The organism is Pseudomonas sp. B21-053 (assembly GCF_026016365.1).
GTDB classification, from domain to species: Bacteria; Pseudomonadota; Gammaproteobacteria; order Pseudomonadales; family Pseudomonadaceae; genus Aquipseudomonas; species Aquipseudomonas nunensis.
In genome coordinates this window covers 2,808,243-3,269,615 of record NZ_CP087205.1, presented here as the reverse complement: position 1 = coordinate 3,269,615, position 461,373 = coordinate 2,808,243, and the positions used below count along the sequence as shown (strand labels likewise).

The following is a 461,373-nucleotide window of genomic DNA, read 5'->3' as shown; positions in this document are numbered from 1 at the left end:
TGTCGGTGATGCTCGGCAACAGCGCCTTGATCCGGTCAACCACTTCGATGACGTTGGCGCCGGGCTGACGCTGGATGTTCAGCAAAACCGCCTGGTTTTCATTGGCCCATGCCGCCAGTCGCTCGTTTTCGGCACCGTCGACAATCTCGGCCACGTCCTTGAGCCGCAACGGCGCGCCGTTGGCGTAGGCAAGGATCAGGTTGGCGTAGTCCTTGGGCGAAGTCAGTTGATCGTTTGCATCCAGCATCGACACCCGGGTCGGGCCGTCGAAGTTGCCCTTGGGCTGGTTGACGTTGGACGCGCCGATCAAGGTGCGCACGTCCGACAGGTTCAAGCCATTCGCCGCCAGGGCCTCGGGGTTGACCTTGATGCGCACGGCCTGACGCTGGCCGCCGGCAATGCTGACCATGCCGACGCCGCTGATCTGGGCGATTTTCTGCGCCATGCGCGTATCGACCAAATCATTCAGTTTGGGCAGCAGCATGGTCTTGGAGGTGATGGCCAGGGTCAGCACCGGGGTGTCGGCCGGGTTGACCTTGTTGTACACCGGCGGTGCTGGCAGGTCCTTGGGCAGCAAATTGGTCGCGGCGTTGATTGCGGCTTGCACCTGCTGCTCGGCGACGTCCATGTTGATGTCGAGGCTGAACCGCAGGGTCAGCACCGAGGCGCCGCCGGAACTGGTGGACGCCATTTGCGTCAGGCCGGGCATTTGCCCGAACTGGCGCTCAAGCGGCGCGGTCACTGCACTGGTCATCACGTCCGGGCTGGCGCCGGGATACAGCGTCATGACGCGGATGGTCGGGTAATCGACCTGGGGCAATGCCGACACTGGCAGCAAGCGGTAGGCGATGATGCCGGCCAGGATAATGGCCAGCATGCTCAGGGTCGTGGCGACCGGGCGAAGGATGAACAGCCGCGAGATGTTCATGCGCCCTTCTTCACCTTGTCGTTGGCGGTCGCTTCAGTGGTTTTCGCCGCAGATTTGCCTTGCAGGTGTTCGGTCGGGGTGGTCGGCACATCCTGGCTGTCGTTGACCACTTCCACTTCGCTGCCTTCCTTCAGGCGGTCGGTGCCTTCCAGGACCACGCGATCACCGACGGCCAGGCCTTCGGTGATCACGGTGTTGTCGCCGTCACTGGCGCCGACTTTCAGTTGGCGAATCTTGACCTTGTTGTCCCCGTCCATGGCGTAGACGAAGGTGCCGTTGGTGCCGAACTGGATCGCCGCCGACGGTGCGAGCACCACACCTTTAAGGGTGTCGGCCAGCAGGTGCACGTTGACGAACTGATTCGGGAACAGGCTGAGGTCGCGGTTATCGTAGCGCGCCTTGAATTTCAGAGTGCCGGTGGTGACGTCGATCTGGTTGTCCAGGCTCTGCAACACGCCGCTGGCCTGCATTTTCATGTCGCCACGGTCCCAGGCTTCGACGGGCAGTTTGGCGCCGGTGTGATAGCGCGCCAGAACGGTGTCGAGGCTGTTTTCCGGCAGAGTGAAGACGACGCTGATCGGTTGGGTCTGGGTGATGATCGCCAGCGCGGTGGTGTCGTTGGCGGCGACGAGGTTGCCGACGTCGAGCTGGCGCAAACCGACGCGCCCGGTAATTGGCGCGCGGATCTTGGTGAATTCGAGATTGAGCTTGGCGTCATTGACCGCTGCCTGGTTGGTCTTGACCGTGCCCAAGTATTGGCCGACCAGCGCCTCGGCGGTATCGAGGGTCTGCTTGGCGATGCTGTCTTCTTTAAACAGGCCGCGATAACGCTCGACATCGACCTGGGCGTTTTTCAGCTGTGCCTGGTTTTGCAGCAAGGTACCTTCTGCCTGAAGCAAGGCGTTCTGGTAAGGACGCGGGTCGATCTCGGCCAACAGGTCGCCGGCCTTGACCATCTGCCCTTCCTCGAAGGCAATCTTCATCAACTCGCCCGCCACCCGACTGCGTACGTTGATGGTATTGAGCGCCGTGACCGTGCCCAGCGCCTTGTAATACAGCGGGAAGTCACCCTTGACCGCCGGAGCCACTCGCACCGGGATCGGCCCGGTCGCGCCGCCAAACCCAGGACGCATGCCCCCGGCCTTGCCCGTATGCCCGGCGACGGCTTTCGGCTTTTCGCCCGTTTTATGGTCAGTGCCAGCGGGCCAGAATTTCCAGCACACGGCAGCGACGACCAACAGGACAAGCAGGCCGAACAGCCAGCGACGGGGACTACGGGAGGAGGATTGCATTGAATGATCAACCATTGGGCGCGTGGGCTTCTTCTACGGGAGGCTGAACGATAAGCACTGGAGGACATTAAGCAAAGCGCCTTTACCGGCAATTTACCTTCGGCTTACGTAACAGGAGATTTATCTAAGACACTGAAGCACAAATGAAAACGGCCTAGCGAGTGCCAGGCCGTTAACAATTGTAAAAAGCGCTTACTTCAGAACAGCGAGTGCTGCTTCGTAGTTCGGCTCTTCTGCAATTTCTTTAACCAGTTCGCTGTGCAGCACGTTGTCGTTTTCATCCAGCACGACGACGGCACGGGCAGTCAGGCCTTTGAGCGGACCGTCAGCAATGGCCACGCCATAGTTTTCGATGAACTCGGCGCCACGCAGGGTCGACAGGTTCTGGACGTTTTCCAGGCCTTCGGCGCCGCAGAAGCGGGCTTGAGCGAACGGCAAGTCAGCGGAGATGCACAGCACGACAGTGTTGGCGACGTCATTGGCCTGGGCGTTGAACTTGCGAACCGAAGTCGCGCAGGTCGGGGTGTCGACGCTTGGGAAGATGTTCAGCACTTTGCGCTTGCCGGCGAAGCTCGCCAGGGTCACGTCCGACAGATTGCCGGCAACCAGGGAAAAGGCTGGCGCCTTGGAACCGGCTTGTGGCAGTTGGCCGTTGACTTGAACCGGGTTGCCTTTAAGAGTGACTTGAGCCATGAACGGAGTCCTTCTGATGGTGTTGTTGGAAATCTGAAGAGGCCGAAGTTAACCACGAAATGGCCCGACGACCTATGGCCAGATACAAATTGTGAAGTGTCGGCGCACAAATTGGATACAACTCGCACAAATGACACACAAAACCCTGTGGGAGCGAGCCTGCTCGCGAAGGCGAACTGTCAGCCACCATCACTGTTGAATGTAAAACCGCATTCGCGAGCAGGCTCGCTCCCACAGTGGACCGCGTGTACACCGTGCTATTTCAGCAAGCGCAACATATTGCGATGCCGCGCCTCGAAAATCCGCCGCATATAGGCATTGACCAGCAACCACTCCAGCGCCGCGCCGCCGATCGCCGCATACGTCACGCGATCGGTATATAGCGTACCGCCCTCTCCCGCCGCCACCCGGTGTTCATGACGAAAGGCAGCCATCGGCCCCTTGAGCATTTCGTCGATGAAATGCGTGTCGCTGACTTCACGAATCACCACCGTCCAGTTCGCCGGAATGACGTTGAACATCCAGTGCCGGAAACGGAACTGGCGACCGGCTTCGATACGCAGGTTATTGATGTCGATATCGCCCAGTGGCGTAACACGTTCGGGGAAGACCTTCGGGAAGTTGACGCCTTCCAGGCAGAAGTCCAGGACCTGCGCCGGTGTGCGGTCGGGGATCAGCGTTGTGAGTTCAAGAACGGGCATGAATGACGGCATTCCATTGGCCTGAGGCCGGCAGCCTACCACCCGATTCAACACCAACACATCCCCCGTAGGAGCTGCCGAAGGCTGCGATCTTTTGATCTTTTCGCAATCGCCCAGGATCACAGTCAAAAGATCGCAGCCTTCGGCAGCTCCTACAGGGGTAAGCCGGCGATCTTTTTTTGCTGCGTTGTCGATTCCGCGAACCACCATTCGACTAGGCAGTGAATCACTCACCTGCAGCGGAGATAAAACCATGCAATTCATGATCATTGTCAAAGCCAGCCCGGACTCAGAGGCCGGCGTAATGCCCACCGAAGAACTGCTGACCGCGATGGGCAACTACAACGAAGAACTGGCCAAGGCCGGCATCCTTCTTTCTTGCGACGGACTGCAACCGAGCAGCAAAGGCGCACGGGTGCGTTTCTCCGGCGAAAAACGCACGGTGATCGACGGGCCGTTTGCCGAGACCAAGGAGTTGATTGCCGGCTATTGGCTGTGGGAAGTGAAGTCGAAAGAAGAAGCCATCGAATGGGTCAAACGCTGCCCGAATCCGATGCCGGGGACGGAAGCCGAGATCGAGATTCGTCCGGTGTACGGGCCTGAAGATTTCGGTGCCGAGTTCACGCCTGAGTTGCGGGAGCAGGAAGAGCGGATACGCGCGCAGGCGAAGAAGCACTGAATGTTTTAGCAGGACTCCACAAGGGATCACCTTGTCAATTGTGCTAATCCCATGTGGGAGCGGGCTTGCTCGCGAAGGCGTCGTGTCAGTCAGCATCCCTGTCAACTGACACACCGCTTTCGCGAGCAAGCCCGCTCCCACAATGAATCTTCAGCGGACGCAATATTTGTGCCCTTCCCTCCCCGAAAAACCCGAATAAATGCTCACGCTCAGCCTCAAATCAGCGCCCCAACCACCTGATTCGCATTAACTTTTTAGTACACAGAAAAAACGCCGATTCGCGCACAAAACCAAAGAATTAATCCATTCGACTGGCTAACTCGTGGTTAGCTGCTAGCTTCAACTGACGTGTCCTACAGGCTTGATTAGGAAAGAGACTACGCAGTAAAGGCCAAGAATATGGCCAAGTTCGTCCACTGAGCCACCAAGGAACCGGGGAATCATGTCGAAAATTCAGGGAGCGCACGCCTGTTTGCTGGCGGCACTGTTGACGTCTGCGTTTTGTGCACACGCCGATAACGCCGAGGAAGCCAACAAAAGCAACAACCCGCTGAACCTGGCGCCGGGCGCCAATCTGCAGGACTACTACACCCCCAAGCTCTACGACACCAACGTCCACACCAATGACGCGTTGCTGCGTGGCACTTTGCCGGTGGCGCCCAACGACTTTATCGGCGTGCCGCAGTTACTCCGCGCGACGTTGCCGATCAGCACCCGCCCCGACCCGCACAACGGTTACAGCACCGGTATCGGTGACCTGAACCTGTTCGATATTTTCCTGCTCAAGACCGACGGCATTCAGCTCGGCATCGGCCCGCAGATCACCGCGCCTACTGCCGAGCAGGATGAGTTGGGTACCGGCAAGTGGCAGGCCGGCCTGGCCGCCATTGCCATCGATTCTTCGCCGCGTGGCCTGTTGGGCGCGCTGGTGCAATACCAGAGTTCGTTCGCCGGCGACCATGATCGCGCCCACGTCGAAACCGCGACGATGCAACCCTTCATCATTCATAACCTGGCCAAAGGCTGGTACCTGCGCTCGACCGGCACCTGGACCTTCGACCTGAAGAATGACACCCATTACATCCCCATCGGTTTCGGTGGCGGCAAGGTCTGGAAGTCCGGGACCAACGTTTTCAACGCCTTCGTTGAACCGCAGTGGACCGTGGAACGCAAAGGCGATGGCCTGCCGCAGTTCACGCTGTTCGCCGGGATCAACGTCACTTTCGGCAAATAGGGACACTCTTATGAACATTGCACTGCGTGCCGCCGGTTTCAGCATCATGGCGACATTCGTCAGTTGCGGCGTGGGCGCGCAAGCGCAAGCCCAGGACCTCGACACCCGAATTGGCAAAGTCGCCATGGAAGGTGAACTGCCGGCCCATGAGTCCATCCCCAAGCTGTACGCCGAACTGGATTTCCAGCAAGCAACCCAGAGTTATTTGTGGGCCTTGCCGCTGGTGTCTTACGCCCAGTGGCAGGAAGAATTTCGCGACAAGCTCGGCGCCCACAGCGGCGACTTGATGGTGCTCAACAGTTACGAAGACAAGCTCGGCGTGATCACCGCCAACGCCACCACACCGTACATCCTCGGCTTCGTCGACCTGAATGAAACCGGGCCGCTGGTCATCGAACTGCCACCCGGCCCGACTGCCGGCGGCATCGGTGATTTCTGGCAGCGGGCGATCATCGACATGGGCCAGACCGGCCCGGACAAAGGCAAGGGTGGCAAGTACCTGGTGCTGCCACCGGGTGCCGAACCACCGGCCGACGCTGGCAAGTATTACCTGGCCAAGTCGGAAACCATGAACGTGCTGGTGGGCTTTCGCGTCCTCGATCCAGACCCGGCCAAGGGCAAGGCGCTGGTCGAGCAATTCAAGATGTACCCCTACGCCAAGCGCGCCGAGCCGAGCAAAACCAGACTGCTATCCCCCGGCGGCAAAGCCTGGTCCGGCACCCAGCCGCGTGGCCTGGCGTACTGGGAGCGGCTGCACCAGATCATCCAGAAAGAACCGGTCAACGAACGCGACCGTTTCTACATGGCAATGCTCGCCAGCCTGGGCATCGAAAAGGACAGACCGTTCAACCCCAACGACAAGCAACGTGCGGCACTGGAACAAGGCGCTCAGGTCGGTGAGCTGATCGCCAAAGCGAACACCTTCGCCAAGCGCTTCCCGGATGCGCAGTATTGGAAAGACCGGCAGTGGGACACCGTGCTGAATATCGCCGAGCCGTCCCAGCGGGTCGCTTATTACGACCAGTTGTGGGAACGCAGCGCCTGGTTTTACGAGGCGGTGACCAACACCAAAGGCATGGTTTCGAAAACCCCGGGGCTGGGCCAGACCTACCTCGGCGCCTATACCGACGCCAAGGGCAACTGGCTCGACGGCGGCAAGAGCTATCGCCTGCACGTCGGCACCAACCCGCCGGCCAAGCAGTTCTGGTCGATGACTGTGTACGACATCGACAGCCGTTGCCTGATCGACAACCCGCAGCGCAAGGCCGATCTGTCGTCCCGCCAGGACCTGAAAAAGAACGCCGACGGCTCGGTGGACCTGTACTTCGGCCCGACGGCGCCCAAGGGGTTTGAGAACAACTGGGTGCAAACGGTGCCGGGCAAGCACTGGTTCAGTTACTTCCGTTTGTATGCGCCGACCGAGGCCTATTTCGACAAAAGCTGGAAGCTTGATGACATTGCGGTGGTGGAGTGACCACTGATGCGGGACATCACCCAAAAACCTGTGTGAGCGGGCTTGCTCGCGAAAGCGGTGGGTCAGTCAACACTGCCTTTGAATGTGCCGGCCTCTTCGCGAGCAAGCCCGCTCCCACAGGATTTGTGCAGCATTCAACACAAAGGACACCCTATGCGCATTAAGAAAGCCCCCCGCCTGATGCTCGCCAGCCTTTCGCTCCTGCTGAGTTGCAGCGCCTGGGCCGATTTCACCGCCACCCCGGAGGAAGCCCGGGGCATTGCCAAGGAAGCCTACCTCTACGGTTTCCCGGTGGTGGAGATGTACAAGACGCTCTACACCCAGGCCGTGGACAAGGCCGGTTCGAACTTCAAGGCGCCGTTCAACAAGATCGGCAACACCGCCAAGGTCTTCACCCCGGCGGACACCGCGTTTGTCACGCCGAATTCCGACACGCCCTACTCCTTCGTCTGGATGGACCTGCGCGCCGAACCGGTGGTGCTGACCCTGCCGCCGATTGCGGAAAACCGTTACTACTCGGTGCAGTTGATCGATCTCTACACGCAGAACTTCGCCTACCTGGGCACCCGCAGCACCGGCAACAAGGGCGGCACTTACATGATTGCCGGCCCGGACTGGCAGGGCCAACAGCCGGTGAATATCGACCGTCTGGTGCGCAGCGAAAGCAACATCGCCTACGCGTTGTACCGCACGCAGTTGTTCGACAATGCTGACCTGGCCAAGGTCAAGCTGATCCAGAACGCCTACAAGGTCCAGACCCTCAGCCAACACCTCAAGCAACCGGCGCCAGCCGCCGCGCCAAAGGTCGATTGGCCGAAGCCGACCGCCGACATGAGCGACACCCCGGACCTGTTCCGCTACCTGAATTTCATGCTCGGTTTCGCCCCGCCGCAGGACGTGGAAAAAGACCTGCTGGCGCGCTTCGCCAAGATCGGCATCGTCGGCGGCCAGCCGTTCAAGCTCACCACCCTTACCGCAGACCAACGCAAAGCGCTGGAGGACGGCATCGCGGACGCCAAAGCCGAATTCGCCCAGTTCAAGAAAGACAAGGTCGACACCCACCAGGTCACCAGCGGTGATTTCTTCGGCACCCGCGATCACCTGAAGGGTAACTACCTGTATCGCTACGCCGGCGCCAACATGGGGATCTTCGGCAACTCCGCCGAAGAGGCGAATTACATCGGCTACTTCGTCGACAACCAGGGCAAACCGGTCAACGGTGCGCGCCACAGCTACACCCTGCACTTCAACAAAGACGAACTGCCGCCGGCCGACGCCTTCTGGTCGCTGACCATGTACGACGGCAAGACCAAGTTGCTGGTGGCCAATCACATGAAACGCTACCTGATCAACTCGCGGATGTTGCCCAAGCTCAAGCGCGACGCCGACGGTGGCCTGACCCTCTACGTGCAGCATTCGGAGCCGGTGGGCGACAAGAAACACAACTGGCTGCCAGCGCCCCACGGGCCGTTTTATGCCGTGCTGCGGGTCTACCTGCCGAAGCCGGAAATGGTCAGCGGCCAGTGGCAGATCCCGTTGCTGACGCCGATTGGCCAGTAAGCCGTAACCCGTCATACAGAACTTTGCAGGAGCACACGCATGCGTTTGAACACATCAAGGATGACGGCACTGACGTTGGCCATGACCCCACTGCTGAGCCAGGCCGATAACGCCCGTGACTGGCAGAACCTGCCGACCGACCTGAACATGGTGTTCGGTTATTACAACCGCATCGACACCAACACGCCGATCGACACTGCACTGCCGATCGATGGCCTGTCCCTGAACGCTGACCTGTACATCGCCCGTTATGCCCGCTCGTTCGCGGTGGACGGGCGCAACAGCGCGATCCAGATCCTGCAACCCTACGCCGACATTTCCGCGTCGTTCGACAACGCGCAGTTTTTCGACGGCACCAAGCACAACGGCGGCATGGCCGACACCCAATTCGTGCTGGTGCACAACCTGTTCGGCGGCCCGGCGCTGACCAAGGAAGAGTTCGCCAACTGGACCCCGGAAACCTTCCTCACCGGCGCCATCTGGATCACCGCGCCCACCGGGGATTACGACAAGGATCGGATCATCAACATCGGCTCCAACCGCTGGGCGTTCAAACCGGAAATCGCCTTCGGCACGCCCATCGGCCCGACCTGGCTCGAGTTCAACACCTACGTGTCGATGTACGGTGACAACAACGACTATCACGGTGACGGCAAGCTCGAGCAAAAGCCGCTCTACGCCATCGAAACTCACTACAGCTACACCATCAACCGTGCATTGTGGGCGTCCCTGGATGCCACCTATAACCGTGGCGGCGAAACCAAAATCAATGGCGACTGGCAGGACAACAAACAGGAAAACGGCCTGTTCGGCGCCAGTGTCGGCTTCATGCTGTCGCCGCAGTTTGGCGGGCTGATCGCCTACTCGGACACGGTGTCGGAGCGTACCGGCTCGCCGGACGTGAACACTTGGACCTTGCGCCTGCAATACGCCTGGTAACGGAGGCTGATCGATGATCACGGCATGGATGCGCACAAATCTGACCCTCTGCGGGGCAATGCTCAGCGGCATGGCCTGTGCCGCCGGCAACTTGCCGGTCCTCGGCAGCACTCCCGCGCAATCGGTCGGCAAGGGCGATCCGGAAACCTGTCATCGATTGCAGCAAGATTTCGACATCGACCTGAAAAAAGTCGTGGCCGCCGGCTGCGATCCGTCCACCGAGCAAATCGCCAAGTTGATGGACAACCCGGTGGGCAACCTTGTGCTGCTGTTCAACCAATACGACTACACCGCGCTCAAGGGTCCGCACAGCAACGGCACGCGGATGCTCGGCAAATACAGCTTCATGCCGACCTTCCCGATTTCCATCGGCGAAGACTGGAACCTGATCAACCGTCTGCCCATCAGCTATGTCAGCGCCCCGGTCAACCACAAGGCCGGCAACCTGATCGGCATGGGCCCGAATGAGTTGCTGCATGATCGCGGCGACTTCACCTCCGTGGTGCAGGACCCGTTCGACCGCACCAGCGGTTTCGGCGACCTGGCGTATGTCGGGGTGTTCTCGCCCAAGGAGCCGATCCGCTTCGCCGGGGGCGGCAAAATGGTCTGGGGTTTCGGCCCGACCGCGATGTTCCCCACCGCCGAATACGACGTGCTCGGCACCGGCAAATACTCCCTAGGCCCGGCGTTCGTCGCTGCGTACCTGGGCGAAGACTGGACCCCTCGGCCTGTTCCCGCAGCACTGGTGGTCGGTGGCGGGCGACAGCAAGCGCAAGGACGTGAGCCTGACCAACATCCAGTATTTCATCCAGCGCACCATCCCCGGCCCGGAGCAATGGCGGGTCGGCATGACGCCGAACGTCACGGTCAACTGGAAGGCTGAGGGCGGCAACAAAGTCACCTTCCCTATCGGCATCGGCGCCGGGCGAATCTTCAACTTCGGCAAGTTGCCGGTGCGGATTTCCGGCGAGATTCAGTATTCGGCGATTCACCCGGAAGACCTGATCAGCAGCCGCTGGAATTTCCGTTTGTCCTTCATCCCGGTCATTCCGACCTTTATGTTTTGAGCCTGCATTTGAGAAAGGGAATGCCCATGACCGCACTCAACGATCTAAACGCCCTGCAAGCCAGCATTGCCGAATCCGTACTCGGCCAGGATCAAGTCATCCGGCAGATTCTGCTCGGTCTGTTGGCCAACGGCCATTTACTTCTGGAAAGCCTGCCCGGCCTGGCCAAGACCCGCACAGTCAAGGCTTTGGCCAAGCACCTGGACGCAAAGATGAGCCGCATCCAGTTCACCCCGGACTTGCTGCCGTCGGACATCACCGGCGCCGAGGTGTTGCATCAGGTCGAAGGCAAGAATGAAATCCGCTTCCAGCCCGGGCCGCTGTTCGGCAACCTGATCCTGGCCGATGAAATCAACCGCGCCCCGGCCAAGGTCCAGGCCGCGTTGCTCGAAGCCATGGAAGAACGGCAAATCACCGTGGCCGGCAACAGCCATGTGTTGCCAGAACTGTTCATCGTGGTCGCGACCCAAAACCCCATCGAGCAGGAAGGCACTTATCCGCTGCCGGAAGCGCAGATGGACCGCTTCCTGATGAAAGTGTTGCTGGATTACCCGAGCGCGGAAAACGAAAGCCAGGTGCTGCGTCTGTTGCGCGAGGAAGAGTTTGCCTTGGGTGCCAAAACCGCGCCGGTGCCGGGGTTTGCGCTGTCGCAGGAGGTGATCTTTGCTGCACGCCGTGAGGTCAGCGGCATTCATGTGTCCCCGGCCATCGACACGTACTTGGTCGACCTGATCAACGCCACGCGCCACCCGGCAGATTACGATGCCGACCTCGGCCGCTGGATTTCCATCGGCGCCAGCCCACGAGGCGGCATCGGCCTGGACCGTTGCGCCCGCGCCGATGCGTGGTTGCAGGGGCAGGATTTCGTCTCGCCGGACAACGTGCGCGCCGTAGTGCATCCGGTGCTGCGCCATCGCCTGCAATTGAGCTATGACGCGGTGGCTGACGGTGTGACAGCGGATCAAGTGCTCGACCGTTTGCTCGACAAAGTGGCGATTCCTGCATGAATGTCGACGGTCTGGTCTATGTCTCTCTCGCGCAATTGATGGCGCTGGAGTTCAAGGCCCGTGACCTGAGTTTCCTTGCGCGCCAGCCTCAGGGCAGCATCCTCGCCGGCAACCATGCCTCGCGGTTGCGTGGCCGTGGCCTGAATTTCGATGAGCTGCGCCGCTACCAGCCGGGGGACGACTTGCGCCATCTGGATTGGCGTGCGTCCCTGCGCACCGGCAAACCGGTGGTGCGCACCTTCACCGAAGAGCGTGATCGCCCGGCGTTGATTCTGGTGGACCAGCGCATGTCGATGTTCTTCGGCTCGCAGCGCAGCTTCAAATCCGCTATCGCCGCTGAGCTCGGCGCGTTGGCGGCGTGGATGGTGTTTAACGCCGGAGATCGGGTCGGTGGGCTGGTGTTCAACGACCAACGCATCGACAGCATCGCCCCGCTACGCAGCCGCAAACGGCTTGAAGCGCTGTGCAGCCGCATTGCCCAGCAGAATCAGGAACTCAACGCCGCTAACCCGGACGCCGAAGATGAAGACCAACTCGACAAGGTCTTGCAGCATTGCCTGGCGGTGGCCGGGCACGATCATTTGATCTGCATCGTCAGCGACTTTGCCGGGGCTGGCGAACGCACCTTGAAACTGATGCGGCAACTGGCCGCGCACAACGACGTGATCGCCATGCAGGTCTTCGACCCGTTGGCCTTGAACCTGCCGAAGAACGGGCGATTGCTGGTGACCCAGGGCCAGTTGCAAGTCGAACTGGCGGTGGAACAGCGCCGGGTGCATGAGCCATTGGTGGATTTCCTCAGTGGCCGGCTCAAGGATGTCGCCACGCTGCTGCGCCGCAGCCAAGTGCCGCTGATGATGTTCAGCACAGCCACCGAGGCGCATGAACAATTGTGGGTTGAACTGGGCAAGCTCAGCGGTGGCCGGCGATGAACCCGAATATCCCGAGCATCGAACAACTCAAGGAGTTGGGATTGCCCGCGCCGGTCAGCTATGCGCCACAGACCTGGGGTTGGTGGGTGTTGCTGGGGTTGTTGGTACTCGCGGTGCTGCTGGTGAGTGTGCGCAAGGTGTGGCAATGGCGGCGGGATCGGTATCGGCGGGAAGCGTTGGTGCGGTTGGCGGAGTTGCAGCGGCGCAGTGATGATTTGAGTGCGCTGCGCGAGCTCCCGGAATTGCTCAAGCGAGTGGCCATATCCATGCCCATTTCAGGTTGGAAACCCCATCCTGTGGGAGCGGGCTTGCTCGCGAAGGCGCCGGGTCAGTCGACATCAATGTTGAATGTAATGGCCCCTTCGCGAGCAAGCCCGCTCCCACAGGGGGTTGGTGCGCTGTCTGGTGGAGAGTGGCAAGCCTTTCTGGAGGCGCACAGCGCGAAGCCTTTACCCGCAGACTTCAGCCAACACCTCGCCCAACTGGCCTACGCCCCGGACGCCACCCTGCGCGCCCTGCCCGCCGAACACCGCCAGCAGCTGTTCGACACCTGCAAACTCTGGGTGGAGCATCATCATGTGGCAGCTTGATTACCCCTGGCTGTTAGTGCTGCTGCCGTTGCCGTGGTTCGGTTATCGCTACCTGCCTGCGTATCGCGAGGCTCGTAGCGCGGTGCGCGTGCCGTTTTTCAGTGCAATGAGCCGCGCGGTCGGCCAAGCCCCGAGTGCGCCGGGTAGCCGCAGTAACGTCTGGCAATTGCTGCTTAACCTGGTGGTCTGGACATTACTGCTAGTGGCAGCGGCGCGGCCGGTCTACGTGGAAAAACCCATCGAGCGCCAGCAACCGGTACGCGACCTGATGCTCGCCATCGACATTTCCCAATCCATGGAAACCGCCGATTTCACCGACGCCAACGGCCAGAAAATCAATCGCCTCGCTGCCGTTAAAGAAGTCGTCCACGGCTTTATCGACAAGCGCAAAGAGGATCGCCTGGGCCTGATCGTGTTCGGCAGCGGCGCCTACCCGCAAGCGCCGCTGACCCTCGATCACGCCAGCCTGTCGCTGCTGCTCGACGACACCGGCATCGGCATGGCCGGCCCCAACACCGCGATTGGCGATGCCATCGGCCTGAGCCTGAAACTGCTGGATCAGGCCCACGAACAAGAGAAAGTGCTGATCCTGCTCACCGACGGCAACGACACCAGCAGCGTCATCACCCCGGACCACGCAGCGACCATGGCGGCGGCCAAAGGCGTGGTGATTCACACCATCGGCATCGGCGACCCGACCGCTGAAGGCGAAGCCAAGGTCAACCTGCAAGGCTTGCAGCAAATCGCCGAGGCCACGGGCGGTAAATTCTTCCGTGCCGAAGATCGCACGGCGCTGGATCAGGTCTACAGCACCCTCGACAAACTCACCCCGCATCAGGTGAAAACCCTCAGCCATCAACCAAAACGGGATCTGTTCTGGTGGCCGTTGGGCGCCGCCATCGGCTTGCTTGCGCTCTATCACCTGGGCGCCCTGCTGCGTCCGCGCCTGTCGATTGCCCGCCAGCGGCAGGAGGCCTGAGATGGAGATCAATCTCAGCGACTTCCACTTCCTGCGCCCACTCTGGCTATTGCTGGTGCCGTTCGGTGCGTTGCTGCCGTTGCTGTGGCGCCGCAGTCATGACTTGCAACGCCGCATGCGCGGCAATATCGCCGAGCACTTGTTGCCGCACCTGTTGATCACGCCACAAGACCAACAGCGACTGCGTCCGGTGCATCTGGTCTGCGCGCTGTTGCTCCTCGGTGCACTTGCCGCTGCAGGGCCGACCTGGGAACAGGATCGCCCGGACTTCCTGGAAAACCGCGCACCGTTGATCATCGCCATCGACCTGTCGCCGTCGATGGACGCCAGCGACGTGCCACCGAGTCGCCTCGAAGCGGCCAAACACAAACTCCACGACCTGATCCAGCGCCGTGTAGGTGCGCGCACAGGTTTGATCGCGTATGCCGGCAGCGCGCATCTGGTGTTGCCGCCGACGGACGACCCTGCGTTGCTCGATACCTTTATCCAGGCCTTGAGTACTGACCTGATCGGCAAATCCGGAAAAGACGTCGGTGCGGTGATCGAGCAAGCCAAGCGTCTGCTTGTCGCCGAGAAAACTCCGGGCACGTTATTGCTGGTTACCGATGGCGCCGACACCACGCAGCTGAGCGGCCTCGACAAACAACTCGATAACAGCCAATTGCAAGTGCTGATCCTCGCCGTGGGCAGTGAAGACGGCGGGATCGTCCACGACGCCAACAGCCAGCCGCGCACCGACAGCAACGGTCGCCCGGTGCTCGGCAGTTTCGATCAGGCCGCGCTCAAGCAACTGGCTTCCGCGCTCGACGCACCGCTGGGCAGCCTGACCCTGAATAACGACGATCTGGACTGGGTTGAGTTGCACGCCCAGCAGCATTTCCAGAGTGCCAGCGATGAACAACGGGAACTGCACTGGAAAGACGCCGGTTACTGGCTGTGCTGGCCGTTGCTGCTGATCGCGTTCTTCAGCGTGCGCAAGGGCTGGAGCCTGAACTGGATGGCCGGTGTGCTGCTGGCGTTGGGCATTGGCCTGCAACCGAGCACAGCCGAAGCCAACGCCCTGACCGACGCGTTTTTCACCAGGGATCAGCAAGGTCGCTGGGCCTTCGAGCATGAGCATCTGCCCCAGGCTGCAGCGCTGTTTGTCGACCCGTACTGGAAAGGCATCGCCGCTTATCACGCGGCTGATTACGACCTGGCGCTGGCAAGTTTTGCGCGACTGGAAACGCCCGAGGCGTATTTCTACCTGGGCAATATTTACGTGAAGCGTTTCAAGTTCGATCAGGCGATTGCGGCGTATACCCAGGCGTTGAAACTGCAGCCGCAGTTCCCGGAAGCCGCGGCCAATCTGGCGTTGGCGATTGCCTTGCAGAAAGACACTGACAGCGCCGAGCAGAACGCACCAGAGACCAAGCCGGACGAGATCAAAATGGACAAGGCACCGGGCAAGGGCCAGAGCAAAGCGGTGCAGACCGAGCAGGCGGCGTCGGATGCGTTGTGGTTGCAAAACCTCAGTACGTCGCCGGCGAAGTTCTTGAAGCAGAAGTTTAGTTTGCAGGATCAGGTGGGGGGTAAGCCATGATCGACAGTCTGGTGGACCGCGTCGTGGCCTTCGCGAGCAAGCCCGCTCCCACAGGGGATTTGCAGTGCACACAGGTCCAGTGTGGGAGCGGGCTTGCTCGCGAAGAGGCCCGCCCAGTCACCAAAAAACTTTGCACCCTACTCCTCTGCCTGCTCAGCACCCAAACCCTGGCCGCCGAACTCCAGATCCAGTCCCGCCTGCAACCCACCGACTCAATCATGGTCGGCAGCCTGGTCGAACTGCAACTCGACGTGCTCACCGACACCTGGTTCACCGACGCCCCGACCCTGCCTGACCTCAAGCTCAACGGCGCACTGGTCATGCCGCCCAATGGCCACGCCCAGCACCTGAACCAGACCATCGACGGCAAATCCTTCAGCGGCATGCGCTACAGCTACCTGATCACGCCGAACCTGGCCCAGGGTTTCGACATCCCGGTGCTGACCGTACGTGCCACGCCCGCCCAGGCCAGCACCGAGCTCAGCGCCCAGAGTCAGCCACTGCACTTCAGCGCCGCGCAACCGCCAGGGTTCAGCGCCGGTGAAGCGGTGCTAGTGGCCAGCGGATTACGCTTCACGCAAAAAACCATCAACTCAGCGACACCGTTGAAGGTCGGCGACAGCCTCACGCGACAACTCACGCTGCAAGCCGACGGTGCGCTGGCGATGGCGCTACCGGTGCCAACATTGGCCGACGCCCCAGGTTTGAGCCGTTACCCGAAAGCCCCGCAGGTCAGCGCCATGGACGACGGTCGCGGCAACTTCAATGGCGGCCAGCGTATCGATACCGCCACTTACCGCATCGACACCGAAGGCAGCCACACCCTGCCCGCCATCGAGGTGAAATGGTGGGACAGCGGCAGCCAGCAAACCCGCACCGCCCAAGTGCCGGCCGTTACCTTTGAAGCGACGGCCAACAGCGCTTATCGACCAGTGTTTTCCATCAGCGAAGACCTGAAAAAGCTCGGCCAGCAAAGCCATGTGCATCTCTCCGGACATTGGCTGGGCTGGCTGGCAATCCTCGTGATTGTCGCCCTGCTCGGCTACTTCGCCCGTCCGCTCATCCATCGTGCAAGGCTCGGCTGGCAGACTCTACGCCAAGCCCGGCACACAGCGTGGCTGCAATCGGCGGACTGCGCCTGGCAACAGATTCCAGCGCAAATCGAAGGCCGACCGGCGCAACTGAGCGCCCTGTACTTGTGGGTCCGCCGCGGTGGCAAAGGCCTGAAACTGACCAACCTCGGACCACGCCTGCAAACCCTGCTGCGCGCCTGTTACGGCCGCACACCGACCGAAGATCAGGCGCTGCGCCAACTCCAGCAATCCTTGGCTACGCTGCATAGTCAGGCCGAGCATCACCGGCCCCCGGCGCCTCCCGCGTTACGGCCACTCAACCCCGTCCACGAGAAGGAGTTCCCATGACGAACCCGTTATCGATCCGCCACCGCTACGGGCTGACCCTGCTGCTGACCTTGGCCCTGCCATTGCTGGCCCAGGCCAACGAACCGCTGCCTTCGTGGAACGACGGCCCGGCGAAAAAAAGCATCATCGAATTCGTCCAGGCCGTTACCGACCAGACCAGCAAGGACTTCGTCAAACCCGCTGAACGCATCGCCGTGTTCGACAACGACGGCACCCTGTGGAGCGAGCAACCGGCGTATTTCGAGTTGCTGTTCGCCTTCGACGAGGTCAAGCGCACCGCGCCGCAGCACCCGGAATGGAAAACCACCCAGCCCTTTAAAGCGGTGCTGGAAAACGATCACCAGGCGTTGGCCGCCTCGGGCATGGAGGGCATCCTGAAAATCTTCGGCGCCACCCACACCGGCATGACCACCGAAGCCTTCGATGACTACGCCAAGACCTGGCTCAGTCAGGCCAAACATCCGAAGACCGGCAAGCCCTACACCGAGATGATCTTCCAGCCGATGCTGGAAATGCTCGACTACCTGCGCAGCCAGGATTTCAAAACCTACATCGTCTCCGGCGGCGACACCGCGTTCATGCGTGCGTTTGCCGAGAAGGTCTACGGCATCCCGCCGGAGCAAGTGATCGGCACCACGTTCGTCACCGCGTTCCAGTTCAAGGACGGCAAGGCGTCGATCGTGCGCACGCAGAAACTGGCGCACAACGACGACGGCCCGGGCAAACCGGAAAGCATCGATGCGGTGATCGGTCGGCGACCGATCCTGGCCTTCGGCAACTCTGACGGTGACCTGCAAATGCTCCAGTGGACCGCCGCCGGCAGCGGTAAACGTTTCATGGGCCTGGTGCACCACACCGACGCCAAACGCGAGTGGGCCTATGACCGCCAATCCTCGGTCGGCAAGCTGGACAAGGCGCTGGACGAAGCAAAATCCCGTGGCTGGACTATCGTGGACATGGCCGCCGAATGGCGCCGGGTCTACCCGTTCGAGTCCGCCACACCCGAGCAAGTGCAATAACAAAAGCGTTACGCAGGACCGCAAAAAACGTATGTCGCCTTGAGGCGACGCAAGTGAGCAAAAGGAGCAAGTCAGATGACTCGCATACGCAAGTGGCTACCGAAACTCGCCCTGGTGGCAGCCTCGGTCATGGCGATTTCGGCAACTGCCGGGGCCGCTGAAAAACCCAACATTCTCGTGATCTTCGGCGACGACATCGGCCAGACCAACATCAGCGCCTATTCCATGGGCGTGGTCGGGTACAAGACTCCAAACATCGACCGGATTGCCAAGGAAGGCATGATGTTCACCGACTACTACGCGGAGAACAGCTGCACCGCCGGACGGTCATCCTTCATCACCGGCCAGACGCCACTGCGTACCGGCCTGTCGAAAGTCGGCATTCCGGGTGCCCCGGTCGGCCTGCAAAAACGTGACATCACCATCGCCCAGGCGCTTAAAGGCCTTGGCTATTCCACCGGCCAGTTCGGCAAGAACCACTTGGGCGACCGGGATGAATACCTGCCGACCAATCACGGTTTCGACGAGTTCTTCGGCAACCTGTACCACCTCAACGCCGAAGAAGAACCCGAACGCCCGTACTGGCCCAAGGACGACCCTGAGTTCGTCAAGTCCAACACCCCGCGCGGCGTGATCCACAGCTTCGCCGATGGCAAGATCGAAGACACCGGTGCGCTGACCACCAAGCGCATGGAAACCATCGACGACGAAACCACTGCCGCCGCACAAGCGTTCATCGAGAAACAGGCCAAGGCGGACAAGCCGTTCTTTGTCTGGATGAACACCACGCGCATGCACGTGTTCACCCACGTACGCGATTCGATGAAGGGCCAGAGCGGCATGCCCGGCAACGAATACGCGGACGGCATGCTTGAGCATGACGGCGACGTCGGCAAACTGCTGAAAACCCTCGACGACCTGAAAATCGCCGACAACACCATCGTCGTCTACACCACCGACAACGGCCCGAATCAGTTCTCCTGGCCGGACGCGGCGACCACACCGTTCCGCAACGAGAAGAACTCCAACTGGGAAGGCGCTTATCGGGTGCCGGCGATTATTCGTTGGCCGGGCAAGGTCAAGGCCGGCGAAGTGTCCAACGAGATGTTCTCGGGCATGGACTGGTTCCCGACACTGCTTGCGGCGGCGGGTGATGCCCAGGTGAAAGACAAACTGCTCAAGGGCTGGGCGCCCACGGCTGGCGGTACCAACTTCAAAGTGCACCTGGACGGCTACAACCAACTGCCGTACCTGACCGGCCAACAGCCTAAGGGCGAGCGCAAGGAGTTCTACTACTTCAACGATGACGGTGTGCTGGTTTCCATGCGCTTCGACAACTGGAAAGTGGTGTTCTGTGAACAGCGCCAACCGGGCGGCTTCAGGGTCTGGAGCGAACCGTTCGTGTGCCTGCGGGTGCCGAAAATCCTCAACCTGCGGATGGATCCGTATGAACGGGCCGACGTGGTGTCCGATCAGTTCTACGACTGGAACACCAAAAACGTCTACCTGGCAGGCGTCGCGGTGACCAAGTCTGCGGAATTCCTGCAGACGTTCATCGAGTATCCACCAAGCCAGAAACCGGCGAGCTTCAGCATTGACCAGATCCGTGCTGCGGTAGATGCCAAAATCGCAGAAAAAATGAAAGCGGCACCGGCTGCACAGTAAGACGCTTGACCGCCGCCCGCCCTCATCGGCGGGCGGCCTTATTTTTTGAAATACAAACCCGCTCTGTGTAGGAGCTGCCGAAGGCTGCGATCTTTTGATCTCAGGCGCCGGCATGATCGCTGAAGATCAAAAGATCGCAGCCTTCGGCAGCTCCTACGCCGGTTTGTGTCGAATTTGAATTTTGTACAAGGCAACCCGCAATGTCCTCACGTGTCGCCAGCAAGTCGTCGGCCATACCCACCCCTCACGCCGCCTCCCCGGCGCTGTTGATCCCCGCCCTGCTGCTGTTCGTCTCCGGCGCTGCGGCGCTGGTGTATCAGGTGTTGTGGATCAAGCAACTGTCGCTGGTGGTGGGCGTCGAGGTGTATGCGATCACCACCGGAATCAGCGCATTTTTTGCCGGATTGGCACTCGGTGGTTTGCTGTTCGGGCGTTGGGCCGATCGTTTGCAGCAACCGGTTCTGCTGTATGCCGGGCTGGAAGTGTTGGTCGCCGTGATCGGCGTCGGCTCAACGTTCGCCATGAGCCTGGCCGCCAGTCCCTTTGCCTGGCTGGAACAGCATGTCGGCCTGTTGGCCTGGGTGTTGCCGTTTGCCCTGGTGGGAATTCCGGCGTTGCTGATGGGCGGTACGTTGCCGGTGTTGGTGCGTTCGCTGGCCGCTGACCCGCAGCAATTGGGCAAGGCCGGCGGTCAGCTGTATGCAGCCAACACGGCTGGCGCTATCGCCGGCACCTTGCTCGCCGCGTTTGTGCTGATCGCCACCCTTGGCGTGCGTGGCAGTGCGCTGGCCGCCGCAATGCTCAACCTGCTGGCCGCTGCCGGTGCGCTGTGGTTCCAACGCCAGCGTTCGACGCCGCCCGCCGCGCCAGTGAAACATCACGCGGACAAAGCCCCGGATCGCCTGGCGCTGTGGCTGTATTCCATCGCCGGCGGCGTGGCGTTGGGTTATGAAGTGGTCTGGTCGCAATCCATCGTGCAGTTCATGAGCACTCGCACCTATGCGTTTGCCGTGGTGTTGGCGACGTACCTCACCGGGCTGTTTTTGGGTAGCGCACTGTTGGCCCGTCGGGTCGAGCGCATTCGTGATCCGTGGGGCGTGTTTGGTTTGCTGATTGCTGGTGCGGGTTTGATCGCACTATTGGAAATCGCCCTGCTCGGACGCTGGCTGATCGTCGCGCAAAGTGTTGCCGAAGCCTGGGTGCTGTCATTGGGCGCCAGTGAACTGCTGGGCATGAGCACGCGGTTTGCGGTGGCTGCGCTGAGCATTGTGTTTGTGCCAACGTTGCTGCTGGGCGCGGCGTTTCCGCTGGCGCTGCGCTTGAGCGTGGGTCGCGAGCGGGTTGGCCAGGATGTCGGCGCGGTGGTGGCATTCAACACCCTCGGCGGGATTGTGGGGGTGATGCTTTGCGGTTTCTTGTTGATCCCGCTGCTGGGTCTGGTGCGCACTCTTGGGCTACTGGCGATCGTCGCCGCCGGGATTGGTTATTTCGCGGTGCGCAAAGGTCATCATGTGAAGAAAGGCCGGCGTCAGGCCGTGGTCGCGATTGGTCTGTTGTCCGTGGCGCTGGCGGTTTTCACCCCGGTCAACAAACTCGCGAGCCTGCTGCCGGGCGCGCGCAATGCGACCTTGGCTTTCTATGAAGAAGGACGCGGCGGCACCGTAGCGGTGGTCACTCAGGGCAAGGGCGCGAAGGCCTTTCAGCGCTTGTACATTCAAGGCGTCTCCAACACTGGCGACGCCATGCCGTCCCTGCGCTACATGCGCATTCAGGCGCTGCTGCCGCTGCTGATCCACAACGGTGAACCGCGCTCGGCGCTGGTGATCGGTTTCGGCACCGGCATCACTGCGGGCGCCCTGACCCGTTATCCGGGGCTGGAACAGCGGGTGGTCGCCGAGTTGCTGCCGTCGGTAGTCAAGGCTGCGCCGCTGTTCAAGGGCAACTTCAATGCCGCTGCCAATCCGGGCGTCGACGTGCGCCTGCGCGATGGCCGTCAGGAGCTGCTGCGCAACCCGCAGACCTACGACCTGATTACCCTCGAACCGCCACCGCCCTCTGCTGCCGGAGTGGTGAATCTGTATTCTCGGGACTTCTACCAATTGGCCGCCAGCCGCCTGGAGAAAAACGGACTGGTCGCCCAATGGTTGCCACTGCCGACCCAGAACATCGACGACTCGCGCTCGCTGGTGCGCAGCTTCCTCGACGTCTACCCCTACGCCACCCTGTGGACCAGCGAGTTCCACGAAATGCTGCTGGTGGGCTCCATGCAACCGATCGAACTGGATGCAGCGAAAATCACCCAGCGCTTCCAGCAGGACAGTGTTCGCAGCACCTTGCAGGACGTGGGCATTGGCTCGGCCGCTGCGTTGCTCGCGACGTGGGTAACCGACCGCGCGGGCCTTGAACGGTTTGCCGCTGACGCTGCACCGGTGACCGACGATCAACCGCGCATCGAGTACGCGCCGTGGGTGCGCGCCAAGGAAATCAGCCGCGTGTTGCCGGCACTGCTCGACCTGCACGTCGCGCCACCGTTGGTGAATGCCGATGCGGGGTTCAATGAGCGGATGAACACCCACCGCCAACGCCTGATGCAGTTTTATCGGGCGAGTTTGCATGCCTATGACGGCGACCGTGATGCCTGGGCCAGGGATATTGGCGAGGTGATGCGCGGGGATGGGGGGAATCCGTATTACCGGTGGTTTGTCGGGGAGTGATGCTTTGCCTGATAGACCGCTTTCGCGAGCAAGCCCGCTCCCACAGTGGATCTGTTTTGGTCACACATTTTGTGTACACCGGAGATCCCATGTGGGAGCGGGCTTGCTCGCGAAGCTCTTAGGCTTTTATTTAGACTTGAGTTTCAGATACGACTGATGCAAATCCGAAGCCCAACCATCGATCACGCTTTTAACGTCGTCGGCCTTCATCACCTGAGTGTCGTTCTCCAGCGGTTTGCCGGTGCCTTTTCGCACAACCTGGGCCACCACGCTGTTGTTGTCGCCATCGAGGAACACCGCTTCCGTGGCCAGGGTAGTTTCCTGATCACGAATCCCGCTGGCCGTGCTGACCGCCGCTGCCACTAACGCAATCGGGATCACTTCATAAGGCTTGAGGCCTTCGGTCTTGCTGCTGACCGCTGTAATCGCCGCACGCACCACGATCACGCCAGGCCCGGGACCGGCGGCCAATGGCAGGGATTTACCCAGTTCGCGCTTGAGCGCCTGGTCGTAGTAACCGGTGATGCCGTTAAGCGTGGCCTGGGGGATTTTCACCGTGGCTTGCGGCTTGGGATAGAGCTGGGTCGGCTCGATGTAGACGCTGGTGAATTTGTCGATTTTGAGTTTAGGGTCCATCCAGCGCATGACCTCGGCGCCCGACGGCGACTTGGCTTCCTTGAGCTGGCTGTAGTCCTTGAGAAACCCCGAATACTGGTCAGGTTCGACCACTTTACTGGAGCAGCCGACCACCCCGATCGAGGCGATGCACAGTGTGCTCATCATTAACGCAAGCTTCATTCTGTAACTCCTGTAAGAGGATCGATAACGCAACGGGACTAGGTAGTTATAGCCAAATATCAATTATCTGCCGCCAGCATCACGGAAGATTCATCTAAGGCTGTGGCTCAGCGCACAAAGCTCATTTGACAGACGCGTGCCATCCGGCAAAGCTGCACCGAGCTTCAAAAAGCGCGCCCTCAGCGGCCAACGCACTCGGACTATGGAAGTCGCAATGCCGAAGCATAAAAATAAAGCTGTAAACCCAAACCCTGATTCGCAACCGACCCTGATTAACCGCTACCTGTTTCCCGTCACCATCGGCGTTTTGCTGCTGGCCGTGGCGGCGATCGGCTGGTTTCTGTTCCATAGCAGCACACCGACTCCGCCCAAGCCTGTCGCGGTCAGCGCGCCGGTCGTGCAACCGATTAAACCGCTGGTGGCTGCGGCCCCGGCGACGATGGTCGATGAGCAGCAATGCCAGGGTTGCCACACCGAGCAGGTCAAGGACTGGCAAGGCTCCCATCACCAATTGGCGATGCAGCCGGCCACCGCCGAAACGATGCTGGGGGACTTTAACAACGTCACCTTCAAGGCCGAAAAAGAGACCACGGTGTTCTCGCGCAAGGGTGAGGATTTCTGGGTCAACACGCCGGGGATCGACGGCAAGAATGCCGATTTCAAAGTCGCCTACACCTTCGGCATCGCGCCGCTGCAGCAATACCTGATCGAGGTCGGCGAAGGTCGCTTGCAAGCCTTGGGCGTGGCGTGGGATACCGAGAAGCACCGCTGGTTTCATCTGTATCCGGGCCAGGGGGTGAACTTCAAGAACCCGCTGCACTGGAGCAAACCGAGCCAGAACGCCAACTTCATGTGCGTCGAGTGCCACATCACTGGTTACAAGCGCAATTTCGATGCGGCAAAAAACACTTTTGAAAGCCACTGGAACAGCCTCGGTGTCGGCTGTCAGGCCTGCCACGGTCCCGCGTCCAATCACCTGGAATGGGCGGCGAAAAAAACCGATCTGATCCACGCCGGTTTTGCCGTCGATCTCAAGGACAAGAACGCCACCGTCGAGCTGGAAACCTGTGCGCGCTGCCACTCGCGCCGCGCACCGTTGGGTGATAGCTACACCGTCGGCAAACGCTTGATGGATGACTACCTGCCGAGCACCCTCACCCGCGAACTGTATGCGCTGGACGGCAAGATCAAGGACGAAGTGTTCGAACACGGCTCCTTCGCCCAGAGCAAAATGTTCGACAAGGGCGTGCGTTGCAGCAACTGCCACAACCCGCACAGCACCGAGCTCAAGGCTCCGGGCAACGGCGTGTGCCTGCAATGCCACAACACCGCCGGCAAGACTGCGGTGGAAGGCGTCGATGGCAAAGGGCTGCAAGCGAAGAATTACGACTCCATCGAACACACCCGCCACACCATGGGTCAACCGGGTTCGCAGTGCGTGGATTGCCACATGCCGGGCAAGTTCTACATGGGCAACGACTTCCGCCATGACCACAGCTTCAGCATTCCCAACCCTGAGCGGGCGGCGAAACTCGGCACGCCGGACGCCTGTTTGACCTGTCATCAGGGCAAGGCCGGGGACAAGGTCACCGAGCAGTTCAAACTGTGGAACACAGCCAACGCATCGCCGGTTCAGGCGCCGCGCTACGACGAAAGCCTGTGGCTGATCCGCAATGGTCAACCGGGCGCCGCACAAGCCTTGTACGAGCAGTTACAACGCAGCAACCTGCCGGCGATCCAACGAGCGACCCTGCTGGCCGAGCTGCCGCTGTACCCGAGTGACCAGGCACTGAAACTCGCGACCAGCGACCTGAGCAACCCGGCGCCGCAAGTGCGTGAAAGCGCGGTACGGGCGATCAGTGCGTTCCTGCCGCCAGCCGAACGCGCGCCGCTGCTGACGCCATTGCTCGGTGATCCGGTGAAAGCGGTACGGATCGTCGCTGCCCGGGATCTGCTGAACGTTGCCCGCAACGGTTTGGGCAATGCCCAGGCCAATTGGAACGCGGCCATTGCCGAATACGAGGACGTGCAGAAAAGCCTGGCAGAACGCGCCGAAGCCAACCTCAATCTGGCGATGCTTTATCAGGCCAGTGGTCGCACGGAAGAAGTCGAACCGCTGCTTCGCGCCGCGCTCAAGCGTGATCCGGACTTCTACCCGGCGCTGGTGACGCTGGTGCAATGGCTGGAGGCCAGTGGCCGCGGTTCTGAAGCGCAAACGCTGCTGGAGCAGAGCGTCAAGGATCACCCGGACGCCGCCCTGCTGGTACACACCCAAGGCCTGTCGCTGATTCGTGCGGGGAAAACCGCGCAAGCCATGCCGTTGCTGCACAAAGCCGCCACGCTGGAACCCCAGAGTGCGCAGTACGGGTATGTGCTGGCGGTGGCGTTGCATGACAGTGGCAAGGTGGATGAGGCGTGCCTTGAGCTGGAACGGCTATTGAAAGTGCAGCCGGCGAATCGGAATGCGCGGTTGTCGTTGATCCAGTATTACCTGGAGAACGGCCAGGAGCCGAAGGCCCAGGTGTTGTTGCAGGGCTGGAAGAAAATGAACATGGGAGATCCGGCGTTGAAATAACCTGCCCCGTAGCAGCTGTCGAGCACCGCGAGGCAGCGTTCGGCGGCGAAGCCGTCGTGAAATCAGGCGGCGCGGTTTTTCAGGTAAACCGCGTGCACAGGTTTTGCGACGGCTTCGCCGCCGAACGCTGCCTCGCGCTGCTCGACAGCTGCTACGGGATTCACCAGGTCGACCCACTCCGCGCCGCCAATTCCCGCCGACTATGAGCCCGCATCGCCTTCACCAGCGACACCGTCCCCACCAGCAGAATCGCCGCGCCAAACAAGAAATCGATGTTGTACAACTGGAAGTCCTGCAACGGCCCCACCAGCAACACCCGCACCGCAGCAACCCCCACCAGCGTGGCCAGAAAGTCGATCCCCGGTTCATCGCGATAAAACACATGCATCAGCGGCAGGCAGATCACCAGCAACAACAGCAGCACAATCACCTTGAACGAGCCTTTGCGCTCGACGCTAAACGCGCATTCCGTGGTCGCGTAAGGCTTGTAATCCTCATCGCGCACCAGCGGACTTTTCTCGTTGATGTACTCCGCGCGGTTGTATTTCTGGATTGGCGTAAAGGTGTTCGACATTTCCATCACGGTGGTGATGTGGCGGAAACGCAGGTCGATGCGCTCGTTGCCCTTGAGGTAATACAGCACCGGCTTGTAGCCGTAGCGGTAAGTGTCGAAGGGAAAGTCGGTGGTGCGACCCTGTACGCTGATCGGTCGCGGCTCCAGTTCGGCGTAGGCGCTTTTGTTGTCGGCGGCGAGGTTGCGGCTCAGGGGTTTGATCCTGACCTGCTCAAGGAAGATCGGCGCGGCGCCGAACGACCATTGCAGCGGTTCCAGACGCAGGCGCAGTTCGTTGCGGCCCAGGTCATAGCGATTGAAGGTGCGTTCGGAAACGATCACCGAACCACCGAGCATGAACTCGCCGCGCAGGTTGTTGGTGACGCGCAGGGTCAGTTGATCCTTGCCCAGGGACAACGCATCGGCCGACGGCGGCGTGCCGCACCAGGCGGTGCTGTCATAGGCCCCACCCAGCTGCCCGCCGCGGTTTTCCTGGAACACGTAGATGTAGCCGCCCCACAGGGTCAGCATCAGCAGAAATGCCGTCAGCCCCAAAATCTTTTTACCAAAACTCACAACGCCAGACTCCCTTCTTGATTTCGTCCATGTAGCCAATGCAGCGGACTCTACCAAAATGCCAGTACTGGCCCAAGCAAAAACACTCCCTGACTACGCCCTGTAGCAGCTGAGGAGCAACGCGAGGCAGCTGCTACAGAAAGCTCAGCGGCGCCGGAATAATGGACGCGGCTCAATCACCGAACGCCCATACAACACGCTCATCCCCGCCAGCCCCTTGAGCGCATCTTCAGCCGACTTGTCCTCACGCACCGCAAAACTATCAAACCCGCATTGGCGCATATGACTCAACTGATCGCGCAACACATCTCCAATCGCCCGCAACTCACCACTCCAACCCAATCGAGTGCGCAGCAGATACGCCTGGCTGTAACCACGACCATCGCGAAAGCTCGGAAAATCCAGCGCAATCAACGGCAGCATGTTGAAACAGGATTTCAGGCTTTCAACCTCATCGTCCGGCCCGAGCCAGACAGCGTGTCGCGCCGGGTTATCCAGCCAGCGGGCCAGCGGCAGAATCAAGCGTCCCGCCGGCAATTCAGCGTCGATTTCCCGTACCAATGTCCACGGGTCATCCAGATCAATCCGCGCCACACCCTCCTCCAGCCGCAATAGGTTAATCATGCCGACACCTCCAGCACTTTCGGATAAACCCGTTCCTTAAACGGCTCCAGGCCAATGCGTTGCACCGTATCGACGAACAATTCCTCACTTTCGCGGTAACGCACGAAGGTGCTGATGATCCGCTCAATCACATCCGGCACTTCAGCGGCGCTGAAGGACGGGCCGATGACTTTGCCCAACGAACTTTGTTTACCCTGAGCGCCGCCGAGGGTGATCTGGTACCACTCGCTGCCATTTTTATCGACGCCGAGGATGCCGATATTGCCGATGTGGTGATGGCCGCAGGCGTTCATGCAGCCGGAGATGTTGAGGCTGATATCGCCCAGGTCGTGCAGGTAATCCAGGTCTTCGAATCGGCCTTGAATGGCTTGGGCGATAGGGATCGATTTGGCGTTGGCCAGCGCGCAAAAATCTCCGCCAGGGCAAGCGATGATGTCGGTCAGCAAGCCGATATTGGCGCAGCCCAGGCCTTGGTCGCAGGCCAGGCACCACAGCGTATACAGGTCAGCCTTGGTCACGTCCGGCAGCACGATGTTCTGTTCGTGGGCGATGCGGATCTCGCCGAAACCGAACTGCTCGGACCAGTCGGCCACCGCGTCCATCTGCTCGGCCGTGACGTCCCCCGGCGGAGCCGCGATCCCCGGTTTGGTCGACAGCACGACGCTGGCGTAACCCGGCACTTTGTGCGGCTGCACATTGCGCGCGACCCAGCGGGCGAATGCCGGGTTCTGCGCCAGGCGCGTGCCGAAATCCAGGTCGGTGCCCGCCAGCGTTTTATACATCGGCGGGACGAAGGCACTGGCCACGCGCTCATATTCGACGTCGGTCAACTGCGCCGGGCCGTCCTTGAGGTGTTGCCACTCCTCTTCCACTTCCTTGGCGAAGGCTTCGATGCCGAGGGCTTTGACCAGGATCTTGATCCGCGCCTTGTACTTGTTGTCCCGCCGGCCGTGGCGGTTGTAGACCCTCAGCACCGCTTCGACGTAGGACAACAAATGCTGCCACGGCAAGCCCTCGCGAATCTGCAAACCGAGGATCGGCGTACGCCCGAGGCCACCGCCGACGATCACTCGCAAGAGCATTTGCCCGTCGGCGCCGGGGTAAAGGTAGAGGCCGATGTCATGCATCATGATCGCCGCACGGTCCTGTTTCGCCGAGCAGATAGCGATCTTGAACTTGCGCGGCAGAAACAGGAATTCCGGGTTGATGGTCGACCATTGCCGGAGGATTTCCGCCAGCGGACGCGGGTCGATCAGTTCGTCCGCCGCGACCCCGGCGAAGGCTTCGGTGGTGATGTTGCGCACGCAGTTGCCGGAGGTCTGGATCGCGTGCATTTCCACCTGGGCCAGGCGTTCGAGGATGTCCGGCACCTGGGCCAGTTCGATCCAGTTGAACTGCATGTTCTGCCGGGTGGTGAAGTGACCGTAGCCACGGTCGTAATCCCGGGCGATGCTCGCGAGGGTGCGCATCTGCCCGGCGCTCAAGGTGCCATAGGGAATCGCCACCCGCAGCATGTAGGCGTGCTTTTGCATGTACAGGCCGTTTTGCAGGCGCAGCGGCAGGAACTCTTCTTCGCTCAATTCACCGGCCATGAAACGCTCGACCTGATCGCGAAACTGCGCGACCCGTTCGAACACCAGCGCCCGGTCATAGTCGTCGTACTGATACATCTCGCTACCTCATCAGGGTTGATCGGGCTCTGCACAACCCCTGTGGGAGCGAGCCTGCTCGCGAAGGCGGCGGCACATTCAACATTGATGCTGACTGACCTGGCGACTTCGCGAGCAGGCTCGCTCCCACAGGGGTTGGCGTGATCTTGGAGTTCTATGGCCCGTTTTTGATGAAGCGACTATGAACCTGCGGCGCAGCGCGTTACAGATCCACCTAAAAGCTAAAAAACCGTATCAGAGCGCGGCAGATGGCCGCAGGAATGCTCCATATCTGATCCGCATAAATCGAGTTTTCCTGAGTCTGTTTTGTTTCCTGCGAGGTTTCTACAGTGCATCCCATGCCAGACCGGGTGGCCTGGCAAGACTTTGCATGGATGAACTGACCATGAGCACAGCAACAATCGGACAGGCCTACAACTACAAGGTCGTCCGCCAATTCGTCGTGGCAACCATCGTCTGGGGCGTGGTGGGCATGGCCATGGGTGTGTGGATCGCCTCGCAACTGGTATGGCCCGAGATGAACCTTGACCTGCCGTGGACCACCTTCGGCCGCTTGCGCCCGCTGCACACCAGCCTCGTTATTTTCGGCTTCGCAGGCAGCGCGCAATTCGCCGCCAGTTACTACGCAGTACAGCGGACCTGCCAGGTGCGGTTGTACTCGGACACCCTCGCGGCGTTCACCTTCTGGGGCTGGCAATCAGTGATCGTGATCATGCTGGTCAGCCTGCCGCTGGGCTACACCACCACCAAGGAATACGCCGAGATCGAGTTCTCCGGCGCGGTGTGGATGACCGTGGTGTGGGTCGCCTACGCCATCGTGTTCTTCACCACCGTGGTGCAGCGCAAGACCAAGCACATCTACGTCGGCAACTGGTTTTTCGGCGCGTTCATCGTGGTGATTGCCATGCTGCACGTGGTCAATCACCTGTCGATTCCGGTGGACTGGTTCAAATCCTATCCGGTGTATTCCGGGGCCACCGACGCCATGGTCCAGTGGTGGTACGGGCACAACGCGGTGGGCTTTTTCCTGACCACCGGGTTCCTCGGGATGATGTATTACTTCGTGCCGAAACAGGTGGGTCGGCCGGTGTATTCCTACCGGTTGTCGATCGTGCATTTCTGGGCGCTGATCACCCTCTACATCTGGGCCGGTCCGCACCACTTGCACTACACGGCGCTGCCGGATTGGGCGCAATCCCTTGGCATGGCGATGTCGCTGATTTTGCTGGCGCCGAGCTGGGGCGGGATGATCAACGGGATGATGACGCTGTCCGGCGCCTGGCATAAGTTGCGCACCGACCCGATCCTGCGTTTCCTGGTGTTGTCGCTGGCGTTCTACGGCATGTCCACATTCGAGGGGCCGATGATGGCGATCAAGACTGTGAACGCCCTCTCCCACTACACCGACTGGACCATCGGCCACGTCCACGCCGGGGCCCTCGGCTGGGTGGCGATGATCACCTTCGGCGCGATCTACCACATGGTGCCGAAAGTCTTCGGCCGCGAGCAGATGTTCAGCACGCCGCTGATCAACCTGCACTTCTGGCTGGCGACGATTGGCACGGTGCTGTACATCGCGTCGATGTGGGTCAACGGCATCACCCAGGGCCTGATGTGGCGCGCGATCAACGACGACGGCACGCTGACCTACTCCTTCGTCGAGGCCTTGCAGGCCAGCCATCCGGGGTTCGTCGTGCGGTTTACCGGCGGCGTGTTCTTCCTCAGCGGCATGCTGCTGATGGCCTACAACACCTGGCGCACCGTGCGAGTGGCGGACGTGTCCATGGCCGAGCGCGAAGCGCAGATTGCGTGAGGTTTGAGATGATCGAGATGGCGTTGAATCTGTTGGGGGTCGTCGGGTTTTGGCTGGCAATCGAGTATTGCCTGAAACACCAGACACCCGAGAGCCTCGAGGACGCGAGCCTGATGCCATTCGCCGATGACCCGGAGGTGGCGCGACGGGTTGAGTTGGCGACGGGGAAAAAGGTGAAGGCGGTGGCGCCGGAAGAGGCTAAGCCGGGGTGGGGGAATTTGGAGGTTTGAATGCCCGGCTTGCGGGGAGGATCGATGTATTCGCCGACAAGGTGCAGAAAGACGCTCGTTCCTGAACAGTTGATTGGTCTAGACTCTGCCCGCTTAAGCCAGGGAAGTATCAAATAGAAGAACTCACCATGAAACGTGCTCTTTTCTCGATTATCGCGCTCTCGTTGCTGCTGAGCGGCTGTGAGCTAAGCACTCTGGCGAGTTGCTCCGGGCGTGCACCGCTGACGATTCAACCCGACAACCTCGTCAGTGCTACAACCGGCAAACCTTATCGCGTCAGTGTCGAGGTAGAAAGACCGAACATCGCCGTCGCCGGGTTCTATGTCGACCCGGCGCAGCCACTGCCTGAAGGATTGAAACTGGTTTATGAAGAGGGTCAGAACCATGCTGATATCGTCGGCACACCAACGAAACCCGGACGCTATGAAGTCTCGATCTACCTCAACACTTACGGCACCCAGTGCACCGGCCAAGCGGCGCAACGGACCTACACGCTAAACGTCGATAGTGATTAAGACCCCACAGCGTCAAGTACTCGATCAACCGCGCTCGCGGGGGATCAGGCTCTGCAACTGCTGCGCCAGGAAGTTCGCGTCGAAGCTAAAGGTGTCCGGGTCTTTCAGCCCGTTGGTCTTGCGCCATTGCCAGCTCGCAGACGGCGGCAGGCACACCAGGGAAATGCTGCCGTAACGCGCAGCGGTCAGGCCCATCACCGCCAGGGAAATCTGGCCACCGGCGCCCATCACGTCCGGCACGAACTCCACTGGTTTGCCGGCGATTACCACCGTCAGCTTTTCGGTCTTGAAGGTCGAGGTCTCGACCGGCACGCTTGGGCCGGATGCGACGTAGACTTCGCGGCTCACTTCCAGCAGGTTCGGCGTCTGGACCGGTTCCAGCCAGTGCTGGATCTGATCGAACAGCTCACCAATGCGCGTCGCCCACACGGCCGATTGCGATTCAAACAATTGCTTCTTGTGCGCTTCGCTTTCTGCGTAGTGACGAAGCATCTCGCCCAGTTGCTGTACGTTGTCCATTGCGGTGTTCCTTTGGTTGAAGCAGTGCTGCGGACTTTGAGCATGGCAGATGCCGGCGGCCGGCGTACGACTAAAAGCGTGAGCGGTACTGGCTGGGGGTCATGGCCAGGTGTTTGCGAAAGGCGCTGCCCATGTGCGACTGATGAGCGAACCCGGCGTCGAGGGCGATGCTGGCCAGGGGCAGATCGGTTTGCTCGATCATCCGGCGCGCAGCCTGGAGCCTGACTTCGATCAGGTAGGCGTGGGGTGTGAGGCCGATGGTGCGGGTGAAATCGCGCAGAAACCGCAGCTCGTTGTGTCCGTAAGTGACGGCCAACTGCTCCAGGCTCAGGGGTTGATGGAACTGCTCGGCGATTTGATCAAGGACTCGGGTGAAGGCTTTGGGTGTGGTTCGGGAATCGACTTGCACACTCGCCTGCCCCACCAACTGCAATGCCGCTTGTTCGAGCGCCAGACCGTCAGGTTGCGGGTTGAGCATCAAGCGGCGCAATGTCCGAGCCAGCCCCAGTGCCTGAACGTGCCCCGGTGACTGCACCCGATGGTTAACCGCAGGCAGATGCTGCCGGGCAAACGGTTCATCCAGCCGCAGCAACAGGTATTCACCGCCGCTGGCAGATTCGGAAAACACTTCCACGCCGACCGGGGTATGCGCCAGGACGCCGGGCAGCGTGTCGAAGTCCACCCGATGGTCGGAATCGATGGCGTGCACGCCTTGCTGGCGCTCCAGAGTCACGCCGAGCGTGTGCCACTGCGCCGGGTCCCGGGCGCTGTAAGCGGCGCGGGGCAGCAGGTGCAGGCCAATTTTGTTGCCCAGCAGGCTTTGGCTCAGCATGTGAAATTTCCTGATAGATCGAAGCGCGGATCCACGGGAGACTCTCTATCAAAGGGTTGCCAAAAAACAGGAGCACAGCATGCGCACCATCGGCCTTATCGGCGGCATGAGCTGGGAGTCCAGCGCCGAATACTATCGCCTCATCAACCAGCAGGTTCGGGACCGACTCGGTCCGCTGCGTTCGGCGCAATTGCTAATGTACAGCGTCGACTTCGGGCCTGTCGAACAGGCCCAGCACGCCGGGCGCTGGGACGATGCGGCGGCGATTCTGGTGGATGCCGCGCGCAGGCTGGAAGCTGGCGGCGCCGAGTGCGTGGTGCTGTGTACCAACACCATGCACAAGGTGGCCGGGCAGATTCAGGCGGCGATCGGCATTCCGTTCCTGCACATCGCTGATCCGACCGGTCAGGCGGCAGTCGATGCCGGCGCGCTGAAAGTCGGGTTGCTGGGCACCGCGTTCACCATGGAGCAGGACTTTCTCAAGGATCGCCTGATAGCCAAGGGACTGACAGTGCTGGTGCCGGACGTCGAGGAACGTCAGGTCGTGCATCGAATCATCTACGACGAACTGTGCGTCGGCGTGATCAGCGATGCGTCGCGCCAGGTTTATCAGCAAGTCATCGAATCGCTGACCCGACGTGGTGCCCAGGCGATCATCCTCGGCTGCACGGAAATCGGCCTGCTGATCAAACCGGAGCACAGCGCCCTGCCCCTGCTCGACACCACCGAACTGCACGCGCAGGCGGCGGTGGCGTTCGCATTAGGCGAGTGACTCAACCGGCCTTGGGCGTGGCACGCAGACGCGCCATGCTCAAGGCATCCACCAGCACGCCGTCGCGCACGGCGTAGTCGCGAAACAGGCCTTCGTCTTCGAAACCGAACTTGCGGTACAACCCGATGGCTGCGGCGTTGTCGGCATACACCGAGAGTTCGACCCGGCGCAGGTTCATCCAGTTGTCAGCGATGTCCAGCGCCGTGGCCAGCAATGTCGAACCGACACCCTTGCCCTGCCATTCCCCGGCGACGCCCATGCCAATGCTGCCGGCGTGGCTGCGGCGGATCCGCGAGAACTGTTCCAGCCCGATGCTGCCAATGACCGCCCCCTGATACAGCGCCACCAGTTGCACCACCCGCTCGTTGTCCGGCATCAGGCGTTTGCGCCAGACTTCGGTGGATTGAAAGGGCATTTGCAGGACCTGACGGGTAATCGCCGGGTCGTTGTAGAGCGCGGTGATGCCGTCGATGTGGGATTCGTTGAAGCGCTGGAGAGTGATGCCGGGGTCGATGGTCGGCATAGCGATTCTTCCTGGAGTGGCCGCTCACTCTAAACCGCGATCTACCTGCGTGGCGAGATCCAAAATGTGGGAGCGAGCTTGCTCGCGAATGCGGTGGGTAAAGCAATATCAATGTCGACTGGAAGACCGCTTTCGCGAGCAGGCTCGCTCCCACAGGAGATTTGGGTGGGTCGCAAATACTGCATCTTTTGGAGATCCAGTGTGGGAGCGGGCTTGCTCGCGAAGGCGGTGTGTCAGGCAATATAAATGTCGACTGGAACACCGCTTTCGCGAGCAAGTCGAATCGTCGCACCGCCGCTCCCACAGGGGATTTGGGTGGGTCGCAAATACTGCATCCTCCAGTGTGGGAGCGAGCCTGCTCGCGAATGCGGTGGGTCAAGCAATATCAATGTCGACTGGAAGACCGCTTTCGCGAGCAGGCTCGCTCCCACAGGGGATGTGCGTCAGCTTTCGAACCAGTCCTGCCGCTCATGGAAGGTGTGGCGGATCAGTTCGGCGAGTTCTTGCACCTCGGCTTGTCCTTGGGATTCGGCATTCACCGCCAGCCACGCCTGGCGCTGCATCGGTTCGCTGAACAACCCCGGCAACGCAATCAGCGCGCGGTCAAAACGGCTGATGTAACCGGGCAACAGGCCGATGCAGGCGCTGCACCGGATCATTTCCAGCATCAGTTCGTAGGACTGCAACTGCACGACCCCGGCCAGACGCTGTTCCACCAGACGATTCCAGGGCCCGAAGCTGTCGATTTGCCGGTCGTGCTGCCAGTGCACCAGCATGAAATCCGCGAGTTCATCGAGGCTTTCCGGGCGGGACGTGACCCGTGAATAGCGTTTGGCGATGTGCGGAAAGTAGTCCAATTGCGCGAGACGTTGTGGCTCATCGGTCGCGAACGTCGGCCCGGGCAACGGCGTGTCACCAGTGCCCAGCCACAGCACCACATCGGCACTGACGGCTTGCAAGGCGAGTTCACTGTCCAGCGAGATGATTTCCAGGCGCACGCTGGCATTGCGCCGCAGCAGCGCGATCAGGTCGCGGCCGAGGATGTCATGCAGGATCGACTCGGCCACCGCCAGCCGAACCAGCGGCTGCTCGACCAGCGGCAAGGTGCGTTCGTGGGCCAACGCGATCAGTTGTGCATGCAGTTGCAACCCTTCACGGCTGAGGCTCAGGTTGCTGCCCTGAAAGTTGAACAAGGTGCGCTGCAACTGCGCCTCCAGTTTCGCCAGTTGTTTACGCAGCAACGTCGTCCTGACGTTGAGGCTGCGCGCCGCTTGCATGAAACAGCCGCACCGGGCGCTGACCATGAAGTACTGCGCCACCTCGGCCTCGATCCCGGCTGCCAGCGCCAGCCAGGATTCGGATTTCGCCTCGGGGTAGCGGTAATCGCTCGTGTTCTGAGCTCCTGCGGGTTCTGCAAATGCCATTGATGACTCCCTGTCGTACTTGTTCGTCGAGCTTCCTTTTCTGATTGTTGCTGGAAGATGCTGCACTTGTGTGTCAGTAGCGTTTGAAGATCAAAAGATCGCAGCCTTCGGCAGCTCCTACAGGGGTTCCGTGCGCATCACGTGTGCGCACGGTCTATGTAGGAGCTGCCGAAGGCTGCGATCTTTTAACGATGTTCAGGAATAAACCGGCCACGTGTCGATAATCCTGCCGCCCCGCACCGCCAGCAAATCACCGAACTGCAACAACACCGATTCCGTCTGGGTCGGACGCAGGAACACTTGATCCTCCACCACCAACCCCACGGCGCTGGAGCCGTTGACCATTTCCTGATTGGAACTGCGCCCGTACACCCCGTTGCTCTGCAAACCCTGGGGCGATTCGAACTCGGCCATCCAGTTGCCCCCATAGATGAAAAACGTCTCGCGCTGATTGGCGTCCCACCACGAGAACAGCTTCGACTTGCCATCCAGCGCCGGAATATTCACCGCTCCAGTGCTTTTCAACACCGGCGTGGCGATGTACGCCGCCGGCACATGGTCCACCAGCGATGGCAAGTCGTAGTGCGTCGGCTTGAGCATCGCCGTGCCCACCGACACTTCGCTGCTCAGTTTTTCCTGCTCGTGCATGCGATAACTCGGGCTGCCAGCAGTGTTGAGCGTCAGCCCTTCGCGCCACAGGCCGGGATATTGCTGACGGGTGAAATCGACGCAGCGGTTGTAGATCACCATGACTTTGCCGAACAGTTCTTCGGGCGAACCCAGGATCCCCGGCACGCCCATGCCGACGAACGGGTCGTAGCCCATGAACCCGGCGAACTCGAGGTTTTGCGGATTGGCGCTGATCAGCGTCAGCATCTGCCCAAGAACGCCCACATCGCTGACGCCGCCACGGTGCAGGCCGACGTCCAGTTCGATGTTCACCCGAAGTCGCGTGCCCAAGCCTTGCGCGAGTGCCAGGTATTGCTGGAGCCGCTCGGGGGTGTCGAGCAACCACTGCAACTGCTTCGACGGGTCGAACGGCCCTTTGTGCATTTCATAAAACAACTGCGCCGAACGTACCGGCAGCGGTTTGCCCAACAGGATATCCGCGTCGGGAAACTGCACAGCGTCATGGTTGAGAAACGGCTGGTGAAACGACATCAGGCGCTTTGTGCCGGCGCGCTGGGCGATGTACGTCAGCAGCCCCGGCGCCGGCAGGGATTTCTCCACCAGGCGCAGGTGTTTGCCGGCACGTTGGACTGACTGCGTCACCACATCGATGTTGTGATCAAGGCGATCCAGATCAATCAACATCACCGGGCGCATCGGGCCGTGCTCCTTCAGTTCGAGGTTAAGCGCGCGGAAATAATCGCTGTAGGGACCGCCCCGATCCCCCGGTCGCAGCCATGCGCCAACCCCCACCAGCAAGGCACCAACACCCAAGGTCCCGAGCATGAAATTACGACGATTCACGGCCATCAGTTCACCCCCAGAATCGACGTCAGATGTGCGTTGAGAAACTTGCCGCTGGCGTCCAGCGCCTGGCGCACCTCAACAAATTCCCGCCAGCGCGGGTACAGCGGCTGCAGGTTTTTAGCATTCAAGGTATGCAACTTGCCCCAGTGCGGCCGCCCGTTGTATTTCCAGAAGATCGGCTCGATGGCGGCGAAGAAGTTGTGGTGGTCCATCTGGTAATGCTGGTGGACCGAGATCGAGCAACTGTCGCGGCCCTCGAACATGCTCAGGGGGATGTCGTCGGCCTTGACGTAGCGGTACTCGATGGGAAACCAGGTGCGCAGGTCCTTGTCCTGAATCAGCTTGAGGATCTCGCGCAGGCAGGCCGGGCCATGTTCCGCCGGCACCGAATACTCCATCTCGTTGAAGCGCACGGTGCGCACGTTGGCGTAAATGTCGAACGAGTCACCGACCCGGTCATCGAAACTGGCGAGGTGACGCAGGTTGTTGAGCAGCGTGCGGCGCAGGTCGGGGAAATCGCTGCCGTACTTGTCGATCTTCTCGATCAGGGTCACGAACTCGTTGCCGCCCTCTTCCTCCGGCGGAATCGGCGGCGTGGCCGGGTCAGTGGTTTCGTTGAGGGCGATCGACAGCGCGTAGTCGGAATGGGTCACCACGAGCATTTCCCAGTGCTGATTTTCTCGGGTGTTTTTGTCGAGGTCTTCCAGCAGCTCTTCGGTCTTGGCGATCCACTGGCGTTCTCGCAGGCAATAGGCCGGGCGGTTTTGCAGGCGGATTTTGGTCGCCACGCCCAAGGCGCCGAGGGACACCCGGGCGGCGTTGAAGACTTCGGGATGACGGTTGCTGTCACAGTCCAACACCTCACCGCTGGCGGTCACCAATTGCAAGCCGCAGACGTGGGCGGAATAGGATTGAAAGGTCTTGCCGGTGCCGTGAGTTGAGGTAGAGATCGCTCCAGCGAGGGTCTGATAGTCGATGTCGGCCATGTTTTGCAGGGCCTGGCCGATGTCTTTCAGCGGCGTGCCCATGCGTGACATCGGCGTGCCGGCGGCGAATTCGGCCTGCAAGGTGTTGGGGTCGTGGTCGAGCAATCCGGTGAAATAGCTCAGGGACAACAAAGTGCCGTCGGTGGGCACCAGCGCGCTGAAGGAATGCGCCGAGCCGACCGGTCTTATTTTACCGGGGGCCTGCCGGATGATTTGGGTGAGCTCATCAAGATTTTTCGGCGCCAACCGCGCCGCTGGCAGGCAACTCTGGCCACCCGACCAGTTGCGCCAGGGAATCAAGCGTGGCGCGCGCAGCAACTCGGCCAGCGCCGGGCTTGAGCCGAGGGCGGTGAAGGCGCCGATGACGCTCGCCCGTTGCAGTAACTGACGTCGAGTCAGGTCCATTGTCATGAAGTGCACCTGCCGTTCTTATTGTTGGATGGACTGACCGGACATAAACGAAATCAACGCGAGGAATTCTTCCTCCGAACACTGCATGCACAGGCCCATCGGCGGCATGCCGTTGTAGCCGTTGATCGCGTGATCGAGCAGCGTGTCGGCGCCCTGCTGCACACGCGGCTCCCAGGCATTTTTATCGCCGGTCAGTGGTGCGCCGGCGGCGGGGTTGGCGTGGCAGAGCTGGCAGCTGTTGGCGTAGACCTGGGCCAGTGCGGCGTCGCCGGGTGCTGAATTGGCCGCTTCGTTGCGGGTGGCCGTGGGTTTGGCTTCTTCGCCGCAGCCGCTGAGCAACGTGGCGACGATCAGAAACGCCGCGTACCTGTTTGTCGGCATAGCCATCCTCTCATTTGGTGCTCCGGCCAGCCGGGGGCACATTGTTATTGTGATCAAGGAGAGGCCACGTTAAGCCAGGCACGTCGCGGGGTTGAGGGCATTGCGGGACATAAAGGGGGGCTTCTGAGGCCACCGAAAAACCCTTGTGGGAACGAGCCTGCTCGCGAAGGCGGTGGGTCATTCAACGTTGATGCTGACTGGACCACCGCTTTCGCGAGCAAGCCCGCTCCCACAGGGATCCGGTGTCGATCCCATGCCTTGTCGTCTATCTTGAATAAGCGACGCTCACCTGAGATGGGTCATGACAAGCGAGGCCCAGGTCTGCTAAAACGATTCATCAACGCCTTACCGAATCCAGACGGGGTAGCGACATGACCACAGCACACATCCTTGGCAATCTGTTTCCCGACAGCAGCGACATCCCGGAAAAACACCGCCTCGACGGCCAGACCGAGCAGCGCGAATACCTGGTCGATGGTCAATTGCGCACCTGGGACGGCCCGCTCGCCCAGGTTCGCAGCCCGGTGTACCTGACCGGCGAGAATGGCGACGAACAAGTGATCCTCGGCAGCACGCCGCTGCTGGATGCCGAAACCGCGCTGACCGCCCTCGACGCCGCCGTGCGTGCCTACGACCGTGGCCAGGGCCTGTGGCCGACCATGCGCGTGGCCGAGCGCATTCAACACGTCGAAGCCTTCCTCGGACGCATGCGCCAGCAGCGTGAAGCCGTGGTGAAGCTGCTGATGTGGGAAATCGGCAAGAACCTCAAGGACTCGGAAAAAGAGTTCGACCGCACCTGCGATTACATCGTCGACACCATCAACGCCCTCAAGGAACTTGACCGCCGCTCCAGCCGTTTCGAGCTGGAACAGGACACCCTCGGCCAGATCCGCCGTGTACCACTGGGCGTGGCCTTGTGCATGGGGCCTTACAACTATCCGCTGAACGAAACCTTCACCACGCTGATTCCGGCGCTGATCATGGGCAACACCGTGGTGTTCAAACCGGCCAAGCTTGGCGTTTTGCTGATTCGGCCGCTGCTGGAAGCCTTCCGCGACAGCTTCCCGACCGGCGTGATCAACGTGATCTACGGCAGTGGCCGCGAAACCGTCAGCGCGCTGATGGCCAGCGGCAAGATCGATATCTTTGCGTTTATCGGCACCAACAAGGCTGCCAGCGACCTGAAGAAACTCCACCCAAAACCACACCGTTTGCGTGCCGCCCTGGGCCTGGACGCGAAGAACCCCGGCATCGTGCTGCCCGAGGTCGATCTGGATAACGCCGTCAGCGAAGCGCTGACCGGCTCGCTGTCGTTCAATGGCCAGCGCTGCACGGCGCTGAAAATCCTCTTCGTCCATGAAGACGTGGTCGAGTCGTTTATCGAGAAATTCAACGCCAAACTCGCCAGCCTCAAACCCGGCATGCCGTGGGACAGCGGCGTGGCCCTGACGCCGTTGCCGGAAGCGAGCAAAGTCGATTACCTGCATTCGCTGGTGGCCGACGCAGTGAGCAAAGGCGCGGCCGTGGTCAATCCCAATGGCGGCGAAGCGCGCGCATCGTTCTTCTACCCGGCAGTGTTGTACCCGGTGAACCCGCAGATGCGCGTCTATCAGGAAGAACAGTTCGGCCCCGTGGTGCCGATTGTGCCGTACCGACATCTGGACACGGTGATCGATTACGTCCTCGAATCGGACTTCGGCCAGCAACTGAGTATCTTCGGCACCAACCCGGTGGCGGTCGGCCGACTGGTCGACACCTTCGCCAATCAGGTCGGGCGCATCAACATCAACGCCCAGTGCCAGCGCGGCCCGGACACCTTCCCGTTCAACGGTCGCAAGAACTCCGCCGAAGGCACCTTGTCGGTACATGACGCATTGCGGGTTTTTTCGATCCGCACACTGGTGGCGACCAAGTTCCAGGACAGCAACAAGGCGCTGATCAGCGAGATCATTCGCGGGCGGGATTCGAGCTTCCTGACCACTGATTACATTTTCTGAGGAGAACCGACCTGAGAGCTTATCGCCTGCCACCGTTGATGCGCCGATTACTACGTCCGTTACTGGACCCGTATCGGCGTTATCGCAATGCCCGGGTGATCCACGCGGTGCGGGTGTCGCTGGGGCTGCTGGCGACGATCCTGCTGACCACCGGCATCCACCTGCCCCACGGCGAGTGGGCGTCGGTGACCATGCTGGTGGTGATTGGCGGTTTGCAGCACCACGGTAACATCGGCAAAAAAGCCGCCGAGCGAGCGATCGGCACCTTGATCGGTGCCGGGGTCGGCTTGCTGCTGGTGGCACAAGAGGCCTGGCTTGGTATGCCTTGGCTGACCTATTTTGCGATGTCGGTGGTGTGCGGGTTTTTCTCGTATCACGCCATCGGCAAGGGCGGCTACACGGCGCTGCTGTCGGCGATTACCGTGTTTATCGTCGCCGGGCATGGCGACAATCCAGTCACTGACGGCTTGTGGCGCGGCGTCGATATTCTGATCGGCATCGCCCTGGCCCTGGCGTTTTCCTTCGCACTGCCGCTGTACGCGGTGTTCTCCTGGCGCTACAACCTGGCCGATGCCTTGCGCGATTGCGCGACGATCTACGGACGCATCATCAATGGCCAGCCGGTCACCGATGACGAACACCTGAAACTCATGGGCCGTTTGAACGCGGTGATGGTGCAACTGCGCTCGCTGATGCCGTCGGTGTCCAAGGAAGTGCGGATTTCCATGACCGAACTGGATGCCATTCAACGCAACCTGCGCATGTGCATCAGCACCCTGGAAATTCTCGGCAATACGCGGCCGGATGCCAGTGATCCGGCTGCCATGGCTCATCTGCAAACGGCGTTGAAAGCCGAGCACCGGCAGATTCGCGTGCAGTTGATCGGCATGGCCCGCGCCTTGAAATCCGGCGCGTCCCAGCGGCTCAACCGGCCAGCGGAGTTGCCGGACGCCAGCCTCGACGCGCCGGTCTACAGTCCGCTGGACGGCTACCGCTTATTGACCCGGCAACTGGCCGCCAACATCGGCGACATGCGCCAGCGCCTGGCCAAGACCGCGCCGCGCTGGAACCTCTGAGGCTTACGGCGTGGCGACTCGGCGCAACTTCAAGCCCCAACCCTGTTGCATACCGGCGGCGGCCAGCAGGATCGCCGCCACGCCGAGCCATTGCAGCGGTTCCAGGCAATGGCCGAACGCGAACCAGTCAACGAAAATCGCCGCAATCGGGTAGATAAACGACAGCGCTCCGGTCAATGCCGTCGGCAGTTTCTGGATCGCGCCGTAAAGCAGCACGTACATCAAACCGGTGTGCACGATACCCAGCGTCACCAGACTCGCCCAGGCACTCGGCGCTTGGGGCAATGCCGAAAAGTGCGCAAAAGGCGCGAGCAACACTATGCCGGTGCAAACCTGGATCAACGCGATCAGATGCGGCGGTGTGCCGGTCAGGCGTTTGATGATCAACGCGGCAATCGCGTAGAGGAGCGCCGCACCCAGCGCCAGGCCGATCCCCATCAGGTAATCATTGCCACCGGCGCCCTGCTCGCCATGGGCACTGACAATCGCCAGCATCCCGAGGAACGAGACGCCCAGCCAGAACAGCTTCTGCAGGGTGATTTTCTCCCCGAGAAACAGCGCGGCCAGGCCGACCAGCATAAACGGTTGAACGTTATAGACCGCCGTGCCGATGGCAATCGACGCACGGGAGTAAGACGCGAACAGCAACACCCAGTTGCCGACAATCGCCGCGCCGCTGAGCACTGCCAGCAGGAACGTGGTGCGGGTCAGAATACCTGGGCGCAGGAAGCCGAATGCGGCGCAGATCAGCAACAAGGTGCCGGCGCCGAACACGCAGCGCCAGAACACCACGTCCAGCACCGGTTGCCCGGACACCAGCACGAACCAGCCGATGGTCCCGGAAATGAGCATGGCGGCGGTCATTTCGAATGAGCCGCGACGTAGTGTTTTTTCCATTTCAACCTCCTGTGTTTGAGGCCAAATTATGCCAATCGGCTGGGGGCCTTCTCCAGCGCAAAAATCAGGCTAAACTCGGTTTCTGCCTTTTTTATCGAGGCCATTTTGTTCAATCGCCCAATTGAGGTTTCGCCATGACCGACGACATCGATCAAGTCCTGATCAGCGCATTGATGGAAGACTCACGGCGCTCGCTCAAGGCTCTGGCGCAAATCAGCGGCTTGTCATCGCCCAGCGTTGCCGAGCGCCTGCGTCGTCTTGAGGAGCGCGGCGTGCTCAAGGGCTACACCGTCGAAATTGATCCAAAATGCTTCGGCTATCAACTGCAGGCCATCGTGCGCATTCGCCCGTTGCCGGGGCAATTGCAAGAAGTCGAACGACAGATCCAGGCAATCCCCGAGTTCACCGAGTGCGACAAGGTCACTGGCGATGACTGCTTTATTGCGCGCCTGCATGTGCGTTCGATGGAGCAGCTGGACACCCTGCTCGACCGCCTCAACACCCACGCCGAAACCAATACTGCGATCGTCAAAAAAACTCCGGTCAAGCGCCGATTACCGCCGATGGCGTGAGTGTTGTTTGATTCGAAATAGGATAGATTGGCTTTTTTCCGGCGAAGGATTGGCGGTATGAGAACTCTGGTAATGATGTTGGCAGCGTTGATGCTCGCAGGTTGCGGCACGGTGCAGACGGTAGTACGCAGCGACGAAGCGGCTGCGAAGAGCCTCAAGGAGCGGAACAGTTATTGCGGCGCTGTTCCGCGGATCTACAGCGGCGTGACCTATGACTTCTGCTACCTGAATGCGCCACTGGAAAGCGGCATCGATGCGCAACAACATACCGCCATTCCGATCGTTGTGTTGGTAGACGCGGTCGTTTCCGGCGTCGCCGACACCTTGCTGCTGCCCTACACCGTTTACCGGCAGCAAGCCGATGGCAGCATTATCGTTAACTAGTGAGCCTGAATCGCAGACAATAAAAAACCCGCCGAAGCGGGTTTTTTATTGCTCATGGCTAGCGATCAATCATCGCGGCTCATGATGCCGAAGATCTGCAACAAGCTGATGAACAGGTTGTAGATCGATACATACAGGCTGATGGTCGCCATGATGTAGTTACGCTCGCCGCCGTGAATGATGGCGCTGGTCTGGAACAGAATGCAGACCGAGGAGAACAGCACGAAACCTGCGCTGATCGCCAGTTGCAGACCGCTGATCTGGAAGAAGAAGCTCGCCAGCGTCGCGCCCAGCAACACGAAGAACCCGGCAGTGATGAAGCCACCCAGGAAGCTCATGTCCTTGCGGGTGATCAGCACATAGGCCGACAGACCACCGAACACCAGCGCAGTCATCGCGAAAGCGGAGCTGACCACTTCAGCGCCACCCTGCATGCCCAGGTAACGGTTGAGAATCGGGCCGAGCAAGAAACCCATGAAACCGGTCAGGGCAAAGGCAGATACCAGGCCCCACGCCGAGTCACGGAGTTTGTTGGTCAGGAAGAAAAGGCCATAAAAGCCGATCAGCACCACGAAAATGTTCGGGTAACCGACACGCATCTGCTGAGCAACGAACGCCATCACACCGCTGAATGCGAGCGTGAGGGCGAGCAAGCCGTACGTATTGCGCAGGACGCGGCTAACCTCTAGCTGCTCAGCCTGCACGCTGTTATTAACTGCGTAATCCTGTTCGCGCATGGCGACACTCCTATTGGTTTGAAACGTTCAGTCGCAAAGATCATAACAGACGCTCTGTAACAAGCCATGCAGAGAGTTTGACAGTGTGTTTCATTCAGGTATTATGGCGCCCGCAACGCAAACGGAGGTGTGGCCGAGTGGTTTAAGGCAACGGTCTTGAAAACCGTCGACTGTAACAGGTCCATGAGTTCGAATCCCATCGCCTCCGCCATCTTGAATACGTTAGAGCCCTGATTAGTCAGGGCTTTTTCGTTTCTGGGGTTTGGGAATTTGTGCTGATTTTGGAAGGCGTTACAAAACTATTTGGTAACCGTTACAAAACTTTCTGCTTTTGCCCCCTCTCCGGCGTCCTGCCGATCACTTCACTACCCCATATGTGTCACCACATTTCTGCTGCTACGATGGCCTCCTTTCACGGAGGACTCGCAATGCCCCATTCAGACCTACTCCCTCCCCTGCTCTACAAGATCAACGAGAACCAACTTGCCCTTGAGGCTGCCATTCTGGAGCTGACCAACTGGGTCGAAGCCCGCGGTTCAGCCGACGTCGCTGACAACGTCCGTAGCGCCCTGGACGCCATCGACAAGAACGAGGAGTTCATCAAGCTGACGCTGGCAGTGCTGATGACGCCGGACTGATCGCTCTAGGCCAGAATCGGCCCTTCATAACCGGTTAAATCCATTTTCCCTGCGCCTGAAATAGCGCTTACACTCAACCTACTAGCACCCGGCAATCCGCATTAGGAGCTCCAGTGTGAGCGTAGATTTGAAAGTCGGGCAGCCTGTGTTGGGGCGCGTAATCGTTGTTGAGGACGAACCGGTTATCCGGATGCTTCTGGAGGAGTTTCTAGCGGAGCTTGGATATGCCTCGGCTGGTTTCGACATCGCCATTCGAGCACTGAGCTATCTCGTACATATTGAAGGTGATTGCACTTTCATCATCGCGGATCACGGTTTGCCTGGAGGGATGCAAGGCGCCGAATTTATACGCATAGCGAACGAAAGGTGGCCCTCCATCCCTTCGATACTCGTCTCAGGTTACTCTGTGGAGGAGCAGTTGATCCCGCTATCAGCGACCTTTCTACAAAAGCCCTACACGCTAGCTGAATTGGAAAACGCTATCGCGACCGCAATCAGCTATCGGGCACCTCAGCCGTGATGGGGTAGCCGTTTATACTCGGCTCCTGCGGGCGCAACGACGTACTACTAATTGCGGCCGCTCTTAAAGCTGATCGAAGGCTCGTCGCCTTGGCCGCTACCTTATGACGACAACTATGAGTCGCCAGCAACCCTCCGCAATAAGCAGCAATCAGCCAAAAGTGGACGGTGAACACGGTGGTGGCAAATGGGTAGCTTCGTTAAAGAGTAACAGTCCTTGCTGTCAACCATGCTGCGTTTCTCCCTGAGCAATGTCGCATTTGCCGTGACCACTTTACGGAGCATAAGACATGTCAAACATCGTCGCATGGACCCTGTTCTCCTTGGGTGTCATCCATATTCCATTCGGTATCTTCAAGTTCAAAGCGGCATTCGCCGCCGCTGTAGATTCTGGCTTCGTTGACCAGTTCAGGGCACACGCAGATCGGCGTACAGCCCTCTGGTTTACCATGCTGGGGCCGCTATTTATGCTCGCAGGGCAGGCAGCGATCCACGCCGTAGCCGTGGGCGATCTCGCGCTACTTAAAATTATTGGCATCTATGTGCTTATGATCTCCATCATTTGCGTCATTGCTGTTCCAAAATCGGGGTTCTGGGCAACGCTGCTGGTTTCTCCGCTGATCATCGCGGCAGGGTATGGCTTTTACGCCTGACAAACGGTTCTTCTTTCACGACAGGCAACAATCGGCCAAAAGCGGACCCTCTGCCGTCCTGAAAAAATATCATGACTACAGCCCTTACCACCTAGAGCTTCGATTCCATATTGAGCGTCTTGGCCGAGAGCTTTTGATTTTAAGCAATGGCGATAACAAGCTGCTTCGGGTCGGGAGTAGTCTTTAAAGGATCAATACTTTCTTTTCGGACGCATAACCTGCCCTTTTGGAATTACTCATTAACCTTTCTCATATTGCAGCCGATGCCTCTACCTTAGGGCATAGGAGCAATACACATGAGAAACAACCAACCGGTTACGCAGCGCGAAGTTGCCCTTGGGCCTCAACAAAAACTCATCTCGACAACGGATGCGCGGGGCGTCATCACGTACTGCAATGACGCCTTCGTCGAGATCAGTGGCTTTAATAAGTCCGACCTGATCGGCGCGCCTCAAAATATCGTTCGTCACCCCGACGTGCCCTCTGCCGTCTTTGCCCACATGTGGGGTGCGCTCAAGCTTGGCAAGCCGTGGATGGGCATCGTAAAGAACCGCTCAAAAAACGGAGACCACTACTGGGTCAACGCCTACGTCACGCCTATTTTCGAGGGGCGTGAAGTTGTGGGCTACGAATCGGTCAGGGTCAAGCCGACGGCCGAACAGATTCGTCGCGCCGAAGCCCTTTACAAACGCATCAGCCTGGGCAAGTCGGCCGTCCCGGCCAGTGATCAATGGCAACCCGCCCTGCTCGCCTGGTTGCCGGTGGTGACCATGGGCCTGATAGGTACATTGGGCGGTGTATTCCTCGGCATGTCGGAGGCAATGGTCCTTGCGGTCGGGGTATCGGTGCCACTCGGGCTGTGGGTGTCGAGTCGGCAAAACCGCGGCGCGCTACATCTGCTGGACATGGCGGAAGCTTCAACCTGCGACGCATTGCTGGCTAAGATGTACAGCGACGAACGTGGCCCCCTGGCACGCCTTGAAACGGCTTTTATCAGCCAGGCCTCTCGACTCAAGACGTGCCTCACCAGGCTGCAAGATACGGCGGAGCAACTGACTGGCTTAGCCGGCCGATCCGACGGCCTCGCCGCCGAAAGCTCCCGCGGACTAGATCGCCAACGGGTCGAGACCGAGCAGGTGTCGGCAGCGGTCAATCAGATGGCCGCCACCACACAGGAAGTCGCCAGCCACGTCCAGCGCACCGCCGACGCTACTCAGGAAGCCAATGTGTTGACCGGGCGCGGACGCGACGTTGCCCGCGACACCCGCGATGCCATTCAGCGCCTCTCGGTGGTGGTCGGTGAAACCGGGCTGACCGTCGCGCAACTGGCCAAAGACAGCAATGAAATCGGCACAGTGGTCGACGTGATCAAAGGCATTGCCGATCAGACCAACCTACTGGCACTGAACGCCGCCATCGAAGCCGCACGCGCGGGAGACATGGGTCGGGGCTTTGCGGTGGTCGCGGATGAAGTGCGTCAGTTGGCGCAACGCACGACGGAGTCCACGACGCAAATCCATGGGCTTATTTCCAAGCTGCAGGTCTCGTCCAGCAATGCGGTGAAAACCATGGAAAGCGGTCATCGCCAGGCAGAAGAAGGCGTAGCGTGGGTGCTTGAGGCAGATAAAGCACTGGTCGGAATCAGTGAAGCGGTGGCGAACATAACGGACATGACGACGCAGATTGCCGCTGCGACCGAAGAGCAAACCGCAGTGGCCGAGGAAATCAGCCGCAATATCACGACCATTGCCAACCTGGCGGATCAGACATCTGAACAGGCCAGGCATTCGGCAGAGCTGAGCCAGGAACTGGCCAAGACCGCTAAAACTCAGTATTCATTGGTCGAGAGATTTAACCGATAGTCCATCAACTTTCTTAAAAGAATCCCGCGCCATGGGCTATAAATTCCAAGCGCTAATCACATTAGACTGAGCGGAAGAGAGGCGGAATTGCAGCCTTCGCATCACCGAAAACAGCCAAAAAACTTTTTGAATTGAAAGATTCAGGCTGAGTCCGCTTAGGTCAACAGTCGCTTGGACTGACTGGCAGTAATCGATCAGAAGCGGTCGGTGATCCAAATAAATAAATCTGTCCCCGTTTTCTTAACCGCATGAGATGAACGTTGCACCTTTGATTTAGAGATGTATCGAATCGGCGTTGGCAATAAATCAGGACACTTTTGAGAGGCAAGCCGTGCAGTCCGGTGTGACCACTTAAAGCCTCGTTGACGAGCAAGAATGGTGAGTGTGCAGCGATTTTCGCCCAAGGGGCGGCCATGCTGATGGTTCTCCGTTCGCACCCTGGCCGTGGGCTAGGAGGCTATTTAGGGCGCTCATGGAATGCAGCAAAAACATCCGCCATAAAATCCATGAAAACGATGGCTCGCTGGGGCAGCAGTCGATTCGCTAAGTATACGATTTGGATCGGGACGGGTGGCGCCACGTATTCGTTAAGCAGCAATTGAAGATTGCCACTTCTCAGCCCTTCCTCATAAAGCCATTGAGGTCCCTGCGCGATTCCCAATCCTGCATTGACGTACTCACGTATCGCCTCAGGCGAGTTGACACGCAGTCGTCCGGAGATCGGGACATCAGCATCCTTAAACCGCCAGTTAGTTCCAGTGGATAGGAGGGTATAAATGAGGCAGTCGTGTTCCTTCAGGTCATCAGGCGAAGAGGGAGAGCCACGTCTTTCTAGGTACGCACGGCTGGCAACACATACACGCTCGAACCACGCTAGTGGCCGGGCTCGCATTGCACTGTCCTCCAGATGCCCAATACGAATTGCGAGTTCTACCCCCTCGTCAATTAAATTGACGTAGCGATCATTGATTTGAAGATCTAGCGACAGTTCGGGATAGCGCTCTAGAAAGCTCGCGACATGCGGTACGATGAAGGTGTGAGCCAATGCGGTCGGGCAAGCGACGCGCAGTAACCCAGATGGCGCTACGTTCCCTCTCAGTGAGGACTCGGACTGTTCTACTGAGTCCAGAATACGCCGCGCATCTGCGTAGTACCGTTCACCCTCGGGCGTGAGCATCAGCTTTCGTGTGGATCGGTGAAGCAGCCTGGTTTGCAAATGGTCTTCAAGAGCAGCGACGTAACGACTGACGCTCGGTTGCCCTAGTCCTAGATCACGTCCCGCAGCAGAAAAACTACCCGTCTCGACAGCGCGTACAAAACAGCTCATCAGTAATAACCGGTCCATCATGCCCCTTTTCATGCAGATTTTGCATGAGATCTATCCTATTTGCCCATCTTATCAGCGCGCTGGCATGAATACATAGTTGCTCTCAGAAGGTCAGTCCTCCGGCTGGCCGCCCCAAGAGAGGAAATTTACATGTCCCGCTTACAAGGCAAGCGTACCCTCATCACTGGCGGTACAAGCGGCATCGGTCTGGAGACCGCCAAGCAATTTCTCGCCGAAGGCGCACGCGTGATTGTCACAGGTGTTAATCCTGAGTCCTTAGCAAATGCTCAAACTATTTTAGGTAGCGAAGTCTTGGTGCTGCGAGCCGACTCAGCTAGTGTCGCAGCCCAGAAGGAGCTGGCGCAGGCTGTTCAGTCTCATTACGGGCAGCTCGACGTTGCTTTCCTCAATGCTGGCGTATCCGTCTGGATGCCAATCGAAGACTGGAACGAGGAGATGTTTGATCGCTCCTTCGACATCAATGTCAAAGGCCCTTACTTCCTTCTGCAAGCACTGCTGCCGACCTTCTCTAATCCTGCATCGGTGGTTCTTAACACCTCGGTAAGTGCGCATCTGGGCGCCGCGCGTTCATCCATTTATGCCGCAACAAAGGCTGCCTTTCTGAACATGTCGAAAACGCTCTCTAGCGAGCTTCTACCGCGTGGTGTTCGAGTAAATGCGGTCAGCCCTGGTCCGATCGACACGCCGCTCTACGACAAGGCGGGTATACCCGATGCCTACCGCGAGCAGGTCAACAAAGATATTGCTGCGACTATCCCCTTTGGCCGTTTTGGCACGCCTGAAGAAGTAGCTAAGGCGGTGCTGTATCTCGCGTCGGACGAGTCCCGTTGGACAGTGGGAACGGAAATTATTGTTGATGGTGGTCGCTCGCTTTAACGAGATAGGCACGCCTTCGAGTCTGTACATCCCGCTTCCTACCCGGAAGCGGGAGTCGTCGAAATAACAGTGGGTATTCAAATGTCGCAATCACGGCTCACGCTTGTTAGCCACGGGCTTTGTCCGTTTGTTCAGCGAGTGGCAATTTTACTCCTCGAAAAAGAGGCTCCATTTCAACGGATAGATGTGGATTTGAAGGACAGGCCCAACTGGTTTCGGGTCATGTCGCCAACGGGCAAAGTCCCGCTTCTAATGGTGCAAAAAGGCGATGAGGAAGCGACCGTACTTTTCGAGAGCGTGGCTATCTGCGAATACATCGAACAGGTGTATCCGGAGCCCGCTTTGCATCCGAAAGATGCAATTTCCCGTGCTCAACACCGTGCTTGGATCGAATTCACCACTGGTATGCTTGCTGATGCATGGGGATATTTGAACGCAACGGATCAGCAGACAGCGCTTGGTAAGTCTTCAGCGCTGAGGGGAAAGCTGGAGAGACTTGGCGGTGAAAAGATGGAGGGGCCGTACTTCGCTGGCGAGACGTTCAGTATGGTGGATATTGCTGTAGCCCCAATTTTTCGCTACTTCGACATACTGGGATTCGAACCAAGTCATTCATTGTTTGATGGACTAGGTCGCATTGCCGAGTGGCGTCATGCACTGGCCAATCGCGCTAGCGTTCAGGCTGCTGTCGCCGAGGATTATGCAGACCGGTTACGCAAACATCTGCTGGAGGTGAAGGCCATTTTAGTCGGATGAGTCATAAATATCAGTCCAGCGTCTCGTATGGCGGGTCTTAGCCTGGTGCGACCGTGGAACTGGGTCTCCTTTGCGAATTTGCAGTAGGCCCGCTTCCCTATTCTTCAGGAAAGTGCCTATACAACGGATAGCGATACTAAGCTTTCGTTGACGCTCCATGTCCGCTTTTGGTCGTTTTCAGCCGGTCACCACAGGCAGAAAACGGCCAAAAGCTGACTATCGAATAATCATCGAAAATGACTCAAATAGATAACCGTACGGTAGACGCGTCTTGACGAATTCATTTTAGGGCGAGGGCGTGAGCAAGGTGCTCTTGTTGAGGGTTGCGGTGGGTGGTCCAGTCCATGCAGTTAAGCAGATGGATAACGCGAGTGAACCTGGCGACCGATGTTAGGTTGGCCGCCCTTTCCCCCTGAAGCGAGCGATTCACCTCAATCGAACCAATGCAGCCAGAAAATCTCTATCAAAAGACTTTCACCTAACAATCGTTAGATAGGTGTTGACGTGCGTCGAATCACCCGCTAATGTTTGCCTACCTAATGTTAGGTAGACAGCTCAACCACCAACCTGCGGGATCGACCATGACTACTAAACTTCAGCTTTTCACTTCGCCTTCGGCCTTTCCGAACCCACAGCGTCTGCGTCTGTTCATGCACGAAAAAGGCATCGCTGACCAATTTGCCGAGACCATCTATGACATGTCCCCTGTAGGAGAACAGCGTGGCTGGCGTCATTTGAATATGAACCCGTGGGGCGAAACTCCCACCCTTCAACTGGCTGACGGTAGCTACATTTCTGAAACGGCTGCCATCGTTCGTTATCTTGACCAAGAGTATCCGGGTCGCAAGATCATGGGAGAGACCGCACTGGAACAGGGTCTGGATAACATGTGGGATAACCGGGTGTGGGTGCACATCCTGTACCGCATCGTTACAGCGTTCCACGTGTTGCACACCGGACTCGGCTTCAAGCTAGAACTGACCAAGAATGAGGCTTGGGGCGAACACTGCCGTAAGGAAGCTTTGGCTCACGCTGCACTGGTCAATCGTCATCTGTCAGACGGCCGCGAATGGCTGCTCGGCGGAGATGCCCCGACCTTCTCGGACATTACCCTGGCAACCGCGATCGCCTTCTCGAAATTCCCGGTCAATGCCACTCCACTGGACGAGCGATTTGAGTTCCTAGATGCGTACTGGCAGCGCTGGACGAAACGTCCAAGCTTCCAGGCTGCCTACGCTGATAAAAACAGCGGCATTCCTGAGCTGGATTCGCCAGCCCAGTAACAGCTTTCCAATGGAAACTCCGGTACGCCGAGATTGCCACACCCCTGGCTTTCTCGGTGACCGTAGTGATGTCGCTATTGTCGGCTGGCGGTGCCGCTTGCTAAACCACGATGGAACGGCTTCTGCCTGAGCACCCAAGCGCATTGAACACCCTTCTCTCACTGACAATCTACCTGTCACACGGTAGGCCTTTGCTGTAAATTAGCTTCCCTATTTAAGAGATCGTCCCAAGACGAAAGGCACCAAGATGAGCGTCAACTCCAAGGAAGCCATCCTGTTGGCGGCCAAGAAAATTGCCCAATCGCAGGGCTACAATGGTTTGAATTTCCGCGACCTCGCGCAAGATGTTGGTATCAAAGCGGCGAGTATTTACTACCATTTTCCAAGCAAAGCCGATCTGGGTATTGCCGTTGCCAAGCGATATTGGGAGGACGGTGCGCTCGCACTCGAGATGATCGAGTCAGAAAGCCCATCTCCGATTGACGCTCTGCGTCGCTTTCCTGAAATCTTCCGAAGATCGCTTGAGGCCGACAATCGTCTCTGCCTGGGCAGTTTCATGGGCGCTGAAACCGATACTTTACCCATTGAAATGACTAAAGAAATTCAGACCTTTGCTGATGTCAACATTGCATGGCTAAGCAAGCTTCTATTGGCTGCAAAGGTGTGCGAATCGAGTGAGAGTGAATCCAGAGCACGTGCAATTTTCGCAGCTGTTGTCGGTGCCCAGCTCTTTGCTAGAAGTCGCTCGGATATCTCGCTTTTCGATGCCCTGGTCGATTCATACCGCGCGTCCGGGCCTCTGCCGGCGTAGCAACCGACAGCGACTCGGTTCAGTGAACAGGCGGCTTTGCCGCAGGCGCGTACAATGCGAAGCGGCGTAGCTGTTGCGAAATTGCATTTCACTTGACCGTGATTGCATCGGTACTGACCGCTCGATTGAACTGCACTTGACCAGGCGTTTGCATTCGATCTGACAAGCACGCTAGCAACCATGATCGGCTGAAGTTGGCCGATTGCTGTCTGTCGCCCAAGTATTTTTCGATCCACGGTGTATGTCATGACTAGCGCACGGATGCCGCCAGAGCTAATGCAGCTTGTCGTGAAATCAGTCGACACCGAACGGTGCTGCCTATGATTAATGAACAGAAACCCAAACCGCCTGTGACTTTGAGGACGTGAGTCATGATTTCCATCCTTGAACTTCGCCACATCATCGAATGTGGTTTTCTGCCTTTGTCTTGTATCTGCACCTCCAATCCGGATGGATCGCTCATGATAAAAGTGTTCGAGCCATCATCTGATCATGTCGAATTGTTGGTCACCGGAGTGAAAACCGAGAACTTGACGTCCAGCCGAGCTATTGCAGATTTGATCAGCGAACTGCACGGTGAAATGCGGGTTATGAAAACGAAGTATGCATCAGGAATGGGCGTGCAGGGATCGTGGCAATGACTGTCGAATTCACCGACGAATAGGTGTCCGTACCGACTGCATTTGGCAGCTGTTGCATAATCACAGGCTCACCTGATCGCGAAACTATCAGATTCGATACTTATCACCTGCTCTTGGAGAATTTCAATGAACCAGCGGGAGGTGTTTTTGGAAAAAGCATTGGAGGTTCATAGGGAGTTTGAGCTGGCTACGATAGCTATGCGCCAGATGATGCAAGAGAATAAAGCGTCTGGCCCTGAGTGGGAGGCAGCGGACGCTCGAAAGCGGGCTGCTCTCAAAGAGTGGTCGTCGTTAAGTCGCCATCTCCATGACATTTATCCAGCGGAGTGAGTCAGCACGGTCAGTGAAGGGCGGGGCTTGAGATGAATTCACCGGCGGTCTAGCAAATTGAATTACTTGGGCTGTGGCGACTCCACCGTCTGAGAGACAAGAGTTTCTCAATTGCGGTGAACTCCGCTTGAGGCAAATGCTATGACGTCGTTCGAAGAATTTAGAACCACATCACACGAGCTTCTTATAGAGCTGGATGCTGCGACCACAAAAATGATGATGCTTGTTTCTGCAAAAGAGGTGTCCGGTCCTTTCTGGGATGATGCTACACAGCGGCATCTCGAAGCCATGAACGCCTGGCATACCTTTCTCGATGTCTCTCCCGACGCTACCGCTTCCGCACTTGCTAACTAAATACTGCAATTGGATCAGCGAATGACTAGAGCGATCGCATGTCAGAGGCAGGCGTTGGATGAATAGGAGCCAGCGATTTGAGCCGCTGTAACAGTGCCTCTTCGAAAATGATGTTGAATCGTTCTGCGTCACCGGCTTTCAGACCACCAACGGCTTGCATTCCGCGAACGAACCCCTCGGCCAGAGCCCCAGCTTTCACTGCAGTGCTCATTGAGTCTGCACATCCGATCTGAGCTAGGAGTGTATCGGCCTCCTGCTTTGTTCGATCATTCAACTCCACTTTTCCCATTATCTTTACCACGACATCAAATACATTATCAGCAGTACGACAGCCACCCAGCCCAGTGTCAACAGAAAAGAAAGCCTTACAAATTGCTTGTTCATTGAGTCTTATCATTTTGGTGGATGCGGGTGATGTATGCCCTGCGGGTCACCGGCAAGAATATCATAATGCCACCAACTCACTTGTCCCGCTGAACTCGGCAGTTCACATATGCATCGGTTCCAGGCTTTGCGCCGTACGATTGGCAAACCGCATCATCTGTTGCCGTTTTTTCCGCCTCTGCAGCGGAAAGGTTTTTCAGGCTTTGTTGGCGAACTTCATAGCCCTTTGTTCCAGGTAGGCAGTCATCCCATGCAATGAGTCCGATCGCACAGTCGAGCGGATGATTTGCGCAACCTACCAGCACCAGCATGATCACCGCTAAAAGCAGTTTTTTCAAAGTGACGGCCCTCCCCGGCCAGACACGAGTTTGCCACTATCTAAGCGTGCAGCGTAAGCCTCTCGCATTAATGTGAAATCTCGCGCACGTAGCCCTGGCAGGCGATCAGCGCAATCAGTCCTCGGTCACCGGCGTCATCACGGTACATCCTTGAAGAAGACGTGACCGCCCAGCTTCAGCGTTTGCTTGGCCTTCCCCGCCCAGGCTGGAGCCGTCTTCATCGCGATCGCGAAGTAGTGAGTGGCGCCACCGGTGGGATCTGACACCTTTCCGTCAATCACCTGGTCAACAGCGATGCGGGCCTGGGCCAGCTCACGGAACGGGATCGCCTTCGCGCCAGACAGGTACGCGAAGTTCGGATCGTTCTTGTTCCAGCAGCTGAACTGGTACGGCGCTTGGCACACGCCGGCATAGCCCTCCCCCCACCACGATTTCAGCTTGCCGTCGTCCACCCGGTTGCGAATGGTCCAGGCTACGGCGATCTGGCCCGCCAGGCTCTCGCCGCGGGCCTCGCCCCACAATGTGCGCGCGAGGATGTCGCGGTCGTTCTCGGTAACAGTCATCACTTTTCTCCAGGCAAAAAAAATCCCGCTCGATGGCGGGTGCGGTGTGTTGCGGCGGCGCTACATCTGGTCAGCAGTACGAGCCTCGGGACTGGCCTTGATCACCGGCACAACCGGCTCCGTTGGCCATACCGGTGCGGCATACCAAGTCGGCTGGGCCGTGACCTTGCCCAGGGAAAATTTGTAGGTCTTCCAGGCTTTCAGGTTGACCAGCAGCGCGGCCTGTTCCGCCTCGTCCTCTTCAGTGGCCTCGCCGGCATCAATGCCGTAACCGAGCGTGTCGATCCGATCTTGAATGCGGGCGATCTGCGCCACGGCGGCGCTGTTACGCCCCGCCAGTTCAACTTTGGCCACAGACAGGGCCGCACTCGCTGCGGCTGCGTCCTTCATCGCCTTGGTGATCAGCTTGCTCCAGTCGATGTTCATTGAGTCACCTCCCCGGCGACGACTGGAACCGGTAGAGGCTGCGGCAACTGCACGACGCCATCCGGCACATTGAGCAGCGGAACAGGGAAAGCCTGCTCCGGACTGAAGTTCGCCGGCAACGGAAAACGCAAGGTCAGTTCCAGAGTGTCACCGGTTCGGGTCACGGCGTCAGCGAACCAGGTGGAGGTAATCGCCTCCAGCGGCAACGTGTCGCCGGCGCCCACATTGGTAAAGTCGAATGACTCGCCGTTCAGGATCAACGTCGCCCCCTGCTTAATGATGCTCAGCTCTTCGTCTGAGCGGATCGGTGAAAGTTTGATGATCATGAGGACTCCCATTAGTACCAGCGACCAAAGGCCATAAGGCGCGAGGCGCGGGCTGTGGTGTCATTGAAGAATGCGATACGCGACCAGCTCACGCCGGTAGGCGAAGGTGCGCTGTTCAACCCGATCACCCCCAGCGCCGAATTTTGGCTTCCGGTCACGACCGGCTCTGACCCAGCAACGAACGCTGCAGGAAATGTCCATGTCGCCGCGGCGCTTATCCATGAGTTGCCGTTAACCGTTCCCGCGCCAATCGCGCCGGTAGTGCATGAGCAAATTTGCGTGCCGTCACCAAAGCGCACCCAGTAACCATTGGTGTTTGAGCCGCTCTCCACGACATTACGCCCGGCTAGCTGGAGTCCCACCGGGACATTGAGCACGCCCGCATAGGAGTAGGTCATGAACGGGCCACCGGCGTTGTTGGCCTGGTTCACCGTGCGCCAACTGAACCCACCGGTGCCGCCACCCTGGTTGCAGGTGAACGACACCGCGCCCAACAGGTTGCTACCGTTGGTTTCGTTCCAGCCGACATAACCACCTTGGGATGCCGGCATCGCGCCGGCGACCACTTTCAGGGAGTTGAAGGATGGGGCAAATGCCCCACCGGCGACCGGCATCGCGCCGAGGCTGCTCAGCAACTCCGCCGAACTGCTCACCGCAACCCCGGTGCCGCCCTTAGCCACTGGCAAAATTTCGTAGTTGCCGGTGGTGCCGAGCGCCGCGAGCTTCGGGCCGTAGGTATTCACCAGGCCGCGCAACGCGTCGGCAGAATCCTTCACGTAACCCTGCATCGGCGCCAGCGCATAGCCCCCTGCCGCGTTGGTGGCCCCTTTGTAAGGCGGATCAATCGAAATCGCCGCGTCGCTCGCGATGTTGGTTACTTCGTACCAGCCACCGTCAGGCCCGCGAAATGCATCACCTACCCGGCCGTTGGACAGAAACGCGGTGCCGGTACCGATTACAGCATTCGAATTTTGAGTAACGTAGACCGTCCCGGATTTAGACCAAGGCATAGAGCCGTCCTTTTAACTTGAATAAGGATCCCGCGATGAGCGGATTGAATGACTTAAGAGATCAGTTGAAGGGGAATGGATAGTTATCGGACTTAATTACCAAGGCAACAGGGTAGCGGTCAGTGGGGATATTGGAGAAAGACACCGGGGATCCGTAACCTGATGTGTTAGGTCTAGTTGTAGTTGTTCCTCCCGTGGCCCCGAACATAAAAGTAATGCCGCCGTTATAACCATAGGCGCCCTCACTGCCGGAATAGACGGCGAATTGGGAAAAGCCGCCAGCAGCAGGATACAAATCATTTATTTGGCATGAGCGCGACCAGGGGAGATAAGCAGCATACTCGGCGGCTCCTATTGGGACATTGACATAAGAATCTGCCTGCGCCACGTAGACGATACCGCCTACGTTGCCATTAGCCTGTCGCTGGCGATTGGAGCCGCCGGCGTAACAGGTGTAATAGCGTCCAAAACCGTCCAAGGTTCCAACGCCCGGGGCTTGGACGGCCCCTACAACGTTAAGTGGAGGCTGCAAAGAGTTAAATGTAATTCGACCGGACGAGTCATATGTTTTTAAGAACGTAGTGCCTGACATGTTATCTGCCATCAAATCGAAGCAATAGAACTTTGTGCTCGGACTGGCGTTTGTGTAGTAAAAGGTCATGGTGTTCCCCGCCACCTGTGTACCAACAAGGCAGCCAGAGCCAGTTATAAAAGCAATTGGCGATATCGGATTGGCAACCGTAAACCCATGGATTTGGTCGGCAAAGTGCGGCGTAGCGATGGCGGTGGTTGCCGACCAGTTAACTCCGTAGTTAGGGTCCTCCCCTTGTCGAATGAATTCCTTGCGCGTCCACGAGTGGATGTAAGACATGTTCCCGCTCTTAACCAATCCATAGCAAATCAAATTGGTGTCAAAAAGAATCTGCCCGTTCTCTTTGAAAGCCTGAAGATTCGCCATTTAGTAATACCCGTAAAAAATTCGGCAGTTGGCCGAGAAATACCCCCACCCCAGCGTTGAGTAGGAGTACACCCACGACATCGATCCGCTCCCAAGCGTTACACCTGGCTTCTTGCCTTTCTCAAGCTGTAAATCCACAAGCGGAACAATGATGTAATACTGGGTCTTCCCCGCTGGAGGCGGCTGGATGGCAGTGGAGCCATTCGCACCGCCAGTATCGACGTAGCTCTGCATCTGGCTAATGTTCATGGTCATATCGACCAGCAGACGCCCGGAGGCGTCATAGGTAGTTAGTCCCGTCATACGCTAAGGTTGATTGCGAGGTTGCCGTTCGAGTGGTAAAGCTTCACTGAACTGTTGTTGATCGCTATTCGGGCCTGGCCCGCACCTTGCCCGTTCATTTCAAAACCTCCGTTCTTGAAGATGGCCCAGCCGGTCAGGCCGAACTGATAGTTCGTTGAGCAGATGTAATCGCCGATCTTGGCGTTGGTGATCGAGCCATCCTGAATAAATGCGTCCCGAATAAACGTCTGGCCACCAGTGATCCCAAAGAACGAGGTTGGGTTTTGGGTGTTGGTGTTCATCACCAAGAAAGTATCCGCCCGCACCACAAACTGCGAAGTGGTGCCGGCGGCGCCGCTTTCCAGGCCCAGGCCGAAGCCGGCCGCATACGGCTGGCCACCCGCGGTCAGTTCCATCCGTACCGACCAGATAGCCGCCAGTTTGCCGTTGGTGCTGGCCAGTGCGCTGGTTGTCTCCTGAACAGCCACGCTCGCCCCATCCGCTTTGGCTTGCGCCGTATCAACTCGCGTTGAGAGCGCACCAACCGCGTCAGACCTGGCAGTGACCTCCGACTGGATAGCCGCCTGATTACTTCCGACCGAAGCCTTCAGCGTCTCAACCTGCTGGGAGATCGCGAGCTGATTACTCGCCATCGTCGTCTCGACGATAGTGATCTTCGACTCGCTCGTTCCTACGCGAGAATCGAGGGAGGTAATGCGCTGCGTTTGCGCAAAGTCCTGCTCGGTTCGCACGCGAACCTCTTGCGCATAGCTCGCGGTGGCTTGCCAGCCATTCAACGCATCCAGCAAATCCCCGCTTCCATCATCACCGCGAGAAGAAGCCTGCAATGCCTGGAGCTGGCTGGCGGTGGATGTTGTCTTGCCGTCGACCGTTGAGATGTCGGCCGTGTTCTTGGTCACCTGTGCGGCGAGGCCGTTCGCCGTCTGCACTACCTGCCCGGTGTCGAGCCAGTAAGTGACATTCGGCGGAGCATTGCCAGCGCCGGCAGGGACAGCAATTTTGGCGGTGTAAAGGCGCTGACCCAGACGAACCGATTCGCCGATGGCGTAGGCCTTGGCCGGGTCGTACTCCAGCGCATCCACCAGGTCGCCGATCTCGTCTTTCAGCTCGCTGAGCCGTTCGTTGACCGAGCCAGGCCCGTCGCCGTCAATCAAATCGATCCGGCCCAACAAGTGCTGACCGAATTGGCTTTCTGTCAGTTGGCCGGTCAGCAAATCCAGCACCGGACCGGCCTCGGAGCTGGCCTGCCCCATCACACCGTTCACGACCGGGTAGAAAGGACCGATGTTGCCTGTACGGTCCACCAACCGTGCCCAGAAGAAGAACGTGGCGCCCGCCCGAAGGCTCTGCATCGCGTAATCGCTTTGCGGGTAGGCCAAGTCTGCCAGCTTGGTTGCGGTTCCCAAATTGTTGTTCGGGCCGTACCAGATCTCAGTGCGCTGGGTGTCCTCGGCGCCGGCCGGGAAACCCCACTTCAGCCCAATGCCAAACAGCAGCGACGTGGCCGTCAGGAACGATACTGACGGCGGCAAACCGGCCTTGCCTGTTAGATTGGTCAATATCGAACTACGCCAGATCGACGAAATGTCGAACGCGCTCACCGCGCGGGCGCGAGCCAGATAGGCCCCAGCATAAATCCCGACTACGTCGACGCCGGTCGATCCGGTGCGCGGCAGCTTGATCCAGTTGCCACTGTCTTTACGCCACTCCACGTCATAGCCGACAGCGCCATTTACGGCCGGCCAAGTTATGGTCATGGTGGCGACGGCGATGCCCTGGGACACAACTGAGCTCGATGTGACCGTGACGCTCGTCGGCGCTGGTACCACGGTGATTGGGATTACGCTGATCGGGCGCTCTTCAAGCCGGGCGCCGGTGTCGATGTTGGCGAACTTTCCTGGCTCATACTGGAGGGCGCTGATTTCATAGTCGCCTTCTGTAGTGCGCTTGGTGCTCAGCACCCGATAAAGCGGAATCGCCAAGTCATCGGCATCCAGTGCCCACTGCAATTGCGGAAGCGGAGCCTCGCTGTAACTGGTAGTCACGGTCACGGCGCGACCGTTTACACTCTGGACTGTCCGCCCCTCGGCACGCCCACCAGGTAGGTTGATCATCAGCCGATCACCGGCCTTGGTTTGGGTGTCGCGATCGAGCGTTACAACCCGGCCAGCAACCGCCGAGATACGCCCGCCCACCTCGCGCCCAGCCAACAGAGAATCCGCCACCGGAATGATATGGCCCGGCAGCGGGATCACCCCTTCCATGCCGGTCTTGAACGACACGGTCCGATCCTGGTTGTTGCTCAGGATCGCCCACTTACCGCGGCGCTGGGCCTCGGAAGCGCGGGTGCAGCCAATGGCACTCAATTCGGTCGGTTTGTCGCCAAAGCGGCGCTGCAAGGCAGGGTCAGCGAACGGAATGACGTCAGTGTCATAGTTGTTCGCAGGGTTGTCGTAACTGACCAGAGCCCGGGTGTAACGGGTCTTGGCCGAGGCACTGCCATACGAGAACTTGCCGTCGATCACGTTAGATCGTGTGAATACATAATCGAAGTCCTGGGCGCGCGGCATGTCCGCCTGCATGACCAACTGACCCTGAGCCCAATACGTCATGCCCCGGTAGATGCCGGCGATATCACGTAACAGCGACCAGGCGTCGGGCTTACCCTGGAGGTTCATGTCGCACAGAAAACGTGGCTCTGTTCCACCCACACCATTCGGCACCAACTGGTCGCAGTACTGCGCGATCCGGTACAGCTCCCACTTGTCGACCATGAACGACTTGATACGCTTGCCCAGGCCGAAGCGTTCTTCTGTGCATACGCCGAACGTGATCCAGGCCGGGTTGTTGGTCCAGGCCTGCTTCATGGTGCCGTCCCAGGTGCCGTTGTAGGTGCGCGCGACTGGGTCGTAGTTGCTCGGGACCTGCCACTTGCGGCCTTTGCACTTGACGGTCACGGCCGGGATGTTGCTGAACTGCTCGGCGTCGAACTCGATGTAGAGCAGCGCTGTGTTGGGGTAGCGCAGCTTTGCGTCGATCACCTCTGTATATCCGGCCACCAGCATTGTGTCGGCGATTTTGTTGGTGTTCTGGTTCGGGGTGATTCGGCGGATACGGATCTGCCAGCCCGTGGTGGCCACCGGCAAGTCAACACGTCGTGAGCGCTCGTAGCGGGTTGTGGTCTTCCCGTCCACGGCCTCAATCAAGACCTGCTGGTACGCACCGCCATCAGTGGCTACGTCGATTGCATACTCGATGCGGTAACCACCCACGTTGCCGCTGTCGTCCTGTTTCTGGAGCGCTGGCCAAGCAAGGCGAACGCGCACAGCCGAGAGCTGGATGTTGGTGATCGATCGAATCCACGGCGAATCGCTGCGCAACTCGATGTTCAGGGTGGTTTCGTTCTCGACCGACGGGATGCCCGAGATATAGGTTTGATCCACCGAGCCCGGGCGCCAATCCCATTTCACGTTTGGGAAGTTGTAGTTGCCGCTGGCATCTTTGATCGGCGTGTTGTCGAGGTAGATGTCGTAATCGGTTGGGGTGCCGTCGAACTCGCCCTCGCCCACGGCGATGAGCAGCTTTGCCAGGTTGGTCGAGCGCAGACTGTCGCTGGCTTCAACAGGCGACTTCGGGCTCGTGCTGCCGCCCTTCTCGCCGTAGATCTCGATGTTCTGTGCTGCGCCCATGCTTTCCTCCAGGCATAAAAAAACCACCTCATGGGCGGTCTGCTTGCTGTGTTCTGGCTACGTTTTGTCTTCTGCGTAGATCGATGCAGAGATGATGGCGCCGCCCCAACGGCGCTCGCCGATGCAAATCGGCACTGGGTTGCCACTCGCGGTTGTGTTTTTGGCGCTGCCAAAGGCGTAGGACGGCATGTTGTCAGGCGATGCGCTCTGTTTGAGCCCCGACGCTTGAGGACTGAGCATTTGGAGAACGCCTCCCGCGATCATCGCGATGCCCACCGGGGCCAAGGTGGGAATCCAGATACTGGCCACCAAAAGAACCACACCGATAATGGTTTGAAGAATCCCGGCTCGCTTACTGCCTTCTACAACTGGAACAATGCGGATGTGTTGCGTCCCAGACAGGTCGAATCCGTCAGGTCCAACATTCTTTCCGTTTCGGAAAATAGCGAACCTCATGCCGAGTCGATCAAGTCGCCGGATCTCATCCTCGAAACCGTCAATTGTGTGCCTCAGCGCCTTGAACACCTCCCATGATTTACCGGAATCCAGCAGGCGGCGATGAATTCGGCCAAACTTCTTTGCCAGCGAGCCAGACAGCTGGATAGTAGCCATGGGCTGATAATGAATTGCGGTCGCGGCCATATTTTCCTCGGGCATAAAAAAACCGCCCGAGGGCGGTCGTCAAAAAATTGGAATTAAAGACATCCTCTAACAGCAGACTCTATGCCGCTCCGACCCGGCATGCCCGACCACGCCATTCGCTGACGCAGAATCACCGAGCTGCCTTCAGGGGTTTTGTTCACATCAAGTAGCTCATCCGCCATATTGTTGCTCGCAACCCAAAGTCGATATCCCGTCTCAGTTTCTACCATGGACGAATCAGTCCTTGATGCCTGCCATTTGGGAAACACGCACAAGGCGTAGCGCTTTGGATCTTTGGTTGTTGTGGTCTTCACTGTCGGATCATTCGACTCAAGATCAGTAGGTGAAACACAGCCCGTCAGCAGCGCAACAGCCAACGCTCCTAAGAAAAGTTTCATGCAGGTCACTCCTGTGGAAAGCGCCACCATATCACCGGTTTGCGCCTGTACGAATTCCCAGTAACTCCCCGCCAAGGTTCAGGAGTAGCGTTTGGCCTTTATCAAAGCCAAGGAGCGGTCATGTCTATCAGAAGCCTTGCTAAAAATCTTCCGGCGGACCCGGACAACGTCGGCTCAGTCCTTGGCTGGGGCGTAGTCCAGAAATCGCCCTGGAGGTTCGTCGACATTTACGCATCCAGAGATGCAGCCGAAGCTGAATGTTCAGCCCGAGGACCGCGCTTTAGCGTCGAGTATGGATCTCACCGACTCGGAACGGACGACTTCATCGGTGGATCTACGCCTCCGATGACACAGGAAAATCCACCTCGGCAAACGTGAGACTGCCCGGACCTGATACGAGATCAGCCTTCAAGCCAGGCTTACCGTTATAGATCCGGGTATAACCTGGCCCGCCGGGCCCGACCTTGCCTGAGAGGGTCAACCGGTCAATCTCGACACCCGCTTCTAGAATCGCTACCTCGGCTTCGGCGCCGCAGATGTCGCCGTCGGTAGCGGTGAATAGGTTATGAATGGTCAACATGTAGTTCTGGTTGGATTGCATACCCTTATCCCGCGGCCCTGCCGCATCATGTGGTTGGTTGTGCGTCTTTATGCCTGAGGATAAGGCGTGTTCGGTCAAGCCATGGCCCACCGAAGACGATGATCTCGCTCGGGCGTCCGTACAGGTGGTGCAGCAGGAAAGGCCCAGGCCCGAAGCTGTTCGACTCCTCCCCGGTCAGCGTTGTATCCGTGCCGAGGTAAATACCAGCGTGATTCGGGTGAGCCGTTCGGCCGACCGTCATAACGATCATGTCGCCGCGCCGCGGCCGGTCCACCTTCACGAAACCGGCAGCCTCGTAGTTCGATTCGTAGAGGCTTTCGGCTTCTGCGTTTTCCCACCAGCCATCGGCGCGCTTGAAGGTTTCGAATTCCAGCCCCCACTCGCGCTGATACCAATCCGCGCAAACCTGCCAGCAATCCCAGGCACCATGTACGAATGGGCGCTTCAGCAAAGGAGTGTCGCCTGTCGGCATCACGGTTCGCAGATCGCCCTCTGGCCAGCTGAGAATGTGCCAAGGCATCGCGGTTGCTTCGCACATGGCGAGATCGCGAGGCGAAGGCCGGCTGGTGGCGTCAGGGTGCGAGTGAACAATGCCGATCACCTCACCGATGTCTTCACCGGCGGCATACCCTTCCGGATCAATTCGAAACTCTTCATTCGGCTCAGTCGAGATATTGCGGCACGGGTAATATTGCTGCTTTCGCCCGATGCGCAGCAGCAGACCGCAGCACTCTTTCGGGTATTCGGCGGCCGCGTGAGCCTGGATCGCGCTCAAAATATGTTTGCGCATGATCAGCTCCGGGCAATGAGGGAAACCGCTGGAAAGCCACCAAATGGCAGCGGATTGCCGACCCCGAAACGCGGATCACATCCTTTAGCCAGAGTCCCATCACATTCATCCAGCTCAGGGTTGTCGGTGGGCACGCCGTCTTTCGTAACGTAGCCACCGGTGTACCCGCAGTTTGGCCCGCGATATCCACCGGTGAGGCACCAGTGGCACAGCGTGGTCATCTGCCGGCCTATTGATTCGCCACCCACATCACCCGGGCTCGCGAGCTCCCAGCTGACGTTCTCCCCGTCTTCGTTGGTCTTCTGATCGACGTACCAGACTTCGATCGTCTCCTGAGTAGGATCAGCGCCCGGGTTGCCTGCCGGGAAGTTCTGAGCGTCCAGATAGCTGCCCAGCGTGTGTCGCATGGTCAACTTGAACTCCAGAAGATCGTCGAAGGCCAAACACAACGCAGTAATGCGTCCATTGACGTTGCCTACCGACAGCGAGGGGCGTACTGCTGTGCCGTCGCCGTTGGCCTCGATGCCATCGATCTGCATTGGCCAGGCACTGTACTCGTTACCCTGAAACCAGATCGACTTTGCGGGCAACTGGTCGGCGCTCGCTCCGGCGGAGATCAATTCCTCAGGCGTGTGCGGGATGGCATGTCCGTGAAAGCGCAGCACGTCGGCCCCGTAGTCCGAGCCGTCCAATTCGAAGAGCAGCACTTCGCTGCCAGGCTCAAGAACCTGGATGTCACTAATCAGCGGCATGGTCGCCCCTTATGGTTGGAAAGCCCGGTCGAAAGTGGCCGTAAGCTTGAAGACGGTGCCGCCCACAGGAGTGGGAACCGGTTTTTTGCAGGTGAAGAGGCCGAGCTCGCCAAGTGGGGTTGTCCAGAGAAACGCCTTGGCGCCGGCATGCCGGTCAAAAAACGCCATGATCTCCTGCACCTTGGTTTTTGGCCCGGTGTAGGAGATCGGATAGGAGTCAACTTTGTTGTTCGGCCCGTCGCCAGACTCTTGTTTGTAGCCATCGCCAAACTGGGATGTGCGCACCCGATAGGTGATATCGGGCGCGTCTCCGTTTTGTGTTGGCCAGGTGAAGCGCTCAATCGCCACGGCTATCTCCCATTGATTCGTTTCCAGATTTCGCCGCCTGGCTGAAGCTCTTTCGCGATCGCTCGATCAACTACTGCCTGGGCTACTTGCTGTACGCCTTTGCCTAAATCGGCCGAAGCCTGCTGGTTGGTGGTTGGAGAATCGGTACCACCGGTCTGCACGGACACCGCAACGGGAAAGTTGTATGTGTCCCCGCCATTGCCGCCACTATTCCTGATTGCCGAAACGCCTGGACCTGCACCGGAAGTCAGCGGAGTGACGCTGCCACCATTCGCACCGGTCATGAGGAAGGACTTGCCACCCTCGCTGTACAACTCAGGCCCTAACTCGTTGACCTCGTACAGGGAGTTTGGCGCGACCGGGCCGCCGGCAGCTCTGTAGCCAGAGAAGTCGACGTTGGTATATCCGGCCTGGGTTGAGCCCGCTGACGCTGGAGCGGACCCGCTACCAGTGAAGTAGCTGGTGGCGGCTCCTACCAGACTGCCCAGCAACGCCGAACTGGCCTGCCGAGTAGCTATACGCGCCATGTCAGCCAAGATCGACTTGGTGAAGTCCGCAAACGACAGCTTCCCGGTCATGGCGAAGTTGACGATCGCGTCCTCCATCGAGCTGAAGGCATTGGTGAACAGGCTTTTCGTCTGTCCAGCGACATCCCGTGCTGACTCCAAGTAGTTCTGCCACGCTGACGATGCACCGGCGCTCCAGCTGCCCTGGGCGTCGGTCATCTCGTCATAGTTGGATTGCACGGTGTCGTGCAGATCCTGCTGCGTGGTTTTCAACGCGGCCAGCTTCTTGGTGTACTCGTCGAGGCTCATGCCGCGCGAGCCGTCACCGTACTGGTTGGCTAGGTCGAGCTTCTGCGAGTTGATGCGGTCGTCGATGGCGTTCTGTTGATCGGTCAGGCCGCGCTGTCGATCTCCCTGGCCAAGTCCGGCCGCGGCTCGCTGTCCTTGCTGGCGTAGCGTGTCGACTTGCTGCTGCAACGCACTGGTGTAGGTCTGGACGGCGAGTTCCTGCTTCTTCAGCCGGCCCTGCTCGTTCTTCGCCAGCACATCCAGCTCGCTGTCCGCAGCTTTTTGCGCCTTGACCATGTCAGCACGCGCGTCGGCGATCTTCTGGTCGAGCTGAATACGCTGCTCGCCCGTCGTTGTCGCCTTGCCTTTGGCCGCCTCAAGAGCCGCGATCTCCGCCTCGTAAGCCGCAGTGACCTCGTCCCGCTCGTTGCCGATCAAGGCTTCACGCTTCAGGAGATATTCCTGCTGCGAGATCAGCCCGGCCTTCTGCGCGGCATCCAGTTGTTTCTGGGTGTTCGAGTAGTCGGCCTGGATTTCCTTAAGAGAGTTTTGAGCGGCGTTGAAGGCAGTGAGGTCGACGGCTCCAGCGGACGCTGCCTTCGGATCCTTGTTTTTGTCCTTGATGTTCTGGATGGCCTTAGCGACAGCATCAGGCTGTACCTCCGGAGCATTCGGGGTAGCCTCGCGCACACTGGCGACGTACTGCGTGTACTCCCTGATCAGCTTATTGCGCTTTTCCTCAGCGGTGAGGTTGGCATCGTTGATAGCCTTCAGCTTGATGCCGTCGTCAATCCCCTGCTTCTGGATGCGATCCTGGTCTTCCGCATTCTTCGTCCGCTGCTCGCCGGTAAATACCATGAGCTGCAGCTGATACAGTTCCTGCTTAGATGCAGAAAGTTTCTTGGCTGCATCAGTGTCATTCGGGTCCGCGTTAACGGCGCTTTGCGCGTAGGCAACCTTCTGGCTGAGTTCGGCTATACGCTTGGCTGGCCCTTCGTCTCGGCCAATGCTTTTTATCGCGTCGAGGGACTTCTTGGCCTCGTCAGTAATATTTTTCCAGGCTTTTTCGATGGTGCCCAGGTTCTGGGTGATTTCCCCTGCCCGGCCCTTTACGGTGTCGGCATAGGTGTCGGTCAGCAGCTTCGCGGCGCCGATGGTGTCGCCCTGTTCCTTGAGTGCAACGATCTGCGAGTAAACCGAGGCGGTCAGGAAGTGGTACTGGTCGTTCAGTTCCTTGGCAGCACCGACCGGGTCTTTCGCGATTTTGACGAATTCAGCTATTGTCGCGTCGACCGACTTACCGGTGGCGTCCTCCATGGCTGCCGCCGCGTCTGCAATCTCCTTGAAGCTGTCTCCAGCGACCACGCCACTTGACGCCAGCTTGGCCAGCGATGCCGCTGCTTCGCTAGTGGTGCCGTTGGTGGCGCTCACCTGCTGCGCAAGATCAGCCAATCGACCAGCTGACGTACCGGCGTAGTTGCCGGTCAGGATCAGCGCCTTGTTGAACTCATCAGTCTCTTTGCTGCCTTGGCTGTAGCCGTAGATCAAGGTGCCAATTGCGGCGGCTGCCACAACTACTGCGGCAGCCATGCCCATAAAACTCAGCGATGCGCCGGAAACGCTCGGATGGAGCGCGCCGTATGCCTTCTGCGCATTTTCCGCAGCTTCTGCCGCTGTGTTCGAACCTTCAGCTAAATCTGACAGGCTCTCGCCTGCCTTGCCAGCGTTCTCGGCCACGTCCTTGGAGTTGGCCGCGATGCCCGCCAGCGATTCACCGAGCACCGCCGCACCAGCGCCGCCGGTGAACAGCGAGCGGAACTTATCTTTCAGCGCATCGAAGGTATTCCCGACACCGCCGAACGAATCCTTGATTTGGCCGCCCTGCTGGATCAGGACCATCAGCGGGTTCTGGCCGCCGGCCAAACTGGTGAAGATGTCGGTGAACTGTGCAGGTAGTTGACGCAATGCCGCCTGGGTTTGCGCTGAAGAAACTCCGGTCTTCTTCAGGCCGTCATCGAAATCACCCAGCTTGCTCCGGGTTTTCTCTATATCAGCCGAGTACGCCTTGAACTGGTCTGAATCAATATTCCCGGCCTTCAGGTGCTGCTTGAGCAATTCCTGCTGCTGATCAAGTCTTTCATAGGCGGCAATCGTCGGATTGATCTTGGCCAGCAGAGCCTGAAGGCCCTCGGCTTGAACACCTGTCGCCGCCGCAGCTCTCTTCGTCGCCTCTGTTTGCTGATCGAGACTCGGGGTTAGCGTGTTCAGATTTCGCTGGATGGCAGCAAAATCAGTTGTTGAAGCGCGCGCGGCGTCCATCGCCGCGGAGTTGTTATTTACGCTGGTAGTCAGCCGCTGGTAATAGTCGCTTGAGTCGAGCGATGCCTTGGCCATGGCCGTCAGACGCTTCATCGCGTCGTCAGTGGATTCGGACAGCTTGCCCTCAGCCGCAGCCAGGCCAGCTGTTGCGGTGGCTGCCTTGTCGAATCCGGCAGACATGCTATCGGCGACTTTCTCTGCTTTCGTCCCTACCTGGACAAGCCGTTCCAGATCCGTGGCGGCCTGAACGGCATCGCTCGTATCTACCGCTACGCCCAACTGCGCGATTGTGCCCGACATGAGTGCTCCATTACTTCGATTCGCTCATGACGAGCAGGGCTTCGGCCTCCATCACCTGAAGGTCAGGAAAAATCTCGGCGATTTGTTTTTTCTTGATGCCGAGGTAACCGGCTACGTCGCGAATGGACGTGTAGTCGAGCCCGGTGGCGCCGCACGCCCCCGTACGCCACTGCGTGGCCAGGGCATTGAAGAGGCAGAAGGCCGGCCAGTTATCTGACCAGACTTCGCATTCATCACCGTAATCCTCAGCCGAGAAGCCAAAGGCGTCCTGCCCTTTTATGCTCGGCTGATAGAGGGAGCGCGCGACGCCGGTCAGTTTCCCAGGCGAGCCGGGGAAAATGCTTTTTGGTAGGCGTCGACCACGGCATCACCGGCACCGGCCGAAGTCTCGACCAGTGCGCGTATCGATTCAGGGCTCAACTTGTCGTCGAAGCCCCAGCCGGCGACCAACTGAGTGACCTGCTCCACCTGACGCTCGATGTGGGAGTCGGTAATTTCGATCAGGGTGAGTTCGTCACCTTTCGCCTTGAAGCGCTCCTGATCCTCCTTGGCGCTCTCCTGCCAGCCCGCGAACAACGCGGCGAGTTCCTTGCGATCCCGATACTTGAACTCGAACGGCACCTTGATCGTGGTACCGCCGACGCGCGGAATGTCCACGTCGGCTTTGAAGGTGGGGTTCTGGGCAATCTTGAACTTGGCCATGAGAACCCCTTAAGCGCCGTAACGGATGAATTTTGCGACCACCGCAAACACGGCGGTTACCGCCATGATGTTGTTCTTGGTCATCGTCGGCACGTTGTCGAACGACGCGTAAGCGTTGTAGGCGATTACGCCGCCAGAGGCGAGGTTCACGCGGACCGCGCGAGGTTTTTTGTCGTCGTCAGCTTCCAGCAGAACATCGTTGTGCGGTAGCGCCGGGTCATCAGCCATGGTCAGCGTGAACGACAGCGGAGACTTTGACGTTGGGATCTGGTGCTCATCGTCCTCCTCGAGGAACGAATAAGTGACGTTTTGCTGATCGCCACCGGATTTGCTCGACTCCGTCACTTGGCTGACGGGCACCCAAGTCAAAATCTTCCGTACAGAGCCACCGCCAGAGCCTGGAATAAAGCGCGCTGCATTGAGCGTATTGATCTTCTCCAGCACGAACGAGTCGGTGGTCACCGTCTTGACTCGCGCAATACGATTGTTCAGGCGTGCCCAGCCGGAAGTGACTTCAACGAAGTCGTCTACCTCAAGGTCGTGGCCCGCCGACGACACAACCGCTTCGGCTGCATTGGTGATCGCGGTAAAAATGATCGGCGTGTCATACGAGCCAGCGATAGCGGCAGTCGAGCCATTGGGTAGAAAAACGGCCATTGGTGTTTCCTCTTTTCAGAAATGACAAAACCCGCTCAATGGCGGGTTCTGGGTTTGCCCAATGGGCGGATTAGGTTGTGATGTCGGCCCGGTACTGAAACGACACAGGCACGGTGAACGTGGTGTCGTCAGGAATGCCGGGGCCAGGGTCGACCGGGGTCATGGTCACCACTGTCAGCGCGCCTTTGGTGCTCCGCTCGTACAGCGGGAACAAGGCGGCGATCTGATCAGCCAGCGCACCGGCCGCGCCACGATACTTACCAGATGGCGTGACGATGCTGACCTGAAACACGCCGGTGTACAGCTTGTGATCACCGCCGAGCGTGTTGCTCGCGGTATCGGCCGGCAGCGTGAAGGCTCGCAGGTAAGTGGCGCCATCGATGGGCGTGTATGCCTCGTTCTCGACGACGACCTTCAGCGGTACCGGCAAGGCTTTCGCCCAGGCGATCAGCTTGGCCTCGTAGATGGAAGCGATGATGTTGTGGCTCATACCTGGTTGTTCCTGATGGCCTCCTGCACGATCTGCTGGAAGCGAGCGACGGTGATGCGAACCATGCCGCCCGGCGCCTGGGTCGAATGCCCAAACTCCAACGGTATCGCGTAGCCAAGGCTGTTGGTGATGTAGCAGGTATCGCCCGCCTTGAATTCGATGGCACCGGCAACGATTCGCGCCGTCGATTTGGCTCCGCTCGGATCAACCTCTTCGGTCGTGGTGCTGTCCGGCGCGCCAATGCTGAACATCCAGTTGCCGCGGAATCGGCCGCCGACATAGCCACTCGGCGCAGAGATGTCCATGCCGTCGTTCAGCTTGCGCCCGGCCTTCAATCGCCCCGCCTTTGTCAGGTTGTCAGGATCACTACGCAAGCCGCTGTTGTGATCGTCCACGGCCTTGTTGTACTGACTCGCGACGGCGTTCTGCGCCCAGATTTCAGGGTTTCCCACCGGTGACATCCGGATAACGCTGTTGCCAACCTCGATGATGATCTCGCGCAGGCTCGCGTCGATGGCTTCCGTAGCCTGGGCTGCGAATTCGGCGAGGCTCAGGGCGAAGCTGCCGGACTGTCCCGCGCCGGCTCGGCTCATGACCTCACCTGCAATTCGTAGAGGATTGGAGTGCCGGCTGGGTTGGACTCTTTCAGCGGCGGAACGATTGACCAGATGCGACCCTGGACGATGACCTTATTCAAAAGGCCGGGAGCCCACTCAAGCCCCTTCGCGGCGAGCTTGAGCTTCTTGTCGCCCTGCTTGATGAGGCTGTTGTTCTGAAATTCTTGGCCGGTGAAGTCGAGCAAGATGCCCTGAGCGGTTTGCTCGGCGACTGTGCCAGGTCCGGCGGTGCCGGTAGCAGGGTCGTACTCGCCGGCGGTGGCCGCCCGGATGATCACGGGCTGTCCGAACTCTGTGATCATCTCCAGAGCCATCACGGCCGTTTCGTCGTAAAAGGCCATGGTGGCTCCAGATGTGAAAAGCCCAGCGCGATGGCTGGGCTTTTGCTTAGAAACTGAGCATTTTTTTAATAAAGGTCTTTAACGCTTCATCAGCGATCGTAACGGCTCGCTTTGCCGCTTCCGGATCATTCACGTTTCCCGCCATTCCTGAGATAGCGGCAAGATATGCCTGCGTCCAAAATTCACGTTTTTCATCAACACTAGGGACCATTCGTAACCCTCCTTCTGTCAAACAAGAACGCTACCATTACGCCCTTACCGCAAACAATCCCCTTCTTTGAAGGTAGTCAGCGAACTGTGTGGTGCTCGGTCGATCCGGTGCCGCTGGCAACAATCGGCCGCTGGTGTTGGAAATTGTGGCGTACTCGCGAGTTACCGCGCCTTCGACACGCTCCAGCGTCACGGCGCCTTTGCGCTTGTCGATCGGGTCGATATCGTCGGTGTGAATCTCAGCGGCCAAGGCCATCTGGCCGTACTGGATTCGCGCAGGCAGATAGTTGTCGGGCTTGATCTGGTAGTCCAGTTCAACGCCCCGGCGCGGCCAAGCCAAAGCCTGATCGCTGTCCGTCTTGCGCCCCTTCCAGGTCTTGCCATCCATCACCAAGGCGGCCCGGCGAAGCAGCGCTTCTTGCGCGGGCTCGTCCGCAGGGATGGTCACGCCGAACTTGCCGGCGTACATGACCAAGTCCGCGGCGCTCGCGTAGCTTTCGGCGTCTGGCTTGCCGGTGCCATCCTCGATGATGAGTGTCATGGATCAACTCGCTGGATTGAGCTTTGAATGATTGGCCACCGGATTACCGGTAGCCAGCAGTATCACGCCTTGGATAGATCAGCGACGAGCTTTTCCAAGGATTCTTTCGAGGCGTTGGCACGGTAGGCGACGCCAGCAGCATCGAGCCGATCCTTCAGCTCAGCAATGTCCTTTGCCTCTTTGGTTTCGTCCGTTTCCGGTCTTGCATGTGCAGCTTGAGCCAGGAGATCGTCCACCTGCTTTTGCAGGTTACTCGCGCGCTCAACTTCAGCATCACGCTGATCGACCAGGTCAGCCATCTGGAGACGGAGGCCGTCAAGCGTATGAAACAGGCGGATTGCGAGCTCACCGGCTTCGGGCTTCTCAATCTCACCTGCGTCCAAGCCGTCGATCACAGCGCGGACCGTATCGCTTTCGATCTGCAACTTGCCGATCAGCGCCTCCAGTTCAGCCTTGTTATCACCAGCACCTGCTACCAACACCTTGCGCGCAGCTACTTCTATCGACGTCACTTCAACGCCAACGCGTTCGTAGGCTTCAACCACCTTCGGCCAATCGCCAATAACTAGGGCGCTGGTCACACCTGCTTCCGGCTTATCAAAATGCTCAGGATTCCGATATCGCTTTTCCGGATCGAAGCCACCAAGCTGATTGCTGTAGGTCAATTCCATGATGCTCTCCATGGCAGCCATTGCTGGCCGCACAGTGATTTAGGGTTTAACCGCCAGTGACCGGAGGTGTTGCAGTCAGTTGAATCATTACGCCGGCAGTGACCTTGTTGCTACCGGCATGTTTGATCCAGTTTGCAGCGGAACCAACAGCGGCCAGTGTCGGGTTTGAACCGCCAGTAGCTGCCTTCCAGCTGTAACCCAGAACATCGATGTTCACGGTACCTTCAGCGCGGTAGCCAATGCCGAGGTTTTCTTCGTCGTTCACTTCATACGAACGGAAGCCTGGGGCTTGAGACTCGGTGATCGTCACGGCATTCGGCAGCAAACCGAAGATCACATCCGCTGGTGCGGTATCGGTCACCAGCACCGGCTTGCCCAGAGTGCCAGGCAGACCGCCATAGATCACGACGCCCGCTTCTTCGTAGATTTTGTTGGTGATCGCTTCGTCGACGATGTCGAAGTACGCACTGGAGTGCATGACCCAGAGCGCGATCCGACCGAACTTGTCGCCGAACTTGCGCATGCCGCGAGTCAACGTCTTCTTGCCGTCGGTTTCGATGTTGGCGGAAACCACCATGTCGGTGTTGGAGCCAATGGCAGCACGAAGGCCCGCGGTGGCGTACTGAATGAAGCCTTCCAAGGTTGCATCGGCAACGTCGGCACCAACGATTTGGGAGAACTCCTCGACCGGACGGCCACGGCGCTTGAACGCCTCCTCGGTCGTTTGGTACGGGCCGTACTTCCACGGAGCTTTGACGCCCACGGCTTCACCAGCGCTGATCTTCTTGGCGGAAACCTTGCCTTCAGAGTTGACGTCACGGTGCTCCAGCGAGCCGTTCAGCTTGTAAAGAGCGCGCTTACGGAAATCACCCTCGATCAGCTCGTTGTCGAGCACCATCGCGCCGTTGGAGGACGCATTGAACACATCGAGGTTATCCTGGACGCGCTCCAGGTATGCGGTTTGCGCCTCATCGTTGTAGATGATCAGGTCGTTGTTAACGGTTGTAGCCATGGGTCAATCCCCTTATTTAGGCAACTGCAGATATGCGGTTTGGCCGTGCTTGCGCTGAAAATCGCGCTTCTGCTCGGAAGTCATTTCGGAGCGCTTGAATGCAGCCTTGCCGCCACCCCCGCCCGGGGCAAATGTTCCCGAAGCCCTTGGCCACAGGTGAGGTGCGCTTTCGCGCAGAGATTCCGCCCATTCAAGCGGAGACAAAGGGGTCTTGCCGTCTTTACCGAGGATGGTCTGGCCGGACTCATCAACGGCGACTGCTTCGCCATCTTCGTTCAGAGTGAACACGCCTTTGGCGCGTAGGATGATGTCGTCGGTTGCTTCCGGCAGCGCGCCGGCCTTCAGTGCTGCGCTGCGCACCGAATCGCCCAGGACTTTGCCCTGGAACTTGGCAGCGAACGACTCGGCTTTCTCGGCGCGCTCGCTGACGGATTTGAGCTGCTTGTCGTAGTCACCACGCAAGCGCTCGGTTCGACGGTTGAAGACCTCGTCTACCTTGCCCTCTGTCAGCAGTTTGGTTTCTTCATCCTGGCCTGCCCGACTCAGCAACCCTTTGACGGCTTCGATGTCGATGCCTTCAAACTGGGTTTCGAACTGGGTCAGCTTGCCGGTGGTGTCTTTCAGCTTGCCCAGCAGTTCCGTGTTCTTGGTTTTCAAACCCGAAACGGATGCTTCAACGGCAGTCGCGATAGCGGCCTTGATTGCCGGGTTTTCCAGGTCGATTTCAGTTTCATCTGTCACTTGATAGACTCCTAGCGCCGCCTACACGGCCTAAATTAGTTTTTGTTGAAAACTCTCAAGCAAGGACCGCCTCATGAAAGATTTAGACCTTCGCACGCATAATCTTTTCTGTCGTTTCACCAAGGGTGGAGACTTAACTTCCGAAATAATAAAAGCTCACAAGCTTATTGAAAAAGCGGAGGACTCCGTTATTGAAACAACTAATGAAACAGTAAAAAGAAGTCTGCGAAAGCCGCCCAAGATGCAGGAACTTCTACCAAATATTGCAGCGTGGGTTTGGGAGGCATCACATGCTCTTACTGAGCTGAGAAACATCGCGGCACATGATCAGCAGGTGCTTGAGTCACCCCATCCCCTCGCATTGCCTAAGGCAGTAGAGAAATTCATTGACGTAGTTACAAGCAACACAACTGGAACCAACTTCGAACTTTCGAACAAGGTCAATTTATCCGCATTCGAAAGAGCATCTTTCACTCTTTTTACAGAACTCTTGGAACACGTTAAGACTTCACCGCTGCCACCGGGATCCATTCCACTAAACGGCCTTCACTACGGGGAACCTCCGCAAGACCCAACCGAAGCCCTATTTCAAAGCGTGACACAGTAGCGCGCTATTTCATCCCAGCCCTTTCGAATGCCAATGGCTCAAGCCCTTTCATTTCCGCCAGTGTCAGCGGCGCAAAGTTGCGATCAAGCTGCAGCTCTGCGAAGCGTTGGACACTCAGCCCGCCCTCACGGAACAGCTTTGCCCGTACCGGGCCTATGGCAACGTCCTGGAACGAAGCCGGCTGCTGCTCAAGCCAGTGGTAGTAGTCGAGGCCTGCGCTGACCTGGCCTGCTCCATCCGCCCCAACTGACGCCCGCGTAGCGCCCTTGGCGAACATCTCGCTGAGCTTGGTCAGCAAAATGAATGTGGTGCGGCAGTTCGGGTGAAACGGTGGCCGGGGGCCGGAGTCGACCGGGAAACGCCGCTTATCCATCGAGCGACATTGCTGGCTGGTCTTGCTGTCGAGCGTGGCGACCATTTCAACTTCGGAAACGATATCCGTGTTGGCCTTGGCCACCTCCATACGCGCCTGGGAGGCCACATGCTGAATAGCGGTGTGCACTACCGTGCTGGCGTTGCGATTGGTGGTGGCCAGGACTCCGTCTTTGTAACCGGCCGCCTTGGTGCCGCGAATGCTGCGGATGACCTGAAAGTTCGTCTGCCCTTCGAAGAAGCCCTGCCGAATGGTGCCAGTAACTCGTTCGCGCTCGGCGGTGGTCCAACCCTTGATGAACGACTTCAGCAGCTTGCCGCCGCCGGTGCCGCGCACGCTGAGTGGATTCGTCAGCACCGCTGCCCTGATCGCAGTTACCGTCGGCGCAGCCACATCAAACGACACGCCGACTGGCGCAGACCTGGCCAGGCTCGTCACCTCAAACTCGGCTTCGTAGTTGGCAATGTCGATCAGGTCGAGATTCAACTGGGCGCTGTAGCGGTCGAAGATGCCCAGCAGCAGGCTATCGACTTCCTTCAGCAACGCTTCAAGACGCTTGACGTTGTACTCGGTCAGGTCCGACTGGGTGAGCCTGTCACGAATCGAGCGGTCAATCTCCTTGAGGAACGGCGCGAACTTCCCGACCTCACCTGCCTTCAGCTTTTCGAGGAAGACCGCGTGCCGGATCGTGGCGTCAAGAACTGCTTGGTTTGCCGCCATTTGGTGTTACCTCATCGTCCAGGCCGAGGCCGTCGCCTTGCTCTTGAAGCTCACCATCGATCTGCAGGTCTGTGCGCTCCGGGGCAATCAAGCCCAGTTTGCGCAGATAGGACCGAAGGTCTGCCTTCGCGAATCCGCCGTTCTGCCACAAGCTAACCAAAGCCGCGATCATCTGCGGATCAGCCGTAAGCTCAACGAACTCCTGATTGACCTGGTACGCGACCTTGTCGGTGATGCCCATGTAAAGTCCACACCACATGATTGCCCGGGTGTAGGCCTCGCTGACGTTGGCCACGCAACCGGCCAGGACCGATGTCGACGCAGACTGATCGCCGCGGGACTCGGTAGCCGTTTTGGCTGCCAGTGATGCGACAACCATTCGCGCCCCCAGCTCGATCATCATCTGGTTCTTGTCGGCCATGGCCTCCTTCACCAGAGTGTTTGGCAGTGGCTGCGAGTAACCAAACTGGCCGCCAGCTGGAAGCAGCATCGGCGCCCGAGAGCCAACGTAAACGCCGTTTTTCTCCATGTGGTCGCGCCACTGTTCATCAAGTCCAGATATCCATGGCTGAGCCTGGCCACACCAGAAGACGCTGTCTTCGTAGTCAGCGCTGTTACGGTAATGCCCCAGGTTGATGATCGCGATGTCGTAGAGCGGCGACTCGTCGATAGTTGGATCGTTGTTCTGTGCACCGATGAAGGTAAACGGGATTTCCTTGAGGCGCCCGGTAATGCCTTCCGGCGTGAATGTCTCGGCGACCTCAAGCGGACCGCCACCTCTCGGGCCAGAACGGCGCCAGACTCGACAGATAAAGCCTTCATCCTCAAGCGCAAGCTCGCGGAACTGCTCGACAGCTTTGAACCCGAAGCCGTCCTCAATCTCCAGCATCTCCCGCAACACGACCAGGGTCAGTACGTTGTGCCCGTTCACCATGCCAGTGCGCCAATTGATGATGTCCTCGGCGCAGTACGAAAGGATCACCGAATGGCCACCGACGCCCTTGTCCTGGTGGTAATCGACGTACAGACCGTGACGGCCGGCCTCAAGCACCTTTTCCAGCGTGCCTTGCGAGTGCTGGTAGATGCTCACCCCGGATCCGTTGGCGTTGTCCTGCAAGTACTCCAGCTTCTTCGGCGCGGTCAGCGTCGGGTCTTTGTGGAAGGCCAGACCCAGCAAGCCATTGCGTGTGTGTCCGGTGGCGTTTTTGAACACCGCCCGCTCGCGGTAGGACTTGTTCCGGTCGATGTTTTCCGGCGACTTGTCATGTGCGTTGATGTACGGCAGTCGAGAAACAACCCGGTGCTGGCCGGCGCAGACATCGCGCACGGTTGCCCAGCGCTCCAGCGCTTCGATGTAGTCCGCCCGCTTGAAGGAGACGTCGTTGCTCATCGGGCGAATCCCATTTTGATTGCGGTGACCGGTTTGATAATCGGGTACTCGCGGTGAATGAAGTAACCGCCGCCGTCGTTAGCGTGGTCATTGCCCTGGCTCTTGTCCGGCTCGCCGTTGGGCGCCCAGATCTGCTGCTCAAGGCCATCGGCGTATGTAGGGCAAGTGAACGGGTTCACCAGGTAACGCCGCTCGCCCTGCGCGTTGCAGAACATGGCGTTCATGGCGTTGATCCGGTCCTTGACCGGAGGGTTAGCCGCCGGCGCGATGACCGTGAAGCCCGCCTGCTTGAGCATGGCGATATCGGTGACGCTGGCGTTGACCGACTTGCGCGAATCACCCGAGGCGTCCGGGTAGATCCGAATCTCGCAGGTCTTCTTGTAGTCGTTGCCGGTGTGCTCCCAGTAGCGCTCCTTGATGCGGCGAATCATGTCCGGCGTGTCGTAGCCATCCATCAGCTCATCCACCGCGCGGGGCAGCCCCTGGTCGCGCTTGACGTGAGTCACAGCCGCCATCTTGCCGACGTTGAAGTCCATGCCGATGAACAGCGGCTCACCCGGCTGCACAGTGTCGAAGCACTGGTTCAGCTTGCGGTCATACGTGTGGTAGATCGATCCAGACGTCAGGTTGACGAACTGGCCGTTCAGGTACGCGAGGATCAGCTGCGGCGGATACGACTCCATCAGCGATTCGATGTAGTCGCTTGGCAGGTTCAGCTCGTTGTCGAACGTGCTGGCCTGCACCAGACCATACATCTCATTCAGCTTCGGCTTGTCGCGGAGCTGCTTCACAAATTGCAGGAAGACGAACTTGAAACCTTCCGGCGTCGTGGTTACGTCCACCCCGTTCTTCAGCCCGGGCAGGTTGTAACGCATCCGAGCGATGATCTTGCGCCAAGCTTGCTGAGCTTTGATCGACGTCAGCACGTCCAGCTCATCCACTAGGGCGTGGCCAATCTTGAAACCGACGATCGTCTGCGGCTTCTCCATCGACCGACAAATCACAGTGCCGCGATACTGCCGGCCGCTGTAAATGTGAACCTCGTGGTTCGCCTGGTTGATCTTGGTCTTTAGCCCCCAGTCATAGGCCACCTCCTCCACTGTGGGATAGAAGATGTCGCGGATCTGCGGGTAGGTCGGTGCGAAGTAGCCACCGTTGACGCCGGGCCACTCCATGAAGTGCTTGCACAGCGCCGAACATCCAACCCAGGTCTTGCCTGAGCCGAACCCTGCAACGAATGCGCGGAATTTATGGGGCAACAGGAGGAACTTCGACTGCGGAACATTAAGGCTCGGCATTCGGCTTCCTCGCATCCACTACATCGACCTGGATGCGGGTCGGGATTGCTGGCTCATCGTCCGGTTCGTCCTTCCGGTGCCGGTTGATGTACATGTCGCCGCTCTCTTTCGCGGCCTGCTCCAGGATCTGCATGGCCAAGCCAATGTTCTTCATCGTCTCGGCACGCTCTACAAATCGATTCATTGCGCGGAGGCGGAAGGCTCGGTTCGCGATCGGAATCTCTGCCGTCTCTTCGCGAAAGCGCTTGCGGGTGTCGTGAAACAGCGTCACCCACTTCTTCGCCAGATCTCTTCCAGCGCGCTTGGTGGGGTCTTGGGCCTCACACTGCTGGCGGGTGACTTCAATGCCGAACTCTTCTCGGACAGCGGCTGCAACCTGCGAAGGAGTGTCAAAGCACGCCAAGGCCTGAACCATGAAGCCTTTCACCTCACTGTTCAGGGCTGCCATAGGATAATTTCCGTCTTAGGTCTGTCAGGGGTCAGGCCGATCTGAGCAGACAGGTTCCGCAGGCCCTCGATATGTTCAATTTCCCCACCTCAGCAGGACTGTTTGCAGCATCCACCAACGCTTGAACGTCAGGGCTCGCACCGTAGCGGCGGACCACACCGACGAACTCTTCGACGTCGTGTCCACGCATCTCGATCTTGGGTGCGCCTTCCTTGGTGAAGGCCGGCTGACCGTATTTGTCTTTGGCGTGCGCCAGGTGATACATCTCGTGTTCGATCAGGGCGCAGAAGTCGGCGTCTGAACACTGGGCGCAGTAATCGGCAGCCAAGGTGATGATGAAGGCCGGCACATCGCCGAACCAATCACGCATCTGTTGTTCCATCCGGGCTTTCTGCCACCCACCAGCGCGGAACGCTACCTGTTCGGCTTGGCCCAGGACTGTGCGGCCTTGCTTCTCGAAGCTCGACGACGCCCACATGATCCGGATGTCTGCATCCAGTAGATGGGCATGGTCTTCGTTGTGGATGCTGCCGGTGTCGGCAAGGATCTCGGCTTGGAGCCACTCCCATATTTCGGGTGCTGATGTCAGGCGGATACCGACGTCGGATAGATCAGACAGCTCAAGCAGTGACACTGGTGGCATAGGCCGTTTCATCGGTTCATCCCCCCAAGCAGAGCGTCTGGTCTATGGTTAACCAACTGGTCAACTAATAAAGGAACTTCGAATGATCGAGCGCATCACCGAGAGCTTGGTAGTACAGGCTGCCAGGGAATGGGCAGCGCGAAAGAATAAAAGCGATGCGGCTGCCGTAGCCAATGCTCAGGAAACGATGGTCGCTCTCAAGGTCAAACTGAGCGATGAGGAGTACGCACAAGCACTGGCAAAGCTTTATCGCGATTACGAAGAGTCGTAAAGCGTGTTCAGCTCACCATGATGTTGGTCTGCACCTGGGCGTGCCCGTGCAACAGGGATACAACCAGGCCTTGAGGAAGGCCGGCCGCCTTGGCAGCGTCTACCGCCTTGGCGATGGCGCTATCCAGATCGGCGATGGCCTTGTTGATGTCCGGGCTCATCGGCAGCACGTGGCGCAGACGGGTGACGTTGTTCATGCTCACTCCAATGTCGCGACACGATTTGATGATTCGCGAAACGTGTCGCGGGCTACTTGCTCTGACTGCGTTTGATCTGTGCGTCGACCTGGTCGGCGCACGTATCCAGCAGCTTGATAGCCTGTTCCTTCAACTCCCACACATCGCCATTGAGGCGAAGGTCAGACTCGTCAGGGTCTACCCGCTCACAGGGGATCAGCTCAGGGGCTTCCAGCCTTACTGTTTCTGTCTTTACCACCATTGGTGGTGGCTTTCCCGCGCAGGCCGTCAGGAAGAGGCTGAGCAGCCCAATCACGAACAGGTTTGCTTTTGAGCTTGAGATCTTCAAAGTCTTTCCTCGCCTTCTGGGCTTTCTTCTCGCTGACACTGATGCGCTTGGCCAGGTCCGCGGTGTAGGCGGCGTTGCGCTGGGCTTCGGCGCGAAGGGTGGTGATCGTCGCCTGGCTCTCGGTGTTGGCCGCGATGGCGTCTTGCTTGCCCTTGGCCTCGATCGTTACCTGACCTTCAAGCGCGATGACCTGGTAGTGCTGGATGCCCAGCAACAGGCAGGCAACGAGCGCGATGATTGCTGCAGCGGCGAAGGCCTTCATAGCGAATCCACCTTGCGGCCCAGGAAGCGGGTCACCATCTCGCGTATGGCCGTGACGCCGAGGAACCCAATGGTCCCGCCGGCGGCAACAGACAAACTCGATGGCCAAGCCATCCACTCAATGACGCTACTGGCTGACAAGCTCAACCCACCGCAAATAAGCGATTCGAAGCAGATCCGGCGCTTGCTGGTTTCTTTAGCGTCATACAGGACGCGCAGAAAGGAGATGAGGATCGCCATAATTGCGCCCTGCCAAAGTGGATTGCTCAAGGCCATCCAGATAGCGGCCCAGGCGTCCGGGTTCTTTTCGGGCATGAGCTTCATCCGATGTCCTCCCTTTCGGGGAGCGTGATAGGTCCGGCTCCAACAGCACTCCCAGCTCAGAGCGATGGGTGTGGTGGAGCCGAAAACGAAAAAGCCCGGCGCAGTGGCCGGGCTCAATAATTGGTAGAAATCGTTAAGGCGTGGGGTGTTCGGTCGATACCGAATTTACGGCATCCACGTCCACCATTTCCTCGTCGACAGGTGCTTCGTCGTCCGCAGGCAACGGCATTTCAGGCTCACTACGCTTTGGATCATGGCCTGTTTCATTGTCCGTATCGCTCGTTACGCCCTTCTGGGAAATGTTCCCTGGCGCGTTTTCGTCAATGTCCATGCTTAGTCTCCGTTCTGAGGCGCGGGATATCCGTGCATGAACTTGAGAGGCGGCGCGGATCGGCAAGTGCCGGGCGCTGGACGAACGGCAGATACAGTAAGCCCGGCACTTGGCCGGGCTTCAAACATTCCGCGGAGCAGTTACCACCTTTTCTCCCGAAGCATTAACCAGCCAATGAAAGCAGCGCCGGCCCCGACCAAAACCCCAAAAAAATCAGCTTTGAAAAGAGACGTCTCGGAAGGCTTGTCGCGACTTTCCATCAGGGATGTCCAATCTCTGATATCGGGAGGGAAAACTACGTTCCATCCGTGTGGAGCAAACATAAGTATGGCGAGCAGCAGCGCGAGCAGTCCATAGACCCAGTTTCTTTCCGAGTAGACATCGATCCTCACCACAAATATCGCTAACCCAGTCAGTAAAAAGGCTAGAAATCCCGTAGAAAAAAACTGAGAAACCAGTGATGAAGCCGTGTTCAGAAAATTCATAGATGCCCCCGAGAGTAATTCTTCTCGGAGACTACCAACTTGGATCCAATCTGTTCAAGCCCTTTAGCGAGCCCGCCACTAGGCACACTCCAAATTCCTGAACCAAAAAACCCGGCACGGTGGCCGGGTTTTGTTTGTTCGGTAGTCCAAGTTGCCAAAGGCAAAATACTAACTGTGGCGAAATGATGCCTTTAGCCGTGCGGGAAGTCAAGCAGCCTCTTTCATCTTGTAAATTACCCCGCCAATTGGGCTCAGAGCACGAGCGTCAATGTCATAGCAAGCGTCGAAGCAGAGCTGCACGAAAGGCTCCCAATCCCGCCCCCATGCTGCTGACGGAAGCTCTATGTCGTACTCCCCCTTCATCCAGGCGCGGAACAACTCGGGCTTGATCAACGGATCAGCGTTGGCAGACTGCCCGCCCTGGTGCATGTAGCGGTAACGGCGAAACACGCCCTTGGCGACATATTCGGCCCGCTCCCGCTTGCTGGCGGTCATGCGCTCTACTCGTGAGCAGGCCAAGTTGAAAACTGCTGCTTCCGCCTCCTCCCGATCATCATCGGTAGGCTCGGCCGCATACATGGCGTTGCCGAAGGCCCGAAGCTGAAAGTGAAGCCGCGCGATCGCTGACTGGATGTGACCGGCCAGCGCTCCATGCATGGCAGGGTTCGCCGTCGGGCCTCGCTCAGTGCTCTGCACCACAACGCCTAGCTCGGCGGCGTCAGAAGTTTGGCCGGGGGCAGGGTTGTAATTGCAGTCGTGCCAAGCCTGGCGTGCGGAATGGATTTTCATGCTGCTCTCCCCTTCAGCTCTCTTGTTTTTGCCCGGTAGTCGGCGGTCATCGCCTTCAGTTCTTCGACGGTGTACTTCTTCGGCTCATGCGGGCCTTCCAGCCAATCGACCTGCTCGGCGCCGATCCGCTTAACCAGCGCGATGCGGTAATTCACGATGTTCCCGGACAGCTGGGTGTTGCACGGCGAGCACTGGCGGTGGCAATTCAGAGGCTCGAAGCGAAGCGCGGGATTGCTGCCGACGGTGCGGTAATGCCCAGCGTCGTATTTGCCCTGGTGGTGCCGGCCGCAACTGATGCACGGCAGTTCGGCGTCGCGCTCACGCACCCAGGCGTTGAAGGCGTGTTGTGTATCCTTGAGGTGCTCAGCCCGGCTCTTCAGCTTCTCCTTGCGAACCTTGATCTCGCGACGCTCGACATCCGCCAAGGCTTTACGCGTAGTTGCCCGCCCCTTCTCTGACTTCCCGTGAGCAATGGCGCACTCGATCTCCCCGCAAACGGCTTGCGTGTCGCGTGCAGGGGCGAACATCACGCGGCAGGATGGGCAGCGCTTCCGGCGCGGGCCGCCGGACGTGAGCGGGGTCTTGCGTTGTAGTGGGGTGCGCTTCATGCGTAACTCCCCAGCTGATCAGCCGCAGAAAGCGCGTCAGCTTCGCTCTCAAAGTGCGCGGACAGCACCAACCGCCAACAGGCGTTGAAGACGTCGCGGTAAAGTGGTTCAAAAGCGGTGTCATCCATGTTTGCCCAGCTGATCGATTTGGCCTCTTTGCGGATTCCTTCGGGCGTGTGCACCAGGTGGAAGTGGCCGGCCTCGATCGTCACCCACTCCCGGAACGCCTCGCGGCTCTTGTCGACGGCCGGGAATCGTTCGGCGCGGGTCAGTTCAAGCCCGGTGACATAGGCGGCGACAGCGTCCGACAACTGCCCCGGCTTGCCGCTCTGCGCTTCGAAGAACTTGGCCAGCCCCTGAATGCCGCGCATTTCCTGGCGCGGAATCAGGCCGCCGACCGGCTCCCAGTACTCCCACGCCAGATCGAGCATCGAGAAAAACTTGCCGTGGAACTTGCCGTTACGCATGCGGGTGAACTTGCCGTGGATGATCTGGCCTGCCTTCCACTTTTGGACGGTTTCGCGGTCCGCTTCGGTGGCCGGTACTAGGCCTTGGGCGGTGCGGATAAGTGCGAGCTCAGCCATGGGATGCCTCCTTGTGTTGCGCGGCAGCGATGGCTGCGCGGAACTTACGCTTACGCAAATATGTGTCGACCCGATCAGCTTGGGCCTTCTTGAGTCGCTCGCGTTTTTGCCGGGCCTTCGCCGCATCGACGATCTGGCGCACTTCAGCGAGCTTCTCGCGTAGATGGGGTGACGGCTCCGCGTCGGAGCCTGTAATAAGTCCAGCGATGGCCTGGCCATCGGTGGTGACGGGCGCGATGCGCAAGTCAGCCAGGTACCGGGTACCCGCCTGCTGGGTGATCAGTTGCATACGGACCGCTGATTCAATCGCTGTAACCCGGCGCGCCGGATCGAGCCCCAACGAGACACTCCAAGTGGTTGGTTTGACTTCAGTCCGGGCGGCGGACACTAAGCGCTCGTAGGCGCTGTTGAACGCCATCCGGGCACCGACCACATCCCGGCGACTCAAGACTGGTTGTGCCGCGACCATCGCTTGGCGAATCTCGGCGGTCATCACGACTGTTTCGGATTCGTCGCCTGCGGTCAGTGCGATCGCCCAGGCTTCGTCTTTGCCCGGACGGCCATCGGAGGCTTGGACGCGTTGCAGGATGTCGGCCATGGACAGACGGCCTTTCACCTCAAGTCGGCAGGATTTCAGCGCCGCTTTGACAACAGGCACTGGGTAGGCGCACAGGTCTTCGGCCATCATCGCAGCAGTGCCTGGGTTCATTTCCTGACCCATGGCTTCGGCGGTTGCGCAGATGGCGGCTGCCAGTCCGGCAACCTGCTGATCGTTCATTTCAGAGGTATTCATTGCGCTCTCCCGCCTGGCGCCCAGCCAGAACCATTTGCGCGGCCTGCTCTGCGGCGGAGAGGTTCGCCTCAGTCCGTTCCATCTGGCGGGCTGTGGTCCCGTTGATACGCTGACCAGTGACCCACTGGGTGTGGTAGCTCTCGGCGTTGGCCAGCAACTCGTTGAGGCTGTGGCACTTACGCAGAACGGCGGCATCGCTGGTTTTCAGGAAGTGCGCGGCAACGTGGTGGGCGACGTCAGCACCAAGGCGGCTTACAAGCTGACCGAGCTGGCCGCCAACCTTGGCGTTCCATACCGGCCATGCACTGTAGCGCTTGCGGTAAGCCATGGCGTAGTTCGCCCAGGTTTTGAACGTCTTACAGGTTTGGTCTTTGGGACCGGGCATGTCGGCGGGGATCTCAACCCGTGGAGCCTCGGTGCGATCAACCACCAGCACCAAGGCGCGAGATTGAACCGGCACGACCTTGGCGGAAGCCTGGGGCGTATTTGGTTCAATGACCGGTTCCATGACTGGTTCAAGAGAGTGACTGGTTCTGGGTGCAACTGCTGCACTACCCCCTGGTGCAGGAGATTCACTAGGGGGTGAACCCACTGCACTACCCGGGTGAATCTTCTGCACTACCCCTGGTGCAGGAGGTGCACCACCATCGAGTGTCAGAAAGTAAACGTTCGAGGAGTTACCCTTCGGGCCGCCTTTACGGATCTCCTTGCGCAACAGTCCCGCATCACACAAAGCAGTGATGTGGTTCATGACGGAGCGTTTGCTGATCTCGCATTGGTCGGCAATGTGCTGATAGGACGGCCAGCACTCGCCAACGTCACTGGCGTTGTCAGCGAGCTTAATCAACACGAGCTTGCGCAGTGGATTGCCGACGCGAAGCTTCATAGCGGCGACCATAAGACCCATGCTCATGCTGCACCTCCGGCGAAGGCGCGGAAATCGATCGTCTGCACGCCTTTCCAGCTATTGCAGGACATGCAAAGGGTTTGAAGATTTGCCATAGACGCCTCGCCACCCTTGCTCTCAGGGATGACGTGATCTGCCCTGAGGCGCAATTGTTCCGAACAGCCACAGCGCAGGCAGGCGTGGCCATCGCGAGCAAACACCTTGGCGCGCAAACCTGAAGGGATAGGCGATTTTTTTGACCTACGGCGTGGAGCCTGTACGGCGGGCTGATGGGTGGTGAAGTGCCCCATCCGGTTTGGGTTCCATTCGCGCCCTTTATCCGTGAGCCGAACCCCCTCAGCGCGCACTTCAATCAAACCTGCCTCTTCTAGGGCCTTCAACATCCGGTAAGCGGTGTCCGGTTTGTCAGTGAGCAGCGGCAGCTCTTCGACGATCTTGCTCTTGCTCAGCGCGAAGTAGATCCCCGTGTCCGTCTTGATTGGATTGGCCCAGCTCGGGCTCTCATAGACGAAAGCAAACAGCAGGGCCTGCTGAGAATTCAGCCCCCACTCCAGCGCCTTCACCTGATTGATCGTGACGGTGTATTGCATGTCAGCCCTTCCCGACCAGTGCGGCCAGTTCAAGGAAGCGATCCACATACCAGTGAGGCTGCGTCTCGCGTGGGGATTGGGGATTGGTCAGGTTCTTGCCGTAGTTCATGCCCTTCTCAGTCACGGACCAGAAGTCGACCGTCTCCTGCTTGGAGTTCTTGCGCTGGAGCTGCTTCAAGAAGCCCTTCGCTGCCAAGGCGCGGTTGAACGCCACCAGCGCGTAACGGATGCCATTGTCTTTCAGCAAGGCCGTGGCCGACTTGGTGGGCATTGAGGAACCGCCGGCAGCATCTGGCGCAGCGTCGACGGCGTAGCCTGGGAGAAACTTCGGATCCAGGCCGTTGTTCTGGGCGATTTTCGTGAGCATGGCCATCTGGCAGGATGGAGCCGGCTTCAGCAGGCGCGTGAAGCACTCCATGATTGCGATTTCACCGACGACCTTGGTGCCATTGAGCATTACTTGCTCGCGGGCGCCCTGCTGCTGTTCAAGTTCCCGCCAGCGGCGAATCACCTTCATGCGCATCGGCGCGCTGTAGCCGGTGAGCAGGCAGTCAGTGTGCTCGCGGTCGAGCAGGTACTGCACCTGTTCACGGTTGCGGCCGTCCAGATAGATGTCCTCAAAACTGAGTACATCTACTTTCAGGTCTTTGAGCATTGCCACGATGTCGCGCTTCACGTTGTCGTGGCGCTTGCCGGTGACATTGGCGATCTCGCGGGAGGACATCGTGGTTCGCGACACGTTTTCGGAATTAACAAAACGTGTCGCGACATAGTTCGGGGTATTGCTTGAAACGGATTGGCTCTGCATAATCGGCCTCACAGTGTTATCGAATCAGCCGACCTCGTACGTCGGCTTTTTTGTGCCTGAAATTCAGGCGGCTTTCACCGACGCATCCATCACGTCCAGGCTCTGCCGGACATGGTTGATTTCTTGGCGGATCAGGGTTTTCTCGAAGGTGTTGACGCGGTCATCATCGAGCGCTTCGTGAACTGCGATGGTCAGGTCCGCCACTTCCTTGCCAACGTTGATCAGCGACTTGGTCAGCGCCTGAGGCTTGGGCGCGGTCTTGGCGACCAGGTCGAAACCAAACTCGTTGGCCAAGGCCAGCAGCGGGCGCATGTCGCCGGTGTGCAGCAAGATCCCGAACAAATGCTCCACGGTCAGGTGATGCGCATCGTTGTCGGGGTTTGCCCGCTGAAGAAGACCTACATGCGGAACGCCCATCTTTGCCGCCAGTGCTTTTGCCTCGTTGTCCAGAACAGCGCTCTGGCAGGCCCGCAGGAAATCTTCCATTCGTAAAACCTCGTTTCTGTTTCCGTGGTGGCGATACGCCAACAAGGCAATAATTCGTTCATCAACTGATCAGGGACGAATCCATGACCTTTTTTTCTGCCAGTCCCGAAACAGGGACCGGGACCAATCTTGAAACCCGCTACCGGCTCGCCCTGCGGTCCCTAATAAGGGCTGTGAATCACCGCTTTGGCGGGAAGGCAACCACGTTGCTATCGGGTGGTGCGCTGTCGCAGATCGCTTTCTTGAGTCCTGGCATGGCCAGTCGCAAAAGCTCGGAGGCCAAGGCATCCGGGGTAATTCCGATCTCCGACGCCCATCGCGCCAGTTCTTCTGTTGCGCCCTTCCTGAGTTCAACTACTGCACTGGGCATGAATCCCCCTCTATGGCCTTCTCAGGCGCGTCTTTTCTCCAGCTCAAACGGCAGCTCTCCGAGCGTTCGCCTGACCTCAAGCGCGGCCTCGATGATTTCTCGGCTAAGCACGCTGTGTTGCAGCTTCATGTCGCGGGCTACGTCCTTCAGTTCCTGAAAGACTTCGTCATCGAGGCGCACCTTCACCTGGTGTTCGTGCCGGTGCGCTTTATCGTCGTAGGCCATAGGTTCACTTCCGCTTTCGGTGTGACGGGCTGGATTAGGCGGCGGAAAGCTCGGGCCAAATTTGGCGCCAGTCTTCAGGCCGTAGCTCTTGGCGCGTAACCGACCCTCCGGTCGCGCTCTCTGTACGAGCAGCGATTTCGGCAGACGCAGTTTTGTGCCCGTAGGCGATCAATCTCAGGTATGCGCGAGTGGTCCCGGTGCGGGCGACATCGGTGTCAGTTGCCGCCTTGAGCCAGGTCAGCAGGCTTGGGTGTTTGGTCCGCATGTCGGGCCTCCTTATAGGTAATTTTATTATTACCCGCAGGTAATCACAAAGCAATACCTACAGGGAATTTACCTTTTGGTAACAGGAAGGGATGATTTGGCGATGGAAATTTCAGAAATTCGCCGCGAAAACTTGCGGTCACTCATGAAGCAACGCTTCGAGGGAAAGCAGGCCCGTCTGGCTGACGCCCTCGGCAAAAGCGCCAATTACATATCGCGATGCCTTTCAACATCGATGCCTGCATCGAGCAGGAAGAATATCGGCGAGGATTTTGCTCGGGAAATTGAACAGGCTCTGGGCCTGGACCGATATCGACTCGATAAAGCCGGAATGGCTGCTGACAGCAACGGTCCTGCGAAGGGGTCGACCGGTCACCTTTCAGATATCGAGACATGGGATGACGAAACCCCGCTCGATGACGACGAGGTTTATGTCCCTTTCCTTCAGGAAGTGGAGTTGGCAGCCGGCTCAGGCCGATTCGCGATCGCGGAAAGCGATAGCTCTCGCCTTCGTTTCTTCAAGAAAGACCTTCGCCAAAATAACGTGCAGTTCAGTAACGCGAAGTGTGTGGTTGTCAGCGGCAACAGCATGCTGCCGGTGCTGCGCGACGGCGCCACTGTAGGCGTGAACGTCGGCAAGAACTCGCTGGGCGATATCGTTGACGGCGACATGTACGCCATCAACCACAACGGCCAGCTCCGCGTGAAGCAGGTCTACCGCCTGCCTACCGGTATCCGTCTGCGCAGCTTCAACCGTGACGAGCACCCGGATGAGGACTACACCTTCGCCGAGATTCAGGAGCAGCAAATCGCGATCCTGGGTCACGTGTTCTGGTGGGCGATGTACTCCCGTTAACCAACGCTCAACATCGCACCACACACTAAAAGGAACGGACTCCATGAAAAAGCTGGTGATTGTTGGAATCGTCGCTTTAGTCGCGATTGTCATCTACACCCAGATAACTATTTTTGCCGTGCCGCCGATCGGCGCAGTGCCTGAGGGCCGGACGGTGATAATGCTGAGACTCAACAAGACGAACTTTATCGACAGCGCTGATGCCATGTGCGAGCGGCTGCAGGGCAGTGTCAGCCTGCTTTGCCGAGGGGTGACCATGGGTGCAGTTGTAAGCAAAACGAAAATTATCGCCCGCCTACCCTACTCAGAGTCTCTCTATCTGATCTCTACGGGCGGGAAGCGATACGACCGATAATACGGACGCCAGCAAGGAGGTGTCATGCCCATCTCCACCAAGAAGCAATCGGAAAGTAACGCTGCAGCGAATGCTGCCGACATTGAACGATCCATCCAGGCACTAAACAAAATGGCTGAACGCCTTTGGGGTGATGGTCGGGAATCTGAGGCGAAAGCCCTCCTCGATGCCCTGGACTCTCTAAATCGAGCGCTGGACCGGATCAGGATTGGCGAAAGCCGAAAGACTCTTCATTGAAGAGCGTATTGGATCTGGAATGAGGGTTAACGACATGGCGCACTCACTTCAATACCAGATAACCAAATCTGTACGCGTCGTTGAGATTGAGGTGGGGAAGCTGCTCGATATGGCTGCAATGCTGAAGGAAGCGGGAAATGTTGTCTTGGCGGCGGCGGTCTCGAACCAAGCGAATAAGCTGCTTGAGGCTGCAGTAGCGCTGAGAATCGCGATGGCAGGCTGAGTGCTCAGGCTGACGATGTGAAAACGGGAAGGTTCGTTCGGGCTATAAACGACTAGATTGCGACGCGGTTCCACGTGTTCTTGTGGGCTATATGTTCACGCTGATTGAGTTCTACAGAAGCAGTTAGTGTTCCGCGAGGAAAAAAAAGAATGTCAAGAGTCTATGGTAAAGCCGTTCAGGAAAGTGCTCGACCTTCCCTAGTGATAGGTGATTGGGTCACCGTAGGGTCACAACGGTGCCTCGTAGTCCAGGCGCGAGAATCAGGCGGCTATCAAGTTTTGATGAACCCCGTCGCCCCTGAAGCTCGAGGGATAGCCTGGCACGCCAGTGAATGGATTTTTATAGGGGACAGACGTCCCAACGCTTCAGCGGACCCAAGGATGGCACCCTTCGTCGAGTTACTGAGGAAGGGTTGAAGTTCTAATAGAGCGGAAGGAATACGCCATGCCCCTCACCAAGCCAAATCAAGACCTGAAGCGCGATCTCCAAGGTATTGCCTCCGACCTCAAATGGTCCGCCGTTGAGCTGATGCGAGTCGCCGAGCGGCTGAGTCTGGCCGGCAACGAAGCAGACGCCCAGGCGCTTCTGAAGATGTGCACCGTGTTCCACTCGGACGAGGATCGGCTGACCATTTACACCGATGAGATCAAAGCCGGTGCGATAACCAGGACAGTCAAATAGATGGCAGATCTAATACAAGGGCTCGACGGCCCCAGAACAGCCCAGCAGGAGCTGTTTTACGACCTTGAGGATGCGACTGCGGTGATCGGGTGGTCAGTGGACGAATTGAACAAGATGGCCGGCCGCGGCAAATCGCCCGATGAAGCCATTGCGCTTATGAAGATCTCCGCTCTACTGAAGGCTCAGCAAGAAAAGATTCGCCGCCATGCTGACGAGGTGAAGGCGGGAAGGATCGTGCGGGCGATAGCGTGATAGTTTCGATCGTGGGGCATTTGTTGTGACGGGCGATGTAATCACGATGATTCACTTGCTTCGATGCAAGGTGTGGCATCGACAATTCGTGGATTAAAATAGACTGATTGCATTCTCTGTTGGAATAATAAGACGGAAGATTACAAATAACGTAGCTAACCATAATAACCCGCACGGAAAGCAGATTTTGAGAAAGCAAAATCACCACATCATTTATTGGCTCGCCAAGCGCGCAAAAGACGAGCTGACAAAAATACGAAGACTCAAAAGAAAGTGCGCCGCCGCGGCCCCTTTACAAAGCTATAGTGTAATTAAAGCCCCCTTCGAAATAGACATCGGCAAAACCAAGGTAAGAAGAAGCACTCTGCAGTTTTTTTACAGGATTCGCACCCAAATTAACCAGGGCTGCCGTCGAGTCTGGATTGATTTCACCGAAACAAGAAAACTCGCGTCTGGGGGCACTTTACTGCTCTGCGCTGAACTGACGCGACTTATAGAAAATGTACAAGGCTTGAAGATAAGAAGCTCGCTTCCAAAAAGCAATAAAGCATCTCAAGTTATGCAGCAAGTGGGTCTATCCAGGCTACTCAACACGAAAAACAAAACCAAATGTCTTGATGGCGATGTCGTTAACTGGAGAAGTGCACGAGGCCAGGGCGCGCTCGGTGCTAAGTACGATGAGATCCTCGGATATTACGACGGACTGATTACAGATTCTTTGCAGTCAGAGCTTTACACGGGTATCACCGAAGCGATGACAAACGCACAGCAGCATGCATACATCGACCAAAGGGGTGATGGAATTGTCACGGATCCAGACTACCGTCCATGGTGGATGTTTTCTCAAGAAAAAGACGGGAAACTTTCGGTGGTCTTTTGCGATCTAGGAGTAGGTATACCAGCGTCTTTGCCAAGGACAAGGCCAAGATTGTGGCATTTTATGGACAGGCTAAATCTGACCGAGGGTCGGCAGATCGAGGGTGCCGTGAGAAATAGTCAAACACGTACAAGAAAGCAGCACAGAGGTAAAGGGTTGAGACAAATTATCGAGACCATTAGCTCCTGTGCCGGAGGAAAGGCCCTAATCTTCAGCAATAAAGGGTGGTACTCTATGGAATCAGGTAAGCAGCGCTCAGGCGATTTCGGAGATTCGATCATGGGCACTGTGATTTATTGGCAAATGCCTTTGCCGTCGAGGTCTGCATCATGAAAAGCATCAGTCTTGCAAGAGATTTTACAAAATTTCCAGCAGGTAGGTTCAAGGACGACGGCCCGTACAGCGGGGAGCTATTTCGTGAAAAATATCTAGAGCCTGCGCTAGCCTCAGACGAACCGGTTGTCGTGGAATTGGATGGCGCACGTGGGTATGGATCTTCCTTCCTTGAGGAAGCATTTGGTGGCTTGGTACGTCTTGGTTTTCCTGCTGAGAAGGTGCTTGCACGAATCAGTTTTGTCTCCAAAGACACTAGTCTGATTTCTGAAATCCAATCTTATATAAGGGAAAGTATTGGACCTTCTGAGCAAGTACACTAGCCTCCTAACACTTATTACGGTCATAACTGGCTGGATAATTGTAAACTGGCAAAATAACAAACGTGAAGAGCGTAAAGAACTACGCTCTTCTTTAAATGATATAATCGCCGGTATTGAGGCGCTCGAAGAAGATGCCATTAGATATCATACGTATCTTGAGCGAAACAACCCTTTAGAAAAATCCATTACTCTAAAAATCACCAGGCTCAGCTCTAAAATTAGATACTTACGATTTGAAAGCGAACCGCTAAAATCAAATTTCATTGAGTTAAAAAAATCCATAACCCTGGACAACTTTGAAACCAGTAGATTTGTCCAGCAGCCCCCCGAATCAGATTTGCTCGACTGTATAAGCTATTCGTCGGACCAACTTAAAGACTCTCTGGAAGATGAATTTAGTAAACTTTACCGCGGCCCGCTGAGATATAGACTTGCGACGAGCATTCGTAATTTTTTGACTTCTTGCAAGCCGCTTCGATAAAGCAATTGTAAGCCCAGTCCCTCGCTCGACTTTTTCGTTCTGCCGCTCGTCCGAAGCGCAGCACCTTCCCCTGCCCTGCTCTTCCAAAGCTTATGTCTCCTCGTTTGGAAGTCTCGGTCATGAACAGAAGAATCGCTGCTCTCACGCTCTCGGGCCTGCTTTCGTCTTGCCCGCTCTTCGCGCTTGCTGTCGAGAAGGCGACTGCGGAATCAGCCGTTCCCCCTACCGTTCTTCCCGGGGTCAACCAGTCTGGCAGCTCCAAGGCTGACGAGGATAAAGCGAGTAAAAAGGGCGAGGAAGCTTCTGGCTCAAATTCGGGCGCCGACTCGGAAACTCTGAAGAAAGACTCAGGCTCCTCGGGTGACTCAAAGAAAGAGAAAAAACCCAAGCAGTAGCGGCGCGGGGGCTTGCGACCCAGTCCGGGCTTTCCCGTTTTGGTGTTCACACTATTTTCACGTTCTTACGCGTAACGTCGATTTTGCTCCTTGCAAGACGTTGAGCCCGCTAATCCCCATCGCGGGCTTTTCTTTGCCTGCAATTCGAAGACATTTACGTTCCGCCATCCATTCCTTCTACCGCATGCGCATAGAAGGCACTGGCCTCCTCCACCATCTCCCGCCAATCACCACTGTCGATCGCGCCGGTGCGCTTCAGCTCGTCCGCCATCATAACCAGGGCTTCGAACTGCTCCTCGACGTCCATGCGAATCTCCGGCTCCTCCAGCAGCCTGCGCCAGACCGCTATCGCCTTCTCTTTCTGATCGTCGCTCATTGCAGCTCACCTGGTTGTTTGTGAACTGTAGAGCCGCGCCTTGCACAAGCGTTCTGCGCCGGCGACGTGCGGCTTTGGCGCGTGGTGGCCGAGCGCCACGAATGGTAAAATGCGGTTAATTCTGGAGGGAACCAAATGCGAGTATTTCCGATATACCTCACTGCTGGCCTGATGTCTTTTTCAGCAGCATGTACAGCCGGCGGTTTCGAGGACAAAACAGACCGATTCAATGGGGTAAGAGTGGTTGCATGGAACACCATCCCATCTGAAGTTGAAACTTTCGCGACCTCGACCATCGCTTTTTACCCAAAGGGTGAGGTTAAGCCCTACCAGTACAAAATTCAGCTCATCACTTATGCTGATGCCATGCAGTACGACGACTGCAATCATGTCGACTGGCTGGTTGATGGGTTACCAGCGCCATATCTGGAAGCTAGATACAAAGGGGATCGCTCCGCGTCAGCGGCTATCGAAACATTCGACGTAGAACTCGATCGCGCATCGTTACAGAAGCTCGCAGCAGCCAGGACCGTAGAATTCAAAGTTTGCAACACTGAAAGCTCAATCAGCGCGGTTGACATGGATGGCTTGCGCAAGGTCCTCAAACAAACCGAATGATATTCAAGTGATCCGAAAGCCCGCCAAGTGCGGGTTTTTTTTCGCCCATGCAAAAATAATTACCCACAGGTATTGCATATTATGTTACCCATAGGTAATGTTCGTTCCATCGAAGCCCAGTCCCCACATCGGGACCGGAAGTCGAGACAGCAAAGCAGCACGCACCACCCGCTCTTTAGCACTACCGCATCACCTTGCCGGATCACCACCGGCCCAGATTCAAAGGCAGCGATGAACCGGCCTCAACGGTTCAGAGGGTTGGCAACTGACCCGGGCGTGCAGCGTAAAACGCCAAGAACAGTTATCCAGCGGGAGAACAAGCCGAAAGGCCCGCGGCTGGAAGAACAATTTGGGATAGGCCAGTGACCGACGCCAGAAGCGGGTCACGGCGAACAGATTTCACTGGCTGGCCTTGGCGACAGGGCCAGACGGGAAATCAACCGATCAAGCACGGAGCATCAAATGAGCGAGCAAACCCTGCAAGCGCTGCTGGCTGAGCGAGTCACCGCCTTTGCTGCAGGTGATCAGCCGGCAGCAATCATCGACGAGCATGTGAAGATCATGTTCACCAAGGTGATCGACAACTGCTTTGGTCGTTACGGCGACATGGGCAAGCAGGTTGAGGAGGCAATCAAGGCAGCGTTGCCAGCCAACTTGGCCACAGTCTTCGAGCTGACCCGTTACAACGACATGATTGCCAAGGCCCTGAAAGAAAAGTGGGAAGCCAGCGGCGTAGAAGCCGACATGGTCCGTCGCGCGCAGGAGGCCATCGACGAAGTGCTCACTAAGGACCAGATGCCAGAGATAGTCAGCCTGCAAGACCTTCTTGAAGCCTTCATCGACGATCACAAGGAAAGCGCCGCAGAAGAGCGCTGGGAACAACCGGACATTCGTTTTCAAGAATCCGAATACGGCGGCCTGCATATCTACTTCGACAAGAAGCCAAAAGAAGAGTCGTCCTACAGCAGCCGCGAACGCAGCGAGTACAACCTGGACAACGCGATACACATCTCGTTCGATAAGCGCGGCAAAGACCGTGACGACCAAGGTCGGCAGGTTGGCACCGTCTACGCCGCTCGAATCGACAACGAGAAAATCGGCCAAACCCTGCGCTTCAGATCGAAGTTCGAGAAGTTGCTGGCTGCGCTCTACTTCGGCGCCTCCAAAATTCTGGTGGACTGCGAAGAAGACGATTTCAGCTACGGCCTGCACGACTGACCCACCAGCGCCACGTCAGCCTGACGAAAACTGGCCGAGCACCTGGTACTCCCCAGCACTAGGCCGCATCGGAGAGTGATCGAAGCGTGCCCAAGCGGGCTGCAGCGCTAGGATCGCAAAGCCCCGGGAATCTCCTGAGCCGGTATGAGCGAGACGGCCAACACTATAAACGCGGCGGGAAACAAGCAGGGGTTGCGCCCTGGTGTTTCGATCACTCTCCGATGCGGACGAAAATGCGGCCTATAACCGCCCACCTGCATCAAGTCCTGTAGAGCACCAGTAGCAGAAGGACTCAAAACCCTGGGCCACGGCCAGCAAAGGCTGGCGCTGGAGACGTAACCGGCAAGCAGATGAATGCGCAGTGCTGATGCGCGTGGGGCTCGGGCCTTGTTGGGATACCTCGCAGGTTTACAGGGGCGAGGATCGAAGCCGGTCATGCGGAACAGTGACATGACGAACTCAGTACTTCATGCCGGGATCAGCTCCGGCCATCTGCACTCTTCAATAGGTGGCCACTGCCTGCCCAGTGAGCGAGCGATAGGAGCTACCGCCATGAAGTAGATCAACGATTCACCCGCGTGGCACAGCAAGCCTGAAGGCTGCGCCCAACACTCATTCAGGCAGCGGACAGTAGGTCGTCGATGTCACCGCGCATCAGCCGGAACTCCGGTAGGCCACCCCAGCGCACGAAGACAACTTGATGCTGCAAACCCAGGCCGTCGCCAGTAGCGGGCCTGGGGATTTCACAGATTAACTTTTGTGGCAGGCCATAGTGAAACTCAGAAGGGAGATCAGAGCGGGCTAGTCGTCTCTATCGTCACGATCGCGGCCGTGATTACGATCATATCCCTGGTCATTGTCACGACGATCATATCTGCGGTCACGCCCGCGATCATCGTCATCGCTTCGGTCATACCCACGATCGTATCCACGACCATGATCGTAACCCCGATCTCGACCGTACCTGTCTCCGTCGTCCCAGTGAGGCCCGCAGCCTCCCAACAGAAGGGAGCCTGAGATGACCATGAACACTATTACTGCACGCTTCATTTGAACGCCCTAAATGGAAAGATCGGCGATATGACCGTGAGTCTGCTTAATGATTCATTGGCGAGATGCAGCGGATCAAAAAGCCAAATCCAACGCTAAGCCGTTTCCCGCCGACACCACCCGCATGCACTCCCCTCCGCGCCCAACGGCAACCAGCGGAACGGGTGAGTGCAGCCGAATGGTTTTGGACCATCACACGGAGATCGAACAATGGGTACGAGGCGATACGCCCAGCCAAAAGCCACAACCGTTTCAGTCGGCCTTCGAATGGAGCCGAGACTGAAGCACCTCGCTGACCTCATGAGCCGAGGTCAGAGGCGATCTTTAACTGCCATTTTCGAAGCTGCAGTTGAAGCTTTCGCAACGGATGACGAGCGCCGGATTGTGAGTGAAACATGGTCGACGGACAGAGATGAGCTACTACTGCGCCTTTACCAAAAAGCTCCGCATCTCTGCTCGTTCGACGAAGAAGTCGCCGCCAAAGCTCTCACCGCCTCCCGCATTGTTTAAACCAAATCCGCAACTCTGGAGATGACCATGCACCCAAGCATCCAGCTCGGCAACGAGGTGCGCGCAGCTTTGCGCATCCGCTCTCGCATCGCCACGGAAGACCTGTACGAACTGATCGGCTGGCCGCAGCCAGTTGCGCTGCCCCGCTTCACCGTCAAACCGGCGGGCGTGGCGTTCTTCCATGTAGTGGATCGCCGCACCGGCAAGGCCCGAGGCTTCCGCCGCAATCACAACGAGGCCTGCGCCCTGGCGCGCCGGCTGGAACAGCAGGAGTAAATCATGATCGACTTTCTCGACACTCCAGAGGGGCCGGACTGGCTCCACGATGCAATCAACTCACTGATATGCGGCGACAACGTCACGGCACCGCGAGCGCACGGCAAGTCAGTCGCCCTGGTCACTCCGCAGTCGTTGTGGGAGGCGCTGGCCGAACACCTGGGTGCCCAAGAACACATCGCCCCGCTGCTCACCGACAATCGTGAGTATCCAATTGAGCGCCTGCTGTGCGAGATCGTCGCCGACGGCCGCCGCGTTCACGGCACGGCCTATGACCTGGCCATTGAAGCGATGGGCCAGCCAAAAGGTAATCGCCCGACAGCGCTGCACGATGTCGCCGAAGAGCTGATCCGACCTCACGCAAACGAATATGGCCGGGCTCGCGCCGAAGAACTGGAAGCTGAGAGCGCCGCAGACCTGGTAGATCAGCGCAAGGCGGATGCTGCATGACACCTCAGCAACGCGCCAGACGCTTCGTATTCTGGCGCAGTTCCTTTTTCGCGCTCGCCGCCTGTACCACCCTCATGTTGTTCGGCGCCCTCTCAGCGCCAATCCCTCAATAGCACACACCTTTCAAGAGCTGCGCCAGTGCGCGGCAAGGAATTGTCATGTCCGCACAAAGCGTGGCGCCGGTGGCGCACGAACAAACGCTGCACATCCTCCCTCATGCCGCGACCAGTACCAGCGCCCTGGTGCTCGACGGCGACAGTCTGGACAAGATGATGCGCCTGGCCGACGTCATGGCCACCGGCCGCGCAACGGTGCCGAAGCATTTCAACGGCAACTCGGCCGACTGCCTCGCGGTGATCATGCAGTCCATGCAGTGGAAGATGAACCCGTTCGCGGTCGCGCAGAAAACGCACCTGGTGAATGGCGTGCTCGGCTACGAGGCCCAGCTGGTTAATGCGGTGATCACCACCTGCGCGCCGGTGCTGGATCGCCTGCATTACGAGTGGTACGGGGCGTGGGAAAAGGTGATCGGAAAATTCACCATCAAGTCTGGTGACAAAGGCGAATACCGGGTTCCCGGCTGGGTGCTGGCGGACGAGGAAGGTCTGGGTGTGAAGGTCTGGGCCACATTCCGTGCCGAAACCGAACCACGCGTTCTGGAGCTGCTTTTGGCCCAGGCCCGCACTCGCAACAGCACACTCTGGGCTGACGATCCTCGCCAACAATTGGCTTACCTCGCCACCAAACGCTGGTCCCGTCTCTATTGCCCCGACGTGATACTTGGCGTGTACAGCCCAGACGAGCTCGAGGAAACCGCTCCACCTGCCCGCGATGTTTCACCTCGCCGAGGTTCGGCGCCGGCGACGCTGCCCAACTACCCGGAAGAAAAGTTCGAAACGATGCTGCCTACCTGGCAAAGCGGCGTCGACCAGGGAAAGACAGACGCTGAAAGCCTGATCGCTTTTCTCGAATCCAAATACACGCTCAGCGCCGAGCAGACCGATCGTATCCACCGCATGGCGCCCATTACAGGAGAAACCGAATGAAGATTCATAACGTAGCTCAGGGCTCCGAAGCCTGGCATGCGCTCCGCGCCAACTACTTCACCGCCTCCGAGGCGCCGGCCATGATGGGCGCCTCGAAGCAGATGAAGCGCACCGAGCTACTCAGCGCCAAGAAGACCGGCCTCGACCGCGATGTGTCGTGGTGGGTGCAGAAATACCTGTTCGACAAAGGCCACGAAGCTGAAGCCCTGGCTCGGCCGATTCTGGAAACGCGGATCGGCGAAGACCTCTTTCCTGTCGTCGGTACCGACGGCGATCTACTCGCCTCACTCGACGGCTGCACCATGCTCGGAGAGACGTTGTTCGAACACAAAATGTGGAACGAGCAGCTCGCCGCCGATGTAATGGCCGGCAACCTGGACCCGCATTACTACTGGCAGCTCGAGCAGCAGCTGCTGGTGAGCGGCGCCGACAAAGTGATCTTCGTATGCTCCGACGGCACCGAAGACAACTTCGTGTCGATGGAATACACCCCGGTACCGGGCCGCGCTGCGACACTCGTTGCTGGGTGGAAACAGTTCCAAACTGACTTGCTCGACTACACCCCAATCGAGGTAGTGCCGGAAGCCGTCGGCAAGACGCCGGACAGCCTTCCAGCGCTGCGCATCGAAGTTACCGGCATGGTGACCGCCAGCAACCTTGAGCAGTTCAAGGCTCATTCCCTAGCGGTCTTTGCGTCGATCAACACCGAACTCGAAACCGATCAGCAATTCGCCGATGCCGAGAAGACCGTCAAGTGGTGCGGTGATGTTGAAGAACGCCTCGCCGCGGCCAAGCAACATGCACTGAGCCAAACTGAAAGCATCGACGCCCTCTTCCGTACCATCGACGAGATCAGCGCCGAAGCGCGCGCCAAGCGCCTGATGCTCGACAAACTGGTAAAGGCTCGCAAGGTCAGCATCCGCGAAGACATCGTCATGAGTGCCGCCAAAGCACTTCAAACGCACATCGACCAGATCAATACATCGCTGGGCGGAAAAGCGCGTATGCCGACGGTGCCCGCGGACTTTGCAGGCGCCATCAAAGGCAAAAAGTCGATCAGTAGTCTGCGCGACGCCGCCGATTCGGAGTTGGCCCGGGCGAAGATTGCTGCCAGCCAGGTCGGCGACAGCATTCGCGCCAACCTCGCCAGCTTGGTGGAACTCGCCGCCGATTACGTCTTCCTGTTCAGCGACGTTCAGCAGCTTGTGCTGAAGGCGAACGATGACCTGGTCGCGCTGATCAAGGTGCGGATTTCGGAACACAAAAAAGCCGAGGAAGAGAAAGCAGAAGCTACGCGGGTGCGGATTCGAAACGAAGAGCTGCAGCGGATCGAAGGCGAAGCGAAGGCGAAGGCTGTTTTCGAGCCAGTTGCTGAGCCTGCACCGATCACAGCTCATGCGCCGGTGAAAGTCGCGCCGGTCGCTCAGGCAGCGTCGAAGCCAGTTGCAGCGCAAACCAGTCAGCCGGTAGCGATGCAGGCTGATGTCTACGACCTCGAAGCGCTGATCAAGGCCGTGGCATACGGTCAGGCGCCGATATCGATGTTGACGGTCAACTGGGAAGCGCTCGACGCGCTTGTCGCTGACCAGGGCGACCGATTCAGCATGGCTGGAGTGAGGCTGGTGAAGGTGGCGGCGTGAATGCCTCCGAACTGCAGCAAGCCATCGCTCAGTTCGAATCTGCCGGCGGCCAGGTGCAAGTTTTGGCCGATGCAGTCAGGGCAAACACTGATCCTCTACTGTCGGTCGCGCCGCCGATTGACGCCGAACTGGTCGAGGCCATTCGCGGTTTCACTGGCGCCGGGGTCTGTGCCGCGGCGAAGGCCCTTGGCAAGTCGACCCGGACCATCAACTACATCGCCGGCCTGCACGGCATCAAGTTCGCCACCACCACCGACGCCACCCTTGAGGCTCGGCGAAAAGAGGAAGCGAAGTTGGTACCGCGCATCCGGCGGATGGCCAAGGCCGGTATGACCCAGGTAGCCATTGCTGACCAGCTCGGTGTCGGCCGCATTGTTCTGCGCCGCATCGCCCGTTTCTACGGCATCACCATCAACTCACGAGCATCCTGATATGGACCAAACAATTGAAGAAGCCGCAAAGCGGCAAAGTGGACTGGAGGCGGCGAAAGCTGCCTTCTTTGCATCTGGCGGTCAATCCCGGCTGATCCCGATCGGCATGGGCAAAGACAGCCCCGGCGCCGAGCATTTGCCGAAGCCGGCGTATGGCTACCGGACCACCGAAACGCCGAAGAAGAAGCGCGGCCGCTTCATCAGCGAAGAAGAACGACTCGCGCTGGCTGGCCAGCTCATGGAATGCAAAGCAAACGGCATGACGCGCTACTAGGCCGCCAAGCACCTGGGTATCAGCGAGACGCTCTGCCGATCGCTAATTTCCGACCACTCGCTCAACTTCCCGGCCTCGACCTGATGCGCAGGATGGTCCGAGTGCAGCAACGCAAACGACAAACCTGGCTGGCACTGCCGGCCAGTGGCAGAGAAGAGGTTGGCCATGGCCAAGACTGGACAAGAGCGATCGGCGAAGGCCGCCGAGAAGCGGATCGAGTACGACGAGAAGGAACTGCGGCACCGGGTCAGGCTCGGCACCCGGCAGAAGCTAGACGAGTTGATGGCCTGGAACGGCATCGAGGAAATGAGCGAGGCGGTGCAGAACCTGATTCTGAACGCTCATGCGCTCGGGCCGACATTGTCATTCCAAGCGATGGAAAGTCCGCGCCACAAAGTGCAGATAAGCGAAAACGTGGCGCGGATGTTTCGGAACGAGAGTTTGGCCGAGCTGAAGCGGGATCCAGGGGATGAGATTGTACGCCCACATATAAATAATTTACTCCCCCAAAGCCAATCTTGAATGACTCCCCACAGGACCTTTGGCTTCATTTATACGCTTTGCTAGATCCTGAATTTTCAACTTATTTTCGCTGTAAACTTCTTCTAGCAAAAGCTCTAGTATTTCGAAAGCGTCTAAAGCGTGTGTGTTCAGCAGGCCCGTGCCTGGGTGGCTACCGTGGTTACCAAGCCATCGGATAGCATCGAACAAAGCCTTAACACTCTCTCTTTCAGGAGGAAGCTGTTTAATTCGACTTACAAAACTGGCGTAGGCTTCTTTTTCATTCAAAGCGGGAATGCCTAGATCTGTCAGTATCGCTTCCGCAGCAGCGCGTATGCTATTACAGCAAGAATCAGGATGCGCAAAGTATAGTGAGCTTGCCGCTACTATTTGCTCCTTCACTAAATATGGAGTTTTATCCGGACATTTTATAAATATAATCGGAGGGTAGAAAAATTTCGGCAGGTAATAGCTTACATGCGTTGTATCCCATCCTCCGTGCGCATCCACATCGTGCTCCTCATCTACACCACCACTCCCAATAAAAAAAACGATTTCAGAACACACTAGGCATTTCAGCTTGCAACTGAACCGGAGAACTACAAAATCAACATCCCAATAATCCTCCCCCTGATCTTTTATAGACGCTTTAGTTTCCTCACTTATAAATTCACCTTCTAACTTTAATCGTCCCTCCGCACAATAGGGGCAGCAATAGCTAGGAATTCTTGTTTTGGTGAAACCGTGAAGTAAGCTTTTACGATCCATTAGCATTTACGTTGCTTCCCAAAATTTCAATCATCTAGTAACACGCACGAACAGCATACATAAAGCGATTATGCCACCACCGGTTACGGAGGGCGGCGCCCGACTGGATACCAAGAACTCGAAAAGGATGCGACTCACGATCAACTTAGGCTATGAATATCCCGTTAATTATGAAGTTTGCACTCCAATTGCTAGCAACCCAGAATCATAAAAAGAAACGATCAAACATCTTGCAAACAGAAATCACGTAACTCCTAGTATCTACAAGATACTTAACAATATCATAATACTGCCCTTCTAACTCCAGCTTAACCTTCCCAGAAATCTCAAAACCTCCGTTGATCTTAACTATAGGAAATAAGGTTTTCGCCTCAAGCAAAATGAAATCCCTAACAATAGGAGCACAGTTAAAACTAAAATTTGGCGGGCCATCATTGAAACAATCTTCTTCAGATTTATATTCGATACGACCATTAAATTTAATGTTTTCTTGTGAAAAAACCACTAAATTTGGCAAGCGATGCTTATCTGCGTTATTTAAATTTGACAGTACGATTAAAGCATCATTCACGGGCAACCCCTCCTCGCCTCCCTTCCTATTGAACGGTTGGATGTTTCGAATAACTTCAATGATTTCAGAATCAAAAAATTTTTCCAACTTATTCTTCGGCCACCTTACAATAAAATCTTTCTCTTCTAAAAAAATTGGAAACGCAATTTGATTGGGCGCTAACGGCGGGTCTGATTTGAGCCGTGCCAGAGCGTATGCTAAATTATCCAAAACACTGCGCAAATTATGCGCGCACTCACCGATTTGGACTGACAAGTCATCAAGCTCTAGCTTTTTAAAACCGTTGATTTTTAATGCAAACCCCAATCTATCTTGATTTATTTCCGTAGTAAAATCTACGTCAACATTTGAGCCAACTCGCTCAAACTCCTTGTTTATATTCTCAATTTGCCTAGCTGATCTATTAAGTTTAGCAACAATGGGTAGTAAGAATTCATTATTACATAGAGAATATATATCGACACTCATAACATCCTCTATCCCATCCATTCGCCTCGAATTAGGCTCACTACAAATACCTCACTTCAACGAATCACGCCAGACGGCGAGGCAGGCGCCTGCCTGGAGATAACCCATGCGAGCAGTCATCTATGCAGGCCTGCGCAATGGCGCCCGCGACCAACAGATCTTCGATGCCCTGACCTACAAGCATGTGATTGAAGTCGCCAAGGATTTTCAGTTGGCACCGAGCACCATCCGGGCGGCAGCAAAGCGCATTTCGAATGCCGTGGTATTCGAGCTAAGCCTGCTGGGGGGGGCAGCCCAATGCCTATTGGGAAAGTCGCCGCCGACTCATTCCGCAAAGCAGCGCTCGGCGCCTACCGCAACTACCACGGAACCTTCAGAAACCTTGAGCTGCCATGCTGGGTGATCACCGACGGACAGCAAAGTGTGGAGGTGATGGAGCTGCGCAAGATCGACATCGGTGAAATTTCTTTGTAGGCCGCCAGCACCTGCCTCCCGGCATCAATGCCTGGTAGCGATAGATATTGCCTCCGAGTGCATTGATTTAAATGCCTCTAAATCGCTCACCCACGGCCCTCGGTGTGCGATTACGCACACTCCGCCGGAGGCAGGCGAAAATACGATATTCCCCCATATTGGAACGCCGTCTTTGTCCCGACTTGAAATGCCCCACGCGAGGTCGTGGCCATTCATGTTGATTTGGTTACAAGCATTGAGTGAGCTCATATTTTTTTGTTTCCTTGATCTTAAAACGCAATTTTACCCTGTTTAAAAAAGCCTGCTTGACCCCACCCTTTCGACGAATCACGCCAGCCGGCGAGGATCCTTTATGTCCGCTCAACAGAAGAAACACCCCTTCGATTTCAAAACTCAATACGGACTCGGCTTCAGCACTCAGGACGATGAGATCGTTGTCGACTTCTTCTGTGGTGGCGGCGGTGCCGGTACCGGGCTGGAGATGGGCCTGGGCCGCGCGGTGAATGTCGCGAAGAACCACAGCCCTCAGGCAATCAGCATGCACACCGTTAATCACCCGGGCGCTGTTCACTACACCACCGACGTGTTCGACGGTGATCCGGATACCGAGTGTGGCGGCAAGGCCGTTGGCTGGCTCCACATGTCGCCGGACTGCACGCACCACAGCCAGGCCGCCGGCGGTCAGCCGCGCAAGCGTGAGATTCGCAACCTATCGTGGATCGGCCTGAAGTGGGCCGGCAAGAAGAAGCCTCGCGTCATCAGCCTGGAGAACGTGAAGCAGATCCTCCAGTGGGGGCCGCTGATCGCCAAACGCTGCAAGGCCACTGGACGAGTAATGAAGCTGGGCGGTGCTATTGCGGAGCCAGGTGAGGTCGTCCCGGTCCACCAGCAGTTCCTGGTGCCTGACCCGAAGCGGCGCGGCCAGACCTGGGCAACCTTTGTCGCCGAGTTGCAGCACCTTGGCTACGTCGTCGAATGGCGCGTCATCAAGGCCTGCGATTTCGGCGCACCGACCAGTCGGGAGCGCCTGTTCATGATTGCTCGCTGCGATGGCGAGCAGATTGTCTGGCCAACACCGACACACGCCAAGCATCCGGTGAAAGGCCAGCAGAAGTGGCGCACCGCCGCCGAGTGCATCGACTGGACCATCCCGAGCAAAAGCATCTTCGACCGGCCAAAGCCCCTGGCACCCGCCACCCTGCGGCGAATCGCAAAAGGCATGAAGAAGTTCGTCATCGATGCGGCTGACCCGTTCATTGTGCCAATAGCGAACTGGTCCGGCGAAAGTGTTCAGTCAGCGCACGACCCGCTGCGCACCGTGACCTCTTGGCCGCGCGGCGGCTCGTTCGCCATGGCCAGCCCGATCATCGCGCCGGCCACGCACCAAGGCAGCGACCGGATCAACGATCCGCACGCCCCGTTGCCAACGGTGACATGCGCCAACCGTGGCGAACTCACGCTGATCAGCCCGGTATTGGTCGGGGCCGGCGGGCCAGAGTACTCGGGCAAACCAACATCGATGGATCAACCGGCCGGAACACTGATGACCCAGAACCATCGCGCGATCGCCGCGGCGCATCTGGTGAAGTTCCGGTTTGCTGATGAAGGCAAGGCGCTCAACGAGCCGCTGCCGACCATCACCAGCGGCGGCAACTACCAACGCCCGGCCGGCGCCGCCCACGCGATGGGTATCTCGACCGTGTTCATGGCCCAGATGAACGGCGGATTCAACACCACCGACGCGAAGAGCGTCACAGACCCGATGACCACATTGACCAACACTGGCAGCCAGCAGCAACTGGTGACCGCCAACCTGGTACACCTGCGCGGCAACTGCGACGCGCGGGACACAGTCGATCCGTTGCACACAATCAGCGCCGGCGGCACCCACCACGGACTGGTAACCGCATTCATGGAGCGTCAGTTCGGTGCCAGCGTTGGCCAGGCAGTGGATGAGCCTGCACCGACCATCACGGCGGGCGGTGGTGGCAAGAGTTCGCTGGTTGAGCTCCAGCTTTCGCCAGAGGTCGAAGCCGGTGCATTGCGAGTTGCGGCCTTCTTGATCAGCTACTACGGCACCGAGAACGTGAGCAGCGCCGGCGAGCCAGCACCGACCATCACCACCAAGGACCGGCTGGGCTTGGTCACCGTGACGATCGGGGGAACGCCGTATGTGATCGTCGACATCTGCCTGCGGATGCTTCAGCCGGCCGAGCTGTACAAGGCTCAGGGTTTCCCCGCCGACTACATCATTAGCCACGGTGCCGACGGCAAGCCGTTCACCAAGACCCAGCAGGTTCACATGTGCGGGAATAGTGTCAGCCCTCCGCCGATGGCAGCGCTGGCCAGAGCAAACGATCCATGGAAAGCCGCCCAATTCAAAAAAATTGCGGCCTAAGCCATTTATTTTCTCCAACTGGCCAAATTTGGAGCACTGCCTACCCACTATTACCGGTAGAACGAGCAATTACGCTCGCTCATCTGGAAATAGGAAACCTTCATGGAAATCATCCAGTACATCTGCTTGTACGCAATGATCATCACCATCATGTTCCACGGCTAGCGTAAACCGGCGAGCCCCTAGCGGCTCGCCATCTCACCTGCCTTGATAACTCTCCGGCCGGGCATTACCCGGCATAGGACGTCCCAGCTATCAGCAAATGCTTGATTACTCAGACACACAATTCGATATGTTTGCCAATCGTGGCTAGGCAATCGCCTGCTTCCGCGGGATTGAACCTTAACGTCATCACTTTGCAAATATTAAAAAACCAACGGATATCAATCCAGGTACGAAAACTGCCAATACACTTATAAGCGCCACTTTCTTCATTGCCCGAAAAGTAGGCTCCCCACTTTTAACGCGAGCCCACTCTGACTTCAACACCATTGCAAAGTCATCGACAAGTTCACTGCATAGCGCATGAGACTTAGTGCTTCCCTTACCTATAGAACCCTCTAAAACCCTCATTTTCTTGATCAGCAACGAATGCTCAGATGGGTTCAACCTCAAAACAACCCTATTGCATAGGGCATCAATTTTTGCGTACTCGCTCCTGTTATCTGAGTGAAATTTATCGTACCTAATTTGACGTTCGTTATTCGTTTCAGAGCTACCGATATAAATAGCGAGCGATGTCTCGAGCATATTGAAATCGCCTAATAATTCTGCAACATCATTCCTCAACCCCTCAATCCATGCTTGTCTAAATTCTGAGGTTTTATTTTCCTTCGCCAATACCGATACAACAAATGCAATTGCAGCTGTTAAAGCGGCAGCGACAACGGGGCCAATTACGGGAATGAAACTTGTGAAGTTTTCCATGAACTTTACACTTCCTTTTGAAAAATAATGAGATCAGATCATATCACTTAGCCATCCACCATATTTTTTACTCGTAATACTCACCCTTGTCGCCGAACTTCTCCTGTCACCCCTTCACTGCCCGGGCATGACCCGGATAGGACGCCCCATGCCCACAGGAAACAAACTCACCCTAAAGCGCCAGCGCGTCGAACAGGTCAATCAGGTAATCCGGATCATCGCTGATCACGGCCGCCGGTTCTTCTACAGCCAGGCTGCGAATCGCTACGCCAGCATGGAAGTCGATCACCGCGGCAAGATCTGGTTCATCGACAACTACAGCGGCAAGCGAATCTTCACGCACGAAACGGTGTGGGGTGGGAAGTGGCGCGGGTTTACTCACGGCGGCACGCTGCGCGATCTGGTCAAAGAGCTTCGGGATTACATCCGTACAGGGGAGCCGCTGCACCCCGGCTATCTCGGCCCAGAGAGGTTCGATGACAGCAACATCTGGGGTTACGACGAGGCAGCCATGAAGGCTGTGCGCGAGCAGGCCGGAGCCCTTCCAGTCTTCCGCCAACCAGTTACGGAGGCAGCATGACCACTCAAAACGAAATCGCTGAGCCGCTGAAGGTTGAGCGCTCGACGGTGACAAAGTTGGTCATCATTGGCGCCCAGCGGCTCGACGCAATCACTGTGTTCCTCGAGGACTTCGGTCGGCGCGATTGCCCGACCGAATCCAACCCGAACTACCAGACCGCCCAGGGCAAGATCACCATCAACTGCTGGGACAACAGTTGGAACGCCTACTGGGCTGGGATGGGGCCACGCACCGTCGCGGAGTTCGTCGCCGACTGCGGCTGGGACTACGTCCTGAATTGCTTGGATCGCGGCATCAGCTCCACGGTCTTCAGCGGCGACGCGCTGCACGCACTGGCCAAGAAGTGCATCGTCCAGCGCCGGCGGCAACAGACCGGCCGACACGACTGGGAACTTGGCGAGCTGAGCAAAGATGAAGCCCGCGAGCTCTGGCAAGACATCGACGTGTTGCGCAGCATCGAGAGCTCGAGCGAATGCTGGCACCAAAGCGCGCTATTGACTGAATTGTTCGGCGAGGAATGGCATTACCCGCTCGACGGCAAGGCAGTGGAAGAGAACCATAAATTCACGTACCTGCGCCGAGTTGTCGAGGCTGTGCAGACAGCGCTGCGTCAAGAACAGCAGCAGGTGGACGGATAACGGTTGTTAAAGCTCATGGCCTGTGTCCAATGGGATTGGGATGTTTTTATATCCCAGCTAAATTAACTATCGCAAGGGTATTTTGGACTTAGCGACATCAACCTTTAACCCGGCCTCCTTAACAATTAAACTAACCAAATCGAGAAACCAACCGCTAGAAGCAGGGGAAACCATTACGCGCTTTATTAGTAAACCGGGATCGATCTCGATGCTTGTACCGTACCCCCCGCGCTCCCTCCTTGGATCCAAGTTTGAAGATTGGTGAATTACAAATCTAAGTTCCTTCTCAAATTCGTACCATCCGTTCTTGTGAAAGAACACACTCAGCGGATTATCAATCCCAACATAATCAGACTCGAAGTTCAAATAAGAAACCTTATCGACAATCAACTTAATATCTTGCGGGATACTCATCGCCCTAATGACGTCTCCGACAGAAGACACAACACAAACCGCAGCTGAGCCTGCGCCATATATTTTCCACATAGCCATACTTTCTGGCGCGCCGACATCCATGTGCCAGCAGCTAATGTCAACCCAATGCGAAACAGCTTCAAATATTGAGGAGTAGTGTGAGTAATCTTCGATTCGTTGCGGCCCAAATACCGTGTTGATAGTGCGATTCTTAAATCTTTCTTGAGCAGCATCATGTTCAACCTCCCTCCTCGCCCGCTCTTCAGGGCTGGTGTTTAGAGAAAGGCTTGGCAATACATTATTCACGACAATATCAAGCATTTCTGCAACACCACTTCCTAGCCAACCATCTAAGTCAGTAGGCATACCTTCGAGGCGATCCTCGAATGAACTGGCTTTGGCAAAGTAGAGGTATTTCTGATGAATCAATGAAAGAAATTTAGACAAGTCCATATATCGAAATATTTTCGTATTCATATCCACGGAGCTGTCAACGACATATGGCATATCCAACACCCTCTGTACTCAATATTGAGCAGTATAGCTCTCCTTTCTCCCTTCAAAGTCAGCCGGTATAGCGGCAAAGGAACAGTCATGCCTGAAGAAAACCAAGCTCAAGCATTCGAACTCGAAGGCAGTCAGCCAGCTCGCCCCGATCTGCGCTGCTACAGCGTCGGCGATCAAGACTGGGTTGCCGCTACAAGCAAAGACGAAGCGCGTCATGTCCTGGCTGCAATGAACGGCGACGATCCGGCCGAATATGCGGATTGGGATGTGGAGCTGGCCAGCGACAAGACGCTCGATATGCAGTGGACCGACGAAGAGCCGCCGCACGCCGAATGCGGGTGCCTTCGAGACTGGCTCGCAGAAGCAATTGAACCCACCTACCTGATGGGTACGGAGTGATCCCATGAGCAAAACAATCGTTTTGACCGGGAGAGCGGTCGTCAACTTTCGCAAGGTTATTGAGGACGCGTCAGATGACGACGTCGAGGAACTGCTGGCCAGTGATGATTTACGCGGGGCGCAGATCGATGACGACGACCTGCTGGATATTGAGTGGATTCATGACGAAGTCGACATCAAGGTGACGCCATGATCGCCCTCGCTTGGTTCGCCTACGTGTACTGCTACAAGAGTCCGAGTTTTTGATCTTCAAGAGTGTCCCGGAGTTCTGGAATATTGGCCATCCACCTGAGCGTCAAGTCGTACAGCACCTTCGAAAGAAGCTTGCTTTCCTCAATAACATCGTCACAAAGTTGACCAATTTGTAGACGTTGCTCATCAGTAGCTTGAATTCCTGGCCAGCCTGTTTCTTCAACTACTCGATGAACAACCCTGTGACGTTTTTCAATTAGGGTGCTTATTCGATCTACGAGCTCCTGCGAGGGAGCCGCTTCCGATATTTCTTTCAACAAAGCTTTTACCGGCTGCTTGAAAGCAGTATCCATCTTAAGCGGAACGATATCTTCTATTGTCCTGGCGTCTGGCTGCTTGAACGCAAACTTGGCGGCCAAGACAAAAATCTTCTCGAATAATTGCGAGCTTACTGTCGCCATTCCGATTGCTTTGTATAGAGCTGAGTTTTCTTCGCTTTCCATCTGCTATCCCATTGTTTGCCTAATTTACAAACCCTCAATCACCTTACTCCAACGAGCCTGCCGGTGTACGGCGGGCGAGGAATCCTCATGACCAAAGATCAGCTTCCGGCGCTGGCTGCGTCAGTCGCGCGCGCAATTGATGCCGGCAAGGCCGCCGCCGAGGCCGCACCAGATGATGGAGGGAGCGCTAACCTCGACCGCGTTTACATCCGCGTCGGCCTGCTCCGCGAAGGCACCCTGGATAAGGCCGGCATTACTGGTTGGATGTAGGCCGCCACCACCTATCACGCTCGAGCGTTTCACCTCAGCACCCCATTCGCTGGCCAGGGCAACCGGCGCTATGCCGGTGTGCAGGCCATGTACAAATCCCTGAAGGCCGAAGGCGTCGACTGTGGCGTCTGGTATCAGATGGATTAACCACCCAATAACCACCTTCTGCCGCCACGCGCGGCATGGAGCAATCTCTATGGAAACTGAAATTCTCTCGGACGAAGAGTTGGCGGATCTCACCGGTTACAAGGCCCGGGCCTACCAGCGGCGCTGGCTAACAGATCGCCATTGGGTGTTCGTCGAAAGCCGCGGCAAGCGGCCGCTGGTTGGGCGGATGTATGCCCGCATGAAGCTGGGCATGATCTCCCCGACCATTACTGACCCCAACCCACCGCCGGCGGCTCCGGCATGGACGCCTGACTTTTCGCGAGTGAACTGATATGCGACCCCGCAAGGCCGAAACACGTAATTTGCCGCCCCGGATGTATCAATGGACGCGGCCACGGAAAAGCGGAAAGGACTGGATCGCCTATTACTACCTGGACCTGACCGGGAAGGCGATTCCACTGGGTAAAGACCTGGACCTGGCCAGGATCAAATGGGCAGAACTCGAAGCCAAGGAAAAGCCGCTCGACCTGCGCACCATGAAGGGTATTTTCGATCGGTACATCCGCGATATCGTTTCGAAGAAAGCAGCGCGCACCCAGAAGGACAACCTGGCGGAGATCAAGCAACTGCGGCCGATGTTCGACAGCGCGCCCATTGACTCGATCACCCCGGCCACGATTGCCGGGTACCGGGACGCGCGGACAGCCAAGGTGCGGGCGAACCGCGAAATTGCCACCCTCTCCCACGTCTTCAACATCGCTCGAGAATGGGGGCTGACGACCAAAGAAAATCCCTGCCAAGGCGTGCGCAAAAATAAGGAAACACCGCGGGACTATTACGCGAATGATGTGGTTTGGGATGCGGTTTACAAGAAAGCAGCTCAAGAGCTGAAAGACGCGATGGACCTGGCGTATCTAACCGGGCAACGGCCGGCGGATGTCCTGGTCATGCGGAAGGACGATGTCGAAGGGAAGTATTTGGGCGTGCAGCAGAACAAGACACACAAGAAGCTGCGCATCCAGATGACCGACGGCGACGAGGCCAACAGCCTGGGCCTGCTGATCGCAAAAATGGCCGAGCGCAATGCGCAGCACGTTTGCAGCTATCTGATCGTGAGTGCGCGCGGTAAGCGCATGACCGCGAAGATGCTCCGCGACCGGTGGGACAAGGCTCGGGAAAAGGCCAAGAAAGAGGCGGATGAGAAAGGTGATGCCCTACTGGCCGAGAAGATCGGCAGCTTCCAGTTCCGCGATATTCGGCCAAAAGCTGCGTCAGAAATCATCGACGTCGCCGACGCAAGCCTGCTCCTGGGTCACACCAAAGGAGACATCACAGAGCGCGTTTATCGTCGCATCGGCGCCATCGCCAAGCCGTCGAAATAGCCCAAAAACCCGTTACAAAACTCAAACCACGCCCCTTGTAGAATGCGGTCTACAGAGGTGCGGAAAATCCAAAGTACTGTAACGGAAATCAGCTACAAGCCACGGTTTCAGCGGCTTTAAATAGCGGTCTTGAAAACCGTCGACTGTAACAGGTCCATGAGTTCGAATCCCATCGCCTCCGCCATCTTGAATACGTTAGAGCCCTGATTAGTCAGGGCTTTTTCGTTTCTGGGGTTTGGTGAAATCATCCACGGCCCGCATATGTTCCATAACTGTTCTGGAACCGTTCCCTGGCGAAGCTGATTTTGTCTTCCCTCCTGCATCCTGCCGACCACTTCACTTCCCCGTATGTGTCACCATATTTCCGCAATTACGCTGACCTCCAAAACCGAGGATCCGCGATGCCTCATTGGGCTTATGGCGGACTGGCAGATTACTACCATCGTCGGCGGCATCATGGCCTTGGCAGGCCTGCTGATAAATTCTTTTCTCAGGAAGCCAACTGCAGCTCCGGCGACAGTCGAAAGCAACTCACGCCTCTGCCCCATGTGCGCCGAACCACTCACAAACTGTTTTGCACAGATGGGATCAAAGCCCGCCAAGCGCGGGCTTTTTTATGCCTGCGAAAAAATGGAGTACCTCTATTTTTAACTAAGCACTGCGACTTGTTGCAACTCTGGATTTTGTTTACATCGCGGGCAACGGGTGAACTTGTGCTTGTATGGAACTGTGCTTTATTTAGTGATGTGCCAATGACCAATCCGATGCCCGCGCTGTCCGGATTCCTCACTGAGGTGTTTGATATGGCGTATGTAGGACTTCCTTTTACCCATGACTTGTTCGTCAGTTACAGCCACGGACGCGATGACGGCAAGGGCAAGGGCTTACTGCAACCTTGGTCCGCTGTTTTTGTCGAGGCACTAGAGCGCGAACTGCTATTGGAAAATCAGTTATGTGAAGATCTAAGAATATTCATCGACAAGGACGCTCGACCCGGCCATGGCGTCGACCCGATGTCCCCCTTGACTGATCAACTGCGCGAACACATCAACGGTTCGGCACTATTAGTCATCCTGATGTCCGATCCCTATCTGGCTTCCGCCTGGTGTACCGACGAGCGTAATTGGTGGTGCCAACATCAGGAAAAGATTGGCTTCGGTATAAATGAACGCATTGCCGTTGTTAAAATCTGGCCAACTACGGGAGTCTGGCCGCCCCCCCTCTCCGACTCACGGGGCGAACATTTGGTAGGGTTCGATTTCCATTCCCTGATCAGTGGCAAACACCGGCCCTTGGGCTGGGCGGACGAGCCTATCTCTTCCAATCCCGATTTTCGCAAGGCAACTATTGGCATAGTGGCGCAACTCCTCCCGAAACTTAATAAGCTGAAAGCTCGACTTGAAGAGCATGCTCGGGCTGAGGCAGAAATCAAACACTTGCATAAGCCTGGCGGCCAAACCATATATTTACACGGCCGCGCCGACCAGGCCCAGACCTGGGAAAAGGCAGGCCTGGCCTTGGCGGACAAGGGTTTTTTTGTGTTACCTGGCAGCCCGGATGCGGTCAATGATAATCCACAAAAAATCCAGGAAGCCCGTGAACAAAGGGTAGAAATACTAAGCGACTGCGACGCGCTTTTACTGGTGGGCACTGCCAATGAACGGGCTTTGGATGCCGATCTGGTGGTAATCGGCAAGCATGATCGACAATCCGCGCGTTCACGCTCCAACCGCTTGCTTCCGTGTGGTTTGCTCAACACCGTCGGCACCGCAATCGTCACCCCGATGCGCCAGGCGTCCGCCCGTCATGTGCAAGCCGACTGGATCGACGGGACCAAGGACGACTGGACATCGCAAATCCAGCAATGGCTGCAGGACAAGAGTTCTCTGTCAGGGGGCGGACTATGAGCACCGAGCAAGCCGATACTCTGGAGGAAGTCTTCACCGTCAAACTTCCACCTCGTCCCTACCCCGGCCTGCGCCCCTTCGAAAAACACGAATGGCCGATCTTCTTTGGTCGCGAACGGATGGCCGATGCGATCGTCAATGAACTGGTCTCCAAACAATTGCTTGTGGTTCACGGAGATTCTGGCTGCGGCAAAAGTTCGTTGATCAGAGCGGCAGTCTTACCCCGATTGGAACAGGAGAGCGCCCGAGCAGGATTGCGCTGGCGAACTTGCACTGCAATGCCAAGGGGGGCGCCTCTGCTGAACATCGCCGAGGCCCTGGCTAGTGTAGATGGACGTGCCGATGACGATGATCGAGTGATAGAACTTCGGCGCACGCTCAATTTCGGTGCGCAAGCGCCAAAAGAACTCGCGCGTTTGATGTGTAAGCACGCAGGTGATCACGTGTGCATCCTGATCGACCAATTTGAAGAGCTCTTCGAACACGCACGTAAAAACGGTCCAGAGGAAGCCCAATTACTCACCCAGTTCCTGATCGCACTGCAGCAGCACCCACCACCAGGGCTGTATGTAGTGTTGACGATGCGCTCCGAGTTTCTCGGTTCCTGCGCCCATTACAAAGGTTTTGCAGAAGCCGTGAATGTCACACAATATTTGCTGCCGCGTATGAACCACAGCGATTTGTTGAGGGCCATTTGCGAGCCCGCCAAGTTGTTTGATGGCGAAATCAGCCTCCCCCTTGCAGAACGTTTGATCGTTGATGCCGGAGGTGGGCAGGATCAATTACCACTGATCCAGCATGGGCTGATGCTGCTGTTCGAGCAGCATGTGGCTAACACCGAGCAACCAGGACAGATCGATACAACCTGGCGCCTGGGCTTGGAGCAGTATAAGCACACGAGCGGGCTGGCCGGTTTGTTGTCGGCCCATGCCGATGAAATTCTGGGACAAGCGCAAGCCTCACTGCCAGATGGCAGCCAACTGGTCGAAGCGATTTTTCGTGCGCTGACCGATATCAATGCCGACGGAAAAGCGATTCGGCGGCCGCTGACCGTTGATGAGTTGATAAAGGTAACCAGCGCTAATGAACAAAAAGTCTGGTTGGTGTTAGATCTTTTCCGCGTGGACGGTGTTTCATTTCTCAAGCCGCATGGGCATGTTCCACTGGAACGAGGAACGCTAATTGACATCAGTCATGAGGCGCTGATTCGCTGTTGGCAGAAAATCGACGACCCTCAACACGGCTGGCTGATCCGTGAGTTCAGAGCTGGACTTGTCTGGCGCGCATTGCTGGTTCAGGTCGATAGCTTCGAACAAGACGCCGACAATGTGTTGGGTGCAGCAGTGGCGACTGACCGGGAGCGATGGATTCTTCAATACAACGAAGAATGGGCGAAACGCTACGGTGGTGGCTGGGGTAGAGTTCAGGCATTGCTGAAGGCGAGCATCAAGGCACGTGATCACACGCGCAGAATGAAATTGATTTTCCGAATGGGCGTGATCGTGGTTACTCTTGCCGGTCTGAGCGCATGGGCAGTCTGGCTTTCTGTACAACGTACGAAGGTTGGCGAGGAAAGGGAGCTCGTATCCGTTTCGCAAAAGCAGGCCATTAGCGTGATACGTGAGGCTCAGAACACAATCGAATTAGTCTCGACTCAACAAACTCCCAGCGATGAGCTATCTGCAAAGTTGACCAAGTTTAATTCCGAGCTCAATCTCCAGGCCCGGCAATTGGAAACCATCAGCCTCGCGCCGCGCATATATTTGCATATTGCAGATGAGTCTCAGCGAAGCGGCGCTGAGCAGCTGGGGTTTTTACTCGAAGCGAACCATGTGTACGAGTTTGATTTAATCGTCCCCAGAATTACGCTTTCAGAAACGCCCCTCCGGCGCTCTGTACTGCGCTGTTTTAGAGTCAAAGAATGCGCCGTCAATGGAAGGACGTTGGTCAAGGTGATCAATGAAACGCTGAAGACACCTTCGGTGACGCTTGAAGATTTAAGCAACACGTATGAGAACTCTCCGGGCAACCGCCCCGAGCATTATGAACTGTGGTTCGCGCCAGGTTTGATAGAGCCGCGTCCGCAATAATATTCGAAAAAAACAGGGGCAACGCCAGTGAAACTTATACTCCCCAAGTGATTACCACCCGACACTAACAACCCGCGACAGCATGGTAAGTACCTAACTGAAGCGCCTTGATTTTCTCTTTTTGGGAGTAACTTCCTTCGGCAGAATAAGCCGGCGACTCTATTCCCCATACCGTCCCGGCTGATGCAAGTTGTTCCATCAAGTGGCAATCCAACGCCTCGCAATCTACCAGCTCACGTCGCTCCGCAAGCCGACGAGGAAGGCTCCATCGATCCCAGAAGACAACCTGCTGTTGAGCGAGAAGCGCTTTGGTCTTTACGAACGCTGCATGTGTCCCATCGCAAATCCGATAACTGATGAAGTGTACTGGTTGCAGACTCAGCTTCCCAAGATGCTCCTCCAGTGGTTCAGCCGATGCTAAAAGGCGCATGCTTTGCAAGCTGCGGCCGATGGGTGCGGTAGGATCCTTTAACAGTTCGTTCAGACGTCCTTGTCCCGCCAGTGATTTGAGAAAGGGAAGCGTGTGAGAAATATCGGATAACGGAAACCATTGCGATTGCTTCGAGGCAATAAATCTTAGAGCCCCATCCCGTCCCCGCTCCACCCGTTCAACCTCTATACGCGCATCAATACCCGGAGGAAGAACGCCCCACGGTGAAACGATCTGCCCAAGTATCCAAATGGTGTCACCCTCTCTCACCTGCTGTGTGGGCCCGGTTTTACGGCGACTGATATGAAACGTCGGACGGAAAAATCCGGCATCGAGGGCTTGGACATCAGCAAACCAGGGATGATTCGCATCGTCCGGGAACCGCGATACGATTCGCCGAGGCACATAGTGAATGAAGTGTTGGGACATGGGGCGTGACTCCGTTCCAGCCTCAGGCTAATTCCGAGCAGCTTTCAGAGCACGTCCCGGCAGCGAGACGCACAAAGACCTAAACAAAACCCTTCAAGTGCGAAAGCGAGACACTTCGCGCCGCATAAGCAGTGCCCACCCGCTGGATATCCGGAATGTTCGCCACTGAGTCCAGTTTCGAAATGCTTGCAGGCTCGACGTCTGTAAGACCTAGCCCATCCAACCCGGACCGGGTCAACTCAGGGTTGTAACGCACATAGCTGAACACATTCGGGCAGGTCGATTTAACGTTGTCTTTCACCATCATCATTTCGCCAAACTCCCGATCTATCGCCCCCCCGAAACGACACGCCCCCAGCGTCCGGCAAGCCATGTCCCACCCTGCACTGGCCGCATTCATAAGAGCCCCAGGAAGGTTTTTGGCGTAATGAACCAGGTTCATGTCACTCACCTTCAAATCCTGCCAGGTTTCAGCGGCACTGCCCGTGCCGACCGAAACGATCAACAATTTGTCGGCGCCCGTTTCCCAGTTAATCGCATAAGGCTCGGCAGTCACCATCTGGAACGCCAGGAAGGCCGGGTTGTTGTACGTCGTGATTCCACCATCAACGAAAACAAACTGGTACTCAGCGTCGGTATTCGGGGCAAAGGTTACAACTTCGGGCGGGAAATAAGTCGGAGCCGCGGTGCTGGCACGCAATAACTGCCATAACGGCAAACGCAGGTTGCAGTCTTTGCGCTGGAGCTGGTTGTATTTTCCGCGAGGATTGTTGGACACCGGCCAGGGTGAGTCGGTGGTGTGGTTGCGCAGCACCATCATCAACAACGTGCGTAGGCCATGACTACCGAGCGTGGCGTTGGGCTCTTGCGGTGTCGACGAATGTTTGAGTGCGCGGTCCAGTTCCGCACGCAGTTTTGCCGCCAGGGGGTCGGCCTTGTAGGTGTACTGCAAACGTTTAAAGACCGATGCGGGATCGAACATGTCCTTGCCGCTGCCCACGTAAAACGCACGTATATCGTCCATCGACATCCCTGCAGAAATACATGCAGCGATAATTGCACCGGTACTGGTGCCGCAAACAAAATCAAAGAAATCGGCAAGAACCAGCGTTGGTGCATTTTTTTGGATACGCAGATCGGCTTCGAGTTTGGCCAGGATCTCGACGCTCATAAGACCGCGAATACCACCGCCGTCACAGGCAAGGATTTTTTTCGGTTCAGTAGATTCGATGCGGCTGACGAGTTGTTGGCTCATGGTGAATGCTCAAATGTTTGGTTAGCGGCTTAGGGTGAATCAGTAGATTGCGGACATTGTCAGGTGTAGCTCATATATGACGATACGCAGTCGATTCAATCGTCCTCCTACCAAAGCTTGCGTGTATCCAGCCAGGCTACTCGCCCCGTCCGGCGCTTCACTTCCTTGTACATATGTTCGGTGCCACCTGGCCCGTCGCCACCGCTGCCATTCCACAAGCAGATAAACCGCACCTTGTTTACCCCCCATGCAAGCGCACTGTATTGCAACCACAGGTTACAGCGCTCAAAAGGGCTCATGGCTTCATCGGGGCTGGATTTGGGTGGCAAACCAAGTTCGGTCGGCATGATACGCGGCGCAAACTCTAGCTGACTCTTGAGATCGAAATAGCGCGTACGCCACTGCTCGCCACCCAAGGAAGGCAGTATGGAGCGCTCAATAAACTCGGGTTCGGGAAGTGGCAGCATCAGTTGCAGGCGCACGCCGAGCTTTTGACACGCTTCGAAAAACAACAGATCCCCACCGCATGCACCTTGTGCTAACGCGAGGTCACCGGGACCCGCACCGAAGCTCTTGAGCGCCGCGGCAATACGCGCAGCAGCAACACCTTCCTTGTCTGCCGGAAAGCGAGGAACCGCGCGATCAGGGGTGTCAATCATATGACCACTGAAGAGGAATACCTGGCGCGGTTCAAAGGGCGGGGAGCTTTGGGCTATTTCCTGATCGATAATATCGAGCGCGACGGCTGTTTCGGCGGGACGAAACTCGAGATCGCGCAACAGGCAAAGTGTCTGGCGGATGGAGTCCAGCGCGAACCAGTCACGATTGGCAGCGGCGGCCGTGGCTCGATACTCTTTCCTCACGTCCTCAAGCGTACTCACCAATAAACATAACTCGGCATAGCTCGCTTGAGCCCAGTAGTCCATGCGATTGCGCTCTCGCGCAGCGAAGCTCGACCAGCGCACGCCCCCGGTCAACAGATCTATCGCTGTGGCGCTGGTTTCCCCTCCGAGATGACGGCGCAGAAAGCTCAAGGTCAGTGCATTGATACCGGAATAGTAGTGATCCGGGGCGTTGCTGAACGCTTTGTAATACGGTTCGATGGCTTGAGTCAGGGCCGAGTCCTGCGACTGCGCGGCGTCTCTCCAGCTTTTCGGAGTAGAGCCTTGAGAACGCCAACGATTGATCCAGTTCTCCTTCTCCACACGCCCGGCAAGCGCCCGTACTTCCGGGTCGTTCGGATAGTCGTTGGTCAGATGGCGCATCGCCTCTCGCGCCTCAACCTTGCGATCAAGGCGACCATAGCAAATCGCTTTTTTCTCACGCGCAAACTTGTTCTTCGGATCGAGAGCCAATACGGCGTTAAATTGTTCCAACGCAAAATCGTAATGCCGAAGTTTGAGCAGTGCGTCCCCCGCCGCGCTTTTTGCCTCGATGCGCAACGCCACTGTCGGCGCTTCCTCGGCCAGCACGAGAATATCGCCCGCCAACCTTTTCTGCCGTGCTATTTCCAGCCGATTGGACCACTCCTCATAGGAAGCGCTGAACTCGTTGTGTTGTTCGAGCAGTAGCTTCTTCCAGTCAGGCTCGCGCAAGTGCGGAAGCAAGCTGTACACCGGACTCACCTTGCGCCCATGCCAAGCATCAAGCGTCGAACGCACCATGTCAGTGAGACATTTGCGATCGAGGGCCAGCATAGCTGGGTCAGGGGCGCCGTCCTTCAGGTTGTAACGCAATTTGCGGTCAGTGTAGATATCAAACGGCTGACTCTGTCTCGGTCCCTGGACAAGCACCACACCCCGCGCACGAAGCGCATGTCGCACGCCAAGTTCATACCAGACATTGGGGTTGTCCAGCGTCAAGTCGGCGATGACAACATCCGCCATCAACAACTCCTGGAACATGTCGGTGCGAATGTCCCCCGCTCGGAGCTCTTCGTCAGCGCGGAACACCTCCAGACCGGCATCACGCAACGCCGGTTCGATGTACTCCGCGTATACACGATTAAAGTCGATCATTTTCCCGTCATGTGCCGGTTTAGTACCAAAAGGCATGGCCACAAAGGCGTGGAGCTTCAAGCGCTTCTCCTTGAAATGGGAACTGCATGGAACGTTTGCCTTGGGTAATAAGCACCGTCCCATCAATATAGGGCAGAAATACAAATCAACAATTCCCTGACATCGACAAGTCCTCGCCACGCTGCCCACTAGACTCCTTGATCCCATTTCAGGTCCGGAAAGCTTAATGGGATAGCGGAGCAGGATTTTTTTGTGTCAGGCGCAATTCATCCACTCGCTCCAGCAGATGGTTACCGAAGGCAGGCAATCGATAGATGTTCCATTTTTCATCACCCTTACTGTTACTCACTGCCAGCAGTACCTGCTGACCAGCACCCAGGGCATGAAATTCCGTGTAACCGGGTATCAGCGCTACTTCAGCCAGGGTCACGGCATCGTGCAAGGCAACGCCTTCACTCGTTTGCACAAGGACGAGACCTTGGTCGCTGAGGTCGACAATCTGACTGGCACCCGGGCGCAATGGGGCTTGCTGCAAAAGCGTAGTGCCGTCGGTAGACATCCGCACCAAGCGATCATCGCGGGTTGTCATTAGCCAGCCTTGCGCCTGGAAAACCGCCGATTTTATTGCAAGGTCCCGAGTGGTCGGGCCAACAGCCGGTTGCAATTGATGAGCGTCAATAATCGCCCATCGGCCGACGGTGTTGAACACCAGCGTGTTGTGACCATCTTCCGAGAATACAAGGTCAGACTCGCCACGAAGCCTGTACCAAGGCGATTCGCCAGCGCCTGCGGCAAAGTAAGCTGAGCTGCCTTCGATCTCGATGGCACTTTGCGACTCTGGCGACATATAGGTCAGCGCGTGTCCGTCCATAGAACCACGAGTCCACACCTCGCCCGTTGTTTCATTGATTGAATGCTCGCCAATTGGCGCGGGCAGTACCTGAAATTGGCCGGACTTGATATTGATGCGAGTCAGCACACCGAATGTCTTGCCATAGATGTCGCCATTCCAGGGATTGTCGAGGATAGGCGTGTGCCAAAAACTGCCGTGTGTTCGTATATCTTGAGCCAGTAGGCGACCCATTCCATCATCCGCATCGAACGATACGCGCCTGAGAATAGTGCCAATCGTTGTGCCGTCTATCAGCGGATTGAGTTCATTCAAAACTTCTCCGCGCTGATTTGATAGCTGATAAGTCTTACCACCATACGAGCGAACCCAACGCTGATCGGGTGCGATGTCACTACCTAGCGCAATCGAGCGTATGCCATCAGTCGTAGCGAAGAGCATTGAAGTCTTCCCAGACGCCCGATATTTCCCTTTCACCGTTTCTCCAAAAAACTGACCTTGAGGCCAGACCTTCAGCAGCTTTTCGTTATGGACGGCATACCCCTCGCCCTTGGGCGTCACGGAAGCACGCGAATAAGGCAGCTGTGCAACCCTCTCGAAACCGTCATCGGTGACCCTGACCCATTCACTCCCATTCGACTGCGCGAGGACCAATTGCCGCCACTCAGGCACGTAGTCGAACCATGTTGCGGTACTGGGGTAGATGCCCACGACATGACAGTCTTGCTGGTCTCGGCGATATAACCACAACATGGCGGGCGACTCGGTTTGCACCAGCAACTGATCAGCGGCGATAGGGTCGGCCTGGAGGACTTTTCCTGACACGATATGACAGCGCCACAGGGGCTTGAGTTTTTCGGTCTCGAGTGTGATCACCGACGTGCCCGCTGTTGAAATGTCGATAACGCTCAACAAACCGTTTCGAGTTCCCAGGACAAAATCTCGATTCACATTGATGGGCAGACGCCCCTGCAGTTGAGCATCTCGATAGCGCTCAATGGCCCGCCCCTGATCATTCAGGTAAACGTCGCCGGTATGGTCGTCCCAATCAGAGACGCTACGATCGCTAATCACTTTCCAGCCGCCATCGGGAAGCCGAAAGGCAACGGACTTGGATTCTCGACCGAACTCGACAATCAACTGCCCACCGACCCAGTACAGCTCAAAGTCTGTTCGTTGACTGGATGGAAAACTCGAAAAGTCACCTTCCTGAGCGAGGTCCCGCGAGTCCTGGAGTTCCCCGCTGTCCATATTGAAGGTGAACAGCTGATTCTTGATCAGCAGGTACAACTTGCGACCCTGCGTGTCGGCTTCGACGCTTTGTCCCTGCAGTGCCATTTGCAGGTCCGTGGCGCTCATACCTTGCTGAAGGAAATGCTCGAGAACCGGTGCCATGTCGATGTAACTCAGTACACTCGGATCAGCATTATTGATCAGCGCGACACGTGCACCTTCTAACAGCACCAAAAACACGGAGCCTTGGGCCAGGCTCTGTAAATCGTACTTTGTCGTCACTTCGCTGAACGGCATGCTGACCCGCTTGTCCAGCAGCGTCCGGTAGATCAGTGCCAACTGTCCCAGGGACGGCGCCTGCCCCAGTCCCTGGCGTAAGTTGATCGACGATTGCAGAGAGTCACTTGCGTCGTCGTAGTCAAGACGGCGAAAGCGCGCATCCGCAATGGACAGCAGCTCAAGCGACTGACTTTCGATCCTGCTTCTCCTGGCTTGATCTTTCGAATAAAGACTCCAGGCAAGTAACATCAACGCAGCAAAGATTACTACCGAGCAGGCTATCCACCAGTTTCGCTTGCGGTTACGTTCGCGCCGTTTCAGTTGGTCGAAATCCACCCCCAAAATGCCGGCGATAACCTTGAGCAATACGTCCCGACGACTGATGCCGGAGCGTTCACGCATATCGATTGCAAGAGGCTCCTCACGCAGACTCACTTCAAGCTCGTCGTCTTCACCTAACGGATGACGCAACGCCGGACAAAAGTACTCGTCACTCGACAACGCATGATTCGTGCTCTTTGGGGCGCTCTCGACCATGACCGTGATGATCTTCTCGCCCCGTCGCGTGCGCTTGAAATGCAGAACCTCTTCATTCACCCATTTGGACGCAGCCGAAGTGGGTGAGCAAAGCACGATCAAGGCATCGGAATTGTCCAGTGCTTGCTTCAGCGCCTGCCGAAGACTGGGCGAACTTGACAACTCTCCGTGGTCGATAAAGACAGGAAAAAGACGAAGCAAATCCCCCTGTTGCTCCCGCACCAGCGCACGTATGTCTGAGGGCAGCTTCCATGTCTCAAGGGCGTTGTGTAACCATTTTGCAGCCTCGCCATCGTCGTGAGAGTAGCTGATGAATGCCCGATACTTTCGCGCATTAGTGCAGGTGCTTCGTACTTCGTCCATGGCTTACTCAGATAGATAAAACGTGCAGCTAGCACCGTACCGACGCTGTACTCTCAGCGGGTTGCCGCGAAAAAAAACTCTGATCAAGCACAGATGTTAACCAAGGGGACATGCAGTTGCCCATGACCCTGGATAAGTAGAACATGCGTTACTCGCCTTACATCAGCTTGCGAGCAAGACGAAATCCCTCGGACTGGTAACGCACGCCTCCACCATTTTTATACGACAAAGCCCTGATTGCTCAGGGCTTTGTCGTTTCCGGCTTCTAAAAATCCCCTTCAACACTCCGCCAGCAAAACTACAGCGCAGAAAACACCGGCTCCCCCAGATTCAACATCAATCGATTGGCCCAGGCGAAAATCGAGATCGCGTGGATCAAATCCAGCACCTGTGAGTCATCCAACCCCTGATCACGCAGCGCATGAATATGACTGGCATCCAACGACGCCGGCGCCAGTGTCAGGTCAATGGCGAATTGCACAATGGCTTTCTCGCGATCGGTCGTGCCGGCGGTGGCAGGGTCGGCAAACACCTCGGCGATCACATCGTTGCGCTTGGCCAGTTGTTCGAATCGTTGCGCATGCACCGAGGCGCAGTACACGCATTGATTGATTCGCGACACGACCGTACTCGCCAGTTCTCGCTCGGCGCGAGATAAGCCGCCCGGGGCATACATGATGGCGTTGAAAGCCTGGGAACGCTGGCGAAGGATGTCCGGGTGGTGGGCCAGTGTCAGGTAGTAGTCGGACGTCTTGGCCTGCGGATGGCTCTCTTGCAGTACGTCGATTTGTTCCTGTGTGGCACGGGTCAAGTCGACGGTGGGCAGCCAGGCTTTCCAGCCCAGCACTTCGTTGGTGAATCCGTTGCTGCGAATAAGCTCGCTCATCAGGCTGCTCCGGCGGACAGTAACGCGCCGAGCCCAGCGGCTAGACGCACTTGGTAGGACAGGAACGCAATCAGTTGCGCCAAGACGACGATTTCGGCGGTGCTCAAGCCTTGCTGTTGTAGCGCTTGCAACGCCGCCTGATCACCGTGGACCGGGGATTCGATCAAGGTGCGGGTGAAGCCCAAAATCCCCCGCAGGCGGGCGTCGTCCAGCGTTTCAATGGCAGCGGAATCGATGGCCGCCCGCACGGTTTTATCCGCGTCCAGCGCCTGCAACTGCTCGAGGTAGTGCGCAGCCAACGTCGCGTGCGGTGTCAGTCGCGCGGCGTAGTAAGCCACCCACAGGCGCTCACTCAATGACAGGTTGTTTTCCAGTGCCTGATCAAAAAACAGATCGTGGCTGCCCTGCGTCGCCGAGGCGACCTTGTCCCTGGCATCGCGCACGGCGTGCAGATGCGTTCCCGGCTGGATGCCCAGCAAGCTGTTAAGCAAGTCGGTATTGAGTTGAACGGTCGAGGTCATGACAAATCCTGTAAGGCGGTGGGCGAGCGTTGCGCGCAGAGCCCCTCGGGCCCTGGCGCGCGCCGATTCAAGGTTGTTCGGTGACCATGGTCGCGGCCGTGCGGTCGCTGACCAGCGGTTCGACTTTCAGGCCTTTGCGGGCGGCCCAAATGTTCTGGTAGTGGAACAGCGGAATGATGCCTACGTCGTCACTGACCACCTTGACCGAGTCCTGGAGGATCTTGCGGCGCTTGGCTTCATCAAACTCTGCGGTCGAATCCACCAGCGCCTTGTCCACCAGCGGGTTGCTGTAGTGCCCCCAATTCGAGGCGCCCTGCCCTTTGTTGCTGTCCACCGTGGTCAAAATGTTGGTCAGCGCATACGCTGCTTCGCCGGTGCCGTTGCCCCAGGCAATCACACTGATCGCCAGCTCATTTTTGTTGGCCTTGCCGGCATACACCGCCCACGGCAGCACTTCGAGCTGGACCTTGACGCCGATCCGCGACCAGAACTGCGCCACTGCTTGCAGCGCTTCCGGCGCCTGCGGATAGCGATCGCCCGGCACATGCACGGTCAATTGGAAGCCGTCCGGGAAACCGGCCTGCGCCAGCAGTTCCTTGGCCTGTTTCGGGTCGAAAGGAATGTTCTTCACGTCCGGGTTGTAGCCGAACGTGTTGGCCGGCATCCATTGATTGGCCTCGGTGACGGTGCCCTGCATGATCCGTTCATCAATGGCCTGGCGGTTGATCGCCAGCGACAGCGCCTTGCGCACGCGTACATCACGCAGCGGGTTCTCCGGAAGTGGCTTGCCAGCGTTGTCACGAATGAACTCGTTCGGGCCTTCGCGGAAACTCGGCTGGATAATCAGCGCCCGCAAGCCTTGATAGGCGAAGACATTGACGTTCGGGGTCTTGCGCAGACGCTCGACATCCGTGGGCGATACCTTGTCGATCACGTCCACATCACCGGCCAGCAAAGCCGCAGTGCGGTTGGCTGCGTTGGCGATAAAGCGGTAGTCGACTTTGTCCCAGGTCGGCTTGGCGCCCCAATAGATATCGTTTCGCTCGAAGATTGTCCGGTCACCCGGCACGTAAGACACGAAACGGTACGGCCCCACGCCCACCATGGCCTTGCCCGAGTTGTAGTCGGCGCTGCTGGCATTCGCGCCGGCATGACGGCTGACGATGTAGATCGAGTCCACGTCCGGCAGCAGGTTCGCGTTCGGCGTTCGGGTCTTGATGATCAGCGTGTGATCGTCCTTGGCCGTGACCGATTCCACCGTGCGTGTGGCTCCGGCATACGACGCAACGCTGCCCGGCACATTGCGGGCGCGCTCGAACGAGAACACGAAGTCATCGGCAGTCAGCGGCGTGCCGTCCTGCCATTTCACGTCGTCGCGCAGGGCAAATTCCCACGTCATGTCATCGATGACTTTCCAGCTCTTGGCCAGGCCCGGCAGGGTTTTGTCGTCGCGCCGATTGACCAGCGATTCGAAGGCATGCAGCGCCACCGAGCGGTCACCGGCGTAGTTGTTGAGTTGCGGATCGAGGGACGACACAGGGTCGGCGTAACCGATGCGCAGGGTCTGTGCGGCGGCACTGCCGGCCGCCAGGATAAGCGCCGAGGCTAACAGTGAACGAACAAGTGGCTTCATGGGTAATTCCTTGCACGCAATGGGCATGACGAGCGTCATAGCGCTCGTTCAAAAGTGGTCGTTGAGGTGACACGCACTCAGGTGGTTCGGCGAAACCTCCCTGAGTGCTGGAACTTCGCTGCGGCAGCGCGCGGTGGCGTGTGGGCAACGAGGATGGAAATGACACCCGGCGGGCGGGTTCAGCGGGCTGGGGATTTCCCCTTTGATCGCGTCATAACGGGTACTGCGGACATCGAAACGCGGGATCTGCGCCAACAGGGCCTGGGTGTAGGGATGGTTGGCGCGGGCAAACAGGTCATCGACCGACGCGCTCTCGACCACCCGTCCCAGGTACATCACCACGACGCGGTCGCACAGATGCTCGACGACGCCCAGGTCATGGCTGATGAACAGATAGGTCAGGCCCAGCTCATCGCGCAGGTCCATGAACAGATTGAGAATCTGCGCCTGGATCGACACGTCCAGCGCCGCCACTGACTCATCGCAGACCAACAATTGCGGCTGCACCGCCAGCGCCCGGGCAATGCCGATGCGTTGACGTTGACCGCCACTGAATTGATGCGGGTAACGCTGACGCAGCTGCGGACTGAGCCCGGCGCGTTGCAGCTGCGCACTGACGTAATCGTCAAAACCTTGCTTGTCGGTCAAGCCATGCAGCAACGCGCCCTCGCCGACGATACGGTCGACTCGCAGGCGCGGATTGAGGCTCGACGACGGGTCCTGGAAGATCATCTGCACCTTCAGACGGACAGCCTGACGCTCATCCGCCGTCAAGTTGTCGAGGGATTTGCCGTCCACCCACGCCGTACCCGATGACACCGGCAGCAGCCCCGCCACCATGCGCCCGAGGGTTGATTTGCCACAGCCGGATTCACCCACCAGCCCGACCACTTCGCCACGGGCGATGCGCAGGTCCACAGCATCGACGGCATGGGTCACGGGCTTGGGCTGCGTCAGGTGCAAGCGTTGCAACAGGTGCTGAATCGAATGCTCTTGCACCGGTTTGCCGAACGTCTTGCTGACCTGGCGCAGTTCAATCAGTGGGATTTGATCAGTACGCATCAGCGGCTCCCGGGTGAAAACAACGAACCGTCTGGCCGGGCAAGATCTCGCGAGGTTCAGGTTCCTGGGCACAGAGCGCCGACGCCCGGCTGCAGCGTTCGGCGAATGCACAGCCTGTCGGCATCGAGGACAGGTCCGGCGCCATCCCGGGAATCTGCCGCAGACGCTCACCGCGTTTGTTACGGCTCGGCAGGCTGTTGATCAGGCCTTGGGTGTAGGGGTGTTGCGGACGATCGAGCACATCGGCAACCGAGCCCTGTTCGACGATGCGTCCGGCGTACATCACTGCCACGTCGTCGGCCAACCCGGCCACCACCGACAGGTCATGGGTAATCCAGATCAGCGAGGTGCCCTGTTCGCGTACCAGTTTCTGCACTTCGCTGAGGATCTGCGCCTGGATCGTCACGTCCAGTGCCGTCGTCGGTTCATCCGCAATGATCAGGTCAGGCGAATGCAGCAGTGCAATCGCAATCGCCACCCGCTGACGCATGCCACCGGACAACTGATGAGGATAGGCGCGCAGGCGTTCTTCAGGGCTGGCGATGCCCATCAGCGCCAAGGTGCGACTGGCGTGTTCACGAGCGTCGTGTTTGCTCAGTGAACGATGGGCCCGCACCGCTTCGATCATTTGCGTGTCGACGCGCAGCACCGGATTGAGGGTCATCATCGGGTCCTGGAAAATCATCGCGATCCGATTGCCTTGTAATGCGCGCAGTTGGGAAGCCGAGAGTTTTGTGAGATCACGTCCCTTGAACAACACCTCGCCGCCACTGATACGGCCGGGTTCATCCACCAGCCCGAGTATGGAAAACCCGGTCACTGATTTACCCGAGCCCGACTCGCCCACCAGGCCGAGGATTCGACCTGGCTGAACGTGCAGCGACAGATCACGCACCGCCGGCAGCACGCCGGCCCGGGTGTAGAACGAGGTGCACAGGCCGCGCACTTCCAAGGTCGGCAGCAGCGGCGTTTCAGGCAGGCTCATCGTTGCAACCTCGGGTTCAAGACATCGCGCAATCGGTCGCCGACCAGATTGATCGCGACGATGGTGATCAACAGCGCCAGCCCCGGAAACAGACTGATCCAGTATTCGTTGCTGAGCATGTACTGGAAGCCGTTGGCGATCAGCAGGCCCAGGGACGGCTCCGTGACCGGCACACCGAGACCGAGAAACGACAAGGTCGCTTCCAGGGTGATCGCGCGGGCGATCTGCAAGGCGCCGATGACAATCAACGGTGGCAGGCAATTCGGCAGGATGTGTCCGATGACGATGCGCAACGGACCAATGCCCTGCCCCCGCGCGGCGTCGACGTATTCCCGACGGCTTTCGGTCAATGCCTGGCCGCGGGCGGTCCGGGCGTAGTAGGCCCATTCCAACAGGACTAACGTGAGCATCACGTTGCCGACACCCTTGCCCAGCCAGGCGAGGATCATCAGCGCCATGAGAATCACCGGGAACGACAGCAGCAGGTCTACCAGGCGCATCAACAACGCATCGACCCAGCCACCGACATACGCCGACACCAGGCCCAGCAAAGTGCCGATCAATGCGGCGATCAACGCCGAACCGATCCCGACCCACAAACTGATGCGCAAGCCATACAGGATCGCCGAGACCAGGTCGCGGCCCTGGCCATCGGTGCCGAGCCAATAGGTGTAGCCGCTGTCCATATTGACGCTGCCCGGTGCCAGGCGTGCATCCATTAGGTTGAGCTGCATCAGGTCATAGGGGTTCTGCACCACGATCCATGGCGCAAAAACCGCGACCAGCACGATGGCCAATAACAGCAGCAGAGCGATGACTGCCGTCGGCGAACTCATGAACTCGACGGACACCCGACGCCAGGGCGACTGGGCCTGCAAACCCACGCGGGCGGTTGAGGTTTTTTGAACGGCATTCATCGGGAGGCCTCGACGCGCACACGGGGGTCGAGCCAGTAATACAGGCAGTCGACAATCAAATTGAGCACCACGAAGATCACCACGACCACCATCAGATAAGCCACCACCACCGGCCGATCCAGCGTGTTGATGCTGTCCAGAATCAGCTTCCCGGCACCGGGCCATGAAAAGATGCTTTCGGTGACCACGGCGTAGGCGATGGTCGATCCCAACTCCATCGCCAGCACCGTGACCAGCGGGATCATGGTGTTGCGCATGACGTGCATGCACATCACCCGCATCGGAGAGAGGCCCTTGGCACGGGCAAATTTGACGAACTCTTGTGGCAGCACTTCCCGCACGCCTGCGCGGGTCAGGCGCAATACCAGCGAGATTTTGAACAGCGCCAGGTTCAGCGCGGGCAGCAACAGATGTTGCAGGCCATCAAGGGTCAGCCACGACCACTGCACCCCCAGCCACTCGCGGGTCTCGCCGCGCCCACTGGCGGGCAGCCAGCCCAATTTGATCGAGAACAACATGATCATCATCAACGCCACCCAGAACGCGGGCAGTGAAAAGCCCACGATGCTGCAGGCCATCATCAGGCGCGAGAACGGGTGATCGGGATAGGCGCCGGCAAACATGCCCAAGGGAACGCCAATCACCACGGCCAGGAACAGCGCGCTGAAGGCCAGTTCGAACGTGGCTGGCAGTCGTTGCAGGATCAGGCGCATGGCGTCTTCGTGATAAACAAAACTCTGCCCCAGGTTGCCGTGGACAGCGCCCTTGAGAAAAATCAGGTATTGCTCCCACAGCGGCTTATCCAGCCCCAGGTGTGCGATGGCCTGCAAGCGTTCGGCCTGATTGAGGTCTTCACCCACCAGAATGTCCATGGGATTGCCAATGGCGTTGAGGCCGACAAATACCACGAGGGTCATCAGCACAATCACCAGCAATGACTGAGTCAATCGTCGCAGCGCCCAGCCGATCATTGCCGCAGCTCTTCGGCAGTCGGCTGTGCAGGCACCCATTCATCACCCAGCAATTCGGGATCTGCATAGCTGCGCATGGCTTCGAAATGCAGCGCAATGTCGTCGTTGAACAACTGGCCGACCAACGCGTGCGCCAGGCGTTTTGAGCCTTCGCTGATGGCCGGGATGTCACCGGACACCGCGCCGTAGGTCAGTGCCGCGGGATAACTGAAGCAATGGATATGGTTCAACCCCGGGCAACTGCCGGGTGTCTTTTCCTTGAATTCGAAACAGTCGCCCAGGTCTGGTAGTTCGGACAATTCGGCATCGAGTTCCGTGGAAGGGGCTTCGAAGCGATCCCGCCAGATACGGATGTGCGAGGCGAATGGCGCGAATTCCGGGCGCTGCTGAAAGTCAGTGCGAAAACCGGTGGCGAACACCAGGAAATCCGCTTCGATACGCGCAGTGGGCGTGTACAGCCAGAGGCCGCCAGCCGGGTTTTGTTCCACCGAGATCACCGGACTGCTCAACAGGAACCGCGCCTTGCCCGAGTTGGACACCCTGAGCGTACTGCCGCGTGGCGGAGGCACTTGCTGGGTGTTGAGGTAGTTGCGAATCCGCCACTTCCAGGCGTCCGGCAGACGCCAATAGCCGTGGATCATCCCTGGATTGCCGGCGCCCTTGCCTTTGTTGATGCGCGGCAACTCTGCACGGCGGATCAGCAGGTCGACGCCCTTCGCGCCAGCCTCCAGCGCGGTGGCGGCACTGTCCATGGCGGATGCCCCGCCACCGATGACCGCGACGCGCTTGCCTTCAAACCATTCGTTCTGCAAACCGTCCGCCGAATGCGCCCACAGATGACCCGGAAGTTGCCGAGCGAAGTCAGGCACCCAAGGGCCGCCCAGACCGTCGCGCCCGGTGGCGAGTACGACATGACGCGCCAATAGATTTTGCGTGTGCGCGGGCGTCACGATCTCCAGTTCAACCAGGCCGTCGGCTCTTGGCGCAACCCGGCTGACGCGATGTTCATTGCGCACGTCCAGCGCCAAGACATTGCGATACCAACGCAGGTAATCAGCCCATTGCAGACGCGGGATTTTGTCCAGCGCGGCCCAGCCATCAGCGCCAAATTGCGCTTCGTACCAGGCGCGAAAAGTCAGCGCTGGCAATCCGAGTGCCGGCCCGGTCAGGTGTTTGGGTGAGCGCAAGGTTTCCATCCGGGCGGTGGTCGCCCAAGGCCCTTCGAAGCCTGTCGGCGACTGATCGAAAATCACCGCCGCGACACCGAGGTGGCGCAACTCGGCGGCCAGTGCCAACCCGGCCATGCCGCCGCCGATGATTGCCACATCGAGTACCGCTGCGCCTGCGCTGACGCGTGGCTTGACCCATGGATTGGCCGGAAGGTCGAGCCAGGCGAGGTCCTGGCGCAAGCGTGCTTCGAGGACCGCGAGGCCGGCAGGTGGGGTGGCATCGGACATTGATTGCTACTCGATGACGATCGAGAGCAATTCACTCGACCCTTTGTTGAAATCACTTCAAAAGCGTTCAAGGCTGACAAGAAATGAATTCTAAAGGCCATTGAATGCGCAAAGTGAATACTAAAAGGGGTTTTTTATTCTAACAACGCTCAAAAAAACATATTGATATTCATAAATGGAATTAACGAGCGACAAAACGTTAGACCAAGACCTGCGATGAATCCGCCTTACTCTGCGTAGATGCTCTGCAACAGCGCGTCATGGGCGCTGGCCTCATGCATGACCATCTCCGGCAGCAGCAATTTTGCCGAAGTGGCGATCTCGTCGATCAACGCCCGCGTCACGTCGGACAACGGGCTGGCGAACGCCGATATCAAACCGAAGAAAAACGGGATGTTGCAGGCAATCGGCCTGACCACCACGCCTTCCAACGGCACGCCCATCGCGGTAAAGGGATCGACCAACGCAACACCCAATCCGACCCTGGCCATCTGCATCGCGACCAACGAGGTGTTGGTATCAAGCATGCGCGCCGGTGGCCCGCCGGCATCGTGGAAGGCTTTGTCGACACGTCGACGAAACCGGTACGGATTGGCCATGGTGATCAAGGTCTGTTGCGCCAGCAGTTCCATGGACAGCACGTCGTGCGACGCCAGTTCGGAACTGGCCGACAACACCGCGACGCAGGGCGCCTCGCCGATCCAGTGAATCTCCAGCCCGCGATGTTCCAGCGGCAGGCTTACGGCGCCCAGGTCCATGGTTTTCGACAGCACTGCCTGCACCACATTTTCCGGCGACATGCTCTGCAACTGGATCTGCTGCGGACGCAGGCTATCCGGCAAACGTGCCAGCGCCGCAGGCAACAGCCCAAGCGCCAATGCCGAGATTGCGACCAATTTGATCTGATGATTTTCTTCCAGCGCGATGTGCTGCGCGCGTTGGCGAATGTTGCGAATGCCCAGCAGTGCGCTTTCGACTTCGGCGTACATCATGAACGCCTTGTGGGTAGGCGTGACCTTCGGCCCGCTGCGCTCGAACAAGGCAAAGCCGAGCTCTTGCTCCAGTTCCTGAATGACCCGGGTAACCGAAGGTTGGGAACGGCCGAGCATCTTTCCCGCTGCGGTGACACTGCCCGCCGACATCACAGCAGCGAAGGCTTCAAGCTGACGCAGATCCATAAGCACGCCTTGATCAATACAAAGACTGACAGGAGCACAGCACATAAGGCTCCCAAGTTCGAAGCGCGAAAGTCTACACACAGTTCACGCATATATCGCGTCAGCAGCCATTGCGCCCGGCCTCACGACGGCAACGCCCAGCCCTCTGCGCCATTTACCTCGATCTATACATATTCCCCAACGATATTTAAAAAATGATTTTTATATCTATAGAGTCGGCGAAAGTGCCATCTGCTGAATCGGTTAGCCCAGCCCCTTTACAACCACCCTGTCGAGTACATCAATGAAAGGCATCAAACTTCGTTCGTTGTCAGCCACCCTCGGTTCGGCCGCTTTGCTGAGCGCAGTGTTTGCCTCGTCTGCCATGGCCGGCCTGTTGGAAAAAGGTCGCAGCAGCGGGCTCACCGCGGGCATCGCCAACGAGCAGCCCTATGCGTATATCGGCACGGATGGAAACGTCACCGGTGCCAACGTTGAGGTGCTGCAGGCCATTTTGAAACCACTGGGCATCACCAAAATTGAGACGCCGATTACCGATTTCGGCTCGCTGGTTCCAGGCCTCGCCGCCGGGCGTTTCGATCTGATCGGCGCCGGCCTGTTCATCAACCCCGCTCGCTGCAAAGTCATTGGCTACTCCAACCCCGTCACGCATTCCGGCGGCGCGTTTATTGTCAAAGCGGGCAACCCGCTGAAGCTGCACAGCCTTAAGGATGTCGCCGCCAACGCGAAAGTACGCCTGGCCACGCAGACCGGCACCAATCAGGTTCAGGAGGCCAAGGACACTGGCATTGCCGCCAGCAACGTCATCCTGTTCGACAAAGACACCGAAGCACTGGCCGCGCTCCAGGCCGATCGCGTCGACGTGGTGTATTTCCCCGATGCCGAGATCAACAGCCTGGTGAAAAAAGCCAACAGCCCGGAGATCGAACGCGCCCTGCCCTTCAACCAGATTCCCGATGCCCAAGGCAAGCCGACCTGGAATTACCACGCCTATGGCCTGCCGAAAAACGATCCTGAGTTCACCCAGGCGTTCAACGACCAACTGGCGAAACTGCGTGCGTCCGGCGAACTGTTGAAGATTCTGCAGAAATACGGCTACACCGAAAATGAACTGCCGGAAGCCGATGTGACCGCTGCACAACGCTGCGCACTCTGACACTTACTGCACTGAGAGAACTTCGTTTTGCACAAGCACATCATCGGCGAAATCAGCACGTTGAGCTGGGGAACGCTGAGCTTTGATCCGCCCTTGCTGGCGGACCTGCAACTGCCGTATTTCGACATCCATGCGCCACTGCCCGGCCCGAAACTGGCGATCATCGCCGGTATAAGGCCATGTTGATCGAACCCGCGACGCTGGATACCGCCACGTTCATTGCCCGGCAGTTGGCCAAGGGAGCATTGACGACACTGGAAATCACCGTCCTTGCAGAGCTGGTGGTGTTGCTGATGTCCTTCGTCATCGCGCTGATGCGTCTTTCATCGTCGCGAGCCCTGCGCTGGATCGCCACGATCTATGTCGAAGTGCTGCGCGGTATCTCCGCACTGGTGCTGTTGTTCTACCTGTTTTTCATTTTGCCGTTGTTCGGCATCAGCCTGTCGCCGATGACCACGGGGGTGATCGGCCTGGGCCTGACATTCTCGGCCTATGGATCGGAAATCGTCCGCTCGGCGCTGATCAACGTCAGCCGTGGACAGCGCGATGCACTTCGGGCACTGGACTTTGGCCCTGTGACGGCATTTCGCCGCATCCTGTTGCCCCAGGCCCTGCCCTTCATGTTGCCGCCGTTGGGCAATCAGTTGGTGGAACTGATGAAAACCACCTCGCTGGTGTCATTGATTACCCTGAGCGACCTGACATTTTCCGGCGGGCAACTGGTGACCACCCTGGGCCAGCAAACGCTGATCTGGAGCATCGTGCTGGTGTGCTATTTCGTCATGGCCTGGCCAATGAGTTGGCTGGTTCGGCGTTATGAGCAACATGTCACCGCATGGCGACAGGACCGCACATCATGAATTTCGACTACGACTTTGCCTGGTCAATTCTGCCAGATCTGTTGCGAGGCCTGCTGGTCACCCTCCAAGTGGTGGTGCTCGGCTTTCTGCTCGCGGTGTTGTTGGGTCTGGTGTTGGCCATGGCCCAGCGATCGCAGGTCGCCATTGTCCATGCAGTGAGCAAGGGCTACCTGAGTTTTTTCCGCAACACGCCGTTGATGGTTCAGTTGTATGTGCTGTTCTTTGCCCTTCCGCTGGTGGGGATCACCCTGCCCGCGATCTCTACCGGGGTCATCGGACTGGGACTGTATTACGGCGCCTACATCGCCGAGGCCTATCGCGGAGCCATCGACGGGGTGCCGGCCGGACAATGGGAAGCCGCCAAGGCACTGGATTTCGATACCGCGACGACGTGGCAACGGATCGTCCTGCCCCAAGCGCTGAAACCGATGCTGCCGGTCCTCGGCAACTACCTGATCGGCATGTTCAAGGAAACCCCGCTGCTCGCCGTCATCACCATTCCGGAACTGTTTCAGGCGGCCAAGCAGATCGCTGGCATGACCTATCGCTACAACGAACCCTATACCGTCATGGCCCTGATGTTTCTCGCGATCAGCGTGCCGACTTCCCTATTTTTCAGATACCTCGAAAGGCGCAGCCATGACTGATCTCGCACACTCCCAAAGCCTCGCGCCGGCGCAGATTTCGCTCAAGCAGGTGGTAAAGAATTTTGGCAGCACACGGGTCATCGACCACCTCGACCTGAGCATCCCGCAAGGCCAGAAAGTCGCCTTGATCGGCCCCAGCGGCTCCGGGAAATCCACGGTTTTGCGTTTGATCAAAGGGCTCGAAACGTATCAGCATGGCAGCATTGAAGTCGCTGGCGCGGCGGTGCCCGTCAAACGCTCGGGCTGGCGCTGGCCAGGCGCCGCAAGAGCGCCCGTGGTGCATCGCGTGGGCATGGTTTTCCAGCAGTTCAACCTGTTCCCGCACCTGACGGTTCAGGAAAACATTACCGAGGCGCCCTTCCGGGTATTGAAACTCAGCCGCGAAGAAGCCAACGCCCGCGCAGAGCAATACTTGGGGCTGGTCGGTTTAAGCCACAAGGCCGACGCGTTCCCGAGCCAACTGTCAGGCGGCCAACAGCAACGCGTGGCGATCGCCCGAGCCTTGGCGATGCGCCCGCAAGTCATGCTGTTTGACGAAGTCACCTCTGCGCTGGACCCGGAACTGGTCGGCGAGGTGTTGGCGGTCATCCGCGCCATCGCCCATGAGCAGCAGATGACCATGTTGTTGGTGACCCATGAAATGAAGTTCGCCCAGGACATCGCTGATCGGGTGTTGTTTATGGAAGCCGGGAAAATTGTCGCCGATGGTTCGCCGAGGCAAATATTGGTCAATCCTGACAACGAGCGGACCCGACGTTTTCTGAACCTGGTCGAACAGCGTTAATGCTTGATCACGGCTGCTGAATCTCTTCTCTAACTCATGACAAGGACGAATGACATGTCGAGACTGAAAAACAAATACGCGTTGATCACGGGCGGCACCTCCGGCATCGGCCTGGAAACCGCTCGCCAGTTTTTGGCGCAAGGTGCAACGGTCGCGATCACCGGGCGCAGCGAAAGCGCACTGGCGGCGGCCCGGCAAGAACTGGGCGACGCCGTCCTGGCGATTCAAAGTGATGCCGGCGATACGGCCAGCCAACGGACGCTGGCACGCAAACTCGCCGGGCTGTGGCCTCGGCTGGATGTGCTGTTCGTCAACGCCGGTGACGTCACTCATCGGTCGATCGAGGACTGGGATGAGTCGGCATGGGATCAGCTCATGCAAACCAATCTCAAAGGACCGTTCTTCCTGATCCAGGCGCTGTTGCCTTTACTGGCAAACCCCTCGTCAGTGATTCTTTGCGGCTCTGTCAGCGCCAGGATCGGCCTTGCGCAGAGCAGTGCGTATGCCGCGAGCAAGGCCGGACTGCTTTCATTGGCGCGGACACTGTCGGGCGAGTTGATTGAGCGCGGCATCCGCGTCAACGGGCTAAGCCCGGGGCCGACTGAAACAGCGGCCCTGAGCAAACTGGGCCTGCCCGCCGCAGAGCAGGAAGCGTTGCGCGAGAGAATCCGTCAGCTGGTCCCCATCGGGCGCCTGGGAACCCCGTGGGAGTTGGCCAAGGCGGCGGTCTATCTGGCTTCAGACGAATCGACATTCGTCGTGGGGACCGAATTGCTGGTGGATGGCGGCGTCGGCAATTTGTGAAGATCAAACGCCTGCCCGCGCCGATGTTCTGATGTGGCTGAAAACAACCGCAACCGATCTGAGCGCGCGCTCAAGTTACCTTCCAGGGATTCTCCCGCCACTTGTTCCAAGGGCTGAAAAAGCTGAAGTTAAAGCACCATGTGCCTCCGGAATCCGGACTTGATTGTCACGGAGAAACAGCATCCTCCGATCCGCTTTTTGCACGATCTGCACAACATGGCAAAAATTCAAATTGCAATTTTGAGGTGTTTTATTACACCCTTGTCATGGGACAGAGGCATCTGGCCATTACACCAAGGGAGAGAACATGTCTGCAATCACGAAGAGCCAACTCGCCTATACCTACAGCTGGTCGGCAGATTCAGGGGATAATCCTCATTACATCGGCAAACCGGATCAAGATAAAGTGGATCGGAACGAAGGCTATGAGGTGCTGCGTTTTCTTAATAGCATCTGCTCGGAGAAGGCCCAGGCACTGAACGCTGAGCGTCTGATCAAGACCAAGCTGCCTGACACCGTTCATAAGCGTTCTGAAATATTGAAATGGCTTATTGATAACTGGCAAAAATAAGATCGTCTCGGGCTGCGGACCCAAGCCAGCAGGACGCAGCCCACAAAATCAAAACACATCCAGCCTTCTTCGGCGTCCTGCCGACCGTATACATCCCAAAGCCAAACAGCTCTTCGCCCCGCCCTCGCCGGCCCTCCTCGGCGCCTGCGCAATTGATATGTACCAAGCCCCCAGCTTCAACGCACGATATTGCGTGTGAACGTGGTACGAAGGCTGGATTGGCGAGCCACTCTACTGGCGATAACTGATCAACAACAAAGCGGCCGCCACCGAGTTCGGCGCTGGCGGGCGATAGCGAAAACACTGAAGTGTCGATAGTATTGCTTGCTGCAAAAGTGGTTAATCTTCCGCAAGCCAATGCCCTACCGCCCTGGCATAAGGGGCAACAGGTGCCGGGACAACGTTCACCACCTCTAACTCAATTCGCACTGCGGACCATCGGCGCGCCAGACGATACTGAAGGATTTCAAGATGAAGACAATCAGATGGATGGGTGATTCCACCACCATCGGCGCCACAAAACTCCCCGATGAGAGTTGGGTTGTCGCACCCGATAATACCGTCTACACGGCGACAAGACTGCTCAAGGCGAAGTTTGGCGAGTCGTCCGTTGTCAGCCACAACGACGGGACGAGTTCCAGCGGCATCGCCGACTGGTATAGCGGTTCTCCGGCAACTGCGACAAAACCGACAATGCCATCGATGGAGGCACGTTTTGCCACGCCGGAGTACCAGGCCATGGACATCGGTGTGCTGGAAATTGGAATTAACGACGCTACCAAGTCCACCAGTGCTGCAGACTTCGGCTGGTATCTACAGAAGATCAAAGAGACTTTCGAAGCACACGGAAAGGTATTGGTGGTATGCACGCCAAACCCAATCAATCATCCAAATCTGCAGCAGCTATCCAACATTCAAGTGGCTATCGAAAGCTTTGCGTCGTGGTTCAATGTCCCGTTAATCGACTACTACCGCGTGATTTACGACTATCAGCCGAACTGGCGCAATTTGATGGCGGATAATGGTCACCCGGGGAACATACTTTACAGCGTCAAGGGCTCGATAGCCGCCGGCGTCCTGGATGGGCTGATGAGCTGATAATTGACACGCCGACGTTCGTCGCCGGCCTGGCTCATCTACCCGAAACCATTGGCTCAGGCGACTTTCAGTATCTCTACACGCACCCGCCCATCAGCCATGTGATGAAGATAGTCGCGCCATTTTATGAAGGCTTGCTGCTGTCTGCTGGAGGCTTCCTGCCACCGGGTGCCGCCGATGAAATTGACCGGGATGGACATCATCAGGGCGGTCGCATCGTCAAGCTCATCAATGAGCTCGCGCCCATTGGGTACTTCGAGAATTAGTGATCGCATAGGAACCTGTTTTTTTGGGGCTACTACATCGACTTGCCAACTGCCTGATCGTGCGAGAGTTCCGATGAACGGCCTCATCTAATTCCCCTTTCTGCCGATGCGCGCGACAAACTTCGCGCGCAATCGATTCTGGATCGCGCGACCTGACTCAACTTTTCACTCCCTGCTGGCTTTGGGTATCGCTATACGGTTGCTGGTCTTGACCTCGCGCAACGCCAGGCTGGACTGGATCGAGGCAATGCCCACCTGACGCCGTAGTACCTGCTCGATAAAGTCACTGTAGCTATCAAGATCCTCTGCCAACACTTGCAGCACGTAATCGGCATCCCCGGTGATCTTGTGGCAGGACAACACTTCCGGCAGTTGCGCAATCACCGCCTCGAAGGCGTCCGGAGCGTGGTCGGCATGGGTGGAGAAACGGATATGCACGAACGCCAGGATATCGAGCCCCAGCATGCGTCGATCAAGGTTGGCCTGATAGCCCTTGATCACGCCCGCCTCCTCCATTCGCTTACGCCGCCGCCAGCACGGCGTCAGGCTTAATGACAGACGTTCACTGAGATCGGCGTTGGAGATACTCGCATCCTCTTGCAGCAGCGCGAGTATCGCCAGGTCGGTGTCGTCGAGACTGATGCGTTTGGATGTTTTTTTCTTCATTTCGCCATTCCTGAGTAAAACCTCCCGCAATATCCACCAAAGCCTGAATAAAAAGCAAAGAATTCGCCTCCGTACCAGAACAAAATATTTGCACTGGTTCACATCAACGGATGCGCACAATGTTTACAGTTTTCAGTGATTCCCACCGTTTGCACCACGGCACCGAATTAAAAGATGGCGTGCTCAAGCCATCTTTTGAACAGCCGAGTCGCGCCGATACCGTGCATCATCGGGTCAAGCAGGTAGGGCTTGGCCAGATCATCGAACCGCGAGCGTTTGACCGCTCCTGTTATGTCAACGCGCACAGCGAGCGCTACGTTGCCTTTCTGGAATCCGCCTGGTCTGAATGGTGCGCAACCGGGCGCACCCACGATGCCTTGCCGCTGGTATGGCCAGTGCGCGATCTGGCCAACGAGCAAGTGCCGACGTTCATCGACGGCAAGCTGGGTTTCTACGCCATGGACGCCGGCTCGCCGATTACCGCCACCACTTGGCAAGCGGTGAAAACCAGCGCCGATATCGCGCTGACCGGGCTGGCGCTGATCGATGAAGGTCACGACAGTGCCTTTGCCCTGTGCCGACCACCCGGCCATCACGCGGCACGCGAATACATGGGCGGTTATTGCTATCTCAACAACGCAGCGATTGCCGCACAGCAGGCCATTACCCAAGGCGCCGAACGTGTCGCCGTGCTGGACGTCGACTTTCATCATGGCAACGGCACCCAGAACATTTTCTACGGGCGCAGCGACGTCATGTTTGTCTCGCTGCACGGCGAACCCAGTGTCTCTTATCCGTACTACTCAGGCTTCAGCCATGAAGTCGGCGCCGGCCAAGGCGAAGGCTACAACCTCAACTATCCATTGCCGAAAAACACCACCTGGGAAAGCTACCGCAACGCCTTGCTCCACGCCTGCAAGAAACTCCAGCAATTTGCCCCTGAAGTGCTGGTTATCTCACTCGGCGTCGACACGTTCAAGGACGACCCCATCAGCCATTTCCTGCTGGAAAGCGAAGATTTCGTCGGCATCGGCGAGCTGATCGCGGGCGTTGGCTGCCCCACCCTGTTTGTGATGGAAGGCGGCTACATGGTCGATGAAATCGGCATCAATGCAGTCAACGTGCTGCATGGCTACGAGAGCAAACGCGCCTGAATCGCAGCGCTTCAACCACTGAATCGGAGAATAAAAACATGACTCTTTTCGTAGACGTCGATCATGTCGCACGCCTGTTCGCCAAGGTCGGAATCCGCCGCGCCATCCGCGAAATGGCGGCGTACATCGAAGCCGACTATTCGCGCTGGGCACAGTTTGATAAGTCGCCCCGCACCGCCAATCATTCGGCCGACGGTGTGATCGAGTTGATGCCGACCGACGATGGCCAGCAGTACTCGTTCAAATACGTGAATGGCCACCCGGACAACGGTCAAAGGAACTTGCTTACGGTCATGGCCTTCGGGGTTCTGGCCGACGTTCACAGTGGCTATCCGACCTTGCTCAGTGAACTGACGCTGACCACCGCCGTGCGCACTGCCGCGACCTCTGCCCTGGTTGCGAAGTCCCTGGCACGTCCCGATGCAAGCATCATGGCAATCATCGGCAACGGCGCGCAGAGCGAATTCCAGGCCCTCGCCTTCCATGAAATGCTGTCGATCAAGGAACTGCGCATTTTCGATATCGACCGCGAGGCGTCACTCAAGTTGAAGCACAACCTGAGCGCATTCCCGGACATCAAGGTGATTCTGGCCAGCTCGGTACAGGACGCGGTCAAGGGCGCGCACATCGTCACCACCGTCACCGCGGACAAAGCCTACGCGACGATTCTGACCCCCGAGATGATCGAGCCCGGCATGCACATCAACGCGGTCGGCGGTGACTGCCCGGGTAAAACCGAACTGCACGCCGACATTCTGCGCAGTGCCCGGGTGATCGTTGAGTTTGAAGCGCAGACCCGGATTGAAGGCGATATCCAGCAACTGGAGCCCGACTTCCCCGTCATAGAGTTTTTCCGAATTGTCCAGGGCGAAGTCCCGGGCCGCGAGAGCGATGCACAAGTCACCGTGTTCGATTCGGTGGGCTTTGCCCTGGAAGACTTTTCGTCCCTGCGCTACGTGCACGACCTGGCGCGGGAGCATGCCATCGGCGAGCGCATCCATCTGGTGCCGACGCCAGCCAACATAAAAAACCTCTATCAACTGCTGGACCCGCAGCCCGCAACCGCCGCTTCGCGCCTGCGCACAGTCAGCTGATAGCCATCGATGACGCCCCCTGAGCAAAGCGCCAGGGGGTCACCCTGCCACGCCAAACCACCACCGTGAGTAACCGTTGCACCCCTAACAAGAACGTCAGACACCCACTTTTCTGCCAAAACTCAAAAACATAAAATCAAGAGGTTTTGTAATGAAATCGACTCCAGCCGAACGGGTTGAACAGCCCGCGTTGCAGCGCACGCTCAGCAATCGACACATTCAATTAATGGCCATGGGAGGCGCCATCGGTACCGGCCTGTTCATGGGTTCCGGAAAGATCATTGCCCTCTCTGGCACCTCGATCATCCTGATTTATATGATCATCGGGTTGTTCGTCTACTTCGTCATGCGCGCCATGGGCGAACTGTTGCTCTCCAACCTGAACTTCAAAACCTTCGCCGATTTTGCCGGCGCCTACCTCGGCCCGCGAGCGGCGTTCTTCCTCGGCTGGTCGTATTGGCTGAGCTGGAGTGTCGCGGTGGTGGGCGATGCCGTCGTGGTCGGCGGATTCTTCCAGTACTGGTTCCCGGATGTGCCCGCGTGGATCCCGGCCATCGGGATGTTGATGACGCTGTTCGCTTTGAACGTGCTGACCGTCAGGCTCTTCGGTGAAGTGGAGTTCTGGTTTGCGATCATCAAAATCATTGCCGTCGTCACCCTGATCGGCGTCAGCATCGTGATGATTGCCAGCTCATTCGTGTCCCCCAGTGGCGTGACGGCATCGCTGAATCATCTGCTGGATAAACAGGCAGCCTTTCCCAACGGCCTGTTTGGTTTCTTTGCCGGGTTCCAGATGGCGATCTTCTCCTTTGCCGGCACCGAGCTGATCGGCACCGCAGCCGCCGAAACCCGCGCCCCCGAGAAGACCCTGCCCAAAGCCATCAACTCGATTCCGCTGAGAATCATCCTGTTCTATGTGCTGGCACTGACGTGCATTATTGCGGTGACCTCGTGGCAACAGGTGTCGCCGAACAAGAGCCCTTTCGTTGAACTGTTTCTGGTTGCAGGGTTTCCCGCCGCCGCCGGCATCGTCAATTTTGTGGTGCTGACGTCGGCTGCTTCATCGGCCAACAGCGGCGTGTTTTCTTCCAGCCGCATGTTGTTTGGCCTGGCCAGTCAAGACAACGCTCCCGGGATTTTCCGGCGCCTGTCGGGCAATAGCGTGCCGCTGCTGAGCCTGGCGTTTACCACGCTGTTGATGCTGATAGGTGTGCTGCTGTTGTTCATCGTGCCAGAGGTGATGACCGCGTTTACCATCGTCTCGACCGTGTCGGCAATCCTGGTGATTTTCACCTGGTCGACCATCCTCGCGTCGTACATTGCCTATCGCAAACGCCGGCCCGACCTGCATGCGCAATCCATCTACAAGATGCCTGGCGGCGTGCCGATGGCCTGGTTCTCGCTGGCGTTCCTGGGCTTTGTCCTGTGCCTTCTGGCACTCAGACCTGACACGCGCATTGCCTTGATGGTCATGCCGGGCTGGTTCATCTGGCTGGCCATTGCTTATCAGCTGACCCATTCCAGAAAGCTGAGATCCGCTGTGGTTTCGGCGAATCTTTAACCCGAAAAACAAAATCCCCATGTGTTTCCTTCGTTCTTACTGACGTCGCAGTTCTTCACTGCCCGTTCCTGTACGTCTGGAGTTTTCCCATGCCCTCGCCCAAATCCTTGCCCGCTGCGCTGCTGGGCCTGGCGCTTGTTTGTCCAGCCTTCGCCGAAGCCGAAGGCCTGGAGCTTGGACAGGTGCTGATTGGCGCGGAGGATTTGAGCGGTGAAGACGCGTCAGTGGAGAACGCCAAGGCGCGGCTTGCGGAGGTCCCCGGCGGCACTAACGTGGTTGACCTGCGCCGCCCGTTGCAGGGCCGCGTGGCCAGTAATCAGGATGTGCTGGCGTATCAGCCGGGGGTGTACGCCCAGTCGGCGGGGAATGAAGGGGTGAAGATTTCGGTTCGGGGTTCGGGCATCAACCGGGCACCGGGCGCGCATGCTTCGGGGTTGTACGCGATGCTCGACGGCTTGCCTTTGACCGGCCCCGGTGGCACGCCGTATGAATTGCTCGAACCGTTGTGGCTCGACCATGTGGAAGTGCTGCGCGGCGCCAACGGTTTCGACCGGGGCGCCCTGGCCTTGGGCGGGGCCATCGATTACGTCAGCCACACCGGCTACAACGCACCGAAGTTGCAGGTGCGTTACGCGATGGGCAGCCATGGTTATCAGCAGCGCCAGATCAGCTCCGGGCAGGTGCTGGGCAACTTCGACTACTACGTCGCCATGACCGATGCGCGCGCCGATGGCTATCAGGATCACACCGCCAGCGAGAGCCAGGGTGTGATCGCCAACTTCGGTTATCGCTTCAATCCGAACCTGGAAACGCGTTTCTACCTGCGCTATCGCCAGACCGACAACGACCTCGCCGGCCGCGTGACCAAGCACTCCATCGAGCATGATCCACGCGCAGCCAACCCCGCCTACGTGACGCGAGACGACAGCCGCAAGCAACCCGGCAGCACCTTTTTCGGCAACAAGACCACGTACTACATCGATGACGATTCGAGCATCCAGACCGGCCTGGTCTACCACGACTATCCGATGGATTTGCGCGAGGGACCGAACCGCTTGAAGGTCGCCTACTCGGACGTCAGCGGCACGTTCGACTACAAACGCCGCGACACGCTTTGGGGCCTGGAAAGCCGTAGCACTGTGGGTTTGCGCGTGACCAAGCATCTGCCGAATGACGGCGCCAGTGAACTAGTGCGCATCCCCACCGGCAACACTGCTGGCTACGCGCCGGGCACGCACATCCGCAACTTCACTTATCAAGGTTCGGACACCGTCCTGCATGTGGGCAATGACCTGGAAATCGCCGATGACCTGTGGCTGACCACCGGCCTCGCCGCGATTTACACCCGTCGCGAAAGCGCCGTGACCTACCCGCAAGACGGAGGCAAGACCAGCCAGAACGACTGGGACTACGCCCCGCGCCTCGGCCTGCGCTGCCAACTGACACCTGATCTGCAACTGTTCGGCAACCTCAGTCGCTCGGTCGAAGCACCGCATCCCTGGTCGTTGATCTACAGCTCCAACATTCGATTCCCGGCCGGCAGCGGTGCCGCCACCGGCGCCCAGCGCGATCCGATCAAGCTGCAAAACCAGACCGCTACCACTCTGGAACTCGGCGGTCGCGGCGACAGCACGATGGGGCAATGGAGCCTGGCCTGGTATTACGCCCAAGTGCACCACGAATTGCTCTCGGTATTACCGGACGCCAACGCCACCACGCCTTACGAACTCAACGCCAGCCCCACCGTGCACCAAGGCGTCGAAGCCAGCCTGCAGAGCAATCTATGGTCGCGGGACGACGGCGGCCACTTGAGCCTGCGCCAGAGCTATACCTTCAGCGACTTCCACTACCGCGACGACGACCGCTTCGGCGACAACCGCTTGCCGGGCCTGCCGATGCACTATTACCAGGGCGAGCTGCGCTACGACTGGCCCCAGGGGTTCTTCACTGCACTCAACACGCAGTGGGTGTCCAAGGTCGCAGTGGATTACGCCAACAGTTACTACGCCGATCCATACGCGACCTTCGGTGCAACCCTCGGCTACAACGCCCCCAAGGGCGACTGGCAGACCTGGCTGGACCTGCGCAACCTGACCAACAAGCACTACGCCGCCACCGTCACACCGGGCTACGACGACAAAGGTCTGGACGCCGCACGCTCGACGCCGGGCGAGGGTCTGGGCGTCTACGTCGGGATGTCGTGGAGTTTGCTCTGAGACCTTCGCGCGGGGCTATCACTTAATTCCCGCGACTTGGCCTGCCCCTCCCGAAAAGGAAGAGTCGGCTGTCGAGCCCGATACCGAGGATGAGCGCTGAGTTGCCGGAACGCCGATTCCCCTGTTAACTCTCCGGGTCGCAAGACCCGCCTGCTTTGAGATCGCCCATCTATTGCCGAGGTAACGGTGCCCCACTCTTCCGATCAACACGCTGACGAAAAAAGCCTGCCGCGATTATTGCTCGATCTGCTTTGGCAAATCGCCGTGCTGTTGATCCCGATTTTCCTCGTGACGGTCATACCGTTGCTGTGGGCGCTCGGTGTGGTGCTGGTTTGTGCGGCCTTGATGTGGCTGACCGCACGGCTTGGCTGGTTACGAACCGGTCGAGGGGTCGCAAGGTTAATGACCTCCGCCGCCATCGGACTGGGTTTTAATCTGGGCCGGGCGTTGCCGGCGTACTGGGACATTGCGGGGGCGGCGGTCGTAATGTTCTTCGGACTGGCGTGCGTCAGTCATCTGGAAAAACGCTTTGGCTTGGTCGAAAAGACGTCGGCCAAGCCGTCACCGCTGTCGGGAGGTCAGTCTTCCGGCGGCGCCAGTGCCTGGGGCGGGGACGAACCCCGACAAACTCCCGAGGGCGAACCCATCAGGGTGTTCAACTACAGTGAAATCGCCATGGGCGGACCGGTCCTGTGCGACTACCTGTTCCCCGATGGCGTGCTTCTCCAGGGCCTTGGATCGTCGGCGCGGTTCTCCAATGACGGACGTTATTTCGCTGCCCCCTTACCCTCGCGCCAGGCTTGGGGCTTGGTGATTCTGGATCGCCAGTTGCGTCAGCTCTATCTGTGTTCCTGCGATGAATTCTGGGAACTGGATGCCTTTAACAACGGCACGCTGAGTGGGCGTTACAGCCCGCTCCTGGACAATGGCGCACGGCAAATCAGCCTGGAGCAACTGCTGGCGACGGCTGAACGGATCGATCTGGTGCCCGTTGCTGACCTATGGCTCGAGCCGGGTGACTGGCTAACAAACCTCGCTCACGAAACGCTCCGACATACGTCTCCCGATGCTCAGCAACACCTGGATGCCCACCTGGCGCTGCCGGCGAGCTTGCGCGAATTGCCGCAGCCTTGCGACCCGTTGAGGTACCCGGAATACCGCGTGGACATCAACGGTGAGCCCACTTCGTTACTGATCAGGGCCGATACCGCAATCATCTGGAATCCCGATAGCCGCTCTTTCGGTTGCCGTGCGCGAATGGGTGAAGACCAAGCGCTCGACTATTGGCTCTGGCACGCGGACCGTGGCTGGCAAACCCTGCCGTGCCCATGGATAGCCGCTGACAGCGAACCCTCGATGGGATGGAGCGAATCCCTGGCGCTGGATGACCATTACCTACGGCTATCGTCCTACTTCGACTATCCCCAGCCTGATCACGGCCTCTACGGTTATGGCTTGCACAGCATCCACAGCGACTGCGACTCCCAGGTCGGTCATGCGCCGAACGGCCGGATACAGGTTGCGGAGCGGCTGCTGACTCAAGTGCAGTTGGCCGTGCCGCTGGCGGGTGATGGACAGCGCGGCGCGACGATGCTCGAGTCGGCACCCGTGACGGGCAAGACGCGGGCTCACTTTCGCTGGCAGCAAGACAACAGCCTGGGACTCGGGGGTTATACCTGCACGATTGGCGATTGGACGTTACCGGGCGTCTGGTTGCTCGATCATCGCGTTTCAGACACCGGACGCTACATCGCCCTGATCCCGTTCACTCTGCCGCCCGCTTCCGCTGGTTACGTAGTGGTAGCCGACGCTCAGGAACGACAATTGCTGAACAGTCCGCCTCTGCTGGCCGCACGCTTGCTGGACTTCCGTGGACCGCGATTGAGCCTGGCAGTGATTCGCGGTCGCCTGGATCAGGATCGGCCCAGCAGTCCGTTGCAGCGCTTCGATCAATCGCCCCCGAGGCGGACGATGCCGCTGAATTTTCTCAGTATCGACCGGACTCGCGACTTTACTACGAGCAGTGCGAGCTGGAAGTCAGCCAACAAGGCCTGAGCGCCCTCCCCGATTGGCGTCTGGTCAAGCAACCACAGTCTGCAATAGCCGACGGCAACTTTATCCAGCCAGCGCCTACGGGCAAAGATGCCGCGTGGCTGTTCGGTTGTGAAACGGAATATGCCGACAGTTGGCTGCGCGTGCAGAGCCCACGCTTGGGCGGACATTTGCTGACAGCGTCCGGTTGCGCCATCGGCAATCTCGCGCCCTCGATGATCTGGTCCGAGGATGCCCGTTATCTTGCGCTGACCCGACTGCATACCGACGTCGAAGATGACCACGAAGGTCGTTCGGCTTGGCAGATCCTGTTGCTGGATGTCCAGGAGCGAACCTTGAGGCAGTCACCGCAGCGACTGCGCAATCGACCTCAATTTGAGAGTTTTAATGCCGAGGTCTTGAAAGTGCGGGTGTTTCTGCGTGACTGGGAAGCCGAGGATGAAGCAGACCGGGGCTCAATGACCGTGCTGAAATTGAGCGACCTGTTGGCGCTTCCAGCCGAGGCACTGAGCCCGAGTGCGGGGCTCTGGCTGACGAAGGATCAACTGGGCAATACCGACGCGTGGCACGCCTTGGATACATCGCCTTTGAGCCATTGGCGCTAATCACGCCTGTGCATTCGCGGCGACAAAAAAAGGGGACAGATATTGATCTGTCCCCTTTTGTTTTACGAGCGCCCTACCGAACCTGTGACCGGTAGATTGCCCAGCAACTTGAGCCCGGTACTCTTCACAAACGTCTCGTAGTCCATCGGTCTCTCGATACGGGTTTCCGCGTTAGGCAACACGTAGGCCCAGGCACGCTGGGACGATGCGTCGTACACCAGTTTGAACAGCCGCGTCGGGACCCAGACCTTGTTATCGCCGATGGTGCTGTGGCCTGAGTCAAACAGCGGGCCGGTAAAGACATAGACATTGCCATTGGCGCGCTTGGCAAACTTGCGCACATCAGCTTCGACCTTGCTCCAGATCTTCCGGTTGTTGGTGGGGTCTTGCGGCACCATGTTCGACAGCGCAAAGGATTGGGCCATGGCATTGGCGCTGGGTGCATCGGCCGCCGGGGATTGATGACCACGATCCACGGCCGGATGCTGACTACGGTAATCGCTCAACTCTGCCCGCCCACTCTTGGGGATGCGCGGGTCCGGATAAAACTGATTGGTACGTTCCTCTCCTTTGGCATCCCGCAGTTGGGCGGCATTCAGACGTTCGACCACCACCAGCGGCGTCCTGCTGGTCTGCGAGTACAGCACAGCAAAGTTGTCGGAACACAGCGCCAAGGGTTTCATGGTGGCCGGCACAGTGGCGGTGTTGATCGGTTTGGCTGCCGGAAACAGATCGGCGCAACCGTCGAACGAGGGCTGTTTCTGTTTGCTTGAATAGAGGTCCAGTGCCGCGTTCTGGTTGATCGAGCCCGAGTGGGACGTTTGGGTCTGGTGCTGGGTGGCCGGCTTGAGGAGATCCAGCAGACTGCGGGCTTCTGCGCCAGTCGAGAGCAAAACAAGGGCCGACAGCCCAACTGCAATTTTGCGTAGGTGCATGCTTTAAATTCTTCGATTTGGATTGAGGAGTAAACGTGCGACGAGTCCCGATTTACGGAACCGGGCGGAGGTGATTGTGATTATCTTGCGGCGAGCATGCTTTCACTGTCCTTGATCAAAATACCGATGCGAAACCACGACCGCTGACGGTCGTGCGGGACGTATTGACCATAGGAAATCACCTTAGTGCCTGAGGGGCCGGGGCCTTTACGTTCAATGCCGCTGCTGAAAAACACGCAAAAAAAGCGCCACTCATTGAGTGGCGCTTTTTCTGTATTTGGAGCGGGAAACGAGACTCGAACTCGCGACCCCGACCTTGGCAAGGTCGTGCTCTACCAACTGAGCTATTCCCGCGTCTTGGTGTGGCGCATTCTATAGAATCCAGAAGCCCCGTCAACCCCTTGATTCAAAAAAGTTTTATTTCTTTTCTACATCGGTCTTCAGATGCGGCCAGGCAGCCCGCAGATACTGGACCATGGACCACAAAGTCAGGCCTGCCGACACCAGCAACAAGGCGTAACCCACCAACACCCAGAACGTGAAGTCCGACGGGTTGGCCAACAGGATCACCAGTGCGAGCATTTGCGCGGCGGTTTTCCATTTGCCCAGGTTCGACACAGCAACGTGAGCGCGGGCGCCGAGTTCGGCCATCCACTCTCGCAACGCCGAGACGACGATCTCGCGACCAATAATGACCGCAGCCGGCAGCGTGAGCCACAGGTTGCCGTGTTCTTGCACCAGCAACACCAGCGCAACGGCGACCATCAACTTGTCGGCCACCGGATCGAGGAAGGCCCCGAACGGAGTGCTTTGTTCCAGACGACGGGCCAGGTATCCATCGAGCCAGTCAGTGGCAGCGGCGAATGCGAAGACCGAACTGGAGGCCAGGTAGCTCCATTGGTAAGGCAGGTAGAACAGTAAAATAAAGATCGGGATGAGCAGGACGCGTAGAACGGTAATCAGATTAGGGATATTCATCGGCACAACTGGCTACGAGGTGAGTTGGCATTCTACTCGCTGTGCAGATTTGCATAAATCGACTCAGCGAGCTTTTTACTGATCCCGGGTGCTTTGGCGATCTCTTCGATGCTGGCACGAGACAGCTCCTGCAATCCACCAAAATGTTTCAACAAATCGCGCCGACGTGTCGGCCCTACCCCTGCGACGCCCTCAAGCGTGGACGTGCGGCGGGTTTTGCCGCGCCGTGCCCGGTGCCCGGTAATGGCGAAACGGTGAGCTTCGTCGCGAATCTGCTGGATCAAATGCAGCGCAGGGGAATCACCGCGCAACGTGAATTCGTGTGCAGCGTCATTCAGGTACAGGGTTTCAAAACCGGCCTTGCGCGTAGCGCCCTTGGCCACGCCCAACAAAATCAGGTCGGGCACCGCCAGTTCATTGAGCACGTCCCGGGCCATCGAAAGCTGCCCTTTACCGCCGTCCACCAGCAAAATATCCGGCAGCTTGCCCTCGCCGTCCTTCAACTTGCTGAAACGTCGGGTCAGCGCCTGGTGCATGGCCGCGTAATCGTCACCGGGCGTCACGCCCTCGATGTTGTAGCGACGGTAATCGGACTTGATCGGGCCTTCCGGACCAAACACCACGCAGGACGCCACGGTGGCTTCGCCGCTGGAATGACTGATGTCATAGCATTCCAGGCGCTGCGGCGGTTCATCCAGGTTCAGGACCTCGGCCAGTGCTTCGAAACGTGCCGCGACGTGCTGACGATTGGCCAGCCGCGCGCTTAATGCCTGCTCCGCATTGGTGACCGCCAACTGCTGCCAGCGTGCTCGCGTACCACGAACCCGATGGCTGATGGACAATTCGCGACCGCGGAGCTCGTCGATGGCGGTGATCAGCACCGGGAAATCGTCGTGAACCACGTTGACGATCAGCTCGCTCGGCAAGTCCCGTTCCGGACTGGTGATGTAGTACTGGCCCAAAAACGCTGCCATGACTTCGGAAACGTCTTCTTCAATCCCCACTTGCGGGAAGAAGTTCTTGCTGCCGAGCACCCGGCCGCCACGCACGCTGATCAGGTGGACACAGGCGCCGCCCGGATTGACGAACGCGGCGATCACATCGATGTCGCCCGTCCCGCCTTCCATGCTTTGCTGGTCCTGAACCCGACGCAACAATGAAATCTGGTCGCGCAATTCGGCTGCGCGCTCAAACTCGAGGTTGATCGCCGCCTCCTCCATTCCGGCGGACAGCTCGTCTGTCAGCGCATTGCTGCGCCCTTCAAGGAACATCACCGAATGCCGAACGTCCTCGGCATACACTTGCGGCTCTACCAGCCCGACGCACGGCGCCTTGCAGCGCTTGATCTGGTATTGCAGGCAGGGTCGCGTGCGATTCTTGTAATAGCTGTCTTCGCACTGACGAACAAAAAAGGTCTTTTGCAGCAGGCTCAGGCTCTCGCGGATGGCGCCTGCACTTGGATACGGCCCGAAATACTTGCCCTTGGCCTTCTTCGCGCCGCGATGGATGCTCAGGCGTGGAAACTGGCCATCCGAGAGGAAAACATAAGGATAGGATTTGTCGTCGCGCAGCAGAATGTTATAGGGCGGACGCCATTCCTTGATCAGCGTCTGCTCAAGCAACAAGGCTTCGGTTTCGTTGGCCGTGATCGTGGTTTCGACCTGGGCGATACGCCCCACCAATGCCGCAGTCTTGGGCGCAAGACCGGTTTTGCGGAAGTAACTTGCCAGGCGTTTCTTGAGATTCTTGGCCTTGCCGACGTAAAGCAGGCGCGCGTCGCTATCGAACATGCGATAGACGCCGGGGCGTCCGCTCACTGTCGACAGGAATGCACTCGGATCGAAGACTTCAGTCATTTTCAGAGATTGGCATCGACCATGCCGTGACGCACCGCCAACAGTGTCAGCTCGACATCGCTGCTGATCGAAAGCTTCTCGAAAATGCGGTAGCGGTAGGTATTCACGGTTTTCGGCGACAGGCAAAGTTTGTCGGAAATGATCTGGACCTTCTGGCAGCCGACAATCATCAAGGCGATCTGGATCTCGCGCTCCGACAATGCATCGAAAGGTGAATCATTGGTTGGCTGGAATGACTTGATCGCCAGTTGCTGGGCAATTTGCGGGCTGATATAGCGTTGCCCGGCAAACACCAGGCGAATGGCCTGGACCATTTCCGGCAAGCCTGCGCCCTTGGTCAGGTAACCCGCTGCCCCGGCCTGCAGCAGCCGTGTAGGAAACGGATCCTCCTCGCACACAGTGACCGCGACAACCTTGATGTCCGGATGACTGCGCAGCAATTTTCGCGTGGCCTCAAGACCGCCGATCCCGGGCATCTTGACGTCCATCAGAACCACATCGGGTTTCAACTCACGCGCCTTGAGCAGGGATTCCTCCCCTGACTCGGCCTGGCCGACTACTTGCAGGCCATCGATGTCAGCCAGCATTCGTGTAATGCCTGTACGAACGAGATCATGGTCATCGACTACTAGCACCCTAATCAAGCAGACACCTCGCGATATGGTCGTATTGGGTTGCCGACACCTTAGCAAAAAGCGACTGGCAGACCTAGCGGCAAGCGTCATATAAAAAGTTTCAATTCATCTTTCAAGGCTTGCTCCTTGCGTGTTTCAGCGATGAGGGGCATCCGTTTCACGCTGCATTCTCAGGAAACACTCGTCCTCGCCGACCACCTCCAGCCCCATGCGCCGATACAGCGCCTGCGCCGGATTATTTTTGAAGACGGTCAGGCGCAAGGTTGGTCGTCGTTCTGTCCGGGCCATGTCCAATACCTGATCGATCGCCCAGGAACCTGCGCCCTGCCCCTGAAATGCTTCGGTTACGTGCAGCTCGCGTATGTACAAGGCCCTGGCATCACGACTCAGGCTGCAATAACCCACCGGAACGTCGCCCTGCACAATCAACCAGTTTTCCCGCCCCGACCAAGCCACGTCAAAGGCTTCATCCAGCCATAACAGGTCGTACTGGATGTAATAACGCAGCATGTTTTGACAGGTCAGGCCCCGAGTAAAATCAAGATCCAGGGCTGTCGCCTGACGCAATTCGAAAACCATTCAACGCTCCGCAACGAAATTGGTTTTTAGCGAAGCGCCCAGTGTGTCATACCCCTTCAGGCACTCAAGCGATAGAAAACGCCGTCGCCGCCCGATAGTATTTTCTGATTGAATCTGCCTACGTCCCTCTAGTAAGCTCGGCGCATTCATCGGAGACAGACCATGTTCAACGCCCTCTCACAGCTTCGTACCGTCAGCGCCCTGCGCTCGATGGCGGCTGCCCGGGCGAATGACGTTTGTGCTCCGGTCAGCTTTTATTTTGGGTATTGGTTTAGCCACTGGCGCGCCTGATACCCACACGGCGCCCACTTTAAACGGGTCGCCACCAGAGAATTCTCAACCCCCGGTCGGCCTCCCGACCGGGGGTTTTGTTTTTTCAGCCCCAGAATTTTTAGCGACATACCAGACAACTTGAGGATCCAGAAAATGAACTACGCCACTTATTACCGTCACGACAGTTTTACCGCCTGGCGATTTACCAGCCTCCGCTCGGGACAGCCTGCCGCCTCCGATCGGTCACCCACAGGTGGCAAGCACACACACGCAGCCAATCCGGCCAATTGTCGAACACCCCAGTAGGGCCGAGCACGCGGGAGCGAACCCGCCGCCAGCCCAGGAAGAATGAATATGAACTCGTCCGTCTCTGCTTTGCCACTGTCCACCTTGAGCCCGGCCAATGAAGCGCTGACCCTGCGTCTGCCCAGCTCATTGCAACTCAAACAGCAATTGCCACTCAGCACCGCCCTGACTCAGCAGGTCGCCAGCCACCGCCAAGCGGTACGCGCCATCCTGAACGGTGAAGACTCCCGTTTGCTGGTCATCGTCGGCCCGTGCTCCATTCACGATCCCCAGTCAGCCCTCGAATACGCCGCTAACCTCGCGCGCCTGGCCGCTGAAGTCAGCGACGAAATGCTTCTGGTGATGCGTGCCTACGTCGAAAAGCCCCGCACCACCGTCGGCTGGAAAGGCCTGGCATATGATCCGCAACTCGACGGCAGCGATGACATGGCCAGTGGCCTGACCCTGTCTCGGGAACTGATGCGTGAAATGCTCCGCCTCGGTTTGCCGATTGCCACAGAACTGCTGCAACCGATGGCCGCCGGTTACTTCGATGACTTGCTCAGTTGGGTCGCCATCGGTGCACGCACCACCGAGTCGCAGATCCACCGGGAAATGGCCAGCGGCCTGAGCATGCCAGTGGGCTTCAAGAATGGCACCGATGGCGGCGTCACAGTTGCCAGCGATGCCATGCGCTCGGCAGCCCACCCGCACAGGCATTTCGGCGTCGATAGCCAGGGGCATCCTGCAATCATCCAGACGCCGGGCAATCCCGACACCCACCTGGTATTGCGTGGAGGCCATCGCGGGCCGAACTACGACCGCGATAGCGTTGCCCGTATCAACCACGATCTGGCCAAACTCAAGATCCCGGCCCGGATCATGGTCGATTGCAGTCACGCCAACAGCGGTAAAGACCCATTGCGTCAGCCAGCCGTGTTCAACGACGTGCTCGAACAACGCGTGCAAGGCGATCGCTCACTGATCGGCATGATGATCGAAAGTCACCTGTTCGAAGGCTGCCAACCGTTGAGTTCGTCCCTGCAATACGGTGTATCGATAACGGATGGCTGCCTCGGCTGGAGCGCGACCGAACAGTTGCTGCGCCAGGCAGCTGACCGGTTGCGCGCCCCACCGCTGGCATGACCAACGCCTCTTCCAGTCTTCAATCGAAGACTGGAGGGCCTCGACGCGACTTACCCCTGCACCTGAACCAGTGACACATCTGACACTTGGCTCGCATCGTCCAGTCGTTCAACCGAATAACTGACGCGAACCGTCGAGTCCTGGTGCTCTCTCCAGAATCGGTAAGGCACAATAAACACCAGTGGCTCACCCGCCATCTCCCGGCAAATGTCCCGCTCATCCCGGTGGCTGAAGTGGACACCGTCACACCTCAGATACACCAACTCGCCCGCCTCGGTTCGGGCATTGTCAATTACGACGGTCACCCCATCAATCGAGTCTTGCAGGTCCAGCCAGCCTTCCTCGGCCTCCAATATGATGGGGGCTGCCAACTGAGGTCGCTGCAGCGGCCCGATGGACAATCGCATCGGCTCCGAATAAAGCGGCGCCTGTCCATGCTGCTCGATGCAGTACGTGATCGTCACTGACGACCCGAGACCAGGGGCAATGAACTCTGGACTGACCCAAAACGAGAGCTCCTGCCCCACCGCAAAGGCTTCGATATTCAACCTGTCGTTGAAGCTCAATTGCGGCGTAACACTTTCCCAGACCAGTACCACGCGGTCGCCGGCGGCCATCCGGGCGTAAGGCCGAATCGTAATGCGCGCACCTTCAACCACCCGGTCCGGGTCGAGCGTGCCGCCCACGGCATCATTCACAACCAGCGGCAATAAACTGGCGCGGGCATCGCCAACATTCAACTGCAAATGCCGGGACTGCGCCGAGTCGGGTAAAGAACGGCTGGTCAGCGTGTAGTAGACCTCCAGTGAACCGCCATCCAGCACGCCGATGTGTGCCCCGGCGACGGGAAAGACAACCTCCTTGTCTACCTGCCCCTGACTGACGAACTGCGAAACTTCGTGCTGATAGACCTGCCCCTCGACATCGAGCCCCGACCAGTGCAACACCAGCCTGTCTCCGCTAGCCATGCCCGGATAAGGCAAGACCTTGACCACGGCTTTTCTACAAGCAGGATCGAGAACCGCGTTATCCGCCTGCATCAACTGCGGGGCCGGCAGTGACAGTTTTCCTGCATTCACTTCATAGGTACCCATTCATCTACTCCATTCCTTGGAAATATCTGCCGCCCCGCAGGTCGGCATCGAACGAAGCCTATTTAATCCCATTGCGCTGCTTGGCGATGTCAGGTGATCACTACAGGTGCCCCGGATAAATGCGGCTTGCAGAGTAGGCCATTGGCGAGAATCACTCTTGACGGCATAAAAAGATGTCGAAATGTTCCGAAGTAGGCTTCAGCCAGATCGGAATTTTCAGACGTTTTCTATTCCGTTTTCCTTCGATAACAGCGGCTTTTTCAGACATCCCCGACTGGCGTGAGTGTTTTAGAGTGGAGCCCGGCGCACATCCACGAACTTCTGCGAAAAGGCACGAACATGCAACGGAATGCAACAACTCAACACCCAATCCTGTTGGTACACGGACTCTTTGGCTTCGACCGTATCGGCAAATATGAACTGTTCCATGATGTCAAGCAGGCACTGAGAAGTCATGGGGCAAGAGTCTTCATACCTCACCTGTCAGCTACCCACAGCAATGAGGTGCGCGGTGATCAACTACTGACCCAGATCGAACGGGTACTGGAAGGCACCGGTGCGAGCCAGGTCAACCTGATCGGCCACAGCCAGGGCGCATTGGCCGCCCGCTACGCAGCCGCGGTCGCGCCACAATGGGTCGCATCGATTACCTCCGTCAGCGGCCCCAACCACGGCTCGGAACTGGCCGATTTCTTGCGTAAGGCCCTGACGCCGGGGCGTTTGCCGGAGCATGTGGCCACAAAGGTCGCGACGCTGTTTGCTGATTTCCTGTCGCTGCTGAGCGGTAATTTTCACTTGCCGCAAAACGCAATTGCCGCGCTCAACGCCCTGACCACCGAAGGCGTTGGGGCTTTCAACGATAAGTACCCGCAGGGCCTGCCAAAAACCTGGGGCGGCAAGGGTCGTGAGGTGGTCAATGGCGTACGCTATTACTCTTGGAGCGGGACGCTGCAAGGGACCATTCTTGACCAAGGGCTCGGGGCTCTCGACCCGACCCACGCCTTTTGCCGGGCCTTCTCCGAGTATTTCATCACCGAGGCCGGGCAAAACGACGGGTTGGTCGGTCGATACAGTTCCCACCTGGGCAAAGTGATCCGCTCCGACTATCCGATGGATCACATGGACAGCCTCAGCCAGACGACCGACCGCGGCAGCAAAGGGGTCAACCCGATCGATCTGTACGTCGAGCACGCCGAGCGTTTGAGAAACGCCGGCCTTTAAATCCTTCCTTTATACGGACCTGCCATTGCCCGCCCGGCTTCAGATGGAACTTTGAGAAGAAATAGGCCACTGAATCCGGTAGGCTCAGCACTTTACTGAACACTGAATGGAGAATTTTCCCATGGCTAAAGCCACTGCCCGTCACATCCTTGTTGCCAGCGAAGACAAGTGCAACGAACTGAAAGCCCAGATCGAAGGTGGCGCTGATTTCGCCGAAGTTGCCAAAGCCAACTCCACTTGCCCGTCCAGCCGTCAGGGCGGTGACCTGGGTTCGTTCGGTCCAGGCCAGATGGTCAAGGAATTCGACACCGTGGTCTTCAGCGCGCCAATCAACGTCGTGCAAGGCCCGGTGAAAACCCAGTTCGGTTATCACCTGCTGGAAGTGACCAGCCGCCAGGACTGATCCAGCGGTTGAGTTTTCAATACAACGGCCCGCCTTTTGGTGGGCCGTTGTGTATTTGGTTACGTGATTCGGCTGGCGAGTGACGCGCCGCTAGCGTACAAATTGCGCTTATCGATCACCCGGCTCTAAGGCTGACAATGCGACTGCTTTTCCCCACTTTGATATTCACTGCCGTGGCCCTGCTCTTGAGTGCCGCTGGTGTGAATGCTGCACCGCAACACGCGTTGACCGTGTACGGCGAACCGGCGAAGTATCCCGCCGGTTTCAGTCATTTCGCCTACACCAACCCGCAAGCCCCCAAGGGCGGTACGATGCGCCGCTCGGCCATCGAGATCGGTCATTTCGACCATATCCTGCCCTACATCGACAAGGGCATCGGTGTAAACCAGATTGATGGCCTGCTTTATTCGCCCCTGGCCCAGCGTTCGCAAGATGAGCCTTATACCGTGTACGGTCTGGTGGCAGAGAAGATGGAGCGGTCCGAGGACGGTTTGTCCCTGCGCTTCTATCTGAATCCCAAGGCCCGATTCGCCGATGGCACGCCGATCACCGCCGAAGACGTGCGCTACACCTACGACCTGCTGATGACTCAGGGCAGCCTGCGCTATCGCACTCAGTTCGCCGATGTCAAAGGCACTGAAATCGAGTCACCCCTGACCATCCGCTTCGACTTCAAGAGCAACGAAAACCGCACTTTGCCCCTGGATATCGCGACTCTGCCAGTCTTCCCCGAGCATTGGTGGAAGACCCGCGACTTCGCCAGCGGCGGCGGTTACGAAGCACCACTGGGAAGCGGCCCGTACCGCGTCGGCAAGGTCGATTCCGGGCGCAGCATCACCTTCGAGCGCAACGCCGACTGGTGGGGCAAGGACTTGCCGGTCAGCCGTGGCCTCTACAATTTCGATCATTTCAGCATCGAGTACTTCGGCGATACCGACGTCGCCCGCCAGGTATTGCGTGGCGGCGCCTACGACTACAACCGTGAGTTCTCCGCCACCGGTTATTCCATCGGTTACGAAGGCCCGGCCTTGAGCGACGGTCGCCTGCGCAAGGCGCATCTGGCAACCGACGCACCGCAAACAGCCCAGGGTTTCGTCTTCAACCTGCAAAACCCGATGTTCCAAGACCGTCGTGTGCGCCAGGCCCTGGCCATGCTCTGGGATTTCGAATGGAGCAACCGGCAGATGATGCGCGACCTGTACATCCGCCAGCAGAGCTTCTTTTCCAATACTGACCTCGCCGCTCGACAGCTCCCGGATGCCGCTGAACTGGCAATTCTCGAACCGCTGCGCGGGCAGATCCCAGACGAGGTCTTCACTCAGGTCTTCGAGGCACCGAAGACCGATGGCAGCGGCGTGATTCGCGACAAGCAGTTGCAAGCGCTGGACCTGCTGGAACAGGCCGGCTGGAAACCCGAAGGCGATCAACTGGTGAATGCCCAGGGCGAGCCGCTGAGCTTTACCTTTCTGACCAGCCAGAACGGCATCGACCGATTGCTGCTGCCCTATAAGCGCACGCTGAAACAGATCGGCATCGACCTCAATATCCGCCGCATCGATTCGTCCCAATACGTCAACCGCCTGATGTCCCGGGACTATGACATGGTCATCACCGGCTACCCCGTGACCACCTCCCCGGGCGGCGAACTGGTCAATTATTTCGGCTCGGCCTCGGCCAATGACCCCGGCGCCAACAATTACATGGCGTTGAAGAACCCGGCGGTCGATACGCTGATCAACGGCCTGATCCGCGCCAACACCCAGGCCGAAATGCTGCGCTATGCCCATGCCCTGGACCGCGTCCTGCAATGGAACTACTACTGGATTCCCAACTATTACCCGCCCGGCAGCTCAACCGTATGGTGGAACCGCTTCGGCATTCCCAATGTGCAAGCGAGCAATGACGAAGCCATCGAGAGTTGGTGGGAAGTGAGCTCCACGCCCCTGACCAACGAACAGATGACCGCCGAACTGATCAAGCGCGGCAAATCCGGAGGGCCGCATTGATGTGGGCATACATACTGCGGCGTTTGCTGCTGATCATTCCGACGCTGGTCATCATTCTTCTGGTCAACTTCGTGATCGTCCAGGCCGCGCCCGGCGGTCCGGTGGAACAGGCCATCGCGCACCTGCAAGGCATCGGCGGCGCGACGGTCGGCGGTGGCTCCAGCGAGACGATGCATGGCACTTCCAGGGCCAGTCGCGGCCTCGACCCACAACTGATCAAAGAAATCGAAAAACAATACGGCTTTGACAAACCGGCACCGGAACGCCTGTGGTTGATGCTTAAAAGCTACGCACGGCTGGATTTCGGCAAGAGTTTCTTCCGTGGCGCCACCGTCACCGACCTGATCTTGGAAAAAATGCCGGTGACCATTTCCCTCGGGCTGTGGGCGACGCTAATCACTTACCTGGTGTCGATCCCCTTGGGCATTCGCAAAGCGGTGCATCACGGCAGCCACTTCGACATCTGGAGCAGCACCGCGATCATCATCGGTTATGCCATGCCGGCGTTCCTGTTCGCGATGTTCTTGATCGTGGTGTTTGCCGGCGGCACGTCGCTGAACTGGTTCCCGGTACGCGGGCTGGTTTCGGATAACTTTGAATCGCTGTCGACCGTGGGCAAAATCGCCGATTACTTCTGGCACCTGGTGTTGCCGGTCACCGCGCTGGTAATCGGTGGGTTTGCCACCCTGACCATCCTGACCAAAAACTCCTTCCTTAACGAAATCACCCGCCAATACGTGGTCACGGCCCGTGCGAAAGGCTTGAGTGAGCGACGGGTTTTGTACGGCCATGTGTTTCGCAATGCGATGTTGCTGGTGGTGTCGGGGATTCCCCAGGCCTTCATCAGCGTGTTCTTCGCCGGCTCCCTGCTGATCGAGGTGATCTTCTCTCTCGACGGTCTGGGTCGCATGAGCTACGAAGCCGCCGTATCACGGGACTACCCAGTGGTGTTCGGTTCGCTGTTCATCTTCACCTTGTTCGGCCTTCTGATAAAACTGGTCGGCGACCTCTGCTACACCCTGGTCGACCCGCGTATCGACTTCGCTGCGAGGAACGCCTGATGTTCAAGCTTTCACCGCTGGGCCGGCGCCGTTTCGAACGTTTCAAGAAAAACCGTCGGGGCTGGTGGTCGCTGTGGCTGTTTATCGGGTTGTTCCTGCTGACCCTCGGTGGCGAACTGATCGCCAACGACAAACCGCTGATCGTCAGTTACGAAGGCTCGCTGTACTTCCCGGCGTTCAAGCGCCATACCGAACAGGAGTTTGGCGGGCAACTGCCGTTCCAGGCCGATTACCGCAGCGACTACGTACAGAAGCTGATCAAGAAGGACGGTGGCTGGCTACTGTTCCCACCGATTCCGTTCAGCGACGACACCCCCAACTACGACCTGAACAAACCGGCGCCGAGCCCACCGACGAAGGTCAACTGGCTGGGCACCGACGACCAGGCACGAGATGTGCTGGCCCGGGTAATTTTCGGTGCGCGGGTGTCTATTCTGTTTGCCTTGATGCTGACCTTGGTCAGTGCATTGATCGGTATTGCCGCCGGCGCACTGCAAGGCTATTACGGCGGCTGGGTCGATCTGCTGGGCCAGCGTTTGCTGGAAGTATGGTCGGGCCTGCCGGTGCTGTACCTGCTGATCATTCTGTCTGGGTTCGTCGAACCTAATTTCTGGTGGCTGCTGGGGATCATGGCGCTGTTTTCATGGCTGGCCCTGGTGGACGTGGTGCGCGCCGAATTCCTGCGCGGGCGCAACCTGGAATACGTCAAGGCTGCCCGCGCGCTGGGCCTGAGCGACCAAAAAGTGATCGTGCGGCACATCCTGCCGAATGCCATGAATGCGACCTTGAGCTATCTGCCATTTATCCTGACCGGGGCGATTTCCACCCTCACTGCGCTGGACTTCCTCGGCTTCGGCATGCCGGCCGGCAGTGCTTCCCTGGGCGAACTGATCGGCCAGGGCAAGCAGAACCTGCAGGCACCCTGGCTGGGCCTGACAGCGTTTTTCACCCTGGCGTTGATTCTTTCTTTGCTGGTATTTATCGGCGAGGCGTTGCGTGATGCCTTTGATCCAAGATCATGAAACGGACGGTAGACATGAGTGACAACCTGATCGAAATCCGTGACCTCAACGTAGCCTTCAGCGGCCAGACGGTGGTGCGCAACCTGTGCCTGGACATCCGCCCCGGCGAATGCCTGGCACTGGTGGGCGAGTCGGGCTCGGGCAAATCAGTGACGGCCCATTCGATCCTGCAATTGCTGCCTGAAGAAGGCACGGAAACCCGCGGCAGCATTCGTTATCGCGGCCAGGAATTGGTCGGTGCCGATGCCAAGGTACTGCGCCAGTTGCGCGGTAACCGGATCGCGATGATCTTCCAGGAACCGATGACCTCGCTGAATCCGCTGCACAGCATCGAAAAGCAGATCGGCGAAACCCTGCTGCTGCACAAGGGCCTGGCGGGCAAAGCGGCGCAAGCGCGGATTCTCGAACTGCTGGAACTGGTTGGCATCAAGAAACCCAAGGAACGGCTCAAGGCTTACCCCCATCAACTGTCCGGCGGCCAGCGGCAACGGGTGATGATCGCCATGGCCCTGGCCTGCGAGCCGGAGTTGCTGATTGCCGACGAACCGACCACCGCGCTGGATGTGACGGTGCAGCGCAAGATCCTGCTGCTGCTCAAGTCCCTGCAACAACGGCTTGGCATGTCGCTGCTGCTGATCAGCCATGACCTCAATCTTGTACGGAGCATTGCCCAGCGGGTGTGCGTGATGAAGGCTGGGGAAATCGTCGAGCAGGCCCCTTGCGAGACGCTGTTCACCGAGCCGAAGCATCCTTACAGCTGCGTGCTGCTGAACGCCGAACCGGAAGGTGAAGCCCTGCCCCGGGACGAACGCGAGAAGGTGCTGGAAGTCGACAACCTGCACGTCAAGTTTGCCCTTGGCGGCGGGTTGTTCCAGCGCAAGACCTGGTTGCATGCAGTGGATGGCATCAGCCTGCATGTCCAGCGCGGCAAAACCCTGGGCATCGTCGGCGAGTCCGGCTCAGGCAAGTCCACCTTGGGCCAGGCGATCCTTCGTTTGCTCGACTCCGAAGGCAGTATTCGCTTTCAGGGCGAGGCGCTGGATGGCCTGACGCAAAAACAGCTGCGACCGTGGCGCAAGAAGATGCAAGTGGTGTTTCAAGATCCTTTCGGCAGCTTGAGCCCACGCATGTCCGTGGCGCAGATCATCAGCGAAGGCCTTGAAGTGCATAGCCAACTGACCGCCGAGGAATGCAAGGCTGAAGTGATTCGGGCACTGGTTGAAGTCGGCCTCGACCCGCAAAGCCGCCATCGCTATCCGCATGAGTTTTCCGGTGGCCAACGCCAACGCATCGCTATCGCCCGGGCACTGGTGCTCAAGCCGGCGCTGATCCTGCTGGACGAACCGACCTCGGCCCTGGACCGCACCGTGCAAAAACAAGTGGTCGCCCTGCTCCGGGATCTCCAGGAAAAACACGGCCTGACCTACCTGTTTATCAGCCATGATCTGGCGGTGGTACGCGCCCTGGCGCATGACATGATTGTGATCAAGGACGGCAAAGTGGTGGAAAGCGGCGCCAGCCATGATGTGTTCGACTCGCCGCAGCATCCGTATACCAAGGAACTGTTGGCGGCGGCGCATCCGGGGTAGGCCTTGAAACCGAGGCGCATTCTTCGCGAGCAGGCTCGCTCCCACATTTGAAATGCATTCCAATGTGGGAGCGAGCCTGCTCGCGAAAGCGCCAGCACAGACAACACAACTTCCGGACCTGAAAACATGAACACCACCGAAAGCCTCAAGGACTACCAGCGCGTTCGTATGCTGGCGATCCGCTCGTTGTTCGAGATCATCGAGCAGTCGAGCGAAGGCACGGTGATTGTCGACCGCGACGCCAATATTGTCTGGATGAACGAACGCTACGCGCGGCGCTTCGGTCTGGAATCGGCCGAAGTCGCGATCGGCAAGGCCTGTGAGAGCGTTATCCCCGGCAGTCTGCTGCGCGAAGTGGTGCGCACCGGCCGGCCGATTTTGCTGGACATGCAGGACACGCCCAAGGAACCGCTGGTGGTGATGCGCCTGCCGATTCATGACGACGCTGGCGCGGTGATCGGCGCCATCGGTTTTGCCCTGTTCGACGAACTGCGCAGCCTGTCGCCGATGCTCAAACGCTACCTGAGCATGCAGGAAGAACTGGCCTCCACCCGCTCGCTGCTGCGCGCACGGCAAACCAAATACAACTTCGCCCACTTCATCGGTACCAGCGCCGCCAGCCTGGAAGTCAAACGCCGGGCCCGACGCAGTGCCAGCGCCGAATCGCCAGTGCTGTTGCTCGGTGAAACCGGCACCGGCAAGGAGTTGCTGGCCCAGGCCATCCACGGCGCTTCGCCACGCGCGCACAAGGCGTTTGTCAGCATCAACAGTGCGGCGATTCCCGAGTCATTGCTCGAAGCGGAGTTCTTCGGCACCGCCCCCGGCGCGTTTACCGGCGCGGACCGCAAGGGTCGGGTCGGCAAGTTGCAGATCGCCCAGGGCGGCACGCTGTTTCTCGATGAGATCGGCGACATGCCCTTGCCCCTGCAAAGCAAGCTGCTGCGGGTGTTGCAGGAAAAAGAGTTCGAGCCAGTGGGCTCCAATGAAGTGATCCAGAGCGACGTGCGGGTGATTGCCGCCACGTCCACGGACCTGGAAGCGGCGATCAAGCGTGGCGAATTTCGCGCGGACTTGTACTACCGCCTCAATGTCCTGCCGATCCAGGTTCCACCGCTGCGCGACCGGCTCGACGATATCCCCGCTCTCAGTGAAGCGATCCTTGAAGAACTGCGCAGTCAGCACGAATTGAACCCCGAAGCCCTGGACCTTTTGGGCCAACACGCCTGGCCGGGGAATATTCGCGAGTTGCGCAACGTGCTGGAGCGCGCGGCGTTACTCAGTGATGACTTGATGCTGAACGCGGCGGACATCCGCGCGGCGATTGGCACGCTCACCCCGGTGGCGCGGACGCCCAACCTCGCGATTGAATCCACCGCGTACGAGACATTCAGCGAGGCTCGGGAGCGGTTTGATCGGCAGTTGATTGAGTCGGCGCTCGCGCAATGCGGGGGCAAGGTGATTGAGGCGGCGGCGCGGTTGGGGCTTGGGCGGTCGACTTTGTATAAGAAGATGGTGGCGTTGGGGATTGCAGAGTCTCAATAAAGAGACATAGATCTCGATTGTAAGACATGGCCTCTTCGCGGGCAAGCCTCGCTCCTAAGGGTGATGCGTTTCCGGCGTGCAATATAAATCATGTAGGAGCGAGGCTCGCCCGCGAAGGCGTCCCCCACCCCACCACCAATCTCAAAACAGAGACAAAAACCCAAAAAACCACATCCTAAAAATACAATCTCCTTATATTTCAACAACTTAACAATCTGGCACGATTCCCGCTAAAGCCCTCTCCCACAAAAGATCCACCCTACAAAAATAACAATCCCAGGAGACACACCCATGAGTGTGATCATTGCCTTGGCAGCTCTCACGCTGCTGATGCTGGCTGCCTACCGTGGCTACAGCGTTATCCTCTTTGCCCCGATTGCCGCCCTCGGCGCCGTCCTGCTCACTGACCCTTCCGCCGTTGCCCCTGCTTTCACCGGGGTGTTCATGGAGAAAATGGTCGGCTTCATCAAACTGTATTTCCCGGTGTTCCTGCTCGGCGCGGTGTTCGGCAAGCTGATTGAGTTGTCGGGGTTCTCTCGCTCCATCGTCGCGGCGGCGATTCGCTTGCTCGGCACCCGCCAGGCGATGCTGGTGATCGTGTTGGTCTGCGCCCTGCTCACCTACGGCGGCGTGTCGCTGTTTGTGGTGGTGTTCGCGGTCTATCCGTTTGCCGCCGAGATGTTCCGCCAGAGCAACATCCCGAAACGCCTGATCCCGGCAACCATCGCCCTCGGCGCGTTTTCCTTCACCATGGACGCCCTGCCCGGCACCCCGCAGATCCAGAACATCATCCCCAGCACCTTCTTCAACACCACCGCTTGGGCGGCGCCGTGGCTGGGTTTGATCGGCTCGATCTTCGTGGTCTGCGCCGGCATGCTGTTCCTGCAGCGCCAACGCAACAAGGCCCAGCGTGCTGGTGAAGGCTACGGCACCGAGCTGCGCAACGAGCCAGAAACCGCTGCCGATATCAAACTGCCAAATCCCTGGATTGCACTGTCGCCACTGCTGGCGGTGGGCATCATGAACCTGCTGTTCACCCAGTGGATCCCGCAGTGGTACGGCAAGACTCACAGCCTCGCGCTGCCGGGCATGGCCACGCCCGTGACCACCGACATCGCCAAACTCACGGCGATCTGGGCGGTTCAAGCCGCGTTGCTGGTCGGGATCATCATGGTGTTGGTGTTCGGCTTCCAGGCGATTCGCGGCAAGTTGGCCGAAGGCAGTCGAAGCGCGGTCGGAGGTTCGTTGCTGGCGGCGATGAACACCGCGTCGGAATACGGTTTCGGTGCGGTGATCGCATCCTTGCCGGGCTTCCTGGTACTGGCCGACTGGCTGAAAAGCATTCCCAACCCGCTGGTCAACGAAGCGGTTACCGTGACCTTGCTGGCCGGCATCACCGGTTCGGCGTCCGGCGGCATGAGCATTGCACTGGCGGCCATGGCCAATGACTTCATCGCCGCGGCCCATGCAGCGAACATTCCGCTGGAAGTGCTGCACCGGGTGGCCGCGATGGCCAGCGGCGGCATGGACACCCTGCCGCACAACGGCGCGGTGATTACTTTGCTCGCGGTCACCGGCCTGACGCACCGTGAAGCCTACAAAGACATTTTCTGTATTACGCTGATCAAGACCCTGGCGGTTTTTGTGGTGATCGGTACTTTCTACGCCACTGGCATTGTGTGAGGTATTCATGACGACTCTTACAGGCAAGACCGCATTGGTCACCGGTTCCACCAGCGGCATCGGCCTGGGCATCGCCCTCAGCCTGGCCAAGGCCGGTGCCAACGTGGTGCTCAACGGTTTCGGCGATGCCTCCAAGGTGATTGCCGAAGTGCAACAGTTTGGCGGCAAGGTCGGGCATCACCCGGCCGACGTGAGCAACCCGGAACAGATCGCCGAGATGATTGCCTACGCCGAGCGTGAGTTCGGTGGCGTGGATATTCTGGTCAACAACGCCGGGATTCAGCATGTGGCGGCGGTGGAAGACTTTCCGCTGGAGCGCTGGGATTCGATCATCGCGATCAACCTGTCGTCGGTGTTTCACAGCACGCGCCTGTGCCTGCCGCGCATGCGCGCCAAGAACTGGGGGCGGATCATTAACATCGCTTCGGTTCACGGCCAGGTCGGTTCGGTGGGCAAGGCGGCTTACGTCGCCGCTAAGCATGGGGTGATCGGGTTGACCAAAGTGGTCGGCCTGGAAACCGCGACCACCCAAGTGACGTGCAATGCGATCTGCCCCGGCTGGGTATTGACGCCGCTGGTGCAGAAGCAGATCGACGATCGCGCGGCCACCGGGATCGACCCGCAGCAGGCGCAGCATGATTTGTTGGCGGAGAAACAACCTTCGCTGGAATTCGTGACCCCGCCGCAACTGGGTGAACTGGTGCTGTTCTTGTGCAGCGAGGCCGGCAGCCAAGTGCGCGGCGCGGCGTGGAATATTGATGGTGGGTGGTTGGCGCAGTAATCCGCCGACGAACCGCGTTATCGTTCTTCGCGGGCAAGCCTCGCTCCTATAGGTACAGCGCTGCTTTTGTAGGAGCGAGGCTTGCCCGCGAATGGGCCTGAAGACAGAACAAGAGGCAAGCCATGTCCGACATCCTCTGGCAACCCAGCGCCGAACGCATCGGCAAGACCCGTATGGAGGCGTTTCGGCGCTTCGTCAATCAACGTCATCACCTCAAGATCGACGACTACCCTGCCCTGCACCAATGGTCCATCGATCAGCGCGAAACGTTCTGGCAGGCAATCGTCGACTTCTTCGACATCCGCTTCCACGACCAGCCCGACGCGGTGCTGCGTGAAGGCCCGCAGATGCCCAGCGCCGAATGGTTCCCCGGCGCAACCCTGAACTTCGCCGAACACCTGCTACGGCGTCGCGACGATGCCGTGGCGGTGGTCGCCGTCGCTGAAAACGGTCAGCGCGAGCAATTGACCTGGGCCGAACTGGCCAGCCATGTCGCCGGTTTTCAGAACAGCCTGAAAGCCGCCGGCGTCGGCCTCGGCGACCGGGTCGCGGCGTGCATGCCCAACACCTGGCAAACCCTGGTGGCGATGCTGGCCACCACCAGCCTCGGGGCGATCTGGTCCTGTTCGTCGCCGGACTTCGGCACACAAGGGGTGATCGATCGTTTCGGTCAGATCGAGCCAAAGGTCCTGATCACCTGCGCCGGCTATCGCTATGCCGGCAAGGAGATCGACCAGACCGCCAAGGTCAACGAAATCCTCGAACGCCTACCGTCCTTGCAACAATTGATCATGGTGCCTTACGCCCGGCCCCACGCGCACATCCAGGACTTTCACACCCAGGCCAACGTGACGCTGTGGGATGACTTCTACGACATCGGCGGCGAGCCGGATTTCGTCCCTGTGCCGTTCGCCCATCCGCTGTACATCCTGTATTCCAGCGGCACCACTGGCGTGCCGAAATGCATCATCCACAGCACCGGCGGCGTGCTGCTGCAACACGCCAAGGAGCACGGCCTGCATTGCGATCTCGGCCCCGGCAGCCGTTTGTTTTACTACACCACCTGCGGTTGGATGATGTGGAATTGGCTGGTGTCGGCCCTGGCGGTCGGCAGCGCCGTGGTGTTGTACGACGGCTCGCCGTTTCATCCCGGCCCCGAGCGCTTGATCGACCTGATCGATGACGAACGCATCAACGTCTTCGGCACCAGCCCCAAGTTCCTTGCGACCCTGGAAAGCAACGGCCTGAAACCTCGTCAGAGCCACGACCTGAGCAGCCTGAAAACCCTGCTCTGCACCGGTTCGGCGCTGTCACCGCAGAGTTACGATTTCGTCTATCGCGACGTCAAACCGGACGTGTGCCTGGCCTCGATGTCCGGCGGCACCGACATCGTTTCGTGCTTCGTGGTCGGCAATCCGCTGCAACCGGTGCGCCGTGGGGAAATCCAGGGCAAAAGCCTGGCCATGGCGGTGGAGGTCTGGAACGACGCCGGGCAACCGGTGGTCGGCGAAAAAGGCGAACTGGTGTGCACCCGGCACTTTCCGGCGATGCCCATTGGTTTGTGGAATGACCCTACGGGCGAAAAACTCCGCGCTTCATATTTCAGCCAGTTCCCAGGCATCTGGGCCCAGGGCGACTACGCCGAGCAACTGCCCCACGGCGGGATGCTGATTCACGGCCGCTCCGACGCCGTACTCAACCCCGGCGGCGTGCGCATTGGCACGGCAGAGATTTATCGTCAGGTTGAGAAAGTGCCGCAGGTGCTGGACAGCGTAGCGATCGGTCAGCAATGGCAGGATGATGTGCGCGTGGTGCTGTTTGTGCGCCTGAAGGACGGCGTCACGCTTGATGAAGCATTGCAGCAGCAGATTCGCCAGGTCATTCGCGCCAACACGACACCGAGGCATGTGCCAGCAAAAATCCTCAGCGTGACGGACATTCCGCGCACCATCAGCGGCAAAGTGGTGGAGTTGGCTGTGAGAAATGTGGTGCACGGGCAGCCCGTGAAAAACACCGATGCACTGGCCAACCCCGAAGCACTGGAGCAGTTCCGCAACCGCCCAGAACTCAAAGACTGAAACACCACCCCCTGTAGGAGCTGCCGAAGGCTGCGATCTTTTGACTTTGATCCTAAAAAGCAAAATCAAAAGATCGCAGCCTTCGGCAGCTCCTACATTGGTATTTGTGTCAGTCCATCAGGCCCCATTCGCCGGAAGGTGGTTGGGGGCTTGGCGACGTATCGGCATGCAACTTCAACCGTAACCGCAGATTGTTCAACGAATCCGCATGCTTCAACGCCTCATCCTCACTGATCGCCCCCTCCACGACCAACGCGTACAACGCCCCGTCAAATGTCTGCATCCCCAATTCCACCGACTTCTCCATAATCCCTTTAAGCTCATCAAACTCATTGCGCCGGATCAAATCGGCAATGGTCGGCGTCCCCAGCATCACCTCCACCGCCGCCCGGCGCTGGCCGTCGCGGGTGCGCACCAGGCGCTGGGATACGAACGCCTTGAGGTTGTTGGCCAGGTCGTGCAGCAGTTGTTCGCGGCGCTCCTGGGGGAAGAAGTTGATGACGCGGTCCAGCGCCTGATTGGCGTTGTGCGCATGCAGGGTGGAGATCACCAAATGGCCGGTATCAGCAAAGGTCAGCGCGTGCTCCATGGTCTCGCGGTCGCGAATTTCGCCGATCAGCACCACATCCGGCGCCTGGCGCAGGGTGTTTTTCAACGCTGCATGAAAACTGCGGGTATCAACGCCGACCTCACGCTGGTTGATAATCGACTTTTTGTGCCGATGGATATACTCCACCGGGTCTTCGATGGTGATGATATGGCCACTGCTGTGGCGGTTGCGGTAATCGATCAGCGCCGCCAGGGACGTGGACTTGCCCGAGTCGGTGGCGCCGACAAACAGCATCAGGCCTTGCTTGAGCATCACGGTTTCGAGCAGCACCGGCGGCAGGTTGAGGTCTTCGAAGCGCGGGATGTCGAGCTTGATGTTACGCGCGACGATCGACACGTCATTGCGCTGTTTGAACAGGTTGATCCGAAAGCGTCCGACCCCGGCCAGGGAGATCGCCAAGTTCATTTCCAGTTCCCGATCGAACTCCAGACGCTGTTCGGCGTCCATGATGGACTCGGCGATGGCCGCGATTTCCCCCGGTTTGAACCGCTGTTCGGACAAGGGTTTGAGCACGCCATCGAACCGTGCACTGGGTGGCGCGCCGGTGGAGAGGTAAAGATCGGAGCCCTCTTGGCTGGCCAGTTGCCGCAACAATAAATCGATTTCCATGGCAAAAAGCACCCGCGAAGCATTCAATGAACGGATATGGCCCGATACCGTGACCCATCGGACCATCCAGCGTCTACTGCCTTGCAAGGATAGTAGACGTAGCCACACCGACTGACGTGCAGGACATCTTGATGAACGCATCACCGACCGGCAGCGATGCCCAGACCCTGATCGCCCGACTGGACTGGAGCCGCAGCCCTTTGGGCGCCGCCAGTACCTGGCCGCAGAGCCTGCGTACCGCGGTGGACATCGTGATTCATTCGCCGATGCCCATGCTCTTGCTGTGGGGCCCGCAGCTCACGCAGATCTACAACGACGGCTTCGCGCTGCTGGCCGGCAGCAAGCATCCTCACGCTTTCGGACAGCCAACACACCTGATCTGGCCCGAATTAAAAGACTTTACTGACCCAATCTACAGCGCCGTCCTACAAGGCCAGGTGCGGACCTACAGCGAACAGCGCTTTACCTTGCAGCGCGATGGGCAGGATTCCGACTTCTGGCTGGATTTGACCTACAGCCCGATCCGCGATGAACACGCTGAGGTGGCCGGGATCCTGGTCACCGCCATCGAAACCAACGAACGCCGACGGATCGCCCTCGAACTCGAACAGCGCTCCGCCGCCAGTCTCAAGGCCCAGCACGAAACCGAACAACGCCTGCAACTGGCGCTGGCCGCCACCGATGCGGTCGGCACCTGGGACTGGGACATTGGCGAGGACCGCTTCATCGCCGACGCCCACTTCGCGCAATTGCACGGCGTTGATCCAGCGATGGCCAGCCAGTTGCCGATCAGCGAATACCTGCACGGCGTGCACCCGGAAGACCGCGGCATGGTGGCGCGCAGCATCAAGCACTGCATCACCCACGGCACCGAGTACGCCGAGGAATACCGCCTGCTGCAGCCTGATGGCGAGTTGCGTTGGGTGTTTGCCCGGGGGCGTTGCTACAAAGACCACCACGGCCGGCCGACGCGTTTCCTCGGCGCCGCCCTGGACCTGACCGAGCGCAAACACACCGAACAGGCGCTGCGCCAAAGCCAGACCGAATTGCAGTTGATCATCAACGCGATGCCGATCCTGATCAGCTACGTTGACCGCGAAGAACGCTTTCGCCTGAACAACGCCGCGTACCTCGACTGGTACGGCCTGACGCCCCAGGAGTTGTTCGGCCGAACCATCCGTGAAGTGCTGGGCGAAGAAGCCTACGGCCTGCGCGCCGAGCACATCGCCGAGGCGCTGGCGGGCAAGCCTTGCTGTTTCAGCATCGATACCGCGCACCGTGACGGCAGCATCCGCAGTGCCTTGATGAATTACCTGCCGCGCCACGGTGCGGATGGCGCAGTCAACGGTTTCTACATCTTCGTGATCGACGAAACCGAGCGCAAACAGACCGAAGAAGCCCTGCGCAACCTCAATGAAACCCTCGAAGAGCGCGTGATCGCCCGCACTCAACAATTGGCCGAAGCCAATCAGCGCCTGCAAAACGAGATGTTCGAACGCGAGCGCGCTGAAGACGCACTACGGCATGCGCAAAAAATGGAAGCGGTCGGCCAGCTCACCGGCGGCATCGCCCATGACTTCAACAACATGCTCACCGGGATCATCGGCAGCCTCGACCTGATGCAGCGCTACATCGCCGACGGGCGCACCGCCGAAATCGGCCGGTTTACCGAAGCGGCGGTGTCCTCAGCCAACCGCGCCGCCGCCCTGACCCATCGCCTGCTCGCGTTCTCCCGGCGCCAGTCGCTGGACCGCAAGCCGCTGAACGCCAATGACCTGATTCATTCCCTGGAAGACCTGCTCAGCCGCACCAAAGGCGACCATATCGAACTCAAGCTGCAACTGGCGAACGAGGTGTGGCCGGTCAGCACCGACGTCAGCCAACTGGAAAACGCCTTGCTTAACCTGGTGATCAATGCCCGGGATGCGATGCCCGACGGCGGTCGGTTGCTGATTGAAACCGCCAACGTCTACCTCGACGGCAATGACCTCACGCCCCTGGAGTCGGTCAAGGCTGGGGACTATCTGATGATTGCCGTCAGTGACAACGGCACCGGCATGAGCGCTTCGGTGCTGGCCAAGGCATTCGATCCGTTTTTCACCACCAAACCCATCGGCCAGGGCACGGGCCTCGGGTTGTCGATGATATATGGCTTTGCCCAGCAGTCAGGCGGGCATGTCAGCCTCGATAGCGTCCCCGGCCAAGGCACTTGCGTGCGTCTGTACTTGCCTCGCCTGCACCTCGGCGCGCCGCAGGACACCTTGATGCCGGTTACCGGCGAAGCACCCTCGGCGATTGCCGGTGAAACCGTGGTGCTGGTGGAAGACGATCCGGCGGTGCGCATGCTGGTGCTCGATTTGCTCAATGAGTTGGGTTATCACGCCCATGAAGCCGAAGACGCGAGGGCTGCCCTGCCCTTGCTCGAATCCGACCTGCGCGTGGATTTGCTGGTGACCGATGTCGGGCTGCCGGGGATGAATGGCCGGCAACTGGCGGAAATCGCCCGCCAGCATCGCCCGGACCTCAAAGTGCTGTTCATGACCGGTTACGCCGAGAAAGCCGCCGAGCGCCAGGGCTTCCTGGAGGAAGGCATGGACATGGTGGCCAAGCCGTTTTCCATCGACCTGCTGGCCAACAAGATTCGCACGATGATCGGCCAACCGGAGTGAGTTAAGGCATAATCCCGCGCCCCGTCGCCAACACCGTTACAAGGTCTGCCTAATGAAAGCTCAAGCCCGCCATATTCTGGTGAAAACCTCGGAAGAAGCCGAGCAGCTCAAACAACGCATCGCCAAGGGCGAAGCCTTCGATGTGCTGGCCAAAAAGTACTCCACCTGCTCGTCCGGCAAACGCGGCGGCGATTTGGGTGAGGTGCGGCCGGGGCAGATGGTCGGGGTGATCGACGCGGTGATCTTCAAGAAACCGCTGCGAGTGGTGCATGGGCCGATCAAGAGCAAGTTCGGGTATCACCTGGTGCAGGTGTTTTATCGGGATTGAAGCCGTGATGACCAACCTGTAGGAGCTGCCGAAGGCTGCGATCTTTTGATCTTGTTTTTGATTTTAAAGATCAAGATCAAAAGATCGCAGCCTTCGGCAGCTCCTACAGGGGGATTGTTTTTCAGGTTCTGGGAATCAGTGCTCCAGGCACTTGAATCACTCGACTCGCCAACTGATGCCCCGCCTCTGCAGCCTCGACCGGGCTGCCACCCTTGAGCCGACTGGCCAGGTACGCCGCACTGAACGAATCCCCCGCCGCCGTGGTGTCCACCACGCGCTCGACCTTCTGCGCTGGCACTTCGAACGACTCGCCATCACAGCGAATCAAGCACGCCTCGGCGCCACGCTTGAGCACCACTTCCGGCGTGCCGATCTGCGCGTAGGCTTCAAACACCGCGTTCGCATCGGAGAAGTGAAACAGCGCCTGTTCGTCATCGACGGTCAGCAACGCCAGGTCCACGTACGGCAACACACCGCGATACGCCGCCCGAGCTTCTTCCAGCGAGGCCCACAAGCGCGGTCGGTAGTTGTTGTCGAACACGATTCGCGCATCCCGCTGCCGGGCTTCGATCAAGGTTTCCAGTAACTTTTCCCGACCTTGCTCGCCCAGTACCGCCAGGGTGATGCCGCTGAAATACAGCACATCGTAATCCGGCAATGCCGCCAGAATCGGTGTGGCCGCCGGGGTGGTGAAGCAGCTGCGCACCGCCGCTTCGTTACGCCAGTACAGAAAACGGCGCTCGCCGGCGGCGTCGGTCTGGATGCAGTACAAACCCGGCAAACGACCGGGCAAGCGCTGGACCATTTCCAGCCCAATATTCTCGGCCGCCCAGCTCTGGCACATGGCGTCGCTGAAGCTGTCATCGCCCAGGGCGGTGACGTAATCCACTGTGCCGCCCTCGCCCAGTTCCCGGGACAGGTAGACGGCGGCGTTCAAGGTGTCGCCACCGAAGCTTTGTTGCAGGCTGCCGTCGGGGCGCTGCTGCAACTCGATCATGCACTCGCCGATCAGCGCGATGCGCGGGGTGTTGGGGCCGAGGGTGTTGATGGTGTTCATGGGTGTGGGGTTCTCTGGTGTTTCTTTGTTGTCTGGTCTGGCCCTTTCGCGAGCAGGCTCGCTCCCACATTTTGGAATGTATTTCCCTGTGGGAGCGAGCCTGCTCGCGAAGGCCTCACCTCAGTTTCAGGGCTTAGAAACAGGTGTCCATGGTCTCAATCACCTGCAACTGCTCGTCCACCAGACACCCCGTGCGCCACTTGTCGAACGTCAGGCACGGGTGCGATGTGCCGAACGAAATGATGTCTCCAATCCGCAATTCAACCCCGGTTGCCACGGTCATGAACGCGTGCTGGTCCATCACCGCCGTCACTTTGCAGGCGCTGACATCATCGCCTACCGCCGGAATCACACCCGCCTTGTAACGCAACAACGGCACTGGCAAACCGGCGTCGTACGCCACGTCGCGCTTACCGAGGGCGATCACCGCAAAGCCCGGTTCCGGCAAGGACTGCACGTGCGCCCAGACTTCCAGCGCCGGGCGCAGGCCTTCGTGCAAATCGCTGCGACGGTCGAGCACGCAGCATTGCGCTTCTTTGTAGATCCCATGGTCGTGGGCCACGTAACTGCCGGGGCGCAACACGCTGAGGAAGCGGCCACTGGCGTTCTGGGCTTCGAAGGATTCGGCGATCAGGTCGTACCAGGCCGAGCCCGAAGCGGTGATGATCGGCTTGGGAATCGCGAACGCCCCGCTGTCCTGCAACTGCACCGCCAGACGCACCAACGAAGCGGCGAACTCACGGATGCCACTGACCGCGTGATCACCGTGAATCACGCCTTCGTACCCTTCGATACCGGTCAACGCCAGCGCCGGTTGCGCAGCGATGGCCTGGGCCAGCGCCACCACTTCGGCCTCGGTGCGGCAACCGCAGCGACCGCCGACCACACCGTACTCGATCATCACGTTCAAGCGCACGCCACGGGAAGCGAAGTACGCACCGAGGTCGGCGACGTTGTCCGGGTGATCGACCATGCAATGGAAGTCGAAGGTCGGGTCCGCCAGCAGATCAGCGATCAATGCCATGTTCGGTGTGCCGACCAGTTGGTTGGCCATCAACACGCGGCGCACGCCATGCGCATAGGCCGCGCGGGTCTGGGTGGCGCTGGCCAGTGTGATGCCCCAAGCGCCAGCGTCGAGTTGGCGGCGAAACAGCGCCGGGGTCATGCTGGTTTTGCCATGGGGCGCCAGTTCCGCGCCGCTGTTGCGTACGAACGCTTGCATCCAGCGGATGTTGTGTTCCAGCGCTTCACGGTGCAGCACCAGCGCCGGCAAGCTGACGTCGCGCACCAGATGAGCACCGGTGTGCGCGAAGCCTTTATCTACGGCGGCAGTCGTTTCGGCAGAAGACATGTTCGAACTCCTTACATTCGCGGCCGCAGGCAGCCGCTGTTATTCGTTGATCCGTCGGGCCAGGTTGTTGGCGCTGTCGATCAGTACCCGACGATAGTCGTTGTAATTGTTCTTGGCATCCGCCCGTGGGGCGACGATGCACAGGGTCGCAATGGCCACGCCGTTGGGGTCTTTGACCGGGGCGGCGAAGCAATGGGTGAAGGTGTCAGCGACGCTATCGAAGGAGAAAAACCCGTCGATCCCGGCCTGGCGAATCTCCTGGAGAAACGTTTCCAGCGGCAGGCGTTCGCCGTTGGGCAGGATGAAGTCGTCGTGGTCGATCAGGTCGACGATTTCGTCGTCGCTCAAGTGCGCCAGCAACAGGCGCCCGGACGCGGTCCAGGGAATCGGTGCGTTTTCGCCGATGTCCGAGGAAATGCGGAAATGCCGCTCGCCCTCTTTCATCAACGCCACGGTGTATTTGCGCCCGTTGAGTAGGCACATCTGCGCGGTCTCACGGGTCTGGCTGACGATTTCCTGCAAGGCGTGATCGGCCTCGCGGGTCAGGTCGAAATGGCGCAAGTGCGCCTGCCCGAGGAAGTACAGCTGACGGCCGAGGTAGACGTGACCGTCCTTGCCCACGGGTTCGAGGATGCGGCGTTCGAGCAGCGAGGCCACCAGCTCGTAGACCGTGGATTTCGGGCTGCCGATGCCACTGGCGATTTCGTTCGGGCGCAGGGGCTGGCCGATTTCCTTGAGGAAATCGAGGATATCGAACGCCCGGTCCAGACCACGTGCCCGGCGCTTGATGGTGTCTTCGGTCATGTCATCAGTTCCCATAAAAGTGCCGGGAGTTTAACCAGAGTACGGTGGTGACTGTTAGGGCGCCTTCGCGGGCAAGCCTCGCTCCTACATGAAACCGCATTCCCCTGTAGGAGCGAGGCTTGCCCGCGAAGCAGTCACCGCACATCTCAAGCCTTTTTCTTGTACGCGATGCAGTCAATCTCAACCTTGCAATCAACCATCATGTGCGCCTGCACGCAGGCCCGGGCCGGGGCGTGTTCGGGTTTGAAGTACTCGGAGAAGACCTTGTTGAAACTCGTGAAATCCCGCGGGTCCTCCAGCCACACGCCAGCACGCACCACGTCTTCCAGGCCATAGCCGGCCTCTTCGAGAACCGCGATCAGGTTCTTCATGGTCTGGTGGGTCTGTTCGACGATGCCGCCAGTGATGATCTCGCCGTCCAGCGCCGGCACCTGCCCGGACACGTGCAGCCAGCCATCGGCTTCAACGGCGCGGGCGAAAGGACGAGGCTGACCACCAGCGGCGGTGCTGCCGGTGCCGTAACGAGTAATGCTCATGAGTGTTTCTCCTGCTTGAAAATTCTTTTGAAAAAATCAGAAACGCGTGTTCTTGAGAAATTCCGCCAGTCGCGGCGATTTCGGGTGTTCGAACAATTCTTTCGGCGGCCCCTGCTCTTCGATCCGGCCCTGATTCATGAAGACGATCTTGTCCGAGACTTCGAAGGCAAAACGCATTTCGTGAGTCACCAGCAACATGGTCATGCCTTCATCGGCCAGGCCCTTGATCACGTTCAGCACTTCGCCGACCAGTTCCGGGTCGAGGGCCGAGGTGACTTCGTCGAACAGCATCAGGCTCGGGTTCATCGCAATCGCCCGGGCAATCGCCACGCGCTGTTGCTGACCGCCAGACAACTGGCCGGGATAATGATCGCGTCGTTCATACAGGCCGACCCGCTCCAGCCATTTTTCGGCCAGCGCCACGGCTTCATCCTTGTGCAGCTTCTTGACCTTGAGCAGACCGAGGGTGACGTTCTGCAACGCGGTCAGGTGCGGAAACAGGTTGAATTGCTGGAACGCCATGCCGGTCATCGCACGATGGCGGGCGATGACTTTTTCGGCGTGACGCACGCGTTTGCCGTTGACTTCGTCATAACCGATGGATTCGCCGTCGAGCAGGATCTGCCCGCCCTGGAATTCTTCGAGCATGTTTACGCAACGCAGCAGCGTGGTCTTGCCCGAACCGCTGGAGCCGATCAGCGTCACGACATTGCCGCGCTGCATGGTCAGGTCGACGCCCTTGAGCACTTCAAGCTTGCCGTATTGTTTATGCAGGCCGCGAATGTCCAGCAGGGCCTGGCCGTTTGGTGCAGTAGAAGTCTGAGTCATGGCAAAGCCACCCGCTTTTCAATGTGCCGGCCGAGTAATTCGATGGCGTAGTTGATGACGAAAAAGAGGAAACCGGCGAACAGATAAAACTCGAGGGTCATGAAAGTCCGGGCGATGATCTGTTGCGTGCTCAGCAGCAACTCGGCCACGCCGATCACCGACAACAGGGTCGAAGCCTTGACGATCTCGGTGGACGAGTTGACCCACGTCGGCAAGATCTGCCGCAGCGCCTGGGGCAACAGCACGTAACCCAGGGATTGATAAAATGTAAGGCCGATTGCCTTGCTCGCTTCCATCTGCCCGCGCGGCAACGCTTGCAACGCACCGCGCACGATCTCGGCGACGTGGGAACCGCAAAACAGCGTCAGACCCAGGGCACCAGCCTGAAACGCGCTGATCTGCCAGCCCAATGCCGGCGCCATATAGAAGCAGGCCAGCACCAGCACAAACACTGGCGTGCCGCGGATCAAGTCGACGTAAAAACGAAACGGGGCGCGCATCCAGACATTGCCGTAAGTCAGCACCAGACCGGCGACAATGCCGATCAGCGTACCGAGCAAAATCGCCAGCGCCGAACACTGCACGCTGGTCAGAAAGCCTTGCCACAAGACTTCCCGCGCCACCCATAACTCGTGCAACCAACTCGGGGATTCGTACATGGGAGGCTCCTATCGGCGGATCGCCAGACGCTGTTCGAGGTAACGCAGCATCATGGCAATGAGGTAACAGGCCGCAACATAGAGCGCCGTGGTCACCATCCAGGTTTCAATCACCCGATAGCTCTCGACATTGATCTTGCGCGCGTAATAGGTCAGCTCCGGCACCGCAATCGCGGCCGCCAGCGAGGTGTCCTTGAACAGCGAAATGAAGTTGTTCGACAACGCCGGCAGCACGTTGCGCAGCATCACCGGCACGGTGACGTAGGCCTTGACCTGCCACTCGCCGAGGCCAATCGCCAGCCCGGCTTCGCGCTGCCCTTTGGGAATGCTCAACAGCCCACCACGAAACACTTCGGTCAGGTACGCCCCGGCATACAGCGACAGGGTGATGATGAACGAAGGAATCTTGTCCAGACGAATGCCCAGGCTCGGCAAGGCGAAGTAGATCAACAGAATCAACACCAGAATCGGCGTGTTACGGATCACCGTCACGTACACCGACGCCAGCACCCGCAATGCGCGATGCTTCGACAACAAAGCAAACGCCATCATCAGGCCGATCACGCAACCGATGGCGATCGACACCAGCGCCAGCTCCAGGCCCAGACCGAGCCCCGCCAGCAAACTGGGGAAATCGCGCCACACGGCGGCAAAGTTCAACTGATAGTTCATGGTCAGCAGTACCTTGAATGGGGCGCTATCACAGCCGCCCCGCTCATTTTAAAAATGGAAACGTCGCGAGCGAAGGAAAGACAAGGCGAAAACAGGCGAGAAAGCGGAGTTGGCTTTAGCCAATGAGCATTTCGAGTCTGTTTTCAACGCAGTATTTCTGCGCGCAGTAGTTTTCATTTGAATTCGACGGGGAAACCGATGGCTGGGGTGGGCAGATCGACACCGAACCATTGTTTGAAGGATGCCGCGTATGCCGGGAACTCAACGCCGGTCATGGCCTCATGCAGCGCGGTGTTAACGAAGTTCAGCCAATCCTGATCACCACGTTTGACGGCGCAGGCGTAGGTTTGCGGGCTCCAGGCGTAAGTCGGGCTGCGATAGCGGCCAGGGTTTTGCACCATCAGGTATTTGACCGAGGACTGATCGGTGGCAGCGGCATCCGCACGGCCGGAGTTCACGGCCTGGTACATCAAGTCGACGCTGTCGTACTGATCGACCTTGGCTTTTGGCAGCGCCTGGTGCACCAGCTCTTCGGCGTACACGTTCTGCAACACGGCCACGGTCACGCTTTCGCCAGCGGCTTTCAGGTCTTCGATTTCCTTGTACTTGCTGTTGGCGGGTAACAGCAGGCCGACGCCTTCGCGATAGTACGGCAGGGTGAACGCCACTTGCTGCGCGCGGCTGGCGGTGACGGTGATGAACTGGCAACTGATATCGACCTTGTCCGTCAGCAGGTTCGGAATCCGCGCATCGGAGGACTGCACCACGTACTCGACCTTGCTCGGATCATTGAACAAGCCTTTGGCGATCATGTGCCCGATGTCGATATCAAAACCCTGCAACTTGCCGTCCGCTCCCTGGAAATGCCACGGCGCGTTGGTACTGCCGGTCCCCACGATCAATTTGCCACGGGCCAGCACGCTATCGAGCTTGCTGTCCGCCGCCTGGGCAACACCCATGGCAGCAGCCGAAGCCGCGAGGATAAAAACACACGCTTTGAACAAGGAAGGTCGGCGATGCATGGCAAGCACTCCAGAGTGTTGTGTATTCCGTTATACCGGATATAGGTGTGTAACAACGGAATAGACAGCAGAAAGTGTGCCATAGGATGTGAAGCCTATGTTGGGAAGATTGAAAAGTGTTTTGAATCAGAGGGATGCGTGATGGGTGGGGAAACGCGTTACCGAACGTACTGAATAAGGGAGCGCTACCGTTGGCTACAGAGGGCGGGTAGTTGCACCACATTCGAAGCAAGGCGATTCAAAATGTGGCACAGGACAATCCGCAAGGACGGGCCTGTGACACCTGTAATTTCTGACAGTAGACCCACCTTCCGCCCTCCTTTAACGTCAACGAGCCTTCGATGATCGTTGTAAAAAGGAGATTTCAATGAGCTCGACCACCACCCCCACGGCGTTGGCCCCGACCTACCGCAAAGCCTTGCAAACCTGGCGCCCGGTGATTCTGTACTTCGGTAATCAACACTGCCCCGCTTGTGAAGAGGCCGGGCCGGTTTTTCGTGAGATTGCCGAGACGTATCGGCATCGGGCGGACATTTATATGTTGAACACCACCGAGTCGCCCCGGCATCCGAATGTCACCGGGACGCCGACAGTGCTGTTTTACAAGGATGGGAAATTGCTGAAGAAGCTTAAGGGGATTGGGACTGCGCAAACGCTGGTGGCGGATTTCGTGACGCATATCGGCAAGGTGAAGCCACGTTATGCGCCTCGAAAACCGAGACATGATTTGGGCTGGTTGCGGCGGACGTTGCGGGGGCTGTGTACGGTGGCTCGGGCGCGTTAGGTGGGCAGGGTTTGAGTGATTGGTCGCCTGGTAGATCGCCTTCGCGAGCAAGCCCGCTCCCACATGGGATCGGTGGCGTACACAAATAATGTGCTCGCCGCGGATCCAGTGTGGGAGCGGGCTTGCTCGCGAAGAGGCCCTCAAACCCAAGGCAAAATTACCCGCTGATACGTACCAACAACACCCGCACCACCCGCCGCTCTTCAACCGCCATCACCGTCATGCTCCAGCCATCCCGTTCATGCCGGTCGCCGATCATCGGCAACCGATCCAACACACTCATCACCAACCCGGCCAAAGTCTGGTAATCGTCGGTAGGTTCAGCACCGAACCCCGTCAACTGCCGCACCCGCGCCAGGCTCAATGCGCCGCTGACCACGAACCCGCCCTGCTCTTCAACCACATCCGGGCCTTCGATCTCGCTGGCATCCGGCAGTTCGCCGGCAATCGACTCGAGAATGTCAGTCATGGTCAGCACGCCGACGAAGTCACCGAATTCATTGACCACGAAGGCGATGTGAGTCGAGGCTTGGCGCATTTGCTCCAGAGCATTGAGGATCGAGTAGCTGTCCAGCAAGTTGATCGTCTGGCGCGCCAGGTCTTCAAGTTCCGGGTTGTTGCCGGCCAGGTACTCTTTCAGCAGTTCCTTTTTATGCACGAAGCCCAAGGGTTCATCCACCAAGCCATCGCGAATCAGAGGCAAACGCGAGTAGGAAGAGTGCATCAGGCGTGTACGAATGGTCTCGGCATCGTCGGCCAGATCGATGTGATCGACGTCAGCCCGCACCGTCATCAGTGTACGAATCGGCCGCTCGGCCAGTTGCAGCACGCCACTGATCATCACCCGCTCACGGCGGTCAAACAGAGCTTCACTCGGCGCCTCGCCGTTATCCAACAGGTCGGCAATCTCTTCGCCGACCTCTTCCACCGCCAACCGGCGACCACCGAGCAAACGCATCACCGCATGCGCCGTGCGTTCGCGCATCGGCCGCAAGCCCTGCATGGAGCGCTTGCGCCGGGCACGGGCGATCTGGTTGAACACCTCGATCAGGATCGAGAAACCGATGGCCGCGTACAGGTAACCCTTGGGAATGTGGAACCCCAGGCCCTCGGCGGTCAGGGCGAAACCGATCATCATCAGGAAGCCCAGGCACAGCATGATCACGGTCGGGTGTTCGTTGACGAAGCGGGTCAACGGCTTGCTCGCGACGATCATCAGGCCGATGGAAATGATCACCGCGATCATCATCACTGCCAGCTCATCGACCATGCCCACGGCGGTAATCACCGCGTCCAGGGAAAACACTGCGTCGAGCACCACGATCTGCGCCACGATCGGCCAGAACATCGCATAAACAGCATTGCTCGCCCGTTGGCCGACATGCCCTTCAAGGCGTTCATGCAGTTCCATGGTGGCCTTGAACAAGAGGAACACACCGCCGAACAGCATGATCAAGTCACGCCCGGAGAAGCTTTTGTCGAATACCTCGAACAGCGGCTGTGTCAAGGTCACCAGCCAGGAAATACTCGCCAGCAAGCCAAGCCGCATCAGCAACGCCAGGGACAAACCGATGATCCGCGCACGGTCGCGCTGATGCGGCGGCAACTTGTCCGCCAGGATCGCGATAAACACCAGGTTGTCGATGCCCAGCACCAGCTCCAGCACGATCAACGTCAACAAGCCCAGCCAGGCGGTGGGGTCAGCTATCCATTCCATAAAAAAGTCTCGATCTGTTCAGCGAATTCAGAATGCCGGGCACGGCAAGGTGCGGCGCGAGTGCCGTGGGGTTGTAGATACAGAAATAGACAGAGGTCGGAAAACCGGGTGTTTGAGGTGCGTCAGAATTGCGCAGATGCGCGAGATGAAGGGCTGACTGGGAGGCTCCGAGAGGGTGTTCATGTAAGTCCTGAAAGGAAAAAGGACTTGGAGCGTACAGGCGAAAGAGATAATTCCTACAGAGGTAAATCATTACAAAATCTGTGTAACGTGATGTTCGAACCGTTGCTGAACACAGTTTTCGGAGATCGCGAGCCAGCGCGCGGCAGCAGGCAGCCCGTTAAAACGTGATGAGCCACCCACATCGTGCCAGACTCGTGCCGGTCACTTTCGCAATCAAATCTGGTCAAGCACCTTCCAGGTCTTGGGCCCCACGATACCGTCGGGAACCAGCCCATGGGTACGCTGTAATTCACGCAAGGCTGCTTCAGTCTGAGGTCCGAAATAACCATCAGCCGCTATCGCGCACTTGCTTTGAATCTGCCTGACAAGGTCGCCGATAGCGCCTCGTCGCAAAGTCGGTCGAGCCATTGCCAAACCATCTTGTGGAGCTGTTTCAACGGCGGGAATCAATGTCGGCATAGGCGTGACCCCGTTCATGATCGCGGAAACCGCGCTACGAAACGCCGCCATGTCCAGCGTCGGGTCCGACTTGCGGTGTGGGGCGTATTCTTTGTGTCCGGCGCAGAAGTCAGCACTGCGCCCGACCTGCTTCAAAATGGCCGCCACACCTCGCTGATAACTGTCGACCTGAACCGCAGGCCAGTTTGCATCGTCCGACAGACCGGTGTTTTCAGCTTCGATACCGATAAAGTTCGTATTGCCGGTGGTGATGCCTTTCCACTCGCCTTTTCCGGCGTGATTGCATCGCCCGGCCGCAATAACGTAGAACGTCCCGTCCCGACCCAACCCCAATTGCGAAAGAGGCCCGGGCAAGTCATTGCGACCGTTGATGAGCGTTGCCAACGTCGGCATGTTGCCGCGCCGGGCTCCCGCAGTGTGATGACAAATGACGCCATCAATGCCGCCCATCTCACCCCGTCCGCGATCACGCCAACCATCCACCAATGCCACTTTCAAGCCAGCGCTTTGCAGTACGTCCGGTAACCAGATCAATGAATAACTCATGATGCAACGCCTCCCATGGAAGGTGGAAGGTCCTCGTCGTGGGTGCTTGAAAGGCACTGGCCATCGCAACCGTCCAGTTCATCGTGACCATCGTCGTTAATCGCTGTGGTCGTGGCCGGCAAAACCGCCGGCGCCTCCACGATGCTCAAGCGCAGCGGCGCTGAAAGTCCTCCGCCGGGAGCCGGATTGAAGACCGTGAGCAGCAATTCGCCTTGTTTTGCCAGCTCATCAGCGAGAAGGCACACGGACAGTTGTGTCGCGTCGATATAGTCTGTCCGCCGATTGTTGCCGTTGACCTTTATCACCGAACCCTTGATGAAGCCCGTCCCTTTAAGGACGACAACGGTGTCGCCAGACTTCGATATCACCTGGGCAGGTGTGATCGAAGACAAGCCCGGAACCGGGCTCTCCAGATCATCCTTACGCTTGGCATCTCCACCGCCAACTGAAGTCTTGAACAACGTATCAAACACTTCACTGAGTTTGTCCGTCGCCTGTTTTGAGAACATTCCCGCCATACTGGCCAGTGCCGCCACACCGTAGAAATTTACATTGCCTGCATCACTGCTGGTCGTCAGCAGACCGGCTCTAAGCGTCATATAAAGAATGATCGCCAGCGCCATTCCGATAAAGGGCTTGAGTATGTACCACCACATCCAGTTGGACGTGAGCTTTTCGTTACCCACGAAGTCACCAAACGAGGTAGCCGTATGAACAAAACTGCCAAGGCCTCCCGCCGCCATGACCAACATGATTAATCGCGCTTCAACAGGCACTGAAAAACAGGTCTTGAACACAAAGCATATGTCTTGGGCGGCCGCATCGACGCCCGAGGTCGGGACATGCGCTGGCCATAACACCACCAGCATATACGAGAGCACCAGGGCAAACACGATCAACCCTAACCCCAGCGCCTTGACTTGCAACCCGGAGGGCCTTCTGGACTTGCGCGTTGCATCATCTACATTGGGTTGATCCGCCGCATTCAGAACATTGGTTTCATCATTTCCTCGAGCCATGAGAACTCCCGGCGATAATGCCAAGTAAGTTTTAGTCATCGACGCATACGAGAAAGCGAAAAGTTGGTTAAGGTCTCTTTACCCGTTACACAACCGGACCTACTTGTCCTTCGTTACACTTAACATAGCCCGTAATTAATTCCGCGCAAACTGCAACCCAACACTAAAAACAACTCAATATCCGATTACCCAAACTCAACTGTTTCAGCAATAAAACAAAGCAACTCACAAAACTTACAGCAGTGCTTAACGCGCAAAAAAAGTGTTAAGCAAGACATACAGTGTTGTAACAAAAACCGACACATCATAAAAAATTTGAGACAACTACTTCCCCGGCCATTTTTGTTTTACCCGTTCGATATACCTCTCCACGGCTCGCGATTTTTCAAACCGCCGATAAATCAGCGACAACCACGAACTCGCCGCACACGCCTCGATCTCCCGATACACCACCCCGGGCAACCCGACATGCCCGACCACCGACTCCGGCACCACCGCCACGCCCTGCCCCAGCGACACCAAGGCAATCAGCGCGACCAATCCGCCCGGCTGCGCCCCCAGTTTCGGCGCAAATCCGCCCTGGGCCGCGACCTGCAAAGTGCCGTTGATTTGCTCCGGCAGGACAAAGGTCTCGTTTTGCAAATGCGCCGGGCTGATCTGCGGCAAGCGGCACAGCCAGGATTCGCTCGACACGGCGAGCACAAAACCCTCCGCATCGAGCCGAATCGCCTCCAGCCCTTCGGGCAAGGTCATGGGTGAACGGACATAACCGATATCGAAACGTCCCTCGATCACCAGGCCCGGCAACGCCGCCATCGGACTTTCCCGCACATTCAGGCTGACGTCCGGGCACTCGCGGTTAAAGGCTTGCACCTGTTTTTGCAAAAGCCCCGAGTACACCGCCGAGGCCACGTAACCGAGTTCGATATGGCCGATATCGCCACGTCCGGCACGTTGCGCATTGCGCTGGGCGAATTCGAACTGGCGCACCGTGGCCTCGGCCTCGATCACCAACGCGGCGCCGGCTTCGGTCAGGCTGACTTCCCGTTGCTGGCGCAGGAACAATCGCGTGCCGAGTTCTGTTTCCATGTCTTGGATCTGCCGGCTCAAAGTCGGCGGCGCGATGCCCAGTTGTTCGGCGGCGCGGGTGAAATTGCGCTGCCGGGCAACAGCCAGAAAGTAGCGGAAATGGCGTATGTCCATCGCAGGATTAGCTCAAAGGTAATGAAGTCTCGACTGGCAGCTAACAAAGCCTGATCGTCACCGGGATAAGCTTTCGCTGCACCCACAGTAGAGAGCCGAAACCATGTCCGTCAAACACCTTACTCAAAAGGCAATCTCCTTATGAATCGGGTCAGCCCACGCCTGACACTGCTGACCGCCTCCGGGGTGTGTTCGCTGATTGTCCTCGACACCAATATCGTCGCCGTCACCCTGCCTACCATCGCCCGGGACCTGGGAGCCAATTTTGCCGACATCGAGTGGGTGGTCAGCGCCTACATGCTGGCGTTCGCCGCGTTGTTGCTGCCAGCGGGCAGCATTGCCGACCGCTTTGGCCGGCAGAAAACCCTGCTCTGGGGGCTGGGGATTTTCATCCTCGCCTCCCTCGGTTGCGGGGCGGCGCCCAATGCGCTGTTTCTCGACATTGCCCGGGCGATCAAGGGTGTTGGCGCCGCGCTGTTGTTGACGTCGGCGCTGGCCTCGATTGGCCATGCCTTTCACGACGAGGTGGAGCGAGCCAAAGCCTGGGCGTTCTGGGGCGCGTGCATGGGCGTGGCGATGACGGCCGCGCCGACGCTGGGCGGGCTGATCACCGAGTACATCGGCTGGCGCTGGATTTTCTACCTCAACTTGCCAGTCGGTTTGCTGCTGATGGCGATGGTCTGGCGCAACGTGCCGGAATCCCGAGACACTCAATCCGCCCGCCTCGACCCGTGGGGCAGCCTGGCCTTCAGTGCGAGTTTGTTGTGCCTGATCTGGGGCTTGATCGAAGCCAACCGTATCGGCTGGAGCAATCCCCTCACCTACGCCCGACTGATCGGCGGCGCTGTGCTGCTGGGGCTGTTCGTGGTGATCGAGCGGATGCAGCAGCGACCCATGGTTGACCTGCAATTGTTCAAGCATCCGCGCTTTATCGGTGCGCTGCTGGGGATGTTCGCCTATGCCGGTTGTGCCCAGGTGATGATGACGATGCTGCCGTTCTACCTGCAAAACGGCCTGGGGTTTTCGGCAATCGCCTCCGGGTTAGGAATGTTGCCGTTTGCCGTGACGATGCTGATCTGCCCACGCATCGGTGCTCGATTGGCGAGCCGCTTTGCCCCCGCGACCTTGATGGCGGCCGGGCTGACATTGGTCGGCAGCGGCAACCTGCTCAGCGCCTGGGCGGTCAACAGCGGCGGCTACTTGCCCTTCGCCCTGGCGATTGCCGTGACCGGTGCCGGCGCCGGACTGCTGAACGGCGACACACAGAAAAACATCATGGCCTGCGTGCCACGGGACCGCGCCGGCATGGCGTCGGGCATGAGCACCACGATGCGCTTCAGCGCGATCATGCTGGCCATCGGCGTGTATGGCGCGTTGCTGGCCAGTCATACTGAGTTGTTGCTGCGTAACAGCTTGTCGGGGCAATGGCTGGAGCAAACGCGCGGCATCGCCTCGCGGGTGGTGGCCGGGGATATGGCGGCGGCGCTGGGTTTGTTGCCGGACACCGCGCGCAGTGTGGTTGAACCGCTGGCGCGGCAGGCGTTTGTTGGCGGGTTCAGTTTGTTGCTGTTGGTTGCGGGGGGATTGGCGCTGCTGGGTGCGGTGGTGGTGGGTACGTTGATGCGTAATCCGATTCCAACGCCCTCGAAGCACTTGCCGGAAACGGCGCGGGTTTGACGGCATGATTCGATGTTGAATGGGAGGGCCTCTTCGCGAGCAAGCTTCGCTCCTACAGGGGATTTGTAGCGGGCACAGAATTTGTGTTCGACAGGTGATCCCCTGTGGGAGCGAGCCTGCTCGCGAAGAGGCCCTCCATGCAGCGATCAGCGCGGCTGTTTGAACGACGCCATTACCCGTTCGGCATTCGCATCGCAGCCCATGCCTTCGGGTTTCGCCTGGATATCATCGATCACCGCCAGCAGCTTTGCCTTGCTCTGCGCGAGGTGCTGCTGCATTTCTTCGATCTGCTCGACTTTACGCGTCAGGCCCGCCAGCAGCTCGTCGTGTTTGAACTCACCGGTCGCCGCGTCCGGCATCAACAGCTTCAACTCTTCGAGGCTGAAACCGGCCTGCTGCGCGCACTGGATCAGGTACAGCGTCTGCAACACTTGCTCGGGGTAATGTCGGTAACCGTTGGCCCGGCGTTCGACTTTCTGGATCAAGCCCTGAGCCTCGTAAAACCGAATGCGCGACGGATTGAACCCGCTTAACTCCGCCAATTCACCAATCTTCATCTGCGCCTCATTTGCCTGCTTGACATTAAAGTTAACTTTAAGCTTAGCCTCCACGCATTACTGATGAGGAGTCAAGCCATGTCGCCCTTCCAAGCCTTGAATTTGCCCAACGGCCAGACCATCGGCAATCGCATTGCCAAAGCCGCGATGGAAGAAAACCTCGCGGACCGGCAACAGGCGCCTTCCGATGCATTGCTGCGCTTGTATCAAGCCTGGGCCGAGGGCGAAGCCGGGTTGTTGCTGACCGGTAACGTGATGATCGACCGTCGTGCTATGACCGGCCCCGGCGGCGTGGTGCTGGAAGACGAGCAGCATCTGGAACGCTTCCGCCAGTGGGCGACGATTGGCCGGGCTGGTGGCGCGCAGTTCTGGGTGCAGCTCAACCATCCGGGGCGCCAGACCATGGCCAATCTTGGCCAGCAAGCCTGGGCACCTTCGGCGGTAGCGCTGGATCTGGGCGGGTTCTCGAAGATGTTCGCCGAGCCTAAACCGATGTCCGAGAGCGATATCCAGGAGGTGATCCAGCGTTTCGCCACCAGTGCGGCGCTGGCGGAAAAATCCGGCTTCACCGGGGTGCAGATTCACGCGGCCCACGGCTATTTGCTCAGCCAGTTTTTGTCACCGCTGACCAATCGCCGCACCGATCAATGGGGCGGTTCCCTGGAGAATCGTGCTCGCCTGCTCCTGAATGTGGTCAGCGCCGTGCGCAACGCGGTGTCGCCGCAGTTCTGTGTGTCGGTGAAGCTCAACTCTGCGGACTTCCAGCGCGGCGGCTTCGATGCCGACGATGCCCGGCAAGTGATCCAGTGGCTCAACGAACAGCGAATCGACTTGCTGGAATTATCCGGCGGCAGCTACGAAGCTCCTGCGATGCAAGGCGAAGCGCGTGATGGCCGGACCTTGGCGCGAGAAGCCTACTTTCTGGAAATGGCTGGCGAACTGGCCAGTGTGGCGCGCATGCCGGTGATGGTCACCGGCGGTATCCGCCGTCTGGCGATCGTCGAACAAGTCCTCGACAGCGGCATCGCCATGGCCGGGATCGGCACCGCGATGGCGGTTGAACCACAATTGGTCAAACACTGGCGTGAAGGCAAGAACAGCCACCCGCAACTGCCGCCGATCCACTGGAAGCGCAAACCCCTGGCCGCACTGGCGACCATGGCGGTGGTGAAATTCCAGTTGCATCGCCTGAGCCGTGGGCACCAGCCCCGCCCTCAAGTCTCAGCCCTGTGGGCGTTGATCCGCGACCAGATCTACATCGCCCGACGCACCCGCCAGTACAAACAGGCGATGGCCACCTGATGCGGGTAGCCGCCGCCATACCTGCGTTCGCTCGTAGCAGCTGTCGAGGCACGAGGCTGCGTTCGGCTGCGAAGCAGTCGCCAAACCTGAGCACGCGGTCTTCCTGACACACCGCATCGTCTGATTTCACGACTGCTGCGCAGCCGAACGCAGCCTCGTACCTCGACAGCTGCTACAACCCCGACGCAGGCTCGTGCGTTGACAGCTGCAACGAAGCGCGCGTTTGGCGAAGTAAGCGTAAATCGGCGTGAGTCATGGGTGCCGTTGAGTTGTCCTCTTTTAACCCCGAGGACAATTCATCGATTACTGGAGCACCTCATTCATGGCGAAAATCACCATTGCCCAGCAACTGGCAACCACCCTTGAACAGGCCGGCGTGAAACGCATCTGGGGCCTGACCGGCGATAGCCTGAACGGCCTGACCGAAGCCCTGCGCACCATGGACAGCATCGAGTGGATGCACGTGCGTCACGAAGAAGTCGCGGCGTTTGCCGCCGGGGCTGAAGCCGCGGTCACCGGGGAGCTGGCGGTGTGTGCCGGCAGTTGCGGGCCGGGCAACCTGCACTTGATCAACGGGCTGTTCGACTGCCACAAGAATCATGTGCCGGTGCTGGCCATCGCGGCGCAGATTCCTTCGTCGGAAGTCGGCCTCGACTACTTTCAGGAAACCCATCCGCAGGAACTGTTCAAGGAGTGCAGCCACTTTGTCGAACTGGTCAGCAACCCGGCGCAGATGCCGCAAGTACTGCACCGGGCGATGCGCAGCGCGATTCTCAATCGCGGCGTCGCGGTGGTGGTGATTCCCGGTGACGTGGCGTTGCAGGAAGTCGAAGACAACCTCAAGCCGTGGCCGGCTCTGTCGAAGCCGCGCACTCTGCCCGCCCCGCAGGATATGGATCGCCTGGTCGAACTGCTGAGCCAAAGCAAAGCCGTGACCCTGATGTGCGGCGCAGGGACAGCCGGCGCTCACGATCAAGTGGTGGCGCTGGCCGACGCCCTCGGCGCGCCGGTAGTGCATGCGTTGCGCGGCAAGGAACACGTGGAATGGGACAACCCGTTCGACGTCGGCATGACTGGGTTGATCGGCTTCAGCTCTGGCTATCACGCGATGCTCAACTGCGACACCCTGGTGATGCTCGGCACCGACTTCCCGTATCGGCAGTTCTACCCCACCGACGCGACCATTATTCAAATCGACCACAACCCCGAAGCGCTGGGCCGTCGTACCGCGCTGGACCTGGGCATCGCTGCCGACGTCGGCGAAACCCTCGCCGCGCTGCTGCCGCGCCTGCCCTATCGCGGTGACCGGAGCTTTCTCGAATCCTCGCTCAAGCATTACGAGAAAGCGCGCCAAGGCCTCGATGACCTGGCCCAGCCTTCCGCACCGGGCCGGCCGATTCACCCGCAATACCTCACGCGCCTACTCAGCGAGTTAGCGGATGAAGACGCGATCTTCACTGCCGACGTCGGCACGCCAACCGTATGGGCGGCGCGTTATCTGAAAATGAATGGCAAGCGGCGCCTGCTGGGTTCGTTCAACCACGGCTCGATGGCCAACGCCATGCCTCAGGCGATTGGCGCCCAGGCTGCGTTCCCGGATCGGCAGGTGATTTCGTTGTCCGGTGATGGTGGTTTCAGCATGTTGATGGGGGATTTCATCTCTCTGGCGCAGTTGAAGTTGCCGGTAAAAATCATCGTCTACGACAACGCGTCGTTGGGCTTTGTCGCGATGGAAATGAAGTCCAGCGGGTTGCTTGATACCGGCACCGACCTGCACAACCCGGACTTTGCGGCTATGGCGAATGCCATGGGTATTCTGGGGATTCGCGTTGAAGAGTCTGAAGCCCTGGAACCGGCGTTGCGCCGGGCGCTGGCGCATGACGGGCCGGTGTTGGTGGACGTGATCACCGCGACCCAGGAACTGGCGATGCCGCCGACCATCAAGCTGGAACAGGCCAAGGGGTTCAGCCTGTACATGCTCAAGGCTGTGATGAGCGGGCGTGGGGATGAAGTGATTGAATTGGCGCGGACTAACTGGTTTCGCTAACCAGTAAGGACTGAGGCGCCCCATTCGCGAGCAGGCTCGCTCCCACAGAATTTGCGCAAAACCTGTGGGAGCGGGCTTGCTCGCGAAGGCGTCGTGTCAGTCAGCATTTATGTCAACTGACCCACCGCTTTCGCGAGCAAGCCCGCTCCCACAGGGGGAATTCTATCGACCAGAGAATCGCAACCTGGACAACTCCCGCAGATCCCCCGCCACATAATAATCATGGGTCCAGCTGTCATCCGCCGCCAACGGCGAGACCTCTTTCAACGCCAGTTTTTTCGCAAAATACCGAAACCGGTAATGCTCATAAAACCGCAGCAACTCCAACCCATAGCGATCCGCCAAATCCGTATCGCCACGAATGATCAGGTAGTTCTCGTCATTGCCATTACTCGCCGCCGCACTCAGGTTGTGGCTGCCGCTGATAATGGTCGGTGTATCGGTGGTGAAGTCGGTGACGATGGCTTTGGTGTGCACCAGCAGATTGCCCTTCTGCCCTTTCATGTTTTCCTTGAGCCAGCCTTCCAGCCCGGTGTTGAGCAGCGCCGTGGCGGCGAATTCGGCGCTGCGGTCGGCGTGGAAACCGGTGATGCGGCTGACCGTATTTTGCAGGCCGTAGCGCAGGATGTCGTCGTGGGGCTGGCCGAGCAACGCGTTGAGGATGTCGTCGGGCAAGGCGAACGCGGTGACGAACAGGATGTCCTTTTTCGCGCCGTTGATGATCTCGACAAACTCTTGCAGGTCCCCGCGGCCGCTGCGCGGTGAAAATCCGGCGAACAGCGGTTGGGTCGGGTCCATCGGGTTGTTCTTGGTCAGCCAGGTGCGCGTCGCACCGACGTCCGCCGGGTTGGCCCACACCTCCTCGAAAGTCTGCAAGTAACTGGCGCCGACCCGCGCATCGTCCAGCACATGCACCACGTTGGCCTGGCGGTAGACACCGTTGGGCGTGAAGTTGGTGCTGCCGCAAAGCACCGCTTGCGGCCGATGCTCCCCGCCCTCCAGTTTGCTCAGGACGATGAATTTGTCGTGGAAGATGTTGTGGGTGACTCGTCCGCGCTTGTTCGCCGCCGGGATTTTTTCCAGGCTGGCCTCGTTCATCGTGGTGTCTTCATCGTTCGGTTGCGCGTGATACAGCACCCGCACCTTGACCCCACGGGCGAACGCGGCGTTCACCGCATCGACGATCGACTGCAATTGATACTCGTAGATCGCAATATCCAATGCCCATTGGTCGTCCACGGCACGCTGGATAAACCCCAGCAAGCGTCCGAGCAATCCGTTCTCGAGCCAATTCTGCGCCGCGATCGGCCAGGCTTCGATGGGCAGGTTGCGGTTGACGCTGATCTGCGCATCCAGCTCGGGAAACTTGCGCTGGAACGCCTGGCTCGCCGCCACCGCGCGGTTGAAGATCACGCTCTGGTTGTGCGGCAGGCCGTCGTCGGACGTGATGCTCAGTTCGAGGCATTCACCCAGCTGCGGCGCATCGGGTGTGCCGTAGGCCAGATGGACGCGGTAATGCATGGTCGTCCCCGGATTGACCGCGTAATCGGCCCAGCGAAATTTCTGCAGCGGCGCGATATCGCTTGGGGTGGCGTGGTATTGCGGGAATGTATGGACCTTGCCGGGGAAGCTCAGGCTGTTGAACAGGAACAGCCAGGGTTTGTTGCCTGACTGTTTCTCGATGGCAAACCCGAGCAAGCCTTTGCGGCGAGGTTCGGCCAAGTCCATGGCCAACAGCACGCCGTTGGTGCCGGCGTAGGCTTTGACGCGGAAATCGTCCTGAAGGTTAGCGGCTAGAACGCGCATGGTTCACTCCTGTGAAGATCAAAAGATCGCAGCCTTCGGCAGCTCCTACAGGTCAGGCGTACGCAACAATCAATGTAGGAGCTGCCGAAGGCTGCGATCTTTTCGGCCCGCTACACATCATCGATATGCCGGTACTCTGCCTGTAACTCGCTAGCCAACACCTTAGCCCGTCCCAGCCGAATCGGCCCGCGCTCGATATCAATCAGCAGCCCCGGACACGCCAGCACCGGCAACCCCGGCCATGCCTTCAAGCGCCCATCGGTCACCAGCAACAAACGCTGCTGTTCCGCCGGAAAGCGCTTCTGCCGAGCGGCCAGCCACTGCCCAGCTTCATTCAGCGCCGCGAGCATCGGCGTGCCGCCGCCAGCGCCCAAACCATCCAGCCAGGTGCGCAAACCGCTGGACGCCTTCAAACCTTGGACCTGCCACTTCGGCGCATTGCCGCTAGCGGTCAACAGTGCCAGCCGCGCACGTTGGCGGTAGGCGTCATCGAACAGTTGCGCCAATAAACCCTTGGCATCGCTCAATGCCTGATGGCGTCGGGTCGAGGCCGACGCATCGACGATCACCAGCCATAGTTCGTGGGCCGAACGGGTGCGCAGATGAAACAGCAAGTCTTCATGCTTACGCGGACGCCCGTTGAGCAAGGTGCCCGGCCAGTTGATCGAGCCTTGCGGGGCTGCGCGACGTTTACCTTGGCGGCCATTGTCCAGCCGTCCGGCGCGGGGTCTGGCATTCGCCCCCGCGTCAGATCGAGGGCGAATGCCTAGGGCTTTTTTGGCCAGCTCGGCACGTCACGTCGGGCGCCGACCGGCAGCGCCTGTGCGGGCATTTCACCCCACTGGCCCTGGCCTTCGCTTGGGTTGGAGTTATCGGCGGTCGGTGACTGTGGCGTTTGTTGCGGTGGCGCGTGAGGATGTTCGCGACGCCGATGGCGCAAGGCAAACTCGGCGACCGCATCGATATCTTCCTCGCTAATTGCGCTTGCCCCGCGCCAGGCCGCGTGGGCACGAGCGGCGCGCAGCCAGACCAGGTCGGCGCGCAGGCCATCCACACCGGCAGCAAAGCAGCGCTCGGTGATGTGTGCGAGTGCGGCGTCGTCCAGCGGAATGTTCGCCAAGGCATTGCGCGCCTGCTGGCAACGTTCGCGCAGTGCGTGTTGCTGACTTTCCCATTCGGCGCAGAAGCCTTGAGGATCACTGTCGAAATCCAGGCGCCGACGGATGATCTGACCACGCTCGGCGGGCGCAGTGTGGCCGCTGAGGGCAACGTTCAGGCCGAAGCGATCGAGCAGTTGCGGGCGCAGTTCGCCTTCTTCCGGGTTCATGGTGCCGATCAGCACGAACTTCGCCGAATGCCGATGGGAAATACCGTCGCGCTCGATCAGGTTGGTGCCGCTGGCGGCCACGTCAAGCAGCAGGTCGACGAGGTGATCGGGCAGCAAGTTGACTTCATCGACGTACAAAACACCGCCATCAGCCTTGGCCAGCACGCCCGGGGAGAACTGCGCGCGACCGTCACTCAGGGCGGCGTCGAGGTCGAGGGTGCCGACCAGACGTTCTTCGGTGGCGCCCAGGGGCAAGGTGACGAATTGGCCGCTGGCGAGCAGGTCCGCAAGGCCACGGGCCAGGGTGGATTTGGCCATGCCGCGCGGGCCTTCGATCAGCACGCCGCCGATTTTCGGGTCGATGGCGGTCAGGTACAGGGCTAGCTTCAAGTCATCGGCGCCGACCACGGCGGAGAGGGGGAAATGCGGGGTGTCGGTCATCGTTGATACTCGGTCATGGTCGGGGTAAATACATGTTCCCTTGTGGGAGCGAGCCTGCTAGCGAAAGCGGACTGTCAGTCAACGATGATGTTGATTGTGCTGCCCTCTTCGCGAGCAGGCTCGCTCCCACAGGGGTTCAGTGTGTTAGCTGTCTTCTTCTATATCCAGCAACAGGTTTTCCAACGCCTCGCGATACTCACCCGGCTCCTTCCACATCCCCCGCTGCTGCGCCTCAAGCATCCGCTCAGTCATATCACGCAAGGCATGAGGATTGTGCTCGCGGACAAACTCCCGAGTCGCCGGATCCAGCAAATACGCGTCCGCCAGCAACGCGTACTGGTGATCGTCGATCAACTGCGTGGTCGCATCAAACGCAAACAAATTATCAACCGTCGCCGCCAGTTCAAACGCACCTTTATAGCCGTGCCGTTTCACCCCGTCGATCCACTTCGGATTCGCCGCCCGGGAACGGATCACCCGGTTCAGCTCTTCCTTCAACGTGCGGATTTTCGGCAAGTCGGGCTGGCTATGGTCGCCGTGATAACTGGCCGCTGCTTCGCCGCTGAGGCTTTCCACCGCCGCGAGCATACCGCCCTGGAATTGGTAGTAATCGTTGGAATCGAGCAAGTCATGCTCGCGGTTGTCCTGGTTCTGCAGCACCGCTTGCACCTGGCTCAGGCGCTGGGCGAATTGTTCTTTCGCGGCCGTTCCTTCATCGGAACCGCCATAGGCGTAACCGCCCCAGTTCAGATACACCTCGGCCAGATCATCGCGGCTTTGCCACAGGCGACCGTCGATGGCGCCCTGCACACCCGCGCCATAGGCACCGGGCTTGGCCCCGAAAATCCGCCAACCGGCCTGACGTCGCGCCGATTCTTCATCCAGACCAGAGGCCAGCAAGACTTCACGCTCGGCGCGAACCTTGGCGGCCAGTGGATTGAGATCATCCGGTTCATCCAGTTCGGCGACCGCTTGTACCGCTGCGTCAAACAACCGAATCAGATTGGCAAACGCATCGCGGAAGAATCCGGAGACGCGCAAGGTCACGTCCACTCGCGGACGGTCGAGCAAACTGATCGGCAGGATTTCAAAATCATCAACGCGCTGACTGCCGGTGGCCCACACCGGGCGTACGCCCATCAATGCCATGGCCTGGGCGATGTCGTCGCCGCCGGTGCGCATGGTCGCTGTGCCCCATACGGACAGGCCGAGCTGGCGCAAGTGGTCGCCATGGTCCTGCAAGTGCCGCTCAAGAATCAGGTTGGCCGACTGGAAACCGATGCGCCATGCGGTGGTTGTCGGCAGGTTGCGCACGTCCACCGAATAGAAATTGCGCCCGGTGGGCAGCACATCGAGGCGACCACGACTGGGTGCACCGCTCGGACCGGCGGGGACGAAACGACCGCTGAGGGCGTCGAGCAGGCCACGCATTTCTGCGGGGCCGCAGGCGTCAAGGCGTGGAGCGACGACTTCGCGCAGGTTGTCGAGGATGGCATGCACTTCGCCCCAACTCGCCTCCTGTGGGAGCGAGCCTGCTCGCGAAGGCGGTGGATCAGTCACCGTCGATGTTGAGTGATCGATCGATTCGCGAGCAGGCTCGCTCCCACAGGGATCGGGGTTGCCTAAGGCCCGCGAGATCAGCTGTGCGGCAAACAACTCAAGCCGCTCGCGGGTATCCCCGGCCGTGCGCCAAGCTTCATCGCTGATCGATTGCAGCTCATCGGGACGCGGCCCAACCCAAGGTTCAGCCAACTCACAATCCAACGGATCAAACCCCAGCGCAAACGCCTTGGCCAACGCCCGCAGCAAACTCGACTGCGCGCCCCGCCCATCACCCCGAGGAATCCGCAACAACGCCAGCAACGTATCAATGCGCAAGCGCCCGGTCGGCGACTCGCCAAAGATATGCAGGCCATCGCGAATCTGCGATTCCTTCAAATCACACAGATACGTGTCCAGGCGCGGCAGCCAGATCGCCGCATCCGCATCGCTGTCGAGCTTCTCGTCCAGTTGCAGTTCGCGGTCGATGTGGGTGTCGCGCACCAGTTGCAGGATGTCGCGCTGCAACTCCCGGGCGCGGCGTGGATCAAGCAGTAGTGCTTCGTAATATTCGTCCGCCAACAGCTCAAGGTTGCGCAGCGGGCCGTAGGTTTCGGCGCGGGTCAGCGGCGGCATCAGGTGGTCGATGATCACCGCTTGGGTGCGGCGCTTGGCCTGGGCGCCCTCGCCCGGATCGTTGACGATAAACGGATAGATGTTCGGCAGCGGCCCGAGCAACGCGTCCGGCCAGCAGTTTTCCGACAGCCCGACGCCCTTGCCCGGCAGCCATTCCAGATTGCCGTGCTTACCGACGTGGATCACGCCGTGGGCGCCGTAGGTGTTGCGCAGCCAGAAGTAGAACGCCAGATAGCCGTGAGGCGGCACCAGATCGGGATCGTGATACACCGCGCTTGGATCGACCTGATAACCCCGGGCCGGTTGAATGCCGACGAAGGTCAGGCCGAAGCGCAGCCCCGCAATCATCATCCGTGCGCCCCGGAACATCGGATCGTTTTGCGGCGGGCCCCAACGTTCCAGCACCGCTTGGCGATTGGCTTCCGGTAGCGCATCGAACATCAGCAAATAGTCGTCCAACGCCAGGCTTTGCATGCACGGGCGCTGGTCGAGGCTGTCGAGGTCATTGCTGACGCCGCCGAGCAGTTGCTGGATCAACGCGGTGCCGCTCTCCGGCAACTCGGCCGGCAGCGGATAGCCTTCTTTATACAGCGCCCGCAGGATATTCAGCGCCGCCGCCGGCGTATCGAGGCCGACACCGTTACCGATGCGACCATCGCGGGTCGGGTAGTTGGCGAGGATCAGCGCGATGCGTTTTTCGCCATTGGGCACCCGCGCCAGATCGATCCAGCGCCGCGCCAGTTCGGCGACGAAATCCATGCGTTCCGGTTGCGGCCGATAGCAGACCACGTCGGACTGACTGCGCTCACTGCGCCAGGCCAGATCCTTGAAGCTGATCGGCCGGCTGATGATCCGCCCGTCGAGCTCCGGCAACGCAATGTGCATCGCCAGATCCCGTGGGCCAAGGCCCTGTTCGCTGGCGCGCCAGCCGGGTTCATTGTCCTGGGCGCAAATCGCCTGAATCACCGGGATATTGCGGCGAAACGGTCGCAAGTGCGGCGCTTCGGGGCTGGATTGGGCGAAACCGGTGGTGTTGAGAATCACCGACGCTTCGACGACATCCAGCAAGTCCTCAACCACCGTCAGGCAGCCGGGCTCTTTCAAACTGGCCAGCGCAATCGGCAACGGGTTCAGCCCGGCTGCTTGCAAACGCTGGCAGAAAACATCAATGAAAGCGGTGTTCGCAGCCTGCAAATGCGAGCGGTAAAACAGCACCGCCGCCACCGGTTGATCGGCCTGCCAATCGGCTTGCCAATCACTCAGTTCAGCGGGGCTTTTTTGCGGATGGTAGATCGCGGTGCGCGGCAGGGTTTGTGGCTCGGCCCAGGCGTAATCGCGATCCAGCCAGCGATTGGCCAGGCAACGGAAAAAATCCAGCGCATTGCCCATGCCGCCCTGACGCAAAAACTGCCAGAGCCGGTCGCGGTCTTCCGCGCCGACGGTGCTCAGGTCGCTGAGTTCCGGGTCTGGGCGGTCATCGCCGGGCACCAGGATCAGTTGCACGCCGCGTTCGGACAGTTCGACCAGCCGCTCGACGCCGTAACGCCAATAGGCGATGCCGCCATGCAGCGAGATCAGAATCACCTTGGCGTGGCGCAGCACTTCATCGACATACAAGTCCACCGACGCATGGTTCTGCACCTGCATCGGGTTGGCCAGGCGTACGCTCGGGTAGTCGTCGGGCAATTGCTGCGCGGCTTCGGCGAGCAGCGCCAGGCTGGAATCGCCGCTGCACAGGATCACCAGTTCGGCGGGGGTTTGTCCAAGGTCGGCAATGTTGTCATCCGACACGAAACCGCCGGGCTGGGTCCTGAGCAGGTGCATGGCTTAAACGCTGAGCGCAGCGCGCAGTTGCGCTTCGAGTTGAGCAGCGTCCAGCTCCTGGCCGATCAGCACCAGACGCGTGGTGCGCGCTTCATCGGCGCCCCACTGACGGTCGAAATGCTTGTCGAAACGCGTGCCCACGCCCTGGATCAGCAGGCGCATCGGTTTGTTCGGGATCGCTGCGAAACCCTTGACCCGCAGGATGCCGTGCTTGACCACCAGTTGGGTCAGCGCGTCCATCAGCAGGCTTTCGTCGGCTTGTGGCAGCTCGATGGAGATCGAATCGAAAGCGTCATGATCGTGATCGTCTTCACCTTCGTGGTGGTGATCGTGATGGCTGTGACGGCTGTCGATGTGTTCTTCGGAACCGGCGCCGAGGCCGATCAGCACGTCGAGTGGCACACGACCGCTGCTGGCTTCGATGACTTTTACCGCTGGTGGCAGTTCTTCGGCGACTTCCAGGCGCACGCGGGCCAGGTCTTCCGGGCTGATCAGATCGGCCTTGTTGAGGATGACGAGGTCGGCGCTGGCCAGTTGGTCGGCGAACAATTCGTGCAGCGGCGATTCGTGGTCCAGGTTCGGGTCGAGTTTACGCTGGGCGTCGACCTGGTCCGGGAACGCGGCGAAGGTGCCAGCGGCTACGGCCGGGCTGTCGACCACGGTGATCACCGCGTCAACCGTGCAGGCGCTGCGGATTTCCGGCCACTGGAAGGCTTGCACCAGTGGTTTTGGCAGGGCCAGGCCCGAGGTTTCGATCAGGATGTGGTCGAGGTCGCCACGACGCGCCACCAGTTCGCGCATCACCGGGAAGAATTCTTCCTGGACCGTGCAGCACAGGCAGCCGTTGGCCAGTTCGTAGACGCGGCCGTTGGCTTCTTCTTCGGTGCAGCCGATGGAGCACTGCTTGAGGATGTCGCCGTCAATGCCCAGCTCGCCGAATTCGTTGACGATCACCGCGATGCGGCGACCCTGGGCGTTGTCGAGCATGTGCCGCAGCAAGGTGGTTTTGCCCGAGCCGAGGAAGCCGGTAACGATGGTGACGGGGAGTTTGGCCAGTGTTTTCATCGGATGCCCTTTGGCAAGGTGGCGGGCATACGGGACGACGACCGCAGCGATAAAGGCGCGGAAGATTTCGCCACCGGATCACCCCGCCCGGTTGTAGTGAGAATTCGTTTCGAGGCAGGTCTCCTGGCTGACGGTGTGCCGGTCGTTGGACTGGCGTTGGCTGCGCCTTCCCGCGAACCCTTTGGAGGGGTTTGCAGTGGCGTGGCAGCGAACATCACCGTTCACAGTTGCGGGGGCAGCCGCGGCATCGACCGCGTTCCCTTCTTAGCTTCGGCAAACGCCGAAGAACCTCGAAAGCGCAAGGCTACGCATGGTGTGGGGGCGGGTCAATCATTGCGCGGTACGCGCTCCCCTGTAGGAGCTGCCGAAGGCTGCGATCTTTTGACGTTGCTTTAAAAACAAGATCAAAAGATCGCAGCCTTCGGCAGCTCCTACAGGGGCTCCGTCAACCTTCGCGCCGTATTGAGAACCCATGCCAATTGACTCCCCCGCCCCGCCCATGCTCTCCTGTACGCCTTGTTACGGGTGCCCTTCACAGGGTGAAACGGGAAACCGGTGAATCATGTGCTTTACTCTAAAGCCATGTCAGTCCGGTGCTGCCCCCGCAACGGTAAGCGAGCGAAGAATCAGATCCACTGTGCCGGCAGTTCGGCATGGGAAGGTGATTCTTGCAGGTTTCGGCGCAAGCCTTGACCCCTCGTGAGCCCGGAGACCGGCCCGCAACACAAAGTGACCAGTACGATCACTGAATAACAAACCCGCGGTGGGCGGGCGCTGTTTGAACCTCTGCGCACACGCTCGCAGGGGTTTGCATGCGCTCAATTCACCCGCTGACAGACCAGAGGGAAGCGCCATGTCGATCATCAGCAGCACCGACAGCAGTACCAAGAACGCCACCGCCAGCACCACATCCACCCTGAGCCAACGCCTGACCGCCGCCGTATGTGCGTCGATCCTTGGCGCGTGCCTGGTGTATTTCGCCGGTTTCTCGCACATCGAAGCGGTGCACAACGCCGCACACGATACCCGTCACAGCTCCGCGTTCCCGTGCCATTGAGACCTGCCGACATGATCAAGCGTATCGCGCAAACCGCAGGCTTCACCGGGCTGTTGGCCGCCCTGCTGCTGACCCTGCTGCAAAGTTTCTGGGTCGCCCCGCTGATTCTCCAGGCGGAAACCTATGAGAAATCCGAGCCTGCCGCAATAGTTGCTCACGAGCACGCCGATGGCGCCATGGCTGCGCACACCCACGACGCCGAAGCCTGGGAGCCGGAAGACGGCTGGCAGCGCGTGCTGTCCACCACCGGCGGTAATCTGGTGGTCGCGGTCGGTTTCGCACTGATGCTCGCCGGTCTCTACACCCTGCGCGCCCCGACCAAAACCGCTCAGGGCCTGCTCTGGGGTCTGGCCGGTTACGCGACCTTCGTACTGGCGCCGACTCTCGGTCTGCCGCCAGAACTGCCGGGCACTGCTGCCGCCGATCTGGCACAACGGCAGATCTGGTGGATCGGTACTGCTGCGTCCACCGCTGTCGGCATCGCGCTGATCGTGTTCAGCCGTCACTGGCTGATGAAGATCCTCGGCGTGGCGATTCTGGCGGTTCCGCACGTCATCGGTGCACCGCAACCGGAAGTCCACTCGATGCTGGCTCCGGAAGCCCTGGAATCCCAGTTCAAAATCGCTTCGCAGTTGACCAACGTAGTGTTCTGGCTGGCCTTGGGCCTGATCAGCGCCTGGTTGTTCCGCCGCAAAAGCGATGGTCAATACAACGCATGATTGATCCAGGCACAGCGCCGACTTTAGTGGTCGGCCTGGGCTGCCAGCGCGGCTGCCCCGCCAGCACATTGCGGGCGTTGCTCGATCAGGCACTGCAGGCGCATCACATCGAACTTCGCCAGATCAAGGCTTTGGCCAGCATTGACCTGAAGCGTGATGAACCGGGCCTGATCGAGTTGGCCGCGCAGTTGGGGCTGCAGGTGATGTATTTCAGCAGTGAGCAATTGGCCGGTTATCAGCCGCAACTGAGCCATCAATCGCAGATCGCGTTTGAACGCACCGGTTGCTACGGCGTAGCGGAAAGCGCCGCCCTGGCCCTGGCTGAACACCTGGCCCAGGCACCGGCGAAGCTGCTGATTTCCCGACAAAAATACGCCCAGGCCACCCTCGCATTGGCCAGTGCTGCGTAAAATCCCCGATAATCCCCGCCTCGATCATGAGCAATCTTCATCTGAAGCCTTGCCCAGCCCCTTTTTTCCATAGGAACTGACGATGACCGTCTACTTCATTGGCGCAGGTCCCGGCGACCCGGAACTGATCACCGTCAAGGGCCAGCGGCTGATTCGCAGCTGCCCTGTGATCATCTACGCCGGCTCCCTGGTGCCGGTTGCGGTGCTCGAAGGCCACCAGGCGCAAACTCTGGTCAACAGCGCCGAGCTGCACCTGGAACAGATCATCGAACTGATCAAGGCCGCCCACGCCAACGGGCAGGATGTGGCGCGGGTGCATTCTGGCGATCCGAGTCTGTATGGCGCGATTGGCGAGCAGATTCGTTACCTGCGTGAGTTGGGAATTCCCTTTGAAATCGTGCCTGGCGTCACGGCGACGGCGGCTTGTGCAGCGTTGCTCGGGGCTGAGTTGACGTTACCGGATATCTCGCAAAGTGTGATTCTGACTCGTTATGCCGACAAAACCGCGATGCCGGCCGGTGAAGAGCTGGGCAGTTTGGCGCAGCATGGGGCGACCATGGCGATTCATCTGGGGGTCAATCATCTGGAGAAGATTCTGGCCGAATTGCTGCCGCATTACGGCGCGGACTGTCCGATTGCGGTGATTCACCGGGCGACGTGGCCGGATCAGGATTGGGTGGTCGGGACGTTGGCGGATATCGCCGGGAAGGTTGAGGCCAAGGGGTTTCGGCGCACGGCATTGATTCTGGTGGGCCGGGTGTTGGGGAGCGATCACTTTAGCGAGTCGTCGCTTTACCGCGCGGGGCATGCGCATCTTTACAGGCCCTAAGATCAAAAGATCGCAGCCTTCGGCAGCTCCTACATGGGAATGCGTTCTCCTGTAGGAGCTGACGAAGGCTGCGATCTTTTGCTTCACCCATAAAAAAACGGCACTCACGGGTGCCGTTTTTTACTTTCAGCAGACGAACACCTTAGTAGTAGGCGTTTTCTTTCTGCGTGTGGTCGGTCACGTCGCGAACGCCCTTGAGCTCGGGAACGCGCTCGAGCAAGGTGCGCTCGATGCCTTCACGCAAGGTCACGTCTGCCTGGCCGCAGCCCTGGCAACCGCCGCCGAACTTCAGCACGGCAATGCCGTCCTCGACCACATCGATCAGGCTGACCTGACCGCCGTGGCTCGCGAGCCCCGGGTTGATCTCGGTTTGCAGGTAGTAGTTGATGCGCTCGTTGACCGGGCTGTCGGCGTTGACCATCGGGACTTTGGCGTTTGGCGCCTTGATGGTCAGCTGGCCGCCCATGCGGTCGGTGGCGTAGTCGACTACCGCGTCGTCCAGGAAAGCTTCGCTGAACGAATCGATGTACGCGGTGAAGCTTTTGAGCCCCAACGCGGTGTCTTCAGGTTTTTCTTCGCCCGGCTTGCAGTAGGCAATGCAGGTTTCGGCGTACTGGGTGCCAGGCTGGGTGATAAAGACGCGGATGCCGATGCCTGGGGTGTTCTGCTTGGAGAGCAGATCAGCCAGATAATCGTGGGCGGCGTCAGTGATGGTAATAGCGGTCATGGAAACTCCTCGCAGGCTTGGGCGCAGTTTACGCCAATCATCGCGCCGTACAAAGTCCTAGTATTTTTGTCGGGAAAGCGCCAGCGCGGGTTGAGCAACCGTTTCGCCGTCAATCCGGGCTTTAAGCCACCGATAGCTGCGTTTTTCCACCCATTCGTAACTGGCCCAGGACGCCAGACCGATAGTCGCCGCGCAAACGACGAACATCACGTAGGGATTCACGCCATAGCGCTGTGCGACAAATCCCCCGGCGGACAGCACCAGCACATGCATCAGGTACACCGAGTAGGAACAATTGCCCAGCAGCTCGAACACCCGATTGTTCTCGAAAAAACGCTCCAGCGCGATGCACGCGATTACCAGCACCGCGCTCGGCAAGCCCCAGGTCAGGAAACGCGGCGCCGGCGCCCAGTGATAAATTGCCAGCAACGCGCCGCCAACCCCCAGCAGCGGCAGCCACAGCCCCGGTTTAATCCAGCCGCGCCGGTACAGCATGCCGATGGCGATCCCCAGCAAAAACTCATAAACGATGTCCGAACGGTAGAACTCGCTGACCCAACCATAACCGGTCCAGGCCTGGCAGACCGCGAACAGCAACGCCGCGACGATCACCAGCCTGAAGTGCAAACGGAACAGCAGCGCCCAGCCGAACAGCAGGTAAAAGAGCATTTCGTAGTTGAGGGTCCAGCCGACGTTGAGGGTCGGATAAATCCCGTAACCGCCGGGGTTCTCCGTAGGAATAAACAACAGCGACAGCAGGAAATGCGACCAGTCGACGGTTTGATCCGGCAATACCGGCCGGGCAAACACCACCACCAATGCCATCAGCGCGGTGTACAGCCAGTACGCCGGAACGATCCGAAACAGCCGATACAACAGGAATCGCGCGGGCGGCAGGGATTTGCCTTCGGTGGAGAGGAAAATCACCAGGCCGCTGATGACGAAGAAGATGTCGACGCCCACCGCGCCCTTGTCGATGAACGCCTGCCCCACAGGCCCACGGGCCTGGAAGTCGAAAAAAATCTGCATGAAATGGTGGCAGACCACCGCCCAGGCTGCGATGGCGCGCAGGGCTTGTACTGAAATCAACATTGATGGCCCTCCCAAACACAAATCCACCAATCACCACAGATCCCTGTGGGAGCGAGCCTGCTCGCGAATGCAGTGTGTCAGGCAATATTTATGTCGATTGACACACCGCCTTCGCGAGCAGGCTCGCTCCCACAATTGGAATCTGTGGTGTCTCTGGATTGGGACAGCAGCTGCGATTCAAAAGTCGATCAAAGATTCTCGTACCGATTCATGTCCAGCACGCCCTCTTCCACCGGGTCGGTTTCGTGGACGTAGGTACTCAGGTCATGGAAGTAGAACCAGAACTGCGGATGGCTGCGCCGAATCCCCCAGCGCTCGACGATTTTCTCGAAGCGATGGGCGTCCTTGGCGTTCTCCATCGCATCCACGAAATCAGGCACTTGCTCGGCCGGAATGTTGAACATGAAGTTCGGATAGCTACTGAGTACGCCCGGGTAAATGGTCAACGTGTCGAGCCCCGGCTGATAGCGCAGGGACTCACCGAGCAGGAACGCCACGTTGCTGTGGGCGCGGTTGCGCAGCAGGCTGTAGATCTCGCGTTTGCCGCTGGCAGTTTCGATGCGCAGCATGGTCGCTTCGGGCAACTGGTCGATGACTTTCAACCCGGCAGCCGGCCTTGAGGTCAGGCGACTCAAGGCCTGTTCGGCATTCTGCAACGCCGGATCAATGTTCGGCCGCGAGCAATAGGCACCGTCGCAGCGGTTGATCGGGTCAGGCTTGGCGTTCAGGTCGCCATAACGGGCCAGCAACTGCATGGCGAAATCCCGTTTCGGGTCTTTTTCGTCGAGTTTCAGCGCGGTTGGCTTGTCGTTGTCGATGGCTTCGTAATCCAGCCACATCTTGAACTTGCCGCTGCTCTGGTACCAATCGTCGAGATAGTCATCGCGAGAATCGGCGGGCATCAGGCGCAGGAAGTTTTGCTCGGCGCCGTTGCGGATCAGGTCGAAATACAGGCGCGTCTGGGCCTGATGGGAGACGTTGCCGAACACGTCGAAGTTGACCGCCAACTGGTAATAGGTGCGCTCCAGTAACGGGTAATCGAACAGCCAGATGGTTTGCGGCACATCACCGATCAGGCCTTTGTTCACCGAAGCGCTGTCGAAATGGCGGAAAATCGAAAGCAGCGCGTTGTCATTCCCGGCCCACAACGTCGACCAGCTCGGCGCCGGCGCATCGGCATAACTGTCCCGGCGCAGGGCTTCGTATTCATTACGTTTGTCGCGGTAGTTGTGCCACAGGCTCAGCACGCTGCCGACATCGTCGTTCTGCCCCGGCATTGCCAGCAACGGCGTGGCCTGGCCGCGATAGTTCGGGTCGGTGATGTACAGGTCATGTTCCGGGGCCTGGAACAGCGCCCAAAAGTTGTCGCGAATCACGTCGGTGGCGATCTGCCCGCGACACACCGGGCCGCGAATAAAGGTGCGCACGAAGTATTCGGCGTTATCGAGCATGAACTGATAGCGCGCCTGGGCCGGGATCGCTTCAAACGTGGTGAACGGATTGGCCCGACGCTCCGGGCCGTAGCCCGGCAAGGCGTTGACCTGCCAGTTGCCACTGAAAAACAGGCTTTTGACCCGCGCCAGTTTCGCCGCGCTGAGCGGATAGGTAATGTGGGTTTTCTGCACGATCACGCCCTGCACCGGCCACAAACGGTAGTAAACCTGGGTGCCCGGATCGTCGTTCGGCCGGCGCGTGTTGATCAGGTCGATCGGCTGGCCGGTCGGCGTGCGCGAACGCACCCACTGGAAGAAATGCCCCGGTTCGCCGTCCTTGAAGTAGATATGCGCGAGGAACCAGTGTTCGAACAACCAGCGGCCCACAAGGCTGCCGCGCGAACCGTTGGCGTTGAGCAGGTTTTCCCACTGCACCACCTGCAAGGCTTCCTTCGCGGAAGGCACCAGGCCTTGTTCATCAATCGGCGCACCGGACGCGAGCCAGCGTTGCAACGTCTGGTATTGCTGATCGGTCAGGCCAGTCACCGCGAGCGGCATGCCTTCTTTCGGGTGGGCGCCGGCATAACCATCGAACTCTGCCGGCATCGCGCACATGTTTTCCCGGTTCAGGCCCAGCACGATGTCTTGCTGCAGCTTGGCGTTGGGCGTCAGCGGGGTTTTGTGGCCGAGTTCGAGCATCCGCGCCATCAGCGCCGCTTGGCTGCCCTGGGCGTCGAGCACCGAATAGAAGTCCTTGTGCTGCCAGGCGAGTTTGCCGAAGGCGTCATAAAACAGCCGGGTCGGCGCGGCGGCCACACTGCGCTCACCATCGTAGACCGGCGTCTTGGTCGCGCCCCGGGCCGCGCCTTCGCCACTGCCCAGGTTGAGCTGACAGGCGGAGTCGTAGCAGGCATGGCAGGCCACGCACTTTTCGGTGAAGATCGGTTGAATGTCGCGGGTGTAGGAAATGGCCGGTTCCTGCGCAGCGGCGCCCCAGCTTAGAAACAGCAAAACAATGCTGATGACGCGATACGACATGTCCCTGGTCCCGATCATGAAAAATCGCCGCGATTCTACCGGTCTGCCATCGCCACCAACATGAGCGATATTCATGCAAAACCTTGGCATGCTCTAAAAGCGCACAGGTTTGCTATTATCCCGGCCCTTCGTCATGGTCTTTCCGAGTAGTCCAAATGTCCGATCGCAGTGTTCGCCTTCAAGCTCTCAAGCACGCCCTCAAAGAGCGCATCCTGATTCTCGACGGCGGCATGGGCACGATGATCCAGAGCTACAAGCTCGAAGAGCAGGATTACCGTGGCAAACGCTTCGCCGACTGGCCGAGCGACGTCAAGGGCAACAACGACCTGCTGATCCTGACCCGTCCGGACGTGATTGGTGGCATCGAGAAAGCCTACCTGGACGCCGGCGCCGACATTCTGGAAACCAACACCTTCAACGCCACCCGGATTTCCATGGCCGACTACGGCATGGAAGAACTGGCCTACGAACTGAACGTAGAAGGCGCTCGCCTGGCGCGCAAGGTTGCCGATGCGAAAACCCTCGAGAACCCGGACAAGCCGCGCTTCGTCGCTGGCGTGCTCGGCCCGACCAGCCGCACCTGCTCGCTGTCGCCGGACGTGAACAACCCCGGCTACCGCAACGTGACCTTCGATGAACTGGTGGAAAACTACACCGAGGCCACCAAAGGCCTGATCGAAGGCGGCGCCGACCTGATCCTGATCGAAACCATTTTCGACACCTTGAACGCCAAAGCCGCGATCTTCGCCGTGCAAGGGGTGTTCGAGGAATTGGGCGTCGAGTTGCCGATCATGATCTCCGGCACCATCACCGACGCCTCCGGCCGCACCCTGTCGGGCCAGACTACCGAAGCGTTCTGGAACTCGGTAGCCCACGCCAAGCCAATTTCGGTCGGCCTGAACTGCGCCCTCGGCGCCAGTGAGTTGCGTCCGTATCTGGAAGAGCTGTCGAACAAGGCCAGCACCCACGTTTCCGCGCACCCGAACGCCGGCCTGCCGAACGAATTCGGCGAGTACGACGAACTGCCGGCAGAAACCGCCAAGGTCATCGAAGAATTCGCCCAGAGCGGTTTCCTCAACATCGTCGGCGGTTGCTGCGGCACCACGCCGGGGCACATCGAAGCCATCGCCAAAGCCGTGGCCGGTTACGCGCCGCGTGAAATCCCGGAAATCCCGAAGGCGTGCCGCCTGTCCGGCTTGGAACCGTTCACCATTGATCGCAGTTCGTTGTTCGTCAACGTCGGCGAGCGCACCAACATCACCGGTTCGGCCAAGTTCGCCCGCCTGATTCGCGAGGACAACTACACCGAAGCCCTGGAAGTCGCCCTGCAACAGGTTGAAGCCGGCGCCCAGATCATCGACATCAACATGGACGAGGGGATGCTCGATTCGAAGAAGGCCATGGTGACCTTCCTCAATCTGATTGCCGGTGAACCGGACATCTCCCGCGTGCCAATCATGATCGACTCCTCGAAGTGGGAAGTGATCGAAGCCGGCCTGAAGTGCATCCAGGGCAAGGGCATCGTCAACTCGATCAGCATGAAAGAAGGCGTCGAGCAGTTCATTCACCACGCCAAACTGTGCAAGCGCTACGGTGCCGCCGTCGTGGTGATGGCGTTCGACGAAGCCGGCCAGGCCGACACCGAAGCGCGCAAGAAAGAAATCTGCAAACGCTCCTACGACATTCTGGTCAACGAAGTCGGCTTCCCACCGGAAGACATCATCTTCGACCCGAACATCTTCGCCGTGGCCACCGGTATCGAGGAACACAACAACTACGCTGTGGACTTCATCAACGCCTGTGCCTACATCCGCGACGAACTGCCGTATGCGCTGACCTCCGGCGGCGTGTCCAACGTGTCGTTCTCGTTCCGTGGCAACAACCCGGTGCGCGAGGCGATTCACTCGGTGTTCCTGCTGTATGCGATCCGCAACGGCCTGACCATGGGCATCGTCAACGCCGGTCAGCTGGAGATCTACGACCAGATCCCGGCCGAACTGCGTGACGCCGTGGAAGACGTGGTGCTCAACCGCACCCCGGAAGGCACCGACGCCCTCCTCGCCATCGCCGACAAGTACAAGGGCGACGGCAGCGTCAAGGAAGCCGAGACCGAAGAGTGGCGCGGCTGGCCGGTCAACAAGCGTCTGGAGCATGCACTGGTCAAGGGCATCACCACGCACATTGTTGAAGACACGGAAGAATCCCGTCAGTCGTTCGCCCGGCCGATCGAGGTCATCGAAGGCCCGCTGATGTCCGGCATGAACATCGTTGGCGACCTGTTCGGCGCCGGCAAAATGTTCCTGCCGCAAGTGGTGAAATCCGCCCGCGTGATGAAGCAGGCCGTGGCCCACTTGATCCCGTTCATCGAACTGGAAAAAGGCGACAAGCCGGAAGCCAAGGGCAAGATCCTGATGGCCACCGTGAAAGGTGACGTGCACGACATCGGCAAGAACATCGTGGGCGTGGTGCTCGGCTGTAACGGCTACGACATCGTCGACCTCGGCGTGATGGTGCCGGCGGAGAAGATCCTGCAAGTGGCCAAGGAACAGAAGTGCGACATCATCGGCTTGTCCGGTTTGATCACGCCTTCGCTGGATGAAATGGTCCACGTCGCGCGCGAGATGCAGCGCCAGGACTTCCATCTGCCGCTGATGATCGGTGGTGCGACCACCTCGAAAGCGCACACGGCGGTGAAGATCGAGCCGAAGTACAGCAACGACGCGGTGATCTACGTCACCGACGCCTCCCGCGCCGTGGGCGTGGCGACGCAGTTGCTGTCCAAGGAATTGAAGCCGGCGTTCATCGAGAAGACCCGCCTGGAATACATCGAAGTCCGCGAGCGCACCGCCAACCGCAGCGCCCGCACCGAACGCCTGAGCTACCCGGCGTCCATCGCCAAGAAGCCGCAGTTTGACTGGAGCACTTATGAGCCAGTGAAGCCAACGTTCACCGGTTCTCGCGTGCTGGATAACATCGATCTGAAGGTGCTGGCCGAATACATCGACTGGACGCCGTTCTTTATCTCCTGGGACCTGGCCGGCAAGTTCCCGCGCATCCTCGAAGACGAGGTGGTCGGTGAAGCGGCTACCGCGCTGTACGCCGATGCCAAGGAAATGCTCGCCAAGCTGATCGACGAGAAACTCATCAGCGCGCGTGCGGTGTTCGGTTTCTGGCCGGCCAATCAGGTGCGTGAGGACGACATCGAAGTCTACGGCGATGATGGCAAGCCGATTGCCAAGCTGCATCACTTGCGCCAGCAGATTATCAAGACCGACGGCAAGCCGAACTTCTCCCTCGCCGACTTCGTCGCGCCGAAGGACAGCGAAATCACCGACTACGTGGGTGGCTTCATCACCACCGCCGGGATCGGCGCCGAAGAAGTGGCCAAGGCGTATCAGGACGCAGGCGACGATTACAACTCGATCATGGTCAAGGCCCTGGCCGACCGTCTGGCCGAGGCTTGCGCCGAGTGGCTGCACCAGCAGGTGCGTAAAGAGCACTGGGGTTATGCCAAGGATGAGACGCTGGATAACGAGGCGTTGATCAAAGAGCAATACACCGGCATCCGCCCTGCCCCCGGCTACCCGGCCTGCCCGGACCACACCGAGAAAGGCACGCTGTTCGCCCTGCTCGACCCGCAGGCGAGCGAAATGCAGGCCGGCCGCAGCGGCGTGTTCCTCACCGAACACTACGCGATGTTCCCGGCAGCAGCGGTCAGCGGCTGGTACTTCGCGCATCCGCAGGCGCAATACTTCGCCGTGGGCAAGATCGACAAAGACCAGGTGCAGAGCTACACCTCGCGTAAAGGCCAGGAACTGAGCGTCACCGAACGCTGGCTGGCGCCGAACCTGGGTTACGACAACTAAGCCCTCGGACTGGCCACCGCTCTGTGGCCAACAGAGAGTCCCTGTGGGAGCGAGCTTGCTCGCGATGAGGCCATGACAGTCAAAATCAATGCGACTGACAGGCCGCCATCGCGAGCAAGCTCGCTCCCACAGTGGTTTCAGGTCATTCACGAATTCCCGGTTCAACCCTGATCCATTGTGGGAGCGAGCCTGCTCGCGAAGGCGGTGTGACAGTCAGCAAATATGTTGAATGTAATGGCCTCTTCGCGAGCAAGCCCGCTCCCACCGTTGTTTTGTGGTCGTTCACAAATACCCGGTTCAACCCTGATCCATTGTGGGAGCGAGCCTGCTCGCGAAGGCGGTTTAACAGTCAGCGAATATGTTGAATGTGACGGCCTCTTCGCGAGCAAGCCCGCTCCCACCGTTGTTTTGTGGTCGTTCACAAATGCCCGGCTCTGCCCTGATCCATTGTAGGAGCGAGGCTTGCCCGCGAAGGCGGTGTGGCAGTCAACGATGATGTTGAATGTGATGGCCTCTTCGCGGGTAAGCCTCGCTCCTACAGGGGTTTGGGGTGTTCACGAATTCCCGGTTTAACCCTGATCCATTGTGGGAGCGAGGCTTGCCCGCGAAGGCGGCTTAACAGTCAACAGAGATGTTGGATGGGACGGCCTCTTCGCGGGCAAGCCTCGCTCCTACAGGTTTTGTGCGATTGGCTATGCTTATGGCTCACACAAACATGACGAGGGATTTATGGACGATCCAGTCGACAACAAGCCGCCAACCTTGTGGCAGATGCTGCATAGCGTGGTTGCGGCGGCGTTCGGGGTGCAGAGCGGGAAGAATCGCGCTCGCGACTTCACGCACGGCAAGCCGAGTCATTTCGTGATTTTGGGGATTCTGTTCACCGCAGTCTTCGCGCTGTCGCTGTTCGGCATCGTGAAGCTGGTGCTGTTGCTGGCAGGGGTTTAGTGCATCAAGGTTTGCAGGTTGAACGGATAGCGGTAGGACGTTGGTCGCCCCTTGGCCGACAGGTGCCGGAAGTTCACCCCGAAATCCGGCGCATCGCCCATGGCCAGCATTCGCCTGGCCTGGGTCTTGTCGATCAGTTGCAATAACGGCAGCTGACGGTCACGGCCACCGTACTGATTCAAGTCCACGCCCTGATCGATATCGTGCAACTCCACCATCGCCCAGCCACCCAGGGTGAAATGTCCGCCCAACAACACGCTCAAGCGTCCATCAATAATCGCCTTCAACGCCGCAGGCGAGGTATTGAAAGCGCTGAACAACGCATCCACGCCCGGCCTCCTTCCTGTTTCGGCATACGCCTGCATGGCACCGAACGCCATCTCGTCATTGGCAGACCACACCAGCGACACCTGCGGGTAGCGCCGGAACAGCATTTTCGCCTGCTCATACGCGCGATCACGCGTCCAGCCGCTGTAGACCAGTTGCCGCAAGCGCACTTCCGGGTGCTCGGCCAAGGCGCGCAGCATGCCTTTCTCGCGCAGTTGCGCCGACGGCGTGATCTTCAGGCCGGAAAACGCCAGCAAATCGATGGATTGGCCTGGGGCCACTGGAGGATGCTGGCGGATCAGTTCCTTGAGCATCAGGTAGCCGCCCTCCTCATCGTTAGGCACCAGGCTGCCCAACCGGTCCGGGCGCTCACCCAGCAGGCTCAATTGATTGTCGGTCAGGGACGCATTGACCATGAACAGCTTTACGCCGCTGCCCTGGGCCAGGCGCAGAATTTGCGGGGCGACGTATTGTTCGTTGGCGAATACCAGATAGTCCGGGCGATCAGGCCCCTGCAACGCCGTGCGCGCCTGGGCAATCGTCAGTTCGGGCATGCGCTGGGAATAGAGAATCCGCAGGTCCATGCCCAAGTCCGTGGCCGCTGCCTGCATGAATTGCCCATAGCTGATCCAGAACGCTTCGTTAGTACTGCCCGGACTCAGGAACAGCACCGATGCCGCCTGGGCACAGGATCCGAAGACCGAGCCAAGCGTCAGCAACACACCACACAAATACTTCAACATTAATGGTCCGAGCCCCGGAAATTCGCCGCGCATTATAGCCAGCGAACGCCCGAAAAACGGGGTTTATTCCGGTTTTTGTCCGACAATCCGTCGGAACCGGGCCCGGACGGGTCGCTATTGGTGACTGACCCAGAAAACGGCGGTTCCTACGACCAGTATGATCAGGAACAAAATCGCCCAAGCGTCAACGGTACTGTCGCTTTTCCTTGCTTTGGTCGGGTTGCTCATTGCATCGCCTCTTGTCGGTTTTATCGGTGATTGCATAAAGACTCGACCACAGTAAAGACGACGATTGCCCTCACCACAAATAGGGGTTTATCAATAACGGTTCTCGTTAGTCGTTTTGGTTCTTTACATATACTCAAACATCACTTTTGCGCATAACTGCAAACTGGTATCTTGCCCCGGCTCCGTAGGGAGTGCGCGGCCGTGCGCGCAGAATTGCCGAGGCAGTATCGGAAACTTCAGCAAGCGAAAAACGCAACTGGAACCGACCGGCCCAAGCCTGAGAACAGGACTTATATGTACGTATACGACGAGTACGATCAGCGGATCATCGAGGACCGCGTCAAGCAGTTCCGTGATCAGACCCGACGCTATCTGGCAGGCGAGCTGAGCGAAGAAGAATTCCGCCCCCTGCGCCTGCAAAATGGCCTTTATATCCAGCGGTTCGCCCCGATGTTGCGGGTGGCGGTGCCTTACGGCCAACTGACTTCGCGCCAGACGCGAATGATGGCCAAGATTGCCCGCGACTACGACAAGGGCTACGCCCACATCAGTACCCGGCAGAACGTGCAGTTCAACTGGCCGGCGCTGGAAGACATTCCAGACATTCTTGCTGAACTGGCCACCGTGCAGATGCACGCGATCCAGACCAGCGGCAACTGCCTGCGCAACGTCACCACCGACCAGTTCGCCGGTGTCGCTGCCGACGAATTGATCGACCCGCGACCTTGGTGCGAAATCGTCCGTCAGTGGACGACCTTCCACCCGGAATTCGCTTACCTGCCGCGCAAATTCAAGATCGCCATCAACGGTTCGACTTCCGACCGTGCGGCCATCGAAGTCCATGACATTGGCCTTGAGCCAGTGCACAACGCCGCTGGCGAACTGGGTTTCCGTGTGCTGGTCGGTGGCGGCCTGGGCCGTACGCCGGTGGTGGGCGCGTTCATCAATGAGTTCCTGCCGTGGCAGGACCTGTTGAGCTACCTCGACGCCATCCTCCGGGTCTACAACCGCTATGGCCGTCGCGACAACAAGTACAAGGCGCGGATCAAGATCCTGGTCAAAGCCTTGACCCCTGAAGTCTTCGCGCAAAAAGTCGATGCGGAAATGGAACACCTTCGCGGTGGCCAGACCACGCTGACCGAAGCCGAAGTGCATCGCGTCGCCAAGCATTTCGTCGACCCGGACTACAAGGCCCTGGACAACCAGAGCGCCGAGTTGGCCGACCTCGACAAACAACACCCGGGTTTCGCCCGCTGGCGTACCCGCAACACCCTGGCCCACAAGAAGCCGGGTTATGTGGCGGTGACCCTGTCCCTGAAGCCGACCGGTGTTGCGCCGGGCGACATCACCGACAAGCAGCTCGACGCCGTGGCCGACCTGGCCGAGCGTTACAGCTTCGGTCAACTGCGCACCTCCCACGAGCAGAACATCATCCTGGCCGACGTTGAACAGTCCCAACTGTTCACGATGTGGGGCGAGTTGCGCGAGCAAGGTTTCGCCACGCCGAACATCGGCTTGCTGACCGACATCATCTGCTGCCCGGGCGGCGATTTCTGCTCCCTGGCCAACGCCAAGTCGATCCCGATCGCCGAATCGATCCAGCGTCGTTTCGACAACCTGGATTACCTGTTCGACATCGGTGAACTGGACCTGAACATCTCCGGTTGCATGAACGCTTGCGGTCACCACCACGTCGGCCATATCGGCATCCTCGGGGTGGACAAGAAAGGCGAAGAGTTCTACCAAGTGTCCCTGGGTGGCAGCGCCAGCCGTGACGCCAGCCTGGGCAAGATCCTCGGCCCGTCCTTCGCCCAGGAAGCCATGCCTGATGTGATCGAGAAGCTGATCAACGTGTACATCGAACAACGTCACGAAGACGAGCGCTTCATCGACACCTATCAGCGTATTGGTATCGACCTCTTCAAGGAGCGCGTCTATGCAGCGAATCATTAAGAACAACGAAGTCGTCGACGAAACCTGGCACTTGCTGCCCAAGGATTTCAACATCGACGAGATCAGCAACTGCGACGACTTGATCGTGCCGCTGTCGCTGTGGCGCGAACACGGCCGCATGCTCAAGGCCCGCGATGGTGGCCTGGGTGTGTGGCTGGACGCCGATGAAGAAGCCGAAGAAATCGGCGAAGACGTGGACAACTTCCAGGTCATCGCGCTGAATTTCCCGGCCTTCACCGATGGCCGCAACTACTCCAACGCCCGCCTGCTGCGTGACCGTTATGGTTTCAAAGGCGAACTGCGGGCGATTGGCGATGTGCTGCGCGACCAGTTGTTCTACCTGCGCCGTTGCGGGTTCGACGCCTTTGCGATTCGCGCCGACAAAGATCCGTACGAAGCCCTTGAAGGTCTCAAGGACTTCTCGGTGACGTACCAGGCCGCCACCGACGAACCGCTGCCGCTGTTCCGTCGCCGCTGATGGCTAAAAGGCCTTGGGTCCTGGCATTGCGCCGGGGCCCAAGGTTTTTTTTCGCCTGTCAGAAAGTCCGTGCTATTGGCCAGACGCCCGATACGTCGTGATGCTTTCTTCGAGCCCGGCCAGACCCGCAAACGGGTTGTTGGAGTTGATCGCCGGCCACTGCACTTCACGGAACAGATGCTGGCAAAGCGACGGTGACGACTCGAGTGTGTCGACCAAGTGCCAGACCCGCTGTTGCAACGGCGCGTAATCCACCAGGAAATCCGCCGTGCGCCGCAGCACCTCAAGGGTTTCAAACAGCCGCTCGCTCCCCGCCTCAGCCACCAGCCGCTGCCAGCGTTGAACCTGCAACGCGGCCTGCTCCGGTGCAAGCCCCACCAGCCAGGCATCAGGCTGCAAGACATCGCCGTTGGGCAAGCCCATCCACACGTTGATATCGGTTTGCTGGCGGTGGGTCACGACCCAGCGCAGGGTGTCCTCATCCGATAACGGGTTGCCCGCCAATAGCAAATTATCTGCGCCCACCGACTGTTTCCTGACCGTTGGCGGAATCCGCGTAATCAGGTTGTCGCGCAGGTCCAGACGCTGCAGATACGGGTGCTCGAGCACGCCCACCGGGCAATTCCGGATGCCCGTGGCGCGCAGGTACAAGCGCCGCAAGGCCGGCATCTGCAACACCACCGGCGGCACACCCAGCGGATTGTCACTGAGGTCGAGAGTTTCGAGACGGGTCAATTCGCCGAGCTTGCCGGCGGTTTGTTCAGTCAGCACCAAACCCGTCTCTTGAAGGTTCAAGTAGGTGAGCTGCGTCAGTTGGTTGATAACGTCAGGCAGGCTGGCGCGCACCCCAACGCCCGGAATGACGACACGCAGGTCGGTCCCTCCCAAGTCAAGCGTACGCAGATTGGGCAGACACTCCAGAAAACCTGACAGGCTTGCGGGCTGGGTCAAGACGAAATTCGCGGCCGACAGCGCCACGACGTCCGGCAACTTGACGCTCATGGCTGGCAGGCTATGCAGTTGTTCAAAGTCGAGATCCAGCCGAAAGCCCACGAACTGTCCCTCGAAATACACACGACTGCCGGTATTGCCGCGTCGCTGCCACAAAGCCTGCAGTTCATTGGCCAGTTCGACACGGGTGCGTCGCTCATACTCGATGGCCTCGTTGATCCGCCCGTCATTTTCCTCTTCGATCTCTTCGAGACTCAGCCCTTCGGCGTCCTCCTCGCCCGGTTCGAGCAAATCGATGTCCATATCCTCAGCATCGGTTTCGACCTGTTCGATCCAGTCCGCCAGGTCGATGCGCAATTGCTGCAATTGATCAGTGAGACTGGCCAGCCGGGCCTGAGCGCTGAGACCTGCGTCGTCAATCCATGTGTCGACCTCTTGCACGGTCATTTGCGGGTAAATTTCCTGGAGCTGCCACTTCACCAGATTCCTCGACAGCGCCTCACCTTGTGCGGTCGCCGGGTAGCCACCACCGCGCAACCCCACGCTGTCGAATGGCATCCCGGCGTCCATTCGGCGCAGCCCCACGACCAGTTCGGCACGGGGCAAGGCCGCCTCGCGAAGCTTCATTGTCAAGTCCAGTAACGCGCTGTCCGGGCGCAAGCCCAATGCCGATCGCTGCTCCGTTGGCAGCGCTTGCAGCAGCGCGGTGGGGAAATCTACGGTGTTGCCGGTGACTGGAGGATTAGCCTGATAACGCAAACCTTGCTTGATCAACTGGCGATAACGACCACCATCGCGAGGACCGATGCTGTCCAGTACACGGGCGTTCGTGGATGCACCGTCGAGAATTTCGATGCGCGTCTGAGGCGACCATCCCGGCAGCCGGCGCAGCGAGTGCAGCGCCAGCACGTCGCTGTCAGCCTGCTCCACTGATCGCAGGTACAAACCTTCGTAGGCACGAGTCAATCGGACATTCAGCGCGTATTGCTGCGCTTTGGCGCTCAATTCACTGAGTACACGTTTGGCGTCGGCCGGGGCATGAGCCACCTCGATGTCCACGCCCGCGCGGTCCAGAATCTGTTCGATGGCGTTTTTCGGCAACCCGGGATAATGCTGCTGGAACAGCTTCACCCAAGCATGCTCAGAGTGCTGTAGCGCGGCGTAGCGTTGCCTGAATAGCTCGGCTGCGTTTGACTCCTGCCGCACCTCCTGGTCAATCCGGAACCGCGCGAGGGTGTCCGCCAGGATCGGCGTCGGTGGGTGGCGACCCGCCTGCATCAGGGACAGCAGGTCATTGTCGATATCGCAGACATGCGCAATCTGGCCCAATACTTCATCGCTGAAGGAGGCTGCTTCGGGTCCGAGGCCGCGTAACAGGCGCAGGCGTTCGTTGACGGCGGCGCCTTCGCTGACCATTGCCGGCGCGGGTGCCTCGATCAACTCAGGCTCCCGGAGCGTAGTCGCCACTGCGTGTTCTTCGGTCTTGAGCGCCACGCCGGCCATCGCGACCGGCAAGGCATTGAGCAAACCGAATACCGTGCGAGTGACCCCGGCCGAACGTTCATCCGGCGTCAGGCCATCTACCGCTTGCGCCAGCCCATAACCCGCATCGATCAGCCCGGCGAGTGCCAGCAAGCCCTCGGCGCCGGGTACGAACAAGGCCAACGGGCCAAACTTCTCGATCCATTGCGCAACCGGCTCGACCACCGCACTCAAGTTGTCGCGATTGACCTGGGCATCGTCACGAATGCTTTCGATGCTGGCCTCGGCCGCTTGCTTCATGACCCGCACCCACTGGGCAAAGGGATCAGTTGCCGCCTCCGGCACATGCAGATCAATGTAATCACCCGCCGGCCAGTAACCATCGTTGTTGAAGAAGCCGTGGCCTTTTTTCAACTGGTATTGGCGAGGGTATGTGGCCATGCCTTCAAGCGCCGTCAGCACACCGGCGTGAAAAGTACCGTCCTCGCGATCGTCCTCGGCAAAATGCGCCGCCAGCGCCTGGCGCTTGCTGGCATCACGACCGTTATCGACCAGCCATGCGCGCAAGGCGTGAAGATCGGCAAACTCGTGGAACGGTGAAGAGTTTCCCGGTACGTACAGCACAACGCGGCCACTGGCCTTGTCCTTGAAACTCCAGATATCGCTGGAGGTGTAGCGATAGATCATCAGGCGTGTCGCTTCGACCGACGGGGGAATCGGCGCCTGCACTTGCAGTTGCGCCACCGTCAGTTGCGCCCAGGTTTGTCGAGGATCAAGTCCGGCGGCGCGCAGTGCCAGGCTCAACCCGGCCTCGCTCACGCTGTTCTCCTGGCGTTGCAGCCAGGCCGCCATGACAAATGCCGTCTTCACTCCGGTACGTAACGGATAGGCCGCCGACGCCAGGATCGTCTCGTCGCCGGGCCAGACATCAAGCACGTACGCGGCATACAGGTCCTTGAATTCGAGCTCCCATACCCATTGCTTGAACTCCGCCGGTTGCAGGGCCAGTTGCGTGTCCGGGCCGTAGCGCTGTGGTTTGGATTTGCGGTAGAGACCTTCGTAATCGCGAAAGCCGCCGCCGGGGTTGATCGACTCGTCGATCTCGACGATCCGCACCTGCGGACCCACTGCCGGCGGCGTGTACAGACCAAAAGCGGTCTCGCCAAAACGGCCGGCGCCCACCGTCTGATAGTTATTCAGCAGGACCTGAACCAGACTTTGCGAAGTCCGGACCTTGGCCAAATGAACATCGCCGACGGCCGGGTAACCGTAGAAATCGTAATTGAGGTCCACCAGCAGCGCGCTTGAGGACACTTCGCCCCAACGCTGGTGGATCAGCTTCGCCGCGTACTGGGCAGCGGTCATGGGCAAGACCGCGTCCAGCCCGAGATGGGAGATCATCTCGGTAGCCTTGCCTGAATCTTCGAATGCGTTCATGTGCAATCCTTGCCGTGATCGGGTTCCGTGTTTTGTCTGCGCCGTTCTCAGCGTCCCGCAGTCGCCGGCAGTACCAGTTCGGGATGGCGTGCCAGGGCTTGCGAGGTCAATTGCCTGAACAACGTCGAGCGTTCATTCCTGTAATTGGTGACGATGCCGTCCATGCTCTGATTGAACTGCTCTCGGGTGTAATGCAATTGGCCGTCAAGTTGAGTGAAGGCGAGCGCACTGCGGATGGCCAATTCATCGAATTGCTCGCGATGGGTGCTTTCCAGGTATTCGGTCCAGAACTCCTGGGCCGAGATCCAGTCGAGCAATTGCGTCGTGTGCTCTGCCGCTACTACCTTGGTGTAAGCCCAATCAAGAGTGGGCGGAATCACGTCGACACTCAGGCGGTTATTCAGCTCTCGCGGCTGGGCGGGCAGGTTCAGGCGCTCGGCCAGGCCAACGCGGAACGCCAGGCTGACTTCCATGGCCTGTTGGTCCGACAGCGGGCCAGTACTTCGGCGTGAAAGGATGTTGTTGAGGGCCAACCGCTCGACTTCCTGCAACCGGAACAAGCCGCGCAACAGCTGGGCCAGTTGACCTTCCAGGGCGTTTACCCCGGATCTGGCGGCGATCATGGCCCGGTAGCACAGCACCCGCACATGCAGGTCGCTGAACAACAGGGAAATCCCGTCGGCACTGCTGCGACCGGTGCTGGCCATGCGAAATAGCGCGCGCCGCAGGGCATCGTCTTCAGCCGCCGCCGAGACCACGTCCCACACCCGCAGGCTCAACGAGCGGTAGACCATCCGGAAATCGGCGGTATAGCGCAATTGCGCCAATAACGAAAAAAACGGTGCGCCCTCCGGATACGCCAACAGTGCACCCCACATGACGCGTTTTGGCACCGCTTCCTGGGCGGTTACGCCTGTCAGCCAGGTCGCGCTCATGCTCATGTCCGCCACGGCTTCGACCAGGCCCTGCGAGCGACCTGACAGCAGCAGCCCCATACTGATTTGCGCGGTGAGTTGATAAGACAAAACCCGTTGTTGTGTCGAGGGGCTCAATGGATTACCACCAATGTCCGTGCCCCTGTTCAACCGACCGGCAGCTGCAAACACGTCTTCGGGGATCTGGGTGATGCGATTGTCACGCAGGTCCAGCACCTGCAACCCGGAAAGCCCGGTGGCGCCCACCGGCCATTCACTGATGCCCGTATTGCCTAACTCCAGCCGCTCGAGTCGGGTCATTCGGGCGACATTGGGGGTCAGGGCCAAGGTCGGGTTATTACTCAGGTTCAGGATTTTGAGCTCGGTCAACCCGGCCAGTTGATCAGCGGAATCGCTGGTCAGTCGTATCTGGTTGTCGCTCAGGTTCAGGGATTCAAGCCGGGGCATGTCGCCGATGGCCAGGGCAAACCGGGTCAGCTCATTACCAACCAGTGACAGGTGTCGCAGCTGTTTGAAATTGTGCAAAAAGCTGTTCATCCCGGTGCTGGCGCCCATACGGTCCATGACCAGAGAGCCAACGTGGCTGAAATCACCGGCAATGATCGGCAAGTCCCCGACCTGCAGCGCAGGGAACGATAGCTCATGAAGACGACCGTCGAGCGTGAGCCGGCTAGGGGTTTCCTTGCGCCAGCAACGGATTATTTCCCGGCTGATCCTGGATTTGGCCAGCATCGACACTTTGACCCGGGGCCCATCGCCCTGCTGGTACCAGGTCTCGCGGCGTATCCAGCCCTGCAAGATCTCGACGATCGTCAGGAATTCGAGCCTGAGGCTCTCCAGTTTTCTGGCGACCAGCACCTCGACCGGCCCCAACCCTGTCAGGAACAGATCGATCCGTTCCGGTGAATGGGTGGGATACAGCTCTTGGGCACGCTGGACCAACGCGGCGGACTTGACCGGTGTCGTGAGGTCCTCAGCGAGCTGCATGCCGGAACCCGTCCCCAGCAAGGGATCGGCCAGGCGCATGGGTGACACATACCCCGTGCGGCTGAAGGCGATGCCCAGGACCTGGCCAGCCATCGCTTGGCGCTCCAGCGCCAGTGCCGTGATCTTTTCGCGCAACGCCAACGCACCGGCCTCCCCCGTCACGCCCAGTGCTTTGCGGCGAGGTGTCGTCAACCCTTCCCAGAGCGCCTGGAAATAATGTTCGCGAGTGCGCCCCGGCAGATTGCTGCGCAAGCCGTAATTCTCGTTCAGCGCTTCATATCGATCAGGAAAAGCATTGATTATCAGTTTTTGTGTGGCGTCGGCAGAGCCCAGGCTGGCGAACTCTTCGGTGTAGAACGACCACTCCAACAGTTGAAGATAAATATCGCCTTTCCAGCCCGGCATATTCTTCAAGGTATTGAACACCAACCGGTCGGTGTCGATACCTCCGGCCGCGTTCAGGTACAGCCCCTCGTAGGCCCGGCTGATACGCACCACCTGTTGGAAGCGACGGGCTTCTTCGGCAAGGCGCAACGGGACTTTACCGTCATCCAGTTCGTTCCATTCACTGTCCTCGGCGTAATGGACCAACTCATCGAGCACGCTGATCGGCAGGTCGGGAAACTGATTGCGCAGAGGTGTAGCGCGGTTTTCGTGCACAGAGACAACGCGCTGGTAAATCCAGCCGAACAACTCCAATCGCTTGCGATCAGCCTGCTCCGCCAGCACGTGCAACAGCGCCTTGATCTGTTCGGCGGGCACCTTGCTCGTTGTGCCCAGCAGGCTTTCCCGTTCGGCGTCGCTCAGGCCGGCCAGGAGACTGGTGTAGAACTGCCCTTCCTTCAACTGCGCCAGTGTCAGGGTGACGGTTTTCGCCGTTGCCTTGGCATCGACATGAGTAAACGCCTCAAACGTTCGGCCTTCGACATCGACTACTTTGAGCCCTGCCTGCAACGGCCAATTCTTCAGGGTCATCAACAACCGCATCTGTAAATCGGCATCGGCCAAGGGCTCGATGGTTGCGCCCTGCAACTGCTCGATAAACCGGCTCACGGATTGATCGGTGGCAAAGCGGCGAACGGTATCGACCAACATTGCTGGCGGGTTCATGCGATCAATCAGCACCCGGCGCAAAACCCGCTCATCGACCCCACTCACCGCCAGAATTTGCAGCGCCGTGGGGTCGGGAATGTCCTGCTCCGAATAGCCCATTCGCCGGAACAGCTTCAATCGATCCCACGCTTGAGGCAGCTCGGAATCGTGGCGCCAGGCCCCTGCGTCGTTGGTTTCGAGTCGCGGATAATAGGTTTCCCGGATCGCCGGACTCTGCACTTCCCACAGGCCGCTGTCAGCCTGCTGGCGAACGGCATAGACATGTTTGTCTACGACCAGGTAGGCCTGATCGTTGATCCAGCGCAGCCCCTTTTTATCGGGTTTGAGCCAGGCCGGCAACGTCATGTCCTGTCGGTAAGGCACCAGGCTCGGCTTCCACAAACGCTCCTCGTCACTGGATAACCTGACCCGGCGCAAGCTTTCGACAAAGCTCGAGCCCCGGACCTTCAGGAACGTGACTTTCGCCGTCACCACCCCTGCGGTCAGTGCCGCCATGATAATGAGGTTTTCCAGGGTGTCGAAGAAGTAATCCGTGGCCAGCTCCTCCTCGCCGGCGGCCCAGCTCTCGACGCCGTGGTAAACCCCAAGTAACAACTGGGCCGCAGCCACCACCATGAATAGCTCGCCCACCACCGGGATGAATGAAGCGGCGAACAAAGCAATATTGAGTCCCAACTCTTCGTAACCTTCCAGCCGTGCAATGCGGGTTTTTTCGTCTTCATCGCCGGTCGGCACCACCAGTTGCCGTGCATCGGCCAGCACCCTGACCATGTGCTGGCGGTAAAGCTCAGAGAAAAAATCGATACCGGTCGCGACAGCCGTCACGGGTATGAAGCCCGTGTGGGATGGCAGTATCCAGTTCGCGGTGGCCCCCAGCAGACGCAGTTTCAGCATGTCCTCAAAGCCGACCCGATCCACGAGAGTAACCAACCCCTTGGCAAAGGACGCGAAAGCCTCGGTACGCAGTCGATCACTCAGGCCGAGCTCAAATCGCCTGTAAGTCGGGTATTCCTTCAATGGCTGGTTTGGGTCACCGGGCAAATACAGCACGCAGGGATTGTCGGCATAGGCGCCATCACTGACTGTTACGATCAACATCGCGCCGTGCAGTGAGTGCTCCAACAGATCCAGGCGTTTGAAGGCGACGGTGTGATTGTCGAGTTTGATCGACGCCTGGCTTTGCACAAGTTCTCCAAGCATCTGGAAAACCTTCTCGCCAATGTGTTTCTGCATCAGCGCCGTGTGCCGATCAACGTCGAGTTGCCGCCGGGCGTGAGTCGAATACGTTTTCTGTACCTCGCCGGTGCTGACATAAGGCTGAAAAACACTGTCGAGGTGCGTCTGGTATTGCTTGCCCAAGTCCAGCTGGCGACACAGTTGTGCAAACTCATGGGGCTGGATATCCAGCACTTTGTTGGCTCTTCCGTTGACACGCTTCGGCTGATAGATCAGTGATTTTTCATGATAATTACTGGCAAGCGTTTCACTCTCCTCAAAGTTCTCACACGCAGCGACTAACAAATCCCTATCGATAGGCAACACGAGTTTTTTATTAAGTCCCAGAAAACTGGAAGTGGAGCGTATATGCTGAAAAACAATACCGTTTATATCCAGAGGCTCGCCCAGCTTATCGGACATGGCCTTGGCCAATAATGGAGCACAGAATTTTTCCGGACTTTTCAATCCGCCGATGGCCTTGATGACATCGGCACGGGAGTGATGACTGGCGACGAGGGCAGCGTGCAGGCCTTTGCGCCTTTGCAGGGTGTCTTCCAGCAGCCATGCAGGGAGCTTTTTACGCTTGAAGAAATCGAAGAAAACGCCTTGCTCTTCGGGCGTCATATCCTGGGTTGTTGTAGTAACTGGCGTTGAAGACATAGTCAGCGATCCTTGCGACTCATAAGAATCACCAGTCTATCGCTCGGTACTTCAATAAAAAGCGCTAATAACCGATTGGAACTTGCACAAACAAATCAACAACTCGAATTTAAACAATACATATGTACCACCTGCCAACTTCATATTTATGCCGTAAAACAATCACCCACAAAAAAGCCCGGCCACCGAAGTGGCCGGGCTCATGCAAGGATTACCAGAAACGTTGTTGGGTCAGGCGACTCCACCAGCTCAGCAGCACGCGGTCGATGGAACCGCTGGCTGCTAGGCCCACGCGCTCCTGCAGGCTTTTGCGTTCGGCGTAGTGCAGGTGGTACAGCTCGGCACCCTTGGCGCGTTCGGAGAGGTATTCGTCGCTGGTCTTCAGTTCGTCCACCAGTTGTTTGTCCAGCGCCGCCACGCCGAGCCAGACTTCACCGGTGGCCACTTCATTAATGGCCAGTTGCGGGCGATAGCGGGCGACGAAGTTCTTGAACAGCGCGTGGGTGATGTCCAGGTCTTCCTGGAACTTCTCCCGGCCTTTCTCGGTGTTTTCGCCAAACACGGTCAGGGTGCGCTTGTACTCACCAGCGGTCAGCACTTCGAAGTCGATGTCGTGCTTTTTCAGCAGGCGGTTGACGTTCGGCAACTGCGCCACCACGCCGATCGAACCGAGGATTGCAAACGGCGCGCTGATGATCTTCTCACCGATGCACGCCATCATGTAGCCGCCGCTGGCGGCGACCTTGTCGATGCACACGGTCAGCGGCACACCGGCGTCGCGGATGCGTGCCAGTTGCGATGACGCCAGACCATAGCTGTGAACCATGCCACCGCCGCTTTCCAGGCGCAGGACCACTTCGTCCTTGGGCGTGGCGAGGGTCAGCAGTGCAGTGATCTCGTGGCGCAGGCTTTCAGTGGCCGACGCCTTGATGTCGCCATCGAAATCCAGCACGAATACCCGGGCCTTGGCTTCGGGTTTCTTCTTCTGTTTCTTCTCGGTTTTGGACTGAGACTTGCGCAGGGCCTTGAGCTGATCCTTGTCGAGCAGCGATTGCTCCAGGCGTTCGCGCAGCCCTTTGTAGAAATCATTGAGTTTGCTGACCTGCAACTGACCGGCCGACTTGCGCCGACCTTTGCTGCGCAATGCCGCGAAACTGGCCAGGACCACCAGAATGGCGATCACCAGGGTCACGGTCTTGGCCAGAAAACTGGCGTACTCGGCAAAAAACTCCACACAGGACTCCTCTAATACTGATGCGCTGCTGAAACACTCGCGCGCGATGGCTCCAGCATACCCATGCCCCGCCTTTGGGGCCAGCCATGAAACCTCTGGAAACAGGCCTGTAACGAGCATTTCAAACAAGCGTATGTTTTTCATTGACAGCTCACGGTCATCCTCATAACCTCGCCAAACCTTCAACGTACCGGGACGACGCGGACGTGGGCAGCATCTACTTGATTCGACATGGCCAGGCCTCCTTTGGTGCAGACGACTATGACGTCCTGTCGCCGACTGGTGTACGCCAGGCAGAAATCCTCGGCCAGCACCTGGCCGGGCTGGGTGTCAGCTTCGATCGCTGCCTGTCGGGGGACTTGCGCCGCCAGCAACATACGGCCAACAGCGCGCTGGAACAGTACGCCGCCACGGGCTTGCCAGTGCCGACCCTGGAAATCGATTCTGCCTTCAACGAATTCGACGCCGACGCGGTGATCCGCGCCCTGCTCCCGGCCATGCTGGAAGACGAGCCGGAAGCTCTCGATATCCTGCGCAACGCCGCGCAAAACCGCGCCGAGTTCCAGCGCATCTTCGCCCTGATCATCGAGCGCTGGCTGGCCGGCACCTACGACACGCCCGGGCTGGAAAGTTGGCTGGGCTTTGTCGAACGTGTGCAGGCCGGTCTGCATCGCATTCTGGAACAGGCCGACAACACGCAGAAAATCGCCGTGTTCACTTCCGGCGGCACCATCACCGCCCTGCTCCACCTCATTACGCAAATGCCTGCGCGGCAGGCCTTTGAGCTCAACTGGCAAATCGTCAACACCTCGCTCAACCAACTGAAGTTTCGTGGTCGCGAGGTGGCTCTGGCTTCCTTCAACAGTCATGCACACCTGCAACTGCTGAAGGCCCCGGAACTCATCACGTTTCGCTGAGTCCGGACTATTGTGACCCTGGCTGTAATCCCCAGCACTTATTAACCAAGAAAGGATCGAACCATGACCTCCGTAGCTGATGCCGTACAAGCAATGAAAGCCAAGTTCAACCCAGCCGCCGCTGCCGGTCTGGACCTGGTATTCGGTTTCCGCATCGACGACACCAAGAACTTCTCGCTGATCGTCAAAGACAGCACCTGCGAGCTCAAAGAAGGCGAGAACCCGGACGCCCAGGTCACTCTGGTGATGGACGGCGAAACCCTGGAAGGCATCGTCGACGGTTCGACCGACGGCATGCAGGCGTTCATGGGCGGCAAATTGCGCGCTGAAGGCGACATGATGCTGGCGATGAAACTGTCCGAGCTGTTCCCTTCGTAAGATGACGGCTCCCTGCTTCGGGGAGCCTCTCTGGCTGCACACGAATCCCGCCCCTTGTGGCGGGATTCGTCGTTTCTGCGTAGGAGCTGCCGAAGGCTGCGATCTTTTGATCTTGATCTTTTCGGTGCCGATGAAGATCACAAACAAGGTCAAAAGATCGCAGCCTTCGGCAGCTCCTACAAAGGCAACCTACTCAACGCGTGCCGGCGTCGTCCATGTCTTCGAAGATTTTGGTGTGCTCTTCTTCCAGCGCATCGACGCTGTTGACCTCGGTCACATCACCGTCATAACGCAGTTCACCTTCATCGCCTTCGAGTCTGAGGCTGATGACAAACCTGCGATAACTCACTTGCAGATACAGGTTGTAAAGATCCGCCGGCTTATCCGGGGCCAGGAAAACGCTGGATTCGTAACGCACACGTCGAGTCAGCACCGGCCATGTGTCCCAGATCTGCTGAGTATTCACTTCAGGCTGAACATCTTTCAGCGCCTCAAGGGTTTCCTGGACCAGGAATACGTTGTCCTTGGCCTTGAAAACAAACGGCTCCCTGCGCGTCATGATGTACGGATTGATCCCGCCGTCGAGCTCCTGCGGCACGTACATGCCACTTCGAAACCATTTCGTGGCATCGAACCTCGGCCCAACAGGACCTGTTTCGCGAGACGTCATCATCACCTGGTCAGGAAGGCTGCTGCTCTGCCCGGCGTAGAGGTAAGTCCCGCCCAGACCGACGGCAATCAGTGCCGCGATCAAGATACCTTTCGGCTTACTGAGTTTAATCATCGTCTACATCCTTGTTTGGGCGGGCGGGGAATCTAACCGATCTGCCCTTGAGTTAAAACAGGCCGGCCATGGATTTGCCGTCTATATTCCTTCTGGCCGCATGCGTCAGACATCGGCTGTTCAATCCCTGTTTTTTTATGAAGAACTGAGCGGAGAAGACTGCCATGAGCCCACCTGACGAGCACGACGGATTCAACCGCCGCCGCGTACTGCAAGGCCTTTCGGCAGGCGCCGTCGGTGCCTGGGTCAGCCCACTTTTCGCAGGGAGTAAAACCATGCCCGATGCCCCGGCAGATCTGATTCTGTACAACGGACGCTTGCACACCGTTGACCGCAAGAAGCCCCAGGCCAGCGCGGTGGCGATCAAGGACGGACGCTTCGTGGTGGTGGGCAGCGACGCCCAGGCCATGGCCCTGCAAGGCCCCGGCACGCAGATCATCGACCTGCACGGACGCACGGTGATTCCTGGCCTCAACGACTCGCACCTGCACCTGATTCGCGGCGGCCTGAATTACAACCTCGAACTGCGCTGGGAAGGCGTGCCGTCACTGGTCGATGCGTTGCGCATGCTCAAGGACCAGGCGGACCGCACACCAACGCCACAATGGGTCCGCGTAGTGGGTGGCTGGAACGAATTCCAGTTTGCCGAAAAACGCCTGCCGACGATTGAAGAACTGAACAAGGCAGCACCGGATACGCCGGTGTTCGTGCTGCACCTCTACGACCGTGCCCTGCTCAACCGCGCCGCGCTGAAAGTGGTCGGCTATACCCGCGACACACCGAACCCGCCGGGTGGCGAGATCGTTCGTGACGCGAATGGTGACCCGACCGGCATGCTGATCGCGCGCCCGAACGCGATGATCCTCTACTCGACCCTGGCCAAGGGGCCGAAGCTGCCGCTGGAATATCAGGTCAACTCGACCCGCCAGTTCATGCGCGAACTCAATCGCCTCGGCCTGACCAGCGCCATCGATGCCGGTGGCGGCTATCAGAACTACCCGGACGACTATCAAGTCATCCAGCAACTGGCCAGAGACCAGCAACTCACGGTGCGCATCGCCTACAACCTGTTCACCCAAAAACCCAAGGAAGAACTGACCGACTTCAAGAACTGGACCAGCACCTCGCATTACGGTCAGGGCGACGATTTCCTGCGGCACAACGGCGCCGGGGAAATGCTGGTGTTTTCGGCGGCGGATTTCGAAGACTTCCTCGAACCGCGCCCCGACTTGCCGCAAACCATGGAGCAGGAGCTGGAACCGGTGGTCCGTCACCTCGTCGAGCAGCGCTGGCCGTTCCGCCTGCACGCCACGTACAACGAATCCATCGGCCGCATGCTCGACGTGTTCGAGAAGGTCAACCGCGACATTCCGTTCGATGGCTTGCCATGGTTTTTCGATCATGCCGAAACCATCACCCCGCAGAACATCGAACGGGTCAAAGCCTTGGGTGGCGGCATTGCGATTCAGGACCGGATGGCGTTCCAGGGTGAATACTTCGTCGACCGCTACGGCGCCAAAGCCGCCGAACACACACCGCCGATCGCGCGCATGTTGGCCGAAGGCATCCCGGTCGGCGCCGGCACCGACGCCACGCGCGTGTCCAGCTACAACCCATGGACCTCAATGTACTGGCTGGTCAGCGGTCGCACCGTTGGCGGCCTGGAGTTGTACCCGCAAGGCCTGAGCCGCGACACCGCGCTGGAATTGTTCACCCACGGCAGCGCCTGGTTCTCGTCCGAGCAAGGCAAGAAAGGCCAGATCAAGGTCGGGCAACTGGCGGACTTGATTGCGCTGTCGGCGGACTACTTTCACATCGAGGACGAAGCGATCAAGTGGATCGAATCGGTGCTGACCATCGTCGATGGCAAAATCGTCTACGGCAACGCCGAGTTTGAAAAACTCTCACCGCCGCCAATTCCGGTAGTGCCCGAGTGGTCGCCGGTCGCCAAGGTGCCGGGGCACTGGCAACCGTTGGCGCCGCTGACCGCTCAGGTTCACCAGTGTGTCGGCGCGTGTGCGGTGCATGCCCATAGCCACCAACGCGCGCGGCTGTCGTCGGCGCCGGTCAGTGACTTCCAGGGATTCTGGGGCGCGTTTGGCTGCTCGTGTTTCGCGTTCTAACCACCGATTTCACTCACACTGCCCCCCCCCTGTGGGAGCGGGCTTGCTCGCGAAAGCGGTGTATCAGTCGACATTGACGTTGACTGACACAGCGCCTTCGCGAGCAAGCCCGCTCCCACACAAGCCCGTTCCTACATTGGGACTGTGGTGTTTGCCACAAGCTTGATCCCCGTCAGTAGCCCACCTTCGCGCAATCACTACCATCGCGCTTCCATCGAAAGCCAGGGACGGCTCATTGGGAGCCGCGGCTGCACACGCTCAAGGAAGAGGCACTCATGCGTTCACTCAAGATCATTCTGCTGTCATCCGCCTTCAACGGCCTGACCCAACGGGCCTGGCTGGAATTGCGCGAGGCCGGGCACTCACCCAGCGTGGTGCTGTTTACCGACGAAGACGCAGTGCTTGAACAAATCGAACACGCCGGCGCCGATCTGGTGATCTGCCCGTTCCTCAAGGACCGGGTGCCGCAACAGCTGTGGAGCAACACCCGGCGCCCGGTGGTGATCATCCATCCGGGCATCGTCGGTGATCGCGGCGCCAGCGCGCTGGACTGGGCGATCACCCATGAGCGCGAGCGCTGGGGCGTCACCGCGTTGCAAGCGGTGGAGGAAATGGACGCCGGACCGGTCTGGGCCACGTGCGAATTCAACCTGCCCCAGGGCCTGCGCAAATCCGAGTTGTACAACGGGCGGGTCAGCGACGCGGCGATTCGTTGCATCCGCGAAGTCGTGGAAAAATTCGTCACCGGTTTCGTGCCGGTGCCGGTGGATTACAGCCAGCACCACGTGTTGGGGCGCTTGCAGCCGAACATGAAACAGGTCGACCGCACCTTCAGCTGGCACGACTGCTCACGCTTTATCAAACGCAGCATCGACGCAGCCGACGGTCAGCCCGGTGTGTTGGCCAGTCTGGCGGGCGGTCAGTACTACGTGTATGACGCTCATCTGGATTCACGCAGCGGTACGCCGGGGGAAATTCTGGCAGTGCATGACGACGCGGTGCTGGTGGCAACCGGTGATCACAGCGTGTGGATCGGATCGTTGCGGCGCAAACCGTTGCCCGGCGAAGAGACTTTCAAGCGCCCGGCCCGGCATGTACTCGCGCAACAGCTGCGCGAAGTGCCGACCCTCGATTGGTCAATCGCCTCAAACCCGTTCAACACCGAAGCCTATCAACCGATCCGTTATCGTGAATCCGGGCAAGTCGGCGAGTTGACCTTCGAGTTCTACAACGGCGCCATGAGTACCGAGCAATGCCAGCGGTTGGTGGACGCACTGCGCTGGGCCAAGGCGCGGGACACCAAGGTGCTGCTGATCAAGGGCGGACGCGGCAGCTTTTCCAATGGCGTGCATTTGAATGTGATTCAGGCCGCCGAAGTGCCGGGACTGGAAGCCTGGGCGAATATTCAGGCGATCGATGATGTCTGCGAGGAACTGCTCACCGCCCGGCAACTGGTGATCAGCGGAGTGAGCGGCAGTGCCGGGGCCGGCGGTGTGATGCTGGCGCTGGCCGCCGACATCGTCTTCGTCCGCGCCGAAATCGTGCTCAACCCGCACTACAAAACCATGGGCCTGTACGGCTCCGAATACTGGACCTACAGCCTGCCCCGCGCTGTGGGCCAGGCGATGGCGGAAAAACTCACGGAAGACTGCCTGCCGGTCAGCGCGACCCAGGCGTTGCAACTGGGGATGGTCCAGGAAATCGGTCCGCGCTGCCCGGATGAGTTTGGCTTGTGGGTGTTGCAACGGGCCAATGGCGCGTTGAGTGATCCGGCGTATGCGGCGATTCGCGAGCGCAAGGGTCGTAGCGATACGCAGTTGATGCAGCATTGTCGGAATGCGGAACTGGAGGAGATGCACCTGGACATGGTGCAGAACCGCAAGCAGTTTGCCGAGAAGTGCCGCAATTTTGTGTTGAAGCGCAAGGCGTGTGGGACGCCTGAGCGGTTGGTGGCGGAGTGGGCCAGGGCAGTTGAGTTAGCCGGTTGATTTTTCGGCGTCTGTGATGGCCTCTTCGCGAGCAAGCCCGCTCCCACAGGGGATTTTTGAACGACACAGATCCAATGTGGGAGCGGGCTTGCTCGCGAAGAACGATAACGCGGTCTCACGGTTGTAAAAGCAGCGCCACTAAAGCCGTCCACCCAGTCTGATGACTGGCCCCCAACCCGCGCCCGGTCTCGCCATGAAAGTACTCATGAAACAGCACCAGGTCGCGACTCGCCGGGTCAGCCTGCAACTGCGCATAACCGGCCATTGACGGCCGATTACCCTCTTCATCCCGCAAAAACAGCTTGGTCAGGCGCTGACTCAAGCTGTCCGCAACCTCTTCCAGCGACGCCAGAAACCCCGAGCCCGTTGGGTACTCCACCGAGAAGTTCTGATCGTAGTAACGGTGAAACTCGCGCAAGGATTCGATCAGCATGTAGTTGATCGGCATCCACACCGGCCCGCGCCAGTTGGAGTTGCCGCCATACAGCCGCGACTCGGACTCCGCCGGTTCGTAATGGGCGCACAGGCTGTCGCCGTTGATGCGGATGCCGAAAGGCTGTTCGGCGAAGGCCTTGGACAATGAACGAATGCCGAACGGCGAGAGAAACTCCCCCTCGTCAAGCATGCGTTTGAGCAAGTCCTTGGTGCGTTCGCCGCGCAGCAGCGCCAGCAACATGCGATTGCCTTCACCGGGCTCGGTCCAGCGCGACACCAGGCTGGCCAGGTCCGGGCGATGGCGCATAAACCCGAGCAATCGCTCGCGCAAACCAGGCAGGCCTTCGTGTTCGTGCTGCTCCAACACTTGCACCGCAAACAACGGCATCAGGCCGACAATCGAGCGTAAACGCAGCGGCTCGTTAACCCCGTCGGGACGGTGCAAGACGTCATAGAAAAACTGATCCTGCTCGTCCCACAAACCTTCGGCGTCGGAATCGATTTTATTGATCGCCCCGGCGATGTAGAGGAAGTGTTCGAAGAACTTCACCGCGATGTCGACGTACACGCTGTTACGCTTGGCCAGTTCCAGCGCGATGCGCATCAGGTCCAGCGCATACGCGGCGACCCACGCCGTGCCGTCGGCCTGATCGAGTTGATAGCCGGGCGGCAACATCGCCGAGCGGTCGAACAGCGCAATATTGTCCAGCCCCAGAAATCCGCCCTGAAACAGGTTGCGACCCTCGGCGTCCTTGCGGTTGACCCACCAGGAAAAATTCAGCAGCAACTTGTGGAAGATCCGTTCAAGGAAGTCCATGTCCCCTGCCCCGGTCAACGCCTTGTCCTGCTGATACACCCGCCAACAAGCCCATGCATGCACCGGCGGGTTGGCATCGTCGAAGCGCCATTCGTAGGCCGGCAATTGGCCGTTGGGGTGCATGAAACGGTCTTTGACCAGCAGCAACAATTGATGCTTGGCGAAGCCCGGATCGATCAGCGCAAACGCCACCGCTTGAAAGCCCAGATCCCACGAGGCGTACCACGGGTATTCCCAGGTGTCGGGCATCGAGACGATGTCGAAATTCGACAGATGCCGCCAATGCGTGTTGCGAATGTGCATGCGCTCGGGCGGCGGCGCGGGTTGCGCCGGATCACCGTCGAGCCACTGATTGACGTCGAAATAGTAGAGCTGTTTCGACCAGAGCAACCCGGCCAGGGCCTGGCGCTGCACATTGTGCGCATCGGGGTCTTTGATCTCGGTTTGCAGCGCGGCGTAGAAACCATCGGCTTCGGCCCGGCGTTGCTCGAACAAGGTTCGGGCGTTGATTTGCGGGGAACCGGCCGGGGCAAAGCGCAGGAACACGCTGCGGGTCTGGCCGGGGTCGAAGGTCAGCACGAAATGCGCGGCGACCTTGGTGCCGCTGTCATGCCGCACCGCGTCGGTGGCGCCATCGACAATAAAATCGTTGATCCCGTCCTTGAACGGCCCCTGCGCCGACACACCGTCGAGCTTGGGGAAATTGCTCTGGTTTTCGCAGAACAGCCACTCGCAATCGGCCTCGCCCCAGGCAGTGGCTTGTCGGTCAGTCAGTTGCGGATGACGGGCCAGGACCTGATAGCCGTCGAGGCTCAGGCTCGGTTTTTCACCATTGGCAATCCAGCTCCAGGTGTTGCGCGCCCACAGGTGCGGCAAAACGTGCAGGCGCGCGGGTTGATCGGCGCGGTTGTGCACGGTGATGCGCATGAAGATGTCGTCGGCGGTGTGCTTGGCATATTCCACGGTCACGTCGAAATAGCGATTGTCGTCGAACACCCCGGTGTCGAGGATTTCGTATTCGGTCTCGGCCAGGTCTCGGCGGGCGTTTTCGCGGACCAGATCGGCGTAAGGGAATTCGGCCTGCGGGTATTTGTAGAGCATGCGCATGTAGGCATGGCTCGGTACGCCATCGACGTAGAAATACAGTTCCTTGACGTCTTCGCCGTGATTGCCTTCGCTGTTGTTCAGGCCGAACAGGCGCTCTTTGAGAATCGGGTCGCGCTCGTTCCACAAACCCAGGCCCAGGCACCAGTGCTGGGCCTTGTCGGAGAACCCGGCGAGACCATCCTCGCCCCAGCGATAGGCACGGCTGCGCGCGTGTTCATGGGGAAAATAGCGCCAGGCGTCGCCGTCGCGGCTGTAGTCCTCGCGCACCGTGCCCCACTGCCGTTCGCTCAAGTAAGGCCCCCACTCACGCCAGTCCTGGGCCTCGCTGCCGGCCAAGCGCTGGCCTTCAGGGGTGTCGAGGATGTTCGCTGCGGATTTTGCCGGCATGGGGTGGTCCGTTGGGGCGGGAGACGGTTGCAGTGTAGTGCGCATGGCTTGGGCGGAATGTGAAAACTCTGACACCTTTGAAGCGACCGCAAGTCGCCCGTAGCAGCTGTCGAGCACCGCGAGGCAGCGTTCGGCTGCGAAGCAGTCGTAAAACAACCAACCCGCAGAATCAGACAATTCGAAATAGCCGGATCACGACGGCTTCGCCGCCGAACGCAGCCTCGCGGTGCTCGACAGCTGCTACAAAGGCAAGCTTGGAGATAGGCGTAGGCCATGGCTGCTCTTACAATGCGGGCACCTCTCTCTTCGGCCACCCCATGGACATTGACCTCGCCCGCACCTTCCTGGAAATCGTCCGCCACGGCAGCCTCGCCGCCGCTGCGGAAAAACTCCACGTGACCCAGACCGCGATCACCGCCCGGGTGCAGAAACTCGAAAGCCAGTTGGGCAGCACTTTGTTCGTGCGCAACCGCGCCGGTGCGCGCCTGACGCCGAACGGCGAGGCCTTTGTGGTCTACGCCAATCAACTGGTGCAAACCTGGGAAGCCGCCCGCCGCGACCTGCCGTTGCCCGAAGGCTATCGCGACGTGTTGCACATCGGCGGTGAAGTCAGTTTGTGCAATCCACTGATGCTCAGTTGGGCCGCCGAGCTGCGGGAGAAAATCCCCAGCCACGCGCTGCGCATGGAAATCCGCGACGGCGAAAACCTGCTGCGCCAACTGGAACTGGGGGTGCTCGACGCGGCGCTGGTCTACCAGCCCGAATACTGGCCGCGCCTGCAAGTCGAGCAGGTGCTGGAAGAAAAACTGATCCTTGTGCAACTGGCCGGCCAACCCGACCCGTACGTGTACATCGACTGGGGCCCGGACTTCCGCCGCCAGCACGACGCGGCCCTGCCGGAAAAAGCCAAGGCTGCCTTGAGTTTCAACCTTGGGCCACTGGCGTTGCAGTACCTGCTGGAGCACGGCGGCAGCGGTTATTTCCGCACTCGGGTAGTCCAGAGTTATCTGGAAAGCGGCGTGCTCGAAGCCGTGCCCAAGGCCCCGGAATTCAGTTACCCGACTTATCTGGTTTACTCCCGGGATCGGGATTCAGCGACCCTGCAACAGGCGTTCGACCTGCTGCGCGAAGTGATCAAGACCGACGATGACTGGTCCCAGCGCTGGAACCCGCTGAGCTGAGTACATCCAGAAGCGGCTTTTGCACCCGAGCATGGCGCATGTGCCCTCAAGGTTGGTCGAGCCGGATCGGCGGGATCGGCTAATCTGCTGTGATAACAATAATCACAGGTGATTGCAGTGAGGCAGACCACCCAGGCATTTCGCACCCGTTACCGCGCCGACATTCATCGGCTCTACAACCCATGGCTGCACGGCGCGTTTGTGCTGCTGTTCGGCATCGTCGCCATCGGCAGCTTTTGGCACACGGTGCAGCAAGTTCAGCCACTGGAATGGCTGGCGGTGCCGCTGACGCTGCTGTTCTTCAACTTCGGCGTGTACGTGGTGCATCGGCACCTCGGGCATCACAAGAAAAGTTTCGCGCGGATGTTCTACGCCCGGCATGCCGGCGACCATCACAGTTTTTTCGCCCCTGGCCACATGACCTACGACAGTGCCCGGGACTGGCGAGTGATTCTGTTCCCGGCGTGGCTGATCGTAGTGCACACGGTGGTGATTACCCTGCCCCTCTGGTGGCTATTTTCACAGCTCAACGCCAACGTCGCCGGGCTGTTCGGCGGCTGCATGGTTCTGGGTTACCTGACCTATGAAGTGTTCCACGCTTGCGAGCATTTGCCGCCGCGCAATCCGATCACCCGCGTGCCGTGGATTCGCCAGATGCGCCATCTGCATGAACTGCATCACCGCCGCGAGCTGATGCAGGAGCGCAACTTCAACATCGTGTTTCCGCTGATGGACTACCTGTTCGGCACCCTCTATTGGGAACCGGAGCAAGCCAACCCGCACCCGACGAGAACGCCCATGACCCGCATGCAACATCAGATCGAGATTGCCGGTAACCCGATTGCCGTGCTCGCCTACGCCAGCACCGTGACCCGTTGGCCGGAGTGGCATCCGTCGTCGCTCAAGGTCGATGGTCAGGCTGGTCCGTTGCATGCCGGGTCGCGGTTTGAGGAGGACATTCGCGCGGGCGGGCGTGACGGGCACTTGAGCTGGGAGGTCGAGGAGTATCTGCCGGGACGGCGCTGGAGTGCCCAGGCGCGGGGCGATCATGGGTTGTCGCTGGTGGTGACTTACGAGTGCGAAGCCTTCGGCGGCAGCACGCGGTTTGTTCGGACCCTGGATTATCAGTTCAGCGGCTTGGGCATGCGCATCGCCAATCAACTGCTGCTTAAACGGCGCATCGAGCGTGAATCGGCAGTATCGATGCTGGCGCTGCGCGAGATGGCGCAAAAACACCTGGGCCCCGCAGGAGTGAGCGCGTGAGAGCAGCTTTCAAGGTTCTGTTACTGCTGATCATCGTCTTTGTTGCCTATTTGCTGTTGATGCCGAACAAGGTGCAACCGGTGGCCTGGACACCGCCGCCGGCACCGCCCCTGACCAGCGGCGTGTATGCCGAGAATCAACGGCTCAAGGACGTGGCGCGCATCGGATCTTCGGACATCGACGGGCCCGAGGCGCTGCTGCTGGAAAACGGTGAGTTGCTCACCGGCCTGCATGACGGTCGGGTGATTCGCAGCAGCCTCGACGGCAGCGTCAGGACCGTGCTGACCGATACGGGTGGCCGGCCTTTGGGGCTGGCCCGGCATCCCAACGGTTTGCTGGTGATCGCTGACGGGGTCAAGGGTTTGCTGTCCCTCGATGCCCAGGGTCGGGTAATTCCACTGACCACGGAGGCGAATGGCGTGCCGTTCGGTTTTACCGATGACGTGGTGATCGACAAGCCCGGGCACTACGCCTACTTCAGCGATGCGTCGAGTCGCTGGGGTTACGGCAAGGATGGCGAGGCGATCATCGAGCACGGCGGCGACGGTCGTTTGCTGCGCTATGACTTCCAGTCCGGCAAGACCGCCCTGCTAATGGACAAACTGGAGTTCGCCAACGGCGTGACCCTCGGGCCGGAGGATGCCTATGTGCTGGTCAACGAAACCGGTGCCTATCGCATCAGCCGTTATTGGCTGACCGGGCCGAAAGCCGGGACGCATGATGTGTTCATCGACAACTTGCCGGGGCTGCCGGACAACCTGGCGTTCAATGGCCGCGACCGTTTCTGGGTGGCGCTGTATGCACCGCGCAACAAACTGCTGGATGCCACGGCGCAGCATCCGTTCATACGCAAAATGATCGTGCGGGCGCTGATGATCTTGCCTAAACCCGTGGAGAGACGAGCGTTCGCGCTGGGACTGGATCTGGACGGCAAGGTGATTGCCAATCTGCAGGATGCCGGCAGCGGCAACTACTCGCCGATCACCACCGTGCGCGAGTATGGGGAGTGGTTGTATTTCGGCTCGCTGAAAGAGCAGCACATGGTGCGATTGCCACTCACCGAAGCCCTGCACTAAACCCTGTGGGAGCGAGCTTGCTCGCGATGGCGTCAAGTCAGTCAATGCAAATGTCGACTGATACACCGCTTTCGCGAGCAAGCCCGCTCCCACAGGGGATATGGGGTTTATCGAGAACCTGCGGCAAACATAAATCAAATGTGGGAGCGGGCTTGCTCGCGAAGGCGTCAGGGCAGTCGATGCAAATGTTGACTGATACACCGCTTTCGCGAGCAGGCTCGCTCCCACAGGGGATATGGGGTTTATCGAGTACCTGCGGCGAACATAAATCAAATGTGGGAGCGAGCCTGCTCGCGAAGGAGTCAGGTCAGTCAAAGCAAATGTTGCCTGCCACACCGCTTTCGCGAGCAAGCCCGCTCCCACAGGGGGATTTAGGTGTTTGAGCTGTCGGGATTTGCAGGTTTTACGTCGTCTTCCGGTAGCTCATTGATACCCGGCTTGGTCTTTGGACGCTCGGTAATGTGCTGCGGGCTCAACGGTTCAGGACGCGTTGGAATCGGGTCATATCCGCCCTGCTCTTCGCTTGGGAACTTGGGACTTGTCATGGAAGGCACCTCTCAGCGAGTCATGGGTTGTTGAGACTCTGTACGTTCGAGGTGCCGGTTTATATCGCCGTTCCAATTTTTCAGTCACCGGTCGTCGGTGACTCAGGACGACGCCTGGAGTTGTTTGACGATCTTGTCCTTGACCAGCAGTCGCTGTTCCTTGAGCTTTTTCAGGGCGTCGTCGCTGGGCGCATCCGTTTTGGCGGTCTCAGCCTTGACCACCTCGGCGTCCGCTTGCGAATACTTGTTGATCAGTGAATCCAGTAATGGATCCTTGGTGCGTTTTTGCTGGATGACTTCCTTGGAAACTTTCAAGTCCTGATAAAGGTCGTGTGGCACCGGCATGGAACACCTCCGTTTGTTGATCGGCAGCAAACGCGATCAATTGCGTTCACCAACTATCAGAATGGCCTCGGTTACCCGGTTCTGTCGACCTCCTGTCAGACCAGCGGTGTCCGTTCGTCGTCGTTTTGCAATTGCGATCAAACCTTTCGTCGATCGCCGACCTCCACTGAATAACGATCACCTCGATCGCTTATAAAACACGTGTGGAGAATAACCAATGGACGGATTTACCCTGCGCCACCTCGCCCTGGCCGTAGCCTTGAGCACCAGCATGGGCAGCGCTTTCGCCGCCACTTCCAATGACTTCGTCGACAACGCGGCGGCTGGCGGCATCGCTGAAGTCGAAACCAGCAAACTGGCCCTGGAAAAAAGCGCATCGGCAGACATCAAATCCTTCGCCAACATGATGATCACCGATCACACCAAGGCTAACGAAGAGCTGGCAGCCCTGGCGAAAAAGCATGACATCGAGGTGCCGGACAGCACGACGATTGTGAATCAAGCCAAGGCGAAAATTCTCGACCTGCGCGATGAATCCTTCGATGCGGCCTACGCCAACAATCAGGTCAAGGCCCACGAAGACACCATCGCCCTGTTCAAGAAAGAAGCCGACACCGTGACCGACGACAAAAAACCCGGCGCCACCGAGCTGAAAGGCTTTGCACAGAAAATGCTGCCGGCGCTGCAAAAGCACCTGGAAGCAGCGAAAGAACTGCAGGCGAAGCACCCAAGCAAGTAACCAGCACCGCCCCCCCCTGTAACCCCTTGTGGGAGCGGGCTTGCTCGCGAAAGCGGTGTATCAGTCGACATTGACGTTGACTGACACGACGCCTTCGCGAGCAAGCCCGCTCCCACACAAGCCCGCTCCCACAGTTGGTTTATGCCAGGCGCCTAACCCCCATCTGTGTCGATATCGGCATCCGTTTCATCGCTGGGCTTAGGCCGGTCAGGGTGCGGTTTAAAACCGGGGCTGAATTCGTTGTCGTTGTCGGTGTGGACATTTTTCTGGTCGACGGCGTTGTTGGCGCTGTCCGGTTCAGGGGTGTTGCTGTCGCCTTCTCCCGGCGTCTTCGGGTCGATGGCCGGGTCATTGCGATTGATCGCCTGATCCTGCTGCTGGCTCATTGAATCGTCTTTCATAAGCACCTCGTTCGTCACTACTCAAGCACGGCTGAAACAGCCAGGCCTTGAAGATTCGAAGCCTTCCCCGGCGCAACGTTCCATCGCATGACCCGTAGGAGCTGCCGAAGGCTGCGATCTTTTGATCTTTGGCGCTTTCTGAATCGCTATAAATCAAGGGAAGGATCAAAAGATCGCAGCCTTTTGAATCGCCAAGATCAAGGGAAAGATCAAAAGATCGCAGCCTTCGGCAGCGCCTACTAGAGTTGTGGCCAAGGATGAAAAATCCTTCCGTTAGCGAACAACTATTTCGCACGGCAAATGTCACTGATGTGCGTCGATCAATTTTGGGGATTCGGCGCAACACTTTTGGGAGTCAAAACATGGCGGCACTGCAACGCAACACACTCGAAGCGATCAAAAACAACCAGACGCAACTGCTCGTCAATTGGACGAACAGCCTCGAGGCCAGTGGTGCCACGCGCAACATCAAGGAACTCGACCTCAAGCAACAGACGTCTGATTTCCTGCACCTGATCATTTCCGGGCTGGACCAAGGCAATAGCCAGAACGTCGCCGCCCCGGGTTGGGACGAGATTCGCCAGTTCCTCGAAAAACTGTCCAATAGCCGCGCCCAGCTCGGCCAGGACTCGCAACAAACCGCCAGTTTCATCTTCGCCCTCAAAGGCCCGCTGTTTACCTTGTTGCAGGCGCACTACCGCGACGACCCCGCACAATTGGCCGAACAACTCTGGGAAATCTCCGAGCTGCTCGACGCCTTGGGCATGCACACCATCCGCACTTTCCAGAAGTCCCGCGAAGCGGTGATCAAGCGCCAGCAGGAAGAATTGCTGGAACTGTCGACCCCGGTGGTCAAGCTATGGGATGGCGTGCTGGCGCTGCCGATGATCGGCACCCTCGACTCGCAACGCACTCAGGTAGTGATGGAATCGCTGCTGCAACGGATCGTCGACACCGGTTCGGAAATCGCCATCATCGACATCACCGGCGTGCCGACTGTCGATACCCTGGTGGCGCAACACTTGCTCAAGACGGTCACCGCGATCCGCCTGATGGGCGCCGATTGCATCATCAGTGGCGTACGTCCGCAGATCGCCCAGACCATCGTGCACCTGGGCCTGGACCTGCAAGGCGTGGTCACCAAGGCTAATCTGGCCGATGCCCTGAAACTGGCCCTGACCCGGTTGGGACTGACCGTCAACAAGGCGGTATAAGCCGATGGAGCGTATTCCGATTCTGAAAATGGGCGACTTCCTGCTGGTGACCATCCAGGTCGACATGCATGACCAGCTCGCCCTCACGCTGCAAGACGACCTGTCCGAGCGCATCAGCAATACCTCCGCCCGAGGCGTGCTGATCGATATCTCGGCGCTGGACATGGTCGATTCGTTTATTGGCCGGATGATCGGGACCATCTCCGGGCTGTCGAGCATCATGGATGCCCAGACTGTATTGGTCGGCATGCAGCCGGCCGTGGCGATTACCCTGGTCGAACTGGGCCTGACGCTGCCCGGCGTCAGCACGGCGTTGAACGTCGAGCGTGGGATGAAATTACTGCAGGACCGAGTACGCGAACAATGACCGTGCGCAGCAGCGGCAGCCAACCGATTCAAATCGAACAGGACGTGGTGCTGGCCCGCCAGACCGCGCGCAAACTGGCGCAGGAATGCGGCATGCGCCTGATCGACCTGACCAAACTGGTGACCGCCGTCAGCGAGCTGGCGCGCAACACCATGGTCTACGGCGGTGGCGGCGACATGGACTGGCAGATCCTCGACGAAAACGCCCGTACCGGTCTGCGCCTGGTCTTCCGTGATGAAGGGCCGGGCATTCCCGACATCAAACTGGCGATGACCGACGGCTGGACCTCCGGCAGCGGGCTGGGCCTGGGCCTGACCGGGGCCAAGCGCCTGGTGGAAGAGTTCGAACTGGAAACCGAGCCTGGCAAAGGCACTCGCATAACGATTACCCGATGGACATGAATATTGGCGGCAGCCTGACGCTCGTCTTGCCGATCGAAGACAGCAGCCAGATCGGTCATGCCCGGCGCACCGCGCAACAACTGGCGGAGAAACACGGCTTCGACGCCACCGATGCTGGCCGCGTGGCGCTGGTGGTGACGGAATTGGCGAGCAATGTGCTCAAGCACGCTAAACACGGTGAATTGCATATCAGGAGTTTGCCGCGCCCGACAGGCGCCGGGGTTGAAATCCTCGCCGTGGATCGCGCTGGCGGCTTTGATTTGCAGGCGTGCCTGGCCGATGGCTTTTCGACCCGAGGCACCCAAGGCATCGGGCTCGGCGCGGTGTCGCGCCAGACCGAAGTGTTCGATGTGTATGCCGATCACCGTGGCGCGGTGCTGCTGACACGCTTGTACCCGCGCAGCGACAAGGCGCCGGATCGACGAATAGGCATCAGCCAGCATTCGTTGCACAACGACCCGGCGTGCGGCGATGTCTGGCACCTGGCATTCGACGGCGGCTGCATCAGCGCCCTGATCATCGACGGTCTCGGCCATGGCGAAGACGCCGAGCGCGCCGCCCGCGCCGGAGAGAAAGTCTTCGCCATGGCACCGTTCGCTTCACCGACGCTGTTGCTTGAGGACATGCATCACGCCATGATCGGCACCCGAGGCGGCGCGGCGGCCTTCGCGCAATTCGATGGCGATGCCTTGAAGTTCGTCGGTATCGGCAACATTGGCGCCAGCCTGATCGGCCCGGACAAATCCCGTGGCCTGGCCTCCCACCCCGGTATCGTCGGTGGCCAATACCGGCGCGCGCAACCCTTTGACTATGCTCAAGTGAACGGACACCTATTGATCATGTACAGCGACGGCCTGCAGTCCCGTTGGAACCTGCAAGACTACCCCGGCCTGGTGCACCGTCATCCCGCCGTGATTGCCGCCGTGCTGCACCGCGATTTCTGTCGCGGGCGGGACGATGTAACGGTATTGGTCGTTGCCCTGGAGGCCGCCCATGGCTGAGTCACCCAACCTGACGCCCGACGAACAAACGATGCTGATCGCGCAATTGCAGAGTGAAGCCACTGCGCTGCGCGACGAACTCGACGAAACCAATCAGGGCGTGTTGGCGTTGTACGCCGAACTCGACGAACAGGCCGAGCAATTGCGCCAGGCTTCCGACCTGAAAAGCCGTTTCCTGTCGTACATGAGCCATGAGTTCCGCACGCCACTGGGCTCGATCCTGAGCATTACCGGCCTGCTGACCGATGAACTCGACGGCCCGTTGAGCCCCGAACAACACAAACAAGTGGCGTTTGTCAGCGGGGCCGCGCGGGAATTGAGCGACATGGTCGACGACCTGCTGGACCTGGCGAAAATCGAGGCCGGACGTATCAGTATTTCCCCAGCCTGGTTCGACATGCTCGACCTGTTCGCCGCCCTGCGCGGCATGTTCCGGCCGATTGTCGATGGCAGTGCCGTGGACCTGATCTTCGAAGAACCGGTTGGCCTGCCACGGCTGTACACCGACGACAAGAAACTCGCACAGATCCTGCGTAACTTCATTTCCAACTCGCTGAAGTTCACCACCCGTGGTGAAGTGCGGGTTTCGGCGCGCCTGGAGAACGCTGATCACGTGCGTTTCGCCGTCAGTGACACAGGAATAGGTATCGCCCCGGAGCTACATGGCGCATTGTTCGAGGACTTTTCACAGGTAGACTCGCCCTTGCAAAAACGCCTGCGCGGCACCGGACTCGGTTTGTCCCTGTGCAAACGCTTCGCCGAGCTGTTGGGGGGCGAAGTCGGGGTGCAGAGTACGCCGGGCACCGGTTCGACCTTTTTCGTGATCATCCCGCTGGCCATCGCCGTGGAGCCTGCCGATGAAACGTGACATCCGCTTGTTGATCGTCGATGACAACGTCGCCACCCGCTACGCCTTGCGCCGGCGCCTGGAACGGCACGGCTACGAAATCCTCGAGGCCGGTACCGGCAGCGAAGGCCTGGCGCTGATCGACAGCGAACTGATTGATGCACTGATCCTCGACGTCAACCTGCCGGACATGAGCGGCTTCGACATCGTGCGCAAACTGCGCACCGAGGCGGCCACCGCCCTGCTGCCAGTGATTCACGTATCGGCGGCCTCGATCCAGACCGGCGACATCATCACCGGCCTCGACGCGGGTGCCGATGCCTATTTGATCCACCCCGTTGACCCCGACGTGCTGCTCGCCACCCTGCGCACGCTGCTGCGGGTGCGCGACACCGAGAATGCCTTGCGCGAAAGCGAGGCGCGCTTCCGCGAGATCTTCACCAATGTTTCGGCGCCCATCGCGGTGATGGACGCGACGTTGAAAGTCCACGAATGCAATCACGCCTTCGCCCAGTTGATCCAGGAAAACCTCGACCCGGACAGCCTGCGCGAATGCTTTGCCGACGATCAGGGCGCAGTGATTGATGAACTGCGCCTGCGCCTGGCGTACGGCGAGCGCTGGAAAGGCACGCTGAACATGCGGGTCGAAGGCGAGGTGCGGGAAACCGAGTGGCAGATTTCGCCCTACCGCACTCCGGAATTGAGCCTGGTGTTCGTCGAAGATGTCACCGAGCACCGCCATCGCGAGCGCTCGCACCTGGCGCGGCTCGACGACGCCACCACGCAACTGGCCAAGGAAGTCGCCGAACGGGTGCGCACCGAAGCGCAGTTGCTGCAAGTGCAGAAAATGGACGCACTGGGCAAGCTGACTGGCGGCATCGCACATGACTTCAACAACTTGCTGACGGGCATCATCACCAGCCTTGAACTGATTCAGAAACGGGTGACGGATGGGCGCACCGAAAAAGTCCAGTTCTACGCCGAAGCGGCGCTGAACTCGGCCATGAGCGCCGCGTCCCTGACCCATCGCCTGCTGGCCTTCGCCCGTCAGCAGCCGCTGGATACCCGGCCGGTGGACATCAACGAGAACATCCGTTCCCTTGAAGAACTGTTGGTGCGCACCATCGGCGAGCGCATCGCGCTGAAACTGGAATTGACCACCAAGCCCTCCATTGCGCTGGTCGATCCGATCCAGTTGGAAAGTGCCGTGCTCAATCTGGTGATCAATGCCCGGGATGCGCTGCCTCAGGGCGGCAATATCTGGGTCAGCACCTACGCCGCCTATTCCCACGGCGACCCGAATCTCGCGGACGGCGCCTACATCGCACTGGCGGTGCGCGATGACGGCACCGGCATCGAACACAGCGTAATCGACAAAGTGTTCGACCCGTTCTTCACCACCAAGCCTCTGGGCCAGGGCACCGGTTTGGGCCTGTCGACGATTTACGGTTTCGCCCGCCAGTCCGGCGGCGATGCGCACATCCGCAGCGTGGCCCGACGCGGCACCGAAGTGACCATCATGTTGCCGGCGAGTACCGATCCCCTCGCAGCCGCAGAGGAAACAGTGGTCTCCGACTCACAAGGCTCGGGCGAGCATGTGTTGATCGTCGAAGACATGCCCTCGGTGCGCATGTTTGTCGCCGAAGTGCTGGTGGATGCCGGTTATCGTTGCACCCAGGTGGAAGACATCGAAACGGCCCTGGAACGGTTGCAGAACGATCCAACGATTGACCTGATGCTGACTGACGTCGGCCTGCCGCGCATGAGCGGGCGGGAACTGGCGGATGTCGCCCGGGGCTGGCGCGAACGGTTGCCGATCCTGTTCATGACCGGCTACGCGGAAAACGCCCTCAACCGCCAGGAGTTCCTCGGCGTAGGCATGGACATGCTGGTCAAGCCGTTTCAGATCAGCGAATTGCTGGACAAAGTCAGGCGCAGCCTCGACGGCGCCTGAGTCATTCAAGATCAAAAGATCGCAGCCTCCGGCAGCTCCTACACCGATCCCTGTAGGAGCTGCCGGAGGCTGCGATCTTTTGATTGTCGTGTCAGTCAGCATGATGTTGAGGCTGATACCCCCTTCGCGAGCAAGCCCGCTCCCACAGGATCTGCTGTGAACACACAGTTTGTGTACACCCGAGATCCCCTGTGGGAGCGAGCCTGCTCGCGAAGAGGCCAGCCCTGAAACCGCTATCTCAAGCCAGCACCCTGGCCAAAAACGGCGCCGTCCGGCTCTTCTTGTTTTTGGCCACGGTCTGCGGTGTACCCGCCACCACAATCCTGCCGCCCTGATCCCCTGCCCCCGGCCCGATGTCGATCACCCAGTCACTCTGGGCCACCACGCGCATTTCATGCTCGACCACAATCACCGTGTGCCCCGCCGTCACCAGCGTATTCAACTGCTCCAGCAGCCGATCCACATCCCGTGGATGCAACCCGGTGGTGGGCTCGTCGAGCACGTACAGGGTCGCGCCGCGCTGGTTGCGTTGCAGCTCCGTCGCCAGTTTGATCCGCTGGGCTTCACCGCCGGACAGTTCTGTCGCCGGTTGACCCAGACGCAAGTAACCCAGGCCAATATCACGTAGCACTTCCAGCGAACGGCGAATCCCCGGTTGCTCGGCAAATACCGTGACCGCGTCGTCCACCGTCAGTTGCAACACCTGGGCGATGCTCAGTCCCTGCCAGGTGATAGCCAGTGTCTGCGGGTTGTAGCGCGCCCCATGACACGTCGGGCAAGGCGCATAAACGCTCGGCATAAACAGCAATTCGACACTGACAAACCCCTCGCCTTCGCAGGTCGGGCAACGTCCCTTGGCAACGTTGAAGGAAAACTGCCCGGCGTCGTAACCCTCAGCCTGTGCCTCAGGCGTGGCGGCGAACAGTTTGCGCACGTTGTCGAACAGCCCGGTGTAGGTCGCCAGATTCGAACGTGGCGTGCGGCCGATGGGTTTCTGATCGACTTGCACCAGGCGCTTGATCGATTCCAGCCCCGCCGTGACCTGACCGCCGCTGACTTGCGGCGCGTCGTCCTCAAGGCTCAATTCTTCCGGCTCGCTGGCCGTCGTTGGTTTGCCCAAATGCGCGCCGACCAATTCGAGCAACGCCTGGCTGACCAGACTCGACTTGCCGGAACCCGACACGCCGGTCACCGCCGTAAAGCAGCCCAAGGGAAATTCGGCGCTGAGGTTGTTCAGGTTATTGCGGGTGATGCCTTCCAGGCGCAGCCAGTCCTTTGCCTTGCGCACTGCACGTTTGGCGCTGACCTGCTCGGCGAACAGGTAGGCGCGGGTCTGGGAATCGGTAATGTGCTCCAGCCCTGAAGGATGACCGCTGTAGAGTATGTGCCCGCCATGCTCACCGGCCGCCGGCCCGACATCGATCAGCCAATCGGCGCGGCGCATGGTTTCCAGATCGTGCTCGACCACAAATAACGTATTGCCCGCTGCTTTCAGACGTTGCAGGGCTTCAAACAAAGCCTCGCCATCCGCCGGGTGCAGGCCTGCCGAAGGTTCGTCCAGCACATAAATCACGCCGAACAACTGCGAGCCCAATTGCGTCGCCAGGCGCAAGCGCTGCAATTCACCGGAGGACAGGGTTGGCGTGCTGCGATCCAGAGCCAGGTAACCGAGGCCCAGATCGGTCAGGGTGCTGACCCGCTCCAGTAAATCCTGAGCGATGCGTTGTGCCGCCAGGCGTTTTTCCACCGACAGGTTCGGCGTGTGGCGCACGTCCGGCGCATTGGCGTGACCGCTGGCACCGTGGGCGACGCGCTGTTCGCGAGCCTCGCGGGTCTGCTCATGGGTCAACACTTCACCGGGTTGATCCGGTTGTTCAAGGTAACTGTGAGCCGCCACCGGTCGCAGCACTTCGGCCACTTGCAACAACGGCATCTGCGACAGTTCACCAATATCGTAGCCGGCGAACGTCACCGACAGCGCCTCTCGCTTGAGCCGTTTGCCGTCGCATAACGGACACGGGCTGCCGAGCATGAATTGCGAGACGCGCTTCTTCATCAAGGCGCTTTGGGATTGGCTGAAGGTGTGCAGGATGTAGCGCCGGGCGCCGGTGAAAGTGCCTTGGTAACTCGGCTCCATTTTGCGCTGGAGGGCGACTCGGGTTTCTTCCGGGGTGAGCCCGGCGTACACCGGTACGGTCGGGGTTTCTTCGGTGAAGAGAATCCAGTCCCGCTGCTTTTTCGGCAGCTTTTTCCAGGGGATGTCCACGTCGATGCCCATGGTCACCAGGATGTCCCGCAGGTTCTGGCCCTGCCAGGCCAGCGGCCACGACGCAACGGCGCGCTGGCGGATGGTCAGGTTCGGATCCGGGACCATCAGCGCTTCGGTCACTTCGTAGACGCGGCCCAGGCCGTGGCATTCGGCGCACGCCCCTTGCGGCGTGTTCGGCGAAAAGTCTTCGGCATACAGCATCGCCTGTCCCGGCGGGTAACTGCCGGCGCGGGAATAGAGCATTCGGATCAGGCTCGACAACGTGGTCACGCTGCCCACCGAAGAACGCGTACTCGGCGTGCCTCGCTGTTGTTGCAAGGCGACGGCGGGCGGCAAACCTTCGATGGAATCGACGTCCGGCACACCGACCTGATCGATCAGGCGTCGGGCATACGGCGCCACGGATTCGAAATAGCGCCGTTGCGCTTCGGCGTAGAGCGTCGAGAACGCCAACGAAGACTTGCCCGAACCGGACACGCCGGTGAACACCACCAGGGCATCCCGGGGAATGTCCACGTCGACGTTCTTGAGGTTGTGTTCCCGGGCGCCGCGCACCCTGACCATGCCTGAGGGAGGGGTTGGGGTGCGCTTCGACGTCATGAAATAACCTTAAATAATTAGCTGAAAAACACCGATCCCCTGTGGGAGCGGGCTTGCTCGCGAAAGCGGTGTGTCAAACAACATCGATGCTGAATGGCATACCGCTTTCGCGAGCAAGCCCGCTCCCACATTTCTGATAGGGGTTAACCATTGAGAACCATGCGCACCATTTGGGTCAGTGCTTCTGGCCCATACGGTTTACTGAGCAGATGTGTATCGGGACTCAACTGATGATTGCGCGAAATAATGTCGCGGGTGTGCCCCGAGGTAAACAGCACCGCCACTGGCGGGTTCTGCACCTTGGCCCATGCCGCGAGGTCCGAGCTTTTGATCAGGCCGGGCATGACCACGTCGGTGAAGATCATGTCCACGGCCACGCCCTCCAGCAGCATCTGCATGGCCAAGTCGCCGTTGGCGGCGGTCAGCACCTGATAACCCTCTTCGCGCAGCAACTCCACCGCCGAGGCGCGCACCGCTTCGTTATCCTCGACCACCAGAATGGTTTCATGCCCGCCCCGTTGCTGCGGCCCCGGCGGCGGCGCTTCATTGGGCAACGCTCGCAGGCTGCGCGGAAAGTACAGCCGCACTCGCGTGCCCTCGCCGACCACGCTGGACATCTCGATATGCCCGCCACTCTGCTTGACGAAACCGAACACCATGCTCAAACCGAGCCCGGTGCCGTGGCCATCGGCCTTGGTGGTAAAGAACGGTTCGAACGCCTGGGCCAGCACTTCCGGCGCCATGCCGCCGCCGGCGTCGGTCACCGTCACGCGCAGATAGTCACCGGCGACGATGTCTTTGCCTGCGCAGAACCGCCGATCCAGGACGACGTTGTCGGCGCTCAGGCCGATGGTGCCCTCGCCCTTCATCGCGTCACGGGCGTTGATCGCCAGGTTGAGGATGGCGTTTTCCAGTTGATTGCGATCCACATGAATGCGCCAGGCATCATCGGGCACGGCGACGTTGATCTGGAGGGTTTCCCCCAGCGCCCGCTGCAGCAGTTCCCCGAGGCCATCGAAGATCTGCCGGGGTTCGCAAACGTCCGGCGATAGCGGCTGGCGCCGAGCGAACGCGAGCAGTTGCGACGACAGCTTGGCCCCGCGCTCGACCGCCGCAATCGAGGCACTGACCCGGCGCTGCACATTGAGGTTGTCCGGTTCATGCCGCGCCAGCAAATGCAGATTGCCGGCGATCACTTGCAGCAGGTTGTTGAAGTCATGGGCCACGCCGCCCGTGAGGCCGCCGATGGCTTCGAGCTTCTGCGCCTGGCGCAATTGCTCTTCCGCCGCCAGTCGCGCATTGACTTCATCGGCGACGCGCTGCTCCAGGTTGCGGGTGAATTTGATCAGGGACTCTTCGGCGATCTTGCGTTCGTGGATGTCGATCAACACGCCAGGGAAACGAAACGGTTTGCCTTGATCGTTGAACTCACAGCAACCGCTGGCCAGCACCCACAGGTACGTGCCGTCGGGGCGTAAGACTCGGTATTCGGCGTTGTAGGGTGCACCAGTGCTCACCGATTGATTGACCTGTTCCTCGACCCAGTCGAAGTCATCGGGGTGAATCCGCGATTCAGCGATCTCGGTGGGCAGGTCGGCCAGGTTCTGGCCCGCCGGATAGGAAAAGGTGCGGGCGAAACGCTCGTCCCCGGACAGCACATTGGCCTTGATGTCCCAAACGAACGAGCCGAGCAGCGCCCCGGCATTCAGCGCCAGGCGTACCCGTTCGTTGTCTGCGCGATAGGCATCCTCGGCTTCTTGGCGGCGGCGTTCGGAAATCACGTGGTCGGTGGTCTCGACCACCATCGCCATGACTCCGGACGGGCGCCCTTTATCATCAGCGACCGGGCTGTAATAGAGATCCAGCCAGACATCTTCCGGAATGCCGTCGCGCAGCAGCACCAGTTCTTTATTGCGATAGGACAACGTGCCGCCCGCCAGGCAAGTATCGAGCACATGGCGATTGAACTCGGCGACTTCCGGCCATCCAAGCTCCACCGGCACGCCCAACAGATAGGGATGGCGACCGCCAGCGAACGCCGAGTAGGCGTCGTTATAAATCATGTAGCCGAGCCGCCCCCAGAGCATCACCATCGGCAACGGCGAAGCCAGCATCAGCTGCACCGTACTGCTCAAGCTGCGGGGCCAGTCGTCGATGTTGCCCAGTTCGGTCTGGCTCCAGTCGAACGCGCGAATGCGTCCGGCCATTTCGCCAGTCCAGCCGGCACAACCGTGGCTATCTGATAGAAACTGCATTGACTGACTCTATGTCCTGTGATGACGCCCGTTTGTTTCGAGCACTGCGGATGCCAATGGTTTCATAGAGGTATAGCTGATTCATTATTCCCTTGTGGAAAGCCGATTTCCATAGGGCTCTGTGGGCGTGACAGGACTAACGAAAATCCCGGCTGCGCACGCTGATGCCGTCAAGCAGGAAACTCAGATCACTCAAGCGACCGGCAATCAGATGCCGCACCTCGCCTTCCCTTTCCCAGCGCCCATCGACCTTGAGCAATTGTGAGCCGACCAGTACCTGGCGTTGCCGTTCAGCCAAATCGCGCCAGACCACCACGTTGACGTTGCCGAACTCGTCTTCGAGGGTGACGAAGGTCACGCCGCTGGCGGTGCCGGGGCGTTGGCGGCCGGTCACCAGCCCGGCGACGCTGACGGGCCGGCCGTGTTCGACATCGAGCAATTCCTTCGAGCTGCGGCAACGCCGGGCCTTCAACTCCGGGCGCAACAGCGCCAACGGATGCGGGCCGAGGGTGGTGCCGACGGTCGCGTAATCGGCTTGCAGGTCTTCGCCGACGGTGGGTTTGGGCAGCGACACTTCAGGTTCTTCCTGACGCGGCAACCCGGCGAACAACCCGAGTTGTTTCTGCACCCCCGCCACTTCCCAGCGCGCCCGATGGCGGTCGCCGGCCAGACCGCGCAAGGCCCCGGCATCGGCCAGTTGTTCCTGGGCACGGGCGTCGAGTTGCGCCCGTTCGCCGAGATCGGCAATGTCGACAAACGCACCCCGCGCCCGTGCAGCTTCGATGCGCCGGGCATCGTCCTCGCGAAAACCCTTGATCATCCGCAGGCCCATGCGAATCGCAGGTTGCGCCCCGGTGATCGGTTCCAGGCTGCAATCCCAGTCGCTGGCGCGCACATCCACCGGGCGAATCTGCAAATGATGCCGACGGGCGTCTTGCAGGATCTGGTCCGGGCTGTAGAAACCCATGGGCCAGCTATTGATCAGCGCACAGGCGAAGGCTGCCGGTTCGTGGCATTTGAGCCAGCAACTGGCGTAGGTCAGCAAGGCGAAACTGGCGGCGTGGGATTCAGGGAAACCGTAGCTGCCGAAGCCTTTGATCTGTTCGAAGATTTGCGCGGCGAATTCTGCTGTGTAGCCCTTTTTTTTCATTCCGGCAGCCAGGCGATCCTTATGCGGCTCAAGTCCGCCATGGCGTTTCCAGGCCGCCATGGAACGGCGCAACTGATCGGCTTCGCCAGGGCTGTAACTGGCGGCGACAATGGCGATCTGCATCACTTGTTCCTGGAACAGCGGCACCCCGAGCGTGCGCTTCAACACCTCCCTCAGCTCTTCGGAGGGATAGCTTTCGAGTTCTTCCTTGTTTCGTCGCCGCAGATAGGGATGCACCATGCCGCCCTGAATAGGGCCGGGGCGAACGATGGCCACCTCAATCACCAGGTCATAAAACTTGCGGGGCTTGAGCCGGGGCAACATCGACATCTGCGCCCGGGATTCGATCTGGAACACGCCGATGGTGTCAGCCTGGCAAATCATGTCGTAGGTTTGTGGATCTTCAGAGGGCACCGTCGCCAGGCTCAAGTCCAGATTGCGGTGACGGCGAAGCAAATCGAAACAACGACGAATCGCGCTGAGCATGCCCAAAGCCAGGATATCCACTTTGAGCAGTCCTACCGCATCGAGATCGTCCTTGTCCCATTGAATGATGGTGCGATCAGCCATTGCCGCGTTTTCCACCGGCACCAGGGTGTCCAGCGATTGCTCGGAAATAACGAAGCCGCCGGGGTGCTGAGACAGATGCCGGGGGAAACCGATCAGTTGTTGCGTCAAACTCAACACCCGTTTCAGCACCGGGCTCTCAGGATCGAAACCACTTTCAATCAGGCGCTCGACCGGTGGCGTGTTGTCACTCCAGTGACCACAGCAATCGGCCAGGGCGTTGACCTGATCCGGCGGCAGGCCCAAGGCCTTGGCCACGTCGCGCACCGCACCGGCAGCGTGGTAAGTGCTGACCACGGCGGTCAGCGCAGCGCGGGTGCGACCGTAGCGCTGGAACACGTACTGCAAGACTTCTTCACGGCGTTCGTGTTCGAAATCCACGTCGATGTCGGGAGGTTCGTTGCGCTCTTTGGACAGAAAGCGCTCAAACAGCATGTTCATTCGCGCCGGGTCGATCTCGGTGATACCCAACGCGAAACACACCGCCGAGTTGGCCGCCGAGCCTCGCCCCTGACAAAGAATTTTCTGGCGTCGGGCGAAAGCGACGATGTCCTGAACCGTAAGGAAATAGCTTTCATAACCCAGCTCGGCAATCAGCGCCAATTCCTTATCGATCAGCCCGCGCACCTTCTCGCTGGCACCTTCGGGCCAACGCTCGCGAACGCCACGTTCGGTCAACTCACTCAGCCAGGATGCGGCGCTATGCCCTTGCGGCACCAACTCCCGGGGATATTGATAGCGCAACTGCCCCAGATCGAAGGTGCAGCGCCGGGCGATAACCAGCGTTTCATCGAGCAAGGCTCGCGGATAGAGTTCACCCACGACATCGAGGCTGCGAAGGTGCCGCTCGCCATTCGGATGAAGGCGCAACCCGGCCGCCGCAACCGGCAGGTGATGGCGGATCGCGGTCATGGTGTCCTGCAATGCACGTCGGCCACGGGCGTGCATGTGCACGTCGCCGCTGGCCATTGCCGGGATTTGCAGCTCCCTGGCCAGCGTCAGCAATGCGTTTAATCGCCGTGTATCGTCCTGCCCTCGATGCAACTGGACCGCCAGCCACAGGCGTTCGGCAAAGGCCTGTTTCAGCCAGTGACCGTTGTGAAAATCATCCACCGCATCCGGCACCCACAACGCCAACAAGCCCGGCAACGGTTCGCTGAAGTCCTCTCGCAATACTTGATACTGACCTTTCTGCGTGCGCCGCCGAGCGCGGGTGATCAGCCGGCACAACGCCTGATAGCCCTCAAGGTTTTCCACCAGCAGCACCAGTTTCGGCCCGTCCTCGATGCGGATTTCGCTGCCGATGATCAGCGGCAGCTCCACCGACTTCGCCGCCTGCCAGGCCCGGACAATCCCGGCCAATGTGCATTCATCGGTGATTGCCAGGGCCCGATAACCCTGGTGTTTCGCCCGTTGAAACAACTCCAGCGCGCTGGAAGCCCCGCGCTGAAAACTGAAGTTCGACAGGCAATGCAGCTCGGCATATTCGACGCTCATGCGAACCAGCCTTGCAGCCACAACGGACCGTTTTCACCCACCGCCCGATAGGCCCAGCCCTGTTGGCCGGCGCGGGTCTGGATCAAGTAATAATCCCGGCGCACATCAGCGCCGTCCCACCAGCCGGACTCGATGCGTTCCGGCCCCATGAGAATCCGCGCTGAACCTTCGTGCACCGTCAGCGGTTCGGTCAGCAACCAGCCCGGCCGTTGCACCCCCGGCAATCCGCCACAGAACTGGCTGTCGACACTGGTCTGCCAGGCGCACTCGGGGCGGTGATCAGCCTGGAAACGCAAGCCCTGCACCGCCTCGTCGCCCAGCCGGGCGCGCAGGCGTTCGCGCAATTGCTCCCAGGGCAAGGACTGCTGCGGGCGGTCGTCGAACAGTTCCTGGCGTTGAGGCACGAAGCTCGGCAGGTCTTCGGCGCGCAGGCGAAAACCGCGCACCGGAGCCTCGACCTGCACTTGTTCCAGCCTCCCCCGGGCCAGTTCGAAGAGCATCGCCGGATCGCGCTCGGCGCTGAGCAATCCGACCTTGATCACGCTGTCCGGCAACCCGGCGTGTTCCAGGTGCAAGTCGAAACGCTGCACGCCGCTGTCCCGGCCGCAGAGAAATGCTGACAGATCACCCGTCAACCGGCGCAATGGAAACAGCAACGCCTGATGGGACTGCACATCGAAGTTGAGCTCGATGCGCACATCGAAGCGGTCCGGCGGCAGGTAGAACGCCAGGGCCAAGTGGCGCAAACCGAGCAAGGCGTCCAGATGCTTGAGCACCTGGGCCTCGAAACGCCGGGCCAGGGTATGTCGGGGCAGCGCCTGCACCTGGCTCAAGGTGCGCAGGCCCATGCGCGTCAACGCCGTGGACACCGAAGGTTCGAGGGCGATGCGGTCGATGGGCAACTGCCCCAGGTGATAGTGCAAAGCCTGATCGTCCGGCACCACCAGACCGTCATAAACATTGGCCAGCACCCGCGCCGCCACCGGGTTGGGTGCGGCGACGATCCGGTGCCGAAAACCCAGCGCGGTGAGTTCGCTGCGCAACCGCGCTTCGAACTGCGGCCAAGCGCCGAACAGACCCAGGCTCGATTCGATTTCAAACACCACCGCGCGCGGGTAATGCACGCTGACCTGGGAACTGAAGCCATAGGCCCACGCCGCGAGAAACTGCTGCCAGTGTTCGATTTCGGCGGCGTCGTATTCAGCCGTGACAAAACCTTTGCTCAAGGCCTGGGCCGCCGTCATGGACTGGCCGGGGCGCAAGCCGAGGGCCCGGGCCGCGCCGTTGACCGCTTGCAACACCCGGCGTTGGGCCGGGCCGGTCAGCAGCGCCAATGGCTCATCGGGATCGGGACGCTGACGCAGTACCGCGTCCAGCGCCAATTGCGGGAACAGAATGCACACCCAGCGCATGGCAACCTCAATGTCCCATGGCAAAGGCAATCGGCGCCGTACGGGCCAACCCGCCGCGACACTTCAAGACTCGCAATTGCGCAGGCTTGGCATCGATGGCAATGCGCAGGGCGGCCGGCGAAGGGTTGACCGCCTCGGCCAGCGAGCGATAGGCAAACGCCAGGGTCGAACCGGTTTCCGCCGCCACCTGCAAACGTCGCAGCGCCCGGTCATCGGCCTTGTGCGGCCAACACAGCACCGCGCCGCAACTGCCCGAACGCAGGCACTGTTCCGCCGCCCACAAGGCATCGCGTTCGCTGGCCTGGATGATCGACAACTGGCGCAGATCGACCCCGGCGTTCTGCCATGCCTGGGGATACGGCACGTACGGCGGCGCGATCAGCACGATGCGCTCACCCGCCGCCGACAGCCGCGCCAGCGCCGGCCACACCAGTTGCAACTCGCCGACGCCCTGCCCGGCGAGGAGGATTTCGGTCAGCGCCGCTTCCGGCCAGCCACCGCTGGGCAACGCCGCATCCAGCGCCGCATGCCCGGTGGGTTGCGGGCTGACGGCCGGGGGCGCGGGTCGGCCCTTCCAGACCTGGCCGCCATTGAACAGCGTATCCAACGCAACGACGGCGCCCATCACCCTTGCCTCACCAGACCGCAGAACACCCCTTCGATGGCCAGGTCCTGATCGGCTTCGACGATGATCGGTTTATAGGCCGGGTTGCGCGGCAACAACCGCACGCTGTCGCCGACCCGCTCGAAACGCTTGATGGTGACTTCGCCGTCGAGCCGCGCCACCACGATCTGGCCGTTAAGCGCCTCGGGGTTGCGGTGCACACCCACCAGGTCGCCGTCGAGAATGCCGTCCTCGATCATCGAGTCGCCCTGGACCCGCAGCATGTAGTCAGGCACCCGGGAGAAGATCGACGGGTCGAACAGCAAACGGCTGTGCACCTCGGCATCGGCACCAATCGGCGCCCCCGCCGCGACCCGACCGAGGACCGGAATATCCAGCAACTCGGGCCGCGCCGGTTGCCCAAGCAAGCGAATGCCCCGGGCCTGATGCGGGTTGACCTCGATAAAACCGGCTTCGGTCAGCGCCAGCACATGCTTGCGCGCCACGCTGCGGGAGGCGAAACCAAACGCCTCGCTGATTTCAGCGAGGCTCGGGGACTGACCGTGCTCCGCGATTCGATCACGGATAAACGTCAGGATGGCGGTACGGCGGGGAGTGAGAGTCGTCATGGAGTACATTTGTACTCTTTTCAGGTTTTCCTGACAACAACCGTCAATCCGGTAAGCGCTGCGTAGGAGCTGTGTAGGAGCTGACGAGTGAAACGAGGCTGCGATCTTTTGATCTTAAAAAATCAAAATCAAAAGATCGCAGCCTCGTTTCACTCGTCAGCTCCTACAGGGAATCCAGGTCAGGCCAAAAAGATCGCAGTCACTGGCAAGTCCCTGTAGCAGCTGTCGAGCAGCGCGAGGCAGCGTTCGGCGGCGGAGCCGTCGCAAACCCTGTACTCACGGTCTACCTAAAACACCGCGGTGGCCGATTTCACGACGGCTTCGCCGCCGAACGCTGCCTCGCGCTGCTCGACAGCTGCTACAAGGGGAGCCATGTCAGTCATCACCCAATCCACGGGCCGCCAAAAATTCTGCGATGTAATCGATAAACGCCACCACCTTGGCCGTCGCCCGCCGATGGCTCGGGTACACCGCCAGAATGTGCGCGCCGAAGCTGTCCGGGTCGATGTCGTAGTCGGCCATCAGCCGCACCAGCCGCCCGTCGGCGATGTACGGCGCGGCGCTCCACAACGGCGTATGCAGCAAGCCGCGACCGGCCAGGGCATTCGCCAGCAACAAGTCGTAATTGTCGCTGCGCAAACGTGGTGACTGCGGTTGCGGCAGGCTCAGGCGCTGGCCGTCGCGTTCGGCCCACCAGAATTCGCGGCTGAGCAACGGATGGCGATACAACAGCCATTCGTGTTCATCGAGGGTTTGCGGCGTCACCGGCACGCCTTTGCGCGCCAGGTAAGCCGGGCTGCCACACAACGCCAGGCGATTGCTGCCGACCACCCGGGCGATCAGCCCCGGCAAGTCGTCATGACCTTCGCGCAAGGCCAGGTCGTAGCCACTTTCCAGCAGATTGACGAACTCATCGCACAGGTCCACTTGCAGGTTGATCTGCGGGTATTGCTCCAGAAAACCACCGCACACCTGATCCAGAAACGCCTGCCCATACGCCAGCGGCGCGGTGATTTTCAGGCTGCCGCGCAGGCCATGCTGCATCTGCTCGACCTCCTCGCCCGCCTCCTCCAGCCGCTGCAACACCTGGCGCGCGGTTTCCAGATAAAGCCGCCCCACTTCTGTCAGCAAAATCCGCCGGGTGCTGCGTTCGAACAACCGCGCGCCGAGCTCGGCTTCGAGGTGATTCACCGCTTTGGTCAGCGCCGACGGGGTCTTGCCCAGTTGCTCGGCGGCGCGGCTGAAACTGCCCAGCTGCGCGGTGACCACGAACATTTTCAACGCACCCAACTTGTCCATGCTTTTTCCATTCCGGCAAAAACGTTTTTCGTGAGGCAGGCGTTCTGCTGAGCGCGAGCAGCCACTAATCTGGCCATCAGACGCAATAATAAGGAAACATTCAATGAAAAGATTCATCCCGAATCTATTGATGGCCGCGATCAGTTTTGCCTCGATGGAAGCCATGGCCGCCACTGATCTGGTGCTGCTCAATGGCAAGATTTTCACCGCCGACCGCGCCCAACCGAAGGTGCAGGCCCTGGCGGTAGAAAACGGCAAGGTGCTGAAAGTCGGCACCGATGCGCAGATCAAGGCCTTGATCGACTCGAACACCAAAGTGATCGATCTCGGCGGCAAAACCCTGATGCCCGGCCTGATCGACAGCCATTCCCACGCGATTTTCGGCGGTCTGGAAATGGTCTCGGCGAATATGGAAGACGAGGTGGTCAGTCTCGACGAACTGGAAAAACGCCTGCGCGGCTGGCGTGACGACGGCAAGGCCAGACATGGCGATGTGCTGAGCGTGGCCGGCATGAGTTCGGCGTATTGGGCGCAGGCCGAGGCCTTCGGCAAAAAATTCAACAGTGGCGAATGGGCTCAGGTGCCCGTGGTGTTCACCGGCAGCGACCATCACACCGCGTGGGCCAACGACGTGATGCTGCAACGCGCCGGCATCGATGCTGCGCTGCTGAAAAACCTGCCCGACGCCGAGAAAGACACAATCGGCAAACGCGCCGATGGCACGCCGAATGGCTTTCTGGTGGACGCCGGTTGGGACCGGGTCGCCTCGAAAATGCCGGTGCCGAGCGCTGCCGACATGCTCAAAGCCGCGCAATCCGCCGTGCGCTACAACAACAGCCTCGGCATCACCGCGTGGATGGACCCCGCCGCCAACGCCGCACCGGGCGAGCCGGTATTCGCCCTCAAGCCCACGGAGAAAACCGTCGGCGTGCTGCCGGCCTATAAAGCCCTGTCCGAGAGCGGCGGCATGACCGCGCACGTCGCCGCGCTGCTGGTGGCCAATCCGAAAAGCGTGCCGGCCGATCTCGATGTGCTGGACAAAGTGCGCCAGCAATTCCAGGGCATTCCCAACCTGACGCTGCCCGGCATCAAGATCTTCGCTGACGGCGTGATCGAATACCCGGCCCAGAGCGCGGCGATGATCGATCCGTACAGCAACTCGCACAAACAGGGTGAGTTGCTGATTGATCCGAAGCATTTCGGCGAACTGGTCAGCGCCATCGACCAGCGCGGCTGGCTGGTGCACATCCACGCCATCGGCGACCGCGCGGTGCGCGAATCCCTGAACGGCATCGAGCAAGCGCGCAAGGATCGCCAGAGCGGCGTGACCCACTCGATCACGCACTTGCAAATGGTCAACCCGAAGGAGTTTGCGCGGTTCAAACCGCTCAACGTGATCGCTTCGATGCAGCTGCTGTGGGCGACTGCCGACGATTACACGCTGGACATGATCAAGCCCTACGTCAGCGCCCTGGCCTTCCGTTATCAATACCCGGCGCACTCGCTGCTCAAACAAGGCGCGACCATTGCGGGCGCCAGCGACTGGCCGGTGTCTTCGCCGAATCCCTTCAATGCCATGGCCCAGGCTATCACCCGCGTCGGCCCGTTGGGCGTGCTGAATGGCGATGAACGTCTGGACCGGGAAACGATGTTCTACGCCTACACCCTCAACGCCGCCCGGACCATCGGGTTGGAGAAGCAGATCGGTTCACTGACGGCTGGCAAACAAGCTGATTTCATCGTGCTGGATCGCGATGTGTTCAAGGTCGACAACAAAGCCCTGCACGACACCCAAGTGCTGCAAACCTGGTTCGCCGGCCGCGAAGTCTACGCACCCACTTTATAAGAAGACCTATTGCTGCCCGCCCCTGCGCCTGTCGTCGGGGTATGGCGCAGCCTTGCCCGCTATCTGCCCAAAACAATCAAAACAAAGGCACTGACCCATGAAAGCTTTCACCCTGTTCGCCCTCGGATCCTTGAGCGTGTTGCCCCTGAGCAGCCAGGCCATTGCGTTGAATGACGACTTCAACGTACTGGTGGATTTGACTCTGGCGAGTGATTACCGCACTCGTGGTATCTCGCAAACTCAGAACGATCCCGCTGTGCAGGCTGGTGTCACGCTGGCCCATAGCAGCGGTTTGTACGCGGGGGCCTGGAGTTCGAACGTCGATTTCGGCGGAGGTTTGAAAACCCGTCAGGAAATCGACTACTACGCCGGTTGGCTGTGGCAGGCGACCGATGCCGTGAGCCTGGACCTCGGCTACCTGAAATACGCCTACCCGAAGGAAGGCCAGTTCAATCAGAGCGAAACCTACGGGATTCTCAGCGTTTACGGGGTGAAACTCGCGGCCTATTACTCGGCGGATGCGCCGGGGATCGATAGCAAGCAGAGTTCGCTCTACACCTACGTCGGCTACGAAACCGAATTGCCTTATGGGCTGGGCTTGAAACTGCGCTACGGCGAAATGGATTTCAAGGACCCGCACCTGTACTCGTCCAACGGCCACGCGGAGGACGCCTACCACGAATGGGAAGTGAAACTGAGCCACGAACTGGCCGGGGTGGTGGTTGGATTGAGCTACATCGACACTGACCTTTCGCAAAGCCAATGCGAGAGCAATTGGGGCTTCAAGGACGTGTGCACCGCGACGGTAGTGGCCAGCATCAGCAAATCCTTCTGACCCGACCCATGCCCTCCCTGTAGGAGCTGCCGAAGGCTGCGATCTTTTGACTTTGTTTTTTAAAAGCAAGATCAAAAGAACGCAGCCTTCGGCAGCTCCTACAGGGGCGGATGCAAGGGGGCGCGAAAAGATGTGACCGGATGTTTACGGAATTTTTACCAATGTTCTTCTACAGTTACGCGCGTCACTCCGTATTTGAGTAGAGGAATGTTTGAAATGGCTTTGGGCAAAGGACTGCGTTTACCGTCCATCACACCGACCCGACTGGTGCTGCTGTTTTCCCTGGCACTGGTGGCGTTGTACAACCTGGCAACATGGAAGGCGCTGGGGACGCTGATCACCCTGCAAGGCGCGCACAAACTGGGTTTTTTCATTTCCTTCGGGCTGTTTTTGTGGGCAGCCATCACCCTGCTTTTGACCCTGGTTTCGTTTCGCTGGACGCTGAAACCGGCGCTGACACTCGTCGCCCTGCTCTCTTCCTGCGCCGCGTATTTCATGAACGAATACGGGATCACCATCGACACGGTGATGATCCAGAACGTATTCGAAACCAATCCGGCGGAAGCCACCGCGCTGTTCAACGGCAAGTTGCTGGCTTACGTGTTGCTGCTCGGCGTGCTGCCGACGGTGCTGGTCTGGCGCTGGCCGGTGAGTTATCGACCGTTCTTTCGTGGGCTGCTGAACAAGCTCCTGGTGATCGTCGCCTGTGTGCTGGTGATCGGCGCTTCGGTAGGCACGTTCTACTCGACCTACGCGCCGATCTTCCGCGAAGAAGACAAGCTCACCCACTTCATCAACCCGACCAACTACATCTACGCGATCAGCAAATACGCCAAGCAGCGGCTGGGGATCAAAAAGCATTTCGTGGTGCAGGCCATCGGTGAAGACGCGGTGATGAGCGCCAAGGCCACCAGCCGCGAGAAGAAATCACTGATGGTGTTCGTGGTCGGCGAAACCGCCCGGGCCGACCATTTCTCGCTCAATGGCTATGAGCGCAAGACCAATCCCGAGTTGAGCCAGCTGGATATCCTGAACTTCACGAACGTGCACTCCTGCGGCACCTCCACGGCGGTGTCGGTGCCGTGCATGTTCTCGATGTTCCCGCGCGAGGATTACAGCGACAAGAAAGGCAAAACCTACGAAGGCTTGCTGGATATCCTGCAACGGGCCGGCGTGCAGGTGCTGTGGCTGGACAACAACAGCGACTGTAAGGGCACTTGCCTGCGGGTGCCGCACCGGGACATCGCGAAGAACCAGCCGGGGCCGTTCTGCGACGGCAATAACTGCCTCGACGAAGCGTTGCTGGCGGATCTGCAAGGCTACATCGACAGCCTCAAGGGCAACGCGATCATCGTCCTGCACGCCGACGGCAGCCATGGCCCGGAATACTACGAGCGCTACCCGAAAGAACTCGAGCGCTTCAAACCGATCTGCCACACCAATCAGCTGGGCAGTTGCAGCCGCGAAGAACTGCTCAACGTGTACGACAACACGATCCTCTACACCGACCACTTCCTCGCCAAAGTGATCGAACTGCTCAAGCGCAATCAGGACGCCCTCGATACGTCGATGCTCTATGTGTCCGACCATGGCGAATCCCTGGGCGAAAACGGCCTGTATCTGCACGCTGCGCCGTATGCACTGGCTCCGGAAGCGCAAACCCATGTGCCGATGGTCATGTGGTTCGGCAACAACACCTTGGCCCAGTTGGGGATCGACCGTGGTTGCCTGCAAGGCAAGAGCGGCCAGCCGGACCTGAGCCATGACAACCTGTTCCACTCGGTGCTCGGCTTGTTCGAAGTCCAGACCTCGCTGTATCAGCCGGGACTGGACATTTTCCGAGGCTGCCGACCGCCGATGACGGCCGGCAAATAAAACAATCTCTGTGTAGGAGCTGCCGAAGGCTGCGATCCTTTGATCTTGCTTTTAAAAATCAAAGTCAAAAGATCGCAGCCTTCGGCAGCTCCTACATGGGATTTCGGTGCATCAGAGACCGAGTTGTGCCAAGTAGGGCCAAGGGTAGATGCCGCGTTCGTGGCCGTCGCTGAACACCAGTTGCAGGCCATAGCCCTGGGCGTTGAGCTCGACCACGCGAATCCGCGAATCGACCTTCACCGTCAGCCCTTGCAGCCGAAACGCCCGGCATTGCGAGCACGGGCATTGGCGGCGCAATTCGGCGTGATCGAGCAACTGCTCCCGCCCATCCGGCCAGTTCAGCCGCAGTTGCTGTTTGCTCTGGGAGTTGCCCACCGCCAGCGGGTTCATTGCAGTTGACTCAAGGCGATGCGCACGGCTTTGCGCACTTCCGGGTCGCCGTCGTCTTGCGCGGCTTGCAACGCGGCGATGGCTTGGCGATCGTTCAATTCACCAAGGGCCAGGGCCGCTTCCTTGCGCAGGTTGCTGATGCGATGGCCGAGGGTTTCGATCAGCGCTTCAAGCGCCGGGGCATAGCGCAGGCGGCCGAGGCTGCGGGTGGCGCGCAGGCGCACTTGCCAGTAATCGTCGCCCAAGGCTTCGACCAGCGCCGGGCCGGCATCGGTGTGACCGACCTTGCCCAGCGTGGTGGCGGCTTCTTCGCGCACTTGCCACGCCTGATCCTGCAAGGCCTGGCGCAGCGCCGGCAGTACTTGAATATCGGACGCCAAACCGAGGGCGCCGGTGGCGGCGCGGCGCACTTCGGTGTCCGGGTCATCGCTGGCCAATCGGGCTAACGCAGGCAACGCATCGAGTTGCTTGAGCCAGCCGAGTACACCAACGGCTTCGCGGCGCACGCTGGCGTCTTCATCCTTCAGCGCGATCAACGCAGCGGCGGCAGCATCGGGGAAACGCAACTCACGCAAAGCCCTGAACGCCGCAATCCGCACGCTGATATCGGCATGCGCGGTCCACGGCAGAATCACCCGGCCGGCGGCTTCGCTTTTCAGCAGGCTGAGACTTTGCGCGGCCGCAGCCTGCACGGCCGGCGATGGATCGGTCAGCGCCTGGCACAACGCCTCGACCACCGGCTCATCCTCCCAGGCTTCCAGCAGTCGCGCCGCTTCGGCACGGACTTCTTCGGTCGGGTCGTCTGCCAGCCGATCGACCAGCCACAGCAAACCTTCCGGTTCCTCAAGGTCGGCCAGTTCGATCAGGGCAATGCGTCGCACGCCCGGATCGTCATCGGTCAGGCGCGGTTGCAGGGCAAGAATGTCGTCGTTATCGGTTGTTTCGAATAGTGAGGTCATAGGGCAAATCGCGGCAGTTTGTTTTCTGGGGGAAGTCCGAGGGGGTTCAGGCGTGGTAACTGCCGACCGTCCTCGTGACGCAGCAACTCGAGGCAGTGACGCTTCAAGCGTGAAAATTCGTGGCTGGTGACCAGCTCGGTGGTGCGCGGTCGAGGGAAATCCAGGCGCAGGTCTTCGATGATTCGACCGGGGCGCGAACTCATCACCAACAGGCGATCGGCGAGGAACAGCGCTTCGTCGATGTCATGGGTGACGAACACCACGGTGGTGCGAATCCGCGTCCAGATGTCCAGCAGCAGTTCCTGCATGTTCAATCGGGTCAGTGCATCGAGGGCACCGAACGGTTCGTCCATCAACAACAGGCGTGGGCGATTGATCAGCACCCGGGCTATTTCGACCCGCTGCTGCATACCACCGGAGAGCTGGTCCGGCCAGCGCTCGGCGAAGCCTTCCAGCCCCACCAGCGCGAGGATTTCATCGGCGGCTTTGTGGCGTTCGGTCTTGCCGATGCCGCGCATTTTCAGGCCGAACGCCACGTTGTCGCGCACCGTGCGCCAAGGGAACAGCGTGTGATGCTGGAACACCATGCCGCGTTGCGGTGACGGGCCGGAGATCGGCGCGCCATCGACGTTCAAGGTGCCGATACGCGGTTGCAGATGCCCGGCCAAGGCGCCGAGCAAGGTGGATTTGCCGCAGCCGGACGGCCCGAGAATACACACGAACTGCCCCGGCTCGATCTGGCAATCCAGACCCTGGACCGCTTCGAAAGCAGCGCTGCCCTCCCCCAGGCTGATGGACAACCCGCGAATATCGATGTGCCCTTCCGGGTGTTGAAAAACGCTCATCAGGCTTTTCCTCGTGGTCGATGCCAAGGCGTGAACAGCCCGCCGAGGCGTTTGATCAGCAGGCTGCTGCCCATCCCGAGCACTCCGATCAGCAACATGCCGACGACGATGTCGGCGTAGTTCTGGATCGTGTAGGACTCCCAGGTGTAATAGCCGATGCCGTACTGGCCGGAGATCATTTCCGCAGTCACCAGACAGAACCACGACGTGCCCATGCCGATGGCGAGGCCGGTGATGATGCTCGGCGCGGCACCGGGCAGGATCACTTCCAGCAAGATGGCGCGACGCCCTGCGCCGAGGCTTCGGGCGGAGGCGATCAGGCGTGGATCGACGCCTTCGACGCCGTGGATGGTGTTGAGCAGGATCGGGAACAGCGCGCCGGTGAAGGTGATAAAAACCATCGACAGTTCCGAGGATGGGAACATCAGGATGGCCAGGGGAATCCAGGCGACTGCGGGGATCGGTCGCAAGACTTCCAGTGGTGGCAGCAGCAAGTCTTCCGCCCATTTCGAACGGCCGATGGCCAGGCCCAATGCGATGCCGATGACCAGCGCCGCGAGGTAACCGGCGAAGACCCGGCTGAGGCTGCTGCTCAGGTGCTGGCCGAGCTTGCCGGAGTCGCCGAGCCCCAGTGCGGCCTGGATCACCGCCAGTGGGGTCGGGACGTTTGCGAAGGTGACAAGGCCGAGGTTCCAGTGGTGGCTGGCGGCGAGTTGCCAGAACAGCAGGCAGAGCAGCAGTGAGGAGGCTCGGGGGAGCCAGCGTAAATAGGATCTGGACATACATAACTTCCAACTGGCGAACACATCACCCTGTAGGAGCTGCCGAAGGCTGCGATCTTTTGATTTTGTCTTTAAAGGCGAAGTCAAAAGATCGCAGCCTCGTTTTGCTCGACAGCTCCTACAGGGTTCGGTGTTTTGGTACTTATCGGGTAGCGACGGCTTGGGTGGTGGCATCGGTGAAGTCGAACACTTTGCCGCCCTGGGCCGTGGCGAATTGTTGGGCCTGCCCCTTAAGCAAAAAGGCACTTAGGCGGCCTTTCTCATCGCTGGCAAACCACGCCTGATCCGCCAGCAATTTGATCCCGCTGTCACTCGCCTGGGCATACACCGCGCGGATGTTTTTGCCTTCCGCCTTCAACCCGGCCAACGCCGTGAACGCCACTTCCGCCGAGGTGTACTGGCGGACTTTCGGTTCGCCGCGCACCCAGATTTCAGCCACATGGCTGACATCGGTAATGGCTTTGCCGCTGACCGCATCCACAGCCTTGAGCGGTGTCTGCGCATAGTTGGCCAGTTGCGCGGTGTAATCCAGGTTCGAAGCTTTGAATGCGGCGCGGATGTATTGGTCGTCGATGAAGGTATTGAGGTCGAGGCCACGGTCAGCCTTCTTCAACAACTTCAGCGTATCGATGGCGGTGCCGACTGCCTGGCGGTATTCCGGCTTCCAGCTCAGGTCGCGGGTTTGCACGCCCAGCGGACCGTGGAACAGGTAATTGACCTCGGCATCGACTCCGGTGACTTTGGCGATCAGCTCGCTGTATTTCTCCGGTTCCGCTGCCAGCAGTTGATTGGCTTCGATGCTCGCACGCAGGTAAGCCACGACGATTTCCGGGTACTTCTTCGCATACGCCTGATCCACCAGCGCGCCATGGAAGGTCGGCGCGTTGGCCTGGGCGCCGTCGTAAATCTTGCGCGCGAAGCCTCGGCTCGGGAACAGCTCGGCGAACGGCACGAAGTCGGCGTGCGCGTCGATCTTCCCGGCCTGCAACGCCGAGCCGGCGACTTCCGGTGGTTGGGCGATGATGTTCACATCCTTCAGCGGATCCCAGCCTTGAGCGACCACGGCGCGCAGCAACATGCCGTGGGCGGTGGACGCGAACGGCACGGAAATGGTCTTGCCCTTGAGCTCTGCCAACGACTGCACGCCGGACGCGCTCGGCACCACGATGCCGTTGCCGCTGCCCTTGGTGCTGCCCGAAAGCACGCTGATAAACAGGCTGTGCTTGCCCGCCGTTTCGAACGCCACGCCATTGAACGCACCGGGGAAATCGGCCATGGCGCCGAAGTCGAGTTTACCGGCGACCATCTCGTTGGTCAGGGGCGCGCCGCTGGTGAAGTTTTTCCATTCCACGTCATATTTGGCGTCTTTGTATTGGCCGTCGTGGGGCAGGTATTTGTCCAGCAGGCCGAGTTCACGGATCAGCAGGCCGCCGGCGGCGCAGTTGATGGTGGTGTCCTGGGTGCCGATGGCGATGCGGATGGTTTCGGCCGAGGCCGACAAGGTGAATGACGCCAGTACCAGACCGGCCAGTGTTGCGCGCAAGAACATGGTGAATCCCCTCGAATCATTTATTGGATGTTCGTCTCCGCCACGATCAGGGCGTGGTGGGAAACGAGGGGTGTTTTGGATCAGGCGTCCGGTGGTTGCCGGATGGCTTTTTTGTTGTCTGGGCCGGCCTCTTCGCGAGCAGGCTCGCTCCCACAGGTTGCCGGGTGTACACAACATTTGCGGCTGGCCTCGGTCCACTGTGGGAGCAGGCTTGCTCGCGAGGGCGGTGTATCAGTCGAAATCAATGTTGGATGACCCACCGCTTTCGCGAGCAAGCCCGCTCCCACATTGGGACGGTGTTTCAGCGCAACAGGTACGGGATTTCGACTTTCACCGCCCCGGTCGGGCAGTCCTTTTCGCACGGCATGCAGTACCAGCATTCGTCGAACGCCATGTAAGCCTTTTGTGTGGCTGGGTTGATTGCCAGCAGGTCCATCGGGCAGACGTCGACGCACACGGTGCAGCCTTTGTGGGCGATGCAAAGGTCTTCATCGACCGTGACCGGTGCGTTGGAGCGGAAGAAGATTTCCTGGGGTTGATAGGCCATTTCACGGTTCTCTCTTTTTTAATACTCAGGCGGCAAACGCGCCGACCCGCAGCCGGTCGTAGGCCTGCATTTCTTCGGCGTCGAGCGGGATGATGTAAGGCTCGACGGCTTTCTTGAAACTGGTCATCTGGCCGTCGTCGCCCTTCTTCAGGTGGCAATGGCAGAACCAGTCGCTGTCGTTGCGTTGCGGGTGATCGACCCGATAGTGGTAAAGCCCCCAGCGACTTTCGGCGCGGAACAACGAAGCGCGGGCGGCCATTTCGGCGCAGTCGCGGATCATGCTGACTTCCATGGCACGCATCAGCTCGTGAGCATTGTGGGCCTTGATCTGATCGAGATCGCGCTGGATATCGCTGAAGCGCTGCAGGCCGATTTGCATCTTCTTGGTCACTTTCGGCGGTTGCAGGTAGTCGTTCACAAAGCGCCGCAGCTTGTATTCGACCTGGGCTGGCGGCAGACCGTGTTCGCGATCCAGTGGTGCGTAGACCCGAGCTTTTTCGATTTCGACTTGCTGGGCATTCACCGCCGAAAACTCGCGCCCGGCGACAAAATCCGCCGCGTTGGTGCCGGCAAACCAGCCATAGGTGAACGCACCGAGCATGTAATTGTGCGGCACGGCGGCCATGTCACCCGCCGAGTACAAGCCCTTCACTGAAGTCTCGGCCCGCTCGTTGACCCACACCCCCGACGCCGAATGCCCGCTGCAAAAACCGATCTCGGAGATGTGCATTTCGACCATCTGCGTGCGGTAATCCGTGCCGCGATTGGCGTGGAACTGGCCGCGACTCGGGCGTTCGTTGCTGTGCAGGATTTCTTCGATGTTCTGGATGGTTTCCTCGGCCAGGTGATCAAGCTTGAGGAACACCGGGCCGTTACCGCTTTCGAGTTCCTGGTGGAACTCCCACATCATCTGGCCGCTCCAGTAGTCGCACTCGATAAAGCGCTCGCCCTTGTTGTTGGCGGTGTAGCCACCCAATGGGCCGGTGACGTAGGCGCAGGCCGGGCCGTTGTAGTCCTTGATCAGCGGGTTGATCTGGAAGCATTCGAGGTTCGCCAGTTCCGCCCCGGCGTGATACGCCATCGCATAACCGTCGCCCGCGTTGGTCGGGTTTTCGTAGGTGCCCATCAGATAACCCGAGGACGGCAGCCCCAGGCGTCCGGCGGCGCCACAGGCGAGGATCACCGCTTTGGCCTTGATCACATGGAAGTCGGCAGTGCGGCAGTCGAAGCCCATCAGGCCGTTGACCGCGCCCTCTTCGTCCGTGAGCAAGCGCGTGCAAACCACGCGATTGGTGATGCTGACTCGAGCCCGCTTCAACTGGCGATACAGGACTTTTTTGATGTCGTGCCCTTCCGGCATCGGCAGCACGTAGGCGCCCATGTGGTGGACCTTTTTCACCGCGTAGTCGCCGGTTTCATCCTTCTCGAACTTCACGCCCCAGCGGTCGAGTTGCTCGATGGTTTCAAAACTGTGAGTGGCATAGGCGTACACCGCCGCCTGATTGACGATGCCGTCATTGGCGATGGTGATTTCCTTGGTGTATTGCTCCGGCGTCGAGTGGCCGGGAATGATCGCGTTGTTGAGGCCGTCCATACCCATGCTGATTGCGCCGCTGCGCTTGACGTTGGCCTTGTCGATCAACAACACGCGCAGATCGCGGTTGCGTTCCTTGGCCTTGATCGCCGCCATCGGGCCAGCGGTGCCGCCGCCGATCACGACGATGTCGTATTCCTGCTCCAACGTGCTTCTGGTTATTGATCTGTGGGTCATGCCTGCGCCCCTTTTTGCCGGTCGATCCGCAAGCGGTACTGGAAGGCATCGCCACGGTAGTAAAGGTGTTCGAAGTCCACGGGAACGCCGGCGGCATCGTGGGTCAGGCGCTCGATGCGCATGATCGGCGAGCCGGCTTCAACGTTCAGCGCCTGGGTCAGGTCGCTGTCGGCGAGCACTGCGTCGATGGCCAGGTCGGCGTGGCCGAGGGCCAGGCCACAGTCGTTTTCCAGGATGAGAAAGATGTCGCGGGTCACCAGGTCAGCCTTCTCGAGCCGCTCGCCGATGGCTTTGGGCAGGTAGGTGATTTCCAGCGAGATTGGCTCGCGATTGATCAGCCGGACGCGTTTGATCTGCGCCACGGTCTCGCCTTCGGCAACTTGCAAACGCTCGGCGACCAGTTTGTCGGCGGCGATGAACTTGAAGCTGCGCAGACGGTTGATCACCTCGTAGCCGCGACCGGTCATGGACTCGGCCAGGCCTTGCAGGGTGCTGACGTTCTGGAAGGTTTTCGGCTTGGCGACGAAGGTGCCTTTGCCGTGGATCTTGAAGATCAGCCCTTCTTTTTGCAGATCACCCAAGGCCTGGCGCACGGTGATGCGGCTGACTTTGAACAGCGCGCCGAGTTCGCTTTCGGAAGGCATCTGGCTGTCTTGCGGGTATTCACCGTCGAGGATCCGCGCACGCAGCACGTCGCGGAGCTGGGTGTGCAGAGGCACGCTGCTGAGGGATAGAACGTTATCGGTCATCTGAGATCACTTGTTATAACGAGTTATGACGTGATCTTAGAGAGGTGATGCGGGGGTTGAGAAATATTGTTTAAGCATAAGGTTAGAAGATCAAAAGATCGCAGCCTTCGGCAGCTCCTACAGGGGTATGCGATTCCATGTAGGAGCTGCCGAAGGCTGCGATCTTTTGATCTTTCTTTGTCAGGTGCGCTTGAGGATCTGGTCCATCACCCAATCGGTCTTGACCGCTTCCCCGGCCAGCGCCGGATGCTGTGATTCACCCCGGATATGCGCATTCATCCCCAGCACATGGTGCCACTGGATGTGCTCGTGATGATCGATATCCAGGCTGAGGGTTTCTTCGGCTTCGAGCACCACCGGGTGCTCATCGAACACGGAAAAACTGATCCGCCCCTTGCTGCCAATCACCTCGACCCGATCCTCGCGCCGGTCCGCCACGAAGTTCCAGCAGCCCATGCCAGTGGCGCCCGATGCAAAGCGCCAACTGGCGGTGACCGCGTCCTCGGCGGCGTACAACCCGGCTTGTCGCGCGGTGAAACCGGCGACTTCGACGACGTCGCCCAGCAGGTATTGGAACAAGTCGAAACCATGGCTCGCGAGATCGGCAAAATAGCCGCCGCCAGCAATCGTTGGATCAGTGCGCCAGTTATCTGTACCACCCAGATCGGCCGGTGAAGGCGCCTTGGTCAGGGTCCAGGTCAGGTGCCGCACCTCGCCGATCCGCCCGTCCGCCAACCATTGGCGCACTTGCTGGAAACGCGGCAGCGAACGTCGGTAGTAGGAAACGAACAGGTGTAGCCCGGCATCGGCGAAGGCCTTTTGCATCTCACGGCTTTGCCCGGCATTCAGCGACATCGGTTTTTCGACGCAGCAATGTTTGCCGGCGGCGGCCACCAACAAGGCGTAAGCGTGGTGACTGTCGGGAGGCGTGGCGATGTACACCGCGTCCACCTCGGGGTCGTTGATCAGCGCTTCGGCATCGGTGTAGAACCGGGCGATGCCGTGGCGCGCGGCGTAATCGCTCACCGCTTCCAGCCGTCGCCCCATCACCGCCACCAGCGCCGAGCCCGGCGCCTTGTAGAAGGCCGGCCCGCTCTTGCGCTCAGCGACGCTGCCGCAACCGATCATGCCCCAACGCACCACGTTCATACTCACTCCTTGAGGTTCAGCCAATGCGCAACGCGCGCAAGTCCAGGTGACCGTCCTTGAGTGGCGGGCACCAGTAATAGCCGCCGGTAATCGGCCGGCTCATGCGATACAAACCATCGGTGATGCCGTCTTCCAGACCGCTCATGCGCCGCAGTTGCGCTTCGAACGCGTCGAGGGAGAAACCGAACGCGAGGAACATCAGACCGGCTCGGTGGCCTTCGATCCACGGCATCGAGCGGCGCACCACGAAGGCTTCGGGGGCGAAGCTTTCCTGGGCGGTGCGCTTGACGTGGGCGGAGATCGGCGCGTCGTCGAGTTCTTCGTTATCGCTCAGGCGACGGCCCATGATGTTGTCCTTTTCATGGGACGGCATCGCGTTGAAGCCTTTCAAATCATGCTGCCATTGCTGGATCGCCGCGAAGCTGCCACCGACCGTGCCGTCAGCGCCCTCACTCACCAGCGCGGCGGCCACGGCGGCTTCGTCGTGCGGGTTTTCGGTGCCGTCTTCGTAACCGGTCAGGTCGTGGCCGGTGAGGTGGCGGAAGGTTTCGTTCATCTGCACCAGGCGAAACGCCGGGGCCAGTGCGGCTTCGATGGCGGTGCTGCGATTGAGCAATTCACCACGATCGACGCCATGCAACCAGCACCACAATGCGTGTTGGGTCGACGGGTTATCGACGCCGACGCCGGCCATGGCCGGGAATGCGCGCAGGCCTTCGATCTGACCGTGCAGGGCTTTGACCAGGGACTCACCGAAACCGACCACCGCCGACGCGCCGTCTACCAGTTGCATCAACTTGTCGAGCGCGGCCGGCACTGCAGCGGCGGATTCGAGGGCGAAGAACATATGACGGGCTTGAGGCGGAACAGGGGTGGCGAGAATGCCCGGCTGGTAATAACTCATATGAACTCCTTAGGAAAGAAGCGCGGAGTTTAACCGTTGCGGGGGTTTGAGCGGTAACGAAAGGCTGAACACAGCCCCCCTGTGGGAGCGGGCTTGCTCGCGAAGGCGGTGTGTCAGTCGAAATTAATGTTGGATGACACACCGCCTTCGCGAGCAAGCCCGCTCCCACAAGGGGTGGTGGCGCTCACGCTATGAGCTGACCCGAAACGCCGTCGGGCTCATCCCGGTCCAGCGCTTGAACGCCCGGCGAAAGCTGCGCACGTCGCTGTAGCCGACTTCTTCGGTGATTCGCTCGATCGACATCTCGGGATTGGCCAGCAAACTCAAGGTCCGCGCCTGTCGCACCTGCTCCAGCAAGGTCTCGAAAGTCAGCGCATGTTCAGTCAAGCGCCGACGCAACGTACGGCTGCTCATGTTCAAATCGCTGGCGATCTTCTCGATGTGGCTGCCACGCGTCAAATCCCGGGAAATCGCCCGCTCCACTGCCTGGATCAGGTCGATTTTCTGGTGCACCTGCGCCGCTTCCAGCTCAAGCAACTTGACCGCCTGACGCAACGCCAGCGAATGATGATTCGGCAGCCGCACGTCCAGCCAATGCGCGGCGATCACCATGCGGTTCTGCAGGCAACCGAACCGCACATCCGGCCCCAGTAAACGTGCGTACTCGGCAACGTAATCCGGCGCGGCGTGGACGAACTCCACCGTCATCGGCTTGAAGTCCACCCCGACCAACGCCCGGCCATACACCAACAGGCTGGCGAAAAACTCCTCCACCGCAAACAACTGCACGTCGGCAAACGGCAGGCGACACTCGATGTCGAGAAACACCCTATCTCCCGCCTCCTCCACGCTCGACACCACGATGCCGCCCGAGGTGTGTTGATGGCGGATGCCTACCTCAAACGCATCGCGCAGGGTCTTGCAAAGCGACAACACATGCCCGAGCAAGCCGAGGGTGCCGAGCACGTTCTGCGCACCAACCCACAGGCCGAGCCCGCGATTGGGCAAGACCTTGAGCGCACGCTGGATCATCGCCACGGCCTGGCGATAGGAAATCCGCTGCGCCGGGTCCTGCAGGTCTTCCAGGGTAAAACCCAGGCCTCGGCAAAGACTCTCGGGATTGACCCCTTTGAGTTCGGCGACTTCGGCGAGTGTTTGCAGGAGGAATGGCGAAACCAGTGCCAGTTCGTAGGTAGGATCGACGACTTTCATTTGCATGGGGCAGGACATCCGGGATCAAGCTGAATTCTTATTTTTGTTACCGGTTATGTCGAAAGAAGTTAGCACAGGGTTTGGCGGCTGTCCGCAGAAGTCCCCCTATGTGGCCGCCAATACCCTGCCCGCCAAGGCTCGAACCGCTTATTTCTATGCAACGGCCGGCGGTTGGCCCCTAACAATAATAATGAGCACGCATATGAACCCGACCCGCACACGATTCTGCTTGCGACTGGCCGTCAGCCTGGCCGGCGTCTACGCCATTCATTTGCCGGCGCTGGCCACCGAGGCCGGCGTGGACAATATCGGCACCGGTACCGATGGTTTCTTCATGCTGCCGCTGGAAGTCGACAGCCTTCCGGACAACATGGTGGCCTTCAACATCTACTACAACCATTACAAATCCAGGAAGCTCAACATCAGCTCCCTCGGCGGCAAAGTGCCGAATATCGAGATCGAATCCACCGCCGTGATCCCGCGCCTGGATTACCTGAGTCCTTTGCGCATTTTCGGTGGGCGGCTGGCCGGCTACATCGCGCAACCCTGGCTCAAGCAGGAAGTCTCGGTATTCGGTTTGCAGGACACCCGCGAAGGCATGGGCGACACGACGATTGCGCCGATCATTCTGTGGGACATGGGCAAGAACCTGACCCTCGGCGCTGCCGTGGAAATCACCGTGCCCACCGGCGAATACAGCACCGATCGCCTGGCCAACACCAGCAACAATTTCTACACCTACAAGCCGCTGTTTTCCTTCACCTGGCTGCCGACGGAGCGCACCGAGGTGTCGATGAAGACCACCTACAGTTTCAACGAGAAAAACAAGGACACCGACTACAAGTCGGGGCAGATTTTCCACTTCGATTATTCCGCCAGCTACAAAATCACCGACGACCTGATGCTCGGCCTCAACGGCTACTACCTCAAGCAAACCACCGACGACAAACAGTTCGGCCGCACCGTGCAATTCAATGGCGAAGACGTCAACGACGGCGTGCGCGGCCAGGTGTTCGCCATCGGCCCGGCGCTGCACTGGACCTTCCTCAAATACGCAAGCGCAGAGATTCGCTGGGCCAAGGAGTTTGATGTGGAAAACCGCCCGGAAGGTGAAATGCTCTGGGCGAAGGTCAGCATTCCGTATGCGTTTTGATGGCTGACTCCGACTCGACACAACTCCCCTGTGGGAGCGAGCCTGCTCGCGAAGGCGGTGGGTCATTCAGTACTGATGTGACTGACAGTCCGTATTCGCGAGCAGGCTCGCTCCCACAGGGGATCATCGGTGGGCGCAAAATTTATGTTCGGCACCAGTCCCTGTAGGAGCGAGGCTTGCCCGCGAAAGCGTCGTGTCAGGCAACAACAATGTCGCCTGATCCACCGCTTTCGCGAGCAAGCCCGCTCCCACAGGGTTTTCACTCGGCTGAGGATTTCAGTCACTGGGGGTTTGGCGGAAGCTCACGGCCAGGCGATTCCAGCTGTTGATGGTGGTGACGGCGATGGTCAAATCCACCAATTCACCTTCATTGAATTGCTCCCGCGCCAACGCGTAGACGTCATCCGGCACATGACTTTCCGAGAGCAGCGTCACCGCTTCAGTCCACGCCAGCGCCGCCCGTTCCCGTGGGTTGAAGAAGCCGCTGTCACGCCAGACCACGATGGAATACAAACGCCGATCCGTTTCGCCGAGGCGCCGGGCATCGACCGAGTGCATGTCGGTGCAGAAGGCGCAGCCGTTGAGTTGTGAGGCGCGGATTTTGATCAGGTGCAGCAAGGCCGGCTCGATGCTCAGGTTGCTGGTCAGCGCTTCCATGGCGATCATGGCTTTCATCGCTTTGGGCGAGGCGCTGTAGTAGTCCAGGCGGGGATTCATGGCGGGACCTCGTAGCGCGGATGTGTATGCCCAAGGTAGGCGCTGATGCACCAGCGTTACAGGTCCAATTCCACGAAAAACCCAGGGACCACTCGACAGCAGACCAATTCGGCGCTTTTTGTCCGCGCAACTTCTATGCAGCGGCGCAATGGGGGTAATCTGGCGCGACCCACAGTCGCCTCACTGCCCCAGGAGCCCCGCTGGTATGGAACTTCACGTTGTCATCAACGGCCGCAAGGACCTGGCAGGCCAGTTGTACCAACAGCTGCGCAGTGCCATCGAAACCGGTCGCCTGGCAGCCGGCACGCAACTGCCGCCCAGCCGTTTGCTGGCGGAACAGTTGGGCATTTCGCGCAAGACCATTTCCGACACGTACTCGCAACTGACCTACGAAAACTTCCTCACCGGAGTGACCGGCAAAGGCACTTACGTCAACGCGCGGCCCGCGAAAATCCAGCGCAAGCAGAGCCATTCGGAGCTGGCCAGCAGCGAGGTCGTCGAGTCGTGGCGTAACCTGCCGGTGTTCCTGCGCCACCCGACGCTGGAAGGCTCGTTGCGCTACGACTTTATCGGCGGCGCCACCAGCAAGGGCCAGTTTCCCCAGGACGATTGGCGGCGCTGCACCTCTCACGCGTTGCGCCAGATTGCCGGTTCCAAGGGTTTCTACAGCCTGCCCGAAGGTCTGCCGGCGTTGCGCAATGCGATTGCCCGGCACATCGCGTTTTCCCGTGGGGTCAATTGCCAGGACGAAGACGTGGTGGTGTGCAACGGCGCCCAGCAAGCCCTGGACCTGATTGGCCGGGTGCTGCTGCGGCCCGGCAGTCTGGTGGCGATGGAAGATCCCGGTTATCCGCCGGCGCGCCTGTTGTTCGGCAGCCACGGGGCCACGGTAGTCGGGGTGCCGGTGGACGCCGAAGGCATTCAGGTCGAGTTGATTCCGGACGGCACGCGGCTGATTTACGTGACGCCGTCGCACCAGTTCCCGCTCGGCATGCCGATGAGCCAGGCACGTCGCGAAGCCCTGCTGGCACGGGCCCGTGAACTAGGCGCGATCATCATCGAAGACGATTACGACAGCGAATTCCGCTACGAGGGCCGGCCTACCGATTCGCTGCAAAGCATGGATGAGCGCGGCATCGTCGCCTACGTCGGCACGTTCTCGAAAACCCTGCTGCCGGAGCTGCGACTGGGCTACGCGATCCTGCCGCCAGCGATTCTCGAAGCGGTGATCCGCGCCAAGCAGCTCACCGACCTGCACACCTCGACCCTGCCGCAATGGGCGCTGGCCAAGTTCATCGCCGAGGGCTGTCTGCTCAAGCACATCCGCCGTTGCCACACGATCTATGCCGGGCGCCGCGAGCGGATCCTCGCGCGCATGGCCGGTGACCTTTCGCCGTGGCTGGAAGCCGTGCCGACGGTCGCCGGGTTTCACATGGTGGCGCTGTGCAAGGTGCCAATCGACTTGACGCTGGTTATCGAACTGGCGAGAAAAGTCGAAGTCGGGCTGTATTCGATTGAGGGCTTTTTCTATCAGCAAGCACCGCGCGCCGGGCTGCTGATGGGGTTTGGCGCGATTGAAACCCTGGACATCGACACCGCGCTGGACCGTGTGCGCGACATTTTGCAGCAGGTCGCCTGACGATTGGTCTGCGGGTTTATCCGGCGATTGGCTATTGGCGGTCCCCCGGTCCAGGCCTATTCTGCAGGGGCGTTATCCCTCAATGAGCAGGATTCGTCCGGCCTGATTCAGGAGTGTGAGCAATGTCCAACGAAGTGATCAATACCGTCAGGGTGCAGGCCGCCGCCGGCCGCTCGGAAGAACTGGGTAAGCAACTGCAAAAGATTGTAGACACCCTGCGCGAACTTCCGGGCTGCGATTCCTACATGGTCGACCGCTGCCCCGAGGACAGCAACCGCTGGAACGTCAGCGCCCGCTGGCAATCGGAAGCGGCCATGCAATCGCATTTCAACAGCCCGCAAGTGCAGGGTTTTATTGGTTTGATTGATAGCCGATTGGCTAATGCCGTGGACTTCAATAGCTTTCCTATCGTCTGAAACGTGCGCGGCCTCGTAGCAGCTGTCGAGCTGCGCGAGGCTGCGTTCGGCGGCGCAGCCGTCGTAAACCCCGCGTACGCATTCTTCCTGATACACCGCATTGACTGATTTCACGACGGCTTCGCCGCCGAACGCAGCCTCGCGCTGCTCGACAGCTGCTACATCGATTAATGTCGCCGCCCTTGATTGGTCCCCTCACCTTCCCGAATATTGGCCGTTTTATTGCCCCGACCCGAGGCTTACTGTGGTCCCTGACGACTAACAACCCCCAGGTGATCAATCATGAAAGCTTTGAGTTTACTGGCCGCCCTGGCCCTCAGCGTTTCTGCCTCGGCCTTCGCCCACGACCCGTCGGAAAAGGTCACTGTGCTGCAGGATGAGCTGCTGCAAAACGTGCCCGGCAAAAAAGCCATGATGATCGAGGTCGACTACAAGCCCGGCCAATCCTCCATCGCTCACAAACACGACGGCACGGCCATGGCTTACGTGCTGCAAGGCCAGGTCACTTCCCAGGTCAAGGGCCAGAAAGCGATCACCTACAAGACCGGCGAGTACTGGTACGAGCCGGCCGGCTCCGAGCATTTGGTGTCGAAAAACGCCAGCGCCACCAAACCCGCCAAGTTGCTGGTGTTCATGGTGTTGTCGCCGGACGAGAAAGTATTGATCCCCTTGAAAAACTGATAGCCAGTGCATCAGCCATAAATAAAAAGGCTCGAAGCGATGATTCGGGCCTTTTTATTACCCGGCGTACTTAGATGAAAACTTTTACATCAAACAAAACTATGGATCAGTCTATAAGTGTATTTATGGACGATTTCATTCAGCCCATAGAGGTTTAGTCTGGAGCCACTGCCGGACACTACCGGCAACTATCAACTTTTCGACTCAGGTTGTTTCACTGGAGAAACACCATGAAACTTTCGCTTGTCAGTTCGTTGACGATTGCCGCGTTGCTCGCCGGCTGCTCCGTCCCCACCGCCCCCAAAGCCGTGTCGTCCCTGGACACGATGTTCAGCGCGCCGGTCGGCCGTTCCAGCGCCGCCCGCGTGACCAATGGCGGCAATGTCTCCCTGGGCATCGTCTTCAGCCCTTCCACCCAGGCTAACCGCGAATACCTGCGCCACTACCAGGCCAACGCCGGCACCGGTTTCGGCCAGAGCCTGCTGGTGCAGCCGATCCACGACGCTTACGTGGCGACGTCCAGCCCGGACTTTGCGGTGGACGCCGTCAAGGCGTCGTTGCAGCGTCAGTTCGGTTCGGTGACGGTCTATCCCGACCTGCAAAGCCTGCGGGCTGCGCGGCCGGATGTGGTGGCCATTGTCGATACCCACAGCCAGTTGATGACCTCGCGCAGTTCCGATATCAAGGCCGATGTCAGTGCTGATTTTTATGATGCGAAGTTCAACTACATCGGTACTGCGCAAGGGCATGATGCCAAGTCTCTGAGTCCTGTGTGGGCCGACTTTAAACGTAGCGAAGAGATTGTCGCGGATATTAACCAGCAACAGGATGTGCAAGTTCGGGCGCTGCAGAAGTTTGACCAGTCGCTCAGTAATTTATTGACCAGCCCGGCAAGTAATGTGTCGATGATCGATAATAAGAGGGATCAAAATTTGTAGTGAGGCGGATGGCCTCTTCGCGGGCAAGCCTCGCTCCTACAGTTGATCGCATTCCAATGTAGGAGCGAGGCTTGCCCGCGAAGAGGCCCGCCCAGCCACCACAAAACCAAAGGCATAAAAAAACCCCCGCATCTCTCGATACAGGGGTTTTTTCATTCAGCGCCTAAAATCAGGCCGCCGGTTCCAGCTCCAGCGCAGGAGCAGCAGGCACAACCGCCTGACCACTCAACGCCAGGTCCAGCAGTTCACGGTTGGCCACTGCGTACATGGCGTAGTCCGTACCGCTGGCGGCACGGATTTCCACCAGCATGGCGCGCCAGCGTTCGATCATGCCTTCGTGCTCTTCCATCCACAGCGCCAGGCGAGTTTCCACGTCCTGAGTGCCGTCGCCCTGTTGCAGGACGGAGATGGTGATCGCACGTTGCTGCCAGTCCACATCATCACGGAACGCTTCACGGGCCAGGGCCTGCCAGTTGTTTTCAACCGGCAGAGCGCTGATCTGTTGCAGGTACCAGGTGATATCCAGCGCGCTGCCCACGGCGAAGTACGCCTTGGCCACGTCCGCCGGGTTTTGACCGGTCACATCGGCCGCTTCAATGATCGGCAGCAAGGTGTACAGGTGAGTCGTGCCTGCAACCATGCGCGCCAGCAACTCAGGCACGCCAGCAGCGACGTACGCCTGATAACGGGTCTGCCAGCCTTCGCGGGTCGGGCCTTCCAGCAGTTCGTCGAGCTTGAGGCCCAGCGCTGCCAGATGTGGACCGAAATGCGCGACGTCACGGGCAGCGTTCTGCTCGTTACGACGGCTGCGCAGGAACCAGCGGGTAGCGCGGCGGCCCAGACGCATCAGCTCGTCCATCAGCTCCAGTTGCACATCAGCGGAAACCTGGTAGTCCAGGGCTTCGATCTGACGGAACCAGTGCGGGAGATGGAAAATGTCACGCACGATCACGTAAGCGCCGGCCACGTTCGCCGGGCTCATGCCGGTCGACTCTTTGAGTCGTTGAACGAAGGTAATGCCCATGTGGTTTACCAGATCGTTGGCGATCTGGGTGCTGACGATTTCGCGCTTCAGACGGTGACGGCGCATGGCTTCGGAGAACTTGCTCACCAGCGATGGCGGGAAAGCGGTTTCCATGTCGCGAGTCAGGTAATCGTCGTCCGGCACCAAGGAGTTGAGCAGCGCTTCCTTGAGGTCGATCTTGCTGTACGAGATCAGTACCGACAGTTCGGCACGGGTCAGGCCATGGCCTGCCGCGACGCGTTCAGCCAGCACTTCTTCGTTCGGCAGGAACTCGATGGCGCGATCCAGCTTGCCGCGGCCTTCCAGATCGTTCATCAGGCGCTTGTATTCGGCAATCCGCACGAAAGCACGGCGGGCCGCCAGGGACAGGGCCTGAGTCTGCTTGTAGTTGTTGCCCAGCACCAGGTTACCGACTTCGTCGGTCATGCTCGCCAGCAACTGGTTGCGTTGCTTGTCGGTCATGTCACCGGCCTGAACCACTTCGTTCAGCAGGATCTTGATGTTTACTTCGTGGTCGGAGCAGTCCACGCCACCGGCGTTGTCGATGAAGTCGGTGTTGGAACCGCCGCCATTGAGGCCGAACTCGACGCGACCCAGTTGGGTCATGCCGAGGTTACCGCCCTCGCCCACGACTTTGCAGCGCAGTTCGTTGCCGTTCACACGCAGTGCATCGTTGGCCTTGTCGCCGACATCAGCGTGGCTTTCGGTGCTGGCCTTGACGTAAGTGCCGATACCGCCGTTCCACAACAGGTCTACCGGCGCCTTGAGCAAGGCGTTCAGCAGCTCGGTCGGGGTCAGCTTGTCAGCCTGGATGTCGAAGCGCTCTTTCATCTGCGGGGAAATCGCAATGCTTTTCGCGCTGCGGGAGAAGATCCCGCCGCCTTCGGACATGATGCTGGTGTCGTAATCGGTCCAGGCCGAACGCGGCAGGTCGAACAAGCGTTGACGCTCGACGAAGCTGTTGGCTGGCTGTGGATTCGGATCGATGAAGATGTGCAGGTGGTTGAAGGCCGCGACCAGTTGCAGCTTGTCGGACATCAACAAACCGTTACCGAACACGTCGCCGGCCATGTCGCCGACGCCGACTACCGTGATGCTGTCTTCCTGGACATTGATGCCGCGCTCGCGGAAGTGACGTTGTACGCCAACCCACGCGCCTTTGGCGGTGATGCCCATTTTCTTGTGGTCGTAACCGGCAGAACCACCGGAAGCGAACGCGTCACCCAGCCAGAAACCGTAGTCGATGGCGATGCCGTTGGCGATGTCGGAGAAGGTCGCAGTGCCTTTGTCCGCTGCAACGACGAGGTACGGGTCATCGTCGTCATGACGCACGACGTTGGCCGGCGGTACCAGCGCGCCGTCTTTCAGGTTGTCGGTGATGTCCAACAGGCCCGAAATGAAGATGCGGTAGCAGGCGATGCCCTCGGCCGCGATCTCGTCGCGACCGCCGCCCAGTGGCAAGCGACGCGGCAGGAAGCCGCCCTTCGCGCCAACCGGCACGATCACCGAGTTCTTCACTTGCTGGGCTTTTACCAGGCCCAACACTTCGGTGCGGTAGTCTTCTTCACGATCGGACCAGCGCAGGCCGCCACGCGCGACGTTGCCGAAGCGCAGGTGCACGCCTTCGACGCGAGGCGAGTAAACGAAGATTTCGAACTTCGGTACTGGCTTCGGCAGCTCAGGGATCTGGTGCGGGTTGAACTTGAAGCTGAAGTAGGACTTGTTATGGCCTTGCGCGTCGGTCTGGTAGAAGTTGGTGCGCAGGGTGGCCTTGATCAGGTCCAGGTAGCGACGCAAGATGCGGTCTTCGTTCAGCACCTGGACGTCGTCCAGTGCGGTAACGATGGCTTGTTCCAGGCGTTGCTGCTTGTCTTCCAGATCGTCGCTGGACAGCTTGCGCGCCAGGTAGAAACGGGTCTTGAACAACCGGGTCAACTCGCGAGCGATGTCGGTGTGGTTGGTCAGGGTAGTGGCGATGTAGCCCAGGTCGAAGCCCAGACGAATCTGCTTCATGTAGCGAGCGTAGGCACGCAGCAGCGCGACGTCGCGCCATGGCAGGCCAGCGGTCAGTACCAGACGGTTGAACGCATCGTTCTCGGCATCGCCACGCACGATGTGGACGAAGGCGTCCTGCAGCGTGTCATTGAGTTGCTGGATGTCGAGTTCCAGGCCTTCGGCGGCGGTGAACGCAAAGTCGTGAATCCAGAACTCGCGGCCATTGTTGTGACGCAGGCGATACGGGAACTCACCCAGCACACGCAGGCCGAGGTTTTCCAGGATCGGCAACACGTCGGACAAGGCCAGCGGGGTATCGGCGTGGTACAGCTTGCAATGCAGTTCGCGTTGACCGGAGACCTGGCCCAGCGGCTGATAGAAGCTCATCACCAGCGGATTTTTTTCGGTCAGGCTCAGCAGGTGCTGCATGTCGACCACGGCCGAATGCGCTGCGAAACGCTCGCGGTAACCGGCCGGGAAGCCTTTCGGGAAGTCAGCCAGCACGTTGGTGCCGTGGGCTTCGCCGAAGGTTTCGACGGTCAGGGCCGAGTAGTCGTCCTGCCAGCTGCGGCAAGCCTGGATGACTTCGTTTTCCAGCTGCTGCGGGTCGATGTCCAGGCGATTCTTCGGATCAACCCGCAGAATCAGCTGCACGCGAGCCAATACGGACTCGGAGAAGAAGGTCCAGAACTCGCAATCCGAGGCTTTCAGGCGATCCATCAGCACTTGCTGGATCTTCTGGCGCACTTCGGTGGAGTAGATGTCACGCGGCACGTAGGCCAGGCAGTAGCAGAAACGGCCGTACGGGTCTTTGCGCAGGAACACGCGGATCTTGTTGCGTTCCTGGATCTGCACGATCGACATCACGGTGCTGAACAGTTCGTCCACCGGGGTCTGGAACAGATCGTCGCGAGGCAGTACTTCGACCACCTGCGCCAGTTCCTTGCCCAGGTGAGCCTTGGCCTGGAAGCCGGAACGGCGTTCGATTTCCTCGACCTTGCGGCGGATGTACGGGATGACCCGCACGCTCTCGCCATACACCGAAGAGGTGTACAGGCCCATGAAACGGCATTCCTTGATGACTTTGCCGTCGGCGTCGATTTCACGGATCGACACGTAGTCAGGGTAAGCCGGACGGTGCACACGGCTTGGGTGCGCAGCCTTGGCGAACGACAGCAGGGTCGGTTCGCGCAGGTAGTTCACGGCGTAGTCTTCGATGCGCAGGTCTTCGTAGGTCAGGCCGGTGCGCAGCAGTTTGGTCAGGCCCAGGAAGGAGCTCTGGTCGTACTCGATGTGGCCGCCATCGGCCTGGTCGCTGACCACGAATTCTTCGTAGCCCAGGAACGTGAAGTGGTTGCCCACCAGCCATTCCAGGAAGCTTTTGATTTCAGCTTTTTCTTCTGGATCGACTTTGAACTGGCTGTTGTCCAGACCGGTCAGGATTTGCTGGACCTTGTCTTTCATCGGTTCGAAATCGGCGACCGCAACGCGGACTTCACCGAGAACCTGTTCCAGCTCTTTGCTCAGTACATTCAACTCGGCCGCGTTGGCGCAACGGTCGATTTCCAGGTACATCAGCGATTCTTGCAGGATGTCTTCGCCCTGGGTGCCTTTGGGCAGGATTTCCAGCAGCTCGCCCTTGCTGCCGCGACGCACGCTCAGCACAGTGGTTTGCAAGGTGTGGATGCTATAGCCGCGACGGTTCAGCTCGGTACGCACCGAGTCCACGAGGAATGGCAAGTCGTGGTGCAGCACTTCGACCGCGGTGTGGGTCGACTGCCAGCCGTGGCGTTCGTAATCAGGGTTGTAGACGCGCACTTGCGGTTGCGCGTGATCGAAGCGCTCAAGCAGGCGCCACGCAGAAAGGGTACAGCCAGCGAGGTCGGACAGCCGACGCTGGGTCAGCTCGTCGAGGGAAATGATGCCGAAAAATTGTTCAGCAAACAGCGCCACTTGTGGCAGTGCCTGTTCACTGATGTGCTGCGCCAGTGCCGCTTGCAGTTGGTGCTGGAAGTCGGCTTTGCTGGCTGCGGTGAAGAACGCCATCTGTGGTACTCCGCTTGGGCTTGTTATTGATGGAAGCGTCGCGTGCAAAACCCCTTTCGGGGCGATCCGTCACCCTGTTCCTGATTCTCGGGCAGAGGAAACAGGGTGACAGGTGGGTGAAGCTGGACGAGACACTCGGGTCACATTCACCTTCCAAGAATGGCTATCGGCAAAAGCGACTGTACGATGAATTGCACAATGCCTTTACCGGTATCCATTCGATGCGCAGCTTAACGAGTGCGACAACGTGCCTGCTTGCGGTGCTGCGACATATTCGGTCATCGGCACGCAGCTTGCGCCTTGTGCATCGAACAACACTAGCAGCCGCACGCCAAAACGGCAGGTTTCAGCCCGCTTTTGCGGCACATCCGTACCAGAAATGACCAGTAACACCCCGGATGTTCACGACACATCCTCTGACACTCAGGCGAGCAGAAATTCCCGCCGACTGGCAGAATCGCCCTTTGTTTGTCTTCACGATGCTCGTCGAGCCAGGAATTTCCCATGCAAATCACCACCGAACTGTTGATCGTCAACCCGTGCGATGACGAAGAAGACAACCTGGCCATGCTCTGCTGCACCAGCGACGATGGCGAATTGTTCCTGATGAGCCGTTTCCCGGACGAGGACGAGTTGGAGATCATCTTCCAGGACAAGCCTTCGGCGCTGGACGGCGTGAAAGTCACCCTCAGCCCTACCCGTCTGCTGATCGAAATCGCGGCGACCGACGCCGATGCGCTGAATGGCGAAGATTCCCTGGAAATCATTCACAGCACCGATGCCAGTGATTTGCCGGAAGTGGAAGAAACCTTGCAGAACATTCTTGAGGGGATCGGGACGTACATCAGCGAGCTGTGATTTTCGGCGCTTGTGCCGACGCATTCGCGAGCAGGCTCGCTCCCACAGTGGAATGGTGCTGGATGCAAAATTTGTGTCCGCTGGAGATCCCTTGTGGGAGCGAGCCTGCTCGCGAAGGGGCCCTAGATTTCACCACCCTACCCCTGCCCTACAAATTTCCAACAATTTCGCCAACCATTTCCCAGCCTTTAAGCAAAATGCCGTTAGTCGCCACCCCCTGCGATGCATTAAAGTAACGCCCCCAGCCCTGGCGTTATTCGAACGTCTTCGGTCACCCTTTCCAGGAACAGTCATCGATGGAACATCGTGAAGCGCTGCTAGCGCTGCGAACCTTTCTTTCAACGCAGATTCTCGGCCAGGAAAAACTCATCGAGCGCTTGCTCATCGCCTTGCTCGCCGACGGCCACATGCTGGTCGAGGGCGCCCCGGGGCTGGCCAAGACCAAGGCCATCAAAGAGCTCGCCGAAGGCATCGAAGCGCAATTCCATCGCATCCAGTTCACCCCCGACCTGTTGCCCGCCGACATCACCGGCACCGAGATCTATCGCCCGGAAACCGGCAGTTTCGTGTTCCAGCAAGGCCCGATTTTCCACAACCTGGTATTGGCGGACGAAATTAACCGTGCCCCGGCCAAGGTGCAATCGGCGCTGCTCGAAGCCATGGCCGAGCGCCAGGTCAGCGTTGGACGCAGCACTTATGAACTGTCGCCACTGTTTCTGGTGATGGCCACGCAAAACCCGATCGAGCAGGAAGGCACCTATCCGCTGCCCGAAGCCCAGCTCGACCGTTTCCTGATGCACGTGAAAATCGGTTTCCCGGACGCTGCCGTCGAACGGCGGATCCTGCAACAGGCTCGCGGCGAAGCGCTCAACGGCGAAACCAAGCCCGAGCGCCGGGTCAGCCAGCAGGCGATCTTTGCCGCGCGCAAGGAAATCCTCGGGTTGTACATGGCCGACGCTGTGGAGGAATACCTGGTGCAACTGGTCATGGCCACCCGCACGCCGGCCAAGTTCGACCCGGAAATGGCCGAGTGGATCGCCTACGGCGCCAGCCCGCGCGGCTCGATTGCCCTCGACCGCTGCGCCCGCGCCCACGCCTGGCTGGCCGGTCGCGACTTCGTCAGCCCGGAAGACATCCAGGCCGTGCTGTTCGACGTATTGCGTCACCGCATCATCCTGTCCTTTGAAGCCGAAGCTGCTGGCATCGACCAGGACCGGGTGGTCCAGCGGATTCTCGACGTCGTAGCCGTCGCTTGACCCCGATGAACGTCATCCTGCCGCCCGAGCCGGGCATCCGTGTCAGCCTCGCCGAGCTGATCGAGATGCGCCATCGGGTGCGCGAAGTGCAACTGTTCTCCACGCCGAGCCAGCGCAGCCCGCTGATCGGTCTGCACCACTCGAAGCTGCGTGGCCGTGGCGTCGATTTCGATCAGGTGCGGGTCTATCAGGCCGGCGACGACGTGCGCACCATTGACTGGCGCGTGACCGCCCGCACCCAGGAACCACACACCAAGCTCTTTCACGAAGAACGCGAGCGACCGATTTTCATCATGGTCGAGCAAAGCCGTCGGCTGTTTTTCGGTTCCGGGCTGATGTTCAAGTCAGTGTTGGCTGCGCAAGCCGCGAGCCTGATCGGCTGGGCCGCCCTGGGCCACAACGACCGAGTTGGCGGATTGGTGTTCGGCGATAACGAGCACTACGAAATCAAACCCCGGCGCAGCAAGCAAAGCCTGTTGCAATTGCTTAACCGCTTGGTGCGGGTCAACCAGTCGCTGCACACCGAAAGCGAGCAGAACCGCGATTCGCTGAACCTGGCCCTGCGCCGCGCTCGGGAAGTATTGCGTCCCGGCAGCCTGGTGATCGTGATCTGTGATGAGCGCGCACTGACCGAAGGCTCCGAGCAACAACTGAGTCTGTTGTCGCGGCATTGCGACCTGTTGCTGCTGCCGCTGTCCGATCCGCTGGACCACGCCCTGCCCGCCGCCGGGCTTTTACGTTTCGCGGAACGTGGCGCGCAACTGGAACTCGACACCCTGAATTTCGACCTGCGCCAGACTTACCGCGCCCAGGCTGAAGAACGCATCGCGCGCTGGGAATTGCTCGCGCAGAAGCTGCGGGTACTGTTGATGCCCTTGAGCACCCAGAGCGAGATGGTCGAGCAACTGCGTGAATACCTGAACCCACAGAAACCGGGGAAAGGTCGATGAGCAGCCTCGAACAATTGCAACCGCTGATGACCCCGCCGCCGATCGGCTTCTGGCCGCCCGCACCGGGTTGGTGGCTATTGCTGTTGTTGCTGCCGCTGATTGGCTTCGGCCTGTGGCAGTTGCGTCGCTTCATTCCCAACAAACGTCCCATCGTGCGCGCCGAACAACCACTGGACCCGGTACGCGTCGCCGCCCTGGCCGAACTGGCGCGCATGCCCAAACCCTACGACGGCGCGCCGGCCGGCGCGTGGCTGCAGCAGCTCAACGGCTTGCTCAAACGCCTGTGCCGCAACCATTACCCCTACAGTCAGAGCCACACGTTGAACGGCCGCAAATGGCTGGCGTTTCTCGACAACCGCTGCCCGGCCGCGGGTTTGACGCGCTGGATGGTGCTGGTGGAAGGCGCCTACAAACCCGAATGCAAACTCGACGACAAGGCCATCGCCGGCCTGACCCAAGCCGTCGACACCTGGATTCGCAAACATGTTTGAGTTCGCCTGGCCGTGGATTTTCGCCCTGCTGCCGCTGCCGTGGCTGATGCGCCTGGTGCTGCCGGTAGCCGACAGCGGCGAACCGGCGCTCAAAGTCAGTTTTCTCAGCGACCTCGAAGGCCTGACCCGCCGCCGTGCCCGCGCCAATCTGCCGGCCTGGCGCCAGCAAGCGCCGTTCATTCTGTTGTGGTTGCTGCTGCTGATGGCCGCCGCCCGCCCGCAATGGCTCGGCGAGCCGCTGCCGATTGCCGCCAGTGGCCGCGACTTGCTGGTGGCGGTGGACGTGTCCGGCTCGATGGATTTCCCCGACATGCAGTGGCAGGACGAAGACGTCAGCCGCTTGTCGCTAGTCCAGCATTTGCTCGGGGACTTTCTGGAAAGCCGCGAAGGCGACCGGGTCGGCCTGATCCTGTTCGGCAGCCAGGCGTATCTGCAAGCGCCGCTGACTTTTGACCGCCGCACGGTGCGGGTCTGGCTGGATGAAGCGCGGATCGGTATCGCCGGCAAGAACACCGCCATCGGCGATGCGATCGGCCTGGCCCTCAAGCGTTTGCGCATGCGTCCGGCGCAAAGTCGCGTGCTGATTCTGGTCACTGACGGCGCCAACAACGGTGGCGAAATCGACCCGCTGACCGCCGCGCGCCTGGCTGCCAGCGAAGGCGTGAAAATCTACCCAATCGGCATCGGTGCCGATCCGGAACAAAGCGGCACCCTGGGTTTCCTTGGCGTCAATCCGAGCCTGGACCTCGATGAACCGGCGCTGAAGGCCATCGCCCAAGCCACCGGCGGCCAGTACTTCCGCGCCCGCGACGGCAAGGAGTTGCAGGCGATCAAGGAAACGCTCGACAAACTTGAGCCGGTGACCCAGCAACCGACCCAGGCCCGTCCGGCCCAGGCGTTGTATCACTGGCCTCTGGCGCTGGCGTTGCTGTTAAGCATGCTGTTGGTGGCGCGCGAGCGCTGGCCGGACAATCCGTTGCAACGTTTCCTGAGCAAGGACCTGTTTTTGCAAAGCCAACTGCCGGACTGGCGCCAACGGCTTAATCGCCTGCGCCTGCGGAGGCGTCGATGAGCGCGCTCTGGCCTTACTGGTTCCGCCCTTGGTGGCTGCTGCTGTTGCCGCTGCTCGGTTGGTTGCTCTGGCAACTGTGGCATAGGCAGAAACGCGCCGGGCGCTGGCAGATGATTCTGCCGCCAGCCTTCCACGCCGCGTTGCTCAGCGGTGGTAAAGGCAGTGACAGCAAATTGCCGTGGGTTGTGCTCGGCCTGGCCTGGGTGCTGACCGTCGGCGCGCTGCTGGGTCCGAGTTGGGAGCGCGTCGAACAAACCAGCCAGAAACCCGCCGATCCGTTGGTGGTGTTGCTGGAACTGACCCCGGAAATGCTCGCCACCGACAGCCCGCCGACCCGACTGGAACAGGCGCGGCGCAAGCTGTTCGATTTGCTGCAAAGTCGCAGCGATGCGCAGACCGCAATTGTCGTCTACGCCGGCAGCGCCCACACGCTGGTGCCGCTGTCGGATGACCTGTCCACCAGCCGCAATCTACTGGACGCGCTCAAGCCTTCGTTGATGCCCGAGGCCGGTCATCGCGCCGATCTGGCGGTGATCAAAGCGCTAGCGCTGCTGGATCAGGGTGCCCTCGGCCAGGGGCGGATTCTGCTGATCGGTTCGTCCCTGACCGAACAGGAACGCTTCGGCATCGAGCGCGCGCTGAACGGCAAGTCCACGGAATTCCTGATGCTCGGCGTCGGCACGCCCGAGGGTGCGCCGGTGGCTCAGGAGGACGGCAGTTTCCTCAAGGACGCCCAGGGCGCGATTCTGGTGCCGCACCTGGACAATCCGGGCCTGAAAGCCTTCGCCAGCGACTTGGGCGGCCGCTATCACGCGGCACGCCTGGACGATGCCGATCTGGGCGCCCTCGGTCTGCTCGACGGTCCGCGTAACTTGCGCAACGACGGCCAGACCCTGCGCCTCGACACCTGGGCCGATCAAGGTTACTGGCTGTTATTGCCACTGTTGTTGCTGGCGTCCTTTGCCGGGCGTCGGGGCTGGTTGTTCTGCTTGCCGCTGTTGTTCCTGTTGCCGCAACCGAGTTACGCCTTCGACTTTGAAGACCTGTGGCTGCGTCCCGATCAACGCGGCCTGCACTTGCTCAATCAAGAGCATCCGGCCGAGGCCGCGCAGCATTTCGAAGACCCGCAATGGCAAGGCGTGGCGCTGTATGAGGCCGGCGACTACAGTGGCGCCGCCCAGCGCTTCGCCCAAGGCAACGATGCGCGGGCGCACTACAATCGGGGGAACGCCCTGGCCAAGAGCGGTGAATTGGAAGCCGCACTCGACGCCTACGATCAAGCCCTCGAGCGGCAGCCGGATTTGCGTCCGGCGCTGACCAACAAGGCGTTGGTGGAAAGCCTGATCAAGCAGAAAGCCACACCGCCGGCGGTTGAGCCAAACAAGTCCGAAGGTGATGAACCGGGTACCGCCAGCGACAGCCCGGCCCCCGGCGCCGCGACCCAGCCGTCGAACAGCGGCGAGGCGAAAACCGATGCCCAGCCCAACGCGCCGGACACCGATCAAACGACCACCACGCCGCCGCAACCGGGGGCCAACGAGGTGCCGGGCAGCGAGCTCGGGGACGAGCAAAGCACCACGCCACCGCGGCGCCCGGCCAATGACAGCCTTGAAGGCGAACAGGCCCAGGCGCTGGAGCAATGGCTGCGCAAGATCCCGGATGATCCGGGCGAACTGCTGCGACGCAAATTCTGGTACGAACAGCAACAACATCAGGATCAGGGAAAAACTCGATGACCCGCTTCACCGCTTTCTTGCTCGCCATGCTTTTCTGGACCGTTCAGGTCCAGGCTGCGGACCTGGTCGCCAGTGTCGATCGCAGTCGCCTGAGTTCCGGCGAAACGGTCGAGTTGATCCTGGAATCCAACGACGTGACGTTGTTCGGCAAACCCGACCTCACGCCGCTGGAGCCGGCATTCGAAGTGCGTGGCACCCGCCAGGTCAACCAGTTGACCACGATCAACGGCGACAACCGCGCGACCACTCGCTGGATCATCACCCTGCTGCCCAAGCAAAACGGCAGCGTGGAGATCCCGTCGCTGCAACTGGGCGAAGTACGCAGCCAGCCGATCACTATCCAGGTCGTCGAAAGCGAAACCCAAGACACTAAAAACACCCTGGCGCCGGTGTTTATCGAGGTCAGCCTCGATCAAAGCAGCGTGTATGTGCAGGCCCAGGCGATCCTGACCTTGCGCATCTACCATTCGGTGTCGCTGTACGACGACAGCAGCCTGACGCCGTTGCAGATTCCCGACGCGCGCATCGAGCAACTCGGCGACTCGCGCACCTATGAGAAGGACATCAATGGCTTGCGCCACGGCGTGATCGAAATGCGCTATGCGATCTTTCCCCAGCACAGTGGCGTGTTGAACATCCCGACGCAGACATTCAGCGCGACCCTGGTGGACGTGCAGCCGTCCCCGGACGTGGCCTCCCAAGGGCCAAAACCGGGCAAGTTGCTGCGCGTCAGCTCGGCCGAAATTCCGCTGACGGTCAAGGCCAAACCCGAGAGTTACCCGGCCGATGCGCCGTGGTTGCCAGCGCGTAGCCTGAGCCTGAGCGAAAGCTGGAGCCCTGAACCGGATCACACGCAGGTCGGTGACTCGCTGACCCGCAGCCTGACCCTGAAAGCCGAAGGCCTGGCCAGTTCGCAGTTGCCGCCGCTGCCCGCCACCGACATCAACGGCTTGCGCCGCTACCCGGATCAACCGGTGCTGGGCAACCAGAACAGCGAACGCGGGCTGATCGGCAGTCGCGAAGACCGCGAAGCCCTGGTCCCTTCCCACAGCGGCGCCATCGAATTGCCGACGGTGGACGTAGTCTGGTGGAACACTTTCGAAGATCACCTGGAACACAGCAGCCTACCGGCGCGGACCCTGCAAGTGACGAACAATCCGAGCCTGATGGTCGATACTCCGGCGGGCAACGCACCCGTGAACTACGTCGCCGACAGCGAAGCGCTGTGGTGGTGGAAACTCAGCACCCTGATCCTCGCCTGCACCACCCTGCTCGGCTTCGGCCTGTGGTGGCGCGCCCGCTGGCAGCCGGCGATCCTGCGAGCCGCGCAAGCCGGCCCGAGCCCGCGCACCGTGCTCGACGAGCTCAAGCGCGCCTGCCAGGCCAACGACCCCCACGCCACCCGCCAGGCCCTCGACGCCTGGGCCCGGCAACAGCCGGAAACCCTGGCCGACATGGCAGCGCGCTTTGTGCCGTTGTCTGATGCCCTCGACGGTTTGAACGGCGCGCTGTACAGCGAGACCGGCCAGCATTGGCAAGGCGAAGACCTGTGGCGCGCGACCCGGGCGATTCCAATCGCCGAGCGGGTGCAGGATCCAGTGGGTGATAGCGGGTTGCCGCCGCTTTATCCGAAGTAGCTGTCAGAAAAGGTCGAAATTCCCACCGCGATTCCGATTCGCGGACAAGTCCTACACCAGATATCGAATCGACTGACTTCGCCAATTCGTAGACTCCCGCAGAGTCCCGTGCCTTTAAAAGACACAGGGATGCGGGGATGCTCAGCACGGCGAAGGACGTTGTTTTCACACTCGACATTGCAGGTTTTTCCTACGAGCTCCAGGTGCTCGAGTTTCGGGCTAGGGAAACGCTGAACCGGCCCTATGAGGTCGAGCTCGAGCTGGTCAGCGAACGCCCGGATCTTGACGTCGAGTCGCTGCTGCATCGCCCGGCCTTTCTCACGTTCGGACCCGACAATGGTGGTCTTCACGGCCAGGTCTATCGAGTCGCGCAAGGCGATTCGGGCAAACGCCTGACTCACTACCAGATCACCCTGGTTCCCCACCTCGCTTACCTTGCGCACCGCAACAACCAGCGTATTTTCCAGCACCTGAGCGTGCCGAAAATCATCGAGCGCGTGTTGATCGACCACGGCATGCATGCTGACACATGGCGCTTCCAGCTCAGCGCAGAGTACCGGCCACGGCTGTACTGCGTGCAATACAACGAGTCGGACCTGTTCTTCATTCAACGACTGTGTGAGGAAGAAGGCCTGCACTTTCATTTCCAGCACAGTGCCTCTGGGCATGTGTTGGTGTTCGGCGATGATCAGACTGTCTTCCCGAAACCCAAGAGCCCCACGGCGTATGCCCAGGGCAGTGGCATGGTCGCCGAAGCCTCAGTCATTGATCGCTTTCAGGTCAGCCTGGAAACCCGCGTCACCCATGTCAGCCGCCGGGATTACGACTTTGAAAAACCGCGCCTGCCACTCGATAGCGAGAGCACGACCCCACAACTGCCCCATCTGGAGGACTACGCCTTCCCCGGTCAATTCACCGACCGCGAACGCGGCAAGTACCTGGCCAGAAGAACGCTGGAACGCCATCGCGCGGATTACCGGCAAGCCCGTGGGCGAAGTGATCAAAGTGTCATGCGCAGCGGACACTTTGTTGACCTGATCGAGCACCCGCGTCGCGACTGGAATGGTTTGTGGCTGCTGATCGAGGTCAAACATGTCGGCAGACAACCTCAAGTGCTGGAAGAGTCGATTACCGACAGCAATCCTGAGGACGGTTTCAGCCAGGGCTACCGCAACCAGTTCGTCGCAACGCCATGGGACGTGATATTCCGACCGCCCCTTGAACACACCAAGCCGCGAATGACCGGCAGCCAGCATGCAGTGGTCACCGGACCGCCCGGCGAAGAGATCTACTGCGATGAGTACGGCCGCGTAAAAGTCCACATGGCGTGGGACCGTGACGGCCAACACAACGAACACTCAAGTTGCTGGCTACGCGTTGCCACGGGTTGGGCGAATGACCGCTATGGCAGTGTGCTGATCCCGCGAGTCGGCATGGAAGTGCTGGTGGGTTTCAGCGAAGGCGACCCCGACAAACCGTTGATAGTTGGCTGCTTGCCGAATGCGGCGACGCCCGTGCCACTGGATCTGCCCGCTCAGCATACGCAAAGCATTTTGCGCAGCCAGAGCAGCCCTGGCGGTGGCGGTTACAACGAGTTGCGCATCGAGGACAGAAAAGGCTCGGAAGAAATCGCCCTGCGGGCCCAGCGTGACTTCGTTCAGTTGGTGCTCAACGACGAACGCATTCAGGTCGACAACCAACGCACCGTCGTGGTCGGCGGCATCGCCAGCCATGACCTGCGCGGCGAAGAACACCACCTCACCCACGGCAACCGCCTGACTGAACTCAGACAGGACGATCACCTGCTGGTGCTGGGCGACCAACACATACGCGTCGCCAGCCAGCGACTCAACGCCACCCAGCAGATTCATATCAGCGCCGGACAGCAAGTCGTCATTGATGGTGGATCGCACCTGACGGTCAAGGCTGGCGGGCAATGGCTGACGCTGGGGCCGGACGGCATTTTCAGCAGCGTGCCGATTACGCAGGGCGGAGCTCCGGCCGACAGTTTGCCAGCAGAGCCGTTGATGCCAGGCGCATTACCGCTGCTGAAGGTCACTTTCGACGCAGCACAACAACGCCGTGCGCTGGTTTCAACGCGCGGGTCTCGCTGCCTGATTTGTGAGGCCGCCCTCGCATGACACTCTCAATCGCTTTACCAGCCGACCTGCCGTGGAACGAGCAACAGGCTTTTGTGTTGCTCGATGGCGCGACCCTGAGCAATTTGCCGGAACGCTTGAAGCAATTGAGCCCTGGTGCCAACGCTGTCGCGCTGTATGACTGCCCTTCTTTTACCGCTCTGCGGGATATCTCACCGCTGTTGGTGGCCGCTCAACAGCCTGACGAGCCGCTTGTTCAGTTTTATCTGGAACACGCGCACGAGGAATGGGGCGTGCTGTTGTTCAGCCGGGACTCGGCGCACGCCGTCGCCCAGCACTTGCGCAAGCTGTTGACGGTTGAGTTGCCAGAGGGGTTGCCGGTGTTCCTGCGACTGGCCGATGCCGCCGTGGCGCGAATTTTGTTCAGCAGCGGCGATCAGCGTTTGTTTGGGCCGTTGTCCTGTGTGGTGACGGCTGATGGCGTCGAGGGTGATTGGCAACGTCATCAATCTCGGCTGGCCGAATGCCCGGATTTGCCGACGCCCTATCGCCTGAGCACTGAACAGAATTCGGCGCTGGAGCAGGTTGACCGGCGTCGCGTACTGCTTGAACTCGACGCTCATCTGCTCCGGTTTTTCCCCGAAAGCCAACGCGGCGCAACCGTGGGCGAGCGCTGGTCGATGCTCGAGCAGCTAGAAGCCGAGGCCCATACGCTCGGTTTGAGCAGCCAGTCCGAGTTGTTCTATTACGCGAACCTCATGGCATGGATGGACGGTTCATCGCCGGACCAGCATCCGCACATCCACCGATTGCTCCATACGCCCTCCCTGCAACCCATCGGTGAGCGTATCGCGCTGGCCGCAGACATGGCCCACCAATGGGCAAATGAACGGGGCCGCCCATGACCCATCCTGCCAACCTCGCCGCGGCGGCAGCCCCCAAAGCCGCCATCGGTTCGCCCGGCGCCTGCCCTTTGCGCCAAACCCACGTGCAGCTTCTGCCCGTGCGCTACGGCCTGGTGGAGAAAATCGTCGACCCCAGCGCCACGCTGAAATTGCCCTACACCCTCCAAACCCGACCACTGGGCATTCGCCTGCTGCGCGATGGCTGGCTTTACGTGATCGACAGCGGCACCGGCCATCTGCACGAATACCGCGTGCTCAACGGCATGGTCAGCGCTTTGCTGCACAAGGGGGCCAAGGTCGATGGCGATCAACGCACGGCCATTGAAGAACGCCCGGCCCTGGTGTTTTCACGGCGCAGCACGTTGCAGGTGTGCTTCGCCGAGGTGCAGTGGACCGCCGTCAAATGTGCTCAGGTGCTCGACAGCCGCGAAGAGCGCGAGCACTTTATGCTGGCCGTTGACCTCGGGCTGGTGAATTGCGAAACCGGTGGCGAACACTTGCTGACAGTCGAGCAAGCCAGGCAGTGGCTGGCGGAAATTGCGACAGCGCCCGCCCAGCAGGCCCAAGCCGGAAAAGACTATGCCGAACAGGAAGAAGCGTCGCCACCGGATGCCGTTCTGTTGCCCACGGTGCAAGTCAGCAACGTTCCCGCTCACGAACTCGAACCTTATCTGTGGGAAACCCCTCGGCGCTTTCGCGAGGCGCACATCGGTGAATTTCTCGGGCGGGTGCGCCCGGCTTACCAGGACGACACGCTATTCCTCGTGGTGCAGGACGACCTCGGCGTGCTGCGTGACCTCGCCGACTATCAAGACACCGTGGTCGGCTGGGTCGATGCCTGGAGCAATGCCGAGCACAACGAACGCAATTACCTGCTGGCGTGTTACATCGAATCCTTGAGCCAGCTCAGCCCGGCGGATGTTGAAAAACTGGGCGAGGTCAGCGACGACCCGGCAGTCAATGCCCTGCTTGGCGATCTGCAACAGTTGCCAGAACCCACTCGGGAACGCACGCGCAAAGCCTTGTTGGATTACCTGAACAAGGGCGGTAAGGTCGAGCCTGTCGACGTACCGCCCCCTCCGGAACTGCAGCAGTTGCGCAAGCAAGCCGAAGCCGACGTCAAAGAGATGCTCAAACATCAGGGCGGCACGCCAGACTTCACGGCACATAGGCGCGCCGTTGATGAAGCGGACCGCAGTTATTACACCCGCCAGCACTTTGCGATGGCCCCCGACGAGTTTGTTGAGCGGCACCTCAAAGCCCTGATCAAACTCGGCAAGGAGCAAAACAAACGCATTGAGGACGTGCTCGAGGGTTCCAATTTCACCGGCAAACGCGGGATCAACGACTTCATCGACCGCGACGCCATGGACAACGAGCTGTTTCAGTACCGCGCCGACCTTGGTCGCTGGAATCGCCTGCTCGAACGCATCACCGCTGACCGCACGGACCTGGTGTGTGCCGGACGCTACCACCGCTCAGCCTGGTATTTCGATGCGCACGAGCCACAGCAATTGGCCGAGGTCTTCGCGGCAGAATACGCCTGTATCAAAGACATTTGCCGCAGCGATCACGCCAGTGAAAAGATGCTGGGCTATCTGGAAAAACACCCGGAGTTGACCCGACCTGGGTTTTACACCTTGCCTCTAAGGGCTCGGCCTGATTTGCTGGTGCAATACAGCCTGCTATCCAATGCCGGATCCGGCCTGTACAGCAAGCTGCCGCAGTGGTTACAAACCCTGCAAAAAATCGAACAACCGCACCTGCCGGCCCTCGACGAGATGCCCGAACACACCCGCGCCATGGCCGACGCGGTTCAGCACAGCTACAGCCCGGCGTTAAACCTGAGCCTGAGTCGCGCGCTGGAAGCTTTCGATCTGGCCGGTGGAAAAATCCCCGACCTCGACGAACTGTTCCGCCATCTGCCCAAAGCGCTGCCGGCGCGGATACTCGATGCTGCAAAAACCACCGGTGTGACCTTCACCGTCGCCACCCCGGGCGAACACACGGTGTTGCAATCCGACATCAAGGACGTACTCAGCGAACGCACCTACCTCAAAAGCCTGGCCCAAGAACGCAACCGGCTAACCCATAACAAAAACCTGCCGGGCCACAGGACCCAGCGGGCGATGGAGTTGCAGACCGAGATCGTTCGGGTGCGGGCGCAGTTAACTCAACTCGAAGGCCGACTGGCGGGGGCGCTGAGCCCGATTGCCGAACTGCCTGATCGGTCGGTGCGCACCTACGGCGCCACACCGGCTCGGGCGGGGGTGACGGTGGTGTTTCCATCTCCGCAGCAGCAGGAGGTGAGGAGTTTGCTGACGAACATTCGGCTGGGGGTTCAGAGCGTGCCGAAAGCAGACCTGATCAAGAGCGAAGGGGTTGGGTTGTTGGTGTTTTTGGCGCAGGTGGTGAATTTGGTGGTGGTCATAAGCGAACTGGTGAATCAATCGAAAGACAAGCGGGCTTGGGGAACCGTTATCAACGCCATCACAGTCACAGGTGCAGCAGGGTTTGCCGCCGCCCAGAGTTTGGCAGATACCGCTCTGAAGGCTCGCAGCGATAAGCTGGTCTTGGCAGCTCAACATCACGCCCTTGAGAATGTGCATGTGCAGATGGGGAGGATGCATGTGGGACTGGGCTTCTTTACCTACGGTCTTGGCCTTGTATCTTCATTGTCCAGCCTCAATGCCCAACACCATAATTGGGAGCAAGCGACGCGCAGCGGCAACCGCGCGGCCCAAAGCAGTGCGGCTCTTGCCACGGTGGGTGCCAGCGGCATGGTGGCCGTTAACGCCTATGGTCTCAGTCATACGATGCACGCCAGTTTTAAAGTGGTGACTGCCGACAGTGCTACAGCACGAACAGCCGCCTGGGCCGCCGCAGGCACACGCCTCTCCAGCGTATTTTTCCGGGTTAATCTGGCCGGGGCATTGTTCACCGTACTTGAACTGGGCGGCAGCTGGCTGTTCAACCGCTACAACATCAGCGCCCACGACAAATGGCTCAAAACCACGCCGTGGAGCCTGGACTCCGATGAGCGCGGTAACCATACCCTGGATCAGTACCAACGTTACCTCGGCGAGTTACTTCACGCCCCTACGGCGCACCTTGGCTTGATTAAGCACGGCTCATTGCTGAAGAACCTGTTTCTGCGCCCTAAACCCAGCGATATCCATCTGGAGCTACCGAGGGTGAAACTAAGCGACTTCCAGCCCCCATTAAGCGGCAACCCCTCTCACCGCTTGGGCATCGGCGCCCATCGGCTTTACCGCCCACTCGACAGCCGCGGTACCGCCCGTGAGCGCAAGGATGTGATCAGCGAAGAAGTGTCGGATAGCCTGCAAGTCGTGCAAGCAGACCCGCTGATTTTATGCCTGCAATATCCCCTGAACCGTAATAACCCGATGGCGCCCGTGGTCGAGACACTGGAGCTGGCGGTGTGCGTGCAAGTACTGAATGCCAAAGGACAGTGGATCTCTCGCACCCACATCATTCATCTCAATCCTCGTGGTGAAGGCCATTTTCCTTCGCTACCGCCCAACACCGTCACCGAGCACCCTCCCGTGTTGCTGGTTGAAACCCATTTGCTGGAGACGGTAGACCATGCCAAACAACCTGGATAAATCCGTGCCGAAACCGCAACTTGAGCATTCTCGCAAAGCCGGAGATATCGAGCCCTTTCCAAGCGGGAGAATCACCTATCTCGCCCCGTTGCCGCTACCTACGCCGATACCGCCTAGTGGTCCTCATATCGGGGAGTTAAATGAGGTGTATATGGACTTCGGGGTGGGGTCGCCGGAGGTGTTCTCATGGCAGGTCATTTTAGGTTTGCCTTTCAGCGGCGCATTTATGATTGCATTTTTGATACCTCTGTTCAGCGGCTTCATGTTTTTTCTGTTAGGCCAAAGCTGGGACGATATATATGACATCACAACTCGTATGTTCATAGAGGAGGCGTATGAGCTCGCTCTATTAACCGGCTTCCTCACCCTTTTCATCGGCCTCTGCGTCTGGCTGCACAACCACAACAAACGTGCCGAAATCATCCCCGCGCGCTTCAACCGCCAGCGCCGCGAAGTCTGTTTCATGCCCGAAGACGCCACCGAACCGCTCTTCGTCCCCTGGGAATCCCTCAGCGCCTGGGTCATCGAAGCCCAAGGCGTCACCCAGTACGGCGTGCGTCGTCAATACGGCATGGGCATCGGTTTCCAGCACGGCGAAACCCTGACCAGCGTCGAATTTCCCTGCGCTGGCCTGCCCATCGCCATCAGCTACTGGGAAGCGATTCGCGGCTACATGGAGTACGAGGTCAACGACCTCAAATCCATCCAGGACCTCGAAGACCTGCAACTCCCCGGCGACCCGCCTCACGAAGGCCTGCACACCTTCCACAACGCCCGCGCCCGCATGCATCAGCAAATCCGCGACGGCTCCCGCAATCGGGTCTCGGGGTTTTTCTGGTACCTGTACCACGTGATGACCCTGTGGACGATCCCCAACCACCTCACCGAATGGGAAATCCGCCGCATCAAAGCCATGGGCCAAAAAATGTTGCCCGAAGTCATGCAGCGATGGTCGGAGCCATTGCCGAAGGCTCAATGGGCGAAACCAAGTGATGACTTGCTCAGAATGAGCGAACAAGTCCGCCGACTGCATAAACGTCAACCGGGACGAGCCATTACTCAGATTTTTGCCGAGGTGCAGCACTTGAACGCTCGCAGCAAAATCAGCGGGTGAAACAGTGTTGTGGCGAGGGGGCTTGCCCCCGTTCGGCTGCGAAGCTTTCGCAAAACCAGACAACTCGTTTTATCAGGTCAATCGCTGGGGCCGCTTCGCGCCCCAGCGGGAGCAAGCTCCCTCGCCACAGGTAAGCCTCCTGGCCACAAGTCCGCCGTTCGACCAGATCCATCGCGCCATCCAGCCTGTTTGCCAGTAAACTCCCTCTCTTTTATAGCCGCGCTCATCTCCCACGCGGCAATCACCTTATTTCCTACGGAGTTCGCCTTGCGTCTGTTCCACACCTCCGACTGGCACCTTGGGCAGAACCTGCACGGCCAGGACCGCGATTTCGAGCACGGTTGTTTCCTTGAGTGGCTGTTGAGCCAGCTGAAACTGGACCAGCCCGACGTGCTGCTGATCGCCGGCGATATCTTCGACACGGTCAATCCGCCGGTCAAAGCCCAGGAACGTCTCTACGACTTCATCGTCAGCGCCCACGAGCAGCAGCCGTTGCTGACCATCGTGATGATCGCCGGCAACCACGATTCCGGCTCGCGGATCGAACTGCCGGCGCCGTTGATGCGGCGTCTGCGCACCCACGCGCTCGGTCGGGTGCTGTGGCTCGATGACGGTCAACTCGACTCCGAACGCCTGTTGCTCCCACTGCCCGATGCCAGCGGCGAGATTGCCGGTTGGTGCCTGGCGCTGCCGTTCCTGCGCCCTGCGGAGGTGACCGGCGCGCAGTTGGGCGACAACTATTTGCGCGGTATCGGCCAGGTGCATGAATGGCTGATCGAAGCGGCCAACGCCAAGCGCAAGCCGGGCCAGGCACTGATCGCCATCAGCCATGCGCACATGGCCGGCGGTTCGGTGTCGGAAGATTCCGAGCGCAGCCTGATCATCGGCAACGCCGAAGCCCTGCCCGCCAGCCTGTTCGGGCCGAGCATCAGCTACGTGGCCCTCGGTCATTTGCACAAGCCGCAGAAGGTCAACGGTGAAGAACGCATCCGCTACAGCGGCTCGCCGATTCCGTTGTCGTTCTCCGAGATCAACTATCAGCATCAGATTCTCGACGTCACCCTCGATGGCGAAACCCTGGTCAGCGTCGAACCGAAACTGATCCCGCGCGCGGTCAACCTGCAACGCATCGGCCCCGCCCCGCTGGCCGAGATCCTGCTGCAACTGGCGGATCTGCCGAACACCGATTTGCTGGAAGATCTGCAACGCCAGCCGTGGCTGGAAGTCAGGGTGCGCCTCGACGAACCGCAACCGGACCTACGTTATCAAGTGGAAACCGCGCTGCAAGGTAAAGCCGTACGGCTGGTGCGAATCGCCGCCGAGTACGCCGGTAACGGCAGCAAAGACGGGGCCGACGACGGCGCGACCTTGATCGAACTGGATCAGCTCTCGCCCCAGGAATTGTTCAGCCGCGCCTGGCAGGACAGCTATGGCAGCGAGGTTGATGAGCAAACCCTCAAGGACTTTGCCGAGCTGTTGCAAGACGTGCAGATGGAGAGCGAACAGCCATGAAAATCCTCGCGATCCGCCTGAAAAACCTCGCGTCCCTGGCCGGGCCGTTTGAAATCGACTTCACCGCCGAGCCGTTGGCCAGCGCTGGTTTGTTCGCAATCACCGGGCCGACCGGCGCCGGTAAAAGCACTTTGCTCGATGCCTTGTGCCTGGCCCTGTTCGGCGCCGTACCACGTCTGAACAACACCGGCCGCGACGCCAAAGTCCCGGATGCGGACGGCGAAATCGGCACCGGCGACCCGCGCACCTTGCTGCGTCGTGGCACCGGCGAAGGTTATGCCGAAGTGGATTTTGTCGGCATCGACGGGCGCCGCTACCGCGCGCGCTGGGAGGCTAATCGCGCCCGGGAAAAGGCCGGCGGCAAGTTGCAAGCCAGTCGTCAGAGCCTGCGCGATATCGATCAGGATCAATTGCTGGCCAGTCAGAAAGGCGAGTACAAAGCGCAGCTTGAAGCCGCGCTGGGCCTGAACTTCGAACAGTTCACCCGCGCCGTGCTGCTGGCCCAGAGTGAGTTCAGCGCGTTCCTCAAGGCTGACGACAACGACCGCAGCGAGTTGCTGGAAAAACTCACCGACACTGCGCTCTATACGCGCCTCGGTCGTCGCGCGTACGACAAGACCAGAGAGGCCCGCGAAGCCCACAAGTTGCTGCAGGATCAGGCCACCGGCGTCACGCCGCTGTCCCCCGAAGCCCGCGCCGAACTGGATGAGCGTTTCAACCAAGCCCAGCAGCAACTCAAGACCCAGCAAGCGCAGCTCAAGCAGCTTGAAGAGCAACACACGTGGCTGAAGAACCTGCGCCAATTGCAGGACGAACAACAAAGCGCCACCGAGCAACTGCAATCCGCCCAGCAGCACTCGGAAAGCCTGGCCGGTGAACGCCTGAAGTTGACGCGCCTGGAGCAACTGGCGCCGCAGCGGCACCAATTTGCGCGCAAGACCGAGCTCACCGCCCAGCTCACACCGCTGGCTGCGCAGATTCAGCAGCACACGCAACAGCAACAAGAACTGTCCGAGCGTCAGGCGCAACTCGAACAGAGCCTGAGCAGCGCCCACACCGCGTTGATCGAGGCGCAAAACCAGCACAGCGCCGGAGCACCGTTGCTGCGTCAGGCGTTTGAAGAGCAAAGCACCCTCGCCCGTTTGGCCAAGGACGCCAGTCTCAGCGCCGACGCCAAGCAGCATGCGGAACTGGCCAGCACCCAAGGCCAAAGTACGATTCAAGGTTTGCTCGACCAGCAAAAACAGGTCGCCGAACGTTTGCAGCGCATCGCCGGGGAGCTTGAACAAAGCGCCCATCTGGCGCCGCTGAGCGATGCCTGGAACGCCTACCGTGATCGCCTGCAACAGCTGATGCTGATCGGCAATCGTCTGAACAAAGGCCAGGATGAGCTGACCGATCTGCAACAACGCGCCGCCCGCGCTGCTGAAGAACTGACCGCGCAAAAGCAGAATCTGGAAGTCCTGTACAAAGAGGCCGGCGCCGAGCCCGAAGCCGTGGCCGAGCAGATTCAGTTGCTGAGCACGTTGTTGCAGGACAACCGCAAGCAACTGCGCGCCTTCGAAGAACTGACGCGCCTGTGGGCCAGTCAGCAGGAACTGGACAAGCGCGGCGCCGAGCTTCAACAACGTCAACTGGCCGCCCAACAGGAACGTGAACGCCTGACCCAGGACGGCGTAAAAACCAAGGCCGAACTGACCGTCGCCGAACAGACCCTGACCGTCACCCGGGACCTGCTGGAACGCCAGCGCCTGGCACGCAGTGAAAGCGTCGAAGAACTGCGCGGGCAATTGCAGGATGATCAACCGTGCCCGGTTTGTGGCAGTCCGGATCATCCTTATCATCAGCCCGAAGCCTTGCTGCAAAGCCTCGGTCGGCACGATGAAAGCGAACTGACCAACGCGCAGAAAGCCGTAGATCTATTGAAGGAAAAACTCACCGATCTGCGCGCCGAAGTCGGCGGCTTGATCGCGCAGCAAAAGGAACTGCTGCAACAGCAGGAACACCTCGCCACGCAACAACAAAGCCTGACGCCGAGCCTCGAAGCGCATCCGTTGTCCGCGCAGTTGCTGAACCAGGATGCCGCCAAGCGTGATGCCTGGCTGGCGCAGCAAAACAGCCAGTTGAACCAGAGCATCACCCAGGACGAACAACGCCAGACCGCCCTGCTCACCCTGCAACAGGACGCCGCGAGACTGGCCCAGCAACTGCGCAGCGCCGAAACCGCGAGCCAGCAAGCGACCCAGCACCTGAGCACTCAGCAGCAAGCCTTGAGCAGTGATCGCCAGCGTCTGGACGAAGAACTCGCGGCGTTCAGCTCGCTGCTTCCGGCCGAGACGCTGGAAGCCTTGCGCACCGAGCCGGCCGCGACGTTCATGCAGCTCGACCGACAGATCGCCCAGCGCCTTGAACAACTCGACCAGCAGCGCGACGAACTCGGCGAACAGCAGCAACGTCAGCAGACGCTGGAGAAAGAGCAGGATCGTCAACTGACCCGCGTCCAACAGCTGGAAACGGCGCAACAGCAGTTCACGGTGCTGGCCGAGCAGCAACAGGCTTGCCAGCAGAAACTCGCGCAATTGCTGGGTGATCACACCAGCGCCGAGCAGTGGCAGCAGCAACTCGATCAAGCGGTCGAACAGGCGCGGCATGCCGAAGCGACGGCCAACCAGGAACTGCAAACCGTGCGCACGGGGCTGGTGCAACTGGCCGCAGAACTCAAGGCCCAGCAACAACGTTCAGAGGCGCTGGAGCATGAAGATCGCGAGTTGAGCGGCAAGATTGCCGATTGGCGTGCGCGGCATCCGGAGCTGGATGACGGTGGGCTGGAAGCGTTGCTGAGCGTTGACGATCAACAGGTCAGCGACCTGCGCCAACAATTGCAGCACAGCGAAAAAGCCATCGAACAGGCCAAGGTGTTGTTGCAGGAGCGCGATCAGCGTTTGCTCAATCATCAGGCCCAGCACAACGGAAATCTCGATGCCGAACAACTGGCCACTGCACTGACAGAATTGCAAAACCTGTTTGCCGCCAGCGAACACCGCTGCGCCGAACTGCGCGCCGAACAGGCCGAGGATCAACGGCGGCAGAACGCCAATCAGGCCCTGGCGCAACAGATCGCCGATGCGTACACCGAGTACCAGCGCTGGGCACGTTTGAACGCATTGATCGGCTCGGCCACTGGTGACACTTTCCGTAAGATCGCCCAGGCCTACAACCTCGACTTGCTGGTGCATCACGCCAACGTGCAGTTGCGCCAGTTGGTGCGTCGTTATCGCCTGAAACGCGGCGGCAGCATGCTCGGCTTATTGGTGATGGACACGGAGATGGGCGACGAACTGCGCTCGGTGCATTCGTTGTCTGGCGGCGAGACGTTCCTGGTGTCGCTGGCCTTGGCCCTCGGCTTGGCATCGATGGCGTCGAGCACGTTGAAGATCGAATCGCTGTTTATCGACGAAGGCTTCGGCAGTCTCGATCCGGAATCCCTGCAACTGGCCATGGACGCCCTCGATGGCTTGCAGGCGCAGGGCCGCAAGGTCGCGGTGATTTCCCACGTGCAGGAAATGCATGAGCGGATTCCGGTGCAAATTCAGGTGCGCCGCCAGGGCAATGGCCTGAGTACGCTGGAGGTGAAATGACTACGCTCTACTCCTTCCGCCGCTGCCCCTACGCCATGCGTGCGCGCATGGCGCTGCGTTATTCAGAGGTTGAAGTGCAGATTGTCGAAGTCAGCCTCAAGGCCAAGCCAGCCGAAATGCTCGCGCTGTCGAGCAAGGGCACGGTGCCGGTACTGGAGGTTGAGGGTCGGGTGATTGATGAAAGCCTGGCGATCATGCGCTGGGCCCTGGCGCAGCACGATCCTGAGGATTGGTTGCTCAAGGACGATCCTGCCGCGCAGCAACGTATCGCTGAGCTGATCGAAGAAAACGATCAGGTGTTCAAGGTGCATCTGAATCTCTACAAATACGCCGAGCGTTATCCCGAGCAGCCGATGGAACATTATCGGGCCGAGGGTGAGGTGTTTTTGTGCAAGCTGGAGGCGCTGCTGGCGCAGCGTGATTATTTGCTCGCCGGGCACCTGAGCCTGGCGGACGTGGCATTGATGCCGTTCGTGCGGCAGTTTGCGCATGTGGATCGGGAGTGGTTTGGGCAGACGCCGTATGCGCGGTTGCAGGTGTGGTTGCAGCGGTTGCTGGAGTCCGACCTGTTCACCTCAATCATGAAGAAATAACCCCGCCCTCCCGCATATCTGTAGGAGCGATGCTTGCTCGCGAAAGCGGTGTAACAGTCGACATCAATGTTGAATGTTAGGACGCCTTCGCGAGCAAGCTTCGCTCCTACGGGGTTCGGCGTTTTTACGCCAATACCGAGCACATCCCAAGCGCCGAGCAATCTACCTGGAACGGTCCGAGGAACCCGGCCCGGACCTTCGATGGTGGATTACCCGCCAACAACCCCAATGCCTTGGCCGTCTGAATGTTATGGGCGATGTTGTGGTTGCATTCGATGGCGCGGGCCACCGAGCCCGCCGAGCCCTGCCCGATCCCCAACAGTGAAGCGCCATTGGTCATGAACGCCAAAAAGGCGATGACCCAGAGTCTGTGTCCTTTCATGCTCCGACCGCTCCCAACAAATCCTCGTGATCAGCCACGACGCTTTGCGCGCGGTGTTCGAATTGGATAGCGGGATAAGCGACCTGAATCGGCGCTTGAATGTCGTGTTGCGATTGAGCCGAAAGGCTCACCACGAGCACCATGGCCACGTAGATTCCGATGGCCAGGTAGGCGCCGTGTTTGGCAGAAGTGAGGATTGCGCTGGCCATGGTGTTCTCCGTGGGCATGTTTCAGTGCCTACAGGATCGATCAAAAAAACCGAAGCAACCACTCAGCGTTTTCCATAGTGACCATCAACTTGGTTGATCATTAAACCCGTCTATGCCGACGCTTGATAAAACCTATGAACCCGAGAAACACACACGCAAAGGAGCTGCCGAAGGCTGAGATCTTTTGCTCTTGATAAGTCAAAAGATCGCAGCCTTCGGCAGCTCCTGCGGGGAGCGACAATGTTCGAAGATTTCAGGCTTGGGTTTTGTGATCCAGCGCGGCGTAGAAGTTGGCGCTTTGTTGCAGGTATTTCTGGGTGTAGCTCTGGGTGTGGGATTTTTTGCTGTTGATTTCAACGTTGGCGCTGGCTGGCAGGGCAACGGTGGCAGAGATGGCGGATGCGGCGATGATGGAGAAGATATTGAAGTTCATGGCGGTGTTCCTCGGAGTCAGTTGGCTTGCTTGCCCGGTTGGGCCGTGGAGCAAACTTAACGTCCGAGGTCCGCGCCTTGAAATGCTTTGTAGCATTAGCGGATATCAGTCTGATTAATACAAGGTCGCAGGCCTTATCAACCGGGGCCTGCGGCCTATTGCCGCACCTATTGACGCACTAGAAACTTGAGGTCACTCGGGGCATCCATCGGCAATTTCTGCATGGTTTTGCCCAACAGGCCGGTCTTGGCATCGCGCTCGACGACGACAATCTCGTTGCTTTTCTGGTTGGCGATCAACAGGAACTTGCCACTCGGGTCGAGGCTGAATTCGCGCGGGTGATCACCTTCGACGGAACGTCGCTGGACTTCCTTGAGCTGAGCGGTGGCCGGGTCGATGGCGAATACCAGCAGTTGATTGGCGGTGCCACGATTGCTGACGTAGAGGAACTTGCCATCAGCCGAGGCGTGAAGCGCTGCGCCGGCCTTGTCGGAGGTGGGCTGCCCCGCCGCCAGATCGACCATTTGCGTTTGCTTGAGCGTGCCGTCCTGGTAGTCGAACACCGCGACCTGCGCGCTCATTTCCATGGTCAGCCAGGCGTGTTTGCCATCGGCACTGAACAGCAAATGACGCGGTCCACTGCCGGCTGGCAATTGCACCGAGGCCGGGGTGGCCGGCGTCAATGGCAACAGCGGGTTGGCCTTGGGATTGAAGCGATAGACAAAGATCTTGTCTGCGCCCAGGTCATTGGAGAACACGTACTTGCCATCCGGCGAGGAGATCGTCGAATGCACGTGCGCCGAGGCTTGCCGCTCCGGGTTGACCCGGCTCGACGGGTGGCTGCTCATCTGCACCACGGACTTTAGCTTGCCGTCAGTGCCCACCGGCAAAACCGCGAGGGTGCCGCCCGGATTTTCGACTACTGAGTAGTTGCTGACGAACAAGTGGCTGCCGTCGACGCTGAGGCTCGAATGGGTCGGTTCGTTGCCCAGGCTCTGGACCTGACTGATCAGGCTCAGCTCATGGGTCTTGGGGTTGATCGCATAGCTGCTGACCTTGCCCACCGGATCGGTTTGGCCCGGACCGTTTTCGTTGACCACGAACAGGTGCTGCTGGTCTTTGGAGATCGTCAGCCAGGACGGGTTTTCGCTCTTGACCACTTGCAGTGGCTTGGCGGCGATCTGCCCGGTGGCGCTGTCGAAGTTCAGGCGATAAATGCCCTGGCTCTGACCTGCGGTGTAGGAACCGACCAACAGTTGATAATCGTCGACGGTCGCCGCCTGAACGCCCATGGCGCCGACGCTGCCGGCCATCAACAGTGGCCAGAAATTACGCATCTTCATGCTCTTCTTCCTCGTCGTCATGCCCGCCAATCGCGGCCATGCACACCAGCCGGTGCTCGCCGGAATCACCGGTAATGAGCCAGCTCTGCAGGGTTGGATCGAAAGTCGCTGCCTGGATCTGGGCCATGCTGAACGCCCAACGCTTGGCCGCACGGCCGTCCATGCATTCGATGTGCAGGTTGTCGTCTTCATCGAGAGAGAAATCGAAGGCGTGCAAGCCATCGATTTCCAGCATGTCGCAATTTTCGAGGGCGTTGAGCAAAGTGTCGGTAACGGCAGTCATGGCAATCAATCATTCAATTGGAAAGTCGCAATGATAGCCGCTCTTCCCTGTAGGAGCTGCCGAAGGCTGCGATCTTTTGATCTTGACCTTAAAAATCAAAGTCAAAAGATCGCAGCCTTCAGCAGCTCCCACAGGGGATTGTGTTTACGCTTTAGAGCGCATCACGCGATGGCTTGCCGTCCACCAACCGCTGGATCCGCAGCGGGTTGCCGTTTTTCAGCGGCTCCGGCAGCAAGCTGTCGGGGTAGTTCTGGAAGCACACCGGGCGCAGGAAGCGGTCGATGGCCAGGGTGCCCACTGAGGTGCCGCGCGCATCGGAAGTTGCCGGGTACGGACCGCCGTGGACCATCGAATCACAGACTTCCACGCCAGTCGGATAACCATTAAGCAAGATTCGCCCGACCTTCTGTTCCAGCAACGCGGTCAGCTCGCCGAACTGTTCGAAGTCCGCTGGCTCGCCAATGATCGTCGCCGTCAGTTGCCCGTGCAGGCCATTCAACGCCGCGCTGAGTTGCGCCTGATCCGCCACTTCAACAAACACCGTGGTAGGGCCAAACACTTCTTCCTGCAACACTTCATCGCCATTGATCAACAGGCTGACATCGGCCTTGAACAACTGCGGCTGCGCCTGATTGCCCTGCTGCGCGCTGCCCGCCAGATGCTCGATCCCAGAATGCGCCAGCAGCTTCTGCAAGCCTTTGCCATAGCTGCTCAACGTCCCGGCATTGAGCATGGTTTGCGCCGGTTGATCAGCGATCAACGCCGCGACCTGCTGCACGAACGCACTGAACTGCGGCGAACGAATGCCGATCACCAGTCCTGGATTAGTACAGAACTGACCACAGCCCTGCACCACCGACGCCGTCAGGTCACGGGCAACGGTTTCCGCCCGAGTTGCCAACGCCTGCGGCAACACGATCACCGGGTTGATGCTCGACATCTCGGCGAACACCGGAATCGGATGCGCACGCGCGGCGGCCATGTCACACAAGGCACGACCGCCCTTGAGCGAACCGGTGAAGCCAACGGCCTGGATCGCCGGGTGCTTGACCAGCGCTTCGCCGACCCCGCCGCCGTAGATCATGTTGAACACACCGGCCGGCATCGCGGTTTTTTCTGCGGCGCGAATGATCGCATCGGCTACCAGTTCAGCGGTGGCCATGTGGCCGCTGTGCGCCTTGAACACCACCGGGCAACCGGCGGCCAGCGCAGAAGCGGTATCGCCACCAGCCGTGGAAAACGCCAACGGAAAGTTGCTCGCGCCGAACACGGCAACCGGGCCGAGGCCGATGCGGTACTGACGCAAATCCGGGCGTGGCAACGGTTGGCGCTCAGGCAGGGCCTGATCGATGCGCGCACCGTAGAAATCACCACGACGCAGGACCTTGGCGAACAACCGCATCTGGCCGCTGGTGCGACCACGTTCGCCCTGAATACGTCCGGCCGGCAATGCAGTTTCGCGGCAAACCACGGCAACGAAGTCTTCGCCTAGCGCGTCCAACTCATCAGCAATGGTGTCGAGAAACTGCGCGCGACGCTCGGCACTCAGGCTGCGATAGGCCGGGTAAGCGCTGGCGGCAGCCTTGGCGGCGGCATCGACTTCTTCCGGGGTGGCTTGATAGAAATCGTGGGGCAAGGCCTCGCCAGTACTGGCGTCGGCGCTTTGCAATTTAAGGCTGCCGGCCGCACTGCGCTGGCCGCCGATGTAGTTGTGACCAAGAATCTGGGTCATGCAAATCTCCTTAAAGGGTGCCGACGGTGCCGGGTTCGAATGCCGCTGTTACCGGCGCAATACCGTTGATCAACGGCGCGCCGAATTCAGCCTGGCTGATTTCGAACACATCACCCGGTTGGGTGCGGATGCCATCGGCGAAGGACAGGGTCGCGGTGCCGAAGAAGTGAATGTGCACGTCCCCCGGACGCAGGAACTGGCTGTACTTGAAATGGTGGTACTCGAGGTTCGCCAGGCTGTGGCACATATTCGCCTCGCCGCTGAGGAACTCGTTCTGCCACAGCACCTCGCCATCACGCAGGATGCGACTGGTGCCTGCCAAGTGTTGGGGTAGCTCACCGACGCGAAGTTCCGGGCCATAACTGCAACTGCGCAATTTAGAGTGAGCGAGGTAGAGGTAATTCTTGCGTTCCATTACGTGATCGGAGAACTCGTTGCCCACCGCATAACCGAGGCGATACGGCGTGCCGTCGTGGCCGATGACGTAGAGCCCGCTGAGCTCCGGCTCTTCTCCGGCGTCTTCGGCAAACGGTGGCAGCGGGAATGGCTGGCCCGGACGCACGACAATACTGCCGTCGCCCTTGTAGAACCATTCCGGTTGCACACCGGCCTGGCCCGCCGCCGGTTTGCCGCCCTCCACGCCCCACTTGAAGATGCGCATGGTGTCGGTCATTGCCGCTTCATCGCCGACTTGCTGGTGCATTTTGTCCCGGGCCGAGGCGCTGCCCAAATGCGTCAGGCCAGTGCCACTGACCAGCATGTGCGCCGGGTCCGGGTGATCCAGCGGCGGCAGGATGCGCAGGTGAGTCAGCAGTTCCGCGTAATCGTGGCTGATGCCCAGGCCGAGGTTTTGCACCTGTTGCTCAAGATTGACGCCGGCCTCGATGGCCGCCAGGGCCAGATCCCGGACCGTGCGCGCGTCCTGCACTTCACGCACCAGACCGCCCTCGACCACGCCAACCCGGCGCTCGCCGTTAATCAATTCGAACTGAACTAAACGCATGATTTTCTCCTGTAACCATCTTGAAGTCGGCATTGCACCCTGTGGGAGCGGGCTTGCTCGCGAAGAGGCCTTCACATCCAACATCTATGTTGGCTGACACTCCGCTTTCGCGAGCAAGCCCGCTCCCATAGGGGGATTTGTGTAATGTTTCAGGTGCGCGTTGCACCTCGGGCACTGGCGGCAAATTGATCGGCCGGCAATACATGCTTGCGCTCCAGCAACCGATAAACCACACCGGTCAGCACCAGCCCAAACACCATCACCCCGGACAGGAAGTACAACCCCGACGCCAGGTTGCCGGTGTATTCCTTCAACGCACCAATCACGAACGGCCCGATATAGCCGCCGAGGTTGCCCACCGAGTTGATCAACGCAATCCCCGCTGCCGCACTGGCGCCGGCAAAGAAGCGTCCCGGCAAGGTCCAGAACACCGCCGTACAGGAAAACAGCGCAAACGCCACCAGGCACAACGCCGCCAATTGCAGCACCGGCAGCGTCAGCCAGGCGCTGAGGAACAGGCCGATGGCGCCCAGCACATAGAGCACCGCCAAATGGCCGTAGCGATCATTCAAGCGGTCGGAACTGCGCGGCACGATCAGCAAACCGATGATCCCGAAGATGTACGGCACCGAAGACACGAAACCGGTCACCAGATCGGTGCCGCCGAACTGTTTGATCAAGGTCGGCAACCACAAGCCCAAACCATAGATGCTCAACGTTACCGGTAGATAGAACAGCGCCAGCAGCAGGACCCTTTTGTCCTTCAGCGCATGCAACGGGTTGCCGTGGCGGGTCTGGCCATATTCTTCGAGGTCTTTTTTCAGCTCGCCGGTCAGCCAGTCCTTCTCGGCCTGGTCCATCCATTTCACTTGTTGTGGACCGTCGGGCAACCAGCGCAGCACCGGCCAGGTCAGCAGGATCGCCGGGGTGCCGATGACGATGAATAGCCACTGCCAGCCATGCAGGCCGAGGGTGCCGTCCATGCCGAGCAAACCGCCGGACACCGGGCCGGTGATCATCATTGCGATCGGTTGCGAAAGGATGAACAGCCCAAGGATCTTGCCGCGATGGCGCACCGGGAACCATTGGGTGATGTAGTACAGAACGCCCGGGAAGAACCCGGCTTCAGCGGCGCCGAGCAGGAAGCGCATCACATAGAAGCTGTGCGGGCCCTGGACGAAGGCCATCCCGATGGTGATCGCGCCCCAGGTGATCATGATCCGCGCAAACCAGCGGCGGGCGCCGAAGCGTTCGAGCATCAGGTTGCTGGGGATCTCCAGCAGGAAGTAGCCAATGAAGAACAGCCCGGCACCGAGGCCGTAGGCCGCATCACCGATACCGATGTCCGCACCCATGTGCAGCTTGGCGAAGCCGACCGCGGAGCGATCCACATAGGCGATCAGGTACAGCAGGATCAGGAAGGGAATCAGTTTCAACGTGATGCGACGAATAAGCCGCAATTCCTGGCTCATGAGATCGGTCTCCGATTGTTGTTGTTATAGAACCTCGGGGGACGCCTCTCGCGGAAAACCGCCAGGGCCAATCCCTCCGTTGAACGCGACTATATAGTAATACTATTTAAGCTAGCAACACTTCCAAATCCGCAGAATTGCGCTTATGTTAAGCATCAGCTCGAACAATATAGTCATACAATAAGAGAATCGATCATGTCTGATAAGAAACCCACCCTGCGCTCCGCCCAATGGTTTGGCACGGCCGACAAGAACGGCTTCATGTACCGCAGCTGGATGAAGAATCAGGGCATCGCCGACCACCAGTTCCACGGCAAACCGATCATCGGTATCTGCAACACCTGGTCGGAACTGACCCCGTGCAACGCGCATTTCCGTCAGATTGCCGAGCACGTCAAACGCGGTGTGATCGAGGCCGGTGGCTTCCCGGTGGAATTCCCGGTGTTCTCCAATGGCGAATCGAACCTGCGCCCCACCGCCATGCTCACTCGCAACCTGGCGAGCATGGACGTTGAAGAAGCGATTCGCGGCAACCCGATTGACGGCGTGGTGCTGCTGACCGGTTGCGACAAAACCACCCCGGCACTGTTGATGGGCGCGGCCAGTTGCGACGTGCCGGCCATCGTCGTCACCGGTGGACCGATGCTCAACGGCAAGCACAAGGGCCAGGACATCGGCTCGGGCACCGTGGTCTGGCAGCTCAGCGAGCAAGTGAAAGCAGGCACGATCACCATCGACGATTTCCTCGCGGCCGAGGGCGGCATGTCCCGCTCGGCTGGCACCTGTAACACCATGGGCACCGCATCGACCATGGCCTGCATGGCCGAAGCACTGGGCACTTCCCTGCCCCACAACGCGGCAATTCCGGCGGTGGACGCGCGGCGTTATGTACTGGCGCACATGTCCGGCATGCGTGCGGTGGAGATGGTTCGCGAAGATTTACGGCTGTCGAAGATCCTCACTAAAGAAGCCTTTGAAAATGCCATCCGGGTGAACGCGGCGATTGGCGGTTCGACCAACGCAGTTATTCACCTGAAAGCCATCGCCGGGCGCATCGGCGTCGAACTGGATCTGGATGACTGGACCCGCATCGGTCGCGGCATGCCGACCATCGTCGACCTGCAACCGTCCGGGCGTTTCCTGATGGAAGAGTTCTACTACGCCGGTGGTCTGCCCGCAGTATTGCGTCGCCTCGGCGAAGCCAATCTGATTCCGCATCCGAACGCTTTGACCGTCAACGGCAAGAGCCTCGGCGAGAACACCAAGGACGCGCCGATCTACGGCCAGGACGAAGTGATCCGCACCCTCGACAACCCGATCCGCGCCGATGGCGGCATCTGCGTGCTGCGCGGCAATCTGGCGCCACTCGGTGCGGTGCTGAAACCATCCGCCGCCAGCGCCGAACTGATGCAGCACCGCGGGCGTGCGGTGGTGTTCGAAAACTTCGACATGTACAAGGCTCGGATCAACGACCCTGAACTGGACGTGGACGCCAACTCGATTCTGGTGATGAAAAACTGCGGGCCGAAGGGTTATCCGGGCATGGCTGAAGTCGGCAATATGGGTTTGCCAGCCAAGCTGCTGGCCCAGGGCGTGACTGACATGGTGCGGATTTCCGATGCGCGCATGAGCGGCACCGCGTATGGCACGGTGGTCTTGCACGTTGCGCCGGAAGCCGCAGCCGGCGGGCCTTTGGCGGTGGTGCAGGAAGGTGACTTCATTGAGCTTGATTGCGCCAGCGGGCGTCTGCACCTGGACATTCCGGACGCCGAACTGGCGGCGCGAATGGCTGATCTGGAACCGCCGAAGCAACTGATCGTGGGCGGCTATCGTCAGCTGTATATCGATCATGTCCTGCAAGCGGATCAAGGCTGCGACTTTGACTTCCTGGTCGGCTGCCGAGGCTCCGAAGTACCGCGCCATTCCCACTAACCCCGCACATCCCCCTGTGGGAGCGAGCCTGCTCGCGAAAGCGGACTGACATTCACCAGAGATGGTGAATGTTAAATCGCCTTCGCGAGCAGGCTCGCTCCCACATATGATCTATGCCCGCCTCAAGATTGTGTCCACGCCTGCTATCATGCGCCACACCCCCATCGCCCAGGATTGCTTCGTTCCCCATGGATTACCGCAAACCCTCCGACCGCAAAAGCATGCACTCGCGCATCGTCCAGGAATTGGGCATGCAGATCGTCTCCGGACGCTTCAAGCCCGACGACAAACTGCCCGCCGAAGCCCTGTTGTGCGAAGAGTACGCGGTCAGTCGGCCGGTGTTGCGCGAAGCCACGCGCGTACTGGTTGCCAAGGGCCTGGTGTATTCCCGTCCGCGGGTCGGCACGGTGGTCAAGGCGCGCAAGGAATGGCACATGCTCGACCCGGACGTGTTGCATTGGTTGATGCAAAGCAGTCCGCAGAATGAGTTCTTCGGCCTGCTGACCAGCGTGCGCAGCATCATCGAACCGGCCGCCGCCGCCCTCGCCGCGCAGTACGCCACCGACGCCGACATCGCCTCCATCGGCGAAGCCTACCAACGGATGGAAGCCGCGCCGACCCCGGAAGCGCTGCTGCAACCGGACCTGGACTTTCACAGCCGCATCGCCGACGCGACCCACAACGACTTGCTGGCCAACCTGTGCAACATGCTCGCGGTGGCGATTGCCGAGGCGTTGAAGCATTCCAACCAGCGACCGAACCTGCACGAACTGGCACTGCCACGGCACAAGGCGATCCTCACCGCTATCGAGAATCGCGATGCTCTGGGCGCCCGGCATGCAACGCTGGTGCAACTGGATGATGCGCGCAGTGCGCTGAACGTAGTGCTGGGCGCTGACTTGCCGTAGAGCAAAATCAAAAGATCGCAGCCTTCGGCAGCTCCTACTTTGGAATGTGATCCCTGTAGGAGCTGCCGAAGGCTGCGATCTTTTGATCTTATAAATTCTAAAAGCCGCAACCCTCAGGTCGCGGCTTTTTTGTTTCTGCGCGCGCCCTATCCCATTCCATCGACATCTGTGCGGTAAACGGGTACCGCCCCCCTCGCCCGTCGACGCTTTATGTTCAAGGTCTCAGCCATGCAAAGGACTGCCTCATGCCCGCCGTTTCATCATCGACTGTCACAGCCGATTCCACCGACATCATTGCCCGAACGATCAGCGCCCGGTTCAGCTCTCGCCCGACCCTGCGCTCGGTAACCGCCAGCCTGCTCAAGGAAGACCTGCTGGAAAAATACCCGTCACTGGATTTCGACCCCTACCGAACCCGCCTTGCACAACCACTGCCGGAGGGTGGCTGGCGCCTGACACTGCTGCTGGAAGTGGCGCTCACGTACCTGGCAAGCGGTAAACCACCGCTACTCAGCGAACAATATGGCCGCGCCTGTTTCCTCACCAACAAGGCTCCGACGCGCCTGACTCTCGACAGCACCACCCGACGCGAACCGGACATGCAGGTCATCGCCGACGTCATCCGTGAGTTGCCGACCCTTGTGTCCGTCGCGTATCAGCAAGCATTGACTGACTACTGGAATGAGCCGATCAACGCGGGGGCCAGCCACTGGCAATGGCTGGGGGATCTGCTGAACGGAGTATTGAAAACGGCGGCGATACAGCATGCGCCGATCAATACGCTGCACGCCGAGATCCTCACCGAACTGACCCGCCATCCCGACAAACAGGAGCGCGTCCAGGCACCTTGGGCAAAAGGCATCATTCACGCCTGCACGCTTGAAACAACCCTGAACATCGATCAGCAATCGGTCAGTCTGCAAAGTCCTGACATCCTGGTGGCCTGCGGTGAAACCCTGCTGCTGTGCAGCGTGAACGGCACTATCGAAGCGTTTCCTTCCATGGAAGCGTTCGGCCAGGCCTGGGCAGCGCGGTTTCAACGCACCTTCATGGCCGACACCATCATCTGGAAACGCTTTGAGCCGGACGGCAATATCTTCGACACCCAGGCCGCCCTGCTGCTGAACCAGCAACTGGACGATCTGGCCGCGTTCAAGCTGCCTGCTGGCCTACCGCTGGACGCGCTGGAAAAACGCTTCGCAGCGATCACCGATCTGGCGGCGCTGTTCGTCACTCCGTCGCGCGCCCAGACTGCGAACCCGATGCTCTTCCAGCACATCGAGTCAAACCTGCCCGAGTGGCTGCAACGCGCCACCCCCATTGATCGCATGGCTTACCGCAAGCATGTGCTGGAACACGCCAGCATCAAGCAACAAAACCTGGGCAGCACCTTCCACGCCGGCATCGATGACCTTCACAGCTTTGCCAACAAAGCCTTGCACCAACAGATGCTGCTGGACCAGCCAATGGCCCCCGGTTACGACCCTGACGAACTGGAACTGACCTTCCATGTGCCGGTCGGCGACCTCGGCAGCGGCTACATCGAGCCGGTGAAAATGTCGCTGACCGAGTTGGCGATCAAGAACCTGGCAAGCAAACCCAAGGGCCGGATGAGCGTGCGCCACACCGCGGGGCAACTGGTCCAGGACTGGACCACCGAGGCCTATCTGCTGGAGCTGGTGACCCGGGTCGACATCGGCAAACACTTCCCGGAATACATTCGCACTGAACTGCTGACCGACACGCCCGAAACGCGGGAACGCCAGCGATTGTTCAGCCTGGAACTGGCCGTCAGCTTGCCAATGCTTGCACTCGAACACTCGATCAAGGCTGAACAAGGTTTCACCCGCCAGGGTTACCGCTACGTCGCGGCGCTGATGCACAAGACAACGGCAGAGCGCTTCGTCGACGACCAGGAAATCGTTCTGCGCCCGCTGGCCTTCCAGCGAAAGGCTGACGCCGAATGCGACGTGGCCGGCAACCTGTTTATCATCGAACCCCGAGACTTGAAGGCCGATGGCCCGCACATTCTCTACCGCCCGCTGTACTCACCGGCGCTGCACCAGTACCCGAACCGCCAAGCCTTGTTGAGCGCCATCGCAGAGCCGGGTCCATTGCAGATCAGCGTGCTGACCTGGTTGCCGGATCGCGCCCGCCCGATCTACGACAACAACGGTTTCAACGAGCCGCACATCGTCCACTTCCATGCCGGTGATGAGTTCACGCTGCCGCAAAAACCTGAGCCAGCGCGGTTGGTGGGCGACGAAGCCGCCGCTGATTGGCTCACGGCGCTGCAACAAGGTCATTTGCTGGCTCGGCTATTTGAAAGCAATGCCAATGCGCTGGCGGAACAGGGTGCTCGGCAATCGGTGTCCAACGCCGAGAGTCGCTGGGCGATCATTCTCGAAGGCGGCTGGCTGGTGTTCAACAACCTGATTCTGCCGATGCTGCGCGGCCCGGTCATGCTGGTGGGCTGGATGCTGCAAATCACCCACAGTCTGATCCAGGACCTTCCCGCCCTGGACAGTGATGACGTCACGGCCCGGGAGCAGGCTTGGGTCGACGTGCTCCTGAACCTGGGGTTGGTGCTGTTGCATGTGGCGCAGAACAGAGGCGTAGTCGATGACCCGATTGCCTCCCTGCAAACACCCGTGGCCCTCGATCCGTTGCGGCGGCCCCTGCCCCACATTGCAGATGAAAGCGTGGTGACCCAGGCAACACCGGGACGACCGTCAGAGCCACCGGGCAGCGGCCACACCCTAATGGATTTCAACCTGTCGTCGGCACGTGACTCGGCCACCGCCCGATTGTTCGAACAATTGAAAACCGTGCGGGTGCCATGGCCGGACTCGCTCCCGGAACCGGTTTCCATCGGCGCCTTCCAGGGCCTGTACCGAATCGACAACAAATGGCACGCCCCCCTCGCCGGCTTGCTGTTTCGCGTACGGATCGTGCCGGGCTTCGGTGAGGTTTTCCTGGTGCCGCCGGAACACCCTGACCATCCAGGAATCAAGCTCAGGACCAATGGCCGTGGCAAATGGATGCTGGATCAGGGCCTGCAACTGGTCGGTGGCGGCCCGAAAATACGCATAGCCGATGCACGCAGAGCCCGACGTGAGCGCATTCAAGAGCTGGCCCTGTGGCGCCAGGAGTTTTTTGCGCAGCAGAATCGAGTGCAAAAACGTGTCGATATCGCGGAAAACCTCATGGGCCTCAAAGACAACAACCCCGCCAGCACGAACCAAGAGCGTGCGACATTCACGGAACGCTATGTCGCCGAGCTCGACAAGCAAACCGACGCCTACACCACGCTGCTTGACGGGCTGAGAGAGACCAGCGCGTTGACGGACGCGCCCCTGGACCACTCACTGGTTTGCGATGTACTGGGCAACATCATCAAGAATATTCGCAAGCGGATTGTGAAGGCCGACGACGCTCGAACCGCCGCCAATGCCCGGTACAGCGAATTCGCCAGTAATGTGCAGCAACTGTATGAAGCCTTGTCTATCGAAGGCCAGGCCGTGGTGACGCGATACTTCGACTTCATCCGTACCACCGGTGAAATCAATGAAACCATGATCCGGTCTTACGAAGAGATCGACAGGCGAATCAAGGAGCTTGAGCAGATCCCGATGCTGGGCGCCAAAGCCTTGGAGGAATTGAACGAAAACCGACCGGGAAATGAACTGACAGCCCTGCGAGTCAAGTCCTATCAATTGATTATCTTGCGCATCCTCAGCGTCAAGATCCTCGGAACCGAGACCGCCGATGCCCTGGAAATGGCTGTCGAGCCGTTGCTGATGTTGTCCCGGTCCCATGCAGAACTGCAGACCGATCACGTGTATGAACACGGCGATCGTATCGCCGTGCTGGACAGCCTGGTCCGTCACTACGGCAACTCGCAGGATGCCTTGGGCGGTATCGGGATCTTCAGGGCCGATGAGTTAGTCATGCCGGTGTTCAACCGCCTGCGGGAGATCATTGATCAGCTACGTATCGACGCCGAACAGCGCCTGGCCGAGGAGATTCAACAGCTTCCACCCGCATCGGATGAACCCGACCAGGCAGCCTCGTCCCAAGCACCCGGCACATCCAAAGAGGCAGGAACGAGTAAGAAAAAGCCGAAAACCCCGTCCGCTCCGGCCGGCAGAAAAAAAGTCATCAAAACGGACAAAGGCATCTTGATCGGGGATTTACGTCCGCGCACTGCCGATCAGGGCGGTGACATCGTCGACATCAACGGCCCGCTGGACGACAAGCCTCTGTTGTCGTTCCATGAACACGAGCCCAATGTCTGGGTTGAGATAGTCATCGCCAAAGAGCCAGCCTCCAAAGCATCATCGATTGCCTACCCGCTGCTCAAGGGAGATGCCCGAAAAACCCTGGCCAAGGTTGATGATCAGGTGTTCAAGATTGATGGATATGCCAAAGGTGCGAGCTCGCCCAAGGAAATCGAGGAGCAACTGCAACGCGAGGCGAAAAAGCTCACCGGGTTTGCCGATAAGCTGGAAAACCACGAGGACGCACCGTCAGGCAATGAAAGAGATACCGCCCTGGTCGCCGAGCTTCGTAGCAAGGCTATGGTCCTCGAGAGAAAGGCAACGGAATTGCGCACCCGCATGACGCTGGATCAGGCGCCCACCAGTGAGGGTGTGGAATATCTGTTGCAACACGATGTGATTCACGTTGTAGCCATCGGCCGCCGAATCCGGTTGAAAACCGGACGCCGGGACTTCATGCAGGAATATGCCCTGCGGGACGCTGATGATGCTCCTGTCTGGTACGCACACTTTCACTATGCCGATTTGCTGGACGACAAGGCCGCTTACACGACCGCGCATCTGAAAACCGAAGCGCAACGCCTCGAAACCTACGAGTCGGCGATGGCCAAGGCGAAGGATCCGAAACAGAAAATCGAGATCTATCATGGCGCCATTAGCGAAACACTGGCCCGAGATCATTTACTGCCATTGGAACCGAACTGAGCACGCATGAAAAAGCCGCAACCTGAGGTTGCGGCTTCTGTTGAAGATCCAATGTGGGAGCGGGCCTGCTCGCGAAAGCGGTGTGTCAGTCGACATCAATGGTGAATGTCAGTCCGCATTCGCGAGCAGGCTCGCTCCCACAGGAGTGTTCGTTTAGTGGGCGAACAACGAATTGCCCTTCTGCCCTGCCAGTTTCTCCGGTTTGATCAGGAACCGCGCCAGCGCTGGCAGCAGCCACAGGGCGCCGAACATGTTCCAGAGCAGCATGAAGGTCAGCATCAGGCCCATGTCGGCCTGGAACTTGATTGCCGAGAAGATCCAGGTGCACACGCCGATGGCCAGGCACAGACCGGTGAACAGCACGGCTTTACCGGTGGACTTCAGCGTCTGGTAGTAGGCCTCTTGCAACGGCAGGCCGGCACGCAGGAAACTTTCGAGGCGGCTGTAGATGTAGATGCCGTAGTCCACGCCAATCCCCACGCCCAACGCCACCACCGGCAGGGTCGCGACTTTCACGCCGATGCCCATGAAGGCCATCAGTGCGTTGCCGAGTACCGAGGTCAGCACCAGCGGCAGCACGATGCACAAGGTCGCCGCCCAGGAACGGAAGGTGATCATGCACATGGTCGCGACGCAGATGTACACCAGGATCAGAATCGTCAGCTCCGATTCCTTGATCACTTCGTTGGTTGCCGCTTCGATCCCGGCGTTACCCGCAGCGAGGATGAATTCCAGGCCGTCCTTGTTGTTGTCCTTGGCGAAGTCCTGCACCGCATGCACCGCACGGTCGAGGGTCGCTGCCTTGTGATCGTTGAGGAACACCAGCACCGGTGCCAGGGAACAGCTGTTGTTGTACAGGCCATCAGCCCGGGCAATGGAGTTGTTCAGCACGTCCGGGTTGCGCGACAGGGTTTCCCATTTCAGGTTGCCCTCGTTCATGCCCTTGATCATCTGCTTGGACACGGTCACCAGCGAGATCGCCGACTGCACGCCCTCGGTGTTCTGCATCTTCCACATCAACTCGTCGATCGGCGCCATGGCTTCATAGCGCGAGCAACCTTCGGACTTGGTCTTGACCATCACCACCAACACATCGGAGCTGGTGGAGTAGTTGCTGATGATGAAGTTGTTGTCCTTGTTGTAGCGCGAGTCCGGACGCAGCTCTGGAGCCCCTTGATCGAGGTCGCCGATTTTCAGGTTCTGGCTGTACCAGAGGCCGCCGCCGAAAGCGATCAGAGCCAGGGCAATCGATACAGGAGCGACTTTCGGGCTGGCGAAGTTCGACAGCAGGCGCCAGAACGGGTGTTCGCGGTGCGCGTCTTTCTTGCTGCGTTCCACCGCACGTTTGCTGATGCCGACATAGGAGATCGCCACCGGCAACAGGATCAGGTTGGTGAACACGATCACCGCCACGCCGATGGACGCGCCGATGGCCAGTTCGCGAATTACGCCGATGTCGATGATCAGCAGCGTGATGAAGCCCACCGCATCCGCGAGAATCGCGATCATCCCCGGCAGGAACAGCTGGCGGAACGTACGCCGTGCAGCGGTCAGGGCGTTGTCGGCCTCGCTGGACTGCAAGGCGATCCCGTTGATTTTCTGTACGCCGTGGGAAATACCGATGGCGAAGATCAGGAACGGCACCAGCATCGAATACGGATCGAGCCCGAAACCGAAGAAGTGCATCAAGCCGAGTTGCCAGACCACCGCCACCAGCGTCGTACTCAACACCGCCACGGTGCTGCGCATGCAGTTGGTGAACCAGTACAGCAGGATCAGAGTGATGACGAAGGCGACGCCGAAGAACATCACCACCATCACCAGACCATCGATCAGGTCGCCGACTTTCTTGGCGAAACCGACGATGTGGATCTGCACGTTAGGGTTCTGTTTTTCAAACTTGTCGCGGATCTTGTCTTCCAGCTCGTGGGAGAACTTGCGGTAGTCCAGGGCCAGCAACTTGCCCTGGTCTTGCGGGTCCGGATAGGACTCCAGCAGCGGGATATCGACGATGCTCGACTTGAAGTCGTTGGACACCAGGCGCCCGACCTGACCGGACTTGAGCACGTTGTTGCGCAGCAGGTCGAGGCTTTGCTGGGAGCCGTTATAGCTCTGCGGGATCACCTCGCCACCGGCGAAGCCCTCCTCCGTCACCTCGGTCCAGCGCACGCTCGGGCTCCACAACGACTTGAGGCCGGAACGGTCGACCCCGGAGATGTAGAACACTTCGTCGTTGATCTGGCGCAGGGTCTCCATGTATTCCTTGGAGAAGATGTCGCCGTCAGTGGCTTCAACCGAGATCCGCACGGTGTTGCCCAGGTTCGCCAGATCGTTGCGGTGCTCCATCATCTTTTGAATGAACGGATGCTCGAGCGGGATCATTTTTTCGAAGCTGGTGGACGGCCGGATCAGCGTCGCTTGCCAGAACAGGAAGATACTCACCAGCAGGCATATGACGATCACTGCCGGGCGGTTGTTGAAAATCAGGCGCTCAAGAAACGTCGCCTTGTCTTGGTGGTGACTGGTCAATGATGTCATAGCTTCGCCCTTCTTATTATTTGCCCGGTTCACTTGCCAAGCTCAGCGCCGGTTGGCGAAGTGGCGCGAACGCCGCCCTGTCCTGCCAGAATCAGATTGCCGTTACCTGCTGCGGTGACCGCCGACACGGAAATCCGGTCCGGGCGGTTGAACACGGTGAAGGTTTCGCCGTTGTCGCTGCTGCTGACCACCGAGCCGCCGTTACCGACGATGACGATGGAGCCATCCTCCAGCAGCGTAGCGCCGGACAGCCCGAACTCCAGTGTGCCGCGCGCGGCCTGGAGTTGAACTTGCTCCCACGTGCTGCCGAAATCGGTGGAGCGGTAGAGATTGCCGCGCAACCCGTAGGCCAGCAGGGTGTTGGCCTGTGCGGTGCCGATCACGCCGAACAGCGAGCCTTCGTACGGGCCTTCGAGTTTTTCCCAGGTCTGGCCCCAATCGGCGGAGCGGAACATGCTGCCCTGCTCCCCGACGATGAACAGCCCGGCATCCTTCACGGCGGCGATGGCGTTGAGGTGGAACTGGTCTTCGTTGTCGAGGCGGTCGCTGGCGTCTTCCCAGTTCTTGCCGCCGTCAGTGGTTTCCATCAACGCGCCATAGGCGCCCACGGCAAAGCCGCTGTTGACGTCCTTGAACCAGACGTCCAGCAGCGGCGATTCGCGTTTCAGGTCTTCGAATTGTTTGGTCCAGGTGACGCCGCCGTCTTCGCTGGCGAGGATCTGCGCGTCATGCCCGACGGCCCAGCCGTGTTTGTCATCGACAAAAAACACCGCCGTCAGCAGTTGCCGGGTTGGCACCTTGGCCTGGGTCCAGGTCGAGCCCTGGTCATCGGAATACAGAATGTGCCCACGATCCCCGACCGCCACCAGGCGCTTGCCGGCGTGGACGACGTCGAGCATCAGGCTTTTGGCAGCCTTGGCGGATTCAACGGAATAGACCGCATCGGCGGCCGGCGCGTCGGCGGCCAGCACCGGTGCCGACCACATGGCACAGCCCAACAGCGAGAGCGCTGTAGCCAGCAACGCGATTTTGCGTAGTGCCGGCGGGCGGCAGATACCCACACCCATGACAGGCTCACTCATAGACCTTCCCCCATTATTATTGTTAGGTCGTTCAACCTTTCAGGGCGCCGTAAGGGTGCTCTTGGTGATTGGTTGGTTGGAGCATAGTCCTGAAACCTGCAATCTAGAGCCCCTTCGGAAGCTGGCTTATCCTATCGGGCTTTGGAAAGGTCTGACAATCGACGCCACGTTATGTTTTGTTAACCTGGGGGGTTGGGGGGAGTGGGTGAATGATGGGGTATTAGGTGGAGTGATTTGGGGTTTGGGGTTTTGTGTGAATATCCGTTTTTTCGGTAACGGCTGATTTTGGGGTTTGGGGGTTTGGGTGTATATCCGTTGCTGCGGTGATGGCTGATTGTGGTTTCGCTCTTACAGCGACTCACTTTTCCAGACGCCGAAAAGTAAGCAAAAGGCTTCGCCCCGGCGTACGGCACCTCGCTACGCTCGGTGTTCCCTCGCTACGGTGTCCATCAGGGGGCATCGCCTACGGTCTGCTTCGCGACGACCTCCTCTCGATGTGTGCGGCTTCGCCGCACGGCGCTACGCGCCTAACCCCCTGATGAACACCTACGCTTGGCCTGCCGAAGGGGCGAGAGATCAAGATCAAGATCGACATCAAAATCAACGTCAAAATCAACGTCAAAAGCCACAGCCACAGCCACAGCCACAGCCACAGCCACAGCCACAGCCACAGCCACAGCCACAGCCACAGCCACAGCCACAGTTAGGTCAAAATCCAGATCCAGATCCAGATCCAGATCCAGATCCAGATCCAGATCCAGATCCAGATCCAGATCCAGATCCAGATCCAGATCCAGATCAAAAGATCGCAGCCTTCGGCAGCTCCTACACGATTCTGCGTGCACCGCCCGCCCCTCACCACTCAACAGGCCGAGCGTTAGCTCGCCTGCAGCTTTTGATCTTGCTGTGCCCGCCCCTTCGGGAGGCTGAGTGGAGGTGTTTATCTGGGGGTGGGCGCGTAGCGCCGTGCGGCGAAGCCGCACACATCGAGAGGAGGTCGAAGCGAAGCCGACCGTAGGCGATGCCCCCAGATGAATACCGGAACGAAGGAACGCCGAGCCTAAGCGAGGGGCCGGACGCCGGGGCGAGACCTTTTGGTTCCTTTTGGGGCGTTTGCCAAAAGGGACTCGCCGTAAGGGCGAAACCCTAAGCCGCCGTTACCGCAGAAACGGATATGTACACCAACACCCCCCATCGCGAATGAGGACGCCTTCGCGGGCAAGCCTCGCTCCTACAGGGGGCCGGGAGCCCCCCGAAAGAACCAAGCCAAACTCAGGCCAGGCTTTTACTGACCACCTCAAACACATCACTCGAAAGTTGACCCGAAGCGCGAATCCGCTCCAGCTCCCCTTTCATCAACGCCTGACGCGCGTCGTCATACTTGCGCCAGCGAGTCAAAGGCGCCAACTGCCGAGAAGCAATCTGCGGATTAAACCCGTTCAGCTCAATCACCAAATCCGCCAAGAACCGATACCCGGAACCATCAGCCGCATGGAAGTTAATCAAATTCTGCCCGGCAAACGCCCCAACCAGCGCCCGAACCTTGTTCGGGTTCTTCATATTGAACGCAGGATGCTCCATCAACGCCTTCACCCGCGCCAAACCACCCGGCAACGTGCTGCCCGCCTGAACACTGAACCACTGATCCATAACCAGCGGATTATCCTTGAAGTGCTCGGCGAAACTGGCCAGCGCCTTGGCCTTCTCATCTTCGAACGACGAATTGACCAACACCGCCAACGCCGTCAAACGCTCGGTCATGTTGTCGCTGGTCTCGAACTGCTCCAGCGTCGCCGCCAACACTTCCGGCTTGCCACTCAGCATCAAGTAAGACAGCGCGATGTTCTGCAACGCACGACGCGCAAAGTGCTCAGCCTCGGCCACGTATGGGGTTTTCTTCGACAGATCGCGGTTGGCCTGGTAACGCAGCCACAGCGCTTCGAACAAGTTGTCCGCCAACTGCTTGCGCACAAACTCGCGAGCGATGTGGATCGCATCGACATCAGCCACTTCGCTGATTTCAGTCAGGTACGCCTCACCCGGCAACGAAAGCATTTCCGCAACCATGGCCTGATCCAGCGTCTCGTCGGACAGCACGGTGCGCAATGCAGAAATCAGCCGCTGATCGAGTACCAGCGTCTCGCCCTTCTGCTGCTGGGCGATCAGTTCTTGCAGCACCTGCACCGACAGTTGCTGACCGGCATCCCAGCGGTTGAAGCCGTCGCTGTCGTGCTGCATCAGGAACATCAGTTGATCGCGGTTGTACGGGAAGCTCAGTTTCACCGGTGCCGAGAAACCGCGCAGCAGCGAAGGCAATGGCTGTTCGGCAATGTCGACGAAGGTGAAGGTCTGCTCAGCTTCAGTCACCGAAATGACCCGCGAAGTGCCTTGCGCCGACGCTTCGCCAGACAGACGCAGCGCAATCGCCGCGCCTTTGGAATCCAGCAGGCCCAACTCCACAGGGATCACGAACGGTAGTTTTTCAACTTTGTCCGGGGTCGCCGGGCAGCTCTGGCGGAAGGTCAGGCTGTAGGTTTTGGCCGCAGCGTCGTAGGACTCGCTGACGGCCAAACGCGGCGTGCCGGCCTGGCTGTACCAGCGTTTGAACTGGGTCAGGTCGACACCGTTGGCGTCTTCCATGGCCTTGATGAAGTCGTCGCAGGTCACGGCCTGGCCGTCGTGGCGATCGAAGTACAGGTCGCTGCCCTTACGGAAGCCTTCGGCGCCGAGCAAGGTGTGGATCATGCCGACCACTTCCGAGCCCTTTTCGTACACAGTCAGGGTGTAGAAGTTGGAAATCTCGATAAAGCTGTCCGGGCGCACGGCGTGGGCCATCGGGCCGGCGTCTTCGGCAAACTGGTGGGTACGCAGGTACGCCACGTCCTGGATGCGTTTCACGGTGGCCGAGTTCATGTCGGCGGAGAAGCCGGAATCGCGGAACACGGTGAAGCCTTCCTTCAGCGACAACTGGAACCAGTCGCGGCAGGTCACGCGGTTGCCCGACCAGTTGTGGAAGTATTCGTGGGCGACGATCGCCTCGACCCGCTGGTGCGCGGCGTCGGTGGCGGTTTCGGCCCGGGCCAGCACGGCGCTGGAGTTGAAGATGTTGAGGCCCTTGTTCTCCATGGCGCCCATGTTGAAGTCGTTGACCGCGACGATCATGAAGATGTCCAGGTCGTACTCGCGACCGTAGACCTCTTCGTCCCAGCGCATCGACTTCTTCAGGCTGTTCATGGCGTGCTGGCACTTGTCGATGTTTTCCGGCTCGACGTAGATGCGCAGCGCCACGGAACGCTCGGTCATGGTGGTGAAGGTGTCTTCGACACACCACAAGTCACCGGCCACCAGCGCAAACAGGTAGGCCGGTTTCATGAACGGGTCTTCCCAGGTCGCCCAGTGCCGGCCGTCTTCGCCAGGACCGGAGGCAATCGGGTTGCCGTTGGACAGCAGCACCGGATAGCTGTGCTGCTCGGCGACCACGGTGGTGGTGAACTTGCTCATCACGTCCGGGCGGTCGAGGTAATAGGTGATCTTGCGGAAACCTTCGGCCTCGCACTGGGTGCAGAACATGCCGCTGGATTTGTACAAACCTTCCAGCGCGGTGTTGGTTTCCGGGTGGATGCGCACGGTGGTGTCGACCGTGAAGCGTTCACTCTGGGGATGCAACGTCAGGTGGTTTTCGGTCAACACATAGTCGTCGGCGCTCAGCTCGCGGTCGGCCAGGTTCACCGTCAACAACTCAAGTTGCTGACCATCCAGCACCAGTGGCGGCAGGCCCGGGCCACGTTCAGGATTGCGGCGCATCACCAGTTGCGCATGGACCAGGCTGTGGTCCTCGAACAACTCGAAGGTCAGGTGCGTCTCGTCGATCAGGTACTCAGGCGCCTGATAGTCCTTCAGGTAGATCATCTTCGGTTGTTCGGTGCGCATGCTGGAGTCCTTACTGATGCACGGCGAGCTGATAGGCCGTGTATTTACGAATATTGATCACGCCGGTGTCGAAGATCAGGTACTGGCCCTTGATCCCCAGCAGCGTGCCTTCGGCAATCGGGTTCTTGTCCAGGTTGAAGCTGACGATCTTGGCCGGGTATTGCTCGATCGGATAGCGGATTTCGAGGACGTCTACATCGGCAATAGTCTGGATTGCCTGTAGGCCGAATCGTTCCTGCAAACCTTGCAAACCTTCGGCGCAGCTATCAAATAGCTGATCGCGAACCTCGGCCAGGTCCACCGATACCGCGTCGCCCTTGAGTAAAGCACGCCAATTGGTCTTGTCAGCCACTTGGCTGCGGAACAGGTCTTCGACGAAGCCCGACTGCTGACGGGTCGCGACGCGCATGATCGGCAACGCCTGGCGGGCGCCCTGGTCGATCCAGCGGGTCGGCAGCTGGGTGGCGCGGGTAATCCCGACCTTCACCCCCGACGAGTTGGACAGGTAGACGATGTGATCGGTCATGCAGAATTTCTGGCCCCACTCCGGCTCACGGCACGTTCCGGCGTCGAAGTGGCAACGCTCCGGGCTCATGATGCAGATGTCGCACTGGGCCAGTTTGGTCATGCACGGGTAGCAGTAACCCTGGCTGAAACTGGTTTTGGTTTTGCGTCCACAATGGGAACAGAATATCGCCCCCAGGTATTCCAGGCGCACGGTCGTGCCGATCAACGGATTGACCGGCACCTCGGTGTCGCCCAGACGAAAAGCGTACTGCACGTCCGGCCCGTCCAGGCGCGCCGACATTTTGCTGATTGCACCGCGGCCAATCTCGATCAATGGATGGCATCCGACTTGAACAGGATGTTCGGCACGCTGATCGATTTGGAGCTGCACTCCTGCGGGCCCATGTAGCCGGTCCGCTGTTCTTCGGGCAGGTTCTGGATTTCCCAGGCGATCATCGCTTGCAACGACAGTTCGCGTTGTTCGGCGGTGAGTTTGCCACCGTCGGACCATTTGCCGATTTCCACCGCCAGTTTCAGGCTCTGGTAGATATCGGGGGTGATGTTTTTGATCATTTCGTTAAAAGAGGACATCAGGGTCTCCGTGCTCTTTATTCAGTAACTGTTTTAGACGGCCAGTTTACGGCGGTTGTACAAACCACCCAGCAAACCGGTGAAGCATCCGATGAGCAACCCGCCGACGTGGGCCGCGTTGGCAATTTCGCCGAAGCCGATCATCGAGACCAGCCCGGACAGGCACAACACCAGCCAGACCAGCATCATCACCAGCACGCCGCGCGGCAGGCGATAGGCCGGGTTCGGCGACAGCAGCTGGAAGATCCAGCAATGCCCGAGCAAACCGTAGAGCACGCCGGACAACCCGCCAAACAGGGTCGCGCCGCTGAACCAATACTGGGCGTAGTTGGAAACCAGGCTGAACAGCAAGGTCAGGACGATCAGGTTGATGCTGCCCTGGCGCGCCTCGATGCGCCGCCCCAGTTCCCAGTACCACATGCCGTTCATGGCCAGGTGCAGGAAACCGAAGTGGATCAGCATCGGCGTCACCAGACGCCACCACTGCCCGGCCGCCAGGCCTTCATCCAGCGGCGTGAACTCGATGTAGTCGCCGATCACGCGGAAATCGAGGAAGGTGAACCAGTGCATGGTGGTGAGGTTTTCGCCCAGCACTGTCACGGCGCCGACGATCAGGCACAGCAGCAGAATGCCGGCGGTCGCCTTGCTGTGGCGCAACTGCTCGACAAAACCCGGACGCCGCATAGTTTGCGCCACCGGGATGTCCAGTTGCTGATCAGGATCACCCGCCGGGAAACGTTCATACAGCGAACGCACGTCCTCGCTGATGTTGGCCGGCACCCACAGCACCTGCTCGCCCGCCTCTTCGCTGACCCGATGGGGGACTTGCATGCGTTGCAGCAGTTTGACGAAGCCACTCAAATCCACCGCCAACGGCAGACGCAATACCGCCACAACACTCATTGCAAGGCCTCCGGCCGTTCGACGTCGACCCAGACAAATTTATGCGGGTCGAGACGGGTTTCCTGGTCCAGGCGATAAGCCACCAATTTGCCGTACAGCACCGCGCTGTAATCCAGACACGCGAGGTTAGGCCGGATCGGCGCCGGTTTGCCGCTGCGCCAGTAATGGCCGACGAACAGCAAAGGCTCGTCGACGCCGTAGCGCAACAAGGTGTTTTTCTCGGTGGACGACAGCGGCGTACGCGCCACCGGCTCCGGCAAGGCGTCGGGCTGGAACACGATGTCTCCGTAGGTTTGCGGGTCGTCTTCCCAGAACTTGGTGCGGAAGAACGAACGCGTCAGGCCATCGCCGCTGGTCATGGTCTGGCCATCGGGCAGGCGCATGTCGGTGCCGCGCAACAGGCGATCAAACACGGTGCAGGCGAAACTGCCCGGCACGGCGGAGGCCTGGAGGAAGTGTTCATCGACACAACCGTCGGGGAACAGCGCGCGCAACGGTTCGATCAGGCCCGAATCCCAACAAGCATGCACCACGCGGAAACGTCCGGCATCGACGAACAGCGGCAGTTCATAGAACCATTGCTGGAAGTCATGCCAGTCGGCGGGATGATCTTCGAATTGGGTCAGGGTTTCGCCGAGCAGCCGGGCATGCCGTGGCGTGTGCTCGCGCACGAACTGCTTGCCGCTGCCGGGTGGCGCCGGGGTGCTCCAGCCGAGGGCGTTGAATTCATGGTTGCCCATGATGCACAGCGCCTGGCCGGCCTCGACCATGTCGTGGACGATGTGCAGCGCTTCGCGAATACGCGGGCCGCGATCGATGATGTCACCGACGAACACCGCCATGCGCGACGGATGCCGCCAGACACCACCCTGTTTGTGGTAACCGAGCCGGTCGAGCAAGTGCTCAAGGGTCAGAGCGCAACCGTGCACGTCACCGATCAGGTCGTAGCTACGCGCGGGATCGAGCATCAGTCGCCTCCACCACCCAACCGACTGCCCCAGCCGAGCTTGGTCCGGCACACTTCGTAGTAGTTGTGGTCGAGAGGGTGAATCAGCCGCAACTTCTGGGCTTTTTTGCTGATGGTGATGGTGTCACCCGGCGCGCAGGTGAAATGGTTCTGCCCATCACAGGAGACTTGCGGGTAGATCTGCATATCCTTGGACACGACGATTTTCAGCTCACTGTTGCCATCGACCACAATTGGCCGGCCTGACAAGGTATGGGGGTACATCGGCACAATCACAATAGCGTCGAGCTTGGGATGCATGATCGGCCCGCCGGCGGACAGCGCATACGCGGTCGAACCGGTCGGTGTGGCGACGATCAGGCCGTCGGCCTTCTGGCTGCAGACGAACTGGCCGTCGATGTACAGCTCGAATTCGATCATGCGCGTGGATTTGCCAGGGTGCAGCACCACGTCGTTCAGCGCATCGCCCTGGCCGATGGCCTCGGCATGGCGGCGGACTTCGGCCTGCAACAGGAAGCGGTTTTCCACCAGATAGTGGCCGTCGAGCACTTCGGCGACTTTGACTTCCAGCTCATCGGGGCGGATATCGGTGAGGAAACCCAGGCTGCCACGGTTAATCCCGAGCACCGGGATATTGTGCCGGGCCAGGGCGCGTGCGGCGCCGAGCAGGCTGCCGTCACCGCCGACCACAATCACCATGTCACACACTTCGCCGAGCATCTTGCGCGACGAGGTTTGCAGGCCGTGCCCTGGCAGGACTTCGGCGATGGTGTCTTCGAGAATCACGTGCAGGTGACGATCGAGCAGAAACCGTTTCAGTCGGCGGACGGTATCCAGCACCTGCGAACTGCCCAGGCGACCGATGATGCCGATATTACGAAATTGCTCCATGGGGCTCCTGCGAGGTTCTGCGTCGGGCTAAAGCGACGATTATGGGCGAAAGCGCGGGATAGACAAAATCCTTTAAGCCATGACTTAAGAGGCTATGCTCGCAGAATGATCTTATTCCCGGATTTGCTCCAGCTACCCCACCAGTTACGCCACCCGGAAGTGCGCGACCTGGCGTGGGTCATCCTTGCGCCGCCGATGCTCGGCGAACCGCCGTGGCCGCAGCGTCATCCGCTGGCCGGCAGCGACTGGGTACAGGCGCCGGAGGGTCTGGAACGCTGGTTGCGGGAACTGGATCGCGACAGTTATGACTTGCTGCACTGGCTGGCGCAGTCGCGCACCCGACGCCTGGGCCTGTATTACGAACGCCTGTGGCAATACGCGGTGAAGCATGCACCGGGCATCGAATTGATTGCCGCTAATCTGCCAATCCGCCGCGAAGGTCACACCTTGGGCGAACTGGACATGCTGCTGCGGGATCGCGACGGCGTGCATCACTTGGAACTGGCGATCAAGCTCTACCTCGGGCCGCAAAACGGCGATGGGCATGACACGGCGACGTGGCTGGGGCCGGGTTGTCACGATCGGCTGGACCGCAAACTGGCGCATTTGAGTCAGCATCAACTGCCGATTTCTGCCCGCCCGGAAAGTCGCGAAGCGTTGGCGGCGCTGGATATCCAGCAGTTCAGTGCGCATTTATGGCTCGGTGGTTACCTGCTGTACCCGTGGCCGGGGCAATCCGCCTCGCCGAACGGCGCGCATCCCCAGCATTTGCGCGGTAGCTGGTTGCATCAGAAAGACTGGGCGGACTTTGTCGTGCAGCGGCCGTTCGGGCGTTGGCAACCCCTGCCCCGCCATGCCTGGCTGGCGCCGGCGCACTACCCGGTGGAGCAGACCTGGAACACTGAGCAGTTGGATGCCTGGCTCAATGAGTTGGACCCGTTGGCCCCGGCGCAGTTGATGGTGCGGTTGACCGAGAATGCCAATGGCGAATGGGAAGAAGCCGAGCGATTGTTTCTGGTGGCGGATCTTTGGCCGAATGTGCCTGGGAGTGGTTGAGATTTTGTGGTGTCTGGGCGGGCCTCTTCGCGGGCAAGCCTCGCTCCTACAGGGTTTGTGTCGAATGTGATTATGCGAACAACTCAAAACCTGTAGGAGCGAGGCTTGCCCGCGAATGGCCCGACGCGATTTAAACGGACAACCGCACAGCCAACGCCGCCAACGTCACCAACAACACCGGCACCGTCAGCACAATCCCGACCTTGAAGTAATAACCCCAGCCGATCTTAATACTCTTGCGCTCCAGCACATGCAGCCACAGCAACGTCGCCAGACTACCGATCGGAGTGATTTTCGGCCCAAGGTCGCTGCCGATGACGTTGGCGTAGATCATCGCTTCCTTGACCACGCCCGTGGCCTGGCTAGCATCAATCGACAGCAGGCCGATCAGCACCGTCGGCAAGTTGTTCATGATCGATGACAGCAGCGCCGTCAGCACACCCGTGCCCATCGCCGCGCCCCAGACGCCGTAACCGGCAAAGCCGTTGAGCCACCCGGCGAGGTAGTCGGTGAGCCCGGCATTGCGCAGGCCGTAGACCACTAGATACATGCCCAGAGAGAAAATCACGATCTGCCACGGGGCTTCTTTCATCACCTTGCGCGTGGAAATCTTGTGGCCGCGGGCGGCGATGCCCAGCAGCAGCGCCGCGCACACCGCGGAAATCGCGCTGATCGGAATCCCCAGCGGTTCCAGGGCAAAGCAACCGACCAGCAGGATCACCAACACGACCCAGCCGGCATAAAACGTGGCTTTGTCGTGGATCGCAGTGGCCGGGTCGTCCAGTTGTCCTGGGTCGTAAGCCTTGGGAATGTCCTTGCGGAAGAACCACATCAACATGCCCAACGTCGCGGCGACGCTGACGAAGTTGACCGGGATCATTACCGCCGCATAGCGGTTGAAACCGATGTGGAAGAAGTCGGCGGAGACAATGTTCACCAGGTTCGACACCACCAGCGGCAGGCTCGCGGTGTCGGCGATGAACCCGGCGCCCATCACGAAGGCCAGGGTCGCGGCGGGCGAAAAGCGCAGGGCCAACAGCATGGAAATCACAATCGGCGTAAGGATCAGCGCCGCGCCGTCATTCGCAAACAACGCCGACACCAGCGCCCCGAGCAACACCATAAAGGCAAACAGCTTGCGCCCGCTGCCCTTGCCCCAACGCGCCACGTGCAACGCCGCCCAGGCAAAGAACCCCGCCTCGTCCAGCAACAGACTGATGATGATCAGCGCGACAAAGGTGCCGGTGGCGTTCCAGATAATCTGCCACACCAGCGGGATATCGCTCAGGTGCACGACCCCGAACAGTAGCGCCAACACCGCGCCAAACACCGCGCTCCAGCCAACGCCGAGGCCTTTGGGTTGCCAGATCACCAGGGTAATGGTCAGCAGGAAAATCAACGACGCAATGAGCATGCACAGCAGCCTTGAAAGACAATCGGGTGGGGGGACATGCAACAGAGTGGAGGGTCGAGGCGATAATTCCGTGACGCGAGAAAAATTCCCCGCCACACCCAAATCCCCTTTGTGGGAGCGGGCTTGCTCGCGAAAGCGGTGGGTCAGTCAACATTGATATTGACTGGCCCACCGCTTTCGCGAGCAAGCCCGCTCCCACAGGGAAATTTCAGTTTGCCAGCAGACTACAACCTGATGACATGCCCCTCGACCGGCGCCACCTGCCCATGAAACAGCCGCGATATTACACGTTGCGCCGCCTCGTAGCCTTCACTCTCGACCACTTCAAGCAACGGCGTGGAAGTCGCGGTGACCAACCCGTAAAACCGCTGCAACCCTTCACCAATATGCTGGCTGACCTGCGAGCCGGACGTCGTGCGGCACCGTTGTTCAATGATGAAGTGCTGGCGATCGAACACCGGTTCACCGAACCCAAGCATCATCGGCGGCTGTTCCAGGAACTGTCGCAAAAATGGTGTGAGGCGTTTGCTGCGTGTGGGGTGGGCGGCGGTATTGCGTGGCGGCGCAAATGGCGGCTTGGCTATTGGAAATTGAAACGATGATCTGCGCCCGACTCGGTTACTAATGTGGGAGCGGGCTTGCTCGCGAAGGCGGCCTATCAGCCAACACCAATGTTGAATGTAAGGCCGCCTTCGCGAGCAAGCCCGCTCCCACAGGTTTTTTGGGGTGTCAGGCTTTTTTGTGTTGTTCGACCCACTGCCCGTACGCATTGATGAAACTCTGCAAGAACGGCTTCACCGATTCATTCAACTTGCCCGCCTCGTCGAACGCTGTACCGGCGCCCCCCAGATAGGCTTCCGGCTGCTGCATGCACGGCACATTGAGAAACACCATGGACTGGCGCAAGTGATGGTTGGCCCCGAAACCACCGATAGCACCCGGCGAAACACTGATCACGCCGCCCGGTTTGCCGCTCCAGGCACTCTTGCCATAAGGACGCGATCCCACGTCAATCGCATTCTTCAACGGTGCCGGCACCGAACGGTTGTATTCCGGGGTCACGAACAGCACTGCGTCGGATGAGCTCACTTGTTGGCGGAAAGTGCTGTAGGCTGCCGGCGGTGAAGCGCCATCGATGTCTTCGTTGTAGAGTGGCAAGTCGCCAATTTCGACGATGTTCAACTTCAGATTGGCAGGCGCCAGATCAGCCAGGGCCAATGCGACCTTGCGGTTGATCGATTCTTTTCTCAAGCTGCCGACCACAACGGCGATCGTATAGACGTTGCTCATGGAAGATTCTCGACTGTCCGATGGGAAGAGCCTGTAGTTATAGATGACGTTTCGATCAGCGGGCGAGCGAAAATCGCCGCCGCTGACTATTTTTTTCTTGTAGGAAAACTTACTTCGCCCAAGCACGGTCTACAGAACCGCAAATTGAGTGATTTATCTCCAGAGGTTCTAAGCAGATGGCAGCAGTACTCGTCGGTCAGTTCCATGCAAGAGACGCGGAAGGCCGCGTTTATTCCGTGCATGAGTTCCAGGAATCCAACCCGTCGGCAGACGGTGTCGAAGGCACGGAGCCTGTCACCACTTACAAACTGGCCATTGGCGATCGCATGAAAAAGCTCGATGACAATCGGTTCCAGTTGATCCAGTCGGATATCACCCTGACTCGCGAACCGGACACTTACATCGGTACCCTGCCGGAAACCACCGTCGCCTCATAACCCCGTGTTATGAGCAGAAGTCATATGCGCGCACTTGAGTTAGGATTCAGCCACTGACTCCCTCACCTGCTGAACATGGACTTCACGCATGCGTTTACGTCATATCGAAGTGATCCAGGCGCTCTTGCAGACCGGTCACCTGGGCACCGCCGCCGAATGGCTGCAGTTGCCGGTGGCCGAAGTCGAAGGGATTTTGCGCGACGCCGAGGGTCAGTTGGGCTTCATGCTGTTTTCCAGCGTGCGCGGCCGCTTGCAGGCCACGCGCGAGGCGCGGGAGTTGCAGGTCGAAATCGCCCACGTTTATGAAGCCCTCGAGCCGGTCCAGCGGCTGGCCAACAGTCTCAAGCAATACCTCGCGCCACCGCTGCGCGTCATCGGCACCCCGCCGTTGGCCCAACAGTTATTGCCCCACAGCATCGCGGCCCTGCGCCGACGTTTTCCCGATGCACCATGCACCCTCCTCAGCCAACCTACCCGCGAGATCGTCCGCAGCCTGTTGTTGCGCGAAAGCGATCTGGGCCTGAGCTTGCACGACCCCGACCACGCAGATATCGATTGCCAGGTGATTGCCCAGGGCAAGCTCCAATTGCTGGCGCCCCACGGCTGGCTGCAGCCGAAGCAGAAGTACGTGTCGGTGCAGGATCTGGCCGGCCAATCGATGGTTGGCCTCGACGGTCATGATCCGTTGAGCCCGGCGCTGGAAACCAAGTTGCAGGCGCTACGCCCGGCTCTGGTGATCCAGACTCGCGTGCAGACTCATCAGATGATGCGCAGCATGGTCGAGGCCGGGGAAGGCCTGGCCATCGTCGACCCGTTCACCGCGCTCGGCGCCAAGGCGTCCGGGCTGGATGCTTGCCCGTTGGCCCCGGCGGTGCCAATCAGCCTCTACGCCCTGACCTTGAAGAACGCCGAGCCATCACCGGCCGTTCAGGCGTTGCTGGCGATCATCACGGAACAAGCCGTGGCGATGCTGGCGAGCTGACCGGGTTTTCCAGCGGGTTATCGAACAATCGGTACCAGAACAACGCCACTTCGGCGGTGTTCGGGTCGATGCCGCGATAGCGCAGATGATCGATCCCGCCAATCACATAACCACAACGCTCGTAGAGCCGACAGGCGCCGAGGTTGTTGTTCTGGGTTTCGAGCATGATGCCCGGCAGTTTCTTCTTGCGACTCCAGAACTGCGCCACATCCAGCAGCGACTTGGCCACGCCATGCCGCCGGGCCGGCGCATGCACCGCCAGTTCGTCGATATGCGCAAAGCCGTTCCAGTTGGTACTGATCACCAGATGCCCCACCGGTTCGTCGTCCAGATACGCCATGAAAATCGCGCTGTCGGCGGCATCGCGGAAACTGCTGAACTCTTCCGGATCGATGCCGTAGCACTTTCGATAAGGGGTGATCGGCGTCACCGGCCACTGCGCCACCGGTTTGCCAATTTGCGCAGCACCGTAGGCGGCGACTTCAAAACTGAAATCGCTGCCCCAGATGTATGCGGCAAAACCATCGTCGGCAACCCGCACCGACAGCCCTGGGTATTTCGGATTCATGACCGGTTGCATACTGGGAAAGGTCCTCATTCCTTGATGCAATCGACGGTGTACAACCGCCCATTGCCCTCATCTTCGTGTTGCAATCCGTGCACATCGGCGACAAATCCCGGGAAGCTGCTGTCGAAGGTACGGGCGAATGCCAGGTAATCGATGATCGATCGAGTCGATTCGGTGAAGCGTTCGCCGGGCATGATCAACGGGATTCCCGGCGGGTACGGCACCAGCATCACGGCGGCGATTCGCCCCTCCAGGGCATCGATCGACACCGCCTCGACCTCACCGCGTACCAATTGATCATAGGCGTCGGCGGGCTTCATGGCGATTTCCGGAAGCACGGTGTACATGCGTTTCAGGTGTTTGGCCGTGGCGTTGCTGCGGTAACACGCGTGCAGTTGATCGCACAGGTCGCGCAAACCCATGCCTTGATAGCGCGCCAGATTCTCCTGGGCCACGCACGGCAGGCAACTGGCGAGACTGGTGTTGGCGTCGTAGCTGCGCTTGAACTCCAGCAGCTCGGTGAGCAGCGTGCTCCACTTGCCCTTGGTGATGCCCATGGAGAACAGCACCAGGAACGAATACAGCCCGGTCTTCTCGACCACCAGCCCGCGCTCCCAGAGGAATTTGCTGACCACCGCCGCCGGAATCCCGCGCTCGCTCAGTGCGCCGCCAGCGGTCAGGCCCGGCATGACCAGGGTGACCTTGATCGGATCGAGCAGCACGTAGTCATCGGTTACGCCGCCAAAGCCGTGCCAGTCGGCATCCGGTTGCAGCAGCCAGTCTTCGGTGATGACCTGGGTAATACCTTCCACCGATGGCGGCTGCCAGATGGAAAACCACCAGTCATCCGCCGCAATGTGCTGGCGCAGATTGGCCAGGGCGCGTCGAAAGCTCAGGGCTTCGTCGAACATTTCCTGCAACAGCGAACGCCCGGCCGGGCCTTCCATCATTGCCGACGCCACGTCCAGCGAAGCGATGATGCTGTACTGCGGCGACGTGGAGATGTGCATCATGAACGCTTCGTTGAAACGGTCGCGATCCAGTTGCCGCGCGCCGCCGTCCTGCACATGAATCATCGACGCCTGGCTGAAGGCCGCGAGCAATTTGTGCGTGGAATGCGTGGTGAACACCAGCGGGCCGTCCTCACTGCGCGAGGTGCCCATGCCGTAGCGCCCGGCGAAGAACTCGTGAAACGCCGCATAAGCGTACCAGGCTTCATCAAAGTGCAAGACCTCGACGCTGTTGCCGAGGTTCTGCTTGATCAGCTCGGCGTTGTAACAGAGGCCGTCGTAGGTCGAGTTGGTCACCACCGCCAGCTTGACCTTGGGCGCGCGGCCCTTGGTCAGCGGGCTGGCGTCGATCTTGGCCTGGATCGATTCGCGGCTGAATTCGCTCAGCGGAATCGGGCCGATGATCCCCAGCTCATTGCGCTCCGGGCACAAGTACAGCGGGATGGCGCCGGTCATGATGATCGAGTGCAGGACCGACTTGTGGCAGTTGCGATCGACCAGCACCAAGTCATCCCGGGCGACCATGGAATGCCACACGATTTTATTGGCCGTGGAGGTGCCATTGATCACGAAAAAGGTGTGATCGGCGCCGAAGTTGCGCGCGGCTCGTGCCTCGGCTTCGGCCAGCGGACCGGTGTGATCGAGCAGTGAACCGAGCTCCGGGACTGATACCGACAAATCCGAGCGCAGGGTGTTTTCGCCGAAAAACTGGTGAAAAGCCTGCCCCACCGGACTCTTGTGATACGCCACGCCACCGCCATGCCCGGGGGTGTGCCAGGAATAGTTGGAATCGGCGGTGTGCTGCACCAAGGCCTTAAAGAACGGCGGCAACAAACCATCCAGGTATTTGCGCGCCGCCCGGGCGACCTGGCGGGCGAGGAACGGCACGGTGTCTTCGAACAGATAGAGAATGCCGCGCAACTGATTGAGCTCGGCCATGGCATCGGCCGGGGCGTTTTCCAGGGTGACTTGTTCGCCCAGCGCGAAGATCGGTAAATCCGGCGCACGCACCCGCGCCAGGCCGATCAATTCGGCCATATTGTGTAACAAATGAGAATGGACGCTGGCGTCTTCGGCGGCGATCAACATGCACGAAAGGCCGTGATGGGTCGAGGCAACGAGCCGCCCTTCGGTGTAATCCACCGCACTGAGAATGCTGAAACCTTCTTGCTCCAGTTCCCGGGCGATACCCCGCACGCGGTCACCGGCAACGGTGTCGGCCTTGATGTCGCGGTGGACGATCAGGACCGGGAATTTCAAATCTTTATACATGGGGCTCAGTGTCCTGAGGCGGCAGACCGTGGTCTGCCAATTCCCTCAGGGTAGAGGGTTGCGGCGGATGTGGCGAGGATGGCACCTTGCCCCAAGGCATGATGGTGTTGCCAGAAATGAAAAGATCGCCGCCTTCGACAGCGCCTACAGGAGTACGCGATCCCCTGTAGGAGCTGCCGTAGGCTGCGATCTTTTACGGTTTACGCCTGAGCCTTGGCTTCGATCAACTGCTGCCACAACGACGGCGCACCGGCGGATTTGGCCACGGCCTCCAAGCGAGCGAGGTGCTGCGCGAGGTCATCTTCGCTGGCGCGGATGATCCGGGTCGGCTGGCGATCGGCCGGCAGGCGACGAATTTCGGTGGCGGAATTGTCCGCGCCCTCGCCCGAACCGTTGCCGTCAGACGCGTTACCCGCCAGAGACAGGCTGGTCTGGCCGCCAGTCATGGTCAGGTAAACGTCGGCGAGGATCTCGGAGTCGAGCAAGGCGCCGTGGAGTTCACGGCCGGAGTTGTCGACGCCGTAGCGTTTGCACAACGCATCGAGGCTGTTGCGCTGCCCTGGGTGACGTTCCCGGGCCATCATCAGGGTATCGAGGATCGAGCAATGCTGGGTGATGTCAGCGCGATCGTGCTGGCCCATCAGCGCGAATTCGTTGTTGATGAAGCCAACGTCGAACGCCGCGTTATGGATGATCAGCTGCGCGCCCTTGATGAATTCGAAGAACTCATCGGCCACTTCGGTGAAACGCGGCTTGCCGACCAGGAATTCGTTGGTGATGCCGTGAACGCCGATGGCGCCCTCATCACTCTCGCGATCCGGTTGCAGGTAAACGTGAAAATGCCGGCCCGTGAGGCGCCGACCGATCAACTCGACACAACCGATTTCGATAATCCGGTGGCCGTCGGTCACCGGCATGCCGGTGGTTTCGGTATCGAGTACTACCATTCTCTGAGGAGAAAATTTGTCAACCATGGCACTGCTCTTCCTCGAAAACCTTTAAATCAATGATATCACTCAGCATTTCCTACAGCCACCTGTAAAAAAAATGTAAACGACAATTGTATAACCATGACATACCGGACAAAATGTAAACATGACTTTTCAAATCAAATCCTATATCGCCCGCAACGGCGAGCGCTTTTCACTCCTTTTCAGCCCAGACGCACCAGGTATCCCACTTTTCTACCCTTCAGCCTTCATGTCCCGCCACCTCAAGCCGAACAATACTCACCAAACCCAGCTAGCGGCTCTGGATGGAATCCGTCGATTGAGCGAATGGGAACGCGACCGTGATTTTAGCATTGAGGATAGATTTCTTGCGGGTGAATTGCTGGCCGCGAATGAAATAGATAGCCTCGCAGAGAACGTGCGAGCTCGTCGGAGGGGCAAGACAGACAATGTCATCGGTTCGTCCAAATTCAATTCCTACTGGGCCCACATCTGTTCGTATATTGCGTGGCTAACAGACGAGCTCCTGCCAAATCGAAACGATATCGAGATCCGAAAGCTTGTTGACGACCAAGCCAACCGTTTGAAGTCAAAAATTATAAAGCGCACCGGATCAAAGGCTAGACGTAAACAGAGACTTTTAGACGAAAAACTACCTGAGTACGCCCGAACACAACTACTTTCCCTATTCTGCAATCCTTTTCAGGGGCTAAACACCCCATTACATCGTGGCACTCGATTGCGCAATATCGTTATGTTTAGGATTCTCTACGAGACCGGCATGAGGCGTGGAGAGCTATTGTCTCTCAAGCTCAAAAATTTTGTTGAGGCAAGTGGTGGCCAAGGTGCCTACCTTGTCATTGAGCGAAATCATGACGATGAACTTGACCGTAGAGCTAATCAACCAGTGGCTAAAACACTGGGACGCTCTGTTCCGATTTCAGAAGAACTAGAACAGCAACTTATTAAATATCGTATCGAATACCGATCAGAATTGAGAAATGTAGGATACAGCGACAATGCCTTCATTTTTTGTGTTCACCGATCTGGGCGCACCGAGGGGCAGCCAATAACAGTAAACGGCTTCAACTCGGCCTTTCTATATCTACGAAATTCTTTTCCATCCATCGGTAACAGTATCCACCCGCACGCTTTTCGTCACGACTGGAATTATAGATTCTCACTTTATGCAGACGAATTCGGCCTAACCGAAGAGGAAGAGGCGGAGTCACGTGAGGAATCAATGGGCTGGGCTCCTGGATCAAATATGGCAAAAGTCTATAACCAACGACACAGGAAAGAGAAAGCAATGAATATAGGCAGAGTTGTGGCTCGTGACACGGAACGACCAATAAAATGAAAAAATCGGCCACAGCTCTACCATTGCTTAATGTGGATGAAAAGAATTTTAGTATTGATGGAGACACCATAAGCTCGGAAGATATCGCCTTAGATCTTGATGCCACCGCCCGATCTGCCGTTGACGGTAGAGTATTTTGGGATGGAGACCGCCTAATCCATCTAGGTAAGCGCGATATCGACTGCGAGTTATTTTTGAGTAATTTAGATCCTGAGACAAAAAACTCCTTCAAGCAAGGCTTGCTGACGTTTATTGACAGTCGCCGCTTCTCGACATCAGTAGTTATGGATCTTATTTCGACATTTTGTGTTTCTTCAAAAAACTGCCCGCCAAATGTTTTTGATGTCAATTGGGCAAGCCATGCCCTAAATAATAGATCTATGCGCCCGCGAAAATACTCAGCCCGTATTTTTCTTGAGTATTGGCGAGCTCGCTTCCCGACGGCAGTTACAGATGATGCGTTGAACTTTTTGGCGCAAGCGGCTGCGCCTCAAACCACCTCGAACAACGTTGAGTCAGATGACCCCACAAAAAGCTGGCTGACGGATGAAGAATATGACGATGCACTACGCTCAACATGGGATAACTATGACCTTACCGGATCAACTCAACCAGCTCTAATTCGACTCCTATCGCTTCAATACGCCCGTCGCCCGAGCCAACTAAGCGGCTTAAAATTTGAAGACTTGAAGCCTGCCAACAATAAAGCGCCAGTTAAACAAAGCGATAATGAAATCCATTTTCCCGGAGCAAAGGAACAAGGGTTGGACACCGAGTTCAGAGGAGGAAAATTCGAAGCTCATCCAATTGCCGATCATCTTTGGAATATGCTTAAGATCCAAAGAAAAGAAATCACGTTTGTTTTCGAGCAAGTCTTTGGTCTAACCCTTAGCGCAAAAGACATCGACCAACTTCCTATTTTCACGACTCAGCTTCGCATCATTAGGTCAGCGAAAATTCTCAAAGACACGCTCGGACTGGAACCTTCAAAGCATTTGCATGATGAGCTTTTTCACCTCGCACCTACGCGGTTAGGGCGAGTGATTTCTTTAACCTACAATATGAGCATCGGAGGCCCCTTTCCCCGTAAGAAAGCTCTACCGGAACGCCCCATTAGCCGAAGAACCGGTGGGCCACTGCTCTTAAATGCAATACGACTACGCCACACCAGAGTTCGTCAATTGGCCAGGCAAGGTGTACCAAAACCCGTACTTTCGTATTGGCTCGGCCACAATAATGACGATGCTTTGAACTCGTATCATAACGACCCGGCAGAAACGGCTCGTGAGCTTGACGAAAAAATGTCCACTGGATTAGTAACGATCGCTCAAGCTTTCCACGGGAAAATTATCGCAACCGATGCAGAATCTACCCACCCTAACGATCCACTTAAGCGCCTCGAATTTGCTAAGGACGATAAGCTAAATTACGTTGGCCGGTGCGGAAAATTAAGCTTTTGCGCAACAACGTCCATTCCGATTCCTTGTTATCGATGCAGAAGTTTTGAACCCTTAGCCGACGCCCCACACGATGAGGTGCTTGAAGCTCTGCGCTACCGACAGGCTCAGGAGCAAGCGATAATCAGGCCGGGCAGCATGCGCAACTTGCTCATCCCGATTGACCTCTCTGACGACATCCGAGCAGTAGAGCGGTGTATCGAACTCTGCAAAATTAAACGTGAGCAGCAATAATGTGCGCCGATCTCAAACTCGTCAGCTTTAACCCTAACCCCAAACTGAGCCCACAAACTAATCTAAAACAATTCATTAAGTATTGCCGGGAAGAGCTAACGCTCTGGGCGGACGAAGATAGCTTTACCTGGGGGGCGGCCTCCTGGCCTGACACAGCTAAAGATTCTCGCTTCAGATTCACTAATTTTGAAAGTGTCGGGCTTCATTGGTCAGTGGAGCCCACTGAAGATCAGCTTATTCATCCGGCGCTCATCGAGGTAATCAAATCTTACTTGCGCTACCGTCATAGCCTGAAACCACATAAAAATCTTCCACGTGAGATGCAAGCATTTCGGGCATTAGAAAAAGCGCTTGTAGAGGACATGGCCTATCCTGATATCACGAAAGTACATACTCGGCACTTCAACAGGGCCACTGAGCTCTTGTCGGATTTCGCCGGTAGGCAGGCTATTGTTAATTCTCTACTACAGATTCTAAGCTTGCTGTCTGAAAAGTTAATCGTACCTGCTGAAGTCATTCGCTGGCAAAATCCCTACATAAGAGGCGACTCCTACCACCATCTTCGGGGAGCGAATGCGCCGTCCGATGTCAAGGCGAAGAAAGTCGCTAATCAAGACGCACTTTTCACCATAGCCGACGTGTTCAGCCGTCCAATAGCTGAGCTGGACGATAGCGACATAATGGTAACATCGGTGACAGCATTGCTTCTTTCGGCCCCTATGAGAATTGGAGAAACCCTCCGTTGGCGCAAAGATTGCCTTCGATCCGATAATGACAAGCATGGCACCCTCCAGCGCTACCTCGCATACTACGTTCCGAAGACCCGCAGCTACACGCGAAAAGCTGTGCCAACAACTATGTCGGAGGTTGCCCAAGAGGCCACCGATAGACTCACCACGATTACCGAGGAGGGTCGCCGGCTCGCTATGTACATGGAGACAAATCCAACCAAGTTCTACAGGCACGCTAACTGTCCGAATGTCTCTGATGATCAAGAACTCACGCGCGAGCAAGTTGCCCAAGCTTTGGGATATGCTCACCGCAAAGCCTGCGAGGACTTCATCAAAAAGCATACCGGCACCTATTCACTTACTGGCTTTACCCTCAATTCTCTTTGGCAGATTATCCTGGCAGCACATCGCAAGCTGAACCCTTATTTTCCGTATCAGGAAAGACCTCAAGCGGAGCTCAAACCACTTAAAATGAGCGAGTCTTTGATGTGCTTTAGGCGCTTGCAACTCGGCGCATGTTCGAGTACGAGTCCGGTTCTGCTGGCGCCTTTCAATCCTGACTACTACAGAAAGCGATTGGATGGAACGGTTAAGGCTGACAGAAAAAATCAGCGGCCTCTTTGTTTTTTTACCAAGCATGGATTTGATCCGCTACGACTAAATTCTCATAGCCTACGACACTTCGTAAACCGACTTGCCAAACAGCATGGGGTATCGATAGAGCAAATTACTGAATGGAGCAGCCGTGCTTCCATACAGCAGAGTCGGACATACTTGCATGAGACGCCAGAGCAACGACTGGCAAGAGCTTCCTCAATCATGCAGACCAAGCAGGAGCATGAAACACTCCCTCCGGTGTCAGCGGATGAAGCCGCCAACTATGGTCAAGGCCCTTATCACCGCAGCCGGTACGGTATATGTCGACGCAGCTGGCGTGCTGGGCCCTGTATCAAGTTTGCCGATTGTACGAACTGCTCAGAGCTGCTGGCCTGCAAGGGCGATAAAATCGCTCTGGCAGCCGTCAAGAACGACCGGGACAACATGGTGCGTACTTGGGAAGCGGCACAGCGGGCGATTGAAACTGGTGAGCGGTCTGCTTCACTCTGGATGGAAAAAGCCACTCCTCAGATCCAGAGACTCATCGAGCTCGTCAACATCATGGAAGACCCTAACATTCCGGATGGTTCGCCGATCCAATTGATTGGCGCAGACTTCAACCACGAAGCGCAGATAATACAGAAAAACGCCAAGCAAGCAGGCGTAGAGCTACTGGACAAAGAACAGCTCACTCTTGAGTATGGTCAAGAGTTGGTCGAATACCTGGAAATGCTCGTTTAATGAATCCAATAGGGATACTTCTTTATGCCTAAGGTAATCTCCGACCGGCAAAGTCGCGACATTTGCCGAATGATCAACAGCTGGGATATTCAACATAAGTTAGATTGGAATTCGATTTGCTTGGGTGCTCAAGAAATACTAGGCTGGGAAACGCCTCCGACCCGACAAGCCCTAAATAAAAGAACGACAATCAAACTTGCGTATCAAGCTAAGAAAGACTCGCTTCGTAAGGAGTTGGAGAGAGTGAACAACCTCCCCCGCCCCAAGACAATCAAAGAAGGCGCGGAACGCATTGCTCGACTTGAAAAAGAAATTGAGAGACTAAATTTTCTTAATTCTCAGCTCTCCGAACTCTTCCGTGTGATTACTCATAACGCAAGCCTAGCAGGATTGAAGAAGCATGATCTTATGAAGCCAATTCCACCGTCAAAAAATTCTTCAGATAATTGATCTTTTGGAGATTCGGCGAATGAGCAATTATTGACTACATTCTGACATTTTGCTATCGAGACAGTAACCTTCCTCGTAAGATTCGGCGTCTCGTCACCCTGCGAGCACCTCGAATCAGCAACACTAATGATGGCGAAATTCTATCACGGTGGTTGGAGCGCCGGGCAGGCTCAGCTAGAGTTCCAGCATCTATAAGCTTGGCGCTCAGTCGCTGAGCAGTCATCAGGGAAGAGACTATGCAAATTCAGCATCTGGAAATCGCGAACTTCCGCAAGCTCCTGTCAGTACGAATCGATCTCGCAGCCGAGACAACCCTTCTCGTTGTAGCCAACAACAGTGGTAAGTCCTCTGCCATGTTGGCCTTAGCCCAGATGTCTCAGATCTAGAAGCACTCAAAGCAATCGAGGCCGCTCAAACTGCGTTCGACACTCGCTTGAGTACGAGCTTCGCGCCTGCGCTCAAGGAAGTGTCTGGCTTGGGCTACCCATAGGGTTATGAGCAAACCTCAATGAAATTTAACTCCACTACAACGGCCAAAGAGACAAAAGGACGGGTTCATGATTGACCAAGATGGCTATCTCACCTTCCCTATCTACCACGGGACATCGACGCTTTATCGAGATTCGATTGAAAAACACGGGCTCGGCGCGCTACGCGACACGTCATTATTCGATTTCGGCGTTCTGGCACGGCTCGCAGAATTACTTGACGCCCCGAGGAATAAGACTGATTGGTGGCAAATGAACGATTTCGTGGTCAAGACGATGATCGAGCAATGCGTCTCTGGCGGAGGATTCAACTTCAGATACGGCGGACTGTACCTTTCTTCTTCTCGGCAGACGGCCCAAATGTACGCAAGAAGCCCTAAAGGGTCTGAGTTCATCTCGCATATCTTCTTGGCATACGAAGCACTCAAGTCGGTAAATCCTGATGAGGCCAGCCAATTACTCCCTTGCGAACATCCCCTGACAAAGCTGTTTGAAAAACCATCAAGACCAATGCTAATCACCGTAAATAGAATACAAGCCCACGCGCTCACAACTGAGCACGGTAATCCTATCGACGAGCAGTTGGCAGAAATGAAGGCCATTCGAGAAAAAACGGAGACACATCTCATCGACGTCTTCTGGCAGCAGCGAAATTTTGCATTCACTGGGACTCTGGAGCCGCAGGGATTAACTTTTGAAGAGCTCCGACCTGATACTCGACTAGCAATCGCCTGCGTGCTGTAGTACGCGGCGTCGGAAGACGAGTGCCTGTAGTTCGACAAGGTATGGCGAAATCGAACGCTTACAATCACTGTAGTTTACCGAACACAGCGACGTGCTCCGCACTAAATCAGGGAAGTGTATAAATGTCAGAAAGCATGCTCGTTCGTGCCAGCCGCGATGGCGATCAGTTCCATTATCTATGGGCGGCACGCCGCGCATTGCAGCTACTCGCACCGCAATCAGGTCTTGTAGCCATTACGATCGAGGGAGCTGCAACCACAGAGTTTCCTGGCGGCGAGCAGGTTGAAGTGGGTGAGCAACTCATTGACATCGCCGAATACTACGGGAGCACTGAGCTAGAAAGCGCGACGCGGATTCGCTACTTGCAGCTCAAGCATTCGACGCTGCAGGTTGATGAAGTGTGGCAACCGAGTGGCCTGGAAAAGACGATCTGTGGGTTTGCTGAGCGTTACGCCGCGCTTCAACAGAAGCTGCCAGGCGTCCCACTGAATGAGAGGCTTGAGTTTTGGTTTGTCACGAATCGCACTATAAACGCTGATTTCATCGCGGCCGTTGAGGATGCCGCTGCACAGAAGAAGCCCCGATATCCTGGCAACCTCAAAAAGCTTAAAGCTTTCACGTCACTGGATGGTGAGGCGCTCGCTTCATTCTGCGGCATGCTTCGATTGGATGGCAGCCAAGATAATTATTGGACTCAGAGGAACATCCTTTTCCAAGACGTCAGTGGGTATCTCCCGGACATGGATGTCGATGCCCCCATAAGGCTAAAGGATCTGGTGAACCGTAAAGCGCTGTCGGAAAGCGCGACCAACCCTGCCATCACCAAGATGGATGTGCTCCGTGTGTTGAACACGGATGAAGCCCAGCTGTTCCCTGCGCCTTGCTTGATTGAAGAACTCGCCGAGGCGATACCTCGCCAACAAGAACAGGCAGTCATCCGCTCTATCATTGATGCGGCTGACACACCTGTGATCGTGCACGCTGATGCAGGTGTTGGGAAATCAATTCTCTCAACCAGGATCTGTCAGAGCCTACCCAACGGATCGGTTGGATTGCTATATGACTGCTTCGGAAATGGACAGTATCGCAGCGTATCGGGCTACCGGCACCGGCACCGAACTGCCCTCGTGCAATTGGCCAATCAGCTCTCAGCACTTGGGTTTTGTCACCCCCTGATTCCAACAGTGCATGCTGATAGTACCGCCTACATGCGAGCGTTCATGCACCGTGTAGGACAGGCTGTAGCAATGCTTCGTGCGAAGAATAAAGACGCGCTGCTTTGCATCATTATCGACGCCGCTGATAACGCCCAGATGGCCGCCGAAGAGGTAGGAGAGCCTCGCTCTTTTATTCGCGACCTCCTACGTGAAACACTACCTGAGGGGGTTAGACTGGTTGCTCTCTGCCGACCTTACCGGGAGATCATGCTCGACCCTCCTCCCCACGCGCTGTTGCTTGCGTTAAACGCATTTACTGTGGAAGAGACGTCGGCGCACCTGCGCAAAACGTTCGCTGACGCCTCTGAGTATGATGTCGCAGAATTTCATCGCTTAAGTTCACACAACCCTCGAGTTCAAGCACTCGCGCTATCTCGTCAAAAAACGCTTCCCGAAACTCTACGCCTGCTCGGGCCGAACCCCACAACCGTAGACAGCGTCATCGACACTCTCTTGGAAAAATCCATCGCTACGCTACGCGATGCGGCAGCCCCCCCTGAGAGATCACAAATTGACTTGATTTGCGCCGGCCTCGCTGCTTTACGTCCGCTGATACCTATCGCAGTCCTCGCAGAAATGTCGGGTGTGAACCCAGACTTGGTCAGAAGTTTTGCGCTAGACCTTGGCAGACCTCTTGTCGTCAACGAAGGCACGATCCAGTTTTTCGATGAGCCCGCAGAGAGTTGGTTTCGTAAGAGATTTAAACCAGCTTCGTCGAAGCTAGGAAGCTTCATCGCGCAACTTTCCGACCTAAGCTCATCCAATGCGTATGTAGCAGGCGTACTACCGCAGCTAATGCTCGAGGCCGGACAGTTCTCTGAACTGGTGGATCTGGCGTTGACCTCAAGCGGCCTTCCAGATTCCGGGCCAGTAGAGCGTCGTGATATCGAGCTCCAGCGTCTCCAGTTTGCCCTGAAGGCAAGTTTGCGCATCCGGCGTTACCCAGAGGCAGCGAAGCTCGCACTAAAGGCTGGCGGTGAAAGTGCCGGTGACGAAAGGCAACGTGCTCTATTGCAAGAGAACGCGGATATGGTCTCAGCATTCATGGACAGTAACGGCGTCCAGGAAATTGTTTCGCGTCGCACATTCGGTTCCGGCTGGATTGGCTCTCACCATGTATACGAAGCCACGATTCTTTCGGGCCATGCTGATTTGATAGGTGAGGCTCGAAGTCGTCTGCGCATGGCAGAAGAGTGGCTGGGCAATTGGGCCAAATTATCAGCCGAGGAACGGCAGAAGGAGCCCGTCACAAATAAAGATCGGGCTATGATGGCGGTCGCGCATCTCAGTATCCACGGCGCCGAATCCGCCGCTAAAAGCCTACGTAGATGGACTCCACGTTCAATATCTTATGAGGCAGGTCGTATTGTCGCAAAGTGCCTGCTGGATCATGGTCGGTATCAGAAACTAGACGAGCTAGCGGCAAAAGCAGGCAGTGATCTGTCGTTGGTGCTGGCGCTGGCGGAAGAAGCTCGGAACCTTCATCACTGGCTGCCAGCCGAACCTGTTAAGCGTATCTTCAAGTTGCTGACACGCCAACAGATCCAGGTTGATCATGGCGACTCGAATCGAGCACCTCCTTTATCGGCGGTTTTGGCTGTAATCGAGACCGCGTACCACCACAGTATTTGCGATACCGCCGAAGCACGCGATCTACTAGCGCGATATCTCCCCGCTCAAGCTCCGGCTCATCTTTCATCACGGTTCGACGGCAGCCCAACGCCCTACCTGCGCGCCTGCGCCTTACACGCCGTACTCTCACATAATTCTCTGGAATTGATCGATGTCGCGTCGCCGACACTCAAAACGGAAATGCAGGCCACGAAGTCACATAGCAAGTCGCAGGAGCTGAGGGAGTTCGAGGCACAAATTGGCGCATTGATTCCATGGGTCAACTTATGGGCGCAGTCTTTTGTAAACCCGTTGGCGAAAACACAGTTGATCGACGCCGTCGCCCAAGCCAAATCGACCTCTACACCATCATGGGCGCATGGATATCGCGACAACCCGCAGACTGCGAATGAAATCGCAAATTTACGGATAGATATTCTGCTGATCTCTTCGCTAGCTGACCACGGCACCATAAAAGAGCTGGTGGATTGGACGACGACCCTAAAGCGTCCGCTATTCACTCCGACTCTCAATCGTCTTACGCGTCTCTGCGCAACTGTTATCGGCGCGGAAATCTTCGCATTCGAAATGGCCGAAAAGGCCGCCACGCTGCATCGCGCCGAACGTTCCGACGTGCGACATTTGGTGGAGGGGTTGGTTGACGTCGCCCGCTCGTTACTCCCGGTCAGTCCTACCGATGCAGAAGGTTATTTCAACGAGGCCGTCGAAGTAGCTAGCAAGATTGGTGAAGAAAACTTCGCTCGCTGGGAAGCTCTCATCCAGCTCGCAGAACGCGCTGCTAATGAAACCAGCCCTGCACCGGTGGTAGCTTACAATTTTTCCAGATGCGCAGAAGTAACCCGAAGCTATGTTGACCGGGATAAACACTTCGCGTGGAACGCCACGATTGAGGCGTTGGTAGGTTTGTGCCCCTCCTCCTCACTAACCATCGCGAGTCGCTGGCGTGATCGTCACTTTGGCTCTGACGGCAGAATCCTGGAAGTCGCGATTCGCAAACTGCTGTCCATAAAAAAAATCAGTCCATTAGACGCTTTGCCCCTGATTGGTTTTCGCGCCGAATGGAATGAAACCGCGCTGGTTGAGGCGGCACTCGAAGCTTGCACCGAGCAAAAATACAAGGACATAGCCCTCAAGCTTGCATATCGCTACATGACACTGGAGCCGCAGACAGCTGCGAACTGGCAGGCGCTTGAGTCCATCGCGAGTTCCGAGTCCGTGACACTACTGGGATTGAGTCAGCGTACTCGCGATACCGCTCAACATGAAGCGACCAACAGAAAAAGCCAACCCAGCGAGACTTACCATCAGTCGCATATCTCGCAAAACAAACATGACTGGGAGGAAGTGTTTTCCGGTTGCGATCTGAGCACATCGACCGGGATTTTAACAGCTCATAAAAGATTCAGGGATGGTGAGCCACCGTTCTACATGGATGTGTTCTTCAGCAAAATTTTCGAACGAATCCAAGTCGGCAAAGAATCTTCTTTCCTTACTGCCTTCGCAAACACAGCGAAGTTTAGCCTGTGGGACATACGCAATTTTCTGGAAACGCTGCCGCCTCAATGGAAGGCCCGTCCCGCGCTACGCAAGGCACTTGAAGCCATGCTGAGGGTTGTTTTTGGACGCCATTGCATGGAGATCACTCGTAACCGGTATAACGACGTGACGCCGCTAGATCTCGCCTACCAATCAACCGGTATCGAAAAGCATGAGTTACTGGACGTAGTTTTAGACGCAATCGCTGAATCAGCGGAGCTCGCTGGGGCGGAACGCCTCTTTAGCCTCGTAGGACTGCTTGCTGACAAATTGACCGATGACGAGGCGTTGGGCACCTTATCCTATGGTTTGGAATTGTTCGATGCCGTGTTGGAAGAGAGCGATGGTGATGGCCCATGGTCTCAAACACTTTCCCCGCCTACTACGGCTGAAGATGCACTAGCGGGCTACATATGGGCGGGCCTAGCGTCACCAGTAACAGCAACGCGATGGGAAGCTGCTCATACTGTGGTTGCGCTGTGTGCGCTGAATCGAAAGCAGATCACCGAAGCGCTATTTACTCATGCAATCAATGACACAAAGATACCGTACGCAGACGCTCGATTCGAGTTTTACAGCCTGCATGCCCACCAGTGGCTGCTGATCGCGGCGTCACGTGCCGCGCTGGAATATCCAGCCACCTTAGTCCCGCACCTTGGCTACTTCCTTGTGAAGGCTGATCCCGACCAACACCACGTACTCATTCGGCTGTTTGCCGCTCGTACATTGATGGCTCTGATTGAGCAGGGGCTTATCAATCTCCCACCCGAGACTAAGCAGCGGTTGGCGGATGCGTGCGCATGTTCATACGAACGTGTTGAGGAAAGCGCCCCTTCAACGCCGGATACTGCTTCAGAAGATGAAGAATCCTTTGAGGAAAAACGGGACTTCTTCGGCGGGGATTTTGATCAGTATTGGCTAGCGCCCCTTGGACGCTGCTTCGGGATGAAACAGTCTCAGGTGTGTAATGAAACACGAAAAACTCTGCGCAACGAGCTAGGTAACACAAGCGCACTTCACTGGGCCGCCGATGCGAGAAATAAAGCTGAGCTCTTTCGCTACGAGGATACTAATTGTAGGCATAGCACCTATCCACGCGTAGACAATCTGAGTTTTTACCATTCCTATCACTCGATGATGATGACCGCCGGCCGACTGCTATCGACCCACCCGCAAGTTGAGGTTCGCGATGATTGGTATGAAGAGAAGTTTTCTGAGTGGTTAACGCGCCACGATATCGCACGCTCGGATGGACGATGGGTGGCCGACCGACGTGACCCAGAACCTGGGAGCCGCACTGACTGGCCAGAGCATGGTCAGGCTGATGAATGGTTAAAATCAATGTCTATCCGTGACTTTGATCGGGCCCTCTACCCAAGCTCGGGCCTGATTACGATCTGGGGTCATTGGACTGAAGTTGACGTGAATCACTCGGAGACAATCTCGGTGCATTCAGCTTTGGTATCGCCGACCACTTCTTCGTCGCTTTTACGCGCCATCCAAACCGTCGAACACCCGCATGACTTTCGAATACCAAGCGCCGACGATGATTTAGAGTTCGATACCCCACCATACCTGCTTAAGGGTTGGGTACAGGATCAGCATCAAGAAAGTGGAATCGACAACAGCGATCCATGGGCGGGCAATGTACGTTTTCCGGTTCCCGAACCGGCGGCCTTCATCGTCGATCTCATGAATATGTCGACTGATGCGGATCGCAGAGAATGGGTGCTACCTTCATCGCCAATGCCTGTCATGCGCTCGCATACCTGGGGGTATTTCCAGGAGAATGATAGATCTGAGCAAGCCACAGGTGTTCGGTTAGATGCCACCATTTCCTTTGTTATTGAATTTTTGAAAGCCACAGGCAAGGATCTGGTAGTGGAGGTCGAAATCCAAAGAAACGCTCGTCACCAAAATTATCGAAACCGAGGCGAAGATGAGCTCCAATACATTACCCCCAGTAACCGAATTTTTATCCTCAAGGGTGACGGAACCTTCCGAACACTCTGAAGCAATCATGGCCCTCGGGAAAAAGTTGGTCACAGAGCAGGGATTTGATGGCTCAGTGGATACGCTTGGTCGCTGGATGGCTCATCACATCGCCGAACTTATTCAAGAGGCTGAGTCGGCGAACGATGACGCCCGCCCCGTAAAAATGGCAAGCGTGCGTGAGGCGGTTTTAGCATTGTGGTCACACCGGCACGCACTTCCCAATGGTCGTAGCCCTTTCGTCGGAATGGAGCCGATTTTCAATGCTTTGGAAAGCCTAAACCCAGACACGCCTCACTTTCGATACTTCTCAACGTCCAGTGCCCCAGACACCAGTGACGAAGAATCAGAGGAGGTACAAAAATACGTTGAAATGGCAAAAGCCGTCGACCGAGCATCGAAAATCATCGTCAACTTTTGCATATCCGAGGCGGCGCAGAGAGCGCTCGACTCTTCCAAAGAGTGGGTACAACTCGCCAGTAATGCTGAAGCGGACGAGGGCCTGGATATCACCTTGATAAGGATCATTGCCGACAGAAGTGATCTGATGAAGGCGCCAAATCCAGCTACAACGCGTCGTCGTATTCTGAACGACCGAAAACAAAAATTAGAAGCCTTACTCATCGGCGCATCAGTAGTCTTGGAGAGCATCGATGCACAATTAGGTGAGCTGCCACCTGGTGATCAAGACGATCAAGACGACTCTGAAATTATACTAAAACTAATCGGTGATTGACGCCGCCTACGTAACCGTCCGGGCAACACACCTTCCTAACACCGTCGATTGAGGTGATGGTACCCACTAATTTAAGTGGACACCATTTTTAGCCATTTTAAGCGGACGCGATAGCCCTTAAACGCGCCAACGAAGCTATTATCCCAAGTCGTTCAAAACCAGGGTTGTCCAAGAATGCCTGCAACCAGCATGCCGATGAAGCGATGAGCTGGCGATGACGCTCAACATCGGAGGCTACTCAGCCAGCCAACTCAATTCATCAATCATGCAAAATGCTACGCTGGCCCCGAGATTTGATAGCTGCCATTCAAGGCGTCGCCGGCTGTTGAGTTATCCCTCGCTGGCATGGGCATCACATCTTGTCAGTCTTGGGAGATCTACTAGTTTTGGACTTCGCTCTGTCAGCCAAAAGCTAGATGTTCGTGGGAGCTGAATAATTCATACCAACAAGTTCAACCATTTCCATTTCACCAGCAACATGGCTGAAAAATGCCTGATAGAACTTAAACTGATCTCGATTATTTTCCCGGCACTTACGGTGAATAATCTCCATAATCTTATATTTTTCAGATACGGGAGTTTTTGCGCCGAAGATGATGCCTTGCCGATTATCAAAATGATACATCAGCTTCCTATCGCTGACGCTGCTCTGCTCTGGAAAATTCATGATTATGGCACGAGCCTCATTCTCACCGCCCCAAGTTGACGCCTTTTGAAAAAACAAACGATGCGCCTCAGCATAATATTTGTCACGCCAAGCCTCATGATTACTATATCGTCGCTCGTAGTGATAGCTCCGATTGCCACTCTCACTGAGCCAACTATCTTGGTAAACTCCTTTCACGACATGCCCTACGGAACTGAAAAAGCAAACCTCAGGGTAAGCGTTAGAATATTTCACCTGACTAACCTTCATTGAAATCCAATTTTTACCACTCAGTCTCTTTACCCGCATCACCCTATCCGTGGTTTTTTTTATGTAGTCATCCAAATAGGTGGTTTGCTCAGTGGAAAAAATCAGACAGCAGCCCTTATGTCCATCTGCATAGTACCCCCACATAGGGGCCTTGGGAAAATCCATCATGAAGCAACTGATATAGACATCGTCATAAACAAGCTCAATCAGCCGTTCGATATAGTCAAACTGAATTCCTGTTACGAGATATAAAATATTGGCCTTGCGCTCAGCTAGAGCCACTTTTCTTAAAATCAGGATTGACGATTCATAAGCGTTGACTTTATGGAGATTGGCTATCGTTGAAAGCTGATCACTCGCGACCGCATCGAGAAATGTCCTACCCGGAATCTCAGCCTCCACGGCTGGACTATTACCTACGACACCAAATACAGGATCGACAAAAATCTTGGATGCCTGTAAAAATACGATCTTCAATGCCATAACGTGAAGACTATTTAGGACGTACGCCAGTTCATCTCGAAAAAGTTTTTTACCGCTGCTCGACAGATAGTCAACCAGCTCCATGACCAAGGCGGAATTTACAAAGTCATTTCCGCAATCAGCATAAAACTTACGCAATACGGGATTAGGCACGCATCGCAAATCAACATTAAAATTGATGTCTTTGCGCGACAACTTTAACTCTTCACTGCTCGCCGCCACGCAATAAGTCATAACGGACAAATTGTAGATGTAGTACTTAAAAAAACTTCTCCAGACTATTCTATCCCCTTGCCAGAAAATATTCAGAAAACCTTCCAAGGGGTCATTAAGCTCATCTGGAGAGGCAAAGAATATCTCTTGATTCTCAAGCTCTTGATGCGCTCCTAACAGTGACTCGGTCTTCCTTAGTCTAAAAAGCCGTTCCATCCAAGCTCCTAAAAATTAATCAGTCGTGTGTCAGACTAGCTCACAGCTCGCACTTCACCATCGCATAGGTCTTCGAAAGTCTAAAGCACCATCCTGAGGCAGAACCGATAGTGACGGCAAGGCGAATAACGACACTCGCCTCACCAGGGCAGTGCTGCGAAGGTGTACTACCCTCATTTCAATCGCACCAAGGAACAACAATAAAACATGTGCCATCTACCTGCATGCAGTTGCGTGCGGGTTTGCGCGCCGGAGCCACAGTCTTAAGCACCGGCCTATTGCGACAGGGGACTCTACAAAGACCTGGTGCGCCGGGATGGGTATTGAGGGGTTTGACAACAACATACATTGCCAATGTCGCTACCAAGACCAGCCTACAGCTGTTAAAAGGCGCGCATTTCTATTTCTTGTACAATCTTAACCCTTCAAAGTATTCGATGAAGTTGGGACTGCATAAGTGGTTGGATTTTATTTCTTCCAACTGATAATCGATCCAATATCTCATAGTATGAACATACTGCATTTTCGGCTCATGATTTTCTTTGGAGGCAAGGCGCATAAATGTCGGAAGTTCGCCGCCATCGAACTCTTCGTACCGATTAGCCCAAAACAAACCTGCCATTGATGACGCTCTTATCGAAAGATATGTAATTGGATACGCTGCATCTTTTCGATCACTAATTAAGCCATTTTTCACTAGCGTGTCTAGAACCAGATTTGTTAAATAACCTTGAACATATTCGCCCCGAACAACTGGATTAGGGTGATTAATCTCAGGTATTTCGAAGTTCTCCGGATAGGATTGGAAGAAGCGGTGGAACATTATCTCTTGCGCACACATGAGAAGGTATATTCCAGGCATATGGAATAGTTTATTCTTCAGCATGTAAGAGACGGTCAAGTCAACCCCCTCTAGATCTGCAAGAATTTCACGAGCCTGAGACTTCAGGAAGTAGTTTTCATCTGTCGTTTTCGAGTGAAAGTCGACGGCCTCCTGGATTTCACTGACAGATACAATACTATCCCCAGGCTGTATTATTTTTAGCAAAAAATGTCTTTGCAGTAGATGACCTAGCTCATGAAAATAAAGCCATACCACCATCAGTTCAAACATCATGAATCTCGCTCCGAGCATATCATCGGTCAGTTTCTCATGCCGACGCTCATCGTAAGCAGTTTTCACCAAATTAAACAGCTTGGTTTGTTGGTTCGTGTGAATCGGAGGGACACCAGAGTCGAACGTAAAATAGAGATTCTGAAACTGCTCATTCAACGTTTTAATAGTAGTGGTGCTTTCGCTTATAATGTCAGACACGAGGGGGAAGACAAATGCATCCCTGTATATTTCCCGAAGCATTCCGAGGGTTATTTTGATTACAGGATGCATTGGATCTAGAACATTTGTTGTTGCGGTAGCGTTAACTCGCTCGTCAAGTGTGATTTCATAGTTCAACTCGCCATTTAACGGGTTGTAAAACTTTCTATTCACCCAAGATGTAAGGTCGTCAAGTATCGGCGTTGCAAGTTGCTCTATGTACTCAATGGATAGGTGCTGGTTTTCCTCGATAATTCTGTTCAACTTTTCCCTTGAATTCCTTTGCTGACTCATAAATCCTTCTCCCTTGGGTTCAATATTGCTCGCTACCAATGTTAAAAAGGGCCCCGCAGGGCCCTGATTGTTTGTACTCAAACAGTCTTACCGAGCCAACCAAGATTCCACGGTGTCGGAACCGTACTCAGCTTTCCACTCTTTCAGGATTTTGTGATTGCCGCCCTTGGTTTCGACGACTTCGCTGGAGTGCGGATTCTTGTAGATTTTGATCTCGCGTGGCTTGCGAGAGCCTGCTTTGAATTCGGTGGCAGCAGGAGCACGGCGCGAGGCTTGAGGGTCAAGAATGGCGATGATGTTGCGAAGACTGTAGCCATATTCGCCCAACAGGTTGCGAAGCTTCTGCTCGAATTCGATTTCGCGCTTAAGGCCGTCATTATTTTTCAGGGTTTCGAGCTCAGCCAGTTGAGCGGCGAGCTCCTGCTCAAGGGCACGGAATTCTGCGAGACGAGACATTTGACGCTCCTGTATGTTGATAGGCCATTATCCGGTGATGGCCACAGCCAAGTCTAGCAATCGGCCAACTCAAAGGGAGCCTCAATGCATTTAGTAATGCTCGATACGTGCGTCTGGCTAGATATGTCATCACAAAAGACCGAGCTTCCTACGCGCACCGCCAACGACGCGATGCTTCGACGCCCTTTGAAGTAAAAAATTATGAATCAGCAATAATTATGGCTGATCCATAATTTGAAATAATCCAGTTTCGCCGCTTCCCCACTGGTGGTGTAACTCGATTCTCCTGCCGTAGACCGTCCAAAGATGAACGGCCTAAGTCGTGACGTACTCCTATGGTCACAAAATGCAGCGGGAGGCCGAGCGACAGAAAAGCTCTGCAAGGATTCGTCCGTCTGGCAACGCATGGAGCGGTAGATCAAACAGCTCCCCCTGTTCAAGAGCTGGGCGAAGCAACACGGATATGCTGACATTGAGGCAATATGAGCGGTGCATTTCGCTCTCGCAATGACGAAATGAGCTGCAAATGGGAAGTCGCTCCAGCCAGCGGCGGATTCAGCTAGCGGTTAAATGGGTGTGAATGGGTGTGCAAAACACTCATTCCGCCGGGCCGGGTGACCGGCTCCTGCTTTACCTCAAGCGTGCGGGTATTTGGGTGTAGGATGGATCCAACCTAGAAGCGTTTCTAAAATGCCACTACTATTCACGGCTCACGTCAACGGTCACACGCAGGTACTAGCTAATCCGGCGTCTGAACCTTGATTCTCCAGCAACGACGTTGATACGCCGTATTCTTGAGACGCATGATGGAAGTCCTAAAATTTGTAGCACACAGCAAGAAAGTTATATCAATAGCGAAAGAATACGGCTGGCATCCGGGAGCAAGGTATACAAATCTTCGCGATGTTAAAACGTTCAGTTTTAGCAATTTGGGTTTTTTGGATATCAACTGGAAAAGTTATAACCATGAAAGGCATGTTGAAGCCGCAGCCGAAACCACCCCGCGTTTAACTATTGCAAGGGACGTCGAATGTATCTTTAGTCTAGACAAAATCATCAAGGAAGCTGAGACCCTTCTAAAATACAGCAGCCATGTCGCTATCGTACCTAAAGATATATTAATGAACGGGCGACTAGAAGAACTAATACCGAAAGCTTTTTTGCTGGCTTATAGTGTGCCGACCAAATATGGAGGCACACAAGTGTCGATCGAAAGTTTTGACAGGCCTGTTCATTTATTAGGAGGCCGACCTGACACTCAGCGGGCGTTAGCGGAAAAAATGAAAGTTTTTTCAATTGATTGTAATAGGTTTACTCTTGATGCAAAGTACGGTGACTATTTTGACGGGGTTAAATTTCGGCGCCACCCGGTTGGCGGGTACGAGAGGTGTCTGATAGATTCAATCGAAAACATCAACAAAATCTGGTTTGGGTATGGCATTCATGATGACGTGCGTAATTTAATGGGGGTGAGCCGTGAACAGAGAAGACCTGCTACTTAAGATGTACGATCAAATGTTCAATGACATCAACCGCCACATAATGGTTGTGTGGCAAAGCGTAGGCGTTCTCGTTGGGGCATTTGCAGTTTTCGCCTTGGTTGAAAAGAACGTAGTCCCATTAGATTTTGCAGTATGCATAGTCTTGCTTCTAGCGCTTTGGCTGATGGCACACTTGTTTGATGCCGCTTATTGGTATAATCGTAACTTGGTAATTATTGCAAATATTGAACGACAGTTTTTGCGTAAAGAGGATTTGAAAGAAATACACTACTACTTCGGTTCCCATAGGCCGAAAAATAAAATGATTTACCATTTGCGAATTCAGATGACGCTGGGTATCGCATTAGTGTTGATGGTTTTGAGCTACCATTTTTATGTACATGTCGTACCAGGTTTCGATTTGCCGTTGAAGAATATTTCTCTGGTGAGATGCCTGCCTTATCTGCTCACATTTGGTGCTGCAATTTATCTGTTGAGATTGAAAAAAGACTGTAAGAAAAAATACGAAGAGTTTTTGCGTGAATCGCCAGGGAAAACCGTTGATACGACAGGCACGTCATTTGGTATCGGTCACGGCCATTGAGTCTTAAGGGGCTGTAATCATCAGTTGCCTGGCTTTGGCAGGGTGAGTGCGGCCCCAGATTGCGATGACTGCGCCAGTACACCGGGCGTCCGGCTTCTTGGTTGCACATTTCTACCTCGTTATGAACGGGTACCTATGAACGTTAATCTTTTCAACGTCTAGGTTCCGCCTCCACTCAGGAGTCGCGGTCACGGGGCGATTCTCGGCTAGGGTGGACGTTGATCCATGCTTCCTGCTGCCGAAAACAGGTGAGTCCAAAACACTCCTTCCTCCAAGCTTTTTTGTCGCAGGGGTGCGCCTACGATAGTGAGTGCTACACGGATCAGGGTTAAACTGTGCCTGCAGCTGGAGGATGCCCTCAGCACCACCCACTAAAGGGAAGGAATCGATGCTAGAAAATAGCGGTAAGACTGAGCTGAAGGATCAGAAGTTTACCGCTGATGTTTCAGAGCAAAAGTACACAAATCTTCACTTCGTACGACTTGTGGCCAAAGGGCGCAAATTCACGAATATAGATTTTAAATATTGCACATTCGACGCATGCTATTTGCGAAGCTGTAAATTTGATTCCTGCGACTTCACAGGTTGCCGTTTTATCGGCACAAATTTACACGGAGCAAATTTTAGTGGTTGCAAATTTGAATATGCGTCTTTCGAGAGAACAGATATCAATAACGAAGTTCTTTCGAGTGGTTGCCCTGGTAGCGAAAATCTTAAGATCCGGTTTGCTCGTTCACTGCGTATGAATTACCAACAGTTGGGGGATGCTCTTTCCGCAAACAAGGCTATTGAAGTCGAGTTAGATGCTACCAAAGAGCATCTCTACAAGGCGTGGCGCTCTAATGAATCTTATTACCGTAAAAAGTATAAGGGTTGGCATCGCGCTCAACACTTTTTGCTATGGGTCAAATTCAAACTGCTTGACCTTTTATGGGGTAATGGGGAAAGTGCGTGGAAGCTAGCTCGGGCCGTTCTTGTAGTTTTAGCGCTTATGACCCTATTTGACGCTTTAAACTACCGCGATCCCTCTCTGGTTCGTAGCTATTGGAACGCTTTTTTTCTAGCCCCTCAGGTTTTTCTTGGCACGACAAATCAAACCTACTTTCCCTCCTGTTATATCACTCTTGTTACATTCGTCCGGCTCGTTCTTTTTGGTTTTTTCATGGCAATTATTGTTAAACGGTTCAACAGGCGATGATGACACACATTTACGCATTCGGATCAGTTTGCAGGGGTGAGGTTACACCAGAGTCCGACATTGACCTCCTGGCAGTTACGCAGGGATCCGATCTAAGATTTAATCCAGACTTGTACTCCGTTTATTCATATGCGCGGCTCGCAGAAATATGGCGTGAAGGTAGCCCGTTCGCGTGGCATTTGTCCCTTGAGTCTAGGCTGCTCTACTCACCTAATCACTCTGATTATCTACTCGAGTTAGGGACACCTTCCACTTACACATCGGCGAATCGGGATTGCCAGAAATTTTTCGAGTTATTTAGATGCTCCGCCAACGCGCTCCGCGCTATGACGAACAGCCCAGTTTTCGAATTGTCGACGGTTTTTCTAGCTGTGCGAAACTTTGCAACTTGCTACTCGCTCGGGACAGGGACGCCTGATTTTTCACGCCATTCTGCCCTTCATCTTGGAGCGAATAGCCTATTGATCTCGAGCGATGTCTTCGGAGTTCTGGAGCGCGCGCGTCTCCTCTGCACGCGTGGAGTGGGTGAAATGATCTCGCAAGACGAAGCCGCTTCTGTCACGTTGGCGCTAGGGCAAATTGAGAGTTGGATGCGGATATTACTTATTACGGTGGCGATTCATGAACAATTTCAATAACAGAATCGATGCTCAACGCAATATTCTTCGAATAGTGAACGAGCGTCATTGGTACGTTGAGGAGCTGTCCGGCTTGTCAAACAAAGCCATCGACCGTTGGATGCTAGCGAACCAAATCGATGCCGCTTCACGTCTGGCAGAACTTATCCGACTTGCGGGACGAGCTTTGTTTTTCTTAGCGAATAAGAGCCAAGAACAAGTCACCGACGAATACGAGCACCACTCGCAAAAGGTTGTTGACCTTACGTACGAAATTGCAAAAGAAATCCAGAATTCATATTAGCAAACGGCTTGCAGTTTTTACTGGTTGGTGTCTCGTATATATCCAATGACCGCAAGTGGCCGTTTTTTTGCCCGTTGCCTAAGATGGCAACTGATCCAAAACTGACACCATTGCCTATTCGACGCAAGTCTTCAAGCGTTCAAAGGCATCCAATTTCTTGAACGTCCGCCTGCCCAACTGACGCTTAAAACTTGCTACGACGTACAAGCTGTTCAACGTAGTAAGAACCCAAAACCGACCTTCTTTATGCACAGATAAAATGTGGGAGGTTCGAATCATGTGTCCGTCCTTGAACTGCTCACGAGGGCCTTTCCGTGAGTGATCAAAGACTATGGCGATGCAGGTATTGCCCACGAACAGTGCGTCGCTAAGGTATCCAGTGATCGACGAATCGTATGGCCAATCTTGGGCGTAAATGATTCGCTTGAGTTGAAAATCAGTCAGGCGACGACAATGGTGGCCTGCGTCTCTCGTGTCGAGCATGTTTGAGCTCCATCCTTTTTATAATCTGACGTGGCTGAAATGCCTACACCTCCAGGGCATCAATCAGCATTTTTTGACAACCCGCCCTGAGGCTCGAGCCAGGCTTAGGTGGCTGATGGGCTGAGCCCCACCAAACTATCGCTTGATGTTCAATGGGTCTGCCATAAGCAGATCTAAGCACCGTCTCGGTTCGCTTCTCAAAGGTGTTCTCTGGACTTAAGGAGTTTGTGCAGGCTAGCTCTTCCACCGTCTCGCTTGAAGGTACGCGATCATTGCATCGTTGCAGATGCACATTACGAGATCAGATCAAAAAATGACTCGCATTCCTTTCAGGGAATGGGCATCGATCAGGATTCCAGGCGCATCGGTATAAGCCTTTTCATCATTTATGTTGTGAAGACAAACCCGACGTCCCGTGGAGTCATATCCCACCAGCAATCCCGAAAGCCCCTCCATAATCCATTTGCCGGCTTTGTTCATCCAACCAGGCGTGACGACCTGAATTTCCGTAACGACAAACTCGCTGGTTTGTTGGGAAAGTATTTCTTCGAGCATATCGACGTCACTAATCATCATGGTGCGTGGCCATACCGTGCCCTCCAAGCGCTCCTCAAGGACGACGTGATACCAGGGATGAGCCAAGTGGCGTTCAAACATCCGCCAGTTCGAATACCCATCCCCAAAGAAATTAGGAGTGCCCTCGGCAACGGTTTCATGACTTCTAAACATTTCACATTCCCGTGGATCTACAGACCGGAGTTGCAGCTGACATTATTGATAAAGAGACAGTATCGCGGCGAGATTGGCTGACTTTTCGTCGCCGTCTCCCGCCAAAACGTACACAGTGTTTTTGGTTTCAAAGAGATAGCCATCTTGGAATGAGATGGCCATGGTGCTTCGCACCCAATTTCCGTAATCGAAGCGTCCTCGGCTGTCTAGGATCACTTTTTCGGCAAAAACAAAGAGCGGCAGGTGGCCATGAACGTGGATTTTGGTGAGATCCCCATCGGTCGCTATCGCGCGCACAATCGTCCACTGCTGGACGATGCAAAAGCTTTTGTCGGGGAAGCGGGCTTGGACGATACGTATTAGCGCCTCTTGGTTTTCACCGGAACCAGATCGTGGTTCTCCCGGGGCGTTGAACAGCTCGTTGGCTGCTTGGATTTCTTCGAACTCCATGCTTCATTCCCGTCAATACATACCATATGTTTAAACGCATCACCGTCAGGAAAGCTCACGGAAGCAACGCTACCTCGGGCATTGTCTTCTCATGATTGAAGAAGCCGAATGACCCGTAACGAGGATTATATGACGTGTTATGGATCGACGCAATGTGGCTTTATCCTCTGTTTTGTAGAGGATCATAAATGTCTCTCAGCGAAGCATTTGCGGTCGTTATCCGGGCCTTGAGGCAGAATTCAGGAATGTCCCAGGACGACCTATCTTTACTAGATCGCTCTTATCTGAGTCGCGTGGAGCGCGGTAAGGGGAACGTTTCAATCGAAATGCTCTTGAAAATTTCAAAAATGCTGGACACTGAGCCGACTGTGCTAATGCTCCTGACAACTTCTTGCCTTTCTGAGGAGGCGACAGATGTGGCATTGGAGCGGATCTCGAGGAAGCTAGAGGCTCTGAAAGGGACTGGTGTGATCGAGCTGATCTCCAGCGGAGGTAGACCGCGCCAACATGGACGGCCTTCTAACCTCGCTGCGAGTGAAAGACTAAAACTTGCTCCACAGCTAAAACAAAAAGGCCTATCTCATTCAGAGATAGCTCGAGAATTGGACGTTTCTAAATCAACGGTACAAAGATTTCTAGCCAAGGTTCCTCATTAACGGTAGACACTGAAGCTTCAGATGATAGACCCGGCTTTTATCGACGACGGTGAAATATAGCTTGAGCGGCAGCTCGGCAAGATCCACCAAAATCCTTTTGCGGCGATCCGCGTCCTTAGATTTAAGCCTGCTGGATTTGATCTCCCCAGATTGGAAATGCCTGGTTCTCATTCCGCCAGCAAGCTCGTAAGCCCGAGGCAGATCCTTCTCGGCAATGATGATCGAGCACACCACGAAAAAACCTGAGCTACCCAATTTGGAGTTATCTAGGTCGTGATTGCCCGACTCATCAACAAACGCGAACGTCCCTCCCACGCAGCTACTCCTTCATCCCAAGGGCATAGCGCTGCCATGGCATGTCTCCTGGCCGCCAACTGTTGCCTAGAAAGCTAACCCATTAAGTCCGATACCTGCGACGCTGATAGCTTTATGCCACAATACCGGCAGCTGCGCGAGAGCCGGTACTGGGCATGGCTATCCACTGTTTGATGGCAATGCACCCTGTTGCAGCCCTGTGCCAAAGAGTAGTCGAAACGTAGAGTGCCGAAGCTGAAGGATCAGGGAGTTGAAGGTTGATATGACGCATAGAGTTTTGGATTGGCGCAATCGACGCGCATGGTTACAACACATCCGGTCATACGCAAAACCGCTGCTGACGCCGAAACTAGTAGCGGTACTGGAGCGGCGCAGGCCCCAGTGCTGGTCGGACGTCATGGACTGGCTCCCGGATCACCATGACCTGGTGCCTGAATTCTGCGAGCGGATGTCCTCGTACTACACACATTTCAAAGCCTTTCATGGCTGCCGCCCAGAGTCGCTTTCTAGCTACTACGACCATGGGCTTCGGGGACAAAACGCCGACTCGATCATCAAAAAATTTCGACAGCTTTTTGCAGATCTCCCGTCGGCCAGCCTCGACCGGGCCATCGAGAAGATGAAGCACCGTGAGTCAAGTGAACAGGGTAAGACTTGGCTGTCCGGGGATGACCGCCAGATGGTTAGGGACTTCGGTCACTACATCATCAACGGCAGCGAGTACCTCCTGGCACTGGCGGCGAAGCTGAGCGGAGGACATTACGAGGAGGATTACAGGCTCCGGTTGCGGACAATTGGCATTCCGACCGTACTGGAGGTCGACATTCCCATCGAGCTCATTCCACCTGCGCAGAAGCTGGAAGTAGCGAAAATGATACTGTCGGAATGGGGGCAGCTTCGGACAAAACGTCCTTTGGGGATGTCTTCGTCACCGTGCTACGTAGTGCGCTCAGACATCCCTGCAGAGTGCATCAAAGCGCATTACCATCCGGCAAGGATTCGGGACTTCCATCACTGCATCCCTACCTACGTCAACAAGACGGTGCGATGTGATCACTGCCCACCAGCCTCTGAACCTGCTTAGGCCCGAGCCTCAATCCGCGCACAGATCTTGGCCCCGGCGTTCTAGGCAGACATCAGAGCCTATTTGCCTGAGTAGGCCTGGTCGTGAAGGAAGACGATAGCCGACGCCGTCATGTTCATCGCATACCTGGCAACATGCTCAGGCACTACCTTCGCGTTTTCTCCTGCGCCATGGGCTGAGCTCAGCTTGTTGCGAAGCGTGCCCACAACCATCAGCGGTGTCTCCCAAAAGCCCTCCATCTGCGTCTGGGCCATGATGGTTCTCAAAAGCTTTGCAGTGCTATCGCCCTCGCTGTAGCCGAAACGCTTCTGGCCGCAGATCACTTTCATGACGCTCTCATAACTGGCGTTGCACTTGGTGACACAGTCACCGAATTTCCGATGCCTGTAGTCTTCAAGCGCGACCATGAACTCGGTGTTGGCATAGCGAAATTCGGGTTGCCGGAGCAACTGAAGTGCCGGCTCAATTGCCGTTTCATGGATCACCTGACTGTCCTTGGGGATCACCTTCGATTCTTCAAGAAGCCTTATTCTCTGGCTACTGCGAAAATCGTCGCTCTGCCAAGGCTCCCAGACCTGTTTGGTGACAAAGTAAGTCAGGTCATCAATGCTCAAGAACTCGTTTAGTCGAGTCACGACGTCCTCTTGCCGCCCGCCCAGGCACATGTGTGCGTCTGACTGCAGGATGTACTCAACTGCGTCCAGAAAGTGGGCATCACTACACGTGGTTAGGAACTGCAGGGTATCGTCCTGAGGAGACATGCCCTGACGCTGGCTCAAAGAGACACGACCCACCAAGTAGGTCAGCTTTCCATGAAGATGTTCAAGAGCCGGAAGAAGGCTCCCGTCGCCAGCGTCGCGCAGCAGCATGAGAGTCCGTTGCCTGAATCCTGGGGTCAGCGGTTTTCTGACTGCTGCCTGGTTTTCCTTCCTGCGGGAAAAAACGTTGAAAATATTCCCTATCACATCATCTTCCTGCTGCAAGTTAACTGAGGATCGTATTTCTCGCCCGGCAGCCGAACCTCCCAGGCAATTAAGTCAGTCAGCGATCGGTCAACGGGTGCAGTACCATCTACCGACCGCCTTTACGCGATCGACTGAATTCCCCGTCCACCTGGCACCTATCTAAGGCGGTCACTTCACGATCAGCGTCTCTTTCCCTGTCTCAGGATCACGAGACCACCTAATGTCGCAAGGGTCATCATTCCCGATCTGGCGAAATACCGAAATCACCTCATCGATGCTGATGAAGTACAGGCATTTATCCTTGTCGAGATCTGAGCTGAAGAATGCACCGTCCAGTCCGCCACCTTCGGATATACAGGGCGCGAAGACGAAGCTATGAATGATCCGCCCGCATATAAACATAACGTCTCGCCCCTCCTGGCCTGCCTTGGAGAGGTCGTAGAGCTCATCTAGCCGGTGGTTGTTACGCCATGTCACGCGCTTCAGGTTTGGGTGCTTATGAAGGGGGATAGAAAGGTGGCGGATCTTGTCGGTGATCTTGGCAGGGGCCTCTAGAAGCTTCCTGACGGAGTAGAAGCCGATGAAGATGTCGCGCTCTACCTGTGCAAGTTCTTCATCAGACAGGGCACTGACCGTTTTGAGGTGCTCAAGACGATCTGCCATCTCTAACAGTGGTTGTTTCCAGTACCAGCTCTCCCAGATCATCTTGTGAGTCCTTTTAAGTCACTTCGATTTCTTGATCAAATAGCTGCTGACCGAGGCGCACAGGCCAACTACGAGCTCTGCGTCTTCGAAAGACGGCTCACGCCCTTCCTGGATGTGCCGTCCGAACTCCGAGGCGTACGCCCAGGTTTTGATGACAGCCTGATCCAATGGAGCTGGAATCAGCGTTCGGGAATCATTCATGATCTTCCCAAGGGTCGCTTGTTGGTCACCAGTGACCTGCCGAGCGACACACTCCAGCGAAGCCATGGCATGCTGTATCGCCCCCGTCGGGTCTGGAGACGGTCGGCGTGAGAGATCGGCAATCGCCTGGTGCAATTCCTTGCTGGCCGTGACGTGCCCATGTTGATGCTCAGTTTCTTTCGCCGAGGTCAAAACCTGCTCAAAGGATTCAGAACCACGGATTTCGATGCGACCTTCCAGCAGCTTCCACCCTATGCCGTGCTCAATGAAGAACTCGTTCAGCTCAGTAGTGAAGTGCTCGTACACGCCAGAGCCATAGTTACGGTTGCCGAGGTAATCATCGAGCCGCTCAATGACGTCATACACCTTGAACCACTTGCACTGCTCAAGCCGCCGAACGTTTTCCTCGTGGATATTGGGCCTCTCACTCCAGTTCTGCTTGTCGGGCAAGACCTTCAATGCCTGGCAGATTATTTGGCGCAGGTCTGATGGCTTGAGACCACATTCGTAGCTCAATTGAATCAGATACTCCTGCAGCGCTTGCGGTGCGTCTTCCCGGACAGTGATTTCGGCTTCATCGACCTGCGAGAAACCGTGACGCCTTGAAAATGAGTCCTTCATCCTTACCCTCCGCCTCACCTAGACCACCGGCAAATCGCCATAGCGATCTGGCTCGATAATGCCTGACATTCCGGGCTTGGGATAGGTAACGGGAATCGACGCTTGACTTGGCCTGAAGACTGCGCATTCACCCGCAGCGGTCGATTCAAGCCACGACCTTTGAGGAGCGGCCTCAGGTCTTGCCCGAGCTACAGTGAAGGGTGTCGTCACTTTCGCCACCGTATCATTAGACACCTTAAAACTCAGCCTAAGGCCAGAAAACTTCGTACCATCCGCCGCTGATCACACTCACTTGCTAGGAAGACCAGTGGCAGCCCGCCCTAAGTACTCACGTTTTTTTGAAAAAAAAGCCTCAAACCGCGACTCTACGCCGGCGCCTCAGTCGTCCCCTAAAGCCACATGGTTAGCAAAAGCCATGACTTATTCAGGGCTGATGGCCAACGCCTCTCAGGTCTTGATGCTAGCTGTAGTCGTAGTTGGCTATTTCTACACAGTGCGGCCAGTCTTCCAGAAAGAGGTGGTCTCCGAGGATCTCGCTCGCCTGCAGCTTGAACAACGAAAGCTTCAGCATCAAATGGAGGGGCAAGCGGAATCCCTGCAAGCTGGGGAAGCGAAAAATAAGGATCTGGCTGATCAGCGAGCTTCAATCGAGAAGCAGATTGTGACCCTCAACCAGAAAGTAGGGGACGCTGAGAAATCTGCCCGCGATGCCATGCTTCGGGCACAACGGGCAACAGCTGAAGCCAAAACGGCTGAATCGACCCTTGCCGGCCTTCAAGCGCAACACTACGGGCTGAAAGTGCAAAGCCTCTTAGGCCAGACAGCGCTGCCAAGCAGCATGATTCATGTCCTGAACAGATCAGCAAGCACACTACCTTTTGTGGTCTTCAAGGATGAGAAAGCAGGCTCTATCGCACAAAAACTACAATCGTTGGAGCTTCAGCCCCTCGATCTAGCGAAGTCGACACTCTCTCAACTGCAAGAGCAAGCCAGCAAGCAATCCCGAGCGCCCAGTGCGGCCATCGATGCATTGTTGGCGCGCAATTATGAAAAGGGCATGATCGAGCATACTCAAGACCTGACATGCCCCACGCCTGCATATGCGGACTGGCAGTCTGCATTTCAGTCGGCAGTGCAGGCAAGCGAAGGGAACATTCAGGACTGCGTACGCGAATCTTGGGCCGATCGAGTAGCACGGGAAGACTGGTCACCTTCCGATATTCGCAACCTCCAAAAAACCGACTCTTGGAAACAGCTCGAAAGCAGCTTCAACGCCTCATGCAAATTGTCCTACAGCTATCTGATGCGCACAGCGTTCGAAGACGCCTGGAAGAAGGCTGATGAGGCCTGCGACGAGCGTCGGATGTACGTTAATCAGCTCGTGATGGGCACGCCCTTCAAGTTACGCCTGACAGAGTTTACGGTGGTCACACCGCCGTCAACCGAAGACATCGCCAACCTGTTCCGAAATCGCAATGCCAAGGAGCCTGCGCCTCAATTGTGAGAGCTGTCAGGGCATCCAGCTCTGCGTACTTACCCCCTACGGCTGGTAGGCCATGCAGCCGACCAAGTGTGGCGAGCGCGCCTCCATGCCTCCAGAGGTGCCGCCATGGGTTGCTATGCCCCGGACGAAATTGGATGATGCGGTATCAGATCGCCACCTCGGAATAGGCCGCACCTATGAGCAAGACGAACAACATTTCGATCGGCACCATGCAAAATTCGCAAGTTCAACAATATGCTCAGCACTCCACTCAGCATCTTGACCAGAGCGTTCAGCATGTGGATTTGAACGCTTTCCTCGAAGCGTTTTCTCAAGATATCGCCAAGATCAGCGATCAGACCGTGGCCCAAAGCCTGCGATCTGATGTAGAAACGATCAGGCTCCAGAACAATGCCCCATCGCCCAAAAAAGGCATCATCAAGGAATGTCTCGGCTCTATCAAAACGATCCTGGAGGGAGCCGCTGGCAGCGCCCTCGCGTCGTACCTACCTGCGGTAACCACTTTGCTCGGAGCGTTCTGACGCTATGGACAGCCTGGTTCTAGAGCTGCAGTGCGATGTGCTTGACCGTACGATTCACATTCCGGATCTCCTGCGAAAAGCATTGCTGGTCTCCAGAAAGCTCAAGATCAAGGACATTGAGGAATGGCTCAATGACGAACTGAATGGGTACGAACTTCGCTCAGTGCCTAGTTATCGACTCATTTCGGGGGAGCTCAAGGCCTTCAATCCGTATCGAGGGTGGATCCCGGTGGACATGGGCGGGGAGCTCCACGCTTCGATGTGTGAAACCCCTGCCCGCGATTCTGTAAGTCAGATCGCCGATCTGGTGGAACGCACAGAGACTGGAACGGTGGTGGTCAAATTCCCTGCCAATCTCAACACAGCATTCCGGAACTTCATGCGCACCGACTACGAGCCAGCGCTGCACGTACCGGTACATAAATTGGTTCGCATCCTTGACGTCACGAAAACCAAGATAATGGATTTTGCCCTAGATCTGGAGGCCCGAGGGATTCTCGGCGAGGGCATCAGATTCAGTAAGGCCGAGGAGCAACTGGCGCAGTCGATCACTTACAACACCATCAATATTGAGAGGATGGAAAACTCTCAGCTGCAGCAGTCGACCCATGAGTCAGGGCAGCACAAGAGGTAAGGCTCCGACTGCCATTAGTTTTTTCTTCGGCGCATAAAAAACGGCCTAATGGCCATTTTTTATAGAGTTGCTTGAGAGTCAGGAAGCCCAAGGCTCTACCGCCTCTGAACCATAATCCGCTTTCCATTCCTTAAGCCGCTTATGATTCCCGCCCTTGGTCTCGATCACCTCGTTGGTATTCGGATTGGGGCGGTGCCCCTGTGGCAACCAGGCTAAGCCTGATGTGAACACTTCACCACAGTCGGCTACCCCCCCCTAGAAACTAGTGACACATGCCAAAAATGGTTACACATGAGACGAGAAGAGCATGACTGAGATGGCCTACCAGTGCGAGGTTAGCGCTTGTGACGTCGGCGAAGCCGGATCATGCAGCATCAATTCGCCATCTCAGAGCCAAAATCGCTTATGAGCAAGACAAACAACATATCGGTCGACACCGAAGCTGAGGCCAGCCTAAACGTGAACGAATCCAAAACCGACATTGAAATCAATGAACATGCCACAGCAATTCTAAGAGACGTGACTGAAGAAATTTCTGAAGCCCTCTACTCCCCGAAATCTGGCAAGCTAACGATCGCATGGTCAACCGACAAAGAATTTAATGCCGGAGCCTATTCTGCTATACACCCTAGCGCTGGCCCCGAACATAAAATTGTCATCAATTACACCATAGCGATTGAGCTTTATCGTTACGCTGAAAAGTTATTCAAATTTACGCAAAGCGATAAACTGAAAAATTATTTAGAGCGCTACCCAGAAGACTACATGCCGTTGCCACTGATCCCACTAAGTACCCCAGGCAGCCAGTTCATAAACAACATGTTCATGGGTGCTCTAACATGGGTATTTTTTCACGAGCTTGGTCATGCAGCGCAAGACCACGGGGTGATACGCAAAAACAACTGCGAAACTGTCTGCAATCTGACCAGCTCAGCTAACAATGACCCAGTCCATGATGACGAGTACTCATACACCCAAGAAGTCAATGCACAAGCAGATAAAAAGCTGTCTCACCAGGATTCTTTAATTCATCACATCACAGAGCTAGCGGCGGACAGCGAAGCTACCTGTTTAGCAGTGCACGATCTCCTTCGACATGCAGTACCTGCCGAGGATTGGGACAACGGCTTGAAAGACTTCTCAAAGCTCAACTGGCAATTCATCGTCGACAACTGCTATCTGATGATCGCAGGGATAGCGTGCACATTCTTCCGATTTAACAATGGTAGAGCGACCCCTGAGCAGGCGTCGGCCACCGGGTCGCACCCCAATGCCTTTTTCAGAATGGAAATGACGGTTCGCCAAATCTGTAGGCAGCTGAAGTTTGTTGCCATGGGAGCTGGCCATGAGATTACCGATCGTGAAATTCTTATAATTGCAAAGCAAGCAGCAGATTTATCGGCCCTGTTTTGGTACTACGAAATCTCAGACCAGGCCATGCCTATGGAAGACCTGCTCATCAGAGGCCTAACCGAAAGGCCCGAATTCAAATCCTATACCGCAGAAATCATCAACGCCTGGGACGATCTTACGCCTCAAATTCTTGAAGTTCGTAGCTTTGGCTCAAAGCTTGGGATCTTGCACTTCGACGAAGAACATCGTGAGTACATTTTCGGTAGAGACAACCTCCGAGACTAACAGTCTTATCCTAGAAATAACTCGCTTGCGCTGAGCTTAGGTGGTAAAGCCTGATGACCTTAGGGGTCGATTTCCGACCCCTATAGCTTGAGATTCGGCCTCTGGCCCACCCCGCTGATCTTCGAGCGGCAGGTACACGTGCATTGCTATAAAACCGACCTGACCTCACTGGCAGTTCCAAAAGCTCCCAGATAAGCGGGGCCGATCGCCTACCAAGTACTTTCCCTGTCGCCCGAAGGCTCCTAGAACGGAATGTCCTGATCGAACCCAAGCTGGTCGTTCTCAGGCTTGGGAGCAATCGGCACGCTAGCTGGGGCCGCGACGGCACTGCTGGCTGGTAGTGGGGCAGGCTCAGGAACGACTAAGGGCAGGTCAGCAGCGACTGCAGTAACAGCGATAGTGGCCTCATTTTCCCCAGCCTCTGTCTCCGCCTGCTGCTCTGCCGGCTCGTCCTGATCCAGATCGACATAAGCATCGCCCATCATCATTTTGTAGTGAGCGTCATGTTTAGCAGCCTTGAATATTTTGAAGAAAATCTTCAGGTAGCTTTCTGCCATAGCGTCGCTGATAGCCACATACAGCTCATCCGGAGCGTAATGCGAGCCGTCATTCACCCAGCTCATTAAAGACTGGCACTGCGTCTTTTCGATACCTTCAAACTCGTCAACCAAATGGTAAGTATCGACACCACCCAGGATTTTGAAATAATTCTCCAAAATCCGGCGCATGGTGTTCTGCAGCGTAAGCACTGGCAACGGCGTTCTCTTCAGTTCCGCCCAGAGCAGCTGATAAGAGGTTCTGATGGGATTACTCGGGTGAAATTCAATCACCGAGTACTCGTTGGGCTTGCGGACGATCCAGAACGTCTCGTCACCGAGGGATTTGTCGGGCTTACGACGCTGATCGTAAGTAACCTCTTTATGAAAATGTATATTATGGGTGAGCACCACAACCTGCTTAATATGGCTGCCAGGCTTTCTAACCTCAATAAACAGCTCTTTAATCAAGCTACTCACGATAAACAGCACATCACTATCAAGACTCGAAACAGGATCATCGATAACCACGATTCGATCACTAGTGATGCCCGAGGCCGTAACACTTCCTCTCAGCAGGTGGTAGAAATACAAGAATGTTACGAAGGTCTTCTCACCCTCGCTCAAGGTTTGCTTTGCATCTTTCCCATCTGCTCGGATCAGCCTATACGAATTACCTACACACGCAGGATCGAGTGAAAAACCTCGGAAGCCGAAATTTCTAAGAATCTTATTGATGGCTGTCACTGTCGGCTTCACGGTTGTGAGCTCGGTTTCAATCTTATCGATTTCGAAATCTACAGCATCAATGCTATTCGAAGCCCTATCCCGACTCGATGCAATCCCGGCAATGGCCTTCTGCAACATACCCATCTGAGAGGCATAATCAGCCAAAGTACTCTTTAGCTCGACATCTAAAATATACCTCCACACTTCGTCAGTGAGTTTGCTCTGCTCAGCAGTGAAACTAGCAACAAGGCGGTTGTGCTCGGTGATTTTCGCGTTCGCGGCGTTAACAATACTGACAATGCCAGCATGGATATCTGCGAGCCCTTCAAGACCGACCTCCGTGCTTGGACTGGCGAACTTATTGTCCATTCGCCCTTTATTAACGAGAATAACAGCTTCCAACGACTGAATTTCAGGACTAAGCTTTTCTTTATCCAACTCAGCACAATCCAAAGCCAGCAGAGCACGCGCCTGGATCAATAGATCTTCTGCAGCCTGGTAATAATTGTTACGCAGAGCGGATACTGCCTTTGAATCGGCCTCAAAGGTCTCATCAAAGTACTCAGCAAGTTCCTTTTCGAAGTCGTGAGGTAGATCCTGCTGACAGAACGGACACTGTTCGTCCGTGTGGCCCAAGAATTTCATACCCTGCCTGACCCAGTCGCTATTGCCCAACCGCTGAATGATGCCTGATATGCTTACGTCATCTTTACCAATAACTTTCTTGGAGAGAACTGGACTTGTCTCGAATGCGATCAGTCGCGATAAATCAAAAGTCGAAACAGGCGCTATTCTCGAAGGTTGATCGCCGTATAGAACTGCCGCTCTAGCTTGGAGATCTGCCAAGTCCACCAAGGCAGACTTGTTACTCGTATGTTCCTGCAGAACCCTTGCCTTGAACGCTTCCTTGTTATTCCTCAGACCAGTGAATGCCCCTTTAAAATGCTCATCATGCTTTACCTTCTGCTCCCAGCATCTGCCCACCAGTTTTGTATCCAAAGAGGCCAGCTCAGCATTTTTTCCGGGTTTTCCATCTTCGCCATCCAGAGAAATTATTGATTTGGCCTTCAGCTGCTCGTGACGCTTTCTTTCATCCTTAAGGTCTTTGAGTCTGTCGAGCTGATCCTTCTCGACCTTGCCTAGTGTAAATACCCCCTGAAACTCTTTGGAATCTGTGAAGTTGGCAGCAATGAAGTCGTTGTTGTAGATCATTGCTGGCACAGGCGTATTTCTGAGCCAAGTGATGCTGGAATCTGCTGAGATGCCAGGCTTCTCGATGAGCCGGCTGATTGTGGTCTTGCCAGCCCCATTCGCTCCATAAATGAAGTTGACCGGTTTGAGTTTGATTACTTCGGACTTAGCGGCGCTGTAGGTGGCGATGTTGGACAGACTAATCGACTCGATCATAGCGGGGCATCCCAGCATGTCGGGGCAATAGGTGGCCCCTGCTCAGTGAAAATCTATAAGGTTTAGGCGATGGAATACCTGCCTAACCGTTGTCCGATCGCATGATGGCGATTGGCCGCACAAGCGTAGACGGCGTGGCAATTTATGCAAAAGCGGCTGCGCAGAATGTCTGCTGCGGGGGCGCGCGGTGGGGGGCCTTGGAGGTATGGGAGGAGTGGCTTTAAGGGCTTTTGGGGCCGGAATGGGGGGACAGGGAAGAATGTAAACCATGACCTCTGAATTTAGGCCATGGTTTACAGAATTTCTTACCGTACGGTATCGTAGTGAAGGATGCGGGGCTACGACTCAGTATTACCGGGCTTGGAGGGCGTGGGGTTTAAGTTTACATACCTCCCCTAAAAACGGTTCCACACAACGGATCTGGTGGCCATCAGTGTTCAGCTCTCAACGGGTCAATCGTGCAAAAGCGGCGATCTTAACATGCTCACGCGCAGACTCGCCCACCCCGAACTTGTAGGAGCTGCCGCAGGCTGCGATCTTTTGACCTTGATCTTCGGCTGGCTCCAAAATCAAAAGCAAGATCAAAAGATCGCAGCCTGCGGCAGCTCCTACAGGGCAGCGTCGTTAATCCTGCTTATAACCTCGGACTTCATCCACGCCGCGGTTAGCCAACTGGTCAGCCCGTTCGTTGCCGTGGTGGCCGATGTGCCCGCGTACCCATTTCCAGGTCACGGTGTGGCGGTTGACCTGTTCGTCCAGAAGCTTCCAGAGATCGGCATTTTTGACCGGTTCTTTCGCGGCGGTTTTCCAGCCGCGTTTCTTCCAGTTGGCCATCCACTCGTTGATGCCTTTCATCACGTACTGGGAGTCAGTCACCAGCAGCACGTCGCAGGAACGCTTGAGTTCTTCCAGGCCTTTGATCGCGCCCATCAGTTCCATGCGGTTGTTGGTGGTGTTGGCTTCGCCGCCCCACAGTTCCTTCTCGACGCCCTTGCACACCAGCAGTGCGCCCCAGCCGCCGGGGCCGGGGTTGCCTTTGCAGGCGCCATCAGTGAACAGTTCTACGCTATCGCTCATGCCAATCTATCCAGAAAATGCGGTGGCTCGCCGATCCAGGATCGACGATGCCCGAGGCCGGGCTAACCCGGCCGGGAAAATAAAGAATGTTTACGGCTCGATATGACGACGATTGACCTTGGCCATCGGCAACGGAATCAGCTTGCCCATTGGCTCGCGTCGTTCCTGACGCACGGGGCGCAGGCCGACCACGATCTTGCGTGCCACTAATAAATAGAAGCCGCCGCCCGACAGTTGCCAGTCACCGGCCTTGCGCTCCCAACCCGCCAGACGGCTCTGCCATTTGGGTGACGCAAGCGGCGGACGATAGCACCCGAAGCGGCGTTTCTCCAGCGCGAAGCCCAGCAGGTTCAGCCAGTCCCCGACTCGCGACGGCGAAATGCAACGGGCCTTGCGCAAGGCGTCGTGGGCGAACACATGCCGCAGGCCCCAGGTGCTCCAGGGATTGATGCCGATGATCAACAGATGCCCGCCGGGCCGCACGCTGCTTGCCGCTTCGCGCAACAAACCGTGGGGCGACAGGCAGAAATCCAGCCCGTGCTGCAACACCACCACATCGGCGGCGTGCTCGCTCAAGGGCCAGGCCTGTTCTTCACAAACGATCTCGACCCCGGGCAATGGCGCACCGAGCCTTACATTACGCTGCACTTGCGGCGCCGACGGCGGTGTTTCGGCCGATGGACCGTAGTGCACGAGGTAGCCGCCGAAGAACCGGCCCAACTCGTCTTCGAGCATGCGCCGTTCTTCGTCCAGCAAAAATTGCCCGATCGGGCCGGACAACCATTCACGGGCGGCGCTGATCAATGTCAGCCACTCAGGATCGGCCTGAGCGAACGCTTTATCGGTCATTGCATTCTCCAAAGCGCCAGGAAGTTCTAAGATGCGCCATTGTTTTCCGCTTGGCGAATCCGACGATGATACAGATCAGTGCCCTGCCCGCCTTCACCGACAACTACATCTGGTTGTTACAAGACCACCGCACCCAACGCTGCGCCGTGGTCGATCCGGGCGACGCCGCGCCGGTCCAGGCCTGGCTGGAGGCGCATCCGGGCTGGGTGCTCAGCGATATTCTGATCACTCACCACCATCATGACCACGTTGGCGGCGTCGAGCAGCTGAAAAAAGCGACAGACGCGAAAGTCTATGGCCCGGCCAGCGAAACCATCCCGGCGCGGGACGTCGCGCTCAAGGATAACGACCGTATCAACGTGCTGGACTGGGACTTCGATGTCTACGCCGTTCCCGGCCACACTCTTGGGCATATCGCCTTTTATCACCATGGCCTGCTGTTCTGCGGCGACACCCTGTTTGCCGCCGGTTGCGGCCGCCTGTTTGAAGGCACTCCGGAGCAGATGCACACCTCGCTGACGCGCTTGGCGTCGTTGCCTGAGGACACGCTGGTGTATTGCACCCACGAATACACCCTGAGCAACCTGAAGTTTGCCGCAGCGGTCGAACCGGGCAACCCGGACACTGCCGCGCGTCTGGAAAAAGTCACCGCGCAACGCGAAGCCGGAATCATGACGCTGCCCTCTACGTTGGCGCTTGAAAAGCTCACCAACCCGTTTTTGCGTGTCGATGAAACATCCGTTAAAGAAAAAGTGGACGAACGGAATGGAACCCAAAACCGGGGTCCGAGTGCGGTTTTTGCTGCCTTGCGGGCTTGGAAAGATAAGTTCTAAGCTGGCTACCTATTGGTACAAAAATTCTGAATGGTTGACCGCGGGGGGTACGCTTTCTAGAATCCCCCGACATTTTTGCCCGGAACTTACTTCCAGCCAATGTCGTCATCTATTCGTAAAGCCATCAATTCAGACGCATTGACCCGCTTGGCTCAAGCCATCGCGGTGGCTGTGTCCGCCACTTTGGCGGGCTGCTCAAGCCATGTCCCGCAACCCGAAGCCACACACGTTCCGAATATTGCCGCCCGAGCCAAGCAGAAACCCATCTGGCTCAGCGAGAAACCAACACCGCAAGTACCCCAGGACGTCTGGGAGCGCATGCGCCAGGGCTTCCAGCTGCAGGACAACCTGGGCGTCAACCCGCGTATCGAGCAACAACGACTGTGGTTCGCCAGTAACCCGTCCTTCCTCGAAAACGCCGGCGAACGTGGCAGCCTGTACATTCACTACATCATCGAACGCCTTGAAGAACGCAACATGCCGCTGGAACTGGCGCTGCTGCCAGTGATTGAAAGCGCCTACAACCCGATGGCCTATTCCCGGGCCGACGCGGTGGGTCTTTGGCAATTCATTCCTTCCACCGGGCGTTACTACAACCTGCGTCAAACCCGTTTCTATGATGGCCGTCGCGATATCACCGCTTCGACCACCGCGGCCATGGACTACCTGACCCGCCTGCACGACATGTTCAACGGTGACTGGCTGCTGGCCCTCGCGGCCTACAACGCCGGTGAAGGCACCGTCAGCCGCGCCATCGAGCGTAACGAGAAGCTCGGCCTGCCGACCGATTACTGGAACCTGCCGCTGCCGGCCGAAACCCAGGCCTACGTGCCGAAGTTGCTGGCCCTGTCGCAAGTGGTACTGGCGCCGGAAGCCTACGGCGTGAACCTCAACCCGATCGCCAACGAACCGTACTTCCAGGTCGTCGAAATCAACCAGCGCATGGACCTGTCCAAGGTTGCCGCGGTGGCCAACATCGACGAAGACGAACTGTTCCAGCTCAACCCGGCCTTCAAGCAGCGCACCACCATCGACGGCCCCCAGCATTTGCTGGTGCCGACGTCCAAGGCGCAACTGCTGACGGCCAGCCTGTCGACCATGCGTCCCGAGGAGTTGATCAGCTCGCGACCACTGAAACCGGTGTTCGAAGGCGCTGACGACAACGAAATTGCCAAACTCAAGCGCGCCTACCGGGTGAAACGTGGCGACAACCTCGCCGCCATCGCCAAGGCCAACAAGGTCGACGTCAAGGACCTGCAGCGCTGGAACAAGATGACCGGCAAGAACCTCAAGGTCGGCCAGACCCTGGTCATGCAGGACAACACCAAGCGCAGCGCCGGCCGGATCAACACCGTGGTTGCTGCGAGCGGCAAGTCGAAGGGCAAGGACACCGGCAAGACCGTCGCCAAGACCCAGCAGACCTACAAGGTCCAGCAAGGTGACTCGCTGTATATGGTCGCCAAACGTTTCAACGTTGAGATGCAACACCTCAAGCGCTGGAATCCTCGGGTTGGCCAGGCGTTGAAGCCTGGGCAAATGCTGACGGTGTCTTCACCACGCTAACAAAGAGCCCCTGAAATTCAGGGGCTTTTTTTTGCCTGCAATTTGAGGGCTGAAACAGATCCCCTGTGGGAGCGGGCTTGCTCGCGAAAGCGGTGTGTCAGGCTACATACTTGGTGACTGGAAGACAGCATTCGCGAGCAAGCCCGCTCCCACAGGAGGCCCACCGCACCCGCAATTAACAGCGCATTAAGCCCCTGTCTTTTTCCTGTCGATACAAGCTGTTACTGTACGGCCCACAAAGCCCAAGCCGCCTGGATCGGATCTCTGACTTGAAGCGTCCCCTCCTCCTTCTCCTGATCAGCCTGGCCTTGAGCTCCCCCGCAAGCGCGACGATCAGCGAAAGCCATGCTTATGCGCAGTTCGGCACGCTCAAGTACCCGGCCAGATTTACCCACTTCGACTGGGTCAACCCGCAAGCGCCCAAGGGCGGTACCTTGCGGGTGATGGCGTTTGGCACCTTCGATACGCTCAACCCGTACACCTTCAAGGGTTCAAGCCCGGTTTCCACGCCGAATTTCCTGCAATACGGCATCAACGAGCTCAACGAACCGCTGATGGTCGGCACCGGCCAATACGCGCCGTCCGGTGACGAGCCGACTTCAAGTTATGGCCTGATCGCCCAAACCGTGGAATACAGCGAGGACCGCAGTTGGGTGGTGTTCAACCTGCGCCCTGAAGCGCGGTTCCACGATGGCACGCCGATCACTGCCTACGACGTGGCGTTTTCCTACCGTTTGTTGCTCAAGGAAGGCCATCCGCAGTACCGCACCGCGCTCCAGGAAGTGCTGCGGGTCGACATTCTCAACCCGCAACGCATCCGTTTTGTGTTCAAGCGCGCCGGCAATCCACTGCTGATCCTGCGCCTGGGCGAGATGCCGGTGCTGCCCCAGCACTACTGGAAAGGTCGCGACTTCAAGGCCACCACCTTCGAACCGCCGCTGGGCAGCGGGCCGTACCGGATTACCTCAGTGCAACCGGGACGCCAACTGGTCTTCGAACGGGTCAAGGATTATTGGGGCAAGGACTTGGCGGTCAATCGCGGCAAGTACAACTTCGACCGCATGGAAGTCGAGTTCTACCGCGACAGCGACGTGGCCTTCGAAGCCTTCAAGGCCGGCGAATTCGACATCTACATCGAGCACCAGGCGAAGAACTGGGACAACGGCTACAACTTCCCGGCGGTGCGGCGCGGCGATGTGATCAAGGCGCAGATCCCGCACCAGATCCCGACCCAGAGCCAGGGCCTGTTCATGAACAGCCGGCGCCCGGCCTTTGCCGAGGTCAAGGTGCGCGAAGCACTGGGCTTGATGTTCGACTTCGAGTGGACCAACCGCACCCTGTTCAGCGGCGCCTACAAGCGCGCCATGAGTTACTACCCCAACAGTGAATTCGAAGCCAGCGGGCTACCGGTCGGCCACGAATGGCTGATGCTCAAGCCGTATCGCGAACAGTTGCCCGCCAAGCTCTTCACCGAGCCCTTCAGCCTGCCGCAGACCGAAGGCCGCGGCATCCCTCGGGAAACCATGCGCAAGGCCTTGGGCCTGCTCAGCGAGGCCGGCTGGAAGCTGAATGGCCAGCGCGTGCAGAACGCCAACGGCCAACCGCTGCGGTTCGAGATTCTGCTGGTCAACCCGAACCTGGAACGGATCCTCCAGCCCTACGTCGAGAACCTCGCCAGCATCGGCATCGACGCACGGCTGCGCACGGTGGATCGCGCCCAGTACAAACAACGCCTGGATCAGTTCGATTTCGACATGATCCTGATGACCCTCAACCAGACCCTCAGTCCGGGCCTGGAGCAATGGCAGTACTTCCATTCCAGCCAGGTCGGGGTCAAGGGCAGCAAGAACTACGCCGGCATCGCCAACCCGGTGGTCGATCATTTGCTCGAACAATTGCTCGCCGCCCAGACCCGGGATGAACAGGTCGCCGCCGGCAAGGCCCTCGACCGGGTGCTGCTGTGGCAGCACTACATCATTCCCAACTGGTACCTCAATTACCATCGCCTGGCCTACCGCAACCGGTTCGCCTTTGTCACGACGCCGCCTTATACCCTGGGCCTTTCCGCGTGGTGGCTGAAGTCTTCGGAGAAAGATCAATGAAACCCGTACGCGCCCTGCTCTTGCAGGCCAGCGGTCTGTTGTTCGCCGGGCTGGCCTGCGCCGCACCGCAGCATGCCTTGACCCTGTACAACGAGCCGCCGAAATACCCGGCCGACTTCAAGTACTTCGACTACGTCAACCCGGACGCGCCCAAGGGCGGGATCTTCCGCCAGGCCGGTTTCGGCGGCTTCGACAGCCTTAACCCGTTCATCAGCAAAGGCGTGCCGGCCGACGATATCGGGATGATCTACGACACCCTGGCCAAACAGGGTCTGGATGAGCCGTTCACTGAATACGGCCTGATCGCCGGCAAGATCGAGAAAGCCCCGGACAACAGCTGGGTGCGTTTCTACCTGCGCCCCGAAGCACGTTTCCACGACGGCCACCCAGTGCGTGCCGAAGACGTGGTGTTCAGCTTCCAGACCCTGATCAAGGACGGCGCCCCGCTTTATCGCGGTTACTACAGCGATGTCGCCGACGTCGTCGCCGAAGACCCGCTGACGGTGCTGTTCAAGTTCAAGCACAGCAACAACCGCGAATTGCCGCTGATCCTCGGCCAGTTGCCGGTGCTGCCGAAACACTGGTGGGCCAGCCGCGACTTCAACAAGGGCAACCTGGAAATCCCGCTGGGCAGCGGCCCTTACAAGGTCAGCGAAGTGAAGGCCGGGCGTTCGGTGCGCTATGAGCGGGTCAAGGATTACTGGGGCAAGGACCTGCCGGCCAACCGTGGCTTCTACAACTTCGACGTGATGACCACCGATTATTACCGCGACAACACCGTGGCCCTGGAAGCACTCAAGGCCGGGCAGTTCGATTACTGGCTGGAGATGACCGCGAAGAACTGGGCCAACGCCTACAACATCCCGGCAGTCACCGAGGGCCGGTTGATCAAGGAACAAATCCCCAACGGCAACCCGACCGGTATGCAAGGCTTCGTCTTCAACCTGCGTCGCCCGGTGTTCCAGGACATCCGCGTGCGCCAGGCGATGACGCTGCTGCTGGATTTCGAGTGGACCAACAAGCAACTGTTCAACGGCGCCTATGCGCGCACCCGCAGTTATTTCGAGAACTCGGAAATGGCCGCCACCGGCCTGCCGGACGCCGCTCAACTGGCGATCCTCGACCCGTTCCGCAGCCAGCTCCCGGCCCAGGTGTTCAGCGAGGCGTTCGAAAACCCTACGACCGACGCCAGCGGCATGATTCGCACCCAGCAACGCAAGGCCTATCAGTTGCTGCAAGAGGCTGGCTGGAAGATCGTCGACGACAAAATGGTCGACGCCACCGGCAAACCGGTGACCATCGAGTTCCTGTTGGCCCAGACCGAATTCGAACGGGTGCTGCTGCCGTTCAAGCGCAACCTCAGCGACCTCGGGATTGACCTGGTGATTCGCCGGGTCGACGTTTCGCAGTACATCAACCGCGTGCGCTCCCGGGACTTCGACATGATCGTCGGCAGCTTCCCGCAGTCCAACTCGCCGGGTAACGAACAGCGCGAGTTCTGGATGTCCGCCGCCGCTGACAAACCCGGCAGTCGCAATTCCATGGGCCTCAAAGACCCGGTGGTGGACCAATTGGTCGAGGGGCTGATCAACTCCGAGTCACGTAAAAGCCTGGTGGCCCACGCCCGTGCGCTGGACCGCGTGCTGCAATGGGGCTATTACGTGATCCCCAACTGGCACATCAAGACCTGGCGCGTGGCCTATTGGAACCATATCGGCCATCCAAAAATCTCACCCAAGTACGACGTCGGCATTGCCACCTGGTGGGTCAAGCCTGACGCGAAACCGGCGGTAGAAGTCGAAACCAAACTGCAAGCCGACCCTGCGGGCACGGAGTAATCAATGCTGGCGTATATTTTTCGGCGACTGCTGCTGATCATTCCGACCTTGTTCGGCATTTTGCTGATCAACTTCGTGATCATCCAGGCTGCCCCCGGTGGTCCGGTGGAGCAGATGATCGCCAAGCTCGAAGGCTTCGAAGGCGCCACCAGCCGCATCGCCGGTGGCGGTGCCGAAGTGTCGGTGGCCGGCTCGGCCTATCGCGGCGCCCAGGGCCTGGACCCGGCGCTGGTCAAGGAAATCGAGCACATGTACGGCTTCGACAAATCGGCGCCGGAACGCTTGTGGATCATGGTCAAGAACTACGCGACCCTGGATTTCGGCGACAGCTTCTTCCGCGACGCCAAGGTCATCGACCTGATCAAGGAAAAGATGCCGGTGTCGATCTCCCTCGGGCTGTGGAGCACGCTGATCATGTACCTGGTGTCGATTCCGCTGGGGATCGCCAAGGCCACGCGGCACGGCAGTCACTTCGACGTCTGGACCAGTTCGCTGATCATCGTCGGCTACGCGATCCCGGCGTTCCTGTTTGCGATCCTGCTGATCGTGCTGTTTGCCGGCGGCAGCTATTTCGACTGGTTCCCGTTACGGGGCCTGACCTCGAACAACTTCGCCGAGCTGAGCATGGGCGGCAAGGTTCTCGATTACTTTTGGCACCTGGCACTGCCGGTAACGGCGCTGGTGATCGGCAACTTCGCGACCATGACCCTGCTGACCAAAAACAGCTTCCTCGATGAAATCAACAAGCAGTACGTGGTCACCGCCAAAGCCAAAGGCCTGACCAATCACCGCGTGCTCTACGGCCACGTGTTCCGCAATGCCATGCTGTTGGTGATTGCCGGGTTCCCGTCGGCGTTTATCGGGATTTTCTTTACCGGCTCGTTGCTGGTGGAAGTGATTTTCTCCCTCGACGGCCTCGGCCTGATGAGTTTTGAAGCGGCGATCAACCGTGACTATCCGGTGGTGTTCGGCACGTTGTTTATCTTCACGTTATTGGGGCTGGTGGTGAAACTGATCGGCGACCTCACCTACACCCTGGTCGATCCGCGCATCGACTTCGAACACCGGGAGCATTGAGATGAGCCTGTCCCCCCTCAATCGCCGCCGCTTCGAACTGTTCAAGGCCAACAAGCGCGGCTGGTGGTCGCTGTGGCTGTTCCTGATCCTGTTTGGCGCCAGCCTCGGCGCCGAACTGATCGCCAACGACAAACCGCTGGTGGTGCATTACGACAACGGCTGGTACTTCCCGGCGCTTAAACGCTACCCGGAAACCACCTTCGGCGGCGAATTCCCGCTGGAAGCCAACTACAAGAGCCCGTACATCCGCGAACTGCTCAAGGCCAAGGACGCCTGGATTCTGTGGGCGCCGATCCCCTACAGCTACCAGAGCATCAACTACGACCTGAAAGTCCCGGCCCCGGCACCGCCCTCGACGGTCAACCTGCTGGGCACCGACGATCAGGGCCGCGACGTGCTGGCGCGGGTGATCTACGGTTTCCGGATTTCGGTATTGTTTGCCCTGACGCTGACCATTCTCAGCTCAATCATCGGCGTGATCGCCGGGGCCTTGCAGGGGTTCTATGGCGGCTGGGTCGATCTGGCCGGGCAGCGTTTCCTCGAGATCTGGTCCGGGCTGCCGGTGCTGTATCTGCTGATCATCCTCGCCAGTTTCGTGCAACCGAACTTCTGGTGGCTGCTGGGGATCATGCTGCTGTTCTCGTGGATGAGCCTGGTGGACGTGGTGCGCGCCGAGTTCCTGCGTGGGCGTAACCTTGAATACGTGCGCGCGGCCCGGGCGCTGGGGATGCAGAATGGCGCGATCATGTTCCGCCACATTTTGCCCAACGCAATGGTTTCGACCATGACATTCATGCCGTTCATCCTGACTGGCGCCATCGGCACTTTGACCGCCCTGGATTTCCTCGGTTTTGGTCTGCCGGCGGGCAGTCCGTCATTGGGTGAACTGGTGGCTCAGGGCAAATCCAACCTGCAAGCGCCGTGGCTCGGCATGAGCGCGTTTGCCGTGCTGGCGTTGATGTTGAGTTTGCTGGTGTTTATCGGCGAGTCCGCTCGCGATGCCTTCGACCCGAGGAAGTGAAATGAATCAGGACAATCTGATCGAAGTGCGCGACCTCGCCGTCGAATTTGTCGTCGGCGAACGCGTGCAGCGGGTGGTCGAAGGCGTCAGCTTCGATATCAAGCGCGGCGAAACCCTGGCCTTGGTCGGTGAAAGCGGCTCCGGCAAATCGGTGACGGCTCACTCGATCCTGCGCCTGCTGCCCTACCCGCTGGCCCGGCACCCGTCCGGCACCATCGAATATTCCGGGCAAGACCTGCTGGGCCTGAAAGAGAAAACCATCCGTCACATCCGTGGTAACCGGATCGCGATGATTTTCCAGGAGCCAATGACCTCGCTCAATCCGCTGCACTCGATCGAGAAGCAGATCAACGAGATCCTCGGCATCCACAAGGGCCTGACCGGCAAAGTCGCGACCAAGCGCACTCTGGAACTGCTGGAGATGGTCGGCATTCCCGAACCGCACAAGCGCCTCAAGGCCCTGCCCCATGAATTGTCCGGCGGCCAACGCCAGCGGGTGATGATTGCGATGGCCCTGGCCAACGAGCCGGAACTGCTGATTGCCGACGAACCGACCACCGCTCTGGATGTGACCGTTCAGCTGAAAATCCTCGAATTGCTCAAGGAATTACAGGCCCGTCTGGGCATGGCGTTGTTACTGATCAGTCACGATTTGAACCTTGTACGAAGAATTGCGCATCGCGTATGTGTCATGCAGCGCGGTTGCATCGTCGAACAGGCATCGTGCGAAGAGTTGTTCCGCGCGCCGCAGCATCCGTACACTCGGGAACTGCTGGCAGCGGAGCCCAGCGGCAAGCCGGCGACCAACGTTATTGGCCCGCCATTGCTGCAGGTCGAGGACCTGAAAGTCTGGTTCCCGATCAAAAAAGGCTTCTTGAAAACCACGGTGGATTACATCAAGGCGGTGGACGGGATCAATTTCAGCCTGCCTCAGGGCCAGACCCTGGGGATCGTGGGCGAAAGCGGTTCCGGCAAATCGACGCTCGGCCTCGCGATTTTGCGGCTGATCGGCAGCAAAGGAGGCATCCGTTTTGAAGGCAAGCAGCTAGACTGCCTGACGCAGAACGAGGTTCGGCCGTTGCGCCGCGAGATGCAGGTGGTGTTCCAGGACCCGTTCGGCAGCCTGAGCCCGCGAATGTGCGTGAGCCAGATCGTCGGCGAAGGACTGCGGATCCACAAGATGGGCACCGAGGCGGAACAGGAACAAGCGATTATTGCGGCATTGAAGGAGGTAGGCCTGGACCCGGAAAGCCGGAACCGCTACCCCCACGAATTTTCCGGTGGGCAACGGCAGAGAATCGCCATTGCCCGGGCATTAGTGCTAAAACCGGCGTTGATCCTGCTGGACGAGCCGACATCGGCCCTCGACCGGACAGTGCAACGCCAAGTGGTGGAGCTGTTGCGGTCACTGCAAACCAAGTACAACCTGACGTATCTGTTTATCAGCCATGACCTGGCTGTCGTCAAAGCGCTGAGCCACCAGTTGATGGTGGTCAAGCATGGCCAAGTGGTCGAACAGGGAGACGCGCAAAGTATCTTTGCCGCCCCCCAACATCCGTATACACAGCAGTTGCTGGAAGCCGCTTTCCTGGCACCAGCCACTGCGCAATAACCTGAAAGAGAGGAGCAACACATGGGTTTTCTCGCCGGTAAGCGCGTACTGATCGTCGGTGTCGCCAGCAAGCTGTCCATCGCATCCGGCATCGCTGCCGCCATGCATCGCGAGGGCGCTGAGCTTGCCTTCACTTATCAGAACGACAAACTGAAAGGTCGTGTTGAAGAATTCGCACAAGGCTGGGGCTCGAGCCCTGAGCTGTGCTTCCCGTGCGACGTGGCCAGCGATGAAGAAATCGCCAAGGTCTTCGAAGAACTGAGCAAGAAGTGGGATGGCCTGGACGTGATCGTTCACTCCGTCGGCTTCGCCCCGGGCGACCAACTGGACGGCGACTTCACCGAAGCCACCACCCGTGAAGGTTTCCGCATCGCTCACGACATCAGCGCCTACAGCTTCGTGGCCCTGGCCAAGGCTGGCCGCGAAATGATGAAAGGCCGCAATGGCAGCCTGCTGACCCTGTCGTACCTGGGCGCCGAGCGCACCATGCCGAACTACAACGTCATGGGCATGGCCAAGGCTTCCCTGGAAGCTGGCGTACGTTACCTGGCCGGCTCCCTGGGCCCGGAAGGCACCCGCGTCAACGCCGTATCGGCTGGCCCGATCCGCACCCTCGCGGCTTCCGGCATCAAGAACTTCCGCAAGATGCTGGCCGCCAACGAAGCGCAAACCCCGCTGCGTCGTAACGTCACCATCGACGAAGTCGGCAACGCCGGCGCCTTCCTGTGCTCGGACCTGGCGTCCGGCATCAGCGGCGAAATCATGTACGTAGACGGTGGTTTCAACACCACTGCGATGGGCAACATCGAAGAGTGATCTTCGGTTAGCGCATAAAAAACCCGCCGATATGGCGGGTTTTTTTATGGGTTCAAGATTAAAAGATCGCAGCCTTCGGCAGCTCCTACAGGGACCGGGTTGCACACAAATCCCCTGTAGGAGCTGCCGAAGGCTGCGATCTTTTGATCTTTAAGACAAACACCGCGCAAAAAGCTGCTGAATCGGCTGCATGCGCTGGCTATACCGCTGCAACAACACAATCTCGCGATAGAACGTCAGTTCCCCCAACGCAATCACCCGCACCTTCGCCCCATGCTCCACCCACAACCCCGCCTCGGGCAGCAACGACACGCCCAACCCGCACTCGACCATTTTCACAATCGCCTCCAGCTCATCCAGCTCCAGCGCCACGCGCACGTCAATCTGCTGTTCGCGCAGGAACCGCGTCACCAGGCGCCCGCCGAACGAGTTGCGGTCGTAGCGCACGTGAGGATGGTCGGCGAGCAGTTGCAGCGGATCATCGCCCTCCAAATCCGCCGGCACGATCAACACAAACGGCTCTTTGCGGATGACCTGCGCCGACAACTCCTTCGGCAGTTCAAACGGCGGCTTGATCAGGATCGCCAGATCCACTTCGCCGGTATCCACCTGGCTCAGCAAATTCAGCGACACACCCGGCACCAGTTTCGGCTCCAGCAACGGCGCCTGCTGCCTCAACCGCAACAACGCCTGGGGCAGCAAACCGGTCTGCACCGTGGCCACCGCGCCAATCTTCAATTCGCCACGGTATTCGCTCACGTCATCGCTGACCGCCATGCGCGCGAAGGTTTCCAGCATCTCGCGGGCCATCGGCAACGCTCGCTCGCCCGCCGCATTGAGTAGCGCCTGACGTCCGGTGCGGTCGAACAAACGAATCCCCAGCGCCTGTTCCAGATTGCGAATCTGCGCACTGACCGCCGATTGCGTCAGGCCAATGTGCATGCCAGCCGCCGCGAACGTGCCGTAGCGGGTCACCGCGATAAAGGTTTTCAATTCCCGCAACATGGCCGCACCATTGATCGAAATAATTTGAGCTCGACGCAAAAATTATCGTCTTTTAATCAAAAAGCACAGGACTAAACTCAACTGCAACTTCCCACCGTTGAGGATCAACCGATGCAGCTCTCCCCTTTTCACCTGGCGATTCCGGTGTATGACCTGGCGGCCGCGCGCAGTTTCTATGGCGAAGTATTCGGTCTGGAAGAAGGCCGCTCCAGTGACCATTGGGTGGATTTCAACTTTTTCGGCCATCAACTGGTGATTCACCTAGCGCCGAAAAACGCTTCGCAAGAAGCCGCTCACACCAACGCCGTGGATGGCCATAACGTGCCGGTGCCGCACTTTGGCGTGGTGCTGGGAATGGCGGAATGGGAAGCCTTGGCCGAACGTCTGCAATCCCTTGGCACGCAGTTCGTGATTGAACCGGGGATTCGTTTTCAGGGTTTGGTGGGCGAGCAGGCGACGATGTTTCTGTTTGATCCGTGCGGCAATGCCCTTGAGTTCAAGGCGTTCAAGGACATTAGCCAGTTGTTCGCCAAATGAGCCGCGCTGTTACGAGTGGCCGAACTCGTGACCGTTGACCTGCTCACCTATCGCGGCCAATAGACCCTCTGCGGTCTGATGCAGCGCCGGATGAAACTCGATCTGGGTGACACTGAAGCGAATGTCGTAACCGCGATGCACCGTGGCGTTGCGCTCGTCGAGCATTTCTTCGAGCCGCGCCCGGATAGCCGGAATTTCCACAGCGTGGGCGCCGGTCAGCAAGGCAGCGAACTCATCGCTGCCCATGCGCCCGATCACATCGCTTTCGCGAAAGGCGATCCGCAGCACGTCGGCAAAGGTCTTCAAGGCATCATCGCCTTCGGCGCGGCCGTACAGATAGTTGATGTGCTTGAAGTTATCGAGGTCGAAAAACAGCAACGTCGCCGGTTTGCCCATCCGCAAGCACGCGTCCAGGCCCATTTGTGCCAGGGCCTGGAAGCCGTGGCGATTGGGTAACAGGGTCAATTCGTCCATGCTCGCCACCTGCACCGCGGTCAGTTCCTGCTCGGCCTGACGCGCCAGGTCGCGCAGCATTTCGCGCTCCTGCAGTGCAGTGTCCGGACCGTGCAGAGTGTCTGCACGAGTGCCCGGTTTGATCGGTTTGCCTGGAAGCAGCATGTGTCACTCCTGCGATGGGTATGTACGTTAGAGCCGCACATATCCGGTTTGACTCCTTTTTAAGCCGCCGTTGGTCAGATGCCCGCCACGGGACACGGGCCTCCGGCGTCTGCCCAGAGCTTGAATTGCGTGACAAAGATGTCGTGCGGCACCGGTACCGGCGCCCGATTGCCGCCCGGATTCCAGCCCCAGAGCACCAGTTTGTCGTCGCTGACATGCTTGATCAGCGCGGCGAAATCCCGGTCACCGTTGCTGGAACGGTCCTTGATCATCGCGCAGAGTTTGTCTGCGGGCAGGCCGATCCAGGCCATTTTGTGCGCCGCCGGCGGCAGGCTCCAATGCGGCGCGCCTGGCGGTGCGTGGGGGCCGTAACTGGCCGGTGGGTTGTTTTCGGCGTGGCAGGTCGCACAAGGCAAACCGGCGGCGCCCTTGCCGTCCATGCCGCGCACCACGTTCATCGCGTGTGGAATGCCGGCGTCGAATTGCAACGGCGAGTCGCCGGGGATGTGGCAGTTCTGGCAGCGCGGGCTCTGGAAGACTTTCTGCACAGTACCGAAGGCTTCCAGCGCGGCCTGTTTGTCCGCTGCGAACAGGTCCGATGCGTAGCCGGTCAGACCGACCAACACCACGGCGCCAAGTATCAAATGTCGTCTCATGTCACACTCCCGACAATTGCAACGGCAGTTCGCGCAGACGCTGCCCGGTCAGGGCGAACACCGCGTTGGCCACCGCTGGCGCCACGGGCGGCACACCGGCCTCGCCGATGCCGCCGGGTTTGTCGGTGCTGGGCACGATGTGCACCTCCACCACCGGCATTTCGTTGAGCCGCAGCACCTGATAATCGTGGTAATTGGACTGCACCACCTGGCCGTCCTTGAGCGTCAGCTTGCTGTGCAGCGCAAACCCTAGGCCGAAGGTGACGCAGGATTCCATCTGCGCAGCGATGCTCTGCGGGTTGACCGCGATGCCGCAATCCACCGCGCACACCACCCGATGCACGCGAATTTTCAGGTTGTCTTCGGACACTTCGGCGACATGCGCGACATAGCTGCCGAACGACTCATGCACCGCCACACCCAGGGCGTGACCGTCAGGCAACGGCGCGCTCCAGTTGGCCTTCTCCACCGCCAGATTCAGCACACCCAAATGTCGTGGATGATCCTTGAGCAAGGTTCGTCGGTATTCCACCGGGTCCTTGCCGGTCGCATCGGCCAGTTCGTCGATCAGCGATTCCATGACAAACGCGTTGTGACTGTGCCCCACCGAACGCAGCCAAAGCACGCTGATGCCGGTTTTCGGTGAATGCAGTTCGACCTGATGATTGGCCAGCCCTTCGATATAAGGACTGTCGGCCACACCTTCGACCGAGGTTTTATCGACGCCGTCCTTGACCATAGTTGCGGCAAACGCGGTGCCGTCCATGATCGACTGCCCAACCATCACATGCTTCCAGGCCAGCGGCATGCCGTCAGCATCCAGGCCAATGTTCGCCTGATGGAGGAACATCGAACGGTAGTAGCCGCCGCGAATGTCGTCCTCTCGCGACCACACGGTTTTCACCGGCATGCCCGCCGCCTTGGCCACTTGCACGGCTTCGGCGACAAAATCCGAGGTCGGATTGGCCCGACGACCGAAGCCGCCACCGAGGAATTCGGTGTGGATTTCCACCTGTTCAGGTTTGAGCCCGGTGATCTGGCCCGCGACCATTTGATCGAGGGTCTGGAACTGGGTGCCGGTCCAGATTTCGCATTTGTCCGAGCTGATTTTCACCGTGCAGTTGAGCGGTTCCATCGGCGCGTGGGCCAGGTACGGCACGCTGTATTCGACGTCGATGGATTTCGCCGCTTTCTTCAGCGTGGCCGCGGTATCACCGGCCTGACTGGCCGGCATGCCAGGGGTGGCGGCGAGTTGGCGGAAGCTTTCCAGCAGTTTGACGCTGTCGAGCCCGCTGTTCGGCCCCAGGTCCCAGTCGATTTTCAGCGCATCGCGGCCCAGTTTTGCCGCCCAGTAATGATCGGCAATCACCGCCACGCCCGTGGGCACTTGCACCACTTTGTGCACGCCCGGCACCGCCAATGCCTCGGCGCCTTCGAAGGATTTGACGCTGCCGCCGAACACCGGCGGCCGCGCGACCATCGCGGTCATCAAGCCGTCGAACTGCACGTCCATGCCGAACTTGGCGCGGCCGGTGATTTTCTCCGGCGTGTCGAGGCGCGGAGTCGGTTTGCCGATGATCTTCCAGTCCTTGGCTTCCTTGAGCTTGATCGAGGCCGGATCCGGCACCGGCAGCTTGCCGGCGTCATCCGCCAGTTCACCGTAGGTCGCGCGTTTGTCGCCGGCAATCACCACGCCCGACTCGGTGCGAATCTCCGACGGGGCGACGTTGAAGCGCTTGGCAGCGGCGTCGATCAGCATCAAGCGTGCAGCGGCACCGGCCTGGCGATAGCGGTCGAACTCCATCCAGGTCGAGGTCGAGCCGCCAGTAATCTGCATGCCGCCGAACCCGGCCAAACCGTAATCCTTGGCTGATGCGGGAGAATGTTCGACGCGGATTTTCGACCAGTCGGCGTCCAGTTCTTCAGCGATCAGCATGGTCAGGCCGGTCCAGATGCCCTGGCCCATTTCCGAGTGGCCGAGCAGCATGGTGACGCTGTTGTCATTGGCGATGCGCAGGAAGGCATTGGGCGCGAAGACATTGCCCTGGTTCTCGGCGCCCATGGCAAAGCGATGAGCACCGGGGATGACAAACGCCACCACCAGACCACCGCCGAGCACCGCGCTGCCCTTGAGAAAACCGCGACGTGATACGGGATTGTTGATGCTGTTCATGACATGGCCTCAACCGATCTCGGCGGCGCGTTTGACCGCTGCGCGAATCCTTGGATAAGTGCCGCAGCGGCAGATATTGCCGGAGAGCGCCTGGTCGATGTCGCTGTCGGTGGGCTTGGGAATCTTCGCCAGCAACGCGGCGGCAGACATGATCTGCCCCGACTGGCAGTAACCGCACTGCACCACGTCGAGTTCGGCCCAGGCTTGTTGCACCGGATGCGAACCGTCGGTGGACAGGCCTTCGATGGTGAGGATTTTTTGCCCATGGGCCACGGCGGTGGCCGGGGTGATGCAGGAGCGTAGCGGCGCACCGTCGACATGCACGGTGCACGCACCGCACTGGGCCATGCCGCAACCGAACTTGGTCCCGGTCAGGTGCGCGACATCGCGCAGGACCCACAGCAGCGGCATGTCTGCGGGGACATCCAGCGCCTGGTCCTTGCCATTGATATTCAGGGTCAGCATTGCCAATTTCCTCAGACTCACGGTGTTCTGAAGGGGCGCCGCTGAAGCGGCGTCGTTTTATTTTCTTGTAGGAGCCAGGCTTGCCGGCGAAGGCGTCAGGTCTGGTAAACCGCGTTATCGTTTATCGCGAGCAAGCTTTGCTCCTACCGGGTCGGCGGGGGTACGCGCGCCTCGGGTTATCCATACAGCTAAGCGCAGATTGACCTGCCGGCCAGCTTCTGCGACCGCCGGTCACATCCCCTGGCTGTCGAAGATCCCTTGTGGGAGCGGGCTTGCTCGCGAAAGAGGCGTGTCAGGCAACATAGATGTTGAATGTTAAGCCGCCTTCGCGAGCAAGCCCGCTCCCACAGGGATTGGGGTAAGGGTTTAGAAATCAGTGGATTGTGACAGCGTGCGCCAGGTGTTCAGCTCTTCGCTGACGAACGCATTCTTGGCCTCGATGTAACGCACCGAATCGGTCCCCAGCGGCAGGCGCAGCGGCGGGTTTTTGGCTTCGACCAGGGTGATCATCGCCAAGGCCAGTTTCTCCGGGTCGCCGGGTTGTTGCTGGTTGACGGCCTTGGCCAGTTTGCGCACTTCGCCCGCCGTCGGGGCGTAGTCGGCGATGGTTTCAGGGGATTCGACCAGGGAATTGGTGTCGAGGAAATCGGTGCGGAAGTAGCCCGGTTCGACCACGGTGACGTTCACACCCAGCGGTGCCAGTTCGCCGTGCAGCGCTTCGCTCAGGGCTTCGACGGCAAATTTGGTCGAGCAATACACGCCATAACCCGGCGCCGACTGATAGCCGCCCACCGAAGAAATGTTGATCACATGACCGCTGCGGGCGGCGCGCATGTACGGCAGCACACCGCGAGTGACATTCAGCAGGCCGAAGACGTTGGTTTCGTAGAGCCGCTTGATTTCATCACTGCTCGCCTCCTCCACCGCGCCGAGCAAACCGAAACCGGCGTTGTTGACCAGCACGTCGATGCGCCCGAAATGTTCGATGGCGGCCTTGGCCACGGCGGCGCCCTGGGCTTCGTTGGTGACGTCGAGAGTCGCGGCCAGCAAGCCCGATTGATCGCCGAAACGCTGGACGATGGTGCTCGCATCGCGGGCCGTGGCGACCACCGCATCACCGTTGGCCAGGGCAGCGGCGACGATTTTTGCGCCGATGCCACGGGAAGCGCCGGTGACCAGCCAGACACGTTTGAAAGCGTTGGAAGTGCTCATGATCAATACCTTGTGTGGGTTGGGGATGTGCCCAAGGTACGCCGCAAGATTGGTGGGAAAAATGCCCTCGTGTTACAAGCACTATGAAACGCTGTTTCATAATGGAGCTTTTTCCATGAATCATGATCCGTTCGACGGCTTGACCGAATTCCTCGCGGTGGCCGAACACAAAAGCTTCACCCTCGCCGCCACTCGCCTGGCCGTCACGCCCACGGCGGTCAGCCATGCGATCAAGTTGCTGGAGCGGCGCACTGGCGTGCTGTTGTTCCAGCGCACCACTCGCCGCGTCGCGCTGACCGAGGCCGGCGCCAGCCTGTTCAGCCGTTTGCGCCCGGCAGCCAGTGAAATCGATGAAGCGCTGGCGGTGCTCAGCGGGTTTCGCGATCAGCCGATGGGCACCCTGCGCATCACTGCGCCACGCCTGTCCGGCGCGTTGCTGATCGAACCGTTGATGCCGCTGTTTCGCCAGGCGCACCCGCAAGTCACCCTGGATATTTCCCTCGACGACGCCACCGTGGATTTGATGACGGGTGGTTTCGATGCCGGGATCAGGTTGGGTGAGTCCATCGAGAAAGACATGGTCGCCGTGCGCCTGACGCCTGACCTGCAATGGTCGGTGGTGGGCTCACCGGCATATTTCGCCAGGGCCGGACAACCCGCCACGCCCGAAGCGCTGACCGGGCACGAATGCATCGGCTTTCGCTTTTCGACCTCGGGCAATGCCCATCGCTGGGAGTTTCGTCGCGAGGGTCGCGACTTTACCGTCGGCGTCGCGGGTGGCGTGATCGTCAACGACCGCAAGTTGCTGGTGGCTGCGGCCCGGGATGGCTTGGGCCTGGCGTATGCCTGCGACCTGGAGATCGCCGACGAGTTGGCCGATGGGCGCTTGCAAAAGGTGCTGCAAGCGTTTGTGCCGCTGAGTTCGGGGCTGTACCTGTACTTCCCCAGTCGCACCCAGACGCAACCGAAACTGCGCGCCTTTATCGACATGGCGACCCGCTGGATCGCCGAACGCGGCGGCCTCGGCGCTAAACCCTCGGTTTGAGCAGGATGCCGGTATACCGCGTCAGAAACAGCCCGAACGCCGCACACCAGAGCAGCGCCGACAGCCCCAATCCAGTAGCGGAAAACGGCACCAGCAACACCCGGCACACACCGGCGAGCAGCAGCAAGGCAAAGCCCAGCACCATCGCTTTCGAGGGCTGCAGCAAGCGGCCGGTATGCCCCAGGCTGACCCGGGCAATCATCGCCAGGATCAGTCCGCCAATCCCGCCGACCGCCAGCGAATGAGTGGCCAGGCTCTGTTGTGGCATCAGCCCCAAATGCCATAGCGCCATGGCCAGTGTGGCAATCACCACCCAGGCGTAAGCCAGGTACAGCGACCACAACAGCGGCACTCGCCAAATGCCCCGGTCGTGCCAGCGCCACAACCGCAGCAGATGCACCGCGCCGAGCATCAGGAACAACGCGGCCAGCCACCGTTTGGGCGTGTCATTCAAGCCAGCGGCAAACGACACCGCAGCCAGCAATCCGCCCAGCAGCAATACTTTGGTGGTCAGCGGAGAAGCCGGTGCCGCAGCGGGCCGATTCAAGCCACGCTGAATGAAGAATGGAATCACCCGCCCGCCAATCACGCTCATCAGCGCCGCCACCAGCCACAACGCGGCCAGCACGCCATGCCGTTGCAATCCAGTGTCATCGGCCACGAAGCCCCACAAGGTCATCGCCTGACAGCCTGCCAGCAGCGTGATCATCAGCAGAATCGGATAGTTGTCGCGGTTGCCCGCCGCCACCAGATCCCGCCCCAGGCACCAGGCCAGCAACGGCAGAAACGGCAGTTGCAGGGCAATCAACAGCGTCGGGCTGATCGGCAGCAGCCAGGCCAGTCGTGCCAGCAGCCACACCAGCACCAGGCCGATCAAGGGCCAGCCTTGGAGGCCCGGACGCCCGGTCCAGTTCGGCACCGCCGTCAGCAGAAAACCGGCGATGATCGCCGTGGCGAAACCGAAGGGCATTTCATGCCGATGCCAGGCCAGCATCCCGCCGATCGGTTGCGCACCGGGTAATCGGCCGTACAACCACAGCGCCCAGATCGCCACCGCGAGCACGGCAAACCCGGCACCGACAAGGAAAAACGGGCGAAAGCCAAGGCTGAAAACGGCCGCCCTTGTGGGAGCGAGCTTGCTCGCGATGACGGTTGCGGCCTTAACACTTTTGTCGCCTGCCCGTCCGCTATCGCGAGCAAGCTCGCTCCCACCGGTTGTGTTGGGCTTGTGCATCAAGCCACCACACCGACGTGGTGAGTTGCCAGCCGATGCTGGGCCAGCAACCGCATCACGTAGCCGATTTTGAGCAGGGTTGGCCCGATGATGGTCATGGCGTGCATCGACACCAGCGCCACGATGGGCAAGTGACCGTTGTAGAGGTAAGCGCCGTAGATGCCGATCAAAAGCAGCGCCAAGCCAGCGCCCAACACTTTGCTCGACAGGTGCAGAACGTTCTGGGGATTGCTGAAGAAATCGAACATTTTTCCGTACTCCCGAAGCTGTTCAGTTGTACGAGAGTTAATCCAAAAGCCATGCCAGGATTTATAGGACGGTAAATCAATAGGTTGGCGATAACGCAGTCAATATGACTCGACCCTGAAATGGTCTTAATGACCCAGAACAAAGTCATATTGACTACATTACAAACAATCACCCCGCTCACCTGCCTAAAAGCAAACCAATATCATTTGCGCACACACAGGCCATTTGGTTTAATCGCGACCAATTCTTATTTGCACCGAAGGCGCCGGTCGCCCATGGACAAGTGCTCACGATGACGGTCGCCGATCTCTCCAGCGTTCAGAACCTCTATCTCTCGCACCATCGCTGGTTGCATGAGCTGCTGCGCCGACGCTTGAATAACGCTTTCGATGCGGCTGACCTGGCCCATGACACGTTTATCCGGGTGCTCAAGCGTCCGCTGACGTTCGACTGCGAAACCCGTGAGCGCTCCTACCTGGCGACCATCGCCCGGGGCTTGTGCATCGATCACTGGCGCCGCCGTCAACTCGAACAAGCCTGGCTCGACACCCTCGCCGCGCGGCCCCAGGCGGTTCATCCATCGCCGGAGCAACGGGCGATCATCGTCGAGACCCTGTATGAAGTGGACGCCATGCTGCAACGGCTGCCGCAGCGGGTGCGCGATGCGTTCATCCTCGCCCGGCTGCACGGCCTGCCCTACCGCGCCATTGCCGAGGAAATCGGTGTGTGCGAACGCATGGTCAAGAAGTACCTGGCCCAGGCGTTGATGCATTGCGCGATCCTGGAGGCCGAACTCGACGGCCTGCTGATCGAGTAACCCATGCCTCGCACTTCCCCGAACAGCATCAGCCACGCCAGCCTCGAACAGGCGGCCCAATGGTATGTGCAATTGCACGATCAGCAGGCCGGCGAACCGGAACGCGAACGCTGGCAAGCCTGGCTGGCGCAAAGTGGCGATCATCAGCAAGCCTGGCGCTACGTCGAGCGCGTCGGCCAACGCTTCGCCGCCCTGCAGGATGACCAGCCGCAAGCCGCCAGCCATGTGTTGCGTAACACCGGTCGCTCACCAGTCAGTCGCCGGCAAACCCTCAAGAGCCTGTTTATTTTGGCCTCGGGCAGTTTGTTGGGCTGGGGCGCATGGCGGCAAACCTCATTGCCGGACACCTTCGGCCGCTGGACCGCCGACCTGTCCACCGGCACCGGCGAAACCCGGGAAAGCCTGCTCAGCGACGGTAGCCGGATCTGGCTGAATGCCCTGAGTGCGCTGAACGTACGCTTCGATGACGCGCAACGGTTGCTGTTGCTGCGTAGCGGCGAAGTGTTGATCGACACCGCCAAGGACAGTCGCCGGCCTTTCTTGGTGCGCACCGCCCAAGGCCAGATGCGCGCGCTGGGCACACGTTTCAGCGTGCGCCAGGAAGAACAGCGCACGTTGCTGAACGTGTACGAAGGCGCGGTCGAAGTCCGCACCTTGCACGGTCAGGTGCAAGTAATCGAAGCCGGCAAGCAACTGGCGTTCAGCGAAGACCAGATGCTGGCGACCTCACCTGCCGCTGCCGGACGCGAAGCCTGGCGTCGCGGGGTGTTGCTGGCGGATAACCTGCCGCTGGGGCAGTTGATCGAAGAGTTGAGTCGTTATCGACCGGGGCATCTGGCGTGCGATCCAGCAATTGCCGGGCTGCCGGTGATGGGTTCGTTCCCGCTCAAGGACACCGATCAGGCGTTGCGTTTGCTGGAAGCGGCGCTGCCGATCCGGGTGCAAAAGACCATGCCTTGGTGGGTCAGCGTCGGCCCGAAAGCGTGATTCGCCCGATGGCCTTTGCGCTGGCGGCAGGCCTGATGAGTCTTGCCCCTGGCATCGCTCCGGCCGCCAGTGAGCAGCCCGCCAGCCAGAAGCGTCATTACGCGATCGCCGCCGGTTCACTGGTCAGCGTGCTCAATCGCTTCGCCGAACAAGCGGGGATTTTCCTCGCCGGGCACAACGACCTTGCCAGCGGAAAACTCAGTCCGGGTTTGAGCGGCGACTTCACCGAACAACAAGCCTTGCAGCGCCTGCTACAGGGCAGCGGTCTGCAAGCGCAACCGCAGATCGGCGGCGGTTATGTACTGCAAACCACCCGTGGTCCGCTTGAACTGGATGCCACGAATATCGCAGCGCTCAGCCTCGGCGCCATCACCGAAGCCACCCACGCCTACACCACCGGTTCAACCTCGTCAGCCACCGGCCTGCCGCTGTCATTGCGCGAAACCCCGCAATCGGTCACGGTCATCACCCGCCAGCAAATGGACGATCAGGGCGGTACCAGCATCGCCGACGTCCTGCGTCGCGCCCCCGGCATCAGCGTGCAGAACTACGACAGCGAGCGCTGGGAGTTTTCCAGCCGTGGCCTGCCGATCACTAATTTCCAGTACGACGGGGTCAATACCGACTACGACGGCGTCTACGATTACGGCACCACCAGCACCGACATGGCGACCTACGATCGCGTCGAGATCATCAAGGGCGCCACCGGGCTGATGACCGGTTCGGGCGACCCGTCGGCCACCGTCAATCTGATCCGCAAACGCCCAACCGAGGCGTTCAAGGCTTCGGTCAGCGGCAGTGTCGGCTCCTGGGACAGCTATCGCAGCGAGGGCGATATTTCCGGTCCGCTGACCGACAGCGGCAACGTGCGCGGGCGCTTCGTCGGGGTTTATCAGGAGCGCAGCGCCCATGCCGATCACTATCAAAATACCAAGGACATCGCCTACGGCATCCTCGAAGCCGACCTGACGCCGGAGACCTTGCTGACCTTCGGTATCGATCAGCAAAACACCCGCTCCCGTGGCGCCAGCTGGACCGGTTTCCCGATGTTCAACAGCGACGGTTCACGCACGCATTTCTCGCGCTCGTTCAACCCGGCCACCGACTGGAGCCGTCGCGACTTCAACAACCAGACGCTGTTCGCTGCACTGGAACAGCAACTGGCCAACGACTGGACATTGAAAGCCAGCTACGACCGCAAACACCGCCAGCACGACACCTTTCTCGGCTCGGCCAGCGGCGGCAACCCGGACCCGGTCAGCGATGACGGCATGTTCATGTACATGGGCAAATTCAAGGGCGACGAGGTGCAGGACAACCTCGACGTCAACTTCAGCGGCCCGTTCAGCCTGTTCGGTCGCGAGCACCAGTTGATCGCCGGTTTCATGGCGATGAACACCCGCCAGGACATACCGGTGTTCGGCTCGATCTATCCGGCGCTGGATGGCAGCATCTTCGACTGGCGCGGCGAATTCCCGAAACCGGAGATCCCGCAAGTCGGCAGCGACGACATCGTCCAGCGCCAGACCGGCGCCTACCTGGCCACCCGCCTGAAGCCGACCGACGATCTGTCGCTGATCCTCGGCGGCCGGGTCAGTGACTTCAAGGGCAGCGACCACCTCGACTACCTCGACGCCAATACCCCGGATGTGCGCGACGGCTACCGGCAAACCGGCGTGATCACGCCCTACGCCGGGCTGGTTTACGACCTCGACGACACCTACTCGGTGTACACCAGCTACACCAACATTTATCAGCCGCAAATGAGCAAAGACGCCAATCGGCGATTGCTCGATCCCGTGGAAGGCGATGCTTACGAGGCCGGCATCAAGGCTGAGTATTTCGGCGGGCGGCTGAACGCCCGTTTGGCGATTTTCCACATCGAACAGGACAACCTCGCCGAATACGTCAGCGGCGTCGACACCGAGTCGATCTACCGCCCGGTGCAAGGCGCGACCACCAAGGGCTTCGAACTGGAACTGGCCGGCGAAGTGCAAGAAGGCTGGAAACTCTCGGCAGGCTACACCTACAACCACACCCGTGACGCTAAAGGCGATTACGTCTATGGCTCAGTGCTGCAAACCACCGCGCCGGCGCAAGTGGTGCGGGTGTTCAGCACCTATCGGCTGCCCGGTGCTTGGGAAAACCTTACGGTCGGCGGTGGGGTGAATTGGCAGAGTGAATTTTTCGGCAATGTGTTCCAGCCGAATCCCAACGATGGCGGCCAATACGCGCGCATCTCCCAGCAGAGTTATTACCTGGTGGACGTGATGGCGCGTTATCGCTTCAACGAGCATCTGAGCAGCACGCTCAATGTGAAGAACCTGTTCGACAAGACCTACTACACCGGACTCGGGAATTTCGGCACCGGATTTTATGGGGAGCCGCGGAGTTTGCAGCTCACTACCAAGTGGGATTTCTAGGGCTGCGCCTCAGCGGATTTTTACGTAGTTGCCGCCGTATTTCAGGTACTCACCGTAACCCGTCACGACCGCCGCGCCGTTGAACAACTGCAGGCGCAAGACCGGCCCACCCTGGGCGTCCAACACGATGGCCAGATTGCCCGCCTGCAACGTCGACTGATAATGGATTTCGCTCGGTGGATCCTTGAGCTGGGTGTAGTCGAGCCTGATATCGGCAGTCTCCGGTCCATTATCGATTCTCGGCAATATTTTCACCGAGAGCTCGCTGATTAGTCTCGCTTCGAAATTGGTCAGCCGGTACTCACCTTCACGCTGATTGTTGGCCACCCCTTCAAGTTTCTGCGGCGCAATCTTGAATTCGGCGAGACGCATTTTGGCGTTGAACTCGCGCTTGGCGCTACGCCAGGTGCCTGTGTAGTTACCCTGTTCGTCCGGTTCGTCTTTCAGGGACCAGTCGCCGGTGATCTGCCCGTCATCGTCCAATTCATGCAGCAACACACCGCGACCATAGACGGAGTCTCCGACCAGCCGGATCGGTTTGCCGCTACCGCTTTTTCCGTACCGCACTTCACCTATGTACACCTCGCCCTGGATTTGCCACCAGAGCTCGAACGCGATCTTGTCGTTAAGGGTGCCGCGAAACGTCAATGGCGGCTCGGCGTAGGGGCCCGCAAGTGTTTGGTGTTCGATCCACTGGCCGTCCTTGAGCTCGCGTTCGGTGACGTCCAGGTAGCCCGCTGGCATGTAGGGATTGGCTTGCGTCGGCGTCTGCATCGCTTCGATCTTTTCCGCGACCATGACCGGTTCATTTTTCTCGATCTGCCAAGTCGCAAACTGATGCCAGCAGCAGCCGCTTTTCGAGCTGGTGTGCAAGCGCTTGGCGACCGGATCAACGCCGAACATGCCCAATTGCCCGTCGCGGGTCAGGTCGGAGAAAGCCGGGGCAAACACCAGAGTCGGGCTCCCGGGGGCGGACAGGTAAATGTCATAGGAAGGCCCGCCATAACCGCCCTCGCTGCCGTTGCGTACAGCCAGATCCTGTTGTCCGTCGAAATTGAAGTCATCGAAAAACAGCAAGCTCTGTTCGCCATAGAGCGGGGCCTGGTTGATCTCCATCATTTGGCTGCCCGGTTTGTACGTGACAAACCCCTCGGGTGAATCAATGCGCTGCAACACCTGGCCACCGGTTTTGTCGCGCAAAGTGATCTGCGCGGGCGCGCCCTCATAGCTTTTAGCGGGCGGCTGCGCAAACACCACCTCAATCGCATATTTGTGCGCAGGATCAGTGAGGTGAAACGTCAACGGTTCGGCATTCACGCCCGTGCTGGCAAGCAGGCAGGCAACAGCCAATAAACGAGGGGTAAGCATGATGCTGAGCGTCCTTGCGGCAAAATCCGGGCGGCAAGTCTAACGACAAACGGTGCGGGCGGCGACTTGTCGATCTACGGCACGGCCAATCGACTACAGACTGACTACGCTGATAATCCAGCGTGATAACCCTGTAGAGGAGAACCGCCATGCAACGCGTGCAAAAACTTACACCCTGCCTGTGGTTCGACGATCAGGCTGAAGCCGCTGCCAAATTCTATTGCTCGATCTTCGATCACTCGAAAATCACCGCGACCACCCATTACGGCAAGGCCGGTTTCGAGTTTCATGGACGCCCGGAAGGTTCGGTGCTGACCGTGAGTTTCGAACTCGACGGCCAAAGCTTCACCGGGCTCAACGGTGGCCCGGTGTTCACGTTCAACGAAGCGGTGTCGTTCCAGGTCAATTGCTACACGCAAGACGAGGTCGACCATTTCTGGGGCGCGTTGTCCGCCGTTCCCGAGGCCGAGCAATGTGGCTGGGTGAAGGACAAGTTCGGGGTGTCGTGGCAGATCGTGCCGGTGGCACTGATGGAAATGCTCAAGGACCCTGACACGGTCAAATCCCAACGGGCCATGCAGGCGATGATGCAGATGAAAAAACTCGACATCGCCGAACTGCAACGCGCCTTTCATGGCGAGAGCTAATACACTCGTGCGCTGACCTGCGAGGACGCCGACGATGAAGCACACCGTGGCCAAACATGCCGACAAAGCCCCACGCTTCTGGCGCGACGACGCCCTGCCCTTCATCGAGGCCCGGGCCATCGCCGACGGGCGCGAGGTCTGCTATGCCCGGCACTCCCACGCGCACTTTTCCATCGGCGCGATCACCGCCGGGTGCAGCACGTACGTTCACGAGCAATCGGAATTCGCGGTGAGTGCCGGCACTGTGGTGCTGATGAATCCGGGCGATGTCCACGCCTGCAATCCCATCGACGACCAACCCTGGTCGTACCTGATGCTCTACGTAGAGACGCCATGGCTGACCGACTTGCAGCATCAACTGGGGTTCAGCCAGGACCAGGCATTCCGGCGGTTTTCCATCACTCATCTACGCGACGCCAGCCTGTTTGCCGGCCTGAAGGATCTGTACGCAGTGTTGATCGATGATCAGCAAGACGTGCTGCGCAAACACAGCGCGGCGCTGGAATTTTTCACCGACGTGCAGCAACGTCTTAACCCCATCGATCAGCCGCTGCGCGAGCCCAACTTCAAACTGGAACGGGCCGCCGAGTACATCCGCGACAACTGCACGCAGTTGCTCAAGCTGGAAGACATCTGCGAGGCGGCGCAGTTGTCGCCGTCCTACCTGATCCGCGCGTTCAAGCAGCACTTCGGCATGACGCCCCACGCCTTCCTGGTCAACCAGCGCATCCAGTTTGCCCGGGAGCGCCTGCGCAGCGGCCGGCTGATTGCCGATGTGGCGCTGGAAGCCGGGTTTGCCGATCAGGCGCACTTTCAGCGGGCGTTTAAACAGCATCTGGCGGCGACGCCGGGGCAGTATCGGGGGTAAGCAGGCTATCCCGGAAAACGCCCGGACGCCTTTAAATTTAGGCCCAGAGCAGATACCCCGCACACACCACCAGCAGCAACGCCATGGTCCGGTTGAAACACCGCAGGCCTTTGGCGTTGCTCAAATACCCGCGCAAGAACGTGCCGGCGTAGGCCCAGCAGCCTAGCGACAGGTAACAGATCACCAGATAAATCGCCGCGAATTGCCAGACCAGCCGAGCATCGCCGTCCGCGACAAACGCGCCCATGCCCGCGACACAGGCCAGCCAGGCCTTGGGGTTGAGCCATTGCATCAACGCGCCATAAAACATCGACGGGGCCTTGCCCGGTTGCCCGGCGCTCAACCGGCCATCGTCGACCGCCAGTTTCCAGGCCATGAACAACAGAAAAGCGACCCCGGCCAATTGCACTACCCGGGTCAACATCGGCCACAACTGCAACAACTCGTGCAGGCCCAGCCCCATCAGCACCAGCAACAGGACAAACCCCAGGGTCGCCCCCGCCACGTGCCGTTGACTGGCGCGAAAGCCGAACTGCGCGCCGGAACTCAACGCCACGATATTCACCGGGCCCGGGGTTATCGAGGCGGCCAGGGCAAACGCCGCCATGGAAATCATCAGACTCATCACAGACCTTCTTCAATTCAGTGGGAACGCTGCTCAAGGTAGAGAGCACCCGATCCCACGTATTGAAGAAAACTGCCCTGACTCAATCATCCTCATGCAATTTGATCCCGCGGGCATGCAGCAGATGCGGCACCACCAGCACTAGCAACGTCAATGCAAGGAACGCCGCCGAAATCGGCTGGGTGAGGAAAATCGTCCAGTCGCCTTCGCTGATGGACAGCGCGTTACGCAATTGCTTTTCGGCCATCGGCCCTAGCAGCATTCCGACGATCACCGGAGCCACCGGAAAATCGAACCGCCGCATCAACACCCCGCCCCAACCGATGGCCAGCATCAGCATCAAGTCGAAGGAAGAGTGGCGCATGCCGTACACGCCGATGGTGGCAAACACCAGGATTCCCGCATTCAGATAGGGCCGGGGGATTTGCAGCAACTTGACCCACAGGCCCACCAGCGGCAGGTTCAATACCAGCAGGATCACGTTGCCGATGTACAGCGACGCCACAAGCGTCCAGACCAATTCCCCAGAGGTCTGGAACAGCATCGGCCCCGGTTGCAGGTTGTAGTTCTGGAACGCCGCCAACAAGATTGCCGCCGTGGCCGAAGTGGGAATGCCGAGCGTCAGCAGCGGCACCAGCGAACCGGTCGCGCTCGCGTTGTTGGCGGCTTCCGGGCCGGCCACACCTTCAATCGCACCCTCGCCTTTGCTGCCGGCGAATTCTTTGGGGAATTTGCTCAGTTTGCGCTCGGCGGAATACGACAGGAACGTCGGAATTTCAGCGCCACCCGCCGGAATCGACCCAAAGGGAAAACCGATCAACGTGCCCCGCAACCACGCCGGGATCGAGCGCTTCCAGTCAGCGCGGGTCATCCACAACGAGGTCAAACGGTGCCGACCCGAGGCTTCTTCCTTTTGATACAGCAGGCTGTACAACGCTTCTCCCACCGCAAACAAACCAACCGCCACCAGCACCACTTCGATGCCATCCACCAGCTCCGGCACGCCCAAGGTGTAGCGGGCGATGCCAGAAGTTGCGTCGAGGCCGATCAAGCCCACCATCAGGCCAATCCCCAGCGAGGCAAAACCGCGCAGCATCGAAGCGCCAAGCACCGCCGACACCGTGGTGAAGGACAACACCAGAATCGCGAAGTATTCGGCGGGACCGAACTTCAGCGCCAAAGTGGCCACGAGGGGCGCAAACAGGGTCAGCAAGATAGTCGCGATGGTGCCGGCCACGAATGAGCCTATCGCCGCCGTCGCCAGCGCAGGCCCGGCCCGGCCGTTGCGGGCCATGAGGTTGCCTTCCAGCGCGGTGACCATCGACGATGATTCCCCCGGCGTATTCAGCAAAATCGATGTCGTCGAGCCGCCAAACTGCGCGCCGTAGTAAATCCCGGCGAACATGATCAGCGCCCCGGTCGGATCGACCTTGGCGGTGATCGGCAACAGCAACGCCACGGTCAGCGCCGGCCCGATACCGGGCAAGACGCCGATGGCAGTGCCGAGCAGACAGCCGATGAAACCCCACATCAGGTTGATCGGTGTCAGCGCCGCAGAAAAACCAACGGCCAGGCTTGAGAGAATGTCCACCGTGTTGACCTCCTTCGGCCCGGATCAGAGCCAGGCGTTGATAAGGGGCGGCAGGGAGACCCCAAGCCCGGCGTTGAACAGCCAGTAGATCGGCAGCGTCAGGGCAATGCCGATGGCGAGATCGCGCACCGGGCGGCGACTGCCAAAACCCCGCGCCGAACAGGCAAACAACAACCCGGCGGCGAGGACGAAGCCGATCAGGTCAATCAGCACGGCCACCGCCACCAGGCCTGCGGTGACCCACGCCGCACCGAGTTTGCCGCCGGGCAGTGCCTTGGCACTTTCGTCATCGTGATCGGCCAGTTCGCGGAAACCACCTGTGAGCGCCTGGTAACTCAGCAGCAGACCAACGACACCGAGAAACGCCGCCAACGCGTAGGGATAAACATGCGCGCCGAGGATCACGAAACCCATCTCCGCCGGAAAGCGAAACGCGCCGACCGCCAACAAGGCGCTGATGGCGATCACACCAGCGCCAATCGCCAGCTGCACCGGGACTATCTTGCGCGGCGCGGCCATTTTCAAAGCAGCCCGACCTTGACCAGCATCTCGTGCAGCCGCACGTGCTCTTCGTCGACAAACTTGCCGAATTCATCCCCGGTCAAAATGCTCGGCGACCACGCGTTGGTTTTGACATTGTCTTGCCAGACCTTGGTCTTGGCGGCGGCCACCACGGCGTCGGTGACTTCCTTGCGCTGCTCAGGGGTAAGATTTGCCGCGCCGTAGACACCGCGCCAGTTGCCGATGATCACGTCGTAGCCTTTCTCCTTGAGCGTCGGCGCATCGATGCCTTCAACGCGTTCCGGTGCGCCAATCGCGAGCACGCGGAACTGGCCGTTCTTGATGTACTGGCCCAACTCGGCATAGCCGCCGGTGATCACCTTGATCTGGCCACCCAGGACCTGGGCCACCACTTCCCCGCCACCGGCGAAGGCCACGTAATTGACCTTGTTCACCGGAATGTCCATTTTGCCGGCCAGATCGGCGATGCCGATATGATCGACCGAACCTTTGGAACCACCGCCCCAGGTGATGCTGGACGGTTTTTCCTTGAAGGCCTTGAGCAAGTCTTCCAGGCTCTTGAACTCGGACTCCTTGCGCACGGCAATCACGTTGTATTCGGTAAACAGCCGGGCAATCGGCGTGACGTCCTTCAAGGTGATTTGCGGTTTGTTCTGTTCAATCCCCGCGACCATGATCGCGCCGACCACCAGCAGCGCATTCGGATCGCCCTTGGTGCTGTTGGCAAACTGCGCCAACCCCAACGTTCCGCCCGCCCCGCCCTTGTTCTCGAAGGTCACGGATTTGGCGGTCTTGGCCTCGATCAGCGCCTTGCCCAAATCTCGGGCGGTCTGGTCATAACCGCCACCGACTGAGCCGGGGGCCATGAACTTGACGGTGTCGAGGGCGAAGGCCGGGGTGGCGGCAGCAATGGACAAGGCAATCGCGCAGGTGAGTCGACGGAATAAGGGCTGCATAGGTTGTCTCCCGATATTGTTGTTTTAGGGATGGGCGGTTTTATCTCGCTCAGGATCAGGCGCTGCTCACTGAACATGGGTCTGTGAACAAGCGTAGGTCATGGATCGGTTTTTTGGCGGGACACATGGACAAGTGTATGGCGACTTGTATCCATGGCTGTATAGGACAATTCCCCCGCCATCCGTGATAAAAAAAGGCTCTCGAATCAGTAGCCCCCATCATGGAGCTCGCCACCCCCACCCTGTTTGTCCTGGCCCGACCTGCAAATCCCCGTCAGCATCGAGATTCCTTTCGGCTAGCAAAACCTCACGGTGAAGTGGCCATACCTGGATGACACCGCCGATACTTACGAACATTCCTTGTTTAGGCGAGATAGAGGTGAATCAGGATATGAATTTGATCAGTGCTCCCGATCTACCTCGTAAACGTCCGGCCCAAGCGCGTTCCGTGGCGACGCTTGAGATCATTTATGAGGCGACGCTGCAAGTGTTGGTCAAGGAGGGACCTGCGCGCTGCAACACCACCCGAGTGGCCGAGCGTGCAGGCGTCTCGGTCGGCACCATCTATCAGTACTACCCCAATCGTCGGGCTCTGCTGGCGGGGGTGTTGGAGCGGCATCTCGAGTCGGTGGCGCAGGCCATCGAGCAAGCTTGTGCCACCGGCCACGGTGCGACCGCAGGCGAGATGGGCGCCGCGATAGCTAATGCGTTTCTAGATGCAAAACTATTACGCGCAGAGGCGTCCCGCGCGCTCTACACCATCAGCGAAAGCCATGGCGGGGTTGCCTTGGTCGCCATCGCACGTGAACGCATGTTGCGCGCAGTCTGCAGCGTACTCAGCAGCGCCAGCGATAAACGGTTTGCAAAAGTGGAGACGGTCGCTTTGGTGCTGCTGGGGGCAGTGGCCGGACCGGTGAGAGAGCTGCTCGAGCAGGATTACGATGATGTCGCCGTCGCCTCGGTACGCGAGCAACTGGTGAACCTCGCGAGCGGCTATTTGCAATCCTTCGCCTAGTGAGCGCGCCGGCGTGCTTTGGGCGAAATTTAGAATCTGAAAAAAATACCTTCTGTGGGGCGTCGAATTGGCCCCAAGTGCCGCAAATAGGGCATTCCATCATTTCCGGGAAACGCGAATGTTCGAGTGAGCCTGGCTGCCAGATAATGGCGGCTCATTATCGATGGGGTCCAACATGCGCCGTTTACGCACTGTATCACTCCCCCTTTGCCTTGCCCTTCTCGTTACCGCAGCGCTGGCGCTAAACGGTTGCGTATCCCCCCAAGCAAACCCCCAAGAGAGCGTTGAAATGCACCCCGTCTCGGTCACATTGGAAGAAACCTTCAGCTTGCCTCGTCAACAAATTTTCGACTTCATCGTCGCCGAAGACGTACTACCCAAAATCCTTACCGGCTACGGTCCGTTACCCGCCGTAGTGACTACCCGCGATGTCAGCGGTCCATGGGACCAGCCGGGGTCCTGGCGGCATGTAGTGCTGGCTGACGGCAATACGGCGCGCGAAGAGGTCACCGAATTCAAGCCTGGAACCTATTTCGCCTACCGCATCAATGAGTTCACGTTTGCAGTGAAATATTTGGCGACCCATGCCCAAGGCCAGTGGTGGTTCACTGACGCCGGAGCAGGCGAAACCAAGGTTCGCTGGACATACACGTTCTACGCAAAAAATGCGCTAGCCGCGCTTCCACTCAAGGCTTTTGCGGGGCTCATGTGGCGCGGGTATATGCAGGTCTGCCTGAACCAGACGCGCAAGCTGACGAAAGCAAACTGAGCCGATGCCTCGTCCATCGCGCCGTTCTCGTTCACGTTCACGGTGATGCCAGGCAATCCGAAGGCGATCCTGATCTTCACCGCGTTTCTCCCGCAATTCGTCGACTGCGCGGGGTTGTTGATGGCGCGGCTGGCCTGAACTTGACCTGCCCTTGTGGGAGCGGGCTTGCTCGCGAAAGCGGTTTAACATTCAACAAAGATGTTGCCTGACACACCGCTTTCGCGAGCAAGCCCGCTCCCACAGGGGTCGGCGGCGTCCGAAATTCACTGTCGATTTTCCGGTGGAGGCAACCCGCAAGCGGACTTATGCTCAGCCCATGAACCTACAAAACGCTTTTCTGCCACCCCACGCCGAGATGGTCCGCGCCATGCTCGAACGAGACACCGCCTACGAGGGGGTGTTCTTCACTGCGGTCAAGACCACCGGGATTTTCTGCCGGCCCAGCTGCACGGCGCGCAAACCCAAGCCCGAGAACGTCGAGTTCTTTGCGCATGCCGACGAGTGCATGTCTGCCGGTTACCGCGCCTGCCTGCGCTGCAAACCACTGGATGCGGCGGCCATTGCGCCGGACTGGGTACAACGCTTGCTGACCTTGGTCGACGCCGATCCGGAGCAGCGCTGGACTGACACGCAGCTGCAAGCCGAGGGCATCGAGCCGCTGAAATTGCGCCGCTGGTTCAAGCAGCATTTCGGCATGACTTTCCATGCGTGGCTGCGCACCCGGCGCCTGGGCATGGCGTTGGGCGGGATCAAGCAGGGTGAGTCCATCGACAACGTGGCATTCGATTCTGGCTACGAATCCTTGAGTGGTTTTCGCGATGCCTTTCAAAAGTCTTTCCACATCACGCCGGGCCGTGCCGCCAACAGCGAGCCGCTGCTGTTCACCCGGTTGACCACGCCGCTGGGACCGATGATTGCCATGGCCGAACGCCGTGGCCTGGTGCTGCTGGAGTTTCTCGATCGCCCGGCGCTGACCCGGGAAGTCGAAGAATTGCAGAACCGTTATGGCTACGTCGTGGCACCGGGGCACAACGGACACTTGAAGCAGATCGAAGCTGAACTGGCGCAGTATTTCGCTGGCGAGCTGACCGGATTCACCGTGCCGTTGCACCTGCCGGGTAGCGAATTCGCCAGGCAGGTCTGGGCGGAGCTCGCGCGGATCCCCTACGGCCAGACCAGCACCTACGGCGCCATCGCCGCGCTGTTGGGCAAACCCGGCGCCAGTCGCGCCGTGGGCCTGGCCAACGGGCATAACCGCCTGGCGATTGTGCTGCCCTGTCACCGGGTGATCGGTGCGGACGGTTCGCTGACCGGCTATGGTGGTGGACAGCCGCGCAAAGCGTTTCTGCTCAGGCTGGAAAAGGCTGCGGTGCAGATCACTCAGCAACTGGCATTCTGATCATTTCAAAGGGAAGGAAACTCGATGGAAGCGTTCGACCAACAGTTCCACAGGCTGCATCAGGACGGCCTGCTGATCCTCACCAACGTCGCCGATGCCGCCGGGGCGCGGCTGGTGGAACAACTGGGCAGTAAAGCCGTGGCCACCAGCAGTGCGGCGGTGGCTTGGGTGCATGGTTATCCCGACGGCAACGCCCTGCCCCTCGAACGTTTGGTGGCGACAGTGGAATCCATTGTGCGGGTGATCAATGTGCCGCTGACCGTGGACATCGAGGCCGGTTATTCCGATGACCTGGCGCGGGTCGGCGAAGTGATCGACGCGGTGCTCGCCGCCGGTGCCGTCGGGATCAACATCGAGGACGGCGCTTCCCCGCCCGAGTTGCTGGCACGCAAGATCGAAGTCGCCCGGCAAGTGGCCGAGCGCCGGGGCGTGAAGCTGTTTATCAACGCGCGCACCGACGTGTACCTCAAGGGCCTGGTACCCGCTGAAGATCGCGTCGCCGAAACGCTCAGGCGCGCCGCGCTGTATCAAGCCGCCGGGGCTGACGGGTTGTTCGCCGCGGGTGTGACGGCGGAGTACGAGATCGCGGCGATCTGCCGTGGCACGCCGCTGCCGGTGAACGTGCTGGGCTGGGCCTCGCTGCCGTCCCCCGAGGAACTGAAAACCCTCGGCGTGCGACGCTTGAGTGCCGGGTCGGGCATCGCTGAATTCCTGTACGGCGCCATGGCGAGCGTGGCGAAAAGCTTTCTGGAAACCGGCAAGCTCGACACCCACGACCTCAAGGCGCTCACCTATGGCGAGGTGAACTCGCTGCTGAAGAAAACTTGAGTCCAATGCCCGATATCTACCAGCCCGCCAGTGGATTCCTGGCCTCCCTCGATGACGACTGGCGGCGTCACATCACCGCCATCGGTCCGTGCCTGCATCAGCCGCATCCAGCGCGGGATCCGTATGAATCGCTGGTGCGGGCGATTGCCTATCAGCAACTGCATGCCAAGGCCGGGGATGCGATTGTCGGGCGGTTGATCGGGTTGTTTCCTTCGAATGCGTTCCCACGGCCGGAACAGATCCTGGCGACAAGCTTTGAGCAGATGCGCAGTTGCGGGTTTTCCGCCGGCAAGATTGCGACGATTCAGGGGATTGCCCAGGCGACGCTGGATGGGGTGGTGCCGGATTACGCTACGGCGCTGGCCATGGATGATGAAGCGTTGATCGAGCGCCTGATTACCTTGCGCGGGGTTGGGCGCTGGACGGTGGAGATGTTGTTGATCTACAGCCTGGAGCGGCCGGATATCTTGCCCGCCGATGATTTCGGCGTGCGTGAGGGGTATCGGCGGATGAAGGGGCTGGAAGTGCAGCCTACGCGTAAGCAGATGATTGAGATTGGGTTGGCGTGGAAACCTTATCGGACGGTGGCGGCGTGGTATTTGTGGCGGGTGCCTGGGCGGTAGACCGCGTTATCGTTCTTCGCGAGCAGGCTCGCTCCCACATTTGGAATGCATTCCCCTGTGGGCGCGAGCCTGCTCGCGAAGGCGATTTCACATCCAATACATCGCCTCACAGACAGGTCACAACCCCGACTTCAACCGACTGAACGCCCGAATCAAAGCCCGGTTGAACGCCTTGCCATTGTCATTCTTGCTATACAACGAAGCCCTCACCGCCGCCGACGGATACGTTCCCGGATCATTGCGGATCGCCGGATCAATCAACCCGTCCGCCGCCGTGATCGCGTTGGCGTAGTGAATGGTGTCGGTGATCGGCGCAATCACTTGCGGCGTCATCAGGTAATCCATCAACGCCAGCCCGGCCTGGGGATGCGGCGCATCTTTGGGAATGACCATGGCATCGAACCAGATCAACGTGCCCTCCTTCGGTATGCGGTAATTCAGTTTGAACGGCTTGTTCGCCGCCGAAGCCTGGCCGGCAGCGATGGCCACGTTACCGTTCCAGGACATGGCCACACAGGTGTTGCCGTTGGCCAGGTCGCTGATGTTCAAATCGTTGTCGAAGTAGCGGATGTAGGGCCGGATTTTCGCCAATTGCTGCTCCGCGAGTTTCAGGTCATCGAGGTTCTGGCGATTGATGTCCAGGCCCATGTACTTCATCACCGCCGCGAACACTTCGTTGGGATCGTTGAGCAGACTGACCCCGCAATCGGCGAATTTCGCCACCACCGCCGGATCGAACAACATCGCCCAACTGTCCCGTGGCGCGTCGGGCAGACGTTGCTTGATCGCTTCCTCCTGATAGCCCACGCCCGTGGTGCCCCACGCATAGATCCCGGCGTAGCGATTGCCCGGATCGAACACCGCCATGTGCTGGCGAAACTCTTCGCCAACGCCAGCAAAGTGCGGCAGTTGCTGCTTGTCTACGGTCTGGATCGCGCCACTCTGGATCGCCCGGGACAAGTGCTGCCCCGCCGTCAGCACGAGGTCATAGCCGCTGCGTCCGGTGAGCAGTTTGGTCTCGACGGTTTCCAGGGAATCGAAGTGGTCGGCGACCACATGAATGCCGGTTTGCTTCTCAAAATTGCTCAAGGTGTCCGGGGCCAGGTATTCGCCCCAGATGTACAGGTTGACCACCGGTTTGGTGGTGTCGGCGGCCTGCACACACAGGGGTGCAAGCACCAGCAATAACGCTTGAGTCAGTTTGTGCAGGCCCATGATTACACTCCCTGTTTGTTGCAAGCAGGCGCAGCGTACTGCGGCATGGTGATACAGGCGACATTACCGCCGCCAAGGAGGATTTCCCGGGAGTTTTCGATGCCGACAATCTTGTGCTGCGGGAACAGTTCGGCGAGGGTCGCCAACGCCGCCCGATCCTGACGATCGCCGAACAACGGCACCACAATCGAGGTGTTGCCAGCGTAGTAGTTGATGTACGACGCGCAGATTTTCGTCCCGGCCTGACGGGTATGCGTACTGTCCTGTTGATCGAGGCCTTCGGCTTCTTCGGCGGTCCATTCCAATACGTCCGGTTGCGGCAATTTGTGCACGATCAACTCGCGGCCACGGCTGTCGCGGGTGCTGCGCAGGATGTCGAAGGCTTCCTGGTAGATTTCCCACTGCGGGTCATCGCGGTTGTCGGTCCATTGCAGCACCACTTCGCCAGGGCGGACGAAGCACGCGAGGTCATCGACATGGCCATCGGTTTCGTCGAATTTGCAGCCACGGGGCAGCCAGATGATCTGCTCGGCACCGAGGTAATCGGTCAGCCGCCGGGTGACTTCTTCCTTGCCCAGATGCTGATTGCGATTGCGGTTGAGCAGGCATTGTTCGGTGGTGAGGATGCTGCCCTGGCCGTCGCTCTGGATGCCGCCAAGTTCGGCAATCAGCGGCGCGCGGTAACGGTCGAAACGTTCGATTTCGAGGATCTTGCTCGCGATCTGGTCGTCCTTGTCCCACGGGTAGTACAAGCCGCCGTCGAGGCCGCCATAGGCGTTGAATTCGAAATCCACGCCACGCACTTCGCCACTGGCGTCGTTGACCACAAAGCATGGGCCGCTGTCGCGGAACCAAGTGTCGTTGCAGGTCATTTCAACTACCCGCACTTGCGGCGGCAGTTGCCGGCGGGCGGTGGCGAATTGTGCGGCGGAGGCACACACGGTGACCGGTTCGCTCTGGGAGATCGCGGTGACGATCTGCACCCAGACTTTCTGCGCAGGCTTGGCGCCGTTGCGCCATACGTCCGTGCGTTCCGGCCAGCCGAGCCAGCATCCGGATTTGCTTTCGAACTCGCCGGGCAGGCGGAAACCGTCGTGCTTGGGGGTGGAATCGAGCAAACGTGCCATGGGCAAACCTCATCAGCGGGGATTGGAATGACCACAGGCTAAGGTCGCCAGCGCCCTCCTCGCCAACGATGATTATTTCGGAATAGTTGAATTCAACTCATCAATCCACCAGTTGATCGTTGAACCATTCCAGCATTTGCGCTACCGCCGGGCGCTCCAGGCGCACCCGTTCGCACACCAGCGCGTATTGGCCCAGCGCAGTGATGTTGGCGGTGAATGGCCGCACCAACCGACCGCTGAGCAAATCTTCCTGGGCCGTGAGGTTATCGCCCATGGCCACGCCCTGCCCTTGCGCCGCCGCTTCCAGCGCCAGACCGGCGTGGGCGAAATACAACTGGCGTTCCGGGCGCTGGTCGCCTGCATGGCTGGTGAGCCACGCGGTCCAGGTCTTGCCGTCCTGATCGTCGTGCAGCAGGCAATGGCGGGCCAGGTCCTTCGGGGTTTTCAAAGTGCCCTGGTTGAACAGGCCGGGGCTGCACACCGGGAAGAACTGCAACGCCGGCAATGGCCGCACGAAGTACGCGCTGCTGTCCACCGGACCGGTGCCGTAGGTGATCGCCAGGTCGATGTCTTCCCCCGGCGCGGTGGCGTCGATCGGTTGTTCGTAAAGGTGCAAGGTGATGTGCGGGTAGCGCGCGTAGAAATCCGTGAGACGACTCATCAACCATTTTTGCGCCAGTTCGGCGGTGACCGCCAGGCGCAACACGGCGAGGGATGACGGGTCGCGCAGTTCATCACAGGCCTCGCCGATCAGTTCGAAGGCGTGCTGCAAGCTCTGCATCAAGCGCCCGGCGGCCATGGTCGGGCGAATCTGCCGGCCTTCGCGGATAAACAGCGACACGCCCAGTTGCTCTTCGAGCTGGCGGATCTGATGGCTGACGGCGCTGTCGGTCACGCACAACTCGGCGGCCGCCCGGCCGAAATGCGCGTGGCGAGCGGCGCATTCGAAGGTTTTGAGTGCTGCCAGGGAGGGTAGTCGTCGCATGATCAGGGCCCTTTTTCAGGTGCTCATGCTGACGCGGCCGATGGCACACGTCCATCCCTGTAGGAGCTGCCGAAGGCTGCGATCTTTTGATCTTTACCTTGGGCGGCCTTAAAAAAGATCAAAAGATCGCAGCCTTCGGCAGCTCCTACAGGTTGGTGTCAGGCCAATCGGGTTGGCCGAACGCCCGGGTTCGGTTCAGGCAGGTAGACCGGGTTATCGTTCTTCGCGAGCAGGCTCGCTCCCACAGTTGATTTGTGTCGTTCACAAAACCAATGTGGGAGCGGGCTTGCTCGCGAAGGCGCCGGCCCATTCACCAACATTCCCCCAGTCCATCACCCGACTTTATCCACCATGACTTCCCCCAAAACCCGGCGCATGTTGATCTCTCAACCGGAGGGATTCGCCATGCTCAATGCACTCAAACAGATCAATTCAACTTCAGCCTTCAACCGCTGGGCCGGTTTCGAAGTGACCCGCGCCGAGAGCGGTGAAGCCGACCTCACAATGGCGTTTCGCGAAGCGGATATGGCGCAATACGCCGGTTTCCTGCACGCCGGCCTGATCGGCGCGCTGCTCGACACCGCTTGCGGGTTTGCTGCCGGGACAGTGGCCGGCAACGTGCTGGCTTCGCACTTTTCGGTCAACTGCCTGGCCCCGGCGGTCGGTGAAGTGTTTATCGCCAAGGGCCGGGTGGTGAAGGCCGGCAAGAAGCAGGTGTTCGCCCGTGCCGAGTTATTCGCGCAGACCGGCGATCAGTTGAAACTGGTGGCGACCGGCGACGCGATTCTGGTGCCGGTCGAAAGTCGCTGAGGGTCTAGGCTGTCTTGAGTCCATTCAAGAACCGCCGGAGGTTGTCATGCAGCTCGAAGGTTCGTGCCATTGCGGCGCGGTGTCGTTCAGTCTGACCAGCGCCCACCCCTACCCTTACCAGCGTTGCTATTGCTCGATCTGCCGCAAGACCCAGGGCGGTGGCGGCTATGCGATCAACATCAGTGGCGACGCCAACAGCCTGAAAGTGCGCGGGCGCAAGCACATCGCGATCTACCATGCGCGGCTCAAGGAAGACGGCGATAAACGCGCGCATAGCAGCACGGCCGAGCGGCATTTCTGTTCGGTGTGTGGCAGCGGGTTATGGCTGTTCAGCCCGGAGTGGCCGGAGCTGATCCACCCGTTCGCCTCGGCCATCGACACCCCACTGCCGGTGCCGCCGGAGCATACGCACTTGATGCTGGGTTCGAAGGTGTCGTGGGTGGAGGTTGAGGTGAAGCCCAAGGATCAGCAGTTCGATGTGTACCCAGAAGAGTCGATTGCCGAGTGGCATGAGCGGTTGGGTTTGACCCGCTAAGAAAAAATATCGAGTTTTTTCCACCCCGCAGTTCCCCTTTGCGTTTTTCGTTCGGTTAACCCTTCAGAAGCATTCAATTACCGACCGATTGATACAAAGGGACCGCCATGCCGCACCACCTCGCCGCGCGTTTTCGTTTTGCCTTGTGCCCCTTGGCACTGGCCCTTCCGGCCGCCCTGTTGAGCCTTGCCTCCGCCGCCCATGCCGCTGAAACCGGCACCTCGAAAGGCGATGCATTGCAACTGGACGCCACCAACATCTCCGCCCAGGGTTTAGGCGCGACCACCGAAGACACGCATTCCTACACCACCGGCCAGACGTCTTCGGCCACCGGTCTGCCGTTGTCGCTGCGGGAAACCCCGCAATCGGTCACCGTGATCACCCGTCAGCAAATGGACGATCGCGGTGTGCAGAGCGTCGGCGATGCGTTGCGCAATACCCCCGGCATCTCGACGCAAAAATACGACAGCGACCGTACCGAATTTTCCGCCCGTGGCTTTGCCATCACCAACTTCCAGTACGACGGCGTGAACCAGCCTTACGACGGTGTGTATGGCGAAAACCCCAACAACAGCGACGACTCAGCCAGCCTCGACCGCATCGAAGTGATCAAGGGCGCGACCGGCCTGATGACCGGTTCGGGCGATCCGTCCGCCACCGTCAACCTGATCCGCAAAAAGCCGACCAAAGAATTCAAGGCTTCGATCAGCGGCACCGTGGGTTCGTGGGATGCCTATCGCAGCGTTGGCGATATTTCCGGTTCGCTGAATGATTCCGGCAGCGTGCGCGGGCGTTTTGTCGGTTCGTACTCGGACAAGAACTCCTATCAGGATCACTACAGCCAGAAGAAAGACCTGTATTACGGGATTCTCGAAGCCGACCTGACGCCCGATACCCTGCTGACCTTCGGCATCGACAAATCCAGTGCGACCCCGCGCGGCAGTTCCTGGACCGGCAACCCGACGTATTTCTCCGATGGCGGGCGCACTGACTTCCCGCGTCACTTCAACCCGGCCGCCGACTGGAGCCGTCGCGATTTCGACGAAACCACCTATTTCGCCTCGCTGGAGCAGGCCCTGGTGAATGACTGGAAACTCAAGGTCAGCGTCGATCAGAAAACCACCGACCACGACACTCAACTGGCCTCAGCCAGCGGCGGCAACCCGGATCGCGCCACCGGCGAAGGCATGTTCCTGTACTGGGGTCGCTGGGAAGGTCATCGCGTGCAGAACACCGCTGACGTGAACGTCTCCGGGCCGTTCAGCCTGGGTGGCCGCGAGCATGAACTGGTGGCCGGGGTCATGACGTCCCACTCGCGCCAGACCGGTTCGACCTACGACACCAGCGCCTTCGAACTGGTGCCGGGCAGTATTTACGACTGGAACGGCCATCTGCCGAAACAGGAATTCCCGAAGAACGGCAAATACGAGCGCACCCAGAGCCAGAACGGCGTGTACCTGGCCACGCGCCTGCGCCCGACCGACGATTTGTCGGTGATCCTCGGCAGCCGCTTGAGCACCTTCAAGTACAACGAAGATTACGGCTACAACCCTGGCGCCGGGCTGGACGACACCCACGCCAGCTACAAGGAACACGGCGTGGTCACGCCTTACGCCGGGGTGATCTATGACCTGAACGATGTGTACTCGGTGTACGCCAGCTATACCTCGATCTACCAGCCACAAACCTACAAGGACATTAACGGCACGACCCTGGCCCCGATCGAGGGCGACGCCTATGAAACCGGTCTGAAAGCGGCTTATTTCGACGGCAAACTGAATGCCAGCCTGGCCCTGTTCCGCATCGAGCAGGACGGCGTCGCGGAGTCGATCGGCACTAACCCGATCACCAACGAAGGCATCTACAAAGCGGTCGATGGCACCAAGACCCAAGGTATCGAGCTGGAACTGGCCGGCGAACTGGCGGACGGCTGGAACCTGTCGGCCGGCTACACCTACGCCCGCACCCGCGATGCCGACGAGCAACGGATCTTCGGCTTCCCGCTGTCCACCAGCAAACCGGAGCACGTGGTGCGCACCTTCACCACCTATCGCCTGCCCGGCGCGCTGGACAAGGTGACCGTCGGTGGCGGCATCAGTTGGCAGAGCGCCTTCTATGGCAAGATCTACAGCCCGACCGTCGGTGACTACACCCAGATCAAACAGGGCGGCTACACCCTCGTGGACCTGATGACTCGCTATCAGTACAACGAGCATTTGAGCTTCACGGCCAATGCCAACAACGTGTTCGACAAGCGTTATTTGACCGGGTTGGGTAACTTCGACACCACGTTCTATGGCGAGCCGCGGAATTTGACGTTGACCACGAAGTGGGATTTCTAAGGTCGGTCCGACAGCTTTGGTGAGGCTGACGGCCTCTTCGCGGGCAAGCCTCGCTCCTACAGGTCATGTATCGATCATGAATACATCGATAACCTGTAGGAGCGAGGCTTGCCCGCGAAGGCGTCCTCAAGAACGACCCTAATCCAAATGCGCCCAGGTCATCCGAAACGACGCCCCACCCCACGGCGAATCCGCCACTTCCACCTGCCCGCCATGGGATTGCGACACCCGTCGCACCAACGCCAATCCCAATCCAAAACCACCGGTACGCCGATCCCGACTGGCATCCAGCCGCGAGAACGGTTCGAAAATCTTCTCCCGCCCATCCACCGGCACGCCCGGCCCATCATCATTGACCTGCACTTCGTACTGATCGCCACTGCGCACCAAGGACACTTCGACCCGCCCGGCGGCATAACGAATGGCATTGCGCAGCAGGTTGATCACCGCCCGCGCCATGAAACGCGGTTCGATCCGCACTTCGTCAATCTGACACTCGACAATCAGCAGTTGCACCCCCGCCGCTTCCGCCTCCAGCGCCACGCTGCCGACTACGCTGTCGAGCCAACTGCTGGCCTGGATATTCTCCCGGGTGATCACCGTGGCGCCGCGCTCCAGGCTGGCGTAGGTCAGTAACTCCGAGACCATTTCTTCCAGCTCGCCAAGGTCGGCGTACATGTCGGCGATCAGTTCGCGGTTCTGCGCTGGATCCGGTTGTTGCTTGAGCTGATCGAGCTCAAATGACAACCGCGCAATCGGCGTGCGCAACTCATGGGATACCGCATTGGTCAGCTCGCGCTGATTGGCAATCAGGCCTTCGATGCGCGCGGCCATCAGGTTGAAGTGTTCGGACAAATCGCGAATGTTCGAGCGCTTGGACAGCTGGATCCGCGACGACAGATCGTTATCGCCAAAGCGTTCGGCGGCCAGGCGCAGTTTTTCCAGATCCCGCCAGTGTGGGCGTACCCAGAAGAACAACACGATGCCGATCAGCACTGCCAGCATCAGGTAGGCCGCCGTGATGTAGAACGGCATCAGGCTCGGCTCCGCCGGCAACTTGATGCTGAGCAGCTGCGGACCGCCATCAATCGAAGAAATGAACTGCGTGTACTTCTCCCGAATCACCAGCAGGCCTTCGGCCAACAAGGCTTTTTCCTGATCATCCAGGGCCAGATCGTCAGCATTGACCAGCGTCAGACCCAAGCCGTAATGCGGGCGCAACGCGTCCAGTTGTTGCTCGCGCCCCGGCCCTTCCAGACCGCGAATCTGCTCTACCAGCGAATACGCCTGCCCGCGCACGGCCTCGCGGTTATACGCCTGCATCTGGTTATCGAGCAGTGCGTTAAAGGTGTGCTCGACGGTTTGCAACGCCAACACCAGCCCCACGGCCAGCATCAGGTACAACCCAAGAAATAACCGCAGCATCTAAAGCTCCCACGCGAACGGATTGAACAGGTAACCCTTGCCCCAGACGGTCTTGATGCACACCGGCTCCCGAGGATTGTCCCGGAGCTTGGCGCGCAGTTTGCTGATGTAGACGTCGACGCTGCGGTTGAGGCCATCGAAAGCGATGCCGCGCATGCGGTTGAGGATGTCATCCCGGGACAAAATCTTTCCGGCGGCGCTGGCCAGCAGCCACAGCAGCTCGAATTCCATGGTGGTCAGCTCGATGCCCTCGCCGGCCAGGCGCACTTCGCGGCAGCTGCGGTCGATGCTCAGATGGCCGAACTCCAGGGCGCTGCACACGGCAGTTTCCGGCACTTGCCGACGTTGCAAGGCGCGCAGACGGGCCAGCAGCACCGGCGGTTTGATCGGTTTGATCACGTAGTCGTCGGCGCCGGATTCCAGGCCGAGGATGTGGTCGAGGTCGTCTTCCTTGGCGGTGAGGATGACGATGGGCGTGTCGGACACACTGCGAATCTCGCGGCACACGTGCAAGCCGCTCTGGCCCGGCAACATCAGGTCGAGCACGACGATTTTCGGTTTGAATTCCAGGAACGCGGCCAACGCCAGGTCCCCACGGTGCACCGCCCGGACCTCGTAGCCATGTTGGGACAGGAAATGCGCGATCAGCCCGGCGAGCTTCTCGTCATCTTCCACCAGCAAAACTTTGCCAAAACCCAGGTTATCCATAACGACCGTCTGCCAACCCTTGTTTGAAGTGGGCGGCATTATGGCGGCAATCGATGGCGGGACGGTGACGGCAGGCAGCAAAAACCGGCCATGGCGGCCGGTTTTGGGTGATGTTTCATACTCTTAAGAGTTTTTAACAGTTTGTAAGATTTATGCGGCAGTTGGGATACCGCTGTGGAAGCGGAATTCCACGTCCGGCGACTCAATCAATTCCTGCTCGGCGGCGCGCACCCGGTCGATGACCTGGGCGATGTCCTTGGCGTCGCCGTACTGGTAGGCCAGTTTCAGGTAACCCTGGAAATGCCGGGCCTCGCTTTTCAGCAGGCCAAAGTAGAACTTGCCCAATTCTTCATCCAGGTGCGGCACCAGCGCCTCGAAACGCTCACAACTGCGAGCTTCGATGAAGGCGCCGACCACCAGGGTGTCCACCAGTTTCACCGGTTCGTGGCTGCGCACGACTTTGCGCAGGCCCGAGGCGTAACGCCCGGCGGAGAGCTGGCGCAGTTCGATCTTGCGCTTTTTCATCAGGCGCATGACCTGTTCGTGGTGCACCAGTTCTTCCCGGGCCAGGCGCGACATCAGGTTGATCAGATCGACATGCGAGTGATACTTGGCGATCAGGCTCAACGCCGTGCTGGCGGCCTTGAATTCGCAGTTCTTGTGGTCGATCAGCAAGGTTTCCTGATCGGCCAGCGCGGCCTGGACCCAGCCGTCAGGGGTGCGGCAGCCGAGGAACTCGTGAATTTCGGGAAGGATCATGGGGCTCACGGATAAAAGGTTCAAAACGAAGGGCGCCGATTATACGGGCTTGTCGGCAGACCACCAGTCGCCGCCATTGATATGCATCAAGTCCCGTGTTGCCGGGCAGCAACTATAGTTGTCCAACGCAGTGTTTTTCATCTTCAGGAGATCCCGATCATGCAAGCCATACGCAGCATTCTGGTGGTCATCGAACCCGAACACTCGGAAAGCCTGGCGCTCAAGCGGGCCAAGCTGATCGCGGGCGTGACCCAGGCCCATCTGCACTTGCTGGTGTGTGATCGCAAGCATGATCACAGCGCGATGCTGGGCGTGCTCAAGGCCGCGCTGGTGGAGGACGGCTACAGCGTCACCACCGAGCAGGCCTGGAACGAAAGCCTGCACGAAACCATCGTCGATGTGCAGCAAGCCGAGGGTTGCGGGCTGGTGATCAAGCAACACTTCCCCGACAGCCCGCTGAAAAAGGCCCTACTGACCCCGGCCGACTGGAAACTGCTGCGTTACTGCCCGACGCCGGTATTGCTGGTGAAAACCTCGAAACCCTGGACCGGCGGAGTCATTCTGGCGGCCATCGACGTCGGCAACACCGACGGCGAACACCGCACGCTGCATGCCTGCATTGTCGATCATGGGTACGACATCGCCAGCCTGGCCAAGGCGCAGTTGCACGTGATCAGTGCGCATCCGTCGCCGATGCTCTCGTCAGCCGACCCGACCTTCCAGCTCAGCGAAACCATCCAGGCGCGCTATCGCGAGCAGTGCAAGGCGTTCCAGGCCGAATTCGACATTGATGACAACCACCTGCATATCGAGGAAGGCCCGGCGGATGTGTTGATTCCGTTCATGGTGCACAAGCTGCAGGCAGCGGTGATCGTGATCGGCACGGTGGCGCGGTCCGGGTTGTCCGGGGCGTTGATCGGGAATACGGCGGAAGTGGTGCTGGATGCGGTGGAGAGCGATGTGCTGGTGCTCAAGCCGGATGAGATCATGGATCATCTTGAGGAGGTTGTGACGCGGCATTGAGATTTGTAGCGTCTGGTCGGGCGCCTTCGCGAGCAAGCCCGCTCCCACATTGGATCTGTAGCGTTCACAAATCCCCTGTGGGAGCGGGCTTGCTCGCGAAGCTTTTAGGCGCCGAAGGCGTCCTTTAAAAAGCCCGGAGCGATATATCGCTGGTAATGCGCTTCCGACAGCAGGAAAAACTCCCGATCAATCGCATCGCGCAATTCCGGCAGGTTCCAGTCGCGGAACTCCGGCATCAGCACCATCCCGTAAGCCTCCAGATTATTGATGACCCGCGCGCCACGGGCGATCAACTGATAGGCCCAGCAATATTCCGACTGATGCGGCACAAAGCGGATTTTTCGCTGTTCGAGCTGCAAACGCAGGCGCTGCGAGTCGAAAACTTCCAGTTTACTGGCCATCACCTGGGACAGCAGTTGCTCCAGACGCAACCACACCGCGCGTTTTTCTTCCTCGTTGTAACCGTTCCAGTTGATCACTTCGTGGTGGAAACGCTTGCAGCCACGGCACACCAGGTCACCGTAAACGGTGGAGCAGAGGCCGACGCAGGGGGTCTTGATGGTCTGATTGGGCATAGGTAGGCAAAACACGGGAAAGCAGAACAGGTCGGCATGTTAGCCCTTTGTCTAACATTGATCACCCCTCAATCTTGAGGGGCTAACTTACGTTTATATTTTTTTTGCCGTAGAATCAGCCAGCCTTTTAAGGCGCCAATGTCCGTTAGAAGCTGTTTTCAAAGCGTCACGAGCACAGTCGTTCCTTCAGAGCGGTGTTGGCGAAGGGTTTTTCCAGCGGGGAAAAGCTCTACGCCAACCCTCATCAGCTCCCCGTTCTGCAGGCGTAAAACTTTGAAAGCAGCTTCTGTAAGGAATTGTCGGTAATTCTGGCTAAGTGGCCCACAACGCCACGCAGCGCATGAGTACGGCAATTTCGGGATGAGCGTCCCGGACACCCATTTGGGACCACTGATGAGGGTAATAACTGTGCTTGAAGCCTACCGCAAACATATCGAAGAGCGCGCAGCACTGGGTATCGTTCCCCAGCCGCTTAACGCCGAACAAACTGCAGGCCTGGTCGAGCTGCTGAAGAATCCCCCGGCTGGCGAAGAAGCTTTCCTCGTTGACCTGATCACCAATCGCATTCCACCTGGCGTGGACGAAGCAGCCTATGTAAAGGCCGGTTTCCTGTCTGCCCTGGCCAAAGGCGAAGCAACTTCCCCTCTGATCGACAAGAAGCGCGCTGTTGAACTGCTCGGCACCATGCAGGGCGGCTACAACATCGTGACCCTGGTTGACCTGCTCGACAGCGCCGAACTGGCTCCAGTCGCTGCCGCTCAACTCAAGCACACCCTGCTGATGTTCGATGCGTTCCATGACGTCGCGGAAAAAGCCCGCAATGGCAACGAACACGCCAAAGGCGTGATCCAGTCCTGGGCTGACGGCGAGTGGTTCCGCAACCGTCCGACCCTGGCCGACAAGATCAGCCTGCGTGTGTTCAAGGTCACCGGCGAAACCAACACCGACGACCTGTCCCCTGCCCCGGACGCCTGGTCCCGCCCGGACATCCCGCTGCACGCCCTCGCCATGCTGAAAATGGCCCGTGAAGGCATCGTGCCTGACGCCCAAGGCGTTACCGGCCCGATGAAGCAGATCGAAGAAATGCGCGGTCAAGGCTTCCCGATCGCCTACGTCGGTGACGTGGTCGGTACTGGTTCGTCGCGTAAATCGGCCACCAACTCGGTACTGTGGTTCTTCGGCGACGACGTTCCTTACGTGCCGAACAAGCGCGCTGGCGGTTTCTGCTTCGGCAGCAAGATCGCTCCAATCTTCTACAACACCATGGAAGATGCCGGCGCACTGCCAATCGAATTCGACGTAACCAACATGAACATGGGCGACGTGATCGACCTGTACCCGCATGCTGGCAAAGTCTGCAAACACGGAACCGATGAAGTCCTGACCACCTTCGAAATGAAGACTCCGGTGCTGTTGGACGAAGTTCGTGCCGGCGGCCGTATCCCGCTGATCATCGGTCGCGGTCTGACCGACAAGGCGCGTGCCGAACTGGGCCTGGGCCCTACCGATCTGTTCAAACTGCCTGAAGCACCTGTCGACACCGGCAAGGGCTACACCCTGGCACAGAAAATGGTCGGCAAGGCGTGCGGCTTGCCAGAAGGCAAAGGCGTTCGTCCTGGCACCTACTGCGAACCGAAGATGACCACCGTCGGTTCCCAGGACACCACCGGTCCTATGACCCGTGACGAACTGAAAGACCTGGCGTGCCTGGGCTTCTCGACCGATCTGGTAATGCAGTCCTTCTGCCACACCGCGGCTTACCCTAAGCCGATCGACGTGACCACCCACCACACCCTGCCAGACTTCATCATGACCCGCGGCGGCGTTTCCCTGCGTCCGGGCGACGGCATCATCCACAGCTGGCTGAACCGCATGCTGCTGCCGGACACCGTCGGTACCGGTGGTGACTCCCACACCCGTTTCCCGATGGGCATTTCGTTCCCGGCCGGTTCCGGTCTGGTTGCGTTTGCTGCTGCCACCGGCGTTATGCCGCTGGACATGCCGGAATCGATCCTGGTGCGCTTCAAAGGCAAGATGCAACCGGGCGTTACCCTGCGCGACCTGGTTCACGCCATTCCTTACTTCGCGATCCAGGCTGGCCTGCTGACCGTCGAGAAGAAAGGCAAGAAGAACGCTTTCTCCGGCCGCATCCTGGAAATCGAAGGCCTGGACAACCTGAGCATCGAACAAGCTTTCGAGCTGTCCGACGCTTCGGCTGAACGTTCGGCTGCCGGTTGCACCATCAAGCTGTCTAAAGAGTCGATCACCGAGTACTTGAACTCCAACATCACCCTGCTGCGCTGGATGATCGGCGAAGGCTACGGCGATGCACGTACTCTGGAACGTCGCGCTCAAGCGATGGAAGCCTGGGTTGCCAACCCTGAGCTGATGGTTGCCGATGCTGACGCCGAATACGCTGAAATCATCGAGATCGACCTGGCCGACATCAAAGAGCCTGTGCTCTGCGCGCCAAACGATCCGGACGACGCCCGTCTGCTGTCCAGCGTTGCTGGCGAGAAGATCGACGAAGTGTTCATCGGTTCGTGCATGACCAACATCGGTCACTTCCGCGCTGCCGGTAAGTTGCTGGATCAGGTCAAGGGTCAGCTGCCAACCCGTCTGTGGCTGTCGCCGCCGACCAAAATGGACGCTCACCAACTGACCGAAGAAGGCTACTACGGCATCTACGGCAAGGCCGGCGCACGCATGGAAATGCCGGGCTGCTCGCTGTGCATGGGTAACCAGGCACGTGTAGAGCCGAATTCGACTGTTGTGTCGACTTCGACCCGTAACTTCCCGAACCGTCTGGGTGACGGCGCGAACGTTTACCTGGCTTCGGCTGAGTTGGCGTCCGTTGCTTCCATCCTGGGTCGCCTGCCGACCGTCGAGGAGTACATGGAATACGCTGGCAAGATCGACAGCATGGCGGCTGATGTTTACCGCTACCTGTCCTTCGACCAGATTGCCGAGTTCCGTGAAGCTGCTGCGAACGCCAACATTCCGGTCGTTCAAGCCTAACGCTGCAACGCAATAAAAAACGCCGCCCATCGTGAGATGGAGCGGCGTTTTTTTATGCCCACACAATTTGCGTTGGCCTCTGTGGGAGCGAGCCTGCTCGCGAAAGCGGTGTGGCAGTCAGCACTGGTATTGAATGTTATATCGCTTTCGCGAGCAGGCTCGCTCCCACAGGAGGCGGTTATGTGGATGGCTTGAGGGCTTGTTGGACCGCACCATCGACACTCAAGCCGCTAAGTATCACCTGCTCCAGCTCCTGCGCCGGCAACAACGCCAGCACCGCCTTGGCCTCATGCTTAAGCCGCGCCAGGATCAACAACTTGTCCTCCGCCCGCACCTGCAAAAAGAATGCTTCCAGCGCTTCGATGCTGGTGCCGTCCAGATCGGGCGACTCTTCCAGGCTGAGTATGATCGTGTGCACCGGTGGCGACGCATGCCGGGCCAGTCTTAGCGCGCCGCCCAAAATGCGCTCCACATTGGCAAAAAACAGCGCCTCACTGGGCCTCACGATCAGCACGCCAGGGATCTGCACGGCATCAGGATGGCGTTGCACATCCACATAATCATGTCCGCCGCCCATTTGCCCCAGCACTTGAATATCTGCCGACGACATCTGTTTCAGCATCAGCACCACGCTGATCGCCACCGCCACCAGCAACCCGTCCAGCACACCCAACACCAGCACCGCCGCCACCGCGCAGATCACCAGCACGCGGTCGCGACGCCAGATGAAATAACGGCCCAATGGCTGCAAGCTCAAGCCTCGCGCCAAGGCATGAATGACGATGGCGGCCAGCACCGGTTCAGGCGTCAGGGCGATGTAAGGCAACACCGTCAGGACGATCAGCAACACCACCGCTGCCGCGACTATGCCCGCCAGCCGTGAACCGGCACCCGCCGCCTCATTCGCCGAAGTCGCGGAGTAACCGGCGCCCGCCGGCATGCCATGGAACAGGCCGGACAACAGATTCGCCGCACCGAGGGCCAGCAAGTCGCGGTTCGAGTAGACCCGGTCGCCATGTTTGAGCGCGAACGAGCTGATCGAGCCGTAGGATTCGGCGTAGAGAATCATCACCATGGCAATCGCCAGCTCCCCGAGGCGCAACCAGTCGGCAAACGGCAACACCGGCAGCCGGGGCACTTCCAGGCGCAGGTCGATCACGCCGATCAGGTCTACCCCGTAAGCCGGCAGGTTCAGCCACTGACCGGCGGCAATGCCGAGCGCCACCACCAGCAACCCGCCCGGCACCCGCCGAAACCGCGCGCACACCCACAACACCAGCAGCGCCACCGCCGCGACCAACAAGCCGACGCGGTTCCACTGCGGCCACTGTTCCAGCAGTTGCGGGACGAAACGGATCAGGTTGCCGTTGCTCAGGTGTACGTCAACGATGCTCGCAACCTGCTTGAGGATGATGGTCGCCGCCAGACCCAAGGCAAAACCACGCAGTACCGGTTTGGCGATAAAGGACGTGACGCTGCCGAGTTTGAACAGCCCGGCCAGCAGGAAAAATCCGCCGGTGACCAGCACCAGGCCGATGGCCAGGGTCGTGCGCAGGCCGGCATCGCCATTGGCCAACGTCGCGGTGGCGGCTGCGAGAACTGCCGCCGAAGACGAAGTCGCGGAAACGATGGCAAAGCGGCTGGTGCCGAGCAGTCCGTAGCACAGCAAACCGGCAAACAGCGCAATCACCCCGGCCTGCGGCGGCACGGCGGCGATGCTCGAATAGGCCACCGCCTCCGGCAACAGCAAACCGGCAATCGACAGCCCGGCCAACAGGTCTCGCCAACGGTTGGGATTATCGGCAAGGGACAGCGCACGAGCCATGAAGCGTCTCCAGAGAAAATCGACAGGCCGTCGAAGACGCGTCAATGAAGGCTCTAGGTTAGCCGTTTATCGGGGGCGGCGTGTGCTCTGGGTCATGGCGTACGCTATAAAAAACGCCGGCCATCGTGAGATGAGCAGCGTTTTTTCTTGAAGACCGAGTCGCCCCAATCGCGAGCAAGCTCGCTCCCACAGGGACCGCATATAACCTGTGGGAGCGAGCTTGCTCGCGATAGCGAACTAACAGTCTCAGTAGGACTATCAGGCTGTCAGCGAATAGATCAACGCCGAAATCGCCACCAGGCCCACCGCCGTCACGAACACGTTCGACGCCTGGCCGCGATAGCGCGCCATGGCCGGCACTTTGCGGATCGCGTACATCGGCATCAGGAACAGGATCGCCGCGATAACCGGGCCACCGAGGGTTTCGATCATGCCGAGGATGCTCGGGTTCAGGGTCGCGACGATCCAGCACACCACCAGCATGAACGCAGCGGTCATGCGGTCCAGGGCTTTGGGCGAAGGACGCTTGCCGCTCTTCACGATCAGGCCTTTCAAGCCTTCGCTGGCGCCGATGTAGTGGCCCAGGAACGACTTGGAAATCGCCACGAAAGCAATCAACGGCGCGGCGAAGGCGATGGTCGGGTTGCTGAAGTGGTTGGCCAGGTACGACAGGATCGACAGGTTCTGCGCCTTGGCTTCGGCCAGTTGCGCCGGGGACAGGGTCAGCACGCAACTAAACACGAAGAACAGCACCATCACCACCATCAAGGCGTGGGCGCGGGACAGGATCTGCGAGCTGCGCTCTTCAGCGTGTTCGCCATAGCGACGCTTCTGGTCCACCGCAAACGCCGAGATGATCGGCGAATGGTTGAACGAGAACACCATCACCGGAATCGCCAGCCACAACGTGTGCAGCAGCGCCGACGGTTCAGGCAGCGTGGACGCGGTGCTGAGGATGCCGCCGTTCCAGTGTGGAATCAGGAACACCGCCAGAAACAGCAGCGCCACGATGAACGGATAGACCATCAGGCTCATGGCCTTGACGATAACCTGCTCGCCGCAACGCACCACCGCGAGCAGGCCGAGGATCAGCACGAACGACAGAATCGCCCGTGGCGGCGGCATGATGTGCAGTTGGTGTTCGAGGAAGCTACCGACCGTGTTGGTCAGCGCCACGCTGTAGATCAGCAGGATCGGGAAGATCGCGAAGAAGTACAGCAAGGTGATCAGCGCACCGGCCTTGATGCCGAAGTGTTCTTCGACCACTTCAGTGATGTCCGCGCCTTCGCGACCGGACAACACGAAACGGGTCAGGCCACGGTGGGCATAGAACGTCATCGGGAACGCCAACACCGCCAGCACCAGCAGCGGCCAGAAACCGCCCAGGCCCGCGTTGATCGGCAGAAACAAAGTACCGGCCCCGATTGCCGTGCCAAACAGGCCCAGCATCCAGGTGGTGTCCTGGCGATTCCAGCCTTCAATAACTACTGGTTTCGCCGCTACATAGCGTTCGTCGACGCTATTGGCCTGATCATTCATCCGGTGGGATCTCCGCATTCCGGTCAGTTGCTACCCGGTCAGGACGAGTCGGAAAAACCCGACAGGCAGCGCCCTGGCCGAAACAGGGGCGCGATTCTCCGGGATTAATGAGCAGAAGCAAAGACTTAGCTGAGGAGCGGTTATGCGGATCAGATGCCAAAAGCCCCGCGAGGCCGCTGTGGCAGCGACTTAAGACCCGTGGGAGCGGGCTTGCTCGCGAAGGCGGTGGATCAGTTAACAATGATGTCGACTGACACACCGTCTTCGCGAGCAAGCCCGCTCCCACATTGGATTGTTGCTGTCCTTGTGTCGGATTTAATAGATGTCTTGAAAAATCTATTTAATAAAAGACATCCGTCATGTATTTTCGATCTCACCTGCTGACCGGCAGCTTCACTCGCGGAGCCCTCCCATGCCACTCGTTCGCATCGACATCAAAAAACACCAGGACCCGACCTTCGCCAAGCGTGTCGGCCAACTGATCTACGCGGCCATGCACAGCACCATCAACGTTCCCGAGAACGACAACTTCCAGATCCTCGCCGAACACGATGAAAACCACTTCATCTACGACCCGACCTTCATGGGCATCAACCGCACCGACGGCTTGGTGATTATCCAGATCACCCTGATGGAAGGCCGCACCACCGAGCTGAAAAAACTGCTCTACAAGACCATCGCCGAGAGCCTGAATACTGAACTGGGCGTACGCCTGGAAGATGTGTTTATCAATCTGGTGGAGGTCAAGCGCGAGAACTGGTCGTTCGGCAATGGCATCGGTCAATTTGCTGGCTAAGCGATCTAACTCGTCACCTCGTCAGGGAGACACGGCGCCGGCAGTTGCCTAAGATGCCGGTCATCGATACGTTTAAAGAATGTGAGCAACCCATGCCCCGAGTCTCCCGCAAACAAGCCGAACTCAACCGCGAAATCATCGTCGAGGCCGCCACACGGCTGTTTCGTGAGCGCGGCCTGCATGGGATCAGCGTCGTCGACGTGATGGGCGCCGCCGGCCTGACCCACGGTGGGTTCTACGGACACTTCGAGTCCAAGGAAGCCTTGGCGCAAGAAGCCTGCAGCCGCGCGTTCAGCCAATCGCTGGAGCGCTGGAAGCAGAGAATCGACGACAGCAGCGACCCACTCTCGGCCCGCGAAAGCATCATCGCGCCGTACCTGTCAGTGGCCAATCGCGACAATCCGGGGGAAAGCTGCCCAGTGACCGCGTTTGCCGGCGACATGTGCCACGAAACGGCTGAAAGCGGTTTGCACCAGACCTACACCCAGGGCCTGGAAGCCTTACTGCAAATGCTCACGCCACTGATGGGCGCGGATCAGCCCGACGCCAATCGGCAACGGGCGCTGGTGGATTATTCGCTGATGGTCGGCGCCTTGACCCTGGCCCGCGCGACTCGTGGCGATGCCCTGTCTGATGAGATTCTTGATGCGACGCGGGCGTTTCTGACGGTGGACGATGGCGTTGACAAGCCCGACGCCGCGACAGCATGATCAGCCCCATGAATTTTCCTGCGCTGAACCTCACCCGTACCACCACGACCGCTTCCGGCGGGTCGTGGGGTGGCTGGCTGAGATAAACCCAGCGCAGTGAACCCAAGGCCCCGCCAGCAATGGACGGGGCCTTGTTGTTTCTCCCGTCCGTTCGGCACTTCACGGAGAAACACCTATGTCATCGGCACTTTTGATCATCGATATGCAGGTCGGCCTGTTCAATGGCCCGGACCAACCCCACGACGGCGAACGGATACTGGCCAATATCCAGCAGCTTATCCGCCGTGCCCGGGAACGCGAGATACCGATCTTTGCGGTGCGCCACACCGGCCCGCAAGGCTCTCCGATCGAGGTCGGCAGTGCCTTTTGGCAGTTGCTGCCTGCCCTGGAGCTGAATCCCGGGACCGACATCCTGTTCGACAAGCGCAAACCCAATGCCTTTCACGGGACGGCGCTGGCGGAGCAGTTGCGGGCCGGCGGGATCGACGAGTTGCACATCGTCGGCATGAAAACCCAGTACTGCATCGACAGTACCTGCCGGGCGGCGGCCGATCTGGGGTTCAAACCGGTGCTGGTGGCCGATGCCCACACCTGCATGGACACACCCGCCCTGCCGGCCCGGGCAATCATCGAGCACCATAACGCGACCTTGAACGGTGCGTTCGCCAAGGTCTCGAATGCCGCAGACGTCATTTTCTAGCGTGCTGAAAGATCGCAAGCTTCGCCAGCTCCTACACTGTGTGAAGCCTGCGATCTTTGGCGATTGCCAAACCGCTCTGGAATCAGCAATCTGAGACGACTTACGAGCCCCGACATTTCGATGCCCCCAGGAGCCCAGCATGACTGCAACCGTTCTGGTATTGGTTGAAACCATTAATGATTACCTACCGATTCTCGAACATCAGGGCTTTCACCTGATTCTGGCGCCTACACCTGCCGAACGAGCCCAAGCCATTGCTTCCCACGGATCGCGCATCGATGCCGTGCTGACTCGCGGCCCGCTGGGTTTATATGCCGAAGAGATTGCCGACCTGCCCGCGCTGAAAATCATCTGCGTGATCGGCGCCGGTTATGAGCACGTCGACCTGCAAGCAGCCAGCGACCGCGGCATTACCGTAACCAATGGCGCCGGGGTCAATGCCTCGTCGGTGGCCGACCACGCGATGGCGTTGTTGTTGTCGCTGGTGCGTGACATTCCCCGAGCCGATGCCGCCGTGCGCCGTGGCGAGTGGCCGAAGATCATGCGTCCTTCCCTGTCGGGCAAACGCCTGGGCATTCTCGGGCTGGGGGCGGTCGGCATGGCGATCGCCAAGCGTGCGGGCAATGGTTTCGACATGAGCGTGAGTTATCACAATCGCCAGCACCGCAGCGATGTGCCCTACAGCTACTGCTCGACGCCGACGGAACTGGCCAGGGCTTCGGACTTCTTGATCATCGCCACGCCTGGCGGTGTGGGCACGCAGCACTTGATCAACCGCCAGGTGCTGGACGCGCTGGGGCCTAACGGTTTTCTGGTGAACATCGCCCGCGCCAGTGTGGTGGTCACGGCGGATCTGATCAGCGCTCTGGAACAACGCAGGATTGGTGGTGCCGCACTGGATGTGTTCGACCACGAACCCAAAGTGCCCGACGCCCTCAAGGCGTTGACCAACGTAATCCTGACGCCCCATGTCGCCGGCCTGTCCCCGGAAGCGACCCAAGGCACCGTGGAACTGGTGGGCAAAAACCTGGTGGCGTTCTTTGCCGGCCGGCCAGTGTTGACGCCGATTACCTTACCGACCTCCGTGATTACCCGGACGGTCTGAAACAAAACAGCTCCCACATTTTTGATTGGTGCAGTACACACATCCTGCATCCACTGAAGATCCCCTGTGGGAGCGAGCCTGCTCGCGAAGAGGTCGGCACATCCAGCATCATTGTCGCCTGACACACCGCCTTCGCGAGCAAGCCATTTCAAAGCTCGTTCCTGGATGCGTTGCATCCCCTGAACCATATGCCGCGATGCCCGATCCCGCATATCAGGAACGCTGATTATCCAGCAACACGCTAACCTATAAGACCGAGCCGCGCTTGTGGCACGCCCGTCTCACCATTAGATTAGCCAATGATGTCTGGCCTCCAAAATAAGCAGAAGGGATAAGCATGGCGCTTACTGACCAGTCCACCCGTATCCGCTCCGGCGAAGAACTCGATGCCAGCCTGATCGATCCGTACCTCAAGGCACATATTCCGGGCTTGAGTGGCGAACCTGTGATCAGCCAGTTTCCTGGCGGCGCGTCGAACCTGACCTACTTGCTGGAATACCCCGAACAAGAATTCGTCCTGCGACGTCCGCCGTTCGGCCACAAGGCCAAGTCCGCCCACGACATGGGCCGCGAATTCCGCATTCTCAATCAGCTCAAGGACGGCTTTCCGTACTGCCCGAAGGCCTACGTACACTGCACCGACGAATCAGTGATCGGCGCCGAGTTCTATGTGATGGAACGGGTCAACGGCATCATCCTGCGCTCGGAACTGCCGCCGGAACTGGGCCTGGATTCGGCCAAGACCGAAGCGCTGTGCAAAAGCTTTATCGACAAGTTCGTTGAGCTGCACCGGGTTGACTACAAGGCCTGTGGCCTGGCCGATCTCGGCAAACCCGAAGGCTATGTCGCACGGCAGATCAAAGGCTGGAGCGAACGCCACGAGAAAGCCCTGACCCCCGACGCGCCACAGTGGGAAGCCGTCAAAGCCTGGCTCAACGACAAGATGCCGGCCGATCACCCGACGTCGAGCATCGTCCACAACGATTACCGCTTCGACAACGTGATCCTCGACCCGAACAACCCGATGGAAATCATCGGTGTGCTCGACTGGGAACTGACCACCCTCGGCGACCCGCTGATGGATCTGGGCAACACCCTCGCCTACTGGATCGAGGCCGGCGACCCGGCGCCGGTGCAACTGATGCGCCGCCAGCCAAGCCACGCGCCGGGCATGCTGACCCGCCGCGAATTCGTCGATTACTACGCCGAACGCGCCGGCATCCAGATCGACAATTTCGACTTCTACTACACCTACGGCCTGTTCCGCCTGGCCGGCATCGTGCAGCAGATTTACTACCGTTTCTTCCATGGTCAGACCCAGGACAAACGCTTCGCGCAGTTCATTCACATGAACAAACTGCTGGAGCAGATGAGCTTGCAGGTCATTTCGAAATCCAGCCTCTGATCCAGACTGTCTAATAAGACTTTTTATAAGAGAATCCCATGTCCAAGACTCAGTTGTTCGACCTCGACGGCAAGATCGCTTTCGTCTCCGGTGCCAGCCGTGGCATCGGTGAAGCCATTGCCAAACTGCTGGCCCAGCAAGGCGCCCATGTGATCGTTTCGAGCCGCAAACTCGACGGCTGCCAACACGTGGCCGACGCGATCATCGCCGCCGGCGGCAAAGCCACTGCCATCGCCTGCCACATCGGCGAAATGGAACAGATCACCCAAGTCTTCGCCGCCATCCGCGAACAGTTCGGGCGCCTGGACATTCTGGTCAACAACGCCGCGACCAACCCGCAGTTCTGCAACGTGCTGGACACCGACCTCAGTGCCTTCCAGAAAACCGTCGACGTGAACATCCGCGGCTACTTCTTCATGTCGGTGGAAGCCGGCAAGCTGATGCGCGACAACGGCGGCGGCAGCATCATCAACGTGGCGTCGATCAACGGCATTTCGCCGGGGATCTTCCAGGGCATCTATTCGGTGACCAAGGCGGCGGTGATCAACATGACCAAAGTCTTCGCCAAGGAATGCGCGCAATTCGGCATCCGCTGCAACGCCCTGCTGCCAGGCCTGACCGACACCAAGTTTGCGTCGGCGCTGGTGAAGAACGATGCGATTCTGAAGACCGCACTGCAGCAGATTCCGTTGAAGCGCGTGGCGGATCCGAGTGAGATGGCGGGCGCGGTGTTGTATCTCGCGAGTGATGCGTCGAGCTATACGACTGGGGTTTCGTTGAATGTGGACGGTGGGTTCCTGTCCTGATTTGATTCGCCGGAACACAAAAAAGGCAGCCTCAGGGCTGCCTTTTTATTGCCAATCAGAACGCAATCCCAACGTAGGAGCTGCCGAAGGCTGCGATCTTTTGATCTCGATTTGGCGATTATGAAGTCGCCAACGTCAAAAGATCGCAGCCTTCGGCAGCTCCTACGGGGACATCAGCGGATTGAGAATATTTATTCCACATCTTGCATATAGAGAATATTTATTCCATAAATAGCCTTCCTGAAAACAAAAATCCAAAAGGACCCCGGCTATGCGCGAACTTGGTATCGGACTCATCGGCACAGGTTTCATGGGCCGTGCCCACGCCCTGGCGTTTCGTAACGTCAGTGCGGTCTTCGAGCTGCCCTTGAAGCTCAAACTCGCCGCCCTGGCCGATGCCGATCCGCAGCGCGCGCGGCAGTGTGCCGAGGCCTGGGGTTTCGACGGCGCCCACAGTGACTGGCAACTACTGATCGACGACCCGAAGGTCAACCTGATCGCCATCACCACGCCCAATCATCTGCACTACCCCATGGCCATGGCCGCCCTCGCCGCTGGCAAACCGGTGTATTGCGAAAAGCCTTTGGCGGTCAGCCTCGAACAGGCCAACGCCATGCGCCTGGCGGCCAAAGTGGCGGGTGTGGTGACGCGGGTTGGTTACAACTATCAGCACAACCCGATGATTGGGCTGGCGCGGGAACTGATTCAGAACGGCGAACTGGGCGACCTCATCAGTTTCCAGGGTGAGTTCAGCGAAGATTTCATGGCCGATGCCGCCTCGCCCTGGTCCTGGCGTTGCGATGCCGCGCATGCCGGTGGTGCGCTGGCGGACCTGGGCAGTCACTTGCTGGCGATGGCGCGTTATCTGGTGGGCGATGTCGAAGCGGTGTCCGCAGACACCCAGACTGTGCACCGGCAGCGCCCCGCCACTGTCGGCAGCCAGGAACAACGCAGCATCGCGGTGGACGATCAGGTGCATGCGCTGCTGCGTTTTGCCAATGGCGCCCGGGGCACGTTCAGCAGCAGTTGGCTCAAACACGGCTACAAGAATCACCTGAGTTTCGAGATCAGCGGCACCAAAGGCACCCTCGCCTTCGATCAGGAACGCTTGAATGAATTACGTCTGTTTCGTGCCGGTCAGGATGGCTTCCAGCGTTTGCTGGCGGGGCCGAACTTGCCGGGCTACGCGGCGTTCAGCCCGGCGGCCGGGCATCAACTGGGCTACAACGAACTCAAGACACTGGAAGTGCATGACCTGGTGATGGCGTTGGCCGGGCTCAGCCAGGGCGGGACAGATTTCGAGCAGGCGTGGGAAGTCGAGCGATTGGCGACCGCGATACGTCTGGCTGCCGACGAGTCACGCTGGGTCAGGCTTGAAGAGGTGTAATGCTTGTGTGGCGAGGGAGCTTGCTCCCTCGCCACAGGTTATTCAGTATCCGCTTGATTATTGAGTCACGCAGCGGGTGGTCGTGGTAGTTCGAGTCACCTGTTCGTCCTGGCGCGCGTCGCCCATCACATCGGTTTTATCCAGGGTTTCACAGGTACGTTCAGGCGGTGGCGGTGGTGTCACGGGGGGCGGAGGTGGTGGACTGGCACAACCACTGAGTATCAACGCGCAAAATGCGAGCGACAGTGGCGTGAAAACGCGTTTCCCAAGACTGTTCATAGGCAGACCTGCGGTGGGTAATCGACGTATTTCCGCGACCCAAAAAAACACCGCGCAGCCGCGGACCGGTCACAGAAAAATAAGTACCACGCATTTCTTATAGCCTAGCTATCGGCCAATGCCAGTAAACACCATGAAACGAGGGGGATGTATCGATCACAAATGGCGAGAACACCATCAATCTACTGTGGGAGCGGGCTTGCTCGCGAATGCGGTGTATCAGTCGACTTCATAACTGAATGACACACCGCATTCGCGAGCAAGCCCGCTCCCACAAGTGTTTATGACTTACGAAGTTTCGGGGCGGTGCAAGCCATTGCTCTCAAGCTCATACCGCAGCTCTTCGATCAATGCGACCACTGCATCCGGGGTCCTGAGGTTCGCCACACTCAACCCGCTGACCACCAGATCCACCTGGCCAGACGCCGGGTGATAGAGCTTCACGGTCAAGGAGTTGTCGCCCGTGAGCGTGCATTCACAAGCCAGTGGCGAAAAACTGCGCTCCAGTTGAGCACGCAACTGCGCTAGATAAATCATCCGATTCACCCGACCAACACTGCTTGATCGAACACTTTATTGAACTGTTGATAAGCCATCTGGCTGTTCCTCTAGCTGTTTCGAAGGGTACGCGATAGCGCTCCGAAGACGCCTTTCGCACCCTGACAGACTAAGAACTGTCGCCCCCCGCCAGAACATCCATTTGCACCCTCCCCACTAGTGCATTTGCACCTTATCGCTGGCCCTTTGGTCGCCACTCGCTCGAGAACAAACCACGCTCCCGGGCCCAGACAATCGCCTCGCTGCGACTGTGCACATCCAGCTTCGAATACACCGTGGAAACGTGATTGCGCACGGTGTTCGGTGCCAGTTTCAACCGCGCGGCGATTTCCTTGTCGGCCAGGCCTTCGCAGATCAGCCCGAGCACATCGCGCTCCCGGGCCGTGAGGTCGGTGAACGACACGCTGGGCAACTTCGGCGAGTTGACGCTCTTCACGTTGGCGAGTTTTTCGATCAGCGTACGGCTGAACCAGGAGGCGTCTTTCATCACCTCTTCAATCGCCGACACCAGTTCCAGCTCGGTGCGTTTGCGCTCGGTGATGTCCATAAACACCAGCAGGTAGCAGGGGCTGTCCTGGATGTTCACGGTGTCGGCGGACACAGTGCACTCGATCAGTTCGGCGCCCTTTTTGCGCACCTGCACATCAACACGATCCAGGCTGCCGGCCTTCTCCAGCGCGGCGAACAGTCGCGTGCGGGTGCTTTTGTCGTCAATAAAATCGACCTCGGTCACGGTCTTGCCGAGGACCTCCTCGCTGGGGTAGCCCAGGGTATCGAGGAAGGCTTCGTTGACGTCGATCACCAGTTGGTTCTCGGCGCTGCACACCAGCGTCGGCACCGGCGTCAGGCGAAAAGCCTTGGCGAAACGTTCCTCGCTCTGGCGCAGGGCGAGTTCGACCTTGTAACGCGGTTCCATGTCGACGAATGAAAACAGCATGCAGTCTTCTTCGTTGAGCTCCAAAGGCTGCCCGGCGACGATCACCTGCTTAGTACTGCCATCCGGCAGTTTCAGCTCGGCCTGCATCTGCGGAATGGTCGAATGCTGGCGCAGACGCTCGATCGCCAAGTCTTTCTTTTCCGCACCTTCCAGGATGTCCAGCTCATAGATCGACACGCCGATCACCTGGTCACGGCTATAACCAGTCATTTCCTGGAAGCCCTGATTGACCTTGATGTAGCGCAAATCGCTGAGACGGCAGATCACCGCCGGGGCCGGGTTGGCGTTAAAGGTTTTCTCGAAACGTTGCTCGGCGCTAGCCCATTCGGTGACGTCGCTCATGATCAGCACCAGGGATTCCGGCTCACTGGCGCCGTTAGCAAGCCCCATGCTGCGTACGCTATGGACCCGCATGCGTTCTTCGTCGTCGGCCGGCATCACTTCGACCAGCACATCACTGAAAATCTCGCCGCGGGCGATCCGGTTGATCGGGTAATTGTCCGCCGGCACCGGGTGATTGTTGCGATAACGCAAGGCGAAGCGCTGGGCGTACTCCTCGGCATTGGCGCCCAAATCGCCAATCTGGCTGACTCCGTGCATGGCCAGCGCGGCGTCATTGGCCCAGAGAATGGTCTGGTCAAGCTCAAGCAGAATCACCCCGTCGGACAAACCGGCGATGATCTGCTGCAACTGCCGACGATTGGTTTCGGTGGTCAGGACGTCCTGGCTCATTGGATCTCCACAAATTGCGGCGGCGCTGTTACGCGCCGCCCTGTGAAGATTACGACCGCGGGGGATTACGATCGTGCAACCGAACCAGCTCAACGCTCGTGGCGGACACCCGCCATGCAGCGTTTGAAGATAAAGACTGTGGCCGTTTTGGCTGTCGGGAAATCAACTTAGAATTTCATTGATTTTGGGGGTGTCCGAGTTCTTCACCAAATCAATCAACCAGGTTCTAAAGGCCACGACTTTTTTCGAGTTGGCTAACTCAATCGGGGTCACGAGATAAAAACCGAGGTCGGACTTTAACTTCAGATCAAACGGTGCAACCAATCGACCGGCCTGCAGATCATCATCAACGTAAGTTGAGCGTCCAATGCAAACGCCCAAACCGTCGATGGACGCTTGTACCGCCATCATCGCCAGGTCAAATGTCAGTCGGGTGTCTTCGGCCAATTTTTTCGGTTGCCCGGCGGCACTCAACCAGATATTCCAGTCGTTACTGGTCATCCCGCTGACTTGCAACAGTGTCTGATTGGCCAGGTCAGCCGGACTTTTCAAGGCGTTTGGACCCGTCAACAACTTGGGACTGCACACTGGAAAAACTTCATCGGACATCAGCCAGTCGGCGCGTAACCCCTTCCACTCGCCGAAACCGTAACGGATGGCTGCGTCGATTCCACCCTTGCGAAAGTCGACCAGTTCTGTGGAAGCCGTGACACGCACATCAATAGTGGGAAACGCTTCCTGGAATGACGCCAACCGGGGCAACAGCCATTTAGAGGCCAATGAAACCAGGGTGCTGATGGTCAACACGCTGTTGTTGCAGGTGTCCATCAACCTTTCTGTTGAATAGCGTATTTCCTGAAAGGCAGAACGAATGCCGGGCAAGTAAGAGTGCCCCTCACTGGTCAATGCCAAGCCGTCCTTTAGTCTCAAGAACAGTCGGATACCCAGTTCATCTTCGAGTCGTCGAATCTGATGGCTGATTGCAGTTTGAGTGACGTTCAACTCTTCTGCCGCTTTGGTAAAACTCATGTGCCGGGCTGCACACTCGAACGCTCTCAAGCCATTGAGGGACGGAATTCTGGTGGCCATACGTCTTGATGATACTCATGAGATTTTGTCATAAGGTAGCAGCCAAGAAGTCCATTGCGAAATGTTTCAGCTATCGCGGATCCTAGCGTCGCCTGGCATTCGACCAAGCTGTCCAGAGCAGTGTTCACAGGCGTACTCCACGATGCTGGAACGCGACACGCCCGGTAAGCGACTCCCCCTTTATAAGGAGATAAACATGAAGCTGTACTTCGCCCCCATGACTTGCTCATTGTCCCCGCACATCGTGCTGCGCGAATTGGGTCTTGCCTTCGAGTTGATCCGTATCAACAACAAGACCAAGCAAACCGCTGACGGGCGCAACTTCCTCGACATCAATCCCAAGGGCTACGTGGCCGCCCTGTTACTGGATAACGGCGAAGTGCTGACCGAAGGGCCGGCGATCATCCAGTACCTGGCCGATCTGGTGCCGGGCAACACACTGGCACCGGCAAATGGCAGCTGGGAAAGGGTTCGCCTGCAAGAATGGCTGAACTTCATTTCGTCAGAGATTCATAGCGGTTGCGCTCCGCTGTTCAACACCGATTTCCCGGAAGCCACCAAGACTGTTTTCCGGCAAAAGCTGTTCCAGCGCTTTGAATACCTGAGCGAAGCGCTGGTCAAACGTGACTACCTGATGGGCACCTTCGGCCTGGCCGACGGCTATCTGTTCACCGTCCTCAAATGGTTGCCGTTCTTCAAGATCGACATCAAGGACTGGCCGGTATTGGCCTCGTTCATGGACCGGATCGAAGCACGCCCAAGCGTCCAGGCCGCCATTGCTGCAGAAGAGGCAACGCCGCCGGTTTAACCGCCACGGCTGATTGAGTGACGCCGTTGTTTTTAAGGCATACGCAAAACCTGTGGGAGCGGGCTTGCTCGCGAAAGCGGTGAATCAGGTAACACAGATGCTGAATGTTCTACCGTCATCGCGAGCAAGCTCGCTCCCACAATGGGTCTAGTCTGCCTGTCCTTGCGCGGTTCACCGCCAGTCAAAAGATCGCAGGCCCCGCCAGCTCCTACAGAAGTTGCATACAACACGAAACATCGGATGTACCTGGTTCCTGTAGGAGCTGCCGAAGGCTGCGATCTTTTCGGCGCACTGATTTAGTTACGCACTGATCGAAGCAGCCAACCCCATCGCAACCAATTCTTTGCGCAAGATAGCCCGTTCAAAAACAAGCATCCCGGACTGACAACAGACCTGCAGCAAATCGCTTAACTTCTGCTGACTGATAATAGGTCCCGCCAGAAAATAACTCCTGCGCTCGCTAATACTGATGACATTCAGCAGCCAGTCATCCCCTTGTACCGCCAGCCATTCAGCGATCGTTTGACGATGCAGCTGAATCAATGCCTTGGCATTCCACACCGTCATCTGCGCAAATACCTGAGGCAAACCTGTTTCCGGCTTCATCCGTTTCATGTCCGCCGCCAACGCTGCGGCAAGATCGGATTCGATCATCGACTGGCATTCGAGGAAATACAGTTCAGGCCAGTCTTCGGGCAGTTTGGCGTACCGCATCAGCGTCTCATACGCCCGGATATCCGCTTCAGTGACCTGTCGCCCTGTGAAGTTCATCGTGTTGTCGAGGATCGCGGTCGCCAGCAGGGCTGCGCTTTGTTCGCTGATTTGCGGCAATAACCCTGCCGCTTCCCAACGTTCAAACACGAGCGTCGCGGCAGCGCCGATCTGCCGGATGTCAGCGGCGCCGCTCAGTTTCTGCGTCCAGTAATGCTCGAAACCTGGATGGTGATCGATCACTTCCACTACCTGATCGAGCACCACCAGCGGATCAAAATGATCATAGTCAGAGACGTCCACCAGCACGAATTCATCGCCGGCCACGGGCAGGTAGTCGTCCAGGGTAACCGGCCAGTCGAGGACGGTTTTCGAGACACTGGCATTGGGCGCCGCGCTACTGACCGCGCGCGCCTCGACGCCTTGAAGATTGAGTAATTCGGCATAGGCAATCGCGCAGGCGTACGCGTCGATATCCAGATAGGCCGAACCTGATGTGACCACTTTCATGCAGCATTCCTTTGGCATTTGCTTCCCATGTCGAGGCAACCTCGCACACCTTGATGACGACCAGGTAACAACGACGACAGACCGTTGAGTCTTTTTTTCGATGCCCATCCCACTCTGTTCTAAAGTTGATGAACACACCCGCCCGACTTCAAGCAGTGTCCGGCCCTGACTTTGTATGGAAACCCAGGCAGGTAAAGGAGACAGTCGATGATTCTGGTCGCTCGCCCGTTGATCAGCCTTCCCTCGCAACGAAGCACCGTGCGACTTTGGGTCGGTTTGTTCGGCATCGAGAACCCGCAGGTGCCGACGTTTTTTCTGGGGGCGACGCCGGCCTCACAGGTCCCGGCCAACCCCGCGCCTGGGGAAAAGCTTTATCCAATCGACGATGGCGCAACGAATGCGGCGAAAAAACCGCTGAACCACCAGGGCGTTTTCACCTTTGCCCGGTTGGGCGCCGGTATCAATCACTGTTTGCGCATCGTTGCCAACGGTGTCGAATACAGCCTCGCGTTTGTGTCCCAACCTGATGCGGTGCCGGCCAACGGCGCGCCGTTGAATGTGCTCCTGACGTCCTGTTACTACCAGCCCAATGGCGATGACAAGGCGCTGGAGAGCGCTGTCGCGCACCTGCCCTCCGGCTACAAGCCGCACCTGAGCCTGATGGTCGGTGATCAGGTTTACCTGGATGTGCCGGTGATTCCGTCCTGGCGTTTCAGCCTGGAAGGCGTGCAAAAGCTGATCGGCCAGAAGTATTACAAGAACTGGTGTTCCGACACCCTGGGCACTGGCGGCTTGCAATCGGTGCTCCGGACCGCGCCGACCGCTTGCATCCCGGATGATCATGAGTTCTGGAACAACTATCCGCTCGATCAGTTTCAACTGCCGCCGCTGGCCTTTGTCGACAAGCAGGACTGGTCTGACACTGCGATGGATTTGTACGCCGGTTTCCAGTTGGGCGGGCCGGCGAAGACGCCGCAGGAGATTCCCGGTTTCCAGCGCATCGAGGTCGATCCGCTGATTATTTTGCTGCTCGACACCCGGACCCGACGCGATGAAACCTTCAATCGCCTGATGCCCGACGATGCCGCGATGGCCCTGCAAAAATGGGCCGATGACCTGATCCTGGCCAAGCAGAACAACGCACCCAAGGTCGGTGTGTTGTCGGCAGGCCAACCGCTGTTTACCAAGCCGCCGGGGGACTTCAGTAAAAAATACGTGGATGCCGACCTGGCCAACTATCAGCAATTTGAACTGATCGAGGTGCAACTTGAGCGGCTGGCCAGCCAGGGTATTCCGGTGGTGTTCCTGACCGGCGATGTGCACTGGAGTCGTGTGTGCGCGGCCCGCCACGGTTCGCAGCCGACGCCAATGTTGTACGAAGTGATCTGCTCACCATCGACCATGATTCCCCGTGGCTCACTGTCAAAAATCACCCTCGACACCCTGCGCGGCAAGGACTGGCCCGGTTACCCCGAAGCGCCGGAAGAAAAGGACCTGACGAACAAGTTTGGCAGTCGCAATAGCTTCGTCGTGTCCCGCACCACCCAGGACAACTATTTCCAGTGCAACGGCAATCAGATTGCCGTGTTGCAGTTCACCCGATCAGGTTTCGGCCTGGACATGAAAGTGACCTTTTTCGGAGTCAGCAACGACAGTCGACTCAAGCAACCCAAGTCCACCGCTAACTACCTCTTACGCTTTTATTGAATCGATCCGACAGGAGATCTGCCATGGCGCACGCGCGCAATTCTTCGGCAAAGGATAAAAACCCGGATTTCGTACCGTTGAAACGCACCAAGCAGGAAGGCAATGACGCCTGGGTGTTGCGGGCGATTCAGAAGCTCGACCTGAACCCGAAAGAGTGGTCGTTCATCGCACTGTTCGGTGCCATCGACATCCTCGCGTTTCGTCTCCGGGTGGCACAGTCTCACTTGCGTAATGACCTGCTGCCTTCGTATTGGTCCGAGTCTGCGTTTATCAACGTGGCACCGCGCTCGGCAGCCAAGACCACCGCCATCCATGTGCCGCTGTTCCAGCCGGAACAGGCCGCGTTCGCGACCAAACGCAACGGCGTGGTGGAACAGCCCTTGAGCCATTTTGCCGATGCCACGCACTGGGAAAACGTCTGCGTGATTGCGCTGCCGGTGCCGCAACAGACCATTCGCGAGTCGATCAATCGCTTCCAGCATTCACGCTCGCCGGTCGATAGCCTGGAGCATATTCTGCGCTGGCTCGCCTACGCCTGGGGCGCCGATCGCACGCCAAACCCGATCCATGAAGGCATCGGCATGCCCGGCGCGACGATGCTCGAAGCGGTCTACAACACCGCGCAATTCGACGTTACGCCGGGGCTGGAATCCCGGGCGGCGTGCCCGGAATACCTGTGGATCATGGCCAAGTATTGGTATCCGTATTACCAGCAACTGGGCACCCAACAGACACCTCGCGGGTTCTTCCATATCCAGCACACCTACGACATCAAGGAAACCCGCTGAGCCGTCGCCGGTTCACGTCGCGTCGAGGCGTGAACCGGCTACGGGTTTCAACTCACGCCGCGAGTTGACCGCTGGCAATCGCCGCCGACGCCGCCAGCATCGCCCGTAACAACACCGCACACCCGGCGGCCAGATCATCCGGTGCGGCGTTCTCGATTTCGTTGTGGCTGATCCCACCTTCGCACGGCACGAAAATCATCCCGGCCGGGCCGAGTTCGGCGACGAAGATTGCGTCGTGCCCTGCCCCGCTGACGATGTCCATGTGCGACATGCCCAGCCCTTGCGCGGCGCCACGGACCGCGTCGACGCAACCCTTGTCGAAGTACAGCGGCGGGAAGTCGGCGGTGGGGGTCAGTTCGTAGGTCAGGCCGTGTTTTTCGCAGGTGGTTTCGATGACTGCGCGCACTTCGGCGATCATCGAATCCAGGCGCGCCGGTTCCAGGTGCCGAAAGTCGAGGGTCATGCGCACTTCGCCGGGAATGACGTTGCGCGAGCCGGGGTAGGCTTGCAGGCAACCGACGGTGCCGCAGGCGTGGGGTTGATGGCCGAGGGCGGCGCGATTGACCGCGCCGACGATGACGGCTGCACCGACCAGGGCATCCTTGCGCAGGTGCATTGGGGTCGGGCCGGCGTGGGCTTCGACGCCGCGCAGTTTCAGGTCGAACCATTTCTGCCCGAGAGCGCCCATCACCACGCCGATGGTTTTGTGTTCGTCTTCGAGGATCGGGCCTTGCTCGATGTGCGCCTCGAAATAGGCGCCGACGGCGTGGCCGCTGACCTTGCGTGGGCCGGCGTAGCCGATGGCGTTTAGCGCATCGCCGACGCTGACGCCCTCGGCATCGACTTTGGCCAGGGTTTCTTCAAGGGTGAATTTTTCCGCGAACACGCCGGAGCCCATCATGCACGGAGGGAAACGCGAGCCTTCTTCGTTGGTCCAGACCACCACTTCCAGCGGCGCTTCGGTTTCCACGCCGAGGTCATTGAGGGTGCGCAGCACTTCGACGCCGGCCAGCACGCCGAAGCAGCCGTCGAACTTGCCGCCAGTGGGCTGGGTGTCGATGTGGCTGCCAGTCATGACCGGTGGCAGGTCGGGATTGCGGCCGGGGCGACGGGCGAAGATATTGCCGATGCCGTCGACAGTGACGGTGCAGCCGGCCTCTTCGCACCAGTTGACGAAAATGTCCCGGGCCTGGCGGTCGAGGTCGGTCAGGGCCAGGCGACAGACCCCGCCCTTGACCGTGGCGCCGAGTTTGGCCAGTTCCATGAGCGACTGCCACAGGCGATCGCGGTTGATGTGCTGATGGGTGGATTGCAGAACGTCTACGGCAGCGTTCATGGGGATCTCCTCAGGCTGTTCTTATGAGTTTCTTCAAGCAAATTTTTGGTGTATTTGAGGCCGCCTTCGCGGGCAAGCCTCGCGCCTACAAGGGACTGCACAAACCTGTAGGAGCAGAGCTTGCTCGCGAAGAGGCCAGCGCTCACACCGGAGATTTCGCGACGGACGGGCTCGGGCGCATCGAGCACAACCCGTAATAAATCACCCCGCCCAGCGCCGAGCCGGTAAACCAGCCATAGCTGTAGAACCAGCTGAATGCATCGCTGCCCAGCGACAGCAACGTCAGCACCACCGGCACGCCAAACGCGATAAACCCGTACCAGTTCCAGGCCGGGTACACGTCATCGCGGTATAGGCCAGCCAGGTCCAGTTGCTGTTTCTTGATCAGGAAATAGTCCACCACCATGATCCCGGCAATCGGCCCGAGCAGGCTTGAATAGCCGAGCAACCAGTTGGAATAGACGGTTTCCAGGCTCACGTCAGAGACGATCAAACCGAGTTTTTTCAGCAGTTCATGCCCCATCAGTAGCAACCCGACCAGCCCGGTCAGCAACACGGCTTTGGTGCGATTGATGTGTTTCGGGGCGATGTTCTGGAAGTCGTTGGTTGGCGAAACGATGTTCGCAGCGGTGTTAGTCGAAAGTGTGGCGATGATGATCAGCGCCATGGCCACGGCGACCCAGACCGGGCTCTGGATATGGCCGATCAACGTGACCGGATCAGAGACGGTCACGCCCACCAGTTTCACCGACGCGGCGGTCATCACCACGCCGAGGGAGGCGAACAGGAACATGGTCAGCGGCAGGCCAATGATCTGCCCGACAATCTGGTCCTTCTGGCTTTTCGCGTAGCGGCTGAAGTCGGGGATGTTCAGCGACAACGTCGCCCAGAACCCGACCATCGCGGTCAGCCCGGCGGCGAAGTAACTGACCACGCTCGCCCCTTCCGGACGCTTGGCCGGGATCGCCAGCAACTCGGTCATCGACACATTCGGCATCGCCCACACCAACAGCCCGACGCCCACCGCCACCAACAGCGGCGCGGACAGGGTTTCCAGCCATTTGATCGATTCGGCACCGCGGATCACCACCCACAGGTTCAGCGCCCAGAAGATCATGAAGCCGATGACTTCACCGGTACCGCCGAGGGATTTCCAGCCCTCGAACACTGAACCGAGAAACAGGTGAATCGCCAAGCCGCCGAACATGGTCTGGATGCCGAACCAGCCGCACGCCACCAGCGCCCGGATCAGGCACGGCACGTTGGAACCGAGGATGCCAAAGGACGAACGCAGCAGCACCGGGAACGGAATGCCGTACTTGGTGCCGGCGAACGCGTTGAGGGTCAGCGGGATCAGCACGATGATGTTGGCAAACAGAATCGCCAGCAGCGCTTCGCCGACCGTCAGGCCGAAGTACGCGGTGAGCACGCCGCCGAGGGTGTAGGTGGGCACGCAGATCGACATGCCGATCCACAGCGCGGTGATGTGCCATTTGTTCCAGGTTCGTTCGTGCACCTTGGTCGGTGCCATGTCGTGGTTGTAACGGGGACTGTCGAGGACGTCGGTGCCGGCTTCGAGCTCAAACAAGCCGTCGCGCTCGGTCACTTGCGATCTGATCTGTTGCATGGCCACTCCACTGTTCTTTGAATTATTTTTGCTCATCAGGGGCTGGTGCCTGGGGGCGCGAGCCGACGATGGCCGGAGGAACTGACAACTTTTACGGACCGGCCAAGGTGTCAGCGGCGGCATCAATAAACGTGCCGGGGTCCCCGCTGGTGCATCGCGCCGCGCCATAAAAACTTTATAACCAACTGATGTTAATCAGTTTTATTCATTCAACTTTCGAGTCCCCGGTTACTTGCCTCATCACTCAGGCCGAATGTGCAGCAAGTTGTCGGAACAGTCAGGACTCAATCTGGTGCATGGATCTTTTTTTCAAAGTTGCGCATCAACCATAGACCATCCTCAAGCGGCTGATTTCACATAAGAAATCTGGTCTTTTTTTCGATCCTGTCAAGTGCGTCAAAATGGTGATTGGCCTCACCATTTTGGTGATTTGTGTTTTTTATCGTTATTTTATCAACAAGTTATTATAGGTATAAGCTTATAAAAAATAATCTTGCTCATTCGATCAACACCAGCTAGCGTCTATTCTTGACAGCGCTGACAGGAATACACCTGTTTGCATCAGCTTCATATAAAACATTTAGAACCGGCATAAGTCGGTCATGCCTGCGAGGAACTCGGAATGTCTCTGTTGATCCGTGGCGCCACCGTTATTACCCACGATGAAAGTTACCGCGCCGATGTGTATTGCGCCGACGGCGTGATCAAAGCCATTGGTGAAAACCTGGATATTCCCGCCGGTGCCGAAGTGCTCGACGGCAGCGGCCAATACCTGATGCCCGGCGGCATCGACCCTCACACCCACATGCAACTGCCCTTCATGGGCACCGTGGCCAGTGAAGACTTTTTCAGTGGTACGGCGGCCGGTCTGGCCGGTGGCACCACGTCGATCATCGACTTCGTGATTCCCAACCCGCAGCAGTCGTTGATGGAAGCGTTTCATCAGTGGCGTGGCTGGGCCGAGAAGTCGGCGTCGGACTACGGTTTCCATGTCGCGATCACTTGGTGGAGCGAGCAGGTACGTGAGGAAATGGCCGAGCTGGTCAGCCATCACGGCATCAACAGCTTCAAGCATTTCATGGCCTACAAGAACGCGATCATGGCCGCCGACGACACCCTGGTGGCGAGTTTCGAGCGCTGCCTGGAACTCGGCGCGGTGCCGACCGTGCATGCGGAAAACGGTGAGCTGGTGTATCACCTGCAACGCAAGTTGATGGCCCAAGGCATTACCGGCCCGGAAGCGCATCCGCTGTCGCGCCCCTCGCAAGTGGAAGGCGAAGCCGCGAGCCGGGCGATCCGCATTGCCGAGACCATTGGCACGCCGCTGTACTTGGTCCACGTTTCGACCAAGGAAGCCCTCGACGAAATCACCTACGCCCGCAGCAAGGGCCAACAGGTCTACGGCGAAGTCCTCGCCGGGCATCTGCTGCTGGATGACAGCGTCTACCGACACCCCGACTGGCAGACCGCCGCCGGTTACGTGATGAGCCCACCCTTCCGCCCGCGCGGCCATCAGGAAGCGCTTTGGCATGGCCTGCAATCCGGCAACCTGCACACCACCGCTACCGATCACTGCTGCTTCTGCGCCGAGCAAAAAGCCGCGGGCAAGGACGACTTCAGCAAAATCCCGAATGGCACCGCCGGCATCGAAGACCGCATGGCCGTGCTTTGGGATGAAGGGGTTAACAGCGGTCGCTTGTCGATGCAGCACTTTGTGGCGCTGACCTCCACCAACACCGCGAAGATCTTCAACCTCTACCCACGCAAAGGCGCGATCCGCGTCGGCGCCGATGCTGATCTGGTGCTGTGGGACCCGGAAGGTACGCGGACCATCTCCGCCAAGACCCACCATCAGCAGGTGGATTTCAACATCTTCGAAGGCAAGACCGTGCGCGGCGTGCCCAGCCATACCGTCAGCCAGGGCCGCGTGGTTTGGGCCGATGGCGACTTGCGCGCCGAGCGTGGGGCCGGGCGGTATATCGAACGGCCGGCGTATCCGGCGGTGTTTGATTTGCTGAGCAAACGGGCGGAGTTGAATAAGCCGGTTGCGGTGAAACGCTGAGATAGAGGCCTTCGGCCTTCGCGAGCAGGCTCGCTCCCACATTTGGAATGCATACCCCTGTAGGAGCTGCCGAAGGCTGCGATCTTTTGATCTTGATCTTAAAAACAAAATCAAAAGATCGCAGCCTTCGGCAGCTCCTACAAAGGATCGCGCAGCACCCAACCAATGCCCATCAGAGGCAGCACCTCAATAACCGTGAGGCCAACACCGTGATCAAGACCCTGAACCACCTCCCGCATCCCTACGAGAATGCGGCCGCCCTCGCCGGCCATTTCACCGATCTGGCGCCGCCGCTCAATGACCGCCAGGCGCATCTGGAAGCCTCGCGCTGTCTGTATTGCTACGATGCGCCGTGCGTGAACGCCTGTCCGAGCGAGATCGATATTCCGTCGTTCATCCGCAATATCCATCAGGAAAACGTCCAGGGCGCGGCGCAGAAAATCCTCTCGGCGAACATCCTCGGCGGCAGTTGCGCGCGGGTGTGTCCGACGGAAATCCTGTGCCAGCAAGCCTGTGTGCGCAACAACGATCACGAGTGCGCGCCGGTGCTGATCGGCCTGCTGCAACGCTACGCCGTGGACAACGCGCATTTCAGCGAGCACCCGTTCCAGCGCGCCGCCACCACTGGCAAGCGCATCGCGGTGGTCGGTGCGGGTCCGGCGGGTTTGTCCTGCGCCCATCGCAGTGCGATGCACGGGCATGACGTGGTGATTTTCGAGGCCAAGGAAAAGGCTGGCGGCCTCAATGAATACGGGATCGCCAAGTACAAACTGGTGGACGATTACGCGCAAAAGGAACTGGATTTCCTGCTGCAGATTGGTGGCATCGAAATCCGTCACGCACAGAAACTCGGCGAGAACCTGACCCTGAGCGAACTGCACCAGCAGTTCGACGCGGTGTTCCTCGGCCTTGGACTGGCCGCCAGCAAACAACTGGGTCTGGACCATGAAGATGCACCGGGTCTGCTGGCCGCCACCGACTACATCCGCGAACTGCGCCAGGCCGATGACCTGACGCAACTGCCGCTGGCCGACCGTTGCATCGTCCTCGGCGCCGGCAATACCGCGATCGACATGGCGGTGCAAATGGCCCGGCTCGGTGCTCGCGATGTAAATCTGGTGTATCGCCGTGGTGTCGAGGACATGGGCGCCACCGGTCATGAACAGGACATCGCCAAGGCCAATCAGGTGCGCCTGCTGACTTGGGCACAACCGGAACAGGTGCTGCTCGACGATCAAGGCAACGTGCGCGGCATGCGTTTCGCCCGCACAACCATGGTCGAAGGTCGTCTGCAAACCACCGGGCAAACCTTCGAACTGGCCGCCGATGCGATCTTCAAAGCCATCGGCCAGGCGTTCGACGGCAGCGCCCTCGCCGACCCGTTGGCGCGGGAACTCAAGCGTCAGGGTGATCGAATCCAGGTCGACGATAACCTGCGCACCAGCATCCCCGGCGTGTATGCCGGCGGCGACTGTACCAGCCTCGATCAGGACCTCACCGTGCAAGCGGTGCAACACGGCAAACGCGCGGCGGAAGCGATCAACGCCCAACTCATGCTCAACGTGGAGGCTGCGTAAATGGCCGATCTCTCGATTGTCTTCGCCGGCATCAAAGCCCCCAATCCGTTCTGGCTGGCGTCCGCGCCACCGACCGACAAAGCCTACAACGTGGTCCGCGCCTTCGAGGCTGGCTGGGGCGGCGTGGTCTGGAAAACCCTGGGTGAAGACCCGGCGGCGGTCAACGTCTCGTCGCGCTACTCGGCGCACTTTGGCGCGAACCGCGAAGTGATGGGCATCAACAACATCGAGTTGATTACCGACCGCTCGCTGGAGATCAATCTGCGGGAAATCACCCAGGTCAAAAAGGACTGGCCGGACCGTGCGTTGATCGTGTCGCTGATGGTGCCGTGTGTCGAAGAGTCGTGGAAATTCATCCTGCCACTGGTGGAGGCCACTGGCGCCGACGGTATCGAGCTGAACTTCGGCTGCCCCCACGGCATGCCGGAACGCGGCATGGGCGCGGCGGTTGGCCAAGTGCCGGAATACGTCGAACAGGTCACCCGTTGGTGCAAGACCTATTGCTCGCTGCCGGTAATCGTCAAGCTCACGCCGAACATCACTGACATCCGCGTCGCCGCCCGTGCGGCCCACCGTGGCGGCGCAGATGCGGTGTCGCTGATCAACACGATCAACTCGATCACCAGCGTCAACCTGGAACAAATGGTCGCCATCCCCACCGTCGGCCACCAAAGCACCCACGGCGGTTATTGCGGCTCGGCGGTGAAGCCGATTGCGCTGAACATGGTCGCCGAAATCGCCCGCGACCCGCAGACTCAAGGACTGCCGATCTGCGGGATTGGCGGCATCGGCAGTTGGCGCGATGCGGCGGAATTCATCGCGTTGGGCAGCGGCGCGGTGCAGGTGTGCACGGCGGCGATGCTGCATGGGTTCCGGATTGTCGATGAGATGAAGGACGGTTTATCGCGCTGGATGGACAGTCAGGGCTACGCCAGCATTTCGGAATTTTCCGGGCGGGCGGTGGGTAATACGACGGATTGGAAGTATCTGGATATCAACTATCAGGTGATCGCGAAGATTGATCAGGAAGCCTGTATTGGCTGTGGGCGTTGCCATATTGCGTGCGAGGACACGTCGCACCAGGCTGTGGCCAGCATCAAGCAAGCGGACGGGACGCATAAATACGAAGTGATTGATGATGAGTGTGTGGGGTGCAATTTGTGCCAGATCACCTGCCCGGTGGAGGATTGCATCGAGATGGTGCCGATGGATACCGGCAAGCCGTTTCTGGATTGGAATCATGATCCGCGCAATCCCTACCACGTTGCCGTCTGATCGTTGAAGATCAAGAGATCGCAGCCTCGTTTCACTCGACAGCTCCTACAGGGCAACGCATTTCTCTGTAGGAGCTGTCGAGTGAAACGAGGCTGCGATCTTTTGACCTAAGGCTCCAACCCAATCCCGCGCAATATCACGCTCGTCACCGTCTGCACCGCCCGCTCGAACTGCATGTCCGACAACGGCTGATGGTCATTCAAAATATTCACCTGATGATCAAAGTCCGCGTAATGCTGGGTCGAGGCCCAGATCATGTACAGCAGTGCCGAAGGCTCCACCGGCAGGATCCGTTTGTCCTCCACCCACTGGCGAATTTTCGCTTCCTTCATCTTGGCCCAGTCGTACAGGCTGGCATCCAGCGCTTCGCCCAGCGTCGGCGCGCCGTGGATGATTTCGTTGGCCCAGACTTTCGAACCGTACGGCCGGCTGCGGGAATGGTTCATCTTGGCGCGGATGTAGCTGCTGAGCACCACTCGCGGGTCGTCGAACATTTCGAAGCACAAGGCGTCCTGCTTCCAGACTTCCAGCAGGTCGAACAACACCGCACTGTACAGCTCGCCCTTGGTGCTGAAGTAGTAATGCAGATTGGAGCGCGGCAGTTGCACTTCGGCGGCGATGTCCGCCATTGCGGTGCTGCCGAAGCCTTTTTCGGCGAAGACCTTTTCGGCCCCGAGCAGGATTTTTTCGACGTTACTGCGACGAATCTCGATCTTGTGATTGCCCATGAGGGCTCCCTGACAACAGCGTTGTCCAAGACTAGCATCCGCTCTGGGTCGCGGCGACAGACCTTTTTCACTTCCCCGGGGAAAACCGATTGGGTAGCATCCGCCGCACTTTTACGCCGCAATGGATCACCCACCGTGAACATTCGACCTCGCGTCGCCGCCGACGATGCCGCCCTCGCCGCCCTGTGGGAACGCTCGGTGCGCGCCACCCACGATTTCCTGAGCGAAGACGACATCCGCTTCTTCTATCCGCTGGTACGCGACGCCTACCTGCCAGCGCTGACGGTGTGGGTCGGCGACAACCCGGATGGCACGCCCGCCGGCTTCATCGCCACCGGCAACAGCAACGTGGAAATGCTGTTTATCGAACCGGCCTATCGCGGTCAGGGCATCGGTCGGCAGTTGCTCGACCACGTCAAAGCCCTGCACGAAACCCTGAGCGTCGACGTCAACGAACAAAATCCTCAGGCCCACGGCTTCTATCTGCACTATGGTTTTGAACAGACCGGCCGCTCGCCAACCGATGGCGAAGGCCGGCCGTTCCCTATCATTCACCTGAGATTGCGCGCGGCGTAAACATTCCCCGGCGCGTACCGTTCATGCTTAAGTAACGCCCATTAAACTGCCCAGAAGGAAACTGACCATGTTGCTGAAAAAAGCCCTGACCACCGCCGCCCTGCTCGGCTCGCTGCTCGCCGCTTCTTCGGTGTTTGCCCATGCGCATCTGAAAAGCCAGACCCCGGCCGCCGACAGTACCGTGAGCGCACCCGCAGAACTGCGCCTGGTGTTTTCCGAAGGCGTTGAAGCGACGTTCACCAAAGTCACGATCAAAAAGGACGGTGTCGATGTGCCGGTGAAAAACCTGGCCACCGAAGGCAGCGACAAGAAAACCCTGGTCGTTACTCCAGCCGTACCGCTGGCCGCCGGCGCCTATAAAGTCGAATGGCACGCGGTGTCGGTCGATACCCACAAAAGCGAAGGCGCCTACAGCTTTAAGGTTGGCCAGTAATTCATGACCGACGCGCTGGTGCTGTGCCGCTTCCTGCATTTTGTGGTGGTGTTGATGCTGTTTGGGACCTGGGTGTTCAGGCCCCTGCTGTTGAAGGCTGACGCCGAACATTTGGATCGGCGCTTGGCGCGTTTGGGGCTTTGGCTGACCGCCGTGGCATTGATCAGCGGCGTCACTTGGCTGCTGCTGATCACCGCGAGCATGGCCGGGGCCTGGGACGCGGCTTTCGATCCATCGACCCTGGGTTTGGTGCTGCGCAATACGTTTTTCGGCCAAGTCTGGACTTGGCATCTGCTGCTCAACGCCGTACTGCTGGGGTTGCTGCTGACGCCGTTGCGCACCAACGTGCCGCTGAAACTGATCGTGAGTGGCCTGCTGCTCGCGACCCTGGCGCCGGTCGGTCATGGCGCGATGCTCGACGGACTCAGCGGCCAGTTGCTGATCCTCAACCAGATCATCCACCTGACCTGCGTCGGCGCCTGGCTCGGCGGCTTGATGCTGTTGGTGATGATCCTGCGCCACCCGTCCGGCCATTCGCTGAGCACGATCCTGCGGCGCTTCAGCGGCGTGGGTTATGGCTTGGTCGCGGGGTTGGTGATCACCGGTCTGATCAATGTCCGCGTGCTCACCGGCGCATTCTGGCCGACGCCGTTGCTGTCCGGGTTTGCCTTGATTCTGTTGATCAAGGTCGTGCTGGTGGCGGCGATGTTGGGGCTGGCGCTGTTCAATCGGTTGCGGATCAAGGACTGCGAACAGCGGGTTGGCATGCTCAAGACCAGCGTGATCCTCGAATGGCTGTTGGGGATGGGCGCAGTGGCGGCGGTTTCGCTGCTGGGCACCATGCCGCCAATGATCGCCAGCTGAAACACAGATCCCCTGTGGGAGCGGGCTTGCTCGCGAAGGCGGTGTGTCAGGCGACATTGATGTTGAATGTACCGCCGCCTTCGCGAGCAAGCCCGCTCCCACATTTTAGTTTTGTGTGGTGTCAGGGTTATCGCTGTGTCCTTCCCCAGCCGTATCAATACTCACCACCACCGACATCCCCGGCCGTAACCGCTCACTCTGTTCCTGCCCCTCATCCACGGTAATCCGCACCGGCACGCGCTGGGCGATTTTGACGAAGTTGCCGGTGGCGTTGTCCGCCTGCAACAGGCTGAACTCGGAACCAGTAGCCGGTGATATCCGCTGCACCCGCCCCTTGAATTTACGATGGTCGAGGGAGTCGACGGTGAAGCTCACCGGTTGGCCGACCCGCACGTCGTCCATCTGGGTTTCCTTCATGTTGGCGATCACCCACAACTGGTTCGGCACCAGCGCCATCAACTGCGCGCCAGAGTTGACGTAGGCGCCCAGGCGCACGCCGATCTGCCCGAGTTGGCCGTCACGCGGGGCCACGACGCGGGTGTTGGACAGGTCGATGCGCGCCAGTTGCACCGCCGCTTCGGCGCTGGCCACCGCCGCTTCCAGCGAACCGCGATTGACGATCACGGTTTGCAGGTCCTGCCGGGCGATTTCCAGATTGGCCTGGGCCTGGGCCACGGCGGCGATGGTCTGGGCATTGGCGGCCAGGGTCACGTCCAGCTCCCGTTTGGACACCGAGCCATCGTTGATCAGTTCTTTGTTGCGCCGTAGATCAGCCTCGCTTTTGCGCGATTGAGCCTGGGCGTCGGCGACCGCTGCCTGACGCAACTTGATCGTCGCTTCGGCGCTGTTGCGTTGCTGCACCACGTTGGCCAGCGCGGCTTTCTGCACCGCCAGTTGCGCGAGGGATTGATCGAGGTGTTGCTTGTAGATGCGGTCATCGAGGCGCACCAGCAAGTCGCCAGCCTTCACAAACTGGAAGTCCGTGACCGGCACTTCGTACACGTAGCCGCTGAGTTGCGGGCCGATGATCGTCACCTGACCGCGCACCAGGGCGTTTTCCGTGGTTTCCACCGCGCTGCTGAACGGCGGCAGTTGCCAGGCGTACAACACGATCAGCACGCCGACGATGGCAATCGCCGCAAAGCCCAATGACGAGATGACCCGCACCCGCAACGAGCGCGGTTCGGTGTCCGGCGTGGACGGAGGCGCCACGCCTTCGGGGGTGGCGGCGATAGCGTTGGTGGTCGTGGTGGTCGGTTCGGTCATGAAGAAGTGGCACCGCTGGGTTGAACGGAGGGAGTGGCAGGCGCTGGGACGACGTTTTGGGTGGTGCTCATCAGCCACAGGGCGCGAATGGAAATCCAGATCATGGTCAGCACCGCAATCACGGCGATCAGCATGAACACATCGTTATAGGCCAGCACATTGGCTTCACGCGTGGCCGCCGTCGCCAGACTGCGAATGCCTTGCAGGTTGCGCAGGCT

The 461,373-nt window shown here is 58.8% G+C and carries 412 protein-coding genes, 2 tRNA genes, 6 pseudogenes and 2 riboswitches (2 of these 422 running past the window's edge); of the genes and pseudogenes, 209 read left to right on the top strand and 211 right to left on the bottom strand.

The window, feature by feature from the left end; genetic code table 11:
* From LOY68_RS15110 to LOY68_RS15095, 4 genes are all read right to left on the bottom strand, one after another.
* Positions 1-928: the beginning of an MdtB/MuxB family multidrug efflux RND transporter permease subunit gene (locus LOY68_RS15110; protein ID WP_054046474.1), read on the bottom strand. 2,177 nt of this gene lie to the left of the window's left edge; only the first 928 of its 3,105 coding nucleotides appear in the window; the start codon lies at positions 926-928; the stop codon falls past the left edge of the window.
* Positions 925-2,235 (bottom strand): MdtA/MuxA family multidrug efflux RND transporter periplasmic adaptor subunit, encoded by a 1,311-nt coding sequence (locus tag LOY68_RS15105; RefSeq protein WP_054046476.1) that lies wholly within the window; start codon positions 2,233-2,235, stop codon positions 925-927. The genes LOY68_RS15110 and LOY68_RS15105 overlap by 4 nt, the downstream gene beginning before the upstream one ends.
* A gap of 177 nt (positions 2,236-2,412) precedes the next feature.
* Complete coding sequence (gene tpx, locus LOY68_RS15100; RefSeq protein ID WP_008030203.1) at positions 2,413-2,913, bottom strand: thiol peroxidase; 501 nt, start codon at positions 2,911-2,913, stop codon at positions 2,413-2,415.
* A 257-nt stretch (positions 2,914-3,170) separates the two neighbouring features.
* Positions 3,171-3,614 carry an SRPBCC family protein gene (locus LOY68_RS15095; RefSeq protein WP_265045587.1) on the bottom strand — a complete coding sequence of 148 codons (444 nt, stop codon included), beginning with the start codon at positions 3,612-3,614 and terminating at the stop codon, positions 3,171-3,173.
* A 253-nt stretch (positions 3,615-3,867) separates the two neighbouring features.
* Between LOY68_RS15095 and LOY68_RS15090 the strand changes: the two genes are divergently transcribed.
* From LOY68_RS15090 to LOY68_RS15010, 15 genes and pseudogenes are all read left to right on the top strand, one after another.
* The gene (locus LOY68_RS15090) at positions 3,868-4,293 is read left to right on the top strand and encodes a YciI family protein (protein ID WP_054046479.1); all 426 of its coding nucleotides are present in this window, start codon (positions 3,868-3,870) and stop codon (positions 4,291-4,293) included.
* A gap of 442 nt (positions 4,294-4,735) precedes the next feature.
* A complete protein-coding gene (locus LOY68_RS15080; RefSeq protein WP_265045586.1) occupies positions 4,736-5,527 on the top strand; it encodes a hypothetical protein in 792 nt (263 codons plus the stop codon).
* Between the two features lie 10 nt (positions 5,528-5,537).
* Positions 5,538-7,001, top strand: a complete 1,464-nt coding sequence (locus tag LOY68_RS15075; RefSeq protein WP_265045585.1) for a DUF1254 domain-containing protein — start codon at positions 5,538-5,540, stop codon at positions 6,999-7,001.
* A 153-nt stretch (positions 7,002-7,154) separates the two neighbouring features.
* Positions 7,155-8,561 carry a DUF1254 domain-containing protein gene (locus LOY68_RS15070; protein ID WP_265045584.1) on the top strand — a complete coding sequence of 469 codons (1,407 nt, stop codon included), beginning with the start codon at positions 7,155-7,157 and terminating at the stop codon, positions 8,559-8,561.
* A 39-nt stretch (positions 8,562-8,600) separates the two neighbouring features.
* A complete protein-coding gene (locus LOY68_RS15065; protein ID WP_054614920.1) occupies positions 8,601-9,500 on the top strand; it encodes a transporter in 900 nt (299 codons plus the stop codon).
* Positions 9,501-9,528: 28 nt separating this feature from the next.
* Positions 9,529-10,567: pseudogene (locus LOY68_RS15060) on the top strand (hypothetical protein).
* A 26-nt stretch (positions 10,568-10,593) separates the two neighbouring features.
* Complete coding sequence (locus tag LOY68_RS15050; protein ID WP_163909939.1) at positions 10,594-11,574, top strand: AAA family ATPase; 981 nt, start codon at positions 10,594-10,596, stop codon at positions 11,572-11,574.
* On the top strand, positions 11,571-12,506 hold the full coding sequence (locus tag LOY68_RS15045) for a DUF58 domain-containing protein (RefSeq protein WP_265045581.1): 936 nt from the start codon (positions 11,571-11,573) through the stop codon (positions 12,504-12,506). The genes LOY68_RS15050 and LOY68_RS15045 overlap by 4 nt, the downstream gene beginning before the upstream one ends.
* Positions 12,503-13,096, top strand: coding sequence for a DUF4381 domain-containing protein (locus LOY68_RS15040; protein ID WP_265045580.1), 594 nt, complete (start codon positions 12,503-12,505; stop codon positions 13,094-13,096). The genes LOY68_RS15045 and LOY68_RS15040 overlap by 4 nt, the downstream gene beginning before the upstream one ends.
* Positions 13,083-14,075, top strand: coding sequence for a vWA domain-containing protein (locus LOY68_RS15035; RefSeq protein ID WP_265045579.1), 993 nt, complete (start codon positions 13,083-13,085; stop codon positions 14,073-14,075). The genes LOY68_RS15040 and LOY68_RS15035 overlap by 14 nt, the downstream gene beginning before the upstream one ends.
* Before the next feature lies 1 nt (position 14,076).
* On the top strand, positions 14,077-15,657 hold the full coding sequence (locus LOY68_RS15030) for a VWA domain-containing protein (RefSeq protein WP_265045578.1): 1,581 nt from the start codon (positions 14,077-14,079) through the stop codon (positions 15,655-15,657).
* On the top strand, positions 15,654-17,078 hold the full coding sequence (locus LOY68_RS15025) for a hypothetical protein (protein ID WP_413787183.1): 1,425 nt from the start codon (positions 15,654-15,656) through the stop codon (positions 17,076-17,078). Before LOY68_RS15030 ends, LOY68_RS15025 begins: the two co-directional genes overlap by 4 nt.
* Positions 17,075-18,097, top strand: coding sequence for an HAD family hydrolase (locus LOY68_RS15020; RefSeq protein WP_265045577.1), 1,023 nt, complete (start codon positions 17,075-17,077; stop codon positions 18,095-18,097). Before LOY68_RS15025 ends, LOY68_RS15020 begins: the two co-directional genes overlap by 4 nt.
* Positions 18,098-18,172: 75 nt before the next feature.
* Positions 18,173-19,762 carry an arylsulfatase gene (locus LOY68_RS15015; protein ID WP_265045576.1) on the top strand — a complete coding sequence of 530 codons (1,590 nt, stop codon included), beginning with the start codon at positions 18,173-18,175 and terminating at the stop codon, positions 19,760-19,762.
* Positions 19,763-19,962: 200 nt separating this feature from the next.
* Positions 19,963-22,476, top strand: coding sequence for a fused MFS/spermidine synthase (locus tag LOY68_RS15010; RefSeq protein ID WP_265045575.1), 2,514 nt, complete (start codon positions 19,963-19,965; stop codon positions 22,474-22,476).
* A gap of 126 nt (positions 22,477-22,602) precedes the next feature.
* On the opposite strand, the gene LOY68_RS15005 is transcribed toward LOY68_RS15010, so the two are convergent.
* Complete coding sequence (locus LOY68_RS15005) at positions 22,603-23,274, bottom strand: DUF3313 domain-containing protein (RefSeq protein WP_265045574.1); 672 nt, start codon at positions 23,272-23,274, stop codon at positions 22,603-22,605.
* 214 nt (positions 23,275-23,488) lie between these two features.
* On the opposite strand from LOY68_RS15005, the gene LOY68_RS15000 reads away from it, so the two are divergent.
* Positions 23,489-25,849, top strand: coding sequence for a tetratricopeptide repeat protein (locus LOY68_RS15000; protein WP_265045573.1), 2,361 nt, complete (start codon positions 23,489-23,491; stop codon positions 25,847-25,849).
* Between the two features lie 160 nt (positions 25,850-26,009).
* Here LOY68_RS15000 and LOY68_RS14995 read toward each other — a convergent pair whose 3' ends face one another.
* The 3 genes from LOY68_RS14995 to LOY68_RS14985 form a co-directional block, all read right to left on the bottom strand.
* Complete coding sequence (locus tag LOY68_RS14995) at positions 26,010-26,978, bottom strand: hypothetical protein (protein ID WP_265045572.1); 969 nt, start codon at positions 26,976-26,978, stop codon at positions 26,010-26,012.
* Between the two features lie 144 nt (positions 26,979-27,122).
* The gene (locus LOY68_RS14990) at positions 27,123-27,602 is read right to left on the bottom strand and encodes a DUF934 domain-containing protein (protein ID WP_265045571.1); all 480 of its coding nucleotides are present in this window, start codon (positions 27,600-27,602) and stop codon (positions 27,123-27,125) included.
* On the bottom strand, positions 27,599-29,272 hold the full coding sequence (locus LOY68_RS14985) for a nitrite/sulfite reductase (protein WP_265045570.1): 1,674 nt from the start codon (positions 29,270-29,272) through the stop codon (positions 27,599-27,601). Before LOY68_RS14985 ends, LOY68_RS14990 begins: the two co-directional genes overlap by 4 nt.
* Positions 29,273-29,657: 385 nt before the next feature.
* On the opposite strand from LOY68_RS14985, the gene ccoN reads away from it, so the two are divergent.
* The 3 genes from ccoN to LOY68_RS14970 all read left to right on the top strand — a co-directional run bounded on the left by ccoN (position 29,658) and on the right by LOY68_RS14970 (position 31,830).
* Positions 29,658-31,085 carry a cytochrome-c oxidase, cbb3-type subunit I gene (gene ccoN / locus LOY68_RS14980; RefSeq protein WP_163909925.1) on the top strand — a complete coding sequence of 476 codons (1,428 nt, stop codon included), beginning with the start codon at positions 29,658-29,660 and terminating at the stop codon, positions 31,083-31,085.
* A gap of 8 nt (positions 31,086-31,093) precedes the next feature.
* Positions 31,094-31,315, top strand: coding sequence for a hypothetical protein (locus tag LOY68_RS14975; RefSeq protein ID WP_054046514.1), 222 nt, complete (start codon positions 31,094-31,096; stop codon positions 31,313-31,315).
* A 128-nt stretch (positions 31,316-31,443) separates the two neighbouring features.
* Positions 31,444-31,830, top strand: a complete 387-nt coding sequence (locus tag LOY68_RS14970; RefSeq protein WP_163909923.1) for a putative Ig domain-containing protein — start codon at positions 31,444-31,446, stop codon at positions 31,828-31,830.
* Positions 31,831-31,854: 24 nt separating this feature from the next.
* Here the strand turns inward: LOY68_RS14970 and LOY68_RS14965 are convergent, their stop codons facing one another.
* Positions 31,855-32,349: a hypothetical protein gene (locus LOY68_RS14965; RefSeq protein ID WP_163909922.1), complete on the bottom strand. Its 495-nt coding sequence runs from the start codon at positions 32,347-32,349 to the stop codon at positions 31,855-31,857.
* Positions 32,350-32,419: 70 nt separating this feature from the next.
* Positions 32,420-33,181: a helix-turn-helix domain-containing protein gene (locus tag LOY68_RS14960; protein WP_265045569.1), complete on the bottom strand. Its 762-nt coding sequence runs from the start codon at positions 33,179-33,181 to the stop codon at positions 32,420-32,422.
* Between the two features lie 79 nt (positions 33,182-33,260).
* Here LOY68_RS14960 and LOY68_RS14955 point away from each other — a divergent pair, with 79 nt between their 5' ends.
* Positions 33,261-33,953, top strand: coding sequence for an aspartate/glutamate racemase family protein (locus LOY68_RS14955; RefSeq protein ID WP_265045568.1), 693 nt, complete (start codon positions 33,261-33,263; stop codon positions 33,951-33,953).
* Position 33,954: 1 nt separating this feature from the next.
* Here the strand turns inward: LOY68_RS14955 and LOY68_RS14950 are convergent, their stop codons facing one another.
* The 5 genes from LOY68_RS14950 to LOY68_RS14930 form a co-directional block, all read right to left on the bottom strand.
* On the bottom strand, positions 33,955-34,476 hold the full coding sequence (locus LOY68_RS14950; protein ID WP_265045567.1) for a GNAT family N-acetyltransferase: 522 nt from the start codon (positions 34,474-34,476) through the stop codon (positions 33,955-33,957).
* A 443-nt stretch (positions 34,477-34,919) separates the two neighbouring features.
* Positions 34,920-35,900: a LysR family transcriptional regulator gene (locus LOY68_RS14945; protein WP_163909918.1), complete on the bottom strand. Its 981-nt coding sequence runs from the start codon at positions 35,898-35,900 to the stop codon at positions 34,920-34,922.
* 195 nt (positions 35,901-36,095) lie between these two features.
* Positions 36,096-37,304 (bottom strand): DSD1 family PLP-dependent enzyme, encoded by a 1,209-nt coding sequence (locus LOY68_RS14940; protein ID WP_265045787.1) that lies wholly within the window; start codon positions 37,302-37,304, stop codon positions 36,096-36,098.
* Positions 37,305-37,378: 74 nt separating this feature from the next.
* A complete protein-coding gene (locus tag LOY68_RS14935) occupies positions 37,379-38,773 on the bottom strand; it encodes a D-arabinono-1,4-lactone oxidase (RefSeq protein ID WP_413787182.1) in 1,395 nt (464 codons plus the stop codon).
* 18 nt (positions 38,774-38,791) lie between these two features.
* Positions 38,792-39,154, bottom strand: coding sequence for a c-type cytochrome (locus LOY68_RS14930; protein WP_265045566.1), 363 nt, complete (start codon positions 39,152-39,154; stop codon positions 38,792-38,794).
* 371 nt (positions 39,155-39,525) lie between these two features.
* Here LOY68_RS14930 and LOY68_RS14925 point away from each other — a divergent pair, with 371 nt between their 5' ends.
* Positions 39,526-41,151 (top strand): NADP-dependent glyceraldehyde-3-phosphate dehydrogenase, encoded by a 1,626-nt coding sequence (locus LOY68_RS14925; RefSeq protein ID WP_265045565.1) that lies wholly within the window; start codon positions 39,526-39,528, stop codon positions 41,149-41,151.
* 38 nt (positions 41,152-41,189) lie between these two features.
* Positions 41,190-42,227, top strand: coding sequence for an FUSC family protein (locus LOY68_RS14920; protein WP_265045563.1), 1,038 nt, complete (start codon positions 41,190-41,192; stop codon positions 42,225-42,227).
* 3 nt (positions 42,228-42,230) lie between these two features.
* Here the strand turns inward: LOY68_RS14920 and LOY68_RS14915 are convergent, their stop codons facing one another.
* Positions 42,231-43,124, bottom strand: coding sequence for a DMT family transporter (locus tag LOY68_RS14915; RefSeq protein WP_265045561.1), 894 nt, complete (start codon positions 43,122-43,124; stop codon positions 42,231-42,233).
* A gap of 134 nt (positions 43,125-43,258) precedes the next feature.
* Between LOY68_RS14915 and LOY68_RS14910 the strand changes: the two genes are divergently transcribed.
* Positions 43,259-43,696: an Lrp/AsnC family transcriptional regulator gene (locus LOY68_RS14910; protein ID WP_054046539.1), complete on the top strand. Its 438-nt coding sequence runs from the start codon at positions 43,259-43,261 to the stop codon at positions 43,694-43,696.
* Between the two features lie 57 nt (positions 43,697-43,753).
* Entirely contained in the window at positions 43,754-44,080 is a 327-nt protein-coding gene (locus LOY68_RS14905) for a YceK/YidQ family lipoprotein (RefSeq protein WP_265045559.1), read from the top strand.
* A gap of 65 nt (positions 44,081-44,145) precedes the next feature.
* On the opposite strand, the gene LOY68_RS14900 is transcribed toward LOY68_RS14905, so the two are convergent.
* Positions 44,146-44,817: a Bax inhibitor-1/YccA family protein gene (locus tag LOY68_RS14900; RefSeq protein WP_008081508.1), complete on the bottom strand. Its 672-nt coding sequence runs from the start codon at positions 44,815-44,817 to the stop codon at positions 44,146-44,148.
* A 123-nt stretch (positions 44,818-44,940) separates the two neighbouring features.
* On the opposite strand from LOY68_RS14900, the gene LOY68_RS14895 reads away from it, so the two are divergent.
* The 6 genes and pseudogenes from LOY68_RS14895 to LOY68_RS14875 all read left to right on the top strand — a co-directional run bounded on the left by LOY68_RS14895 (position 44,941) and on the right by LOY68_RS14875 (position 48,489).
* Positions 44,941-45,028, top strand: a tRNA-Ser gene (locus LOY68_RS14895).
* Between the two features lie 217 nt (positions 45,029-45,245).
* Entirely contained in the window at positions 45,246-45,455 is a 210-nt protein-coding gene (locus LOY68_RS14890) for a hypothetical protein (protein ID WP_265045552.1), read from the top strand.
* A gap of 115 nt (positions 45,456-45,570) precedes the next feature.
* Positions 45,571-45,975 (top strand): response regulator, encoded by a 405-nt coding sequence (locus LOY68_RS14885; protein WP_265045551.1) that lies wholly within the window; start codon positions 45,571-45,573, stop codon positions 45,973-45,975.
* Between the two features lie 289 nt (positions 45,976-46,264).
* Positions 46,265-46,627 (top strand): DUF6463 family protein, encoded by a 363-nt coding sequence (locus tag LOY68_RS14880; RefSeq protein WP_265045549.1) that lies wholly within the window; start codon positions 46,265-46,267, stop codon positions 46,625-46,627.
* A gap of 296 nt (positions 46,628-46,923) precedes the next feature.
* Positions 46,924-47,190 (top strand): annotated as a pseudogene (locus LOY68_RS32245) (PAS domain-containing protein); the annotation flags it as partial.
* Positions 47,191-47,397: 207 nt separating this feature from the next.
* Positions 47,398-48,489, top strand: a complete 1,092-nt coding sequence (locus LOY68_RS14875) for a methyl-accepting chemotaxis protein (protein WP_413787194.1) — start codon at positions 47,398-47,400, stop codon at positions 48,487-48,489.
* A gap of 457 nt (positions 48,490-48,946) precedes the next feature.
* Here the strand turns inward: LOY68_RS14875 and LOY68_RS14870 are convergent, their stop codons facing one another.
* Entirely contained in the window at positions 48,947-49,834 is an 888-nt protein-coding gene (locus LOY68_RS14870) for a LysR family transcriptional regulator (protein WP_265045785.1), read from the bottom strand.
* A 132-nt stretch (positions 49,835-49,966) separates the two neighbouring features.
* On the opposite strand from LOY68_RS14870, the gene LOY68_RS14865 reads away from it, so the two are divergent.
* The 6 genes from LOY68_RS14865 to LOY68_RS14840 all read left to right on the top strand — a co-directional run bounded on the left by LOY68_RS14865 (position 49,967) and on the right by LOY68_RS14840 (position 54,888).
* Positions 49,967-50,713, top strand: coding sequence for an SDR family oxidoreductase (locus LOY68_RS14865; protein ID WP_265045546.1), 747 nt, complete (start codon positions 49,967-49,969; stop codon positions 50,711-50,713).
* Positions 50,714-50,794: 81 nt separating this feature from the next.
* On the top strand, positions 50,795-51,469 hold the full coding sequence (locus LOY68_RS14860; RefSeq protein ID WP_265045545.1) for a glutathione S-transferase family protein: 675 nt from the start codon (positions 50,795-50,797) through the stop codon (positions 51,467-51,469).
* A gap of 581 nt (positions 51,470-52,050) precedes the next feature.
* Positions 52,051-52,752 (top strand): glutathione S-transferase family protein, encoded by a 702-nt coding sequence (locus LOY68_RS14855; RefSeq protein WP_265045544.1) that lies wholly within the window; start codon positions 52,051-52,053, stop codon positions 52,750-52,752.
* A gap of 247 nt (positions 52,753-52,999) precedes the next feature.
* Positions 53,000-53,563: a TetR/AcrR family transcriptional regulator gene (locus tag LOY68_RS14850; protein ID WP_265045543.1), complete on the top strand. Its 564-nt coding sequence runs from the start codon at positions 53,000-53,002 to the stop codon at positions 53,561-53,563.
* A gap of 371 nt (positions 53,564-53,934) precedes the next feature.
* A complete protein-coding gene (locus LOY68_RS14845) occupies positions 53,935-54,204 on the top strand; it encodes a DUF1652 domain-containing protein (protein WP_265045541.1) in 270 nt (89 codons plus the stop codon).
* Positions 54,205-54,675: 471 nt separating this feature from the next.
* Positions 54,676-54,888 (top strand): hypothetical protein, encoded by a 213-nt coding sequence (locus LOY68_RS14840; RefSeq protein WP_265045539.1) that lies wholly within the window; start codon positions 54,676-54,678, stop codon positions 54,886-54,888.
* 461 nt (positions 54,889-55,349) lie between these two features.
* Here LOY68_RS14840 and LOY68_RS14835 read toward each other — a convergent pair whose 3' ends face one another.
* The 26 genes from LOY68_RS14835 to LOY68_RS14705 all read right to left on the bottom strand — a co-directional run bounded on the left by LOY68_RS14835 (position 55,350) and on the right by LOY68_RS14705 (position 75,811).
* A complete protein-coding gene (locus LOY68_RS14835; RefSeq protein ID WP_265045538.1) occupies positions 55,350-55,610 on the bottom strand; it encodes a hypothetical protein in 261 nt (86 codons plus the stop codon).
* 137 nt (positions 55,611-55,747) lie between these two features.
* A complete protein-coding gene (locus LOY68_RS14830; protein ID WP_265045536.1) occupies positions 55,748-56,173 on the bottom strand; it encodes a cell wall hydrolase in 426 nt (141 codons plus the stop codon).
* A 60-nt stretch (positions 56,174-56,233) separates the two neighbouring features.
* Positions 56,234-56,599: a phage tail protein gene (locus tag LOY68_RS14825; protein WP_265045534.1), complete on the bottom strand. Its 366-nt coding sequence runs from the start codon at positions 56,597-56,599 to the stop codon at positions 56,234-56,236.
* The gene (locus LOY68_RS14820; protein WP_265045532.1) at positions 56,596-56,925 is read right to left on the bottom strand and encodes a hypothetical protein; all 330 of its coding nucleotides are present in this window, start codon (positions 56,923-56,925) and stop codon (positions 56,596-56,598) included. The genes LOY68_RS14825 and LOY68_RS14820 overlap by 4 nt, the downstream gene beginning before the upstream one ends.
* Before the next feature lie 11 nt (positions 56,926-56,936).
* Positions 56,937-57,935, bottom strand: a complete 999-nt coding sequence (locus LOY68_RS14815; RefSeq protein ID WP_265045530.1) for a phage tail protein — start codon at positions 57,933-57,935, stop codon at positions 56,937-56,939.
* A gap of 61 nt (positions 57,936-57,996) precedes the next feature.
* The gene (locus LOY68_RS14810) at positions 57,997-58,893 is read right to left on the bottom strand and encodes a hypothetical protein (protein WP_265045528.1); all 897 of its coding nucleotides are present in this window, start codon (positions 58,891-58,893) and stop codon (positions 57,997-57,999) included.
* A complete protein-coding gene (locus LOY68_RS14805) occupies positions 58,894-59,142 on the bottom strand; it encodes a hypothetical protein (RefSeq protein WP_265043078.1) in 249 nt (82 codons plus the stop codon).
* Between the two features lie 50 nt (positions 59,143-59,192).
* Positions 59,193-62,885 (bottom strand): phage tail protein, encoded by a 3,693-nt coding sequence (locus LOY68_RS14800; RefSeq protein WP_265045527.1) that lies wholly within the window; start codon positions 62,883-62,885, stop codon positions 59,193-59,195.
* A 57-nt stretch (positions 62,886-62,942) separates the two neighbouring features.
* Positions 62,943-63,527, bottom strand: coding sequence for a tail assembly protein (locus tag LOY68_RS14795; RefSeq protein ID WP_265045784.1), 585 nt, complete (start codon positions 63,525-63,527; stop codon positions 62,943-62,945).
* A gap of 53 nt (positions 63,528-63,580) precedes the next feature.
* A complete protein-coding gene (locus LOY68_RS14790) occupies positions 63,581-63,925 on the bottom strand; it encodes a hypothetical protein (protein WP_265045525.1) in 345 nt (114 codons plus the stop codon).
* A 334-nt stretch (positions 63,926-64,259) separates the two neighbouring features.
* The gene (locus LOY68_RS14780; protein ID WP_265045522.1) at positions 64,260-64,526 is read right to left on the bottom strand and encodes a hypothetical protein; all 267 of its coding nucleotides are present in this window, start codon (positions 64,524-64,526) and stop codon (positions 64,260-64,262) included.
* Between the two features lie 25 nt (positions 64,527-64,551).
* A complete protein-coding gene (locus LOY68_RS14775) occupies positions 64,552-65,316 on the bottom strand; it encodes a C40 family peptidase (protein WP_265045520.1) in 765 nt (254 codons plus the stop codon).
* A gap of 2 nt (positions 65,317-65,318) precedes the next feature.
* Complete coding sequence (locus tag LOY68_RS14770; protein WP_265045518.1) at positions 65,319-66,068, bottom strand: phage minor tail protein L; 750 nt, start codon at positions 66,066-66,068, stop codon at positions 65,319-65,321.
* 9 nt (positions 66,069-66,077) lie between these two features.
* Positions 66,078-66,416, bottom strand: a complete 339-nt coding sequence (locus LOY68_RS14765) for a phage tail protein (protein WP_265045516.1) — start codon at positions 66,414-66,416, stop codon at positions 66,078-66,080.
* A 2-nt stretch (positions 66,417-66,418) separates the two neighbouring features.
* Positions 66,419-69,829, bottom strand: a complete 3,411-nt coding sequence (locus LOY68_RS14760) for a phage tail tape measure protein (RefSeq protein ID WP_265045515.1) — start codon at positions 69,827-69,829, stop codon at positions 66,419-66,421.
* 10 nt (positions 69,830-69,839) lie between these two features.
* Positions 69,840-70,109: a DUF1799 domain-containing protein gene (locus tag LOY68_RS14755; RefSeq protein WP_265045783.1), complete on the bottom strand. Its 270-nt coding sequence runs from the start codon at positions 70,107-70,109 to the stop codon at positions 69,840-69,842.
* Between the two features lie 32 nt (positions 70,110-70,141).
* On the bottom strand, positions 70,142-70,531 hold the full coding sequence (locus LOY68_RS14750; protein ID WP_265045513.1) for a phage tail assembly chaperone: 390 nt from the start codon (positions 70,529-70,531) through the stop codon (positions 70,142-70,144).
* 9 nt (positions 70,532-70,540) lie between these two features.
* Positions 70,541-71,188, bottom strand: a complete 648-nt coding sequence (locus tag LOY68_RS14745; protein ID WP_265045511.1) for a phage tail protein — start codon at positions 71,186-71,188, stop codon at positions 70,541-70,543.
* 70 nt (positions 71,189-71,258) lie between these two features.
* Entirely contained in the window at positions 71,259-71,678 is a 420-nt protein-coding gene (locus LOY68_RS14740) for a DUF4128 domain-containing protein (protein ID WP_265045510.1), read from the bottom strand.
* Positions 71,675-72,271 (bottom strand): hypothetical protein, encoded by a 597-nt coding sequence (locus LOY68_RS14735; protein ID WP_265045508.1) that lies wholly within the window; start codon positions 72,269-72,271, stop codon positions 71,675-71,677. The genes LOY68_RS14740 and LOY68_RS14735 overlap by 4 nt, the downstream gene beginning before the upstream one ends.
* Positions 72,268-72,636, bottom strand: coding sequence for a hypothetical protein (locus LOY68_RS14730; RefSeq protein ID WP_265045506.1), 369 nt, complete (start codon positions 72,634-72,636; stop codon positions 72,268-72,270). The genes LOY68_RS14735 and LOY68_RS14730 overlap by 4 nt, the downstream gene beginning before the upstream one ends.
* A 46-nt stretch (positions 72,637-72,682) precedes the next feature.
* Positions 72,683-72,847 (bottom strand): hypothetical protein, encoded by a 165-nt coding sequence (locus LOY68_RS14725; protein ID WP_265045505.1) that lies wholly within the window; start codon positions 72,845-72,847, stop codon positions 72,683-72,685.
* 36 nt (positions 72,848-72,883) lie between these two features.
* Positions 72,884-73,387, bottom strand: coding sequence for a DnaT-like ssDNA-binding protein (locus tag LOY68_RS14720; protein WP_265045503.1), 504 nt, complete (start codon positions 73,385-73,387; stop codon positions 72,884-72,886).
* Between the two features lie 62 nt (positions 73,388-73,449).
* Positions 73,450-74,058 carry a hypothetical protein gene (locus LOY68_RS14715; RefSeq protein ID WP_265045502.1) on the bottom strand — a complete coding sequence of 203 codons (609 nt, stop codon included), beginning with the start codon at positions 74,056-74,058 and terminating at the stop codon, positions 73,450-73,452.
* Positions 74,059-74,104: 46 nt separating this feature from the next.
* On the bottom strand, positions 74,105-75,070 hold the full coding sequence (locus tag LOY68_RS14710) for an Ig domain-containing protein (protein ID WP_265045501.1): 966 nt from the start codon (positions 75,068-75,070) through the stop codon (positions 74,105-74,107).
* A 12-nt stretch (positions 75,071-75,082) separates the two neighbouring features.
* Positions 75,083-75,811, bottom strand: a complete 729-nt coding sequence (locus tag LOY68_RS14705) for a hypothetical protein (protein ID WP_265045499.1) — start codon at positions 75,809-75,811, stop codon at positions 75,083-75,085.
* Between the two features lie 73 nt (positions 75,812-75,884).
* Here LOY68_RS14705 and LOY68_RS14700 point away from each other — a divergent pair, with 73 nt between their 5' ends.
* Positions 75,885-76,418, top strand: a complete 534-nt coding sequence (locus tag LOY68_RS14700; protein WP_265045498.1) for a hypothetical protein — start codon at positions 75,885-75,887, stop codon at positions 76,416-76,418.
* 4 nt (positions 76,419-76,422) lie between these two features.
* Here LOY68_RS14700 and LOY68_RS14695 read toward each other — a convergent pair whose 3' ends face one another.
* Genes LOY68_RS14695 through LOY68_RS14675 form a run of 5 tightly spaced genes read right to left on the bottom strand, consistent with a single transcriptional unit; the run spans position 76,423 to position 81,302 of the window.
* Complete coding sequence (locus LOY68_RS14695; RefSeq protein ID WP_265045496.1) at positions 76,423-77,511, bottom strand: minor capsid protein; 1,089 nt, start codon at positions 77,509-77,511, stop codon at positions 76,423-76,425.
* A complete protein-coding gene (locus LOY68_RS14690; RefSeq protein WP_265045495.1) occupies positions 77,486-78,901 on the bottom strand; it encodes a DUF4055 domain-containing protein in 1,416 nt (471 codons plus the stop codon). The genes LOY68_RS14695 and LOY68_RS14690 overlap by 26 nt, the downstream gene beginning before the upstream one ends.
* Positions 78,898-80,199 (bottom strand): terminase large subunit, encoded by a 1,302-nt coding sequence (locus tag LOY68_RS14685; protein WP_265045493.1) that lies wholly within the window; start codon positions 80,197-80,199, stop codon positions 78,898-78,900. Before LOY68_RS14685 ends, LOY68_RS14690 begins: the two co-directional genes overlap by 4 nt.
* Positions 80,186-80,647, bottom strand: coding sequence for a DUF2280 domain-containing protein (locus tag LOY68_RS14680; protein ID WP_183678702.1), 462 nt, complete (start codon positions 80,645-80,647; stop codon positions 80,186-80,188). Before LOY68_RS14680 ends, LOY68_RS14685 begins: the two co-directional genes overlap by 14 nt.
* Positions 80,648-80,678: 31 nt before the next feature.
* Positions 80,679-81,302 (bottom strand): putative metallopeptidase, encoded by a 624-nt coding sequence (locus LOY68_RS14675; RefSeq protein ID WP_265045490.1) that lies wholly within the window; start codon positions 81,300-81,302, stop codon positions 80,679-80,681.
* Between the two features lie 70 nt (positions 81,303-81,372).
* On the opposite strand from LOY68_RS14675, the gene LOY68_RS14670 reads away from it, so the two are divergent.
* Positions 81,373-81,561 carry a hypothetical protein gene (locus tag LOY68_RS14670; protein WP_265045488.1) on the top strand — a complete coding sequence of 63 codons (189 nt, stop codon included), beginning with the start codon at positions 81,373-81,375 and terminating at the stop codon, positions 81,559-81,561.
* Between the two features lie 7 nt (positions 81,562-81,568).
* On the opposite strand, the gene LOY68_RS14665 is transcribed toward LOY68_RS14670, so the two are convergent.
* The 15 genes and pseudogenes from LOY68_RS14665 to LOY68_RS14595 all read right to left on the bottom strand — a co-directional run bounded on the left by LOY68_RS14665 (position 81,569) and on the right by LOY68_RS14595 (position 89,646).
* On the bottom strand, positions 81,569-81,757 hold the full coding sequence (locus LOY68_RS14665) for a hypothetical protein (RefSeq protein ID WP_265045487.1): 189 nt from the start codon (positions 81,755-81,757) through the stop codon (positions 81,569-81,571).
* A 200-nt stretch (positions 81,758-81,957) separates the two neighbouring features.
* On the bottom strand, positions 81,958-82,347 hold the full coding sequence (locus LOY68_RS14660) for a hypothetical protein (RefSeq protein ID WP_265045485.1): 390 nt from the start codon (positions 82,345-82,347) through the stop codon (positions 81,958-81,960).
* Entirely contained in the window at positions 82,344-82,670 is a 327-nt protein-coding gene (locus LOY68_RS14655; RefSeq protein ID WP_265045483.1) for a phage holin, lambda family, read from the bottom strand. Before LOY68_RS14655 ends, LOY68_RS14660 begins: the two co-directional genes overlap by 4 nt.
* 133 nt (positions 82,671-82,803) lie before the next feature.
* Complete coding sequence (locus LOY68_RS14650; RefSeq protein WP_265045481.1) at positions 82,804-83,001, bottom strand: hypothetical protein; 198 nt, start codon at positions 82,999-83,001, stop codon at positions 82,804-82,806.
* 140 nt (positions 83,002-83,141) lie between these two features.
* The gene (locus LOY68_RS14645; protein WP_265045479.1) at positions 83,142-83,486 is read right to left on the bottom strand and encodes a hypothetical protein; all 345 of its coding nucleotides are present in this window, start codon (positions 83,484-83,486) and stop codon (positions 83,142-83,144) included.
* Between the two features lie 207 nt (positions 83,487-83,693).
* Positions 83,694-84,275: a hypothetical protein gene (locus tag LOY68_RS14640; protein WP_265045478.1), complete on the bottom strand. Its 582-nt coding sequence runs from the start codon at positions 84,273-84,275 to the stop codon at positions 83,694-83,696.
* Positions 84,272-84,883 (bottom strand): recombination protein NinG, encoded by a 612-nt coding sequence (locus tag LOY68_RS14635; protein ID WP_265045476.1) that lies wholly within the window; start codon positions 84,881-84,883, stop codon positions 84,272-84,274. The genes LOY68_RS14640 and LOY68_RS14635 overlap by 4 nt, the downstream gene beginning before the upstream one ends.
* Positions 84,880-85,467: a DUF1367 family protein gene (locus LOY68_RS14630; protein ID WP_265045474.1), complete on the bottom strand. Its 588-nt coding sequence runs from the start codon at positions 85,465-85,467 to the stop codon at positions 84,880-84,882. The genes LOY68_RS14635 and LOY68_RS14630 overlap by 4 nt, the downstream gene beginning before the upstream one ends.
* Positions 85,460-86,260 carry a hypothetical protein gene (locus tag LOY68_RS14625; RefSeq protein WP_265045472.1) on the bottom strand — a complete coding sequence of 267 codons (801 nt, stop codon included), beginning with the start codon at positions 86,258-86,260 and terminating at the stop codon, positions 85,460-85,462. The genes LOY68_RS14630 and LOY68_RS14625 overlap by 8 nt, the downstream gene beginning before the upstream one ends.
* A complete protein-coding gene (locus tag LOY68_RS14620; RefSeq protein ID WP_265045470.1) occupies positions 86,247-87,173 on the bottom strand; it encodes a helix-turn-helix domain-containing protein in 927 nt (308 codons plus the stop codon). Before LOY68_RS14620 ends, LOY68_RS14625 begins: the two co-directional genes overlap by 14 nt.
* Positions 87,170-87,367 carry an HNH endonuclease gene (locus tag LOY68_RS14615; protein ID WP_413787193.1) on the bottom strand — a complete coding sequence of 66 codons (198 nt, stop codon included), beginning with the start codon at positions 87,365-87,367 and terminating at the stop codon, positions 87,170-87,172. Before LOY68_RS14615 ends, LOY68_RS14620 begins: the two co-directional genes overlap by 4 nt.
* A gap of 3 nt (positions 87,368-87,370) precedes the next feature.
* Positions 87,371-87,757 (bottom strand): annotated as a pseudogene (locus LOY68_RS32240) (phage replication protein); the annotation flags it as partial.
* A 1-nt stretch (position 87,758) separates the two neighbouring features.
* On the bottom strand, positions 87,759-88,481 hold the full coding sequence (locus LOY68_RS14605) for a Rha family transcriptional regulator (protein WP_320110099.1): 723 nt from the start codon (positions 88,479-88,481) through the stop codon (positions 87,759-87,761).
* Positions 88,482-88,628: 147 nt separating this feature from the next.
* Positions 88,629-89,051 (bottom strand): phage regulatory CII family protein, encoded by a 423-nt coding sequence (locus LOY68_RS14600; protein ID WP_265045467.1) that lies wholly within the window; start codon positions 89,049-89,051, stop codon positions 88,629-88,631.
* 391 nt (positions 89,052-89,442) lie between these two features.
* Positions 89,443-89,646 carry a hypothetical protein gene (locus tag LOY68_RS14595; protein ID WP_265045465.1) on the bottom strand — a complete coding sequence of 68 codons (204 nt, stop codon included), beginning with the start codon at positions 89,644-89,646 and terminating at the stop codon, positions 89,443-89,445.
* A gap of 367 nt (positions 89,647-90,013) precedes the next feature.
* Here LOY68_RS14595 and LOY68_RS14590 point away from each other — a divergent pair, with 367 nt between their 5' ends.
* The 9 genes from LOY68_RS14590 to LOY68_RS14550 all read left to right on the top strand — a co-directional run bounded on the left by LOY68_RS14590 (position 90,014) and on the right by LOY68_RS14550 (position 94,923).
* Positions 90,014-90,766 carry a helix-turn-helix transcriptional regulator gene (locus tag LOY68_RS14590; protein WP_265045463.1) on the top strand — a complete coding sequence of 251 codons (753 nt, stop codon included), beginning with the start codon at positions 90,014-90,016 and terminating at the stop codon, positions 90,764-90,766.
* Positions 90,767-90,809: 43 nt separating this feature from the next.
* Positions 90,810-91,121 (top strand): hypothetical protein, encoded by a 312-nt coding sequence (locus tag LOY68_RS14585; protein WP_265045461.1) that lies wholly within the window; start codon positions 90,810-90,812, stop codon positions 91,119-91,121.
* A gap of 24 nt (positions 91,122-91,145) precedes the next feature.
* The gene (locus LOY68_RS14580; RefSeq protein WP_265045459.1) at positions 91,146-91,358 is read left to right on the top strand and encodes a hypothetical protein; all 213 of its coding nucleotides are present in this window, start codon (positions 91,146-91,148) and stop codon (positions 91,356-91,358) included.
* Positions 91,330-91,581, top strand: coding sequence for a hypothetical protein (locus LOY68_RS14575; RefSeq protein ID WP_265045457.1), 252 nt, complete (start codon positions 91,330-91,332; stop codon positions 91,579-91,581). The genes LOY68_RS14580 and LOY68_RS14575 overlap by 29 nt, the downstream gene beginning before the upstream one ends.
* 444 nt (positions 91,582-92,025) lie before the next feature.
* On the top strand, positions 92,026-92,262 hold the full coding sequence (locus LOY68_RS14570; protein WP_265045456.1) for a hypothetical protein: 237 nt from the start codon (positions 92,026-92,028) through the stop codon (positions 92,260-92,262).
* A complete protein-coding gene (locus tag LOY68_RS14565) occupies positions 92,263-92,514 on the top strand; it encodes a hypothetical protein (RefSeq protein WP_265045454.1) in 252 nt (83 codons plus the stop codon).
* Between the two features lie 187 nt (positions 92,515-92,701).
* Positions 92,702-93,724: a hypothetical protein gene (locus tag LOY68_RS14560; protein ID WP_265045452.1), complete on the top strand. Its 1,023-nt coding sequence runs from the start codon at positions 92,702-92,704 to the stop codon at positions 93,722-93,724.
* Positions 93,721-94,047, top strand: a complete 327-nt coding sequence (locus tag LOY68_RS14555) for an STAS-like domain-containing protein (RefSeq protein WP_265045451.1) — start codon at positions 93,721-93,723, stop codon at positions 94,045-94,047. The genes LOY68_RS14560 and LOY68_RS14555 overlap by 4 nt, the downstream gene beginning before the upstream one ends.
* A 600-nt stretch (positions 94,048-94,647) precedes the next feature.
* Positions 94,648-94,923: a hypothetical protein gene (locus LOY68_RS14550; RefSeq protein WP_265045449.1), complete on the top strand. Its 276-nt coding sequence runs from the start codon at positions 94,648-94,650 to the stop codon at positions 94,921-94,923.
* A 154-nt stretch (positions 94,924-95,077) separates the two neighbouring features.
* Here the strand turns inward: LOY68_RS14550 and LOY68_RS14545 are convergent, their stop codons facing one another.
* Positions 95,078-95,299, bottom strand: coding sequence for a hypothetical protein (locus tag LOY68_RS14545; protein WP_265045447.1), 222 nt, complete (start codon positions 95,297-95,299; stop codon positions 95,078-95,080).
* Between the two features lie 135 nt (positions 95,300-95,434).
* Between LOY68_RS14545 and LOY68_RS14540 the strand changes: the two genes are divergently transcribed.
* A complete protein-coding gene (locus LOY68_RS14540) occupies positions 95,435-95,917 on the top strand; it encodes a hypothetical protein (RefSeq protein WP_265045445.1) in 483 nt (160 codons plus the stop codon).
* A gap of 462 nt (positions 95,918-96,379) precedes the next feature.
* Positions 96,380-97,135 carry a hypothetical protein gene (locus tag LOY68_RS14535; protein WP_265045444.1) on the top strand — a complete coding sequence of 252 codons (756 nt, stop codon included), beginning with the start codon at positions 96,380-96,382 and terminating at the stop codon, positions 97,133-97,135.
* Positions 97,136-97,936: 801 nt separating this feature from the next.
* On the opposite strand, the gene LOY68_RS32235 is transcribed toward LOY68_RS14535, so the two are convergent.
* Positions 97,937-98,185 (bottom strand): hypothetical protein, encoded by a 249-nt coding sequence (locus tag LOY68_RS32235; protein WP_413787181.1) that lies wholly within the window; start codon positions 98,183-98,185, stop codon positions 97,937-97,939.
* Between the two features lie 537 nt (positions 98,186-98,722).
* Between LOY68_RS32235 and LOY68_RS14525 the strand changes: the two genes are divergently transcribed.
* From LOY68_RS14525 to LOY68_RS14495, 7 genes are all read left to right on the top strand, one after another.
* Complete coding sequence (locus tag LOY68_RS14525) at positions 98,723-98,971, top strand: hypothetical protein (RefSeq protein WP_265045440.1); 249 nt, start codon at positions 98,723-98,725, stop codon at positions 98,969-98,971.
* Positions 98,972-98,974: 3 nt separating this feature from the next.
* The gene (locus LOY68_RS14520; RefSeq protein WP_265045439.1) at positions 98,975-99,421 is read left to right on the top strand and encodes a hypothetical protein; all 447 of its coding nucleotides are present in this window, start codon (positions 98,975-98,977) and stop codon (positions 99,419-99,421) included.
* A 158-nt stretch (positions 99,422-99,579) separates the two neighbouring features.
* Positions 99,580-100,467 (top strand): recombinase RecT, encoded by an 888-nt coding sequence (recT, locus tag LOY68_RS14515; protein ID WP_265045437.1) that lies wholly within the window; start codon positions 99,580-99,582, stop codon positions 100,465-100,467.
* Positions 100,464-102,107: a YqaJ viral recombinase family protein gene (locus LOY68_RS14510; RefSeq protein ID WP_265045435.1), complete on the top strand. Its 1,644-nt coding sequence runs from the start codon at positions 100,464-100,466 to the stop codon at positions 102,105-102,107. Before recT ends, LOY68_RS14510 begins: the two co-directional genes overlap by 4 nt.
* Positions 102,104-102,538 (top strand): hypothetical protein, encoded by a 435-nt coding sequence (locus tag LOY68_RS14505; RefSeq protein ID WP_265045434.1) that lies wholly within the window; start codon positions 102,104-102,106, stop codon positions 102,536-102,538. The genes LOY68_RS14510 and LOY68_RS14505 overlap by 4 nt, the downstream gene beginning before the upstream one ends.
* A 1-nt stretch (position 102,539) precedes the next feature.
* On the top strand, positions 102,540-102,812 hold the full coding sequence (locus tag LOY68_RS14500) for a hypothetical protein (RefSeq protein ID WP_265045432.1): 273 nt from the start codon (positions 102,540-102,542) through the stop codon (positions 102,810-102,812).
* A 165-nt stretch (positions 102,813-102,977) separates the two neighbouring features.
* A complete protein-coding gene (locus LOY68_RS14495) occupies positions 102,978-103,334 on the top strand; it encodes a hypothetical protein (RefSeq protein WP_265045430.1) in 357 nt (118 codons plus the stop codon).
* On the opposite strand, the gene LOY68_RS14490 is transcribed toward LOY68_RS14495, so the two are convergent.
* Together LOY68_RS14490 and LOY68_RS14485 are read right to left on the bottom strand one after the other, a co-directional pair.
* The gene (locus LOY68_RS14490) at positions 103,311-104,081 is read right to left on the bottom strand and encodes a DUF4145 domain-containing protein (RefSeq protein ID WP_265045428.1); all 771 of its coding nucleotides are present in this window, start codon (positions 104,079-104,081) and stop codon (positions 103,311-103,313) included. The genes LOY68_RS14495 and LOY68_RS14490 overlap by 24 nt on opposite strands.
* A 205-nt stretch (positions 104,082-104,286) precedes the next feature.
* The gene (locus tag LOY68_RS14485; protein WP_265045426.1) at positions 104,287-105,120 is read right to left on the bottom strand and encodes a hypothetical protein; all 834 of its coding nucleotides are present in this window, start codon (positions 105,118-105,120) and stop codon (positions 104,287-104,289) included.
* A gap of 106 nt (positions 105,121-105,226) precedes the next feature.
* Here LOY68_RS14485 and LOY68_RS14480 point away from each other — a divergent pair, with 106 nt between their 5' ends.
* Complete coding sequence (locus LOY68_RS14480; RefSeq protein WP_265045424.1) at positions 105,227-105,523, top strand: hypothetical protein; 297 nt, start codon at positions 105,227-105,229, stop codon at positions 105,521-105,523.
* Positions 105,524-105,946: 423 nt separating this feature from the next.
* The gene (locus LOY68_RS14475; RefSeq protein ID WP_265045422.1) at positions 105,947-107,992 is read left to right on the top strand and encodes a DNA cytosine methyltransferase; all 2,046 of its coding nucleotides are present in this window, start codon (positions 105,947-105,949) and stop codon (positions 107,990-107,992) included.
* A 351-nt stretch (positions 107,993-108,343) separates the two neighbouring features.
* Here LOY68_RS14475 and LOY68_RS14470 read toward each other — a convergent pair whose 3' ends face one another.
* The gene (locus LOY68_RS14470; RefSeq protein ID WP_265045420.1) at positions 108,344-108,919 is read right to left on the bottom strand and encodes a hypothetical protein; all 576 of its coding nucleotides are present in this window, start codon (positions 108,917-108,919) and stop codon (positions 108,344-108,346) included.
* A 148-nt stretch (positions 108,920-109,067) separates the two neighbouring features.
* On the opposite strand from LOY68_RS14470, the gene LOY68_RS14465 reads away from it, so the two are divergent.
* Both LOY68_RS14465 and LOY68_RS14460 read left to right on the top strand, forming a co-directional pair.
* Positions 109,068-109,499, top strand: a complete 432-nt coding sequence (locus LOY68_RS14465; RefSeq protein WP_265045419.1) for a hypothetical protein — start codon at positions 109,068-109,070, stop codon at positions 109,497-109,499.
* On the top strand, positions 109,496-110,137 hold the full coding sequence (locus tag LOY68_RS14460; protein ID WP_265045417.1) for a hypothetical protein: 642 nt from the start codon (positions 109,496-109,498) through the stop codon (positions 110,135-110,137). Before LOY68_RS14465 ends, LOY68_RS14460 begins: the two co-directional genes overlap by 4 nt.
* Positions 110,138-110,203: 66 nt before the next feature.
* Here LOY68_RS14460 and LOY68_RS14455 read toward each other — a convergent pair whose 3' ends face one another.
* Positions 110,204-111,058, bottom strand: a complete 855-nt coding sequence (locus LOY68_RS14455; RefSeq protein ID WP_265045415.1) for a hypothetical protein — start codon at positions 111,056-111,058, stop codon at positions 110,204-110,206.
* Positions 111,059-111,145: 87 nt separating this feature from the next.
* On the opposite strand from LOY68_RS14455, the gene LOY68_RS14450 reads away from it, so the two are divergent.
* The gene (locus tag LOY68_RS14450) at positions 111,146-111,457 is read left to right on the top strand and encodes a hypothetical protein (protein ID WP_265045413.1); all 312 of its coding nucleotides are present in this window, start codon (positions 111,146-111,148) and stop codon (positions 111,455-111,457) included.
* A gap of 4 nt (positions 111,458-111,461) precedes the next feature.
* Positions 111,462-111,650, top strand: coding sequence for a hypothetical protein (locus LOY68_RS14445; protein WP_265045411.1), 189 nt, complete (start codon positions 111,462-111,464; stop codon positions 111,648-111,650).
* 31 nt (positions 111,651-111,681) lie between these two features.
* Here the strand turns inward: LOY68_RS14445 and LOY68_RS14440 are convergent, their stop codons facing one another.
* Positions 111,682-112,152: a hypothetical protein gene (locus LOY68_RS14440; RefSeq protein ID WP_265045409.1), complete on the bottom strand. Its 471-nt coding sequence runs from the start codon at positions 112,150-112,152 to the stop codon at positions 111,682-111,684.
* A gap of 87 nt (positions 112,153-112,239) precedes the next feature.
* Between LOY68_RS14440 and LOY68_RS14435 the strand changes: the two genes are divergently transcribed.
* The 5 genes from LOY68_RS14435 (at position 112,240) to LOY68_RS14415 (ending at position 117,909) form a co-directional block, all read left to right on the top strand.
* A complete protein-coding gene (locus LOY68_RS14435; RefSeq protein ID WP_265045407.1) occupies positions 112,240-112,422 on the top strand; it encodes a hypothetical protein in 183 nt (60 codons plus the stop codon).
* A gap of 196 nt (positions 112,423-112,618) precedes the next feature.
* Positions 112,619-112,861, top strand: coding sequence for a DUF4224 domain-containing protein (locus LOY68_RS14430; protein WP_265045405.1), 243 nt, complete (start codon positions 112,619-112,621; stop codon positions 112,859-112,861).
* A 1-nt stretch (position 112,862) separates the two neighbouring features.
* Positions 112,863-113,912, top strand: a complete 1,050-nt coding sequence (locus tag LOY68_RS14425) for a tyrosine-type recombinase/integrase (RefSeq protein ID WP_265045403.1) — start codon at positions 112,863-112,865, stop codon at positions 113,910-113,912.
* Positions 113,913-114,313: 401 nt separating this feature from the next.
* Entirely contained in the window at positions 114,314-115,819 is a 1,506-nt protein-coding gene (locus LOY68_RS14420) for a toll/interleukin-1 receptor domain-containing protein (protein ID WP_265045401.1), read from the top strand.
* On the top strand, positions 115,816-117,909 hold the full coding sequence (locus LOY68_RS14415) for an ATP-binding protein (protein ID WP_265045399.1): 2,094 nt from the start codon (positions 115,816-115,818) through the stop codon (positions 117,907-117,909). The genes LOY68_RS14420 and LOY68_RS14415 overlap by 4 nt, the downstream gene beginning before the upstream one ends.
* A 64-nt stretch (positions 117,910-117,973) precedes the next feature.
* On the opposite strand, the gene LOY68_RS14410 is transcribed toward LOY68_RS14415, so the two are convergent.
* From LOY68_RS14410 to LOY68_RS14350, 13 genes are all read right to left on the bottom strand, one after another.
* Positions 117,974-118,768: a hypothetical protein gene (locus tag LOY68_RS14410; protein WP_265045397.1), complete on the bottom strand. Its 795-nt coding sequence runs from the start codon at positions 118,766-118,768 to the stop codon at positions 117,974-117,976.
* Between the two features lie 79 nt (positions 118,769-118,847).
* The gene (locus tag LOY68_RS14405) at positions 118,848-120,023 is read right to left on the bottom strand and encodes a patatin-like phospholipase family protein (protein ID WP_265045395.1); all 1,176 of its coding nucleotides are present in this window, start codon (positions 120,021-120,023) and stop codon (positions 118,848-118,850) included.
* Between the two features lie 107 nt (positions 120,024-120,130).
* Positions 120,131-122,101: a TRAFs-binding domain-containing protein gene (locus LOY68_RS14400; RefSeq protein ID WP_265045394.1), complete on the bottom strand. Its 1,971-nt coding sequence runs from the start codon at positions 122,099-122,101 to the stop codon at positions 120,131-120,133.
* A gap of 163 nt (positions 122,102-122,264) precedes the next feature.
* Positions 122,265-125,303 carry a toll/interleukin-1 receptor domain-containing protein gene (locus LOY68_RS14395; RefSeq protein WP_265045393.1) on the bottom strand — a complete coding sequence of 1,013 codons (3,039 nt, stop codon included), beginning with the start codon at positions 125,301-125,303 and terminating at the stop codon, positions 122,265-122,267.
* Positions 125,304-125,601: 298 nt separating this feature from the next.
* On the bottom strand, positions 125,602-126,189 hold the full coding sequence (locus tag LOY68_RS14390) for a peroxidase-related enzyme (protein WP_265045392.1): 588 nt from the start codon (positions 126,187-126,189) through the stop codon (positions 125,602-125,604).
* Entirely contained in the window at positions 126,189-126,710 is a 522-nt protein-coding gene (locus LOY68_RS14385; RefSeq protein ID WP_265045391.1) for a CMD domain-containing protein, read from the bottom strand. The genes LOY68_RS14390 and LOY68_RS14385 overlap by 1 nt, the downstream gene beginning before the upstream one ends.
* 67 nt (positions 126,711-126,777) lie before the next feature.
* Complete coding sequence (locus tag LOY68_RS14380) at positions 126,778-128,343, bottom strand: ABC transporter substrate-binding protein (RefSeq protein ID WP_265045390.1); 1,566 nt, start codon at positions 128,341-128,343, stop codon at positions 126,778-126,780.
* A gap of 48 nt (positions 128,344-128,391) precedes the next feature.
* A complete protein-coding gene (locus LOY68_RS14375; protein ID WP_265045388.1) occupies positions 128,392-129,405 on the bottom strand; it encodes an ABC transporter ATP-binding protein in 1,014 nt (337 codons plus the stop codon).
* Positions 129,395-130,390 (bottom strand): ABC transporter ATP-binding protein, encoded by a 996-nt coding sequence (locus LOY68_RS14370; protein ID WP_265045386.1) that lies wholly within the window; start codon positions 130,388-130,390, stop codon positions 129,395-129,397. The genes LOY68_RS14375 and LOY68_RS14370 overlap by 11 nt, the downstream gene beginning before the upstream one ends.
* Entirely contained in the window at positions 130,387-131,307 is a 921-nt protein-coding gene (locus LOY68_RS14365) for an ABC transporter permease (RefSeq protein WP_265045384.1), read from the bottom strand. The genes LOY68_RS14370 and LOY68_RS14365 overlap by 4 nt, the downstream gene beginning before the upstream one ends.
* Entirely contained in the window at positions 131,304-132,278 is a 975-nt protein-coding gene (locus tag LOY68_RS14360) for an ABC transporter permease (protein ID WP_265045383.1), read from the bottom strand. Before LOY68_RS14360 ends, LOY68_RS14365 begins: the two co-directional genes overlap by 4 nt.
* Positions 132,275-133,735: an FAD-dependent oxidoreductase gene (locus tag LOY68_RS14355; protein WP_265045381.1), complete on the bottom strand. Its 1,461-nt coding sequence runs from the start codon at positions 133,733-133,735 to the stop codon at positions 132,275-132,277. Before LOY68_RS14355 ends, LOY68_RS14360 begins: the two co-directional genes overlap by 4 nt.
* Positions 133,736-133,962: 227 nt before the next feature.
* The gene (locus LOY68_RS14350; protein WP_163909893.1) at positions 133,963-134,913 is read right to left on the bottom strand and encodes a LysR family transcriptional regulator; all 951 of its coding nucleotides are present in this window, start codon (positions 134,911-134,913) and stop codon (positions 133,963-133,965) included.
* A gap of 283 nt (positions 134,914-135,196) precedes the next feature.
* Here LOY68_RS14350 and ehuB point away from each other — a divergent pair, with 283 nt between their 5' ends.
* From ehuB to LOY68_RS14310, 8 genes are all read left to right on the top strand, one after another.
* On the top strand, positions 135,197-136,069 hold the full coding sequence (ehuB, locus tag LOY68_RS14345) for an ectoine/hydroxyectoine ABC transporter substrate-binding protein EhuB (RefSeq protein ID WP_265045379.1): 873 nt from the start codon (positions 135,197-135,199) through the stop codon (positions 136,067-136,069).
* A 27-nt stretch (positions 136,070-136,096) separates the two neighbouring features.
* The gene (locus LOY68_RS14340) at positions 136,097-136,255 is read left to right on the top strand and encodes a hypothetical protein (RefSeq protein WP_265045378.1); all 159 of its coding nucleotides are present in this window, start codon (positions 136,097-136,099) and stop codon (positions 136,253-136,255) included.
* On the top strand, positions 136,249-136,929 hold the full coding sequence (ehuC, locus tag LOY68_RS14335) for an ectoine/hydroxyectoine ABC transporter permease subunit EhuC (RefSeq protein ID WP_265045376.1): 681 nt from the start codon (positions 136,249-136,251) through the stop codon (positions 136,927-136,929). The genes LOY68_RS14340 and ehuC overlap by 7 nt, the downstream gene beginning before the upstream one ends.
* Positions 136,926-137,576 carry an ectoine/hydroxyectoine ABC transporter permease subunit EhuD gene (gene ehuD, locus LOY68_RS14330; RefSeq protein ID WP_265045374.1) on the top strand — a complete coding sequence of 217 codons (651 nt, stop codon included), beginning with the start codon at positions 136,926-136,928 and terminating at the stop codon, positions 137,574-137,576. Before ehuC ends, ehuD begins: the two co-directional genes overlap by 4 nt.
* Positions 137,569-138,360, top strand: coding sequence for an amino acid ABC transporter ATP-binding protein (locus LOY68_RS14325; RefSeq protein WP_163909890.1), 792 nt, complete (start codon positions 137,569-137,571; stop codon positions 138,358-138,360). The genes ehuD and LOY68_RS14325 overlap by 8 nt, the downstream gene beginning before the upstream one ends.
* A 54-nt stretch (positions 138,361-138,414) precedes the next feature.
* The gene (locus LOY68_RS14320) at positions 138,415-139,164 is read left to right on the top strand and encodes an SDR family oxidoreductase (protein WP_265045373.1); all 750 of its coding nucleotides are present in this window, start codon (positions 138,415-138,417) and stop codon (positions 139,162-139,164) included.
* 307 nt (positions 139,165-139,471) lie between these two features.
* Entirely contained in the window at positions 139,472-139,735 is a 264-nt protein-coding gene (locus LOY68_RS14315; protein ID WP_163909888.1) for a hypothetical protein, read from the top strand.
* A 471-nt stretch (positions 139,736-140,206) separates the two neighbouring features.
* A complete protein-coding gene (locus tag LOY68_RS14310; RefSeq protein WP_163909887.1) occupies positions 140,207-140,833 on the top strand; it encodes an SGNH/GDSL hydrolase family protein in 627 nt (208 codons plus the stop codon).
* Positions 140,834-140,889: 56 nt separating this feature from the next.
* Here the strand turns inward: LOY68_RS14310 and LOY68_RS14305 are convergent, their stop codons facing one another.
* Both LOY68_RS14305 and LOY68_RS14300 read right to left on the bottom strand, forming a co-directional pair.
* The gene (locus LOY68_RS14305; protein ID WP_265045370.1) at positions 140,890-141,186 is read right to left on the bottom strand and encodes a hypothetical protein; all 297 of its coding nucleotides are present in this window, start codon (positions 141,184-141,186) and stop codon (positions 140,890-140,892) included.
* A gap of 78 nt (positions 141,187-141,264) precedes the next feature.
* Positions 141,265-141,765, bottom strand: coding sequence for an Lrp/AsnC family transcriptional regulator (locus tag LOY68_RS14300; protein ID WP_054614961.1), 501 nt, complete (start codon positions 141,763-141,765; stop codon positions 141,265-141,267).
* 119 nt (positions 141,766-141,884) lie between these two features.
* Between LOY68_RS14300 and LOY68_RS14295 the strand changes: the two genes are divergently transcribed.
* From LOY68_RS14295 to LOY68_RS14270, 6 genes are all read left to right on the top strand, one after another.
* Positions 141,885-142,919, top strand: a complete 1,035-nt coding sequence (locus LOY68_RS14295) for a histone deacetylase family protein (RefSeq protein ID WP_163909872.1) — start codon at positions 141,885-141,887, stop codon at positions 142,917-142,919.
* A gap of 38 nt (positions 142,920-142,957) precedes the next feature.
* Complete coding sequence (locus LOY68_RS14290) at positions 142,958-144,013, top strand: ornithine cyclodeaminase (RefSeq protein WP_265045368.1); 1,056 nt, start codon at positions 142,958-142,960, stop codon at positions 144,011-144,013.
* Positions 144,014-144,164: 151 nt separating this feature from the next.
* Positions 144,165-145,574 (top strand): amino acid permease, encoded by a 1,410-nt coding sequence (locus tag LOY68_RS14285; RefSeq protein WP_163909870.1) that lies wholly within the window; start codon positions 144,165-144,167, stop codon positions 145,572-145,574.
* Positions 145,575-145,663: 89 nt separating this feature from the next.
* Positions 145,664-147,790 (top strand): TonB-dependent receptor family protein, encoded by a 2,127-nt coding sequence (locus LOY68_RS14280; protein WP_265045366.1) that lies wholly within the window; start codon positions 145,664-145,666, stop codon positions 147,788-147,790.
* Positions 147,791-147,976: 186 nt separating this feature from the next.
* Positions 147,977-149,845: a hypothetical protein gene (locus tag LOY68_RS14275; RefSeq protein ID WP_265045364.1), complete on the top strand. Its 1,869-nt coding sequence runs from the start codon at positions 147,977-147,979 to the stop codon at positions 149,843-149,845.
* Between the two features lie 212 nt (positions 149,846-150,057).
* Positions 150,058-150,447 (top strand): hypothetical protein, encoded by a 390-nt coding sequence (locus tag LOY68_RS14270; RefSeq protein ID WP_265045362.1) that lies wholly within the window; start codon positions 150,058-150,060, stop codon positions 150,445-150,447.
* Positions 150,448-150,509: 62 nt separating this feature from the next.
* Here LOY68_RS14270 and LOY68_RS14265 read toward each other — a convergent pair whose 3' ends face one another.
* The 6 genes from LOY68_RS14265 to LOY68_RS14240 form a co-directional block, all read right to left on the bottom strand.
* On the bottom strand, positions 150,510-151,382 hold the full coding sequence (locus LOY68_RS14265; protein ID WP_265045361.1) for a DNA/RNA non-specific endonuclease: 873 nt from the start codon (positions 151,380-151,382) through the stop codon (positions 150,510-150,512).
* 278 nt (positions 151,383-151,660) lie between these two features.
* Positions 151,661-151,736, bottom strand: a tRNA-Gly gene (locus LOY68_RS14260).
* A 63-nt stretch (positions 151,737-151,799) separates the two neighbouring features.
* A complete protein-coding gene (gene pgsA / locus LOY68_RS14255) occupies positions 151,800-152,360 on the bottom strand; it encodes a CDP-diacylglycerol--glycerol-3-phosphate 3-phosphatidyltransferase (RefSeq protein ID WP_054046593.1) in 561 nt (186 codons plus the stop codon).
* 32 nt (positions 152,361-152,392) lie between these two features.
* A complete protein-coding gene (gene uvrC / locus LOY68_RS14250; RefSeq protein WP_054046595.1) occupies positions 152,393-154,216 on the bottom strand; it encodes an excinuclease ABC subunit UvrC in 1,824 nt (607 codons plus the stop codon).
* A 2-nt stretch (positions 154,217-154,218) separates the two neighbouring features.
* Positions 154,219-154,860, bottom strand: coding sequence for a UvrY/SirA/GacA family response regulator transcription factor (gene uvrY / locus LOY68_RS14245; RefSeq protein WP_082356623.1), 642 nt, complete (start codon positions 154,858-154,860; stop codon positions 154,219-154,221).
* 126 nt (positions 154,861-154,986) lie between these two features.
* Positions 154,987-155,430, bottom strand: a complete 444-nt coding sequence (locus LOY68_RS14240) for a GNAT family N-acetyltransferase (RefSeq protein WP_265045357.1) — start codon at positions 155,428-155,430, stop codon at positions 154,987-154,989.
* 627 nt (positions 155,431-156,057) lie between these two features.
* On the opposite strand from LOY68_RS14240, the gene LOY68_RS14235 reads away from it, so the two are divergent.
* Positions 156,058-157,134 (top strand): 3-deoxy-7-phosphoheptulonate synthase, encoded by a 1,077-nt coding sequence (locus LOY68_RS14235; protein WP_265045355.1) that lies wholly within the window; start codon positions 156,058-156,060, stop codon positions 157,132-157,134.
* A gap of 50 nt (positions 157,135-157,184) precedes the next feature.
* On the opposite strand, the gene LOY68_RS14230 is transcribed toward LOY68_RS14235, so the two are convergent.
* A complete protein-coding gene (locus LOY68_RS14230; RefSeq protein WP_265045353.1) occupies positions 157,185-158,228 on the bottom strand; it encodes a hypothetical protein in 1,044 nt (347 codons plus the stop codon).
* Between the two features lie 339 nt (positions 158,229-158,567).
* On the opposite strand from LOY68_RS14230, the gene LOY68_RS14225 reads away from it, so the two are divergent.
* The 10 genes from LOY68_RS14225 to LOY68_RS14180 all read left to right on the top strand — a co-directional run bounded on the left by LOY68_RS14225 (position 158,568) and on the right by LOY68_RS14180 (position 171,614).
* The gene (locus LOY68_RS14225; RefSeq protein ID WP_265045351.1) at positions 158,568-159,449 is read left to right on the top strand and encodes an esterase/lipase family protein; all 882 of its coding nucleotides are present in this window, start codon (positions 158,568-158,570) and stop codon (positions 159,447-159,449) included.
* A gap of 121 nt (positions 159,450-159,570) precedes the next feature.
* Entirely contained in the window at positions 159,571-159,852 is a 282-nt protein-coding gene (locus LOY68_RS14220) for a peptidylprolyl isomerase (protein WP_003445034.1), read from the top strand.
* Between the two features lie 137 nt (positions 159,853-159,989).
* Positions 159,990-161,858 (top strand): extracellular solute-binding protein, encoded by a 1,869-nt coding sequence (locus LOY68_RS14215; protein WP_265045343.1) that lies wholly within the window; start codon positions 159,990-159,992, stop codon positions 161,856-161,858.
* Positions 161,858-162,919: a microcin C ABC transporter permease YejB gene (locus LOY68_RS14210; protein ID WP_265045341.1), complete on the top strand. Its 1,062-nt coding sequence runs from the start codon at positions 161,858-161,860 to the stop codon at positions 162,917-162,919. Before LOY68_RS14215 ends, LOY68_RS14210 begins: the two co-directional genes overlap by 1 nt.
* Positions 162,919-163,941 (top strand): ABC transporter permease, encoded by a 1,023-nt coding sequence (locus tag LOY68_RS14205; protein ID WP_163909861.1) that lies wholly within the window; start codon positions 162,919-162,921, stop codon positions 163,939-163,941. The genes LOY68_RS14210 and LOY68_RS14205 overlap by 1 nt, the downstream gene beginning before the upstream one ends.
* A gap of 14 nt (positions 163,942-163,955) precedes the next feature.
* Positions 163,956-165,530, top strand: coding sequence for an ABC transporter ATP-binding protein (locus LOY68_RS14200; RefSeq protein ID WP_054614996.1), 1,575 nt, complete (start codon positions 163,956-163,958; stop codon positions 165,528-165,530).
* A gap of 126 nt (positions 165,531-165,656) precedes the next feature.
* The gene (locus tag LOY68_RS14195; protein ID WP_265045340.1) at positions 165,657-167,072 is read left to right on the top strand and encodes a sigma-54 interaction domain-containing protein; all 1,416 of its coding nucleotides are present in this window, start codon (positions 165,657-165,659) and stop codon (positions 167,070-167,072) included.
* A 291-nt stretch (positions 167,073-167,363) separates the two neighbouring features.
* Complete coding sequence (locus LOY68_RS14190; protein ID WP_265045338.1) at positions 167,364-168,755, top strand: GntP family permease; 1,392 nt, start codon at positions 167,364-167,366, stop codon at positions 168,753-168,755.
* Between the two features lie 7 nt (positions 168,756-168,762).
* Positions 168,763-169,536: a 3-hydroxybutyrate dehydrogenase gene (hbdH, locus tag LOY68_RS14185; RefSeq protein ID WP_265045337.1), complete on the top strand. Its 774-nt coding sequence runs from the start codon at positions 168,763-168,765 to the stop codon at positions 169,534-169,536.
* A gap of 122 nt (positions 169,537-169,658) precedes the next feature.
* Positions 169,659-171,614, top strand: a complete 1,956-nt coding sequence (locus LOY68_RS14180) for an acetoacetate--CoA ligase (protein ID WP_265045335.1) — start codon at positions 169,659-169,661, stop codon at positions 171,612-171,614.
* 109 nt (positions 171,615-171,723) lie between these two features.
* On the opposite strand, the gene LOY68_RS14175 is transcribed toward LOY68_RS14180, so the two are convergent.
* Positions 171,724-172,833, bottom strand: a complete 1,110-nt coding sequence (locus LOY68_RS14175; RefSeq protein ID WP_163909856.1) for a PilT/PilU family type 4a pilus ATPase — start codon at positions 172,831-172,833, stop codon at positions 171,724-171,726.
* 131 nt (positions 172,834-172,964) lie between these two features.
* Here LOY68_RS14175 and LOY68_RS14170 point away from each other — a divergent pair, with 131 nt between their 5' ends.
* Both LOY68_RS14170 and LOY68_RS14165 read left to right on the top strand, forming a co-directional pair.
* Entirely contained in the window at positions 172,965-175,502 is a 2,538-nt protein-coding gene (locus LOY68_RS14170; protein ID WP_265045333.1) for a PAS domain-containing sensor histidine kinase, read from the top strand.
* A 52-nt stretch (positions 175,503-175,554) separates the two neighbouring features.
* Positions 175,555-175,830 carry a peptidylprolyl isomerase gene (locus LOY68_RS14165; RefSeq protein ID WP_265045332.1) on the top strand — a complete coding sequence of 92 codons (276 nt, stop codon included), beginning with the start codon at positions 175,555-175,557 and terminating at the stop codon, positions 175,828-175,830.
* A 121-nt stretch (positions 175,831-175,951) separates the two neighbouring features.
* On the opposite strand, the gene LOY68_RS14160 is transcribed toward LOY68_RS14165, so the two are convergent.
* From LOY68_RS14160 to LOY68_RS14125, 8 genes are all read right to left on the bottom strand, one after another.
* Complete coding sequence (locus LOY68_RS14160) at positions 175,952-176,887, bottom strand: sugar kinase (protein WP_265045330.1); 936 nt, start codon at positions 176,885-176,887, stop codon at positions 175,952-175,954.
* A 133-nt stretch (positions 176,888-177,020) separates the two neighbouring features.
* A complete protein-coding gene (locus LOY68_RS14155; protein ID WP_265045328.1) occupies positions 177,021-178,238 on the bottom strand; it encodes an amino acid deaminase in 1,218 nt (405 codons plus the stop codon).
* 39 nt (positions 178,239-178,277) lie between these two features.
* Positions 178,278-179,042 carry an IclR family transcriptional regulator gene (locus tag LOY68_RS14150; RefSeq protein WP_163909852.1) on the bottom strand — a complete coding sequence of 255 codons (765 nt, stop codon included), beginning with the start codon at positions 179,040-179,042 and terminating at the stop codon, positions 178,278-178,280.
* A gap of 146 nt (positions 179,043-179,188) precedes the next feature.
* Positions 179,189-179,578, bottom strand: coding sequence for a RidA family protein (locus LOY68_RS14145; RefSeq protein WP_265045325.1), 390 nt, complete (start codon positions 179,576-179,578; stop codon positions 179,189-179,191).
* 36 nt (positions 179,579-179,614) lie between these two features.
* Positions 179,615-180,406 carry an amino acid ABC transporter ATP-binding protein gene (locus LOY68_RS14140; RefSeq protein WP_054615006.1) on the bottom strand — a complete coding sequence of 264 codons (792 nt, stop codon included), beginning with the start codon at positions 180,404-180,406 and terminating at the stop codon, positions 179,615-179,617.
* The gene (locus LOY68_RS14135) at positions 180,403-181,065 is read right to left on the bottom strand and encodes an amino acid ABC transporter permease (protein ID WP_054046640.1); all 663 of its coding nucleotides are present in this window, start codon (positions 181,063-181,065) and stop codon (positions 180,403-180,405) included. The genes LOY68_RS14140 and LOY68_RS14135 overlap by 4 nt, the downstream gene beginning before the upstream one ends.
* Positions 181,066-181,074: 9 nt before the next feature.
* Positions 181,075-181,737, bottom strand: a complete 663-nt coding sequence (locus LOY68_RS14130; protein WP_054046642.1) for an amino acid ABC transporter permease — start codon at positions 181,735-181,737, stop codon at positions 181,075-181,077.
* Positions 181,738-181,910: 173 nt separating this feature from the next.
* On the bottom strand, positions 181,911-182,759 hold the full coding sequence (locus LOY68_RS14125; RefSeq protein ID WP_265045321.1) for a transporter substrate-binding domain-containing protein: 849 nt from the start codon (positions 182,757-182,759) through the stop codon (positions 181,911-181,913).
* Positions 182,760-183,126: 367 nt separating this feature from the next.
* Here LOY68_RS14125 and LOY68_RS14120 point away from each other — a divergent pair, with 367 nt between their 5' ends.
* Positions 183,127-183,543 (top strand): thioredoxin family protein, encoded by a 417-nt coding sequence (locus tag LOY68_RS14120; RefSeq protein WP_265045319.1) that lies wholly within the window; start codon positions 183,127-183,129, stop codon positions 183,541-183,543.
* Between the two features lie 157 nt (positions 183,544-183,700).
* Here LOY68_RS14120 and LOY68_RS14115 read toward each other — a convergent pair whose 3' ends face one another.
* The 4 genes from LOY68_RS14115 to LOY68_RS14100 all read right to left on the bottom strand — a co-directional run bounded on the left by LOY68_RS14115 (position 183,701) and on the right by LOY68_RS14100 (position 188,670).
* Complete coding sequence (locus LOY68_RS14115) at positions 183,701-185,260, bottom strand: TerC family protein (protein WP_265045318.1); 1,560 nt, start codon at positions 185,258-185,260, stop codon at positions 183,701-183,703.
* Positions 185,261-185,656: 396 nt separating this feature from the next.
* Entirely contained in the window at positions 185,657-186,448 is a 792-nt protein-coding gene (locus tag LOY68_RS14110; RefSeq protein WP_163909848.1) for an N-acetylmuramoyl-L-alanine amidase, read from the bottom strand.
* Positions 186,445-187,506, bottom strand: a complete 1,062-nt coding sequence (locus tag LOY68_RS14105; RefSeq protein WP_265045317.1) for a hypothetical protein — start codon at positions 187,504-187,506, stop codon at positions 186,445-186,447. Before LOY68_RS14105 ends, LOY68_RS14110 begins: the two co-directional genes overlap by 4 nt.
* Positions 187,507-187,791: 285 nt before the next feature.
* Complete coding sequence (locus LOY68_RS14100; RefSeq protein ID WP_265045315.1) at positions 187,792-188,670, bottom strand: LysR family transcriptional regulator; 879 nt, start codon at positions 188,668-188,670, stop codon at positions 187,792-187,794.
* A gap of 141 nt (positions 188,671-188,811) precedes the next feature.
* On the opposite strand from LOY68_RS14100, the gene LOY68_RS14095 reads away from it, so the two are divergent.
* The gene (locus tag LOY68_RS14095) at positions 188,812-190,347 is read left to right on the top strand and encodes an MFS transporter (protein WP_265045313.1); all 1,536 of its coding nucleotides are present in this window, start codon (positions 188,812-188,814) and stop codon (positions 190,345-190,347) included.
* A 146-nt stretch (positions 190,348-190,493) separates the two neighbouring features.
* Here the strand turns inward: LOY68_RS14095 and LOY68_RS14090 are convergent, their stop codons facing one another.
* Positions 190,494-190,904 carry a MerR family transcriptional regulator gene (locus tag LOY68_RS14090; protein WP_265045312.1) on the bottom strand — a complete coding sequence of 137 codons (411 nt, stop codon included), beginning with the start codon at positions 190,902-190,904 and terminating at the stop codon, positions 190,494-190,496.
* 78 nt (positions 190,905-190,982) lie between these two features.
* Between LOY68_RS14090 and LOY68_RS14085 the strand changes: the two genes are divergently transcribed.
* Positions 190,983-192,206 (top strand): NADH:flavin oxidoreductase/NADH oxidase family protein, encoded by a 1,224-nt coding sequence (locus LOY68_RS14085; protein WP_265045310.1) that lies wholly within the window; start codon positions 190,983-190,985, stop codon positions 192,204-192,206.
* Between the two features lie 322 nt (positions 192,207-192,528).
* The gene (gene poxB, locus LOY68_RS14080) at positions 192,529-194,253 is read left to right on the top strand and encodes a ubiquinone-dependent pyruvate dehydrogenase (RefSeq protein WP_265045308.1); all 1,725 of its coding nucleotides are present in this window, start codon (positions 192,529-192,531) and stop codon (positions 194,251-194,253) included.
* Between the two features lie 162 nt (positions 194,254-194,415).
* Here the strand turns inward: poxB and LOY68_RS14075 are convergent, their stop codons facing one another.
* From LOY68_RS14075 to cobW, 5 genes are all read right to left on the bottom strand, one after another.
* A complete protein-coding gene (locus LOY68_RS14075; RefSeq protein ID WP_265045307.1) occupies positions 194,416-196,059 on the bottom strand; it encodes a phospholipase D-like domain-containing protein in 1,644 nt (547 codons plus the stop codon).
* A 110-nt stretch (positions 196,060-196,169) separates the two neighbouring features.
* The gene (locus tag LOY68_RS14070; RefSeq protein ID WP_265045781.1) at positions 196,170-196,772 is read right to left on the bottom strand and encodes a vWA domain-containing protein; all 603 of its coding nucleotides are present in this window, start codon (positions 196,770-196,772) and stop codon (positions 196,170-196,172) included.
* Between the two features lie 53 nt (positions 196,773-196,825).
* A complete protein-coding gene (locus LOY68_RS14065) occupies positions 196,826-197,827 on the bottom strand; it encodes an ATP-binding protein (protein ID WP_265045305.1) in 1,002 nt (333 codons plus the stop codon).
* Between the two features lie 144 nt (positions 197,828-197,971).
* The gene (cobN, locus tag LOY68_RS14060) at positions 197,972-201,826 is read right to left on the bottom strand and encodes a cobaltochelatase subunit CobN (protein WP_265045304.1); all 3,855 of its coding nucleotides are present in this window, start codon (positions 201,824-201,826) and stop codon (positions 197,972-197,974) included.
* Between the two features lie 3 nt (positions 201,827-201,829).
* A complete protein-coding gene (cobW, locus tag LOY68_RS14055; RefSeq protein ID WP_320110096.1) occupies positions 201,830-202,891 on the bottom strand; it encodes a cobalamin biosynthesis protein CobW in 1,062 nt (353 codons plus the stop codon).
* A 95-nt stretch (positions 202,892-202,986) separates the two neighbouring features.
* Positions 202,987-203,199, bottom strand: a riboswitch (cobalamin riboswitch).
* 198 nt (positions 203,200-203,397) lie between these two features.
* A riboswitch (cobalamin riboswitch) is annotated at positions 203,398-203,627 on the top strand.
* Between the two features lie 117 nt (positions 203,628-203,744).
* Between cobW and LOY68_RS14050 the strand changes: the two genes are divergently transcribed.
* The 4 genes from LOY68_RS14050 to cobM all read left to right on the top strand — a co-directional run bounded on the left by LOY68_RS14050 (position 203,745) and on the right by cobM (position 205,906).
* Positions 203,745-203,948, top strand: coding sequence for a CbtB-domain containing protein (locus LOY68_RS14050; protein ID WP_265045302.1), 204 nt, complete (start codon positions 203,745-203,747; stop codon positions 203,946-203,948).
* A gap of 11 nt (positions 203,949-203,959) precedes the next feature.
* Positions 203,960-204,667, top strand: coding sequence for a CbtA family protein (locus LOY68_RS14045; RefSeq protein ID WP_265045300.1), 708 nt, complete (start codon positions 203,960-203,962; stop codon positions 204,665-204,667).
* Entirely contained in the window at positions 204,664-205,077 is a 414-nt protein-coding gene (locus tag LOY68_RS14040) for a cobalamin biosynthesis protein (protein WP_163909836.1), read from the top strand. The genes LOY68_RS14045 and LOY68_RS14040 overlap by 4 nt, the downstream gene beginning before the upstream one ends.
* Positions 205,078-205,159: 82 nt before the next feature.
* Entirely contained in the window at positions 205,160-205,906 is a 747-nt protein-coding gene (gene cobM, locus LOY68_RS14035; protein ID WP_265045299.1) for a precorrin-4 C(11)-methyltransferase, read from the top strand.
* A gap of 142 nt (positions 205,907-206,048) precedes the next feature.
* Here the strand turns inward: cobM and nfuA are convergent, their stop codons facing one another.
* The 3 genes from nfuA to LOY68_RS14020 form a co-directional block, all read right to left on the bottom strand.
* Positions 206,049-206,633, bottom strand: coding sequence for a Fe-S biogenesis protein NfuA (nfuA, locus tag LOY68_RS14030; RefSeq protein ID WP_054050953.1), 585 nt, complete (start codon positions 206,631-206,633; stop codon positions 206,049-206,051).
* 57 nt (positions 206,634-206,690) lie between these two features.
* The gene (locus LOY68_RS14025) at positions 206,691-207,725 is read right to left on the bottom strand and encodes an acyltransferase family protein (RefSeq protein WP_265045296.1); all 1,035 of its coding nucleotides are present in this window, start codon (positions 207,723-207,725) and stop codon (positions 206,691-206,693) included.
* Between the two features lie 188 nt (positions 207,726-207,913).
* Positions 207,914-210,196, bottom strand: coding sequence for a fatty acid cis/trans isomerase (locus LOY68_RS14020; protein ID WP_265045294.1), 2,283 nt, complete (start codon positions 210,194-210,196; stop codon positions 207,914-207,916).
* 155 nt (positions 210,197-210,351) lie between these two features.
* On the opposite strand from LOY68_RS14020, the gene metH reads away from it, so the two are divergent.
* A complete protein-coding gene (gene metH / locus LOY68_RS14015) occupies positions 210,352-214,062 on the top strand; it encodes a methionine synthase (protein ID WP_265045292.1) in 3,711 nt (1,236 codons plus the stop codon).
* Between the two features lie 729 nt (positions 214,063-214,791).
* The gene (locus tag LOY68_RS14010) at positions 214,792-215,010 is read left to right on the top strand and encodes a DUF2970 domain-containing protein (RefSeq protein ID WP_054055132.1); all 219 of its coding nucleotides are present in this window, start codon (positions 214,792-214,794) and stop codon (positions 215,008-215,010) included.
* Here LOY68_RS14010 and LOY68_RS14005 read toward each other — a convergent pair.
* Positions 215,007-216,080 (bottom strand): ABC transporter substrate-binding protein, encoded by a 1,074-nt coding sequence (locus LOY68_RS14005; RefSeq protein WP_265045289.1) that lies wholly within the window; start codon positions 216,078-216,080, stop codon positions 215,007-215,009. The genes LOY68_RS14010 and LOY68_RS14005 overlap by 4 nt on opposite strands.
* Before the next feature lie 522 nt (positions 216,081-216,602).
* Between LOY68_RS14005 and LOY68_RS14000 the strand changes: the two genes are divergently transcribed.
* Positions 216,603-218,261 (top strand): nitrite/sulfite reductase, encoded by a 1,659-nt coding sequence (locus LOY68_RS14000; protein WP_265045287.1) that lies wholly within the window; start codon positions 216,603-216,605, stop codon positions 218,259-218,261.
* Positions 218,245-218,739: a DUF934 domain-containing protein gene (locus LOY68_RS13995; RefSeq protein WP_054055126.1), complete on the top strand. Its 495-nt coding sequence runs from the start codon at positions 218,245-218,247 to the stop codon at positions 218,737-218,739. Before LOY68_RS14000 ends, LOY68_RS13995 begins: the two co-directional genes overlap by 17 nt.
* Before the next feature lie 72 nt (positions 218,740-218,811).
* Here the strand turns inward: LOY68_RS13995 and LOY68_RS13990 are convergent, their stop codons facing one another.
* The 3 genes from LOY68_RS13990 to sohB all read right to left on the bottom strand — a co-directional run bounded on the left by LOY68_RS13990 (position 218,812) and on the right by sohB (position 228,756).
* On the bottom strand, positions 218,812-222,609 hold the full coding sequence (locus LOY68_RS13990) for a dermonecrotic toxin domain-containing protein (RefSeq protein WP_265045285.1): 3,798 nt from the start codon (positions 222,607-222,609) through the stop codon (positions 218,812-218,814).
* A 47-nt stretch (positions 222,610-222,656) separates the two neighbouring features.
* Positions 222,657-227,486, bottom strand: coding sequence for a dermonecrotic toxin domain-containing protein (locus tag LOY68_RS13985; RefSeq protein WP_320110098.1), 4,830 nt, complete (start codon positions 227,484-227,486; stop codon positions 222,657-222,659).
* A gap of 247 nt (positions 227,487-227,733) precedes the next feature.
* Positions 227,734-228,756: a protease SohB gene (gene sohB, locus LOY68_RS13980; protein WP_054615030.1), complete on the bottom strand. Its 1,023-nt coding sequence runs from the start codon at positions 228,754-228,756 to the stop codon at positions 227,734-227,736.
* Positions 228,757-228,962: 206 nt separating this feature from the next.
* On the opposite strand from sohB, the gene LOY68_RS13975 reads away from it, so the two are divergent.
* Both LOY68_RS13975 and LOY68_RS13970 read left to right on the top strand, forming a co-directional pair.
* The gene (locus LOY68_RS13975; protein WP_265045282.1) at positions 228,963-229,673 is read left to right on the top strand and encodes a histidine phosphatase family protein; all 711 of its coding nucleotides are present in this window, start codon (positions 228,963-228,965) and stop codon (positions 229,671-229,673) included.
* Between the two features lie 63 nt (positions 229,674-229,736).
* The gene (locus LOY68_RS13970) at positions 229,737-230,051 is read left to right on the top strand and encodes an SCP2 sterol-binding domain-containing protein (RefSeq protein ID WP_019690779.1); all 315 of its coding nucleotides are present in this window, start codon (positions 229,737-229,739) and stop codon (positions 230,049-230,051) included.
* 193 nt (positions 230,052-230,244) lie between these two features.
* Here the strand turns inward: LOY68_RS13970 and LOY68_RS13965 are convergent, their stop codons facing one another.
* Positions 230,245-230,835: a hypothetical protein gene (locus LOY68_RS13965; protein WP_265045278.1), complete on the bottom strand. Its 591-nt coding sequence runs from the start codon at positions 230,833-230,835 to the stop codon at positions 230,245-230,247.
* A 275-nt stretch (positions 230,836-231,110) separates the two neighbouring features.
* Here LOY68_RS13965 and LOY68_RS13960 point away from each other — a divergent pair, with 275 nt between their 5' ends.
* Positions 231,111-232,958 carry an amidohydrolase gene (locus LOY68_RS13960; protein WP_265045780.1) on the top strand — a complete coding sequence of 616 codons (1,848 nt, stop codon included), beginning with the start codon at positions 231,111-231,113 and terminating at the stop codon, positions 232,956-232,958.
* 275 nt (positions 232,959-233,233) lie between these two features.
* Complete coding sequence (locus tag LOY68_RS13955) at positions 233,234-234,946, top strand: hydrogenase maturation protein (RefSeq protein ID WP_265045277.1); 1,713 nt, start codon at positions 233,234-233,236, stop codon at positions 234,944-234,946.
* 115 nt (positions 234,947-235,061) lie between these two features.
* Here LOY68_RS13955 and LOY68_RS13950 read toward each other — a convergent pair whose 3' ends face one another.
* Positions 235,062-237,692, bottom strand: coding sequence for an MGH1-like glycoside hydrolase domain-containing protein (locus LOY68_RS13950; protein ID WP_265045275.1), 2,631 nt, complete (start codon positions 237,690-237,692; stop codon positions 235,062-235,064).
* Positions 237,693-238,009: 317 nt separating this feature from the next.
* Between LOY68_RS13950 and LOY68_RS13945 the strand changes: the two genes are divergently transcribed.
* The 3 genes from LOY68_RS13945 to LOY68_RS13935 all read left to right on the top strand — a co-directional run bounded on the left by LOY68_RS13945 (position 238,010) and on the right by LOY68_RS13935 (position 241,212).
* Positions 238,010-238,873: a LysR family transcriptional regulator gene (locus LOY68_RS13945; RefSeq protein ID WP_163909823.1), complete on the top strand. Its 864-nt coding sequence runs from the start codon at positions 238,010-238,012 to the stop codon at positions 238,871-238,873.
* Positions 238,874-238,990: 117 nt separating this feature from the next.
* Entirely contained in the window at positions 238,991-240,136 is a 1,146-nt protein-coding gene (locus tag LOY68_RS13940) for an SRPBCC family protein (protein WP_265045272.1), read from the top strand.
* Between the two features lie 59 nt (positions 240,137-240,195).
* Positions 240,196-241,212 carry an SMP-30/gluconolactonase/LRE family protein gene (locus LOY68_RS13935; RefSeq protein WP_413787192.1) on the top strand — a complete coding sequence of 339 codons (1,017 nt, stop codon included), beginning with the start codon at positions 240,196-240,198 and terminating at the stop codon, positions 241,210-241,212.
* 371 nt (positions 241,213-241,583) lie between these two features.
* On the opposite strand, the gene LOY68_RS13930 is transcribed toward LOY68_RS13935, so the two are convergent.
* Positions 241,584-241,757 (bottom strand): hypothetical protein, encoded by a 174-nt coding sequence (locus LOY68_RS13930; RefSeq protein ID WP_265045269.1) that lies wholly within the window; start codon positions 241,755-241,757, stop codon positions 241,584-241,586.
* 102 nt (positions 241,758-241,859) lie between these two features.
* On the bottom strand, positions 241,860-242,102 hold the full coding sequence (locus LOY68_RS13925) for a DUF465 domain-containing protein (RefSeq protein ID WP_163909821.1): 243 nt from the start codon (positions 242,100-242,102) through the stop codon (positions 241,860-241,862).
* A gap of 217 nt (positions 242,103-242,319) precedes the next feature.
* On the opposite strand from LOY68_RS13925, the gene LOY68_RS13920 reads away from it, so the two are divergent.
* Positions 242,320-242,841 carry a DUF4142 domain-containing protein gene (locus tag LOY68_RS13920; RefSeq protein WP_054055104.1) on the top strand — a complete coding sequence of 174 codons (522 nt, stop codon included), beginning with the start codon at positions 242,320-242,322 and terminating at the stop codon, positions 242,839-242,841.
* 152 nt (positions 242,842-242,993) lie between these two features.
* Here LOY68_RS13920 and LOY68_RS13915 read toward each other — a convergent pair whose 3' ends face one another.
* Positions 242,994-243,242: a hypothetical protein gene (locus LOY68_RS13915; protein ID WP_163909820.1), complete on the bottom strand. Its 249-nt coding sequence runs from the start codon at positions 243,240-243,242 to the stop codon at positions 242,994-242,996.
* A 362-nt stretch (positions 243,243-243,604) separates the two neighbouring features.
* Here LOY68_RS13915 and LOY68_RS13910 point away from each other — a divergent pair, with 362 nt between their 5' ends.
* From LOY68_RS13910 to LOY68_RS13885, 6 genes are read left to right on the top strand one after another with little or no spacing between them, the layout of a single operon-like run.
* Positions 243,605-244,456 (top strand): STAS domain-containing protein, encoded by an 852-nt coding sequence (locus LOY68_RS13910; protein WP_265045266.1) that lies wholly within the window; start codon positions 243,605-243,607, stop codon positions 244,454-244,456.
* A 4-nt stretch (positions 244,457-244,460) separates the two neighbouring features.
* Positions 244,461-244,823, top strand: a complete 363-nt coding sequence (locus tag LOY68_RS13905) for an STAS domain-containing protein (protein WP_054055098.1) — start codon at positions 244,461-244,463, stop codon at positions 244,821-244,823.
* Complete coding sequence (locus LOY68_RS13900) at positions 244,820-245,224, top strand: anti-sigma regulatory factor (RefSeq protein WP_054055096.1); 405 nt, start codon at positions 244,820-244,822, stop codon at positions 245,222-245,224. Before LOY68_RS13905 ends, LOY68_RS13900 begins: the two co-directional genes overlap by 4 nt.
* A complete protein-coding gene (locus LOY68_RS13895) occupies positions 245,221-246,225 on the top strand; it encodes an ATP-binding protein (protein ID WP_265045779.1) in 1,005 nt (334 codons plus the stop codon). Before LOY68_RS13900 ends, LOY68_RS13895 begins: the two co-directional genes overlap by 4 nt.
* On the top strand, positions 246,218-247,093 hold the full coding sequence (locus LOY68_RS13890) for a sensor histidine kinase (RefSeq protein WP_054055094.1): 876 nt from the start codon (positions 246,218-246,220) through the stop codon (positions 247,091-247,093). The genes LOY68_RS13895 and LOY68_RS13890 overlap by 8 nt, the downstream gene beginning before the upstream one ends.
* Positions 247,083-249,026 (top strand): response regulator, encoded by a 1,944-nt coding sequence (locus tag LOY68_RS13885; RefSeq protein WP_265045262.1) that lies wholly within the window; start codon positions 247,083-247,085, stop codon positions 249,024-249,026. The genes LOY68_RS13890 and LOY68_RS13885 overlap by 11 nt, the downstream gene beginning before the upstream one ends.
* 238 nt (positions 249,027-249,264) lie before the next feature.
* On the opposite strand, the gene LOY68_RS13880 is transcribed toward LOY68_RS13885, so the two are convergent.
* The 7 genes from LOY68_RS13880 to LOY68_RS13850 all read right to left on the bottom strand — a co-directional run bounded on the left by LOY68_RS13880 (position 249,265) and on the right by LOY68_RS13850 (position 261,308).
* The gene (locus LOY68_RS13880; protein ID WP_265045261.1) at positions 249,265-251,895 is read right to left on the bottom strand and encodes an excinuclease ABC subunit UvrA; all 2,631 of its coding nucleotides are present in this window, start codon (positions 251,893-251,895) and stop codon (positions 249,265-249,267) included.
* A gap of 143 nt (positions 251,896-252,038) precedes the next feature.
* Entirely contained in the window at positions 252,039-254,150 is a 2,112-nt protein-coding gene (locus LOY68_RS13875; RefSeq protein WP_265045259.1) for an ATP-binding protein, read from the bottom strand.
* Between the two features lie 136 nt (positions 254,151-254,286).
* The gene (locus tag LOY68_RS13870) at positions 254,287-257,385 is read right to left on the bottom strand and encodes an error-prone DNA polymerase (RefSeq protein WP_265045258.1); all 3,099 of its coding nucleotides are present in this window, start codon (positions 257,383-257,385) and stop codon (positions 254,287-254,289) included.
* Positions 257,361-258,776 carry a Y-family DNA polymerase gene (locus LOY68_RS13865; protein ID WP_265045256.1) on the bottom strand — a complete coding sequence of 472 codons (1,416 nt, stop codon included), beginning with the start codon at positions 258,774-258,776 and terminating at the stop codon, positions 257,361-257,363. The genes LOY68_RS13870 and LOY68_RS13865 overlap by 25 nt, the downstream gene beginning before the upstream one ends.
* A 7-nt stretch (positions 258,777-258,783) precedes the next feature.
* Positions 258,784-259,401, bottom strand: coding sequence for a translesion DNA synthesis-associated protein ImuA (gene imuA, locus LOY68_RS13860; RefSeq protein ID WP_054055082.1), 618 nt, complete (start codon positions 259,399-259,401; stop codon positions 258,784-258,786).
* Positions 259,401-260,018, bottom strand: coding sequence for a transcriptional repressor LexA (gene lexA, locus LOY68_RS13855; protein WP_163909811.1), 618 nt, complete (start codon positions 260,016-260,018; stop codon positions 259,401-259,403). The genes imuA and lexA overlap by 1 nt, the downstream gene beginning before the upstream one ends.
* Before the next feature lie 366 nt (positions 260,019-260,384).
* Positions 260,385-261,308 carry a LysR family transcriptional regulator gene (locus LOY68_RS13850; RefSeq protein ID WP_054047654.1) on the bottom strand — a complete coding sequence of 308 codons (924 nt, stop codon included), beginning with the start codon at positions 261,306-261,308 and terminating at the stop codon, positions 260,385-260,387.
* Between the two features lie 103 nt (positions 261,309-261,411).
* Here LOY68_RS13850 and LOY68_RS13845 point away from each other — a divergent pair, with 103 nt between their 5' ends.
* The 3 genes from LOY68_RS13845 to LOY68_RS13835 all read left to right on the top strand — a co-directional run bounded on the left by LOY68_RS13845 (position 261,412) and on the right by LOY68_RS13835 (position 265,864).
* Positions 261,412-263,154 carry an amidohydrolase gene (locus LOY68_RS13845; RefSeq protein WP_265045252.1) on the top strand — a complete coding sequence of 581 codons (1,743 nt, stop codon included), beginning with the start codon at positions 261,412-261,414 and terminating at the stop codon, positions 263,152-263,154.
* A gap of 97 nt (positions 263,155-263,251) precedes the next feature.
* Positions 263,252-263,989, top strand: a complete 738-nt coding sequence (locus LOY68_RS13840) for a TorF family putative porin (protein WP_265045250.1) — start codon at positions 263,252-263,254, stop codon at positions 263,987-263,989.
* Positions 263,990-264,205: 216 nt separating this feature from the next.
* On the top strand, positions 264,206-265,864 hold the full coding sequence (locus tag LOY68_RS13835) for a phosphoethanolamine transferase (RefSeq protein ID WP_265045249.1): 1,659 nt from the start codon (positions 264,206-264,208) through the stop codon (positions 265,862-265,864).
* Between the two features lie 111 nt (positions 265,865-265,975).
* Here the strand turns inward: LOY68_RS13835 and LOY68_RS13830 are convergent, their stop codons facing one another.
* The 11 genes from LOY68_RS13830 to LOY68_RS13780 form a co-directional block, all read right to left on the bottom strand.
* Positions 265,976-266,254, bottom strand: a complete 279-nt coding sequence (locus LOY68_RS13830) for a DUF971 domain-containing protein (protein WP_265045247.1) — start codon at positions 266,252-266,254, stop codon at positions 265,976-265,978.
* Positions 266,251-267,213 carry a HEAT repeat domain-containing protein gene (locus tag LOY68_RS13825; protein ID WP_265045245.1) on the bottom strand — a complete coding sequence of 321 codons (963 nt, stop codon included), beginning with the start codon at positions 267,211-267,213 and terminating at the stop codon, positions 266,251-266,253. Before LOY68_RS13825 ends, LOY68_RS13830 begins: the two co-directional genes overlap by 4 nt.
* The gene (locus LOY68_RS13820) at positions 267,210-268,058 is read right to left on the bottom strand and encodes an ABC transporter ATP-binding protein (protein WP_054047644.1); all 849 of its coding nucleotides are present in this window, start codon (positions 268,056-268,058) and stop codon (positions 267,210-267,212) included. The genes LOY68_RS13825 and LOY68_RS13820 overlap by 4 nt, the downstream gene beginning before the upstream one ends.
* Entirely contained in the window at positions 268,058-268,840 is a 783-nt protein-coding gene (locus LOY68_RS13815; protein ID WP_265045243.1) for an ABC transporter permease, read from the bottom strand. Before LOY68_RS13815 ends, LOY68_RS13820 begins: the two co-directional genes overlap by 1 nt.
* 142 nt (positions 268,841-268,982) lie before the next feature.
* On the bottom strand, positions 268,983-270,389 hold the full coding sequence (locus tag LOY68_RS13810) for an ABC transporter substrate-binding protein (RefSeq protein WP_265045241.1): 1,407 nt from the start codon (positions 270,387-270,389) through the stop codon (positions 268,983-268,985).
* Between the two features lie 301 nt (positions 270,390-270,690).
* On the bottom strand, positions 270,691-270,936 hold the full coding sequence (locus LOY68_RS13805) for a ferredoxin family protein (RefSeq protein ID WP_007946457.1): 246 nt from the start codon (positions 270,934-270,936) through the stop codon (positions 270,691-270,693).
* A gap of 25 nt (positions 270,937-270,961) precedes the next feature.
* Positions 270,962-272,707 carry a fumarate reductase/succinate dehydrogenase flavoprotein subunit gene (locus LOY68_RS13800; protein WP_265045230.1) on the bottom strand — a complete coding sequence of 582 codons (1,746 nt, stop codon included), beginning with the start codon at positions 272,705-272,707 and terminating at the stop codon, positions 270,962-270,964.
* Positions 272,704-273,456, bottom strand: a complete 753-nt coding sequence (locus LOY68_RS13795; RefSeq protein ID WP_054047638.1) for a GntR family transcriptional regulator — start codon at positions 273,454-273,456, stop codon at positions 272,704-272,706. Before LOY68_RS13795 ends, LOY68_RS13800 begins: the two co-directional genes overlap by 4 nt.
* A 180-nt stretch (positions 273,457-273,636) precedes the next feature.
* Positions 273,637-274,605: a Gfo/Idh/MocA family protein gene (locus LOY68_RS13790; RefSeq protein ID WP_265045228.1), complete on the bottom strand. Its 969-nt coding sequence runs from the start codon at positions 274,603-274,605 to the stop codon at positions 273,637-273,639.
* Between the two features lie 16 nt (positions 274,606-274,621).
* On the bottom strand, positions 274,622-275,509 hold the full coding sequence (locus tag LOY68_RS13785; RefSeq protein WP_265045226.1) for a Dyp-type peroxidase: 888 nt from the start codon (positions 275,507-275,509) through the stop codon (positions 274,622-274,624).
* Positions 275,510-275,698: 189 nt separating this feature from the next.
* Positions 275,699-276,727, bottom strand: a complete 1,029-nt coding sequence (locus LOY68_RS13780) for an AraC family transcriptional regulator (protein WP_265045224.1) — start codon at positions 276,725-276,727, stop codon at positions 275,699-275,701.
* Between the two features lie 196 nt (positions 276,728-276,923).
* Here LOY68_RS13780 and LOY68_RS13775 point away from each other — a divergent pair, with 196 nt between their 5' ends.
* Positions 276,924-277,874, top strand: coding sequence for a transporter (locus tag LOY68_RS13775; protein WP_265045222.1), 951 nt, complete (start codon positions 276,924-276,926; stop codon positions 277,872-277,874).
* Between the two features lie 276 nt (positions 277,875-278,150).
* On the opposite strand, the gene LOY68_RS13770 is transcribed toward LOY68_RS13775, so the two are convergent.
* Positions 278,151-278,591 carry a carboxymuconolactone decarboxylase family protein gene (locus LOY68_RS13770; RefSeq protein ID WP_163909796.1) on the bottom strand — a complete coding sequence of 147 codons (441 nt, stop codon included), beginning with the start codon at positions 278,589-278,591 and terminating at the stop codon, positions 278,151-278,153.
* Between the two features lie 205 nt (positions 278,592-278,796).
* Here LOY68_RS13770 and LOY68_RS13765 point away from each other — a divergent pair, with 205 nt between their 5' ends.
* From LOY68_RS13765 to LOY68_RS13750, 4 genes are all read left to right on the top strand, one after another.
* Positions 278,797-280,230 (top strand): PLP-dependent aminotransferase family protein, encoded by a 1,434-nt coding sequence (locus LOY68_RS13765; protein ID WP_265045221.1) that lies wholly within the window; start codon positions 278,797-278,799, stop codon positions 280,228-280,230.
* 122 nt (positions 280,231-280,352) lie between these two features.
* Entirely contained in the window at positions 280,353-280,646 is a 294-nt protein-coding gene (locus tag LOY68_RS13760; RefSeq protein ID WP_054047625.1) for a putative quinol monooxygenase, read from the top strand.
* 282 nt (positions 280,647-280,928) lie between these two features.
* Entirely contained in the window at positions 280,929-281,327 is a 399-nt protein-coding gene (locus LOY68_RS13755; RefSeq protein WP_054047623.1) for a cupin domain-containing protein, read from the top strand.
* A 230-nt stretch (positions 281,328-281,557) separates the two neighbouring features.
* Positions 281,558-282,265 carry an ATPase gene (locus LOY68_RS13750; RefSeq protein WP_265045217.1) on the top strand — a complete coding sequence of 236 codons (708 nt, stop codon included), beginning with the start codon at positions 281,558-281,560 and terminating at the stop codon, positions 282,263-282,265.
* Between the two features lie 169 nt (positions 282,266-282,434).
* Here the strand turns inward: LOY68_RS13750 and LOY68_RS13745 are convergent, their stop codons facing one another.
* The gene (locus tag LOY68_RS13745) at positions 282,435-287,330 is read right to left on the bottom strand and encodes an NAD-glutamate dehydrogenase (protein WP_265045215.1); all 4,896 of its coding nucleotides are present in this window, start codon (positions 287,328-287,330) and stop codon (positions 282,435-282,437) included.
* Between the two features lie 504 nt (positions 287,331-287,834).
* Between LOY68_RS13745 and LOY68_RS13740 the strand changes: the two genes are divergently transcribed.
* The 14 genes from LOY68_RS13740 (at position 287,835) to LOY68_RS13675 (ending at position 308,817) form a co-directional block, all read left to right on the top strand.
* Entirely contained in the window at positions 287,835-288,188 is a 354-nt protein-coding gene (locus tag LOY68_RS13740) for a hypothetical protein (RefSeq protein WP_163909791.1), read from the top strand.
* A gap of 296 nt (positions 288,189-288,484) precedes the next feature.
* Positions 288,485-289,444 carry an AAA family ATPase gene (locus tag LOY68_RS13735; RefSeq protein WP_003218556.1) on the top strand — a complete coding sequence of 320 codons (960 nt, stop codon included), beginning with the start codon at positions 288,485-288,487 and terminating at the stop codon, positions 289,442-289,444.
* 5 nt (positions 289,445-289,449) lie between these two features.
* On the top strand, positions 289,450-290,394 hold the full coding sequence (locus tag LOY68_RS13730) for a DUF58 domain-containing protein (protein WP_054047615.1): 945 nt from the start codon (positions 289,450-289,452) through the stop codon (positions 290,392-290,394).
* Positions 290,391-290,885 (top strand): DUF4381 domain-containing protein, encoded by a 495-nt coding sequence (locus tag LOY68_RS13725; RefSeq protein ID WP_054047613.1) that lies wholly within the window; start codon positions 290,391-290,393, stop codon positions 290,883-290,885. Before LOY68_RS13730 ends, LOY68_RS13725 begins: the two co-directional genes overlap by 4 nt.
* Positions 290,878-291,957: a vWA domain-containing protein gene (locus tag LOY68_RS13720; RefSeq protein ID WP_163909790.1), complete on the top strand. Its 1,080-nt coding sequence runs from the start codon at positions 290,878-290,880 to the stop codon at positions 291,955-291,957. The genes LOY68_RS13725 and LOY68_RS13720 overlap by 8 nt, the downstream gene beginning before the upstream one ends.
* On the top strand, positions 291,954-293,693 hold the full coding sequence (locus tag LOY68_RS13715; protein WP_163909789.1) for a tetratricopeptide repeat protein: 1,740 nt from the start codon (positions 291,954-291,956) through the stop codon (positions 293,691-293,693). Before LOY68_RS13720 ends, LOY68_RS13715 begins: the two co-directional genes overlap by 4 nt.
* Entirely contained in the window at positions 293,690-295,330 is a 1,641-nt protein-coding gene (locus LOY68_RS13710; protein WP_265045160.1) for a BatD family protein, read from the top strand. Before LOY68_RS13715 ends, LOY68_RS13710 begins: the two co-directional genes overlap by 4 nt.
* A gap of 137 nt (positions 295,331-295,467) precedes the next feature.
* Positions 295,468-297,471 carry a type VI secretion system tip protein VgrG gene (locus LOY68_RS13705; protein WP_265045158.1) on the top strand — a complete coding sequence of 668 codons (2,004 nt, stop codon included), beginning with the start codon at positions 295,468-295,470 and terminating at the stop codon, positions 297,469-297,471.
* Positions 297,468-298,334 (top strand): DUF4123 domain-containing protein, encoded by an 867-nt coding sequence (locus LOY68_RS13700; protein ID WP_163909786.1) that lies wholly within the window; start codon positions 297,468-297,470, stop codon positions 298,332-298,334. The genes LOY68_RS13705 and LOY68_RS13700 overlap by 4 nt, the downstream gene beginning before the upstream one ends.
* Positions 298,331-301,960, top strand: coding sequence for a toxin VasX (locus LOY68_RS13695; protein ID WP_265045156.1), 3,630 nt, complete (start codon positions 298,331-298,333; stop codon positions 301,958-301,960). The genes LOY68_RS13700 and LOY68_RS13695 overlap by 4 nt, the downstream gene beginning before the upstream one ends.
* Complete coding sequence (locus LOY68_RS13690; protein WP_265045154.1) at positions 301,941-303,074, top strand: SoxR reducing system RseC family protein; 1,134 nt, start codon at positions 301,941-301,943, stop codon at positions 303,072-303,074. Before LOY68_RS13695 ends, LOY68_RS13690 begins: the two co-directional genes overlap by 20 nt.
* Positions 303,075-303,341: 267 nt before the next feature.
* Positions 303,342-304,586 (top strand): exonuclease SbcCD subunit D C-terminal domain-containing protein, encoded by a 1,245-nt coding sequence (locus tag LOY68_RS13685; RefSeq protein WP_265045153.1) that lies wholly within the window; start codon positions 303,342-303,344, stop codon positions 304,584-304,586.
* Positions 304,583-308,224, top strand: a complete 3,642-nt coding sequence (locus tag LOY68_RS13680) for an AAA family ATPase (protein ID WP_265045151.1) — start codon at positions 304,583-304,585, stop codon at positions 308,222-308,224. Before LOY68_RS13685 ends, LOY68_RS13680 begins: the two co-directional genes overlap by 4 nt.
* Positions 308,221-308,817: a glutathione S-transferase gene (locus LOY68_RS13675; protein ID WP_265045149.1), complete on the top strand. Its 597-nt coding sequence runs from the start codon at positions 308,221-308,223 to the stop codon at positions 308,815-308,817. Before LOY68_RS13680 ends, LOY68_RS13675 begins: the two co-directional genes overlap by 4 nt.
* Positions 308,818-308,941: 124 nt before the next feature.
* Here LOY68_RS13675 and LOY68_RS13670 read toward each other — a convergent pair whose 3' ends face one another.
* From LOY68_RS13670 to LOY68_RS13635, 8 genes are all read right to left on the bottom strand, one after another.
* Positions 308,942-309,199: a hypothetical protein gene (locus LOY68_RS13670; RefSeq protein WP_054047593.1), complete on the bottom strand. Its 258-nt coding sequence runs from the start codon at positions 309,197-309,199 to the stop codon at positions 308,942-308,944.
* Positions 309,196-309,408, bottom strand: coding sequence for a hypothetical protein (locus tag LOY68_RS13665; protein WP_054047591.1), 213 nt, complete (start codon positions 309,406-309,408; stop codon positions 309,196-309,198). The genes LOY68_RS13670 and LOY68_RS13665 overlap by 4 nt, the downstream gene beginning before the upstream one ends.
* 253 nt (positions 309,409-309,661) lie before the next feature.
* Positions 309,662-309,841, bottom strand: coding sequence for a hypothetical protein (locus LOY68_RS13660; RefSeq protein ID WP_054047590.1), 180 nt, complete (start codon positions 309,839-309,841; stop codon positions 309,662-309,664).
* Positions 309,842-310,008: 167 nt separating this feature from the next.
* Positions 310,009-311,184, bottom strand: a complete 1,176-nt coding sequence (locus LOY68_RS13655) for a lactonase family protein (RefSeq protein WP_265045146.1) — start codon at positions 311,182-311,184, stop codon at positions 310,009-310,011.
* Positions 311,171-311,467 (bottom strand): DUF5629 family protein, encoded by a 297-nt coding sequence (locus tag LOY68_RS13650; RefSeq protein WP_054047586.1) that lies wholly within the window; start codon positions 311,465-311,467, stop codon positions 311,171-311,173. The genes LOY68_RS13655 and LOY68_RS13650 overlap by 14 nt, the downstream gene beginning before the upstream one ends.
* A gap of 151 nt (positions 311,468-311,618) precedes the next feature.
* Positions 311,619-313,199 carry an aldehyde dehydrogenase (NADP(+)) gene (locus LOY68_RS13645; protein WP_265045144.1) on the bottom strand — a complete coding sequence of 527 codons (1,581 nt, stop codon included), beginning with the start codon at positions 313,197-313,199 and terminating at the stop codon, positions 311,619-311,621.
* A 10-nt stretch (positions 313,200-313,209) separates the two neighbouring features.
* Positions 313,210-314,202, bottom strand: a complete 993-nt coding sequence (araD1, locus tag LOY68_RS13640; RefSeq protein WP_265045143.1) for an AraD1 family protein — start codon at positions 314,200-314,202, stop codon at positions 313,210-313,212.
* A 149-nt stretch (positions 314,203-314,351) separates the two neighbouring features.
* Positions 314,352-315,674 (bottom strand): MFS transporter, encoded by a 1,323-nt coding sequence (locus LOY68_RS13635; RefSeq protein ID WP_163909775.1) that lies wholly within the window; start codon positions 315,672-315,674, stop codon positions 314,352-314,354.
* Positions 315,675-315,869: 195 nt separating this feature from the next.
* Between LOY68_RS13635 and LOY68_RS13630 the strand changes: the two genes are divergently transcribed.
* The 3 genes from LOY68_RS13630 to LOY68_RS13620 all read left to right on the top strand — a co-directional run bounded on the left by LOY68_RS13630 (position 315,870) and on the right by LOY68_RS13620 (position 323,499).
* The gene (locus tag LOY68_RS13630; RefSeq protein ID WP_265045141.1) at positions 315,870-317,606 is read left to right on the top strand and encodes an IlvD/Edd family dehydratase; all 1,737 of its coding nucleotides are present in this window, start codon (positions 315,870-315,872) and stop codon (positions 317,604-317,606) included.
* Between the two features lie 188 nt (positions 317,607-317,794).
* On the top strand, positions 317,795-318,514 hold the full coding sequence (locus LOY68_RS13625) for a FadR/GntR family transcriptional regulator (RefSeq protein ID WP_265045139.1): 720 nt from the start codon (positions 317,795-317,797) through the stop codon (positions 318,512-318,514).
* A 245-nt stretch (positions 318,515-318,759) separates the two neighbouring features.
* Complete coding sequence (locus LOY68_RS13620) at positions 318,760-323,499, top strand: dermonecrotic toxin domain-containing protein (protein WP_265045137.1); 4,740 nt, start codon at positions 318,760-318,762, stop codon at positions 323,497-323,499.
* Between the two features lie 153 nt (positions 323,500-323,652).
* Here LOY68_RS13620 and LOY68_RS13615 read toward each other — a convergent pair whose 3' ends face one another.
* The 9 genes from LOY68_RS13615 to LOY68_RS13575 all read right to left on the bottom strand — a co-directional run bounded on the left by LOY68_RS13615 (position 323,653) and on the right by LOY68_RS13575 (position 334,908).
* Complete coding sequence (locus tag LOY68_RS13615) at positions 323,653-326,037, bottom strand: efflux RND transporter permease subunit (RefSeq protein WP_163909771.1); 2,385 nt, start codon at positions 326,035-326,037, stop codon at positions 323,653-323,655.
* Positions 326,038-326,066: 29 nt separating this feature from the next.
* Positions 326,067-327,119: a WD40/YVTN/BNR-like repeat-containing protein gene (locus LOY68_RS13610; protein ID WP_163909770.1), complete on the bottom strand. Its 1,053-nt coding sequence runs from the start codon at positions 327,117-327,119 to the stop codon at positions 326,067-326,069.
* A gap of 527 nt (positions 327,120-327,646) precedes the next feature.
* Positions 327,647-327,964, bottom strand: coding sequence for a hypothetical protein (locus LOY68_RS13605; RefSeq protein ID WP_265045134.1), 318 nt, complete (start codon positions 327,962-327,964; stop codon positions 327,647-327,649).
* Between the two features lie 427 nt (positions 327,965-328,391).
* Positions 328,392-331,049, bottom strand: coding sequence for an aminopeptidase N (pepN, locus tag LOY68_RS13600; protein WP_265045133.1), 2,658 nt, complete (start codon positions 331,047-331,049; stop codon positions 328,392-328,394).
* 10 nt (positions 331,050-331,059) lie between these two features.
* Complete coding sequence (locus tag LOY68_RS13595) at positions 331,060-331,890, bottom strand: DUF2797 domain-containing protein (protein WP_265045131.1); 831 nt, start codon at positions 331,888-331,890, stop codon at positions 331,060-331,062.
* The gene (locus tag LOY68_RS13590; protein WP_054047564.1) at positions 331,887-332,147 is read right to left on the bottom strand and encodes a YeaC family protein; all 261 of its coding nucleotides are present in this window, start codon (positions 332,145-332,147) and stop codon (positions 331,887-331,889) included. Before LOY68_RS13590 ends, LOY68_RS13595 begins: the two co-directional genes overlap by 4 nt.
* A gap of 33 nt (positions 332,148-332,180) precedes the next feature.
* On the bottom strand, positions 332,181-333,050 hold the full coding sequence (locus LOY68_RS13585) for a rhomboid family intramembrane serine protease (protein WP_265045129.1): 870 nt from the start codon (positions 333,048-333,050) through the stop codon (positions 332,181-332,183).
* Positions 333,047-334,021 carry a metallophosphoesterase gene (locus LOY68_RS13580; protein ID WP_177332710.1) on the bottom strand — a complete coding sequence of 325 codons (975 nt, stop codon included), beginning with the start codon at positions 334,019-334,021 and terminating at the stop codon, positions 333,047-333,049. The genes LOY68_RS13585 and LOY68_RS13580 overlap by 4 nt, the downstream gene beginning before the upstream one ends.
* A complete protein-coding gene (locus LOY68_RS13575; protein WP_010459816.1) occupies positions 334,018-334,908 on the bottom strand; it encodes an NAD(+) kinase in 891 nt (296 codons plus the stop codon). The genes LOY68_RS13580 and LOY68_RS13575 overlap by 4 nt, the downstream gene beginning before the upstream one ends.
* A 105-nt stretch (positions 334,909-335,013) precedes the next feature.
* Here LOY68_RS13575 and LOY68_RS13570 point away from each other — a divergent pair, with 105 nt between their 5' ends.
* Positions 335,014-335,964, top strand: a complete 951-nt coding sequence (locus tag LOY68_RS13570; protein WP_265045124.1) for a DUF1853 family protein — start codon at positions 335,014-335,016, stop codon at positions 335,962-335,964.
* 130 nt (positions 335,965-336,094) lie between these two features.
* On the opposite strand, the gene LOY68_RS13565 is transcribed toward LOY68_RS13570, so the two are convergent.
* From LOY68_RS13565 to LOY68_RS13555, 3 genes are all read right to left on the bottom strand, one after another.
* Positions 336,095-337,378, bottom strand: a complete 1,284-nt coding sequence (locus LOY68_RS13565) for an arsenic transporter (RefSeq protein WP_054047553.1) — start codon at positions 337,376-337,378, stop codon at positions 336,095-336,097.
* A gap of 224 nt (positions 337,379-337,602) precedes the next feature.
* The gene (locus tag LOY68_RS13560) at positions 337,603-337,860 is read right to left on the bottom strand and encodes a hypothetical protein (protein ID WP_265045122.1); all 258 of its coding nucleotides are present in this window, start codon (positions 337,858-337,860) and stop codon (positions 337,603-337,605) included.
* 247 nt (positions 337,861-338,107) lie between these two features.
* The gene (locus LOY68_RS13555; RefSeq protein WP_054047551.1) at positions 338,108-338,668 is read right to left on the bottom strand and encodes an NADPH-dependent FMN reductase; all 561 of its coding nucleotides are present in this window, start codon (positions 338,666-338,668) and stop codon (positions 338,108-338,110) included.
* A gap of 176 nt (positions 338,669-338,844) precedes the next feature.
* Here LOY68_RS13555 and LOY68_RS13550 point away from each other — a divergent pair, with 176 nt between their 5' ends.
* Both LOY68_RS13550 and LOY68_RS13545 read left to right on the top strand, forming a co-directional pair.
* A complete protein-coding gene (locus LOY68_RS13550; protein WP_054047549.1) occupies positions 338,845-339,105 on the top strand; it encodes a hypothetical protein in 261 nt (86 codons plus the stop codon).
* A gap of 88 nt (positions 339,106-339,193) precedes the next feature.
* Positions 339,194-340,087 (top strand): LysR substrate-binding domain-containing protein, encoded by an 894-nt coding sequence (locus LOY68_RS13545; RefSeq protein WP_265045120.1) that lies wholly within the window; start codon positions 339,194-339,196, stop codon positions 340,085-340,087.
* Here the strand turns inward: LOY68_RS13545 and LOY68_RS13540 are convergent.
* The 3 genes from LOY68_RS13540 to dnaQ form a co-directional block, all read right to left on the bottom strand.
* Positions 340,053-340,667 carry a GNAT family N-acetyltransferase gene (locus tag LOY68_RS13540; protein ID WP_163909762.1) on the bottom strand — a complete coding sequence of 205 codons (615 nt, stop codon included), beginning with the start codon at positions 340,665-340,667 and terminating at the stop codon, positions 340,053-340,055. The genes LOY68_RS13545 and LOY68_RS13540 overlap by 35 nt on opposite strands.
* Before the next feature lie 14 nt (positions 340,668-340,681).
* Positions 340,682-342,937, bottom strand: a complete 2,256-nt coding sequence (locus LOY68_RS13535; protein WP_054615074.1) for an Orn/Lys/Arg decarboxylase N-terminal domain-containing protein — start codon at positions 342,935-342,937, stop codon at positions 340,682-340,684.
* A gap of 200 nt (positions 342,938-343,137) precedes the next feature.
* Positions 343,138-343,911, bottom strand: coding sequence for a DNA polymerase III subunit epsilon (gene dnaQ / locus LOY68_RS13530; RefSeq protein ID WP_413787180.1), 774 nt, complete (start codon positions 343,909-343,911; stop codon positions 343,138-343,140).
* Between the two features lie 121 nt (positions 343,912-344,032).
* On the opposite strand from dnaQ, the gene LOY68_RS13525 reads away from it, so the two are divergent.
* The 8 genes and pseudogenes from LOY68_RS13525 (at position 344,033) to avs3b (ending at position 357,802) form a co-directional block, all read left to right on the top strand.
* Entirely contained in the window at positions 344,033-345,247 is a 1,215-nt protein-coding gene (locus tag LOY68_RS13525) for a site-specific integrase (protein WP_265045117.1), read from the top strand.
* Complete coding sequence (locus LOY68_RS13520) at positions 345,244-346,938, top strand: site-specific integrase (RefSeq protein ID WP_265045116.1); 1,695 nt, start codon at positions 345,244-345,246, stop codon at positions 346,936-346,938. The genes LOY68_RS13525 and LOY68_RS13520 overlap by 4 nt, the downstream gene beginning before the upstream one ends.
* Positions 346,938-349,007, top strand: a complete 2,070-nt coding sequence (locus LOY68_RS13515) for an integrase (RefSeq protein WP_265045114.1) — start codon at positions 346,938-346,940, stop codon at positions 349,005-349,007. Before LOY68_RS13520 ends, LOY68_RS13515 begins: the two co-directional genes overlap by 1 nt.
* Positions 349,008-349,031: 24 nt before the next feature.
* Entirely contained in the window at positions 349,032-349,457 is a 426-nt protein-coding gene (locus LOY68_RS13510; protein WP_265045112.1) for a hypothetical protein, read from the top strand.
* A 236-nt stretch (positions 349,458-349,693) separates the two neighbouring features.
* Positions 349,694-349,822, top strand: a pseudogene (locus LOY68_RS13505) (AAA family ATPase); the annotation flags it as partial.
* Positions 349,823-350,014: 192 nt separating this feature from the next.
* A complete protein-coding gene (locus LOY68_RS13500) occupies positions 350,015-350,689 on the top strand; it encodes a hypothetical protein (protein WP_265045110.1) in 675 nt (224 codons plus the stop codon).
* 122 nt (positions 350,690-350,811) lie between these two features.
* Complete coding sequence (gene avs3a / locus LOY68_RS13495) at positions 350,812-357,087, top strand: AVAST type 3 anti-phage nuclease/ATPase Avs3a (RefSeq protein ID WP_265045109.1); 6,276 nt, start codon at positions 350,812-350,814, stop codon at positions 357,085-357,087.
* A gap of 7 nt (positions 357,088-357,094) precedes the next feature.
* A complete protein-coding gene (gene avs3b / locus LOY68_RS13490) occupies positions 357,095-357,802 on the top strand; it encodes an AVAST type 3 anti-phage proein Avs3b (RefSeq protein ID WP_265045107.1) in 708 nt (235 codons plus the stop codon).
* 412 nt (positions 357,803-358,214) lie between these two features.
* Here avs3b and LOY68_RS13485 read toward each other — a convergent pair whose 3' ends face one another.
* The 3 genes from LOY68_RS13485 to LOY68_RS13475 all read right to left on the bottom strand — a co-directional run bounded on the left by LOY68_RS13485 (position 358,215) and on the right by LOY68_RS13475 (position 361,695).
* Positions 358,215-359,630 carry a DUF2971 domain-containing protein gene (locus LOY68_RS13485; protein WP_265045105.1) on the bottom strand — a complete coding sequence of 472 codons (1,416 nt, stop codon included), beginning with the start codon at positions 359,628-359,630 and terminating at the stop codon, positions 358,215-358,217.
* 400 nt (positions 359,631-360,030) lie between these two features.
* Positions 360,031-361,239, bottom strand: a complete 1,209-nt coding sequence (locus LOY68_RS13480) for a hypothetical protein (protein ID WP_265045103.1) — start codon at positions 361,237-361,239, stop codon at positions 360,031-360,033.
* An 87-nt stretch (positions 361,240-361,326) separates the two neighbouring features.
* Positions 361,327-361,695 carry a histone-like nucleoid-structuring protein, MvaT/MvaU family gene (locus LOY68_RS13475; protein ID WP_060765480.1) on the bottom strand — a complete coding sequence of 123 codons (369 nt, stop codon included), beginning with the start codon at positions 361,693-361,695 and terminating at the stop codon, positions 361,327-361,329.
* A gap of 803 nt (positions 361,696-362,498) precedes the next feature.
* On the opposite strand from LOY68_RS13475, the gene LOY68_RS13470 reads away from it, so the two are divergent.
* The 5 genes from LOY68_RS13470 to LOY68_RS13455 all read left to right on the top strand — a co-directional run bounded on the left by LOY68_RS13470 (position 362,499) and on the right by LOY68_RS13455 (position 365,899).
* Complete coding sequence (locus tag LOY68_RS13470) at positions 362,499-363,197, top strand: DUF6610 family protein (protein ID WP_146136067.1); 699 nt, start codon at positions 362,499-362,501, stop codon at positions 363,195-363,197.
* Positions 363,172-363,780 (top strand): hypothetical protein, encoded by a 609-nt coding sequence (locus LOY68_RS13465; RefSeq protein WP_138763959.1) that lies wholly within the window; start codon positions 363,172-363,174, stop codon positions 363,778-363,780. Before LOY68_RS13470 ends, LOY68_RS13465 begins: the two co-directional genes overlap by 26 nt.
* Before the next feature lie 388 nt (positions 363,781-364,168).
* Positions 364,169-364,978, top strand: a complete 810-nt coding sequence (locus LOY68_RS13460) for a pentapeptide repeat-containing protein (protein ID WP_265045097.1) — start codon at positions 364,169-364,171, stop codon at positions 364,976-364,978.
* Positions 364,975-365,616, top strand: coding sequence for a nucleotidyltransferase domain-containing protein (locus LOY68_RS32230; RefSeq protein ID WP_413787179.1), 642 nt, complete (start codon positions 364,975-364,977; stop codon positions 365,614-365,616). The genes LOY68_RS13460 and LOY68_RS32230 overlap by 4 nt, the downstream gene beginning before the upstream one ends.
* Positions 365,600-365,899 carry a hypothetical protein gene (locus tag LOY68_RS13455; protein ID WP_265045095.1) on the top strand — a complete coding sequence of 100 codons (300 nt, stop codon included), beginning with the start codon at positions 365,600-365,602 and terminating at the stop codon, positions 365,897-365,899. The genes LOY68_RS32230 and LOY68_RS13455 overlap by 17 nt, the downstream gene beginning before the upstream one ends.
* Before the next feature lie 789 nt (positions 365,900-366,688).
* Here LOY68_RS13455 and LOY68_RS13450 read toward each other — a convergent pair.
* Both LOY68_RS13450 and LOY68_RS13445 read right to left on the bottom strand, forming a co-directional pair.
* Positions 366,689-367,111: a hypothetical protein gene (locus LOY68_RS13450; protein ID WP_060765474.1), complete on the bottom strand. Its 423-nt coding sequence runs from the start codon at positions 367,109-367,111 to the stop codon at positions 366,689-366,691.
* A gap of 42 nt (positions 367,112-367,153) precedes the next feature.
* Positions 367,154-367,561 carry a DUF6957 family protein gene (locus LOY68_RS13445; protein WP_060765473.1) on the bottom strand — a complete coding sequence of 136 codons (408 nt, stop codon included), beginning with the start codon at positions 367,559-367,561 and terminating at the stop codon, positions 367,154-367,156.
* 188 nt (positions 367,562-367,749) lie between these two features.
* On the opposite strand from LOY68_RS13445, the gene LOY68_RS32225 reads away from it, so the two are divergent.
* Positions 367,750-368,217, top strand: coding sequence for a helix-turn-helix domain-containing protein (locus LOY68_RS32225; RefSeq protein WP_413787178.1), 468 nt, complete (start codon positions 367,750-367,752; stop codon positions 368,215-368,217).
* Here LOY68_RS32225 and LOY68_RS13440 read toward each other — a convergent pair.
* On the bottom strand, positions 368,197-368,532 hold the full coding sequence (locus LOY68_RS13440) for a DUF3800 domain-containing protein (RefSeq protein WP_265045093.1): 336 nt from the start codon (positions 368,530-368,532) through the stop codon (positions 368,197-368,199). The genes LOY68_RS32225 and LOY68_RS13440 overlap by 21 nt on opposite strands.
* A gap of 250 nt (positions 368,533-368,782) precedes the next feature.
* On the opposite strand from LOY68_RS13440, the gene LOY68_RS13435 reads away from it, so the two are divergent.
* Positions 368,783-369,616: a hypothetical protein gene (locus LOY68_RS13435; protein WP_265045091.1), complete on the top strand. Its 834-nt coding sequence runs from the start codon at positions 368,783-368,785 to the stop codon at positions 369,614-369,616.
* 59 nt (positions 369,617-369,675) lie between these two features.
* Here the strand turns inward: LOY68_RS13435 and LOY68_RS13430 are convergent, their stop codons facing one another.
* The 3 genes from LOY68_RS13430 to LOY68_RS13420 form a co-directional block, all read right to left on the bottom strand.
* The gene (locus LOY68_RS13430; RefSeq protein WP_265045089.1) at positions 369,676-370,599 is read right to left on the bottom strand and encodes an abortive infection family protein; all 924 of its coding nucleotides are present in this window, start codon (positions 370,597-370,599) and stop codon (positions 369,676-369,678) included.
* Between the two features lie 150 nt (positions 370,600-370,749).
* Complete coding sequence (locus LOY68_RS13425; protein ID WP_265045087.1) at positions 370,750-371,286, bottom strand: hypothetical protein; 537 nt, start codon at positions 371,284-371,286, stop codon at positions 370,750-370,752.
* Between the two features lie 18 nt (positions 371,287-371,304).
* On the bottom strand, positions 371,305-372,108 hold the full coding sequence (locus LOY68_RS13420; RefSeq protein WP_265045086.1) for an AbiJ-NTD4 domain-containing protein: 804 nt from the start codon (positions 372,106-372,108) through the stop codon (positions 371,305-371,307).
* 307 nt (positions 372,109-372,415) lie between these two features.
* Here LOY68_RS13420 and LOY68_RS13415 point away from each other — a divergent pair, with 307 nt between their 5' ends.
* From LOY68_RS13415 to LOY68_RS13405, 3 genes are all read left to right on the top strand, one after another.
* On the top strand, positions 372,416-373,612 hold the full coding sequence (locus LOY68_RS13415) for a hypothetical protein (RefSeq protein WP_265045084.1): 1,197 nt from the start codon (positions 372,416-372,418) through the stop codon (positions 373,610-373,612).
* A 176-nt stretch (positions 373,613-373,788) separates the two neighbouring features.
* On the top strand, positions 373,789-374,133 hold the full coding sequence (locus LOY68_RS13410; RefSeq protein WP_265045082.1) for a hypothetical protein: 345 nt from the start codon (positions 373,789-373,791) through the stop codon (positions 374,131-374,133).
* 4 nt (positions 374,134-374,137) lie between these two features.
* On the top strand, positions 374,138-374,767 hold the full coding sequence (locus LOY68_RS13405; RefSeq protein ID WP_060765338.1) for a hypothetical protein: 630 nt from the start codon (positions 374,138-374,140) through the stop codon (positions 374,765-374,767).
* Positions 374,768-374,845: 78 nt separating this feature from the next.
* On the opposite strand, the pseudogene LOY68_RS13400 reads toward LOY68_RS13405, so the two are convergent.
* Positions 374,846-374,953, bottom strand: a pseudogene (locus LOY68_RS13400) (H-NS histone); the annotation flags it as partial.
* Between the two features lie 180 nt (positions 374,954-375,133).
* Here LOY68_RS13400 and LOY68_RS13395 point away from each other — a divergent pair.
* Positions 375,134-376,405, top strand: coding sequence for a hypothetical protein (locus LOY68_RS13395; protein ID WP_265045079.1), 1,272 nt, complete (start codon positions 375,134-375,136; stop codon positions 376,403-376,405).
* A 242-nt stretch (positions 376,406-376,647) separates the two neighbouring features.
* Here LOY68_RS13395 and LOY68_RS13390 read toward each other — a convergent pair whose 3' ends face one another.
* The 3 genes from LOY68_RS13390 to LOY68_RS13380 form a co-directional block, all read right to left on the bottom strand.
* Positions 376,648-379,077, bottom strand: coding sequence for an AAA family ATPase (locus tag LOY68_RS13390; protein ID WP_265045078.1), 2,430 nt, complete (start codon positions 379,075-379,077; stop codon positions 376,648-376,650).
* A gap of 624 nt (positions 379,078-379,701) precedes the next feature.
* A complete protein-coding gene (gene rnhA, locus LOY68_RS13385) occupies positions 379,702-380,154 on the bottom strand; it encodes a ribonuclease HI (protein WP_054047533.1) in 453 nt (150 codons plus the stop codon).
* A 90-nt stretch (positions 380,155-380,244) separates the two neighbouring features.
* Positions 380,245-381,003: a class I SAM-dependent methyltransferase gene (locus tag LOY68_RS13380; RefSeq protein WP_054047532.1), complete on the bottom strand. Its 759-nt coding sequence runs from the start codon at positions 381,001-381,003 to the stop codon at positions 380,245-380,247.
* 65 nt (positions 381,004-381,068) lie between these two features.
* Between LOY68_RS13380 and gloB the strand changes: the two genes are divergently transcribed.
* The 8 genes from gloB (at position 381,069) to fabI (ending at position 391,865) form a co-directional block, all read left to right on the top strand.
* Positions 381,069-381,836 (top strand): hydroxyacylglutathione hydrolase, encoded by a 768-nt coding sequence (gene gloB, locus LOY68_RS13375; RefSeq protein ID WP_054047710.1) that lies wholly within the window; start codon positions 381,069-381,071, stop codon positions 381,834-381,836.
* A gap of 99 nt (positions 381,837-381,935) precedes the next feature.
* Complete coding sequence (locus LOY68_RS13370; protein WP_054047531.1) at positions 381,936-383,399, top strand: transglycosylase SLT domain-containing protein; 1,464 nt, start codon at positions 381,936-381,938, stop codon at positions 383,397-383,399.
* A 269-nt stretch (positions 383,400-383,668) separates the two neighbouring features.
* The gene (locus tag LOY68_RS13365; protein WP_265045074.1) at positions 383,669-385,501 is read left to right on the top strand and encodes an extracellular solute-binding protein; all 1,833 of its coding nucleotides are present in this window, start codon (positions 383,669-383,671) and stop codon (positions 385,499-385,501) included.
* Positions 385,498-387,339: an extracellular solute-binding protein gene (locus tag LOY68_RS13360; RefSeq protein ID WP_265045073.1), complete on the top strand. Its 1,842-nt coding sequence runs from the start codon at positions 385,498-385,500 to the stop codon at positions 387,337-387,339. The genes LOY68_RS13365 and LOY68_RS13360 overlap by 4 nt, the downstream gene beginning before the upstream one ends.
* A 3-nt stretch (positions 387,340-387,342) precedes the next feature.
* Positions 387,343-388,416 (top strand): microcin C ABC transporter permease YejB, encoded by a 1,074-nt coding sequence (locus tag LOY68_RS13355; protein ID WP_054047527.1) that lies wholly within the window; start codon positions 387,343-387,345, stop codon positions 388,414-388,416.
* Position 388,417: 1 nt separating this feature from the next.
* Entirely contained in the window at positions 388,418-389,437 is a 1,020-nt protein-coding gene (locus LOY68_RS13350) for an ABC transporter permease (RefSeq protein ID WP_163909757.1), read from the top strand.
* Between the two features lies 1 nt (position 389,438).
* Positions 389,439-391,049 (top strand): ABC transporter ATP-binding protein, encoded by a 1,611-nt coding sequence (locus LOY68_RS13345; protein ID WP_163909756.1) that lies wholly within the window; start codon positions 389,439-389,441, stop codon positions 391,047-391,049.
* Between the two features lie 21 nt (positions 391,050-391,070).
* Positions 391,071-391,865, top strand: coding sequence for an enoyl-ACP reductase FabI (gene fabI / locus LOY68_RS13340; RefSeq protein ID WP_054047522.1), 795 nt, complete (start codon positions 391,071-391,073; stop codon positions 391,863-391,865).
* A 150-nt stretch (positions 391,866-392,015) separates the two neighbouring features.
* On the opposite strand, the gene LOY68_RS13335 is transcribed toward fabI, so the two are convergent.
* Positions 392,016-392,870, bottom strand: coding sequence for a LysR family transcriptional regulator (locus tag LOY68_RS13335; protein ID WP_265045070.1), 855 nt, complete (start codon positions 392,868-392,870; stop codon positions 392,016-392,018).
* 111 nt (positions 392,871-392,981) lie between these two features.
* On the opposite strand from LOY68_RS13335, the gene LOY68_RS13330 reads away from it, so the two are divergent.
* Positions 392,982-393,407: a VOC family protein gene (locus LOY68_RS13330; RefSeq protein ID WP_265045068.1), complete on the top strand. Its 426-nt coding sequence runs from the start codon at positions 392,982-392,984 to the stop codon at positions 393,405-393,407.
* A 9-nt stretch (positions 393,408-393,416) separates the two neighbouring features.
* Here LOY68_RS13330 and LOY68_RS13325 read toward each other — a convergent pair whose 3' ends face one another.
* The 5 genes from LOY68_RS13325 to LOY68_RS13305 form a co-directional block, all read right to left on the bottom strand.
* Positions 393,417-394,025: a GGDEF domain-containing protein gene (locus LOY68_RS13325; protein WP_265045066.1), complete on the bottom strand. Its 609-nt coding sequence runs from the start codon at positions 394,023-394,025 to the stop codon at positions 393,417-393,419.
* Positions 394,026-394,099: 74 nt separating this feature from the next.
* Complete coding sequence (locus tag LOY68_RS13320; RefSeq protein WP_163909752.1) at positions 394,100-394,681, bottom strand: hypothetical protein; 582 nt, start codon at positions 394,679-394,681, stop codon at positions 394,100-394,102.
* A gap of 1 nt (position 394,682) precedes the next feature.
* Entirely contained in the window at positions 394,683-396,854 is a 2,172-nt protein-coding gene (locus tag LOY68_RS13315) for a xanthine dehydrogenase family protein molybdopterin-binding subunit (protein ID WP_265045064.1), read from the bottom strand.
* A gap of 9 nt (positions 396,855-396,863) precedes the next feature.
* On the bottom strand, positions 396,864-397,319 hold the full coding sequence (locus tag LOY68_RS13310) for a (2Fe-2S)-binding protein (RefSeq protein ID WP_054615082.1): 456 nt from the start codon (positions 397,317-397,319) through the stop codon (positions 396,864-396,866).
* A gap of 366 nt (positions 397,320-397,685) precedes the next feature.
* The gene (locus tag LOY68_RS13305) at positions 397,686-398,531 is read right to left on the bottom strand and encodes an oxidoreductase (protein ID WP_265045062.1); all 846 of its coding nucleotides are present in this window, start codon (positions 398,529-398,531) and stop codon (positions 397,686-397,688) included.
* A gap of 115 nt (positions 398,532-398,646) precedes the next feature.
* Here LOY68_RS13305 and LOY68_RS13300 point away from each other — a divergent pair, with 115 nt between their 5' ends.
* Complete coding sequence (locus LOY68_RS13300; RefSeq protein WP_265045060.1) at positions 398,647-399,576, top strand: LysR family transcriptional regulator; 930 nt, start codon at positions 398,647-398,649, stop codon at positions 399,574-399,576.
* On the opposite strand, the gene LOY68_RS13295 is transcribed toward LOY68_RS13300, so the two are convergent.
* Positions 399,560-400,810, bottom strand: a complete 1,251-nt coding sequence (locus tag LOY68_RS13295; RefSeq protein WP_265045058.1) for an NnrS family protein — start codon at positions 400,808-400,810, stop codon at positions 399,560-399,562. The two genes, LOY68_RS13300 and LOY68_RS13295, sit on opposite strands and share 17 nt — an antisense overlap.
* Complete coding sequence (locus LOY68_RS13290) at positions 400,810-401,058, bottom strand: transmembrane sensor/regulator PpyR (RefSeq protein ID WP_265045057.1); 249 nt, start codon at positions 401,056-401,058, stop codon at positions 400,810-400,812. The genes LOY68_RS13295 and LOY68_RS13290 overlap by 1 nt, the downstream gene beginning before the upstream one ends.
* Before the next feature lie 293 nt (positions 401,059-401,351).
* On the opposite strand from LOY68_RS13290, the gene LOY68_RS13285 reads away from it, so the two are divergent.
* The 3 genes from LOY68_RS13285 to LOY68_RS13275 are packed head-to-tail and all read left to right on the top strand — an operon-like array spanning position 401,352 to position 405,286.
* Positions 401,352-401,876, top strand: coding sequence for a sigma-70 family RNA polymerase sigma factor (locus tag LOY68_RS13285; protein ID WP_265045056.1), 525 nt, complete (start codon positions 401,352-401,354; stop codon positions 401,874-401,876).
* 3 nt (positions 401,877-401,879) lie between these two features.
* On the top strand, positions 401,880-402,863 hold the full coding sequence (locus tag LOY68_RS13280; protein ID WP_265045054.1) for a FecR domain-containing protein: 984 nt from the start codon (positions 401,880-401,882) through the stop codon (positions 402,861-402,863).
* A 35-nt stretch (positions 402,864-402,898) separates the two neighbouring features.
* Entirely contained in the window at positions 402,899-405,286 is a 2,388-nt protein-coding gene (locus LOY68_RS13275; protein ID WP_265045052.1) for a TonB-dependent siderophore receptor, read from the top strand.
* Positions 405,287-405,295: 9 nt separating this feature from the next.
* Here LOY68_RS13275 and LOY68_RS13270 read toward each other — a convergent pair whose 3' ends face one another.
* On the bottom strand, positions 405,296-406,654 hold the full coding sequence (locus LOY68_RS13270; RefSeq protein ID WP_265045051.1) for an XAC2610-related protein: 1,359 nt from the start codon (positions 406,652-406,654) through the stop codon (positions 405,296-405,298).
* Positions 406,655-406,803: 149 nt separating this feature from the next.
* Here LOY68_RS13270 and LOY68_RS13265 point away from each other — a divergent pair, with 149 nt between their 5' ends.
* Both LOY68_RS13265 and LOY68_RS13260 read left to right on the top strand, forming a co-directional pair.
* The gene (locus tag LOY68_RS13265) at positions 406,804-407,301 is read left to right on the top strand and encodes a VOC family protein (RefSeq protein WP_265045049.1); all 498 of its coding nucleotides are present in this window, start codon (positions 406,804-406,806) and stop codon (positions 407,299-407,301) included.
* Positions 407,302-407,335: 34 nt separating this feature from the next.
* Positions 407,336-408,169 (top strand): AraC family transcriptional regulator, encoded by an 834-nt coding sequence (locus LOY68_RS13260; RefSeq protein WP_265045047.1) that lies wholly within the window; start codon positions 407,336-407,338, stop codon positions 408,167-408,169.
* A gap of 37 nt (positions 408,170-408,206) precedes the next feature.
* Here LOY68_RS13260 and LOY68_RS13255 read toward each other — a convergent pair whose 3' ends face one another.
* The 4 genes from LOY68_RS13255 to LOY68_RS13240 all read right to left on the bottom strand — a co-directional run bounded on the left by LOY68_RS13255 (position 408,207) and on the right by LOY68_RS13240 (position 411,863).
* Entirely contained in the window at positions 408,207-408,794 is a 588-nt protein-coding gene (locus tag LOY68_RS13255; RefSeq protein ID WP_265045046.1) for a LysE family translocator, read from the bottom strand.
* 82 nt (positions 408,795-408,876) lie between these two features.
* On the bottom strand, positions 408,877-410,385 hold the full coding sequence (locus LOY68_RS13250) for a tripartite tricarboxylate transporter permease (RefSeq protein WP_163909739.1): 1,509 nt from the start codon (positions 410,383-410,385) through the stop codon (positions 408,877-408,879).
* A gap of 24 nt (positions 410,386-410,409) precedes the next feature.
* Positions 410,410-410,904 (bottom strand): tripartite tricarboxylate transporter TctB family protein, encoded by a 495-nt coding sequence (locus LOY68_RS13245; RefSeq protein ID WP_265045777.1) that lies wholly within the window; start codon positions 410,902-410,904, stop codon positions 410,410-410,412.
* 2 nt (positions 410,905-410,906) lie between these two features.
* Positions 410,907-411,863 carry a Bug family tripartite tricarboxylate transporter substrate binding protein gene (locus LOY68_RS13240; RefSeq protein ID WP_265045044.1) on the bottom strand — a complete coding sequence of 319 codons (957 nt, stop codon included), beginning with the start codon at positions 411,861-411,863 and terminating at the stop codon, positions 410,907-410,909.
* 391 nt (positions 411,864-412,254) lie between these two features.
* Here LOY68_RS13240 and LOY68_RS13235 point away from each other — a divergent pair, with 391 nt between their 5' ends.
* From LOY68_RS13235 to LOY68_RS13215, 6 genes and pseudogenes are all read left to right on the top strand, one after another.
* Positions 412,255-412,878 carry a TetR/AcrR family transcriptional regulator gene (locus LOY68_RS13235; protein WP_265045042.1) on the top strand — a complete coding sequence of 208 codons (624 nt, stop codon included), beginning with the start codon at positions 412,255-412,257 and terminating at the stop codon, positions 412,876-412,878.
* A 289-nt stretch (positions 412,879-413,167) separates the two neighbouring features.
* Entirely contained in the window at positions 413,168-413,647 is a 480-nt protein-coding gene (locus LOY68_RS13230; protein ID WP_163909736.1) for an SRPBCC family protein, read from the top strand.
* A gap of 36 nt (positions 413,648-413,683) precedes the next feature.
* Positions 413,684-413,782, top strand: a pseudogene (locus LOY68_RS32220) (LysE family translocator); the annotation flags it as partial.
* Positions 413,783-413,963: 181 nt separating this feature from the next.
* A complete protein-coding gene (locus LOY68_RS13225) occupies positions 413,964-415,046 on the top strand; it encodes a bifunctional transcriptional activator/DNA repair enzyme AdaA (protein ID WP_265045040.1) in 1,083 nt (360 codons plus the stop codon).
* Between the two features lie 24 nt (positions 415,047-415,070).
* A complete protein-coding gene (locus LOY68_RS13220) occupies positions 415,071-415,874 on the top strand; it encodes an isocitrate lyase/PEP mutase family protein (RefSeq protein WP_265045038.1) in 804 nt (267 codons plus the stop codon).
* 5 nt (positions 415,875-415,879) lie between these two features.
* A complete protein-coding gene (locus LOY68_RS13215) occupies positions 415,880-416,497 on the top strand; it encodes a DNA-3-methyladenine glycosylase family protein (protein WP_265045036.1) in 618 nt (205 codons plus the stop codon).
* Between the two features lie 117 nt (positions 416,498-416,614).
* Here the strand turns inward: LOY68_RS13215 and LOY68_RS13210 are convergent, their stop codons facing one another.
* The 3 genes from LOY68_RS13210 to LOY68_RS13200 form a co-directional block, all read right to left on the bottom strand.
* The gene (locus tag LOY68_RS13210; protein WP_265045034.1) at positions 416,615-417,712 is read right to left on the bottom strand and encodes an extracellular solute-binding protein; all 1,098 of its coding nucleotides are present in this window, start codon (positions 417,710-417,712) and stop codon (positions 416,615-416,617) included.
* A 2-nt stretch (positions 417,713-417,714) separates the two neighbouring features.
* Positions 417,715-418,839 (bottom strand): agmatine deiminase, encoded by a 1,125-nt coding sequence (gene aguA, locus LOY68_RS13205; protein ID WP_265045033.1) that lies wholly within the window; start codon positions 418,837-418,839, stop codon positions 417,715-417,717.
* Positions 418,840-418,939: 100 nt separating this feature from the next.
* The gene (locus LOY68_RS13200; protein WP_265045031.1) at positions 418,940-419,824 is read right to left on the bottom strand and encodes a LysR substrate-binding domain-containing protein; all 885 of its coding nucleotides are present in this window, start codon (positions 419,822-419,824) and stop codon (positions 418,940-418,942) included.
* Positions 419,825-420,229: 405 nt separating this feature from the next.
* On the opposite strand from LOY68_RS13200, the gene LOY68_RS13195 reads away from it, so the two are divergent.
* The 3 genes from LOY68_RS13195 (at position 420,230) to LOY68_RS13185 (ending at position 423,511) form a co-directional block, all read left to right on the top strand.
* Complete coding sequence (locus tag LOY68_RS13195) at positions 420,230-420,634, top strand: PaaI family thioesterase (RefSeq protein WP_054615100.1); 405 nt, start codon at positions 420,230-420,232, stop codon at positions 420,632-420,634.
* Positions 420,635-420,680: 46 nt separating this feature from the next.
* Complete coding sequence (locus tag LOY68_RS13190; protein WP_265045029.1) at positions 420,681-421,169, top strand: GFA family protein; 489 nt, start codon at positions 420,681-420,683, stop codon at positions 421,167-421,169.
* A 107-nt stretch (positions 421,170-421,276) separates the two neighbouring features.
* Positions 421,277-423,511, top strand: coding sequence for a TonB-dependent siderophore receptor (locus tag LOY68_RS13185; protein WP_265045027.1), 2,235 nt, complete (start codon positions 421,277-421,279; stop codon positions 423,509-423,511).
* A 138-nt stretch (positions 423,512-423,649) separates the two neighbouring features.
* Here the strand turns inward: LOY68_RS13185 and LOY68_RS13180 are convergent, their stop codons facing one another.
* The 3 genes from LOY68_RS13180 to LOY68_RS13170 form a co-directional block, all read right to left on the bottom strand.
* The gene (locus tag LOY68_RS13180; RefSeq protein WP_054047468.1) at positions 423,650-424,936 is read right to left on the bottom strand and encodes an ATP-binding protein; all 1,287 of its coding nucleotides are present in this window, start codon (positions 424,934-424,936) and stop codon (positions 423,650-423,652) included.
* A complete protein-coding gene (locus tag LOY68_RS13175) occupies positions 424,937-425,644 on the bottom strand; it encodes a winged helix-turn-helix domain-containing protein (RefSeq protein WP_054047704.1) in 708 nt (235 codons plus the stop codon).
* A 150-nt stretch (positions 425,645-425,794) separates the two neighbouring features.
* Positions 425,795-426,403, bottom strand: a complete 609-nt coding sequence (locus tag LOY68_RS13170; RefSeq protein ID WP_054047466.1) for a tRNA-(ms[2]io[6]A)-hydroxylase — start codon at positions 426,401-426,403, stop codon at positions 425,795-425,797.
* A gap of 159 nt (positions 426,404-426,562) precedes the next feature.
* On the opposite strand from LOY68_RS13170, the gene LOY68_RS13165 reads away from it, so the two are divergent.
* Positions 426,563-427,426 (top strand): universal stress protein, encoded by an 864-nt coding sequence (locus LOY68_RS13165; protein ID WP_054047464.1) that lies wholly within the window; start codon positions 426,563-426,565, stop codon positions 427,424-427,426.
* A gap of 104 nt (positions 427,427-427,530) precedes the next feature.
* Here LOY68_RS13165 and LOY68_RS13160 read toward each other — a convergent pair whose 3' ends face one another.
* Positions 427,531-428,001: a DUF1289 domain-containing protein gene (locus LOY68_RS13160; protein ID WP_265045023.1), complete on the bottom strand. Its 471-nt coding sequence runs from the start codon at positions 427,999-428,001 to the stop codon at positions 427,531-427,533.
* Between the two features lie 408 nt (positions 428,002-428,409).
* On the opposite strand from LOY68_RS13160, the gene acnB reads away from it, so the two are divergent.
* On the top strand, positions 428,410-431,019 hold the full coding sequence (gene acnB / locus LOY68_RS13155; RefSeq protein ID WP_054047462.1) for a bifunctional aconitate hydratase 2/2-methylisocitrate dehydratase: 2,610 nt from the start codon (positions 428,410-428,412) through the stop codon (positions 431,017-431,019).
* A gap of 178 nt (positions 431,020-431,197) precedes the next feature.
* On the opposite strand, the gene LOY68_RS13150 is transcribed toward acnB, so the two are convergent.
* Together LOY68_RS13150 and LOY68_RS13145 are read right to left on the bottom strand one after the other, a co-directional pair.
* On the bottom strand, positions 431,198-432,844 hold the full coding sequence (locus tag LOY68_RS13150; RefSeq protein WP_265045022.1) for a SulP family inorganic anion transporter: 1,647 nt from the start codon (positions 432,842-432,844) through the stop codon (positions 431,198-431,200).
* A gap of 258 nt (positions 432,845-433,102) precedes the next feature.
* Positions 433,103-434,383 carry an HAAAP family serine/threonine permease gene (locus LOY68_RS13145; protein WP_163909726.1) on the bottom strand — a complete coding sequence of 427 codons (1,281 nt, stop codon included), beginning with the start codon at positions 434,381-434,383 and terminating at the stop codon, positions 433,103-433,105.
* A 412-nt stretch (positions 434,384-434,795) separates the two neighbouring features.
* Between LOY68_RS13145 and LOY68_RS13140 the strand changes: the two genes are divergently transcribed.
* The 7 genes from LOY68_RS13140 to LOY68_RS13110 all read left to right on the top strand — a co-directional run bounded on the left by LOY68_RS13140 (position 434,796) and on the right by LOY68_RS13110 (position 441,292).
* A complete protein-coding gene (locus LOY68_RS13140; protein WP_054047456.1) occupies positions 434,796-435,179 on the top strand; it encodes a tautomerase family protein in 384 nt (127 codons plus the stop codon).
* Between the two features lie 92 nt (positions 435,180-435,271).
* Entirely contained in the window at positions 435,272-435,889 is a 618-nt protein-coding gene (locus LOY68_RS13135) for a TetR/AcrR family transcriptional regulator (RefSeq protein WP_265045019.1), read from the top strand.
* Between the two features lie 175 nt (positions 435,890-436,064).
* A complete protein-coding gene (locus LOY68_RS13130; protein ID WP_163909723.1) occupies positions 436,065-436,589 on the top strand; it encodes a cysteine hydrolase family protein in 525 nt (174 codons plus the stop codon).
* A gap of 139 nt (positions 436,590-436,728) precedes the next feature.
* The gene (locus LOY68_RS13125; protein ID WP_265045017.1) at positions 436,729-437,694 is read left to right on the top strand and encodes a 2-hydroxyacid dehydrogenase; all 966 of its coding nucleotides are present in this window, start codon (positions 436,729-436,731) and stop codon (positions 437,692-437,694) included.
* A gap of 337 nt (positions 437,695-438,031) precedes the next feature.
* The gene (locus LOY68_RS13120) at positions 438,032-439,099 is read left to right on the top strand and encodes a phosphotransferase family protein (RefSeq protein ID WP_265045016.1); all 1,068 of its coding nucleotides are present in this window, start codon (positions 438,032-438,034) and stop codon (positions 439,097-439,099) included.
* 38 nt (positions 439,100-439,137) lie between these two features.
* Positions 439,138-439,905 (top strand): SDR family oxidoreductase, encoded by a 768-nt coding sequence (locus LOY68_RS13115; protein ID WP_054047414.1) that lies wholly within the window; start codon positions 439,138-439,140, stop codon positions 439,903-439,905.
* A 271-nt stretch (positions 439,906-440,176) separates the two neighbouring features.
* The gene (locus tag LOY68_RS13110) at positions 440,177-441,292 is read left to right on the top strand and encodes a Gfo/Idh/MocA family protein (protein WP_265045013.1); all 1,116 of its coding nucleotides are present in this window, start codon (positions 440,177-440,179) and stop codon (positions 441,290-441,292) included.
* Between the two features lie 567 nt (positions 441,293-441,859).
* Here the strand turns inward: LOY68_RS13110 and LOY68_RS13105 are convergent.
* The 3 genes from LOY68_RS13105 to LOY68_RS13095 all read right to left on the bottom strand — a co-directional run bounded on the left by LOY68_RS13105 (position 441,860) and on the right by LOY68_RS13095 (position 444,887).
* On the bottom strand, positions 441,860-442,108 hold the full coding sequence (locus LOY68_RS13105; RefSeq protein ID WP_163909718.1) for a DUF1652 domain-containing protein: 249 nt from the start codon (positions 442,106-442,108) through the stop codon (positions 441,860-441,862).
* Positions 442,109-442,301: 193 nt separating this feature from the next.
* Positions 442,302-443,798 (bottom strand): helix-turn-helix transcriptional regulator, encoded by a 1,497-nt coding sequence (locus LOY68_RS13100; RefSeq protein WP_265045011.1) that lies wholly within the window; start codon positions 443,796-443,798, stop codon positions 442,302-442,304.
* A 162-nt stretch (positions 443,799-443,960) separates the two neighbouring features.
* Positions 443,961-444,887 carry a transcriptional regulator GcvA gene (locus tag LOY68_RS13095; RefSeq protein ID WP_265045009.1) on the bottom strand — a complete coding sequence of 309 codons (927 nt, stop codon included), beginning with the start codon at positions 444,885-444,887 and terminating at the stop codon, positions 443,961-443,963.
* 196 nt (positions 444,888-445,083) lie between these two features.
* Between LOY68_RS13095 and gstA the strand changes: the two genes are divergently transcribed.
* A complete protein-coding gene (gstA, locus tag LOY68_RS13090; protein ID WP_265045008.1) occupies positions 445,084-445,695 on the top strand; it encodes a glutathione transferase GstA in 612 nt (203 codons plus the stop codon).
* Positions 445,696-445,995: 300 nt separating this feature from the next.
* Here the strand turns inward: gstA and LOY68_RS13085 are convergent, their stop codons facing one another.
* Positions 445,996-446,916 (bottom strand): DHH family phosphoesterase, encoded by a 921-nt coding sequence (locus LOY68_RS13085; RefSeq protein WP_265045007.1) that lies wholly within the window; start codon positions 446,914-446,916, stop codon positions 445,996-445,998.
* 207 nt (positions 446,917-447,123) lie between these two features.
* On the opposite strand from LOY68_RS13085, the gene LOY68_RS13080 reads away from it, so the two are divergent.
* Together LOY68_RS13080 and LOY68_RS13075 are read left to right on the top strand one after the other, a co-directional pair.
* The gene (locus LOY68_RS13080; RefSeq protein ID WP_265045005.1) at positions 447,124-448,623 is read left to right on the top strand and encodes a hypothetical protein; all 1,500 of its coding nucleotides are present in this window, start codon (positions 447,124-447,126) and stop codon (positions 448,621-448,623) included.
* A 23-nt stretch (positions 448,624-448,646) separates the two neighbouring features.
* Positions 448,647-449,411, top strand: coding sequence for a hypothetical protein (locus LOY68_RS13075; protein ID WP_054615142.1), 765 nt, complete (start codon positions 448,647-448,649; stop codon positions 449,409-449,411).
* Positions 449,412-449,463: 52 nt separating this feature from the next.
* On the opposite strand, the gene LOY68_RS13070 is transcribed toward LOY68_RS13075, so the two are convergent.
* Together LOY68_RS13070 and LOY68_RS13065 are read right to left on the bottom strand one after the other, a co-directional pair.
* Positions 449,464-450,747 carry a Zn-dependent hydrolase gene (locus LOY68_RS13070; RefSeq protein WP_265045003.1) on the bottom strand — a complete coding sequence of 428 codons (1,284 nt, stop codon included), beginning with the start codon at positions 450,745-450,747 and terminating at the stop codon, positions 449,464-449,466.
* A 142-nt stretch (positions 450,748-450,889) separates the two neighbouring features.
* Positions 450,890-452,374 carry an NCS1 family nucleobase:cation symporter-1 gene (locus LOY68_RS13065; protein WP_265045002.1) on the bottom strand — a complete coding sequence of 495 codons (1,485 nt, stop codon included), beginning with the start codon at positions 452,372-452,374 and terminating at the stop codon, positions 450,890-450,892.
* 622 nt (positions 452,375-452,996) lie between these two features.
* Here LOY68_RS13065 and hydA point away from each other — a divergent pair.
* The 3 genes from hydA (at position 452,997) to preA (ending at position 457,288) form a co-directional block, all read left to right on the top strand.
* On the top strand, positions 452,997-454,436 hold the full coding sequence (gene hydA, locus LOY68_RS13060) for a dihydropyrimidinase (protein ID WP_265045000.1): 1,440 nt from the start codon (positions 452,997-452,999) through the stop codon (positions 454,434-454,436).
* Between the two features lie 209 nt (positions 454,437-454,645).
* Complete coding sequence (locus LOY68_RS13055) at positions 454,646-456,013, top strand: NAD(P)-dependent oxidoreductase (protein ID WP_265044998.1); 1,368 nt, start codon at positions 454,646-454,648, stop codon at positions 456,011-456,013.
* A complete protein-coding gene (preA, locus tag LOY68_RS13050; protein WP_054047386.1) occupies positions 456,014-457,288 on the top strand; it encodes an NAD-dependent dihydropyrimidine dehydrogenase subunit PreA in 1,275 nt (424 codons plus the stop codon).
* Between the two features lie 107 nt (positions 457,289-457,395).
* Here the strand turns inward: preA and LOY68_RS13045 are convergent, their stop codons facing one another.
* On the bottom strand, positions 457,396-458,016 hold the full coding sequence (locus LOY68_RS13045; protein ID WP_054047384.1) for a TetR/AcrR family transcriptional regulator: 621 nt from the start codon (positions 458,014-458,016) through the stop codon (positions 457,396-457,398).
* A gap of 135 nt (positions 458,017-458,151) precedes the next feature.
* Here LOY68_RS13045 and LOY68_RS13040 point away from each other — a divergent pair, with 135 nt between their 5' ends.
* From LOY68_RS13040 to copD, 3 genes are all read left to right on the top strand, one after another.
* Positions 458,152-458,592: an acetyltransferase gene (locus tag LOY68_RS13040; RefSeq protein WP_265044996.1), complete on the top strand. Its 441-nt coding sequence runs from the start codon at positions 458,152-458,154 to the stop codon at positions 458,590-458,592.
* Positions 458,593-458,659: 67 nt separating this feature from the next.
* Complete coding sequence (copC, locus tag LOY68_RS13035; protein ID WP_054615147.1) at positions 458,660-459,025, top strand: copper homeostasis periplasmic binding protein CopC; 366 nt, start codon at positions 458,660-458,662, stop codon at positions 459,023-459,025.
* A gap of 3 nt (positions 459,026-459,028) precedes the next feature.
* Positions 459,029-459,889, top strand: coding sequence for a copper homeostasis membrane protein CopD (copD, locus tag LOY68_RS13030; protein WP_265044994.1), 861 nt, complete (start codon positions 459,029-459,031; stop codon positions 459,887-459,889).
* Positions 459,890-459,994: 105 nt separating this feature from the next.
* On the opposite strand, the gene LOY68_RS13025 is transcribed toward copD, so the two are convergent.
* A complete protein-coding gene (locus LOY68_RS13025) occupies positions 459,995-461,155 on the bottom strand; it encodes an HlyD family secretion protein (protein ID WP_265044993.1) in 1,161 nt (386 codons plus the stop codon).
* A protein-coding gene (locus LOY68_RS13020; RefSeq protein ID WP_265044991.1) for an MFS transporter crosses the window boundary here: on the bottom strand, positions 461,152-461,373 show its final stretch. The gene runs 1,443 nt beyond the window's last position; the window shows 222 of its 1,665 coding nt (coding positions 1,444-1,665); its start codon lies off the right edge, out of view — the gene reads right to left on this strand; its stop codon occupies positions 461,152-461,154. The genes LOY68_RS13025 and LOY68_RS13020 overlap by 4 nt, the downstream gene beginning before the upstream one ends.

Coding starts and splice junctions, on each gene's coding strand:
- LOY68_RS15105 (WP_054046476.1), bottom strand. CDS start 2,235: ATGGTTGATCATTCAATGCAATCCTCCTCCCGTAGTCCCCGTCGCTGG.
- tpx (WP_008030203.1), bottom strand. CDS start 2,913: ATGGCTCAAGTCACTCTTAAAGGCAACCCGGTTCAAGTCAACGGCCAA.
- LOY68_RS15095 (WP_265045587.1), bottom strand. CDS start 3,614: ATGCCCGTTCTTGAACTCACAACGCTGATCCCCGACCGCACACCGGCG.
- LOY68_RS15090 (WP_054046479.1), top strand. CDS start 3,868: ATGCAATTCATGATCATTGTCAAAGCCAGCCCGGACTCAGAGGCCGGC.
- LOY68_RS15080 (WP_265045586.1), top strand. CDS start 4,736: ATGTCGAAAATTCAGGGAGCGCACGCCTGTTTGCTGGCGGCACTGTTG.
- LOY68_RS15075 (WP_265045585.1), top strand. CDS start 5,538: ATGAACATTGCACTGCGTGCCGCCGGTTTCAGCATCATGGCGACATTC.
- LOY68_RS15070 (WP_265045584.1), top strand. CDS start 7,155: ATGCGCATTAAGAAAGCCCCCCGCCTGATGCTCGCCAGCCTTTCGCTC.
- LOY68_RS15065 (WP_054614920.1), top strand. CDS start 8,601: ATGCGTTTGAACACATCAAGGATGACGGCACTGACGTTGGCCATGACC.
- LOY68_RS15050 (WP_163909939.1), top strand. CDS start 10,594: ATGACCGCACTCAACGATCTAAACGCCCTGCAAGCCAGCATTGCCGAA.
- LOY68_RS15045 (WP_265045581.1), top strand. CDS start 11,571: ATGAATGTCGACGGTCTGGTCTATGTCTCTCTCGCGCAATTGATGGCG.
- LOY68_RS15040 (WP_265045580.1), top strand. CDS start 12,503: ATGAACCCGAATATCCCGAGCATCGAACAACTCAAGGAGTTGGGATTG.
- LOY68_RS15035 (WP_265045579.1), top strand. CDS start 13,083: ATGTGGCAGCTTGATTACCCCTGGCTGTTAGTGCTGCTGCCGTTGCCG.
- LOY68_RS15030 (WP_265045578.1), top strand. CDS start 14,077: ATGGAGATCAATCTCAGCGACTTCCACTTCCTGCGCCCACTCTGGCTA.
- LOY68_RS15025 (WP_413787183.1), top strand. CDS start 15,654: ATGATCGACAGTCTGGTGGACCGCGTCGTGGCCTTCGCGAGCAAGCCC.
- LOY68_RS15020 (WP_265045577.1), top strand. CDS start 17,075: ATGACGAACCCGTTATCGATCCGCCACCGCTACGGGCTGACCCTGCTG.
- LOY68_RS15015 (WP_265045576.1), top strand. CDS start 18,173: ATGACTCGCATACGCAAGTGGCTACCGAAACTCGCCCTGGTGGCAGCC.
- LOY68_RS15010 (WP_265045575.1), top strand. CDS start 19,963: ATGTCCTCACGTGTCGCCAGCAAGTCGTCGGCCATACCCACCCCTCAC.
- LOY68_RS15005 (WP_265045574.1), bottom strand. CDS start 23,274: ATGAAGCTTGCGTTAATGATGAGCACACTGTGCATCGCCTCGATCGGG.
- LOY68_RS15000 (WP_265045573.1), top strand. CDS start 23,489: ATGCCGAAGCATAAAAATAAAGCTGTAAACCCAAACCCTGATTCGCAA.
- LOY68_RS14990 (WP_265045571.1), bottom strand. CDS start 27,602: ATGATTAACCTATTGCGGCTGGAGGAGGGTGTGGCGCGGATTGATCTG.
- LOY68_RS14985 (WP_265045570.1), bottom strand. CDS start 29,272: ATGTATCAGTACGACGACTATGACCGGGCGCTGGTGTTCGAACGGGTC.
- ccoN (WP_163909925.1), top strand. CDS start 29,658: ATGAGCACAGCAACAATCGGACAGGCCTACAACTACAAGGTCGTCCGC.
- LOY68_RS14975 (WP_054046514.1), top strand. CDS start 31,094: ATGATCGAGATGGCGTTGAATCTGTTGGGGGTCGTCGGGTTTTGGCTG.
- LOY68_RS14970 (WP_163909923.1), top strand. CDS start 31,444: ATGAAACGTGCTCTTTTCTCGATTATCGCGCTCTCGTTGCTGCTGAGC.
- LOY68_RS14965 (WP_163909922.1), bottom strand. CDS start 32,349: ATGGACAACGTACAGCAACTGGGCGAGATGCTTCGTCACTACGCAGAA.
- LOY68_RS14960 (WP_265045569.1), bottom strand. CDS start 33,181: ATGCTGAGCCAAAGCCTGCTGGGCAACAAAATTGGCCTGCACCTGCTG.
- LOY68_RS14955 (WP_265045568.1), top strand. CDS start 33,261: ATGCGCACCATCGGCCTTATCGGCGGCATGAGCTGGGAGTCCAGCGCC.
- LOY68_RS14950 (WP_265045567.1), bottom strand. CDS start 34,476: ATGCCGACCATCGACCCCGGCATCACTCTCCAGCGCTTCAACGAATCC.
- LOY68_RS14945 (WP_163909918.1), bottom strand. CDS start 35,900: ATGGCATTTGCAGAACCCGCAGGAGCTCAGAACACGAGCGATTACCGC.
- LOY68_RS14935 (WP_413787182.1), bottom strand. CDS start 38,773: ATGACAATGGACCTGACTCGACGTCAGTTACTGCAACGGGCGAGCGTC.
- LOY68_RS14930 (WP_265045566.1), bottom strand. CDS start 39,154: ATGCCGACAAACAGGTACGCGGCGTTTCTGATCGTCGCCACGTTGCTC.
- LOY68_RS14925 (WP_265045565.1), top strand. CDS start 39,526: ATGACCACAGCACACATCCTTGGCAATCTGTTTCCCGACAGCAGCGAC.
- LOY68_RS14920 (WP_265045563.1), top strand. CDS start 41,190: ATGCGCCGATTACTACGTCCGTTACTGGACCCGTATCGGCGTTATCGC.
- LOY68_RS14915 (WP_265045561.1), bottom strand. CDS start 43,124: ATGGAAAAAACACTACGTCGCGGCTCATTCGAAATGACCGCCGCCATG.
- LOY68_RS14910 (WP_054046539.1), top strand. CDS start 43,259: ATGACCGACGACATCGATCAAGTCCTGATCAGCGCATTGATGGAAGAC.
- LOY68_RS14905 (WP_265045559.1), top strand. CDS start 43,754: ATGAGAACTCTGGTAATGATGTTGGCAGCGTTGATGCTCGCAGGTTGC.
- LOY68_RS14900 (WP_008081508.1), bottom strand. CDS start 44,817: ATGCGCGAACAGGATTACGCAGTTAATAACAGCGTGCAGGCTGAGCAG.
- LOY68_RS14890 (WP_265045552.1), top strand. CDS start 45,246: ATGCCCCATTCAGACCTACTCCCTCCCCTGCTCTACAAGATCAACGAG.
- LOY68_RS14880 (WP_265045549.1), top strand. CDS start 46,265: ATGTCAAACATCGTCGCATGGACCCTGTTCTCCTTGGGTGTCATCCAT.
- LOY68_RS14875 (WP_413787194.1), top strand. CDS start 47,398: ATGGGCCTGATAGGTACATTGGGCGGTGTATTCCTCGGCATGTCGGAG.
- LOY68_RS14870 (WP_265045785.1), bottom strand. CDS start 49,834: ATGGACCGGTTATTACTGATGAGCTGTTTTGTACGCGCTGTCGAGACG.
- LOY68_RS14865 (WP_265045546.1), top strand. CDS start 49,967: ATGTCCCGCTTACAAGGCAAGCGTACCCTCATCACTGGCGGTACAAGC.
- LOY68_RS14860 (WP_265045545.1), top strand. CDS start 50,795: ATGTCGCAATCACGGCTCACGCTTGTTAGCCACGGGCTTTGTCCGTTT.
- LOY68_RS14855 (WP_265045544.1), top strand. CDS start 52,051: ATGACTACTAAACTTCAGCTTTTCACTTCGCCTTCGGCCTTTCCGAAC.
- LOY68_RS14850 (WP_265045543.1), top strand. CDS start 53,000: ATGAGCGTCAACTCCAAGGAAGCCATCCTGTTGGCGGCCAAGAAAATT.
- LOY68_RS14845 (WP_265045541.1), top strand. CDS start 53,935: ATGATTTCCATCCTTGAACTTCGCCACATCATCGAATGTGGTTTTCTG.
- LOY68_RS14840 (WP_265045539.1), top strand. CDS start 54,676: ATGACGTCGTTCGAAGAATTTAGAACCACATCACACGAGCTTCTTATA.
- LOY68_RS14830 (WP_265045536.1), bottom strand. CDS start 56,173: ATGACTGTTACCGAGAACGACCGCGACATCCTCGCGCGCACATTGTGG.
- LOY68_RS14825 (WP_265045534.1), bottom strand. CDS start 56,599: ATGAACATCGACTGGAGCAAGCTGATCACCAAGGCGATGAAGGACGCA.
- LOY68_RS14820 (WP_265045532.1), bottom strand. CDS start 56,925: ATGATCATCAAACTTTCACCGATCCGCTCAGACGAAGAGCTGAGCATC.
- LOY68_RS14815 (WP_265045530.1), bottom strand. CDS start 57,935: ATGCCTTGGTCTAAATCCGGGACGGTCTACGTTACTCAAAATTCGAAT.
- LOY68_RS14810 (WP_265045528.1), bottom strand. CDS start 58,893: ATGGCGAATCTTCAGGCTTTCAAAGAGAACGGGCAGATTCTTTTTGAC.
- LOY68_RS14805 (WP_265043078.1), bottom strand. CDS start 59,142: ATGAACATTAGCCAGATGCAGAGCTACGTCGATACTGGCGGTGCGAAT.
- LOY68_RS14800 (WP_265045527.1), bottom strand. CDS start 62,885: ATGGGCGCAGCACAGAACATCGAGATCTACGGCGAGAAGGGCGGCAGC.
- LOY68_RS14795 (WP_265045784.1), bottom strand. CDS start 63,527: ATGGCCGCGACCGCAATTCATTATCAGCCCATGGCTACTATCCAGCTG.
- LOY68_RS14790 (WP_265045525.1), bottom strand. CDS start 63,925: ATGAAACTTTTCTTAGGAGCGTTGGCTGTTGCGCTGCTGACGGGCTGT.
- LOY68_RS14780 (WP_265045522.1), bottom strand. CDS start 64,526: ATGCAATCCAACCAGAACTACATGTTGACCATTCATAACCTATTCACC.
- LOY68_RS14775 (WP_265045520.1), bottom strand. CDS start 65,316: ATGCGCAAACATATTTTGAGCGCGATCCAGGCTCACGCGGCCGCCGAA.
- LOY68_RS14770 (WP_265045518.1), bottom strand. CDS start 66,068: ATGCCGCTGATTAGTGACATCCAGGTTCTTGAGCCTGGCAGCGAAGTG.
- LOY68_RS14760 (WP_265045515.1), bottom strand. CDS start 69,829: ATGTCGGGCACAATCGCGCAGTTGGGCGTAGCGGTAGATACGAGCGAT.
- LOY68_RS14750 (WP_265045513.1), bottom strand. CDS start 70,531: ATGGCCAAGTTCAAGATTGCCCAGAACCCCACCTTCAAAGCCGACGTG.
- LOY68_RS14745 (WP_265045511.1), bottom strand. CDS start 71,188: ATGGCCGTTTTTCTACCCAATGGCTCGACTGCCGCTATCGCTGGCTCG.
- LOY68_RS14740 (WP_265045510.1), bottom strand. CDS start 71,678: ATGAGCCACAACATCATCGCTTCCATCTACGAGGCCAAGCTGATCGCC.
- LOY68_RS14735 (WP_265045508.1), bottom strand. CDS start 72,271: ATGAGCCGAGCCGGCGCGGGACAGTCCGGCAGCTTCGCCCTGAGCCTC.
- LOY68_RS14730 (WP_265045506.1), bottom strand. CDS start 72,636: ATGGCCTTTTACGACGAAACGGCCGTGATGGCTCTGGAGATGATCACA.
- LOY68_RS14725 (WP_265045505.1), bottom strand. CDS start 72,847: ATGGTCCCTAGTGTTGATGAAAAACGTGAATTTTGGACGCAGGCATAT.
- LOY68_RS14720 (WP_265045503.1), bottom strand. CDS start 73,387: ATGACACTCATCATCGAGGATGGCACCGGCAAGCCAGACGCCGAAAGC.
- LOY68_RS14715 (WP_265045502.1), bottom strand. CDS start 74,058: ATGGAATTGACCTACAGCAATCAGCTTGGTGGCTTCGATCCGGAAAAG.
- LOY68_RS14710 (WP_265045501.1), bottom strand. CDS start 75,070: ATGGCTACAACCGTTAACAACGACCTGATCATCTACAACGATGAGGCG.
- LOY68_RS14700 (WP_265045498.1), top strand. CDS start 75,885: ATGAAAGATTTAGACCTTCGCACGCATAATCTTTTCTGTCGTTTCACC.
- LOY68_RS14695 (WP_265045496.1), bottom strand. CDS start 77,511: ATGGCGGCAAACCAAGCAGTTCTTGACGCCACGATCCGGCACGCGGTC.
- LOY68_RS14690 (WP_265045495.1), bottom strand. CDS start 78,901: ATGAGCAACGACGTCTCCTTCAAGCGGGCGGACTACATCGAAGCGCTG.
- LOY68_RS14685 (WP_265045493.1), bottom strand. CDS start 80,199: ATGCCGAGCCTTAATGTTCCGCAGTCGAAGTTCCTCCTGTTGCCCCAT.
- LOY68_RS14680 (WP_183678702.1), bottom strand. CDS start 80,647: ATGGCAGCCCTGAACAGTGAGGTGAAAGGCTTCATGGTTCAGGCCTTG.
- LOY68_RS14675 (WP_265045490.1), bottom strand. CDS start 81,302: ATGAAACGGCCTATGCCACCAGTGTCACTGCTTGAGCTGTCTGATCTA.
- LOY68_RS14670 (WP_265045488.1), top strand. CDS start 81,373: ATGATCGAGCGCATCACCGAGAGCTTGGTAGTACAGGCTGCCAGGGAA.
- LOY68_RS14665 (WP_265045487.1), bottom strand. CDS start 81,757: ATGAACAACGTCACCCGTCTGCGCCACGTGCTGCCGATGAGCCCGGAC.
- LOY68_RS14660 (WP_265045485.1), bottom strand. CDS start 82,347: ATGAAGGCCTTCGCCGCTGCAGCAATCATCGCGCTCGTTGCCTGCCTG.
- LOY68_RS14655 (WP_265045483.1), bottom strand. CDS start 82,670: ATGAAGCTCATGCCCGAAAAGAACCCGGACGCCTGGGCCGCTATCTGG.
- LOY68_RS14650 (WP_265045481.1), bottom strand. CDS start 83,001: ATGGACATTGACGAAAACGCGCCAGGGAACATTTCCCAGAAGGGCGTA.
- LOY68_RS14645 (WP_265045479.1), bottom strand. CDS start 83,486: ATGAATTTTCTGAACACGGCTTCATCACTGGTTTCTCAGTTTTTTTCT.
- LOY68_RS14640 (WP_265045478.1), bottom strand. CDS start 84,275: ATGAAAATCCATTCCGCACGCCAGGCTTGGCACGACTGCAATTACAAC.
- LOY68_RS14635 (WP_265045476.1), bottom strand. CDS start 84,883: ATGAAGCGCACCCCACTACAACGCAAGACCCCGCTCACGTCCGGCGGC.
- LOY68_RS14630 (WP_265045474.1), bottom strand. CDS start 85,467: ATGGCTGAGCTCGCACTTATCCGCACCGCCCAAGGCCTAGTACCGGCC.
- LOY68_RS14625 (WP_265045472.1), bottom strand. CDS start 86,260: ATGAATACCTCTGAAATGAACGATCAGCAGGTTGCCGGACTGGCAGCC.
- LOY68_RS14620 (WP_265045470.1), bottom strand. CDS start 87,173: ATGAGCATGGGTCTTATGGTCGCCGCTATGAAGCTTCGCGTCGGCAAT.
- LOY68_RS14605 (WP_320110099.1), bottom strand. CDS start 88,481: ATGTCCTCCCGCGAGATCGCCAATGTCACCGGCAAGCGCCACGACAAC.
- LOY68_RS14600 (WP_265045467.1), bottom strand. CDS start 89,051: ATGGAAGATTTCCTGCGGGCCTGCCAGAGCGCTGTTCTGGACAACGAG.
- LOY68_RS14595 (WP_265045465.1), bottom strand. CDS start 89,646: ATGGCCTACGACGATAAAGCGCACCGGCACGAACACCAGGTGAAGGTG.
- LOY68_RS14590 (WP_265045463.1), top strand. CDS start 90,014: ATGGAAATTTCAGAAATTCGCCGCGAAAACTTGCGGTCACTCATGAAG.
- LOY68_RS14585 (WP_265045461.1), top strand. CDS start 90,810: ATGAAAAAGCTGGTGATTGTTGGAATCGTCGCTTTAGTCGCGATTGTC.
- LOY68_RS14580 (WP_265045459.1), top strand. CDS start 91,146: ATGCCCATCTCCACCAAGAAGCAATCGGAAAGTAACGCTGCAGCGAAT.
- LOY68_RS14570 (WP_265045456.1), top strand. CDS start 92,026: ATGCCCCTCACCAAGCCAAATCAAGACCTGAAGCGCGATCTCCAAGGT.
- LOY68_RS14565 (WP_265045454.1), top strand. CDS start 92,263: ATGGCAGATCTAATACAAGGGCTCGACGGCCCCAGAACAGCCCAGCAG.
- LOY68_RS14555 (WP_265045451.1), top strand. CDS start 93,721: ATGAAAAGCATCAGTCTTGCAAGAGATTTTACAAAATTTCCAGCAGGT.
- LOY68_RS14550 (WP_265045449.1), top strand. CDS start 94,648: ATGAACAGAAGAATCGCTGCTCTCACGCTCTCGGGCCTGCTTTCGTCT.
- LOY68_RS14545 (WP_265045447.1), bottom strand. CDS start 95,299: ATGAGCGACGATCAGAAAGAGAAGGCGATAGCGGTCTGGCGCAGGCTG.
- LOY68_RS14540 (WP_265045445.1), top strand. CDS start 95,435: ATGCGAGTATTTCCGATATACCTCACTGCTGGCCTGATGTCTTTTTCA.
- LOY68_RS14535 (WP_265045444.1), top strand. CDS start 96,380: ATGAGCGAGCAAACCCTGCAAGCGCTGCTGGCTGAGCGAGTCACCGCC.
- LOY68_RS32235 (WP_413787181.1), bottom strand. CDS start 98,185: ATGAAGCGTGCAGTAATAGTGTTCATGGTCATCTCAGGCTCCCTTCTG.
- LOY68_RS14525 (WP_265045440.1), top strand. CDS start 98,723: ATGCACCCAAGCATCCAGCTCGGCAACGAGGTGCGCGCAGCTTTGCGC.
- LOY68_RS14520 (WP_265045439.1), top strand. CDS start 98,975: ATGATCGACTTTCTCGACACTCCAGAGGGGCCGGACTGGCTCCACGAT.
- recT (WP_265045437.1), top strand. CDS start 99,580: ATGTCCGCACAAAGCGTGGCGCCGGTGGCGCACGAACAAACGCTGCAC.
- LOY68_RS14510 (WP_265045435.1), top strand. CDS start 100,464: ATGAAGATTCATAACGTAGCTCAGGGCTCCGAAGCCTGGCATGCGCTC.
- LOY68_RS14500 (WP_265045432.1), top strand. CDS start 102,540: ATGGACCAAACAATTGAAGAAGCCGCAAAGCGGCAAAGTGGACTGGAG.
- LOY68_RS14495 (WP_265045430.1), top strand. CDS start 102,978: ATGGCCAAGACTGGACAAGAGCGATCGGCGAAGGCCGCCGAGAAGCGG.
- LOY68_RS14490 (WP_265045428.1), bottom strand. CDS start 104,081: ATGGATCGTAAAAGCTTACTTCACGGTTTCACCAAAACAAGAATTCCT.
- LOY68_RS14485 (WP_265045426.1), bottom strand. CDS start 105,120: ATGAGTGTCGATATATATTCTCTATGTAATAATGAATTCTTACTACCC.
- LOY68_RS14480 (WP_265045424.1), top strand. CDS start 105,227: ATGCGAGCAGTCATCTATGCAGGCCTGCGCAATGGCGCCCGCGACCAA.
- LOY68_RS14475 (WP_265045422.1), top strand. CDS start 105,947: ATGTCCGCTCAACAGAAGAAACACCCCTTCGATTTCAAAACTCAATAC.
- LOY68_RS14470 (WP_265045420.1), bottom strand. CDS start 108,919: ATGGAAAACTTCACAAGTTTCATTCCCGTAATTGGCCCCGTTGTCGCT.
- LOY68_RS14465 (WP_265045419.1), top strand. CDS start 109,068: ATGCCCACAGGAAACAAACTCACCCTAAAGCGCCAGCGCGTCGAACAG.
- LOY68_RS14460 (WP_265045417.1), top strand. CDS start 109,496: ATGACCACTCAAAACGAAATCGCTGAGCCGCTGAAGGTTGAGCGCTCG.
- LOY68_RS14455 (WP_265045415.1), bottom strand. CDS start 111,058: ATGCCATATGTCGTTGACAGCTCCGTGGATATGAATACGAAAATATTT.
- LOY68_RS14450 (WP_265045413.1), top strand. CDS start 111,146: ATGCCTGAAGAAAACCAAGCTCAAGCATTCGAACTCGAAGGCAGTCAG.
- LOY68_RS14445 (WP_265045411.1), top strand. CDS start 111,462: ATGAGCAAAACAATCGTTTTGACCGGGAGAGCGGTCGTCAACTTTCGC.
- LOY68_RS14440 (WP_265045409.1), bottom strand. CDS start 112,152: ATGGAAAGCGAAGAAAACTCAGCTCTATACAAAGCAATCGGAATGGCG.
- LOY68_RS14435 (WP_265045407.1), top strand. CDS start 112,240: ATGACCAAAGATCAGCTTCCGGCGCTGGCTGCGTCAGTCGCGCGCGCA.
- LOY68_RS14430 (WP_265045405.1), top strand. CDS start 112,619: ATGGAAACTGAAATTCTCTCGGACGAAGAGTTGGCGGATCTCACCGGT.
- LOY68_RS14425 (WP_265045403.1), top strand. CDS start 112,863: ATGCGACCCCGCAAGGCCGAAACACGTAATTTGCCGCCCCGGATGTAT.
- LOY68_RS14420 (WP_265045401.1), top strand. CDS start 114,314: ATGCCTCATTGGGCTTATGGCGGACTGGCAGATTACTACCATCGTCGG.
- LOY68_RS14415 (WP_265045399.1), top strand. CDS start 115,816: ATGAGCACCGAGCAAGCCGATACTCTGGAGGAAGTCTTCACCGTCAAA.
- LOY68_RS14410 (WP_265045397.1), bottom strand. CDS start 118,768: ATGTCCCAACACTTCATTCACTATGTGCCTCGGCGAATCGTATCGCGG.
- LOY68_RS14405 (WP_265045395.1), bottom strand. CDS start 120,023: ATGAGCCAACAACTCGTCAGCCGCATCGAATCTACTGAACCGAAAAAA.
- LOY68_RS14395 (WP_265045393.1), bottom strand. CDS start 125,303: ATGGACGAAGTACGAAGCACCTGCACTAATGCGCGAAAGTATCGGGCA.
- LOY68_RS14390 (WP_265045392.1), bottom strand. CDS start 126,189: ATGAGCGAGCTTATTCGCAGCAACGGATTCACCAACGAAGTGCTGGGC.
- LOY68_RS14385 (WP_265045391.1), bottom strand. CDS start 126,710: ATGACCTCGACCGTTCAACTCAATACCGACTTGCTTAACAGCTTGCTG.
- LOY68_RS14380 (WP_265045390.1), bottom strand. CDS start 128,343: ATGAAGCCACTTGTTCGTTCACTGTTAGCCTCGGCGCTTATCCTGGCG.
- LOY68_RS14375 (WP_265045388.1), bottom strand. CDS start 129,405: ATGCGTACTGATCAAATCCCACTGATTGAACTGCGCCAGGTCAGCAAG.
- LOY68_RS14370 (WP_265045386.1), bottom strand. CDS start 130,390: ATGAGCCTGCCTGAAACGCCGCTGCTGCCGACCTTGGAAGTGCGCGGC.
- LOY68_RS14365 (WP_265045384.1), bottom strand. CDS start 131,307: ATGAATGCCGTTCAAAAAACCTCAACCGCCCGCGTGGGTTTGCAGGCC.
- LOY68_RS14360 (WP_265045383.1), bottom strand. CDS start 132,278: ATGATCGGCTGGGCGCTGCGACGATTGACTCAGTCATTGCTGGTGATT.
- LOY68_RS14355 (WP_265045381.1), bottom strand. CDS start 133,735: ATGTCCGATGCCACCCCACCTGCCGGCCTCGCGGTCCTCGAAGCACGC.
- LOY68_RS14350 (WP_163909893.1), bottom strand. CDS start 134,913: ATGGATCTGCGTCAGCTTGAAGCCTTCGCTGCTGTGATGTCGGCGGGC.
- ehuB (WP_265045379.1), top strand. CDS start 135,197: ATGAAAGGCATCAAACTTCGTTCGTTGTCAGCCACCCTCGGTTCGGCC.
- ehuC (WP_265045376.1), top strand. CDS start 136,249: ATGTTGATCGAACCCGCGACGCTGGATACCGCCACGTTCATTGCCCGG.
- ehuD (WP_265045374.1), top strand. CDS start 136,926: ATGAATTTCGACTACGACTTTGCCTGGTCAATTCTGCCAGATCTGTTG.
- LOY68_RS14325 (WP_163909890.1), top strand. CDS start 137,569: ATGACTGATCTCGCACACTCCCAAAGCCTCGCGCCGGCGCAGATTTCG.
- LOY68_RS14320 (WP_265045373.1), top strand. CDS start 138,415: ATGTCGAGACTGAAAAACAAATACGCGTTGATCACGGGCGGCACCTCC.
- LOY68_RS14315 (WP_163909888.1), top strand. CDS start 139,472: ATGTCTGCAATCACGAAGAGCCAACTCGCCTATACCTACAGCTGGTCG.
- LOY68_RS14310 (WP_163909887.1), top strand. CDS start 140,207: ATGAAGACAATCAGATGGATGGGTGATTCCACCACCATCGGCGCCACA.
- LOY68_RS14305 (WP_265045370.1), bottom strand. CDS start 141,186: ATGAGGCCGTTCATCGGAACTCTCGCACGATCAGGCAGTTGGCAAGTC.
- LOY68_RS14300 (WP_054614961.1), bottom strand. CDS start 141,765: ATGAAGAAAAAAACATCCAAACGCATCAGTCTCGACGACACCGACCTG.
- LOY68_RS14295 (WP_163909872.1), top strand. CDS start 141,885: ATGTTTACAGTTTTCAGTGATTCCCACCGTTTGCACCACGGCACCGAA.
- LOY68_RS14290 (WP_265045368.1), top strand. CDS start 142,958: ATGACTCTTTTCGTAGACGTCGATCATGTCGCACGCCTGTTCGCCAAG.
- LOY68_RS14285 (WP_163909870.1), top strand. CDS start 144,165: ATGAAATCGACTCCAGCCGAACGGGTTGAACAGCCCGCGTTGCAGCGC.
- LOY68_RS14280 (WP_265045366.1), top strand. CDS start 145,664: ATGCCCTCGCCCAAATCCTTGCCCGCTGCGCTGCTGGGCCTGGCGCTT.
- LOY68_RS14270 (WP_265045362.1), top strand. CDS start 150,058: ATGATCTGGTCCGAGGATGCCCGTTATCTTGCGCTGACCCGACTGCAT.
- LOY68_RS14265 (WP_265045361.1), bottom strand. CDS start 151,382: ATGCACCTACGCAAAATTGCAGTTGGGCTGTCGGCCCTTGTTTTGCTC.
- pgsA (WP_054046593.1), bottom strand. CDS start 152,360: ATGAATATCCCTAATCTGATTACCGTTCTACGCGTCCTGCTCATCCCG.
- uvrC (WP_054046595.1), bottom strand. CDS start 154,216: ATGACTGAAGTCTTCGATCCGAGTGCATTCCTGTCGACAGTGAGCGGA.
- LOY68_RS14240 (WP_265045357.1), bottom strand. CDS start 155,430: ATGGTTTTCGAATTGCGTCAGGCGACAGCCCTGGATCTTGATTTTACT.
- LOY68_RS14235 (WP_265045355.1), top strand. CDS start 156,058: ATGAACTCGTCCGTCTCTGCTTTGCCACTGTCCACCTTGAGCCCGGCC.
- LOY68_RS14230 (WP_265045353.1), bottom strand. CDS start 158,228: ATGGGTACCTATGAAGTGAATGCAGGAAAACTGTCACTGCCGGCCCCG.
- LOY68_RS14225 (WP_265045351.1), top strand. CDS start 158,568: ATGCAACGGAATGCAACAACTCAACACCCAATCCTGTTGGTACACGGA.
- LOY68_RS14220 (WP_003445034.1), top strand. CDS start 159,571: ATGGCTAAAGCCACTGCCCGTCACATCCTTGTTGCCAGCGAAGACAAG.
- LOY68_RS14215 (WP_265045343.1), top strand. CDS start 159,990: ATGCGACTGCTTTTCCCCACTTTGATATTCACTGCCGTGGCCCTGCTC.
- LOY68_RS14210 (WP_265045341.1), top strand. CDS start 161,858: ATGTGGGCATACATACTGCGGCGTTTGCTGCTGATCATTCCGACGCTG.
- LOY68_RS14205 (WP_163909861.1), top strand. CDS start 162,919: ATGTTCAAGCTTTCACCGCTGGGCCGGCGCCGTTTCGAACGTTTCAAG.
- LOY68_RS14200 (WP_054614996.1), top strand. CDS start 163,956: ATGAGTGACAACCTGATCGAAATCCGTGACCTCAACGTAGCCTTCAGC.
- LOY68_RS14195 (WP_265045340.1), top strand. CDS start 165,657: ATGAACACCACCGAAAGCCTCAAGGACTACCAGCGCGTTCGTATGCTG.
- LOY68_RS14190 (WP_265045338.1), top strand. CDS start 167,364: ATGAGTGTGATCATTGCCTTGGCAGCTCTCACGCTGCTGATGCTGGCT.
- hbdH (WP_265045337.1), top strand. CDS start 168,763: ATGACGACTCTTACAGGCAAGACCGCATTGGTCACCGGTTCCACCAGC.
- LOY68_RS14180 (WP_265045335.1), top strand. CDS start 169,659: ATGTCCGACATCCTCTGGCAACCCAGCGCCGAACGCATCGGCAAGACC.
- LOY68_RS14175 (WP_163909856.1), bottom strand. CDS start 172,833: ATGGAAATCGATTTATTGTTGCGGCAACTGGCCAGCCAAGAGGGCTCC.
- LOY68_RS14170 (WP_265045333.1), top strand. CDS start 172,965: ATGAACGCATCACCGACCGGCAGCGATGCCCAGACCCTGATCGCCCGA.
- LOY68_RS14165 (WP_265045332.1), top strand. CDS start 175,555: ATGAAAGCTCAAGCCCGCCATATTCTGGTGAAAACCTCGGAAGAAGCC.
- LOY68_RS14160 (WP_265045330.1), bottom strand. CDS start 176,887: ATGAACACCATCAACACCCTCGGCCCCAACACCCCGCGCATCGCGCTG.
- LOY68_RS14155 (WP_265045328.1), bottom strand. CDS start 178,238: ATGTCTTCTGCCGAAACGACTGCCGCCGTAGATAAAGGCTTCGCGCAC.
- LOY68_RS14150 (WP_163909852.1), bottom strand. CDS start 179,042: ATGACCGAAGACACCATCAAGCGCCGGGCACGTGGTCTGGACCGGGCG.
- LOY68_RS14145 (WP_265045325.1), bottom strand. CDS start 179,578: ATGAGCATTACTCGTTACGGCACCGGCAGCACCGCCGCTGGTGGTCAG.
- LOY68_RS14140 (WP_054615006.1), bottom strand. CDS start 180,406: ATGACTCAGACTTCTACTGCACCAAACGGCCAGGCCCTGCTGGACATT.
- LOY68_RS14135 (WP_054046640.1), bottom strand. CDS start 181,065: ATGTACGAATCCCCGAGTTGGTTGCACGAGTTATGGGTGGCGCGGGAA.
- LOY68_RS14130 (WP_054046642.1), bottom strand. CDS start 181,737: ATGAACTATCAGTTGAACTTTGCCGCCGTGTGGCGCGATTTCCCCAGT.
- LOY68_RS14125 (WP_265045321.1), bottom strand. CDS start 182,759: ATGCATCGCCGACCTTCCTTGTTCAAAGCGTGTGTTTTTATCCTCGCG.
- LOY68_RS14120 (WP_265045319.1), top strand. CDS start 183,127: ATGAGCTCGACCACCACCCCCACGGCGTTGGCCCCGACCTACCGCAAA.
- LOY68_RS14115 (WP_265045318.1), bottom strand. CDS start 185,260: ATGGAATGGATAGCTGACCCCACCGCCTGGCTGGGCTTGTTGACGTTG.
- LOY68_RS14110 (WP_163909848.1), bottom strand. CDS start 186,448: ATGAGTTATTCATTGATCTGGTTACCGGACGTACTGCAAAGCGCTGGC.
- LOY68_RS14105 (WP_265045317.1), bottom strand. CDS start 187,506: ATGACTAAAACTTACTTGGCATTATCGCCGGGAGTTCTCATGGCTCGA.
- LOY68_RS14100 (WP_265045315.1), bottom strand. CDS start 188,670: ATGGACATACGCCATTTCCGCTACTTTCTGGCTGTTGCCCGGCAGCGC.
- LOY68_RS14095 (WP_265045313.1), top strand. CDS start 188,812: ATGAATCGGGTCAGCCCACGCCTGACACTGCTGACCGCCTCCGGGGTG.
- LOY68_RS14090 (WP_265045312.1), bottom strand. CDS start 190,904: ATGAAGATTGGTGAATTGGCGGAGTTAAGCGGGTTCAATCCGTCGCGC.
- LOY68_RS14085 (WP_265045310.1), top strand. CDS start 190,983: ATGTCGCCCTTCCAAGCCTTGAATTTGCCCAACGGCCAGACCATCGGC.
- poxB (WP_265045308.1), top strand. CDS start 192,529: ATGGCGAAAATCACCATTGCCCAGCAACTGGCAACCACCCTTGAACAG.
- LOY68_RS14075 (WP_265045307.1), bottom strand. CDS start 196,059: ATGCGCGTTCTAGCCGCTAACCTTCAGGACGATTTCCGCGTCAAAGCC.
- LOY68_RS14065 (WP_265045305.1), bottom strand. CDS start 197,827: ATGACCGACACCCCGCATTTCCCCCTCTCCGCCGTGGTCGGCGCCGAT.
- cobN (WP_265045304.1), bottom strand. CDS start 201,826: ATGCACCTGCTCAGGACCCAGCCCGGCGGTTTCGTGTCGGATGACAAC.
- cobW (WP_320110096.1), bottom strand. CDS start 202,891: ATGAAAACACTGGCCAAACTCCCCGTCACCATCGTTACCGGCTTCCTC.
- LOY68_RS14050 (WP_265045302.1), top strand. CDS start 203,745: ATGTCGATCATCAGCAGCACCGACAGCAGTACCAAGAACGCCACCGCC.
- LOY68_RS14045 (WP_265045300.1), top strand. CDS start 203,960: ATGATCAAGCGTATCGCGCAAACCGCAGGCTTCACCGGGCTGTTGGCC.
- LOY68_RS14040 (WP_163909836.1), top strand. CDS start 204,664: ATGATTGATCCAGGCACAGCGCCGACTTTAGTGGTCGGCCTGGGCTGC.
- cobM (WP_265045299.1), top strand. CDS start 205,160: ATGACCGTCTACTTCATTGGCGCAGGTCCCGGCGACCCGGAACTGATC.
- nfuA (WP_054050953.1), bottom strand. CDS start 206,633: ATGACCGCTATTACCATCACTGACGCCGCCCACGATTATCTGGCTGAT.
- LOY68_RS14025 (WP_265045296.1), bottom strand. CDS start 207,725: ATGTTGATTTCAGTACAAGCCCTGCGCGCCATCGCAGCCTGGGCGGTG.
- LOY68_RS14020 (WP_265045294.1), bottom strand. CDS start 210,196: ATGTCGTATCGCGTCATCAGCATTGTTTTGCTGTTTCTAAGCTGGGGC.
- metH (WP_265045292.1), top strand. CDS start 210,352: ATGTCCGATCGCAGTGTTCGCCTTCAAGCTCTCAAGCACGCCCTCAAA.
- LOY68_RS14010 (WP_054055132.1), top strand. CDS start 214,792: ATGGACGATCCAGTCGACAACAAGCCGCCAACCTTGTGGCAGATGCTG.
- LOY68_RS14005 (WP_265045289.1), bottom strand. CDS start 216,080: ATGTTGAAGTATTTGTGTGGTGTGTTGCTGACGCTTGGCTCGGTCTTC.
- LOY68_RS14000 (WP_265045287.1), top strand. CDS start 216,603: ATGTACGTATACGACGAGTACGATCAGCGGATCATCGAGGACCGCGTC.
- LOY68_RS13995 (WP_054055126.1), top strand. CDS start 218,245: ATGCAGCGAATCATTAAGAACAACGAAGTCGTCGACGAAACCTGGCAC.
- LOY68_RS13990 (WP_265045285.1), bottom strand. CDS start 222,609: ATGAACGCATTCGAAGATTCAGGCAAGGCTACCGAGATGATCTCCCAT.
- LOY68_RS13985 (WP_320110098.1), bottom strand. CDS start 227,486: ATGACGCCCGAAGAGCAAGGCGTTTTCTTCGATTTCTTCAAGCGTAAA.
- LOY68_RS13970 (WP_019690779.1), top strand. CDS start 229,737: ATGACCTCCGTAGCTGATGCCGTACAAGCAATGAAAGCCAAGTTCAAC.
- LOY68_RS13965 (WP_265045278.1), bottom strand. CDS start 230,835: ATGATTAAACTCAGTAAGCCGAAAGGTATCTTGATCGCGGCACTGATT.
- LOY68_RS13960 (WP_265045780.1), top strand. CDS start 231,111: ATGCCCGATGCCCCGGCAGATCTGATTCTGTACAACGGACGCTTGCAC.
- LOY68_RS13955 (WP_265045277.1), top strand. CDS start 233,234: ATGCGTTCACTCAAGATCATTCTGCTGTCATCCGCCTTCAACGGCCTG.
- LOY68_RS13950 (WP_265045275.1), bottom strand. CDS start 237,692: ATGCCGGCAAAATCCGCAGCGAACATCCTCGACACCCCTGAAGGCCAG.
- LOY68_RS13945 (WP_163909823.1), top strand. CDS start 238,010: ATGGACATTGACCTCGCCCGCACCTTCCTGGAAATCGTCCGCCACGGC.
- LOY68_RS13935 (WP_413787192.1), top strand. CDS start 240,196: ATGCCGAACAAGGTGCAACCGGTGGCCTGGACACCGCCGCCGGCACCG.
- LOY68_RS13930 (WP_265045269.1), bottom strand. CDS start 241,757: ATGACAAGTCCCAAGTTCCCAAGCGAAGAGCAGGGCGGATATGACCCG.
- LOY68_RS13925 (WP_163909821.1), bottom strand. CDS start 242,102: ATGCCGGTGCCACACGACCTTTATCAGGACTTGAAAGTTTCCAAGGAA.
- LOY68_RS13920 (WP_054055104.1), top strand. CDS start 242,320: ATGGACGGATTTACCCTGCGCCACCTCGCCCTGGCCGTAGCCTTGAGC.
- LOY68_RS13915 (WP_163909820.1), bottom strand. CDS start 243,242: ATGAAAGACGATTCAATGAGCCAGCAGCAGGATCAGGCGATCAATCGC.
- LOY68_RS13910 (WP_265045266.1), top strand. CDS start 243,605: ATGGCGGCACTGCAACGCAACACACTCGAAGCGATCAAAAACAACCAG.
- LOY68_RS13905 (WP_054055098.1), top strand. CDS start 244,461: ATGGAGCGTATTCCGATTCTGAAAATGGGCGACTTCCTGCTGGTGACC.
- LOY68_RS13900 (WP_054055096.1), top strand. CDS start 244,820: ATGACCGTGCGCAGCAGCGGCAGCCAACCGATTCAAATCGAACAGGAC.
- LOY68_RS13895 (WP_265045779.1), top strand. CDS start 245,221: ATGAATATTGGCGGCAGCCTGACGCTCGTCTTGCCGATCGAAGACAGC.
- LOY68_RS13890 (WP_054055094.1), top strand. CDS start 246,218: ATGGCTGAGTCACCCAACCTGACGCCCGACGAACAAACGATGCTGATC.
- LOY68_RS13885 (WP_265045262.1), top strand. CDS start 247,083: ATGAAACGTGACATCCGCTTGTTGATCGTCGATGACAACGTCGCCACC.
- LOY68_RS13880 (WP_265045261.1), bottom strand. CDS start 251,895: ATGACGTCGAAGCGCACCCCAACCCCTCCCTCAGGCATGGTCAGGGTG.
- LOY68_RS13875 (WP_265045259.1), bottom strand. CDS start 254,150: ATGCAGTTTCTATCAGATAGCCACGGTTGTGCCGGCTGGACTGGCGAA.
- LOY68_RS13865 (WP_265045256.1), bottom strand. CDS start 258,776: ATGCGCTGGGTGTGCATTCTGTTCCCGCAATTGGCGCTGGACGCGGTA.
- imuA (WP_054055082.1), bottom strand. CDS start 259,401: ATGGGCGCCGTCGTTGCGTTGGATACGCTGTTCAATGGCGGCCAGGTC.
- lexA (WP_163909811.1), bottom strand. CDS start 260,018: ATGTACTCCATGACGACTCTCACTCCCCGCCGTACCGCCATCCTGACG.
- LOY68_RS13850 (WP_054047654.1), bottom strand. CDS start 261,308: ATGGACAAGTTGGGTGCGTTGAAAATGTTCGTGGTCACCGCGCAGCTG.
- LOY68_RS13845 (WP_265045252.1), top strand. CDS start 261,412: ATGAAAAGATTCATCCCGAATCTATTGATGGCCGCGATCAGTTTTGCC.
- LOY68_RS13840 (WP_265045250.1), top strand. CDS start 263,252: ATGAAAGCTTTCACCCTGTTCGCCCTCGGATCCTTGAGCGTGTTGCCC.
- LOY68_RS13835 (WP_265045249.1), top strand. CDS start 264,206: ATGGCTTTGGGCAAAGGACTGCGTTTACCGTCCATCACACCGACCCGA.
- LOY68_RS13830 (WP_265045247.1), bottom strand. CDS start 266,254: ATGAACCCGCTGGCGGTGGGCAACTCCCAGAGCAAACAGCAACTGCGG.
- LOY68_RS13825 (WP_265045245.1), bottom strand. CDS start 267,213: ATGACCTCACTATTCGAAACAACCGATAACGACGACATTCTTGCCCTG.
- LOY68_RS13820 (WP_054047644.1), bottom strand. CDS start 268,058: ATGAGCGTTTTTCAACACCCGGAAGGGCACATCGATATTCGCGGGTTG.
- LOY68_RS13815 (WP_265045243.1), bottom strand. CDS start 268,840: ATGTCCAGATCCTATTTACGCTGGCTCCCCCGAGCCTCCTCACTGCTG.
- LOY68_RS13810 (WP_265045241.1), bottom strand. CDS start 270,389: ATGTTCTTGCGCGCAACACTGGCCGGTCTGGTACTGGCGTCATTCACC.
- LOY68_RS13805 (WP_007946457.1), bottom strand. CDS start 270,936: ATGGCCTATCAACCCCAGGAAATCTTCTTCCGCTCCAACGCACCGGTC.
- LOY68_RS13800 (WP_265045230.1), bottom strand. CDS start 272,707: ATGACCCACAGATCAATAACCAGAAGCACGTTGGAGCAGGAATACGAC.
- LOY68_RS13795 (WP_054047638.1), bottom strand. CDS start 273,456: ATGACCGATAACGTTCTATCCCTCAGCAGCGTGCCTCTGCACACCCAG.
- LOY68_RS13790 (WP_265045228.1), bottom strand. CDS start 274,605: ATGAACGTGGTGCGTTGGGGCATGATCGGTTGCGGCAGCGTCGCTGAG.
- LOY68_RS13785 (WP_265045226.1), bottom strand. CDS start 275,509: ATGAGTTATTACCAGCCGGGCATTCTCGCCACCCCTGTTCCGCCTCAA.
- LOY68_RS13780 (WP_265045224.1), bottom strand. CDS start 276,727: ATGCAAATGAAAGTCGTCGATCCTACCTACGAACTGGCACTGGTTTCG.
- LOY68_RS13775 (WP_265045222.1), top strand. CDS start 276,924: ATGAACCCGACCCGCACACGATTCTGCTTGCGACTGGCCGTCAGCCTG.
- LOY68_RS13770 (WP_163909796.1), bottom strand. CDS start 278,591: ATGAATCCCCGCCTGGACTACTACAGCGCCTCGCCCAAAGCGATGAAA.
- LOY68_RS13765 (WP_265045221.1), top strand. CDS start 278,797: ATGGAACTTCACGTTGTCATCAACGGCCGCAAGGACCTGGCAGGCCAG.
- LOY68_RS13760 (WP_054047625.1), top strand. CDS start 280,353: ATGTCCAACGAAGTGATCAATACCGTCAGGGTGCAGGCCGCCGCCGGC.
- LOY68_RS13755 (WP_054047623.1), top strand. CDS start 280,929: ATGAAAGCTTTGAGTTTACTGGCCGCCCTGGCCCTCAGCGTTTCTGCC.
- LOY68_RS13750 (WP_265045217.1), top strand. CDS start 281,558: ATGAAACTTTCGCTTGTCAGTTCGTTGACGATTGCCGCGTTGCTCGCC.
- LOY68_RS13745 (WP_265045215.1), bottom strand. CDS start 287,330: ATGGCGTTCTTCACCGCAGCCAGCAAAGCCGACTTCCAGCACCAACTG.
- LOY68_RS13740 (WP_163909791.1), top strand. CDS start 287,835: ATGCAAATCACCACCGAACTGTTGATCGTCAACCCGTGCGATGACGAA.
- LOY68_RS13735 (WP_003218556.1), top strand. CDS start 288,485: ATGGAACATCGTGAAGCGCTGCTAGCGCTGCGAACCTTTCTTTCAACG.
- LOY68_RS13730 (WP_054047615.1), top strand. CDS start 289,450: ATGAACGTCATCCTGCCGCCCGAGCCGGGCATCCGTGTCAGCCTCGCC.
- LOY68_RS13725 (WP_054047613.1), top strand. CDS start 290,391: ATGAGCAGCCTCGAACAATTGCAACCGCTGATGACCCCGCCGCCGATC.
- LOY68_RS13720 (WP_163909790.1), top strand. CDS start 290,878: ATGTTTGAGTTCGCCTGGCCGTGGATTTTCGCCCTGCTGCCGCTGCCG.
- LOY68_RS13715 (WP_163909789.1), top strand. CDS start 291,954: ATGAGCGCGCTCTGGCCTTACTGGTTCCGCCCTTGGTGGCTGCTGCTG.
- LOY68_RS13710 (WP_265045160.1), top strand. CDS start 293,690: ATGACCCGCTTCACCGCTTTCTTGCTCGCCATGCTTTTCTGGACCGTT.
- LOY68_RS13705 (WP_265045158.1), top strand. CDS start 295,468: ATGCTCAGCACGGCGAAGGACGTTGTTTTCACACTCGACATTGCAGGT.
- LOY68_RS13700 (WP_163909786.1), top strand. CDS start 297,468: ATGACACTCTCAATCGCTTTACCAGCCGACCTGCCGTGGAACGAGCAA.
- LOY68_RS13695 (WP_265045156.1), top strand. CDS start 298,331: ATGACCCATCCTGCCAACCTCGCCGCGGCGGCAGCCCCCAAAGCCGCC.
- LOY68_RS13690 (WP_265045154.1), top strand. CDS start 301,941: ATGCCAAACAACCTGGATAAATCCGTGCCGAAACCGCAACTTGAGCAT.
- LOY68_RS13680 (WP_265045151.1), top strand. CDS start 304,583: ATGAAAATCCTCGCGATCCGCCTGAAAAACCTCGCGTCCCTGGCCGGG.
- LOY68_RS13675 (WP_265045149.1), top strand. CDS start 308,221: ATGACTACGCTCTACTCCTTCCGCCGCTGCCCCTACGCCATGCGTGCG.
- LOY68_RS13670 (WP_054047593.1), bottom strand. CDS start 309,199: ATGAAAGGACACAGACTCTGGGTCATCGCCTTTTTGGCGTTCATGACC.
- LOY68_RS13665 (WP_054047591.1), bottom strand. CDS start 309,408: ATGGCCAGCGCAATCCTCACTTCTGCCAAACACGGCGCCTACCTGGCC.
- LOY68_RS13660 (WP_054047590.1), bottom strand. CDS start 309,841: ATGAACTTCAATATCTTCTCCATCATCGCCGCATCCGCCATCTCTGCC.
- LOY68_RS13655 (WP_265045146.1), bottom strand. CDS start 311,184: ATGAAGATGCGTAATTTCTGGCCACTGTTGATGGCCGGCAGCGTCGGC.
- LOY68_RS13650 (WP_054047586.1), bottom strand. CDS start 311,467: ATGACTGCCGTTACCGACACTTTGCTCAACGCCCTCGAAAATTGCGAC.
- LOY68_RS13645 (WP_265045144.1), bottom strand. CDS start 313,199: ATGACCCAGATTCTTGGTCACAACTACATCGGCGGCCAGCGCAGTGCG.
- araD1 (WP_265045143.1), bottom strand. CDS start 314,202: ATGCGTTTAGTTCAGTTCGAATTGATTAACGGCGAGCGCCGGGTTGGC.
- LOY68_RS13635 (WP_163909775.1), bottom strand. CDS start 315,674: ATGAGCCAGGAATTGCGGCTTATTCGTCGCATCACGTTGAAACTGATT.
- LOY68_RS13630 (WP_265045141.1), top strand. CDS start 315,870: ATGTCTGATAAGAAACCCACCCTGCGCTCCGCCCAATGGTTTGGCACG.
- LOY68_RS13625 (WP_265045139.1), top strand. CDS start 317,795: ATGGATTACCGCAAACCCTCCGACCGCAAAAGCATGCACTCGCGCATC.
- LOY68_RS13620 (WP_265045137.1), top strand. CDS start 318,760: ATGCCCGCCGTTTCATCATCGACTGTCACAGCCGATTCCACCGACATC.
- LOY68_RS13615 (WP_163909771.1), bottom strand. CDS start 326,037: ATGACATCATTGACCAGTCACCACCAAGACAAGGCGACGTTTCTTGAG.
- LOY68_RS13610 (WP_163909770.1), bottom strand. CDS start 327,119: ATGAGTGAGCCTGTCATGGGTGTGGGTATCTGCCGCCCGCCGGCACTA.
- pepN (WP_265045133.1), bottom strand. CDS start 331,049: ATGCGCACCGAACAACCGAAGATGATCTACCTGAAGGACTATCAGGCG.
- LOY68_RS13590 (WP_054047564.1), bottom strand. CDS start 332,147: ATGTCCTCTTTTAACGAAATGATCAAAAACATCACCCCCGATATCTAC.
- LOY68_RS13585 (WP_265045129.1), bottom strand. CDS start 333,050: ATGAGTGTTGTGGCGGTATTGCGTCTGCCGTTGGCGGTGGATTTGAGT.
- LOY68_RS13575 (WP_010459816.1), bottom strand. CDS start 334,908: ATGGAGCAATTTCGTAATATCGGCATCATCGGTCGCCTGGGCAGTTCG.
- LOY68_RS13570 (WP_265045124.1), top strand. CDS start 335,014: ATGATCTTATTCCCGGATTTGCTCCAGCTACCCCACCAGTTACGCCAC.
- LOY68_RS13565 (WP_054047553.1), bottom strand. CDS start 337,378: ATGCTCATTGCGTCGTTGATTTTCCTGCTGACCATTACCCTGGTGATC.
- LOY68_RS13560 (WP_265045122.1), bottom strand. CDS start 337,860: ATGATGCTTGGGTTCGGTGAACCGGTGTTCGATCGCCAGCACTTCATC.
- LOY68_RS13555 (WP_054047551.1), bottom strand. CDS start 338,668: ATGAGCAACGTCTATACGATCGCCGTTGTGGTCGGCAGCTTGAGAAAA.
- LOY68_RS13550 (WP_054047549.1), top strand. CDS start 338,845: ATGGCAGCAGTACTCGTCGGTCAGTTCCATGCAAGAGACGCGGAAGGC.
- LOY68_RS13545 (WP_265045120.1), top strand. CDS start 339,194: ATGCGTTTACGTCATATCGAAGTGATCCAGGCGCTCTTGCAGACCGGT.
- LOY68_RS13540 (WP_163909762.1), bottom strand. CDS start 340,667: ATGCAACCGGTCATGAATCCGAAATACCCAGGGCTGTCGGTGCGGGTT.
- LOY68_RS13535 (WP_054615074.1), bottom strand. CDS start 342,937: ATGTATAAAGATTTGAAATTCCCGGTCCTGATCGTCCACCGCGACATC.
- dnaQ (WP_413787180.1), bottom strand. CDS start 343,911: ATGGTTGACAAATTTTCTCCTCAGAGAATGGTAGTACTCGATACCGAA.
- LOY68_RS13525 (WP_265045117.1), top strand. CDS start 344,033: ATGACTTTTCAAATCAAATCCTATATCGCCCGCAACGGCGAGCGCTTT.
- LOY68_RS13520 (WP_265045116.1), top strand. CDS start 345,244: ATGAAAAAATCGGCCACAGCTCTACCATTGCTTAATGTGGATGAAAAG.
- LOY68_RS13515 (WP_265045114.1), top strand. CDS start 346,938: ATGTGCGCCGATCTCAAACTCGTCAGCTTTAACCCTAACCCCAAACTG.
- LOY68_RS13510 (WP_265045112.1), top strand. CDS start 349,032: ATGCCTAAGGTAATCTCCGACCGGCAAAGTCGCGACATTTGCCGAATG.
- LOY68_RS13500 (WP_265045110.1), top strand. CDS start 350,015: ATGATTGACCAAGATGGCTATCTCACCTTCCCTATCTACCACGGGACA.
- avs3a (WP_265045109.1), top strand. CDS start 350,812: ATGTCAGAAAGCATGCTCGTTCGTGCCAGCCGCGATGGCGATCAGTTC.
- avs3b (WP_265045107.1), top strand. CDS start 357,095: ATGGCCCTCGGGAAAAAGTTGGTCACAGAGCAGGGATTTGATGGCTCA.
- LOY68_RS13485 (WP_265045105.1), bottom strand. CDS start 359,630: ATGGAACGGCTTTTTAGACTAAGGAAGACCGAGTCACTGTTAGGAGCG.
- LOY68_RS13480 (WP_265045103.1), bottom strand. CDS start 361,239: ATGAGTCAGCAAAGGAATTCAAGGGAAAAGTTGAACAGAATTATCGAG.
- LOY68_RS13475 (WP_060765480.1), bottom strand. CDS start 361,695: ATGTCTCGTCTCGCAGAATTCCGTGCCCTTGAGCAGGAGCTCGCCGCT.
- LOY68_RS13470 (WP_146136067.1), top strand. CDS start 362,499: ATGATGGAAGTCCTAAAATTTGTAGCACACAGCAAGAAAGTTATATCA.
- LOY68_RS13460 (WP_265045097.1), top strand. CDS start 364,169: ATGCTAGAAAATAGCGGTAAGACTGAGCTGAAGGATCAGAAGTTTACC.
- LOY68_RS32230 (WP_413787179.1), top strand. CDS start 364,975: ATGATGACACACATTTACGCATTCGGATCAGTTTGCAGGGGTGAGGTT.
- LOY68_RS13455 (WP_265045095.1), top strand. CDS start 365,600: ATGAACAATTTCAATAACAGAATCGATGCTCAACGCAATATTCTTCGA.
- LOY68_RS13450 (WP_060765474.1), bottom strand. CDS start 367,111: ATGTTTAGAAGTCATGAAACCGTTGCCGAGGGCACTCCTAATTTCTTT.
- LOY68_RS13445 (WP_060765473.1), bottom strand. CDS start 367,561: ATGGAGTTCGAAGAAATCCAAGCAGCCAACGAGCTGTTCAACGCCCCG.
- LOY68_RS32225 (WP_413787178.1), top strand. CDS start 367,750: ATGTCTCTCAGCGAAGCATTTGCGGTCGTTATCCGGGCCTTGAGGCAG.
- LOY68_RS13425 (WP_265045087.1), bottom strand. CDS start 371,286: ATGATCTGGGAGAGCTGGTACTGGAAACAACCACTGTTAGAGATGGCA.
- LOY68_RS13420 (WP_265045086.1), bottom strand. CDS start 372,108: ATGAAGGACTCATTTTCAAGGCGTCACGGTTTCTCGCAGGTCGATGAA.
- LOY68_RS13410 (WP_265045082.1), top strand. CDS start 373,789: ATGAGCAAGACGAACAACATTTCGATCGGCACCATGCAAAATTCGCAA.
- LOY68_RS13405 (WP_060765338.1), top strand. CDS start 374,138: ATGGACAGCCTGGTTCTAGAGCTGCAGTGCGATGTGCTTGACCGTACG.
- LOY68_RS13395 (WP_265045079.1), top strand. CDS start 375,134: ATGCAGCATCAATTCGCCATCTCAGAGCCAAAATCGCTTATGAGCAAG.
- LOY68_RS13390 (WP_265045078.1), bottom strand. CDS start 379,077: ATGATCGAGTCGATTAGTCTGTCCAACATCGCCACCTACAGCGCCGCT.
- rnhA (WP_054047533.1), bottom strand. CDS start 380,154: ATGAGCGATAGCGTAGAACTGTTCACTGATGGCGCCTGCAAAGGCAAC.
- LOY68_RS13380 (WP_054047532.1), bottom strand. CDS start 381,003: ATGACCGATAAAGCGTTCGCTCAGGCCGATCCTGAGTGGCTGACATTG.
- gloB (WP_054047710.1), top strand. CDS start 381,069: ATGATACAGATCAGTGCCCTGCCCGCCTTCACCGACAACTACATCTGG.
- LOY68_RS13370 (WP_054047531.1), top strand. CDS start 381,936: ATGTCGTCATCTATTCGTAAAGCCATCAATTCAGACGCATTGACCCGC.
- LOY68_RS13360 (WP_265045073.1), top strand. CDS start 385,498: ATGAAACCCGTACGCGCCCTGCTCTTGCAGGCCAGCGGTCTGTTGTTC.
- LOY68_RS13355 (WP_054047527.1), top strand. CDS start 387,343: ATGCTGGCGTATATTTTTCGGCGACTGCTGCTGATCATTCCGACCTTG.
- LOY68_RS13350 (WP_163909757.1), top strand. CDS start 388,418: ATGAGCCTGTCCCCCCTCAATCGCCGCCGCTTCGAACTGTTCAAGGCC.
- LOY68_RS13345 (WP_163909756.1), top strand. CDS start 389,439: ATGAATCAGGACAATCTGATCGAAGTGCGCGACCTCGCCGTCGAATTT.
- fabI (WP_054047522.1), top strand. CDS start 391,071: ATGGGTTTTCTCGCCGGTAAGCGCGTACTGATCGTCGGTGTCGCCAGC.
- LOY68_RS13335 (WP_265045070.1), bottom strand. CDS start 392,870: ATGTTGCGGGAATTGAAAACCTTTATCGCGGTGACCCGCTACGGCACG.
- LOY68_RS13330 (WP_265045068.1), top strand. CDS start 392,982: ATGCAGCTCTCCCCTTTTCACCTGGCGATTCCGGTGTATGACCTGGCG.
- LOY68_RS13325 (WP_265045066.1), bottom strand. CDS start 394,025: ATGCTGCTTCCAGGCAAACCGATCAAACCGGGCACTCGTGCAGACACT.
- LOY68_RS13320 (WP_163909752.1), bottom strand. CDS start 394,681: ATGAGACGACATTTGATACTTGGCGCCGTGGTGTTGGTCGGTCTGACC.
- LOY68_RS13315 (WP_265045064.1), bottom strand. CDS start 396,854: ATGAACAGCATCAACAATCCCGTATCACGTCGCGGTTTTCTCAAGGGC.
- LOY68_RS13310 (WP_054615082.1), bottom strand. CDS start 397,319: ATGCTGACCCTGAATATCAATGGCAAGGACCAGGCGCTGGATGTCCCC.
- LOY68_RS13305 (WP_265045062.1), bottom strand. CDS start 398,531: ATGAGCACTTCCAACGCTTTCAAACGTGTCTGGCTGGTCACCGGCGCT.
- LOY68_RS13300 (WP_265045060.1), top strand. CDS start 398,647: ATGAATCATGATCCGTTCGACGGCTTGACCGAATTCCTCGCGGTGGCC.
- LOY68_RS13295 (WP_265045058.1), bottom strand. CDS start 400,810: ATGCACAAGCCCAACACAACCGGTGGGAGCGAGCTTGCTCGCGATAGC.
- LOY68_RS13290 (WP_265045057.1), bottom strand. CDS start 401,058: ATGTTCGATTTCTTCAGCAATCCCCAGAACGTTCTGCACCTGTCGAGC.
- LOY68_RS13285 (WP_265045056.1), top strand. CDS start 401,352: ATGACGGTCGCCGATCTCTCCAGCGTTCAGAACCTCTATCTCTCGCAC.
- LOY68_RS13280 (WP_265045054.1), top strand. CDS start 401,880: ATGCCTCGCACTTCCCCGAACAGCATCAGCCACGCCAGCCTCGAACAG.
- LOY68_RS13275 (WP_265045052.1), top strand. CDS start 402,899: ATGAGTCTTGCCCCTGGCATCGCTCCGGCCGCCAGTGAGCAGCCCGCC.
- LOY68_RS13270 (WP_265045051.1), bottom strand. CDS start 406,654: ATGCTTACCCCTCGTTTATTGGCTGTTGCCTGCCTGCTTGCCAGCACG.
- LOY68_RS13265 (WP_265045049.1), top strand. CDS start 406,804: ATGCAACGCGTGCAAAAACTTACACCCTGCCTGTGGTTCGACGATCAG.
- LOY68_RS13260 (WP_265045047.1), top strand. CDS start 407,336: ATGAAGCACACCGTGGCCAAACATGCCGACAAAGCCCCACGCTTCTGG.
- LOY68_RS13255 (WP_265045046.1), bottom strand. CDS start 408,794: ATGAGTCTGATGATTTCCATGGCGGCGTTTGCCCTGGCCGCCTCGATA.
- LOY68_RS13245 (WP_265045777.1), bottom strand. CDS start 410,904: ATGGCCGCGCCGCGCAAGATAGTCCCGGTGCAGCTGGCGATTGGCGCT.
- LOY68_RS13240 (WP_265045044.1), bottom strand. CDS start 411,863: ATGCAGCCCTTATTCCGTCGACTCACCTGCGCGATTGCCTTGTCCATT.
- LOY68_RS13235 (WP_265045042.1), top strand. CDS start 412,255: ATGAATTTGATCAGTGCTCCCGATCTACCTCGTAAACGTCCGGCCCAA.
- LOY68_RS13230 (WP_163909736.1), top strand. CDS start 413,168: ATGCACCCCGTCTCGGTCACATTGGAAGAAACCTTCAGCTTGCCTCGT.
- LOY68_RS13225 (WP_265045040.1), top strand. CDS start 413,964: ATGAACCTACAAAACGCTTTTCTGCCACCCCACGCCGAGATGGTCCGC.
- LOY68_RS13220 (WP_265045038.1), top strand. CDS start 415,071: ATGGAAGCGTTCGACCAACAGTTCCACAGGCTGCATCAGGACGGCCTG.
- LOY68_RS13215 (WP_265045036.1), top strand. CDS start 415,880: ATGCCCGATATCTACCAGCCCGCCAGTGGATTCCTGGCCTCCCTCGAT.
- LOY68_RS13210 (WP_265045034.1), bottom strand. CDS start 417,712: ATGGGCCTGCACAAACTGACTCAAGCGTTATTGCTGGTGCTTGCACCC.
- aguA (WP_265045033.1), bottom strand. CDS start 418,839: ATGGCACGTTTGCTCGATTCCACCCCCAAGCACGACGGTTTCCGCCTG.
- LOY68_RS13200 (WP_265045031.1), bottom strand. CDS start 419,824: ATGCGACGACTACCCTCCCTGGCAGCACTCAAAACCTTCGAATGCGCC.
- LOY68_RS13195 (WP_054615100.1), top strand. CDS start 420,230: ATGCTCAATGCACTCAAACAGATCAATTCAACTTCAGCCTTCAACCGC.
- LOY68_RS13190 (WP_265045029.1), top strand. CDS start 420,681: ATGCAGCTCGAAGGTTCGTGCCATTGCGGCGCGGTGTCGTTCAGTCTG.
- LOY68_RS13185 (WP_265045027.1), top strand. CDS start 421,277: ATGCCGCACCACCTCGCCGCGCGTTTTCGTTTTGCCTTGTGCCCCTTG.
- LOY68_RS13180 (WP_054047468.1), bottom strand. CDS start 424,936: ATGCTGCGGTTATTTCTTGGGTTGTACCTGATGCTGGCCGTGGGGCTG.
- LOY68_RS13175 (WP_054047704.1), bottom strand. CDS start 425,644: ATGGATAACCTGGGTTTTGGCAAAGTTTTGCTGGTGGAAGATGACGAG.
- LOY68_RS13170 (WP_054047466.1), bottom strand. CDS start 426,403: ATGATCCTTCCCGAAATTCACGAGTTCCTCGGCTGCCGCACCCCTGAC.
- LOY68_RS13165 (WP_054047464.1), top strand. CDS start 426,563: ATGCAAGCCATACGCAGCATTCTGGTGGTCATCGAACCCGAACACTCG.
- LOY68_RS13160 (WP_265045023.1), bottom strand. CDS start 428,001: ATGCCCAATCAGACCATCAAGACCCCCTGCGTCGGCCTCTGCTCCACC.
- LOY68_RS13150 (WP_265045022.1), bottom strand. CDS start 432,844: ATGGCTCGTGCGCTGTCCCTTGCCGATAATCCCAACCGTTGGCGAGAC.
- LOY68_RS13145 (WP_163909726.1), bottom strand. CDS start 434,383: ATGAATGATCAGGCCAATAGCGTCGACGAACGCTATGTAGCGGCGAAA.
- LOY68_RS13140 (WP_054047456.1), top strand. CDS start 434,796: ATGCCACTCGTTCGCATCGACATCAAAAAACACCAGGACCCGACCTTC.
- LOY68_RS13135 (WP_265045019.1), top strand. CDS start 435,272: ATGCCCCGAGTCTCCCGCAAACAAGCCGAACTCAACCGCGAAATCATC.
- LOY68_RS13130 (WP_163909723.1), top strand. CDS start 436,065: ATGTCATCGGCACTTTTGATCATCGATATGCAGGTCGGCCTGTTCAAT.
- LOY68_RS13125 (WP_265045017.1), top strand. CDS start 436,729: ATGACTGCAACCGTTCTGGTATTGGTTGAAACCATTAATGATTACCTA.
- LOY68_RS13120 (WP_265045016.1), top strand. CDS start 438,032: ATGGCGCTTACTGACCAGTCCACCCGTATCCGCTCCGGCGAAGAACTC.
- LOY68_RS13115 (WP_054047414.1), top strand. CDS start 439,138: ATGTCCAAGACTCAGTTGTTCGACCTCGACGGCAAGATCGCTTTCGTC.
- LOY68_RS13110 (WP_265045013.1), top strand. CDS start 440,177: ATGCGCGAACTTGGTATCGGACTCATCGGCACAGGTTTCATGGGCCGT.
- LOY68_RS13105 (WP_163909718.1), bottom strand. CDS start 442,108: ATGATTTATCTAGCGCAGTTGCGTGCTCAACTGGAGCGCAGTTTTTCG.
- LOY68_RS13100 (WP_265045011.1), bottom strand. CDS start 443,798: ATGAGCCAGGACGTCCTGACCACCGAAACCAATCGTCGGCAGTTGCAG.
- LOY68_RS13095 (WP_265045009.1), bottom strand. CDS start 444,887: ATGGCCACCAGAATTCCGTCCCTCAATGGCTTGAGAGCGTTCGAGTGT.
- gstA (WP_265045008.1), top strand. CDS start 445,084: ATGAAGCTGTACTTCGCCCCCATGACTTGCTCATTGTCCCCGCACATC.
- LOY68_RS13085 (WP_265045007.1), bottom strand. CDS start 446,916: ATGAAAGTGGTCACATCAGGTTCGGCCTATCTGGATATCGACGCGTAC.
- LOY68_RS13080 (WP_265045005.1), top strand. CDS start 447,124: ATGATTCTGGTCGCTCGCCCGTTGATCAGCCTTCCCTCGCAACGAAGC.
- LOY68_RS13075 (WP_054615142.1), top strand. CDS start 448,647: ATGGCGCACGCGCGCAATTCTTCGGCAAAGGATAAAAACCCGGATTTC.
- LOY68_RS13070 (WP_265045003.1), bottom strand. CDS start 450,747: ATGAACGCTGCCGTAGACGTTCTGCAATCCACCCATCAGCACATCAAC.
- LOY68_RS13065 (WP_265045002.1), bottom strand. CDS start 452,374: ATGCAACAGATCAGATCGCAAGTGACCGAGCGCGACGGCTTGTTTGAG.
- hydA (WP_265045000.1), top strand. CDS start 452,997: ATGTCTCTGTTGATCCGTGGCGCCACCGTTATTACCCACGATGAAAGT.
- preA (WP_054047386.1), top strand. CDS start 456,014: ATGGCCGATCTCTCGATTGTCTTCGCCGGCATCAAAGCCCCCAATCCG.
- LOY68_RS13045 (WP_054047384.1), bottom strand. CDS start 458,016: ATGGGCAATCACAAGATCGAGATTCGTCGCAGTAACGTCGAAAAAATC.
- copC (WP_054615147.1), top strand. CDS start 458,660: ATGTTGCTGAAAAAAGCCCTGACCACCGCCGCCCTGCTCGGCTCGCTG.
- copD (WP_265044994.1), top strand. CDS start 459,029: ATGACCGACGCGCTGGTGCTGTGCCGCTTCCTGCATTTTGTGGTGGTG.
- LOY68_RS13025 (WP_265044993.1), bottom strand. CDS start 461,155: ATGACCGAACCGACCACCACGACCACCAACGCTATCGCCGCCACCCCC.